At 74.2% G+C, this 454,904-nt stretch carries 395 protein-coding genes, 5 tRNA genes, 3 rRNA genes, 5 pseudogenes and 1 riboswitch (1 of these 409 running past the window's edge); of the genes and pseudogenes, 149 read left to right on the forward strand and 259 right to left on the reverse strand.

Going from position 1 to position 454,904, the window contains the following annotated elements:
• Window positions 1–243: 243 nt before the first annotated feature.
• Window positions 244–381, forward strand: coding sequence for a hypothetical protein (locus ACF0H8_RS14820; protein WP_395289658.1), 138 nt, complete (start codon window positions 244–246; stop codon window positions 379–381).
• Between the two features lie 4 nt (window positions 382–385).
• Here the strand turns inward: ACF0H8_RS14820 and ACF0H8_RS14825 are convergent, their stop codons facing one another.
• The 6 genes from ACF0H8_RS14825 to ACF0H8_RS14850 all read right to left on the reverse strand — a co-directional run bounded on the left by ACF0H8_RS14825 (window position 386) and on the right by ACF0H8_RS14850 (window position 5,013).
• On the reverse strand, window positions 386–1,681 hold the full coding sequence (locus ACF0H8_RS14825) for an alpha-amylase family glycosyl hydrolase (RefSeq protein WP_395289659.1): 1,296 nt from the start codon (window positions 1,679–1,681) through the stop codon (window positions 386–388).
• 362 nt (window positions 1,682–2,043) lie between these two features.
• Window positions 2,044–2,877 carry an SDR family oxidoreductase gene (locus ACF0H8_RS14830; protein ID WP_395289660.1) on the reverse strand — a complete coding sequence of 278 codons (834 nt, stop codon included), beginning with the start codon at window positions 2,875–2,877 and terminating at the stop codon, window positions 2,044–2,046.
• Window positions 2,877–3,155 carry a hypothetical protein gene (locus ACF0H8_RS14835; protein ID WP_395289661.1) on the reverse strand — a complete coding sequence of 93 codons (279 nt, stop codon included), beginning with the start codon at window positions 3,153–3,155 and terminating at the stop codon, window positions 2,877–2,879. Before ACF0H8_RS14835 ends, ACF0H8_RS14830 begins: the two co-directional genes overlap by 1 nt.
• A gap of 10 nt (window positions 3,156–3,165) precedes the next feature.
• Window positions 3,166–3,498 (reverse strand): DUF3140 domain-containing protein, encoded by a 333-nt coding sequence (locus tag ACF0H8_RS14840; RefSeq protein WP_395289662.1) that lies wholly within the window; start codon window positions 3,496–3,498, stop codon window positions 3,166–3,168.
• A gap of 250 nt (window positions 3,499–3,748) precedes the next feature.
• Window positions 3,749–3,982, reverse strand: a complete 234-nt coding sequence (locus ACF0H8_RS14845; protein ID WP_395289663.1) for a hypothetical protein — start codon at window positions 3,980–3,982, stop codon at window positions 3,749–3,751.
• A 137-nt stretch (window positions 3,983–4,119) separates the two neighbouring features.
• On the reverse strand, window positions 4,120–5,013 hold the full coding sequence (locus ACF0H8_RS14850; RefSeq protein WP_395289664.1) for a glycosyltransferase family 2 protein: 894 nt from the start codon (window positions 5,011–5,013) through the stop codon (window positions 4,120–4,122).
• A 122-nt stretch (window positions 5,014–5,135) separates the two neighbouring features.
• Between ACF0H8_RS14850 and ACF0H8_RS14855 the strand changes: the two genes are divergently transcribed.
• Entirely contained in the window at window positions 5,136–6,053 is a 918-nt protein-coding gene (locus ACF0H8_RS14855; protein ID WP_395289665.1) for a CAP domain-containing protein, read from the forward strand.
• An 85-nt stretch (window positions 6,054–6,138) separates the two neighbouring features.
• Here the strand turns inward: ACF0H8_RS14855 and ACF0H8_RS14860 are convergent, their stop codons facing one another.
• Window positions 6,139–6,435, reverse strand: a complete 297-nt coding sequence (locus ACF0H8_RS14860) for a UBP-type zinc finger domain-containing protein (protein WP_395289666.1) — start codon at window positions 6,433–6,435, stop codon at window positions 6,139–6,141.
• A 202-nt stretch (window positions 6,436–6,637) separates the two neighbouring features.
• On the opposite strand from ACF0H8_RS14860, the gene ACF0H8_RS14865 reads away from it, so the two are divergent.
• The 3 genes from ACF0H8_RS14865 (at window position 6,638) to ACF0H8_RS14875 (ending at window position 9,046) form a co-directional block, all read left to right on the forward strand.
• Entirely contained in the window at window positions 6,638–7,300 is a 663-nt protein-coding gene (locus tag ACF0H8_RS14865) for a DsbA family protein (protein WP_395289667.1), read from the forward strand.
• Window positions 7,297–7,521 carry a hypothetical protein gene (locus tag ACF0H8_RS14870; protein WP_395289668.1) on the forward strand — a complete coding sequence of 75 codons (225 nt, stop codon included), beginning with the start codon at window positions 7,297–7,299 and terminating at the stop codon, window positions 7,519–7,521. The genes ACF0H8_RS14865 and ACF0H8_RS14870 overlap by 4 nt, the downstream gene beginning before the upstream one ends.
• 217 nt (window positions 7,522–7,738) lie before the next feature.
• Complete coding sequence (locus tag ACF0H8_RS14875) at window positions 7,739–9,046, forward strand: alkaline phosphatase family protein (RefSeq protein ID WP_395289669.1); 1,308 nt, start codon at window positions 7,739–7,741, stop codon at window positions 9,044–9,046.
• A 132-nt stretch (window positions 9,047–9,178) separates the two neighbouring features.
• Here the strand turns inward: ACF0H8_RS14875 and ACF0H8_RS14880 are convergent, their stop codons facing one another.
• The 6 genes from ACF0H8_RS14880 to ACF0H8_RS14905 all read right to left on the reverse strand — a co-directional run bounded on the left by ACF0H8_RS14880 (window position 9,179) and on the right by ACF0H8_RS14905 (window position 15,609).
• A complete protein-coding gene (locus tag ACF0H8_RS14880; protein ID WP_395289670.1) occupies window positions 9,179–10,612 on the reverse strand; it encodes a xylulokinase in 1,434 nt (477 codons plus the stop codon).
• Window positions 10,613–10,629: 17 nt separating this feature from the next.
• Window positions 10,630–11,574, reverse strand: coding sequence for a sugar phosphate isomerase/epimerase family protein (locus ACF0H8_RS14885; RefSeq protein ID WP_395289671.1), 945 nt, complete (start codon window positions 11,572–11,574; stop codon window positions 10,630–10,632).
• A gap of 168 nt (window positions 11,575–11,742) precedes the next feature.
• Window positions 11,743–12,495 (reverse strand): sugar isomerase domain-containing protein, encoded by a 753-nt coding sequence (locus tag ACF0H8_RS14890; protein WP_395289672.1) that lies wholly within the window; start codon window positions 12,493–12,495, stop codon window positions 11,743–11,745.
• Window positions 12,492–13,343 (reverse strand): carbohydrate ABC transporter permease, encoded by an 852-nt coding sequence (locus tag ACF0H8_RS14895; protein WP_395289673.1) that lies wholly within the window; start codon window positions 13,341–13,343, stop codon window positions 12,492–12,494. Before ACF0H8_RS14895 ends, ACF0H8_RS14890 begins: the two co-directional genes overlap by 4 nt.
• Window positions 13,343–14,287 (reverse strand): carbohydrate ABC transporter permease, encoded by a 945-nt coding sequence (locus ACF0H8_RS14900; RefSeq protein WP_395289674.1) that lies wholly within the window; start codon window positions 14,285–14,287, stop codon window positions 13,343–13,345. The genes ACF0H8_RS14895 and ACF0H8_RS14900 overlap by 1 nt, the downstream gene beginning before the upstream one ends.
• Complete coding sequence (locus ACF0H8_RS14905; protein WP_395289675.1) at window positions 14,287–15,609, reverse strand: ABC transporter substrate-binding protein; 1,323 nt, start codon at window positions 15,607–15,609, stop codon at window positions 14,287–14,289. Before ACF0H8_RS14905 ends, ACF0H8_RS14900 begins: the two co-directional genes overlap by 1 nt.
• 186 nt (window positions 15,610–15,795) lie before the next feature.
• Between ACF0H8_RS14905 and ACF0H8_RS14910 the strand changes: the two genes are divergently transcribed.
• Window positions 15,796–16,524 carry a GntR family transcriptional regulator gene (locus tag ACF0H8_RS14910; protein WP_395289676.1) on the forward strand — a complete coding sequence of 243 codons (729 nt, stop codon included), beginning with the start codon at window positions 15,796–15,798 and terminating at the stop codon, window positions 16,522–16,524.
• 78 nt (window positions 16,525–16,602) lie between these two features.
• Here ACF0H8_RS14910 and ACF0H8_RS14915 read toward each other — a convergent pair whose 3' ends face one another.
• On the reverse strand, window positions 16,603–17,787 hold the full coding sequence (locus ACF0H8_RS14915) for a pyridoxal-phosphate dependent enzyme (RefSeq protein ID WP_395289677.1): 1,185 nt from the start codon (window positions 17,785–17,787) through the stop codon (window positions 16,603–16,605).
• A 90-nt stretch (window positions 17,788–17,877) separates the two neighbouring features.
• Between ACF0H8_RS14915 and ACF0H8_RS14920 the strand changes: the two genes are divergently transcribed.
• The 3 genes from ACF0H8_RS14920 to ACF0H8_RS14930 are packed head-to-tail and all read left to right on the forward strand — an operon-like array spanning window position 17,878 to window position 20,176.
• The gene (locus tag ACF0H8_RS14920) at window positions 17,878–19,062 is read left to right on the forward strand and encodes a M20 family metallopeptidase (protein WP_395289678.1); all 1,185 of its coding nucleotides are present in this window, start codon (window positions 17,878–17,880) and stop codon (window positions 19,060–19,062) included.
• The gene (locus ACF0H8_RS14925; protein WP_395289679.1) at window positions 19,059–19,433 is read left to right on the forward strand and encodes a RidA family protein; all 375 of its coding nucleotides are present in this window, start codon (window positions 19,059–19,061) and stop codon (window positions 19,431–19,433) included. Before ACF0H8_RS14920 ends, ACF0H8_RS14925 begins: the two co-directional genes overlap by 4 nt.
• Window positions 19,430–20,176, forward strand: coding sequence for an MBL fold metallo-hydrolase (locus tag ACF0H8_RS14930; RefSeq protein ID WP_395289680.1), 747 nt, complete (start codon window positions 19,430–19,432; stop codon window positions 20,174–20,176). The genes ACF0H8_RS14925 and ACF0H8_RS14930 overlap by 4 nt, the downstream gene beginning before the upstream one ends.
• Before the next feature lie 33 nt (window positions 20,177–20,209).
• Here the strand turns inward: ACF0H8_RS14930 and ACF0H8_RS14935 are convergent, their stop codons facing one another.
• Window positions 20,210–21,262 (reverse strand): Gfo/Idh/MocA family protein, encoded by a 1,053-nt coding sequence (locus ACF0H8_RS14935; RefSeq protein ID WP_395289681.1) that lies wholly within the window; start codon window positions 21,260–21,262, stop codon window positions 20,210–20,212.
• Between the two features lie 94 nt (window positions 21,263–21,356).
• Here ACF0H8_RS14935 and ACF0H8_RS14940 point away from each other — a divergent pair, with 94 nt between their 5' ends.
• From ACF0H8_RS14940 to ACF0H8_RS14980, 9 genes are all read left to right on the forward strand, one after another.
• On the forward strand, window positions 21,357–21,686 hold the full coding sequence (locus ACF0H8_RS14940; RefSeq protein WP_395289682.1) for a YciI family protein: 330 nt from the start codon (window positions 21,357–21,359) through the stop codon (window positions 21,684–21,686).
• A 196-nt stretch (window positions 21,687–21,882) separates the two neighbouring features.
• Window positions 21,883–22,479, forward strand: coding sequence for a gluconate 2-dehydrogenase subunit 3 family protein (locus ACF0H8_RS14945; RefSeq protein ID WP_395289683.1), 597 nt, complete (start codon window positions 21,883–21,885; stop codon window positions 22,477–22,479).
• A gap of 1 nt (window position 22,480) precedes the next feature.
• Window positions 22,481–24,202 carry a GMC family oxidoreductase gene (locus ACF0H8_RS14950; protein ID WP_395289684.1) on the forward strand — a complete coding sequence of 574 codons (1,722 nt, stop codon included), beginning with the start codon at window positions 22,481–22,483 and terminating at the stop codon, window positions 24,200–24,202.
• A 12-nt stretch (window positions 24,203–24,214) separates the two neighbouring features.
• Entirely contained in the window at window positions 24,215–24,418 is a 204-nt protein-coding gene (locus ACF0H8_RS14955; RefSeq protein WP_395289685.1) for a 4-oxalocrotonate tautomerase family protein, read from the forward strand.
• 61 nt (window positions 24,419–24,479) lie between these two features.
• Window positions 24,480–25,295, forward strand: a complete 816-nt coding sequence (locus ACF0H8_RS14960) for a cyclase family protein (RefSeq protein ID WP_395289686.1) — start codon at window positions 24,480–24,482, stop codon at window positions 25,293–25,295.
• A gap of 88 nt (window positions 25,296–25,383) precedes the next feature.
• Window positions 25,384–26,205, forward strand: a complete 822-nt coding sequence (locus ACF0H8_RS14965) for an IclR family transcriptional regulator (RefSeq protein ID WP_395289687.1) — start codon at window positions 25,384–25,386, stop codon at window positions 26,203–26,205.
• A gap of 21 nt (window positions 26,206–26,226) precedes the next feature.
• Entirely contained in the window at window positions 26,227–27,648 is a 1,422-nt protein-coding gene (locus tag ACF0H8_RS14970; RefSeq protein WP_395289688.1) for an MFS transporter, read from the forward strand.
• Between the two features lie 52 nt (window positions 27,649–27,700).
• Window positions 27,701–28,108 (forward strand): heme-binding protein, encoded by a 408-nt coding sequence (locus tag ACF0H8_RS14975; protein WP_395289689.1) that lies wholly within the window; start codon window positions 27,701–27,703, stop codon window positions 28,106–28,108.
• Window positions 28,109–28,117: 9 nt separating this feature from the next.
• Window positions 28,118–28,873: an SDR family NAD(P)-dependent oxidoreductase gene (locus tag ACF0H8_RS14980; protein WP_395289690.1), complete on the forward strand. Its 756-nt coding sequence runs from the start codon at window positions 28,118–28,120 to the stop codon at window positions 28,871–28,873.
• Here the strand turns inward: ACF0H8_RS14980 and ACF0H8_RS14985 are convergent.
• The 4 genes from ACF0H8_RS14985 to ACF0H8_RS15000 are packed head-to-tail and all read right to left on the reverse strand — an operon-like array spanning window position 28,870 to window position 33,671.
• The gene (locus tag ACF0H8_RS14985) at window positions 28,870–29,070 is read right to left on the reverse strand and encodes a hypothetical protein (RefSeq protein WP_395289691.1); all 201 of its coding nucleotides are present in this window, start codon (window positions 29,068–29,070) and stop codon (window positions 28,870–28,872) included. The genes ACF0H8_RS14980 and ACF0H8_RS14985 overlap by 4 nt on opposite strands.
• A 19-nt stretch (window positions 29,071–29,089) precedes the next feature.
• Complete coding sequence (locus ACF0H8_RS14990; protein ID WP_395289692.1) at window positions 29,090–31,471, reverse strand: transglutaminaseTgpA domain-containing protein; 2,382 nt, start codon at window positions 31,469–31,471, stop codon at window positions 29,090–29,092.
• Window positions 31,468–32,697: a DUF58 domain-containing protein gene (locus tag ACF0H8_RS14995; RefSeq protein ID WP_395289693.1), complete on the reverse strand. Its 1,230-nt coding sequence runs from the start codon at window positions 32,695–32,697 to the stop codon at window positions 31,468–31,470. Before ACF0H8_RS14995 ends, ACF0H8_RS14990 begins: the two co-directional genes overlap by 4 nt.
• Window positions 32,694–33,671 carry an AAA family ATPase gene (locus ACF0H8_RS15000; protein WP_395289694.1) on the reverse strand — a complete coding sequence of 326 codons (978 nt, stop codon included), beginning with the start codon at window positions 33,669–33,671 and terminating at the stop codon, window positions 32,694–32,696. Before ACF0H8_RS15000 ends, ACF0H8_RS14995 begins: the two co-directional genes overlap by 4 nt.
• A gap of 117 nt (window positions 33,672–33,788) precedes the next feature.
• Here ACF0H8_RS15000 and ACF0H8_RS15005 point away from each other — a divergent pair, with 117 nt between their 5' ends.
• Window positions 33,789–34,160, forward strand: coding sequence for a DNA alkylation repair protein (locus ACF0H8_RS15005; RefSeq protein ID WP_395289695.1), 372 nt, complete (start codon window positions 33,789–33,791; stop codon window positions 34,158–34,160).
• 32 nt (window positions 34,161–34,192) lie between these two features.
• On the opposite strand, the gene ACF0H8_RS15010 is transcribed toward ACF0H8_RS15005, so the two are convergent.
• Window positions 34,193–35,527, reverse strand: a complete 1,335-nt coding sequence (locus ACF0H8_RS15010) for a glutamate-5-semialdehyde dehydrogenase (RefSeq protein WP_395289696.1) — start codon at window positions 35,525–35,527, stop codon at window positions 34,193–34,195.
• Between the two features lie 213 nt (window positions 35,528–35,740).
• Between ACF0H8_RS15010 and ACF0H8_RS15015 the strand changes: the two genes are divergently transcribed.
• The 3 genes from ACF0H8_RS15015 (at window position 35,741) to trxA (ending at window position 37,409) form a co-directional block, all read left to right on the forward strand.
• On the forward strand, window positions 35,741–36,562 hold the full coding sequence (locus tag ACF0H8_RS15015) for an alpha/beta fold hydrolase (protein WP_395289697.1): 822 nt from the start codon (window positions 35,741–35,743) through the stop codon (window positions 36,560–36,562).
• Between the two features lie 113 nt (window positions 36,563–36,675).
• The gene (locus ACF0H8_RS15020; protein ID WP_395289698.1) at window positions 36,676–36,825 is read left to right on the forward strand and encodes a hypothetical protein; all 150 of its coding nucleotides are present in this window, start codon (window positions 36,676–36,678) and stop codon (window positions 36,823–36,825) included.
• A 209-nt stretch (window positions 36,826–37,034) separates the two neighbouring features.
• Window positions 37,035–37,409 carry a thioredoxin gene (trxA, locus tag ACF0H8_RS15025; protein WP_395289699.1) on the forward strand — a complete coding sequence of 125 codons (375 nt, stop codon included), beginning with the start codon at window positions 37,035–37,037 and terminating at the stop codon, window positions 37,407–37,409.
• 203 nt (window positions 37,410–37,612) lie between these two features.
• Here the strand turns inward: trxA and ACF0H8_RS15030 are convergent, their stop codons facing one another.
• Window positions 37,613–37,972, reverse strand: a complete 360-nt coding sequence (locus ACF0H8_RS15030) for a cupin domain-containing protein (RefSeq protein WP_395289700.1) — start codon at window positions 37,970–37,972, stop codon at window positions 37,613–37,615.
• Window positions 37,973–38,035: 63 nt separating this feature from the next.
• On the reverse strand, window positions 38,036–38,578 hold the full coding sequence (locus tag ACF0H8_RS15035; RefSeq protein WP_395289701.1) for a CGNR zinc finger domain-containing protein: 543 nt from the start codon (window positions 38,576–38,578) through the stop codon (window positions 38,036–38,038).
• A 175-nt stretch (window positions 38,579–38,753) separates the two neighbouring features.
• Between ACF0H8_RS15035 and ACF0H8_RS15040 the strand changes: the two genes are divergently transcribed.
• On the forward strand, window positions 38,754–38,987 hold the full coding sequence (locus ACF0H8_RS15040; RefSeq protein ID WP_395289702.1) for a hypothetical protein: 234 nt from the start codon (window positions 38,754–38,756) through the stop codon (window positions 38,985–38,987).
• Window positions 38,988–39,202: 215 nt separating this feature from the next.
• On the opposite strand, the gene ACF0H8_RS15045 is transcribed toward ACF0H8_RS15040, so the two are convergent.
• Together ACF0H8_RS15045 and ACF0H8_RS15050 are read right to left on the reverse strand one after the other, a co-directional pair.
• A complete protein-coding gene (locus tag ACF0H8_RS15045) occupies window positions 39,203–40,042 on the reverse strand; it encodes an LLM class flavin-dependent oxidoreductase (protein WP_395289703.1) in 840 nt (279 codons plus the stop codon).
• Between the two features lie 56 nt (window positions 40,043–40,098).
• Complete coding sequence (locus ACF0H8_RS15050) at window positions 40,099–42,165, reverse strand: penicillin-binding transpeptidase domain-containing protein (protein WP_395289704.1); 2,067 nt, start codon at window positions 42,163–42,165, stop codon at window positions 40,099–40,101.
• A gap of 222 nt (window positions 42,166–42,387) precedes the next feature.
• Between ACF0H8_RS15050 and ACF0H8_RS15055 the strand changes: the two genes are divergently transcribed.
• Both ACF0H8_RS15055 and ACF0H8_RS15060 read left to right on the forward strand, forming a co-directional pair.
• Window positions 42,388–43,107: a GIN domain-containing protein gene (locus tag ACF0H8_RS15055; protein ID WP_395289705.1), complete on the forward strand. Its 720-nt coding sequence runs from the start codon at window positions 42,388–42,390 to the stop codon at window positions 43,105–43,107.
• A 246-nt stretch (window positions 43,108–43,353) separates the two neighbouring features.
• Window positions 43,354–44,439, forward strand: coding sequence for an MFS transporter (locus tag ACF0H8_RS15060; RefSeq protein WP_395290901.1), 1,086 nt, complete (start codon window positions 43,354–43,356; stop codon window positions 44,437–44,439).
• Window positions 44,440–44,509: 70 nt separating this feature from the next.
• Here ACF0H8_RS15060 and ACF0H8_RS15065 read toward each other — a convergent pair whose 3' ends face one another.
• A complete protein-coding gene (locus ACF0H8_RS15065; RefSeq protein ID WP_395289706.1) occupies window positions 44,510–45,232 on the reverse strand; it encodes a VIT family protein in 723 nt (240 codons plus the stop codon).
• 102 nt (window positions 45,233–45,334) lie between these two features.
• On the opposite strand from ACF0H8_RS15065, the gene ACF0H8_RS15070 reads away from it, so the two are divergent.
• The 3 genes from ACF0H8_RS15070 (at window position 45,335) to ACF0H8_RS15080 (ending at window position 46,447) form a co-directional block, all read left to right on the forward strand.
• On the forward strand, window positions 45,335–45,649 hold the full coding sequence (locus ACF0H8_RS15070) for an ArsR/SmtB family transcription factor (RefSeq protein ID WP_395289707.1): 315 nt from the start codon (window positions 45,335–45,337) through the stop codon (window positions 45,647–45,649).
• Complete coding sequence (locus tag ACF0H8_RS15075) at window positions 45,646–46,125, forward strand: SRPBCC domain-containing protein (protein ID WP_395289708.1); 480 nt, start codon at window positions 45,646–45,648, stop codon at window positions 46,123–46,125. The genes ACF0H8_RS15070 and ACF0H8_RS15075 overlap by 4 nt, the downstream gene beginning before the upstream one ends.
• A gap of 115 nt (window positions 46,126–46,240) precedes the next feature.
• Window positions 46,241–46,447, forward strand: a complete 207-nt coding sequence (locus ACF0H8_RS15080; protein ID WP_395289709.1) for a dodecin family protein — start codon at window positions 46,241–46,243, stop codon at window positions 46,445–46,447.
• Between the two features lie 66 nt (window positions 46,448–46,513).
• Here ACF0H8_RS15080 and ACF0H8_RS15085 read toward each other — a convergent pair whose 3' ends face one another.
• Together ACF0H8_RS15085 and ACF0H8_RS15090 are read right to left on the reverse strand one after the other, a co-directional pair.
• Window positions 46,514–46,795, reverse strand: a complete 282-nt coding sequence (locus ACF0H8_RS15085) for an isoamylase early set domain-containing protein (RefSeq protein WP_395289710.1) — start codon at window positions 46,793–46,795, stop codon at window positions 46,514–46,516.
• 311 nt (window positions 46,796–47,106) lie between these two features.
• Window positions 47,107–49,962 (reverse strand): ATP-dependent DNA ligase, encoded by a 2,856-nt coding sequence (locus ACF0H8_RS15090; RefSeq protein ID WP_395289711.1) that lies wholly within the window; start codon window positions 49,960–49,962, stop codon window positions 47,107–47,109.
• A gap of 470 nt (window positions 49,963–50,432) precedes the next feature.
• Here ACF0H8_RS15090 and ACF0H8_RS15095 point away from each other — a divergent pair, with 470 nt between their 5' ends.
• The 4 genes from ACF0H8_RS15095 to ACF0H8_RS15110 all read left to right on the forward strand — a co-directional run bounded on the left by ACF0H8_RS15095 (window position 50,433) and on the right by ACF0H8_RS15110 (window position 56,050).
• A complete protein-coding gene (locus tag ACF0H8_RS15095; protein WP_395289712.1) occupies window positions 50,433–52,088 on the forward strand; it encodes an ABC transporter substrate-binding protein in 1,656 nt (551 codons plus the stop codon).
• A gap of 133 nt (window positions 52,089–52,221) precedes the next feature.
• Window positions 52,222–53,301 (forward strand): ABC transporter permease, encoded by a 1,080-nt coding sequence (locus ACF0H8_RS15100; RefSeq protein ID WP_395289713.1) that lies wholly within the window; start codon window positions 52,222–52,224, stop codon window positions 53,299–53,301.
• Window positions 53,302–53,459: 158 nt separating this feature from the next.
• Window positions 53,460–54,383: an ABC transporter permease gene (locus tag ACF0H8_RS15105; protein ID WP_395290902.1), complete on the forward strand. Its 924-nt coding sequence runs from the start codon at window positions 53,460–53,462 to the stop codon at window positions 54,381–54,383.
• Window positions 54,380–56,050: a dipeptide ABC transporter ATP-binding protein gene (locus ACF0H8_RS15110; protein ID WP_395289714.1), complete on the forward strand. Its 1,671-nt coding sequence runs from the start codon at window positions 54,380–54,382 to the stop codon at window positions 56,048–56,050. The genes ACF0H8_RS15105 and ACF0H8_RS15110 overlap by 4 nt, the downstream gene beginning before the upstream one ends.
• A gap of 33 nt (window positions 56,051–56,083) precedes the next feature.
• Here ACF0H8_RS15110 and ACF0H8_RS15115 read toward each other — a convergent pair whose 3' ends face one another.
• From ACF0H8_RS15115 to ACF0H8_RS15145, 7 genes are all read right to left on the reverse strand, one after another.
• Entirely contained in the window at window positions 56,084–56,380 is a 297-nt protein-coding gene (locus ACF0H8_RS15115) for a DUF6510 family protein (protein ID WP_395289715.1), read from the reverse strand.
• Window positions 56,377–57,135, reverse strand: a complete 759-nt coding sequence (locus tag ACF0H8_RS15120) for a ferredoxin reductase (RefSeq protein ID WP_395289716.1) — start codon at window positions 57,133–57,135, stop codon at window positions 56,377–56,379. Before ACF0H8_RS15120 ends, ACF0H8_RS15115 begins: the two co-directional genes overlap by 4 nt.
• The gene (locus ACF0H8_RS15125) at window positions 57,105–57,710 is read right to left on the reverse strand and encodes a molybdopterin-dependent oxidoreductase (protein ID WP_395289717.1); all 606 of its coding nucleotides are present in this window, start codon (window positions 57,708–57,710) and stop codon (window positions 57,105–57,107) included. Before ACF0H8_RS15125 ends, ACF0H8_RS15120 begins: the two co-directional genes overlap by 31 nt.
• Window positions 57,711–57,833: 123 nt before the next feature.
• Complete coding sequence (locus ACF0H8_RS15130) at window positions 57,834–58,532, reverse strand: NADPH-dependent F420 reductase (RefSeq protein WP_395289718.1); 699 nt, start codon at window positions 58,530–58,532, stop codon at window positions 57,834–57,836.
• A gap of 220 nt (window positions 58,533–58,752) precedes the next feature.
• Window positions 58,753–59,628: an SDR family oxidoreductase gene (locus ACF0H8_RS15135; RefSeq protein WP_395289719.1), complete on the reverse strand. Its 876-nt coding sequence runs from the start codon at window positions 59,626–59,628 to the stop codon at window positions 58,753–58,755.
• A gap of 366 nt (window positions 59,629–59,994) precedes the next feature.
• Entirely contained in the window at window positions 59,995–60,627 is a 633-nt protein-coding gene (locus ACF0H8_RS15140; RefSeq protein WP_395289720.1) for an NADPH-dependent F420 reductase, read from the reverse strand.
• Between the two features lie 125 nt (window positions 60,628–60,752).
• Window positions 60,753–61,121, reverse strand: coding sequence for a DoxX family protein (locus ACF0H8_RS15145; protein WP_395289721.1), 369 nt, complete (start codon window positions 61,119–61,121; stop codon window positions 60,753–60,755).
• A gap of 159 nt (window positions 61,122–61,280) precedes the next feature.
• On the opposite strand from ACF0H8_RS15145, the gene ACF0H8_RS15150 reads away from it, so the two are divergent.
• The 5 genes from ACF0H8_RS15150 (at window position 61,281) to ACF0H8_RS15170 (ending at window position 65,438) form a co-directional block, all read left to right on the forward strand.
• Window positions 61,281–61,799 carry a MarR family winged helix-turn-helix transcriptional regulator gene (locus ACF0H8_RS15150; RefSeq protein WP_395289722.1) on the forward strand — a complete coding sequence of 173 codons (519 nt, stop codon included), beginning with the start codon at window positions 61,281–61,283 and terminating at the stop codon, window positions 61,797–61,799.
• Between the two features lie 768 nt (window positions 61,800–62,567).
• Window positions 62,568–62,960, forward strand: coding sequence for a VOC family protein (locus tag ACF0H8_RS15155; protein WP_395289723.1), 393 nt, complete (start codon window positions 62,568–62,570; stop codon window positions 62,958–62,960).
• Window positions 62,957–63,739, forward strand: coding sequence for an alpha/beta hydrolase (locus tag ACF0H8_RS15160; RefSeq protein WP_395289724.1), 783 nt, complete (start codon window positions 62,957–62,959; stop codon window positions 63,737–63,739). Before ACF0H8_RS15155 ends, ACF0H8_RS15160 begins: the two co-directional genes overlap by 4 nt.
• Before the next feature lie 136 nt (window positions 63,740–63,875).
• Window positions 63,876–64,850: a Ku protein gene (locus tag ACF0H8_RS15165; RefSeq protein WP_395289725.1), complete on the forward strand. Its 975-nt coding sequence runs from the start codon at window positions 63,876–63,878 to the stop codon at window positions 64,848–64,850.
• 24 nt (window positions 64,851–64,874) lie between these two features.
• Window positions 64,875–65,438 (forward strand): dihydrofolate reductase family protein, encoded by a 564-nt coding sequence (locus ACF0H8_RS15170; protein ID WP_395289726.1) that lies wholly within the window; start codon window positions 64,875–64,877, stop codon window positions 65,436–65,438.
• 102 nt (window positions 65,439–65,540) lie between these two features.
• Here ACF0H8_RS15170 and ACF0H8_RS15175 read toward each other — a convergent pair whose 3' ends face one another.
• On the reverse strand, window positions 65,541–66,539 hold the full coding sequence (locus ACF0H8_RS15175; protein WP_395289727.1) for a TIGR03557 family F420-dependent LLM class oxidoreductase: 999 nt from the start codon (window positions 66,537–66,539) through the stop codon (window positions 65,541–65,543).
• 206 nt (window positions 66,540–66,745) lie between these two features.
• On the reverse strand, window positions 66,746–67,789 hold the full coding sequence (locus ACF0H8_RS15180; RefSeq protein ID WP_395289728.1) for a hypothetical protein: 1,044 nt from the start codon (window positions 67,787–67,789) through the stop codon (window positions 66,746–66,748).
• 288 nt (window positions 67,790–68,077) lie between these two features.
• A riboswitch (SAM riboswitch) is annotated at window positions 68,078–68,203 on the reverse strand.
• A gap of 535 nt (window positions 68,204–68,738) precedes the next feature.
• Here ACF0H8_RS15180 and ACF0H8_RS15185 point away from each other — a divergent pair.
• The gene (locus ACF0H8_RS15185) at window positions 68,739–69,092 is read left to right on the forward strand and encodes a flavin reductase family protein (protein WP_395289729.1); all 354 of its coding nucleotides are present in this window, start codon (window positions 68,739–68,741) and stop codon (window positions 69,090–69,092) included.
• Window positions 69,093–69,159: 67 nt separating this feature from the next.
• Here ACF0H8_RS15185 and proB read toward each other — a convergent pair whose 3' ends face one another.
• From proB to ACF0H8_RS15200, 3 genes are all read right to left on the reverse strand, one after another.
• Window positions 69,160–70,296 carry a glutamate 5-kinase gene (gene proB, locus ACF0H8_RS15190; RefSeq protein ID WP_395289730.1) on the reverse strand — a complete coding sequence of 379 codons (1,137 nt, stop codon included), beginning with the start codon at window positions 70,294–70,296 and terminating at the stop codon, window positions 69,160–69,162.
• 223 nt (window positions 70,297–70,519) lie between these two features.
• Entirely contained in the window at window positions 70,520–71,995 is a 1,476-nt protein-coding gene (locus ACF0H8_RS15195; RefSeq protein WP_395289731.1) for a DUF222 domain-containing protein, read from the reverse strand.
• A 304-nt stretch (window positions 71,996–72,299) separates the two neighbouring features.
• Entirely contained in the window at window positions 72,300–72,803 is a 504-nt protein-coding gene (locus tag ACF0H8_RS15200; RefSeq protein ID WP_395289732.1) for a cupin domain-containing protein, read from the reverse strand.
• A 246-nt stretch (window positions 72,804–73,049) separates the two neighbouring features.
• Between ACF0H8_RS15200 and ACF0H8_RS15205 the strand changes: the two genes are divergently transcribed.
• Entirely contained in the window at window positions 73,050–74,444 is a 1,395-nt protein-coding gene (locus tag ACF0H8_RS15205) for an FAD-binding oxidoreductase (RefSeq protein WP_395289733.1), read from the forward strand.
• A gap of 276 nt (window positions 74,445–74,720) precedes the next feature.
• Here ACF0H8_RS15205 and ACF0H8_RS15210 read toward each other — a convergent pair whose 3' ends face one another.
• The 5 genes from ACF0H8_RS15210 to rplU form a co-directional block, all read right to left on the reverse strand.
• The gene (locus ACF0H8_RS15210; protein ID WP_395289734.1) at window positions 74,721–74,897 is read right to left on the reverse strand and encodes a hypothetical protein; all 177 of its coding nucleotides are present in this window, start codon (window positions 74,895–74,897) and stop codon (window positions 74,721–74,723) included.
• Between the two features lie 113 nt (window positions 74,898–75,010).
• Entirely contained in the window at window positions 75,011–76,399 is a 1,389-nt protein-coding gene (locus ACF0H8_RS15215; protein ID WP_395289735.1) for a hypothetical protein, read from the reverse strand.
• A gap of 190 nt (window positions 76,400–76,589) precedes the next feature.
• On the reverse strand, window positions 76,590–78,110 hold the full coding sequence (gene obgE / locus ACF0H8_RS15220; RefSeq protein WP_395289736.1) for a GTPase ObgE: 1,521 nt from the start codon (window positions 78,108–78,110) through the stop codon (window positions 76,590–76,592).
• A gap of 151 nt (window positions 78,111–78,261) precedes the next feature.
• Window positions 78,262–78,519 carry a 50S ribosomal protein L27 gene (rpmA, locus tag ACF0H8_RS15225; protein WP_395289737.1) on the reverse strand — a complete coding sequence of 86 codons (258 nt, stop codon included), beginning with the start codon at window positions 78,517–78,519 and terminating at the stop codon, window positions 78,262–78,264.
• A 58-nt stretch (window positions 78,520–78,577) separates the two neighbouring features.
• Window positions 78,578–78,886: a 50S ribosomal protein L21 gene (rplU, locus tag ACF0H8_RS15230; RefSeq protein WP_395290903.1), complete on the reverse strand. Its 309-nt coding sequence runs from the start codon at window positions 78,884–78,886 to the stop codon at window positions 78,578–78,580.
• A 242-nt stretch (window positions 78,887–79,128) separates the two neighbouring features.
• Between rplU and ACF0H8_RS15235 the strand changes: the two genes are divergently transcribed.
• Together ACF0H8_RS15235 and ACF0H8_RS15240 are read left to right on the forward strand one after the other, a co-directional pair.
• A complete protein-coding gene (locus ACF0H8_RS15235; protein WP_395289738.1) occupies window positions 79,129–79,866 on the forward strand; it encodes a Type 1 glutamine amidotransferase-like domain-containing protein in 738 nt (245 codons plus the stop codon).
• Window positions 79,867–80,081: 215 nt separating this feature from the next.
• Window positions 80,082–80,579: a hypothetical protein gene (locus ACF0H8_RS15240; RefSeq protein ID WP_395289739.1), complete on the forward strand. Its 498-nt coding sequence runs from the start codon at window positions 80,082–80,084 to the stop codon at window positions 80,577–80,579.
• Here ACF0H8_RS15240 and ACF0H8_RS15245 read toward each other — a convergent pair.
• The 7 genes from ACF0H8_RS15245 to ACF0H8_RS15275 form a co-directional block, all read right to left on the reverse strand.
• Window positions 80,530–81,186, reverse strand: a complete 657-nt coding sequence (locus tag ACF0H8_RS15245) for an SDR family oxidoreductase (RefSeq protein WP_395289740.1) — start codon at window positions 81,184–81,186, stop codon at window positions 80,530–80,532. The genes ACF0H8_RS15240 and ACF0H8_RS15245 overlap by 50 nt on opposite strands.
• A gap of 25 nt (window positions 81,187–81,211) precedes the next feature.
• The gene (locus tag ACF0H8_RS15250) at window positions 81,212–82,030 is read right to left on the reverse strand and encodes a carbohydrate ABC transporter permease (RefSeq protein WP_395289741.1); all 819 of its coding nucleotides are present in this window, start codon (window positions 82,028–82,030) and stop codon (window positions 81,212–81,214) included.
• Window positions 82,027–82,974 carry a carbohydrate ABC transporter permease gene (locus tag ACF0H8_RS15255; protein WP_395289742.1) on the reverse strand — a complete coding sequence of 316 codons (948 nt, stop codon included), beginning with the start codon at window positions 82,972–82,974 and terminating at the stop codon, window positions 82,027–82,029. Before ACF0H8_RS15255 ends, ACF0H8_RS15250 begins: the two co-directional genes overlap by 4 nt.
• Window positions 82,975–83,020: 46 nt before the next feature.
• On the reverse strand, window positions 83,021–84,403 hold the full coding sequence (locus tag ACF0H8_RS15260; RefSeq protein WP_395289743.1) for an ABC transporter substrate-binding protein: 1,383 nt from the start codon (window positions 84,401–84,403) through the stop codon (window positions 83,021–83,023).
• A 275-nt stretch (window positions 84,404–84,678) separates the two neighbouring features.
• On the reverse strand, window positions 84,679–85,476 hold the full coding sequence (locus tag ACF0H8_RS15265) for a hypothetical protein (RefSeq protein WP_395289744.1): 798 nt from the start codon (window positions 85,474–85,476) through the stop codon (window positions 84,679–84,681).
• Window positions 85,473–86,096: a DUF6318 family protein gene (locus ACF0H8_RS15270; RefSeq protein ID WP_395289745.1), complete on the reverse strand. Its 624-nt coding sequence runs from the start codon at window positions 86,094–86,096 to the stop codon at window positions 85,473–85,475. Before ACF0H8_RS15270 ends, ACF0H8_RS15265 begins: the two co-directional genes overlap by 4 nt.
• Before the next feature lie 119 nt (window positions 86,097–86,215).
• Window positions 86,216–89,725: an Rne/Rng family ribonuclease gene (locus ACF0H8_RS15275; RefSeq protein WP_395289746.1), complete on the reverse strand. Its 3,510-nt coding sequence runs from the start codon at window positions 89,723–89,725 to the stop codon at window positions 86,216–86,218.
• A gap of 488 nt (window positions 89,726–90,213) precedes the next feature.
• Between ACF0H8_RS15275 and ACF0H8_RS15280 the strand changes: the two genes are divergently transcribed.
• The 5 genes from ACF0H8_RS15280 to ACF0H8_RS15300 are packed head-to-tail and all read left to right on the forward strand — an operon-like array spanning window position 90,214 to window position 98,548.
• Window positions 90,214–91,731 (forward strand): cytochrome ubiquinol oxidase subunit I, encoded by a 1,518-nt coding sequence (locus ACF0H8_RS15280; protein ID WP_395289747.1) that lies wholly within the window; start codon window positions 90,214–90,216, stop codon window positions 91,729–91,731.
• 28 nt (window positions 91,732–91,759) lie between these two features.
• The gene (cydB, locus tag ACF0H8_RS15285) at window positions 91,760–92,833 is read left to right on the forward strand and encodes a cytochrome d ubiquinol oxidase subunit II (protein WP_395289748.1); all 1,074 of its coding nucleotides are present in this window, start codon (window positions 91,760–91,762) and stop codon (window positions 92,831–92,833) included.
• Window positions 92,830–94,665, forward strand: a complete 1,836-nt coding sequence (gene cydD, locus ACF0H8_RS15290) for a thiol reductant ABC exporter subunit CydD (RefSeq protein WP_395289749.1) — start codon at window positions 92,830–92,832, stop codon at window positions 94,663–94,665. Before cydB ends, cydD begins: the two co-directional genes overlap by 4 nt.
• Window positions 94,662–96,653, forward strand: coding sequence for a thiol reductant ABC exporter subunit CydC (gene cydC / locus ACF0H8_RS15295; RefSeq protein WP_395289750.1), 1,992 nt, complete (start codon window positions 94,662–94,664; stop codon window positions 96,651–96,653). Before cydD ends, cydC begins: the two co-directional genes overlap by 4 nt.
• Window positions 96,653–98,548: a GAF domain-containing sensor histidine kinase gene (locus tag ACF0H8_RS15300; RefSeq protein WP_395289751.1), complete on the forward strand. Its 1,896-nt coding sequence runs from the start codon at window positions 96,653–96,655 to the stop codon at window positions 98,546–98,548. Before cydC ends, ACF0H8_RS15300 begins: the two co-directional genes overlap by 1 nt.
• 25 nt (window positions 98,549–98,573) lie before the next feature.
• Here the strand turns inward: ACF0H8_RS15300 and ACF0H8_RS15305 are convergent, their stop codons facing one another.
• From ACF0H8_RS15305 to rsmD, 7 genes are all read right to left on the reverse strand, one after another.
• Window positions 98,574–99,188 (reverse strand): response regulator, encoded by a 615-nt coding sequence (locus ACF0H8_RS15305; RefSeq protein WP_395290904.1) that lies wholly within the window; start codon window positions 99,186–99,188, stop codon window positions 98,574–98,576.
• 136 nt (window positions 99,189–99,324) lie between these two features.
• Window positions 99,325–100,341 carry a bifunctional DNA-formamidopyrimidine glycosylase/DNA-(apurinic or apyrimidinic site) lyase gene (gene mutM, locus ACF0H8_RS15310; RefSeq protein ID WP_395289752.1) on the reverse strand — a complete coding sequence of 339 codons (1,017 nt, stop codon included), beginning with the start codon at window positions 100,339–100,341 and terminating at the stop codon, window positions 99,325–99,327.
• 22 nt (window positions 100,342–100,363) lie between these two features.
• Entirely contained in the window at window positions 100,364–101,107 is a 744-nt protein-coding gene (rnc, locus tag ACF0H8_RS15315; RefSeq protein WP_395289753.1) for a ribonuclease III, read from the reverse strand.
• A gap of 52 nt (window positions 101,108–101,159) precedes the next feature.
• Window positions 101,160–101,735: a YceD family protein gene (locus tag ACF0H8_RS15320; protein ID WP_395289754.1), complete on the reverse strand. Its 576-nt coding sequence runs from the start codon at window positions 101,733–101,735 to the stop codon at window positions 101,160–101,162.
• A 149-nt stretch (window positions 101,736–101,884) separates the two neighbouring features.
• Window positions 101,885–102,385, reverse strand: a complete 501-nt coding sequence (locus ACF0H8_RS15325; protein WP_395289755.1) for a hypothetical protein — start codon at window positions 102,383–102,385, stop codon at window positions 101,885–101,887.
• A complete protein-coding gene (gene coaD, locus ACF0H8_RS15330; protein ID WP_395289756.1) occupies window positions 102,382–102,885 on the reverse strand; it encodes a pantetheine-phosphate adenylyltransferase in 504 nt (167 codons plus the stop codon). Before coaD ends, ACF0H8_RS15325 begins: the two co-directional genes overlap by 4 nt.
• A gap of 33 nt (window positions 102,886–102,918) precedes the next feature.
• Window positions 102,919–103,587, reverse strand: a complete 669-nt coding sequence (rsmD, locus tag ACF0H8_RS15335; RefSeq protein WP_395289757.1) for a 16S rRNA (guanine(966)-N(2))-methyltransferase RsmD — start codon at window positions 103,585–103,587, stop codon at window positions 102,919–102,921.
• A 187-nt stretch (window positions 103,588–103,774) separates the two neighbouring features.
• On the opposite strand from rsmD, the gene ACF0H8_RS15340 reads away from it, so the two are divergent.
• Together ACF0H8_RS15340 and ACF0H8_RS15345 are read left to right on the forward strand one after the other, a co-directional pair.
• Window positions 103,775–105,388, forward strand: coding sequence for a transposase (locus tag ACF0H8_RS15340; RefSeq protein ID WP_395289758.1), 1,614 nt, complete (start codon window positions 103,775–103,777; stop codon window positions 105,386–105,388).
• A 435-nt stretch (window positions 105,389–105,823) separates the two neighbouring features.
• A complete protein-coding gene (locus ACF0H8_RS15345; protein WP_395289759.1) occupies window positions 105,824–106,801 on the forward strand; it encodes an LLM class flavin-dependent oxidoreductase in 978 nt (325 codons plus the stop codon).
• A 162-nt stretch (window positions 106,802–106,963) separates the two neighbouring features.
• Here ACF0H8_RS15345 and ACF0H8_RS15350 read toward each other — a convergent pair whose 3' ends face one another.
• Both ACF0H8_RS15350 and ACF0H8_RS15355 read right to left on the reverse strand, forming a co-directional pair.
• Window positions 106,964–109,237: an ATP-dependent DNA helicase RecG gene (locus ACF0H8_RS15350; RefSeq protein WP_395289760.1), complete on the reverse strand. Its 2,274-nt coding sequence runs from the start codon at window positions 109,235–109,237 to the stop codon at window positions 106,964–106,966.
• On the reverse strand, window positions 109,234–110,838 hold the full coding sequence (locus tag ACF0H8_RS15355; protein WP_395289761.1) for a DAK2 domain-containing protein: 1,605 nt from the start codon (window positions 110,836–110,838) through the stop codon (window positions 109,234–109,236). Before ACF0H8_RS15355 ends, ACF0H8_RS15350 begins: the two co-directional genes overlap by 4 nt.
• Window positions 110,839–111,096: 258 nt before the next feature.
• Here ACF0H8_RS15355 and rpmB point away from each other — a divergent pair, with 258 nt between their 5' ends.
• A complete protein-coding gene (gene rpmB / locus ACF0H8_RS15360; protein ID WP_395289762.1) occupies window positions 111,097–111,288 on the forward strand; it encodes a 50S ribosomal protein L28 in 192 nt (63 codons plus the stop codon).
• A 228-nt stretch (window positions 111,289–111,516) separates the two neighbouring features.
• Here rpmB and ACF0H8_RS15365 read toward each other — a convergent pair whose 3' ends face one another.
• The 7 genes from ACF0H8_RS15365 to idi all read right to left on the reverse strand — a co-directional run bounded on the left by ACF0H8_RS15365 (window position 111,517) and on the right by idi (window position 117,699).
• The gene (locus tag ACF0H8_RS15365) at window positions 111,517–112,398 is read right to left on the reverse strand and encodes a prenyltransferase (protein ID WP_395289763.1); all 882 of its coding nucleotides are present in this window, start codon (window positions 112,396–112,398) and stop codon (window positions 111,517–111,519) included.
• Between the two features lie 124 nt (window positions 112,399–112,522).
• The gene (locus tag ACF0H8_RS15370; RefSeq protein ID WP_395289764.1) at window positions 112,523–112,885 is read right to left on the reverse strand and encodes a lycopene cyclase domain-containing protein; all 363 of its coding nucleotides are present in this window, start codon (window positions 112,883–112,885) and stop codon (window positions 112,523–112,525) included.
• On the reverse strand, window positions 112,882–113,226 hold the full coding sequence (locus ACF0H8_RS15375) for a lycopene cyclase domain-containing protein (RefSeq protein WP_395289765.1): 345 nt from the start codon (window positions 113,224–113,226) through the stop codon (window positions 112,882–112,884). The genes ACF0H8_RS15370 and ACF0H8_RS15375 overlap by 4 nt, the downstream gene beginning before the upstream one ends.
• Before the next feature lie 78 nt (window positions 113,227–113,304).
• Window positions 113,305–114,942: a phytoene desaturase family protein gene (gene crtI, locus ACF0H8_RS15380; protein WP_395289766.1), complete on the reverse strand. Its 1,638-nt coding sequence runs from the start codon at window positions 114,940–114,942 to the stop codon at window positions 113,305–113,307.
• Window positions 114,939–115,916 carry a phytoene/squalene synthase family protein gene (locus ACF0H8_RS15385; RefSeq protein ID WP_395289767.1) on the reverse strand — a complete coding sequence of 326 codons (978 nt, stop codon included), beginning with the start codon at window positions 115,914–115,916 and terminating at the stop codon, window positions 114,939–114,941. Before ACF0H8_RS15385 ends, crtI begins: the two co-directional genes overlap by 4 nt.
• Window positions 115,913–117,106 carry a polyprenyl synthetase family protein gene (locus ACF0H8_RS15390; RefSeq protein WP_395289768.1) on the reverse strand — a complete coding sequence of 398 codons (1,194 nt, stop codon included), beginning with the start codon at window positions 117,104–117,106 and terminating at the stop codon, window positions 115,913–115,915. The genes ACF0H8_RS15385 and ACF0H8_RS15390 overlap by 4 nt, the downstream gene beginning before the upstream one ends.
• Window positions 117,103–117,699: an isopentenyl-diphosphate Delta-isomerase gene (gene idi / locus ACF0H8_RS15395; RefSeq protein WP_395289769.1), complete on the reverse strand. Its 597-nt coding sequence runs from the start codon at window positions 117,697–117,699 to the stop codon at window positions 117,103–117,105. The genes ACF0H8_RS15390 and idi overlap by 4 nt, the downstream gene beginning before the upstream one ends.
• Window positions 117,700–117,773: 74 nt before the next feature.
• On the opposite strand from idi, the gene ACF0H8_RS15400 reads away from it, so the two are divergent.
• Entirely contained in the window at window positions 117,774–118,337 is a 564-nt protein-coding gene (locus ACF0H8_RS15400) for a MarR family winged helix-turn-helix transcriptional regulator (protein ID WP_395289770.1), read from the forward strand.
• On the opposite strand, the gene ACF0H8_RS15405 is transcribed toward ACF0H8_RS15400, so the two are convergent.
• From ACF0H8_RS15405 to ACF0H8_RS15435, 7 genes and pseudogenes are all read right to left on the reverse strand, one after another.
• Window positions 118,298–119,134: an anti-sigma factor domain-containing protein gene (locus tag ACF0H8_RS15405; RefSeq protein WP_395289771.1), complete on the reverse strand. Its 837-nt coding sequence runs from the start codon at window positions 119,132–119,134 to the stop codon at window positions 118,298–118,300. The genes ACF0H8_RS15400 and ACF0H8_RS15405 overlap by 40 nt on opposite strands.
• Window positions 119,121–119,732 carry an RNA polymerase sigma factor gene (locus ACF0H8_RS15410; protein ID WP_395289772.1) on the reverse strand — a complete coding sequence of 204 codons (612 nt, stop codon included), beginning with the start codon at window positions 119,730–119,732 and terminating at the stop codon, window positions 119,121–119,123. The genes ACF0H8_RS15405 and ACF0H8_RS15410 overlap by 14 nt, the downstream gene beginning before the upstream one ends.
• Window positions 119,725–120,093, reverse strand: coding sequence for a class F sortase (locus ACF0H8_RS15415; RefSeq protein ID WP_395289773.1), 369 nt, complete (start codon window positions 120,091–120,093; stop codon window positions 119,725–119,727). Before ACF0H8_RS15415 ends, ACF0H8_RS15410 begins: the two co-directional genes overlap by 8 nt.
• Before the next feature lies 1 nt (window position 120,094).
• Window positions 120,095–120,727, reverse strand: a pseudogene (locus ACF0H8_RS15420) (DUF4397 domain-containing protein); the annotation flags it as partial.
• Window positions 120,728–120,944: 217 nt separating this feature from the next.
• Window positions 120,945–121,223: a hypothetical protein gene (locus tag ACF0H8_RS15425; protein ID WP_395289774.1), complete on the reverse strand. Its 279-nt coding sequence runs from the start codon at window positions 121,221–121,223 to the stop codon at window positions 120,945–120,947.
• Window positions 121,224–121,466: 243 nt separating this feature from the next.
• Window positions 121,467–122,954: an SDR family oxidoreductase gene (locus ACF0H8_RS15430; protein WP_395289775.1), complete on the reverse strand. Its 1,488-nt coding sequence runs from the start codon at window positions 122,952–122,954 to the stop codon at window positions 121,467–121,469.
• A 63-nt stretch (window positions 122,955–123,017) separates the two neighbouring features.
• Window positions 123,018–124,010 carry a thiamine-phosphate kinase gene (locus tag ACF0H8_RS15435; RefSeq protein WP_395289776.1) on the reverse strand — a complete coding sequence of 331 codons (993 nt, stop codon included), beginning with the start codon at window positions 124,008–124,010 and terminating at the stop codon, window positions 123,018–123,020.
• Between the two features lie 321 nt (window positions 124,011–124,331).
• Between ACF0H8_RS15435 and ACF0H8_RS15440 the strand changes: the two genes are divergently transcribed.
• Window positions 124,332–124,832: a DUF3515 family protein gene (locus tag ACF0H8_RS15440; protein WP_395289777.1), complete on the forward strand. Its 501-nt coding sequence runs from the start codon at window positions 124,332–124,334 to the stop codon at window positions 124,830–124,832.
• Here the strand turns inward: ACF0H8_RS15440 and ACF0H8_RS15445 are convergent.
• The 6 genes from ACF0H8_RS15445 to ACF0H8_RS15470 all read right to left on the reverse strand — a co-directional run bounded on the left by ACF0H8_RS15445 (window position 124,829) and on the right by ACF0H8_RS15470 (window position 133,023).
• Window positions 124,829–126,232 (reverse strand): UDP-glucose dehydrogenase family protein, encoded by a 1,404-nt coding sequence (locus ACF0H8_RS15445; protein WP_395289778.1) that lies wholly within the window; start codon window positions 126,230–126,232, stop codon window positions 124,829–124,831. The two genes, ACF0H8_RS15440 and ACF0H8_RS15445, sit on opposite strands and share 4 nt — an antisense overlap.
• Before the next feature lie 194 nt (window positions 126,233–126,426).
• The gene (locus ACF0H8_RS15450) at window positions 126,427–127,509 is read right to left on the reverse strand and encodes a hypothetical protein (RefSeq protein WP_395289779.1); all 1,083 of its coding nucleotides are present in this window, start codon (window positions 127,507–127,509) and stop codon (window positions 126,427–126,429) included.
• A complete protein-coding gene (locus ACF0H8_RS15455) occupies window positions 127,506–129,506 on the reverse strand; it encodes a nitrous oxide reductase family maturation protein NosD (protein WP_395289780.1) in 2,001 nt (666 codons plus the stop codon). The genes ACF0H8_RS15450 and ACF0H8_RS15455 overlap by 4 nt, the downstream gene beginning before the upstream one ends.
• On the reverse strand, window positions 129,503–130,882 hold the full coding sequence (locus tag ACF0H8_RS15460) for a glycosyltransferase (protein ID WP_395289781.1): 1,380 nt from the start codon (window positions 130,880–130,882) through the stop codon (window positions 129,503–129,505). Before ACF0H8_RS15460 ends, ACF0H8_RS15455 begins: the two co-directional genes overlap by 4 nt.
• A 498-nt stretch (window positions 130,883–131,380) precedes the next feature.
• Window positions 131,381–131,653 (reverse strand): hypothetical protein, encoded by a 273-nt coding sequence (locus ACF0H8_RS15465; RefSeq protein ID WP_395289782.1) that lies wholly within the window; start codon window positions 131,651–131,653, stop codon window positions 131,381–131,383.
• Between the two features lie 230 nt (window positions 131,654–131,883).
• Entirely contained in the window at window positions 131,884–133,023 is a 1,140-nt protein-coding gene (locus tag ACF0H8_RS15470; protein ID WP_395289783.1) for a D-alanine--D-alanine ligase family protein, read from the reverse strand.
• A 189-nt stretch (window positions 133,024–133,212) separates the two neighbouring features.
• On the opposite strand from ACF0H8_RS15470, the gene ACF0H8_RS15475 reads away from it, so the two are divergent.
• On the forward strand, window positions 133,213–134,382 hold the full coding sequence (locus tag ACF0H8_RS15475) for a trans-sulfuration enzyme family protein (protein WP_395289784.1): 1,170 nt from the start codon (window positions 133,213–133,215) through the stop codon (window positions 134,380–134,382).
• A 125-nt stretch (window positions 134,383–134,507) separates the two neighbouring features.
• Window positions 134,508–135,179, forward strand: a complete 672-nt coding sequence (locus tag ACF0H8_RS15480; protein WP_395289785.1) for a hypothetical protein — start codon at window positions 134,508–134,510, stop codon at window positions 135,177–135,179.
• A gap of 30 nt (window positions 135,180–135,209) precedes the next feature.
• Here ACF0H8_RS15480 and ACF0H8_RS15485 read toward each other — a convergent pair whose 3' ends face one another.
• From ACF0H8_RS15485 to leuC, 7 genes are all read right to left on the reverse strand, one after another.
• The gene (locus ACF0H8_RS15485; protein ID WP_395289786.1) at window positions 135,210–135,416 is read right to left on the reverse strand and encodes a dodecin; all 207 of its coding nucleotides are present in this window, start codon (window positions 135,414–135,416) and stop codon (window positions 135,210–135,212) included.
• A gap of 148 nt (window positions 135,417–135,564) precedes the next feature.
• Entirely contained in the window at window positions 135,565–136,617 is a 1,053-nt protein-coding gene (locus ACF0H8_RS15490; protein WP_395289787.1) for an NAD(P)H-dependent glycerol-3-phosphate dehydrogenase, read from the reverse strand.
• Complete coding sequence (locus ACF0H8_RS15495) at window positions 136,593–137,408, reverse strand: lysophospholipid acyltransferase family protein (RefSeq protein WP_395289788.1); 816 nt, start codon at window positions 137,406–137,408, stop codon at window positions 136,593–136,595. Before ACF0H8_RS15495 ends, ACF0H8_RS15490 begins: the two co-directional genes overlap by 25 nt.
• A gap of 253 nt (window positions 137,409–137,661) precedes the next feature.
• Window positions 137,662–138,171, reverse strand: coding sequence for a DinB family protein (locus tag ACF0H8_RS15500; RefSeq protein WP_395289789.1), 510 nt, complete (start codon window positions 138,169–138,171; stop codon window positions 137,662–137,664).
• Between the two features lie 80 nt (window positions 138,172–138,251).
• Complete coding sequence (murA, locus tag ACF0H8_RS15505; RefSeq protein WP_395289790.1) at window positions 138,252–139,589, reverse strand: UDP-N-acetylglucosamine 1-carboxyvinyltransferase; 1,338 nt, start codon at window positions 139,587–139,589, stop codon at window positions 138,252–138,254.
• A gap of 796 nt (window positions 139,590–140,385) precedes the next feature.
• Window positions 140,386–141,069 (reverse strand): 3-isopropylmalate dehydratase small subunit, encoded by a 684-nt coding sequence (gene leuD / locus ACF0H8_RS15510; RefSeq protein ID WP_395289791.1) that lies wholly within the window; start codon window positions 141,067–141,069, stop codon window positions 140,386–140,388.
• Window positions 141,070–141,082: 13 nt separating this feature from the next.
• On the reverse strand, window positions 141,083–142,510 hold the full coding sequence (gene leuC / locus ACF0H8_RS15515; protein ID WP_395289792.1) for a 3-isopropylmalate dehydratase large subunit: 1,428 nt from the start codon (window positions 142,508–142,510) through the stop codon (window positions 141,083–141,085).
• An 87-nt stretch (window positions 142,511–142,597) separates the two neighbouring features.
• Between leuC and ACF0H8_RS15520 the strand changes: the two genes are divergently transcribed.
• Window positions 142,598–143,320 carry an IclR family transcriptional regulator gene (locus tag ACF0H8_RS15520; protein WP_395289793.1) on the forward strand — a complete coding sequence of 241 codons (723 nt, stop codon included), beginning with the start codon at window positions 142,598–142,600 and terminating at the stop codon, window positions 143,318–143,320.
• A gap of 129 nt (window positions 143,321–143,449) precedes the next feature.
• Here ACF0H8_RS15520 and ACF0H8_RS15525 read toward each other — a convergent pair.
• The 3 genes from ACF0H8_RS15525 to ACF0H8_RS15535 all read right to left on the reverse strand — a co-directional run bounded on the left by ACF0H8_RS15525 (window position 143,450) and on the right by ACF0H8_RS15535 (window position 143,932).
• Window positions 143,450–143,522, reverse strand: a tRNA-Glu gene (locus ACF0H8_RS15525).
• Between the two features lie 217 nt (window positions 143,523–143,739).
• Window positions 143,740–143,812: transfer RNA gene (locus tag ACF0H8_RS15530), tRNA-Glu, on the reverse strand.
• A 48-nt stretch (window positions 143,813–143,860) separates the two neighbouring features.
• Window positions 143,861–143,932 (reverse strand) — tRNA-Gln (locus ACF0H8_RS15535).
• Between the two features lie 321 nt (window positions 143,933–144,253).
• On the opposite strand from ACF0H8_RS15535, the gene ACF0H8_RS15540 reads away from it, so the two are divergent.
• Entirely contained in the window at window positions 144,254–144,676 is a 423-nt protein-coding gene (locus ACF0H8_RS15540) for a hypothetical protein (protein WP_395289794.1), read from the forward strand.
• Window positions 144,677–144,790: 114 nt separating this feature from the next.
• On the opposite strand, the gene gltX is transcribed toward ACF0H8_RS15540, so the two are convergent.
• Complete coding sequence (gltX, locus tag ACF0H8_RS15545) at window positions 144,791–146,323, reverse strand: glutamate--tRNA ligase (protein ID WP_395289795.1); 1,533 nt, start codon at window positions 146,321–146,323, stop codon at window positions 144,791–144,793.
• 79 nt (window positions 146,324–146,402) lie between these two features.
• Between gltX and ACF0H8_RS15550 the strand changes: the two genes are divergently transcribed.
• Together ACF0H8_RS15550 and ACF0H8_RS15555 are read left to right on the forward strand one after the other, a co-directional pair.
• Window positions 146,403–148,061 carry a transposase gene (locus tag ACF0H8_RS15550; RefSeq protein ID WP_395289796.1) on the forward strand — a complete coding sequence of 553 codons (1,659 nt, stop codon included), beginning with the start codon at window positions 146,403–146,405 and terminating at the stop codon, window positions 148,059–148,061.
• 270 nt (window positions 148,062–148,331) lie between these two features.
• The gene (locus ACF0H8_RS15555; protein WP_395289797.1) at window positions 148,332–149,534 is read left to right on the forward strand and encodes a MalY/PatB family protein; all 1,203 of its coding nucleotides are present in this window, start codon (window positions 148,332–148,334) and stop codon (window positions 149,532–149,534) included.
• Between the two features lie 104 nt (window positions 149,535–149,638).
• On the opposite strand, the gene ACF0H8_RS15560 is transcribed toward ACF0H8_RS15555, so the two are convergent.
• A complete protein-coding gene (locus ACF0H8_RS15560) occupies window positions 149,639–150,412 on the reverse strand; it encodes a fumarylacetoacetate hydrolase family protein (RefSeq protein WP_395289798.1) in 774 nt (257 codons plus the stop codon).
• 70 nt (window positions 150,413–150,482) lie between these two features.
• Between ACF0H8_RS15560 and ACF0H8_RS15565 the strand changes: the two genes are divergently transcribed.
• The 4 genes from ACF0H8_RS15565 to ACF0H8_RS15580 all read left to right on the forward strand — a co-directional run bounded on the left by ACF0H8_RS15565 (window position 150,483) and on the right by ACF0H8_RS15580 (window position 154,945).
• Window positions 150,483–151,367, forward strand: a complete 885-nt coding sequence (locus ACF0H8_RS15565; RefSeq protein ID WP_395289799.1) for a 3-methyladenine DNA glycosylase — start codon at window positions 150,483–150,485, stop codon at window positions 151,365–151,367.
• A 312-nt stretch (window positions 151,368–151,679) separates the two neighbouring features.
• Window positions 151,680–152,225, forward strand: a complete 546-nt coding sequence (locus ACF0H8_RS15570) for a hypothetical protein (RefSeq protein WP_395289800.1) — start codon at window positions 151,680–151,682, stop codon at window positions 152,223–152,225.
• A 330-nt stretch (window positions 152,226–152,555) separates the two neighbouring features.
• Entirely contained in the window at window positions 152,556–153,779 is a 1,224-nt protein-coding gene (locus ACF0H8_RS15575) for an APC family permease (RefSeq protein ID WP_395290905.1), read from the forward strand.
• Window positions 153,776–154,945 carry a heparan-alpha-glucosaminide N-acetyltransferase domain-containing protein gene (locus ACF0H8_RS15580; protein ID WP_395289801.1) on the forward strand — a complete coding sequence of 390 codons (1,170 nt, stop codon included), beginning with the start codon at window positions 153,776–153,778 and terminating at the stop codon, window positions 154,943–154,945. Before ACF0H8_RS15575 ends, ACF0H8_RS15580 begins: the two co-directional genes overlap by 4 nt.
• Window positions 154,946–155,098: 153 nt before the next feature.
• Here the strand turns inward: ACF0H8_RS15580 and ACF0H8_RS15585 are convergent, their stop codons facing one another.
• Window positions 155,099–156,568, reverse strand: coding sequence for an alanine/glycine:cation symporter family protein (locus tag ACF0H8_RS15585; RefSeq protein WP_395289802.1), 1,470 nt, complete (start codon window positions 156,566–156,568; stop codon window positions 155,099–155,101).
• Window positions 156,569–156,688: 120 nt separating this feature from the next.
• Between ACF0H8_RS15585 and ACF0H8_RS15590 the strand changes: the two genes are divergently transcribed.
• Together ACF0H8_RS15590 and ybaK are read left to right on the forward strand one after the other, a co-directional pair.
• Entirely contained in the window at window positions 156,689–159,367 is a 2,679-nt protein-coding gene (locus tag ACF0H8_RS15590; RefSeq protein WP_395289803.1) for a DEAD/DEAH box helicase, read from the forward strand.
• Between the two features lie 308 nt (window positions 159,368–159,675).
• The gene (gene ybaK / locus ACF0H8_RS15595) at window positions 159,676–160,167 is read left to right on the forward strand and encodes a Cys-tRNA(Pro) deacylase (RefSeq protein ID WP_395289804.1); all 492 of its coding nucleotides are present in this window, start codon (window positions 159,676–159,678) and stop codon (window positions 160,165–160,167) included.
• 379 nt (window positions 160,168–160,546) lie between these two features.
• On the opposite strand, the gene ACF0H8_RS15600 is transcribed toward ybaK, so the two are convergent.
• A complete protein-coding gene (locus ACF0H8_RS15600) occupies window positions 160,547–161,128 on the reverse strand; it encodes an HhH-GPD-type base excision DNA repair protein (RefSeq protein ID WP_395289805.1) in 582 nt (193 codons plus the stop codon).
• A gap of 18 nt (window positions 161,129–161,146) precedes the next feature.
• A complete protein-coding gene (locus tag ACF0H8_RS15605; RefSeq protein WP_395289806.1) occupies window positions 161,147–161,785 on the reverse strand; it encodes a hypothetical protein in 639 nt (212 codons plus the stop codon).
• A 115-nt stretch (window positions 161,786–161,900) separates the two neighbouring features.
• On the opposite strand from ACF0H8_RS15605, the gene ACF0H8_RS15610 reads away from it, so the two are divergent.
• Together ACF0H8_RS15610 and ACF0H8_RS15615 are read left to right on the forward strand one after the other, a co-directional pair.
• Window positions 161,901–162,725: an endonuclease/exonuclease/phosphatase family protein gene (locus tag ACF0H8_RS15610; RefSeq protein WP_395289807.1), complete on the forward strand. Its 825-nt coding sequence runs from the start codon at window positions 161,901–161,903 to the stop codon at window positions 162,723–162,725.
• Window positions 162,726–162,754: 29 nt separating this feature from the next.
• The gene (locus ACF0H8_RS15615) at window positions 162,755–163,504 is read left to right on the forward strand and encodes a YggS family pyridoxal phosphate-dependent enzyme (RefSeq protein WP_395289808.1); all 750 of its coding nucleotides are present in this window, start codon (window positions 162,755–162,757) and stop codon (window positions 163,502–163,504) included.
• A 143-nt stretch (window positions 163,505–163,647) separates the two neighbouring features.
• Here ACF0H8_RS15615 and ACF0H8_RS15620 read toward each other — a convergent pair whose 3' ends face one another.
• The 14 genes from ACF0H8_RS15620 to ACF0H8_RS15685 form a co-directional block, all read right to left on the reverse strand.
• Window positions 163,648–164,406 (reverse strand): nuclear transport factor 2 family protein, encoded by a 759-nt coding sequence (locus tag ACF0H8_RS15620; RefSeq protein ID WP_395289809.1) that lies wholly within the window; start codon window positions 164,404–164,406, stop codon window positions 163,648–163,650.
• A 152-nt stretch (window positions 164,407–164,558) separates the two neighbouring features.
• Entirely contained in the window at window positions 164,559–165,608 is a 1,050-nt protein-coding gene (locus ACF0H8_RS15625) for a lipoyl protein ligase domain-containing protein (RefSeq protein WP_395289810.1), read from the reverse strand.
• A 45-nt stretch (window positions 165,609–165,653) separates the two neighbouring features.
• Window positions 165,654–165,929 (reverse strand): 4-oxalocrotonate tautomerase family protein, encoded by a 276-nt coding sequence (locus ACF0H8_RS15630; protein WP_395289811.1) that lies wholly within the window; start codon window positions 165,927–165,929, stop codon window positions 165,654–165,656.
• Window positions 165,929–167,575 (reverse strand): citramalate synthase, encoded by a 1,647-nt coding sequence (gene cimA / locus ACF0H8_RS15635; RefSeq protein ID WP_395289812.1) that lies wholly within the window; start codon window positions 167,573–167,575, stop codon window positions 165,929–165,931. The genes ACF0H8_RS15630 and cimA overlap by 1 nt, the downstream gene beginning before the upstream one ends.
• Window positions 167,576–168,071: 496 nt before the next feature.
• Entirely contained in the window at window positions 168,072–169,226 is a 1,155-nt protein-coding gene (locus tag ACF0H8_RS15640) for a branched-chain amino acid aminotransferase (protein WP_395289813.1), read from the reverse strand.
• A gap of 112 nt (window positions 169,227–169,338) precedes the next feature.
• The gene (locus ACF0H8_RS15645) at window positions 169,339–170,394 is read right to left on the reverse strand and encodes a 3-isopropylmalate dehydrogenase (protein WP_395289814.1); all 1,056 of its coding nucleotides are present in this window, start codon (window positions 170,392–170,394) and stop codon (window positions 169,339–169,341) included.
• A gap of 144 nt (window positions 170,395–170,538) precedes the next feature.
• A complete protein-coding gene (gene ilvC, locus ACF0H8_RS15650) occupies window positions 170,539–171,567 on the reverse strand; it encodes a ketol-acid reductoisomerase (protein ID WP_395289815.1) in 1,029 nt (342 codons plus the stop codon).
• 54 nt (window positions 171,568–171,621) lie between these two features.
• The gene (ilvN, locus tag ACF0H8_RS15655) at window positions 171,622–172,152 is read right to left on the reverse strand and encodes an acetolactate synthase small subunit (protein ID WP_395289816.1); all 531 of its coding nucleotides are present in this window, start codon (window positions 172,150–172,152) and stop codon (window positions 171,622–171,624) included.
• A 13-nt stretch (window positions 172,153–172,165) separates the two neighbouring features.
• Complete coding sequence (locus tag ACF0H8_RS15660; protein ID WP_395289817.1) at window positions 172,166–174,016, reverse strand: acetolactate synthase large subunit; 1,851 nt, start codon at window positions 174,014–174,016, stop codon at window positions 172,166–172,168.
• 218 nt (window positions 174,017–174,234) lie between these two features.
• Window positions 174,235–174,915, reverse strand: a complete 681-nt coding sequence (locus tag ACF0H8_RS15665; protein WP_395289818.1) for a 4a-hydroxytetrahydrobiopterin dehydratase — start codon at window positions 174,913–174,915, stop codon at window positions 174,235–174,237.
• Between the two features lie 116 nt (window positions 174,916–175,031).
• A complete protein-coding gene (locus ACF0H8_RS15670) occupies window positions 175,032–175,232 on the reverse strand; it encodes a DUF4177 domain-containing protein (protein WP_395289819.1) in 201 nt (66 codons plus the stop codon).
• Window positions 175,233–175,377: 145 nt separating this feature from the next.
• Window positions 175,378–175,677, reverse strand: coding sequence for a YbdD/YjiX family protein (locus tag ACF0H8_RS15675; protein ID WP_395289820.1), 300 nt, complete (start codon window positions 175,675–175,677; stop codon window positions 175,378–175,380).
• Window positions 175,674–177,956, reverse strand: a complete 2,283-nt coding sequence (locus ACF0H8_RS15680) for a carbon starvation CstA family protein (protein ID WP_395289821.1) — start codon at window positions 177,954–177,956, stop codon at window positions 175,674–175,676. The genes ACF0H8_RS15675 and ACF0H8_RS15680 overlap by 4 nt, the downstream gene beginning before the upstream one ends.
• 125 nt (window positions 177,957–178,081) lie before the next feature.
• Window positions 178,082–178,777, reverse strand: a complete 696-nt coding sequence (locus ACF0H8_RS15685) for a hypothetical protein (RefSeq protein WP_395289822.1) — start codon at window positions 178,775–178,777, stop codon at window positions 178,082–178,084.
• 61 nt (window positions 178,778–178,838) lie between these two features.
• On the opposite strand from ACF0H8_RS15685, the gene ACF0H8_RS15690 reads away from it, so the two are divergent.
• Complete coding sequence (locus ACF0H8_RS15690; protein ID WP_395289823.1) at window positions 178,839–179,405, forward strand: hypothetical protein; 567 nt, start codon at window positions 178,839–178,841, stop codon at window positions 179,403–179,405.
• 242 nt (window positions 179,406–179,647) lie between these two features.
• Here the strand turns inward: ACF0H8_RS15690 and ACF0H8_RS15695 are convergent, their stop codons facing one another.
• The 11 genes from ACF0H8_RS15695 to ACF0H8_RS15745 form a co-directional block, all read right to left on the reverse strand.
• Window positions 179,648–180,784 (reverse strand): DUF1611 domain-containing protein, encoded by a 1,137-nt coding sequence (locus ACF0H8_RS15695; RefSeq protein ID WP_395289824.1) that lies wholly within the window; start codon window positions 180,782–180,784, stop codon window positions 179,648–179,650.
• A gap of 355 nt (window positions 180,785–181,139) precedes the next feature.
• Window positions 181,140–182,849: a dihydroxy-acid dehydratase gene (gene ilvD / locus ACF0H8_RS15700; protein WP_395289825.1), complete on the reverse strand. Its 1,710-nt coding sequence runs from the start codon at window positions 182,847–182,849 to the stop codon at window positions 181,140–181,142.
• A gap of 124 nt (window positions 182,850–182,973) precedes the next feature.
• Window positions 182,974–184,515 carry a peptide MFS transporter gene (locus ACF0H8_RS15705; protein ID WP_395289826.1) on the reverse strand — a complete coding sequence of 514 codons (1,542 nt, stop codon included), beginning with the start codon at window positions 184,513–184,515 and terminating at the stop codon, window positions 182,974–182,976.
• Window positions 184,516–184,737: 222 nt separating this feature from the next.
• Window positions 184,738–184,854: ribosomal RNA gene (rrf, locus tag ACF0H8_RS15710) — 5S ribosomal RNA — on the reverse strand.
• Between the two features lie 102 nt (window positions 184,855–184,956).
• A 23S ribosomal RNA gene (locus ACF0H8_RS15715) occupies window positions 184,957–188,073 on the reverse strand.
• A 342-nt stretch (window positions 188,074–188,415) separates the two neighbouring features.
• A 16S ribosomal RNA gene (locus tag ACF0H8_RS15720) occupies window positions 188,416–189,936 on the reverse strand.
• The 16S, 23S and 5S rRNA genes sit together here, the layout of an rRNA operon.
• 1,195 nt (window positions 189,937–191,131) lie before the next feature.
• Complete coding sequence (locus ACF0H8_RS15725) at window positions 191,132–192,556, reverse strand: NAD-dependent malic enzyme (protein ID WP_395289827.1); 1,425 nt, start codon at window positions 192,554–192,556, stop codon at window positions 191,132–191,134.
• Between the two features lie 138 nt (window positions 192,557–192,694).
• Window positions 192,695–194,200, reverse strand: a complete 1,506-nt coding sequence (gatB, locus tag ACF0H8_RS15730) for an Asp-tRNA(Asn)/Glu-tRNA(Gln) amidotransferase subunit GatB (protein ID WP_395289828.1) — start codon at window positions 194,198–194,200, stop codon at window positions 192,695–192,697.
• A complete protein-coding gene (gene gatA, locus ACF0H8_RS15735) occupies window positions 194,197–195,711 on the reverse strand; it encodes an Asp-tRNA(Asn)/Glu-tRNA(Gln) amidotransferase subunit GatA (protein WP_395289829.1) in 1,515 nt (504 codons plus the stop codon). The genes gatB and gatA overlap by 4 nt, the downstream gene beginning before the upstream one ends.
• Complete coding sequence (gene gatC / locus ACF0H8_RS15740; RefSeq protein ID WP_395289830.1) at window positions 195,708–196,007, reverse strand: Asp-tRNA(Asn)/Glu-tRNA(Gln) amidotransferase subunit GatC; 300 nt, start codon at window positions 196,005–196,007, stop codon at window positions 195,708–195,710. Before gatC ends, gatA begins: the two co-directional genes overlap by 4 nt.
• An 82-nt stretch (window positions 196,008–196,089) precedes the next feature.
• A complete protein-coding gene (locus ACF0H8_RS15745) occupies window positions 196,090–196,500 on the reverse strand; it encodes a pilus assembly protein CpaE (protein WP_395289831.1) in 411 nt (136 codons plus the stop codon).
• Between the two features lie 100 nt (window positions 196,501–196,600).
• Between ACF0H8_RS15745 and ACF0H8_RS15750 the strand changes: the two genes are divergently transcribed.
• The gene (locus ACF0H8_RS15750; protein ID WP_395289832.1) at window positions 196,601–197,890 is read left to right on the forward strand and encodes a phosphatidylserine/phosphatidylglycerophosphate/cardiolipin synthase family protein; all 1,290 of its coding nucleotides are present in this window, start codon (window positions 196,601–196,603) and stop codon (window positions 197,888–197,890) included.
• Here the strand turns inward: ACF0H8_RS15750 and ACF0H8_RS15755 are convergent.
• Window positions 197,887–198,423, reverse strand: a complete 537-nt coding sequence (locus ACF0H8_RS15755; protein ID WP_395289833.1) for a GNAT family N-acetyltransferase — start codon at window positions 198,421–198,423, stop codon at window positions 197,887–197,889. The genes ACF0H8_RS15750 and ACF0H8_RS15755 overlap by 4 nt on opposite strands.
• Window positions 198,424–198,495: 72 nt before the next feature.
• Entirely contained in the window at window positions 198,496–200,862 is a 2,367-nt protein-coding gene (gene ligA / locus ACF0H8_RS15760) for an NAD-dependent DNA ligase LigA (protein WP_395289834.1), read from the reverse strand.
• A 178-nt stretch (window positions 200,863–201,040) separates the two neighbouring features.
• Here ligA and ACF0H8_RS15765 point away from each other — a divergent pair, with 178 nt between their 5' ends.
• Window positions 201,041–204,571, forward strand: a complete 3,531-nt coding sequence (locus tag ACF0H8_RS15765; protein WP_395289835.1) for an FtsK/SpoIIIE domain-containing protein — start codon at window positions 201,041–201,043, stop codon at window positions 204,569–204,571.
• Between the two features lie 37 nt (window positions 204,572–204,608).
• On the opposite strand, the gene ACF0H8_RS15770 is transcribed toward ACF0H8_RS15765, so the two are convergent.
• The gene (locus ACF0H8_RS15770) at window positions 204,609–205,040 is read right to left on the reverse strand and encodes a hypothetical protein (protein ID WP_395289836.1); all 432 of its coding nucleotides are present in this window, start codon (window positions 205,038–205,040) and stop codon (window positions 204,609–204,611) included.
• A gap of 250 nt (window positions 205,041–205,290) precedes the next feature.
• Here ACF0H8_RS15770 and ACF0H8_RS15775 point away from each other — a divergent pair, with 250 nt between their 5' ends.
• Window positions 205,291–205,539, forward strand: coding sequence for a WhiB family transcriptional regulator (locus ACF0H8_RS15775; RefSeq protein ID WP_395289837.1), 249 nt, complete (start codon window positions 205,291–205,293; stop codon window positions 205,537–205,539).
• 87 nt (window positions 205,540–205,626) lie between these two features.
• Here ACF0H8_RS15775 and ACF0H8_RS15780 read toward each other — a convergent pair whose 3' ends face one another.
• The gene (locus ACF0H8_RS15780; protein WP_395290906.1) at window positions 205,627–207,060 is read right to left on the reverse strand and encodes a sensor histidine kinase; all 1,434 of its coding nucleotides are present in this window, start codon (window positions 207,058–207,060) and stop codon (window positions 205,627–205,629) included.
• Window positions 207,061–207,232: 172 nt separating this feature from the next.
• Here ACF0H8_RS15780 and ACF0H8_RS15785 point away from each other — a divergent pair, with 172 nt between their 5' ends.
• Entirely contained in the window at window positions 207,233–207,727 is a 495-nt protein-coding gene (locus ACF0H8_RS15785) for a DUF2505 domain-containing protein (protein ID WP_395289838.1), read from the forward strand.
• A 31-nt stretch (window positions 207,728–207,758) separates the two neighbouring features.
• On the opposite strand, the gene ACF0H8_RS15790 is transcribed toward ACF0H8_RS15785, so the two are convergent.
• The 5 genes from ACF0H8_RS15790 to ACF0H8_RS15810 form a co-directional block, all read right to left on the reverse strand.
• On the reverse strand, window positions 207,759–211,328 hold the full coding sequence (locus ACF0H8_RS15790; RefSeq protein ID WP_395289839.1) for a proline dehydrogenase family protein: 3,570 nt from the start codon (window positions 211,326–211,328) through the stop codon (window positions 207,759–207,761).
• A gap of 437 nt (window positions 211,329–211,765) precedes the next feature.
• A complete protein-coding gene (locus ACF0H8_RS15795) occupies window positions 211,766–213,196 on the reverse strand; it encodes a glucose-6-phosphate dehydrogenase (RefSeq protein ID WP_395289840.1) in 1,431 nt (476 codons plus the stop codon).
• A gap of 47 nt (window positions 213,197–213,243) precedes the next feature.
• On the reverse strand, window positions 213,244–214,071 hold the full coding sequence (locus ACF0H8_RS15800) for an ABC transporter permease (RefSeq protein WP_395289841.1): 828 nt from the start codon (window positions 214,069–214,071) through the stop codon (window positions 213,244–213,246).
• Window positions 214,068–214,880, reverse strand: a complete 813-nt coding sequence (locus ACF0H8_RS15805; protein WP_395289842.1) for an ABC transporter permease — start codon at window positions 214,878–214,880, stop codon at window positions 214,068–214,070. The genes ACF0H8_RS15800 and ACF0H8_RS15805 overlap by 4 nt, the downstream gene beginning before the upstream one ends.
• A complete protein-coding gene (locus ACF0H8_RS15810; RefSeq protein ID WP_395289843.1) occupies window positions 214,880–215,821 on the reverse strand; it encodes an ABC transporter ATP-binding protein in 942 nt (313 codons plus the stop codon). Before ACF0H8_RS15810 ends, ACF0H8_RS15805 begins: the two co-directional genes overlap by 1 nt.
• Window positions 215,822–215,920: 99 nt before the next feature.
• On the opposite strand from ACF0H8_RS15810, the gene ACF0H8_RS15815 reads away from it, so the two are divergent.
• From ACF0H8_RS15815 to pcaC, 5 genes are all read left to right on the forward strand, one after another.
• Window positions 215,921–216,373: an OsmC family protein gene (locus tag ACF0H8_RS15815; protein WP_395289844.1), complete on the forward strand. Its 453-nt coding sequence runs from the start codon at window positions 215,921–215,923 to the stop codon at window positions 216,371–216,373.
• Window positions 216,370–217,029, forward strand: a complete 660-nt coding sequence (locus tag ACF0H8_RS15820) for a hypothetical protein (protein ID WP_395289845.1) — start codon at window positions 216,370–216,372, stop codon at window positions 217,027–217,029. Before ACF0H8_RS15815 ends, ACF0H8_RS15820 begins: the two co-directional genes overlap by 4 nt.
• Window positions 217,030–217,180: 151 nt before the next feature.
• Window positions 217,181–217,696: a flavodoxin domain-containing protein gene (locus ACF0H8_RS15825; RefSeq protein WP_395289846.1), complete on the forward strand. Its 516-nt coding sequence runs from the start codon at window positions 217,181–217,183 to the stop codon at window positions 217,694–217,696.
• Window positions 217,657–219,003 (forward strand): lyase family protein, encoded by a 1,347-nt coding sequence (locus tag ACF0H8_RS15830; RefSeq protein WP_395289847.1) that lies wholly within the window; start codon window positions 217,657–217,659, stop codon window positions 219,001–219,003. Before ACF0H8_RS15825 ends, ACF0H8_RS15830 begins: the two co-directional genes overlap by 40 nt.
• 26 nt (window positions 219,004–219,029) lie before the next feature.
• Entirely contained in the window at window positions 219,030–219,428 is a 399-nt protein-coding gene (pcaC, locus tag ACF0H8_RS15835) for a 4-carboxymuconolactone decarboxylase (RefSeq protein WP_395289848.1), read from the forward strand.
• A gap of 15 nt (window positions 219,429–219,443) precedes the next feature.
• On the opposite strand, the gene ACF0H8_RS15840 is transcribed toward pcaC, so the two are convergent.
• From ACF0H8_RS15840 to pcaH, 3 genes are read right to left on the reverse strand one after another with little or no spacing between them, the layout of a single operon-like run.
• Window positions 219,444–220,433 (reverse strand): ABC transporter substrate-binding protein, encoded by a 990-nt coding sequence (locus ACF0H8_RS15840; RefSeq protein ID WP_395289849.1) that lies wholly within the window; start codon window positions 220,431–220,433, stop codon window positions 219,444–219,446.
• A 55-nt stretch (window positions 220,434–220,488) separates the two neighbouring features.
• Window positions 220,489–221,076, reverse strand: a complete 588-nt coding sequence (pcaG, locus tag ACF0H8_RS15845; protein ID WP_395289850.1) for a protocatechuate 3,4-dioxygenase subunit alpha — start codon at window positions 221,074–221,076, stop codon at window positions 220,489–220,491.
• Complete coding sequence (gene pcaH / locus ACF0H8_RS15850) at window positions 221,069–221,836, reverse strand: protocatechuate 3,4-dioxygenase subunit beta (RefSeq protein ID WP_395289851.1); 768 nt, start codon at window positions 221,834–221,836, stop codon at window positions 221,069–221,071. The genes pcaG and pcaH overlap by 8 nt, the downstream gene beginning before the upstream one ends.
• A 378-nt stretch (window positions 221,837–222,214) precedes the next feature.
• On the opposite strand from pcaH, the gene ACF0H8_RS15855 reads away from it, so the two are divergent.
• The 7 genes from ACF0H8_RS15855 to ACF0H8_RS15885 are packed head-to-tail and all read left to right on the forward strand — an operon-like array spanning window position 222,215 to window position 228,991.
• Window positions 222,215–223,207: an ABC transporter substrate-binding protein gene (locus tag ACF0H8_RS15855; RefSeq protein WP_395289852.1), complete on the forward strand. Its 993-nt coding sequence runs from the start codon at window positions 222,215–222,217 to the stop codon at window positions 223,205–223,207.
• The gene (locus ACF0H8_RS15860) at window positions 223,204–224,031 is read left to right on the forward strand and encodes an ABC transporter permease (RefSeq protein ID WP_395289853.1); all 828 of its coding nucleotides are present in this window, start codon (window positions 223,204–223,206) and stop codon (window positions 224,029–224,031) included. The genes ACF0H8_RS15855 and ACF0H8_RS15860 overlap by 4 nt, the downstream gene beginning before the upstream one ends.
• The gene (locus tag ACF0H8_RS15865; RefSeq protein WP_395289854.1) at window positions 224,028–224,873 is read left to right on the forward strand and encodes an ABC transporter permease; all 846 of its coding nucleotides are present in this window, start codon (window positions 224,028–224,030) and stop codon (window positions 224,871–224,873) included. Before ACF0H8_RS15860 ends, ACF0H8_RS15865 begins: the two co-directional genes overlap by 4 nt.
• A complete protein-coding gene (locus ACF0H8_RS15870) occupies window positions 224,873–225,718 on the forward strand; it encodes an ABC transporter ATP-binding protein (RefSeq protein ID WP_395289855.1) in 846 nt (281 codons plus the stop codon). The genes ACF0H8_RS15865 and ACF0H8_RS15870 overlap by 1 nt, the downstream gene beginning before the upstream one ends.
• Window positions 225,715–226,881 (forward strand): 4-hydroxybenzoate 3-monooxygenase, encoded by a 1,167-nt coding sequence (locus ACF0H8_RS15875; RefSeq protein WP_395289856.1) that lies wholly within the window; start codon window positions 225,715–225,717, stop codon window positions 226,879–226,881. Before ACF0H8_RS15870 ends, ACF0H8_RS15875 begins: the two co-directional genes overlap by 4 nt.
• Window positions 226,878–227,675: an IclR family transcriptional regulator C-terminal domain-containing protein gene (locus tag ACF0H8_RS15880; protein ID WP_395289857.1), complete on the forward strand. Its 798-nt coding sequence runs from the start codon at window positions 226,878–226,880 to the stop codon at window positions 227,673–227,675. The genes ACF0H8_RS15875 and ACF0H8_RS15880 overlap by 4 nt, the downstream gene beginning before the upstream one ends.
• Window positions 227,672–228,991 carry an MFS transporter gene (locus ACF0H8_RS15885; protein ID WP_395289858.1) on the forward strand — a complete coding sequence of 440 codons (1,320 nt, stop codon included), beginning with the start codon at window positions 227,672–227,674 and terminating at the stop codon, window positions 228,989–228,991. Before ACF0H8_RS15880 ends, ACF0H8_RS15885 begins: the two co-directional genes overlap by 4 nt.
• Before the next feature lie 68 nt (window positions 228,992–229,059).
• On the opposite strand, the gene ACF0H8_RS15890 is transcribed toward ACF0H8_RS15885, so the two are convergent.
• From ACF0H8_RS15890 to ACF0H8_RS15910, 5 genes and pseudogenes are all read right to left on the reverse strand, one after another.
• Window positions 229,060–230,058 carry a zinc-dependent alcohol dehydrogenase family protein gene (locus ACF0H8_RS15890; RefSeq protein WP_395289859.1) on the reverse strand — a complete coding sequence of 333 codons (999 nt, stop codon included), beginning with the start codon at window positions 230,056–230,058 and terminating at the stop codon, window positions 229,060–229,062.
• 133 nt (window positions 230,059–230,191) lie between these two features.
• Window positions 230,192–231,040 carry an alpha/beta fold hydrolase gene (locus tag ACF0H8_RS15895; RefSeq protein WP_395289860.1) on the reverse strand — a complete coding sequence of 283 codons (849 nt, stop codon included), beginning with the start codon at window positions 231,038–231,040 and terminating at the stop codon, window positions 230,192–230,194.
• A gap of 206 nt (window positions 231,041–231,246) precedes the next feature.
• Window positions 231,247–231,744 carry an Hsp20/alpha crystallin family protein gene (locus ACF0H8_RS15900; RefSeq protein WP_395289861.1) on the reverse strand — a complete coding sequence of 166 codons (498 nt, stop codon included), beginning with the start codon at window positions 231,742–231,744 and terminating at the stop codon, window positions 231,247–231,249.
• A gap of 257 nt (window positions 231,745–232,001) precedes the next feature.
• The gene (locus tag ACF0H8_RS15905) at window positions 232,002–232,319 is read right to left on the reverse strand and encodes a hypothetical protein (RefSeq protein WP_395289862.1); all 318 of its coding nucleotides are present in this window, start codon (window positions 232,317–232,319) and stop codon (window positions 232,002–232,004) included.
• A 77-nt stretch (window positions 232,320–232,396) separates the two neighbouring features.
• Window positions 232,397–232,729, reverse strand: a pseudogene (locus ACF0H8_RS15910) (universal stress protein); the annotation flags it as partial.
• A gap of 361 nt (window positions 232,730–233,090) precedes the next feature.
• Between ACF0H8_RS15910 and ACF0H8_RS15915 the strand changes: the two are divergent.
• From ACF0H8_RS15915 to ACF0H8_RS15935, 5 genes are all read left to right on the forward strand, one after another.
• Complete coding sequence (locus ACF0H8_RS15915; protein ID WP_395289863.1) at window positions 233,091–233,531, forward strand: Hsp20/alpha crystallin family protein; 441 nt, start codon at window positions 233,091–233,093, stop codon at window positions 233,529–233,531.
• 176 nt (window positions 233,532–233,707) lie between these two features.
• Complete coding sequence (locus tag ACF0H8_RS15920; protein WP_395289864.1) at window positions 233,708–234,154, forward strand: Hsp20/alpha crystallin family protein; 447 nt, start codon at window positions 233,708–233,710, stop codon at window positions 234,152–234,154.
• 300 nt (window positions 234,155–234,454) lie between these two features.
• Entirely contained in the window at window positions 234,455–235,276 is an 822-nt protein-coding gene (locus ACF0H8_RS15925) for a thymidylate synthase (RefSeq protein ID WP_395289865.1), read from the forward strand.
• Between the two features lie 9 nt (window positions 235,277–235,285).
• Entirely contained in the window at window positions 235,286–235,777 is a 492-nt protein-coding gene (locus tag ACF0H8_RS15930) for a dihydrofolate reductase (protein WP_395289866.1), read from the forward strand.
• A 388-nt stretch (window positions 235,778–236,165) separates the two neighbouring features.
• Window positions 236,166–236,744 (forward strand): OmpA family protein, encoded by a 579-nt coding sequence (locus ACF0H8_RS15935; protein WP_395289867.1) that lies wholly within the window; start codon window positions 236,166–236,168, stop codon window positions 236,742–236,744.
• A gap of 79 nt (window positions 236,745–236,823) precedes the next feature.
• Here the strand turns inward: ACF0H8_RS15935 and ACF0H8_RS15940 are convergent, their stop codons facing one another.
• The 4 genes from ACF0H8_RS15940 to ACF0H8_RS15955 all read right to left on the reverse strand — a co-directional run bounded on the left by ACF0H8_RS15940 (window position 236,824) and on the right by ACF0H8_RS15955 (window position 241,912).
• Window positions 236,824–237,756, reverse strand: a complete 933-nt coding sequence (locus ACF0H8_RS15940; RefSeq protein ID WP_395289868.1) for a VOC family protein — start codon at window positions 237,754–237,756, stop codon at window positions 236,824–236,826.
• Between the two features lie 35 nt (window positions 237,757–237,791).
• Complete coding sequence (locus ACF0H8_RS15945; RefSeq protein ID WP_395289869.1) at window positions 237,792–238,472, reverse strand: hypothetical protein; 681 nt, start codon at window positions 238,470–238,472, stop codon at window positions 237,792–237,794.
• 110 nt (window positions 238,473–238,582) lie between these two features.
• A tRNA-Met gene (locus ACF0H8_RS15950) sits at window positions 238,583–238,656 on the reverse strand.
• A gap of 199 nt (window positions 238,657–238,855) precedes the next feature.
• Window positions 238,856–241,912, reverse strand: a complete 3,057-nt coding sequence (locus tag ACF0H8_RS15955) for a UPF0182 family protein (RefSeq protein WP_395289870.1) — start codon at window positions 241,910–241,912, stop codon at window positions 238,856–238,858.
• A gap of 168 nt (window positions 241,913–242,080) precedes the next feature.
• On the opposite strand from ACF0H8_RS15955, the gene ACF0H8_RS15960 reads away from it, so the two are divergent.
• Complete coding sequence (locus tag ACF0H8_RS15960; RefSeq protein ID WP_395289871.1) at window positions 242,081–242,641, forward strand: PPA1309 family protein; 561 nt, start codon at window positions 242,081–242,083, stop codon at window positions 242,639–242,641.
• A gap of 27 nt (window positions 242,642–242,668) precedes the next feature.
• Here the strand turns inward: ACF0H8_RS15960 and ACF0H8_RS15965 are convergent, their stop codons facing one another.
• The gene (locus tag ACF0H8_RS15965; protein WP_395289872.1) at window positions 242,669–244,030 is read right to left on the reverse strand and encodes a PDZ domain-containing protein; all 1,362 of its coding nucleotides are present in this window, start codon (window positions 244,028–244,030) and stop codon (window positions 242,669–242,671) included.
• A 276-nt stretch (window positions 244,031–244,306) separates the two neighbouring features.
• Between ACF0H8_RS15965 and ACF0H8_RS15970 the strand changes: the two genes are divergently transcribed.
• Window positions 244,307–245,773, forward strand: coding sequence for a zinc-dependent metalloprotease (locus tag ACF0H8_RS15970; RefSeq protein ID WP_395289873.1), 1,467 nt, complete (start codon window positions 244,307–244,309; stop codon window positions 245,771–245,773).
• A gap of 104 nt (window positions 245,774–245,877) precedes the next feature.
• Window positions 245,878–246,912, forward strand: coding sequence for a ThiF family adenylyltransferase (locus tag ACF0H8_RS15975; protein WP_395289874.1), 1,035 nt, complete (start codon window positions 245,878–245,880; stop codon window positions 246,910–246,912).
• A 104-nt stretch (window positions 246,913–247,016) separates the two neighbouring features.
• Here the strand turns inward: ACF0H8_RS15975 and ACF0H8_RS15980 are convergent, their stop codons facing one another.
• Both ACF0H8_RS15980 and ACF0H8_RS15985 read right to left on the reverse strand, forming a co-directional pair.
• Window positions 247,017–247,382, reverse strand: coding sequence for a WhiB family transcriptional regulator (locus ACF0H8_RS15980; protein WP_395289875.1), 366 nt, complete (start codon window positions 247,380–247,382; stop codon window positions 247,017–247,019).
• Window positions 247,383–247,884: 502 nt separating this feature from the next.
• Window positions 247,885–249,915 carry an ATP-dependent DNA helicase UvrD2 gene (locus ACF0H8_RS15985; protein ID WP_395289876.1) on the reverse strand — a complete coding sequence of 677 codons (2,031 nt, stop codon included), beginning with the start codon at window positions 249,913–249,915 and terminating at the stop codon, window positions 247,885–247,887.
• A 173-nt stretch (window positions 249,916–250,088) separates the two neighbouring features.
• Here ACF0H8_RS15985 and ACF0H8_RS15990 point away from each other — a divergent pair, with 173 nt between their 5' ends.
• The 5 genes from ACF0H8_RS15990 to ACF0H8_RS16010 all read left to right on the forward strand — a co-directional run bounded on the left by ACF0H8_RS15990 (window position 250,089) and on the right by ACF0H8_RS16010 (window position 259,590).
• Window positions 250,089–250,349 carry a mycoredoxin gene (locus ACF0H8_RS15990; protein WP_395289877.1) on the forward strand — a complete coding sequence of 87 codons (261 nt, stop codon included), beginning with the start codon at window positions 250,089–250,091 and terminating at the stop codon, window positions 250,347–250,349.
• Between the two features lie 234 nt (window positions 250,350–250,583).
• Window positions 250,584–250,922, forward strand: coding sequence for a hypothetical protein (locus ACF0H8_RS15995; RefSeq protein ID WP_395289878.1), 339 nt, complete (start codon window positions 250,584–250,586; stop codon window positions 250,920–250,922).
• Window positions 250,919–253,597 carry a vWA domain-containing protein gene (locus ACF0H8_RS16000; protein ID WP_395289879.1) on the forward strand — a complete coding sequence of 893 codons (2,679 nt, stop codon included), beginning with the start codon at window positions 250,919–250,921 and terminating at the stop codon, window positions 253,595–253,597. Before ACF0H8_RS15995 ends, ACF0H8_RS16000 begins: the two co-directional genes overlap by 4 nt.
• A gap of 6 nt (window positions 253,598–253,603) precedes the next feature.
• Window positions 253,604–256,918: a tubulin-like doman-containing protein gene (locus ACF0H8_RS16005; protein ID WP_395289880.1), complete on the forward strand. Its 3,315-nt coding sequence runs from the start codon at window positions 253,604–253,606 to the stop codon at window positions 256,916–256,918.
• On the forward strand, window positions 256,915–259,590 hold the full coding sequence (locus tag ACF0H8_RS16010) for a hypothetical protein (RefSeq protein ID WP_395289881.1): 2,676 nt from the start codon (window positions 256,915–256,917) through the stop codon (window positions 259,588–259,590). The genes ACF0H8_RS16005 and ACF0H8_RS16010 overlap by 4 nt, the downstream gene beginning before the upstream one ends.
• Before the next feature lie 162 nt (window positions 259,591–259,752).
• Here the strand turns inward: ACF0H8_RS16010 and nudC are convergent, their stop codons facing one another.
• A complete protein-coding gene (nudC, locus tag ACF0H8_RS16015) occupies window positions 259,753–260,712 on the reverse strand; it encodes an NAD(+) diphosphatase (RefSeq protein WP_395289882.1) in 960 nt (319 codons plus the stop codon).
• Window positions 260,713–261,059: 347 nt separating this feature from the next.
• Between nudC and ACF0H8_RS16020 the strand changes: the two genes are divergently transcribed.
• Complete coding sequence (locus ACF0H8_RS16020; RefSeq protein ID WP_395289883.1) at window positions 261,060–261,491, forward strand: YybH family protein; 432 nt, start codon at window positions 261,060–261,062, stop codon at window positions 261,489–261,491.
• A 65-nt stretch (window positions 261,492–261,556) separates the two neighbouring features.
• Here the strand turns inward: ACF0H8_RS16020 and ACF0H8_RS16025 are convergent, their stop codons facing one another.
• From ACF0H8_RS16025 to ACF0H8_RS16035, 3 genes are all read right to left on the reverse strand, one after another.
• Window positions 261,557–263,008, reverse strand: a complete 1,452-nt coding sequence (locus tag ACF0H8_RS16025; protein ID WP_395289884.1) for a DUF222 domain-containing protein — start codon at window positions 263,006–263,008, stop codon at window positions 261,557–261,559.
• Between the two features lie 620 nt (window positions 263,009–263,628).
• Complete coding sequence (mnmA, locus tag ACF0H8_RS16030) at window positions 263,629–264,792, reverse strand: tRNA 2-thiouridine(34) synthase MnmA (protein WP_395289885.1); 1,164 nt, start codon at window positions 264,790–264,792, stop codon at window positions 263,629–263,631.
• Window positions 264,792–266,081 (reverse strand): cysteine desulfurase family protein, encoded by a 1,290-nt coding sequence (locus ACF0H8_RS16035; protein WP_395289886.1) that lies wholly within the window; start codon window positions 266,079–266,081, stop codon window positions 264,792–264,794. The genes mnmA and ACF0H8_RS16035 overlap by 1 nt, the downstream gene beginning before the upstream one ends.
• 261 nt (window positions 266,082–266,342) lie before the next feature.
• Here ACF0H8_RS16035 and ACF0H8_RS16040 point away from each other — a divergent pair, with 261 nt between their 5' ends.
• Complete coding sequence (locus ACF0H8_RS16040) at window positions 266,343–266,942, forward strand: NADPH-dependent FMN reductase (protein ID WP_395289887.1); 600 nt, start codon at window positions 266,343–266,345, stop codon at window positions 266,940–266,942.
• Between the two features lie 48 nt (window positions 266,943–266,990).
• Here the strand turns inward: ACF0H8_RS16040 and ACF0H8_RS16045 are convergent, their stop codons facing one another.
• Both ACF0H8_RS16045 and ACF0H8_RS16050 read right to left on the reverse strand, forming a co-directional pair.
• Complete coding sequence (locus ACF0H8_RS16045) at window positions 266,991–267,965, reverse strand: electron transfer flavoprotein subunit alpha/FixB family protein (RefSeq protein ID WP_395289888.1); 975 nt, start codon at window positions 267,963–267,965, stop codon at window positions 266,991–266,993.
• A 14-nt stretch (window positions 267,966–267,979) separates the two neighbouring features.
• Window positions 267,980–268,789, reverse strand: coding sequence for an electron transfer flavoprotein subunit beta/FixA family protein (locus ACF0H8_RS16050; protein WP_395289889.1), 810 nt, complete (start codon window positions 268,787–268,789; stop codon window positions 267,980–267,982).
• 265 nt (window positions 268,790–269,054) lie between these two features.
• Between ACF0H8_RS16050 and ACF0H8_RS16055 the strand changes: the two genes are divergently transcribed.
• The 3 genes from ACF0H8_RS16055 to trpS all read left to right on the forward strand — a co-directional run bounded on the left by ACF0H8_RS16055 (window position 269,055) and on the right by trpS (window position 272,641).
• The gene (locus ACF0H8_RS16055) at window positions 269,055–269,663 is read left to right on the forward strand and encodes a hypothetical protein (RefSeq protein ID WP_395289890.1); all 609 of its coding nucleotides are present in this window, start codon (window positions 269,055–269,057) and stop codon (window positions 269,661–269,663) included.
• Window positions 269,633–271,330, forward strand: a complete 1,698-nt coding sequence (gene glgX, locus ACF0H8_RS16060) for a glycogen debranching protein GlgX (RefSeq protein ID WP_395289891.1) — start codon at window positions 269,633–269,635, stop codon at window positions 271,328–271,330. The genes ACF0H8_RS16055 and glgX overlap by 31 nt, the downstream gene beginning before the upstream one ends.
• Window positions 271,331–271,513: 183 nt before the next feature.
• A complete protein-coding gene (gene trpS, locus ACF0H8_RS16065; protein ID WP_395289892.1) occupies window positions 271,514–272,641 on the forward strand; it encodes a tryptophan--tRNA ligase in 1,128 nt (375 codons plus the stop codon).
• A gap of 156 nt (window positions 272,642–272,797) precedes the next feature.
• Here trpS and glgP read toward each other — a convergent pair whose 3' ends face one another.
• Entirely contained in the window at window positions 272,798–275,389 is a 2,592-nt protein-coding gene (gene glgP, locus ACF0H8_RS16070) for an alpha-glucan family phosphorylase (RefSeq protein ID WP_395289893.1), read from the reverse strand.
• A 1,046-nt stretch (window positions 275,390–276,435) separates the two neighbouring features.
• Here glgP and ACF0H8_RS16075 point away from each other — a divergent pair.
• The 4 genes and pseudogenes from ACF0H8_RS16075 (at window position 276,436) to glgB (ending at window position 284,569) form a co-directional block, all read left to right on the forward strand.
• Window positions 276,436–278,532, forward strand: coding sequence for an alpha-1,4-glucan--maltose-1-phosphate maltosyltransferase (locus ACF0H8_RS16075; RefSeq protein ID WP_395289894.1), 2,097 nt, complete (start codon window positions 276,436–276,438; stop codon window positions 278,530–278,532).
• Window positions 278,499–280,268: pseudogene (treS, locus tag ACF0H8_RS16080) on the forward strand (maltose alpha-D-glucosyltransferase); the annotation flags it as partial. The gene ACF0H8_RS16075 and the pseudogene treS, both read left to right, overlap by 34 nt.
• A gap of 344 nt (window positions 280,269–280,612) precedes the next feature.
• Window positions 280,613–282,088, forward strand: a complete 1,476-nt coding sequence (locus tag ACF0H8_RS16085) for an aminoglycoside phosphotransferase (protein WP_395289895.1) — start codon at window positions 280,613–280,615, stop codon at window positions 282,086–282,088.
• Window positions 282,089–282,151: 63 nt separating this feature from the next.
• Window positions 282,152–284,569: a 1,4-alpha-glucan branching protein GlgB gene (gene glgB, locus ACF0H8_RS16090; protein ID WP_395289896.1), complete on the forward strand. Its 2,418-nt coding sequence runs from the start codon at window positions 282,152–282,154 to the stop codon at window positions 284,567–284,569.
• Between the two features lie 173 nt (window positions 284,570–284,742).
• Here the strand turns inward: glgB and ACF0H8_RS16095 are convergent, their stop codons facing one another.
• From ACF0H8_RS16095 to ACF0H8_RS16105, 3 genes are all read right to left on the reverse strand, one after another.
• A complete protein-coding gene (locus ACF0H8_RS16095; RefSeq protein WP_395289897.1) occupies window positions 284,743–285,678 on the reverse strand; it encodes a tetratricopeptide repeat protein in 936 nt (311 codons plus the stop codon).
• A gap of 67 nt (window positions 285,679–285,745) precedes the next feature.
• Complete coding sequence (locus ACF0H8_RS16100) at window positions 285,746–286,780, reverse strand: hypothetical protein (protein WP_395289898.1); 1,035 nt, start codon at window positions 286,778–286,780, stop codon at window positions 285,746–285,748.
• Window positions 286,777–288,069, reverse strand: coding sequence for a hypothetical protein (locus tag ACF0H8_RS16105; RefSeq protein WP_395289899.1), 1,293 nt, complete (start codon window positions 288,067–288,069; stop codon window positions 286,777–286,779). The genes ACF0H8_RS16100 and ACF0H8_RS16105 overlap by 4 nt, the downstream gene beginning before the upstream one ends.
• A gap of 194 nt (window positions 288,070–288,263) precedes the next feature.
• Between ACF0H8_RS16105 and ACF0H8_RS16110 the strand changes: the two genes are divergently transcribed.
• Window positions 288,264–290,081, forward strand: coding sequence for a hypothetical protein (locus ACF0H8_RS16110; RefSeq protein ID WP_395289900.1), 1,818 nt, complete (start codon window positions 288,264–288,266; stop codon window positions 290,079–290,081).
• A gap of 435 nt (window positions 290,082–290,516) precedes the next feature.
• Here the strand turns inward: ACF0H8_RS16110 and ACF0H8_RS16115 are convergent, their stop codons facing one another.
• The 20 genes from ACF0H8_RS16115 to ACF0H8_RS16210 all read right to left on the reverse strand — a co-directional run bounded on the left by ACF0H8_RS16115 (window position 290,517) and on the right by ACF0H8_RS16210 (window position 307,798).
• Window positions 290,517–290,864 (reverse strand): GntR family transcriptional regulator, encoded by a 348-nt coding sequence (locus tag ACF0H8_RS16115; RefSeq protein WP_395289901.1) that lies wholly within the window; start codon window positions 290,862–290,864, stop codon window positions 290,517–290,519.
• Complete coding sequence (locus ACF0H8_RS16120; protein WP_395289902.1) at window positions 290,864–291,346, reverse strand: GNAT family N-acetyltransferase; 483 nt, start codon at window positions 291,344–291,346, stop codon at window positions 290,864–290,866. Before ACF0H8_RS16120 ends, ACF0H8_RS16115 begins: the two co-directional genes overlap by 1 nt.
• A gap of 271 nt (window positions 291,347–291,617) precedes the next feature.
• On the reverse strand, window positions 291,618–292,709 hold the full coding sequence (locus ACF0H8_RS16125; RefSeq protein ID WP_395288222.1) for an IS630 family transposase: 1,092 nt from the start codon (window positions 292,707–292,709) through the stop codon (window positions 291,618–291,620).
• 126 nt (window positions 292,710–292,835) lie between these two features.
• On the reverse strand, window positions 292,836–293,648 hold the full coding sequence (locus ACF0H8_RS16130) for an alpha/beta fold hydrolase (protein ID WP_395289903.1): 813 nt from the start codon (window positions 293,646–293,648) through the stop codon (window positions 292,836–292,838).
• Window positions 293,649–293,682: 34 nt separating this feature from the next.
• A complete protein-coding gene (locus ACF0H8_RS16135) occupies window positions 293,683–293,994 on the reverse strand; it encodes a hypothetical protein (protein WP_395289904.1) in 312 nt (103 codons plus the stop codon).
• A gap of 242 nt (window positions 293,995–294,236) precedes the next feature.
• Window positions 294,237–295,646 (reverse strand): GH1 family beta-glucosidase, encoded by a 1,410-nt coding sequence (locus tag ACF0H8_RS16140; protein ID WP_395289905.1) that lies wholly within the window; start codon window positions 295,644–295,646, stop codon window positions 294,237–294,239.
• Window positions 295,643–296,866 carry an N-acetylglucosamine-6-phosphate deacetylase gene (locus ACF0H8_RS16145; protein ID WP_395289906.1) on the reverse strand — a complete coding sequence of 408 codons (1,224 nt, stop codon included), beginning with the start codon at window positions 296,864–296,866 and terminating at the stop codon, window positions 295,643–295,645. Before ACF0H8_RS16145 ends, ACF0H8_RS16140 begins: the two co-directional genes overlap by 4 nt.
• Window positions 296,867–296,995: 129 nt before the next feature.
• Window positions 296,996–297,691 (reverse strand): endonuclease NucS, encoded by a 696-nt coding sequence (gene nucS / locus ACF0H8_RS16150; RefSeq protein ID WP_395289907.1) that lies wholly within the window; start codon window positions 297,689–297,691, stop codon window positions 296,996–296,998.
• 116 nt (window positions 297,692–297,807) lie between these two features.
• Window positions 297,808–298,218: a DUF2550 family protein gene (locus ACF0H8_RS16155; protein ID WP_395289908.1), complete on the reverse strand. Its 411-nt coding sequence runs from the start codon at window positions 298,216–298,218 to the stop codon at window positions 297,808–297,810.
• A gap of 9 nt (window positions 298,219–298,227) precedes the next feature.
• On the reverse strand, window positions 298,228–298,503 hold the full coding sequence (locus ACF0H8_RS16160; RefSeq protein ID WP_395290907.1) for a F0F1 ATP synthase subunit epsilon: 276 nt from the start codon (window positions 298,501–298,503) through the stop codon (window positions 298,228–298,230).
• A 39-nt stretch (window positions 298,504–298,542) separates the two neighbouring features.
• Window positions 298,543–300,012: a F0F1 ATP synthase subunit beta gene (gene atpD, locus ACF0H8_RS16165; protein WP_395289909.1), complete on the reverse strand. Its 1,470-nt coding sequence runs from the start codon at window positions 300,010–300,012 to the stop codon at window positions 298,543–298,545.
• Window positions 300,013–300,040: 28 nt separating this feature from the next.
• Window positions 300,041–300,937 carry a F0F1 ATP synthase subunit gamma gene (locus tag ACF0H8_RS16170; protein WP_395289910.1) on the reverse strand — a complete coding sequence of 299 codons (897 nt, stop codon included), beginning with the start codon at window positions 300,935–300,937 and terminating at the stop codon, window positions 300,041–300,043.
• A gap of 2 nt (window positions 300,938–300,939) precedes the next feature.
• Window positions 300,940–302,580, reverse strand: a complete 1,641-nt coding sequence (gene atpA, locus ACF0H8_RS16175; protein WP_395289911.1) for a F0F1 ATP synthase subunit alpha — start codon at window positions 302,578–302,580, stop codon at window positions 300,940–300,942.
• Window positions 302,581–302,637: 57 nt separating this feature from the next.
• Window positions 302,638–303,453 (reverse strand): F0F1 ATP synthase subunit delta, encoded by an 816-nt coding sequence (locus tag ACF0H8_RS16180; RefSeq protein WP_395289912.1) that lies wholly within the window; start codon window positions 303,451–303,453, stop codon window positions 302,638–302,640.
• Window positions 303,453–304,019 (reverse strand): F0F1 ATP synthase subunit B, encoded by a 567-nt coding sequence (locus tag ACF0H8_RS16185; RefSeq protein ID WP_395289913.1) that lies wholly within the window; start codon window positions 304,017–304,019, stop codon window positions 303,453–303,455. The genes ACF0H8_RS16180 and ACF0H8_RS16185 overlap by 1 nt, the downstream gene beginning before the upstream one ends.
• On the reverse strand, window positions 304,019–304,228 hold the full coding sequence (gene atpE / locus ACF0H8_RS16190; protein WP_395289914.1) for an ATP synthase F0 subunit C: 210 nt from the start codon (window positions 304,226–304,228) through the stop codon (window positions 304,019–304,021). Before atpE ends, ACF0H8_RS16185 begins: the two co-directional genes overlap by 1 nt.
• A gap of 85 nt (window positions 304,229–304,313) precedes the next feature.
• The gene (gene atpB, locus ACF0H8_RS16195) at window positions 304,314–305,033 is read right to left on the reverse strand and encodes a F0F1 ATP synthase subunit A (RefSeq protein ID WP_395289915.1); all 720 of its coding nucleotides are present in this window, start codon (window positions 305,031–305,033) and stop codon (window positions 304,314–304,316) included.
• A 307-nt stretch (window positions 305,034–305,340) separates the two neighbouring features.
• Window positions 305,341–305,787 (reverse strand): hypothetical protein, encoded by a 447-nt coding sequence (locus ACF0H8_RS16200; protein WP_395289916.1) that lies wholly within the window; start codon window positions 305,785–305,787, stop codon window positions 305,341–305,343.
• Entirely contained in the window at window positions 305,784–307,100 is a 1,317-nt protein-coding gene (locus tag ACF0H8_RS16205) for a glycosyltransferase family 4 protein (protein WP_395289917.1), read from the reverse strand. Before ACF0H8_RS16205 ends, ACF0H8_RS16200 begins: the two co-directional genes overlap by 4 nt.
• On the reverse strand, window positions 307,097–307,798 hold the full coding sequence (locus tag ACF0H8_RS16210) for an L-threonylcarbamoyladenylate synthase (RefSeq protein WP_395289918.1): 702 nt from the start codon (window positions 307,796–307,798) through the stop codon (window positions 307,097–307,099). The genes ACF0H8_RS16205 and ACF0H8_RS16210 overlap by 4 nt, the downstream gene beginning before the upstream one ends.
• 50 nt (window positions 307,799–307,848) lie before the next feature.
• On the opposite strand from ACF0H8_RS16210, the gene ACF0H8_RS16215 reads away from it, so the two are divergent.
• A complete protein-coding gene (locus tag ACF0H8_RS16215; protein ID WP_395289919.1) occupies window positions 307,849–308,259 on the forward strand; it encodes a VanZ family protein in 411 nt (136 codons plus the stop codon).
• A gap of 101 nt (window positions 308,260–308,360) precedes the next feature.
• Here the strand turns inward: ACF0H8_RS16215 and prmC are convergent, their stop codons facing one another.
• The 10 genes from prmC to ACF0H8_RS16265 form a co-directional block, all read right to left on the reverse strand.
• Window positions 308,361–309,227, reverse strand: coding sequence for a peptide chain release factor N(5)-glutamine methyltransferase (gene prmC, locus ACF0H8_RS16220; RefSeq protein ID WP_395289920.1), 867 nt, complete (start codon window positions 309,225–309,227; stop codon window positions 308,361–308,363).
• Window positions 309,228–309,264: 37 nt separating this feature from the next.
• Window positions 309,265–310,359: a peptide chain release factor 1 gene (gene prfA / locus ACF0H8_RS16225; protein ID WP_395289921.1), complete on the reverse strand. Its 1,095-nt coding sequence runs from the start codon at window positions 310,357–310,359 to the stop codon at window positions 309,265–309,267.
• A gap of 117 nt (window positions 310,360–310,476) precedes the next feature.
• Window positions 310,477–310,689, reverse strand: coding sequence for a 50S ribosomal protein L31 (gene rpmE, locus ACF0H8_RS16230; RefSeq protein WP_395289922.1), 213 nt, complete (start codon window positions 310,687–310,689; stop codon window positions 310,477–310,479).
• Between the two features lie 238 nt (window positions 310,690–310,927).
• Window positions 310,928–312,874 (reverse strand): transcription termination factor Rho, encoded by a 1,947-nt coding sequence (gene rho, locus ACF0H8_RS16235; RefSeq protein WP_395289923.1) that lies wholly within the window; start codon window positions 312,872–312,874, stop codon window positions 310,928–310,930.
• A gap of 323 nt (window positions 312,875–313,197) precedes the next feature.
• Complete coding sequence (thrB, locus tag ACF0H8_RS16240) at window positions 313,198–314,088, reverse strand: homoserine kinase (protein WP_395289924.1); 891 nt, start codon at window positions 314,086–314,088, stop codon at window positions 313,198–313,200.
• 10 nt (window positions 314,089–314,098) lie between these two features.
• Entirely contained in the window at window positions 314,099–315,199 is a 1,101-nt protein-coding gene (thrC, locus tag ACF0H8_RS16245; RefSeq protein WP_395289925.1) for a threonine synthase, read from the reverse strand.
• Window positions 315,199–316,515 (reverse strand): homoserine dehydrogenase, encoded by a 1,317-nt coding sequence (locus ACF0H8_RS16250; RefSeq protein ID WP_395289926.1) that lies wholly within the window; start codon window positions 316,513–316,515, stop codon window positions 315,199–315,201. The genes thrC and ACF0H8_RS16250 overlap by 1 nt, the downstream gene beginning before the upstream one ends.
• 222 nt (window positions 316,516–316,737) lie before the next feature.
• Window positions 316,738–318,174: a diaminopimelate decarboxylase gene (gene lysA / locus ACF0H8_RS16255; RefSeq protein WP_395289927.1), complete on the reverse strand. Its 1,437-nt coding sequence runs from the start codon at window positions 318,172–318,174 to the stop codon at window positions 316,738–316,740.
• 2 nt (window positions 318,175–318,176) lie between these two features.
• Window positions 318,177–319,823, reverse strand: a complete 1,647-nt coding sequence (gene argS / locus ACF0H8_RS16260) for an arginine--tRNA ligase (protein WP_395289928.1) — start codon at window positions 319,821–319,823, stop codon at window positions 318,177–318,179.
• A gap of 184 nt (window positions 319,824–320,007) precedes the next feature.
• Complete coding sequence (locus ACF0H8_RS16265) at window positions 320,008–320,706, reverse strand: hypothetical protein (RefSeq protein WP_395289929.1); 699 nt, start codon at window positions 320,704–320,706, stop codon at window positions 320,008–320,010.
• Between the two features lie 151 nt (window positions 320,707–320,857).
• Here ACF0H8_RS16265 and ACF0H8_RS16270 point away from each other — a divergent pair.
• Window positions 320,858–320,930, forward strand: a tRNA-Arg gene (locus ACF0H8_RS16270).
• Window positions 320,931–321,209: 279 nt separating this feature from the next.
• Here ACF0H8_RS16270 and ACF0H8_RS16275 read toward each other — a convergent pair.
• Together ACF0H8_RS16275 and ACF0H8_RS16280 are read right to left on the reverse strand one after the other, a co-directional pair.
• The gene (locus tag ACF0H8_RS16275) at window positions 321,210–321,782 is read right to left on the reverse strand and encodes a TetR/AcrR family transcriptional regulator (RefSeq protein WP_395289930.1); all 573 of its coding nucleotides are present in this window, start codon (window positions 321,780–321,782) and stop codon (window positions 321,210–321,212) included.
• Window positions 321,783–322,031: 249 nt separating this feature from the next.
• A complete protein-coding gene (locus tag ACF0H8_RS16280) occupies window positions 322,032–322,796 on the reverse strand; it encodes a glycerophosphodiester phosphodiesterase (protein WP_395289931.1) in 765 nt (254 codons plus the stop codon).
• A gap of 125 nt (window positions 322,797–322,921) precedes the next feature.
• Between ACF0H8_RS16280 and ACF0H8_RS16285 the strand changes: the two are divergent.
• Window positions 322,922–323,684, forward strand: a pseudogene (locus ACF0H8_RS16285) (3-hydroxybutyrate dehydrogenase).
• Window positions 323,685–323,775: 91 nt separating this feature from the next.
• A complete protein-coding gene (locus tag ACF0H8_RS16290) occupies window positions 323,776–325,635 on the forward strand; it encodes a helix-turn-helix domain-containing protein (protein WP_395289932.1) in 1,860 nt (619 codons plus the stop codon).
• 113 nt (window positions 325,636–325,748) lie between these two features.
• Here the strand turns inward: ACF0H8_RS16290 and ACF0H8_RS16295 are convergent, their stop codons facing one another.
• From ACF0H8_RS16295 to ACF0H8_RS16330, 8 genes are all read right to left on the reverse strand, one after another.
• Entirely contained in the window at window positions 325,749–326,744 is a 996-nt protein-coding gene (locus tag ACF0H8_RS16295; protein ID WP_395289933.1) for a branched-chain amino acid ABC transporter permease, read from the reverse strand.
• Window positions 326,741–327,610, reverse strand: a complete 870-nt coding sequence (locus ACF0H8_RS16300; RefSeq protein WP_395289934.1) for a branched-chain amino acid ABC transporter permease — start codon at window positions 327,608–327,610, stop codon at window positions 326,741–326,743. The genes ACF0H8_RS16295 and ACF0H8_RS16300 overlap by 4 nt, the downstream gene beginning before the upstream one ends.
• A gap of 75 nt (window positions 327,611–327,685) precedes the next feature.
• Window positions 327,686–328,942, reverse strand: coding sequence for an ABC transporter substrate-binding protein (locus ACF0H8_RS16305; RefSeq protein ID WP_395289935.1), 1,257 nt, complete (start codon window positions 328,940–328,942; stop codon window positions 327,686–327,688).
• A 38-nt stretch (window positions 328,943–328,980) separates the two neighbouring features.
• Complete coding sequence (locus ACF0H8_RS16310; RefSeq protein ID WP_395289936.1) at window positions 328,981–329,673, reverse strand: ABC transporter ATP-binding protein; 693 nt, start codon at window positions 329,671–329,673, stop codon at window positions 328,981–328,983.
• Entirely contained in the window at window positions 329,666–330,430 is a 765-nt protein-coding gene (locus ACF0H8_RS16315) for an ABC transporter ATP-binding protein (protein ID WP_395289937.1), read from the reverse strand. Before ACF0H8_RS16315 ends, ACF0H8_RS16310 begins: the two co-directional genes overlap by 8 nt.
• Before the next feature lie 353 nt (window positions 330,431–330,783).
• The gene (locus tag ACF0H8_RS16320) at window positions 330,784–332,253 is read right to left on the reverse strand and encodes a M23 family metallopeptidase (RefSeq protein ID WP_395289938.1); all 1,470 of its coding nucleotides are present in this window, start codon (window positions 332,251–332,253) and stop codon (window positions 330,784–330,786) included.
• 252 nt (window positions 332,254–332,505) lie between these two features.
• Window positions 332,506–333,564 carry a hemolysin family protein gene (locus ACF0H8_RS16325; protein ID WP_395289939.1) on the reverse strand — a complete coding sequence of 353 codons (1,059 nt, stop codon included), beginning with the start codon at window positions 333,562–333,564 and terminating at the stop codon, window positions 332,506–332,508.
• Window positions 333,561–334,877 (reverse strand): hemolysin family protein, encoded by a 1,317-nt coding sequence (locus ACF0H8_RS16330; RefSeq protein ID WP_395289940.1) that lies wholly within the window; start codon window positions 334,875–334,877, stop codon window positions 333,561–333,563. The genes ACF0H8_RS16325 and ACF0H8_RS16330 overlap by 4 nt, the downstream gene beginning before the upstream one ends.
• A 171-nt stretch (window positions 334,878–335,048) precedes the next feature.
• Between ACF0H8_RS16330 and ACF0H8_RS16335 the strand changes: the two genes are divergently transcribed.
• From ACF0H8_RS16335 to ACF0H8_RS16360, 6 genes and pseudogenes are all read left to right on the forward strand, one after another.
• Window positions 335,049–335,843 carry a response regulator gene (locus ACF0H8_RS16335; RefSeq protein WP_395289941.1) on the forward strand — a complete coding sequence of 265 codons (795 nt, stop codon included), beginning with the start codon at window positions 335,049–335,051 and terminating at the stop codon, window positions 335,841–335,843.
• Between the two features lie 111 nt (window positions 335,844–335,954).
• On the forward strand, window positions 335,955–337,034 hold the full coding sequence (locus ACF0H8_RS16340; protein WP_395290908.1) for an ATP-binding protein: 1,080 nt from the start codon (window positions 335,955–335,957) through the stop codon (window positions 337,032–337,034).
• A gap of 239 nt (window positions 337,035–337,273) precedes the next feature.
• Window positions 337,274–341,116, forward strand: coding sequence for a multifunctional oxoglutarate decarboxylase/oxoglutarate dehydrogenase thiamine pyrophosphate-binding subunit/dihydrolipoyllysine-residue succinyltransferase subunit (locus ACF0H8_RS16345; RefSeq protein ID WP_395289942.1), 3,843 nt, complete (start codon window positions 337,274–337,276; stop codon window positions 341,114–341,116).
• A 142-nt stretch (window positions 341,117–341,258) separates the two neighbouring features.
• The gene (locus ACF0H8_RS16350; protein ID WP_395289943.1) at window positions 341,259–341,855 is read left to right on the forward strand and encodes a GDSL-type esterase/lipase family protein; all 597 of its coding nucleotides are present in this window, start codon (window positions 341,259–341,261) and stop codon (window positions 341,853–341,855) included.
• A 152-nt stretch (window positions 341,856–342,007) separates the two neighbouring features.
• Window positions 342,008–343,107 (forward strand): annotated as a pseudogene (moaA, locus tag ACF0H8_RS16355) (GTP 3',8-cyclase MoaA).
• A gap of 1 nt (window position 343,108) precedes the next feature.
• Window positions 343,109–343,399 carry a MoaD/ThiS family protein gene (locus ACF0H8_RS16360; protein ID WP_395289944.1) on the forward strand — a complete coding sequence of 97 codons (291 nt, stop codon included), beginning with the start codon at window positions 343,109–343,111 and terminating at the stop codon, window positions 343,397–343,399.
• Between the two features lie 24 nt (window positions 343,400–343,423).
• Here ACF0H8_RS16360 and ACF0H8_RS16365 read toward each other — a convergent pair whose 3' ends face one another.
• From ACF0H8_RS16365 to ACF0H8_RS16400, 8 genes are all read right to left on the reverse strand, one after another.
• Window positions 343,424–343,882 (reverse strand): molybdenum cofactor biosynthesis protein MoaE, encoded by a 459-nt coding sequence (locus ACF0H8_RS16365; RefSeq protein WP_395289945.1) that lies wholly within the window; start codon window positions 343,880–343,882, stop codon window positions 343,424–343,426.
• Window positions 343,879–344,205, reverse strand: coding sequence for a DUF6457 domain-containing protein (locus tag ACF0H8_RS16370; RefSeq protein WP_395289946.1), 327 nt, complete (start codon window positions 344,203–344,205; stop codon window positions 343,879–343,881). Before ACF0H8_RS16370 ends, ACF0H8_RS16365 begins: the two co-directional genes overlap by 4 nt.
• A 79-nt stretch (window positions 344,206–344,284) precedes the next feature.
• Window positions 344,285–344,917 (reverse strand): hypothetical protein, encoded by a 633-nt coding sequence (locus ACF0H8_RS16375; RefSeq protein WP_395289947.1) that lies wholly within the window; start codon window positions 344,915–344,917, stop codon window positions 344,285–344,287.
• Window positions 344,914–345,732, reverse strand: coding sequence for a DUF4097 family beta strand repeat-containing protein (locus tag ACF0H8_RS16380; RefSeq protein WP_395289948.1), 819 nt, complete (start codon window positions 345,730–345,732; stop codon window positions 344,914–344,916). Before ACF0H8_RS16380 ends, ACF0H8_RS16375 begins: the two co-directional genes overlap by 4 nt.
• Before the next feature lie 117 nt (window positions 345,733–345,849).
• Window positions 345,850–346,851, reverse strand: a complete 1,002-nt coding sequence (locus tag ACF0H8_RS16385; protein WP_395289949.1) for a zinc-binding dehydrogenase — start codon at window positions 346,849–346,851, stop codon at window positions 345,850–345,852.
• A gap of 97 nt (window positions 346,852–346,948) precedes the next feature.
• Complete coding sequence (locus ACF0H8_RS16390) at window positions 346,949–347,023, reverse strand: 50S ribosomal protein bL37 (RefSeq protein WP_395290909.1); 75 nt, start codon at window positions 347,021–347,023, stop codon at window positions 346,949–346,951.
• A 129-nt stretch (window positions 347,024–347,152) separates the two neighbouring features.
• Window positions 347,153–347,479: a mycothiol system anti-sigma-R factor gene (gene rsrA / locus ACF0H8_RS16395; RefSeq protein WP_395289950.1), complete on the reverse strand. Its 327-nt coding sequence runs from the start codon at window positions 347,477–347,479 to the stop codon at window positions 347,153–347,155.
• Window positions 347,476–348,198, reverse strand: coding sequence for a sigma-70 family RNA polymerase sigma factor (locus ACF0H8_RS16400; RefSeq protein WP_395289951.1), 723 nt, complete (start codon window positions 348,196–348,198; stop codon window positions 347,476–347,478). Before ACF0H8_RS16400 ends, rsrA begins: the two co-directional genes overlap by 4 nt.
• 244 nt (window positions 348,199–348,442) lie before the next feature.
• Here ACF0H8_RS16400 and ACF0H8_RS16405 point away from each other — a divergent pair, with 244 nt between their 5' ends.
• From ACF0H8_RS16405 to hisN, 5 genes are all read left to right on the forward strand, one after another.
• The gene (locus ACF0H8_RS16405; protein WP_395289952.1) at window positions 348,443–348,952 is read left to right on the forward strand and encodes a DoxX family protein; all 510 of its coding nucleotides are present in this window, start codon (window positions 348,443–348,445) and stop codon (window positions 348,950–348,952) included.
• Window positions 348,953–348,995: 43 nt separating this feature from the next.
• A complete protein-coding gene (gene aroA, locus ACF0H8_RS16410; protein ID WP_395289953.1) occupies window positions 348,996–350,336 on the forward strand; it encodes a 3-phosphoshikimate 1-carboxyvinyltransferase in 1,341 nt (446 codons plus the stop codon).
• Window positions 350,333–351,361: a ribosome small subunit-dependent GTPase A gene (rsgA, locus tag ACF0H8_RS16415; RefSeq protein ID WP_395290910.1), complete on the forward strand. Its 1,029-nt coding sequence runs from the start codon at window positions 350,333–350,335 to the stop codon at window positions 351,359–351,361. The genes aroA and rsgA overlap by 4 nt, the downstream gene beginning before the upstream one ends.
• Window positions 351,358–352,488, forward strand: coding sequence for a glycosyltransferase (locus tag ACF0H8_RS16420; RefSeq protein ID WP_395289954.1), 1,131 nt, complete (start codon window positions 351,358–351,360; stop codon window positions 352,486–352,488). Before rsgA ends, ACF0H8_RS16420 begins: the two co-directional genes overlap by 4 nt.
• Window positions 352,489–352,697: 209 nt before the next feature.
• Complete coding sequence (hisN, locus tag ACF0H8_RS16425) at window positions 352,698–353,504, forward strand: histidinol-phosphatase (protein ID WP_395289955.1); 807 nt, start codon at window positions 352,698–352,700, stop codon at window positions 353,502–353,504.
• Between the two features lie 32 nt (window positions 353,505–353,536).
• On the opposite strand, the gene ACF0H8_RS16430 is transcribed toward hisN, so the two are convergent.
• Complete coding sequence (locus tag ACF0H8_RS16430) at window positions 353,537–354,307, reverse strand: dihydrofolate reductase family protein (protein ID WP_395289956.1); 771 nt, start codon at window positions 354,305–354,307, stop codon at window positions 353,537–353,539.
• A 128-nt stretch (window positions 354,308–354,435) separates the two neighbouring features.
• On the opposite strand from ACF0H8_RS16430, the gene ACF0H8_RS16435 reads away from it, so the two are divergent.
• Together ACF0H8_RS16435 and ACF0H8_RS16440 are read left to right on the forward strand one after the other, a co-directional pair.
• Window positions 354,436–355,644, forward strand: coding sequence for an exonuclease SbcCD subunit D (locus ACF0H8_RS16435; protein ID WP_395289957.1), 1,209 nt, complete (start codon window positions 354,436–354,438; stop codon window positions 355,642–355,644).
• Window positions 355,644–358,814 carry an AAA family ATPase gene (locus ACF0H8_RS16440; protein ID WP_395289958.1) on the forward strand — a complete coding sequence of 1,057 codons (3,171 nt, stop codon included), beginning with the start codon at window positions 355,644–355,646 and terminating at the stop codon, window positions 358,812–358,814. The genes ACF0H8_RS16435 and ACF0H8_RS16440 overlap by 1 nt, the downstream gene beginning before the upstream one ends.
• Before the next feature lie 58 nt (window positions 358,815–358,872).
• Here the strand turns inward: ACF0H8_RS16440 and ACF0H8_RS16445 are convergent, their stop codons facing one another.
• From ACF0H8_RS16445 to ACF0H8_RS16460, 4 genes are read right to left on the reverse strand one after another with little or no spacing between them, the layout of a single operon-like run.
• Complete coding sequence (locus ACF0H8_RS16445) at window positions 358,873–359,349, reverse strand: heme-degrading domain-containing protein (RefSeq protein WP_395289959.1); 477 nt, start codon at window positions 359,347–359,349, stop codon at window positions 358,873–358,875.
• A gap of 56 nt (window positions 359,350–359,405) precedes the next feature.
• Window positions 359,406–359,876: a DUF6912 family protein gene (locus ACF0H8_RS16450; protein ID WP_395289960.1), complete on the reverse strand. Its 471-nt coding sequence runs from the start codon at window positions 359,874–359,876 to the stop codon at window positions 359,406–359,408.
• Window positions 359,877–359,906: 30 nt separating this feature from the next.
• Window positions 359,907–361,397: a CpaE family protein gene (locus tag ACF0H8_RS16455; protein ID WP_395289961.1), complete on the reverse strand. Its 1,491-nt coding sequence runs from the start codon at window positions 361,395–361,397 to the stop codon at window positions 359,907–359,909.
• A complete protein-coding gene (locus ACF0H8_RS16460; protein WP_395289962.1) occupies window positions 361,394–361,984 on the reverse strand; it encodes a hypothetical protein in 591 nt (196 codons plus the stop codon). The genes ACF0H8_RS16455 and ACF0H8_RS16460 overlap by 4 nt, the downstream gene beginning before the upstream one ends.
• Window positions 361,985–362,224: 240 nt before the next feature.
• On the opposite strand from ACF0H8_RS16460, the gene ACF0H8_RS16465 reads away from it, so the two are divergent.
• On the forward strand, window positions 362,225–362,437 hold the full coding sequence (locus tag ACF0H8_RS16465) for a helix-turn-helix domain-containing protein (RefSeq protein ID WP_395289963.1): 213 nt from the start codon (window positions 362,225–362,227) through the stop codon (window positions 362,435–362,437).
• 5 nt (window positions 362,438–362,442) lie between these two features.
• Here ACF0H8_RS16465 and ACF0H8_RS16470 read toward each other — a convergent pair whose 3' ends face one another.
• Window positions 362,443–362,958, reverse strand: coding sequence for a hypothetical protein (locus ACF0H8_RS16470; RefSeq protein ID WP_395289964.1), 516 nt, complete (start codon window positions 362,956–362,958; stop codon window positions 362,443–362,445).
• 246 nt (window positions 362,959–363,204) lie between these two features.
• Between ACF0H8_RS16470 and ACF0H8_RS16475 the strand changes: the two genes are divergently transcribed.
• Window positions 363,205–364,233 carry a LysM peptidoglycan-binding domain-containing protein gene (locus ACF0H8_RS16475; RefSeq protein ID WP_395289965.1) on the forward strand — a complete coding sequence of 343 codons (1,029 nt, stop codon included), beginning with the start codon at window positions 363,205–363,207 and terminating at the stop codon, window positions 364,231–364,233.
• Entirely contained in the window at window positions 364,230–364,754 is a 525-nt protein-coding gene (locus ACF0H8_RS16480) for an Rv3235 family protein (RefSeq protein ID WP_395289966.1), read from the forward strand. Before ACF0H8_RS16475 ends, ACF0H8_RS16480 begins: the two co-directional genes overlap by 4 nt.
• A gap of 115 nt (window positions 364,755–364,869) precedes the next feature.
• On the opposite strand, the gene ACF0H8_RS16485 is transcribed toward ACF0H8_RS16480, so the two are convergent.
• The 11 genes from ACF0H8_RS16485 to mtrA all read right to left on the reverse strand — a co-directional run bounded on the left by ACF0H8_RS16485 (window position 364,870) and on the right by mtrA (window position 379,262).
• Complete coding sequence (locus ACF0H8_RS16485; RefSeq protein ID WP_395289967.1) at window positions 364,870–365,487, reverse strand: FMN reductase; 618 nt, start codon at window positions 365,485–365,487, stop codon at window positions 364,870–364,872.
• Window positions 365,488–365,523: 36 nt separating this feature from the next.
• Window positions 365,524–366,711, reverse strand: a complete 1,188-nt coding sequence (locus ACF0H8_RS16490; protein ID WP_395289968.1) for an LLM class flavin-dependent oxidoreductase — start codon at window positions 366,709–366,711, stop codon at window positions 365,524–365,526.
• 177 nt (window positions 366,712–366,888) lie between these two features.
• Entirely contained in the window at window positions 366,889–369,726 is a 2,838-nt protein-coding gene (gene secA, locus ACF0H8_RS16495; protein ID WP_395289969.1) for a preprotein translocase subunit SecA, read from the reverse strand.
• Window positions 369,727–369,902: 176 nt separating this feature from the next.
• Window positions 369,903–371,225, reverse strand: coding sequence for a winged helix-turn-helix domain-containing protein (locus ACF0H8_RS16500; protein WP_395289970.1), 1,323 nt, complete (start codon window positions 371,223–371,225; stop codon window positions 369,903–369,905).
• A gap of 99 nt (window positions 371,226–371,324) precedes the next feature.
• Window positions 371,325–371,984: a UdgX family uracil-DNA binding protein gene (locus tag ACF0H8_RS16505; RefSeq protein WP_395289971.1), complete on the reverse strand. Its 660-nt coding sequence runs from the start codon at window positions 371,982–371,984 to the stop codon at window positions 371,325–371,327.
• Between the two features lie 14 nt (window positions 371,985–371,998).
• A complete protein-coding gene (locus ACF0H8_RS16510; RefSeq protein WP_395289972.1) occupies window positions 371,999–372,847 on the reverse strand; it encodes a DUF72 domain-containing protein in 849 nt (282 codons plus the stop codon).
• A gap of 124 nt (window positions 372,848–372,971) precedes the next feature.
• Window positions 372,972–373,643 (reverse strand): ribosome hibernation-promoting factor, HPF/YfiA family, encoded by a 672-nt coding sequence (gene hpf, locus ACF0H8_RS16515; protein WP_395289973.1) that lies wholly within the window; start codon window positions 373,641–373,643, stop codon window positions 372,972–372,974.
• 286 nt (window positions 373,644–373,929) lie between these two features.
• Complete coding sequence (locus tag ACF0H8_RS16520; RefSeq protein WP_395289974.1) at window positions 373,930–374,733, reverse strand: ComF family protein; 804 nt, start codon at window positions 374,731–374,733, stop codon at window positions 373,930–373,932.
• Between the two features lie 79 nt (window positions 374,734–374,812).
• On the reverse strand, window positions 374,813–376,525 hold the full coding sequence (locus ACF0H8_RS16525) for an LpqB family beta-propeller domain-containing protein (protein WP_395289975.1): 1,713 nt from the start codon (window positions 376,523–376,525) through the stop codon (window positions 374,813–374,815).
• Window positions 376,522–378,582, reverse strand: coding sequence for an MtrAB system histidine kinase MtrB (mtrB, locus tag ACF0H8_RS16530; RefSeq protein ID WP_395289976.1), 2,061 nt, complete (start codon window positions 378,580–378,582; stop codon window positions 376,522–376,524). Before mtrB ends, ACF0H8_RS16525 begins: the two co-directional genes overlap by 4 nt.
• Window positions 378,579–379,262, reverse strand: coding sequence for an MtrAB system response regulator MtrA (gene mtrA, locus ACF0H8_RS16535; RefSeq protein ID WP_395289977.1), 684 nt, complete (start codon window positions 379,260–379,262; stop codon window positions 378,579–378,581). Before mtrA ends, mtrB begins: the two co-directional genes overlap by 4 nt.
• Window positions 379,263–379,496: 234 nt before the next feature.
• Between mtrA and ACF0H8_RS16540 the strand changes: the two genes are divergently transcribed.
• The 6 genes from ACF0H8_RS16540 (at window position 379,497) to ACF0H8_RS16565 (ending at window position 386,869) form a co-directional block, all read left to right on the forward strand.
• A complete protein-coding gene (locus ACF0H8_RS16540; protein ID WP_395289978.1) occupies window positions 379,497–381,080 on the forward strand; it encodes a glycerophosphoryl diester phosphodiesterase membrane domain-containing protein in 1,584 nt (527 codons plus the stop codon).
• A 1-nt stretch (window position 381,081) separates the two neighbouring features.
• A complete protein-coding gene (locus ACF0H8_RS16545) occupies window positions 381,082–381,723 on the forward strand; it encodes a DUF4129 domain-containing protein (RefSeq protein WP_395289979.1) in 642 nt (213 codons plus the stop codon).
• Window positions 381,720–383,009, forward strand: coding sequence for a DUF4350 domain-containing protein (locus ACF0H8_RS16550; RefSeq protein WP_395289980.1), 1,290 nt, complete (start codon window positions 381,720–381,722; stop codon window positions 383,007–383,009). The genes ACF0H8_RS16545 and ACF0H8_RS16550 overlap by 4 nt, the downstream gene beginning before the upstream one ends.
• 221 nt (window positions 383,010–383,230) lie before the next feature.
• A complete protein-coding gene (locus tag ACF0H8_RS16555; RefSeq protein WP_395290911.1) occupies window positions 383,231–384,202 on the forward strand; it encodes an AAA family ATPase in 972 nt (323 codons plus the stop codon).
• Window positions 384,202–385,494, forward strand: coding sequence for a DUF58 domain-containing protein (locus tag ACF0H8_RS16560; protein ID WP_395289981.1), 1,293 nt, complete (start codon window positions 384,202–384,204; stop codon window positions 385,492–385,494). Before ACF0H8_RS16555 ends, ACF0H8_RS16560 begins: the two co-directional genes overlap by 1 nt.
• Before the next feature lie 343 nt (window positions 385,495–385,837).
• Entirely contained in the window at window positions 385,838–386,869 is a 1,032-nt protein-coding gene (locus ACF0H8_RS16565) for a polysaccharide deacetylase family protein (protein WP_395289982.1), read from the forward strand.
• A gap of 84 nt (window positions 386,870–386,953) precedes the next feature.
• On the opposite strand, the gene ACF0H8_RS16570 is transcribed toward ACF0H8_RS16565, so the two are convergent.
• Window positions 386,954–387,949, reverse strand: coding sequence for a stage II sporulation protein M (locus tag ACF0H8_RS16570; protein WP_395289983.1), 996 nt, complete (start codon window positions 387,947–387,949; stop codon window positions 386,954–386,956).
• Between the two features lie 19 nt (window positions 387,950–387,968).
• On the opposite strand from ACF0H8_RS16570, the gene ACF0H8_RS16575 reads away from it, so the two are divergent.
• Window positions 387,969–388,826: an RDD family protein gene (locus tag ACF0H8_RS16575; RefSeq protein WP_395289984.1), complete on the forward strand. Its 858-nt coding sequence runs from the start codon at window positions 387,969–387,971 to the stop codon at window positions 388,824–388,826.
• A 116-nt stretch (window positions 388,827–388,942) separates the two neighbouring features.
• Here the strand turns inward: ACF0H8_RS16575 and ACF0H8_RS16580 are convergent, their stop codons facing one another.
• Window positions 388,943–389,527, reverse strand: a complete 585-nt coding sequence (locus ACF0H8_RS16580) for a putative glycolipid-binding domain-containing protein (RefSeq protein ID WP_395289985.1) — start codon at window positions 389,525–389,527, stop codon at window positions 388,943–388,945.
• A 255-nt stretch (window positions 389,528–389,782) separates the two neighbouring features.
• On the opposite strand from ACF0H8_RS16580, the gene ACF0H8_RS16585 reads away from it, so the two are divergent.
• A complete protein-coding gene (locus ACF0H8_RS16585; protein WP_395289986.1) occupies window positions 389,783–390,622 on the forward strand; it encodes a carbohydrate deacetylase in 840 nt (279 codons plus the stop codon).
• A 40-nt stretch (window positions 390,623–390,662) separates the two neighbouring features.
• On the opposite strand, the gene ACF0H8_RS16590 is transcribed toward ACF0H8_RS16585, so the two are convergent.
• The 4 genes from ACF0H8_RS16590 to ACF0H8_RS16605 form a co-directional block, all read right to left on the reverse strand.
• Window positions 390,663–391,643, reverse strand: a complete 981-nt coding sequence (locus ACF0H8_RS16590; RefSeq protein ID WP_395290912.1) for an EamA family transporter — start codon at window positions 391,641–391,643, stop codon at window positions 390,663–390,665.
• On the reverse strand, window positions 391,535–392,503 hold the full coding sequence (locus tag ACF0H8_RS16595) for an ABC transporter permease (RefSeq protein ID WP_395289987.1): 969 nt from the start codon (window positions 392,501–392,503) through the stop codon (window positions 391,535–391,537). Before ACF0H8_RS16595 ends, ACF0H8_RS16590 begins: the two co-directional genes overlap by 109 nt.
• A gap of 21 nt (window positions 392,504–392,524) precedes the next feature.
• Complete coding sequence (locus tag ACF0H8_RS16600; protein ID WP_395289988.1) at window positions 392,525–393,058, reverse strand: hypothetical protein; 534 nt, start codon at window positions 393,056–393,058, stop codon at window positions 392,525–392,527.
• Window positions 393,059–393,122: 64 nt separating this feature from the next.
• Complete coding sequence (locus tag ACF0H8_RS16605) at window positions 393,123–394,019, reverse strand: ABC transporter ATP-binding protein (protein WP_395289989.1); 897 nt, start codon at window positions 394,017–394,019, stop codon at window positions 393,123–393,125.
• A 939-nt stretch (window positions 394,020–394,958) separates the two neighbouring features.
• On the opposite strand from ACF0H8_RS16605, the gene ACF0H8_RS16610 reads away from it, so the two are divergent.
• Window positions 394,959–396,140 carry a phosphatase PAP2 family protein gene (locus ACF0H8_RS16610; RefSeq protein ID WP_395289990.1) on the forward strand — a complete coding sequence of 394 codons (1,182 nt, stop codon included), beginning with the start codon at window positions 394,959–394,961 and terminating at the stop codon, window positions 396,138–396,140.
• Here the strand turns inward: ACF0H8_RS16610 and ACF0H8_RS16615 are convergent.
• The 3 genes from ACF0H8_RS16615 to aceB all read right to left on the reverse strand — a co-directional run bounded on the left by ACF0H8_RS16615 (window position 396,094) and on the right by aceB (window position 398,832).
• Window positions 396,094–396,579: an SRPBCC family protein gene (locus tag ACF0H8_RS16615; RefSeq protein ID WP_395289991.1), complete on the reverse strand. Its 486-nt coding sequence runs from the start codon at window positions 396,577–396,579 to the stop codon at window positions 396,094–396,096. The genes ACF0H8_RS16610 and ACF0H8_RS16615 overlap by 47 nt on opposite strands.
• The gene (locus ACF0H8_RS16620) at window positions 396,576–396,935 is read right to left on the reverse strand and encodes an ArsR/SmtB family transcription factor (protein ID WP_395289992.1); all 360 of its coding nucleotides are present in this window, start codon (window positions 396,933–396,935) and stop codon (window positions 396,576–396,578) included. The genes ACF0H8_RS16615 and ACF0H8_RS16620 overlap by 4 nt, the downstream gene beginning before the upstream one ends.
• Window positions 396,936–397,248: 313 nt before the next feature.
• Window positions 397,249–398,832 (reverse strand): malate synthase A, encoded by a 1,584-nt coding sequence (gene aceB, locus ACF0H8_RS16625; RefSeq protein ID WP_395290913.1) that lies wholly within the window; start codon window positions 398,830–398,832, stop codon window positions 397,249–397,251.
• Between the two features lie 169 nt (window positions 398,833–399,001).
• On the opposite strand from aceB, the gene ACF0H8_RS16630 reads away from it, so the two are divergent.
• A complete protein-coding gene (locus tag ACF0H8_RS16630; RefSeq protein WP_395289993.1) occupies window positions 399,002–399,211 on the forward strand; it encodes a hypothetical protein in 210 nt (69 codons plus the stop codon).
• Here the strand turns inward: ACF0H8_RS16630 and aceA are convergent.
• On the reverse strand, window positions 399,183–400,538 hold the full coding sequence (gene aceA, locus ACF0H8_RS16635) for an isocitrate lyase (protein ID WP_395289994.1): 1,356 nt from the start codon (window positions 400,536–400,538) through the stop codon (window positions 399,183–399,185). The two genes, ACF0H8_RS16630 and aceA, sit on opposite strands and share 29 nt — an antisense overlap.
• Window positions 400,539–400,669: 131 nt before the next feature.
• Between aceA and ACF0H8_RS16640 the strand changes: the two genes are divergently transcribed.
• Both ACF0H8_RS16640 and ACF0H8_RS16645 read left to right on the forward strand, forming a co-directional pair.
• Window positions 400,670–402,124: a helix-turn-helix domain-containing protein gene (locus ACF0H8_RS16640; protein WP_395289995.1), complete on the forward strand. Its 1,455-nt coding sequence runs from the start codon at window positions 400,670–400,672 to the stop codon at window positions 402,122–402,124.
• 826 nt (window positions 402,125–402,950) lie between these two features.
• Complete coding sequence (locus ACF0H8_RS16645) at window positions 402,951–403,976, forward strand: isopenicillin N synthase family dioxygenase (RefSeq protein ID WP_395289996.1); 1,026 nt, start codon at window positions 402,951–402,953, stop codon at window positions 403,974–403,976.
• Window positions 403,977–404,494: 518 nt separating this feature from the next.
• Here the strand turns inward: ACF0H8_RS16645 and ACF0H8_RS16650 are convergent.
• The 7 genes from ACF0H8_RS16650 to ACF0H8_RS16680 all read right to left on the reverse strand — a co-directional run bounded on the left by ACF0H8_RS16650 (window position 404,495) and on the right by ACF0H8_RS16680 (window position 411,013).
• Window positions 404,495–404,821, reverse strand: coding sequence for an SHOCT domain-containing protein (locus ACF0H8_RS16650; protein ID WP_395289997.1), 327 nt, complete (start codon window positions 404,819–404,821; stop codon window positions 404,495–404,497).
• A complete protein-coding gene (locus ACF0H8_RS16655; RefSeq protein ID WP_395289998.1) occupies window positions 404,818–405,867 on the reverse strand; it encodes a glycoside hydrolase family 43 protein in 1,050 nt (349 codons plus the stop codon). Before ACF0H8_RS16655 ends, ACF0H8_RS16650 begins: the two co-directional genes overlap by 4 nt.
• Entirely contained in the window at window positions 405,864–406,733 is an 870-nt protein-coding gene (locus ACF0H8_RS16660) for a carbohydrate ABC transporter permease (protein WP_395289999.1), read from the reverse strand. Before ACF0H8_RS16660 ends, ACF0H8_RS16655 begins: the two co-directional genes overlap by 4 nt.
• Window positions 406,730–407,716, reverse strand: a complete 987-nt coding sequence (locus tag ACF0H8_RS16665; RefSeq protein WP_395290000.1) for a carbohydrate ABC transporter permease — start codon at window positions 407,714–407,716, stop codon at window positions 406,730–406,732. Before ACF0H8_RS16665 ends, ACF0H8_RS16660 begins: the two co-directional genes overlap by 4 nt.
• Window positions 407,713–409,161 carry an ABC transporter substrate-binding protein gene (locus ACF0H8_RS16670; protein ID WP_395290001.1) on the reverse strand — a complete coding sequence of 483 codons (1,449 nt, stop codon included), beginning with the start codon at window positions 409,159–409,161 and terminating at the stop codon, window positions 407,713–407,715. Before ACF0H8_RS16670 ends, ACF0H8_RS16665 begins: the two co-directional genes overlap by 4 nt.
• A gap of 659 nt (window positions 409,162–409,820) precedes the next feature.
• Complete coding sequence (locus ACF0H8_RS16675) at window positions 409,821–410,747, reverse strand: IS3 family transposase (RefSeq protein WP_395290914.1); 927 nt, start codon at window positions 410,745–410,747, stop codon at window positions 409,821–409,823.
• A complete protein-coding gene (locus tag ACF0H8_RS16680; protein WP_395288084.1) occupies window positions 410,720–411,013 on the reverse strand; it encodes a transposase in 294 nt (97 codons plus the stop codon). Before ACF0H8_RS16680 ends, ACF0H8_RS16675 begins: the two co-directional genes overlap by 28 nt.
• A gap of 194 nt (window positions 411,014–411,207) precedes the next feature.
• Between ACF0H8_RS16680 and ACF0H8_RS16685 the strand changes: the two genes are divergently transcribed.
• The gene (locus tag ACF0H8_RS16685) at window positions 411,208–412,179 is read left to right on the forward strand and encodes a hypothetical protein (protein ID WP_395290002.1); all 972 of its coding nucleotides are present in this window, start codon (window positions 411,208–411,210) and stop codon (window positions 412,177–412,179) included.
• A gap of 341 nt (window positions 412,180–412,520) precedes the next feature.
• Here the strand turns inward: ACF0H8_RS16685 and ACF0H8_RS16690 are convergent, their stop codons facing one another.
• The 6 genes from ACF0H8_RS16690 to ACF0H8_RS16715 form a co-directional block, all read right to left on the reverse strand.
• Window positions 412,521–413,495: a cation diffusion facilitator family transporter gene (locus tag ACF0H8_RS16690; protein ID WP_395290003.1), complete on the reverse strand. Its 975-nt coding sequence runs from the start codon at window positions 413,493–413,495 to the stop codon at window positions 412,521–412,523.
• A gap of 348 nt (window positions 413,496–413,843) precedes the next feature.
• The gene (locus ACF0H8_RS16695) at window positions 413,844–414,152 is read right to left on the reverse strand and encodes a hypothetical protein (RefSeq protein ID WP_395290004.1); all 309 of its coding nucleotides are present in this window, start codon (window positions 414,150–414,152) and stop codon (window positions 413,844–413,846) included.
• Entirely contained in the window at window positions 414,149–415,294 is a 1,146-nt protein-coding gene (locus ACF0H8_RS16700; RefSeq protein ID WP_395290005.1) for a glycosyltransferase, read from the reverse strand. Before ACF0H8_RS16700 ends, ACF0H8_RS16695 begins: the two co-directional genes overlap by 4 nt.
• On the reverse strand, window positions 415,291–416,676 hold the full coding sequence (locus ACF0H8_RS16705) for a family 1 glycosylhydrolase (protein ID WP_395290006.1): 1,386 nt from the start codon (window positions 416,674–416,676) through the stop codon (window positions 415,291–415,293). The genes ACF0H8_RS16700 and ACF0H8_RS16705 overlap by 4 nt, the downstream gene beginning before the upstream one ends.
• Before the next feature lie 298 nt (window positions 416,677–416,974).
• Entirely contained in the window at window positions 416,975–417,214 is a 240-nt protein-coding gene (locus ACF0H8_RS16710) for a Trm112 family protein (RefSeq protein WP_395290007.1), read from the reverse strand.
• A 66-nt stretch (window positions 417,215–417,280) separates the two neighbouring features.
• Window positions 417,281–417,694 carry a DUF3499 domain-containing protein gene (locus ACF0H8_RS16715; protein ID WP_395290008.1) on the reverse strand — a complete coding sequence of 138 codons (414 nt, stop codon included), beginning with the start codon at window positions 417,692–417,694 and terminating at the stop codon, window positions 417,281–417,283.
• Between the two features lie 217 nt (window positions 417,695–417,911).
• On the opposite strand from ACF0H8_RS16715, the gene ACF0H8_RS16720 reads away from it, so the two are divergent.
• Both ACF0H8_RS16720 and ACF0H8_RS16725 read left to right on the forward strand, forming a co-directional pair.
• On the forward strand, window positions 417,912–418,376 hold the full coding sequence (locus tag ACF0H8_RS16720) for a metallopeptidase family protein (protein WP_395290009.1): 465 nt from the start codon (window positions 417,912–417,914) through the stop codon (window positions 418,374–418,376).
• 270 nt (window positions 418,377–418,646) lie between these two features.
• The gene (locus ACF0H8_RS16725) at window positions 418,647–419,300 is read left to right on the forward strand and encodes an alpha/beta hydrolase (RefSeq protein WP_395290010.1); all 654 of its coding nucleotides are present in this window, start codon (window positions 418,647–418,649) and stop codon (window positions 419,298–419,300) included.
• 86 nt (window positions 419,301–419,386) lie between these two features.
• Here ACF0H8_RS16725 and ACF0H8_RS16730 read toward each other — a convergent pair whose 3' ends face one another.
• The 3 genes from ACF0H8_RS16730 to ACF0H8_RS16740 form a co-directional block, all read right to left on the reverse strand.
• The gene (locus ACF0H8_RS16730) at window positions 419,387–421,072 is read right to left on the reverse strand and encodes a DUF5719 family protein (protein WP_395290011.1); all 1,686 of its coding nucleotides are present in this window, start codon (window positions 421,070–421,072) and stop codon (window positions 419,387–419,389) included.
• 329 nt (window positions 421,073–421,401) lie between these two features.
• Window positions 421,402–425,010 (reverse strand): glycosyltransferase, encoded by a 3,609-nt coding sequence (locus ACF0H8_RS16735; protein ID WP_395290012.1) that lies wholly within the window; start codon window positions 425,008–425,010, stop codon window positions 421,402–421,404.
• 13 nt (window positions 425,011–425,023) lie between these two features.
• A complete protein-coding gene (locus ACF0H8_RS16740) occupies window positions 425,024–425,281 on the reverse strand; it encodes a WhiB family transcriptional regulator (RefSeq protein WP_395290915.1) in 258 nt (85 codons plus the stop codon).
• A gap of 336 nt (window positions 425,282–425,617) precedes the next feature.
• On the opposite strand from ACF0H8_RS16740, the gene ACF0H8_RS16745 reads away from it, so the two are divergent.
• Window positions 425,618–426,394, forward strand: coding sequence for a TIGR03089 family protein (locus tag ACF0H8_RS16745; RefSeq protein WP_395290013.1), 777 nt, complete (start codon window positions 425,618–425,620; stop codon window positions 426,392–426,394).
• Between the two features lie 40 nt (window positions 426,395–426,434).
• On the opposite strand, the gene manA is transcribed toward ACF0H8_RS16745, so the two are convergent.
• A complete protein-coding gene (manA, locus tag ACF0H8_RS16750) occupies window positions 426,435–427,664 on the reverse strand; it encodes a mannose-6-phosphate isomerase, class I (protein ID WP_395290014.1) in 1,230 nt (409 codons plus the stop codon).
• Between the two features lie 62 nt (window positions 427,665–427,726).
• Between manA and rfbA the strand changes: the two genes are divergently transcribed.
• Window positions 427,727–428,599, forward strand: coding sequence for a glucose-1-phosphate thymidylyltransferase RfbA (rfbA, locus tag ACF0H8_RS16755; RefSeq protein ID WP_395290015.1), 873 nt, complete (start codon window positions 427,727–427,729; stop codon window positions 428,597–428,599).
• Between the two features lie 49 nt (window positions 428,600–428,648).
• On the opposite strand, the gene rfbD is transcribed toward rfbA, so the two are convergent.
• Entirely contained in the window at window positions 428,649–429,500 is an 852-nt protein-coding gene (gene rfbD, locus ACF0H8_RS16760) for a dTDP-4-dehydrorhamnose reductase (RefSeq protein WP_395290016.1), read from the reverse strand.
• 169 nt (window positions 429,501–429,669) lie between these two features.
• Between rfbD and ACF0H8_RS16765 the strand changes: the two genes are divergently transcribed.
• The gene (locus ACF0H8_RS16765; RefSeq protein WP_395290017.1) at window positions 429,670–430,284 is read left to right on the forward strand and encodes a dTDP-4-dehydrorhamnose 3,5-epimerase family protein; all 615 of its coding nucleotides are present in this window, start codon (window positions 429,670–429,672) and stop codon (window positions 430,282–430,284) included.
• A 52-nt stretch (window positions 430,285–430,336) separates the two neighbouring features.
• Here the strand turns inward: ACF0H8_RS16765 and rfbB are convergent, their stop codons facing one another.
• The gene (gene rfbB / locus ACF0H8_RS16770; protein ID WP_395290018.1) at window positions 430,337–431,332 is read right to left on the reverse strand and encodes a dTDP-glucose 4,6-dehydratase; all 996 of its coding nucleotides are present in this window, start codon (window positions 431,330–431,332) and stop codon (window positions 430,337–430,339) included.
• Between the two features lie 141 nt (window positions 431,333–431,473).
• Here rfbB and ACF0H8_RS16775 point away from each other — a divergent pair, with 141 nt between their 5' ends.
• Complete coding sequence (locus tag ACF0H8_RS16775; protein WP_395290019.1) at window positions 431,474–432,652, forward strand: acyltransferase family protein; 1,179 nt, start codon at window positions 431,474–431,476, stop codon at window positions 432,650–432,652.
• A gap of 10 nt (window positions 432,653–432,662) precedes the next feature.
• Here the strand turns inward: ACF0H8_RS16775 and ACF0H8_RS16780 are convergent, their stop codons facing one another.
• Window positions 432,663–433,736 carry an NAD-dependent epimerase/dehydratase family protein gene (locus ACF0H8_RS16780; protein ID WP_395290020.1) on the reverse strand — a complete coding sequence of 358 codons (1,074 nt, stop codon included), beginning with the start codon at window positions 433,734–433,736 and terminating at the stop codon, window positions 432,663–432,665.
• A gap of 55 nt (window positions 433,737–433,791) precedes the next feature.
• The gene (locus tag ACF0H8_RS16785; protein WP_395290021.1) at window positions 433,792–434,685 is read right to left on the reverse strand and encodes a glycosyltransferase family 2 protein; all 894 of its coding nucleotides are present in this window, start codon (window positions 434,683–434,685) and stop codon (window positions 433,792–433,794) included.
• A gap of 215 nt (window positions 434,686–434,900) precedes the next feature.
• Here ACF0H8_RS16785 and ACF0H8_RS16790 point away from each other — a divergent pair, with 215 nt between their 5' ends.
• Both ACF0H8_RS16790 and ACF0H8_RS16795 read left to right on the forward strand, forming a co-directional pair.
• Window positions 434,901–435,962 (forward strand): glycosyltransferase family 4 protein, encoded by a 1,062-nt coding sequence (locus ACF0H8_RS16790; protein ID WP_395290022.1) that lies wholly within the window; start codon window positions 434,901–434,903, stop codon window positions 435,960–435,962.
• 68 nt (window positions 435,963–436,030) lie between these two features.
• Window positions 436,031–437,242, forward strand: a complete 1,212-nt coding sequence (locus ACF0H8_RS16795; protein WP_395290023.1) for a hypothetical protein — start codon at window positions 436,031–436,033, stop codon at window positions 437,240–437,242.
• 101 nt (window positions 437,243–437,343) lie between these two features.
• On the opposite strand, the gene ACF0H8_RS16800 is transcribed toward ACF0H8_RS16795, so the two are convergent.
• Both ACF0H8_RS16800 and ACF0H8_RS16805 read right to left on the reverse strand, forming a co-directional pair.
• Window positions 437,344–440,097, reverse strand: coding sequence for a SpoIID/LytB domain-containing protein (locus tag ACF0H8_RS16800; RefSeq protein ID WP_395290024.1), 2,754 nt, complete (start codon window positions 440,095–440,097; stop codon window positions 437,344–437,346).
• A gap of 136 nt (window positions 440,098–440,233) precedes the next feature.
• Window positions 440,234–442,684 (reverse strand): N-acetylmuramoyl-L-alanine amidase, encoded by a 2,451-nt coding sequence (locus tag ACF0H8_RS16805; protein WP_395290025.1) that lies wholly within the window; start codon window positions 442,682–442,684, stop codon window positions 440,234–440,236.
• A gap of 619 nt (window positions 442,685–443,303) precedes the next feature.
• Here ACF0H8_RS16805 and ACF0H8_RS16810 point away from each other — a divergent pair.
• Both ACF0H8_RS16810 and ACF0H8_RS16815 read left to right on the forward strand, forming a co-directional pair.
• Complete coding sequence (locus ACF0H8_RS16810; RefSeq protein WP_395290026.1) at window positions 443,304–443,987, forward strand: glycosyltransferase family 2 protein; 684 nt, start codon at window positions 443,304–443,306, stop codon at window positions 443,985–443,987.
• Window positions 443,988–444,003: 16 nt separating this feature from the next.
• Window positions 444,004–444,393 carry a DUF2304 domain-containing protein gene (locus ACF0H8_RS16815; RefSeq protein WP_395290027.1) on the forward strand — a complete coding sequence of 130 codons (390 nt, stop codon included), beginning with the start codon at window positions 444,004–444,006 and terminating at the stop codon, window positions 444,391–444,393.
• Between the two features lie 339 nt (window positions 444,394–444,732).
• On the opposite strand, the gene ACF0H8_RS16820 is transcribed toward ACF0H8_RS16815, so the two are convergent.
• The 7 genes from ACF0H8_RS16820 to ACF0H8_RS16850 form a co-directional block, all read right to left on the reverse strand.
• Window positions 444,733–446,802, reverse strand: a complete 2,070-nt coding sequence (locus ACF0H8_RS16820) for a DUF6541 family protein (protein ID WP_395290028.1) — start codon at window positions 446,800–446,802, stop codon at window positions 444,733–444,735.
• Entirely contained in the window at window positions 446,799–447,521 is a 723-nt protein-coding gene (locus ACF0H8_RS16825) for an ABC transporter ATP-binding protein (RefSeq protein WP_395290029.1), read from the reverse strand. Before ACF0H8_RS16825 ends, ACF0H8_RS16820 begins: the two co-directional genes overlap by 4 nt.
• The gene (locus tag ACF0H8_RS16830; RefSeq protein WP_395290030.1) at window positions 447,521–448,381 is read right to left on the reverse strand and encodes an ABC transporter permease; all 861 of its coding nucleotides are present in this window, start codon (window positions 448,379–448,381) and stop codon (window positions 447,521–447,523) included. Before ACF0H8_RS16830 ends, ACF0H8_RS16825 begins: the two co-directional genes overlap by 1 nt.
• Window positions 448,378–450,324, reverse strand: a complete 1,947-nt coding sequence (locus ACF0H8_RS16835; protein ID WP_395290031.1) for a glycosyltransferase — start codon at window positions 450,322–450,324, stop codon at window positions 448,378–448,380. Before ACF0H8_RS16835 ends, ACF0H8_RS16830 begins: the two co-directional genes overlap by 4 nt.
• Window positions 450,321–451,508 carry a UDP-galactopyranose mutase gene (glf, locus tag ACF0H8_RS16840; RefSeq protein WP_395290032.1) on the reverse strand — a complete coding sequence of 396 codons (1,188 nt, stop codon included), beginning with the start codon at window positions 451,506–451,508 and terminating at the stop codon, window positions 450,321–450,323. The genes ACF0H8_RS16835 and glf overlap by 4 nt, the downstream gene beginning before the upstream one ends.
• Before the next feature lie 125 nt (window positions 451,509–451,633).
• Window positions 451,634–452,467 carry a glycosyltransferase gene (locus tag ACF0H8_RS16845; RefSeq protein WP_395290033.1) on the reverse strand — a complete coding sequence of 278 codons (834 nt, stop codon included), beginning with the start codon at window positions 452,465–452,467 and terminating at the stop codon, window positions 451,634–451,636.
• Window positions 452,460–453,401, reverse strand: coding sequence for a glycosyltransferase (locus ACF0H8_RS16850; RefSeq protein ID WP_395290034.1), 942 nt, complete (start codon window positions 453,399–453,401; stop codon window positions 452,460–452,462). The genes ACF0H8_RS16845 and ACF0H8_RS16850 overlap by 8 nt, the downstream gene beginning before the upstream one ends.
• Before the next feature lie 227 nt (window positions 453,402–453,628).
• Here ACF0H8_RS16850 and ACF0H8_RS16855 point away from each other — a divergent pair, with 227 nt between their 5' ends.
• Window positions 453,629–454,904, forward strand: the 5' portion of a protein-coding gene (locus tag ACF0H8_RS16855) for an LCP family protein (protein WP_395290035.1). 110 nt of this gene lie beyond the right edge of the window; the window shows 1,276 of its 1,386 coding nt (coding positions 1–1,276); it begins with the start codon at window positions 453,629–453,631; its stop codon lies off the right edge, out of view.

A 454,904-nucleotide genomic window follows, 5' to 3' on the forward strand; every position in this document is an offset into this window, starting at 1 on the left:
CGCGCCGGCACGCGGGCCCAGGTCGCGGCGGGCACGCAGGCCCGTGGCACGGCGGCGGTCATGGACCGACGCCCTGGGGCAGGCGTCCGCGTCCCGGCCAGGACGAGCCACACCGTGCGCCGGCCGGGGTCGCCCGGTGTACTCGCGCACGTGCGGGCCTCGACCGGCACCCCGGTCCAGCGCACCACTGCCACCCGTTCCGCCACGGCCGGTGGATGTGGATGCACAACGGTCGAGTCGCGGATGATCGTCTCCGAGCCGCTGCGGGACCTGCCCGGGGCCTGGAACGCGGTGCCCGAGTCGCGGTGGGGCGTCATCCGCCCCGACGGCGGGGACGAGATGCACCGCTTCCGCCCCTTCGCCGGGCCGCTGGTGCTCTGACGCGCTACGCGAGCACGGCCCACCCGTGCGCCGGCACGTGCACGCGGTCCCCGCGCACCTGAGCGTGGCCCGCGAGCAGCTCGCCCGCCTGGGCGGTGACCACGGCCTCCACGTCACCGATGTTGAGGACGACGGCGAGGCGCCCCTCCTCGGCCCCGACCTCGTAGGCGAGCACCTCGTTGCTCAGGTGCAGGCTGCGGGTGCGGGCGCGGTGGAGCCACGGGTGCCTGCGGCGCAGGGCGATGAGCTCCTGGTGCAGGCGGTAGGTCGGCCAGCCCTCGGGCGCCAGGTCCGCCGGGGTGGCCGGGAACGCCGGGCGGATGGCGTCGTCGCCGCCGAGGCGCTCCTCCTTGACGCCGGTGAACGCCTGCTCGTCGCCGTAGTACACGCTGGGGGTGCCGCCGACGGTGAACAGCACGACGAGGGCGTGCGGCAGGTGCCGGGTGTCGGTCAGCCGGGAGGCCAGGCGGGTGACGTCGTGGTTGCCGACGAACGTCTGCGGCGCGAACGTGGCGAGCATCGTGTCGTGGCGGCCCAGGGCGTGCTCGAGCTCGTAGAGGTTCCGGTCGTTCAGCGAGCTCCAGACCGCCTTCCACAGCTCGTACTGGGTCACCGAGTCCATCCCGGACCCGGCGACCACCGCCGGGTAGTCCCCGTGGATCACCTCGCCGACGACGTAGGCCTCCGGGTGGTCGGCGCGCACGGCGGGCAGCACCCGGGCCCAGAGGGACGGCGGCACGGCGTAGGCGGCGTCGAGGCGCCAGCCGTCGGCGCCGGCGGCGAGCCAGTACCGCATGACCTCGGTGACGAGCTCGACGGTGGCGTCGGCGTCGTGGTCCAGGGCCACCAGCCCCTCGTGCCCCTCGAAGGTCTCGTACGCCGGCGCGCCGCCGTCGGACGGCCAGCTGAGGCGGAACATCGCCCCCTCGGGTGCGTCGGGGCGCTCCAGCGCGCGGCGGACGAGCGGGTGGCGCGAGCCCAGGTGGTCGAACACGCCGTCGAGCACGACCTTCAGCCCGCGGGCGTGCGCGGCCGCGACCAGGGCGTCGAAGTCGGCGCGGTCGCCGAGCCGCGGGTCGATGGAGAAGTGGTCGAGGGTGTCGTAGCCGTGGCTGTAGGAGGTGAAGACGGGGCCGAGCAGCAGGCCCGAGACGCCGAGCTCGACGGCGTAGTCCAGCCATTCCACCAACCGCGGCAGGCGATGGGCCACCTCCCGCCCCTCCTCCAGCACGGCCTCCGCCCCGACGAGGCCGAGGGGGTAGACGTGCCAGAAGATCGCGTGCTCGTGCCAGGAGGTCATGCCCGGCATCCTCGCGTGCCCGCGCCGGTGCCCACCACCTGGGCGCTTCGTCGTCGCGGGCGCGGACCGGTGCGGCCGTCAGGACTTGGGGCTCGAGTGCGACGTTCTCGGCGATATCCGCGCCCGTTAACCACCGAGAACGTCACACTCGCCGACGCCCTACCCCGACAACGTCACACTCGCCGACGGGCGCACACCCACAACGTCACACTCGCCGACGGGCGCACACTCACAACGTCACACTCGCCGACGCCCTACCCCGACAACGTCACACTCGCCGACGGGCGCACACTCACAACGTCACACTCGCCGACGCCCACCCCGACAACGTCACACTCGGAGCGAGCGCCGCCGCCAGACGGCTAGGGCCGCCGCCAGTCGTCGCTCTCCAGGTGCGAGCCGGCCTGCGGGCCCATCTGCAGCATGCCGCCGTCGACCACCCACGACGCGCCGTTGACGTACCCGGCGTCCGGCCCGCACAGGAACGCCACCGTCGCGGCGATCTCCCGGGCGTCGCCCGGCCGGGCCACCGGGATGCCCGGGCGGTCCTTGCCGGCCAGTGGGGACTCGTCCTCCTGGCCGGTCATCGGGGTGCTGATCTCGCCGGGCGCGACCGCGTTGACCGTGATGCCGTGCTCGGCCAGCTCGAGCGCGGCGACCTTGACCAGCAGGCCGAGCCCGCCCTTGGCGGCGCAGTAGGGCGCCGCCCCCACCCGCGGGGCGTGCTCGTGGACGGAGGTGATCGCGACGATCCGCCCGCCGGTGCCGCCGTCGATCATGCGCCGCGCGCCGGCCTGCAGGCAGCAGAAGGCGCCGTCGAGGTCGACCGAGATCACCTCGCGCCACCGGGCGTAGTCCATGTCCAGCATGAGCTCGCTGGTCCCGGTGCCCGAGCAGAGCACCAGCGCGTCGAGGCCGCCCATCTCGGCGGCGACCTCGTCGACGAGCCGCGCGCCCTGCTCGGGCTCGGTGAGGTCCAGACGGCGCACCAGCGCCGAGGCGCCGGCGTGCTCCACCTCCTCGGCGGTGCGGGCGGCGCCGTCGGCGTCCTCGTGCCACGTGATGGCGATCTGCCGGCCCGGCGCGGCGAGCGCGACGGCGGTGGCCTTGCCGATCCCGGAGTCGGACCCGGTGATGATGACGCGGCGAGGCTCGAACGCCGCCGGCGGCCGGGTCGGGTCCGGCGTCGCCGCCATCAGCGAGAGACCAGCTTGAAGAAGGTGCTGTCCGAGCCGTCGGCCTTTCGCTCCTGGTAGAGGAAGGCGAGGTTCTCGGACTCGAACTTATCGAACCAGTCGTCCCAGCTGATGTGCTCGAGCTCCTTCTCGCCGGCCCCGCCGGGGAAGTCGATGCGCAGCACGCCGGGCGCGCCCTTGGACTCCGTGCCGCGCACGCTCGCCGGCTTGCCGTCGTGGGCCTCGACCCACTTGCGGATCTCGTCGTGGTCGGTGGTGGTGTGGCTGGTCGATGCCATGACTGCCTCCTCAGGGCTTGAGCGGGTCGTGACCGAGGGACATGAGCCGGTGGCGCCACGCGTCGTCGCCGGCGGTGGGCTCGGGCTGGTCGCCGCGCGCCTGGCGGATCGCCTCGACGACGTCGCGCATGACCACCACGTCGTCGTCGGTGAGGTCGGCGCGGCGCTTGCCGAGCACCTCCAGCACCTTGCGGGAGCGCTCGTTGCCGGCCTGGTCGGGCGGCGCCTCGGTCTGCTCCCCCGCGTCCGCCGTGGCGAGCCAGTCGCGCAGCTCCTGCGAGCTCATGTTCGCCAGCGCGTGGAACTCGTCCCACAGCGCGTCGTCGATGTTCGTCTCGGCCATGGTGCCTTCCCTCGTCGGTTCGGGCTCCTTGCGAGTCTCGACGGTACGAGCACCTCTCCGAGCCCGCACCCGGACGCGGCGCCGGCCGGCCGCCGCGGCCCGGCCCGACGGCGTACGGCACCAGCACCGGGCGGGGCGCCGGCCGGTCGTCGCGGCCCAGTCCGACGGCGTGCGGCACCAGCACCACGCGGCGGCGACGGCCCTGGCGGCACCACGCGGCGAGGGCCCGTTCGGGCCGACGCGGCTCAGGTCAGAGGCGCTCGAGACGCGAGCTGTTCAGCGCCACCCGGCGCAGCTCGCCGCCGCCGAAGTCCACGATCACCGACGCCTCGCCGTCGAGGGCGACGACCGTGCCCACGCCGTGGCGGTCGTGCGAGACGCGGCTCCCGACCGGGATCGGCTCCCCCACCGCCTGTGCCGCCATCCGGGCCTTGTTGAAAGGGCTGTTCGCGAGGTGCGGGCGGTGTGCGGGACGGGAGCTCATACCCCCATGGTGCGCCCTCAGGCGCCCGGGCGGGAACCCCAACGGCGATCTCGTCGTCATTGTCACCGCGGCGGAGCTGCTTCACAGCGCGCTCAGCGGGGGTATCCCGGCCGTTCCTCCCGCGGTGTTCCGGCCGCTCACCGCACGTACCGGCGTGCCGCCGAGCGCCGCTGGGCGTCCTCCAGCGCCAGGAAGCGGGCCTCCACGTGCGGGGGCAGCACGCGCCGCTCGCGCAGGACCCACGGCAGCCCCGCGAGCGCGGCGCCGACACCGCCGAGCGCCGGGCGGCCGATCTCCGCCTGGCGCAGCACCACCCCGGTGCGGCGCAGGGCCGCCGGCACCGGCCGGCGCAGCCAGGTGAACCACAGCGTGTTCCGGATCCCGTCGCGCAGCCGCTTGTCGGCGTCACGGGCCGCCGAGGCCTGGTGGTGCACGGTGAGCTCCTCCAGGTAGCACAGCTCCCACCCGGCCGCGGCCAGGTCCGCCGCGAGCAGCTCCTCCTCACCGCCGAGCCACAGCCGCGGATGAAAACCGCCGACCTCCTGGAACGCCTCGCGTCGCAGGACCGACGCCCCCGCCAGGAAGCTGCCCAGCGCCGGCCCCGGCAGCCCGGGCCGTCCCCGCACCGGGGACTCGCGCAGCTCCGCCACGATGGGGTCCTCGGTGCCCGCGGGCTCGACGACGATCCGCGCCGTGATCACCGCCACGTCCGGGGAGGCGTCCAGCGCGTCGGCCGCGCGGGCCAGGGAGCCAGGGGCCCACCAGGTGTCGTCGTCGCAGAACGCGACGTAGGGAGTCTCGAGCCGGGCCACGCCCACGTTGCGGCCCACCGCGCCGAGGTTCTTCTCACTGGCCACGAGCTCGACCCAGGGGTACCGCTCCCGCACGGTCCGGGCGGTGCCGTCCTCCGAGCCGTTGTCCACCACGACGACGTGCGGGGCCTCGGGCAGGGCCCGCAGGGCGCCGAGCGTGCGGCACAGCTCGTCCCGGCGGTTGTGGGTGATGACGACGACGCCGACGCGCAGATCCATGGTTGGCGTTATAGCCGCGCCGGCCCGCCCCGGCACCCCGGCACCGCTCCGGCGATTCGCTCCGGACGTTATCGAACTGTTACCTTCCCGGCGTCCGATCCACCCTCCCGCGGAGAACTCTCTTGTCGCTGCGTAAGCACCACCGTCCCGCTCTCGCCGCCCTGGCCGCGGCCGCCGTCGCCGTCCCCCTCGGCATGGCCGGCGCCGCCCCGGCGACGGCGGCCCCCGCGCCCGCCGTCGTCGCGCCGTCCGCGATGGCCGCGCTCGAGGCCGAGGTCTTCGAGCAGATCAACGCCTACCGTGTCCAGCAGGGCGTCGCGCCGCTGGCCCGCAGCGCCTCCATCGACGAGGTCGCCCGCAGCTGGAGCGAGAACCAGGCCGCCCAGGGCCGCATGTTCCACAACCCCAGCTACGGCGACCAGATGCCCGCCGGCGCCCGCGCCTGGGCGGAGAACGTCGCCTACCTCAACGGCTACAGCGTCGAGCAGATGGCCGAGGTCTTCGTCGACGGCTGGATCAACTCCGACGGCCACCGCCGCAACATCCTCGACGCCGACATGACCCACACCGGCGTCGGCATCGCCCAGAACGCCGACGGCGACGTCTACGCGACCCAGAACTTCGGCAGCTACCCCGGCGGCCTCGCGGACGCCCAGGCGCCCGCGCCGGCCCAGGAGAAGCGCGCCCCGGCCCCGGCCCCGGCCCCGGCCCCGGCCGAGGATGGGCCGGCGGAGAAGCCCGCCCCCGCCTCTGAGGAGCCCGCGCCCGCGCCGGCCGAGGAGCCCGCCGCGGCCCCCGCCGAGGAGCCCGCCGCGGCCCCCGCCGAGGAGCCCGCCGCGGCCCCCGCCGAGGAGCCCGCCGCGGCCCCCGCCGAGGACCCCGCGGAGGAGCCGGCCCCCGCGCCCGAGGAGCCCGCCGAGGCGGAGGAGACGGCGACCGCCGCCCCGGAGAAGGAGCGCCAGGAGCCCGTGGCCGTCAGCGGCTTCAACAGCCTCCAGCGCTGGATCGTCGACCTGCTGCTGAGTGTCTTCGGCCGCTGATCATCGCCTCGCGCGGGCCCGCACCCCACCGGGTGCGGGCCCGCGCGCGCCCGGGTGCGCGAGGCCGGGCGTTGCTGCGCCCCGCTCAGGCGTGCGACGGCGCGGGCGGGGCGTCGTCGACGTCGAACGTCACGTCGTCGGGGAAGCAGAAGTACCAGCCCTCGCCGGGCTCGTAGCTGCGCACCACCGGGTGGCCGGTGGCGTGGCTGTGCCCGCGGGCGTGCCGGTTCGGGGACGAGTCGCAGCAGCCGATGTGGCCGCACACCTGGCACGCGCGCAGGTGCACCCATCCGGCCCCGGTGGCCAGGCACTCCTCGCAACCGGGCGCGCCGTCGGGCGTGACGGTGTCATCGATGGTGTCCAGGTGCAGGCAGAGGGCCATGGCCCATCTCAGCGCATGACGCGGCCCTGGGCCAGACGCGCGGCGCCGGACCGCACCGGCCCGGGACGTGACCGGCCGCACCAGCCGGGGGACGTGACGAGCCCGCACCGTCCAGGGGACGGTGACGGACCGCACCGGCCGCTCGGGTAAGAGAACCGGACCGGGACGGAATGCTGGCGGCTCGCGGGGCGTTGCAGCGTCCATGAGCGAACCCATCTCCGTGCACGTGTGGTCCGACGTCGCCTGCCCGTGGTGCTTCATCGGCAAGCGCCGGTTCGAGACGGCCGCGGCCGGCCACGACGGCGAGGTCAGGGTGGAGTACCACTCCTTCGAGCTCGCCCCGGACACCCCGGTGGACTTCGAGGGCAGCGAGGTCGACTTCCTCGCCGGCCACAAGGGCATGCCCCACGAGCAGGTCGCGCAGATGCTGGGCCAGGTGACCCAGATCGCCGCCGGCGAGGGCCTGGCCTACGACTTCGACAACGTCCAGCACACCAAGACGCTCAAGGCGCACGAGCTGCTCCATCTGGCCAAGGCCAAGGGCCTGCAGCTCGAGCTGATGGAGCGGCTGTTCTCTGCCTACTTCGAGCAGGGCAGGCACGTCGGCCACGACGAGGACCTGGTGTCCCTGGCGGCCGAGGCCGGGCTGGACCCGGACGAGGCGCGGGAGGCGCTCGCCCAGGGCACGTACCGGGGCGCCGTGCAGGCCGACATCGCCGCCGCCCAGCAGATCGGCATCCGCGGCGTGCCGTTCTACATCATCGGCGAGAAGTACGGCGTCTCCGGCGCCCAGAGCCCCGAGGTCTTCGCCGAGGCGCTGCGCCGGGCGAGGGAGGACCAGGCCGCCGAACAGGTGGCGCGATGAGCGGCGCGACGCCCCACGCCGGGGGCGTGACCGCCGCGACGTCGGCGCAGGGCGTGGCCGTGGGCCAGCCGGCTGCCGCGCCCGCGGTGCCTGCCGCCGCGACGGAGCTGGGCCGCGCGGGCCTCGTGCCGTCCCTCGCCGCGCTCCAGCCACTCGGCGACGACGCGGCCGGCTACTGCGCCGACGGAGTCTGCTCCGTGCCTCATCGTCCGGAGGCCTGAGGCTCCTTCGACGAGCCAGGCCCGCACGAGAGCCCCCGTCCACATGGACGGGGGCTCTCGTCTGCCGCCCGGAAGCGGTCATTCGCCCACCAGCCACATCCCCTCTCCCCCGCGTTCGCGGCGCCGAAACCCGCCGTCGCTACGGTCGCCGCGCACATTGACGGCCGGTACAGGTCCGAATTGACCGCGGCCGATCCGGACAGACGCAGGGGGAACCATGGGAACGACACGCACACGCCGCGCCGGCGCGGTCCTGACCACAGCAGCACTGGCCGCCGCCGGGCTCGTCACCGCGCTCGCCCCGGCCGCCGCAACCACCGCGGAGACCACGACGGACGAACCAAAGGTCGTCTTCTTCGCCATCGACGGCTTCGACGCGGAGTACCTCGACGGCCGCGTCGAGCTGCCGAACATCGAGGCCCTCGCCCGGCGTGGCGCGCTCACCACGGGCACCGGGGTGATGGCCAGCGTGACCAACCAGTCCTGGTCCTCAGCCGCCACCGGTGCCTACCCCGAGCAACACCTCAACGCCGCCTACTACTACGACCCCGCAGCCGGCACCGTGCGCGGGCAGTCGCGTGCCATCGCCGGCGAGACCCTCGGCGAGGCCCTGGCCGCCGCCGGCAAGACCGTCGCCTCCGTGCAGTGGTTCATCCTCCAGAACCGCGGCGTCACCTACGGCGATCCCGACGCCCTGTACACCCAGCCCGGCGGAACCTGCGACAAGCGGGCGGACGACGCCGTCGCGATCCTCGAGGGCCGGCCGGTGAGCTCCGGGGGCACGCGGGTCACCGTGCCCGAGGTGCCCGACTTCCTCGCGATGTACTGCGACGACCTCGACTCCACCGGCCACGCCAGCGGCGACGCCAGCGAAGACATCCTCGACGCCCTCGTGCGGGTGGACGAGCAGGTCGGACGCGTCGTCCAGGCCACCAAGCGTGCCGGAACCTACTGGAGGACCACCTTCCTGCTCTCCGGGGACCACGGCATCACCTCCTACGACCACGTCAACGGTCCCCAGACCGAGGCGGCCCTGGACGCCGCGGGCTTCCAGGCCGAGTGGGTGAGCACCAACCGTCGGCCCTCCGCGGAGACGAACGTGGTCCTCGCCGGCGGCGGCCTGACCTCGGTCCACCTCATCGGCGACCTCGCCGGGGATGCCAGTGCCCTGCCCCGGGTGGAAGAGGTGCTCGCGGGCGTGGAGGGCATCGGCAGCATCTACGACAGGGCCGAGCAGGCGGCCATGCACATGGCACCCGCCTACGGAAACCTGGTCGTCGAGCCGCAGCCGGGCTGGGCGATGTTCGACGCCGACGCGGAGCACACCCGCGGCCGCCACGGCACCACCCAGGAGCTGTCCATCGCCTTCCTCATCGCCGGCTCTGGCGTGCGTCCCGGCGCCGCCCCGGCGAACCCGCGCCTGGTCGACATCACGCCCACCGTCGCCCACATGCTCGGCGTCGACTCCCCCGCCGGCGTGCAGGGTCGCGTGCTCACCGAGGCTCTCGTGCCGGCACGGGACTGAGGAGCAGCACGGGCCGGGTGGGAACGTGGCGCTCCCACCCGGCCCGAGCAGGGCACGGCGCAAGGCCCGGGGAGGTCGAGGGTCACCGCCGCCGAGCGGCAGCCGTTTCAACGGCGGCGTAGGGGCTGATGTTCATGGCGGCGCCGCGGGCGCGCCCAGCAGCCGCGTGGCCGCTCCCCGGTAGCGGGCATAGGCCTCCCGGTACGCCCGGTGCGTCTCGCCGGTTGCCGGCTCCACCGGCGACCCGGCCGCCAGCAGCGGCTCGGCCGCGCCGCCGGGCGTCACGGCCAGCAGGCCGAGCAGTGCCGCGCCGCGCGCGGAGCCCCCTTCGGGCACCCGCACGACCCGCGCGTCCAGCACCGACGCGAGCGCCTCGCGGAAGATCTCCGAGGCGCTGACCCCGCCCACCAGCCGCACCTCGCGGGGCGGGCCGACGATGCCCGCCACCGCACCGACGGCGTCGGCGCACCCGTACGCCACCCCCTCGAGGACGGCGCGCACCAGGTGGTCGCGCCCGTGCTGCTCCTGCTGGCCGAGGAAGGCTGCCCGGGCACGGTCGTCCTTGCGGGGCACCGTCGCGCCGAACATGAACGGCAGGTAGGTCAGGCCCCCGGCGCCCGCCGGCGCCCGGGCCGCGGCGTCGTCCGCGGCGCCGTCGGTGAAAGTCCGCGCCGCCCACCGCACGCTCGCGCCGGCCGCGTACAGCGAGGCCATGACGATGAACTCGTTCCCGATCGCGGCCCCGAAGAGGAAGCCCGGCCCGGGGTCGGGGCCCGGGGCGAGCCCCATGACCTGCGCGGCGGTCCCGACGTTGAGGCAGATCTGGTCCCGGTGCACCGCGCCGGCCCCCACGACCGCGGCGGGGACGTCCCCCGAGCCCGCGGCCACCGGCGTGCCGACGGGCAGGCCGGTGACCGAGGCCGCCTCCGCCGTCACCGCGCCGACGACGTCGGTGGGGCTGGCCACCGGCGGCGCGAGCCCCGGGCTGGCGCCGACGGCCTCCCACAGCTCCTCGCTCCACCGCCCCGAGCGGACGTCGTACAGCAGGGTGCCGATGGCGTCGGTGGTGTCGGTCGCCCAGGTCCCGGTGAGCCGGAACCGGACGAAGTCCTTGGCCATGGCGATGCGCGCGGCGCGGGCGAGCCGCTCCGGCTGCGTGCGCGCCACCCACGCGAGCTTGGGCGCCGTGAAGGCGTCGACGGGGTCGTTGCCGCCGAGGTTGCGGAAGCGCCGGTCCGCGGCCAGGCGGGCGGTGTCCTCGCCCACCCGCCGGTCCGCCCACGTCATCGCCCGGCCGACGGGCCGGTCGGCGCCGTCGACGAGCACCAGCGTGTGCATCTGCCCCGAGAGCCCCACCGCCGTCACGTCCGTGCCGGCCACAGCTGTGACGGTCCGGCAGGCCGCCGCGGCCTCCTCCCACCACCTCTCGGGGTCCTGCTCGTGGGCGCCGGGCTCCGGGCGCAGCGTGGCGTACTCCCGGGCCGCCGAGGCCACGGTCTCACCCGTCGCGGCCCGGACGGCGACGACCTTGACGCCCGTGGTGCCCAGGTCGATGCCCACCGCCACGGCCCCACCGTGGGCGCTCATGCACGTGCGCGCCGCGGGGTGAACCCGAACTCGGCGAGGAACTCCAGGGACTCCTCGGCGACGCGGTCGAAGTCGGCGAGGCCGACCCCGGCGGGCTCCCCGACGCCGATCGGGCCGCCCACCTGCCAGCCCTCCCACTCGACGCTGACGTACCCGTCGAAGTCGATCTCCGTGAGCGCCTCGAAGGTCTCGCGGAAGTCGACGAGCCCGCCGCCGAACCAGATGTGGTTGGTGCCCACGATGGTGGGGAGCCCGACCTCGTCCTTGATCTGCACGATGTCGATGTACGGCGCCAGCCGCTTGACGGCGTCGCGCACGCTCATGAAGGGCTTCACCGCCACGTAGAAGGCGCCGGTGTCCATGGTCATCCGCAGGTTCGATGCGCCGATCTCGTCGAACATCCGCTCCACCAGCTCGACCTTGTTGAGGATCGTGCCCTGGAGCAGCTCGATGCTGACGTTGAGCCCCAGCCCCGCGGCGTGCTCCGCGACCTCCGTGATCGCCTCCTTGGCCTGCCGCCATGCCTCCTTGCGGGTCAGCAGCACGTTGAGCGGGGGGTCGTAGTAGCCGTCGCCCAGCAGCGTGCACGCAGACTTCGCACCCAGGGCCTTGGCGGCGTCGAGCGCCTTCTTGAAGCTCTCGATGCCACGCTCCCGGTCGTACTCCCGGGCGGTGACGAAGGTCGTGTGGTGGGCGACGTACCCGATGTCGATGCCCGCGGACTCGGCGGCGGCGCGGGTGTCGGCCAGGCGCTGGTCGTACTCGGCGGAGGGGCCGTTCAGCAGGTGCCCGAAGATGAAGTCGACGCCGTCGTAGCCGTACTCGGCCACGCGCGTCGCCGTCCACGGCGAGGGCTTGTCCCCCCAGGAGTTCCAGGCCGGCCCGGCCGCCTCCAGCCGGCCCCACGGCATGTTCGGCCAAACCTCGAAGCTGAGCTTCATCGCGTCTTCCTCTCGTCGGTCGGACGGGTCGCCGCCGTCGACGGCGGCCGACCCGTTGGTTTTGTGGGATGCGGCGGGGGCCGCGTGGGTGGTGGTACCGCCGGCGCCGCCGCGGGCGTGTGACGGCGCCGGCGGCGGGGCGACGGCGGGCCGGCATCGCCGTCGCCCCTAGAGGTGCGGCACCCGGGGGCGGAAGGTGGCCGTGAGCGCCGCGTTGTGGGGGCCGGCCCCCGCCATGCCGGCGCTGAGGAACACCGTCGGTGTGGAGCCGCGTGCCACCTGACGCGCGAGGGCGTCGACGACGATGGCGTCGAGCAGCGCCAGCCCCACCGCGCTCGACGCCGGGCCCACCCGGGGCAGGTCCTCGCGCAGCTGCACGAGCGCGTCCCCGGGTGGGCAGTGGTTGTCGACGACGATGTCGGCCACCTCGTGCAGCCTCGCCCCGGGCTGCCGGCTGGCCGAGGCGTAGGCCCGCGAGGTGATGGCGATGATCGGCAGCCCGCGCGACCTGGCGGCCTGCGCCACCTCCACCGGCAGGGGGTTCGCGCCGGAGTTGGACACGACGAGCATCGTGTCCACCCGCGGGTCCAGCGCGTACCCGTCGAGGATCTCCTCCGCGTGCCCGGACTCGCGCTCGAGCTCCGTGCTGCGCTGCGCGCTGACGTGGAGCATGTAGTCCGGCTTGAGCACGGGACACACCCGGGCCGTGCCCCCGGCCCGGTAGAACGCCTCCTCGGCGAAGACGTGCGAGTGCCCGCTGCCGAAGACGTACAGCAGCCCGTCGGCGTCGAACCGCTCGGCCAGAAGCGCCGCGGCGGCCGAGATGGCTCCCGCCTCCTCGACGACCGCGGTGGCCAGGATCTGCTGCACCCGGTCGAGGTACTCCGTCGCCGCCGGGGTCAGCGGCTCGGCGGAGATCACTTGGCCGACCCCGCGATGAGGCCGCCGACGAAGTACCGGCCGACGAACAGGAAGAGCACCACCGTGGGCAGCAGGGTGAACAGGGCGCCGGCCATGATCAGGCCCCAGTTGATCGTGTACTGCTCGATGATCGCGTTGAGCCCGATGGGGAGGGTCTTGAGCGCGTCGTCGAGGACGAACTGCGACGCGAACACGAACTCCGTCCACGAGAAGACGAACGAGTACACCGTGACGGTGGCGATGCCGGGCAGCAGCAGCGGCAGCACCACCTGGATCATGGTGCGCACCGGCCCGGCGCCATCGATCGCGGCCGCCTCGTCGATCTCCCCGGGCACGGCCTGGAGGAACCCGCGCAGCAGCCAGGTGCAGAACGGCGCCGTGAAGGCGACGTTGACGAGCACCAGCCCGGCGTGGGTGTTGATCAGCCCCATCCCGGCGAGGGTCCGGTAGAGCGGCACGATCAGCAGCGAGCCGGGGATCATGTACGACAGCAGCACGACGCCCGCGATCTTGCCGCTGCCCGGCACCCGCAGCCGGTACAGGCCGTACGCGGCCGCCACCGAGACGACGATGGTCACCACGGTGGTCGCCAGGGCCACGATGAGGCTGTTGCTCAGGAACGTCGGGTACGCCGTGGCGGCGAAGAGGTCCTGGAAGTTCGCCAGCGTCCACGTCTCTGGGAAGAGCGTGGGCGTCGAGCGGATGATCTCCTCGCGGGTCTTGAACGCGGAGATCGTGATCCAGTACAGCGGCCCCAGCACCAGGATCGAGATGACGACCATGGCGAGGATGCGGGGAATGCTGCGGGCCGGCCGGGTGGCCGTGACCGCGCCTTGCGCTCGGGCCATCAGTCCTCCTCGGGGCGTAGGAACTTGACGAACAGCACCGCCGCGACCGCGAGCACGATCACCGCGAGGACGCTGGCGGCCGCCGCCTCGCTGCTGCGGAAGGCGCCGAACGCCGTCTCGTAGATGTGCACCGGCGCGGTGGTGGTGGCCCCGGCCGGGCCGCCGCCGGTGATGAGCAGGATCGTGTCGAGCACGTTGAAGGACCACAGCGAGCCGACGAGCCCGAGGGCGAACAGCACCGGCTGCAGGAGCGGGAAGGTGACGGCCCAGAACGTCTGCCACGCGTTGGCGCCGTCCATCTTCGCCGCCTCCAGCACCTCGCCCGGCACGGTGGCCAGCGCGCCATAGATGACGACGGCGGCGAGGGGGAACCAGTGCCAGCTGTTCACCAGGATGACGGCGAGGAGCGCCACCCCGGTGTCGGAGAAGGGCGAGCCGAGGTCGATCCCCACCGCCGCGAACATCCGGTAGACGATCCCGTAGTTGGAGTTGAGCATCCACTGCCAGATGACGGCGACCGCCACGGTCGGGATGACCCACGGGAGCATCACCCAGGTGCGGGCCGTGCGTGACCACACGCCCCTGCGCTGGAGGAGCAGGGCGGTGGCGAAGGCCAGCACGGTCTGGACGATCATGTTGACGACCAGCCAGATGCCCGACCGGCCGAGGGCGCCCCAGAAGGTGGGGTCGGCGACCACCTGGGTGTAGGTCTCGAACCCCACCCAGTCCGACGGCGACCCGATGACGCGCTCGTCCCGCAGGCTCGTCAGGACCGCGTTGACCAGCGGGAAGGCGATGACCACGGCCATGATCACGACGATCGGCGTCACGAGGGCGTAGCCGAGCAGCCTGTCCTGGGCGCGTGCGTGGACGGACCGGCTCCGGGCCGGGCGCGCGGTGAGCGTCCGCGCGCCCGGCCGGGAGGCCATCGTGCTGGTGCCCATCACTCGATCGCTGCCTGCATCTGCTCGTGCGTCCACGTCACGGCGTCCTGGGGCGACATGTCGTTGACGTACATCTGCTGGATGCCCTGGGCGAGCAGGTTCTGGCCCGAGATGTCCCCGACCCGCTCGACGTACTGGCCGTCCACGAACCCGAACAGCTCGCCGGTCTGCGACTGCTCGAGCATCGCGTCCACGCACGTCTGGTAGGTGCTGATGATCTCGTGCTGGCGCCAGTTGGACTCGTCGGCGCCGTCCTCGGTGACCGGGAGGAACAGGCCCGGCTCGGCGTTGAGGAAGTCGCCGTAGCTGGCCGGGTCGACCAGCCACTCGAGAAACGCCCCGGCGCCGTCGGCGCGCGCCTGGTCGTCGGAGAGGATCATGGCGGCGTTCGAGTAGTAGATGCTCCCCGGCTGCCCGCCGGAGGCCGGGGTCGGGATGGGCGCGCAGCCCAGGTCCTCCGGCGGCCGGCCGGACTCCTCCTGCCAGGGGCTGAGGTACTGGCCCTTCTCGATCGCCATGGCGGCGGCGCCGCTGTTGAAGGCTGCCTGCGGCTCGCCCCAGGCGTAGTTGCCGGAGTCGGGCGGTGAGTACTGCAGGAGCTCGTCGTACAGCTCGAACGCCGCGACGGTCTCCGGCTTGTCGAAGTCGACCTGCTCGTCCTCGGTGAAGATGTTCGCGGCGCCCGAGGTGATCATGAGGCTGTAGATCACCTGGTCGGTCGCGAGGTTCTTCCCCGCGGGCAGCGCGATGCCGCTGCGCCCCTCGGTGGTGAGGGTCTCGGCGGCGTTGCGCAGCTCGTCCCAGGTACGCGGCGCCTCCAGGCCCGCCTCGCGGAACATGTCGCCGCGGTACCACAGCATCTGGATCATGCCGAACAGCGGCACGGCCCAGTAGTCCTCGTCGTGGTACGGGTCGGTGGCGTTCTCGACGAGCCCGTGCTCGCCGTCGATCCGCTCGACGACGTCGGTCACGGGCTGCCCCAGACCGATCTCCCTGACGTAGGTGGCGAAGTCCGGGATGGCGAACAGGATGTCGGGCTGGTCGCCGGACTGCGCCGCGGCGGCGATCTTCGAGTACACCTGGTCCCACTCCTGGACCTGGAAGGAGACGGGGAGCTCGGGGTCCGTCGCGTTGTACTTCTCGGCGAGGGCGTTGAAGGCCTCGACGCGGTTGGGCGGCGTCTCCATGTGCCAGATGACGAGCTCCTCGCCGCCCCCGCCCTCCTGGCCTCCGCCACCGCCTCCGCCGCCACCACCGCAGGCGGCGAGCGCCAGCGCCGCGGCCGTGGAGGCGGCCGTGACTGCCACTGCTCTAGATCGCATTGCTTCACCTCTCTGTGAGCCGTGCCCGCAACAATGTTCGCGCGGCTCCGGCGTCGGTGCCAGCGGCCGTTGTATGCTGGTGATCGGAACACTAGCACGAGCGCTCTAGAGCGGTCTATGCACAGTGTAGTATCGGTCGGATGGTTCCGTAGATTGGCCCAGACGAGAGGTGGTCACGAGACGCCTATGGCCGGCAGGACGACGACGCAGCCGAAGTACCTCGAGATAGTCACGCGCGTCCGCGAGCGCTGCTCGTCGATGCCCGTGGGCGCGAGGCTCTCCTCCGAGCGGGCGCTGGCCGAGGAGTTCGGCGTGAGCGTGATGACCACCAGGCAGGCGCTCGCCCGCCTGGAGGACGAGGGCTGGGTCCGCCGGGCGCCGGGCAGCGGGACGTACGTCAGCCGGCCGACCGTGACGATGGGGCCGACCCTGACGTCTTTCAGCGAGGACATGCGCCGCCTCGGCCTCACGCCCTCCGCGGTGGTGCTGCGCTTCGAGCCCATCGCACCCGACCTCGACACCGTCGCGCACCTGTCGCTGCGGCCCGGTGAGGGCGCGGTGCTGCTCGAGCGCCTGCGCCTGGCCGACGGCGAGCCGATGTGCCACGAGGTCGGGGTGTACCCAGACCGCTTCGCCGACGCCCTCCGCGACGCCGATCTCACGGGGTCCGTCCACGAGGCGCTCGCGACCACCGGGACGGTCCCCGACTCGACCTTCCGCCGCGTGCGCACGGTGGTGCTCTCGCAGCGCGAGTGCGACCTGCTCGGACTCCCCCAGAACTCCCCCGCCCTGGAGATCGTCGACACCTTCTCCGACGCCATGGGTCGCCCGATGCAGCACGTCCGCTCGCGCTACCGCTTCGACCGGTACGAGGTGGCGAGCACGATCACGCGCATCAGCCCCGCGCGCCGCTGAGCGGGCCGCGCGGGTCACACGCCACTGCTCCGCCCGTCGCACGGGCCGTACCGATCGGGCAGGCACCCGCGCCGCGCGTCACCTCGCCTTGATGCCGTGGCCGGTCAGCACCAGCACGACGGCGCCGTCGCGCCCGTCCCACCAGCCCGCCGGCCGCTCCCGGAGGTACGCCAGCGTGGTGGCCGCCGCGGGCTCGACCCACAGCCCGACCGAGGCGAGGTAGGCCTGGGCGTCGAGGATGGCGTCCTCCCCGACCGCGGCGATCTCGCCGCCGGCGCGCCGGGCGGCCTCGAGCGTGAGCAGGCCCTGCTCCTCGTACCCGCGCATGGCGTCGGCGATGGCGGTGGCCGCCGTGGGGGCCCAGGACCGGGCGGTCCGCAGGGACCGGGTCCAGTCTCCGTCCCGCCAGGCGGCCGCGAGCGGCGCGACCGCCGCGGCCTGCACCCCCACCATGACCGGGGTCCCCCGGGCGGCGCCGACGTCCGCCGCGTCCCGGAACCCCCGCTCGACGCCGCGCAGGAGCGGCCCGGCGCCCACCGGGACGACCACGACGGACGGCGCCGCCCCCAGCTGCTCGACCAGCTCGAGGGCGAGGGGCCGGTAGGCCTCGGCCAGGAGGGGGTTGCGGTAGGTGGTGGAGACGTTCATCCAGTCGGCGCCCTCAAGCTGCCGCGCCTCCGCGTAGGCTGCGCTGTAGTCCCCCGGCACCTCGCTGACCTCGGGCCCGTAGACCCGGCAGGAGTCCAGCTTCCTCGCCGCCCGGGACTCCGTGCCCACGAGCACCCGGCAGCGCAGCCCGGCCGCGGCCGCGTACGCCGCCGCGGCCACCGCGGCGTTGCCCGTGGACGCCACCGCGAGCCCGCGCACGCCCTGGTCCAGGGCGGCCGAGGCGCCCAGCGCCATGGCGCGGTCCTTGAAGGACAGCGTGGGGTTGAGGGTCTCGAGCTTGGCGACGACCCGGGCACCGGGCGGGACGCCCGGCAGGTTCAGCTCGACCAGCGGCGTCTGCCCCTCCCCCAGCGAGACCGCGGCCTGGGTGCGCGGGAGCAGCGCGGCCCAGCGCCACAGGCCCGTGGCCGGCGACGGACCGGCCGCGGCGAGCCGCGCGGGCTCGACGACGACGGCGCCCGCGCACGCGGCGCACTCGTAGGCGAAGCCCGCCTGCCCCCGTCCGCACCGGACGCACACGACCTCGTACTCCCGGAGCCCGCCCGCGCCCACGGCGTCGGTGCCCGGGGCGGCGCCCGGCCCGGCGCCCGTCATCGGGCCGCCGATTGTCGCTGCACCGGCCACAAGTTACGCTCGGCCCGATCCGGCAGCCAGACCGCACCGGCGCGGCAGGAGAGGCCCTGCATGGACGTCCTCGAGCTCACCCGTCAGCTCGTCGCGATCGACTCGCAGAACCCCGGCCCGCAGGAGCGCGAGATCGCCGGCTTCGTCACCGCGTGGGCGCGGGAGCGGGGCTTCGACACCGCGGTCCTGGAGCCCGTGGCGGGCCGGCCGAACGTCGTCGTCACCGCCGACCGGGGCGGCGGGCGCCGGCTGGGTCTGTCCGGCCACCTGGACACCAAGCCGGTGGGCGACGCGCTCGGGCAGTGGCGCACGCCGCCGCTGGAGCTCACGGTCGACGGCGACGACGCCTACGGCCTGGGCGCGACCGACATGAAGGGCGGCGTCGCCGCGATGATGCTCGCCCTCGAGCGGTTCGCGGTGTCGGCCGGCCGCGGGAGCCTGTCGCTGGTCCTGACCGCCGACGAGGAGCAGGGCTCGGACGCGGGGGCGAAGGCCCTGGTCGCCTCCGGCGACCTGCCGCGCCTGGACGCCCTGGTGATCGGCGAGCCCAGCGGCATCGCGGAGCCCTGGGAGGCCGTCCACGTGGTCTCGCGCGGCATCTGCTGCTTCGAGATCGAGATCCGCACCACCCAGGGGCACAGCGGCCTCTCCCCCGGCCTGGGCCGCAACGCGACGCTCGTGGCCGCGGACCTGCTGCGGGCCTTCGAGCGCTTCCGGCCGACGGTCGCCCGGCCCGGGACGGTGCCCTGCTCCCCCACGGTGAACCCCGGGATCTTCATCTCCGGGGGCGTGAGCTACGGCACGTGGCCCGGGCGGTGCACCGTGGGGATGGAGGTCCGGCTGGTGCCCGGGATGGACCAGGAGCAGCTGCACGCCGAGGTCGCCGCGCTCACCGACGCGACGCTGCGGGGCAGCGCGGAGTTCGAGATCCGCTACCTCACCACCGCCCAGGGCTGGATGCCCGCCGTCGAGCTGGACCCGACGCACCCGCTGGCGCAGGCCGCCCGGGCCGCCTCCTCCGCGGTGCTGGGCCGGGACGTGCCGTTCGCGGCCTTCCCCGGGGGCACCGACGCCACGTACTTCATGGGCCAGGGCGGCATCCCCACCATCACGAGCCTCGGGCCGGGGTGGATCAGCGTCGCGCACGGCGCCAACGAGCGGGTGGGCGTACTTCAGCTCGCCGAGGCGGCGGACGTCTACACCGCCGTGGTCGAGGACTACCTCGGGAGGGAGGTGCCCGCATGAGGCACGCCATCACGAGCGACGAGCTGCCCCGCCCGGCCGGGCCCTACAGCCACGTGGTCGAGGCGCGGGGCATCGTCGTCACCGCCGGGTTCGGCCCGCAGGACCCGACGTCCGGTGAGGTGCCCGACGGCATCGAGGCCCAGACGGAGCAAGTGATCAGCAACATCGAGGCCGCGCTCGCCCTGACCGGGCTGACCCTGGCGGACGTCGTCAAGAGCACCGTGCACCTGCAGCACCTGGACCGCGACCTCGCCGCCTTCAACGCCGTCTACCGGCGCCGCTTCCCCGAGCCGTACCCGGTGCGCACCACGGTCGGCAGCACCCTCGCCGGCATCCTCGTGGAGATCGACGTCATGGCCGTGCGGCCGTGAGCGCCGTCCGGCTCACCGACCACGTCTGGGTGGTCGGCTCGCCGGGGGCGGGCCCGGCGCACACCAGCCCCTACGACTGCGTCCAGTACCTGGTGGGCGACGAGCGGGGCGGCGTGCTGGTCGACGCCGGATCGGGGCTGGGCCACAAGGCCTGGCGGGCGAACGTCCGGGGCGTGCGCGCCGTGCCGCCGCCCGCCGGCGTGGTGGTCACGCACTACCACGGGGACCATGCCGGCGGCGCCGCGCGGGCCCTCGGGGACGGGCTGCGGGCCTACGGCAGCCGGCTCACGGCCGACGCGCTCGGCCGCGGGGACGAGGAGGTCACCCAGGTCGCCCGGGCCCGGGCGGTGGGCGTGTACCCCGAGCACTTCGCGCTGCTGCCGGCGCCCGGGGTGGAGGTGGTCGGCGACGGCGACCGGGTCGACGCCGGCGGCCTGGCCGTGCAGGTGCTCGACGCGCCCGGGCACTGCGACGGCCATCTGGTGCTCCTCGTCGAGGCCGCCGGCGTGCGGATGCTGTTCAGCGGCGACCTCATCTTTGCCGGCGGGAAGGTCAGCATGCAGGCGATCCCGGACTGCCGCCTGGACGCCTACGCGGGGACGGTGCTGCGCCTCGCCGAGCTCGACGTCGACCAGCTCTTCCCCGGCCACGGCGACCCGGTGCTCGCGGACGCCCGACGGCAGATCGAGACCGCTGCGCGCAGCTTCGCCCGCCTGGTGCCGCCGCCGAACTTCCTCAGCTGAGGCCCGCGCCGCGCTTCCGGAGCCGAGCGCCGGTCAGGGCACGGCGGCCCGGCCGGCGAGGACCACCGGCGCGCCCGACCCGAGCGAGGCGACGATAGCCTCCGCGATCTCGACGCCCCAGACCGCCTCCGACTCCGGCATGAGCGTGTTCGGCCGCCGCCCCGCGAACACGTCGAGCGCGTAGGCGACCTCGGTCGCCAGCGCCCCGCCCAGGCGCCCGTCGATCTCCGGCCACAGGGACAGGTCGGGGGCCACGCTGCCGCCCGGCCCCCACTCGGTGAGGGCGTCGTTGACGAGGCGCTGGCGCAGGGTGCCGGCGGAGCCGAGGAGCTCGGCCTCGCCGACGATCGCGCCGTCGAGCGCGAGCGCCCCCACGAGGGTGTCCGGCGCCGAGGCGGGCACCGTCCACGCGGACTCGATGGTCGCGGTCACGCCGGAGGCGAACTCCACGAGCGCGCTGACCACGCTCGGCGCGGCCGGCCCCGCGGCGCGGCTCTGCATCGCCACGACGCGGGCCGCCCGGGTGCCGGCGAAGTACACCGCCAGGTCGATGTCGTGGATGCAGGACTCCCACACCGGGTGCACCCGGTCCCCGAAGCCCAGGAACCACGCACGGCTGAAGTCCCGGCGCAGGCGCATCGCCCACAGCTCGCCGAGGCGTCCGGCCTCGAGGGCCTGCCGCATGTACCGGTACGGTGCCGCGAACCGCGAGATGTGCCCCACCACCACCGACCGGCCGGCCCGGGCCGCGAGGTCCCGGGTGCGCACCGCCCGCTCGACGGCGAGCGCAAAGGGCTTCTCGACGAACACGTGACAGCCGGCCTCGAGCGCGATGTCGGTCAGGTCCGAGTGGCTCGCCTCGTCGCTGGCCACCACGACGACGTCGGGGCGGGCCGAGGCGACCATCCGGCGCAGGTCCTCGCCGTGCTCCGGCACGGCGTAGGCGGCCGCGACCTCCCGCGCCCGCCCGGGGTCGGCGTCGACGACGCCGACCACGCGCGCGCCCGCCTCGGTCCAGGCCCGGACGTGCAGGGTGCCGAAGCGCCCGACGCCCGCCACGACCACCCTCGTCGGGACGTCCTCCATGGCGCGCCTCCCGCGCAGCATCGTCCCCGACGCCGACCCGGGCGGCCACCGGAGAGTGGCATGCTCGTCGCAGCCGGCCGGTCGAGGAGGATCCATGAAGTACCTCTTGCTCATCGCCGTCCCCGAGGCCGAGGACACCCCGGACGTCGTGCCGCCCGGGTGCGGCACGTGGAGCGAGGACACCGAGCGCCGGGGCGTCATGCGCAGCACGAGCCAGCTGCGGCCGCACCAGGAGGCGACGACGGTCCGGGTCCGGGACGAGAAGGTGCAGCTCTCCGACGGTCCCTACGCCGAGACGAAGGAGGTCATCGCCGGGTACGCGCTCATCGACTGCGCCGACCTGGACGAGGCCGTCGACGTTGCCTCCCGCCATCCCGTCGCCCGGTACGGCGCCGTGGAGATCCGGCGGCTCCGGGAGGCGTGAGGCGAGGCCGCCTGCCGCATCGCCCGCACGGACGCCGGGCCCGGGCTGGGTACTCGTTCCCCATGGAGGAACACTGTTGACGCCCGCGGTGGCCGGGCTGATCCTCGGGACTGATGTGGCTTCTCGCCCCGGTTGCGGGTCATGAGGACCCGGCGGCGGGGTGGGGCCAGCACGGCGACGCCAAGGGAGGCGTGCCATGAACGCCAGCGGTGGCTCACCCGGAGCGATCACCTTCCTCAACGCGCACGAGGCAGCGACCGTCGACGCGCTGGCCGGCCGCATCATCCCCGGCTCGGCGGAGGATCCCGGGGCGCGCGAGGCCGGGGCGGTGGTCTACATCGACCGGGCCCTGGCCGGCCCCTACAAGCACCTCCAGCGGTTGTACCGCACGGGCCTGGCCGCCCTCGACGACGCCTGCACCGAGCGGCACGGGCGCGGCTTCGCGGACCTCGGGGAGACGGAGCAGGACGGCGTCCTCGAGGGCCTGGCGAAGGACGAGGCCGAGTCCGCCATCGCCGAGGAGCGGGCCGAGGCACCCGAGCAACCGCAGGACATCGGCTTCCTGCCGTACTTCTTCGCGGTCGTGCGCCAGCACGTCGTCGAGGGCACGTTCGGTGACCCGGTGTACGGGGGCAACAAGGACGCGGTGGGCTGGCGCATGGTGGGCTTCCCCGGAGCCCACTGGGGCTACGGCGAGGCCGAGATGCAGTACGGCTTCGACTCCACGGCCCTTCCGACCGTGACGCTGCAAGACCTACGGAACCAGCGAGAGCAGCAGCGAGGAGGCAGCTGAGATGGCTGAGCGCGCTGACGTGGTGGTCGTCGGCCTCGGCGCGGCCGGCGGGGTGATGGCGAGCGAGCTCGCGCAGGCCGGCATGCGGGTGGTGGCCCTGGAGAAGGGGCAGCGCTACGCGGACCAGGACGTCGAGATCAAGCACGACGAGCTGCGCTACCACGTCCGCATGGACATCTCTCCCCACATGGGCTCCGACCCCATGACCTGGCGCCCGAACGCCGACGCGACGGCGCACGTGCTGCCCTGGTCCACCGGACCGATGGCGCTGGGCCCCCTGTTCGTGCCGCCGTCGATCGGGGTGGGCGGCGGGACGATCCACTGGGCAGCCTGGGCGTGGCGGTTCCGGGACGCCGAGCTGCGGCTGCGCTCCACGCTGGTCGAGCGCCTCGGCGAGGATGCGGTGGCCGGCACCGCGATCGTGGACTGGCCCTACGGGTACGACGACCTCGAGCCCTACTATGAGCGAGCCGAGTACGAGATCGGCGTGGCCGGCAAGGCAGGCAACCTCAACGGGGAGCTTCAAGAGGGCGGCAACCCGTTCGAGCCGCCGCGCAAGCGTGACTACCCGATGCCTCCGTTACGCATGACGGCGGCCGACAAGCCCTTCACAGACGCTGCGAGACGGCTGGGCCTGCACCCCTTCCCCGCGCCCGCCGCGATCAACTCGGTGGAGTACCAGGGCCGCAGCGCCTGCGTGTACTGCGGGTTCTGCCGCGACTACCCCTGCCACGTGGCCGCCAAGTCCAGCAGCGCGGTCGCGCTGATCCCCCGGGCGCTGGACACCGGCAACCTCGACATCCGCCCCTACTCGCGTGTCTTCGCCGTCAAGCGTGACGCCTCCGGGCGAGCCTCGGGCGTGCACTACCGCGACCTGGTCCGGGAGGAGGAGCGGGAGATCGACGCCGACTACGTGGTGCTGGCGGCGTACGCACTGGAGAACACCCGGCTGCTGCTTGTCTCCGGCATCGACGGCAACGGCATGGTCGGGAAGTACTTCATGACGCACAACTACGGGTGGTTCACCGGGACGCTCCCCGAGTGGACCAACCCCTTCGCGGGACCCGCCGTCGCCACCAGCGTGATCGACGACTACACCTCCGAGCTCGTCTGCGGCCAGGACGGCACCATGTGGGGCAGCCCCATCATCGGCTTCGGTGGTGACGTCCAGCCCCTGGAGGCAACCCGGAACATGCCGGAGTCGGCGCCGAAGTTCGGGCAGGGGTTCAAGGACTGGATGCGCGAGAACTACCGGCGCACCTTCAGCATGTACCACCAGACGGCGACGTTCCCGCGCGAGGAGTTCTTCTGCGACCTCGACCCGCAGGTCAAGGACTCCTTCGGCGAGCCCGCGCTGCGGATCACCCACGACTGGACGCCGCGCGACGAGCGGGACGTGACGTTCATGCAGGTCAAGAAGCGCCAGATCGCGGCGGAGATGAGCATGCGGGAGTACTGGGAGGCGCCGACCGCCCCCGCGTACCACCTCTCCACTCACGAGGTGGGGACCCACCGCATGGGGGACGACCCCGGCACCTCGGTCGTGGACCGGTACGGCCAGTGCCACACGGTGCCGCACCTGTACGTGCTCGGAGGTGGCCAGTTCCCCACGTACGGTGGCTACAACCCCACGCTGACGATCTACGCGCTGGCGTACATCGCCGCCGAGCACCTTCGCACCGAGGTCGGGGCGAAGGTGGCGACGCAGGCGCCCACGCGATGAGAGGACCCGCTGATGCCCGTCGTCGAGGTGCACATGCGCGCCGGCCGGTCCGAGGATGACAAGCGCCGTCTGATCCAAGAGATCACCGACGTCATCACCCAGGTCCTCGGTTCGGAACGCGAACGCGTGGTCGTCCTCCTGGACGAGGTCGACCCGCGCAGCTGGGGGCAGGGCGGCCGGGTGCTCGCCGACGAGCTGGCATCCCCCGGCGAGTGAGCGCCCCGCCGCCGATGCGGCCGTCCTGTGCCGAAGGACCTGAGCGCGAGGGAGACGTGACATGACAGCGCAGCCGGTGGCCACGCTGCTGTCGACGCTGGCCCGGGCCGCCGTCTTCGACCTGGAGCAGCCCCGGTACGCAGGGGCCCCAATCTTCGCCGCGCACCGTCCCGGCTTCGTCTACGCCCTCCACCGCCGCCACGAGGCCGGCCTCGGCGAGGCCAGGACCAGCGCCTCGGGGCTCATCGTCACCGCCGAGCACTCCGGCACGCACATCGACGCCCTGTGCCACCAGGCAGAAGACCTGAAGATGTTCGGCGGCCACCACGCGGACTCCCGCGTCCAGACCTCGACCGGCTTCACGGAGCTTGGGGTGGAGACGATCGGGCCGATGATCGCCCGCGGTGTGCTGGTCGACGTCGCCCGGTACCGGGGGGTGGACCGGCTGCCGGCCGGGGACCTGGTCGGCGCGGACGAGCTGCGGGCCGCCGCCGAGGAGCAGGGCGTCACGGTGGGCGCCGGGGACGTCGTCCTGGTCCGGACCGGTACCGGCGCCCACTGGCGGGACGCGGAGGAGTACCTGCGCGGTGCCGGCATCTCGGCCGAGGCGTCGGAGTGGCTCGCCGGTCGCCACGTGCTCGCGGTGGGGGCGGACAACGTCGCGTGGGACGCCGCCGAGGTCGCCGAGCCTCAGCGCGGCAGCCTTCCCGGCCACGTCATCCTGATCGTGCGGAACGGCATCTACATCATCGAGAACCTGCGGCTGGAAGAGCTCGCGGCAGCGGGGCGCCGCGAGTTCGTCTTCGTGTGCCTGCCGCTGAAGATGGTTGGGGTCACCGGCTCGCCGGTCCGTCCGCTGGCGGTGGCTCCGGGATGAGCGGCACGCAGCACCGGAGATCCGGGCGGGGTGTTCCTCGACGTGGAACGGGGTTGACGGCGGCATGGCCCGAATCGATGGTCAGTCCATGACCGGCACGCTGAAGTCGGTTGACCAGGCCCTTGCGGTGCTGGAGCAGCTCGCCGCCGCCCCGGAGCCGCAGACGCTGACGAGCCTCAGCCGGCAGTTCGGGGTGTCGAAGGCGACGATGCACCGGCTCCTCACCACGCTCCGCGCCCGCGGGTACGTGGTCCAGGACCCCATCACCGCGCGCTACGGGTTCGGACCGGCGCCGAGCCGCCTCGCCCAGCAGGCAGGGGCCGCGGCTTGCCTGACCGAGGCGTGCTGGCCGGCGATGAGATGGCTGTGGCGCAAGACCGAGGAGACCGTGCTGCTGGCCGTCCGCGAGGGAGACAAGGCGGTCGTCGTGGAGAAGCTCGACAGCCCCCACCCGGTGCTTGCGACATACTCCCTGGGGCGGCTCATGCCGATGCACGCGGTCTCGACCGGCATGGTGCTGCTGGCGCACCTGCCCGACGCTGAGATCCGGGAGATCATCACGGCAGGCCTGGCCCGGTACACCTCGCACACCCCCACCTCCCCAGAGGCTGTGTGGGAGGCGATCCGGTCGGTGCGACGCAAGGGCTACGCGATCAACCGGGAGCGCCTGCGTGAGGGCGTCTGCGGTGTCGCCGCGCCTGTGCGCGGTAACGACCCGCGCCGCCCGGTGAGTGCGGCGATCGCGGTGTGCGTGCCCTCGTCCCGCTTCGAACCACAGGCGGACGCCCTGTGCGAGGCCGTGGTCGTCGCCGCCGCCCGGGCATCGGAGGCCGTGGCCACGGCGGCCACCCGGGCGTCGGAGGAACCGGTGCCGGGGATTACCGGCACGAGCATCACGAAGACGGCTTGACGCGACGAAGGAGAAGGCGACATGGCAGGGACGGACGAGCCCGTCGCCGGGCCCGCGCAGCGACTCCCCGAGGAGGGCCGGAAGAAGCGTGCGCGCATCCCGGCGACGGCGATCGGGGCCCTGGTCTTCCTGTGGCTGGTGTACGCGATGAACGCCAACACCCGCCAGATCTTCTACTACGTGCTCCCCCCGATGGTCGAGGAGTTCGAGCTGACACCCGCCAGGGCCGGCGTCGTCAGCACGATCGTCACGGTGGCCACCGCCCTGGTCGCCATCCCGGCCGGGCCCTGGTTCGACAAGGGCGGGCACGGCTGGGCGCGGAAGTACCGCAACGCCATCGTGGCCGCGGGCTACTTCCTGTTCTCGATCCTCACGGGCATCGCGGCGCTCACGAAAACCATCTGGCACGTCGTCGTGGTGCAGTCGATCAAGAACGCGTTCGGCGGTGCGGGCGAGGCGGTCGAGGTCACCTCGATGGCCGAGTGGTTCCCCGTGGAGAAGCGTGGGCTGGCCCTGGGCATCCAGCACGCCGCCTACCCGTGGGGAACCGGCCTCGGTGCCATCGCGACGGGCGCCATCCTCGCCTACTTCGGATCGGAGAACTGGCGCTACGTGTTCCTCATCATCCCGCTGGCGATGATTCCCATCTGGATCGGCTGGTGGTGGTACAGCTCCCCGCGGCGCTACGAGCGGTTCGAGCGCGACACCCAAGCGGCTGGGCTGACCAAGCCGCTGGCGCGAGGAGCCGGCGCCGAGCAGCACCGCGCCGAGGCAGGCGCGCTGCGCCGAAGCCTGGCCAACCCGAACATCCTCGTCCCCGCCCTGGCGTCGATGTTCGGCATCATGATCTACACGGGCATCAGTTTCTGGCTGCCGCAGTACATCGCATTCGTGGGCGGGTTCAGCTTCGCCCAGGCCGCGGCGTACAGCGCAGTCTTCACGATCACCGGAGGCATCGGCCAGATCTTCTGGGGCATCGTGTCGGACTACATCGGCCGCAAGGTGAGCCTGATCATCGCCTTCACCTGGCTGGCGGTCGGGCTGTACCTGCTCCGCTTCTCGGCAGAGGGCCTCGGAATCTTGATCGCCGTCCAGCTTTTCGCCGGCCTCGCCACGAACGCCATCTTCCCCGTCCTGTACGCCTTCGGGTCGGACTCGGCGGAGCCCGGGGCGATGGGGACCGCGAACTCCATCCTCCTGTTCTTCCTCTACGTCGGAGGCGTCTCCCCGCTCGTCATCGGCTTCCTGATCGGGGTGGGCGGGGGCTTCGAGGTTGCGACCGGGTACTTCTACGCGCTCTACTTCCTGATCGCCGTGGCGCTGATCTCGGCGATCATCATCGCCCTGTTCACCCGCGAGACGGTCGGCCGCTACAAGGAGCGCGACCGTGCCCTGGTCTCCCGGGAGCGGACCCACGTGCGCCGCGGTCTGCCCCAGGAGTGAGCCACGGCCACCCGGCCGTGCACCTGTCCGACTCGACGAGGAGTGAAGACTGATGGGACTGGGTTACGAGCGAGCACGGCAAGCGCTGGAGGCGGCGCTGCAGAAGGCCACCGAGATCGGTTCGGCCTCGAGCGTGGCGATCGTCGACGAGGGGCGGGAGCTCATCGCCTTCGCCCGCCAGGACGGCGCCCTGCTGGCGAGCACCGAGATCTCGGCGGGCAAGGCCTACACCGCCTGCTCGATGCGGATGGCGACGAAGGACATCGCTCCGCTCACGCAGCCGGGAGCACCCCTGTACGGCCTGGAGCACACCCACCTGCGCCCCCTCGTGACGTTCGGCGGCGGGCGGGTGCTCGAGGTGGACGGAGAGGTGGTCGGCGCCGTCGGTGTTGCCGGCGGCACGGTTGACCAGGACGACGAGATCGCGGCTGCCGCCGCCGCGGCGCTCGCCTCACCGTAGGGAGGAGCGATGCAGCTCGAGGGCAAGAAGGCGATCATCACCGGCGCGGCGACGGGGATCGGCGCCGTCACCGCCCGCATGTTCGCCCGGGAAGGCGCGGGAGTCGTCGTCGCCGACATCAACGAGGAGGCCGGCCGGCGCACCGTCACGGAGATCCGCGAGCAGGGCGGGGATGCGCACTTCGTTCGGTGCGACGTCACCCAGGAGAGCGAGGTGGCGGCGCTCGTGAGGGAAGGCGCGGAGGCCCTCGGCGGGCTGAACGTGCTGTTCAACAACGCCGGTGCTCAGCGGTCCGGCCGCATCACGGAGTTCGAGCAGGAGCAGTGGGACCTGCTGATGGCCGTGAACCCGCGGTCCTGCTTCTTCGGCGTCAAGCACGCCGTCCCCCTCATGCGCGAGGGCGGCGGCGGCTCCATCATCAACATGTCCTCGCTCGCGGCGGTGAAGGGCGGAGCGGGCCTGACGGCGTATGCCGCGTCGAAGGGCGCAATCGTGTCCTTCACCAAGGCGCTCGCCGACGAGCTGGCCCCGGACGGCATCCGGGTCAACAGTGTGTGCCCGGGGTGGATCGACACGCCGTTCAACCAGCCCGCCATCGATTTCATGGGAGGGCCGGAGGAGCAGGAGCGCACCATCAGGCAGATCGTCCCGATGGGGCGCCAGGGCACGCCGGAGGAGGTCGCCCCGCTGGTCGTCTACCTCGCCTCGGACGGCTCCTCCTACATGACGGGGCAGGCGCTCGTCGTCGACGGGGGCAGGTTCTAGGCGGCCGGGGCCGCGGGGGGCGCCTGGAGCAGGCGCTCGACGATCATCGCCCCGATGGGCAGAGCGGAGGTGGCGGCTGGGGAGGGGGCGTCGGCCACGTGCAGCTGCCGGGCGGTCTCCCGGACGAGGAAGTCGTGAACCGGGGTGCCGTCGGCCAGGAGGGCCTGGGCGCGGATCCCGGCCTCCCGGGGGCGCACAGCTCACCCGGGACCTCCCTCACCGGTCGAGCAGGCGGGCCACGGAGTCGGCGAGGCGGCCCAGGCGCCGATGGGCGGCCGCGCCGAGGTCGCGCAGCTGCTCGGTGCCGCTGCGGGGCCACAGGGCGGCGGCCAGCCGTCGGCGCCAGGGCAGCGCCGCGCGCACCCGCCCCGCGACCTCCCGCACGTCCTCGGCCATCGTGCCCACGCCCGCCCCGCCCGGGGCGTACCGCGCAGCCTGCACCCGGCCGGCGGCCCGGGCCAGCGCTGCGGCGGTCGGCGGGTCGAGGCCCGCGGCCCTCGCGTAGTGCTCCTGCGCCTGGCGCGGCGTGGCCCCGCGCGGTGCCCGCACCCCGAGGTCGGCGAGGGAGGCGGTGAGCGCCTGCCACTCCCCCTCCACCACGGAGGCGTCGTCGTCGGCGCGGCGCCGGGCGGCGCCCCGGCGCCAGCGGCCGGCGAGGGGGACGAGGGCCAGCGCGGCGGCCGCGAGCGCGGCGCCGGCGAGCCACGTCGCCGCCTGGGCGGCGCCCGCCACCCACGGCGAGCGCTCCGGTGCCGCGGTCTCCGCGTCCTCCGGGTCCTCCCGCAGGGGCCCCTCCGGCGCCGCGGACGGCGCCTGGGTGGGCGTCGCGGCGTCCGGGTCGGCGGGGGTGCGGTACACCGGGGCGACGCCCGTGCGCGCGCCCGGCGTGGGCTCGAAGCGCGTCCACCCCACGCCGGTGATGTAGAGCTCCGGCCAGGCGTGGGCGTCGGCCGCGCGCACGGTGCGGGCGCCGTCGTCGTCCTCGGCCCCGGGGAGGAAGCCGACGGCCAGCCGGGCGGGGATGCCGAGCGCCCGCGACATCATCACCATGGCCGTGGCGAACTGGACGCAGTAGCCGACCTTCGTCTCGAGGAAGTGGCTGATCGGGTCGAGCGGGGCGCCGTCCGGCCCGTCGACCGGCGGGGCGAGGGTCAGGGAGTAGGTGAAGGCGCTGCCGCGCAGGTAGGACTGGATGGCCATGGCCGCCTGCACCTGGGTGGCGGCGCCCCCGGCGACGTCCGTGGCGAGCGCGACCACGAGGTCGTGCGAGGCCGGGTCCAGCTCGAGGGTGCGCGGGTCCAGCTCGGGCACCGGGCCGGTGCCGGCGCCGTCGGGCAGGTCCCCGGCGGGACGCCAGTAGACCGCCTCGTAGCTGCCGGGATGCTCGGCGACCGTCGCGACGCCCGTCGCCTCGTCCACCGCCCACGGGATCTGCCCGAAGTCGGCGCCGAGCAGCGGGTACGGCACCGCGACCTGGGGGGCGCGCAACTCGTTGTGGAAGACGGTGAGGGCGTGCAGCTCCGTCTCCATGCCCGCCGGCGGGCCGGGCGGCTGCCCGGCGTCGGCAAGCACGTCGTCGGCGGGCTGCCAGCGCCGGCCGTCGTAGGTCATGCTCGCCGTCACGCGCAGGGGGACGCCCTGGGCGTCGTCGGTGCGGTAGCGCAGCACCGGGCGCGGGCTGCGGCTGGCCAGGTCGGCGGACAGGTCGAGCGTCTCGGTGAACGTCACCTCGCCGTCGTCGCCGACGCCGGCGGCCCGGTTGAGCGCCTGCACCAGCGTGACCGGGGCCCGGTGCGGCAGCGCCGCCGGCACGAGCACGGCGAGGACGACGGCGGCCCCGGCCAGGGACCGGCCCCACCCCGCGTAGCGGTGCGCGCTGCGGCGAAGCCCCGCCGAGGCCGGGTGCACGCGGTCGCGCCAGACGCGCAGGCTGCCCGCGCCGTGCCGGCCCAGCAGCACCAGCCAGGGCACGACGGCGGTGAGGAAGTACCGAGGGTGCAGCGGCTCCCCGGTGCCCGAGGCGCCGATCGTCACCACGAGCAGCAGCGGCAGCCCCGCCAGCGCCGGCGAGCGCAGGGTCACCCCGATCAGGTCCACCGCCAGGGCCACCGCGCACAGCGCGGTGACCACCACGAAGGTCATGCCCGGGTTGGCCGCCACCGGTACGACGTCGTCCCGGATCGTCGCCAGCCCCTGGTCCACGAGCCGCAGCGCCTCGAGGCCGGCGCCGGGCAGCGGCAGCCCGTACCAGTGCTGCCCGGGCAGCAGCAACCAGGACGTGAGCAGGGCGACCGCGGCGGCCTGCGCGAGCAGGACGCGCCCGGCCCCCAGCCGGGCGCGGCGGGCGAGCGAGCCGGCGACGACGACGACCACGAGGGCCAGCAGGGTGGCGGGCACCCAGGTGGCCTCCCGCAGCAGCGGCCCCACCGGCCACGCCGCGACCGCGGTGGCCAGTGCGGCCAGCACCGCGTCGCCCCACCGTGCCGCGGCGGGATCGCCCCACCGCGGGGCAGGGTGCTCACCCATCCCGTCGTCCCACGGGTTGGTGGCGTCCCCCGTGCGGTCGTCCCACCGCGTGCCCGCGGCGCCCGGGCTCACGGGGCCACCACCAGCGGGGCGGCGGCGACGGCGCGGCGCCAGGCCGCCGCCACGCCGTCGCCGGCGTGCACGGGCGCGGCGCGCCAGCCGGCGCCAGGGGCGCGGTGCGCGGCGTCCTCGGCGCGCCCGGCGGGCGCGACGCCGTCAAAGGTGGCGGTGTCCAGGAGCAGCAGGACGCCGTCGGCGCCGCGCGGGCGGGCGGGCAGCAGCCGGCCGGCGGCGACGTCGTCCGCGACGGCGGCCACGACGGCGCCGGCGGGGACCTCGCGCGCCGCCCGCAGCACCGGTTCCAGGTCGCCGGGGTGCAGGCCGGCCAGGGCGAGCTCGCGCAGCACGGACTCGAGGTCGCGCACGTGGCCGGCGGTTCCCTCGCGCACCGTCTCGGCGGTGACCAGGGACAGGGACCAGCCCGCTGCGGCCAGGTGCACCGCGGCGGAGGCGACGGCGGAGACCGCCCACTCGAAGGAGCTCGCGAGACCACGGCCGCGGTGGGCGGACGCGCGGCCGTCCAGCACCAGGGTGGCGCGGCGCCGCGCCGGGCGCTCCTCCTGGCGCACCATCAGCTCGCCGCGGTGCGCGGTGGCCGGCCAGTGGACGCGGCGCAGGTCGTCGCCGTGGTGGTAGGGCCGGGTGCTGACGTCGTCGTCGCCCTGCGGGGCCACGCCCCGCGGCACCGGCCACTCCCCCGCGTCGCCGGGCCGGCCCAGGCGCAGGGCGCCCAGCGGGTGCACCCGGGGCAGCACGAGGAACTCCGCCGCGTGGCCCAGCGCGAACCGGGAGCGGCTGAGCCCGAAGGGGTCCTCCAGCTCCACCCCCAGGCTGCGGATGCGGTACACGCCGCGCCGGCCCGGCCGCACGCGGTAGGTGACCACGTGCTCCCCGCCCGGCGGCAGCGCCGGCAGCAGGAAGGCCGGCGGCGGGCCCAGGACGTCGTCGAGGGCCTCTTCGGCGACGAACGGCAGGCTCGTGCGCCGGCCGGTGTTGCGCACCTCCACCCGCACCAGCGCCTCCTCCTCCGGGTGCAGCACCGCCGGGCTGACGGTGCGCCGCACGGCCAGGTGCGGGGTGCGGCGCAGGCTCGTCAGGACCGACAGCACCGGCAGCGCCGCGAGGAACACCCCGATCCGGGTGATGTCCGGGTAGCCCAGGATCAGGGCCAGGACGGCGGCCGCCACCCCGGCGACGGCGAACACCGTCCCCCGGGTGGTCAGGCCGGGCAGGGTCATCGCGGCCGGCTCGGGACGGGCACGTCGTCGAGCAGGGCGGTGAGCACCTCGGCGGCACCGAGGCCGCCGAGCTCGGCCTCGCTGGCCAGCAGCACCCGGTGGGCCAGGACGGGCACGAGGAGGTGCTGGACGTCGTCGGGCAGCACGTGGTCACGCCCCTCCAGGGCGGCGTGCGCGCGGGCGGCGCGCAGCAGCTGCAGGCCCGCGCGGGGCGAGGCGCCCAGGCGCAGGTACCGGCTGGCGCGGGTGGCGGTGACCAGGTCGACGACGTACTGGTGCACCGCCGGGCTGGCGTAGAGGCGCTGGACCGTGCCGACCAGGCCGGCGACGGTGGCGGCGTCGGTGACGGGCCGCAGCTCGTCCAGCGGCGCGCCGGCGCCGTGCGTCTGGAGCATCTCCAGCTCGGCGCGCGGCGAGGGGTAGCCCATGGAGATGCGCGCCATGAACCGGTCCCGCTGCGCCTCGGGCATCGGGTAGGTGCCCTCCATCTCCAGCGGGTTCTGCGTGGCCATCACGATGAACGGGTCGGGCAGCCGGTAGGTGTGCCCGTCGACGGTGACCTGCCGCTCCTCCATGGACTCCAGCAGCGCGGACTGCGTCTTCGGGGAGGCGCGGTTGATCTCGTCGCCGACGACGACGTTGGCGAAGATCGCACCCGGTCGGAACTCGAAGGCGTGGGTGTCCTGGTTGAACACGCTCACGCCGGTGATGTCCGAGGGCAGCAGGTCCGGGGTGAACTGGATGCGCCGCACGGTCGAGTCGATGGTGCGGGCGAGGGTCTTGGCGAGCAGCGTCTTGCCCACGCCGGGGACGTCCTCGATGAGCAGGTGCCCCCCGGCGAGCAGCACGGTCAGCGCCGTGCGCACGGCGTGGTGCTTGCCCTGGATCACGTCGGTCATGGCGCGGTGCGCCTCGCCGACGACGGCGTGGAGGTGCGCGAGCTCGATGTCGACGTCGGCGACCACGGGTTCCATGCGCCGATGTTGCCTCATGGCAGCGCCGTTCGGAACAGGTATCGACGGCCGAAGGTGACGGGCGCGAGTCACGTCGCGGGCGCCCGTGCGCGGCGCTGCCGTGGGATCCTCGGGGCCGTGGGCGGCACACCGACGGCGGAGCGGTTCCTCGAGCGGCTGCGCGGGCACGCCTCGCCCTCCGACGCCGAGCAGCTCGCGCGGTACTTCCGCACGGGGCCCGGCGGGTACGGCTGGGGCGACCGCTTCCTCGGCGCGCGGATGGGACCGGTCAACGCGCTCGCCCGGGAGTTCGCGGCGATGGATCTGGCCGAGATCGAGACGCTGCTGGCCAGCCCCTTCCACGAGGCCCGCGCCGGTGCCCTGAGCGTCATGGCGCTGCAGGCCGCACGGCGGCGGACCACCGAGGAGCGGCGCCGGGAGCTCGTGGACCTGTACCTGCGTCACCCCGGTCACTCGTGTTGCGACCGGTCACTTGTCCCCGGCCCGTGACGTGGCGGCGGCCCGGATGTCCGGAGCGGCTGTCACCCGCGGATCTGACCGTCGCCCTCCACGATCCAGGTGGTGGTCGTCAGCTCCGCCAGCCCCATCGGGCCACGGGCGTGCAGCTTCTGCGTGGAGATGCCGATCTCCGCGCCCAGGCCGAGCTGCCCGCCGTCGGTGAACCGGGAGGAGGCGTTGACGATCAGCGCGGCGGCGTCGAGCTCGGTGGTGAAGCGGCGGGCCGCGGCCAGGTCCCGGGTGCAGATGACCTCGGTGTGCCCCGAGGAGTACCGGCCGATGTGCTCGAGCGCCTCGTCCAGGGAGTCCACGACCTTCACGGCCAGGTCCAGCGAGAGGTACTCGGTGCCCCAGTCCACCTCGGTGGCGGGCTCGAACCGCAGCCCCTCGGGCGCCGCGGCGGCCGTGGCCTCGTCACCGTGGACGGTCACCTCCTCGGCCCTCAGGGCCTCGAGGACGGCGGGCAGGAACTCGGCGGCGACGTCGCGGTGGACCAGCAGGGTCTCGGCGGCGTTGCAGACGCCGGTGCGCTGGGTCTTGGAGTTGAGCACGATCGGCACCGCCTGGGCCACGTCGGCGCCGGCGTCGACGTAGACGTGGCAGTTGCCCACGCCGGTCTCGATCACCGGCACGAGGGACTCGCGCACGACCGTCTGGATCAGGTCCGCGCCGCCGCGCGGGATGAGCACGTCCACCAGCCCGCGGGCGCGCATGAGCTCGACGGCGCCGGCGCGGCCGTGCGCGTCGATGGACTGCACGAGGTCGCGCGGCAGGCCCTGGGCCGCCAGCGCGTCCCCCAGCACCTCGACGATGACCTCGTTGGAGGCGGCCGCCGCGGAGCCGCCGCGCAGGATGACGGCGTTGCCCGACTTCAGCGCCAGCCCGGCGGCGTCCACGGTGACGTTCGGGCGGGCCTCGTAGATCATCCCGACGACGCCCATCGGCACGCGCACCTGCCGCAGCCGCAGCCCGTTGGGGAGCGTGGAGCCGCGCACGACCTCGCCGACGGGGTCGGGCAGCCCCGCGAGCTCGCGCAGGGCTTCGGCGATGGCGGCAATGCGCGCCTCGTCCAGCGCCAGCCGGTCCAGCAGGGACGTCCGCATGTTCCCCGCACGGCCGCGCTCGAGGTCGGCGGCGTTGGCCTCGATGATCCGGGCGCCCTGCGCCACCAGGGCGTCCGCCATGGCGTGCAGCGCGGAGTCCTTCGTCGCGCGGGTGGCGGTGGCCAGGGCGCGCGAGGCCCTCTTGGCCGCGCGGGCGACGTCGGCGACGGCGGTGCGGACGTCGCCCGGCTCGGGCGCGCTCCCGGCGGCGGCCGAGGCCGGTTCCTGCGCGGGGGTGACCAGGATGTCGCTCATGACCGCAAGCGTAGGACCCGGCCACATCCCCGGGTAGCGCCGCGCTCACCTGGTGGGCGGCTCCCCCGGGGCACTCGGACGCATCCCGGGCGGCCGTGACCGACCTGGCCCCGGAATGGCCGGTGCCGCGGGCGTCGTCGTCCTCCGGTTGGCGAGGGGGCCGGGGGATGCCCCGATGAGAAGCAATGTGGCGATGTTCGTTAGATTTCGTCCATGGCATCCCTGTCCGGTCCCGGCGAAACCATGCAGGTGCGCGGCTGCGGCCTGCGCTACTGGAACCATGGCGACGGCGGGCCGGTGGTCCTCACGCACGGCGCGGGCACCGACCACTCCGTGTTCGACAGCCAGGCGAAGTTCCTCCTCGACGCCGGGTACCGGATCATCACCTGGGACCTGCGCGGGCACGGGCTCTCCCGGCCGTGGGACGGTCCGTTCGACCCCGAGCTTCTGGTGGACGACCTCGCGGAGCTGCTCGACCGCCTCGCGATCGTGCGGCCGGTGCTCGTCGGGCACGGCCTGGGCGGGCACATCAGCCAGGCCTTCACACGCCGCCGCCCCGAGCACGTGCGCGGGCTGGTCGTCATCGGCGCCGGCTCGGACGCCGGGCGGGTGACGCTCACCGAGCGCCTGAGGGCGGCGGCCAAGAAGGCGGTGCTGCACCGCCTGCCGGCGGCCGGCGTGCGGCGGGTGCTCGTGGAGCGCTCGGCGGTCACTCGCGCCGGCCGGGCCTACGCCGCGCGCGCCTTCGCGTCAGTGGAGCCCGCACGGCTCGCCGACCTGTGGACCGCGGGGTTGCGCTTCCACGACCGCAAGCGCTTCTACCGCACGCCGGTGCCGCTGTGCCTGGTGCGCGGCGAGCACGACCGCACCGGGATCGTGGCCAGCTCGATGCGCCGCTGGGCGCCGCGCGAGCTGACCCGGCAGGTGGTCGTCCCCGACGCCGGGCACCTGGCGACCGTCGACGCCCCGGAGGCGGTCAATGCCGTCCTGAACGACTTCCTCCAGTCGCTCAAGCCGCAGGACCACGAGCTGTGACGGCTTCCTGACGAGCGGCGACGGCTCGCTCCGGTGGCCGCGCGGGGAGGCGTCACGTAACGTCGGAAACCGGTGGGCCGGTGCGGCCCGCCCCCCGACGACGGAGGTGGACGATGGGGTTCTTCGGCAAGGCCATCAAGGGTGGCCTGGCACTGAAGGCAGCGCAGATCATCAAGCGGGAAGCCGCCAAGCCCGAGAACCAGCGCAAGGCCCGCGAGATGCTGGCCAAGCTCTCGGAGCGCCGCGGCAAGCCGCGGGGCTGATCGGCCGGTGCCTGGCGGCGGGGCGACCTGCCGTCGACGACCGGCTGCTGCCTGACGCCGGGACGACCTGCTGACCGGCGGACGCGGGCGCGTCCGCCGGTCGCACGCCATGGGGTGGGCGGCGTGCCGCGAGGGCGACGGACGGGCGGCGGAATGTTTTCGGCCCGGCGTTGTTGTACCCGCGAAGCCACCCGTGAAGGAGACACAGCATGGCGACGAAGAACCTGACCACCGAGGAGTTCGCGAGCGCGGTCAGCGGCGAGGGCATCACCCTGGTCGACTTCTGGGCCGACTGGTGCGGCCCGTGCAAGATGTTCGCACCCATCTACGAGAAGGCCTCCGAGGCCCACACCGACATCACCTTCGCCAAGGTCGACACCGAGGCCGAGCAGGAGCTCGCCGCGCAGCTGCAGATCACGGCGATCCCCACCCTCATGGCCTTCCGCGACGGCATCCTGGTGTTCTCCCAGGCCGGCGCGCTGCCGGCGAAGAGCCTCGAGCAGCTGGTCGAGGGCGTCAAGGGCCTGGACATGGACGACGTGCGCAAGCAGATCGCCGAGCACGAGACCGCTCACCAGCACTGACCCGGCCGTGCGGCACACCGCCGCACCGAGCACGGCCTGCGGCCCAGGGCCGCAGCATCCTCCGACGAGCGGGGCGTCCACCGGGCGCCCCGCTCGTCGCATGCCCGGCTGCGGGGGCTGGGGCTCGGCTCCCCGCGATCCGGCATCATCGGCATCGGCATCGGGAGTCAGGGCCACGCCTGGGTGGCCTCGCACGGGGCGCCTCAGCTCGCCAGCGGGTCCGCCTGCGGGCCCTCCAGCCACGTCGTGATGAAGGTGTCGTTGGCGTGGATGTTGGTCGACTCGAACAGCCCGCTCGGCAGCACCGAGAACTTGTGCGGCGTGTAGGCGGGCACCACCAGCACCTGCCCGGCGACGGCGGTGACCTGCTGCTTGCCGACGGTGAAGAGCGCGCTGCCGGCGTGGATCACGAACGTCTCGGAGTACGGGTGCTCGTGCCGGTACGGACCGGCCCCGACCTCGGACGTGCTCACGAAGATGATCGACACCCCGCTGGAGTGTTCGCGCCCCTCGAAGGACTGCAACGCGGTGCCGTCGGGCAGCACCCGCTCGATGACGTGCATGTGGACCTCCTCGTCCCGCCTGCATGAAGTCTGCCCCTTCGGCGACGGCCGGGCACTGTACGGTCAGCGCCCGGCCTTCGACCCCTGCTCGGCGGCGCGGCGCCGGTAGGCAGCCACCTTGTGCCGGTTGAGGCAGGTGGACGAGCAGTACTTGCGGCGTCCCGCCGAGGAGGCGTCGACGAACGCGTCGGCGCAGTCGATGCCCTCGCACAGCCCCAGCCGGTCCGCGCCGCGTGTGTGGAGCCAGTTCAGCAGCGGCACCGCGAGCGCGGCGCGCAGCACGTTGTCCCCGCCGGCGGCCTCCCAGGCGACCGAGCCGTCGTCCGCCAGCCGCGGCGTGGGTGCCGACCGCGCCAGCATCTCGTTGAGGACCGGGCCGACGTCGTCCCCGCCGTGCGCCTTGACGAATACCTCGTACGCCTCGTCGGCGAGGGCGTGCAGGGTCGCCTCGTCCAGCTCCGGCACGTTGCCCGCGGTGGCACCGAGCACCTCGCCGAGCGGGCGGAAGCCCTTGTCCTCGTCGCCCGCGGCCGTCCGGGCCCGGCGCGCGTAGTGGTTGACCAGGTCGAGGACCTGGTCAACCTCCAGCCGCGGGACCGCACTCACGGGACAAGTGTAACCCGATAGGTGTTTGCATGTGGTTACGAGAGGTGTAACCACTGTCTCAGCTTCATATGGTTACGCCCGCGGAGGCGGGTGACCGCCGCCGAACGGGTCGCCGAGGGCGACCGAGGGTCGCGGAGCGACCCGCGCCGTCAGCCACGAGGACGAGGGGACGACCGTGGACCACACCTGGGCCTACTCGGGCCTGCTGGACAACATCCGCTACCAGGAGCTCCTGGCCGCCGCCGAGCACCAGCGGCGGCTCGCAGAGCTCCCCCGGGTGGCGCGCGGGCGCGCTCGGACCCGCCTGTGGGGCCGCCTCACGCGCCGTGTGCGCACGCTGCTGGCGCTCACCGCTCGGCGCGCGACGCGCACCGCCGTCCAGGCACCGGACGTGCCGCGCGCGTCATGACCGCCGCGTCATGACCGCCGGCCGACCGGTACCCGCACACCACGAACCGCGACGTCAGCACCGAAGGAGGACCACGATGCTCCGGTGGACACTCCGGCGCTCCATCCAGCCTGACCGGGCGGAGCGCAAGACGTGGCCGAGCTCGCCGTGCGACTCCCGTCTGGCTGGGGCGGGACGCACGACGTCCCCGCGTGCGGTTCTTCGCAGACCCCGCCCTACCCCGCCGGCGGGGCCTGCCGCGCGCGCTCCAGGAGCTTCTCGGGCGTGGCGCCCTCGCCCTCCCACCGCGACTCGACGAACCAGGTGACGCCGGCCTCCTCGAGGGCCCGGACCCTTTCCCGCGCCTGGGCCGGCTCCTCGGGGAGCACGCCCTCCACCACGATGTCGTACGGGCCCGACAGGCCCGCCGCGGCGCGCCGCTCCGCCACATGGTCCGCGATCGCGCGCAGCTCCTGCGGGGTCAGCGGCTCGAAGGGGTCGCCGTGACGCGAGGGCAGGATGCCGTCCCACGCGATCGCACGCTGCATCGACCGGGGCGCCGGCCACACGCCGACGATCCAGACCGGGACCCGGGGCCGCTGCACCGGCCTGGGCCGGAAGACCAGGTCACGCACCTGATACTGCTTGCCGGTGTAGCTGAACGTCTCGCCCCTCCACGCCAGGTCGAGGATGGCGAGGGCGTCGTCGAGGCGCTCGGCGCGCGTGCGGCGCTCGACGTCGTCGCCCGAGACGCGGCTGTACCCGCCGTCGTCCGTCGCGCCCAGGCCGACCGGGATGACCAGCCGCCCGCCGCTGAGATGGTCGACCGTGAGCGCCTCCCTGGCCACCTTCCACGGCCGCCGGCGCGCCAGCGAGAAGACCATGGCGCCGAGCCGGATGCGCGAGGTCTTCACGGCGATGGCGCCGAGGAGGGTCCACGGGTCGAAGGTGTCGATCGCGCCGACGCTGATGCCGTCCCAGGCGAAGAACCCGTCCCAGCCGGCGCGCTCGGCCTCGACGGCGAGGTCGACCATCTGCTGGGCGGAGCCGAAGGTTCCGATCAGGCCGAACTTCATGGCGTGACCGTATTGGCCGGCGCACCCCGCCGGAAGGCCCTTGGCCGGCCCGGGCGTCAGGCGGCCCGGCGGAGGAAGTCCTCGAGCAGCGGCCCGGCGGTCTGGGCGCCGGCGATCCCGTCCTCGACGAAGACGGCCACCGCGAGGTCGCCCCGGAACGCGATCATCCACGCGTGGGCGCGCGGCGGGTCGTCGGTGCCGTACTCGGCCGTGCCGCTCTTGGCGCTCACCGGATCGCCGGGCACGTCGGCCAGGAACGTGGACGTGCCGTCGACGACGACGGCGCGCATCATCTCGCGCAGCGCCTGCGCCTCCGCCTCGGTCAGGGGGGCCGGCTCGGCCACCGCACCCCCGGCCGCGTCGTCGGCGGCGTCGTCGGCACCGTCCGCGGCGTCGCCGCCCGCTCCCTCGGCGCCCTCCGTGCCTGAGCCCTCGCTCTCCGCGGGCGCGGGCGGCTCCCCGCCGACGTCCGTGACCAGCACCGGGGTGACGCGCTCCCCCCGGGCGACGGAGGCGGCCACCGTCGCCATGGCGAGCGGCGAGGCCTGGATGCGGCCCTGCCCGATCATCGACGCGGCGTGCTCGGTGCCGCTCGCGTCGGCGGGCACCTCGCCGTCGACGGCGGGCACGCCGAGCTGCGCCGGCACGCCCAGGCCGAGCGAGGCGGCGGCGTCGGCGAGGTCCTGCGCGCCGGCGCGGTCGCGGGCGGCGATGAAGACGGTGTTGCAGGAGCTGGCGACGGCGCCCTGGAGCGTCGTCGGGCCGACGTCGCCGGCAGGGAAGTCGGGATAGTTCGAGAACTCGCGCCCGTCCACCGTGATGGTGGGCGTGCACTCCACCGGCGACTGCGGCGTGAGGCCCGAGCGGAGCAGGGCCAGGGCGGTGGCGACCTTGAAGGTCGAGCCGGGGGCGTAGGCGCCGAGGGTCGCGGTGCTGAACCCCCGCGATCCCGGGCCGCTGGCGGCGGCGAGCACCTCGCCGGTGGACGGGCGCAGCGCCACGATCGCGCCGGCGGGTGCCACCGGCTCGAGGACCGACTCGGCGACCATCTGCAGCCGCGGGTCCAGGGTGACCGTGACGTCCTGGCCGGCCACCGGCTCGGAGGTGTACAGCTCCGTCGTCGTGCCGTCCGCGCGCCGGACCACGAAGGAGGTGCCCGGCGTGCCCCGGAGCGCCTCGTCGTACTGGCGCTGCAGCCCGGAGAGCCCGACCTCCTCGCCCGCGCGGACGGCGCCGTCGGACTCCTCGACGATCTCCGCGGTCGCGGCCCCGACCGTGCCGAGGATGGGGCGGGCGAAGCCGCTGGTGGGCGCGAGCGGCAGCTCGTCCTCGACGACGAGGACGCCGGGCAGCCCGCGCACCGCCGGCACGTCGACGCCCGCGGTGTCGTACTGCCGCACGACGATGGCCTCGACGAAGGCCCTGGGACCCGCGGCCGCCGCCCGGTCGGCGAAGGCCTGCGGGTCCTCGAAGCCGAGCGCGGCGGCCAGGCCGGCGGCGGCCGCCGCGACGTCGGCCTCGGCAAGGTTGGCCCTGTCGATCCCGATGCGCAGCACCGGCCGGACCGTGACGATCGGCCCCCCGCCCGCGCCGAGGATCTCGCCGCGCTCGGCGGGCGTGCGCGTGACGTCGAGGACGCCGTCCTCGCCCAGGTCGGGATGGATCAGCTCGCGGGCCCACGTCACGGTCCAGCGCTCGCCGTCGTGGACGAGCTGCCCCTCGGTGCGGTAGGCGAGCTCACCCTCGGCCGCGCCGTCGGCCTCCGCACCGGCCGCGTCGGCGTCCGCGCCGTCCAGGTCCCAGGACCACTCCAGGGCGACCGTCGCCGTCGGCCGCTCGCCGCCGTCGTCGACCTCGCCCACCTCGGCGTCGACGGCGTGCGGCAGGTCCGCGACGGCGCCGAGGGCCTCCTCGACGTCCGCCGCAGCCTGCTCGCGCGTCCCCTCGTCGAGCGGAGCGGAGGCCAGGTCCCCGGTCGCCAGCGCCTCGGCGAGGGCGTCGGCGGCAGCGGCGGGGTCCGGCGTCGGGCTGCAGGCGGTCAGCGCGCCCGCGAGCCCGAGGACGGCCGTCAGCCCGGCGGCGCGAGAGGAGAGGTGCGGCGTCCGCGCCGCTCGAATGCCCACGACGGAGAAGATCTCACACCTCCCGCCGGCCGGTGGGGAATTATCGGACGGCACGCCCCGCCCCCGGGGGGGCCCCTGAGGCGCGGCGCGTGGGGCTCGGGGGAGAGCCAGGGGAAATCCCCATGTCGCCGCGCCCCGCCGGCTGCCACGCTGAATCCGTCGCCGCGCACGCAAGGCCGGCCCCGCACAGCCAGAACAGCCATCACCAGGACAGGAAGACCGATGAACCTGCGCACGCTCGCCGCCCTCACGCTGGTCGTCGCGCCGCCGGCGCTGCTCGCCGGGTGCGGCACCGTGGTCGGCGGGCCGCCCGGCGCCTCCGTGAGCGAGGAGCGCGAGGTCGGCGACGGCGTCCGCGTCGTCTCCCTCGACGGGGTGGGCGACGTGCGCCTGAGCACCGGCGACGAGCCGTCCCTGCGGCTCACCGCCGGGGAGAACGTCATCGAGCGGGTCATCACCGACGTGCGCGGCGACGTCCTGGTGCTGGACCTCGACGGGCCGATGTGGGGCTTCCCGGGGGACATCACCTACGACCTCGTGCTGCCGGAGGTCGAGGAGCTCCGGGTCGACGGTGCCGGCTCGGTCGACGCCGACCTCTCCCCCGGCGAGAGCCTCACCGTCGACCTCGACGGCGCCGGCGACCTCAACGCCAGCGGGGTCGACGTCGCGGACCTGACCGTGTCGGTCGACGGCGCCGGCTCGGTGGCCCTGGACGGGCGCGCGGAGCGGCAGACCGTCTCGATCGACGGTGTCGGCGAGTACTCCGGCGAGAACCTCGTGAGCATCGACGCCGACGTAACCATCGGCGGCGCGGGCAGCGCCCGCGTCCACGCCACCGGAACCCTGCGGGCGGCGGTCGACGGCGCCGGCGAGATCGTCCACACCGGCGGCGCCGGAGTGACCAGCGAGGTCTCCGGGGCGGGCGAGGTCCGGGAGGGCTGAGGGCGCCGCGGCAGCGCGGGCTGAAGCGACAGGGGCGGGCGCACCGAGGCGCCAGGGGCCGGGCGGGCGCGGCCCCGCGTGACGGACCGGCGCCTGAACCTCGCGGCGACGTCGAGATCGCCCTGGACCCCGACGGGCAGCCTGCCTAACCTGTGTGCCATGCGACATTGATCCGCATCCCCGCGTCCGGCCCGATCGCTCGCCCGGCTCGCCACCGGGTGGGCGCTCCTCGCCGAGACGATCCCGCTGTACCCGCTCTACGCGCTGCTCTTCGCCGACACCGGCCTGGGCGACGCGCAGATCTCCGGGCTGTTCGCGATCTGGTCGGCCGTCGCCGTCGTCGCCGAGGTGCCGACCGGGATGCTCGCGGACCGCTCCTCGCGCCGCGGCGCCCTGGTGGCCGCCGGCGTGCTGGAGGCCGCCGGTTTCGCGCTGTGGGTGGCGCTCCCCGGCTTCCCCGGCTTCGCCGCCGGGTTCGTGCTGTGGGGCGTTGGTGGCTCGCTGACCTCGGGGGCGTTCGAGGCGCTGCTCTTCGACGGCCTGGCGGCCGTCGGCGCCGAGGACCGCTACCCCCGGCTGCTGGCCCGCGTCACGTCCGCCGGGCTCGTCGCCCAGCTGCCGGCCGCCGCGCTCGCGACCGTGCTGTTCAGCTGGGGCGGGTACGCGCTGGCCGGCTGGTTCAGCGTCGGGATCGCCCTGGCGGCGGGCGCCCTGGCCGCCCTCTTCCCGGAGGCGCCGCACGCCCGGGTCACAGGGGAGGCGGACGGCGACGCCGGCGGCTACCTGAGCCGGGTGCTCGCCGAGCTGCGGACCACCGCGGCGCTGCCCGGCGTGCGCGGGATCGTGCTCGCCGTCGCGCTGCTCACCGCGCTGGACGCGGCCGAGGAGTACTTCACCCTGCTGGCCCAGGACTGGGGCGTGCCCACGGCCGCGATCCCCGTCGTCGTGGTCGCCGTCCCGCTCGCCGGCGCCCTCGGCGCCCACCTGGGCGGCTGGGCGGCCCGGTCGCGCGCCGGGACCCTCGCGGCGCTGCTGGGGCTGGCCGCCGCGCTGCTCGGCGCGGCGGCCGTCGTGGGCAGCCCGGCCGGGATCGCGGCCGTGGCTGTCTTCTACGGCGTGTGCCAGCTGACGCAGGTGGTGGTGGACGCCCGGCTGCAGGCGCACATCCCCAGCCACCTGCGCGCGACGGTGACGTCGGTGGCGGGGCTCGGCTCGGAGGCGGCGTCGTTCGCGGTGTTCGCCGCCTGGGCGCTGGGCCAGGGGCTCGCGATCGCGGCGCTCGTGGGGGCGCTGGCCGCCGCGCTCCCCCTGCTGCTGCGCGCGCGCCGGTAGCCGCGCGGGAGGCCGCCCGCCCGGCTGGACGACGACGCCCGGCCGGGCAGGACGACGACGCCCGGCCGGGCTAGACGACGACGCCCGACCTGCCGAGCAGGTTGCCGATGAGGAAGGTGGCCGCGAGCGCGAGGGCGCCGCCGACGACCACCCGGACGGCCGCGCGGGCGCGCGAGCCACCGCCGATCCAGGCGGCCACGTAGCCGGTGAGCGAGAGGGCCAGCAGGGTGACGACGAAGGTGATCGCGACGCGGGAGGCGGGCGGCGGCAGCAGGATCGCCAGCATCGGCAGCGCCGCACCGATGGAGAACGCCACGGCCGAGGCGAGCGCCGCGTGCCAGGGGCTGACGACGTCGTCCTGGTCGATCCCGAGCTCGGCGGCGAGGTGGGCCGCGAGCGCGTCGCGCTCGGTGAGCTCGGCGGCCGCCTGGCGGGCCGTCTCGGGCGAGATGCCCTGGCGCTCGTAGATGCCGGCGAGCTCCTCCAGCTCCCCCTCCGGGTCGTCCTCGAGCTCCCGGCGCTCGAGCTCGATGAGGCTGCGCTCGGAGTCGCGCTGGCTGCTCACCGACACGTACTCGCCGAGGGCCATGGACACCGCCCCGCCGACCGCGGCCGCGGCCCCGGCGGTGGCGATGGCCCCGGTGCTCGCCGTCGCCCCGGCGACGCCGACGACCACGGCGGCCGTGGAGACGATCCCGTCGTTGGCACCCAGGACCCCGGCACGGAGCCAGTTCAGGCGCGCCGCGAGACCGCCGCCGCCGTGGGGCTCCCTCCGCCAGGCGTGCGTGGTCACCCGAGCAGCGAAGCACCGGAGCGGTCCAGTGGCAACGGGCGGACTCCTCGCGGTCTGGCGGACACGTTGCGTTCGCTATTGGTAAGTCGTAACTTACCGAAAGTGCGGAGCGGCCACGTCCTCGACGCGCTCGGGGACCCGACGCGGCGGCAGATCATGGACCGGCTCGCCGCCGGTCCCGCCGCCGTGGGGCAGCTCGCCGCGGACCTGCCGGTCAGCCGCCCCGCCGTGTCGCAGCACCTGCGGGTGCTGGAGGGCTGCGGCCTGGTCGCCCACGACGCGGACGGCACGCGCCACGTCTACCGCGTCGCCCCCGACGGCCTGCTCGCGCTGCGCGGCTGGCTGGACGAGTACTGGGCGACGGTGCGGCAGAACTTCGCGGACCACGCCGAGAACACCTCGAGGAGCCAGCCATGAGCACCACCGGACCCGCCACGAGTGCCGCACCCAGCGTCCCACTGGTCAAGACCGTCACCGTTCCCGTCGGCGTGGACCGCGCGTTCGAGCTGTTCACGGAGGAGATGAGCCGGTGGTGGCCGCTCGTCACCCATTCCGTGGGCGAGGCGCAGGCGACTGGCGTCACCCTCGAGGGCCGGCTCGGGGGCCGCATCGTCGAGACCCTCGCCGACGGCAGCACCTCCGTGTGGGGCACCGTGACGGCGTGGGAGCCGCCGGGCGTGGTGGCGTTCACGTGGCACCCCGGCCGCGGCGCCGACGAGGCCACCGCCGTGGAGATGCACTTCACCGAGGCCGACGGCGGCACGTTCGTCCGGCTGAGCCACTCGGGCTGGGCGGCCCGCGACGACGCCGGTAGCGCCTGGCGCAGCTATGACACCGGGTGGGAGCGGGTCCTGGCGCGGTACGCACGGCTCGCCTCCGGCGCGGCGGGGTAGACGGAACACCGCGCGCGAAGGGCGGAGGCGGGCGCCCCGCGTTGCGCGTCGGCCGGGCCGGGCCGACCATGGACGAGCCGCACCCAGTGCACGGTCGCTCAACGAGGAGGAACCGATGTCTTCTGTCGCACGTGTCACCACCATCACGGCCCGCTCGGAGAAGAGCTTCGAGGACGCCATCCGGGTCGGAGTCGAGCGCTCCACCTCGACGCTGCGCCACGTGCGCGCCGCCTGGGTCAAGGAGCAGGAGGTCGCGATCGGCGAGGACGGCCAGATCACGTCGTGGGAGGTCGTGCTCGAGGTGACGTTCGTCCTCGAGTAGGGCCACCCCCAGCGCGCACACGGGACGGCAGGCGGCCCGCCGGGCTGGGCCACCTTCGAACGATCCTCAGAGATGCAGCTCGCTGCCCTCGGCGGTGACGAGGTGCGCGTCCGGGTCGTCGAACCAGTGGCCGTCGGTGCCCAGGTACCGGAACCGTACGCGCGAGCCCGCCGGCACGGTGACGGACGCGCTCATGGTGCCGTTGCTGCGCTTCCGCAGCGGGTGGGCGCCGGGCGTCCAGTCGTTGAAGTCGCCCACCACGCTGACGGCCCCCGCCGGGTGGTTGGCCGGCAGCGAGAACGTCAGCTTGTATCCCGCACCCTTGGGCAGTCGTGACTGCTTGATCACGGCGGATCCCCCTTCGTCCGTGCGACGCCGCCTTGGGGCGTCTCTGTGCGGGATGCTGGCAGGCCGGGCGGGGTCGTGTCAGCGGACACACCGACGAATGTCGACCTGTTCGGGGCGACCGCCGCCGGTCACCCTGGGCTCGGCCGGCTCATGTTGCGACGTCCCCGCAGGTCCTGCACGGATGGGGACGGCCGCCTACGCCAACCACGGCGCGACGGGACCGGCAGAGGTGATCCCCCTCACACCTCCTCTGCGCCACCGCCTGTCTCACCAGCCGGGCACAGAGGTGCGCGACGTCGGTGCGGCGGAGCTCAGACCGGAAGCTCCAGGGCCACGTCGTCCACGCCCTTGTCCGGGCGCCAGCCGCGCCAGCGCGGATGCCGCAGCCGTCCGTCGCTGGTCCACTCGGACAGCTCGACCTCGGCCACCCGGTCGGGCTCGACCCAGTGCGCGTCCCGGGCGTCGAGCCTGGGCACGTCGTCGGCCGGCGGCGTCGGCCGCTCGACGGCGGAGAGCTCGGCGACGAGCTCGCGCGCCTGCTTCTGGGTCAGGCCCGACCCCACCCGGCCGGCGTACCGCAGCGGGCGGCCGGGCTCGCCCACCGGTCCGTCCGGGACGGCGACGAGCAGGGACCCGACGGCGCCGGCGCGCGTGCCCTGGCCGGGGCGCCAGCCGATCACGACGACCTCCTGGGTCAGGGAGTGCTTGACCTTGACCCACGCGGGCGAGCGGCGGCCGGGGGTGTAGCGCGAGTCGCGCCGCTTGGCCACCACCCCCTCCAGCCCCCACGTGCGGCTCGCGCGGACGGCGGCGTCGACGTCCCCCTCGAACACCTCGGGCACCTCCACGAGCCGGTGGGCGCCGGGGTCCACCACCTCGCGCAGCCGGGCGCGACGCTCGTCGTAGGTCAGGTCCAGCAGCGACTCGTCCCCGACCTCGAGGACGTCGAAGAGCATCAGCCGCACCGGGCTGGCCGCGGCCTGCCGGGCTACCTGGCGGTCGTCGCCCAGGTTGAAGCGCTTCTGGAGCAGCCCGAAGCTCGGCCGGCCCCGGGCGTCAAGGGCGACGATCTCGCCGTCCAGCACCGCCCGCCCGGCCGGCACGGCGCCGGCGACGCCCGCCAGCTCCGGGTACAGGCGGGTGACGTCGTTGCCGTTGCGGCTCATCAGCCGCACCTCGCCGTCGTCGATCCCGACGATTGCGCGCACGCCGTCCCACTTCATCTCCAGCGCCCAGTCGTGCTCGTCGGAGAGCTGGTGGAGGCTCCCGAGGGTGGCGAGCATGGGGGTGGGCAGGCGGTCACGGCGCCCGTCGGTGGCCGCGCCGGTGACCCGCGCGGAGGCGGCCGCACCGGCGGCGCGAGCACGCCGGGCGGAGCCCGCGGCGGCGGGCACCTCGCGCGTCGTCTCCTCCCGGGCGGTGGCCGGACCGCGTCCCGCCGGGTCGGTGACGGTCCGGTCCCGCGAGGACTCCGGCGACCTCGACCCAGCTGACGCCGACCGCCCGGCGGCGGCCGGCTCTTGCGGGGACGACTCCCGCGACTCCCGCCCCCGTGACGCCGACCTGCCCGCGGTGGCGGGCTTGCGAGCCGCGGGCTCCCGCGAGCCGCCGGCCGTGGCGCTGCCCGCCTCCATCAGGTGGATGAGCCAGTGGTTGGCGTCCTTTCCCCCGCGCCGGCCGGTGCGGACCAGCACGAACCTGGCGGTCCGGCCCGGGCCCTCGATGGCCAGCCCGCCGTCCTCGCGGCCGGTCAGGACCGCGATGACCTCCTTGCCCTCGTGCCACTTGTGCAGCTCGTAGGTGCCCGAGTCCCAGATCTTCACCTCGCCGCCGCCGTACTCCCCGGCGGGGATCGTCCCCGCGAAGGTGCCGTACTCCATCGGGTGGTCCTCGGTCTGGACGGCCAGGTGGTTCTTCCTCGGGTCCGTGGGAACGCCCTTGGGCAGCGCCCAGCTCACCAGGACCCCCTCGTGCGAGAGGCGGAAGTCCCAGTGCAGGCGGCGGGCGTGGTGCTCCTGGATGACGAAGGTCTGCGCGGCCTCGGAGTAGTCGCCGATCTGGTCCGGCACCGGCTCGGGGGTCCTGGCCGGGTCGCGCATGGCCCGGTAGGTGGCGAGCCGGTCCTGCCGCCGCCGGGCGCCGACGGCGCCGGTGGTGTCCTTGCGGGGCGCGTGGGCGCGCCGCGACTCGGGTGTGCCACCGGGGGCGGTGGTGACGTCGATGACCTCCCGGGCCTCCGGCGCCCGTTCGCCCGGGTCGGTGTAGGGCTCCTCGTACACGTCGAGCAGCACGGCCATCGGGTCGCCCAGCGTCCGCACCCGCTCCAGCACCTCGTCGTGCTCCAGGTGGGCCAGCGACGGGGAGTCCAGCTCCTCCCAGGTCCGCGGCGCGGCGACCGTGGGGTGCTCGCGCCCCCGCAGGGAGTAGGGCGCGATCGTGGTCTTGTTGCCGTTGTTCTGCGACCAGTCGACGAGCACCTTGCCCCGGCGCAGCGTCTTCTTCATGTCCGAGACCACGAGGTCCGGGTGGTCGGCCTCCATGGCCCGGGCCAGCTCGTGGGCGATCGCGTTGATCTCGTCCGAGGTGTGCGCGCCGTCCAGCGCGGCGTACAGGTGGATGCCCTTCGATCCCGAGGTCACGGGCACCGGCTCCAGCCCGGCCCCCTCGAGCAGGCCGCGGGCGACGCGTGCCACCTCGGCGCACTCGGGCAGGCCGGTGCCCTCGCCGGGATCGAGGTCGAGCACCATGCGGTCGGGGTTCCGCGGCTCGCCGTCGCTGCCGAAACGCCACTGGGGGACGTGGATCTCCAGCGCCGCGACCTGGCCCAGCCAGGCGAGCGTGGCGGCGTCGTTGACCAGCGGGTAGGTCTTGGCCCCCGAGGAGTGCTCGATGTCCGCGCGCACCACCCACTCCGGGGCGCCGGCCTCGAGGTTCTTGATGAAGAACACCTCGCCGGGGCTCTCGGCGGTGCCGACCCCGTTCGGCCAGCGCTTGCGGGTGGCCGGCCGCCCGGCGCAGTGCGGCAGCATGACCGGCGCGATCTGGGCGAGGTAGGCCAGGACCTCGGCCTTGGTGGTGCCCGTCGCGGGATAGAGCACCTTGGACAGGTTGGTCAGGCGCAGGCGACGGCCCTCGATCAGGACGGTCTCCGGGTTGTCGCTGGCCATGGGCACATCGTGACCCGGCGGCCCGGTTCCCGCATCGGCAGGCACCTCCGGGAGGCGCCGGGCAGGGCCGCTCCCCCTCGCCGCGCGCCGGGCAGGGCCGCTCCCCCTTGCCGCGCGCCGGGCAGGGCCGCTCCCCCTCGCCGCGCGCCGGGCAGGGCCGCTCCCCCTTGCCGCGCGCCGGCGGCCGTCCGGGCGCCGGCCTCCTCCGGCGACGCTCTCGTCCGGGGCAGAACCGGATCGCCGCTCTCCGCCTCACGGGCCGGGAGAAGCGTGTGACTCGCCGCGGCGCGCGAATACAACACTTTCTCTCCTGATCACAAAACCGTTGCACATACGTGTGGCCCGGGCGAGCGCTGATTTGCCGAAACACCCGTGTGTTATAACTGTCGTCACATTGAGAGGTGCGTCACACGATCGGACAGCTCAGTGCTGCCGCGGCTTCGGCGCGCACCGTGACAGGGGGCGACACCATGGCAGCTCTTCACGCACGGCGCCGTGCCGCGGGAGTCATCGGCATCTCGGCCGCGCTCGCACTGGTGCTCGCCGCCTGCGCCGAGACGGAGGGCCCCGAGGGGGGCGGCGAAGCCACCGGCGGGGGCGGCGCCGACGGCGAGGGCATCACCGTCGGCACCACCGACGTGGTCACCTCCCTGGACCCTGCCGGCTCCTATGACAGCGGTTCGTTCGCCGTGCAGATCCAGGTCTTCCCCTTCCTCATGGACAGCCCCTACGGGAGCCCCGACGTCGAGCCCAGCATCGCCGAGAGCGCCGAGTTCACCTCGCCGACCGAGTACACGGTCACGCTGAAGGAGGGCCTGACGTTCGCCAACGGGAACGAGCTGACCGCCTCGGACGTGAAGTTCACCTTCGACCGCCAGCTCGCGATCAACGACCCCAACGGTCCGGCAGCCCTGCTCGCCAACCTGGAGAGCACCGAGGCCGCCGATGACCGGACGGTCGTCTTCACCCTCAAGAGCGAGAACGACCAGACCTTCCCGCAGGTGCTGTCCTCGCCCGCGGGCCCCGTGGTGGACGAGGAGGTGTTCTCCGCCACCGAGCTGACGCCGGCCGACGCGATCGTCGAGGGCAACGCGTTCGCGGGCCCGTACGCCATCACGGACTACGCCCAGAACGAGCTGATCCAGTACGAGGCCTTCGAGGACTACCAGGGACTGACCGCGGCACCGGAGACAACTTCCGTCACCGCGCAGTACTTCACCGAGGAGACCTCGCTGAAGCTGGCCGTGCAGGAAGGCGATGTCGACGTCGCCTACCGCAGCCTCAGCCCCACCGACCTCGCGGACCTGCGGGAGGACGACAACGTCGAGGTCTACGACGGCCCGGGCGGGGAGATTCGTTACATCGTGTTCAACTTCAACACCCAGCCCTTCGGCGCCACCACCGCTGAGCCGGACCCAGCCAAGGCGGCGGCGGTGCGAACGGCGGCCGCGCACCTGCTGGACCGCGAGGCGCTGTCGCAAGAGATCTACCAGGGCACGTACGCGCCGCTGTTCTCCTACGTCCCCGAGGGGCTCACGGGTGCGGCGGAACCGCTCCGGAGCCTCTACGGCGACGGGGAAGGCGGCCCGGACCCGGACGCCGCAGCGGCAGTCCTCACCGACGCGGGCGTCGAGACCCCCGTCCAGCTGAACCTGCAGTACAGCCCCGACCACTACGGCAACTCCTCCGACGAGGAGTACGCCATGATCGAGAGCCAGCTCGAGGGGACCGGCCTGTTCGACGTCACCCTGCAGTCGACGCTGTGGGACACGTACACCAACGAGCGCCGCGAGGACCTCTACCCGGCGTACCAGCTGGGCTGGTTCCCCGACTTCTCCGACGCCGACAACTACCTGACGCCGTTCTTCCTTGCGGAGACGAGCTTCCTGGGCAACCACCACAGCAACCCGGAGGTCGAGCAGGTCATCCGCCAGCAGTCCACCACGGCCGACGAGGCGGAGCGCACGGCACTGCTGGAGCAGGCGCAGCAGATGCTCGCGGAGGACCTTCCCACGCTGCCGTACCTGCAGGGCGCGCAGGTGGCCGTCGCCAGCACCGACATCGCCGGCGTGGAGACCACGCTCGACCCCTCCTTCAAGTTCCGTTACGCCGCGCTCGGCCGCTGAGCACCGCGGGTCGGGGCGGGGGTCCGGACCGTCGCCCCGACAGTCCGCCGCGGTGCGGCGGCCGAGCTCGGCGCCCCGGCCTGCCCGGCGCTCCCGCCGGGCGCGGAACCACCCCTGAGAGGACACCATCTCGGTGACGATCGTCGACGAACGCACCGTCGGCAGCACCGCTGCCGTCAAGACCGGCGGTGGCTCCGGGCTGGGCCGCTACGTCGTCGTCCGGGCGTTGCTGATCGTCCCCACGGTCTTCATCCTGGTCACCCTGGTGTTCGTCCTCATGCGGGTGGTCGGTGACCCCATCACCGCGTCCATGGGCGGGCGGCTGTCCGAGGCACAGCTCGCCGAACGCCTGGCCGAGGCCGGCTACGACAGACCGATCCTTGCCCAGTACCTGGAGTACCTCGGGCAGATATTCACCGGAGACTTCGGCCGGACCATCACCGACAACAGGGCCATCAGCGAGATCCTCGTGACCTACGGCGCGGCCACGCTCGAGCTCGTCTTCTTCGCGCTCATCGTCGCCTTCGTCGTCGGCGTCCCGCTGGGCATGCTCGCCGCATACCTCCGCGACCGGTGGCCGGACGCCGCCCTCCGCGTGTTCGCCATCCTCTGCTACGCCACGCCGGTGTTCTTCGCCGGGCTGCTCCTCAAGCTGGTCTTCTCGGTGTGGCTCGGCTGGTTCCCGCTCGGCGGCCGGGCGAGCACGGACGTCCAGCTGGTCCTGGGACGCATCTCCGGCTCCACCGGCATCAACATCGTCGACGCCCTGCGGACCGGGCGCTGGGACCTCATCAGCGACATCCTGCTCCACGCCGCTCTGCCGGCGGCGACGCTCGGACTTCTCACGGCCGGGGTGTTCCTGCGCCTGGTGCGCACCAACCTCATCGGCACCCTGTCCATGGACTACGTCGACGCCGCCCGCTCCCGCGGGGTGGGCGAGGCGCGGCTCGTGCGCAAGCACGCCTACAAGCCGGCGCTCATCCCGATCATCACGGTGATGGGACTGCAGATCGCGCTCATGCTCGGTGGGGCCGTGCTGACCGAGACCACCTTCGAGTGGCGCGGGCTGGGCTTCCAGCTCGCGCAGTACCTCGCCGACCGTGACTTCGTCGCTGTCCAGGGCATCGTGGCTCTGCTCGCCGTCATCGTGGCCGTCACCAACTTCGTCGTGGACGTCATCGCCGCCCTGATCGACCCGCGGGTGAGGTACTGATGAGCGAGATCGTCGAGAACGAGCTGGCGAAGGACACCGAGCTCGAGCGCGAGGCGCCGATCACGGACGTCGTCGTCCACGGCTCGTCGGTCGAGCCCCGATGGAAGAAGCTGCCTGGCGTCTGGCAGCTGCGCCGCTCCGTCGGGCTCCAGCGCGGCATGCTCGTCGCCGGCCTGGTGCTGTGCGTCGTGTTCGTGGTCCTCGCGGTGCTGGCGCCGGTTCTTGCGCCGTACTCCTACAACCAGCTGAGCGGGCCGGAGGGGAACTTCCCCCGTCAGGCCCCACCGTCGCCCGAGCACGTCTGGGGCACCACGGTAGGTGGCTACGACGTGCTCTCGCGGGTGATCTGGGGCTCCCAGACCGCGCTGCTCACCGTCGTGCTCGCCGTGCTCGCCTCCATCTTCCTCGGGATCGCACTGGGTCTGGTGTCCGGCTACCTCGGCAGCTGGGTGGACCGCGTCCTCGTGACGATCGCCGACGCCGTCTACGCCTTCCCCACGCTGCTGCTGGCGATCGTGGTGTCGATCATCATCAGCGGCGGCCAGTCGAGCTTCATCGGCGGGGTGCTCTCCGCGGCCATCTCCATCACCGTGATCTTCATCCCCCAGTACTTCCGGGTGGTGCGCGCAGAGACCGTACGGCTGAAGGCGGAGGCGTTCGTCGAGTCGGCTCGGGTGGTGGGCGCGTCCACACCCCGCATCCTCACCCGCCACGTGCTGCGCAACGCCACGCGCTCGTTGCCCCTGATCGTCACCCTCAACTCGTCCGAGGCGATCCTGACCCTCGCGGCACTGGGCTTCCTGGGGTTCGGCGTCAACCCCACGGCGGCCGCGGAGTGGGGCTTCGACCTCAACCGGGCCCTGGCCGACACCGCGAGCGGCATCTGGTGGACCGGCATCTTCCCCGGCGCCGCGATCGTGCTGCTCGTGCTGGGGATCACGCTCGTGGGCGAGAGCCTCAACGACCTGTCGGACCCGCGCCTCCGGATCCGCCGCCGCGCTCCCAAGGGCGTCCCGCGCACGACGGCCCCGTTCGAGACCGCCGCCACCCCCGCGGTGCGGCGGGAGGGAGGCCGGGCATGAGCGCCGTCGTCGAGATCAAGGATCTCCACGTCAGCTTCGCCACCGACGCCGGACCCGTCCGGGCGGTGCGGGGCGTCTCGCTCAGCGTCTCACCGGGCCAGGTGCTGGCCATCGTCGGTGAGTCCGGCTCCGGGAAGACCGTCACCGCCAAGACGATCCTCAAGCTGCTGCCCGAGACGGCGACCGTCTCCGGCGCCGTGCTGCTCGCCGGCCAGGACCTCGTCACCCTCGACGCCGCGGCGGTGCGCGAGGCCCGCGGCAGGGACGTGGCGATGGTCTTCCAGGAGCCGTCCACCGCGCTCAACCCGGTGTTCACCGTCGGCTGGCAGATCGCCGAGGGGCTGCGTGCCCATGGCCAGGTCAGCAAGAAGGAGTCACGAGCCAGGGCGATCGACATCCTGCGCAGGGTCGGCATCCCCGAGCCGGAGAAGCGGGTGGACCACTACCCGCACCAGTTCTCGGGCGGGCAGAAGCAGCGGATCGTCGTCGCGATGGCGCTCGTGCTGGGGCCGAAGGTGGTGGTCGCCGACGAGCCCACCACCGCCCTCGACGTCACCGTGCAGGCCGAGATCCTGGACCTCCTGCGCCGCGTACGCGACGAGTTCGGTTCCGCCATCGTGCTCATCACCCACAACATGGGCGTGGTGGCGGACCTCGCCGACCGGGTCGCCGTCATGTACCAGGGCGAGGTCGTCGAGGAGGCCGGCGCGCGCGAGCTCTTCGCGAACCCCCGCCACAGCTACACCCGCCGCCTCCTCGCGGCGGGGCCGAGGCTCGGCTCCCCCTCCCCCCGCGTCACGACGGGCAAGGCGGGGCGGGGGAACGTGGAGGGTGCTCCTCCCGGGCACGCCGTCGTCGTGGCGCGAGATCTCGAGGTGGTCTATCCCGGCCGGCTCGGCCGCCGCGGCTATCTCGCCGTGGACCGCGTCAGCTTCTCCATCGCACCGGGCGAGGTGCTCGGCATGGTCGGGGAGTCGGGGTCGGGCAAGACCACCATCGGCCGGGTGATCGCGGGCCTGACCCGTGCCACCGGCGGGTCGCTGGAGGTGCTGGGCCACGAGATGGTGGGGTTCACGGAGCGTGCCTTCAGGCCGTTGCGCTCGCGCATCGGTTTCGTCTTCCAGGACCCGGCGGCGAGCTTCAACCCGCTGCTCACCGTCGGTGAGGCGATCGCGGAGCCGCTCATCGTCCACGGCCGCGCCGGTGACGCCGCGGGCGCCCGGGGACGGGTCCACGAGCTGCTCGAGTCCGTGGAGCTGCCCGCCGCCTACGCCCAGCGGTACCCCCACGAGCTCTCCGGCGGCCAGCGCCAGCGCGCCAGCCTCGCCCGCGCGCTCGCTCTGGGCCCGGAGCTGCTCATCGCCGACGAGCCGACCTCCGCCCTGGACGTCTCCGTCCAGGCCAAGGTGCTGGAAGTCTTCACCGAGCTGCAGGAGCGCCTGGGCTTCGCCACCCTGTTCATCAGTCACGACCTCGCCGTGGTGGGCATGCTCGCCGACCGGATCGGCGTGCTCTACCGCGGACGGCTCGTCGAGCAGGGCCCGGCCGCCCAGGTGCTCGCCGACCCGCGGGACGCCTACACCCGGCGCCTGCTGGCCTCCGTGCCCGTGCCGGACCCGGTCGAGCAGGAGCGGCGGCGGGAGGCGCTGGCGAGCCTCCGCTCCTGACCCGGCTCCCCGCGTGCCGGTTCCTGCTGGACCTCACCCGGGGGCGCCCGCCTCGCCGGGCAGCGTGACGGTGATCAGGCGGGCGCCGGTGAGGTCCAGCCGCAGGCTCGTGCGCCCGGCGGCGTAGCGCAGGACGACCCCGGTGCAGCTGGGGCAGCGCACCACGAGCCCCGGGGCGTCCGCGTAGAGCAGGTGCGCGCCCAGCGGGGCCGCCCTGCCGCAGGAGGCGCAGGTCGCCACCGCCGCGGCGAGGTCCACCGTGAACAGCTCGGCCAGCGGGCCGGCGGCCGCGTTGCCGTCGAGGCGGCGGTCCTGTGGTTCCTCGGTCATGCCGGTCCTCCCGTCGCGCCGAAGCGTTCGGTCCTCACGCGGCCCGGGTCGTGCCCCATCGCGACCAGCTCGCCGGCCACGGCCTCGACGAAGGCGGTCGGGCCGCACACCAGCACCCGCGGGCCCCGTGCCGGCGCGATCGTGCGGGCGCCGAGCATCGCCCGGTCCACCCGCCCGGTCAGCCCGGTCCACCCGGCGGGCGCGGCGCGCGTCAGCGTCAGGCTCACCGCCGCGCCGGAGGCGTCCAGCTCCGCGCGGCCGATGACGTCCTCGAGCGTGCGGGCGGAGTACAGCAGCCGCACCTCGACGGCGCTGCCCGTCGCCCGGTGGTGGCCGAGCATGGCCAGGAAGGGCACGACGCCGGAGCCGCCGGCCACGAGCTGGACCGGGGCGGCGGCCGCCGTCGCCACGCCGTCGTAGGGCCACACGAAGTAGCCCCCGATCGGCCCGCGCACCGCGAGCGGGTCGCCCGGGCGCAGCACGTCGGTGAGATAGGGCGAGACCTCGCCGTCCTCGAGCCGCTCGACGACGAGGTCGACGCCGGGCCGCTCGGGCGGCGAGGCGATGGAGTAGCTGCGCTGGGCGGTGTACCCGTCGACCGCGGTCAGGCGCACGTCGAGGTGCTGGCCCGGCAGGTGCCCGGGCCACTCAGGCGGCCGGATCGAGAGCCGGAACGCCCGGGCGCTCTCCCGGGTCACCGCGGCCACCTCGGCGCGCTGCCAGGTCAGTCGCCGGCGTAGCGCTGCTCGAGCCATGGGTCACCGCGGTCGTGGTAGCCGAACGTCTCCCAGAAGCCAGGCTCGTTCCGGGCGGTCAGCCGCAGCCCGCGCACCCACTTCGCGGACTTCCAGAAGTACAGGTGGGGCACGAGCAGGCGCGCGGGCCCGCCGTGCTCCGGGTCCAGCGGCCGCCCGTCGAAGGTGTCCACCACCCAGGCGCGGCCGCCGGTGAGGTCGGCCAGGGGCAGGTTGGTGGTGTAGCCGCCGTCGCTGAAGGCCACCGCGAAGGCGGCGTCCGTCTCCACGCCGGCGAGCAGCGTGTCGACGGCCACGCCCTCCCACCGGGTGCCGAGCTTGGACCAGCTGGTGACGCAGTGGATGTCCACCGTCGGCGCCTCGCGCGGCAGCCGCCGGAACTCCTCCCACGTCCAGCGCCGCTCCGGCCGGATCAGGCCGGTGACGGCGAAGTCCCACGTCTCGAGGGGCGTGCGGGGCGTGGGGCCGGCGGAGAGCACCGGGAAGCCGTCGCCCACGTCGTGCTGGCCGGGCGGCAGCCGGCCGGGCGGTCCGGCGCGGCGCCGGCCGGTGAACCCTGGGGAGACGAAGGACATCGGGTCACCCTCTCTGCTGGTCGGGTCTCCGGGTTCCGGGCCTCGCCGGAGCCCGCTCCGGGTGGTGGGGCCCCGGGTGGTCTGCGGCCTGGCCGCGGGTGGTCACGTGCCAGGCGCGGGTGGTCAGGGCCCCAGCAGCTTGAACGTGGTCATCCAGGTGTTGCCGAGGGCGCCCTGCATGGCCATCTGGAGGAAGCCGATGGCCTCGACCTCCCGCGCCCGGCGCAGCGGCCCGGCGTCCAGGGGCCGCAGGCCGAGGGACTCGGCGAGCTCCATGACCGTGCGCTTGGCGTTCTCGTCGTCGGCGGCCACCAGGACGTCGAGCGGGCGCCCCTCGACCTCTCCCGCGGTGAGCGGGCCGGACAAGGTGGTGTTGAAGGCCTTGACCACGCGCGCGTCGGGCAGCCTCTCCCGCACCTCCTGGGCGCCGGAGGAGCCGTCCGGCGGCAGCATGCCGTCGAACGTCTCGGCGTTCACGGGGTTGGTGATGTCCACGACGATCTTGCCCGCGACCTTGTCCCGGAGCCGGCCCGTGATGTCCATCAGCGGGCCGTAGTGCATGGCGGGGATCACGAGGTCGCCGATCAGCTCGTCGTCGAGGGAGCCGACGACGATGTCCCCGCCGAGATCGTGGGCCAGCGCGGTGGCCTTGCCGGTGTCCCTGCCCACGATCTGCAGGGCGTGGCCGGCGGCCACGGCGCGGGCCCCGATGGCGCGCGCCATGTTGCCGTAGCCGATGATGGTGATGTTCATCGCCGTGCCCTCCGGTCCGTGCCGGTCGGCGCCCGTCTCGACCCCGTCGTCGAGGGCCGCCCCGGCCATTGCGACGTGCGTGACGCTAGCCCCACCCCGGCGGCCCGTCCATACCCTCCGATCGCCCCACGACCATCACGTGTGTGACGGCGAAGGGGGCTGGCGGGGTGCCTCAGCACCCCACCAGCCCCACTTGTGGCGCGATTCGCGCGCTGCGCCGCGCCGGCTGCCGTTCGGACCCCCCACCCGCGCGCGCGAGCGGCGGCTGGGGGTGCCTTCGCGCCGACCGTCAGACGCGCGCCGGTGCCTCCGCCCACGCCGCGCGAACGGCGTCCGCGACCGGCGTGGCGGGGCGCCCGAGCAGCCGCTCGAGGTCGGTCGTCTCGCCGTCGAGCTCGCCGCGCGCGATGTCCCCGTCGACGGTCACCAGGAAGCCGATCAGGCCCTCGTCGAGGCCCGCTCCGGTGAGCGCCGCCTTCAGCTCGGCGGGCTCGAGGTCCTGCGCCGTCACGGTGGTGCCCGTGACCTCCGTTATCGCCGCGGCCAGGTCGTCGTAGGTGAACGCCGGACCGGCGAGCTCGTAGACGGTGTCCGCGTCGCCGTCCTGCAGCATGGCCACCGCGGCCGCCTCGGCGAGGTCGGCGCGCGTGGCCGCGGCGATGCGCCCCTCCCCCGCGGCGTGCAGGACGACGCCCTGGGCGAGGTAGCCCTCGAGCTGGCTGGTGTAGTTCTCGGTGTACCAGCCGTTGCGCAGCAGGGTGTGGGGCAGCCCGGAGGCGGCGATCACCTCCTCGGTCGCCTTGTGCTCGGGGGCGAGCACGAGCGTCGTCTCGTCGGCGCGCAGCACGGAGGTGTAGAGGATCCGGCCCGCCCCGGCCCGCTTGGCGGCCTCGACGACGTTGGTGTGCTGCGGCACCCGGCCGCCCACCTCGGAGCCGGAGACGAGGAGCAGCCGGTCGACGCCCGCGAGCGCCGCGTCGAGGGTGTCCGGCCGGCCGTAGTCGGCCAGGCGGACCTGCACGCCGCGCTCGGCGAGGCCGGTGGCCCTCTCCGGGGTCCGGGCCAGGGCGACGACGTCCCCCGCGGGGATGCCGCGGGCGAGCAGCTGGTCGATGACGATGGGGCCCAGGTGGCCCGTGGCTCCGGTGACGGCGTAGGTGGTCATGTTCCTCCTCGAGTGTGCGGATAGGTCCGCGGACGGGGTGCGCGGCGCGGCCGCCGCCCATGACAAGGCAACCAGCCGCGTCCGGTTCGTATTTCGCCGCCGACCGCGCAGGACCGACACCAACCCCGACACCGCTTGGCGTATCCGTGCCGGGGCGACGCGTCGCGGGTGGGCGCCGCAATGCGGCAGAAGGGACGCTCGGTGCGTCTCTGCGACGAGGACCGGCCACGCTCCTGAACGCCCGGACGGGGGGCGCGCGAGCTCCTTGCCGTTGCGCGAACGGGCAGGTGCTCGGCGCCTCGACGGGCCTGGCCCGCGCCACGCAGGGAGAGGCGCGACGCGGGCCAGGGCCTGTGGGGGTGAGCCTCAGGCGCCGATGATCTTGACGGCGGTGCTCCAGGTGTTGCCCAGCTGGCCCTGCACGGCCATGTGCAGGAAGCCGATGCCCTCGAGCTGGTGCGCCCGCTTGAGCGGGCCAGCGTCGATGGCGCGCATGCCGGAGGACTCCACCAGGGCGGCGACGGCGTCCTTCGCCTCGGCGTCGTCCGCGGCGAGGGCGACGTCCAGCTTCTGGCCGTCGACGGCCCCGGCGACGAGGGTGCCGGCGAAGACCGTGTTGAAGCCCTTGACGACCTTCGAGCCCGGGATGACCTTCTGGATCTCCTGCGCGGCCGAGGAGTCGTCCGGGGTGACGAGGCGGTCGAAGGTGGCGAAGTCGACCGGGTTGGAGATGTCGACGACGACCTTGCCGGCCAGCGCGTCGCGCAGCTGCTCGGCAACGGCCAGGGAGGCGTCGTAGGGCAGCGCCAGGACGACGACGTCGCCGGAGATGGCGGCGGCGAGCGAACCAGCGGTCACGCCGGCGCCCAGCTCGGCGGCGAGCGAGCCCGCAGCCGACTCGTCACGGGCGAGGATCTGGACGGCGTGGCCGCCGGCGACGGCGCGGGTGGCGATGCTGCGGGCCATGTTGCCCGCGCCGATGATGGTGATGGTGCTCATCTGGGTGCTCCTCGAGGTGGTGGGTGCAGCAGCCGGCGCGGTCGGCGTCGGGGTGGCCGTCGCGGGAGCGGTCTCCTTGCGGCGGAAGATGTCAAACAGGCCCACGGGGTGGTCCTTCCTGGTTGTCAGAGCGAGTAGGTGCCGAAGCGGAGGACGGCGACGAACAGGGCGAGCAGGCCGAGCACCAGCGGCGGGACGAAGGGCTCGTGGCGGCGGATGTGGACCACCACCGCCCCGGCCATGACCAGGAAGAGCCCCAGGGCGGCCAGCGGCACGAGCACGGTCGCGGTGTCCAGGACGGCGGGCAGGATGAGCCCGAGGGCGCCGAGGACCTCCAGCGTCCCGATGCCCTTGATGGCACCGTCCGAGAAGTCCTCCGCGTAACCCATGCCGGCGGCAACGAGCTTGGGCCGAGGCTGAGCGAGCTTCATGAACCCGGCGGCGAGAAACGCCGCGGCGAGCAGGCCCGCGACGACCCAGAGAGCGACGTTCATGCTGGTCCCTTCAGCTGCGGCACGGGCGGCGATGTCCCCCGCCCGGTCGCTCACTTGAAGCGACAAGCATCAACGTAGACGCAATCAATTGACGCGTCAACTACGCGCGCCGGTTGCGGTCACTTGAACCATCAATCGAAAGCCCGTAGACTGGGCCCCATGAGCGAGGAGACGGTCTGGCTGACCGCGGAGCAGGAGGACGCCTGGCGGTCCTTGATGGGGGCGATCCTGCTGCTCCCCAGCGCGCTGGACGCCCAGCTCCAGCGGGACTCGCACCTCACGCACGCCGGCTACGTCGCGCTGTCGGCACTCTCCGAGGCGCCAGAGCGGGCGATCCGGATGAGCCAGCTCGCGCAGATGGCGAGCCTGAGCATGTCGCGGCTCTCCCACCTGGTCGACCGGCTCGAGCGTAGCGGCTGGGTCGAGCGTCGTCCTGTGCCGGGCGACGGTCGCAGCACGATGGCAGTGCTGACCGAGGCCGGCTGGGAGAAGGTCGTGGCCACGGCGCCGGGGCACGTGGACACCGTGCGCACGCTCATCTTCGAGGACCTCACGCCCGCCCAGACGCGCCAGCTCAAGAAGATCTTCGACAAGATCACGGTGAAGCTGGACCCCGAGAACAAGCTCGCCGGGTGCCGCACCTCCGCGAAGGACAGGCGGAGCAGCGCCGCGGGCTGAGCGGCGCGCCGTGGCAGCCGGGCGCACGCCAGGTGCGGCGCTCGCCGAAGTTCCTGCGCCCCATGGCGCCCCTCAGCGGCCGGCGACCGCGGCCCCGCCGGACGGCCCGGCGCGGGCTCCGGCAGCCAGAACAGACCCAGGTACCGGCGCACCGCCGCCGGGTCCCCCTCCACCGTCGCGACGCCGTCGGCCACGGCCCGGTCCAGGGGCGTAGCCGTCGTACAGCAGCCGGGCGAGCACGATGGGCGTGGTGGTGAGGAGGGCGTCGACCCCTCCCGCTCTCTCGGGCCCGAGCCGCTCCACCGGCTCAACGGCGAGACGACCGCCGGCGACGTCGGCGACGACGCACCCCTCCCCCAGCGGGAGCCCGACGGGGCGAACCCGCGCGCGGCCTCGCCGCCTCGCCGCGGAACATCGTGCGCATGGGAAGCACCGCCGAGCAGCAGCTCAGCCGGGCCTCCCGGTCGAGGACCGGCGACCGCGCAGGACCGACGCGCGTAGCCTCGTGACCGGCACCACACCTCCGGCGTGACTTCCCCCGCGCCCCACCCGGCCGCCGAGCGGCCGACGACCGCAGCCGGCCGCCCCGAGGAGCCCGCCGTGAGCCCGCAGACCGCCGTCTCCGTGCCCGCCGCGCCGGGCGGCGGGAGTGGACGGCGCTGGCCGTGCTGACCCTGCCGGTGCTGCTCTGCTCGATTGACGTCTTCGTGCTCCTCCTGGCCCTGCCGCACATGAGCGCCTCACGCACATCGAGAGAAGGGATCCACCATGTTCACCGCCCCCGCCTTCAGCAGCTTCTCCGTGGACGACCTGGAGAAGGCCCGCGAGTTCTACACCGGCATCCTGGGCCTGCAGGTCTCCGACGGCCCGATGGGACAGGGCTCGCTGACAGTGCACCTGCCCGGCGGCACCGACGTGTTCGTCTACGCCAAGGGCGAGGCGCACACGCCCGCGTCCTTCACCGTCCTGAACTTCCCCGTCCCGGACGTGGAGCAGGCGGTGGACGAGCTGGGCGCCCGTGGCGTGAAGTTCGAGCACTACGCCGGCACCGAGCTGGAGACCGACGCCAAGGGCATCTACCACGGCTGGGGGCCGCCGATCGCCTGGTTCACCGACCCGTCCGGCAACGTCATCGCGGTCGTCCCGGAGCAGCAGCCGTGACGACGTTCGTGGTCGTCCACGGGGCCGGCGGCAGCGCGTGGGAGTGGCACCTGGTCGCGGCCGAGCTCGCGTCCCGCGGGCACCGGGCGATCACGGTGGACCTGCCGTGCGAGGACCCGGCGGCCGGCCTGGCGGAGTACGCGGCCGCCGTCGTGGGTGCGGTCCGGGCCGCCCCGCCGGTGCCCGCCACGGACGGGGTCGTCGTGGTCGCGCACTCGCTCGGGGGCTTCACCGCACCGCTCGTCTGCGAGACCCTTGCCGCCGACGGCCTGGTGCTGGTCGCGGCGCTGGTCCCCCGTCCCGGGGAGACGGCCGGCGAGTGGTGGGAGACGTCCGGGTACGAGGCCGCCGCGCGCGAGCGTGCGCGCCGCGAGGGCGTTGACGCGCGCATGGACGACGACGACGCCCTCGTCGCGACGTTCATGCACGACGTCGCCCCGCCGCTCGCCGCCGAGGCGCTCCGCCGGGGACGCGACCAGGCCGCCCGGCCGATGTCCGACCCGTGGCCGCCGGCCGCCTGGCCCGACGTGCCCACGGCCTACCTCGTGCTCGAGGACGACCGGTTCTTCCCACCCGACTTCCTGCGACGGATGGCCCGCGAGCGCCTCGGTCTCGAGCCGGACGCCATGCCCGGCAGCCACGCGGCGTACCTCTCGCGGCCAGGCGAGCTCGCCGACCGCCTGGTCGGCTACGCGCGCGCGTTCGGCTCGCCCGGCCGGCGCGGCACCGGCGCGCGACCGGCCGGCCACGCCGGTGCCGCCGGTCCGCCGGTCCGTTGAGGCATCCGCACGCCGCCCGCAGGGCGGCGAGGAGGACGGAGACGGCGCCATACCGCTGGCGCGGGCGCCGGTCCGCTAGTTCACTACCGGGTATGCGCCGGGGCACGCGGGCCCGGGCGCGGGAAGGGGACGTGTCATGCGTGCGATCTGGAAGGGCTCGGTCAGCTTCGGCCTGGTGAACGTGCCGATCAAGCTGTACAGCGCCACGGAGAGCCACGACGTCGAGCTCCACCAGGTCCACGGCGCCGACGGCGGCCGCATCCGTTACCAGCGCCGCTGCGAGAAGTGCGGCAAGACGGTGGACTACCAGGACATCGCGAAGGCCTACGACGACGGCGACCGCACCGTCGTGCTGACCGAGGAGGACATCGACTCGCTCCCGGCCGAGCGGTCGCGGGAGATCAGCGTGCTCGAGTTCGTCCCCTCCGAGCAGGTCGACCCGATCATGATGCAGAAGACGTACTACCTGGCGCCGGACTCCAAGTCGACGAAGTCCTACGTGCTGCTGCGCCGCACCCTCGAGGAGACGGACCGCACCGCCATCGTCCACTTCACGCTGCGGGACAAGACCCGGCTAGGGGCGCTGCGGGTGCGCGGCGACGTGCTCGTGCTGCAGGCGCTGCTGTGGGAGGACGAGGTCCGCGAGGCCGACTTCCCCGAGCTCGACCAGAAGGTGAGCATCAGCGACAAGGAGCTGCAGATGGCCTCGGCGCTCGTCTCGAGCTTCGAGGCCGACTTCGAGCCCGGCGAGTTCACGGACGAGTATCAGGTCGAGCTGCGCCAGCTCATCGAGGCGAAGCTGGAGCAGGGCGAGGCGGTCTCCACCGAGGCCACCTTCGGTGAGCAGCCGGAGGAGGAGGGCGGCGAGGTCCTCGACCTGATGGAGGCGCTGCGCCGCTCGGTCGAGGAGTCCCGCAAGAAGGGCGGTGGCCGCGCGGCCGCAGCCGGCGGGACCGACTCTGCCGCGGACGACGAGCCCGCCGAGAAGGCCCCCGCCCGCAAGCGCGCGGCGGCGAAGCCGAAGGAGGCCGAGGAGGAGGAGCCCGCGGCAAAGAAGGGCGCCCGCGGTGGTACCACCCGCAAGAAGGCGCCCGCGAAGAAGACCGCGTAGCGGCGGGGCTGGCCCGTGCGCCGGGTGATCGTGCAGGAGCTGACGACCGCCGACGGCTTCGTCGCCGGCACCGACGGCGGCCTGGACTTCTTCGGCGCCGTGACGGACTACGACGAGGTCGACCGGGACAACGTCGCACAGCTGGCCGGCGTGGACACCATCGCCCTCGGCGCCGCCACCTACGCCATGTTCTCCGGCTACTGGCCCACCGCGGCCGCGGAGGCAGAGGTGATGGCCGAGATGGTCAACACCACGCCGAAGGTCGTCTACTCCTCGACGCTGACCGAGGCGCCGTGGGGTGGCTACCCACCCGCCCGCGTCGTGCGCGGCAGCGCCACCGAGCACGTCGCCGACGCGCGCCGGCAGGACGGCGGGGACATCGTCGTGTGGGGCAGCATCTCCCTCGCGCGCTCCCTCTTCGCCGCCGACCTCGTCGACGAACTGCAGCTGCGCGTCATCCCGGTGGTCATCGGCGCCGGGCGCTCCCTGCTCTCCGCGGAGGCCGGGCGCCGCGACCTCACCCTGCTGGAGGCCAAGGCGTATGCCTCCGGCATCGTGGCGCTGCGTTACGACGCCCGGCGACGCTAGACCACCCGGCCGTCCGGAGCGGCGGGTCCGCGCGGCGGGTCCGCGCGGTGGGTCGGCACTGGCCGCGGGCAGCGACGTGCGGCCGGTGGGTCGGACGTGGGCTCAGACCGGTTCGCCGGCCGGGGCGGCGTCCCGCAGCTTCTCGAGCAGCGGCTCGGCCGCCCGGTCCAGGAACTCCTGCTGCTTCTCGTCGCCCACCTGCACCAGCGCGACGTCGGTGAAGCCGGCCTCCCAGAACGCGGAGACGGCCTCGACGATGGCGTCGAGGTCCGGCCCGCACGGGATGGACCCGGCCACGTCCTCGGGCCGGACGAACTGCGTCGCGTCCGCGAACGCCCGCGTCGTCGGCAGGTCCGCGTTGACGTGCCAGCCGCCGCCGAACCAGCGGAACAGGCGGTGCGCCCGCTGGACGGCCGCGTCGGCGTCGGTGTCCCAGCAGATCGGGATCTGCCCGATGGCGCGCGAGGCGGTCAGCCCGGCGTCCGAGCGCGCCGCCGCCCACCGCTCGAGGGTCTTGCGCTGCGGCTGGGTGGCGACGAGGTGGTCGGCCAGGGGGGCGAAGCGGGAGACGGACTGCGGCCCGGAGACGGCCACGCCGATCTCCACCCGGGACTCGGGCAGGTCCCACAGCCGTGCGGAGTCGACGCGGAAGTGGTCGCCCTCGAACGTCAGGTCGTGCCCGTCCAGAAGGTCGCGGATGATGACGAGCGCCTCCTCGAGCATGTCGTGGCGCTCCCCGACCGCGGGCCAGCGGTGACCGGCCACGTGCTCGTTCAGGTTCTCCCCCGCGCCGAGCCCGAGCAGGAACCGCCCGTCGCTGAGCAGCCCCAGCGTGGCGGCCTTCTGGGCGACGACGGCCGGGTGGTACCGCATCGTCGGGCATGTCACGTAGGTCATCAGCTCCACCCGCTCGGTGGCGTGGGCGACGGCCCCCAGCACCGACCAGGCGTAGGGCGAGTGCCCCATCTCCTTCAGCCACGGGAAGAAGTGGTCGGAGGAGACCTCGAAGTCGAACCCCCGCCGCTCCGCCTCGACGGCGTAGTGCACGAGCTCCTTCGGGCCGCTCTGCTCGGTCATCAGGGTGTAGCCGAACCGTGTCATGCGACCCAGGCTGGCACCCCCGGGCGCACCCGGCACCCGGGCCGCGGGCCGACGGCCTCGGCTGCGGACGCCGTCTGCGCGCGCCCCGCCCCTTGCGCCAGCGTGCGGGCGCACACCCACCCTGCGCCAGCGTGCGGGCGCACACCCCACCCTGCGCCAGCGTGCGGGCGCACACCCCACCCTGCGTCAGCGTGCGGTCCGCCCCGCTAGCCGGCGACGGCCACGACCTCGGGTCGGGCGGCCGGCGCCGTCCGGGCGGCGCGCCCGGCGGCACCGCGGGCGGTCGCGGGCGCCGGCGTGCGCGTGGCGGCTGCCTCGGCCGGACGCTCGGCGACGATCCCACGCCGGCGCAGCTCCGGCAGCAGACCCTTGAGGAGTGCCGCGACGTCGGCCGGGACCGACCCGGGCAGGACGACGAAGCCGTCGGCCGCGCCCGCGGTGACCCAGCGGTCGATGGTCCCCGCGACGTCGTCGACCGTGCCGACCGCCTCCAGCGCGCCGGCCCACGAGGCGCCCGGCCCGTCGATGTCGGCGATCAGCGCGGCCCGCTCCCGGGCCGCGGCTCGGTCGGCGGAGATCACGGTGCGCAGGTCGACGAGGACGCGCACGTCCTGGCGCCCGGCGGCGCGTGCCGCGGAGCGCACCGCGTAGCGCAGCTCGCGCGCCCACTCCAGGTCCTGCTCGCGGATGCGGACGACGTCCGCGAAGGCACCGGCGGCCTCGATCTCGGCCTCGGCGGCGACGGGGACCACCACGCGCGGGCGGGGGCCACGGGTGCGGGCCGTGGCGAAGGAGCGCCCCAGGGCCTCGAGGGAGCGGGCGAACCGGTCGCCGTCGCCGCGGTGGGACAGCTCGAGGCCGGCCCAGGAACCCGCGGCCTGCGGGATGTCCTTGAGCTGGCCGACGACGGCGACGAGGTCGGCGTCCTGGGGGACGGCGGCAACCAGGCCGGCGGCGGCGTGCGGGCCGATACGCCGGGCTGCGACGACCGGGTCGAGCCACGCGTCGGGGCGCAGCCGCAGGTCGCTGCGCAGCCGGAACTGCTCGCCCAGGGAGACGAAGCTGACGCCGCCCAGGTGCGCGGCCCGCGTGTAGGAGGCCAGGCGGGCGAGGTCGGCCTTCTCCACGGGCAGGTCGGCGGAGGGCACCTGCGACTCGCAGGTCACGCCCAGGCCGGTGAGGTCGAGACCGAGGAGAGCGCCGGTGGACGTGGGGCGGGTGGAGCGGTCCGGAAGGAAGGAGACAGTCATGGGGATGCACGTCCAAGGGTGTCGTCGCGCGCTGCGCGCGGGAAGCAGGAAGGAATGCCCGACCGCCTGGTCCCGCGCCGCGCCGTGTCACCCGGGCGGGGCGGGGGGAAGGTCAGGGGTGATGCGTCAGCGCGGATCGCGCCGGGGCATCGCGGGGAACGTCCTCAGGCGGACATTCGGCAGCACATGGACATGCACATGGAGCGGCGAGGCGAGAAAGCGTTCTGCCCGGGGCCCGTGTGCGTGTTCATGTCGCGCGTTTTCCTTCGTGCCATGCACCTTGGCGGTGCGTCGTCGTTGCCCCGCCACGTGACGGGACCAGGTTGTCACCCGGGGCACCCCCCGCACGTGGGGGGTTGCCGACCAGCAAGCCGGGGCTTAGCGCACCGTCGGTGCGCACTGGTACTCCAAACCTGGGGCTGACGTTATGGGGCACGCGCGTGAGGCGTCAACCATCCGGGCGGCGCGTCTCACGCAACGGACGGCGGGCGATCGGTGGAAGCGTCCCTGCGCGGCGTCGGCGGATGCGGTCTGGCCGGCCGGGTTCTCGCGATGTGAGAGCGGTCCAGGATCCGCCAGGCTCCGTCTCTGGTGGCGAGACGGGCCCCGACGGCGCAGGCCGCACCCGCGGGGGCCCACCTAGCGTCGGCCCCGTCGAGCCGACCGTGCTTGCCCCGCCCTACCCAGGAGGCCCCATGAGCGCGCAGACGTCCGCCCTCGCCCGGCGTGAGCGCGCCCTGGGGCCCGGCGCCGCGCGGCGCACCCTGGGACCCGCCGCCGGGCAGCATGCCCCCGAGCCGGTGACGGGGCCCGGAGGCATCAGCGCCGCCGACTTCAAGGGCGTCTTCCGCCACCACCCCGCGGGGGTCGCCGTCATCACCCTGCGCTGCCCCGACGGCCCCGTGGGCTTCACCGCGACGTCCGTCATCTCGGTGTCCGCGGCCCGCCCGTGCTGGCGTTCTCCGTGGCCGCCACGTCCTCGGCGCGGCCCGCCATCGAAGCCGTGGCCGCCGTCGTGGTCAACTTCCTCGCCGAGGACCAGCGCGAGACCGCCGCCCGGTTCGCCACCAGCGGCATCGACAGGTTCGCCGTCCGGGACTGGCTGCCGCTGCCGACGGGCGAGCCCGTGCTCGAGGGCACCACCGCCTGGGTGCGCGGGCGCGTCGAGCAGCGGGTACCCGTCGGGGACAGCCTCCTGGTCACCGTCCGCGCCGAGCTCGCGGAGCACGGCCGCCGCCCGGACCCCCTGGTCTACGCCGACCGCGCCTACCACCAGGTGGGCCCGCACACGCGCCTGCCCTGACACGTTCGGCCCCGGCAGCACGGCCGTCGCACCCGCCGCAGCCTGGCCTCGGCGTACCTGGGCAGCCCTAGCGCCGGCGGCGCACGCGCACCTGCGCGAGGTCGTCCCGGTGGACGACGGCGCGCGGGTGCATCTCCCCGTCCTCGACGAGCTGGTGGGTGGACTTGCCCATGATGTCCGGGATCTCCACGGCCCCGTAGGCGCTGAGCCCGCGCGCCACCACCCCGTCGGGCCCGACCAGCTCGACGGCGTCACCGGCCTCGAAGTCGCCGTCGACGCCCACCACCCCGGCGGCCAGGAGTGAGCGCTTGCCGTCCGTCACCGCGCGGGCCGCGCCGGCGTCGAGGTAGATCCGGCCGCGTACCTGCGCCGCGTGCGCCAGCCAGAGCCGGCGGGCGGACTTGCGCTTGCCGGTGGCCGCGAACCAGGTGCCCACCTCCTTCCCGGCCAGCGCGGGCTCGACGTTCTCCGCGGAGGTGAGCACCACGGGGATGCCCGACTGGGTGGCGATGGAGGCGGCGTCGAGCTTGGTGACCATGCCGCCCGTGCCGATGTCGCTGCCCCGGCCGGTCACCTCCACCCCGGCCAGGTCCGCCGGCCCCCGGACCGTGCGGATCAGCTGGGTCCCGGGGCGCGACGGCGGACCGTCGTAGAGGCCGTCGACGTCGGTGAGCAGCACCAGCGCGTCGGCCCGCACCAGGTGGGAGACCAGCGCGGCGAGGCGGTCGTTGTCGCCGAAGCGGATCTCGTCGGTCGCCACCGTGTCGTTCTCGTTGACGATCGGGACGACGCCGAGCGTGAGCAGCCGCTCCAGCGCGCGCTGCGCGTTGGCGTAGTTCGTGCGCCGGATCAGGTCCTCGGCGGTCAGCAGCACCTGCCCCACCCGCTGGCCGTGGTAGGCGAAGGACTCCGTGTACCGCGCCACCAGCAGACCCTGCCCCACGCTCGCCGTCGCCTGCGCCGTCGCAAGGTCCTTCGGCTTGCCGGGCAGCCCCAGCGGCATGATGCCCGCGGCGATAGCACCGGACGACACCAGCACGACCTGCTGGCCGGCGGCGCCCCGCTCGGCGATCACGTGGACGAGGTGGCGCAGGGCGGGCAGGTCCAGCCGGCCGTCCGGCGCGGTCAGGGACGACGAGCCCACCTTGACCACGATCCGCGCGGCGGTGGCGACGCTGCGGCGCTCGGTGAGGGGATGCTTCACACCCGCATCATCCCGCACCCCGTGGCCCACCTGCGCGCACGTCCGGCCGCCGTGGCCCCTGGGACACTCTGGGTTTGTCGGACCCCGCGCGAGGGCGGACGGTCGGCGCCGACCCGGTACCGCACCCGCCGCACATCGGCGCACTGCGACCTCGAGGGAGGCGTGGATGCAGGACCGAGACGCAGGCCAGCACCCGCACGCACCCCCCCGCTGACGTTGCGGATCAGCCGGCCGCGGATCCGACGGTGGATCCGTCTCGCCGTTTGAAGGTCCAGGCGCCGCTGCGGCGCTCGATGCTGATGCCGTGGGCGTGGACGTAGTCGTGGTGGAACCAGCACAACAGGATGCCGAGCCTGAGGTTGGTCGACCCGAACTGCGCCCACCAGTAGAGGCTGTGGTGGATCTCCCCCTCGCCCGGCGGGGCATTGCAGTTCGGGTACTGACATCTCTTGTCCCGGGCGATGATGGCGCGCGTCTGCGCCGCGCTGAACAGGCGCTCCTCGCGCCCGAGGTCCAGGACCTCGGAGTCCGGTCCGAACACCACGCGATGCATCTGGCTGCCGCAGGCCAGCCGTGCCAGCAGCGACGGCGGGAGCGGTGAACCGTCGTCGTAGGTGGCCGGCTCCACCCCGCCCATGGCGGACGCGTCGACATCGGCGCCGATGACCGCCTCCGGGTCCGCTGCCCCGCACGTGCAACCCCGGGTGCCGCGATCCGCCTCCAGCACGGCGGGTCCCGTGGGCCGGTCGCCTCCGGGGAGCCCGGCGAGGTCCGGGTCGAGACCTCGGCCCGGGTTGAGACCGAATGCCGCCCCCCGGTGGGCGACGGTGGGCCGGCAACCGGGCCGGTGGCGCGGCGCGCAGGCCGCGACCAGGCGCTGCAGGGTCTCGAACGGCACCATGACCGCCAGGTGCGGCCGGATCCGGGCGCCGGGCCGCAGCGTGCCGGAGTCGAGCGCGAGCTGGGCCAGGCCCACCAGCGCGTTGGCGCGGCGCTGCGCGGGCGTGCGCTTGTCCGTCCGCGACGGCGTGCCGGTCCGCGCGGCCAGCGCTGTCATGAGCAGCTTCCCGCTGGTCTTCGACAGCCACCCGCCGGGGACGAATCCGTCCGTGGTCTCCGCCAGGTAGAACTCCTCGCGGGCGCCGTCCTCCCGGTACGCCCGGTCCGCGGCGTCCGGGTCGGCCCTCAGGCCCCACTGCTGCACGGCCACGGTGAAGTCCGACGCGTCGAGCCTCTTGGCATGCTGCAGGAGGAAGGCCTCCCCAACGTCCGGGTCACGCAGGCGGTCGCGCCGCACGTCGGTGTCCGCGGCCAGCCGCACCATCGCCTGGGCGTGGTCGACGCTGATCGTGCCGGCGGCCAGCGCCGCCGCGGTCTGGGGCAGATGGTCCCGCATGGCCCGCGCCCGACGGATCTCGCGCGCGGCGCTCGCCTGGTGCTTCCCGGACCGCGCGCGGTACCACGCGGCCATGGACCGAGCGCCGTCCAGGGCCCACATCCCGTCGGCCTCGATGGTCGCCAGCGCCCTCGCGGTCAGCGCCTCGGTCTTGCGGCGCACCTGCTCGAGGCCGTCCAGCGCCTCCACCACCGCCTCTCCCGGCAGCTCGTGCAGATCGACGTCCTGCAGCTCCGTCAGGAGGCGCTGCAGGTCCGCGATCCCGGTGGCCAAGACCGCGGCCGGCGTTGCGCTCGGTGCCATGCCCCCACCTCCCGCCGTCGCCGGTTCTGCGGCAAATGTATCGAACATGCGTTCGACCGGGCAAGAGGAAATCGCCTGTGAATTGAGATTGTGGAAAACCCGGAACATCCTCCTCGGATTTTCACATATGGGTCCTTGTTGCCACCTCGTCCACAGGTAACACAGCCGTGGCCTATGGAAGCCATGACATTTCTGGCGCGCAAATAGCGGCTAACGGCGTTGCAGGCGCCATTCCGGCCCTGCGTTCCCCGACCTGACGCTGAGGTCGCCTTTGCAGAAGGGAGGTCCGACCGGAGTCCGGAGGTCACCCAGGAAAAGGAACGAGCCCGTACCGCTCGACGAGGTCGGGGACGGAGTCGAGGTCCATCCGCAGGCCGTACCGGTCCGCGAGCGCCAGCAGCTTCTGCGGGTCCGGGCCGCCGCCGGTCATCAGCTCCCCGAGCTCACGGAAGTAGCCGACGAACGTGCCGGGCACGACGACGTCGATGAGCCTCGCCGGCGCGTCGGTGGGGTTCCAGAACGCGTGCGGCACACCGCGCGGCTTGGCGACGACGTCACCTGGACCCGCCTCGACGACCTCCTCCCCCACCTGGATGCCGACGAGACCCTCGAGCACCACCGAGTACTCGTCCTCCCGGGTGTGGGTGTGCAGCGGGGCACCCAGGGCCCGGGCCGCCAGCGGGTGCCTCACCAGCGCCAGCACCCCGCCGGTCGCCGCGGCCGGCAGCATCTCGACCACGCCGAGGGGGCCCGTCAGCAGCACCTCCTGCTCGCCGTCCGCGATGAGGCCCGCGAAGGGAACGGTCATCTCAGCCACCTCTCCGGCGGGGGCCGCGCACGGGCGCGGCGGCGGGCGGGGGGCCACGCCGGCTCGCATCATCCTCCCGGGCGGACGCCCGCGGAAGGGCGTTCGGCAACACTTGTCCCGCCGGGCGCGGGCCGGAACAATCGCGCACGAGTACCGGAGCGCGGCGCACCGGAGCACCCCGGCGCACCGCGCCCGGCGGACCCACGCCGGTGTCCGGGCCGGCCGGCTGGACGGTGGTGGTCGAGGATGAGCACGACAGTTACCCCGGAGCTGCTGGAGGCGCTGCGCCGGCGGGTGGGCGGCATCGTCATGCTGCCCGGCGACCCTGGCTACGACGAGGCGCGCCTGGTGTGGAACGGGATGATCGACCGGTACCCCATCGCCGTCGTGCGCGCCGCGACCGTCGGCGACATCGGCCCGGTGATCGAGTTCGCCGCGGACACCGGCCTGCCGCTGGCGGTGCGAGGCGGCGGGCACAATGTCGCGGGCAACGGCACCACCGACGGCGGCATCGTCCTGGACCTGGGCAGCCTCAACTTCGTCGAGGTGGACGCCCCCACCTCCACGGTGCGCGTCGAGGGCGGCGCCACCCTGGCCCACGTCGACGCCGCCACGACGATCCACGACCTGGCCGTCCCCCTGGGCGTCGTCTCGGGCACCGGAGTCGCCGGCCTCACGCTGGGCGGCGGCCTGGGCTGGCTCACCCGCGCCCACGGCCTGACCGCGGACAACCTTCTCTCCGCCGAGGTCGTCACCGCCGAGGGCCGCACCGTGCGGGCGAGCGCGGAGGAGAACCCGGACCTGTTCTGGGGCATCCGGGGTGGCGGCGGCAACTTCGGCGTCGTCGCGTACTTCACGTTCCGCGCCCATCCGCTACCCGCCGAGGTCTACGCGGGCAACCTCGTGTACAGCCCGGAGCACTGGACCGGCGCGCTGGCCGCGTGGGAGGCGTGGACACGGGACCTGCCCGACGAGATGCAGTCGATCGTCTCCGTCCTGGTCCCGCCGGCGTCGTGGGAGCTCGGCGACGAGCACGTCATGCTGGTCGGCTTCGCCTGGGCCTCGCCGGACAAGGAGGAGGGCGCCCGGGTGGCGGGGCTGCTGCGGGACGCCGCACCGCCGGACGGCGCGGTGGTGGCGCCAACCCCGTGGACGGCATGGCAGAGCGGGATGGACGAGCTGTTCCCCAAGGGCTCACGCGCGTACTGGAAGAACGCCGCGTTCGACCGGCTGGACGCCGAGGTCATCGACGTCCTCGTGCGCCGCGCGACCGAGCAGACCTGGACGGGCACGGCCTTCGACATCCACCACATGGGTGGCGCGTTCGCCCGGGTGCCCGCCGACGCCACGCCGTTCCCCGCGCGCGACGCCCGCTTCTGGCTGAACGTCTACGGGTTCTGGGCCGACCCGGGCGACGACCGCGAGCGCACCGCCTTCGTGCGGGGCCTCGCACAGGACATGGCGCCCTTCGCGACGGGCGGGCAGTACGTGAACTTCATGGGCCGGGAGGACGTGCACGACTGGCACGCCCAGGCGGCGGCCGTCTACGGCCCCGAGAAGCTCGAGCGGCTCGTGGCGCTCAAGCGCCGGTACGACCCGGCGAACCTGTTCCGGCTCAACCACAACATCCCGCCCGGGTAGGGCGTGGCGCCCCGGGGCGCGCGCCGGTCCGAGGAGGACGCTCCGGCCCTGGCACGCGTGGCACGTCGGCTGCGACGTTCACGGGCTCCCGGGCCGTCGGAAGACACCAGGAACGTCGCACTCGCGGTCGAGAAGACTCCAGGACTGCCACACTCGCGGTGGGGAGCGCATGGTCACGCCTCCGTCGGCCGGCGCGGGACACGTGCTCGCCGCTGAAGGTCATGCAGGGCGGACCAGGCGCGCCCCCACGGCCGCGAGGCCGAGGCGACGTCGAGACTAGAGCGCGTCGTCTCCGTGCCGGCTGTCCTGGTGGGCGCCCGCGTTGGGGTCGCCGCCCCCCTCGTCGCCCTGGACCGCGGTCGGGGTCGGGAGCTCGTCGTCCTTGTTGGGCGAGGTCTCGGCGCCGCCGAACGTCAGGTCGGCGGTACCCGGCTTCTTGTTCTCCTGGTCCATGCTCCAACCGTGGCACGGCGCGCCCCGCCCGGCAGCCCGAGACGGCGCCGGACCCCTGGCTGCTGCCAGGGGCCCGGGGTGCTGCAGGCGTGCCGACGGCAGGCCGCGGAGGCTCAGCGCGCGGTGGGCGGCGCGCCCTCCCCCGGCACCGGCCGGCCGTCGTGCACGTCCGCGTCGCCTGGGGCCCCGTCATGGGTCCCGGACGCCTCGGCGGCGTCGCGGCTCTGCGGCGCGACCGCGGCGTCCGCCTCGTCCTCATCGGCCTCGGCCTCGAGCGCGGCGATCTCCGCCTCCACGGCGGCGCGGCCGGCGGCGGACCGGGTCCGGGCGACGGCGAGCCACACCAGCAGCGCCCCGACGACGACCCAGCCGAGCAGGACCAGCAGGGGCTGCAGCGCCCCGCCCCCGCCGAAGAAGGCGACCGACTGCACGAGGGAGCCGTAGGCGCCCTGCGGCAGGAATTGACCAATGGTGCCGAAGCCGGCGGGCAGCATCTCGGGGGCGGACGTCAGCCCGGACAGGCTCATGCCGGGCACGATGATGACGAGGGCGAACAGCGCGGGGGCCCAGATCCCGCCGAGGCGGGTGAGCGCGAGCGCCGGCGTCGCTACGGCCAGCACGGCGACCGCCGTCACCGCCGCCACCTGGACGAAGGCACCCTCGACGGAGCCCACGGCTTGCAGCACGGCCGCCACCGCCAGGCCCAGGGCCACGGCGAGCGCCAGCACGCCGGTCAGCTGGACGCCGAGCCGGCGCGGCACGGCCCGCGCGATCGCCACCGCGCCGAGCAGAGCGGCCAGCGCCGCCACCGTCGCGGCTACGTGCAGGCCGTACCCGGTGGTGTCCTGCTGGGAGCCCGGCGCGACGTCTTCGACCGTGGCTCCCAGCGACGAGCCGATGGATGAGAGGAACTGACCGAGCACGGCGCTGCCGCCCGTGGCGACGACGGCAGTGGCGCTCTCCTGCTCGACGGCGAAGCCGCCGTAGACCTCACGGTCGAGCGTCGCCTCGCGCAGCGCGTCGGCGTCGTCGTACGAGGTCACCTCGAAGGCGCCCGGCTGGAGCATGTCGAGCATCTGCCCGAACTGCGACGCGGACTCTCCGGTGACACCGACGGGCACCCCGCGGGGCGCGGTGTTGAGGTACGGCACGACGAGCGCCGTGACCGCGAACGCCGCGGCGACGGTCATCGCGACGACGGCGGCGAGCAGCCGCCCGACGGACCGGTCCCCGGGCGCGTCGTCGTGATCGGCGGCCCGCTTCCCGGCCGCGTCGTCGTTATCGGCGGCGGGCTCCCCGGCCGCGTCGTCGTGATCGGCGGCCCGCTTCCCGGCCGCGTCGTCGTGATCGGCGGCGGGCTCCCTCGCCTGCGCGGCGCCGTCGGCCGCGGCCGGCTGCTCAGCCGGGACGCCGGTCGCGGGCTGGGCCGTGGACCCGGTCGCGCCGGAGTCGGTCGTTGCCGGCGCACCGTCGGTGCGCGCGTGCTCCTCGGACGTGGACATGCTCCTCCTGCCGTTCGCACGGCAGAACGCTTCCACCGCGACCGCCTACCCTACGTCGAGCGCCTGAACGAACGCTGACCGCTCGTGCCCGCACGCCCGACGGCCGCCCCGCGCCCGTCGCGAAGGTTCCAGCTCGACGCCACGGACCCACAGCCGGCCATCCGACAGGATGCGGAAGTAGCCCTCACAGTCAGTCCTCGTCGTCGGGCTCGACCCAGTGACCGGCCTGCCGCTCGGTCCACAGCTCCTCGCGGGCCGCCGCGCGGGCGTCCATGAGGTCGTGGTAGCCCCGGCGCTTCTCGGCGCGGGTGGGGCGGGCGGCCTCCTCCAGGCGCAGGTCGGTGCCGCGGGGCCCGAGCAGCTCGGCGCCGGTCTGCAGGGTGGGCTCCCAGTCGAAGACGACGCCGCCCTCGACGTCCCCGATCACGACGGTGTCGCCGGCGACGGCCCCCGCCTTGAACAGCTGGTCCTCGACGCCCAGCCGGGCCAGCCGGTCGGCGAGGTAGCCGACGGCCTCGTCGTTGTTGAAGTCGGTCTGGCGCACCCAGCGCTCCGGCTTGGTGCCGCGCACCTGGAAGAAGTCGCCGTCGGGCCCGGTGCGGCGCGTGACCGTGAAGCCCGCGTCGTCGACAGCCTTGGGCCGCAGGATCACCCGGGCGGCCTCCGCCGCCGGCGCCTCGGCGCGGGCCCTGGCGACGATCTCCGCGAGGGCGAAGGAGAGCTGGCGCAGGCCCTCGTGGCTGGCCGTGGAGACCTCGAAGACCCGCAGGCCCCGGGCCTCGAGGTCGGGTCGGACCAGCTCGGCGAGGTCGCGGGCCTCGGGCACGTCGATCTTGTTGAGCACCACGACCCGCGGGCGCTCCATGAGCGGCACCCGGCCGCCCGCGATGTCGAGGTCCCCGGCGTAGGCGGCGAGCTCCGCCTCGATGGTGTCGAGGTCCGTGACCGGGTCGCGGCCGGGCTCCAGGGTGGCGCAGTCCAGGACGTGCACGATGACGGCGCAGCGTTCGATGTGCCGCAGGAACTCCAGGCCCAGGCCCTTGCCCTGGGACGCGCCGGGGATGAGCCCGGGCACGTCCGCGATCGTGTACCGCTCGGCGCCGGCCTGCACGACGCCGAGGTTGGGCACCAGCGTGGTGAAGGGGTAGTCGGCGATCTTGGGCCGCGCGGCAGACATGGCCGCGATCAGCGAGGACTTCCCGGCGCTGGGGAAGCCGACGAGCGCGACGTCGGCGACGGACTTCAGCTCCAGGACGAGGTCGACCTTCTCGCCCTCCTCGCCGAGCAGGGCGAAGCCGGGCGCCTTGCGCTTCGGCGACGCCAGCGCGGCGTTGCCCAGGCCGCCGTGCCCGCCGGTGGCGGCCACGAACCGGGTGCCGACGCCGACGAGGTCCGCGAGCACCTCGCCGTCCATGGACTTCACGACCGTGCCGTCGGGCACCGGCAGGATCAGGTCCTCGCCGGTCTTTCCCGCGCGCATGTCGCCCGCGCCGGCGGTGCCCGAGCGGGCCCGCTGGTGGGGAGCGTGGTGGTAGGCGAGCAGGGTGGTGGTCTGGGGGTCGACCACGAGGACGACGTCGCCGCCCCTGCCGCCGTTGGCGCCGTCGGGCCCGGCCAGCGGCTTGAACTTCTCGCGCCGGATCGACGCGCAGCCGTTCCCGCCGTCACCGGCTGCCACGTGGAGCACCACGCGGTCTACGAAGGTGGCCATCGCCGTCGTCCTCTTTCGTCTTTTCGGGCGCACCGGGGTGCCGGGCGGCCCGCCTTGCTCAGTCTGCGCCTCACACAGGTCGCGGGCCCACACACGCCGCAGGGGCGGACGGCATCGCGCCGTCCGCCCCTGGTGGGCTTGTGCGGGTCGGTCAGGCGTCCGCCAGGACGATGTCCACGACCTTGCGCCCGCGGCGGGTGCCGAACGCCACGGCGCCGGCCCCCAGGGCGAACAGGGTGTCGTCCTTGCCACGGCCGACGTTGTTGCCGGGGTGGAAGTGGGTGCCGCGCTGACGCACGATGATCTCGCCGGCCTTGACGACCTGACCGCCGAAGCGCTTCACACCGAGGCGCTGGGCGTTGGAGTCGCGGCCGTTCCGGGAGGAGCTGGCGCCCTTCTTGTGTGCCATCTCGAACCTGCTTTCTTCGTCTTCAGTAACCAGGAACGGGCCCGTGCGGGCCGCGGACTTACTTGATGCCGGTGACCTTGAGGCGGGTCAGCTGCGCGCGGTGACCCTGGCGCTTGCGGTAGCCGGTCTTGTTCTTGAACTTCATGATCGAGATCTTCGGGCCCTTCTCGGCCCGCACGATCTCGGCAGTCACCTTGACCTTGCCCAGGTCGCCGGCGGCCGTGGTGACCTTGTCACCGTCGACGAGCATGATCGGCTCGAGCTCGACGGTCGAGCCGACCTCACCGGTCAGCTTGTCGACGACGACGACGTCGCCGACGGACACCTTCTCCTGCCGGCCGCCGGCCTTGACGATCGCGTACACCACGTTGCTGCTCATCTCTGTCGTTTCGGCTGTGCTCTCGACGCAACCCGCGCCCGGGCGTGGCCCGAGGGGGTGGCGCAAGACTTCGGTCTGGGGGCGCCGCACCGCGGCGCACCGACGCTCTAGGTTACGGGAGGCGGCCGCCCGGGGCAAATGTCCGGGGCCCGGCCCGGCGCCCGAGCGGTGTGGGATCAGGCACACGCGATAGCCTCGCCGCGCCCGCCGCCACCGTCGAGGAGGATACCGTGCCCGCCGACTCCCCCACCATCCTGGCCACCTCCGGCGGCTACGTGCCCGGCCGGCGCGTCCGCGTCGAGTTCGGCCCGCTGGTCCACCACGCCGTCGAGCTCGCCGGCGTCACCGGCCGCGCGCCGCGGCTGGGCTACCTCGGCACGGCCGGCGGGGACCAGGCCGCGGCAATCGCCGACCGCTACGACGCGGCGCGCGAGGCCGGTTTCGAGCTGAACCCGCTCAAGCTGTTCACCATGCCCAACGTCGACGACGTCGAGGGCTACCTGCTCGAGCAGGACGTGGTGTGGGTCGACGGCGGGTCGGTAGCGAACCTGCTCGCGGTGTGGCGGGTGCACGGGCTCGACCAGGTCTTCCGCCGCGTGTGGCGGGCGGGCGTGGTGCTCGCCGGCGTCAGCGCCGGGTCCATCTGCTGGCACACCTCGGGCACCACCGACTCCTTCGGCCCCGAGCTGCGGGCCGTCCACGACGGCCTCGGCCTGCTGCCCTACGGCAACGGGGTGCACTACGACTCCGAGCCGCGGCGCCGCCCGCTGGTGCACCAGCTCGTGGGCAGCGGCGAGCTGGGCCTGACGTACTGCACGGACGACGGCGTGGGGCTGGTCTACCGGGGCACGCACGTGGCCGAGGCGGTCACCGAGCGCCCCGGCAAGGCCGCCTACGCCGTGCGGCTGGACCCCGGCGGCGACGTGGTCGAGGAGCGCCTCGAGCCGCGGGTGCTGCCGGGGGCGTGAGCGTTGGCCATGGGCGTGAGCCGGAGGGCGTGAGCCGGAGGCGTTAGCCACGGGCGTGAGCCGGAGGCGTTAGCCACGGGCGTGAGCCGGAGGCGTTAGCCACGGGCGTGAGCCGGAGGCGTGAGCCACGGGCGTGAGCCGGAGCGTGAGCCGGAGGGCGTGAGCCACGGGCGTGGCAAGCCGCCGATGTGGGTGCCCGCTGCCATCCTCCGGCCATGGACGACACGACGCCGCCAGTGTCCGCCGCAGAGGTCATCGCCGACTTCTTCGCCCGCTCGTCGCTGCTGCGGCACCCTGCGACGCGCGCCCGGGCGCGGCGCGTGCGCGCGCACCTGGAGACCTACCTGGACACGGAGGCCGAGCGCTTCCTGACCCGGCCCGAGCGGGCGCTCGTCGACGCCGAGCGGCAGCTGGATCCCGCAGGCGCGGTCGTGCGCGTGACGGGACCGGAGGCGCTGGTCGCGACGCTGCCCGGCTTCGTCGACCGGGCCTGGCTGATGCCGGCGGAGCACGACGCCCGGGTGCAGCTGCTGGTGGTCGCCGAGGTGGCCCGGTGGGCGGTGGCGCGCGGGCTCGTGGACCGGCACGAGATGGCTTGCGCGGTCCTCGAGCTCGAGGCGCGCCTCGACGATGCCACCGCCTGGCTGGACGGGCGTGCCGGGATCAGTCGGTCAGCTCCGCCAGGGCCACGGCCACCCGTTCCGGGCCCGTGATGACCTCGGTGACCAGGCCGGAGGTCCCGGGGTCGTCCAGCACCGCGCAGATCACGCGGGCGACGTCCTCACGCGGGACGCTGCCGCGGCCGGTCCTGCGCGCCATGGTGACCTTGCCCGTGCCGGGCTCGTCGCTCAGCCCGCCGGGCCGGATGATCGTCCAGTCCAGGTCGCGCGCCATGAGGTCCTCGTCCGCCGCCTTCTTGGCGTCCTGGTACGCGGCGAAGACCTCGTCGGCGATGCCGTCGCGGCCGCGGTCCGCGCCCATGGACGAGACCATGACGTACCGGCGCACCCCCGCCCGCTCGGCGGCGTCCGCGAGCAGCACCGCGCCGCCCCGGTCGACGGTGTCCTTGCGGGCCGCGCCGCTGCCCGGCCCCGCGCCCGCCGCGAAAACGACGGCGTCGGCACCGTCCAGGATGCGGGCGAGATCCTCGGCCGAGCCGCGCTCGAGGTCGAACACGACCGGCTCGGCCCCGGCCTCCCGCAGGTCGTCGGCGTGCGCGGGGTTGCGGATGAGGCCCACGACCTCGTCTCCGCGGTCGGACAGGTGGCGCTCGAGGATGCGGGCGATCTTGCCGTGCCCGCCGGCGATGACGACTCTCATGCCCGCGACGTTACGGCCTCGGCGGCTACTCACGCACCGCGCCCTCGAGCATGCCCTGGATGAAGTGCCGCTGGAGGAACAGGTAGAGCACCACGACGGGCAGCGCCACCAGCACCGCGCCGGCCGCCAGCAGGGTGGTGCCCTGGACGTACTGGCCCTGGAAGAGCGCCAGCCCGAGGGGCGCGGTGCGCAGCTGGGCGTTGGGCGACATCACCAGCGGGATGAGGAACTCGTTCCACGTCCACATGAAGGTGAGCAGCACCAGCGTCACGACCGCCGGCCGGGCGACGGGCACCAGGACCTGCCACAGCACGCGGTGGTGACCGGCACCGTCGAGCCGGGCCGCCTCGACGATGGAGCGGTTCGCGCCGCGAAAGTACGAGCGCATCCAGAAGGTGCCGAAGGCGATGGACTGCGCCATCTGCGGCAGGGCGATCCCCCACACGGTGTTGGTCAGCCCGACGGTCCGGAAGTCGAAGAACAGCGGGACCACGATCGCCTCGGTGGGCACCATCAGGCCGACCAGGAACAGGTAGAAGAGCGCCTGGGACCCGCGGAACTCGAACGCGCCGAGGGCGTAGCCGGCCATGATCGAGCACACCGTCGCGACCGCGACCACCAGCGCCGCGATCACCACGGAGTTGAGCATGTACTCCCCGAAGCGGCCCTGCTCCCAGGCGCGGGCGAAGTTCTCCACGTGCAGCGGGGCACCGGTGGCGGCGTCCGCGGCGGTCTCCGGCGCAAGGGCGGTGCGCAGGATCGTGACGATCGGGGCCAGCGCGACGAGGGAGAAGAGCACCAGAATGACGTAGTTGCCGGCACGCTCGGCCGGGGAGATCCTCATCGCCCGCGCTCCCCCAGCCGGTTGACAGCCGCGTTGAGCCCGAAGATCAGCAGCGTCAGCACCACCGCCACGGCGGCCGCGGACCCCACCTCGCCCAGCTGGAACGCCCGCCGGTACACCTCGAAGGCGGGGACCGTCGTCGTGCTCCCGGGCCCGCCGGAGGTGGTGACGTAGACCAGGTCGAAGGTTTTCAGCGCGGCGATGATCGTCAGGGTCAGGGCGACCACGATCTCCGCGCGCACCGCGGGCAGCGTGATGGCGAAGAACTTGCGGACGGCGCCCGCGCCGTCGAGCGTCGCGGCCTCGTACAGCTCAGTGGGCACCCGTGACATCCCCGCCATCAGGAGCACGGTGACCAGGCCGGTGGACACCCAGGTGCCGATGAGCCCGACGGCGGGCAGCGTGAGGGTGAAGTCCCCCAGCCACGTGCGGGTCCACTCCTCCAGCCCGACGGCGCGCAGCGCGTCGTTGAGCAGCCCGTCGGGGGCGTAGATCTGCCGCCAGGCGACCGCCACGACGACCATGGCGATGACCTGCGGGAGGAAGACGATGGTGCGGAAGAAGCCCAGGCCCCGCACCTGCCCGCGGGTGAGCACGGCGGCGAGCACCAGCCCGATGGCGAGCGGCAGCACCGCGAAGAAGAAGATCAGCACGAGCGCGTGCTCGAAGGAGGCGCGCAACTGGTCGTCGGCGAAGACGTCGACGTAGTTGTCCAGGCCCACGAAGGTCGCGAGGGTCAGGCCGTCCCAGTCGTACAGCGAGATCTGCACCGCCCGGCCGAGCGGGTAGAGCAGGAACAGCGCGTAGATGGCGAAGGCCGGCAGCAGGAAGCCGTACGGCGCCAGGCCGTACTTCGAGCGTCGTCGGCCCGGCGGCGCGGGCGACCGGGGCGCGCCCGCGGCCGGCAGCGGAGCCCCGGCGGACCCGCTCCGGCCCACCACCACCGCCGGAGCGGTCCCGGGACGCCCCGCGGTGTCCCGGGACGCGCCGTCAGCCGTTGGACTGGACGAACTCGGCATAGTCCGCTTCGAGCGCCTCGGTGAACGCCTGCGGCGTCGTCTCCCCGGCCATGAGCGCCTGGAGGTTCTGGCCGAGGGTCGTGCCCATGGTCGGGGTCGCCCAGTCGAGGTACGGCAGCAGCTCGCCGTTCTCGGTGACCTCGCTGTAGGCGTTGAAGATGTCGCGCTGCAGGCCGCCGTCGGGCATGTGCTCGGCGGCGTCCACGGCGGGCATGTTGCCCTCCTCGGCGAGGATCGCCATGGCCTCCTCGCTGGTGATGAAGTCGATGTAGGCGGCGGCGAGGTCGGGGTTGGCGGCCTGCGAGGTGATGGTGAACGGGATGCCGATGCCGCCGGTGGTCCGCGGCCCCTGGCCGGCCTCGACCGGCGGCGGCGCGAAGAAGCCCGCGTCCTCGCCCATCGCGGCCTCGATGTCCGCCCCGAGCCACGAGCCGCCGATCAGGTACACACCGGCTCCCTCGGTGAAGGACTGCCAGGTGGCGTCGTAGTCGGCGCCGTTGAAGCCCTCGTTGAAGTACCCGCTCTGCGCCCACTGCTGGATCCTGGTGGCCGCCTCGACGTTCTCCGGCGTGGTCCAGCTGGCGCCCTCGTTGCCGAAGCCGAGCGTGCGGATCTGCTCGGGGTCGACAAGGGCGCCCTGGATGGGCCCGAAGTAATGCGTGGCGGGCCACTGGTCGAGGTTCCCCAGCAGCAGCGGGGTCTGCCCGGCGTCCCTGATGGTCGCGAGCTGAGCCTCGAAGTCGGCCCACGTCTGGGGCACCTCCAGGCCGAGCTCGGCGAGCTCGGAATTGGAGTAGTACACCCCGACGACCTCGCCGACCTGCGGGAGCCCGTAGAGGGAGCCCTCACCGAAGGTCACGCCGTCCGTGCTGTAGCTCGTCGCCTGGAGCACGCTCTCCGGGTAGCGCTCGATCCAGCCGTAGGCCTCGGCGTAGGCGTCGAGCGGGACGATCTGCTCGGCGCCGACGAACTGGCCCATCTGGGAGCGAGCGTTGTTGGCCTGGGTGACGTCGGGGGCGTCGTTGCCGGTCAGCGCCAGCCGCAGCGTCGTCTGGAGGTCGTCGTTGGACTGCGACACGCGCTCGATCGTGATGTTGGGGTACTGCTCCTCGAACGCGGCGTTGAGGCGCTCGATCTGCGCCTTCTGCCCACCCCGGACCTCCTGGTCCCACACGACGAGCGTCTGCTCGCCCATCGAGGCGACGTCGGTGACGATCTCGTCGGGGTCGGTCGGGGCCGCGGTGCCGTCGTCGGAGGCGGTGTTCGAACCCGGCGTGCACGCGGCCAGAAAGACTGCCGCGGTCAGCGCGACGACGCCGGCGGCGGCGCGCCTGGGACGCACGGATCTGCTCATGGTGCTGTTCTCCTGTCTGATGCCGAGGGCACCCATTGTGGATGAGCATCTCCCCTGCCTGCGCCACCGGCCCGAATCTCGGCCGCGCGTCGCGCCGGCGAGCACGCCGAGCGCCGTCTCGGCCCGCCGCGGACGATGCTCCCGCCACCCGCCCCCAGCGCGCGAGATGTCATCTCTTCCTCGAGAAGTCATATGTAGAGCGATGACCCCGATTCGCGCAGCGATCCCAGCAACACGGCCAGCGAGACCTCACCCCGGCCGATCTCCCCCGCGACTCAGCGGACGGTCAGTGCGGTCTGCGCGGTGCGGACCTCGAACGGCGCCGAGACCTCCGTGGTCGTCGCCAGCCCCTCCACGGGCTGCCACACCCCCGATCCGGCAACCTGGAACTCACCTGCCCAGCGGGTCGTGAGCGTGACGCGAGTACGGTCCGAGCTCCGGGTGTAGGCATGTGCCACCGTGTGGTCCGGGTATGGCGCGCCGGGGTCGGTCGTACGCAGCGGCGCCGCCCCGTCCCCGAAGTCCCAGGCGTAGTCGACGGGTGCTACCCGAACCTGGACCGGCGTGCCGAGCACGACGGTGTCAAAAGTCTGCTCGGCTGCCTCTGTCCAGAAGATCGTGTCAACATTGATAAGGACCCAGCCTTGGTCGGGCTGGATATTTAGGCCGCCAGGCGCAATGGGTAACTCTCTGAGGTCTGCAAGCGTTAGCAAGACGGGCTGCGCCAAGTCTCCTTCACCAACCTCGCCTGGCGCTGGCGTCAAGGAAAATTCGTCCACAGGTGTGAAATCGCCATCGCAATATCGGTACTGATAGTTGAATCCGCCGACATTGACGTACTGTCCACAAGCCGGCTCCCCTCCCTCCTGCCCATCCGCAATAGGGTTTCGAGGCCCGCCACGATGGCCCTCTCCCATCCTTGACTCGCGCCGCGACACACCTAAGTCGAAAGAATCATCATTTGGGGTCAATTCCACAGTCGTTCCCAGATCGTCGGTGAGTGACCCAGTGGTAGCGGTCGGCAGCCCGGCGACGAGCCCGCTGAATGCGAACAGGACGGCCGCCGGATTCATTTCGTGCCGCCTTCACTCACGACTGATCGGGCCTCTACTCCACGCACGAACCAGCCACTGTCCCAAGACAGGGCGAAGTCAAACTCCACCGGGCCACCTTCGAAAATCTCCAGGGTGTTGCCCGTTGTGTCTTTGCGTTCGGCACGCAACTCACTCGCATCAATCCAAACTGCGTAGAACTCACTCGCATCTCCAGGCGAACGCGACTCGACGCGCACGATGTCCAGACGGCCTCCCACTTGGTACCCGTCTCCTGCGTGTAAGTCTGAGACTTGTTCCCCCACACTCCTGCAAAAAATGCACTCCGGATGCGACATCGCCTCCCACTCAGCCAGATCACCCGTGGCATACACATACGGATACAGCTCCAGGAAGTACTGCGCCGCCGCCTCGGCCCCCGCGACGTCGTCGCGGCGCATCGCCTCGGGCCGCTCCGGCTTCTCCACCTCGGGACGCTCCGAGGTCGCCGTCTCGCTCGGCTCGGCAGACGACGGCTCCGCCGTCCCCGACAAGGAAGGAGCGGGTTCGGGCTCCGCCTGGGCGCTGCACGCAGCGACGAGCGTGGCCGCGGCGGCGGCCGCCGCCATGACGCGCCATTGCCGCCCTGCCCCCAGAGCCATGCGCCGAACGTAGCGGCGGCCCGCCGTTCCCGCCTAGGGATTCGCGAAACTGTGGACCACCAACCTCGGGACGCCAAAGGGCCAGGACCCGCAAGTCCTGGCCCTCCGCCGTCGTGGTCCTACCGCTGCGGCAGGTCCAGCGTGATGATCTTCGTCTCGCCTGGCGTCACCACGCCGCTGGAGACCGCTCGCCGGCTGCGCCGCGCTCGCTTGGGCGCCGGTGCAGCGGGCGCCTCCTCCGCGGGTGCGGTCACGGGCGCGGCCGCGGTCGCCGGGGCCTCGTTGGCGGCCTCGGCGCGCACGGGCGCCTTCGCAGGCGCCGCTGCCGCGGCCTGCTGAGCCGCCGCCTCGTCCACGGGCGCGGGCACCGTGCCGGTGTCCGCGGCCAGCTCCGCCGCGACGACGTCGCCCTGCTCGGGGCCAGTCACCTCGGCCGCTGCGACCACGTTGGCCGCCTCGCTGGCGTCGACGCCGGCGAGCAGGGCCGCCTCGTCACCGAGCACGCCCGTGCGCGGCGGCTTGGCGGGCGCCTTGTGGGCGTCGTCGTGCTCGTGCTCCTGGTGCCCCTTGGCGGCCGCCGCGGCGATGGTCGCCAGGGTCGCCTTGACGGCCTCTCGGGCCGCTGCGGCGCCCGGGTCCTCCGCCCGTGCCGGCTCGGCCACCGGCTCCGGCGCCGGGGCGGCGCCGCCCTTGCGGCCGCGACGACGGGAGCCGTTCTCCTCGACGCCGTTGCCGGTGCCGGACTTCTCCACGGGCTGCTCGTGCACGACGAACCCGCGCCCGCCGCAGTGCTCGCAGGGCGTCGAGAACGCCTCCACCAGGCCCTGGCCGACCCGCTTGCGGGTCATCTGCACCAGCCCCAGCGAGGTCACCTCGGCCACCTGGTGGCGGGTGCGGTCCCGGCCGAGGCACTCGAGCAGCCGCCGCATGACCAGGTCGCGGTTGGACTCCAGGACCATGTCGATGAAGTCGATGACGATGATGCCGCCGATGTCGCGCAGCCGGAGCTGACGCACGATCTCCTCGGCCGCCTCGAGGTTGTTGCGGGTGACCGTCTCCTCCAGCGTCCCGCCGCTGCCGGTGAACTTCCCGGTGTTGACGTCGATGACGGTCATCGCCTCGGTGCGGTCGATGACGAGCGAGCCGCCCGAGGGCAGCCAGACCTTTCGGTCCATGCCCTTGGCGAGCTGCTCGTCCACCCGGTACTCGGAGAAGACGTCCTGCTGGCTGGTCCAGTGGTGCATCCGGTGGGCCAGGTCCGGCGAGAGCTCCCTGACGTAGCCGGAGATGGTCTCCCACGCGCCGTCGCCGGAGACTACGAGCCTCTCGAAGTCCTCGTTGAAGACGTCGCGCACCACCCGCACGGCGAGCTCGGGCTCGCCCTTGAGCAGCACCGGGGCGCTCTTGGCGCTCTTCGCCCTGGCCTCGATGTCCGCCCACTGCCTGGTCAGCCGCTCGACGTCGGCGCGCAGCTGCTCCTCGGAGGCGCCCTCCGCCGCCGTGCGCACGATGACGCCGGCGCCGGCGGGGACGATCTCCTTGAGCAGCTTCTTCAGCCGCGCCCGCTCGTTCTCGGGCAGCTTGCGGGAGATGCCGGTCATGGCCCCGGAGGGCACCAGCACCAGGTGCCGGCCCGCGAGGGTGATCTGCGACGTCAGCCGCGCGCCCTTGTGCCCGATCGGGTCCTTGGTGACCTGCACCAGCACGGAGTCGCCGGACTTCAGCGCCTGCTCGATGCGGCGCGGCTGGCCCTCCATTCCGGCGGCGTCCCAGTTCACCTCGCCGGCGTAGAGCACGGCGTTGCGGCCCTTGCCGAGGTCGACGAACGCGGCCTCCATCGACGGCAGGACGTTCTGCACCCGCCCGAGGTAGACGTTGCCGACCATCGAGGTCTGCGTGTGCCGGGCGACGTAGTGCTCGACGAGGATGCCGTCCTCCAGGACGGCGATCTGGTTCAGGCCGTCCTTCTCGCGCACCACCATGGTCCGCGCGACGGCCTCGCGGCGGGCCAGGAACTCGGACTCGGTGATGGTGGGACGCCGACGGCCGGCCTCGCGACCCTCCCGGCGGCGCTGGCGCTTGGCCTCCAGGCGGGTGGAGCCCTTGAGCGCGGTGACCTCGTCGCGGGCGCGCCCGCCGGTCTCCGCCTCCGCGGAGCGGCCGCTGCGGCGGCGACGACGACGCCGGCGCGAGCCGGACGTGCCTTCCTCCTCCTCGGTCTCGGTCTCGCCCTCGGCCTCCGACGCCTCCTCGGGGGACTCGGCCGACTCGGCGGCGGACTCCTCCTCGGTGGTCTCGTCCTCGGCGGCCTCCTGCTGGCTCCGGTTGCGCCGGCCCCGGCCGCCGCGGCGGCGGCGACGGCGCCCGCCGGCGTGCTCCTCCTCCGCCGACTCGGGCGCCTCGGCCTCCTCGGCCTCGGCCGGCTCCGCCTCGGTGGTGCCGGGCGCCTCGGCCTCCACGGGCGGCGCGCCCGCGGGCGACTGGGCGCGACGACGGCGCGTGCGGGCCTTGGTCGGGTCCGGCGCCTGGAACAGCAGGGCCGTGGCCGCGAGGCGCGGTCCGCCGTCCTCCTCCGCCTGGTTGGGCGTGGGGGCGCTCTCGCCGGCGGTCTCCGCGGTCGCGGCGGTCACCGCCCCGGCGGAGGACTCCTCCTCGTCCTCCTCGTCGGCGGGCTTGGCGACGCCGAGCTCCGCGAGAACGTCGAGCTTCTGCCCGGACGAGCGGGCGGGGGCGGTGGCGCGCCGGCTGCGGCGGCCGGGCTTCTTGGCGGCCGCCTCGCCGTTGGCGGCGGTCTCGACCTCCTCGACGGCGAGATGGGGGCTCAGCTCGGCCGGCGCGGGGCCGGCGAGCTCGTCGCCGGAGCCCTCGACCGGCCCGGTCGCGGGCTGGGTGACCTCCGCGGTCACGGCGGTGGTCTCGGCGGGCGCGGCCGCCGGCTGCGCGGCGGGCGGCTCCTCCGCGGCGGCGGGGGCCGCCTTCTTGCGGCGGGTGCGCGTGGTCTTGGGCTTCTCCGCGGCCGGCGCGGCGGAGTCCTGAGCGACGGCGACCGGCGTCGTGGAATCCTCGGCGACGGCGACCGGCGCCGTGGAATCCTCGGCGGCGGCCTCCGCGGCGGCCGGGTCGGTGGCGGGCTCGGCGGGGGCCGTGGCCTTCTTGGCCGGCGCGCGTCGCGTGCGTGGCTTCTTCGCGGGGGCCGTCTCGGCGGCCTCGGCGGGCGCGGCGCCAGGCTCGGCGGCGGCCTGCGGCTCCGCGCCGGCGGTCTCGCCGCCGGCGGCCTCGGCGGCGGCCGCGTCGGTCCCGCCCGCGGCCGCCTTCTTCTTGGCCGGCGCCCTGCGGGTGCGGGTGGTCTTCTTCGCCGGGGCTGCCGCGGCGGGCTCCGCCTGGGCGGCGTCGGCGGCCGCGGGCTGCCCGGGTGCCGCAGCCTCCGGCGAGCCCGGCTCGGCGGCGGCCGGGGCCCCGCCTTCCTGCGCGGCGGAGCCCTGCGCGGCGGAGCCCTGCGCGGCGGCGGCCTGCGCGGCGCTGGGTGCGCCGGCCGGGCTGGTGGCCCGGCGCGAGCGGGACCGGCGCTGCGTCGTCGGCTTCTGCTCCTCTGCCGCGCCGTCGGTGGTGCTGTCGATCTGGTCGTTCATGGGGTGCTCCCCTGGCCTACGGCCGCCGCCCACACCTACCGGCGCCCGTGGGCGGTTCGTCGTCCGCGGCGCGAGCCGCGGACGGAAGTCCTTGGGTTGCGTCCGGACGCGCGGCAGCGCGCTCGAGCGCCGACGGCGGTCGGCCTGCCGACCAGCCGTGCTGGCGGTTCGGCCAAGGTCACCGGCCCCCTGCTGCAGCGCACCCACCGGCTGGCGGGGCGGCGCGAGGTGGACCGGAACGATGCGGTCGCGACGTCGTCGGACCGGAGAACGCGGTGTGGAGCGGTTCCCCAGCCATGACGAAGTATCGCACAGGCGTCCACGACCCGCTCCCGCCGACGCGCCGCGATCCTGACGGCCCGTCATCTCGGGGGACCTAGGTCCCAGCCGGCACCGGTGGGGCCTGCCTAACTTTGGGCACCGACCGGCGCCCCGGGCCCCGGTCCGCGCGCAACCGCAGCAGTCCCGCACCTCCGAAGGGCCGACAGGTGGAATCGCTTGACCTCGCTCGGTGGCAGTTCGGCATCACCACCGTCTACCACTTCATCCTCGTGCCGCTCACGATCGGCCTGTCCACCCTCGTGGCGATCATGCACACCGCGTGGACGCGGACCGGCAACGCGCGGTGGCACCGGCTGACGAAGTTCTTCGGCAAGGTGCTCCTGATCAACTTCGCCCTGGGTGTGGCCACGGGGATCGTGCAGGAGTTCCAGTTCGGCATGAACTGGTCGGAGTACTCGCGGTTCGTCGGGGACATCTTCGGCGCCCCGCTGGCCATCGAGGCCCTCGCCGCCTTCTTCCTCGAGTCGACGTTCCTGGGCCTGTGGATCTTCGGCGAGGGCAAGCTGCCCAAGTGGCTGCACAACGCCTGCATCTGGGCGGTCGCGGTCGGCACCACCCTTTCGGCCTACTGGATCCTCGCGGCGAACTCCTGGATGCAGCACCCCGTCGGCGCCGTGTACAACCCGGAGACGGGCCGCGCCGAGCTGGACGGCGTGGCCGGCTTCTTCGAGGTGATGACCAACAACACCCTGATCGCCGCCTACTCCCACACGATCACCGCCTCCTTCCTGGTCGCCGGCACGTTCGTCGCGGGGATCTGCGGCTGGTGGATCGTCCGCTCCGTGCGCGCGGGCCGGGAGCACGAGGCCCGCAAGGTCTGGCGCGCCGGCGCCTACGTCGGGCTGGTGACGATCCTCGTCTCCGGCGTCGGCGTGATCGCCTCGGGCGACTACCAGGGCAAGCTCATGTACGAGCAGCAGCCCATGAAGATGTCCGCGGCCGAGGCGCTGTGCGAGGGCGAGGAGGCCGCCGCGTTCTCCCTGCTGACGATCGGCGACCTGTCCAACTCCTGCGAGGGCGTCCACCACCTGATCCAGATCCCCGGCCTGACCTCCTTCCTCGGCACCGGCTCCTTCTCCGGCGAGGACAGCTACCTGCCCGGCGTGAACGACATCCAGGAGGAGTACACCGAGCGGTACGCCGACCAGTTCGGCGAGGTCGACTACACCCCCAACCTCGCCGTCACCTACTGGAGCTTCCGGCTGATGATCGGCCTCGCCGGGTTCTCCGCCGCCCTGGCCGTGGCCGGCCTGTGGCTGCTGCGCCGGGGCCGGGTCACCGGCTCCAGGTGGTTCTCCCGGCTGTGCCTGGTCGCCCTGCCGATGCCGTTCCTCGCCTCCTCCTTCGGTTGGATCTTCACGGAGATGGGTCGCCAGCCCTGGGTCGTGCACCCCAACCCCGCCAACCCGGTCGACAACGTCTACCTGCTCACGCAGGACGGCGTGTCCACGGTGGTCTCCCCCGGCTCGGTGATCATCTCCCTGGTGGTCTTCACCCTGCTGTACGCGGCCCTGGGCGTGGTGTGGTTCCTGCTCATCAAGCGCTACGTCCGCGAGGGCGTCGAGCCGCTGGCGGAGGACCTGACAGGCGACGCCGACGGCAGCCGCCCCGGCGGCGGGGACGCGCCCAGGGAGCTCGAGCCGACCCTGTCCTTCGCGTACTGACCGCCGCCCCTGACCTGGAGACGTACCCATGGATCTCGCCCTGCTGTGGTTCCTGCTCATCGCGGTCCTGTGGACCGGCTACCTCGTGCTCGAGGGCTTCGACTTCGGCGTCGGCATGCTGCTCAAGCCCTTCGCCCGGGACGAGAGGGAGCGCCGGGTGCTGCTGCGCAGCATCGGCCCGGTGTGGGACGGCAACGAGGTGTGGCTGCTCACCGCGGGCGGGGCGACGTTCGCCGCCTTCCCCGAGTGGTACGCCACGATGTTCTCCGGCATGTATCTGCCGCTGCTGCTCATCCTCCTGGCGCTGATCGTGCGCGTCTGCGCGATCGAGTGGCGCGCGAAGATCAACGACCCCGTGTGGCGGAACCGGTGGGACTGGGCGCACACGGCCGGGGCCTGGGTGCCGGCGGTGCTGTGGGGCGTGGCGTTCGCCAACCTCGTGCAGGGCATGGAGATCGAGGTCGTCGACGGCAACCACCAGCTCACGGGCGGCTTCCTCTCCCTGCTCACCCCCTTCACGCTGCTCGGCGGCGTCATGACGGCGGTGGTGTTCCTCACCCACGGCGCGGTCTTCCTGGCCCTGAAGACCGACGGCGAGGTCCGGATCCGCGCGGGCCGGCTCGCCGAGCGGCTGGCCGGCGCCTCCCTGGTGGTGGCCGGGGGCTGGGCCGTCTGGGGGCAGCTGGCCTACTCGGCCCACGCCTGGACGTGGCTCCCGGTGGGCGTCGCGGCGGCCGCGCTGGCCGGCGTCGTCGTCGCCACCCGGGCGCGGCGCGAGGGCTGGGCCTTCCTGCTCAACGCCGTGGCCATCGTCGCCGCCGTGGTGCTGATCTTCGGCTCGATGTACCCGAACGTGATGCCCTCCTCCATCGCCCCTGCCTTCTCGCTGAGCATCGCCGAGGCGGCCTCCTCCCAGGCCACGCTGCAGGTGATGAGCGTCGTGGCGCTGCTGATCGTGCCGGTCGTGCTCGCCTACCAGGGCTGGACGTACTGGGTGTTCCGCAAGCGCATCTCCACCGCGCACATCGGCGGCCACGAGGGCCTGCTGCCCCAGGAGCCGAGGCCGCTCGAGGCCACGCCGGGGGGCACACTGACCCGGTGAAGCCGCTCGACCCACGCCTGCTGCGCCATGCCCGGGCCGCCCGGCGCTACATCGCCCTGACGGCCGTGACCGGCTTCGTGACGGCGGCACTCGTGGTGGCGCAGGCCCTGATCGTCTCGCGCGCCGTCGCCCCGGTGGTCGAGGGCCGGGCGGGCTGGGCGGACGTCGCCCACCTCGTCGCGCTGCTCGCGGGCGTCGTGGGCGCCCGGTTCGCCGTCCTCGTCGTCCAGGAGGCCTTCGCGCACCGTGCCGCCCGCGACGTCGTCGCGGACCTGCGCGAGCAGGTGCTCACCCGGGCGGTCGCCCACGGCCCGCGATGGCTCGCCGTCGGGCACGGCGCGGAGGTGGTGACGCTAGCGACCCGCGGGCTGGACGACCTCGAGCCCTACTTCGTGCGGTACCTCCCCCAGCTGCTGCTGGCCGCCACGGTCACGCCCGCCTCGCTGGCCGTCGTCCTCGGCCTCGACGTGGTCTCCGCGCTGATCATCGCCGGCACCCTCCCGCTCATACCGGTGTTCATGTGGCTGATCGGCGTGCTGACCCAGAGGTTCGCCGCGGAGAGGCTGCGCACCATGGAGCGCCTCGGCGCCCAGCTGCTCGACCTGCTCGCCGGGCTGGCCACGCTCAAGGCGCTCGGCCGCGAGCGCGGCCCGGGCCGGCGGGTGGGCGAGCTCGGCCGCGCCTACACCCGCACCACCATGAGCACCCTGAAGGTGGCATTCCTCTCCGGCGCGGTGCTCGAGCTCCTCGCCTCCATCTCCGTGGCGCTGGTGGCGGTGGTCATCGGCACCCGGCTGGTCGCCGGCGACCTCGACCTGGCCACCGGCCTGGCCGTGCTCATGCTGGCCCCCGAGATCTACAAGCCGATCCGCGAGGTCGGCGCGCAGTTCCACGCCTCGGCCGACGGCGTCGCCGCCGCCGAGCAGGCGTTCGCGGTCCTCGAGCGGCCGCTGCCCGCCCCCGGCGCCCGGCCCGCCCCTGACCTGCGCCGCACCGACGTCGTGCTGGACGGCGTGGGCGTGGCCGCGCCGGGCCGCGCCACCTGGGCTCCGTGGGACCTGCACGCGCGGCTGCGGCCCGGCCAGGTGCTGGCGCTGGTGGGGCCCTCCGGCGCCGGGAAGACGACGGCGGCCGCGGCCGTCCTCGGCCTCGTGCGCCCCGACGCCGGCGCGGTCCGGCTGGAGCCCGCGGCCGGGGCGGCGGGCGCGGTCCGGCTGGAGCCCGCGGCCGGGGCGGCGGGCGCGGCCGTGGCCCTCGGCGACGTCGAGCCGGCGTCCTGGCACACGCAGGTCGCCTGGGTGCCCCAGCGCCCGGTCATCCTGCCCGGCACGGTGCGGGAGAACGTCCTCGGCGACGCCGCCGCCGACGTGGACGACCGGGTCCGCGCCGCAGCCCGCGCCACCGGGTTCGACGAGGTCCTCGCCGCCCTCCCCGCCGGCTGGGACACCCGCCTGGGACAGGGCGGGGCGGGGCTCTCCGTGGGGCAGCGCCAGCGCCTCGCGCTCACCCGCGCGCTGCTCGGCTCCGAGCAGCTGGTGGTGCTCGACGAGCCTACCGCCCACCTGGACGCCGCCGCCGAGCGGCACGTGCTCGACGCCGTGCGGGCGCTGCGCGCCGCCGGGCGCACGGTGCTGGTCATCGCCCACCGCGCCGCGGTCGTGGCGCTGGCCGACGAGGTGGTCACGGTCGCCTCCGGCCCGGCCACGCCCGCCGAGCTCGCCGCGCCGCCTGCGGAGGTGGCGCTGTCGGCCGAAGACGCCGAGGCGGCGGAGCGTGCCGTTCCCCGCGGCGACGCCGCGGCCGCGGCCACCCGCGCGGGGGCGACCCGATGAGCGCCACCACCACCTCGCGGCCGGCCGCCGCGCCGCCGCGCACCGCCGTCCTGCCCGCCGAGGAGCGGCGGGCCCTGCGCCGCGCCGTGGCCCTCCTGGACCTCGACCGGGCGCGCCTGCTGTGGGCCGTCGTCGCGGGCGCCCTGGGGCTCGGCAGCGCCGTCGCCCTGAGCGCGTGCGCCGCCTGGCTCATCGCCCGGGCCTCGCAGATGCCGCCGATCCTGGAGCTCTCGGTGGCGTCGGTGTCCGTGCGCATGTTCGGCATCTCCCGGGCGCTCATGCGGTACCTGGAGCGGCTCGCCTCCCACGAGGTCGCCCTGCGCGGCATGGCGTCCCTGCGCGAGCGCGTGTACACCACCCTCGCCGACGGCCCGGCCGACGCCGTCGCCGGGCTGCGCCGCGGCGACCTGTTGGCCCGCACCGGCGCCGACGTCGACGCCGTGGGCGACGTCGTCGTGCGGGCGATGCTCCCGGCGGCCGTCGCGGCGGTGGTCGGGGCCGGCTCCGTGGTGCTCGTCGGCTGGCTGCACCCCGGCATCGGCGCGGTCCTCGGAGCCTGCCTGCTGGTTGCGGGCCTTTTGGGGCCGTGGCTGAGCATGCGGGCGGCGCGGCTGTCCGAGCACGCGCAGATCCAGGCACGCGCCGACCTGTCGGACACCGCCCAGACCATGGTCGACGGCGCCGCCGAGCTCACCGTTTCCGGGCGCCTCGGCCGCCTCGTCGGGCACCTGCGCGGCACCGAGGCGGCCCTGGCGCGGGCCAAGGACGCCGCCGCCCGGCCCGCCGCGCTCGCCGCGGGCCTCGACAACCTCGCCATGGGGGTGGCCGTGCTCGGCGCCCTCGTGCTGGGCGTCCCGGCCACCGCCGCCGGCGCGATGGACCAGGTCGAGCTCGCCGTCGTCGTCCTCACCCCGCTGGCGGCGTTCGAGGGCACCGCGCTGCTGGGGCCCGCGGCCGTGCAGCTGGTGCGCTCGGGGGGCTCCGCGGTACGGGTCATGGCGCTGCTCGACGCCGCCGGCTCCCCCGCGATCCCCGCGGCCGCCGGGCGCGCCGCGACTGCCACCCCCGCCGGGCGCGCCGCGACTGCCACCCCCGCCGGGCGCGCCGCGACGGCTCCCCCCGCCGCGGGGCCCCGCCTCAGCGCCCGCGGGCTCGCGGTGGGCTGGCCCGGGGGGCCGGTGGTGGCCGAGGGCATCGACCTGGACGTCGCCCCCGGCCGCGCCGTCGCCGTCGTGGGACCGAGCGGCATCGGCAAGACCACGCTGCTGCTGACCCTCGCCGGGCTGCTGCCGCCGCGTCGCGGCACCGCCGAGCTGGGCGACGCGCCGCTGTGGGGCGCCGACCGCGCCGAGGTCAGCCGGCGGGCGGTGCTCACCGCGGAGGACGCCCACGTCTTCGAGACCACGGTGCTGGAGAACCTGCGCGTGGCGCGCGGCGACGTCACCGAGGAGGAGGCCGCCGTGCTCCTCGGGCGCGCCGGGCTGGGCGGCTGGCTCGCCGGGCTGCCGGAGGGCGTGCACATGATGCTGGGCTCCGACGCCTCCACGGTCTCGGGCGGCGAACGGCGCCGGCTCCTCCTCGCCCGGGCGCTGGCGAGCCCCGCGCCGCTGCTGCTGCTCGACGAGCCGGCCGAGCACCTGGACCCGTCCACCGCGGACCGGCTGGTGAACGATCTGCTCACCGCGGGCCGGGGCGGCGCGGGCCGGGACGCGGCCAGGGACGAAGCCGGCCCGGCCGAGGCGCGCGGCGTCGTGCTGGTCACCCACCGGCTCTCGGCCCTCGCCGCCGCCGACGAGGTCGTCCTGCTCGGCCCCCGCGACACCCCCGCGGCGCCCCGAAGGGAGGACGACGCGGCCGGCGGGTCCGGCGCCGTCGGCGCTCCCGGCGCGGCGGCGCGACCGGCTACGGTGCTGGCGAGGGGCACGCACGCCGAGCTCCTGGCCACCGTGCCGGCCTACCGCTGGGCCGTCGAGCAGGAAGAGCACTGATGAGCGACGAGGAGCCGCAGGCCCCATCCGGGTGCCCGTTCATGGGCGGCGAGGCCCGCGGCGGGGAGGGCCTCCCCCGTTCCTCCGTCGACCGGCCCGCCGGGGGCACGGCGCCCGCGGACGCCGACCCCCGCGGCGGCACTGGCGCCTACACCGCGCAGCCCTCCGACGACGACCCACGCCCCCACCTCGTCGACGCCCGGGCCGGGGACGGCGGGACGGCGAACGGCCGGCACACCATCGCCACCGACACCTCCTCGCTCCTCGGCGCCGCCATCAACCTCGCGTCGTACCTCGACGTGCACGACGCGCTGAAGAGTTTCGTGGACCGGGCCGCGCGCCTGACCGGCGCCCGGTACGCGGCGCTCGGCGTGCTCGACAGCCGCGGCAACACCACGGCGTTCGTCCAGGTGGGCATGAGCGAGGAGGAGCAGCAGATCCTCGGGCACCCCCCGCGCGGGCGGGGCGTCCTGGGCGCCATCCCGGTGGACGGCCCGCTGATCCTCGAGGACCTCGCCCGCCACCCCGGCTTCGGCGGCTTCCCGCCCGGGCACCCGCCGATGCGCACCTTCCTCGGCGTGCCCGTCCGCGTGCGCCAGCAGGTGTTCGGCCGCCTGTACCTGGCCGAGAAGCCCGGCGGGTTCACCGCCCACGACGCCGAGGACATGATGAGCCTGGCGGAGGCCGCGGCCGTGGCCATCGAGAACTCGCGCCTGTACGCCGAGGCCCGCAACCGCGAGCGGTGGGTCTCGGTCAGCCAGGACATCACCACCACCCTCCTCGAGGGCACCGAGGAGGAAGAGGCGCTCGAGATGATCGCCGCCCGGCTGCGCGAGGTCGCCGAGGCCGACACCGCCCTCATCGTGCTGCCCTCGGTCGGGGACGCGTGGGCGTGCGAGATCGCCGACGGGTTCCTCGCCGACACCCTCGTCGGCCTCGTCTTCCCGCCGGACGGGCGGGCCATGACGGTGCTCAAGGAGGGCAGCGGCATGGTGGTCGACTCCCTCACCCGGCTGCGCACGCTGCGGCTGCGCCAGCTCGCGCAGTTCGGGCCCGCGCTGTACGCGCCGATGATGCTGCGCGGCGAGGGCCGCGGCGTCATCCTGCTCCTCCGCAAGATCGGGAGCCCGGAGTTCGACCTCAACGACCTGGGCATGGCCGAGTCGGTGGCCGGGCAGGCCGCGCTGGCCCTGGAGCTGGCCGCGGCGCGGCACGCCCAGGACGTCGCGGCGCTGCTCGACGAGCGCGCCCGCATCGGCCGCGACCTGCACGACCTGGCCATCCAGCAGCTGTTCGCCACCGGCATGCAGCTGGAGTCGGCCCGGGCCGACCTCGCCGCCCGCGGCGAGGGCTCCCTCGCCGGGCTGCTGGAGGACTCCCTGGGGAGCGTGGACGAGGCGGTCAAGCAGATCCGCGCCATCGTCCACTCGCTGCGCGAGCCGGACACCGCCGTCGTGCTGGTCGAGCGGCTGCGCCGCGAGGCGTCCCTGGCGCGCACCGGGCTCGGCTTCGCCCCGTCGCTGGTCATCGACGTGGACGGCGCCGTGCTCGCCGACGACGACGAGGGCGACCTGGTGGACACCATCGACAACCGGGTCGACGCCGACGTCGCCGACGACGTCGTGGCCGTGGTCCGGGAGGGCCTGTCCAACGCCGCGCGCCACGCGAAGGCGTCCTCGGTGCAGGTGCGGGTCAGCGTGCTCGGCTACGGGCCCACCGGCCGGGTCGTCGTGGACGTCGAGGACGACGGCACCGGCGTGGACCCGTCGGTCACCCGCCGCTCGGGCCTGGCCAACCTCGCCGCGCGCGCCCGCCGCCACGGCGGGACGTACTCCGTGGGCGCGACCGAGCGCGGCCGGGGCACCCTGGTGAGCTGGCAGGTGCCGCTGAGCTGAACGCCCGGGGCGCCGGCCGGCCGCGTCAGCTGCGCCAGCCGGCGGCGCGCTGGCCGGCGACCCACGCGGCGACCTGGGTGCGCCGCTGCAGGCCCATCTTGCTCAGCAGGGCCGTGATGTGGTTCTTCACCGTCTTCTCGGCGACGCCGAGCCGCTCGCCGATCTCCCGGTTGGACAGCCCGTCCCCGACGAGCTCGAGCACCCTGCGCTCCGACGGCGTCAGGTCCGCCGTGGGGTCGTCGTGGTCGGCGCGGCGGCGCGTCACGGTGCGCTTGTCCAGCAGCGTGCGGCCGGAGGCGACCGCCTTCACGACGTCCGCGATCTCCGCGCCGCGCACGGTCTTGAGGAGGTAGGCCTTCGCGCCGGCGTTGAGGGCCGCGGCGAGGGCGTCGTCGTCGTCGAAGGACGTCAGCACGATCGGGCGGGCGTCCGGGACCTTCTCGCGCAGGGTGGAGATGATGTCGATGCCGGTGCCGTCCGGCAGCTGCAGGTCCACCAGGATGACCTCGGGACGCACGAGCTCCGCGCGGCGCACGGCGTCGGCCACGGAGCCCGCCTCGGCGACGACGGAGAGCCCGTCCGCACGGTCGACGATCTCCGCGATCCCGCGACGCACGACCTCGTGGTCGTCGACGATCATCACGCGGATGTCGCGTGCGGGCTGCTGTTCGTACGGCACGGGCCGAGCCTATCGAAGGTGACGACGGCGGCGGAGTCAGCGGTGCCGGGCCTTTCCCGGCATCTCGGACGCGAGGGTCCGTCGCGTGGGCGCGTGCTCAGCGCGGCGGGCGCCGCTGGCAGCGCGGGCACGAGAACGACCCGCGGTTCATGAACTGCTCCCGCCGCACCGGCGTGCCGCACCGCGGGCAGGGCGCCCCGGCGCGCCCGTAGACGGCGAGCGACCGGGCGAAGAACCCGGCGGCGCCGTCGACGTCCACGTACAGCGCGTCGAAGCTCGTGCCGCCGGCCGCCAGCGCGTCGCGCATGACCTCGGCGGCGGCGTCGAAGAGGGCGTCGAGCGTGGCGGGGCGGAGCCGGTCGGTGCGCCGGGCACCGTGGAGGCGGGCGCGCCACAGCGCCTCGTCCGCGTAGATGTTCCCGACACCGGAGACGAGGCCCTGGTCCAGCAGGGCCCGCTTGACCTCCGTGCGGCGGGCGCGGGTGCGGCGCACCAGGGCCCGCCGGTCGAGGGCCGGGTCCAGCAGGTCCCGCGCGATGTGCGCGATCGGCTCGGGCAGGACGGGCGCCGGCGAGCCGTGCCCGCCGGGGGCGCCGTCGTCGGTGGGCACCGTGCTCACGGCCATGACGTGGCCGAACGTGCGCTGGTCGACGAACCACAGCTCCGCGCCGTCCGTGAACCGCAGGCGCACCCGCAGGTGGGCGGTGGCGGCGGGGACGGCGCGCACGATCGTGGGCGGCAGCGTGGCGGTGAGGTCCACCGGGCGCTCCCCCGGCGCGGCGAGGAACGCGGCAGCCGCCGGGTCGGCCGGCGTGGCCCGCCGGGCGCCGTCGGGCTCCTGCACGAGCAGCTGCCCGCTCATGCCCAGGTGGGCCAGCAGCGCCTCCTCCGGCGGCGCGGCGGCGTCGGCGCCCACGGTGAGCCAGAGGTACTTGCCGCGCCGCGCGGCGGCCGTGACGGTCTGGCCGCGCAGCCGGCCGGCGAGCTCGGCGGCGCCGCCTGGCTGCCGGCGCACGCTGCGCGGGTGGAGCACCTCCACGTCCGCCATGGTGCGCCCGACGACGCGTGACTCCAGGCCCGCGCGGACGGTCTCGACCTCCGGGAGCTCGGGCATCAGCTGCCCGCGTGCGCCGGGGTCATACGGCGGCGCCCACGTCGCCGGCGTCGAGCCGGGCGTAGGCGTTCTCGGCGGCGTTCTGCTCCGCCAGCTTCTTCGACGAGCCCACGCCGCTGCCGGCCTCGATGCCGTCGAAGGACACGACGGCGGTGAAGGTGCGGGCGTGGTCCGGCCCGGTGCCCGTCACCGTGTAGACGGGGCTGCCCAGGCTGCGGGCGGCGGCGAGCTCCTGCAGGGACGTCTTCCAGTCCAGGCCCGCGCCCAGGTGCTCGGCCTGCCCAAGCAGGTGACCGACGAGCCGCTCCACCATGGCGCGGGTGGGCTCGAGCCCGTGGCCCAGGTACGTGGCGCCGATGAGGGCCTCGACCGTGTCCGAGAGGATGGAGTCCTTCTCCCGCCCGCCGGTGACGAGCTCGCCGCGGCCCAGCAGGATGAAGGCGCCGAGGCCCAGGTCGCGCGCCACCTGCGCGAGCGCGCGCTGGCTGACGGTGGCCGCGCGCATGCGGGCCAGGTCGCCCTCGGGGACGCCGGGGTTGTTGCGGTAGAGGTACTCGGTGACGATGAGCCCCAGGACCGAGTCGCCCAGGAACTCCAGCCGCTCGTTGGTGGGGATGCCCCCGGCCTCGTGGGCGAAGGACCGGTGGGTCAGGGCGAGCACCAGCAGCTCGGGGTCGACCGTGACGCCCAGCGCCTCCTCGAGGCTCTCGACGTCCTGACGGGCGGGCGCCTCCACCGCGTCGACCCTGCTGCGCTTCCTGCTCATCCTCGCTCCTGTTCTCCGCTCCCCCGCCGCCGGGCTTGTTCGGGCCGCCGGCCTAGTTCGGGCTGCCGGCGCCGCCCTCGAGCTCGCCGGGGAAGAGCGACCCCAGGGCCGACCAGCGCGGGTCGAGCTGCTCGTGGTGGTGGCCGGGCTCGGCGTCGTCCAGACGGACGCCGCACTCCGGGCACAGGCCCGGGCAGTCCGGGCGGCACAGCGGCTGGAAGGGCAGCGAGAGCACCAGCGCGTCGCGCAGGGTCGGCTCGAGGTCGAGCAGCTCCCCGGAGAGCTCGGGCACGTCCTCGGCCTCCTCGTCGCCGTCCTCCGCCAGCTTCTGGCGCTTCCCGGCGTAGTAGTACAGCTCCGAGACGGCGACGGTGGTCTCGGAGTGGATGTCACGCAGGCAGCGCACGCACTCCCCGTGGAGCGCCGCGGTCACGTTGCCGGTGACCAGCACGCCCTCGGAGACGGCCTGCAGGCTCAGGTCCAGCGCGAGGTCGGAGTGCTCGGGGACGCCGATGACCTCGGTGCCGAGACCGGCGGGGGCGGGGACGGTGCGCTCGACCTCGCGCATCTCCCCCGCGCGGCGGCCGAGCTCGTGCGTGCTGAGCACGAGCGGGGATCGCGCGTCCATGTTGCTCCTCGGGGTGCTGGGGCGCTCCGCCTCGGCGGGGCCCCGGGTGGTCCGGACCAGCCCTCGATCCTACCCGTGCCGCCCGGCGGCGGCCCACGGCCAGGCGGGACCCCGCGGTCCGGACCCGCGGCGGCCGTGCCCCGCCGGCGCTACGCGGGCTGCTCGGCGGTCCGGCCGGACCTGGCGGCGAGCGCCTCCCGCCCGGCCCGCACCTGGCTGCCGATCGCCCCGAGGTCGATCTCGAACTGGGCGAGCTGGCGGTCGCAGTAGTCGTTGGCGTCCGCGGCGAGCTTGGCGGCCCTCGCCTCGGCCTCCGCGACGATCCGCGCGGCGCGCTCCTCGGCCAGCCGGACCACGCGCTCGGCGGCGACGAGCTCTTCCGCCCGGATCTCGGCCTCGGCGACGATCCTCTCGGCACGGGCCTTGGCGCGCTCCAGGACGGCGTCGGCGTCGGCGACGATGTCGTCGGCGGCGTGGATCTCCTCCGGCACCACCGCACGGGCGGCGTCGAGCAGGTCCAGCGCCTCGGCCTTGTTGACCAGCACCGAGGCGGACATGGGCATGGCACGCGCGCTGTCGAGCATGTCGGTCAGCTCGTCGAGGATCGAGATCAGCGACGCTCCGTCGCCGGCGGGGCGCGTGGCACTCATCGGTCATCTCCTGCTGGCTCGGCTGTCGGGGTGAAGACTTCGCGGAGGGCGGCGGCGACGGCGGGCGGCACGAGGTCGTCGACCTGGCCGCCGTGGCTGACCACGTCCTTTACCAGGGACGACGCGACGTGCCCGAGACCGGGGTCGCCCATGACGAACACCGTCTCGATGCCCGCGAGGTGCCGGTTCATCAGCGCCATGGACTGCTCGGCGTCGAAGTCGGCGGCGCCGCGCAGCCCCTTGACGATGGCCGCCGCGCCCACGTCGGCGCAGTACCGCGCGAGGAGGCCCGGCACCAGCGCCACCCGCACCCCGTCGACGCCGGCGAGCGCCTCGCGGGCGAGCTCGACGCGCCGCTCCGGGGAGAACAGGTAACGCTTGGCGGGGTTGTGCGCGACGGCGACGACGACCTCGTCGAACATCGCCCGGGCGCGCCGCACCACGTCGACGTGGCCGAGCGTGATCGGGTCGTAGGAGCCGGGGCACACCGCCAGGCTCATGCCGCTCCTCCGTGGTTGCCCATGGGCGCCACGTTAGCCCCGGTGGGGGCCAGGCTCGGCGAACCACACGGCGGTGTCGCCGTACCTGCGGTCGCCGATGCGCCGCAGCCCCGCCGGCCAGCTGGGCTCCGGGCTGCGGCGCGCGCGCTCGACCACCACCACGGCGTCCGGGCCCAGCCACGGCGTCCAGCCCGGCGCCGGGGACGATCCTCCTGCCGCGCCGCCGGCCCCGTCCGCGGCAGGGGCGGGCGCGCCGTCGGCGCCGGGCCCGCCGTCCCCGGCGAGCAGCCCGAGCACCCCGGCGAGCTCGGCCTCGCCGACGTCGTAGGGCGGGTCGAGCAGCACCAGGTCGGCCGGCGCCGCGCCGGCGGCGGGGAACCCCGCGAGGTACGTCTGGACCTTGGCGGCGACCACGTCCACGTGCCCGCCCAGCCCCAGCGCGGCCGCGTTGCGGCGGCACAGCTGGGCGGCCGCCTTGGCGGCCTCCACGAGCGTGACGTGCTCGGCGCCGCGCGAGGCCGCCTCCAGGCCCAGGGCGCCGGAGCCGGCGTAGAGGTCGATGACGCGGGCGCCGTCGACGACGCCCAGGTGCTCGAGCCGGGAGAACAGCGCCTCCCGGACGCGCTCGGACGTCGGCCGCGTGCCGCTGCGGGGCACGCTCAGCGTCCGGCCGCCCGCGATCCCGGCGACGATCCTGGTCATGGCCCCAGCGTAAGGCGGCGCGAGGACGGCGCCGCCACCACGGCGCCGTCCGGTCCGGCGGCAGGGCCGCACCGCCGATGGCAGGGCCCCGAAGCCCTGGTCAGTGGGAAGGATCTGTCAGGCATTGGGCCTGTTGCGAAATGGCGTGGCTCCGCAGCTCGGGGCTCGGTGTCTTCGAGAATGGGGTATGGCGAGGGGGTACCGGCCGGTCGATCGGGATCAGCAGTACTTGTTGCCTCCGGATATGCGGGAGTGGTTGCCGCCGGGGCATCTGGTGTGGTTCGTGATCTCGGTGATCGATTCATTGGACATCAGCGAATTCGAGGCCGGGTCCCGGCTCGGCGGGGTGGGCCGGGCGGGGTACGCGCCTCGGATGCTCCTGACGGTGCTGGTTTATGGCTACGCGATGGGGGTCAAGTCTTCTCGGCAGATTGAGCGGTTGTGCCGCAGCGACGTCGCTTTCCGGATTGCGTGTGCCCAGGACGTGCCCGATCACACCACGTTGTCCCGGTTCCGCAAGGACCGGGAGGATGCCGTGAGGGGGTTGTTCACCCAGGTCCTCCAGCTGTGCGGGAAGGCCGGTCTGGCCAAGCTCGGTACCGTCGCGATTGACGGGACGAAGATCGCCGCGAACGCCTCGGACTACGCGTTGCGAAGTGAGAAGTGGTTGCGTGAGGAGGTCGAGAAGATCTTGGCCGAGGCGGAGCAGGTTGACGCCCGCGAGGACGCCCTCTTCGGTGATGCGCTCGGCGACGAGCTGCCCGCCGACCTCGCGGACCCGGTGACTCGGCAGGATCGGATCAAGAAGGCGCTGGCAGATATCGAGGCCGAGAAGTCGGCGAAGGTGGCCGAGCGCAGCGAGAAGGACAAGGCCAAGGCTCAGGCGTGGGTGAAGATGATGTCGGACCCCACCCTGCCTAGTTCGGAACGGGAGCATCCGGGCCGCGCGCCGCGGGGTGTCGATCCGGTGGTGGTGGCGCAAATGCGGCTCGACCGGGCGGTGGCGGCCCATCAGCAGAAGCTCGATAGCTGGGAGCGGCGCAAGGCTCAGGCCGCCGCCCTGGGCCGCAAGCCCAGCGGCCGGGCCCCGGTGAGCATGGAGGCGTGCGTCCGGGTCGCCAGGGCGCGTGAGGCGCTGGAACGGGCGAAGGAACGCGCCGCTGCCGGGCCGCCCCCACGGGAGAGGCCGGGTGGGAACGCGAAGGAGTGGTTTCGGAACATCACCGATCCCGACGCCAGGTCCATGGCGACCCGCAAGGGTTGGGTTCAGGGGTACAACGCTCAGCTCGCCGTAAGCCAGGACCAGGTCATCCTCGTCGCCGATGTCGTGCAGAACCCTGCCGACAACGTCGCGTTCGTCCCGATGCTCACCGAGTTGGACGATGCCGTCCGTGTGCTCACCGCCTGCGGGAGCAGTCAGACAGAAGTAGGCGTGGTGCTGGCAGACGCTGGCTACCGCAGCGTGGAGAACGTCACCGTGCCCGGGCCGGCGCGCCTGATCGCGACCGGCCAGGGCCGCGACGACGCACGCCGCGCTCGACAGGAGCCGACCAGCGGACCACCACCGGAGGGGGCGGATCCGTTAGAAGCCATGGACCACCGCCTGCGCACCCCAGAGGGCCGCGAGCTGTACCGGCAACGCGCGCCGATGGTCGAGGGCACGAACGGCCAGCTCAAAGACGTCATTGGGCTCAGACGCTTCTCCCGCCGCGGGCTCCGAGCGGTGCGTAGTGACCTCGATTTCGCCGCGACCGTTCATAACATCCTCAAGCTGTTCAGGGCAGCACCCGCAATGGCCTGAATGGGCCACCGGGGGGCCGGCGCGGACTGCCCCCGGAGCCCTCTTCGAGCGGCCGAGCGGCCGCCCCGCGGCCTAGTAACGCCCTACCGCCGCCGAAACACGGTTCTGAGGCCAGCTCTAACCGCAGCACCTCGCCACAAACGACAGTGCACGCCAGCAAAGCGCGTCACGCCCCCTTGCCTGACAGATCCTCCCCACTGAGAGCCTTGCCCGTGGAGTCCGCCCTCGGGGAGGCACCGTGGGCAATGCGGCGGTCTCCCGCCGACAGCGCACCCGGCGCCCGCTGTGTCTGCCCACCCGGCTCCGGCCGGCGCGGTCCCCGCGTGTGCGCAGGCTCTCCACCGTCGGCGGGTGCCGCCGCGAGGCCCGCGGACGTACGGTGGAGATCGCGTGTACCGCCGTCCGGAAGACGGCTTCCTTCTCCCGAGGAGCCCCATGTCCGTCCCCCTCTCCGTCCTCGACCTCGCCACCGTCAACGGCTCGGTCGCCGACTCCTTCGCCGCGAGCGTCGAGCTCGCCCAGCACGCCGAGGCCTGGGGGTACCGGCGCTACTGGTTCGCCGAGCACCACAACATGCCGACGATCGCGTCGTCCGCCACCAGCGTCCTGGTCGGGCACATCGCCGGGCGCACCAGCCGGATCCGCGTGGGCGCCGGCGGCATCATGCTGCCCAACCACTCCCCGCTGGTCATCGCCGAGCAGTTCGGCACGCTGGCCACGCTCTACCCCGGCCGGATCGACCTGGGCCTGGGCCGCGCGCCCGGTGGCGACCAGAACGTCATCCGCGCGCTCCGGCGCGACCTTTCCTCCTCCGACCAGTTCCCGCAGGACGTCGTGGAGCTGCAGGCGCTGCTCGGCCCGTCCGCGCCCAACCAGCTCGTCCGGGCGATCCCGGGCGAAGGCACCCGGGTGCCGCTGTACATCCTCGGGTCCTCGCTGTTCGGCGCGAAGCTGGCGGCCGCGCTCGGCCTCCCCTACTCCTTCGCCTCGCACTTCGCCCCCGCCGCGCTGGAGGAGGCCGTCCGGGCGTACCGCAGCGGCTACCAGCCGTCCCAGGAGCACCCCGAGCCGTACGTCATCGCGGCGATGAACGTCTTCGCCGCGGACACCGACGACGTGGCGCGGGCCATGTTCACCGCCACGCTGCGCGAGCGGGTGAAGCTGTTCCTCCGGCCCGGGGTGACGCTCGGGGAAGGGGACGCCGACGCCGTCCTCGCCTCCCCGGCGGGCCAGCAGGTGCGCCAGATGCTGCACTACTCCGCCGTGGGCTCGCCCGCCGTCGTCAAGGAGCAGGTCGAGGACTTCGTGCGGCACGCCGACGCCGACGAGCTGATCGTCGTCACCAACGCCGAGCCGGCGGCGCGCCTGCGGTCCTACGAGCTGCTCGCGGACGCCTGGGGCCTCACCGGCTGAGCGCCGCCCCCTGTCCCCGGCCCGGGACGTCGTCCGGCGGGTGAGGTCCTCACGGGAAGGTCGACGAGGACCTGGGCCGCCGCGGGGCTCGCTCCCAAGCTGCCCCGGGCCGCGCGCACCACCCGCGCCGGCAGCGGCGGGCGAACCCGTCGCCGTGGCCCCTCAGAACCGCTGGAGGTACTCGGCCGTCTCCTCGTCGAGGCTCTCGGCGAGGACCTCCGCCAGGTCCGGCTCCGAGGCCAGCGCCGGGTCCCGGGCGACGAGCTCGCGGGCGGCGGTCCGGGCGTCGGCGATGATGTCGACGTCCTTGGTGACCCGCAGCAGCCGCAGCGACGACCCCCGCCCGGCCTGGCTGGCGCCGAGGACGTCGCCCTCCCGGCGCATCTCCAGGTCGAGCTCGGCGAGGCGAAAGCCGTCGGTGGTCCCGGCGAAGGCCCGCACCCGCTCCAGGGCCTTGGTGCCCTCCTCCGCAGTGGTCACGGCGAGGCACACGCCGGGCTTGGAACCTCGGCCGATGCGCCCGCGGAGCTGGTGGAGCTGGGACAGGCCGAAGCGGTCGGCGTCGAGGATGACCATGACCGTCGCCTTCGGCACGTCGACGCCGACCTCGACCACCGTGGTCGAGACCAGCACCGGCGCGGCGCCGGTGGCGAACGCGCCCATCGCCGCGTCCTTGGCCTCCGTGGTCAGCCGGCCGTGCATCTCCGCGACCGTCACCCCGGTGAGCGCGGGCTCGTGCCGCAGCAGCTCGGCGACCTCCTCGACCGCCGCCAGCGGGGGCGGGGCGTCAGCCCCGGCCTCGACCGCCTCCAGGAGGTCGTCGGGGTCGACGTACTCCTCGCCCGGCTCCCCCTCCGAGGCGGTGATGCGCGGGCACACCACGTACGCGCGGCCGCCGGCGTCGACCTCCTCGCGGATGCGCTGCCACACCCGCTGGACCCACGCGGGCCGGTTCGCCGGGACGACGACGGTCTCCACCCCGGCGCGCCCGGCGGGCAGCTCGCTGAGGGTGGAGGTCTCCAGGTCCCCGAAGCTCGTCATCGCGACGGTGCGCGGGATGGGCGTGGCGGTCATGACCAGCAGGTGGGGGGTGCCGTCGGCCTTGGCGCGCAGCGCGTCGCGCTGCTCGACGCCGAAGCGGTGCTGCTCGTCGATGACGACCAGGCCGAGATCGGCGAACTGCACGTTCTCGCTCAGCAGCGCGTGGGTGCCGATGACGATGCCCGCCTCCCCCGAGGCCGCCGCCGCCAGCGCCCTGCGCCGCCCCGGCGCGCTGAGCGAGCCGGTCAGCAGGGTCACCCGCGTCGCCTGCTCGGCGCCGCCGAGCATGCCGGCCTCGGCGAGCGGCCCCATCATCGCGGTGATCGTGCGCAGGTGCTGCTGGGCGAGGACCTCGGTGGGGGCCAGCAGCGCGGCCTGCCCGCCGACGTCGACCACCTGCAGCATCGCCCGGAGCGCCACCACCGTCTTGCCGGAGCCCACCTCGCCCTGCAACAGCCGCTGCATGGGGACGGGCTCGGACAGCTCGTCGGCGATCACCGCGCCGACCTCCCGCTGCCCCGCCGTGAGGTCGAAGGGCAGGCGCGCCTCGAAGGCCTCGCGGATGCCGCCCATCCGCGGCGGCCGGGCCGTCGCGGGCCGGGACAGCATGGCCGCCCGGCGCTGCGCGAGCGCGGTCTGCAGGACGAAGGCCTCCTCGTGGCGCAGCCGCAGCTGCGCGCGCCTCACCTCCGTCATGCTGTGCGGCTCGTGGACCCAGTGCAGCGCCTGGAGGACGCCGACGAGGTCGTGCTGCCGCCGGTAGGCCGCGGGCAGCGGCTCGGGCACGTCCTCCTCGCGCTGCGCGCCGAGGACGGTGCGGACGGCGGTGCCGACCTTCCAGCTCGGGATGCTGGCGGAGGCCGGGTAGATGGGCACCGGCCAGTCCACCTTCTGCACCGCGGCGAACTCGTCGTCGAGGTCCTCGAAGGGCTCGTAGTCAGGGTGCGTCAGCTGCAGGCTGCCGCGGTAGGCGCCCACCGTCCCGGTGAACATGCCGGTCACGCCCGGGCGCAGCCGGCGCTCGTGGAAGGCCAGCGTCCCGGCGTGCTTGCCGAAGAACGTCAGCGTCAGCTGGTCGCGGCCGTCCGTGATCGTCGAGGTGAGGATGGCGCCGCGGCGGTTGCGCATCGGCCGCACCGAGGTGCTGGCCACCTGGGCGATGACGGTGACGTGCTCGCCGATCTGCAGGTCCCGCAGCTCGGTGAGCCTGCCGCGGTCGCCGTAGCGGCGCGGGTAGTACCGCAGCAGGTCACCGGTGGTGCGCGGGCCGAGCTTCTCCAGGGCGGCGGCGGTCTTGGGGCCGACGGCGTCCTTCAGCGGCGTCTGCAGCCGCCCGCGCCGGTCGCCCGCGACCGCCGGGGCGTGCCGCGGGCCGCGGGCCACTCGCTCGCTCACTCGACCCCCAGCACGACGACCGGGGCGGGCTGCCCGCCCCGGACGACGACGACCTCGGCCTGCGGGGCGACCTGCGCGACGGTCGTGCGCACCTGCTCGGCGGCCTCCTCGTCGGCGCCCGCCCCGAGCAGCGCGGTCACCAGCTCGTCCGCCGGCCGGACCATCTCGGCCAGGGCCGCCGCCAGCGCCCCGTCGGCGTCGCCCACCTCGGCGGTGCGGGTGCGGCGCACGGCCTGCTCGGCCAGCGCCGCCGCCGGGTGCCCGGCCTGCGCCGCGCCGGGGGCCACCTCCACGGCAGCGGCCAGCACGTGCACGTCGTTGCGGGTGGGGGCGACGGTCACGGCCTGGTGACCGACGTGAGGCGCGACCCGGCCGGCGGCGATGGCCGCGGCGGCCTCCTGGGCCGCGGCGGCGGTGGTCTCGTCGCACGGCAGGATCAGCACCTCGGCGGCGCCGGTGTCCGCCGCGGCGCGGCGGAGCCCGGCAGGCCCGGCGCCGGCGGCGAGCACGGCCACCGCGCCGGTGCGGGCGAGCGGCTCGAGCAGCCCCGGCGCGCGCGTGCAGGCGACGACGCCGGTGCGGGCGGCGTCCTCGGGCGAGTGCCCGTGGGCCGGTCGGTCGTCGGCGGCGGCGAGCAGCGGGCGCAGGTAGCGCACGCAGACCTGCTCCATCGCCTCCGGCTCGGCGAGCGCCGTGAGCGGGGTGTCGGTGTGGACGTGGACCTGCCACAGTCCGGTGCCGGTGGCGTCGGACCACCCGACGACCGCGACGGAGTGGCCGGTGTCCCCGAGAGCGTCGCGGAGGGTGGCGGCGCGGGCGCCGTCCGCGCGGAGCACGTACATGACCTCGAAGTCCCCGGCGCCCTCGGCGGCGTCCTCGGCCGCCGTGGCCGTCACCGGCGGGGCTGCCGGGACGTCGGCCCCGTCCGGCGGTGCGGCCGCCGCCGCGAGGAACGCCGCGACGGCGTCCGCCCGCCGGGTGCCGGTGTCGCCCTCGCGCTCGACGACGTCGACCAGCGAGCTCAGCAGCACCACGTAGCCGGCCGCCCCGGCGTCGAGCGCCCCGCCGTGCGCGCCGCGGGTCCCGGCGAGCCCGTCGCGGGCCGCCGCGGACGCCGCCCGGACGGTGCCGGCGAGGTCCGCCCCGGGCGCGTGCCGCACCGCGGCGTCGGCCGCCGCGCGGGCGACGGTGAGGATGGTGTCCTCCACCGGGTGCCCGACCGCGTCGCGCGCCTGCCGGGCCGCGGCGTCGAGCGCCCGCGCGACCAGCTCGGGGCCGGCCTCGTCGGCGCCCGCGAAGGTCTCGGCGAGGGCCTGCAGGCACTGGCCGACGATGACGCCGGAGCTGCCCCGCGCCCCCAGCAGCGCGCCGTCGGCCGCCGTGCGGGTCAGGGTGGCGAGCTCGGCGGGGCCGTCGAGCGCGCGCACGGCCTCGGCGGCGCCGGCGAGGGTGAGGACGATGTTGGTGCCGGTGTCCGCGTCCGGCACGGGGAACGCGTTGAGCCGGTCCACCTGGCGGCGCACCAGGAGCAGGGAGCGCAGGGCGTGCTCGAACCACGCCCGCACGGCGGCGGCGTCCAGCACGGCGAGCGGCGTGGCCATTCCCTCCCCTTCGGTAGGCTTCCCCAGCAGGCTAGCCGTTGGCGCCCACACGCCCCCGCGGGAGCGTGGACCGCCCGCCCTTGTGGCGGACGCCACCCGGCCTCGGGGCGCCGCGCGGTTGGGCGGACGCGGCGCACTCGGGTACTCTGTTCAGGTTGCCCGTCCCGGGCAGGCACCTGCCTGCCGACGATCGGGCCCTAACGAACCTTTGCACGGCCGACCGGCTGTGCAGTCAGCGAGAAGATCAGGAGAACGACCGTGGCTGCCACCTGCGACGTCTGCGGCAAGGGCCCGAGCTTCGGCAAGAGCGTCTCGCACTCCCACGTGCGGACCAACCGCCGTTGGAACCCGAACATCCAGCGGGTGCGCGCCCTCGTGAACGGCGCCCCGAAGCGCCTCAACGTGTGCACCTCGTGCCTCAAGGCCGACAAGGTCACCCGCGCCATCTGACGCATCCGCGTACCGAAGGCCGCCGCCCGACCGGGCGGCGGCCTTCGTCGTCCGCGGGGACCGCGGGTGCGCTCGTGCCGGTCGGCCCGCCGCCCCCAGAAAGTCCTGGCATGGCCACGAGAATGTCCTGCCGTCCCGTCCGGCTCCCGGACGGCACGCCAGAGCATTCTCGGCGCCGCCATGGGACCGACGCCGGATCCCGGACCCGCCGCGGGCCGGGCGGCCCGGTCAGCCCCGCAGGGCGATCCAGATGAGCAGCTGGGTGAGAAGGAAGCCGCTGACGAGGTTCAGCCGGAGGAACCGGCGCCATCCGGCGTTCGCCGCCTCGCAGTCCTCGTCCGTCAGGTTCCGGAAGGGCGAGACGCTGAGGAGGTAGGCCAGCGGCACGACGGTGGCGAGCGCGCCGGGCCACCCCGCGCCCAGCGTCAGCAGGGCAGCGGCGCCGTAGCCGGCCATGGCCGCGCGCACGGTGCGCGCCGCCCCCAGCCACGTCGCCACGGAGGCGATGCCGGCGGCCCGGTCGGCGCGGATGTCCTGCACCGCGCCGAACGCCTGGGAGGCCATGCCCCACAGGAAGAACGCGCCGAGGACGGCGAGCACGGGGCCGCCGGCTCCGGCGCCGGCCAGCGCGAGCCCGAAGACGGCGGGGCTGACGAAGTGGGTGCTGGAGGTGACCGAGTCCAGCACCGGCCGCTCCTTGAACCGCAGTCCCGGCGCCGAGTACGCCACCACCGCGAGCACGCTCACGGCGAGGACGGCTGTGGAGTCCGCGGTGCCCACGGCGAGCAGGTACAGCAGGAACGGCACGTTCGTGGCCACGGCGGCGCCGATGGTGAGCCGGTGCCAGCGCCGGTCGAGGACGACGCCCTCCACGCCCCCCTTGCGCGGGTTGCGCCGGTCGGACTCGTAGTCGAAGACGTCGTTGATGCCGTACATCAGCAGGTTGTAGGGCACCAGGAAGTACAGCGCGCCCAGCACCAGCGGCAGGTCCACCGTCCCGCGGGCCATGACGTAGGCCGCTGCGAACGGGTAGGCGGTGTTGATCCAGCTCAGGGGGCGTGACGCGCCGAGGAGCTGCCGCGCGCCCGCGCGCGCCGTCGTGACCGTCATCGTCGGGCCTCCCGCGCCGTGGTGACAGTCATCGTCGGGCCTCCCGCGCCGTGGTGACCGTCATCGTCGGGCCTCCCCCGCCGTCGTGACCGTCATCGACGGGTCTTCCCCGCCGTGGTGGCCGTCATCGACGGGCCTCCCCCGCCGTCGTCTCCCGCGGCGCCGTGCCGCGGCGCGCCCTGCCGCCCGGGCGGGCCCCGAGAGCCTCCCAGAGCGCCGGCAGGAGCGCCGCGGCGGCGAGCGGCCAGGCGAGGTCCTCCACGGGCGCCAGGCCGACCCGGATCCCGCTCAGCGCCGTGCCGTCGAAGCGGAACAGGTCGGCGGCGATCATGAGGCTGTCGAACACGGCGGTCAGCACGAGCAGCGCCGCGGCCGTCGCCGCGGTCGCGACCCACCAGGGCCGCGGCGGACGGCGGAGGACGGCGCAGCTCACCAGCGCCACGGCGGCCACGCCCAGGACGAGCGCGTTCAGCGCCAGGTACGTCACCGGTCCCCCTCCCGGTCGGCCGCGGCGCGCGGGGCGAGCGCCCGGCGCACGAGGGCGTGCAGCACCATCGTGAGGTAGCAGAAGAAGGTCACGAACACGAGCTCCTCGACCGGCAGGTGCGGCAGCACCTCCAGGCCGGTCATGGCCGGGCTGCCGCCGCGCTCGAACATGCCCAGGCGGATGGCCACGAGGTCCCACGCCAGGAAGAACGCGACGCCGCACGCCAGCACGGCGGCGCCGCGCCGCGCGTCCGCCCACAGGAACAGCCGCCAGCGCCGGTCCGTCTCCACCATGCAGGCGAGTGACACCACCAGGGCGCCCAGGTACTCCAGGCCGGTCACCGGGACACCACCAGGGCGCCCAGGTACTCCAGGCCGGTCACCGGGACACCACCAGGGCGCCCAGGTACTCCAGGTGGGTCACAGCGGCACCGGCAGCGGGCCGCTGGAGACGTCGGAGCGCAGCCGCTTGACCAGCAGCTCCGCGCTGATCAGGCACATCGGCAGCCCGATGCCGGGGATGGTGCTGCCGCCGGCGTAGTACAGCCCGGCCACCTTCGCCGAGGCGTTCCGGCCGCGCAGGAACGCGCTCTGCCGCAGCGTGTGCGCCGGCCCGAGCGCGCCGCCGGACCAGGCGTGGAGGTCGCGGGCGAAGTCGGCAGGCCCGACGGTGCGCCGGACGACGACCCGCTCGCGCAGCTCCGGGATGCCGGCCCACGCCGCGACCTGGTCGATCGCTGCGTCGGCGACCGCCTCCACCGCCGGGCTGCCGGCGCCGTCGTCCCCGCCGTGCCCGAGCGCGACGTCGGCCGGGACGGGCACGAGGACGAACAGGTTCTCCGCCCCGGGCGGGGCGACCGTGGCGTCGGTGGCCGAGGGGCGGCACACGTACGCCGACGCCGGCCGCGGCACCCGGCCGCGGCGGATCGCGTCGAAGTTCTCGCGCCAGTCCGTCGTGAAGAGCAACGAGTGGTGCGCGAGCTCGGGCAGGGTTCCCTCTACCCCCAGGAATGCCAGGACGGCGCCGGGCCCGGGGTCGCGGCGGTCCCACCAGCGCTGCGGGTAGGTCCGCAGGGCGGGCGGCAACAGCTCGGTCTCGACGTGGTGGAGGTCCGCCGCCCCGACGACGACCTCCGCGGGGAGCTCGTGCTCGGCGCCGTCGCCGCCACGGTAGCGGACCCCGCGCACGCGGGCCCTGTGCCTGCGACCGCCCTGTGCGGTGGTGATGGCGGTGACGTCCGCGCCGGTGTGCAGCCGCGCCCCCTCCCGCTCGGCGAGGGCGGCGACCGCCTCGACGACCCGGGTGAGACCGCCCTGCGGGTAGAGGACGCCGTCGGCGAGGTCGAGATGGCTCATGAGGTGGTACATGCTTGGCGCCCGGTCCGGGGAGGAGCCGAGGAACACGGCGGGGTAGCCGAGGATCTGGGCGATGCGCGGGTCGGCGAACCGGCGGGCGACGAACCGTTCGAGGGGCCGGCCGAGCAGCTCGGCGAGGCGGCCGGCACGGCCCACGACGTCGTGGTGCAGCAGCCCGAGCGGTGACTGGAAGGTGGTGTACAGGAACCGGCGCACGGCGAGGTCGTAGGCCTCCCCGGCCGAGGCGAGATAGTCCCGGAGCCCGGCGCCGGCGCCCGGCTGGAGGGCCTCGAAGAAGACCCGGTAGCCGGGGTCGAGGACGCCGAGGTCGAGCTGCGCGTCAGAGCTGGTGCCGAGGAGGCGGAAGAAGTGGTCGAAGACGTCCGGCATGAGGTACCAGGACGGGCCGGTGTCGAACCGGAAACCCTCCCGTGACCAGGAGCCGGCCCGGCCGCCGACCTCGTCGCGCCGCTCCAGCAGGTCGACCGAGTAGCCCTCGGCGGCGAGCAGCGCCGCGGAGGCGAGGCCGGCGATGCCGCCGCCGACGACCACCGCGGGCTCCCCGCCGCCGTGGTGCCGCCCGCGCACGGCCGACCGGGTCCCGCCGGCCAGGAGGCGCCGGCCGGGACGCGCCGGGGCCTGTGCCGCCGTCGTGCCCGGAGCGCCCACCGGGGCCTGTGCCGTCGTCGTGCGGGCGCTCATGCCGGCCGGCCCAGGACGGCGGCCGCCACGACCCGGGCCTTGACCCGCCCCGGCACGCGGACGCGCGTGCGGCGGATCGTCTCGGCGGGGGTGCGGCGCAGGCGGCCCGCGAGCTCGGCGAACAGGCCGTGAGCGCAGGCCACCGCGCGGCGGCTGGAGGCCGGCAGGTGCCGGACGGCGGCGGCCGCGGCGGCAAGGTCGGCCTCGATGTCGTCGATGACGGCATCGCGGGTGGCGTCCGCGAAGCCGCCGGACGTGAGGTACCGCCGGCCCAGCTCGTCGCGGTCGGCGGCGAGGTCCCGGAGGAAGTTGACCTTCTGGAAGGCGGCGCCGAGGCGGCGGGCCCCGGGGCCGAGCGCCTCGTACGCGCGCTCGGCGCCGGGCTCGTCGGCGAGGAAGACCCGCAGGCACATGAGCCCGACCACCTCGGCCGAGCCGTAGACGTAGCGCTCCAGGCTCCGCGCGTCGTGGGTGCGCACGCTGAGGTCGGCGCGCATGGAGGCGAAGAACGGCCCGGTCAGCTCGGGCCCGATGCCGCAGCGCGCTGCGGTGCGGGCGAAGGCGTGCACCGCCAGGTTGGTGCTCCAGCCGGTCCGTGCCGCATCCGTGACCTGTACCTCGAGCCCGTCGAGCATCCGGGCGGCCGCGGCGGGGTCGGCGGCGGCCAGCGGCCCGTCCACCACCTCGTCGGCGATGCGCACCAGGGCGTAGACGTTGCGGACCCGGGTGCGCACGGGCTGGCGCAGCAGCCGGCAGGCCCACCCGAAGGAGGTGGAGAAGCCCGCGATGACGGCCGCCGCACCGGCGTCCGCCACGGCGTCGTACACGGCGGCGCAGGGCGCCGGCCCGCCGGCGGGCTCCGGTGCCGGCGGGCCGGCCGTGCGTGGCGACGGCACGGTCGTGGCGCGGGGCGCCGTGCCGGTCGCGGGCGCCTCCGACGCCCGGCGCGCCCGGCGGGTGCTCGTCGTGCTCATGCCGCTCTCCGTTCGCCGGTCATCGCCGAGACCCACGTGACCAGCTCCGCGGGCAGTCCCAGGTCGTCCGCGACGCCCAGCGCGGCGGCGACGTAGCCGGCGGCGAGGTCCTCGACGAACCGTCGCGAGCCGCACGTCTCGAGCAGCTCGCGGGCCGTCCCGGCGCCGGCGCGGGTGACCCCCGGGTCCCCGACGAACGGCGCGATCCGAGGCCAGGCGTCGGTCGTGCGGGCGTGCGCGACGAGCGGGGTCAGCTTGCCCTCCCGGAGGTCGGAGAGGGCGCTCTTGCCGGTCAGCGCCTCGTCGCTGAAGACACCCTGGAGGTCGTCGAGCAGCTGGAAGGCGACCCCCACCATGCGACCTGCCTCGCCGAGCCCGTCGACCGTCGCCGGCGGCGCCCCGGCCAGGACGGCGCCGGCCTGGAGCGGAAGGACGAAGGAGTACACGGCAGTCTTGTGCTCCTCCATCGTGAGGATGTCCCCCAGGGACGCCTCGCCGCCCAGGCTGAGCCGCACGTCGGTCAGCTCGCCCGCCGCCGAGACGACGATCGCGTGGTCGAGCATGTCCAGCAGCCGGCGGGTGGTGCCGGCGTCCGCGCCCGCGAGCGCCACCGCCCGCACGGCGCCCGCGAGGGCGAGGTCGCCGGCCAGGATGCCGGCGGCGGTGGCGTAGGTGCGGGCCCCCGCATCGGACGCGCCCGCGGCCGTCGCGGCGTCGGCGAACGTGCCGGAGACGTTCGGGCGCCCGCGGCGCACGTCGTCGCCGTCGATGACGTCGTCGTGGACGACGAAGGCCGTGTGCAGCAGCTCGACGGCCGCGGCGACCCGCTCGGCCAGCCGCTCGTCGGTGCCGCCCAGCGACCGGTAGGCGGCGGTGAGCAGGCGCGGGCGCAGGCGCTTGCCGCCCCCGGCCGCCCGGCGCAGCGCGCGGACCAGCAGCTCGACCTCGGGGCCCAGGCCCTGCGCCCGCTCCGCGACGGCGTCGAGGTACCCCTCCAGGGCGGGGGCGGCGCCCTGGCCGGGCCTCGTGCCCAGCTCGTCTCCCGCAGCGAACCCCGCGCCAAGCTCCTCTCCCGCACCGGGCCCCGTCCCGAGGCGGATCCCCGGACCCGCCCCCGTGCCGCGCTGGTCCCCCGGACCGGCCTCCGCACCGCCCGCAGCGGCCGCGGTACCGCCCGCGCCGGCGCTCATCCCGCCAGCTCCGTGGTGGAGTCCAGCCCGCCGAGCTCCATCACCTGGGCCACCAGCCACGGGGTCATCGCCCAGGGCGCCGAGACGACGGCGCGGCCCAGCTCCTCGGGGTCGAGCCAGCGGGTGTCCATCACCTCGGCGGCGTGGGGCACCACCTGCGAGAGCGTCCACGCGAGGTAGACGGGTCCGGCGCCGTGGCGGGCGCCGCCCGCGGCGGCCCGGAACCCCGGCAGCACGCACACGGCGTCGTGCACCCGCACGCCGAGGTGCTCCGCCGCCCGGCGCGCCAGCGCGGCACTAAGGGTCTCGCCCGCGCGGGGGCGGCCGCCGAAGGAGTTCGTCCACACCCCGGGCCACGACCGCTTGGTCAGCGCCCGCCGCGTCAGCAGGACCCGCCCGTCCGGGCCGAAGAGGTAGCAGGAGAACGCCGGGTGCAGCACCGGGCCGACCGGATGACCGTCCTCGCGGGACGCCGAGCCGGCGGGCGCCCCGGGCGTGAGCGCGACTGCCGCGGGAGCGTCCTCGTCAGCCGGCGGTGCCTGGCGCGTTCCCGAGAGGGCCGCTGCGTCCGGTGGGGTTCCGGTGATGGTCATCTCACACCCCTATTTCGTCAGCGAGCCGACTATTAACTAGCCTGGCTAGTAATATGGCACGCTAGCATAGGCCTGTGACCGTGCACACCCCGAGCGAGCACTACTGGTACGAGTCCGACGACGATGCCGTCGTCGCCGTCCTCCGCGCCCTTCGCCGGTTCCGCCGCGCCGACCAGGACCTACGCCGGCGCATGAGCGCCGACATGGACATGAATGTCACCGACGTCCAGGCCCTGCAGTTCGTCATCGCCGCCGAGCGGCACGGGGAGCTCCCCACGCCCCGGCAGCTGAGCAGGCACCTGGCCATCTCCACCGCGTCGACGACCAAGCTCCTTGACCGGCTCACGGCCTCCGGCCACCTCGAGCGCCTGCCGCATCCACGGGACCGGCGCTCGCTCGTCCTGCGCGCCACCGCGCACGCGCACGAGGAGATCCGCGCCCGCCTGGGGCGCATGCACGCCCGCATGGCGGAGATCGCCCGCGCCGTCCCGCCCGAGGCGCGGGCCGCCGTCGTCCACTTCCTCACGGCCATGGCCGAGGAGCTCGACGCCGAGGGCGGCCCGCTGGCACCGGACGGAACCGCGGGCGCCCCGACGCATCAGGCGAGCTCCCCCCGCACGATGCTGTCGCCCGAGTGAGCCGGATCGCCGTCGTAGGGCTCGTCGGAGACGTCCACGATGGCGAACTCGTCCAGGTCCAGCCCCTCCGGCAGCTCGAACCGTCCCTCGGTGCCGGTCAGCACTCCCAGGCTGACCAGCTGCCCGAGGTCCCTGTCGATGAGCCAGACCTCCCGGAAGCCGCCCACGGCTCCGACGGCGAGCTGCACGGTGAGCACGCGGCGCCCGTCCACCTCGCGCACCACGGCGCTGCCCTCGCCCTCCCAGCCGGCGAGCGGCTCCAGCTCGGCCCTGGCGAGCGTCTCCGCGGGCGGCGGCGCCGCGCGCAGCTGCTGGACCCCGACGGTCCCGGCCACGCCGAGCAGGAAGCTCGCGGCCATCGCCCACGCCCCCCGGCGCCGCCACCAGTCGCGGCGGCCCGGGCGCCGCGCCGGGCCCGGCAGGGCCGGCGCCCGCGGCGGCCCGGCCGTGGTGCCGTCCCGCCGGTCGCGGACGGAGGCCGCGGGGGCGGTGCCCGGAACGGCGGCGTCCGGCCCGGCGGGCGGGGCCGGGGCGGCCCGTGGGGCCCCGGCGTCGGCGGGCGGGGGCGCCTCCCCCTCCTCGATGCCGAGCTCGTCGGCGATCCGCGCCCACACCACGTCCGACGGCGCCTCCAGCCCGCCGCCGGGCCGGGCCCGGCCCGCCTTCGCCACGCGGGTGAGCGCGGCGAGCTCCGCCTGGCACAGGGGGCAGGCGGCGATGTGCTGGGCGAGGGCGGCGCCCGCCGCGTGCTCGCCGAGCGCGAGGAGCGCGAGGGTCTCCTCGTCAGGATGCTGCATCGGCCACCTCCAGGCGGCTGCGCAGGCGTTGCAGGCTGCGCTTGATGTGCGACTTCACGGTGCCGAGCGGCAGGTCGAGCCGCTCGGCGATCTGGGTGTGGGTGAGGTCCTCGTAGAACGCCAGCGCGAGGATCTGCCGCTGGGGCTCGCCCAGCCGGGCCAGCGCGTCGGCCACCCGGTCCACGACCTGGGCGGCGTCCTCCGCGGCCGCCGCCGGCCGCTCGGCGTCGGTCGTGGCGGCGTCGGCTGCCCGCCGCTCCCGGGCGCGGCGCCCGTGCACGTCGGCCACGGCGTGCCGGGTGATGCCCACCAGCCAGGACGCGAGCTGCCCGCGGTCCGGGTCGAAGCCGGAGCGTCCCCGCCACGCGGCGACGAACACCTGCTGGGTGACGTCCTCCGCGTCCGCGACGGAACCGAGCGAGCGCAGCGCGATCGTGTACACCAGGGGCGACCACCGCTCGTAGGCGGCCCGGATCGCCTCGGGGCGCCCCGACCGGAAGTCCCGGCCCAGCCGATCCTGTTCCGCGTCATCGTCGACGACTACCACCCCCCGTGGCGGGGCGCCGGCGGTGGTGGAGGGGTCACCGCGGTCACCCACTGACGAGGATAGCCGTGGCGATGATGTTGTCCTCATAGCTTCGGCGGGCCTCGTCCCACTCCCCGCCGCAGGTCACCAGCACGAGCCGGGGGTCCCCGTCACGGCGGAAGTAGCCCGTGAGGTCGAGCGTGGCCTTGGCGAGCCGCTCGACGGTCACCACCTCGTAGAGGTGCTCGGTGCCGTCCGTGCCCGTCACCGTCACCCGGTCCCCCGGCGCCGCCTCGCGCAGGTCGTAGAAGGGCCCGTGCGGGGTGATCAGGGAACCGGCGTGGGCGGCGACGACGACCGTGCCGGCGTCCTCCCCCACCCCCGGCCCGAAGCGGTACCAGCCCGCCCGCGCCGCGTCCGGCGGGATCTCCAAGGTTCCCGGCGAGGCTGCCCCAGGCGTACACGATCGTGGCCGTGCCCTCCTGGACCGGCACGTCGGCCGGGCCGAGGACGGGCTCCGTCGTCCCGGCCGCGGCGACGGCGGCGGAGACTGTGCTGGCCGGCAGGTCCAGGCTGGCCTCGTCCGGGTTGGCCAGGTCGGTGTTCACCGGCTGCCCCCCGGCGAGCACGTCCACCGCGGGGGCGGCGGCCACGTGACGCACGACCAGGCGGCCTTCGCCGGCAGCCGTCGGGGAGGTGTCGTTCGCGAACAGCGTCGCGGTGGGGTCGCCGCCCTCGCCGAGGTGCGCGACCGCGGTGTAGCTCCCGCCCGCCTCGAGCGGCAGGTCCACCGGTCCGATCGCCGGGGAGCTGGCGTCCTGGGCGTCCGCGGCCGTGACGGCCACCGAGTACGTCCCGGCCGGGAGCTCCAGCGGCCCCGCCAGCTCGCCGGGCGTGAAGTCGTCGAGCGTGCGCTCGCCGTTGACCCACACGTCCACGGTCAGGTCCGGCACGCCGTGCAGGACCGCGACGCTGGCGTCGTGCTCCTGCGCCTGGGCCGGCGCCGCGGCGAGCGTGACGGCCGCGGCCATGCCCACCGCTGAGAGCGTTGCAGTGCGAGTGCGCATGATGTTCCTCCGTCGTCGTGCCCCGGCGGGGCGGTGGTTGACGACAGGTATTCCGGCGGGCGGCCGGGTCCGGATGCAGCGCACGCGGAGCAACTTCGACGCCCCGCCCGGCGCCCCTGCCGGGACGGGTCGGGTGCCGCCGCCGTGTCCGGCCCACGCAGGGCGCGATCGGCTCCGCGGAGGCCAGGCGGCGTCCGCCGGGCCCGCGCGGTGACGCTCAGGCCCGGGCGGGGCGCCGCAGGCGGGCCACCGCCGCGGCGGCCAGCACGAGGGCCGCGGCGACGCCCGCGGCAAGCGCCGTCGGCGCGGAGGCCGGGTCGCCCGTGCCTCGCGCCACCGCGATCCACGCCAGCCCCCAGGCGAGCGTGGCGGCCACGGCGAGCCGGCCGCGCCCGTACGCCGCGAGCGCCACGCCTACCCCGGCGACGACGCCGAGGACGGCGACGGCCCACACCGCCGGCACCCCGGCGCCCTCGAACCCCGCCCCGGCCCCCACTGGCAGACCGTGAAAGCCGCGAGCCCCGCGTAGCTGACGCTCCACACCGAGAACGCCCGCGACGCCGGGGCCAGCAAGGTCGCGTCGGAGGCAAGCACCCCGCCGGCGGCCTCGGCGATGGGCGTGCCGCCGAAGATCCCCACGCCGATCAACGAGCCGACCAGGCACACCAGGTAGGAGGCCGTCACGCCGACCTGGCGCAATCGGTCGGCCCGGCCCGGGCCGCGGATCGGGCGCGCCGCCTCAGACCCGGGCGCGGGCGCGCTCCTCCGCCGCGCGGGTGATGTTGCGCTGCATCCCGCCGAAGACGACGCCGTAGAACGGTGCCACGGCCCACCAGTACGCCTGGCCGAGCAGGCCGTGCGGGTGGTAGATCGCCCGCTGGCGGAAGACGGTGCGGCCGCCGTCCGCGTCCGCGACGAGCTCCAGCCAGGCCAGCCCCGGCAGGCGCATCTCGGCGCGCAGGCGAAGCGTGCGGCCCTCCTCCACCTTCTCCACCCGCCACCAGTCGAGCGCGTCGCCGACCGCGAGCCTGTCGGGGTGCCGCCGGCCGCGGCGCAGACCCGGGCCGCCGAAGACCTTGTCCATCACCCCGCGCGCCACCCAGCCCAGCTGCCAGGAGTACCAGCCACGCGCGCCGCCGATGCCCTCGATGACCGACCACAGGGTCGCGGGGTCGGCGTCCACCACCGTCTCGCGGTCGTCGACGTAGAGGCTGCCGCCCGACCAGTCCGGGTCCTCGGGCAGCGGGTCGCTCGGCGCGTCGGTGAAGGAGGCGGAGGAGAACGTGGTGGTGACGTCGAACTCCCGCACGCGCTGCAGCGCCAGCTCCACCGCCCGGTCGAAGCCGATGAGCCCGTCCGGCGGGTCGGGCACGAAGCCGCGGATGTCGTCCTCCTTGGCCACGACCTCGTGGATGAGCGACTCCACCAGCGGCCGGGCGAGCCCGCCGGGCACCGGGGTCACGAGCCCCACCCACAGGCTGGCGAGGCGGGGCGTGAGCACCGGCACCGCGCGGATGACGCGCGGCGGCAGCCCGGCGACCCGGGCGTAGCGCTGCATCATCTGCCGGTACGTCAGCACATCCGGGCCGCCGATGTCGAAGGGGCGGGAGACCTCCGGCGGCATGGTGGCGGAGCCGACGAGGTAGCGCAGGACGTCGCGCACCGCGATGGGCTGGATGCGGTTGTCGAACCACTTCGGCGCGACCATGACCGGCAGCCGCTCGGTGAGGTAGCGCATCATCTCGAACGAGGCGCTGCCCGAGCCGATGATCACGGCCGCCTGCAGCACGGTGGTCGGCACGCCGCTGCTCAGGAGGATCTCCCCCACCTCGCGCCGGGAGTCCAGGTGGGGCGAGAGCCGCTCGGCGTCCGGGTGGAGCCCGCCGAGGTAGACGACGCGGCCCACCCCGGCCTCGCGGGCGGCGGTGGCGAACGTGCGCGCGGTCCGGCGGTCGCGCGCCTCGAAGGTCGGCCCGGAGCCGAGGGAGTGGATGAGGTAGTAGGCGACGTCCACCCCGTCCAGGGAGCGGCGCACCTGCTCGGGGTCCTGCGCGTCGGCCGCCACCGCCTCGACCTCGCCGTGCCAGGGGCGCCCGGCGAGGCGGTCGGGATGGCGGGCCATCGTCCGCACCCGGAAGCCGGCGCGGAGCAGCTCGGGGACGAGGCGCCCGCCGATGTACCCGGTCGCGCCGGTGACCAGGGCGAGCGGGGCCGCGGGCCGGCTCATCGGACCAGTGTGCGGCCGCCCGCGCGCCGCGGCGCGGCGAGGACGCCGTCCGGACGCCCGGCGTCAGCGGCGGAAGTGGTCCCAGCCGGGGCTGACCGCCGGGCGGCGGCCGCCGACCAGGACGGTGCCGGCCGCGTGCTCCGCCGTCGCCGCGTCCACCCGGCCCAGGGCGCTGAACCCCTCCGGCAGCGCCCCGCCCGCCGGGAAGGTGGCCAGCATGCCGTGGTCCTCGCCGCCGCCCAGCACCCAGTCGGCGGGGTCGATCTCGAGGCGCGCGGCGGCGTCGGCCAGCTCCGCCAGGGCGGCGGGGACGGTCTCCTGGACCGGCTCGAGCGCCAGGACGACGCCGGAGCTCCGGGCGAGCCGGCCGGCGTCGCGCAGCAGCCCGTCGGAGACGTCCATCATCGCCGTGGCACCGGCGCGCGCGGCGGCGGGCCCTGCCGCGAGCGCCGGGCGGGGCCGGAGGAAGCCGGCGATGAGCTGTTCGTCGGCGCCCCCGCGCCGCCCGGAGGAGAGCAGGGCGTATCCGGCGGCGCTGCGGCCCAGCGCGCCGGCGTGCGCGACGACGTCGCCCGGCCGGGCGCCGGAGCGCAGCACCGGCGCCCGCCCGTCCAGGTCCCCGTGGACGGTGACGGCGATGACGAGCTCCTCCCCCGCCGAGAGGTCGCCGCCGTCGACGCCCACGCCCAGCGGGGCGCACGCCTCGGCGAGGCCACGGCACAGCTCGTGCACCCATGCCACCGGCGTGGCGGGCGGCAGCACCAGCGAGACGACGAGCGTCGTCGGCTCCGCGCCCATGCCCGCGACGTCGGAGAGGTTCTGCGCGGCGGCGCGCCAGCCGACGTCCGCGGCGGTCGACCAGTCGCGCCGGAAGTGGTGGCCCTCGACGAGCACGTCCGTCGAGACGCAGAAGCGTCCGTCGGGCGCCGCGACCACCGCGGCGTCGTCGCCGGTGGGCACCAGCGTGTGGCGGCCGCGCGGCAGGAGGGGGACGAACGAGGCGATCAGCTCGTCCTCGCTCAGGTCGGCGACGGTGGGCTCGGCGGGCGGGGTCACGAGGTCACGGTAACGGGCGCGTCCCGCCCGCCGCTGCCTGCCCAGTCCGGCATCGCGCCCCCTCGCCGTCGCGGCGGCTCATCGCGGCGGCCGTTTGTCGGCGCCTCCCGACTGTGACGTTGTGGGGCTCTCAGCGGCCCGCACAACCCCCACAACGTCACACCCGCGCCCGCCCCACCCCCACAACGTCACACCCGCGCCCGCCCAACCCCCACAACGTCAACGGTCGCGGTAAGCACCGGAGCCACCTCTGCCCAGCCGGGACGCCGGCCCGGCGCCGCGGTTTCCGTCGCGGCGGGGGCACCGACGTACAGTGAGCCCGTGCCCCTGACCCTCCGCCGCCCGGCAGTCGTGCTCGCCGGCGCAGCCCTCCTGGCGGGGTGTGCGACCCCGGTGACCCTCTCCGCCGGCGAGGCGGCCCCCGGCCCGACATGCGCGCGGATCATCCAGGCCACTCCCGACGAGCTCGGCGGCCTGGAGCGACGCTCGACCACCGCGCAGGCCACCACCGCGTGGGGCGACCCGCCGGTGTCGGTCCGGTGCGGCGTCACCCCGCCCGGCCCGACGACCGACCGGTGCCTGAGCGTGGACCAGGGCGACGGCACCACGGTGGACTGGATCCAGCTGGAGGGCGGCGAGGAGACGGAGACCGGCCAGGGCTCCTGGTCGTTCGTCACCTACGGTCGGGAGCCCGCGATCGAGGTCGTGGTGCCCGTGGAGCAGGTGACCGGCCAGCCCACGGCCTTCCTGGTCGACCTCGGCTCCGCCGTCCAGCTCAGCCCTGCCGAGCGGACCTGCGTCGGCGCCGGTGACGTCTCCTAGACCTCGGCGGCCCTGACTCGGTCGCGAACGTCCTGCACGAGCGGGACGGTCCGCGGGTCCGCCGGGCGGCCCAGCGCGCGGTACTCCCAGCCGGCGGCGCGGTAGCGGTCGGCGTCGAGGGCGTGGCGCCCGTCGACGATCCGCCGCTGGGCCACGAGCTCGCCGAGCGCCGCCGGGTACGCGTCGCGGAACTCGGCCCACTCGGTGAGCATCGCGACGGCGTCCGCGTTGTCCACCGCTGCAGCCAGCGTCGGCGCGTAAGCCAGGTCCGGGTAGGCGCGGCGCGCGTTGTCCATCGCGGCCGGGTCATACACCGTGACGATGGCTCCGGCCTCGTGCAGCATGCGGGCGACGTCGAGAGCGGGCGCGTCTCGGATGTCGTCGGAGTCGGGCTTGAACGCGGCGCCCAGCACCGCCACCCGCTTGCCCTCGAGGGAACCGCCGGTGAGCTCGCGCACAAGGTCCACGGTGCGGGTGCGGCGCCGCCGGTTGATCGCGTCGACCTCACGCAGGAAGGACACCGCCTGCCCCACGCCCAGCTCCTCGGCACGGTGGGCGAAGGCGCGAATGTCCTTGGGCAGGCAGCCCCCGCCGAAGCCCAGTCCCGGCTTGAGGAACCGGCCGCCGATGCGAGAGTCGTACGACAGCGCCGTGGCGAGCAGGCTGACGTCCGCGCCGGTCGCCTCGCAGACCTCGGCCATGGCGTTGATGTAGGAAATCTTGGTGGCGAGGAAGGCGTTGGCGGCCACCTTGACCAGCTCGGCGGTGCGCAGGTCCGTCGTCACCAGCGGGGTGCCACGGTCGAGCACGGGCGCGAACGCCGCACGCAGCCGCTCCTCGGCCCACGGCGAGCTGATGCCGAAGACCAGCCGGTCCGGCGCAAGGGTGTCCTCCACCGCATACCCCTCGCGGAGGAACTCAGGGTTCCACGCCACCTCGGCCGCCGCGCCGGCCGGCGAGGTTCCCGCCACGAGTGCGGCGAGCCGCTCCGCCGTCCCTACGGGCACGGTGCTCTTGCCGACAAGCAGGGCGCGGCCGGTGACGTGGGACGCCAGCTCCGTGAACGCCGCGTCGACGTAGGTCAGGTCGGCGGCGGAGGAGCCGGCGGCCTGCGGGGTACCCACGCACACGAAGTGGACGTCGCCGAAGGCGGCCGCCTCGGCAAAGCTGTCGGTGAACCGCAGCCGGCCCGACGTCGTCACGCTCGCGAGGATCTCGGCCAGGCCGGGCTCGTAGAAGGGCACCTCGCCGCGGGCGAGGGCCTCGATCTTGCGACGGTCCACGTCGACGCCGAGGACGTCGTAGCCGAGGCTGGCCATGCAGATCGCGTGGGTGGCGCCGAGGTAGCCCGTGCCGATGACGGTGAGGCGGGGGCGGGGCGCGGTGTCGGTGGTGACCATGCTGAGCTCCTTGGGACTGGTTGTTTCATGCCGGACGGGTCCTGCGGTGCCTTTCGGTGGTGCTGGTGGGTCGTGCCGGTGGAGGCGGCGCGTGTGGGGGTGGTCAGGTGGTGCCCGCCGGGTCGGGCAGGTCTACCGGACCGGTTCCGGGGTCGTGGCGGCGGGCGTGGGGTGGACCCGCGACAGCCGCGGGACTACGGCGACGCGCACTCGACGTTGGTGGTGCCCTCGGCGGCGCGCTCGGCGGTGTTGCTGCACTCCACGACGTTGCCGAGCGCGGGGGTCAGGGAGTAGCCGAAGCCGGGGCCGTCGACGGCCGCGGCGTTGCCGCGGAAGACGTTGCGGTCGCCCCAGCCCTCGAGGATCTCGTGGGTCTGGAAGCCGTCCATCGGCGAGCTCGTGCCGGTGTTGCCCTCCACGAGCCAGCCGTTGCCCTTGACGTCCACCCACGAGTCCGCCTCGACCATCGCCGCGCCGTCGAGCAGGTTGCCGGCGATGACGCCGTCGCTGGTGCCCTCCTTGACGTCGATCGCCTCGGCGGTGGTGCCGCTGATGTGGTTGCCCGCGATGGTGTTGCGGTCGCTGCGGTCCGGCTCGCAGCCGGTGACGTCGCACCAGTTGCTCTCGGCAGTGCCGATGTAGACACCCTCGCCGAACTTCGCCCGGCGGAGCCCGGTGTCGCTGACGGTGCTCGCGCTGACCACGGAGTCGGTGCTGAAGCGGCGCAGGTGGATGGCCTCGTCGCCGATGTGCCGGACGGTGAGGCGGTGGAGCCGCGAGCCGACCGTGCCGTCGGCCATGATCCCCTTCTGCCCGTTCTGCACGGTGAGGCCGACGACGTTCCAGTGCCGGGCGCCGTCGAGATGGAGCACGTACCCGTCCTCGACGTCGCCGCCGTCGAGGACCGCGCCGGGGCCGCACAGCCAGATCGGCGCCTCGGGCGTACCCGACGCCGTAGCCGTGAAGTTTCCCTGGTAGGTGCCGTCGGCGAGGGTGATGACGTCGCCGGGCCGGGCCGCCACCAGGGCCTCCTCGAGTTCCTCGGCAGTGCTCGCGGCCAGGGTCGGCGCGGGGCACCGCAGGTCCTCGTACCGCCCGGCCCCGCCCGGCGCGGTCGCGGCGCCCGACGGCGCCGCGGTGGGTTCCGCCGTCGGGCCGGCGCTCCGTGCCGCCGCCGGCCGCTGAGGTGCGGGCTCCCGGCCCGTCACGACGAACACGACCACGAGGCCGAGGACGGCGGCCAGGGCCGCCGCCACGAGGCCGTTGCGCGGGGTCATGCCCGGACCTCCTCGGCTGCGGCTCGATCCACGACACCCGCCGTGAAGGAGCTCAGCGGTGCGTACGACTCGTAAGGGTGGCGGATCCCCTCGCGCCGCGCGCGCGCACGGGCGACGGCGGAGAGGACCACGAGGGTCATGACGCCGAGCCAGATCAGCGTGAGGGGCTGGAACACCGCGCGTGTGATCTCCGAGAGCGAGCGGCTCACCACCCACCCGTCCACGGCATTCGCCTCGACGACGGCGCCGACGGCGCGCTCAGAGTCGATCGGGCGGGGCCCGGTGCCGGAGACGGTGTTGTCCACCACCTCGGTGCCCTCGGCCCGCCCGACGACCGTGATCCCGTGGCGGGCGACGTCTGCGACCTCGTTGTCCTCGATGGTGGCTGTGGCGTTGCGGACGTAGACGCCGGTCTCCCCCCCTCTGAGGGTGTTGCGGGCGACGCGCGCACCGGTCACGTCGTCGCGCAGCGCGATGCCCTGCCGGTGGCCGGTGACATCGTTGGCGACCAGGGCGACGTCCTGGGCGCCGGCGCCGACGACGACGCCCATCTCGTTGTCCCGCACCGCCGAGTCGGTCAGGGTGAAGCCGGTGCCGCCGGCGACGTGGACCCCGTAGCGCCCGTTGTCCGCGAAGGTGCCGCGCAGGACGGTGTGCCCGCCCGACTCCGTCACGCCCGTGCCGGCGGGGTTCGGCCCGTCGGCGAGCGGGCGCCCGTCGACATGCAGGCCGTCCCGCCCGTTGCCGGTCGCGACCACCTCGGAGAAGGACAGGCCGGAGCTCCCGCGGGCGACGACGAAGCCGTCGCCGGCGTTGCCGGTCGCGGAGGAGCGGGTGACCTCGGCGTCGGTGACGCTGCGGTGAAGGACCATGCCGTCCACGAGGCTCTCGCGCACGGTGGTGCCTGTGATGTCGACGCCGGCGGCATTGGTCACGAACACCCCGAAGGCGTTGCCCCGCACGTGGACGTCGTCGAGCGACACGCTGACGGCGTCCCGCTCGGCCGCCGCCTCCCGGGCGACCTCGAACTGCGGCAGCACGCCGCCCTCGGCCTGGGCGAGGCCGTCAGGCCGCACGTCGTGGGCGGGCGCCGTGCCGGTCACCGCGAGACCGCCGGTGGGGCCGCCCCAGAAGCCGAGCGCGGCGAACGTGGCGTGCGTCAGCTCCGCGCGGCCGCCGAGCACCCTCACGTAGGCCCGTCCATCCCCGGTCACCGTGTCCGGGCCCCACGCCAGCGGGTCGAAGCTGGCGACCTGCACCGGTGCGCCGGGGCCGCCCACGAGCTGCAGGGCGCCACCGAGGGTGACGATCGAGGCGAAGCCGTCGGGCCCGCTGCTCAGCCGCACCGTCGCGCCGGCGCCCTGCCCGACGGCGAGGGTCGCCCCGGCGAGCACAAGGGTGTGCTCTCGCACGAGGTAGCTGCCGTCCTTCTGGGCGGACCACGAGTCAGGGGCGGTCTGCACGAGCTCGGCGGGGGTGTAGGCCTCCTGGCGTGCCGGCAGGACCAGCGTCGCCACGGGGTCGGTGGTAACCCGGTAGGGGCCACCGACGTCCTCCCACCGGTGCGGGAAGGGGCTGGTCACGGCCTGCAGGTCGCTGATGCGGCCCTGCTCGGCGGCCACGAGCTCCGGCTCGGTCCGCGGGTCGCCGGGGTAGGTGACTGAGGGTGCGCCGTCCGCGTCGCCGTTTTCAGCTGCCGGGGGGCTCGGGGCGTCCGGAGTGGTCGCGGCCCAGGCCGCCGGCGTCCGGACCGCCGCCCCGCCGAGCTCGGCGACGGCGTCGACCGTGTCTCGCTCCCCCGCCTTGGCCGCCCCGGACGGCAGGGCGGCGAGGGCACCAAGCACGAGCGCCGTCGCGACGCTCGCCTTGCGCATGCCCGCCCGTCGGGGCGCCGCCACCCGGACCGAGCTCGTCGTGCGGAGGCCCGCACGCCGGCGCGCCGCCACGCCCGCCCGGTTCGGCGTGCGGCCGGCCCGGCCGCGGCTCTGGCGCGTCATGCCGCCGCCCCCGCGGTCGCGAGCGCGGGCCGGGCGAGCGTCGCGGCCCCCTGGCCGTCACCGCCCACCTGGTCGGCGCGGCGCGTCAGCCAACCCTGCTTGTTCATGGTGACGAAGGCGTAGGCCTTGATCGGCAGGGCCACGAGGATCACGGTCACCGCCATCAGCGGCAGCAGGAGCACGTCGCGCGGGTGGCGCCGCAGGTGCGAGGCGCCGCGGATGCCACGCCCGAGCAGCAGCCACGCCGCCGCCAGCGCCACCCCGGCCGGGGTGAGCTCCAGCCGAGAGAGGGCGAGGTAGGTCAGGGTCATTCCCATCGTCAGCGGGGTCAGGAGGATCTGCAGCACGGTGAGCTGGGTGATGACCGGCACCCGCCACAGCCAGCCCTTGGCGACGGCGGTGAGGTAGCAGCGGTAGGAGTTGCGGCTCCAACGGACCCGCTGCTTGACGAAGGCGCGGAAGGTCGCCGGGAACATCGACAGGGCCCGCGCGGAGGACTGGTGCACGGTGCGGTACCCGGACGCCAGCACGAGCCAGGTGAGGCGGCCGTCGTCGCCCGCGATGCAGCGGCGCCCGAGGAAGAACTCGTTCTCCAGGTTGTCCAGGAGCGGCAGGATCGCGCTGCGACGGTAGACGGCGGTGCGTCCGGACACGCACGGCACCGCGCCGACCCGCCCCATGGCCGGGACGTAGTCGTGGTAGCGCAGGTTGACCATCCAGTCCGCGATGCGCCGCCACACGCTGGTCTCACGCTGGTAGACGTTCTGCTGCGTGCTCACGGCGCCCACGCGCGGGTCCGCGAAGGGCATCTGCACGGCCTCAAGCAGGCCGGGGCACCACTGGGTGTCCGAGTCGACGAGGACGACGACCTCCCCGCGGGCCCGCCGGATGCCCACGCCGAGCGCCGAGCGCTTGCCGACGTGGTGGAACAGGACGGCGGACACGCGCGGGTCTCCGAGGGCCGTGATCCGGTCGTAGGCCTCCAGGTCGGCGACGTCGAGGACGACGATGATCTCGTCCGGGCTCTGCGCCCGCCAGGTCTCGAGGCACTCAAGCAGGATGTCCGGGTCCTCGTGGTACGACGGCACGACGACGGAGGTGCTCGTGCGGAACCCCGACACGATCGGGCGCGACCGGCGGGACATGAGGAACCGGTAGAGCCACAGGCCCCAGACGATGGTGCCCGCGACGGCGAGCGGGAAGTAGTGCGTCAGGACGGCCAGGCCCTGCCCGCCCTGGCCGAAGGTGGCGCCGAGACTGGCGACGGTGCCGTTCCAGGCGCTCTGGATCGCGACGACGAGGGCCTCGGGCGCGCCGCCGGACGCCTCCACGGCGGGGAGACGCGGGTCGCTGCCCGAGGCAAGGACGAAGGACATGCAGGCCTCACAAGGTGACAGGGCGCGCGGGCCCGGGACGTCCGCCGGTGGTGCCACGGCACCACCACGGCGGCTGGTGCGACCGGCGGCGGGGACGTCGGCGGAGCGGCTGGCTCCGCACCGGTTCCCGGCGCCGGCGGTGGCAGCGCCGCGGCCGTGCCGGGCGCGCCGGACCACGGCCGCAACGCCGCGGTCTGCGAGACCTGTCCCGCCCCCGGGCCTGTCTCCCGGGCAGCTCCAGAAAACAGCGGCGCCCGTCCGGACGCGCGCCGGGGTACGGATGATCCGCGGCTGAAAGCAGGCTCTGCCCGCGGGTGACAAGGGTGACCGAACGGACGACTCGGAGCGGATGTGGCGATAGGTCCGGCCGGCCGGCGTCGGCGTCCGGGTGCGGGGTGCCGCGCCGTTCCCGCAGGCCGGAGCAGGGTGAGGCGGCGTCACACCCGGATGTCCGGGGGCCTCACCCCCGCTGCGAGGGATGCCGCCAGCCGGCGGGCGTCAGAGCGTCAGCGCGTAGCAGCGCTCCTCGCCGTCGACGAGGCTGGCCGAGACGTCGTCGGGCACGGCCAGGCCGGGCAGGCCCCCGGTGAGGTCGAGGACGAGCACCTGGACGGTGTCCACGAGGGTCGCGCCGAGCTCGAGGAGCCACCCGCCGCCGTGCGGCACGCCCAGCCGCCGTGCGGCACGCCCCAGCCGCCGTCGCCCGGCCCCGCCGCGCCGCCGTCGCCCGGCCCCGCCGCGCCGCCGCCCGGCGTGACCGCGGGAACCCACCAGGGCACGCTGCGCCGGCCCCAGGAGCGAACGTGACCGGCGATCTCGGCGACCAGCTCAGGGCCGGGGCCGGGGGACGTGCTCCACACCTGGGTGGGCACGGCGAAGTGCTCGGGGTAGCCGACCAGGTGGTAGTCCGCGGTGCGCACCTGGGGCGCGCCGTCGGGCACCCACACCCAGGCCGCGGCCTCCTCGAGGACCCGCCGCGGGGTCCACTCCCCGGCGTCCACCTACCGCAGGCCGGCGTCGCGCTCCCGGGCGAGCGCGATCAGCTCGTCGATCAGCTCCGGGTAGCTCAGGCCCGACTTCTCCCACAGGAGGGGGTACATCGAGAAGGGCGTGAAGCCGGGCATGGTGTTGACCTCGTTGATGATCACCGAGGTCCCCGTGTAGAAGAAGTCCACGCGGGCCAGGCCCTCGCAGCCCAGCGCCTCGAAGGCGTCGGCGGCCAGGCCGCGCACCTTGGCGGCGACGTCCTCGGGCAGGTCGGCCGGCGCGACCATGGTCAGCGGCGCGGTGTCGAGGTACTTGGTCTCGTAGTCGTAGAACCCGGAGGCCGGGTCGTCCAGGACGATCTCCCCCGGCACCGACGTGCGCGGCGCGGCGTGGCCGTGGCCCTCCAGCACCGCGCACTCGATCTCCCGGCCGTCGATGCCGGCCTCCACCACGACCTTGGGGTCGTGGCGCTGCGCCTCGACGACGGCGGCCTCGACGTCCTCGAGCCGGTCCACCTTGGAGATCCCCAGCGAGGAGCCGGCCCGCGCCGGCTTGACGAAGACCGGGAATCCCAGGGACGCCACGGAGTCCAGCGCGCGGGCCTTGTCCGTGTGCCAGGTCCGTGGCGAGATGACGGCGTAGGGTCCCACCGGCAGGCCGTGCCCGGCCAGGACCACCTTCATGTAGTGCTTGTCCATGCCGACGGCCGAGGCCAGCACGCCGGAGCCGACGTAGCGCACGCCGGCCATCTCGAGCAGGCCCTGCAGGGTGCCGTCCTCGCCGAAGGGGCCGTGCAGCAGGGGAAGGACGACGTCCACCTTGCCCAGCTCCTGGGGCACCTCCCCCTTCGCGGCCAGGACCAGACCGGTCGAGCTGCTGTCCCCGAGCGGTACGAGGACCTGGGCGTCGGCGGCCGTGATCTCGGCCCGGCCTCCCTCGAGCGGGGCGGGGTCGTCCGCCACGAGGACCCACTCCCCCGCGCGGGTGATGCCCACCGGCAGCACGTCGTACTTCTCGCGGTCGATGGCCCGGAGCACGCCGGCGGCGGTGGCGCAGCTGACGGCGTGCTCGCCGCTGCGGCCGCCGAAGACGACGGCGACACGCACCTTTCCGGAGGCGTCGGCGAACGGGGCGGGGGCGGGTGCGGTGCTCATCGCCCGCGAGATTACCTGGCCTTTGCCGACGGCGCGGGACGCGCGCGCCGACCGCCCGCGCGTGCGGCGGCACCCGTCCGCCCATCCCGCGCCCGGACCCGCCCTGGTGCCGGGCGCCGGACGCCCGCGGCCATCTCACTCCCCGCCCTGCCCTGGGCCTGCGCCCGCCGCCCGGCATACCGTCTCCCCGTGACCACCGAGCAGCAGCGCACCACCCTGTCCCCCGCCACGATCGCCGTCGCGGCCGGCCGCCCTGCCCACGCCCAGGGCGCTCCCGTGAACCCGCCTGTGGTGCTGACCAGCACCTACGTCTCGACGGGCGTGCCGGGCCCGGAGATGCTGTACGCCCGGTACAACACCGAGACCTGGCTGCCGCTGGAGGAGGCCGTCGGCCGGCTCGAGCAGGCCGAGCTGCCGGCCCTGGTGTTCTCCTCGGGCATGGCCGCCATCGACGCCGTCCTGCGGCTCGCGGCGCCCGGCACCGCGATCGTCGCGCCGCGGCACGCGTATCTGGCCACCCTCACCGCCGCCCACGAGCTCGCCGGCCGGGAGGGCGGGGCCGTGCGCGAGGTGGACATCGCCGACACCGACGCCGTCGCCGCCGCCCTCGCCCCGGCGGGCGAGCCGCGGGCCAGCGTGCTGTGGATCGAGTCTCCGACCAACCCCATGCTCGAGGTCGCCGACGTCCCCGCCGTGGCCGCCGCCGCCCGCGCCGCCGGCGTGCTGACGGTCGTGGACAACACCTTCGCGACCCCGCTGGGGCAGCGGCCGCTGAGCCAGGGCGCCGACGTCGTCGTGCACTCGGTGACCAAGTACCTCGCCGGCCACTCCGACGTCGTGCTGGGGGCCGCGGTGACCTCCGACCCGGAGCTCCGCGCCCGGCTGCACGCCCGCCGCACCACCGGCGGCGCCATCGCCGGCCCGTGGGAGGCCTGGCTGGCGCTGCGCGGGCTGCGGACCCTCGCCCTGCGGGTGGAGCGTTCGCAGGCCTCGGCGCTCGAGCTGGCCACGCGGCTGGCCGGGCACCCGCTCGTCGCGGAGGTCCAGCACCCCGGGCTGCCCACGCACCCCCAGCACGCCCGCGCCGCCGAGACGATGGACGGCTTCGGGTCGATCATCACGCTGCGCCCGCGCGGCGGCGCCGAGGCAGCCGACGCGCTCACCCGCGCCGTGCGCGTCTGGGTGCCCGCCACCAGCCTGGGCGGGGTGGAGTCCAGCCTGGAGCGGCGCCGCCGGCTGCCCGCCGAGGCGGCCACCGTGCCCGAGGACCTGCTGCGGCTGAGCGTGGGCATCGAGGACGTCGAGGACCTCTGGACGGACCTGGACCAGGCGCTGCACGCGTCCGTGCCGGCGTCCTGACGGCCGGCGCACCGCGGGCCCGCGCGCTGGTCACAGATCGGCATCACTGCGGCCCGGCGGCGCGGCGCCGCCCGCGGGCGGCCCTAGGGTGAGCCCGACGGAGACCCACGAGGGCTGGAGGAGCCATGAGGATGTCCAAAGCGGCGGCGGTCGGTGCCGCCGGGCTGGTGCTGACCCTGGCCGCGTGCTCCTCCCCCGAGACACCGGCCGAGGAGACCACGGCGGCGGCGGAGGAGACCACCGAGGCCCCCGGGACCCCCGAGCCGACCGCCACGGGCGACGACGGGCCCGGCGACGACGACGCGACCGCCGCGCCTCCCGCCGAGGAGACCGACGAGCCGGCCGATGCGTCGTTCGGCACCGCCCCGGTCACCTCCGCCGGCTGGCCGGGCTCGGGCGGCGACCTGCTCCCCGTCGGCGTGCGCGTGGGCACCCACCAGGGCTACGAGCGGGTGGTGTTCGACCTCGAGGGTTCCGACACACCCACGTACAGCGTGCGCTACGTCGACGAGGCCGTGCAGGAGGGCAAGGGCGACGTCGTGGACGTCGAGGGGAACGCCACCCTGGAGGTCGTCATCACAGGGTTCCGCTACCCCGAGCCGTCGGAGGCCGACAGGCTCGCACAGGGCTCCTACGGCGCCGAGGCGGCCGCGGAGGTCGACGAGGTCCTGGTCTCCGGGATCTTCGAGGGCCAGAACCAGGCCTTCATCGGCCTCGAGGAGCAGGTCCCGTTCCGCGTCTTCACCCTGACCGGCCCCACCCGCGTCGTCGTGGACGTGCAGTCCACCGAGGGCTGACCACCCCCGAGTCGCGGGCGGCGCGTGGGCTCAGTCGAGCTTGAAGCCGACCTTGAGCAGCACCTGGAAGTAACCGACCTTGCCCTCGTCGATCACGCCGCGGACCTCGTGGACCTCGAACCAGTCCAGGCCGTGGAGGCTCTGGCTGGCCTTGTCCAGGGCGTTGCGGATGGCCTGGTCCACGCCCTCGGGCGACGTGCCGACGATCTCGGTGACCTTGTAGGTGCTGCTGGACATCGCGGTTCCTCCTCGTAGCCGGTGAGCCACGAGTGTTCCGCCGAGCCCGGGATCGGGCAACCGGTGAGGTCGGGCTCCTGCCCCCAGCCGGCACCGGCGCCGCTCCCGCGGCCCGGCCGGCGCCCGCCGCCGGGGCAGGGCGGGCCGGTCAGGCCCGCTCGTGCTTGAGCGGGCGGGAGAGCAGCATGGACGTCATCTCTCCCACGTCCAGGCCCTCGTGCAGCACCGCGACGACCGCCTCGGTGATCGGCATGTCCACCCCGTGCCGCTTTGCCAGCTCCAGCACCGAGCGGCAGGACTTCACGCCCTCGGCGGTCCCGCCGGTCAGCGCGATGGCCTCCTCCAGGCCCCGCCCGGCGCCAATGTGCGCGCCCAGGGTGTGGTTGCGCGAGAGCGGCGAGGCGCACGTGGCCACCAGGTCGCCCATGCCGGCCAGCCCGGCGAACGTGGCCGGCTGGGCGCCCAGGGCGGCGCCGAGCCGGGCGGTCTCCGCCAGCCCGCGGGTGATGAGCAGCGCCTTGGTGTTGTCGCCGTACCCGCGGCCCTGCGCCATGCCGATGGCCAGGGCGATGATGTTCTTCACCGCGCCGCCCAGCTCGGCACCGATGACGTCGGTGAGCGTGTACGGGCGGAAGTAGCTCGCGGCGCACGCCCGGGCCACGAGCCCGGCGACGGCCGGGTCCTCGGCGGCGACCACCGCGCCGGCCGGCTGGTGCGCCGCGATCTCCTTGGCGAGGTTGGGCCCGGAGACGACGGCGACCCGCTCGGGGCGCACACGCAGCGTCTCGGCGAGCACCTGGCTCATGCGCTGGTCGGTGCCGAGCTCGACGCCCTTCATGAGCGAGACGACCACGACGTCCTCGGCCAGCGTGCCGGCGAGTGGCGCGAGCACGGCCCGCACGGACTGCGAGGGCAGGGCCACGACGACGACCCGCGCCCCGGTCACCGCCGCGGCCAGGTCCGTGGTCGCCCCGACGGCGGCCGGCAGGTCCACCCCGGGCAGGTTGCGGGAGTTGCGGTGGTGCTCCCGGATCTCCTCGACGACCTCGCCGCTGCGGCCCCACATGAGCACGTCGCACCCGGCGTCGGCCATGACCGCGGCGAAGGTGGTGCCCCACGCGCCGGTGCCCAGCATGGCGGCGCGCAGCCGCCCGCCCGTGTTCACGTCCGTCTCGCTCACCGGCGTCCTCTCCGCGTCCATGCCGCGCGGCGGGCCGCGCGGGCGCTCTTCGTCGCGGCGCGGGCCGCCTTCCGCACCGCCTTGGCCTGGTCGTGCGCGGCGCGCGGGTCGCCGTCGCGCCGGACGTCGTAGGGCCGTGCCGGCGGTTCCTCGCCGCGGATCTCGGCCAGCTGGGCGGTGATCGCGGCCATGATCCGGTCGGTCGCCTCCCGCAGCGTGTCGGCGTCGGCGCCCCGCTCGTACAGGTCGTCGAGGTCCACCGGCGGGCCGGCAACCACGGTCACGGGCTTGCGCGGGAAGGGCCGGAACCTGGCGGTGTAGGGCGGCAGCACCAGGTGGGCGCCCCACTGCGCGATGGGGACGACGGGCACGCGGGTGCGCAGCGCGAGACGTGCCACGCCGGTCTTGCCGGTCATCGGCCACATGTCCGGGTCCCGCGTCAGCGTGCCCTCCGGGAAGACCACCACCCCCTCGCCCTCGGCGAGGGCCGCCTCCGCGGCGACGAGCGCGTCGGCGGCCCGCGCCGTGCCCCGGTAGACCGGGATCTGGTCCGCGGCCTGCAGCAGCTTGCCGATCACGGGCACCGCGAACAGCGAGGACTTGGCGAGGAACTTCGGGGGGACGCCGTTGTCGTAGAGGAAGTGCGCGAAGGTCAGCGGGTCGAGGTTGGAGACGTGGTTGCCGACCGCGATGAACCCGCCCTCGGGGAGGTGCTCGGCGCCGCGCCAGGTGGGGCGGGTGATCAGCCGCAGCGGGGGCCTGACGATCATGGCGAGAAGGCGGTAGACCCGCGACTGCTTCCGTGGCTGCACCCGGGTGATGGTAGTCGTCGGCCAGGGGCGGGACCTGCGGCCCTCAGGCGCTGACGACGGAGGTGAGCTCGACAAGGCCGACGAGGTTGCCCTCGCTGTCACGGACGAACGCGTGCCCCTCCTGCGTGCCCGCCGGGCCGAGGGCGTCACCGGCGTGCTGCGCAAGCTGTACCAGTCCACTCCTCCGCCGTGGTCCGGGAGCCGTCTCGGTGCCGAGGCTCGTCCGGGCGTCATGGCGGACAGGCCACCGCAGCTACCTCGCGCGCTCGTACAGGCCGCGGACGTAGGCGGCCTGCCCCAGGTGCTGGAGGCCGTCGGCGACGATGCTCACCAGCCGCACCCCCAGGGACACGGGCGGGTCCCACCGCTCGTCGACGATCCGGTCCAGGTCCTCGTCCGCCAGCGTCGAGAGGAACTCCAGGGTGCGCCGCTGGACGTCCTCGAGGTAGCCGCGCAGGTCCTCGGCGCTCGCGCGCACCGCCGCGACCTCCTCGCTGGTCTGCCCGTAGCCGGTCGCGGCGTCGTCGAAGGGCAGGTCGAAGCGGTCGGACCAGCCGTCCGCCAGCCACGCCTCGTCGGCGTCCGCCACCTCTGCCACCTGCGCGTCCTGGCTGCGGGCGACGTGCCAGACGATCCAGGCGATCGAGTTCGCCTCGGCGTCCGGGCGGGCGGTCAGGCCGGTGGGGTCGAGCCCGTCCAGCACCCGGTAGATCCCGTCCGGCACGCGGGAATAGGCCTCGATCAGCAGCTCGGCGGTGTTCATGGGCTCAGTGTGGCGGTGCCACCGGGGCGGCGCACAGGATCTGCGCGGCGTCGGGCGGCATCCCGCCGCCCGACGCGGGGTCAGGCCGCCGCGACCTTTCGCTCACCCGCGGTCACGCGGGCGCCGAGGGCCTCGAGCTTGTCCATGAAGTTCTCGTAGCCGCGGTTGATGATGTCGATGCCGCGCACCCGTGAGGTGCCCTCGGCGGTGAGCGCCGCGATGAGGTGGGAGAAGCCGCCGCGCAGGTCGGGCACCTCGATCTCTGCTGCCTTCAGCGGCGTGGGGCCGGAGACGACCGCCGAGTGGTAGAAGTTCCGCTGGCCGAAGCGGCACTCCAGCCCGCCGAGGCACTCGCGGTAGATCTGGATGGTCGCGCCCATGCCGCGCAGCGCGTCGGTGAAGCCGAACCGGTTCTCGTAGACGGTCTCGTGGACGATCGACAGGCCGGTCGCCTGGGTCAGCGCGACGACCAGCGGCTGCTGCCAGTCGGTCATGAAGCCGGGGTGCACGTCCGTCTCCAGGACGATCGAGCTGAGGTCGCCGCCCGGGTGCCAGAACCGGATGCCGTCGTCGCGGACGTCGAACGCGCCGCCCACCTTCCGGAAGGTGTTGAGGAAGGTCATCATGTCCTGCTGCGACGCGCCGCGGACAAAGATGTCGCCGCGGGTAGCCAGCGCCGCCGAGGCCCACGAGCCGGCCTCGATGCGGTCGGAGAGCGCGGTGTGCCGGAAGCCGGTGAGCCGGTCCACGCCCTCGATGCGGATGGTGCGGTCCGTGTCGACCGAGATGATCGCGCCCATCTTCTGCAGCACCGCGATCAGGTCGGTGATCTCCGGCTCGATGGCCGCGTTGGACAGCTCGGTCAGGCCGCTGGCGCGCACCGCCGTCAGCAGGGTCTGCTCGGTGGCGCCCACGCTGGGGTAGGGCAGGTGGATCTTCGTGCCGGTCAGGCCGCGCGGCGCGGTGATGTGGATGCCCTGCACCCGCTTGTCCACCACGGCACCGAACTTGCGCAGGATGTCCAGGTGGTAGTCGATCGGCCGGTCACCGATGCGGCAGCCGCCCAGGTCGGGGATGAACGCCTCGCCGAGCCGGTGCAGCAGCGGCCCGCAGAACAGGATCGGGATGCGGCTGGACCCGGCGTAGGCGTCGATGTCCGCCACGTGCGCGGACTCGACGTTGCTCGGGTCCAGCGCGATGACGCCGGCCTCGGGGTCGCGCTCGACGGTGACGCCGTGGAGGCGCAGCAGGTCCGAGACCACCTCGACGTCGCGGATCTCGGGGACGTTGCGCAGCTCGGAGGGCTCTTCACCCAGGAGGGAGGCGACCATCGCCTTGGAGACGAAGTTCTTGGCGCCACGCACGGTGATCTCACCCTGCAGCGGCGCACCACCCTCGACCGTCAGGAGCCCGCTCATACACACCTCACCGGCCCCCGCGGGGCCTTGGATTCGTGGCGGACCGGAATGGACCGCGATCGTCAGGATACGTGGGAGGCGCTCGGCCCCGGCACCCCGGCGGCGTGTCACCTCCGACACACGGCCTCGGAGCCGCGGCCTCCTGTCTCCGGGTGCTCGGGCGGCCCCCGTCGGCCGCCTTGTGCACGCATCCTCACGCCGTTCCCGCTCCGCCGCACGCCGATCCACGGCGTGTCGCGAAGGTCGTCTTTAGGGCCCACCGCGAGCGGGCGGATGGACGGCCCGGCCCACGACGGCGAGCCCGGCCGACCACGGCGAGCCTGGGCGGACGACGGCGAGCCTGGGTCGACGACGGCGAGCCCGGGCGGACGACGGCGAGCCCGGGCGGACCACGGCGAGCCTGGGCCGACGACGGCGAGCCCGGGCGGACGACGGCGAGCCCGGGCGGACGACGGCGAGCCCGGGCGGACGACGGCGAGCCCGGGCGGACGACGGCGAGCCCGGCTACCGCCCGGAATGCCCTAGCTGCCCGTCCGGAGCGGGAACGGGCAGCTCGGGCATTCTCGTGGGGGCTTCCGCCCAACACGGACGGCCGCGCTGGAGCTCGCGCCCCGGCGTCCGGCGAAGAGTGCCGAGAAGGCCCTAACTGGGCGTCTGTGAGCCAGACGCCGAGTTAGGGCATTCTCGGCGGTTCTGTGCGGCACGGTCACGCGTCCCAGCCGCGCCCGGTCTGCGCCGCGCGCCTGAGGAGCGCGACCGACCGGCCAGTCGCGCCGCTCGGGCGCGACCGGGCACGTCAGGCGAGCGGCGCGTCCTCGTGCGCCGGCACGCCGCCGGTGGCCTCGCCCACGGGCCGCGCCGCCATGACGTGCACGGGCGGCAGGTGCTTGGCGGGCAGGGTCTTGGGCCGCCACGCCGCCCGCTGCTGCTCGAAGGCGGTGATGTCGGCCTCGTTCTGCAGGGTCAGGCCGATGTCGTCGAGGCCCTCCAGCAGCCGCCAGCGGGTGTAGTCGTCGATCTGGAAGCTGCAGCGGAAGTCGCCGGCCACCACGGTGCGCTCGGCCAGGTCGACGGCCACCTCGGTGCCCGGCGCGGTCTCGAGGACCTTCCACAGCATCTCGGCGTCCTCCTGGCTGATGACGCCCGCCACCAGCCCCTGCTTGCCGGCGTTGCCGCGGAAGATGTCGGCGAACTTGGGCGAGAGCACCACCCGGAAGCCGTAGTCCTTCAGCGCCCACACGGCGTGCTCGCGGGAGGAGCCGGTGCCGAAGTCGGGGCCGGCCACCAGGACGGACCCGGCGGAGTAGGCCGGCTGGTTGAGGACGAAGTCCGGGTCCGCGCGCCAGGCGGCGAACAGGGCGTCCTCGAAGCCCGTGCGGGTGACCCGCTTGAGGTAGACGGCCGGGATGATCTGGTCGGTGTCGACGTTGCTGCGCCGCAGCGGGACGCCGACGCCGGTGTGCTGGGTGAACTTCTCCATCGGTCTCTCCTGCTCAGGCGTTGACGGGCTGGGCGGCGGGCTCGAGGTCCGCGGGGGCGGACAGCGTGCCGCGGATCGCGGTGGCCGCGGCGACCAGCGGCGAGACGAGGTGGGTGCGCCCGCCCTTGCCCTGGCGTCCCTCGAAGTTGCGGTTGGACGTCGACGCCGCGCGCTCCCCCGGCTTGAGCTGGTCGGGGTTCATGCCCAGGCACATCGAGCAGCCGGCGTTGCGCCACTCGGCACCGAAGTCGAGGAAGACCTTGTCCAGGCCCTCGGACTCGGCCTGCAGGCGCACCCGCGCCGAGCCGGGGACCACCAGCACCCGGACGTCGTCGGCCTTCTTGCGGCCCTTGATGACGTCCGCGACGGCGCGCAGGTCCTCGATGCGGCCGTTGGTGCACGACCCGATGAACACGGTGTCGACGTGGATGTCCCTGAGCGGGGTGCCGGGGGTCAGGGCCATGTACTCCAGCGCCCGCTCGGCGGCCTTGCGGGCGGACTCGTCGGCGATGTCGACGGGGTCCGGCACCGCGGCGGAGAGCGGCAGGCCCTGGCCGGGGTTGGTGCCCCAGGTGACGAAGGGCTCGAGCGAGTCGGCGTCCAGGTCCACCTCGGCGTCGAAGACGGCGTCGTCATCCGAGCGCAGGGTCCGCCAGTACTCCACCGCGGCGTCCCAGTCGGCGCCCTCGGGGGCGTGCGGGCGGCCCTTGATGTACTCGAAGGTCGTCTCATCCGGGGCGATCATGCCGGCGCGGGCCCCGGCCTCGATGGACATGTTGCAGATCGTCATCCGCGCCTCCATGGAGAGGTCGCGGATGGCCTCGCCGCGGTACTCCAGGACGTAGCCCTGGCCGCCGCCGGTGCCGATCTTGGCGATGATCGCCAGGATGATGTCCTTGGCGGTGGTGCCCGGGCGCAGCTTGCCGTTGACGTTGATCGCCATGGTCTTGAACGGCGCCAGCGGGAGGGTCTGGGTGGCCAGCACGTGCTCGACCTCGGAGGTGCCGATGCCGAAGGCCAGCGCCCCGAACGCGCCGTGCGTGGAGGTGTGGGAGTCGCCGCACACCACCGTCAGGCCCGGCATCGTCAGCCCCAGCTGGGGGCCGACCACGTGCACGATGCCCTGGTCGGCGTCGCCGAGAGAGTGCAGGCGGACGCCGAACTCCTTGGCGTTGCTGCGCAGAGTCTCGAGCTGGGTGCGACTGGTCCGGTCGGCGACGGGCCGGTCGATGTTCAGCGTCGGGGTGTTGTGGTCTTCCGTCGCGATCGTCAGGTCCGGGCGGCGGACCTTCCGGCCGGCGAGGCGGAGCCCCTCGAAGGCCTGCGGGCTGGTCACCTCGTGGACGAGGTGCAGGTCGATGTACAGCAGGTCCGGCGCGCCGTCCGCGCCCTTGCGCACCACGTGCGCGTCCCAGACCTTCTCGGCCAGCGTTCCGCTCATCGCGTTCTCTCTTCCGTCGACAGGCCCGTCGGGGCCGCGCTGCAGGGCCACTTGCAATCTCACTCACTGAGATGCGAATATCGCTCCATGGACAACTCTAGCGGAGTCGGCGTCCTTGACAAGGCCGCCACGGTTCTCGGTGCGCTGGAGGCCGGGCCGGCCACCCTTGCCCAGCTCGTCAGCGCCACGCACCTCGCACGCCCGACGGCGCACCGCCTCGCCGTCGCGCTCGAGCACCACCGTCTCGTCGCCCGCGACATGCAGGGACGGTTCATCCTCGGCCCGCGCCTGGCCGAGCTCGCCTCGGCAGCCGGCGAGGACCGGCTCCTCGCCGCCGCCGGCCCCGTGCTGACGGCGCTGCGCGACCACACCAACGAGAGCGCGCAGCTCTACCGGCGCCAGGGCGACCAGCGCATCTGCGTCGCTGCCGCCGAGCGCCCGATGGGCCTGCGGGACTCCATCCCGGTCGGGGCCACCCTCAGCATGCTGGCCGGCTCCGCCGCCCAGGTGCTTCTCGCGTGGGAGGAGCCCGACCGCCTGCACCGCGGGCTCCACGGCGCGAACTTCACCGCCACCATGCTCAGCGCCGTGCGCCGGCGCGGCTGGGCCCAGTCGGTCGGCGAGCGGGAGCCGGGCGTCGCGTCCATCTCCGCCCCCGTGCGCGGGCCGTCCGGCCGGGTGCTCGCCGCGGTGTCCGTCTCCGGCCCCATCGAGCGCATGGGCCGGCAGCCGGGGCGGCTCCACGCCCCCGCCGTCGTGGCCGCGGCCAACCGGCTGACCGAGGTGCTCAAGCGCACCGAGGAGGGCTGACCGCCCCGGGCGGTGCGCACGCGAGAAGGGGCCGCCGGCTGCATGCCGGCGGCCCCTTCGCTCACCGTCCGTCCTCGTCCCCGGGGACGCAGAAGGCCCCGCACCGAGGTGCGGGGCCTTCGTCGTCGGTACCCCCAGCCGGATTCGAACCGGCGCCGCCGCCGTGAGAGGGCGGTGTCCTAGGCCACTAAACGATGGGGGCCTGCGTTGTTCTGTTGCCGTCACCGCGAGGCGACTCGGAAGAGATTACCAGAGCCGCCCCGGGGCTTCGACCCGGGGACGTCCGCTGGAGCTGTGAGGTCACCCACAGCCCAGCCGGACGGCGAGGGGCGCCGGTGACGTACGAGCGGCCAGGACACGCAGATACGCGCCGGACACGCAGGAGGGCCCCGCACCGGAGTGCGGGGCCCTCGTGGTCGTACCCCCAGCCGGATTCGAACCGGCGCCGCCGCCGTGAGAGGGCGGTGTCCTAGGCCACTAAACGATGGGGGCGTGCTCGGCACCTTCGGTGCCTCCGGACCGCGCTGGGCGGGCCGTTCGCTGGGGTACCAGGACTCGAACCTAGACTAACTGAACCAGAATCAGTCGTGCTGCCAATTACACCATACCCCAAGGGGGTATGACCTCCGCTGCTCGCTCTCGCGGCCCGGACGCCGTACCGGGGAGAGACGTTACCCGAGCAGGCACGGGCGGACCAAACCCGGAAGGTCGTTCGTGACTGACCTCACGGCGCCGGTGCGGGCCGTGTCCGGGGGCGAACCAGATCGCTCTGGCGCCCCGGGGATCGGGTCCGCGACGGGCGCGCCAGCTCGCTGTGTGGAGATCCGTCAGGCATCGCCTGACAGATCCTCCACTGGGCGAGCGGCGCGCTCGGCCGGCCGCCCCAATATCCGACGGCATTAGCGGATAAGTTCGCGGTGACGATCCTGTGAGGTGACCATGTCCTGCTCCCGCCGCGCACGGCCGGGCCCCGGCGTCCTCCAGCTGGAGGACGCGGCGACGTCCTGCGTCGTCCAGCTCACCCACTCCCGCACCCCGGCCGGCACGGACGACCGCGCCGCGACGGAGCAGGCGCTCGACGCCAGCGTGGCCGCCCTCGGAGAGGCGGCGGAGACGTTCCGTCAGGACGCGACCATCACCACCGGGGCCGGCGCCATGGCGGCCCGGGCCGCCGCCGTGACCGTGCCCGCGGGCCCGCAGCGCGCCGAGGTCCGCATGGTGCTGCGCTCGAGCACAGCCGACCGGGTCCTGGTCGGGCTCGTCCACATCTGCCCGGACGGGAGCCTCGACGAGGATGCGTGGACGGCGTTCGTCGAGGGCACCACACTCCGCGGCACGCGCGCCACGGGCTTCTGACGGCGCCGCGCGCCCGCCGCCGGGGCCGAGTCCCGGCACGCGCCCGCCACGAGAACGGCGCGACTCCCCGCCCGTGCGGGCGGGGAGTCGCGAGCGAGGAGTCCGGTGCGCCGGTCAGGCCTCGGGCTGGCCGTCCAGCTGGACGCGCAGCGCCCGCAGGCGGGCCAGCGTTGACTCGCGGCCCAGGATCTCCATGGACTCGAACAGCGGCGGGGAGACCCGCCGGCCGGTGACCGCCGTGCGCAGCGGCGCGAAGGCGAACTTCGGCTTGATGCCCATGCCGTCCACGATCGCCGCGCGCAGCGCCTGCTCGGTGGCCTCGGCCCCGAAGCCGTCCAGGTTTTCCAGCGCCGCAACCGAGGCGTCGAGCACGTCGGCGGCCTCGGGGCGCAGCGCCTTGCGGGCGTCGTCCTCGATGGTCACGTCGGCGTCGTCGCGGAAGAGGAAGCCGAGCATGCCGGGCGCCTCCCCCAGCAGCGTCATGCGCTCCTGGACCAGCGGGGCGGCGGCGTCGAGGATCTCCCGCTCCCGCTCCGTCAGCCCGGCGTAGGCGTCGGCCTTGACGAGCTCCGCGGCGCGCAGGTACGGCACGAGCCGGTCGCGGAAGTCCTCCGGCGCGAGGAGGCGCAGGTGGGTGGCGTTGATGGCCTCGGCCTTCTTCAGGTCGAAGCGGGCCGGGTTGGGGTTGACGTCGTGCACGTCGAAGGCGGCGACCATCTCCTCCTTGGAGAAGATGTCGTTGTCCGGCGAGATGCCCCAGCCGAGCAGCGCCAGGTAGTTCAGCAGCCCCTCGGGGGTGAACCCGCGCTCGCGGTGGAGGAAGAGGTTGGACTGCGGGTCGCGCTTGGACAGCTTCCTGTTGCCCTCCCCCATCACGTACGGCAGGTGCCCGAACACCGGCATGACCTGGGCGATCCCCAGCTCGAGCAGCGCCTGGTAGAGCACCACCTGCCGCGGGGTGGACGAGAGCAGGTCCTCGCCGCGCAGCACGTGGGTGATGCCCATGAGGGCGTCGTCGACGGGGTTGGTGAGGGTGTACAGCGGGAAGCCGTTGGCCCGCACGATGACGAAGTCGGGCACCGAGCCCGCCTTGAACGTCACGTCCCCGCGGACCACGTCGGTGAAGGTCACGTCGGTCTCGGGCATGCGCACCCGCAGCACCGGCTCCCGTCCCTCGGCGCGGAACGCCGCCTTCTGCTCGTCGGTGAGGTCGCGGTCGTAGCCGTCGTACCCCAGCTTGGGGTCGCGGCCGGCGGCGACGTGGCGCGCCTCGATCTCCTCCGGGGTGGAGAACGACTCGTAGGCGAGCCCCGCCTCGAGCAGCCGCGCCGCGACGTCGCGGTAGACGTCCATGCGCTCGGACTGGCGGTACGGGCCGTACGGGCCGCCGACCTCCACGCCCTCGTCCCAGTCCAGGCCGAGCCAGCGCAGCGCGTCGAGGAGCTGGTTGTAGCTCTCCTCGCTGTCGCGCTCGGGGTCGGTGTCCTCGATCCGGAAGACGAATGTGCCGCCCACGTGGCGGGCGTAGGCCCAGTTGAACAGGGCGGTGCGGATGAGCCCGACGTGCGGGGTGCCGGTGGGCGAGGGGCAGAACCGGACGCGGATGTCGGAGCCGGTGGGCGCGGCGGAGGCGGTGTTGTCGGTCATGATGCGCCCAGCCTAGGAGACTGCTGAACAATGCGTGTCCCTGCCCGGTCTTGGTGTGCGGTTCCGGAACGCTTGGGGCATGCAAGGTCGATCGAGAGATCAGCGGGATCTGTTCGACGCGGAGTCGATGGCCGGTGAGCTGCTTGAGCCGGGCAGCGTGTACGCGTTCTTGGCCGAGCACCGGCTGGCGTTGTTCCCGGAGGAGTTGTTCGCGGACCTGTTCCGCTCGGCGCGCGGGCGCCCGTCGGTGCCGGCGGACGTGGTCGCCACGGTGCTGGTGCTGCAGACGCTGAACGGGCTGTCGGACCGGGAGGCGGCCGAGGCGGTCACGTTCGACCTGCGGTGGAAGGCGGCGTGCGGTCTGCCGGTGCAGGCGCCGGCGTTCCATCCGACCACGCTGACGTACTGGCGCCGCCGCCTCGCCGCGAGCCGGCGGCCGTACCGGATCTTCGAGGCCGTGAACGCGGTGGTTTTGGAGACCGGGATCCTGACGGGCAAGACCCGGCGGGCGCTGGACTCCACGGTGCTGGAGGACGCGGTCGCCACTCAGGACACCGTGACCCAGCTGATCGCCGCGATCCGCCGGGTCGCCCGCGAGGTCACCGGCGGCAAGAAGGCGGTCGCGGCGCACTGCACCCGGCACGACTACAGCTCGCCGGGTAAGCCGCGGATCGCCTGGGACGACCCGGCCGCCCGGGACGAGCTCGTCTCGGCGTTGGTCACCGATGCGCTGGCGCTGCTGGACCACCTCGACGTCGATGCGCTGCCCGAGGACCAGGCGCAGGTCGTGGCGCTGCTGGCGGTGGTCGCGGGTCAGGACGTCGAGCCCGCCGAGGGCAGCGACGGCACGGACGGGCGCTGGCGCATCGCCCGCAAGGTGGCCTACGACCGGGTCATCTCCACCGTCGACCCGCAGACCCGGCACGCCCACAAGACCGTCCATCAGCGCCGTGACGGGTTCAAGGCCCACGTCGTGGTCGAGCCGGCCACCGGGCTGATCACCACCACCAAGTTGACCAAGGCCGCCGGGGCCGAGTCCGCCGACGGCGCGGTCGGCATCGACCTGCTCGCCACCGACACCACCCTGAACCCCGAGACCACCGAGAGCACCGCGAGCCCGGAGAACCCCGAGAGCGCCGCGAACCCCGAGGCCGCGCAGGCCGGCGAGGCGCCCGTCGTCGCGCAGGTCCCGGTCGAGGTCCTCGCCGACTCCGCCTACGGCACCGGCGAGGCGCTGGCCGCCCTGGAGGCGGCCGGGCACACGGCGATCATCAAGCCCTGGCCGTTGCGCCCGGCCATCCCGGGCGGGTTCACGCTCGAGGACTTCACCGTCGACCCGGCCGCCGGCACCGTGACCTGCCCGAACGGGCTGACCCGGAAGATCAGCCCCAAGAACCGCGTGACGTTCGGGGCCGGCTGCCGCGGCTGCCCGCTCCGGGCGCGCTGCACCACCTCGACCAGAGGCCGCCAGCTCGACCTGCACCCCCACGACGCGCTCCAGCGCGCCCACCGCGCCCGGGCCCAGCAGCCCGAGTTCCAGCAGACCTACCGCACCTGGCGGCCGATGGTCGAACGCTCCATCGCCTGGCTCACCCGCGGCAACCGCAAGGTCCGCTACCGCGGGATCGCCAAGAACGACCACTGGCTCCACCACCGCGCCGCCGCCATCAACCTCAAGCGGCTGCTCACCCTCGGCCTGCAGCGCACCGCCGGGGCCTGGGTGATGGCCACGGCCTGACCGGCTGGGCCCTCGCCCCGGCCCGCACGGGCCCGCCAGGCGCATCATGAATCCGACGGGCAGGCCCGACCTCGACGTCCAGCCCAGCGCTGTGACCGCCGCGAGACGGCCCTGAGGCGACCTGCCCGCGCACGCTTCTGCTCACGCGGGTACAACAACGCCGTCTTGTTCAGCAGTCTCCTAGTCGGGGCCGGTCCCGCGCTACCGTCGGGGGACGGCCCCGCGGCCCCGCGGCCTCGCGGCCACCGGACCGCACCAGGAGGCACCACCGTGACCGACGTCGCCCCGTCCCCCACGGCCGCGGAGCTCGACGCCATCTCCGTCCAGCAGCTGCGCGCCGCGGGCGGGGTCAAGTGGACCGCGTACCCCGGCACGATCGGGGCGTTCGTCGCCGAGATGGACTTCGGCTTCCCGCCGCGGGTGGCCGAGGTGCTCGAGGCCGCGCTCCGCTCCCGCTCGCTCGGCTACCTGCCGCCCGTCGAGCACCGGGCCCTGCAGGAGGCCACCGTGGCGTGGGTCGACCGCACCTCCGGCTGGCGGGTGCCCGCCGACCGCGTCCACCCGGTGCCCGACGTGCTCACCGCGCTGCGGGAGACCATCCGCCGCTTCACCGCGCCGGGCTCGGCCGTCATCGTGCCCACGCCGGCGTACATGCCGTTCCTGACCGTGCCGGGGGCGGCCGACCGCGAGGTGGTGCAGGTGCCGAGCCGGGTCGACGCGGACGGCCGGTACACCCTCGACCTCGGCGCCGTCGACGCGGCCTTCGCCGCCGGCGCCGGGCTGCTCGTGCTGTGCAACCCGTGGAACCCGGTGGGGCGCGTGCTCACCCGCGAGGAGCTGCTCGCCGTCGCCGACGTCGTCGAGCGCCACGGGGGACGGGTCTTCGCGGACGAGATCCACGCGCCGCTGGTGCTCGACGACGTCCCCCACGTGCCGTACGCATCGCTCGACGCGCGCACGGCCGGGCACACCGTCACGGCCCTGGCGGCGTCGAAGGGCTGGAACGTCCCGGGCCTGAAGTGCGCGCAGATGATCCTGTCCGGCGACGCCGACGCCGCGGCCTTCGCGCCCTACGCGGCCGACCTGGCCACCACGGTCGGGCTGCTGGGTGCCCGGGCCGCCACCACCGTCTACACCGACGACGGCGGCTGGCTCGCCGGCGTCGTGGACTACCTGCGCGGCAGCAGGGACCAGCTGGAGGCGCTCGTGGCCGAGCACCTGCCCGGGGCGGTGCTCAGCCGCCTCGAGGGCACCTACATCGCGTGGCTGGACTGCCGCGGGCTCGGCCTGCCGGGACCGGCCGCGGCGTTCTTCCGGCGCGAGGCGGGCGTCGGGCTGACGGACGGCAACGCCTGCGGCGCGGGCGGTGAGGGCTTCATCCGCATGGTCATGGCGACCCCGCGGCCCATCCTGCGGCGGGCGGTGGAGCAGATGGGCGCGGCGGTGGCGCGCCTGCGCACCACCGCGGGCTGAGCGCAGCCGCACTTCCGCCGCGGGCTGAGCGCTGCAACGCGCGCGCCGCTGCCGTGGGCTGAGCGCCGGCGGCCGCGCGCCGCGCGAGCGCCGCCTCGGCGCCGTCAGTCCCGGCGCACCACCGGGTTCGACATGGCGCCGATGCCCTCGACCTCGACCTCCACGCGCTGGCCCACGTCGATCGGCCCGACCCCGGCGGGGGTGCCGGTGAGGATCACGTCGCCGGGCAGCAGGGTGAAGATCCCGGAGACATAGCTGATGAGCTCGGGCACCGACCGGATGAGCTGGCTGGTGCGCCCGTCCTGCCGGAGCTCGCCGTCCACGCGCGCCCGCACCGCCAGGTCCGCGACGTCCAGGTCCAGGGCCAGGTAGGGCCCGAGCGGGCAGGAGGTGTCGAACGCCTTTCCCCGCGTCCACTGCAGGTCGGAGTTCTGCACGTCCCGCGCGGTGACGTCGTTGGCGACCGTGTAGCCGAAGATGACCTGCTCGGCCTTCTCCACGGGCACGTACTTGCACATCCGGGAGATCACGACGGCGAGCTCGGCCTCGTGGTGCACCTCGTGGGAGTACGGCGGCAGCACGATGGGGTCGTCCGGGCCGATGACGGAGGTGTTCGGCTTGAGGAACACCACGGGCTCGTCGGGCACCTCGTTGCCCAGCTCGACGGCGTGCTCGGCGTAGTTGCGGCCGATGCCGATGACCTTCGAGCGCGGGATGACCGGCGAGAGGAGCCGGACCTCGTCGACCTTGACGCGCCGGCCGCTGGTGGACAGGTCGCCGTAGATGGGGTCGCCCTTGAGGACGACGAGCTCGTCGGTCTCCTCGTCGAGGACTCCGTAGTGGGGGTTCTCCCCCGTCGTGAACCGTGCGATGCGCATGCGCCCCACCCTACGGCGCGCGCGACGGGCCGCCGCCGGGCGGCCGCCCTCCCCGCCTACCCTGGACGGCATGACCACCGCCGTCCTCGCCGCCACCGTGCTGCCCGCGGCCGGCTGGCGCGCCCGCGAGGCGGCGCACGAGGCGCGCGCCGACGCGCTCACCGCCGCCCACCGCGAGCGGCGGGCGCGGCACGAGAAGCACCCGATCGAGGACTTCCTCTACGAGTACTACGGCCTGCGGCCCGCCCGGCTGCGCCGCTGGCAGCCGGGGGTGGGCGTGGCGCTCGAGGGGGCGCCCGAGCGAGCCGCGTGGCGCTGGCACCGCGAGCTCGGCGACGACGGGGGCGCCGTCGGGCTCGACGCCCGTGCCTTCCTCGCCGACCGGGGCGAGGGCGTGCGATGGCTGCACGAGCTGCTGCGCCGGACCGCGGGGCGCCCGGCGCACCTCGGCTGCCTCGGGCTGCACGAGTGGGCCATGGTCTACCGGCAGGAGGAGCACCGCCATCCCCTGCCGCTGCGCCTGGGCCAGCGCGGCACCGACGCGGTGGTGGAGGCGCACCCCGTCCGGTGCACCCACTTCGACGCGTTCCGGTTCTTCACCCCGGCCGCCCGGCCCCTCAACCGGCTGCAGCCGGAACGCGCCACGCAGCTGGGGATGGAGCAGCCGGGCTGCCTCCACGCCAACATGGACCTGCTCAAGACCGCGCTGAAGCTCGGCCCCGCCGTCCCCGGCGGGCTGCTGCTCGACTGCTTCGAGCTCGCCCGGGACATCCGGGTCCTGGACATGCGCGCCTCCCCCTACGACGTCACGGCCCTCGGGCACACCCCGGTGGCGATCGAGACGGCTCCCGGCCGCGCCGAGTACGTCGCGCAGCAGCGGCGCTTCGCTGAGCGCGCCGAGCCGCTGCGCGCCCGGCTGCTGGCGGTGACGACGGCCCTGCTGGGGGCGGCCTGACGAGCCGCTGTGCGCCCGGCTGCCGGCGGTGACGACGGCCCTGCTGGGGCCGGCGGACGCGGCCTGACGAAGCGTTACCGTTTCGCCGCCTTCGCGCCGTTCCGGCGCCCCCGACGCGCGCGTACCCTCGGGTCCGTGGGCGCCGTCAGGCTTCCCACCAGCGCTTTCGTCGCGACGGGCCGCCGGCCCGCTCCGCCTCGCGCACCGCCGTCGATGCGCACCCCCGAGCCGGTGCCCGGCCACCGCCGGCTCGTCGTCCCCGGCCGCCCGCCCAGGGCGCCGCCCCCGGCGGGGTACAGCAAGGAGACCGCGATGAGGCGTGTCGTGAAGCTGATGCTGGCGCTGGTCCTCGGCCTGGCGCTCTTCGTCCCCCTCGCGGGCGCTGCGCAGGCGCAGCCGTACTGCGGGATCCGCTGGGGCTCGCTCGCGAAGGTCGACCAGGACTACAGCAGCGCACAGCTGGTGAACGTCCGCGCCGGGCGCCACACCTGCTTCGACCGGCTGGTGCTCGACGTGCGCGGCGACGTCACCGGCTACAACGTCCGGTACGTGACGCAGGTGACCGAGGACGGCTCCGGCCGTGCGGTGCCGCTGCGCGGCGGCGCCCGCCTGGCCGTCATCGCCCACGTCCCCGCCTACGACGACAACGGCAACGCCACGTACTCGCCGGGCAACCCCCGCGAGCTGGTCAACGTCTCCGGTTTCCGGACGTTCCGCCAGGTGGCGTGGGCGGGCAGCTTCGAGGGTCAGTCCACCGTGGGGCTGGGGGTCAGGGCGCGGCTGCCGTTCCGGGTCTTCATCCTCGACGGCCCCGGACAGAACTCGCGGCTGGTCGTCGACGTGGCGCACCGCTGGTGACCCGCCCCGCTGGTGCCGCGCCCCGCTGGTGACGCGCACCGCCAGGCGCCGGGCCCGGTAACGGTGCCGGGCCCGGTAACGGCGCCGGCCCGGTAACGGCGCCGGGCCCGGTGACGGCGCCGTCGCCGGGGTTCGGGGGGCACCGGGCCCGGTGAGGCCCGGTGAGGACGCCTGACCTGCCGCGCCGGCGCCGGCGGCCGCTCGGCCCGTGACCACGCCCGCCGGGCGGACACCTCCCGGACACCCGGCGGCGTTACCCTGCCGCCCGTGACCTCCACCCCCGGGCGGCTGGCCCGCCGCCTCGGCCTGCGCGACGCCGTCGTCATCGGCATGGGGTCGATGATCGGCGCGGGCGTCTTCGCCGTCTTCGGCCCCGCCGCGCAGGCCGCCGGGGCGGGGCTCCTGGCCGGCCTGGCGGTCGCTCTCGTCGTCGCGGCCTGCAACGCCACCTCGACGGCGCAGCTCGCGGCCGTCTACCCCTCCTCTGGCGGGACGTATGTGTACGGGCGGGAGCGGCTCGGCCCGTGGTGGGGGTTCGCCGCCGGCTGGTGCTTCGTGATCGGCAAGACCGCCTCGGCCGCGGCGATGGCCACCACGTTCGCCGCCTACACCGTGCCCGGGCCGTGGCAGCGTCCCGCGGCCGTCGTCGCCGTCCTCGCGCTGACCGTGGTGGGCCGCCGCGGCGTGACCCGCACGGCCGCCGCGGCCCGGGTGATCGTCGCCGTCACGCTCCTCGCCCTGGCCGTGGCCGTCGCGGCCGCCCTGCTCGGCGCCGGCCCCGTCGGCCCCCCGGGGCCCGCGCCGGGGGACGTCGCCGCGCCGACGCCCCTGGGCGTGCTGCAGGCGGCCGGGCTGATCTTCTTCGCCTTCGCCGGGTACGCGCGCGTCGCCACCCTCGGCGAGGAGGTCCGCGACCCCGCCCGCACCATCCCCCGGGCCATCGTCACCTCCCTGGTCCTCGTCGCCGCCCTCTACGCCGCGGTGGCCCTGACCCTGCTCGCCGTGCTCGGACCGGCCCGGCTCGCGGCGGCGGACGCCCCGCTCGCCGACGCCGTCGCGGCGGGCTCGTGGGGCTGGGCGCTCCCCGTCGTCGGCGCCGGGGCGGCGGCCGCGTCCCTCGGCGCGCTGCTGGCGCTGCTCGCCGGGATCGGCCGCACCACACTGGCCATGGCCCGCGAGGGCGACCTGCCCCCCGCGCTGGCCGCCCTCCACCCGCGCTTCCGCACCCCGCACCACGCGGAGACGGTGGTCGGCGTCGTGGTCGCCGGCGCGGTGGCCGTGGCGGACCTGCGCGGGCTCATCGGCTTCAGCTCCGCCGGTGTGCTCCTGTACTACGCGATCGCCAACCTCGCCGCCCTCACCCAGCCGCGCGGGCAGCGCCGCTACCCGCGCGCCATGCAGGTGCTGGGCCTGGCCGGCTGCGTCGTCCTCGTCGCCACGCTGCCGGCCGCCGCCGTGCTCGCCGGCCTGGCGGTGCTCGCCGCGGGCCTGATGGGCCGAGCGGTGACGCGACGACGCGCGGGGCGGGGGCGGGCGCCTACGCTCTCGCCATGACCTCGCCCGCGCCGCAGTCCCGGCCCCAGGTGGGCCCGCGCCCCGGGCCCGTCCCGGCGCCGTCGCCGGCCGAGCCCACGGGGCGCCGCCCCCGCCTGGCGGGCATCGACATCGCGCGCGGCCTGGCCATCATGGGCATGTTCGTCGCGCACCTCGGCGACGAGGGGCCGGGCGGCGGGCACGACCCCGCGTGGTTCGTGCTCGCCGACGGCCGCTCGGCGTCGCTGTTCGCCCTCCTCGCCGGCGTCTCGCTGGCCCTGACCAGCGGCCGCGAGAAGCTCCCGGCCGGCCCCGCCCTGCGGCGCGCCCGCCTCGCGACGCTGGCGCGGGCGGCGGTGCTGCTGCCGCTGGGCTGGTTCCTCGTCGGCCTCGGCACGCCGGTGGCGATCATCCTGCCGGCCTACGCCGTGCTGTTCGTCCTCGCGCTGCCCTTCCTGGGGCTGCGGCGGCGCCGGCTGCTGCTGGGGGCCGCCGTCGCCGCCACCGTCTCCCCCGCCCTCGTGGCGCTCGTGACCACCCCGACAGTCGCGGGTCCGAGCCTGGCCTCCCGGCTCAGCGGCGTGGCGGACCCGGTCCACCTGCCGGGGGACGAGCTCGTCACCGGCTACTACCCGGCGCTGGTCTTCCTCGCCTACGTGCTGGCCGGCCTGGCGGTGGGCCGCACGGACCTCACGCGGCGCCGGACCCAGCTGGCGCTGGTGGGGGGCGGCGCCGCCCTCGCGGCGGCGGCGTGGGGCACCTCCCGCCTGGCGCTGGACGCCGCCGGCCCGTCCGCCTCGCCCCTGGTCCGCCAGCTGCTGAGCGGGGAGGCGCACTCCGACGCCACCCTGGAGGTGCTGGGCAACATCGGCACCGCGCTCGCGGTGATCGGGCTGTGCCTGCTGCTCACCCGGCCGGGCGCCGCGGGCCGCGCCGCCGGGGCCGTGCTCAGCCCGGTGGCGGCCGCCGGCGCGATGAGCCTGTCCGTCTACACCGGGCAGATCCTGGTGATCTTCGTCCTCGGCGACCAGGTGGTCTGGTCCCCGGTGTCGAACGCGGTGCTGGTGTGGTTCGTCGTGGTGGCCCTGGCCGCCGCCTGGACGTGGCGACGGTTCCTCGGCCGGGGCCCGCTCGAGCGGCTGCTGCACGCCGCGGCGACCGCCGCCGTGGGGCCGCGGCCCCACTGAGTTCTTCCCGGGGAGCAGCCCGGGCAACCGTCGGCCGCCGAGGCGATCGCCGCGCCCCTCCCGGTGAGTCCGGGGCGCGCCGGTGCTCCGGCGGCTGGCAAATCCCGGCCGGCTCGACCGGCGCGCGGTGAGCCCGGCGCCCTCACGGGGCCCTCAGCGCCGGGACGCCGTCGCCCAGACCTCTCCCGGCAGCTCGGCCGGCAGCGGCGCGGCGTCGCTGCGGAAGTGCGGGCCGTCCTCCACGGCCGGTGCCGTCGGTGCCGTCCTGACGCCGACGCGCTGCCGCTCGTAGTCCCGGAGCACCGCGGCGACCCAGGGCACCAGCATGACCAGGGCGACGAGGTTCAGGACGGTCATCAGTCCCGTGAAGATGTCCGACATCGACCACACGGTCGTCAGGGTCAGCACCGCGCCGAGGCCCACCGCCGCGACGGTGACGAGCTCCCACGTCTTCTGCACCCGCCCCCGGCCCCCGAGGTAGTCGAGGTTGACCTGGGCGTAGGTGTACGCGCCGAGGATGGAGGAGTAGGCGAAGACGAAGATGATGACCGTCATGGGCCACGCGGTCCAGCCCCCCAGGGACGCGGCCACGGCGTCCTGGGTGAGCGAGGCCCCGGCGGTCTCGGGCGTGACACCAGGGGTGTACACCGATGGCCCGGCCAGCAGGATGAGCAGGGCCGTCGCGGTGCAGATGATGATCGTGTCGATGAAGACGCCGAGGGCCTGGATCAGCCCTTGCTGCACGGGGTGCCCGACGGTCGCGGTGCCCGCGGCGTTGGGCGCGGTGCCCATGCCCGCTTCGTTGGAGAACAGCCCGCGCCGCACGCCGTTGAGGACGGCGGCGACGATGCCGCCCGCCGTGCCCGCCAGGGCGGGGTCCAGGCCGAAGGCGCCGCGGAAGATCTGCCCCAGGGCCGCCGGCACCTCGGGCAGGTTGAGGACGAGGACGACGGCCATGAGCAGCACGTACGCGGCGGCCATGATCGGGGCCAGGTACTCCGCCACCCGCGCCACCGACCGGATGCCGCCCAGGATCACCGGCGCGGTGAGCACCACGAGGACGACGGCGCTCCAGCCGGACGTGACCCCATGGCCGGCAAGCGTGCCGGAGATGGTGTTGGCCTGGACCATGATGACGCCGAACGTCATGGCCACCACGCAGAGCACGGCGAAGGCCGCCGCCATGCCCTTGGACCGCAGGCCGCGGCGGATGTAGTAGGCCGGGCCGCCCCGGAAGGTTCCGTCGGGCCACCGGACCTTGAACGTCTGCGCGAGCACCGCCTCGCAGAACGCCGTGGCCATGCCGACCAGGGCCACCATCCACATCCAGAAGATCGCCCCGGGACCGCCAAGGGTCAGGGCGATGGCCACGCCGGCGATGTTGCCGATGCCCACGCGGGCTGCGAGGGAGATGGCGAACGCCTGGAAGGAGCTGATGCCGCCCTCCGCGCCGCGCCTGGACCCGGCGACCGAGCGAAGCATCTCGGCGAAGTGGCGGACCTGCACCGCGCGCGTGCGGACCGTGAGGTAGATCCCTACGCCGACCAGCAGCGCGACGAGGATGGAGGCGTACAGCGCGTCGGAGATCGAGGTCAGCACCTCGTTGACGGCGGTGATGTTCACAGACTTCCCTTCATGTCGTGCCCCACCAGCGTGCCACGCCGCCGCCGAGGGGATCACACGGCCGTGACGCGGCGACCGCCGCCGCGGCCCGCGTCTGGGCGCGGATGAGAGGATCGGAGGATGCCAGCGACCGCCGCCCTCAACCTCGTCCTCGACGACCTCCTGCCAGAGGCGGAGGACTCCGCGGCGGCCCCGCCCGGGCCCGACGAGATCTACGAGGCCTTCGGCTCCTGGGCGGCCGACACGGGCATCACGCTCTACCCGCACCAGGAGGAGGCGGTGATGGAGCTGGTCTCCGGCTCCCACGTCATCCTGGCCACCCCCACCGGGTCCGGGAAGTCGCTGGTGGCCATGGGCGCGCTGTTCACCGCGCTGGCCACCGGCCGCACCGGGTACTACACGGCGCCGCTCAAGGCGCTGGTGTCGGAGAAGTTCTTCGACCTGGTGGACCTGTTCGGGTCCGCGAACGTCGGCATGGTCACCGGCGACTCAGCCATCAACCCCGACGCCCCGATCATCTGCTGCACCGCCGAGATCCTCGCCAACCAGGCGCTGCGCGACGGCGGTCCAGGCGCTGGCGCCGACGCCCTTGTGTGCATGGACGAGTTCCACTTCTACGCCGACCCCCAGCGCGGCTGGGCCTGGCAGGTGCCGCTGCTCGAGCTCCCGGGCGCCCAGTTCCTGCTCATGAGCGCGACCCTGGGGGACGTGTCCTTCTTCGTGAAGGACCTGGAGCGCCGCACGGTGAAGGACGTCGCCGTCGTCGACGACGCCGAGCGCCCCGTGCCGCTCACCTACAGCTACTCGGTGGAGCCGATCCAGGACCTGCTGCTCGAGCTCCTCCAGACGCACCGGGCGCCGGTGTACGTGGTGCACTTCGCCCAGAAGGACGCCGTCGAGCGGGCCCAGTCGCTCACCTCCGTGCAGGTGGCTAGCCGCGAGCAGCGCGACCGCGTCGCCGCGGCCATCGGCGACTTCCGCTTCGGCCCCGGCTTCGGCGCGATCCTCTCCCGCCTGCTGCGCCACGGCGTCGGCGTCCACCACGCCGGGATGCTGCCGCGCTACCGCCGCCTCGTCGAGCGGCTCACGCAGCAGGGCCTGCTCGGCGTCATCTGCGGCACCGACACCCTGGGGGTCGGCATCAACGTGCCCATCCGCACCGTGGTCATCACCTCGCTGACGAAGTTCGACGGCGAGCGCTCCCGCCACCTCACCGCGCGGGAGTTCCACCAGATCGCCGGCCGGGCCGGCCGCGCCGGGTTCGACACCACCGGCGAGGTCATCGTCCAGGCCCCCGAGCACGTCATCGAGAACGCCAAGGCCCTGGCCAAGGCGGGCGACGACGAGCGCAAGCGCCGCAAGATCGTGCGGAAGAAGGCGCCCGCCGGGGTCGTGAACTGGACCGACAAGACCTTCGAGCGGCTGCGGGACGCCGCCCCCGAGCCGCTGAGCAGCCAGTTTCGCGTCACCCACACCATGGTGCTGTCGGTAATGGGCCGGCCGGGCGACCCGGTCCGGTCGATGTACCGCCTGCTCACCGACAACCACGAGCCGCGCACCGACCGCAACCTCCACCTGCGCCGGACCATCGAGATCTACCGGTCGCTGCGGGCCGCGGGCGTCGTCGAGCACGCCGACGCCGCCTGGCGCCGGGCGCACCCCGGCCAGCCGTACGTCCGGCTCACCGTGGACCTGCCGCGGGACTTCGCGCTCAACGCGCCCCTGTCCCCCTTCGCCCTGGCCGCGATGGAGCTGCTGGACCGCGAGTCCCCCGACTTCGCGCTCGACGTCGTCTCCGTCATCGAGGCGACCCTGGAGGACCCCCGCCCGCTGCTGTACGCCCAGCAGCGCCAGCTCAAGGGCGAGGCCGTCGGCGCCATGAAGGCCGAGGGCCTGGAGTACGACGAGCGCATGGCGCTGCTCGAGGACGTCACCTGGCCGCGCCCGCTGGCCGAGCTGCTCGAGGGAGCCCTGGCCACCTACCGGCAGGCGAACCCGTGGGTGGCCGACTACGAGCTGCAGCCGAAGTCGGTGGTCCGGGAGATGGTCGAGCAGGCCATGACCTTCTCGGAGCTCGTCTCCCGTTACCAGCTCGCCCGCTCCGAGGGCGTGGTGCTGCGCTACCTCACCGACGCGTACCGTGCGCTGCGCCAGGTGGTGCCGGACTGGGCGCGCACCGACGAGGTCGCCGCGATCGTGGACTGGCTGGGAAACCTCGTCCGGTCCGTCGACTCCTCGCTGCTGGACGAGTGGGAGGCCCTCGCCGCCGGCGCCGCCGCGGCCGCGGGGGCGGTCGCCGTCTTCGACGACGTGGCCCCCACCGCCACCGAGCGGCGCTTCGGCGCGGACGAGGACGGCCACGTCGCCCTCACCCGGAACCGTCACGCGTTCCGGGTCGCCGTGCGCAACGCGCTGTTCCGGCGGGTGGACCTGCTCGCGCGGGAGGCCTACGAGGCCCTGGGGAACCTCGACGGCGACGCCGGGTGGGACGCCGCCCGCTGGGAGCGGGCCGTGGCGCCCTACTGGGACGAGTACGACTGGCTCGGCACCGGCCCGGAGGCCCGGGCGGCCTCGCTCGTGGAGATCGCCGAGAGGCCCGCCGACGCCGACCTGCCCGCCGCGCTCGCGGGCACCACGCTGGCGGACCTCGCGAGCGGCTCCCGGGTGTGGCTCGCGCGGCAGACCTTCGACGACCCCGACGGCGACCACGACTGGGGCATCACCGCGCTGGTGGACCTCGACGCCTCCGACGTCGCCGACGCGGTGGTCCTCCGCGTCCTCGACGTCGGCCCGCGCTGACCCCGCTCGTCTCGTTTGGGCGCGAGATGTCGCGAGATGTCATCTCCTCCCCGAGCTGTCATCTCCTCCCCGACATGTCATCCGCTCGCGGACCTGTCGTGGCTCCACCGCCGGGCGCCGGTGGCCCCGTCCTCAGGAGCCACGCGGCGCGAGGGGCCGGTATCCCGCAGCCGGACGTCCGGGCGAAGCGTCGGCCTCTGGCGAGGACGACAGCAGAGGAAGTGACATCCCAGGAGCAAATGACGTCTCGCGGAGAAGATGACATCTGGCGGGGGGACGGCGGGACGGTGCCCTGAGACCATCGGCGGATGGCGAAGAAGAAGGCTCCGGCGGGGACGCCGGCACTGCGGGTCCTCGTGCAGGCGGGCGTCGCGCACGTCGTCCGGGAGTACGAGCACGACCCGCGCAGCGCGCTCGGCTTCGGCGAGGAGGCCGCGGCCGTGCTCGGCGTCGACCCCGCCCGGGTCCTCAAGACCCTCGTCGTCAGCGTCGACGGCGCCCTCACGGTCGCCGTCGTCCCCGTGCCCGGCCGGCTCGACCTCAAGGCGCTCGCGGCGACGGCCGGCGGCAAGCGGGCCGAGATGGCCGAGCCTGCCGCGGCCGAGCGCGCGACCGGCTACGTCGTCGGCGGCATCTCGCCGCTCGGCCAGCGCAGCCGGCTGCGGACGGTCGTCGACGCCGGCGCGATGGCGCACCCGACCGTCCTCGTCAGCGCCGGGCGGCGGGGGCTCGACGTGGAGCTGGCGCCGGCGGACCTGGTCGCCGTCACCGGGGCCGTCACCGCCGTGGTGTCCCGGTGACCGGGCGCGGCGGCCGGGCAGCATTCCGGCGCCCGTCCGCGCCCGACGTCGCGCCGCAGCTCCGGCAGCTCGACGGCTTCGCGCTGGACTCGGCCACCCACGTGGGCGTCGACCTGACAGGTGCCGAGCTGCCCGAGCTGACGCACGCCCAGCTCGAGGCCTCCGCCCTCGACCGCGTCCGGGCTGCGGGCAGCCGCTGGCGCCGCGTCACGCTGGTGGACTGCCGGCTCGACACGCGTGCAGCTCCGGGGCTGCCGGCTTGCCGGCGTCGCGGGCGTGTCGGGGCTGCGTGGGGCCACCGTGGCCCAGGATGACGCCCACGACCTGCTGCCCGCGATGGCGCGCGAGCTCGGCATCGGGATCGGCGGCTGAGGACCCGTCAGCCCTTCTTGGCCTTCGCGGCCGCCTTCGCGGCGCGCTTGTTCTCCCGCACCTGGGCGAGCGACTCGGCGTCGACGATGTCCGCCACGGACCTGCGCGAGCCGTCCTCGCCGTACGGGCCGGCGGCCTCCCGCCACCCTGGCGCCTGCAGTCCCAGCTGCTTGCCCAGCAGGGCGAGGAAGATGCGCGCCTTCTGGTCGCCGAAGCCGGGCAGCGCCTTCAGGCGCCGCAGCACCTCGGCACCGTCGGGTTCGCCGGCGGTCCACAGCACGGCGGCGTCGCCGTCGTAGTGCTCCACCAGGTAGGTGCACAGCGCCTGGGTGCGCGCCGCCATCGACCCCGGGTAGCGGTGCACGGCGGGCGGGGTGCGGAAGACCTCCTCCAGCCGGCCGGGGTCCGTGCCGGCCAGCGTGGCGGCGTCGAGGGCGCCGAGGCGCTCCTGGATCTTCTTCGGCCCCGCGAAGGCCGTCTCCATCGCGACCTGCTGGTCCAGCAGCATCCCGATGAGCAGGGCCAGCGGGTCGGTGGAGAGGAGCTCGTCCGCGGCGTCGTCGCCGGTGATGTGCAGGTCGTGGTCCATGGGGCGATCCTGCCAGCCTCAGTCGGCCTCGATCACCGGGATGCCGGGACGTGGCTCGGGCGTGTCGGCCTCCCGGGCGGCCAGATCCGGGAACACCGGCGCGCCCTCCGTGACGATGCCCAGGCGGCCCAGCAGGAACAGGAACGCCTCGGCGTAGGGGTTCTCCGCGGTCCGGACGCTGACCTTGGCCCAGTCGACCTGCTCGCGCAGGGCCCGGACCACCGGCAGCAGGGTGGAGTAGTCGCACCGGTGCTCGGTGAGGACGAGGAGCTTGCCGGTGACCACCTCGGTGGACGGCAGGACCGGCATGTTCACGCCGAGCACGTCGAAGCGCTCGGCGCGGTCGAGGAGCTCCGTGGTCACGTCCGCCCCGGCGACGCGAAAGATGACGTCGATCAGGGCCCCGGAGTTGTAGGCCTTGAACAGCCAGTTCTCCACGGGCTGCTCGACGTCGAGGCTGGTGGCCGCGAGCGCCTCCTTGGCGCGGTCGACGTCCTTCTCCAGGATCGCGAAGTCGACGTCGTGGTCGGACTCGGGGGCGCCGTGCACCCACGCGGCGTACCCGCCGGCGAGCGCGAACGGGATGTCGGCCGCGTGCAGCGCCGCCCCGGCGATCCGCAGGCCTTCCCGCAGCAGGGCGCGTTCGTCCTTGTCCATGCTGCGGGTCTACACGATGGACCGCGGCGCCGCACATCAGCCGCCCGCGCCGGTCCGGGTGCGCGGCGGCCGTGACGGCGCGCGTGATCCGGCCGGAACGGGCACAATCCGATCGGTGCGGATCGCGACGTTCAACATCCTCCACGGCCGTTCGCTCGCGGACGGCCGGGTCGACCTAGACCGCTTCACCGGCGCGGTCCGCGAGCTGGACGCCGACATCCTGGCGATGCAGGAGGTCGACCGGGACCAGCCGCGCTCGCACGGCGCCGACCTCACCGCCATGGCCGCCGCCGCGATGGGGGCGCCCGAGCACCGCTTCGCGGCCACCATGCACGGCACCCCGGACCTGTGGACGGCGGCGACCGGCGACGAGCAGCCGGAGGCGTCGGTCTACGGCATCGCGCTGCTCAGCCGGTTCCCGGTGGACCACTGGAAGGTCCTCACGCTGCCCAGCCCGCAGCAGCGGGTGCCGGTGCTCTTCCCGGGGCGGCGCCACCCCGTCCAGGTGCAGGACGAGCGGCGCACCGCCGTCGCCGCGGTGATCGAGAGCCCCGAGGGCACGCTGAGCGTGGTGGCGACGCACCTGACGTTCATCCCCGGCTGGAACGTGGCCCAGCTGCGCCACCTCGTCCGGGCGACGCGCGACCTGCCGCGCCCGCTGCTGCTGCTCGGCGACCTCAACATCGCCGGCGGCCGGCCGGCGCGGGTCAGCGGGCTGCGCCCGCTCGTCTCCGCACCTACCTTCCCGCTCGAGCGGCCGGACCGGCAGCTGGACCACATCCTCGTCGACGGCGAGGTGAGCGTCGTCGAGCGCGGCGAGTCGGTGAACCTGGAGATGTCGGACCACCGGGCGCTGCGCGTCGGCATCTCCGTCGGCGGCGCCGGATCCCTGGAGCGCACGACGGCGGAGCCCGCCAGAGCGCCGCACGCCGGGGCCTGAGGGGCGCGGCGGGCCGGTATCGTCGTCGGGTGACCGAGGACCTCAGCGAGCGCATCCCCGCCGGTCTCGCCGAGGTCCGCAGGCGCGTCGCCGGTGCCGCGGCGGCGGCCGGGCGAGACCCGGCCGGGGTGCGGCTGCTGCTGGCGGTGAAGACCCAGCCGGTCGAGGCCATCCGCGCCGCCCTGGACGCCGGGGCGGACCTGCTGGGCCACAACCGCGCCCAGGAGCTCGTCGCCACCGGCCCGGCGCTGGCCGCTCCCGGCGTCCCCTCGCACGAGATGCACTTCATCGGGCACCTGCAGTCCAACAAGGTGAACCAGGTGCTGCGCTGGGCCTCGTGCGTGCAGTCCGTGGACTCCCTGCGCCTCGCGGAGCGGCTGGACCAGGCCGCGGCGCGGCGGGCCGGCGCCGACGCGGGTGCTCCGGGCGCGGCGCTGGACGTGATGGTCCAGGTGAACACGTCGGCCGAGCCGAGCAAGTCCGGCGCCGCCCCCGACGAGGCGGCCGACCTCGCCACCGCCGTCGGGGCCCTGCCGCACCTGCGGCTGCGGGGGTTCATGACCGTGGGCGCCCACTCCCCCGACGCCGCCGTCGTCCGGGCGAGCTATGACCGCCTCGCGGCGCTGCGCGACGCCGTGGTCACCTCCGGCGCACCGGGCACGGCCGGGGCCGTCGAGCTCAGCATGGGCATGTCCGGGGACCTGGAGATCGCGGTCGCGGCCGGGGCGACGATGGTGCGGGTGGGAACGGCGGTGTTCGGGGCTCGGGCCTACGCGTGAGTCGCCGGCGCGTGCAGGCGATCAGCCCGGCACGGTGGTGGGGTCGCCGCGCGCAGGGTCGAACCAGCCGCGCCGGGTCGGAACCGGCCGCGCGCAGGGTCAGAACGAGCCGCGCGCAGGGTCAGAACGAGCCGCGCGCGGGATCAGAACAGGCCGTTGCCGTGCGGCAGGTCGGCCGGCTTGTCGGCGACGACGTCCCAGTGCTCGGCGATCTTGCCGTCCTCCACGCGGAAGAGGTCGTAGAAGACGGTCGGCCGGTCGCCGAAGGTGCCCTCGGCCACCGACAGCACGAACTCGCCCTCGGCGACGAGCATGTGCCGCCGCGTGTAGGTCACGGACCTGCCCTGCCGGCCGAGCTCCACGAACGCCTGGCCGAGGCCGCTCACGCCGTCCCGGACGATCGGGTTGTGCTGGACGAAGCGGTCGTCGTCGAAGAACTCCGGGACGGACGCGAAGTCGTGCTCGACGAGCACCTTCTGGACGAACCGGTCCACCAGCGCCCGGCTCTCCTCGGTCCGCTCCGGCTGGGTCACCTCGGTGGGCCCGTCCGTCTGCGAGTGGCCCGACGCGGTCTCGGCCACGACGGGCTGCTCCACGGACCAGTGCTCCACCGCCCGGCCGTCTCGCATGCGGTGGATGTCGAAGCCGACGAGGTCCTCCGGGCCGAAGCCCCGGAACGTGCCGTGGCTGACGACGAGGTCGCCGTCCTCGACGACCCGGTGCAGCTCGAACGTCGCGTCCTGGGGCAGGGCGTCGAGCAGCTCGCGCAGGCCCTCCCGCCCGTCCGCCACGTCGGCGCTGTGCTGGACGTACCCCTCGTCGATGTACCGGTCCAGCGCCGCGGCGTCCCGCGCGCGGAAGAGGGCGTCGAACGCCTCGACGATGACTTCCCGGTTGGTCATCCCGACCTCCACGGAGCTCGCTCGTGCGGCACCAAGGCTAGGCGCGAGCGTGCCCGCCCGGTAGACGCCCGTTGAGGGGGGCCGACCGTCCCGCACGCCGGCCGGGCACCCGAACGCCGGGCACGGCACGGCCGCCGAGGCCCCCGCGAGCGTCACGGCACCCGGTAGGTCCAGTCGTCGGCGAGGAACTTGGTCTCCATGAGCTCCTCCGCCCGGGCGAGCTCGGCGTCCGTGTAGTCCGACATCCGGGTGTCGTACCGGCCACGGAAGTGGTCGATGAACGCGTCGATGATGTCCTCGCGGGCCATGCCCGTCTGCGAGCGCATCGGGTCCACCCGCTTGTTCGCGCTCCTGGTGCCCTTGTCCGACATCTTCTCCCGGCCGATGCGCAGCACGTCGAGCATCTTGTCGGCGTCGATGTCGTAGCTCATCGTCACGTGGTGCAGCACGACGCCGGAGGCGAAGCGCTTCTGCGCGGCGCCGCCGATCTTGCCGGCCTCGGAGGCGATGTCGTTCAGGGGCACGTACCGCGCCCTGACGCCGACGTCGGCCAGCGCGCCGAGCACCCAGTCGTCGAGGAAGGCGTAGGAGCGCTCGAAGCTCAGCCCCTCCACCAGCGAGCCGGGCACCACCAGGGAGTAGGTGATGCAGTTGCCCGGCTCCATGAACATCGCGCCGCCGCCGGAGATGCGGCGCACCACGGACATGCCGTGCCGGCCGAGCGCCTCGGTGTCGACCTCGTTGCGCACGGACTGGAAGGAGCCGATCACCACCAGCGGCGCGTCCCACTCCCAGATCCGCATGGTGGGACCGCGGCGGCCGGCGGCCACCTCCTCGGGGATGACCTGGTCGAGCGCGACGTTGAGCGCGGGGTGCACGGCGCCGCCGTGGATGACGTCGAACGTGTGGTCCGCCCAGCTCGTCGCGCGGCCGAGCGCCCGGCGCACCGCGATGCCGACGGACTCGGGCGAGAACCCGACGAGGCTCACGCCCTCGTCGAGCGCCCCCGAGATGGCCTGCGCGAGCTGCTCGGCCGACGCCGACTCCGGCATGCCCTCCAGCGCGGCGTTGATGTCCTCCAGCGCCGAGTCTGGCTCGAGGAAGAAGTCCCCGGAGACCCTGGCGCGGGCGAGCCGCCCGTCCTCGACGTCGACGTCGACCGCGACGAGCTTGCCGCCGGGAACCTTGTACTCACCATGCATGGGCCAACTTTAGGTCCGGACGGGGCGCGAACGCCGTGCCGCCCCTCACACCGCCGTGGCCGGACGCCCGCCGGCGGCGTCGTCCCCGGTGAGCTCCCCGCCGGTGACGCCACCGTCGGCCCGCCCCTCCGCGGCGTCGCGCTCGGCGAGCGTCCGGCCGCCGGCCGACCAGTGCGTGCGGGGCACCTCGCGCACGATCACCCGGATGCCCTCCGGGCGGGCGTCGAGGCTCGTGCGCACCGCCTCGTGGAGCCGGCGCATCAGCTCGCGCAGCTGCTCGGGCGAGCGGCCCTCGGTCAGCGTGACCTCGACCAGCGGCATCAGCGCGGCTCCACGCCGTGGTGCAGCAGGCCCCACACGATGGCGCCGGTCAGCGCCTCCCAGCTCGCCTCGATGATGTTGGTGCCCACGCCCACCGTCGACCAGCTCTGCGCGCCGTCGGAGTGCTCGATGAGCACGCGGATGATGGCGTCGGTGCCCTGCTGGGAGTCGAGGATGCGCACCTTGTAGTCCGTCAGCGCGAAGTCCTCGATCTCGGGGTAGGTGCCCACGAGGGCGCGGCGCAGCGCGTCGTCGAGCGCGTTGACGGGCCCGTTGCCCTCCCCCGTGCTGACCATGCGGCCCCGGCCCGTGCGCAGCTTCACCGTCGCCTCGGCGTCGGTCGGGCCGGCGGCGCCGGGACGGTGCTCGACGAACGCCCGCCAGCTCTCGACGTCGAAGTAGTGCGGCGCGGCGCCGTCGATCTCCTCGCGCAGCAGCAGCTCGAACGAGGCGTCGGCGGCGTCGTAGGTGTAGCCCTGCGCCTCGGCGTCCTTGATCCGCTCGGTCACCCGGCCGAGGAGCTCGGCCTGGCCGGCCAGGTCGAAGCCGAGCTCGCGGCCCTTGAGCTCCACCGACGCCCGCCCGGCCATCTCCGAGACCAGCATGCGCATGTCGTTGCCCACGGCGAGCGGGTCGATGTGCTGGTAGAGGTCGGGGTCCACCCGGATCGCGCTGGCGTGCAGGCCCGCCTTGTGCGCGAACGCCGAGGCGCCCACGTACGGCTGGCGCCCGTAGGGCGTGATGTTGGTGATCTCGGAGATCGCGTGGGAGACGCGGCTGGCGTCGCGCAGCCCCTCGCCGTCGAGCACCTGCCGGCCGAGCTTGAGCTCGAGGTTGGCGACGCACGTGAGCAGGTCCGCGTTGCCGGTCCGCTCCCCGTAGCCGTTCACCGTGCCCTGGATGTGCCCGGCCCCCGCGGCGACGGCGGCGAGGGTGTTGGCGACGGCGCAGCCGGAGTCGTTGTGGGCGTGCATGCCGAGACGCCCGCTGGTGACCGCCCGGACCTCCCGCACCGCCTGGGTGACCCACTCCGGGAGCATGCCGCCGTTGGTGTCGCACAGCACCACGGTGGCGGCCCCGGCGTCGAAGGCGGTGCGGACCACCTCGAGCGCGTAGCCGGCGTCGTAGCGGTAGCCGTCGAAGAAGTGCTCGGCGTCCAGGACCACCTCCCGCCCCAGGCCCACGAGGTAGCGCACGGTGGCGTCGACCATGCGGAGGTTCTCGGCGCCGTCGGTGCGCAGCGCGCGCTCGACGTGCCGGATGTCGCTCTTGGCGACCAGCGTGACGACCGGCGCCTCCGAGTCCACCAGGGCCTGCACCTGCGGGTCGTCCTCCGGGCGGCTGCCCGCCTTGCAGGTGGATCCGAAGGCGGCCAGGCGCGCGTGGGTGAGGTCCAGCTCCTTGGCGGCGCGCGCGAAGAACTCGGTGTCCTTGGGGATCGCGCCCGGCCAGCCCCCCTCGATGTAGCCCACGCCGAGCTCGTCGAGCAGCGCGGCGATGGCGAGCTTGTCGGCGACCGAGAGGTTCATGCCCTCCTGCTGGGCGCCGTCGCGCAGCGTGGTGTCGTAGACCTGCACGACCGACGCGGGGGCGGCGGCGTCACGCGCGGGATCGACGAGGCCGGAGGGGGCGACGGTGCTGGACATGCGGGTGCTCCTTGGGCGTGGGCGTCCGATCGACGCTGCCCCAGCGTAGGCCGACGGGGTGGTGCCGGTACCGGTCGCCGCCGGGACCGTCCCGGCGGCTCGTTGCCGGGAGGGGTGGCCCCGGCAACAAAAAGACCCCCCGGGGTACGGGAGGTCTGCGCACCGGGCGGGTGTGCCCGATGCGCTAGCCGATAATCAGCTGGGACTGCGTCACGCGGTCAGTGTGCCACACCACGTCCCCAGGCGGGACGCGTTCGGCCAGCATGCGGACGGACGGGGCTCGGCACGCCCGCTGCAGGACCGCAGCCGGCGCCCCGTGACCTCGGTCAACGGGATGACGATCGCCAGCGCCTTCTCCCCAGGTGCCCCGGGCGCGGGGGCGGCGCGCCAGGGACCGGCCTGCGTGTCGGCGTCGTCCACCACCTTCGCCCAGCCGGTGACGGCGACCGGCCAGCCGGTGCGGGTCTCCGGGCCACCGACGCCGGGCCGCGGCTCGTCAGACGAGCCGGTACATCCAGTCGTGCGGGTCGGGGCGGCGCCCGTACTGGATGTCGGTGAGCGTCTCGTACAGCTCGGTCGTGATCGGGCCGGGCCGGCCGTCTCCGACCGTGACGTCGAAGCCCTCCCCCGCGAGGCGGCCCATCGGGGTGATCACCGCCGCGGTGCCGCAGGCGAAGGTCTCGGCCACCTGGCCGGAGCGGATCTGGTCCAGCAGCGCGGCGAGCTCGATGGTCTCCTCGCGCACGGTGCGCCCGGAGTCGCGGAGCAGCTGCAGGATGGCCGCGCGGGTGCCGCCCTCGAGGATCGTGCCGGTCAGCGCCGGGGTGCGGACGGTCCCGTCGGCGTCCACCACGAACACGTTCATCCCCCCGAGCTCCTCGAGGTGGGTGTTCGTCGCGGCGTCCAGGAAGCAGACCTGCTCGAAGCCCTTGTCGTAGGCCTCCTGCTGCGGCAGGAGCGAGGCGGCGTAGTTCCCGCCGGTCTTCGCCGCGCCCATGCCGCCCGGGCCGACTCTGTGGTAGTCCTGCGCCACCCAGATCGACACCGGCTGGAAGCCGTTGACGAAGTAGGGGCCCACCGGCGAGGCGATGAGCAGGTACTCGAGCTCGTGGGCCGAGCGCACGCCGAGGAACGGCTCGGTGGCGATCATGAAGGGCCGCAGGTACAGGCTGGAGCCCTCGACGCCCGGCACCCACCGCTCGTCCGCCCGCACGAGCGCGGCGAGGGAGGCCACGAAGTCCTCCTCGGGCAGTAGGGGCATGGCCAGGCGGCGGGCGGAGGCGTTGAACCGGGCGGCGTTGAAGCCGGGCCGGAACGTCCAGACCGACCCGTCGGCGTGCCGGTAGGCCTTGAGGCCCTCGAAGATCTCCTGGCCGTAGTGCAGCACCGCGGCGGCCGGCGAGAGGGTGATCGGCGCGAAGGCCTCGGTGCGGTGGCCGTGCCAGCCCTGCTCGGGGGTCCAGGTGGCGCGGACCATGTGGTCGGTGAAGGCGACGCCGAAGGTCAGGCTCCCCATCACGGCGTCGTGCTGGGGGTCGCCGGCGGGGGCCGGGTTGCGGGTGAGCGGGAAGCGGGGGGCCAGCTCCTGCGCGCCGGGCAGCTCGGCGGCGGAGGGCCCGGTCAGCGTGGTGACCTCGGAGGGGGTGCTCATTGACAGACCTTCTTCGATACGGGTTCGGGGGCGACGGTAGCGCCGCCCGGCCCGCCGGCGTCAGGTCCGGCGGGCGGGCGCGAGGGCACGACGGCGGGGCGGGCCCTGCCGGTCAGGCCGATACTCGTGCGCTCACGCGCGCTGCCAGCGCGTCGCCCACGGCGCTCGTCGAGCGGGGCGAGCCGTCCCGCTCCGAGATGTCGGCGGCCACGGCGTCGTTGATCCGCCGTGCCTCCTCAGGCAGCCCGAGGTGCTCGAGCAGCAGCGCGACGGACAGGACCGTCGCCGTCGGGTCCGCCTTGCCCTGCCCGGCGATGTCCGGGGCGGAGCCGTGCACCGGCTCGAACATCGACGGCGTGGAGCGGGCGGGGTTGATGTTCCCGGAGGCGGCCAGGCCGATACCACCGGTGATCGCGGCGGCGAGGTCGGTGAGGATGTCGCCGAAGAGGTTGTCGGTGACGATGACGTCGAACCGGGACGGGTCGGTGACGAGGAAGATGGTCGCGGCGTCCACGTGCAGGTAGTCGACGGCGACCTCGGGGTACTCGGCCCCGACCGCCTCGACGGTGCGCCGCCACAGGTGGCCCGCGTGGACGAGCACGTTGTGCTTGTGCACCAGCGTGAGCTTCTTGCGGGGCCGCGCCTGCGCCCGGGCGAACGCGTCGCGCACGACGCGCTCGACGCCGAACGCGGTGTTCACCGAGACCTCGTTGGCCACCTCGTGCGGGGTGCCGACCCGGATGGCGCCGCCGTTGCCCACGTAGGGGCCCTCGGTCCCCTCGCGGACGACGACGAAGTCGACGTCCCCGGGGCTCGCCAGCGGGGTGGGCACCCCCGGGAACAGCCGGGACGGCCGCAGGTTCACGTAGTGGTCGAGCGCGAAGCGCAGCTTGAGCAGCAGGCCGCGCTCCAGCACCCCCGACGGGACGCCCGGGTCGCCGATGGCGCCGAGCAGGATCGCGTCGTGCCCGCGGATGGCCGCGAGGTCCTCGTCGGTGAGCGTCTCGCCGGTGCGGTGCCAGCGGGCGGCGCCCAGGTCGAACGCGGTGCGCTCCACGCGCACGTCGGACCCGGCGAGCACCGCGTCGAGGACCTTCAGCCCCTCGGCCACCACCTCGGGGCCGATGCCGTCGCCTGCCACCACTGCGAGGTTGATCGTGCGAGTCATGGGTCCAGACCTTACCTTTCGGTCCACTTTTCGGGACCGCGTGCTCACGATGTGACAAACGGGCCCCGGGCCCGCGGAGGAGTGTGCCGGCTGCCCGGCAGGGGCGGCGGGGCGGGCGCCGCGGCGCCCGCCCCGCCGGTGGCGTCACCGGCCGGCGTGACCCTCGACGTAGTCGGAGTCGCGGGTGTTCGCCCACGCGAAGAGCTTGCGCAGCTCGCGGCCGGTGGCCTCGATGGGGTGGTTCTCGCCCTTGGCGCGCAGCTCCTTGAACTCCGGCGCGCCCGCGTCCTGGTCCTTGATGAACCGGTCGGCGAAGGCGCCGGACCGGACGTCGGCCAGCACGGCCTTCATGTTCTCCTTCACCTCGGGGGTGATGACCCGCGGGCCGGAGACGTAGTCGCCGTACTCGGCGGTGTCGGAGACGGACCAGCGCTGCTTGGAGATGCCGCCCTCCCAGATGAGGTCGACGATCAGCTTCATCTCGTGCAGCACCTCGAAGTAGGCGACCTCGGGCTGGTAGCCCGCCTCGGTGAGGACCTCGAAGCCGGCCTGGATCAGGTGCGAGACGCCGCCGCACAGGACCGCCTGCTCGCCGAACAGGTCGGTCTCGGTCTCCTCGGTGAACGTGGTCTTGATGCCGGCGGCGCGCAGGCCGCCGATCGCCTTGGCGTAGCTCAGCGCCAGGTCCCAGGCCTGCCCGGAGGCGTCCTGCTCCACCGCCACGATGTCCGGGACGCCGCGACCGGCCTCGAACTCGCGGCGCACGGTGTGCCCCGGGCCCTTGGGCGCGACCATGCAGACGTCGTGGGAGGCGCCGGGCTTGATGTACCCGAACCGGATGTTGAAGCCGTGCGCGAAGAACAGGGCCGCGTCCTCCTTGAGGTTCGGCTCGATGTCCTGGGCGTAGAGGTTCCGCTGCGCCTGGTCGGGCGCGAGGATCATGACGACGTCGGCCTGCTTGACGGCCTCCGCGACGGTGGCCACCGCCAGGCCCTCCTCCTCGGCCTTCGCCCGGGAGGCGGAGCCCTCGCGCAGGCCGACCACAACCTCCACCCCGGAGTCGCGCAGGTTCAGCGAGTGCGCGTGCCCCTGGCTGCCGTAGCCGATGACGGCGACCTTCTTGGACTGGATGAGGGACAGGTCGGCGTCGTCGTCGTAGAACAGCTCAGCCACGGTGGTTCTCCTTCGGGTTGGAAATACGTGTAGGTCGGGGGTCTGGGGTCTGCGTCACGCGGTGCGCACGGCGGCGCGGTCCACGGCCCGGTCGGTCATCGAGCGGGAGCCGCGGGCGATGGCGACGGCGCCGGACTGGACGATCTCCCGGACGCCGTGCGGCTCCAGGGCCGCGAGGAGGGCCCTCACCTTGCCGTCGGAGCCGGTCGCCTCGATGGTCACCGCGTCGGGGGCGACGTCTACGACGTGCGCCCGGAACAGCTCGACCACCTGCAGCACGGCCGTGCGGGAGGCGTCGTCGGCGCGGACCTTGACCAGCAGCAGCTCGCGCTGCACCGAGCTGTCGGGCTCCAGCTCGACGATCTTGAGCACGTTGACGAGCTTGTTCAGCTGCTTGGTCACCTGCTCCAGGGGCAGGTCGGCGGCGTCGACGACGACGGTGATGCGGGAGATCTCCGGGTGCTCCGTCGGCCCCACGGCGAGGGAGTGGATGTTGAAGGCCCGGCGGGCGAAGAGGGCCGCGACGCGCGTGAGGACGCCGGGCTTGTTCTCCACCAGCACGGACAGGGTGTGGCGATCGCTCATCTGCTGCTCCTGCTCACTCGTCGCGGTCCCACACGGGGGTGATCCCGCGCGCGTACTGGATGTGGTCGTTGCTCACGCCGGCCGCCACCATCGGCCACACCATGGCGTCGCGGCTGACCACGAAGTCCACGACGACGGGCTGGTCGTCGATCTCCATGGCGCGCTTGATGGTGGCGTCGAGGTCCGCGGTGGACGTGCAGCGCAGCCCCACGCATCCGTAGGCCTCGGCGAGCTTGACGAAGTCCGGGATGTGCCGGGCGCCGTGGCCGGTGTGCAGGTCGGTGTGCGAGTAGCGGCCCTCGTAGAACAGGGTCTGCCACTGGCGCACCATGCCCAGGGAGGAGTTGTTGATCAGCGCCACCTTGATCGGGATGCCCTCGAGGGCGCAGGTGGCCAGCTCCTGGTTGGTCATCTGGAAGCAGCCGTCGCCGTCGATGGCCCACACGGTCGCGTCCGGGCGGCCCACCTTGGCGCCCATGGCGGCGGGGACGGCGTAGCCCATGGTCCCCAGCCCGCCGGAGTTGAGCCAGGTCCGGGGGTGCTCGTAGCTGATGAACTGCGCCGCCCACATCTGGTGCTGGCCGACGCCGGAGACGTACACCGCCTCGGGACCGACGATCTCGCCGAGCCGGGAGATCACGTGCTGGGGGGCCATCAGGCCGTCCTCGGTGGGCGCCCAGCCCAGCGGGTAGGTGGTCCGCAGGTCGTCGAGCTGCTTCCACCACGCCTCGAGGTCGGGCCGCCCGTACTGGGCGTGCGCGGCGCGCAGCTCGACCACCAGATCGGCGATGATCTCGCGGAGGTCGCCGACGATCGGCACGTCGGCCTGGCGGTTCTTGGAGATCTCGGCGGGGTCGATGTCCGCGTGGACGATGGTGGCCCGCGGGGCGAAGCTGTCGAGCTTGCCGGTCACGCGGTCGTCGAAGCGCGCACCGAGGGCCACGATGAGGTCCGCCTGCTGCAGGGCGGCCACCGCCGCGACCGTGCCGTGCATGCCGGGCATGCCCACGTGCTGGGGGTGGGAGTCCGGCACCGCGCCGCGGGCCATCAGCGTGGTGGTGACGGCGGCCCCGGAGAGGTCCACGAGCTCACGGAGCTCGGCCGAGGCGTTGGCGCGGATGGCGCCGCCGCCCACGTAGAGCACCGGCCTGCGGGCGGTGGCCAGCAGCCGGGCCGCCTCGCGCACCTGCTTGGCGTGCGGCTTGGTGACCGGGTGGTAGCCGGGCAGGTCCATCTGCGGGGGCCACGCGAAGGTCGACGCCGCCTGCTGCGCGGACTTGGCGATGTCCACCAGCACCGGGCCGGGACGGCCGGTGGAGGCGATGTGGAACGCCTCGGCGATGCGGGCGGGGATCTCGTCCGCGTCGGTGACGAGGAAGGAGTGCTTGGTGACCGGCATCGTCGCACCGACGATGTCCGCCTCCTGGAAGGCGTCGGTGCCGATCATGGAGGCGCCGACCTGGCCGGTGATGGCCACGACGGGCACCGAGTCCATGTGCGCGTCGGCGAGGGCGGTGATGAGGTTGGTCGCCCCCGGGCCGGACGTCGCCATGCAGACGCCGACCCGGCCGGTCGCCGCGGCGTAGCCGGTCGCCGCGTGGCCCGCGCCCTGCTCGTGACGCACGAGGATGTGGCGCAGCCGCGTGGAGTCGTACAGCGGGTCGTAGGTGGGCAGGATGGCCCCGCCCGGCATGCCGAAGATCGTCTCGACGCCGAGCTCCTCGAGCGACCGGACGATGTTGCGGGCCCCGGTGGACGGCTCGGCGGTCACGGCGGGCGCCGTCTCTACCGACGGGACCACCCGGACGGGAGCTGCTGCCGGCGTTGCGGTGCGGGGCGGCGCCGGGTGCGGTGCCTTGGCCATCGTGTGCCTCCTGTTCGGGATCATGCGTGCGGGCTGACGTTGGGCGAAAAAAAGCCCCTCGCCCCGCGTGGTGCGGGGGCTCGAGGGGTGCGCGCAGGTGCTCGGGTCACCGAGCGGCTGCGCGCCGCTTGAGTACGACAGCTCGGAACTGCATGCCGCCACCATAGCGTCCGCCGGGGCGCAGGTCACACCGCTCGCCGCTCGTCTCACATGGTGGATCACGGCACCGCATCGTGGACAGGCGGTTCGGGCGGCTGCCAGGTCCGCAGCCGGACCGCGTTGCCCTCCGCGTCAGCCAGGATCCACTGCGCGGGGGCCGCGTCGTCGGCCACCAGCTGGCCGCCGGCGTCGAGGGCGGCCCGCACCCGCGCGGGCGCCTCGTCGTGCGGCAGGTGCACGTCCAGCCGGACGCGCGCCGGCGCGGCGGCGCGCTGCAGGTGCACGGTGGGGCCTCGGCCCGCGGGGTCGGCGAGGACGAGGGTGCCGGCCGGCCCCGGCGGCTCCCCCGCCGGGGTGCGGTATCCGAGCACCGCGCGCCAGAACGGTGCGACAGCCGCGACGTCGCGGGCGTCCACGGTGAGCTCGACCCGCTGGGCGCGCGCCGGCTCGGCCTCGATGCCGAGCTCCGCGGCCAGGGCGGAGATGCGCCGGGCGAGCGTCACGTCGTTCTCGGTCAGCCCGCCGGCGTCGTGGGTGGTGAGCACCACGTGCACGCGGAAGTAGCGCACGTCCATGTCCGGGTGGTGGTCGAGCTCCTCCGCGAGGTCCCCGATGCGCCGCACCAGCTCGATGCCGCGCACCATGGTCCCGGTCCGGAAGGTGCCGTGCAGCCGCCGCGCGACGACGCGCCAGTCGTGGAGGCCGTCCCGCGCCTGGACCTCCGCAGCGGAGAGTGACATGGCAGCAGGGTGGCACCGCGCGGCCCGCCGGTCGAGAGGTTCGACGCACCGCCCGCTCCCGGGCGAGCCTCCGGCGTCGACCACGACGGTTCCCCTTCGCGCCGCGGACGCGCCGCTCAGCCGGCCTGGCGCTCGAACGTGACCAGCACGCCCTCGACGGAGCCCGGGCCGACGCGGCCCTTGACGTCCACGGACGTGATGGCCTTGAGCTGCCAGCCCTGGCGGGCGTGGTCGTTGAGGGTCTTCTCGAGCTTGTCGGCCGAGATCTTCCCGCCGATCAGGCCCTCGCGGACCTGCACCACCTTGTACTCGTACATCGCGCCTCCTCGGTGTCCCCCGGTCCAACGAACGAGCCGCCGCCCGGTTCCCGCCGCCGGCCCGGGTCGGCCCGCCGGCAGGCGGCGCGCGTGGGCGCACCGCCGGGGGCGCACCGCCGGGCGGCGGGCCGCCGGGGGCGTCGGTTTAGCAGCAGCGGGCGGCGGGATCGGCGTCCTGCTCCGCCCAGCGGCGGCGCCAGAACTCCTTCTCGCTCACCACAGGGGCGTCCGGGTGCACGCGGCGCCGGTGGGCGGCGTAGCGCGCGTAGTCGTGGTCTCCCATCACGGTGGTCACGTACCAGCGCACGGCCCGCAGGCCCCGGCCGAGCGCCGCCGGCACGCGGCGAAGCGCCGCCGTCGCCGGCCGGGGCACCCGGCCGACGGCGCCGGCGCCGGGCCGGGCGGCGCCGCGGCCGGCGGCGCCCGGCAGGTCGGCGGTCGTCACCGCGGCGCCTGGGCGTGCTCGCGGGCGTGCCCCTCGGCCCCGTGGAAGACGACGTCGGGGTCGGCGGCGAGCCACTGCGCCTCGACCTCCTTCTCGGTGTCCGTCGCGAACAGGCCGCGCGGGGCGAAGCGGTGCGAGGGTTCCTCGCCCTCCTCCGAGGTGGGCAGCCCGCCTGCGCGCACCGACCGGACGACGACGACCATGCCCGCCACGAACACCGCCAGGACCAGGACGGCGAAGAGCACCGAGAGAGTCGTCTGGATGTAGGTGTTGCGGATGACCGCGTCCATCGCCTCGGGCGTGGCGGCGGTGCCGAGCGAGGTCTCCCCCGCCTCCCGGGCGGCGACGAAGCGCCGGTTCTGCGCCCAGTAGCTCAGCGCCGGGTCCGAGGAGAAGACCTTCTGGTAGGACGCCGTCATGGTGACCACGAGGTCCCAGGCGAGCGGCACGCCGGGGATCCACGCCCACCTGTACAGCCTCTTCTTCATGACGACCACGAAGATCAGCGTCAGGGCGATGGCGGCGAGCAGCTGGTTGGCGATGCCGAACAGCGGGAACAGCGTGTTGATGCCGCCGAGCGGGTCCGTGACGCCCATGAGCAGGATCGCGCCCCAGGCGGCGACGACCACGGCCGAGGCCACCCAGGCCCCCACCCGCCAGGACGGGTCGCGGAACTTCTTGAAGCCGCCGCCGAGGTTGCCCAGGGTGTCGGTGAGCATGAAGCGGGCGGTGCGGGTGCCGGCGTCGACCGTGGTGAGGATGAACAGCGCCTCGAACATGATCGCGAAGTGGTACCAGAAGGCCTTCAGGGACTCCCCGCCGAGCAGCCGGGCGAGCACCTCGGACATCCCGAAGGCGAGCGTCGGGGCGCCGCCGGTGCGGGAGATGATCGACTCCTCGCCCACCGAGGCGGCCGCGCCGGAGATCTGGTCCGCGGTCGCGGCGGCGGTGCCCAGGCCCAGGCCGTTGACGTACTCGGCGGCGGTCTCCGGGGTGCCGCCGGTGAGGGTGGCCGGCGCGTTCATCGTGAAGTAGAGGTTCTGGTCGATGACGACGGCCGTCACCAGCGCCATGATCGCCACGAAGGACTCGGTGAGCATGCCGCCGTAGCCGATGATCCGGGCCTGGCCCTCCTTCTCCAGCAGCTTGGGCGTGGTCCCGGAGGCGATGAGCGAGTGGAAGCCGGAGAGCGCGCCGCAGGCGATGGTGATGAACAGGAACGGGAACAGCGAGCCGGCGAAGGCCGGGCCGTCACCGTTGAGGGCGAACTGGCTGACCGCCGGGGCCTGGACGGTTGGGCCCACCACGAGGATGCCGACGGCGAGCAGGGCGATGGTGCCGACCTTCATGTACGTGGACAGGTAGTCCCGCGGCGCCAGCAGCAGCCACACCGGCAGGACCGAGGCCGCGAAGCCGTAGATGATCAGGCACCACGCGAGCGTCACCTTGCTCAGCGTCAGGTACTCCTGGCCCCACGCCGTCTCGTTCACCCAGCCGCCCGCGACGATGGCGAGGAGCAGCAGGGCGACGCCGATGGCGGAGACCTCGGTGACCTTGCCGGGGCGGATGTAGCGCAAATACAGCCCCATGAAGATGGCGATCGGGATCGTCATCGCGATCGAGAACACGCCCCACGGGCTCTCCGCCAGGGCGTTGACCACGATCAGGCCGAGCACCGCGATGATGATGATCATGATGGCGAAGACGCCGACGAGGCCGGCGACACCGCCGACGGTGCCGACCTCGTCGCGCACCATCTGCCCGAGCGAGCGGCCGCGGCGCCGCACCGACAGCCACAGCACCAGGTAGTCCTGCACGGCGCCGGCCAGGACCGCGCCGATGATGATCCAGATGGTCCCCGGGAGGTAGCCCATCTGCGCTGCCATGACGGGGCCGACCAGCGGGCCGGCGCCGGCGATGGCCGCGAAGTGGTGGCCGAAGAGCACGCGCCGGTCGGTCGGCTCGTAGTCCGTGCCGTTGTCGTACAGCTCCGCCGGGGTGGCCCGGTCGTCCCGCGGCCGGACGACCTTGTACTCGATGAGCCGGGCGTAGAAGCGGTACCCGACGATGTAGGTGCCGACGGCGGCGACGACGAACCAGCGTGCGTTGACCTCCTCGCCGCGCACGAAGGCGATCATCGCCCAGGCGACGGCGGCGGCCAGGGCGATGACCGCGAACAGCAGCTTCTTGCGGGTGGTCATCGGCGTGCGGTCGACGACGGCGACGGGTGGTCTCTTCGGGTCGGTGCGCACGACGTCGACGTGCGTGGACTTCAGCATGTGGTGTCTCCAGCGACTCGCCGGGCCGCGGCGTCGCGACCCGGAGTGGTGCGGACGTCGTTGGACGCCCACCGTCTTTAATACACCCGCGATGTGGTCGCGTCACTTCCGGACGAGGCACGTCTTCACTCTCCGGGCGCACCCGCCGGCGGTGTCGCGGCGCTCGCCGCCGGCTGCCGGGCGGCCCCGTCGGAGCGCGCCGGAGCGGGTCCTCCGGCCCCGCCGTCGCGGTCGCGCCCGGCCGCCACGGCCCCCGCGAGCGTCACCGCTGCGTGCCCCGCGGTGCCGCGGTCCAGGTCCCACTCGGTCACCGGCCCGGGCCGGGCGGCGGGCGCCTCGCTGGCGACGGCGAGCACGCCCGGGTACGTCGCCCACAGGTCCGCCAGGATCTCCCGGCCCCCCTCGCCGAGCCGGGTGTCGATGCGGTCCAGGACCACGAGCGGGGGGTCGCCGTAGGCCGCCCGCGCCAGCAGGAGCCGGGTGCGCTCGGCGGTGGACAGCGGCTCTCCCCCGCGCCGCAGCTGCGTGCGCTCGCCCTTCTCCAGGCCCGCGACGCGCTCGACGAGGCCGACGCGGGCGAGCGCCGCGGCGACCTGGACGTCGCCGTCCGGGTCCCGGTAGCGGACCGCGCGGGCGACGGTGCCGCGCTCCAGCACGTCGTCGCACCCGGCAACGCCGACGAGGAGCCGCCGCTGGGTGCCCGGGAGCTCGGTCAGGTCGTACCCCGACACGCGCACCCACGCCCCGCCGGGGACGGCGGCGCCGGACAGGGCGGCCACGGCCGCGCGGACGCGGCTCTCCTCCCGGCTGGCAAGGAGCACGCGGGCGCCGGGCCCCGGCGACCAGGTCGCCCACCGGGCCGCCGCCGAGCGTCAGGCGGGCGTGGAGCACGCCGTCCTGGTGACGCGACCGGCCGGCGACCGGCCGCCGGTCGCCGCGGCGCCGCTCGAGGCTGCGCTGGTGCTCGCGGGCACGGGCGCCGTCGGTCAGCACGGGCGCGAGGATGCGCCGCGCCGCCAGGTACGCCTGGCGGTACTCCACGACGCGGCCGAGGTCGGTGACCGGGCCGGCGATCAGCCCGACGACGGTGAGCGCGCCGGCGACGGCGTCGGAGACCGCCGCGGCGAGCCGGCCGCGCCGCCTGCGCAGCTCGCGCGAGCGCTGGAGCGCCGGGCCGGCCAGCACGGCGAGCACCGCAACGAGCAGGAGCATCGGGCCCGCGACGGCCAGCGCCAGCGCCGGGTCGAGCACCGCGAGGGTCGCCGTCGCCCCCAGGATGGTCGGCACGCCCACCACCAGCGGGGTGATTCCCAGGGCGACCCAGTTGCGCACCGCGGAGAGGTCGTTGGTCGTGCGGGCGACCGTGATACCCAGGCCGGGCCCGCCGTCGGTCCACAGCGCCGGCGGCCAGCAGGCCGCTGCGCAGCTGCCGCACGTAGTGCTGGCTGAGCCGCTCGGCCACACCTTCTCGGCGGCGCGCAGCGCGCCCATCCCGACCGCGGCGAGCCCCACGACCGCGGTGGCCGCCAGGCGCTCGGCGCCGGATCCTGCCGACAGGGGCAGCGGCAGGACCAGCGCCGTCACGCCGGCGCACACGGCCTGGCCGACGCCGGTGGCCACGAGGCCGGCGAGCATGCGGCGCCGGACGCCGGACCACAGGGGTGGGAGGTGCTGCGCCCCCGTCCGCGCCGTCATCGCGGCAGCAGCGCCGTCGCCGTCCCGGGCTCGACGAGACCGAAGGTGGGCAGGACGGGCACGGCGAGGGCGGCGCCGGCCTCGCGGGTGGCGAGGGGCGAGGCGGTGAGGACGCCGCTGACGGCCGCCACGTCGATCCCCGCGTCCTCGAGCACCCGCACGCCCGCGCTCGCGCCCAGGGCGTCGCCGGCCGCGAAGACGACGCGGTCGACCACGGCGGGGAAGATCGGGTCGCCCAGGAGGCGCGCGGTCTCGGCCTGGTAGACGCCGTCGGCGATCTCCACGACGACGACGTCCGGCTGCGACGCCGCGAGGGCGTCCACCACCGACGCCAGGAGCGCGCGGACCCGGCCGTGGTCGACGCGGAACGTCGACGGCAGGCCGAAGTCGGTGAAGTCCAGGACGGCCGCGGCGCCGGCGTCGGCGAACAGGCGGGGGTCGCCGCCCGCGCCCGTGCCGGTGACCTTGCCCGCGGCCACGCGCAGCCCGGAGGTGGCCAGGCCGCGCACGAGGCAGGCCAGCGTGGTGGACTTCCCGGAGTTCATCGACGTGCCGAGCACCGCGACCACGGTGGGCCGGCCGGCCGGGAAGCGCCCGGACGCGGTTCGGGGTACGTCCGTGCGCAGCCGGTGCGGGGCCAGCCGCGCGAGGTTGACGACCCCGGCGTGGTCGGCGAGGAGCCCGACGGGCTCGAGGACGGTGGCGGGCGCCATGCCGGCGTGCTGGGCGGTGACGACGCCGGTCAGGCCGCCGGCGGCGATGAGGTGGGAGCTGCGCAGGTCCTGCGGGACCGCGGCCTCGAACTGGTCGGGCGCGTAGCGGTGGCCGTAGGCGACGAGGACCTCGTCGCCTACGAAGAGCGTCTGCCGGCGGCTTCCCGGTCCCTCCAGCCGCTTGTGCTGCCCGATCTCGGCGACCCGGGCGAGCACGACGTCCCCGGCGGCGGGGCGCACCGCGGAGCCGGAGAGCAGCTCGTAGCCGCCGGGGTCCATCTCGACGCGCCGGGCGAGGAACCGCGTGGTGTAGGCCTTCTTGGCGCGCGCCATCCGCTCCGCGGCGACGGGCGTCCTGACGGCGGTGGCCTCGTCGGGGATCTCGGTGGTGCTCAGCACGGTGGCGGCGGTCGCGGTCATGGCTTCTCCTCGTCTGTGGCTTGCCTCCAGCCGGCGCCGGGGACGAGAAGGACGCTATGGACCACCCATGAGCCGGAGATGACGCGTTCGTGAGAGGGCTCTCATGGCGCGGACACCTCCCGTTCAGCACGGCCGGGCAGGTGCTGCCGGGGCGCGCACCTCCGCCGGGCTCGCCCGGACGGTTCAGACGGGTCCCACGCTGGCGCCCCGACGTTCCCGGTGGCACGGGACTGATGTCCCGACTGTCCCCGGCCGTTCCCGAGCCCTCGCGGGTGTGCGTGCGCGAACGAGCGGCGGCCCACCCCGTGGGGCGGGCCGCCGCTGCGTCACGCGGGCCCAGTCGGGGTACCGGACCTCACTCGAGGATGGCACCCCGGGACGCCGACTTCACGAGCTTGGTGTACTTGCCGAGCACGCCGCGGGTGAACTTCGGGGCCAGTGGCTCCCAGCCCTCCTTGCGGCGCTCGAGCTCCGCGGGGTCGACCAGGAGGTCGAGGGTGCCGCTGGCGACGTCGAGCCGGATGCGGTCGCCGTCCTGCACGAACGCGATGGGGCCCGCATCCACCGCCTCGGGCGCGATGTGGCCGACGCACAGGCCGGTGGTGCCGCCGGAGAACCGGCCGTCCGTCATGAGCAGGACGTCCTTGCCGAGCCCCGCACCCTTGATGGCGCCGGTGATGGCCAGCATCTCGCGCATGCCCGGGCCGCCCTTGGGGCCCTCGTAGCGGATGACGACCACGTCGCCGTGGGTGATCGTCCCGTCCTCGAGTGCGTCCATCGCGGCACGCTCCCGGTCGAAGACCCGGGCGGTGCCCTCGAAGACGTCGTTCTCGAAGCCCGCCGACTTCACGACGGCACCCTCGGGCGCGAGGGATCCGTGCAGGATCGTGATGCCGCCCGTCGCGGCGATCGGGTCGCTCGCGGACCGCAGCACCTTGCCGTCGGGGTGCTCCGGGCGCAGCTTCTCGAGGTTCTCGGCCACCGTCTTGCCGGTGACGGTCATGCAGTCGCCGTTGAGAAGGCCCTCGTCGAGCAGGGTCTTCATGACGACCTGGATGCCGCCGACCCGGTCGACGTCGTGCATGACGTACTGGCCGTAGGGCTTGAGGTTTGCCAGGTGCGGGACCTTGGCGCCGATGCGGGCGAAGTCGTCGAGCGTGAGGTCGACGTCGGCCTCGTGCGCGATGGCGAGCAGGTGGAGCACCGCGTTGGTGGAGCCGCCGAAGGCCTGCACGACGGCGATGGCGTTCTCGAACGCCTCCTTCGTCATGATGTCGCGGGAGGTGATGCCCTGGCGCAGCAGCTCGACGACGGCCTCTCCCGCCCGGTGCGCGGCCGCGTCGCGCCGGCGGTCCGCCGACGGCGGGGTCGCGGAGCCGGGGATGGACATACCCATCGCCTCGGCCACCGTGGCCATGGTGTTGGCGGTGTAGTAGCCGCCGCAGGCACCCTCGCCCGGGCAGATGGCGCGCTCGATGCGGCCGAGGTCCTCGTGGCTCATCAGGCCGCGGGAGCACGCGCCGACCGCCTCGAACGCGTCGATGATCGTCACGTCCTTCTCGGTGCCGTCCGAGAGCTTGACGTGACCGGGCATGATCGAGCCCGCGTAGATGAACACGCTGGCGAGGTCCAGGCGCGCGGCCGCCATGAGCATGCCGGGCAGCGACTTGTCGCACCCGGCGAGGAGCACCGAGCCGTCGAGACGCTCGGCCTGCATGACCGTCTCGACGGAGTCGGCGATGACGTCGCGCGAGACCAGCGAGAAGTGCATGCCCTCGTGGCCCATCGAGATGCCGTCGGACACGGAGATGGTGCCGAACTGCATCGGGTACCCGCCGCCGGTGAAGACGCCCTCCTTGGCCGCCTGCGCGAGCCGGTTGAGCGACAGGTTGCACGGCGTGATCTCGTTCCACGAGCTCGCGATGCCGATCTGGGGCTTGGCGAAGTCCTCGTCCCCCATGCCGACGGCGCGCAGCATGCCGCGTGCCGCGGTGGCTTCGATGCCGTCGGTGACCTGTCGGCTGCGGGGCTTGATGTCCGGCCGTGCCGGGGCGTCCGTACTCATGGGCGCGAGTCTAGGACGCAGCGCGCGGGACCACCGCGCCCGGGCCGAGGAGCGGACGGCGGACGTGCCGACGTGACGGCCGCGCCCGCCGAGGGCGGACGCGGCCGTGCCGGGGGACGACGGCTCAGGCCTCGGCGCGCACCTGGTGGTCCGAGCCGGCCCGGATGTGCCGGGTCACCCACGGGGCGAGCACCAGCAGGGCGAGCGCGAAGACCAGCGCGACGGCGCCGATGCCACCGAAGTAGGCGGAGTCCGAGACCCCCGCCGTGGCCTGGACCAGCTGGGCGGTGATCGCCTGGCCCGCGGCGGGCGCCAGGAACCACAGGCCCATGGCCTGACCGCGGAAGGCCTTGGGCGCAAGCAGCGTGGTGGCGGCGAGCCCGACCGGGGAGAGGCACAGCTCCCCGAGCGTCTGGAGCAGGTAGGTGAACCCGAGCACCCAGGCCGGCGCCAGGGTGTCGGCGTAGTAGGCCGACGCCGCGGCGAGGAAGAGGAACGACAGCGCGGCGAGGCCGAGGCCGACTGCGAACTTCACGGCTGTCGGCGGCCGGCCGTCGAGCCGGACCCACAGGGCCGCGAACACCGGCGCCAGCACCACGATCAGCGCGGGGTTGACCGACTGGAACAGCTCCGGGGAGATCGCGACGCCGAAGAGGCTCAGGTCGGTGCGGTCTGCGGCGAAGGCAGCCATCGTCGTGGCGGCCTGCTCGAAGATCATCCAGAAGATCATCGCGCCGACGAAGAGCGGGATGTAGGCCAGCAGGCGCGAGCGCTCCGGAGCGGTGACCTTCGGCGAGCGGTACATGACCAAGAAGTACAGGACGGGCGTCGCGAAGGCGAGCAGCGACATCGTGTCGATGAAGGCTTCGAGGACGGACCCGCCCCCGACCAGGGCGACGACCACGGCGAGCACGACGATCGCGACGGCGCCGAGGACGACGCGGCGGAGGAGGGCGCTGCGCTCGTGCGGCTGCACGGGGTTCGCCACAGCCTCCCCGGCACCGCCCAGCAGGCGACGGCCGGCGACGAAGAACGCGAGGGCGAGGGCCATGCCCACCGCGGCGACGGCGAAGCCGGCGTGGAAGCCGCCCCAGCTGCGCGCGAGCCCCACGAGGAACGGCGCCGCGAGGGAGCCGAGGTTGATGCCCATGTAGAAGATCGAGAAGGCGCCGTCGCGGCGGGGGTCGTCCCGGTCGTACAGCTCGCCCACCATGCTCGAGACGTTGGGCTTGAGCAGCCCCGTGCCGAGCGCGACGCAGACGATCCCGGCGAAGGAGAACCCGGCCCCGGGCACCGTCAGCAGGAGGTGACCGGCGGCGATGACGATGCCGCCGTAGAGCACCGCCCGCCGCGCACCGGTGACCCGGTCCGCCAGCCACCCGCCCACGATGGAGAGCAGGTACACCGAGGTGCCGTAGATCGACACGAGCGCGACGCCGGTGGTCTCGGCGATGCCGAGGCCGCCCTCGTCCACCGCGCCGACCAGGTAGTAGAGGAGGATGGCGCGCATGCCGTAGTAGCTGAAGCGCTCCCACAGCTCCGTGCCGAAGAGCGTCATCAGGCCCATCGGGTGGCCGAAGAAGGCCCGCGGCCGCGGGAGCTGGCGTGCCTGAGTCGCCGTGCCGGTGCTTGTCGTCGCTCCGTCGATCTGTTGCTTGTCTGTCATGTCTCGACCGGTTCAGCTCCGCCGCGCGTCCGCGGGCGCGCGGCATTGTCGGGGATGGGAACCACCGTGCGTACGGCCTGGCGTACCGGCACACACGGGCAGTCCACGTGTGGCCGGCAGACTCCTCGGCGGCGCCGAATGACGGGCGAGATGCCCGTGACCACGACGCTTGAAACAGATATGGGCCGCAACGCGTCGTTGCGGCCCATATCTGGAAGGGATGTTCGGCGGTGTCCTACTCTCCCACACAGTCTCCCGTGCAGTACCATCGGCGCTGAGGGGCTTAGCTTCCGGGTTCGGAATGGGACCGGGCGTTTCCCCCTCGCTATGACCGCCGTAACTCTGTGGAGATGTCCGGCCCGACCAGCACCTGGGCTGGTCGTGGGGCGTATCTCGGGAACCGTACAGTGGACGCGTGCAGTGCTCTGCTGCTTTTTTGTTGTGGGCAAGTTGTCGGCCCATTAGTACCGGTCAGCTCCACGGGTTGCCCCGCTTCCACGTCCGGCCTATCAACCCAGTGGTCTGCTGGGGGCCTTCCCAGGACAAGCCTGGCGGAAACCTCATCTTGAAGCAGGCTTCCCGCTTAGATGCTTTCAGCGGTTATCCCTCCCGAACGTAGCCAACCAGCCGTGCTCCTGGCGGAACAACTGGCACACCAGAGGTTCGTCCGTCCCGGTCCTCTCGTACTAGGGACAGCCCTTCTCAAGTTTCCTGCGCGCGCAGCGGATAGGGACCGAACTGTCTCACGACGTTCTAAACCCAGCTCGCGTACCGCTTTAATGGGCGAACAGCCCAACCCTTGGGACCTACTCCAGCCCCAGGATGCGACGAGCCGACATCGAGGTGCCAAACCATGCCGTCGATATGGACTCTTGGGCAAGATCAGCCTGTTATCCCCGGGGTACCTTTTATCCGTTGAGCGACGGCGCTTCCACAAGCCACCGCCGGATCACTAGTTCCGACTTTCGTCCCTGCTCGACCCGTCAGTCTCACAGTCAAGCTCCCTTGTGCACTTGCACTCGACACCTGATTGCCAACCAGGCTGAGGGAACCTTTGAGCGCCTCCGTTACATTTTAGGAGGCAACCGCCCCAGTTAAACTACCCACCAGGCACTGTCCCTGGTCCGGATCACGGACCGAGGTTAGATGTGCAGTACGACCAGAGTGGTATTTCAACGGCGACTCCACCCCCACTGGCGTGGGCGCTTCACGGTCTCCCACCTATCCTACACAAGCCGTACCGAACACCAATACCAAGCTATAGTAAAGGTCCCGGGGTCTTTCCGTCCTGCTGCGCGTAACGAGCATCTTTACTCGTAGTGCAATTTCGCCGAGTTCGCGGTCGAGACAGCGGAGAAGTCGTTACGCCATTCGTGCAGGTCGGAACTTACCCGACAAGGAATTTCGCTACCTTAGGATGGTTATAGTTACCACCGCCGTTTACTGGGGCTTAAATTCTGAGCTTCGCCCCGATGGGCTGACCCGTCCTCTTAACCTTCCAGCACCGGGCAGGCGTCAGTCCGTATACATCGTCTTGCGACTTCGCACGGACCTGTGTTTTTAGTAAACAGTCGCTTCTCCCTGGTCTCTGCGGCCCAAAAGGGCTAGCCAGCGTGTGGCTTCACCCCTCAGGCCCCCCTTCTCCCGAAGTTACGGGGGCATTTTGCCGAGTTCCTTAACCACGATTCTCTCGATCGCCTTGGTATGCTCTACCTGACCACCTGAGTCGGTTTCGGGTACGGGCGGCTAGTCCCTCGCGTCGAGGCTTTTCTCGGCAGCATAGGATCACCCTGCTTCCCCCTACGGGGTCACCATCGGACCTGAGGCTCATATGGGGTGCGGATTTGCCTGCACCCCGCCCTGCATCCTTAGACGTGCATTGCCATTAAGCACGCGGTGGCTACCTGTCTGCGTCACCCCTGTTAACACGCTTACCTACTGCCGGATCGGGTCCCACGCGCGGGCGGCCGGTGCCCCCCGAAGGGGACGGTGACCGCCGTTGGGTGGTTAGCATCACCGGGCTCGGTATGGTCGGTCCTTCGCCGGTACGGGAATATCAACCCGTTGTCCATCGACTACGCCTGTCGGCCTCGCCTTAGGTCCCGACTTACCCAGGGCGGATTAACCTGGCCCTGGAACCCTTGGTCATTCGGCGGACGGGTTTCTCACCCGTCATTCGCTACTCATGCCTGCATTCTCACTCGTGTGGGATCCACGCCTGGGTCACCCCGGCGCTTCGCCTCCCACACGACGCTCCCCTACCCACCCACGCCCCTGCACCAGCCTCAAGGACTGGCGAAGGTTATGCGTGAGTGCCACGGCTTCGGCGGTGTGCTTGAGCCCCGCTACATTGTCGGCGCGGAATCACTTGACCAGTGAGCTATTACGCACTCTTTCAAGGATGGCTGCTTCTAAGCCAACCTCCTGGTTGTCTGGGCAACTCCACATCCTTTCCCACTTAGCACACGCTTAGGGGCCTTAGCCGGTGATCTGGGCTGTTTCCCTCTCGACTACGAAGCTTATCCCCCGCAGTCTCACTGCCGTGCTCACACTTACCGGCATTCGGAGTTTGGTTGACGTCAGTAACCTTGTAGGGCCCATCGGCCATCCAGTAGCTCTACCTCCGGCAAGAAGCACACGACGCTGCACCTAAATGCATTTCGGGGAGAACCAGCTATCACGGAGTTTGATTGGCCTTTCACCCCTACCCACAGGTCATCCCCTCAGTTTTCAACCTAAGTGGGTTCGGTCCTCCACACGCTCTTACACGTGCTTCAACCTGCCCATGGGTAGATCACTCCGCTTCGGGTCTAGAGCACGCGACTGTTTCGCCCTGTTCGGACTCGCTTTCGCTACGGCTTCCCCACCCGGGTTAACCTCGCCACATGCCACTAACTCGCAGGCTCATTCTTCAAAAGGCACGCCGTCACCCCTGCTAGGGAGGCTCCGACGGATTGTAAGCATCCGGTTTCAGGTACTATTTCACTCCCCTCCCGGGGTACTTTTCACCTTTCCCTCACGGTACTAGTCCGCTATCGGTCACCAGGTAGTATTTAGGCTTACCAAGTGGTCTTGGCAGATTCACACGGGATTTCACGGGCCCCGTGCTACTCGGGATCCCCACAAGGAGGCCCGGGCGTTTCGTCTACGGGGGTCTCACCCACTGTGCCCGGCCTTCCCAGACCGTTCGACTACACCCGAGCTTTGTCAACTCCCCACCGCCCCGGCAGAGGCGGTCAGTGGGTCCCACGACCCCGGAGGTGCAACGCCCGCCGGCTCTCACACACCCCCGGTTTAGCCTGATCCGCTTTCGCTCGCCACTACTCACGGAATATCTCTTCCTGTGGGTACTGAGATGTTTCACTTCCCCACGTTCCCCCCACACGCCCTATATATTCAGGCGCGGGTAACCGCACATGACTGCGGCCGGGTTCCCCCATTCGGACACCCTCGGATCACAGCTCGTTTGCCAGCTCCCCGAGGCTTATCGCAGGCTACAACGTCCTTCTTCGGCTCCTGGTGCCAAGGCATCCACCGAATGCTCTTAAAAACTTGACCACAAAAGATCAAAGATGCTCGCGTCCACTGTACAGTTCTCAAGCTACGCACCAACACCCACCCACCACCATCAACCGATGATCGCGGGCCGGGGCGGCCACCAGAGCAAACCGGAACCCACCACCCGCGTTCGCGGGGCGTCCGGCGGCGCCGGACCCGTGGGGCCTGTTCCCTCAGGACCCAACAGCGTGCACAAGCTCTCGACGTTCCACCCATGAGCAACCACCCCGACGGTCGTTCGCCGCGGGACGTGGCCACCAGACCCACCCAGCCGACCCGGTTCCCGCCGGCTGCGAGCAGCCGGCGTACTACAGGCCGTGGGCGTTCCGGAACGCTCCTTAGAAAGGAGGTGATCCAGCCGCACCTTCCGGTACGGCTACCTTGTTACGACTTCGTCCCAATCGCCAGTCCCACCTTCGACGGCTCCCTCCCAAGGGTTGGGCCACCGGCTTCGGGTGTTACCGACTTTCGTGACGTGACGGGCGGTGTGTACAAGGCCCGAGAACGTATTCACCGCAGCGTTGCTGATCTGCGATTACTAGCGACTCCGACTTCATGGGGTCGAGTTGCAGACCCCAATCCGAACTGAGACCGGCTTTTTGGGATTCGCTCCACCTCGCGGCTTCGCCACCCTTTGTACCGGCCATTGTAGCATGCGTGAAGCCCAAGACATAAGGGGCATGATGATTTGACGTCATCCCCACCTTCCTCCGAGTTGACCCCGGCAGTCTCCCATGAGTCCCCGGCATAACCCGCTGGCAACATGGGACAAGGGTTGCGCTCGTTGCGGGACTTAACCCAACATCTCACGACACGAGCTGACGACAACCATGCACCACCTGTGCACCGACCTTGCGGGGCGCCCATCTCTGGACGTTTCCGGTGCATGTCAAGCCTTGGTAAGGTTCTTCGCGTTGCATCGAATTAATCCGCATGCTCCGCCGCTTGTGCGGGCCCCCGTCAATTCCTTTGAGTTTTAGCCTTGCGGCCGTACTCCCCAGGCGGGGCACTTAATGCGTTAGCTGCGGCACGGAAACCGTGGAAACGGCCCCCACACCTAGTGCCCAACGTTTACGGCATGGACTACCAGGGTATCTAATCCTGTTCGCTCCCCATGCTTTCGCTCCTCAGCGTCAGTAACGGCCCAGAGACCCGCCTTCGCCACCGGTGTTCCTCCTGATATCTGCGCATTCCACCGCTACACCAGGAATTCCAGTCTCCCCTACCGCACTCTAGTCTGCCCGTACCCACTGCCGGCGCGAGGTTGAGCCTCGCGTTTTCACAGCAGACGCGACAGACCGCCTACGAGCTCTTTACGCCCAATAATTCCGGACAACGCTTGCGCCCTACGTATTACCGCGGCTGCTGGCACGTAGTTAGCCGGCGCTTCTTCTGCAGGTACCGTCACCCCGAGGGGCTTCTTCCCTGCCGAAAGAGGTTTACAACCCGAAGGCCGTCATCCCTCACGCGGCGTCGCTGCATCAGGCTTGCGCCCATTGTGCAATATTCCCCACTGCTGCCTCCCGTAGGAGTCTGGGCCGTGTCTCAGTCCCAGTGTGGCCGGTCACCCTCTCAGGCCGGCTACCCGTCGCCGCCTTGGTAGGCCATCACCCCACCAACAAGCTGATAGGCCGCGAGCCCATCCCCAACCGAAAAACTTTCCACACACCAACATGCGTTCGCGTGTCATATCCGGTATTAGCACCAGTTTCCCGGCGTTATCCCGAAGTCGGGGGCAGGTTACTCACGTGTTACTCACCCGTTCGCCACTAATCCACCAGCAAGCTGGCTTCATCGTTCGACTTGCATGTGTTAAGCACGCCGCCAGCGTTCGTCCTGAGCCAGGATCAAACTCTCCGTAAAAAACCCGCGGCACCCACACGCCCCCCAAAGAGAACGCGCACGCACCGACAAACCATACGAAGACAACCCCCAACCCCAAAGAGCCGGGAGCCAATCCATGGCATCCGCACCACCCCCCGGACGGGGCCCAGGACATGGCGCGCAACCAAAACAAAACAAACCCATGGACGCCACCACCGGCCCGACCCACGAACGAGTCAGACCGACCAGCGACACCCAGGATCAAATGGCATCAAAAACTTGGCACACTGTTGAGTTCTCAAAGAACAGACACACACCATCAGACCCAGAAACCGAAGTTCCCGACCCCTCCGGGGCAACCTCTCAATACTAACCATCCCGGCCCCCCGCGTCAACCCCGCCGCAACCAACCGACGAGACCGACCCCGAGCACCGCTCCGGCCACCCCCCACGGCGCGGCACACGGCCACGACCAATCTCAAAGGGGCTCCCCGCGGGACCGGCCACCATCTCGGTGTCCGTGCCTCCCTGGCGGGACTCCGAAATATTAGACAGACCCCGACCCGGGAATCAAACCCACACAACATGGCCTGCGCCACACCCCGCGCTGCTGCTTCGCCCACCCCGCCCGACGAGGTCGCCGGCACGACCCGCCCGGCCGAGTCCTGTGCGCGAGCCGCTCCGGGCGCTTCCCGTCACGGGCGCCTTTGGCGCGTCCCGCCACGGGCGTCTCGGGCGGGTCCCGTCACGGGCGCCTTTGGCGCGTCCCGTCTCAGGCGGGTCCCGTCACGGGCCGCTCCAGGCGCGTCCGGTCACGGGCGGGTCCGATCGGGTGCTGCGGGGTGACTCGTGCCCGGTGTGCCCGGGCAGCCACCGCCACGCAGGAGCCGAGCCGCTCAGACGCCCGCGTGCCACTGGCGCCACCGGCGTCCCGGCCGCTCGGGGTACCTCGCGGAGCTGCCCCTGGCCCTCGGTGGCACCAACCCGATCACCGACTCGCACTGGGTCGAGGCGCTGCTGCTGATCATCTCCGCCGTCACCCTCTCGGGCGACACCCGGGGCGTCGGCAGGTGGTGGGCCCCGCATGACCGGCGAGAACACCTGGCTGCGCTGACCTCAGGCACGGCAGCACGACCCGCGACCCCGCGAAGGGCTCTGGTCCACCGGATCAGAGCCCTTCGTCTGCGCCGTCCGCAGCGCGCTGTCGCCGCAGCGTCAGGACCTCACGCGGCGGTCAGACCCTCAGGGCCTCCCGCCCGCTCGCTCCCTCCGCGAGGCCACGCTCCGCCTCGGCCTTGACCGCCTCGGCCACGGCCTCCGCGACGCGGTGGTCGAACACGCCGGGGATGACGAACGCGCTGTTGAGCTCGTCCGGGCTGACGACCTCGGCGATGGCCACGGCCGCCACCCGCAGCATCTCGTCGGAGATGACCGAGGCGCCGGCGTCCAGCAGCCCCCGGAACAGGCCCGGGAACGCCAGCACGTTGTTGATCTGGTTGGGGTAGTCGCTGCGCCCCGTCGCCACCACGGCGGCGGTCATCCCCGCCTCGATCGGGTCCACCTCGGGAGTGGGGTTCGCCAGGGCGAAGACGATGGCGCCGTCGTTCATCTTGGCGACGTCCTGGCCGGTGAGGATGTTGCCGGCGGAGACGCCGATGAACACGTCGGCGCCGACCAGCCCCTCCTGGAGGGAGCCGGTGAACCCCTCGGCGTTGGTGTTCTCTGAGATCCAGTTGCGGTACTCGTCCCCGTTGGTCGCGCCGCGGTGCAGCGCGCCCTGCCGGCCGAAGCCGATGATGTGCCGCGCTCCCTGGCGCATGAGCAGCTTGATGATCGCGGACCCCGCGGCGCCCACGCCGGAGACGACGATGCGTACGTCCTCCAGCTTCTTGTCGACCACCTTCAGCGCGTTGATGAGCGCCGCGAGCACGACGATCGCCGTGCCGTGCTGGTCGTCGTGGAAGACCGGGATGTCCAGCTCCTCACGCAGCCGCGCCTCGATCTCGAAGCACCGCGGCGCGGAGATGTCCTCCAGGTTGACCCCGCCGTACACCGGCGCGAGCGCCTTGACGATCGCGATGATCTCCTCGGTGTCCTTGGTGTCCAGGCAGACCGGCCACGCGTCGACGTTGGCGAACTGCTTGAACAGCGCCGCCTTGCCCTCCATCACCGGCAGCGCCGCCGCCGGGCCGATGTCCCCCAGGCCCAGCACCGCGGTGCCGTCGGTCACGACGGCGACGGTGTTGCGCTTGATCGTCAGACGCCGGGCGTCCTCGGGCTTCTCCGCGATCGCCAGGCACACGCGCGCCACCCCCGGGGTGTAGGCGCGCGAGAGGTCGCGGCGGGTCTTGAGCGGCACCTTGGGCGTCACCTCGAGCTTGCCGCCGAGGTGCATGAGGAACGTCGAGTCGCTCATCTTCAGGACCTGCACGCCCTCGAGCGCGTTGAGCGCGGCGACGACCCGGTCCCCGTGCTCGGCGTCGACGGTGTCGCACGTGACGTCCACGATCAGCTTCGTCGTCGTCGAGTGGGCGATGTCCACCCCCATGACCGCCGCGCCGGCCTCGGCGACCGCGCCGACCAGGGTGCTGGTGGCGCGCTGCGAGGCGGGGACCTCGACGCGCAGGGTGATGGTGTAGCTCGGGCTGGGCAGCGTCATCGCTAAGTCCTCTTGCGTTGTATCAGGGGTGTCACGGCAGTGTGAATCGTAACGCCCCCCGCGTTCGGGAAACCGAACGCCCGTGCGCAGCACGGACGGCCCCCTCCCGTGCCGGGGAGGGGGCCGTGGTGTGGGCGGTCAGCCGATCCGTTCCATGAGCAGCTCGCGCACGCGCGCGGCGTCGGCCTTGCCGCGGGTCGCCTTCATCACCGCGCCGACGATCGCGCCGGCCGCCTGGACCTTGCCGCCCCGGATCTTCTCGACGACGTCGGGGTTCGCGGCCAGCGCCTCGTCGATGGCCGCGTCGAGCGCACCGTCGTCCGAGACGACCTCGAGGCCGCGGGCCACGACGACCTGCTCGGGCGAGCCCTCACCGGCGAGCACACCCTCGAGGACCTGCCGGGCGAGCTTGTCGGTGATGCGGCCGGCGTCCACCAGCGCGGCGAGCTCGGCGACCTGCTGCGGCGTGATGGCCAGGTCCTCCAGCGCCACGCCGTCGGCCTTGGCAGTGCGGGACAGCTCGCCCATCCACCACTTGCGGGCGGCGGCGGGCGTGGCGCCGGCGGCGACCGTGGCCTCCACCAGGTCGCCCGCCCCGGCGTTGACCAGGTCGCGCATCTCTGCGTCGGAGTACCCCCACTCCGCCTCCAGGCGACGGCGGCGGAGTGCCGGCAGCTCGGGCAGGTTGGCCCGGATCTGCTCGACCCACTCGCGCGGCGGGGCCAGCGGCACGAGGTCCGGCTCGGGGAAGTACCGGTAGTCCTCGGCGTCGGACTTCACCCGGCCGGAGGACGTCGTGCCCGAGTCCTCGTGCCAGTGCCGCGTCTCCTGCAGGACCTGCTCCCCCGCGTCCAGGAGCGCGGCCTGGCGGGAGATCTCGTAGCGCACCGCCCGCTCCACCGAGCGGAAGGAGTTGACGTTCTTCGTCTCGGTCCGGGTGCCCAGCGGCGAGTCCGGCGTCGGGCGCAGCGAGACGTTGACGTCGGCGCGGACGTTGCCGCGCTCCATGCGCGCCTCGGAGACGCCGAGCGCGCGGAAGATGTCGCGCAGCGTGCTGACGTACGCGCGCGCCACCTCCGGGGCCCGCTCCCCCGCGCCCTCGATGGGCCGGGTGACGATCTCCACCAGCGGGATGCCGGCGCGGTTGTAGTCCACCAGGGAGTACTCGGCGCCGTGGATCCGCCCGGTCGCGCCGCCGATGTGGGTGTTCTTCCCGGCGTCCTCCTCCATGTGGGCGCGCTCGATCTCGACGCGGAAGACCGTGCCGTCCTCGAGCTCGACGTCGAGGTGGCCGTCGTGGGCGATGGGCTCGTCGTACTGGGAGGTCTGGAAGTTCTTCGGCACGTCCGGGTAGAAGTAGTTCTTCCGGGCGAACCGGCAGCTCTCCGCGATGGAGCAGTTCAGCGCCAGGCCGATGCGCACCGCGTACTCCACCGCCGTGCGGTTGACCACCGGCAGCGCGCCCGGCAGGCCGAGGGAGACGGGCGTGATCTGCGTGTTGGGCGCGGCCCCGAACGTCTGCGGGGCGCCGTCGAACATCTTGCTCTTCGTGCCCAGCTCCACGTGCACCTCGATGCCGAGGACGGGGTCGTACCGCTTGACGGCGTCGTCGTAGTCGACGAGGTCGACGGTTTGCGTGGTCATCGGGCTGCCACCTCCAGCTCGGGGGCCCGCGTGAGCAGCGGCCCACCCCACACTTGCGTGAGCAGGCGCTCGAGCACGCCGCCCACCCGGTACAGACGGGCGTCCTCGCGGGCGGGCGCGAGGACCTGGAAGCCCACCGGCAGCCCGTCGTCGCTCAGGCCCGAGGGCAGCGAGAGCCCGGGGATGCCGGCGAGGTTCGCCGGGATGGTGGCGACGTCGTTGAGGTACATCGCCATCGGGTCGTCCAGCTTCTCCCCGAACCGGAACGCCGTCGTCGGGGCGGTGGGCGAGACGAGCACGTCCGCCTGGGCGAACGCCTGGGCGAAGTCGCGCTGGATGAGGGTGCGGACCTTCTGCGCCGAGCCGTAGTAGGCGTCGTAGTAGCCGGCGGAGAGCACGTGGGTGCCCAGGATGATGCGGCGCTTGACCTCGTCGCCGAACCCGGCGCCGCGCGTGGCGGCCATGACGCGCTCGGCGGTGACCGGGCCGTCGGTCGGCTCGACGCGCAGGCCGAAGCGCATGCCGTCGAACTTGGCCAGGTTCGAGGAGGCCTCGGCCGGCATGATCAGGTAGTAGGCAGCCAGCGCGTAGTCGAAGCTGGGGCAGGAGACCTCGACGACCTCGGCGCCGGCCTGCTTCAGCAGCTCGACCGACTCGAGGAAGCTGCGGCGCACGCCGTCCTGGTAGCCCTCGCCGCCGAGCTCCTTGACGATGCCGACGCGCAGACCCTTGAGGTCCTCGGCGCGGGCGGCGGCCACGTACCCGGTGGCGGGCTCGGGCAGGGAGGTCGAGTCGAGGGGGTCGTGCCCGCCGATCACCTCGTGCAGCAGCGCGGCGTCGAGCACCGTGCGCGTGACGGGCCCGGCCTGGTCGAGGGAGGACGCCATGGCGATGAGGCCGTAGCGCGACACCGACCCGTAGGTGGGCTTGACCCCGACCGTGCCGGTGACGGCGGCGGGCTGGCGGATCGAGCCGCCGGTGTCCGTGCCGATGGCCAGCGGCGCCTCGTACGCGGCGACGGCGGCGGCGGAGCCGCCCCCGGAGCCGCCGGGGATGCGCTCGAGGTCCCAGGGGTTGCGGGTGTTGCCGTATGCCGAGTGCTCGGTGCTCGACCCCATGGCGAACTCGTCGAGGTTGGTCTTGCCCAGGATGGGCATGCCGGCCTCGCGCAGCCGGGTCACGAGCGTCGCGTCGTAGGGCGGCACCCAGCCCTCGAGGATCTTCGAGGCGGCCGTGGTGACCTGCCCCTTGGTGACCACGATGTCCTTCACCGCGACCGGCACGCCGGCGAGCGCGGGAAGCTCGGCGCCGGCGAGGCGGCGCGCGTCGACGTCGGCGGCCATGGCGAGCGCCTCGTCAGTGTTGACGTGCAGGAAGGCGTGGACGTCGCCGTCGACGGCGGCCATCCGGTCCAGGTGGGCCTGGGTGGCCTCGACGCTGGACACCTCCTTGGCTGCCAGCAGCTCGGCCAGCTCGGCGGCGCTGCGCCGGGTGAGGTCGTCGGTGCTCATGCGTCCTCCCCGAGGATCTGCGGCACCACGAAGCGGCCGTCGTCGGCGGCGGGCGCGGCGGCCATGACGGCGCCGACGTCGAGCGTCTCGACCACCACGTCCTCGCGCATCACGTTGGTCAGCGGGATCGGGTGGGAGGTGGCGGGCACGTCGGGCGTCGCGACCTCGTTCACGCGGGCGACGGCCGAGGCGATGACGTCGAGCTCGCCGGCCAGGCGCTCGACCTCCTCGCCCGTCAGCTCGATGCGCGCGAGGGCCGCGACGCGTGCGACCTCGTCGGAAGAGATGGTGGACATGTGCGCGAGTCTAGACGCCCGCCGCGCGTCGCCGCCGGGGCCGACCGCGCCGCGGGCGGCGCGGGGAACGGGGGCGCGCCGCCTACGCCGAGCGGGCGATCAGGGCCAGCAGCGCCAGGGCGTAGGCGTCGGCGGCCGCCGGGGCGACGTGCTCCGCCGCGCCGCCGTCACCCGGCAGGTCGGTGCTGACGCGGTAGCCGCCGTCGCCGCGCGACAGGTGACGGAACGTGCCGCCGAGCAGCTCGCGGAGCTGGTCCTCCCGCGGGAGCCAGAGCGTCTCCTCGAGGGTCACCGAGTCCAGCGCCCACTCGGTGGTGCCGTTGAAACCGAGGATCGTGCCGGTCGGGTAGGTGCGGGCCTCGATGGTCATCTCGGACAGCGTGAACACCTCGCCGAGGAGGTCCGGCTTGTCGATGGTGAACCGGTCGCCCGGCGCCGGGCGCCAGCGCAGGCCCGCCTCCCGCAGGGCCCGCGCGAGCTCGATGGAGATCACGCCCCCAGTATCGCCTCGGCGGTGTCGTGGGCGCCCGGAACCCCGGCCGTCGCCCGTCGCGGACGCCCGGGGATCCGCCGTCCGCCGGTAGGTTGGCGCCATGCCGCTCCGTCAGCGCCTCGGCCACGCCCTCCTGGACGTCTCGCGCATCAGCCGCCGCGACGTGTGGCGGGCGGCGCGGTGGTACGTCACCGCCGTGGGCACGGCCCAGGCCGTCGCGATCACCACGGTGGTGGCCGTCGACCGCGTGCGCAAGCGCCGCGAGCCCCCCACCGGCGAGTTCCCGCGCACCGAGCCGACGACGGTCCCCGTGGCCGACTCGGAGGTGACGACCTACACGTACGGGCGCGACGTGTACGCCGACATGCTGAAGGCGATCCGGGAGGCGAGGCGCCGCATCTACTTCGAGACGTTCATCTGGAAGTCGGACGAGGTCGGTGCCGAGTTCAAGGAGGCGCTGCTCGACGCGGCCAGGCGCGGCGTGGACGTGTACATCGTGTTCGACAGCTGGGGGAACCTCGTCGTCCCGCCGAGCTTCAAGCAGTTCCCGGACATGCGGACGCTGCACGTGCTGCGCTTCCCGCTGTTCCGGCCGGGCCTGCTGACGATGAACCTCCGCAAGACCGGCCGGGACCACCGCAAGCTCCTCGTGGTCGACGGCGAGGTCGGGTTCGTCGGCGGTTACAACATCGGCTCCCTGTACGCCACGCAGTGGCGTGACACCCACCTGCGGGTGACCGGCCCCAGCGTGTGGGAGCTGGAGAACGCGTTCGTCGACTTCTGGAACGACCACCGCAAGCAGCACCACCCGCGCATCCCCGACCAGGGGGCGCGGCAGTGGGACGCGCGCATCCGGGCCGCGCAGAACGCCCCGGCGCGGCTGCTGTTCCCGGTCCGGGGGCTGTACCTCGAGGCCATCGACCGGGCCCAGCACCACATCTACATCACCCAGGGCTACTTCATCCCCGACCGCGAGATCCTCGCCGGCCTGGTGGGCGCCGCCCGTCGCGGCGTCGACGTCAAGGTGCTCATCCCCGAGGTCTCCAACCACGTGCTCGCCGACTGGGCGGCGCGCACCTACTACCGGCGGCTGCTGGAGGCGGGCGTGGAGCTCTGGCTGTTCCAGGGCGCGATGGTCCACGCCAAGACGATGACCGTGGACGGCCGGTGGACCACCGTGGGGACCACCAACATCGACCGCATGTCGATGACGGGCAACTTCGAGGTGAACCTGGAGATCTACGGCGACACCCTCGCCGAGCAGATGCAGCGGATCTTCGAGACGGACCTCACCAACTCCCGGCGCCTCACCCTGGACGAGTGGCGGGCGCGCGGCCCGGTGGTCAAGCTCCTCGAGCGGCTGCTGCGCCCGCTGGGCCCGCTGCTCTAGCGGGCAACCAACGCCCGAAGCTCGCGGACGTAGCACCACATGATCGCGTCGGGGTCCCACTCGCCGACGTAGTCGCGCGCCCGCTCCCGGCGGTAACCGAGCCGCTCGTAGAGGCGGTGCGGAGCGCCCGGGCCGTCCTTGGAGAACACGGACAGGACCAGGACCGGGTAGCCCTGCTCGCGCGCCCACTCCTCCGCGCCGCGCAGCAGCGCCTCGGCCACGCCCCGGCGCTGGGCGGCGGGGTCGACGGCGAGCATGCGCACCTCCAGCTCCTCGCCGCGGGCGATGTCGGCGTAGGCGGCGCCGGCCGCGGCGAGCGTCACCGTCCCGACCGCCTCCCGCCCGTTCCGCGCCACCAGCACCACGGCGTCGGCGGCTCGCGCGGCGACGTCGCGCATGTGGCGGGCGTACCACTCGTCCGGACCGGCGAGCAGGTGGGCGGCCGCGTAGGCGCCCACGCAGATGTCGCCGACCCGCGCGAACTCCTCGGCACGGACCAGGTCGACGGTGAGGCGGGCGGCGGAGACGGTCACCGGGTGATCATCCCAGCCGCCCGGGCGAGGACCGCCCGCGGCACACCGCGCGCGCCGCGGAGCCCGGGCCGCTCACCCCGCCCGGACGAGGTCCGCCACGGCGTCCGGGCCGCCCTCGAGCAGGGCGAGGAAGCCCGCCTCGTCCAGGATGGGCCGGCCCAGCTCCCGGGCCTTGTCCTCCTTGGTGCCGGCGTTGGCCCCGACGACCACGAAGTCGGTCTTCTTCGACACCGACCCGGCGGCCTTGCCCCCGCGGAGGATGATCGCCTCCCTGGCCGAGTCCCGGCTGAAGCCCTCGAGCGAGCCGGTGACCACCACGGTCAGTCCCTCGAGCGTGCGCTCCACGGACTCGTCACGCTCGTCGGCCATGCGCACGCCGGCGGCGTGCCAGCGGTCGACGATCTCGCGGTGCCACTCCTCCTCGAACCAGCGCTTGAGCGCCGCGGCGATGACCGGGCCGACGCCGTCGACGGCGGCCAGCTCCTCCTCGCTGGCCTCCCGGATCGCGTCGAGGGAGGCGTAGTGCGTGGCCAGCGCGCGCGCGGCGGTGGGACCGACGTGCCGGATCGACAGGGCGACCAGGACCCGCCAGAGGGGCTGCGACTTGGCCTTGTCCAGCTCCGCGACCATGCGCTCGGTCGTCGCGGTCGGCTTGGACGGCTTCGAGACGCTGCCGTCGCGCTTGTACGTGGGCGTCGTCCAGAAGAAGAGCCGCTGCTCCCACCGGCCCGTGCCGGCGCCGTCCTTCCTGATCTCCCGCCACACCCGCACGTCGCGCAGGTCCTCGACGGTGAGGTCGAACAGGCCCGCCTCCGTGGTGAGCGCGGGCTGCTGGCGCGGGGGCAGCTCCGCCTCGGCGGCCGCGAGGTCCTCCGGGGCCGGCACCGGGCCGTGCCCGGCGGCGACCGCGAGCGCGGCGACGGCGTTCTCGCGCCCCGCCTCGGGATCGGTCAGCGCCAGGGCGGCCTCGCCGCCGAGCGCCTCGATGTCGAGGGCCCCGCGGGAGGCGATGTGGGCGACGCGCTCGGTGAGCTGCGCCGGGCACGAGCGCGCGTTGGGGCAGCGCAGGTCGACGTCGCCCTCCTTGGCCGGGGCGAGCGGCGTCCCGCAGGAGGGGCAGCCCTCCGGCATGACGAACTCGCGCTCGCTGCCGTCGCGCAGGTCCACCACGGGCGCGACGATCTCCGGGATGACGTCCCCGGCCTTGCGCAGCACCACCGTGTCGCCGATGAGCACGCCCTTGCGCCGGACCTCGTTGGCGTTGTGCAGGGTGGCCATGCCCACCGTGGAGCCCGCGACGAGGACCGGCTCCATGACCCCGTACGGCGTGACCCTGCCGGTGCGGCCGACGTGGACGCGGATGTCGAGCAGCTTGGTGTTGACCTCCTCCGGCGGGTACTTGTAGGCCGCCGCCCAGCGCGGCGCGCGGGAGGTGGCGCCCATCTGCCGCTGGAGGGCGAAGTCGTCGACCTTGACGACGATGCCGTCGATCTCGTGCTCGACGGTGTGCCGGTGCTCGCCGTAGTAGGCGATCATCTCCTCCGCCTCCTGACGCGAGCGCACCACCCGCGTGTGCCGGGAGACCGGCACGCCCCACGCCCGCAGCTGCTCGTAGAGCTCCCACTGGGAGGCGAAGACCTTCGGCGGCGTGGCGCCGCCCCAGTCGAGGGCGCCGACGCCGTGCGCGATCATGTCCAGCTGGCGTGAGGCGGTCACCCGCGGGTCCTTCTGGCGCAGCGAGCCTGCGGCGGAGTTGCGGGGGTTGGCGAAGGGGGCCTTGCCGGCGGCCACGAGGGAGGCGTTGAGCTCCTCGAACGCCGCCACCGGGAAGAACACCTCGCCACGGATCTCGATGCTGGCGGGGTGGTGGTCCCCGGCGAGCTGGTGCGGCACGGAGGCGATCGTGCGGACGTTGAGCGTGACGTCCTCGCCGGTGCGCCCGTCGCCGCGGGTGGCGGCGCGGACCAGGCGGCCGTCCTCGTACAGCAGGTTCACGGCGAGCCCGTCGATCTTCAGCTCGCAGGTCATGGCGACGTCGGTGCGCCCGGCCGCGGCGTGCACGCGCGCCGCCCACTCGCGCAGCTCCTCGAGGGAGAAGACGTCCTCCAGGCTCATCATCGGCTCGCGGTGGGTGACCGTGGCGAACTCGGTGGAGAACGTGCCGCCGACGCGCTGGGTCGGCGACTCCGGCACGCGCAGGTCCGGGTGCGCCTCCTCGAGTGCCTCCAGCTCCCGCATGAGCTGGTCGTACTCGGCGTCGGAGATGGTGGGCGCGTCCCGGACGTAGTAGGCGAACTGGGCCGCCTCGACCCGCTCGGCCAGTGCCACCCATCGCTGGCGCACCTCGGCGCCGGCCGCGGCGGGCACGTCCGTGCTCACGCCGCCCTCGGGCACCTCGTCGGACGGTTCGGTCTCGTCAGCGGTACGGGTCTCGGTCACGGTCACATCATGGCTCACGGCGCCCACGCCGGCCCCTCACCCGAGGACCGCCGGCGCACCGCGAGTCGCTCGTCCGGACGGCACCGCGGCGCGGCCGCCGCCGTCCACACGCCCGGCCGCGGCGTGCCCGTCCCCAGCACGCGGTCGGCGGGCACGTGCGGCGGGGCACCCTCGTCGCGTGCACGACGACCCGGCGGCCGGGTCCGGGCGCGCCCCGGACCCGGCCGCGTCCCTGCGCTGCGCCTGGCACCTGGCGGTGGTGGCCGGCCCGGACACCGGCTGGTGCCTGCCGGTGACGCCCGGCTGCGCCGTCGGGCGGGCCCAGGCCGGCTCCCCGCTGACCGATCCCCTGGTCTCCCGTCGCCACCTCCTCGTCCGCACGCGCCGCGGCCGGGTCCAGGTCCGTGACGCCGGGTCGGCCAACGGCACGCACGTGGCGCGCCCGCGCGCCAGGCCCGGGCGACGACGCGCCCGGCGCGTCGGGCAGCGCTGGCGCGACGTCGCGCCCGGTGACCGGCTCACGCTCGGCGGCACGGTGCTCGAGCTGCGCGCGCGCCCCACGCGGCTCGCGGCGCCGGCGACGATCGCCGCGCCCCCTCCACGCCGGCATGCCCGCCGCGACCTCGCGCGCCTGGCGATGCCTCTGCTCATGTGCGCCGCCGCGGTGACCTTCCTGCTGGCGGCCCCCTCCGCCGGGTGGCGCTGGGCGACGCTGGTGCTGCCGCTCGGCGTGCTGGCCCTGGCCCTCCTCGACGGCCGCCGCCGGGACCACGAGGCCCGTGACGACGCGGACGACGCGGACGACGCCCGGGAGGACGCCGTGCCGGCGACGGACGACCCCGCCGCCCTGCTCCTCCTGGCTGCCGCCGCGCCGGTCCCGGCAGCGGCCGGCGAGACGCTCACCGTCCGCCTGCTCCCCCAGCCGGCGCCCGGCCGGCGCCGGGGTGCCCGGGTCGTGCCAGCGGGCCCCGCCGCCCCTTGCCGCGCCGGGCACGGCCGCGCGCCCCTCCTGGACCTCGCCGACGGCGAGTGCGTCGCCCTCGTGGGGGCGCGGACGGACGTCGTGTCCACCGCCCGCTGGCTGCTGGCCCAGCTGGTCCTGCACGGCCCGGAGCACCTCGCGCTGCGCCTCCCGGGCTCCTGGGAGTGGGCGGCAGTCCTGCCCCACACGCGCGCGGCACCCGCGCGCGCCGTCCCCGCGCCCGCCGTCCCCGGCCGCGCCGCCGCCGCGCCCGCCGGCCCCGCCCTCACCTCCCGCTCGGGCGACGCGCCGGCCCCGCTGCGGGCGCCGTCCCGCGGCGACGCACCGGCCGCGGCGTGGTGCGTGACCGTCCGCGAGGCCTGGGCGCCGGACCCCGCGGCGCCGCCGGCCCCCGGGGCGGCCCGGGTCGCGACCCTCGTGCTGGCCGACCGCCTCGAGCGCACGCCCGTGACGTGCACGCGCGTGGTGCACGTGCCGGACCTGCGCGGCACCACGGTCTCCGCCGCCTGGGCCGGCACCGTCGCCGCGCTCCTCGCGGCGCCCGGGCGTCCGGCGCTGCCGGGGCGGGTCCGGCTCGCGGAGCTGCTGGGCGCGACGGACGACCTGGGCCGCAGGTGGGCCGCCGCCGGCCCGGGCCTGAGCGCGCCGCTCGGCGCCGACGCGAACGGCGCCGTCGAGCTGGACCTGGCGGCGGCAGGCCCGCACGCCCTGGTCGCGGGGACGACCGGGGCCGGCAAGTCGGAGCTGCTCCTGAGCTGGCTGCTCGCCCTGGCGGTGCGCTACTCCCCCGCCGCCCTCCAGCTCGTGCTGGTGGACTACAAGGGCGGCGCCACGTTCGGGGCGCTGGCCGCGCTGCCCCACACCGCCGGGGTGCTGACCGACCTCGACCCCGCGGCGACCGCCCGGGCCCTGGCCAGCCTGCGGGCGGAGCTGCGCCGCCGCGAGCGTCTGCTCGCCGGCGCCGGGGCGCGCGACCTCGACGCCTACCGGCTCGCCGGCCACGACGGCCTCCCGCGCCTGCTCGTCGTCGTCGACGAGTACCGCACGCTGACCGACACCCATCCGGACGTCCTGGCCACCCTGGTGCGCCTGGCGGCCCAGGGCCGGTCGCTGGGCCTGCACCTGATCCTCGCCACCCAGCGCCCCGGCGGCGCCGTGGGCCCCGACGTGCGGGCGAACCTCACCGCGCGGGTCTGCCTGCGGGTCCTGGAGCCGACGGACTCCCTCGACGTCCTCGGCGTGCCCGACGCCGCGCGGCTGCCCGCCCTGCCGGGCCGGGCGCTGCTGCGCACCGACGGGCTGCGGCTGCTGCAGGCGGCGTGGACCGGGCCCGACGGCGCCGCCCTGACCGGCGCGGTGGTGACCGCGGCCCGCCGCGCGTGGGAGGCGGGCGGGAGCGGCGCCCCGGCGGGGCGCCCCTGGGCGGAGCCGCTCCCCCGCGACCTCCCGCTGGCCGCCCTCGCCGCACCCCCGGTCGCCCGCGACGGCACCCCGCCGGGGCTGCCGCTCGCCCGCACCGACCTGCCCGACGAGCAGCGCCTGGGCGTGTGGCGGTGGGCGGGCCCGGCGCTGCTGGTGACCGGCGGCCCGGGCACGGGGAGGACGGAGGTCCTGCGCGCCGTCGTCGCCCAGGCGCTCTCGTGCGGCGCGCCGGTGCACGTCGTCGCCGCGGAGCCCACGGCGTTCGCGGACCTCTCCGGCCCGGCCCTCGGCACGGTCGTGGGCGCCGACGACCCGCGCCGCGTCGCGCGGCTGCTGGCGGTCCTGGCCGAGCCGCCGGCGGAGGGACGGGCGTGGCAGGTCCTCGTGGTCGACGACGTGGACGCCGTCTGCGACCGGCTCGACGCCGCAGGGTCGCCCGGCGCGGCGGGCCAGGCGCTGGGCCGGCTCCTGCGCGAAGGGCGCCGCCGGGGCGTGTCCGTCGCGCTGTCCGGGCCGCCGTCCCTGGCCGCGGCCCGGTGGGCCGAGGCGGTGCGCACCCGGCTCGTGCTCGCGCCCCGGGACGAGACCGAGGCGCTGGTCGCCGGAGTGCCGCGCGCGCTCGTCGGTGGCGGCGCGGTGCCCGGGCGCGGCGTGGTGCTCGAACCCGGCGGGGCCACCGCGGTGCAGGTCGCCCGCGCCGCGCCGGTCCGGCTGCCCGGGGCGCCGCTGGAGCGCGTGCCCCGCCTGGCCCCGCTGCCGGAGACGGTGGCCGCCCGGGGGCTGCCGGTCGCCGCCGACCGGGTGACCCTCGGGCTCGGCGGGGACACCGCGGGGCCCGTGACGGCGCCGGCCCGGCCCGGCGACCGGCTGCTGGTGGTGGGGCCGCCGGGCAGCGGCCGCACCTCGGCGCTGGCGACCGCCGGGGACCAGCTCGCCGCCGCCGGCCGGCAGGTCCGGGAGATCGCCAGGGCGGCGCAGGCCGGCGGCGACGTCGTCGTCCTCGACGACCTCGACCGCTGGCCGGGCGCGGAGCTGGACGAGCTGGACCGCCGCCTGGCGCTGGTCCCGGGGCTCACGGTCCTCGCGGCCGCCCGCACGGAGGCCGTGGTCGCCGCCTTCCGGGGGCCGCTCGCGCTCTGGCGCTCCTCGGCGAGCCTGCTCGTGCTGCGCCCGGCGCACCCGGGCAGCGGCCGCCTCACGGACGTCGACCTGGCCCCGGCGACGGACCTCGGGCGCCCGTCCCACCCCGGACGCGGCGTGCTCGTCGCCGCCGGCACGGTCACCCCCGTGCAGGTAGCGCGCTGACCGTGCGGCGAGCTCGCGAGCTCGCGAGGCCGGTGCCCTACGCGAGGGCCGAGGGCGGCCCCGCCATCGACGCGTGCTCCCGCGAGGACGGCCACAGCACGCCCACCACCACGCCGACGGCAAGCACCGCCAGCGCCACGACGAGATACGCCGGCAGGGCGCCGCCGAGGGCGACGCCGCTCAGCAGCTGCAGGATCTGCCAGGTGACGACCGGGCCACGCCCCCAGCGGCGGCCGCGCCACAGCGCGCGCGCCGCGGCGCCGAGCACGACGGCGACGCCCACGAAGAAGACGGTCATCGCCACGGTGGAGGCCAGGTCGAGGGGGACGCCACGCACCACGTCGACCAGGAAGGCGACGGCCATGGCCGCCAGGGCCGCCACCTCGAGCAGGACGCCGAGCAGGGCCGCCCCCAGCGGCACCGGCACCCGGCCTGGTCCTGACGGGGCTGAGGGGGGAGGATTCGTCACACCCCGAGGGTAGTGCGCGGCCCCGCGGCGGCCCCGGCGCGCACCGGCACACCCCTGGCCTGGGCGGACGCCGCGCCTGTGACGAATGCCACGGTCTTTACCCGCCGGTCACTTGTCCGAAACCTCTTTACGCAGCAACAACCCGCATGTCAGGCTTGGGCGCAGCAGCAATCCCCCATTTGTCGGGCTGTCGCTGCTCCCCTACCAGGAGCTGTGGCCCCGGCGCGCGCCCCCCAGAAGGAGCCCTGTCATGGATTGGCGTCACCGCGCGGCCTGTCTCACCGAGGACCCGGAGCTGTTCTTCCCGATCGGGAACACCGGCCCCGCGCTCGTCCAGATCGAGGAGGCCAAGGCCGTGTGCCAGCGGTGCCCCGTCGTGGACACCTGCCTCAAGTGGGCGCTGGAGACCGGCCAGGACTCCGGCGTGTGGGGCGGCCTCAGCGAGGACGAGCGCCGCGCGCTCAAGCGCCGCACCGCGCGCGCCCGCCGCGCCGGCTGACACAGCACGAGCACCAAGGACGACGCCGCCGGGAGACCGGCGGCGTCGTTCCTGCATGCGGACCTCCCGGCGCCGCCGAGCCGCGCGTCAGCGCTCGCGCTGCCGGGTCCGCAGCACCACCTCGGTGCCGCCCTCGGGACGGGAGAGCCACTCGATGGTGCCGCCCAGCTCGCCGGTGACCAGCGTCCTGACGATCTGCGTCCCGAGCCCGGACAGCACCTTGCCCTCGTCAATGCCGCGGCCGTCGTCCCGCACCCGCACCTCCAGCTCGGCCCCGTCGCGGGCGGCGTGGACGCTCACCATGCCGCTACGCCCCCGCAGGCCGTGCTCGACGGCGTTGGTCACCAGCTCGGTGAGCACCACCGCGAGCGACGTGGCCGCCTCCGCGCCGACGAGCCCGAACGTCCCCTCGACCTCGGTGCGCACCGACGAGTCGGGCGAGGCGACGTCGGCGGCGAGGCGCAGCACCCGGCCGAACACCTCGTCGAAGTCGACGACCTCGTCGATGTTCTGCGAGAGCGTCTCGTGCACCAGCGCGATCGTCGACACCCGCCGCTCCGCCTCCTCCAGCGCGTCCTTCGTCTCGGGGTTGTCCGTGCGGCGGGCCTGCAGCCGCAGCAGGGCCGAGACGGTCTGCAGGTTGTTCTTCACCCGGTGGTGGATCTCCCGGATGGTGGCGTCCTTGGTGATCAGCTCCCGCTCGCGGCGGCGCACCTCCGAGACGTCCCGGCACAGCAGCAGCGCGCCGCGGCGCTCACCGTGGTCCGTCAGCGGCACCGCACGAAGGCTCAGCGTGACCCCGCGGGACTCGACCTCGGTGCGCCAGGCGGCGCGCCCCATGACGACCACCGCCAGCGTCTCCTCGACGCTGGAGTGCTCCTCGAGCAGCTCGGTGACCACCTCGGCCAGGACCTCGCCCTTGAGCTGGCCGATGAGGCCCAGGCGGTGGAAGTTGCTGACCGCGTTGGGGCTGGCGTAGATGACACGCCCGTCGGCGTCGAGGCGGACCAGCCCGTCCCCCACGCGGGGCGCGCCCCGGCGGGACGCCCCCGGCGCGCCCGCCTGCGGGTACTCCCCGCGGGCGATCATCGCGCACATCATGTCGGCGATCTCGACGTAGGAGATCTCGAGGCGGGACGGCACGCGCGTGGCGGGCAGGCTCGACTCGCGCGTCATCACTCCGATGGACCGGCCCTCGTGCACCACCGGCACGAGCACCTCGCGGATGGCGTTGATGGTGCGTGCCTGGTCGGCGCGGGTGTGGATCCCGCCGTCCGCCATCGTCTGCGCCATGAGCTGGCGGCGGGGCTCCGAGACGCGGTGGCCCACGATGTCGTCGTAGTGGACCGTCGCGGCGGTCGAGGGCCGGCAGTGCGCGACGGCGACGAAGCCGCCGTCCTCGGTCGGCAGCCACAGCACGAGGTCCGCGAACGCCAGGTCGGCGACCACCTGCCAGTCTCCGACGAGCTGGTGGAGCCACTCGGCGTCCGTGGGCTCCAGCGTGACGGTCTGCGCGATCATGTTGGCCAGTGTGGGCACGCCCCCAGCGTAGTGGGGGTGCCCCGTCCGGTCGGGGCCGGGGCGGCCACGACGGCGACCGCGCTCCCCGCTCACCCCACGCGCGTGCCCGGGTGCGCCGCTGCGTCGCGGCTTAGGCTGGGCGGGTCCAGCCCACACCACCGAAAGGCACGCCGTGCACTTCTCCGCCACCACCGAGTACCCCGCCGACGCCCACGCCGTGGCAGCGATGCTCGCCGACGAGGACTACGTCCGCCGCCGCGCCGAGGCCACCGGGGCCCAGGAGCACCACGCCGAGGTCCTGCGCGACGGCGAGGCCTTCACGGTGACCACGCGGCTGAAGATGCCGACGACGATGGTGCCGGCCAAGTTCCGCTCCTTCGTCGGCCAGACCGTCGAGGTCCGCCTCGTGGAGGCCTGGGGCGCGCCCGCGGCCGACGGCACCCGCACCTCGACCATGACGCTGTCGATCCCCGGCGTGCCGGTGAAGGTCAACGGCACGCAGCGGCTCTCCGCGAACGGCGCCGGCTCCACCGAGACGTACGACGGCGACGTCAACGCCTCCATCCCGCTGCTCGGCAAGAAGATCGAGCAGCTCGCGGTGGACTCGGTCAACAAGGTCGTCGCCGTGGAGAAGCGCATCGCCCTGGAGTACCTCGCGGGCCGCTGAGCCGCCCGGGGGCGCCGACTCGCCGGGCGGCTCAGTCGCGCTCGGGCGGCAGGTGGCCGAAGCGGTGCAAGGTCCGCGAGATGGCCTGCTCGCGCAGCACGGTGAGCAGCTCGCGCCGCCCCGTGGCGAGGACGGGCTGAGCCAGCACCGTCACCCCGGTGCCGGCCAGGTCGCGCGCCAGCACCGCGGCCTCGTCACCGATCACCCTGAGCCGGCCGGTCACCTCGCCGTCTTGGACGCGCGCGACCAGCTGCTCCCGGGTCTCGGCGGCGTCGACCAGCTCGGCCAGGCGGCGCAGGCCCTGGCGGGCCGGCTCGCCGGTGGGCGCCAGCGCCTTGAGCCCGCGGGAGAGCTCCGGGTCCAGGCTCACGCGCACCGGGCTCCCCGCCAGCTCGGCCGCCAGCAGCACGCGCACCAGCTCGACGGCGGAGGCCCCGGACCCCGCCCGCACCGTGAGGTCAACCGGCCGGTAGCGGAAGACGTTCGCCTCGACGCTCAGGCCGCTCACGTCCCACTCGGCGCCGAGCTCCTCGTCCCACGCCGCGGCGTCGGAGGCGACGGCGGCGCGCAGCCACGACCGGTCCGCCTGCGACGTGACCAGGCCGGTGTAGTCGGCGAGGGCGCGGCGCACCGCCGCCGCCGGCTCGGCCTGGTTCCCGGGCACGCCGTCCGCCCGCCAGGTGCCGAGCTGCGCGACGTAGTTCGGTCCGCCGGCCTTCGCGCCGGGGCCCACGACGGAGTCCTTCCACCCGCCGAACGGCTGGCGCCGGACGATCGCCCCGGTGATGTGCCGGTTGACGTAGACGTTGCCGACCTCGACGTGGTCGAGCCAGTACGCGATCTCCTCCTCGTCGAGCGAGTGCAGGCCGCCGGTGAGCCCGAACGCCGGCGCGTTCTGCAGCTCGACCGCCTCCTGAAGGGTCCGCGCCCGCATGATGCCGAGCACGGGTCCGAAGCACTCGGTGAGGTGGAAGAACGAGCCCGGGGCGACGCCGTCCTTCAGGCCCGGTGACCACAGCCGGCCGGTGTCGTCCAGCTGCCGCGGCTCGACGAGCCAGGTCTCCCCCGGCTCCAGCGTGGTCTGGGCGCGCCGCAGCTTGCCCTCGGGCGGCTCGATGACCGGGCCCATGGTGGCGCCCAGGTCCTCGGGCCAGCCCACCCGCAGCGACCGCACGGCGTCGACGAGGTGGCGGCGCAGCCGCTCCGAGCGGCCCGCGGAGCCGACGAGGATCACCAGCGAGGCCGCGGAGCACTTCTGCCCCGCGTGACCGAACGCGCTCCTGACGAGATCGGCCACGGCGAGGTCGTAGTCCGCGGCGGGCGTGATGACCAGGGCGTTCTTGCCGGACGTCTCGGCGAGCACCCGCGGCCCGCCCGGCCGGCCCGCCCGCCAGGACTCGAACATCCGGGCGGTCTCGATCGAGCCGGTGAGCGCGACGGTGTCGACGTCCTCGTGCGAGACGAGGGCGCGGCCGACCCCGCCCTCGTCGGTACGGACCACCTGGAGCACGTCCGCGGCCACGCCGCGGGAGGCCAGGGCCGCGTGCAGCGCGGCCATGGCCACCTCGGTGCATCCGGGTACCGCGTGCGCCGGCTTGATGATCACCGCCGAGCCCGCCGCGAGCGCCGCGAGCACGCCGCCGGTGGGGATGGCCACGGGGAAGTTCCACGGCGGCGTCACCAGGGTGACCCGGTCCGGGGTGAAGGCGGCGCCGTCGGCGTGCGGGCCGGCGTCGAGCTCCTCGGCGCGGTCGGCGTAGTACCGGGCGAAGTCGATCGCCTCGGAGACCTCCGGGTCCGCCTCCGCGACGGTCTTGCCGCCCTCGGCGGCCATGACGGTGACCAGGTCGCCGCGGCGCGCCTCGAGCTCCTCCGCCGCCCGGCGCAGCACCGCCGCCCGCTCGGCGCCGGGCAGGGCGGCCCAGGCCGGCTGCGCGGCCTTCGCGGCGGCGACGACGGCGTCGACATCGGCCGGGGAGGTCAGGACCGGCGAGCTCGGCGGCGTAGGTGCGGCCACCACGCGGTCGGCCGCCCAGGCGCGCACCTCGGGCAGCGCGGGGTCGGAGTCGGCCGTGTTCGTGAACGGGGACGGGGCGGGTGTGCGCTCCGCCCGACGGCGGCGGGCGGCGGGCGTCGTCGTCATGGCCGCGACCGAGGCACGGAACCGGGCCTCCTGCTCCGCCATGGCACCATCACCGGCGCCGGCGAAGAGGGCATGGAGGAAGTTCTGGGGCTGGGCGTTCTCCTCCAGGCGGCGCACGAGGTAGGAGACAGCGACGTCGAAGTCCTCGGGCGCGACGACCGGGGTGTACAGCAGCACGCTGCCGACGGCGTTGCGCACGGCCCGGGCCTGCGCGGGGGCCATGCCCTGCAGCATCTCGACGTCGAGCGAGGCGGCCACGCCGCGCTGCTGCGCGAGCAGGTGGGCGAGGGCGACGTCGTAGAGGTTGTGCGAGGCCACCCCGAGGCGCACCACCCCGGCCAGCTCCGGGCGCAGGGCCCGCTCGACCAGGCGCAGGTAGTTGGCGTCGACGTCGGCCTTGCTGGTGTACGGCGACTGCTCCCAGCCGTGCAGCTCGGCCTCCACCCGCTCCATCGACAGGTTCGCGCCCTTGACCAGCCTGACCTTGATGCTCGCCCCGCCGCCGGCGACCCGGGTGGTGGCGAAGGCGATGAGCCGCTCGAGGGCGGCGAGGGAGTCGGGCAGGTACGCCTGCAGCACGATCCCGGCCTGGAGGTCGTGGAACTCCAGCTCGGACAGCAGGGCGGTGAAGACCTCGATCGTCAGGTCGAGGTCGCGGTACTCCTCCATGTCGAGGTTCACGAAGGCGTGCGGGGACCGCGCCCGCGCCGCGCGGTACAGCGGGCGCAGCCGCTCGAGGACGCGCGCCACGGTGCCCTCGGTGTCCCAGGTCGAGATCTGCGAGACGAGCGAGGAGACCTTGATCGAGACGTAGTCGACGTCGTCCCGCTCGAGCAGGGCCCGGGTGCGCTCGGCGCGGCCGGCGGCCTCGGCCTCGCCGAGCACGGCCTCGCCGAGCAGGTTGATGTTGAGCCGGAAGCCCTCGGCGCGGGCCCGGGCCAGGTGCTCGGACAGGGCGGGGTCGTGGGCGTCGACCACGAGGTGGCCGACGAGCTGGCGCAGGCGCTTGCGGGCGAGGGGGACGACCACGCCGGGCGCGAGGCGCGCGACCTTGGCGCCGACCGCGAGCAGCGCCTGGTCGGCCGGCCGGAGGAAGCTGCGTGCCGCGCCGGCCGAGACGGTGCCGAGCTCCTTGGCCGCCACCCGCGTGTCCTCCGGCCGCGCGACGCGGTCGACGAAGCGCACGGCCAGGTCGAGGCCGTCCGCGTCGCCGACCAGCGCCGCCAGCTGGCCCGTCGAGGTGCGCTCGGCGTCGGTCTGGCCCTGCTCCGTGGCCCGCAGCCACTCCTCTGCGAGCCCGACCGCGTCCTCGACGAGGGACGTGACGTCGGTCGGCGGCGCCGGCTCCGAGGCCGCCCGCCGGTCCCGGGCGTGCGCCGCCGGCCCGGGGGGCGTGGCCGCGTCCCCGGGCCGCTCGGGGCCGCCGGGCACGGGGGTGGGGGTGTACTGCGTGGCCATCTGCTCTCCTCGCCGGTCGGGTGGCGGCGCCGGGGATGCCCGGTGCGGCGCTCGTGACCCACGTTACGTCCCGCGGGCGCTTCCCGACCGTCGGCATCGGGAAGGGGACTGGCCGCGCCGCGCGCCGGCGGGCGGTGAGCGGCGAGCGGGGGTGCGCCCCTGGCTCGCCGTTGAGCCAGGTGCGTGAGCCACGTTACATCCGGGCCGGCCCCGGCCGAAGCACCTTCGGCCTCGGCGACCCCGGACGGCGGCGTCCCCTGCCGGCGCCCTCCGCATCCGCACGCCGGCGCCCACCCGGGCGCCCTCCGCATCCGCACGCCGGCGCCCCCGCGGGCGCCCTCCGCATCCGCACGCCGGCGCCCCCGCGGGCGCCCTCCGCACGGCCGGAGCGAACGCCGGTCCTCCCACGTCACCGTGGCGGGCTCGGGCCCGCGGTGCTACTGGCCCAGGCACCAGCGGTACGGGGCGGCCAGCCGGCGCGCCTCCTCCGGGCCCCAGGAGCCGGGCGCGTAGGGCAGCGGGGCGGGCCGGTCCGGGCCCTGCAGCGGCAGATAAGCCGTGAACGCCGCGCGCAACCCCTCCGCCGTGGTGAACAGCGAGCGGTCCCCGATGATCGCGTCGGAGATGAGGGACGCGTACGGCGAGAGCGCCTCGCCGCCCGGGACGTCGTCGAGGTCCAGCACCGCGCGGCCCGAGGAGTACGCCAGGTCCGGCCCCGGGGTCTTCACCGTGATCCCGAGGACGACCTCGCCCTCCCCCGAGAAGCAGATCTCGATCCTGTTCGGCTCCTTCAGCTCCGCCGCCAGCGGGCCGAACGGCGGCTTGAGCACCAGGGTGATGCGCTGGTCCTTGACCGCCATGCGCTTGCCGGTGCGCAGCAGGAACGGCACGCCGCGCCACCGTTCGGTGTCGATCCACAGCCGGGCGGCGACGTAGGTGTCCTGGGTGGAGTCCTCGGGCACCCCCTCGATGTCCGTGTACCCCTCGAACTGGCCGAGGACCACGTCCTCCTCGGGGTCCAGCGGGTGGAAGGCCCGCAGCACCGCCTCGCGCGCCGCGATCACGCTGGCCGGGTCGCGCAGGTCGGCCGGCGGCTCCATGGCGACCTGGCCGGCGACCTGGAACAGGTGGGTGACGAGCATGTCGAGCGCGGCGCCGGTCGCCTCGTAGAAGGCGGCGCGGTTGGCCACGTCGAGGTCCTCCGGGACGTCGATCTGCACCTGGTCCACGCTGGCCCGGCTCCACTCCGAGCCGAACAGCTGGTTGGCGAAGCGCAGCACATAGATGGTCTGCACCGCCTCCTTGCCGAGGAAGTGGTCGATGCGGAAGACCTGCTCCTCGTGCAGGACCTCCTTGACGAGGGCGTCGAGCTCCTCGAAGGACTCCAGCGACGTGCCGTAGGGCTTCTCGTAGACCACGCGGGCGCCGTCGGTGAGGTCGTGGGCCCCCAGGCCGCGTGTGATGGGGGCGAACGCGGCGGGCGGCACCGCGAGGAAGTGCAGGACCAGCGGTTCGGCGCCGGACTGCTGGCGCAGCTCCTCCCGCGCCGCCGCCAGGACGGCGGGCAGGTCGCCCGGCTCCGCGGCGCTGAAGGTTCCGCCCACGTACCGCACCCGCGAGCGAAGCTCCGTCCAGTCCTCGGGGAGGCGGTGGCCGCCGCGGGCGAGGGCCGCCTCCACCCGGTCCCGGAAGGTCTCATCGTCGAGGTCCTCGGCGGCGCAGCCGATCAGGCGCCACCGGTCCGGCATGAGTCCGCGCTCGTGCACCTCGACGAGGGCCGGCAGCACCATCCGCCCGGCGAGGTCGCCGGTGGCGCCGAAGAGGACGATGACGACGGATTCGGGCATGTGGGTCGCGGGGGTCTGCACGGCCACAACCTACGCGCGGCGGCGCGCCGCGGCTCGGTGGACGCCGGTCAGGACAGCAGCAGCCGCTCGATGCGCCGGGCGGCGCCCCACACCCCCAGCAGGCCCATGACGACCAGGTAGGCGACGTGCCCGAGCAGGGCCGGGCCGACGTCGCCGAGCATGAGCGCCCGCTCGAGCGCGACCCCGTGGTAGAGCGGCGTCGCCTCCACCACCAGCCGCAGCGCCGGCGGGTAGGCCGACAGCGGGAAGAACGTCGCCGAGAAAAGGAACAGCGGCTGGATCGCGAGCGTGACGAGGTCCAGGTCCACCCACGAGCGCATAAAAGTCACCGCGAACATCCCGACGGCCGAGAACGCGAAGCCGATGAGCACCGCGGCGGGCAGAGCCAGCACCGCCCACCAGGAGCGGACCATCCCGGCCGCCGCGGCGATGAGCAGGAAGGCGACCGAGTACAGCGCCCCGCGGCTGAGCGCCCAGGCCACCTCCCCCACCGCGACGTCGCGAGGGCCGAGCGGGGTGGCGAGCACGGAGTCGTACAGCCGGGCGTACTTGAGCTTGAAGAACACGTTGAACGTGGACATCACCGCCCCGTTCATGGCGGAGGCCGCCAGCAGCGCCGGGGCCACGAACATGGCGTACGGGACGGGACCCGCCGGGGTCGGCACGCTCTGCACGAGCGCCCCCACGCCGACGCCCAGGGAGAACAGGTAGAACACCGGCTCGGCGAACCCGGAGACGAGCAGCAGCCACGCCCGCCGGAACGCCATGAGGTTGCGCTCCACCAGCACCCGGGCGAGCCCCGCCCCGGCAGGGACGGGCACCACCCGGGACAGCCGGCGTGCGGCCGCCACCGTCGCCCCCGCCGCGCCGCTCACACGACCAGCCTCCGGCGGAAGGCGCGCCACGCCCACCACGCCCCGGCCGCGGTCATGACCACGAGCACGAGCACGTGGCCCGCGACGCCCGGCCAGTCCGGCGTCCCGCCCGCGAGGGACCGGCTCGCCGCGACGCCGTGCCACAGCGGCGTCACCCACGCCACGGGCCGCAGCAGCGCCGGCAGATGCTCGACCGGGAAGAACGTCCCCGAGACCAGGAACAGGGGCGTGACGACGAGGCGGTAGATGACCGAGAAGCTGTTGTCGGCGCTGTCGGTGAACTGGGCGGCGACCGCGAAGCACGGCAGGGCGAAGGCCATCCCGGTCAGCACCGCCACCGGCACGGCCAGCACGACCAGCCATGACGCCCAGGCCCCGAACAGCGCCGCCACGACGGCGAACACCACGGTGCCGAAGGCGATGGACAGCGCGACGTAGACGAGGTGGCCGAGGAGCACGTCGGACACGCCGAGCGGGGTGGCGAGCATGGCGTGGTACTGCCGGGTCCACCGCAGCGCGCCCAGGACGCTGTAGGTGGACTCGCCGACGGCGGTCCACATGGCCTGCGCGGCCAGGATCCCGGGCACCACGAACTGCACGTACGGCACCCCGCCGACGCCGCCGGCGGCGCGGTCCACCAGCCCGCCGAGCATCAGCCCCATGGACACCAGGAACAGCACCGGCATGAGGAAGCGGCTCACGACGCTGCTGATCCAGGTGCGGCGGTACTGCGTCCACCAGAAGCCGAGCGCGGGCAGCCACCGGCGTCCGGCGGGCAGGGGCCGGAGCGGCACGGGCGCGGCGCTCATCAGTCCACCAGCGTCCGGCCGGTGAGGTGGAGGAAGACGTCCTCGAGGGTGGCGCGGCGCACGAGCGCCGACAGCGGCCGCAGGTCGTGGGCGGCCGCTGCCGCGGCGTCGCCGTCCCGGGTGTAGACGAGCAGCCGGTCGGGCAGCACCTCCACGCGCTCCCCCACACCCCGGAAGCGGCCGGCGTAGGGCGCGTGGTCGTCGTCGGCGAACCGCAGCTCGAGAACCTCCCGGGTGGCGTACCGAGCGATCAGCTCGCGCGGGGAGCCCTCGGCCACGATCCGGCCGTGGTCCATCACCACGAGCCGGTCGCACAGCTGCTCGGCCTCGTCCATGTAGTGCGTGGTGAGCACGAGCGTGACGCCCTGCCGCTTGAGCCGGAACAGCCGGTCCCACAGCGCGTGCCGTGCCTGCGGGTCCAGGCCGGTGGTCGGCTCGTCCAGGAGCAGGATCTCCGGCTCGCTGACCAGGGCGCGGGCGATCGTCAGCCGGCGCTTCATGCCACCGGAGAGCGGCTCTACCTTGGACGCCGCCCGGTCCCCCAGCTGCGCGAAGTCCAGCAGCGCGGCGGCCCGTTCCCGCACCACGGCCCGCGGCAGGCCGAAGTACCGGCCGTAGATCCAGATGTTCTCCTCGACCGTGAGCTCCTCGTCGAGCGTGTCGCGCTGCGGGACGACGCCCAGCCGGGCGCGGATCGCGGGTCCGTCGGTGGCCGGGTCCTGACCGAAGATGCGCAGCTCGCCGGCGGTGACCGGCGAGACCGCGCCGACCATCCTCATGGTGGAGGACTTCCCCGCGCCGTTGGGGCCCAGGAACCCGAACGCCTCGCCCCGGCGCACCTCGAAGTCGATGCCGTCCACCGCGGTCAGGTCGCCGAACCTCTTCGTCAGCGACCGGCCTTCGACCAGGACCTCATCGGCCCCGGGCCCGGAGTGCTCCACGCGGCCGACCGTAGCCCACTGCACCGACACGACGGGAGGGGGCGGCCCGGCGGGGCGGATCCCGTGCCGGTGTCGGCGTCACGTGCGACGATCGTCCGCATGAGCGACGTCGTCCCGTCCCCGGCCTCCGCGGAGGCGGAGGCCCCTGCCCTCTGGGCCGAGCGCACCGGCACCCGGGCCTACACCGGCCGGAACTCCCGCGGCGCGCAGGTGCGCGTCGGGGACGGCGAGGGCGAGTTCTCCCCCGGCGAGCTGCTCCAGATCGCGCTGGCCACCTGCAGCGCCCTCTCGGCCGACCACCGGCTGGCGCACGCCCTCGGCGCGGACTTCGAGGCCGTCGTCGGCGTCTCGAAGGAGAAGAACGAGGAGGAGAACCGCTACGAGTCCATGACCGTGGAGATCGTCACCGACCTCTCCGGGCTGGACGAGCCCACCCGGGCCCGCACGCTGGAGCGCGCCGAGCTGGCCATCGAGCGCCAGTGCACCGTGGGCCGCACCATCGAGGCCGGCGCCCGCCACATCATCGTGTTCACCGACGAGGTGGCCGGATGAGCCGCGCCGGCACGCTCGAGAAGCTCATCGACCGGGCGGTGCGGCGCCCGCGCGGGCACCTCCTCGCGCAGCGGCTGCGGCGCGAGCGGCCCGACGCCACGCCCGGCGAGCTCCTCGCCGAGCTGGAGAAGCAGTACCTGCGCCGGGTGTCGCGGCTCGGCGGGGCCGTGGGTGCGGTCGCGGCGGTGCCCGCGGTCGGCACGGGCACGGCCCTGGCGCTGAGCTCGGGCCAGCTCGCCTCGTTCATGTCCTCCTCGGCCACCTACCTCATGGCTGTCGCCAGCCTCCACGGGGTCGACGTCGACGACGTCGAGCGGCGCCGGACCCTCCTGCTCGCCGCGCTGCTCGGCGAGGAGGGGGCGAAGGCCGTCAGCGGCGAGCTCGGCCTCGGCACGCTGTACTGGGGCAAGGCGGCGCTGACGAAGCTGCCGCTCAGCACCGTCAGGTCGGTCAACAAGGCGCTCACCCGGCGCGTGGTGCGGTGGAGCGCGACCCGCGGTGGTGCGCTGGTGTTCGGGCGCCTGGCCCCGTTCGGCATCGGTGCGGTCATCGGGTACCGGGGCACGCGGGCGCTGGGCAGGAACGTCGTCGAGGGCGCACGCCAGGAGTTCGGCCCGGCCCCCGCCACCTTCCCCGCGGGGCCCACGGAGCGCTGACCGCTCAGGTGGCGCCGTCCGCGCCGACCGGGTGGCCGACACGCCGGGGACGTTCGCCCCGCCGCGCACGCCCGCGCACCCGTCGCCGACACTTGCCGCCCCCGGCCGGGGCGTGCTGCTATCGGGAGAGCCGACGGGAGGGAGGGGCCCGATGTCCGGGAAGGTGCTCGTCGCCTTCGCCAGCCGGCACGGCTCGACGCGGGAGATCGCCGAGGCCGTCGGGGCCGCGCTCCGCGAGGAGGGCCGCGACGTGGAGGTGCTCCCGGTGGCCGACGTCATCGACCTCGGCGTCTACGAGGCGGTCGTCGTCGGCTGCGCGGTCTACCACGGCCACTGGATGGCCGAGGGACGCAGCTTCGTCCGGCGGCTCGCCCGCCAGCTCCCGGACCGGCCCGTGTGGCTCTTCTCCTCCGGCCCCACCGGCGAGGACGCCCTGGACGACCCCGCCGAGGTGGCGAGGCGGGCGCTGGCCGCCTCCGCCGTGCCCGCCGACGTCGCGCACGTCGCGGAGGGTGCGGACGTCCGCGGGCACGTGACGTTCCCCGGCCGCGTCGGGAAGGAGGCCACCGGCGCGCTGGAGCGGTGGATGCCCCGCGGCGACTGGCGGGACCTCGACCGCGTCGCGGCGTGGGGTCGGCAGATCGACGCCCAGCTGGCGGCCTCCTGACCGGCTCCCTCAGGCACGCGGTAACGTCGGGGTGCCGCACGTCACCAGGGAGGCCCAAGCTGAGCGGACTGTTCGAGGCGCTCGACGGCGAGGAGTCCGTCGACGCCGCCGTCTCCGACCGCGCGTTCGTGCGCGCCATGCTCGACGTCGAGGCCGCGCTGGCGCGTGCCCTCGAGGGGGCCGGCCGGGCCCCCGGGGGCACCGGCGCCGCCGTCACCGAGGCGCTCGAGGCCCTGGACGTCGACCCCGGGGACCTCGGCCGCCGGGCGCAGGGCGCCGGCAACCCCGTGGTGCCCCTGGTCGAGGACGCCGTCGCGGCGGTGCCCGAGCCGCACCGCTCGGCCGTCCACCTCGGCGCCACCAGCCAGGACGTCCTGGACACCGCCGTCATGCTCGTCGCGGACCACGCCCGCGAGCGGATCCTCGCCGAGCTGGCCCGCGCGGCCGACGCCGCCGCCCGGCTCGCCGACGAGCACCGCGGCACCCTCATGGTCGCGCGCACGCTCGGGCAGCCGGCGCTGCCCACGACGTTCGGGGCCAAGGTCGCCGGCTGGCTGCGGGGTCTCCACGGCGCCGCCGGCTCGCTCGAGGGGCTCGAGCTCGCCGTCCAGCTCGGCGGCGCGGCCGGCACGCTGGCCGCCTACGACGGCGACGGGCTGCGGGTGATGCGCCTGCTCGCGGGCGAGCTCGGGCTCGACGATCCCGGCTCCCCCTGGCACACCGAGCGCTCCCGCGTGCGGGCGCTCGCCCAGGCGCTGGCGGGCGTCGTCCTCGCCGCCGGGAAGGTGGCCACGGACGTGGCGCTGATGTCCCAGGCCGAGGTCCGCGAGGTGGCGGAGGGCGCGCCGGGCGGGTCCTCCGCGATGCCCCAGAAGAAGAACCCTGTGGCCTCCGTGCTCCTGGTGGCCTCGGCGCGCCGGGTCCCGGGCCTCGTCGCCGCCGTCCTCGGCGCCGGACTGCACGAGCACGAGCGCGCCACGGGCTCGTGGCACGCCGAGTGGGTGCCGGTGCGCGACCTCGCGCGCCTCGCCGGCGGTGCGGCCGCCCGCGTCGCCAACCTGCTCGAGGGGCTGCTGGTGGACCCGGAGGCCATGCGCCGCAACCTCGACGCCGCCCAGCCCGGGGTGATGGCCGAGGCCTACGCGGCCCCGCTCATCCCGGCCATCGGCCGGGCCGCGGCGCAGGAGGCGGCCCGCACGGCCGTGGAGGACGCCACGCGCACGGGCGAGCCGCTGGGCGATCCCGCGACCTACCTCGGCTCCGTGGACGAGATGGTCGACCGGGCCCTGGCGGGGCGCCGGGACTGAGCGTGGATCGAGAGCGAGGAGAACAGGTGGACGACGCAGCACGCCACGAGGGCGGGATGCAGGTGCGCCGCGCGGTGCTCGGGGACGCGCACGTGGACGGGGCGGTCGCCCGGACGACGGAGTTCACGGCGGACTTCCAGGACTTCATCACCCGCTACGCCTGGGGCGACGTGTGGACCCGCCCGGGCCTCGACCGCCGCACCCGCAGCTGCATCACCCTGGCCATGCTCGCCGCCCTCGGGCACGAGCAGGAGCTCGGCATGCACGTGCGCGCCGCGCTGCGCAACGGCGTGACGGTCGCCGAGATCAAGGAGGTCCTGCTGCAGGTCGGCGTGTACGCGGGCGTCCCCGCCGCCAACCGCGCCTTCGCCGTCGCGCAGGAGGTCCTGGCCTCCGCCGGCGAGGAGACCGCCACCCGGGACTGAGGCCCCGGGCGAAGCTCAGCTCCCGGCGCCCGTCAGCAGCGCGTCGAGGTCCACGTCGCCCTGGAGCAGACCGTAGGTCTGGCCGAGGTCGACGTAGAGCTCGAAGGTCTCCCGGCTGACCTCGGTGTCCCAGCGCGGGAGGATCACCCGGTCGGCGAGCTCCGGCGTCACCTCCAGGTAGGAGGGCAGCACGTCCCGGACCGCGTCCGGGTTCTCCTGGGCGTACTCCAGCGACCGCTCGATGGCGCGCGTGAACCGCTCGACCAGCTCGGGGTCCTCCGCGGCCACCTGCCGGGTGGTGAAGTACGTGGAGACCTCGACGTCGTGGTCGGCGGCGTCGTTGAGCGGCGTGGTGAGCACCCGCAGCCCCTGGTCCGCCCCGAGGGTGATGAACGGCTCGACCTGCCAGGCCGCCGCCACCTCGCCGGAGAGCACCGCCGCGTTGGCGCTGGGGAAGGGCACCTCCACGAAGTCGATGGTGCCCGGGTCGCCGCCGTCGGCCGCGACGGACGCCTTGACGATCGTGTCCCCGATGGCGTTGACGGTGTTCACCGCCACGGTGCGGCCCTCGAGGTCGCGCGGCCGCTGCAGGCTGTCGTCCGCCGTCACGAGGGCGAACGGGTCCGCGGCGGGGTCGCCGGTGCCGTACACGCCGCTCGCCACCACCTGCAGCGGCAGGCCGGTCGACGCCCCGACCACCAGCGAGAGGCTGTTGCCGAAGCCGAAGTCGTAGCTGCCCCCGACGACGCCGGGGACGATCGCGGCGCCGCCCTCCCCCGTGCTGATCTCCAGCTCGAGGCCCTCCTCCTCGAAGAAGCCCTGCTCCAGGCCCAGGTGGAGGGGCGCGACGTCGATGATCGGGATGACGCCGACCGTCACGCGCGTCGGCTCGGCCGCGGCGGTGCCGTCCTGCTGGGCCCCGCCCCCGCCGTCCTCCCCGCCACCACAGGCGGCGAGGAGCAGCAGCGACGCCGCGAGGGACGCCACAAGTCGTCGTCGGTCCACCGTCGTTCCTCCTCGGAGCGTCGCTGCTCGCCAGCCGGGCCGGACCCCGGCGGGGTCAGACCTGGAAGAAGACCGTCTCGTCCCCGCCCTGGACGCGGATGTCGAAACGGTAGCCGTCACCCTCCGGCCGTGCCATCAGGGTGTGGCGGCGTGCCTCCGGCACGGACAGCAGGACGGGGTCCGTCTCGTTCAGGGGCTCGTCCGGGAAGTAGATCCGGGTCACGACCCGGTCGAGCATGCCCCGGGCGAGGACGCTGACGTCGATGTGCGGGGCCTCCATCGGCCCGGCCTCGTCGTCGAGCTCCGCCGCGGGGAGCGGCCCGGGCCTGACCGTGAGGATGCGATAGTGCAGGCCCTCCCCCTTGGTATCCGAGCGACCCAGCCCGCGGAAACCCTCGAGGGTCGGGGCGACCCCGCGCGGGTCCTCGGGGCTGGCGAAGCGCCCCTCCGGGTCCGGCTGCCAGAACTCCACCATCGCGTCCTGCATCGGCTCGCCGGCGCCGTCGAGCACCTGCCCCGTGACCCAGAACGCGCCCGGCGTGTCCCTGGGCACCACGAGCCGACCTGCCTCGCCCCAGTCCAGGCCGATGGCCAGGTACGGCCCGACGGTCTGGGAGGGCGTCAGCCCCAGCCGCTCACTCATCGTCGTCCTCGTCCTCCTCGAAGACGCTGGCGTCCGGGCCGCGCAGCACGATGTCGAACTGGAACGCCAGCGCCCAGTGGTCCTCGGTCGCCTCGTAGTCGAACCGCGAGATCATGCGGTTGCGGGCCCGCTCGTCGCGCACCGAGTTGAAGATGGGGTCCTGGAAGAACAGCGGGTCGTCCGGGAAGTACATCTGCGTGACCAGCCGCTGCGTGAACGCCCGGCCGAACAGCGAGAAGTGGATGTGCGCCGGGCGCCAGGCGTTGGGGTTGTTCTTCCACGGGTAGGCGCCGGGCTTGATCGTGGTGAACCGGTAGCTCCCCTCGACGTCCGTGAGCGTGCGGCCCACGCCGGTGAAGTTGGGATCGAGCGGCGCCGGCCAGTTGTCCCAGTGGTGCTGGTACCGGCCGGCGGCGTTGGCCTGCCAGATCTCCACGAGCGTGTTCGGCACCGGGCGGCCGTCCTCCTCGAGGACGCGGCCGTGGACGATGATGCGCTGGCCGACCGGCTCGCCCGGGTGCTGGCCCGTCAGGTCGGCGTCCCCCGGCCGGACCAGGTCCTGGCCCAGCACCGGGCCGGTCAGCTCCGTCAGCCGCTGGGGCAGGAGCTGCAGCGGCTCCTTGGGGTGGCGCAGCGCGGTGGACCTGTAGCCCGGGCTGTCGAGGGGCGGGTGCACCCCCTCCGGGACCTTGTAGCGCGGGACCACCAGGCCGCCGCGCGTGATGGCGCCCGGTGTCCGGAGATCGTCCAGTCCGCCCATCTGCGTCTCCTCCGTCACGTCGTCGTGGCCTTGTGCGCCGGGGGAACAGTTGTTCTCATGGCGAACGGGCTCCACGGACGATAGTCCCGGGCGGCGTGTGAGGTCAATCACCCGCGGCCGTTGACGCGACCCGCGCGGGGCCGTAAGTTTTCGATGCGAAACAGCGTTCGACATGAGAACACGCGGGGCGACCGGCACAGCCGCCGGCAACCGACCGTGGCGACGGCACAGCTGGCGGCGCCCCGGGAGGCCAGCGGACACGCGCACGGACCCACACGGAACCCGACACGGACACGGAACCGGCGAAGCGACGCCCACACCCCGCGGAGCTTCCGGGCCCCCGACGGACGCCGGCCCTCCCCAGACCAAGGAGTCGACATGCGACGACGCATCCCCCTCGCCATGGTGGCGGCTGCCGCCCTCACGGCCGCCTGCGGCGGCGGCAACGGCGGTGACGCCGCCACCGGCGGCGCCGACGGCGCCGCGACCGACGCGGTCGAGGACGGCGAGCTGACGCCGATCACCGTCGGCGTGCTGCCCATCGTCGACACCGCCGCCATCTGGCTGGGCGTGGACCAGGGCATCTTCGAGGAGCACGGGCTCGACGTCACGCTCGAGGTCGCCCAGGGCGGCGCGGCGATCGCGCCGGCCGTCGTCAGCGGTGACTACCAGTTCGGCTTCTCCAACCTCGTGTCCCTCTTCGTCGCCGGCGACCAGGGGCTCCCGCTGCAGCTGCTCGCCCCCGGCAACGCCTCCACGGGTGACGCCGCCGCGGACATCGGCGGCATCGTCGCCCTGCCCGACTCCGGCATCACCGGGCCCGCGGACCTGGCGGGCAAGACGGTCGCGGTCAACACCCTCGCCAACATCGGCGAGGTGACCGTGAAGAACGTCGTCGAGCAGGCCGGCGGGGACCCCGACTCGGTGCAGTTCACCGAGCTCGGCTTCCCGGACATGCCCGCCGCCGTCGCGGGCGGCCAGGTCGACGCGGCCTGGATCCTCGAGCCGTTCCTCACCGTCACGAAGAACCAGGGCGCCCAGCTCATCAGCTCCAACTTCGCCGAGACCGACCCCGACCTGATCATCGCCGGATACTTCACGACCGCCCAGAACGCCCAGCAGGAGCCGGAGCTCACCGAGGCGTTCACGGCGGCGATGACCGAGTCGCTGGAGTACGCCGAGGCGAACCCGGACGAGGCCCGGGCGATCCTGTCCACCTACACCGAGATCCCCGCCGAGGTGCAGGAGGCGATGGTCATGCCCAGGTTCCCGAGCGAGTTCGACACCGACGCGGTCCAGGTCCTCGCCGACCTGACCCTGAAGTACGGCCTGGTGGAGAACGAGATCGACGTGGAGGCGCTGCTGCCATGACCGCCACCCTCGCGCAACCCCGGGCGACGGCCCGGTCGCGCCGCCCCGGCCGTGGGACGGTGAAAGCCGGGCTCGGCCTCGCGGGCGTCGTCTCCCTCCTCGTCCTCCTCGAGCTGCTCCCTCGCGCCGGGGTCGTCGACCCGCGCTTCCTGCCGCCGTTCTCGCAGATGGCGTCGGCGCTGGTGGCGCGCGTCCAGACGCCGGAGTTCTGGGAGGCCCTGCGCCAGACGCTGACCACCTGGGCGGTGGGCCTGGCCATCGCGGTGCTCGCGGGCGTCTTGCTGGGGATGCTCATCGGGTCCGTCCGGGTGCTGCGCGAGGCCACCTCCTCGACCATCGAGTTCCTGCGGCCCATCCCCTCGGTGGCGCTGATCCCGCTGGCCGTGCTGCTGTTCGGCACCGGCATGCGCTCGACCCTGCTGCTGGTGGTCTACGCCTCGTTCTGGCAGGTGCTCGTCCAGGTGCTGTACGGGGTGCAGGACGTCGACCCGGTAGCGCGGGACACCGCGAGGTCCTACCGGTTCCGGTTCCTCACCGAGGGCTCCCGGCTGGTGTGGCCCACCGTGCTGCCCTACGCGGTCACCGGCTTCCGCCTGGCCGCCTCGGTGGCGCTGATCCTGACCATCACGGGCGAGCTGATCATCGGCACGCCCGGCCTGGGCCGGCTCCTGGCGGTGGCCCAGCAGTCCGGCGCCGTCGCCTCGATGTACGCCCTGGTGATCGTCACCGGGCTTCTCGGGGTGGCGGTCAACCTCCTGGCGCGCCTGCTCGAGCGCCGGGTCCTGCACTGGCACCCCTCCGTGCGACGGGAGAGCGCGGCATGACCACCACCACCCCCGGCGCCACGGCGCCCCTGGCCCGCACCGGCGCCCGCCGCCGCCGTCGCGGGGGCCCGCTGTGGCAGCGGGTCCTGCTCGCCGTCGCCCTGCCCGTCGTGCTGATCGCGGCGTGGTGGTTCACCTCCGCGGGCTCGCAGAGCTTCTTCTTCCCCCCGCTGCGCGAGATCGTCACCAGCTTCGCCCCGACGTGGTTCGAGGGCCGGGTCTTCTCCGACGTGCTGCCCTCCCTGGGCCGGCTGCTGACCGGGTACGCCCTGGCCCTGGTCGTCGGCATCGCCCTGGGCACCGCCATCGGGCTGTCCCCCACCCTGCGCGCCTACACCGAGCCGGTCCTGGAGTTCTTCCGCGCCATCCCGCCGCCGGTGCTGGTGCCGATCCTCATGCTCTTCCTCGGCATCGGCACCACCATGCGCGTGTTCGTCATCGCCACCGGCGCCCTGTGGCCGATCCTGCTCAACACCGTCGAGGGCGTGCGCGGCATCGACGAGGTGCTGCGCGACACCTCCCGGGTCTACCGGCTCGGGCCCGCCGCGCGGCTGCGCACCCTGGTGCTGCGCGGCGCCAGCCCGCAGATCGTCACCGGCGCCCGCCAGGCGCTGTCCATCGCGATCATCCTCATGGTGATCTCGGAGATGTTCGCCGCCCGCGACGGCCTGGGCTTCTCCATCGTGCAGTTCCAGCGCAGCTTCGCCATCCCCGAGATGTGGACCGGCATCATCCTGCTCGGCCTCATCGGCGTCGTCCTGTCCCTGCTCTTCCGCGCCGTCGAGCGCCCCGTGCTCGCGTGGTACCGCGGGTTCCGCCAGTCCCAACGAGGAGGCAACTGATGACCGCCACCGCCCACCGCCCCGCCGCGGGCAGCGCGATGCTCGACGTCGCCGGCCTGAACAAGACCTACACCTCCGCCGCCGGGGACACCGAGGCCATCCGCGACCTCACCTTCGAGATCAAGGCCGGCGAGATGGTCTGCATCGTCGGCCCCTCCGGCGCCGGCAAGACCACCCTGCTGCGCTGCATCGCCGGCCTGCTCCCCCCCACCGGCGGCGACGTCACCCTCGAGGGCCAGCAGGTCTCCGGCCCGCCCAAGGGCATGGCCGTCGTCTTCCAGGAGTACGCCCGCTCCCTCTTCCCCTGGCTCACCGTCACCCAGAACGTCGAGCTGCCGCTGAAGGAGAAGGGCACCGCCAAGGCCGACCGCCGCCGCCTTGTCAACGAGGCGCTGGACGCCGTCGGGCTCGCCGACGTCCCGAACTCCTACCCCTGGCAGCTCTCCGGCGGCATGCAGCAGCGCGTGGCCATCGCGCGGGCCGTGGCCTACGAGCCGCACATCCTGCTCATGGACGAGCCCTTCGCCGCCGTCGACGCCCAGACCCGCGCCGACCTCGAAGACCTGGTCCGCGACCTGTGGGACCGCCTGGGCCTGACCCTGCTGTTCGTCACGCACGACATCGACGAGTCGATCTACCTCGGCCAGCGCGTGCTGGTGCTCTCCGGGCGGCCCACCGTCATCCTCGAGGACGTCCAGGTCAACCTCCCCAACGAGCGCGACCAGCTCACCACCCGCTCCGACCCCGAGTTCGCCCGGCTGCGCGCCCACGTCTACGACCTCGTCCAGAAGGCCAAGCGCGGATACCGGCCGGAGGACGCCACCGCCGGGGCGGCACCCCGGTGACGACGGACGAGCGCACCCAGGTCGTCATCGTCGGGGCGGGCCCGGCGGGGCTGCTGCTGTCCCAGCTGCTGCACCTCGCCGGCGTGGAGAGCGTCTTGCTCGAGCGGCGCGACCGGGAATACTGCGAGAAGCGGGTGCGCGCCGGCGTCCTGGAGCACCAGGCCGCGGACATCCTCCGCGAGGCCGGCGTGGGCGAGCGGATGGACCGCGAGGGGCTGGTCCACGAGGGGATCGAGCTGCGCTTCGACGGCGAGGGTCACCGCGTCCCGATGACGGAGCTGACGGGGCGCCACATCACCGTCTACGGCCAGCAGGAGGTCGTCAAGGACCTCATCGCGCGGCGCCTGGGCGACGGCGGGGACCTGCGCTTCGAGGCCCAGGACCTCGAGATCCACGACGTCGGCACCGCCGAGCCGTCGGTCACCTACACCAGGGACGGTGGGACCCACCGCGTCGTCGCGGACGTCGTGGCTGGCTGCGACGGCTTCCACGGCCCCTCGCGCGCCGCCGCGGGACCGGCCGAGCTGCTGCACCACTACCCGTTCGCCTGGCTCGGCATCCTCGCCCACGCCTCGCCGCGCACCCACGAGCTCATCTACTCCCTGCACGAGCGCGGCTTCGCGCTGTACAGCATGCGGTCGGAGCAGGTGACCCGGCTGTACCTCCAGGTGGACGCGGACGACACCGTGGACAGCTGGCCGCACGAGCGCATCTGGGACGAGCTCGCGATCCGGTTCAGCCTCGACGGGGAGGCGTGGGACCCCGGGCGCGGCGAGATCTTCGACGTCGGCATCACCCCGATGCGCAGCTTCGTGGCCGAGCCCATGCGGCGCGGCCGGCTGCTGCTGGCGGGCGACGCCGCCCACATCGTGCCGCCCACCGGCGCCAAGGGCATGAACCTGGCGGTCCACGACGTCTGGCTGATGGCCCGCGCCATCGAGCACTGGTACACCACCGGGGACGAGGCGCTGCTGGAGAGCTACTCCGACGACGCGCTGCGGCGTGTGTGGCGCGGGGAGCACTTCGCCTGGTGGATGACCTCGATGCTCCACCGCTTCCACGACGAGGACCTGTTCAGGTACCGGCTCCAGGTCGCCCAGCTGCGCAACGTGGTGTCCTCGCATGCGTACGCGACCGCACTGGCGGAGAACTACGCGGGATGAGCGAGCCCGGCGTCCGCACCACCGAGGCCGCGGAGCCCCGGCGGCCCGGCTACGTGCAGTCCCTCGACCGGGGGCTCGCGGTGATCCGTGCCTTCGACGCCGACCACCCGCGCCTGACCCTCACCGAGGTCGCCGGGCGGGCGGGCCTGACCCGGGCGGCCGCCTGGCGGTTCCTGCACACCCTCGTCGACCTGGGCTACGTCGCCGTGGAGGGGCGCGTGTTCAGCCTGCGCCCGCGTGTCCTCGAGCTCGGCTACGCCTACCTCTCATCGATGAGCCTGGCCGAGATCGCGCGCGTGCACCTCGAGCGGCTCGCGTCGCTGGTGGACGAGTCGTCGTCGATGTCGGTGCTGGACGGCACCGACATCGTCTACGTCGTCCGGGTGCCGGCGCGGCGGATCATGAGCGTGGACCTCGGCGTGGGCGCCCGCCTCCCCGCCTTCGCGACGTCCATGGGGCGGGTGCTCCTCGCGGCCCTTCCCGACGACGCGCTGGAGGAGCACGTCGGGGACCTCGAGCCGCTCACCCGCCGCACCACCACCGACCTGGCCGCGCTGCGCCAGGAGCTTGCCGTGGTGCGCCGGCAGGGCTGGGCGCTGGTGGACGGGGAGCTGGAGGAGGGCCTGCGGTCCGTCGCCGCGCCGGTCACCGACCGGTCGGGGCGGGTGGTGGCGGCCGTGAACATCTCCACGGCGGCCAGCCGCGGCTCCGTCGCGTCCGTCACCGAGGACCTGCTGCCGCACCTGCTCCGTGCGGCGCGGGAGATCTCGGCCGACCTGGCGCAGCGGCAGTGAGGGCGCGCGCCGGGGCGGCCGGGCCCGCCGCGGGTCTCGGGCTGCTCGTCGCGGCCGTGGTGCTCATCGGCCTGAACCTGCGCGGCCCGATCGTCGGGGTCCCGCCGCTGCTGGGCCGCATCAGCGGCGAGCTGGGGCTGACGGCCGCCGCGGCCGGGCTGCTGACCTCCCTGCCGCTCCTCTCCTTCGCGATCCTCTCCCCCTTCGTCGGCGGGGTGGTCCGGCGCCTCGGGATCGACCGCACGCTGCTGGTGAGCCTGCTCCTGCTGATCGCCGCGGTGAGCCTGCGCCCGTGGGACGGGTGGGTCGGGCTGCTGCTGGGGACCGCCGTCGTCGGGGTGGCCATCACCCTGGGCAACGTCGTGGTGCCGGTACTGGTGCGCCGCGACGCCCCCGGGCACGTCAGCGCCGTGATGGCGCTGTCGACCAGCGCGTACGGCGTCGGGCAGGGCCTGGCCTCGTTCGTCGCCGTCCCGCTGGCCGACGAGGTCGGCTGGCGCGGCTCCATCGCGGCGCCCGCGCTGCTGATCCTCCTCGCCCTCGCGGTGTGGGTGGTGCGCATGCGGCGCGCCGCGCTGGCCGGCGCGGGTGCCGGCCTGGCGGGCCCGGAGGGAGCGGCCGCGGACTCGGCCTTCCCCCAGCACGCGGCCGCGGCGGACGCACGCTCCGCGGGGCACGGCGCCACGGCGGGCGCCGGCGCCCGGCCTGCCGGCACCACGGCGGCCGCCACCGCGCGCACCTGGTCCCATGTGTGGCGCCAGGGTGAGGCGTGGTGGCTGGCCGCCTTCTTCGGGCTCCAGGCGTCCCTGTTCTACGCCGCGGCGACCTGGATCCCCACGCAGCTGCGCGAGACGGCGGGCGTCTCCGAGGTCACGGCCGGCACCGCGGTGTCGGTGTTCCACCTTGTGGGGATCGCCGGGACGCTGCTCGTCCCCGCCGCCATCCGCGTCCTCGGCGGGGCCAGTCGGGTCGCGGCGGTCGTCGGCGCGCTCTGGGCCGTGTTCTTCGCCGGCCTGGCGCTGGCGGTGGACGCCTGGGTGGTGTGGGCGGTGGTCGGCGGCCTGACCCAGGGTGCCGGGATCGGCCTGGGCCTGACCCTGATCGCCATGCGCCCCGTGGACGCGGCGTACGGGCGCTACGTCTCCGGGATGGTCCAGGGCGTCGGGTACGCCCTCGCCGCCGTGGCGCCCGTGCTCGTGGGGTGGCTCGCGCGCTCGACCGGCGGCTGGGCCGCCCCCACGGCGGTGCTCGCGGCCGCCGGGCTGGCCATGGCCGTCACGGGGCTGCGCGCCGGCGCGGACCGGCACATCGGCTGAGCCGCCGACGGGCATCGCCTCACCTCCGGTATGGCGTCTGGTCCTTGGCGCCGGCGCGGCCGCCGGGGTCACGGCACCAGCACGGCGGCGCCCTCGTAGGCGTCGGCGGCCAGGTCCGCCAGCGTCTCGGCCGCCGCGGAGAGCGGCCGCACGGTCGTGGTCGGGCGCAGTCCCAGCGTCGCGGCGAGGCGCAGCAGCTCCTCGCCGTCGGCGCGGGTGCTGGCCGTGACGCTGCGGATCTCCTTCTCGTAGAAGAGCTCGCGCTCGTACACCAGCGCCGGGACGTCGCTCAGGTGGATGCCGGCGATCACCAGCACGCCGCCGCGGTCCAGGGCCCGCAGCGCCGTCGGCACCAGGTGCCCCACGGGGGCGAACAGGATGGCCGCGTCGAGGGGCTCGGGCGGCGCGGCGTCCGCCTCCCCGGCCGAGGCCGCCCCGAGGTCCAGCGCCAGCCGCTGCGCCCTGGCCGAGCGGGTGAGCACGTGCACGACCGCACCCTGCCGGATGGCGACCTGGGCCACGAGGTGGGCCGAGGCGCCGAAGCCGTACAGCCCCAGCCGCCCGCCGGGCGGCAGGCCCGTGCGCCTGAGCGCGCGGTACCCCACGATCCCCGAGCACAGCAGCGGCGCCGCGTCGGTCGCGGCGACGCCGTCGGGGAGCGGGTAGGCGAAGCGCTCGTCCACCAGCGTCAGCTCGGCGAACCCGCCGTCCGCGTCCCACCCGGTGAACCTCGCCGCCGGGCACAGGTTCTCCCGCCCGGTGCGGCACCAGCGGCACGCCCCGCACGTGCCCCGCAGCCACGCCACGCCCACCCGGTCCCCCACCCGCAGGCGCTCGCAGCCGGGACCGATCACGTCGACCCGGCCGACCACCTCGTGCCCGGGCACGGTGCGCGGCCGCCGCGGGACCAGGTCGCCCGCGGCCAGGTGCAGGTCGGTCCGGCACACCCCGCACGCCTCGACCCGCACCCGGACCTGCCCCGGTCCTGGCAGGGGGTCCGGGAGCTCCGCCCACCGCAGCGGACCCGTGCCGATCGGGCCCGGCTCGGCGACCACCCACCCTCGCACGGCTTCCTCCCGCTGGTCCCGCTCCCATGATCCGTCCGCGGCGCCCGGGCCGGAAGACGGCGTCACCGCCCGGGCGCGGCGCCCGCGGCCGCCTCACGACCGCTGCTCAGGCCCGGTCACGCGCGACGCCGGCTCAGGCCGCGGTGACGAACTGCGACACCCGGGTGACGACGCCGGGGTCGCGGAGGATGCGCTGGTGCCCCAGGCCGTCGGTGGAGACGAGCGCGGCACTCGGCCACCGCTCGGCCAGGCTCGCGCCCTCCCGGTGCGGCACCTCCTTGTCCGCGCGGTCGTGGACCACCAGCACGGGCCGGGTCATCGGGGTGTCCGCGAGCGCGAAATCCCGCAGCGGGCGCCGCGCGAGGGCCTCGAACCGCCGGTCGAACTCCCGCTGCGCGCGGCCGCCATACCCCAGGGCCTCGGCCAGCTCGCGCCGCCGGGCGGCCATGTCCGTGCTCGGCGCGACGAAGGCGAGGCGGCCGACGGGCAGGCCGTCGCGCACGGCGAGCGCGGCCACGAAGCAGCCCAGGGAGTGCGCGACGACGGCGTCCGGCGCGCCGTGCGCAGCGGTCACGGCGACGAAGGCCCCCAGCATCTCGACGGCGGTGCTGCGGCGCGGGCCGAGCGCACCGGGCGAAGACTGGCCGTGGCTGAGCGCGTCGAAGCCCACCACGCGCCGCCCCGCCGCCACCAGCGGCTCGACGAACGCCCCGAGCTGGCCGCGCCAGCCGCCCCAGCCGTGCACGAGATACACGGGCGGGCCGTCGCCCCACGTCTCCACGGCCACGGTCCGGCCGCCCGGCAGGGAGACGTCCGCGCGGACGCCCGGCCGCGGGCGGTCGTCGGGGTGGCGGCCGGCGGTGTCGGGCAGCGTGCACCACAGGCGCAGCGCCCACCGGGCGGTCAGCGGCGGCGAGAGCCTGTCCAGCGCCGCGAAGCCGGCGCGCATGGCCGCCGGACGGATGACGTCGGCGTCGATCACGAGACCTCGTTGCTCGAGAGATCCGGGCGCCGGCGCCATGGTGCGACAGGCCCGGCGGCTGGCTCGCACACCGCACAACGTAGGCGGCGGGCCACGTCCTGCGCCACGGCGCCACTCCGGCCATCCCGCTCCCGTGGTCCCCGCCGGGCGCCGCGTGGTGGCCCGAGAGGCCGCCCGGGGGCCGCTTCGGTCCCGGGCGGCCCGGGTCAGCCGCGCTGGATCTCGATGCGGCGGGTGGCCGGTGGCTCGCCCGCCGGCAGGCGCACCTCCAGCACGCCGTCGCGGTAGCTCGCGGAGATCACGTCGGGGCTGGTGCCGCGCGGCAGGCGCACGTGCCGCTCGAAGTGCCCGTAGCGGAACTCGCTGCGGTACCCCTCGGCCCCCTTCTCCTCCGCCCTCTCGCGCTTCTCGGCGCTGATGGTGAGCACGCCCTCGTCGACCGTGACCTCGACGTCCTTCTCGGGGTCCACCCCGGGAAGCTCCGCGCGCACCACGAGCTGGTCGCCCTCGCGGACCTCCTCCACGCGGATGGGCATGCCCGCGGGCCGGCCGATCTCCCGGAACGGCCATCCCGTCTCACCGAAGGGCCACAGGTCCCACCGTCCGGGGCCGCCGCCCCACAGGTGCTCCGCGAGCTCGCGGGGCGACCGGCGCCCGAGCTGGCGGCCCTGCTCGGCCTGGGGTTCCTTCGACTCGGCAGTCATCACGATCCTCCTCGATCGTCCAGCCGGGCCGGGACGACCCGGCTTCCCCTAAGGTGCGACAGCACGTGCCTCGCACACAAGGCCCCCACCGGCACCCACGGCAGCACACCGGGGGTGGCTGGGCCGGCGGCGCCGAGGCGACCCGCGCGGCGTGCGCCGGGCCGCGAACGCCCTGCACCGCCCGGCTCAGTGGGGCGGCACCTCGGGCGGCACACGTACGACGGCGACCACCGGTGCCTCGTGCAGGACGCCTCTGCTCACCGAGCCCAGGCGCAGGCCAGGGAGGCCGCCGCGGCCCCGGCTGCCCACGACAGGCTCGCGTCCGCCGATTCCTCCACGAGCGCCTCGACGGGGTGCCGCCTCACCTCCCGGACGTCGACGGGGACCCCGGGGTACCGGTCCCAGGTCGAGGCGATGCGCTCGACGTCGAGAGCCTGCTCCTCGGCCACGCTGGCGAGCAGCCGCTCGACCGAGTCGTCGAGGAACTCCGGCCGCGGAATCTCCCGGGACCGTCCGTGCACCACCCGCACCCCCACGCCGCGCCGCACCGCCTGGGCGAACGCGAACTGAAGCACCTCGGGCGACTCGTCGTCGGCACACCGACCACCACGGGGCCCGACGCCGCCGGCGCCACGTCGCGCACGACCACCGGCCCGTGCGCGCGGGCCGTCACCTTCTGCGAGACCGACCCCAGCAGCCGCCCGCCGATCCTGCCCGTCCCCCGCGCCCCGACGACGACCACCGAGGCGTTCTGCGATGCACGCGCGAGCGCGACCGCCGCGTCCTCGAGCACGACCGCCGTGGTGACGGGCAGGTCAGGATGACGGGCACGCGCCCGGTCGACCACGGCCCTCGTGATCTTCTCGGACGCCCGGACGATCTCCTCGCCCGGCACGGTGCCGTACTCGCGCGACGAGGTGATCCAGGGGAAGGCGTGCAGGACGTGGAGCGGGCTCCCCGCCGGGCCGCCTCGTCCGCGGCCCAGTCGACCGCGCGCCGGCCGCCACGCCCTCGTGACGGGTCGGCGCTACGAGCGTCGCACGGCGGATGCCGCTACGGGGCGGGACGGCGTGCCTCCGGGGACGTTCGCCACTGACCGCGCTCGCCCGCCCGGGCCGGACGGAGCGGCGTCCGTCGACTGCGCCGCGCGACCGAGCTGTGTCGCTCGGGTGAGACTTGAGTCAGCCGCACTCAACTTTTCGCCCTGGGCGATCAGGGCGGCCAAGCTGTTAGCACTCGCATGCCGAGAGTGCTAGAACATGTCCCAGAAGCCGCGGGGTGGCGCGGGAGACGCACCCGCGGCGACGGCCCGGAAGGCCCGGGCCGCAGCAGTGGAGGTGGGACTCATGGCTACCCGTTACGACCCGTTCCGCGAGATGGACCGCTGGCTGGCCAACACCGTGCGCCAGACTCCGCCGGCCCCCGGCATGCCGCTCGACCTGTACCGCGAGGGCGAGGCCTTCGTGGCCAAGGTGGACCTTCCCGGCGTCGACCCGTCCACGATCGACATCGACGTCGAGGACCGCACCCTCACGATCCGCGCCGAGCGCCGCCAGGACGAGGCGGAGAACGTCCAGTGGCTGACCCACGAGCGGCCCACCGGCACGTTCGCCCGTCAGCTGGCCCTCGGTCACGGCCTGGCGCTGGACCGCATCGAGGCCGGCTACGCCGACGGCGTGCTGACGCTGACCATCCCGGTGGCCGAGGAGGCGAAGCCGCGCAAGATCCAGGTCGCGCACACCGGCACCTCGACCCCCGTGCGCACCGAGGAGGCCGCCACCGCGTGACCGACCGGCGACGCGGCCCCCGAAGGCGCCCATGCGCCCGTCGGCCGTCGCCGCCCCACAGCAACCGTCCCGGCCGGCACAGCCGGCCGGGACGGCCCCGCAGGGCCGGCGCGGACGCCGGCCCGCCGCACCGGCCCGGAGGGCCCGGGCCGACAGCAGCCTTGGAGGTGACTGACATGCGCACCGATCCGTTCCGCGAGATGGACCGCCTGCTGGACACGGTGCTGCGACAGGTGCCCACGGCGCACCCGATGCCGATGGACCTGTACCGCGACGGCGAGTCGTTCGTAGCGAAGATCGACCTGCCCGGCGTGAAGCCCGAGAGCCTGGACATCGACGTCGAGGAGCGGACCCTGACCATCCGCGCCGAGCGGGCGGCCGACACCGCCCAGGGCGCGCAGTGGCTCACCCGCGAGCGGCCCACCGGGACGTTCGCGCGCCAGCTCGCGCTGGGCCGCGGCGTCGACCTGGACCACATCGACGCCGCCTACGCCGACGGCGTGCTGACGCTCACCATGCCGGTGGCCGAGGAGGCCCGGCCGCGCAAGATCGAGGTGGCGCACGGCCCGGCCGCCGGCCAGCAGGCCATCGAGGGCGCGGCTTCGGGCGCCGGCCAGGGCTGAGTCGCCACCACCATGCAGGGTGACCCGCTCGCGCGAGCGGGTCACCCGGCCCGCCACCGGACATCATGTTCCGTCCTCCGGCGTCACGCCCGACCGTCCGGCCGGACGGGCACGCCCGCACCGGCTGGGGAAGTCACGCATGATCTCCGACCCCGCGCGACCCGCCGAAGGCCCTCGCCCGGACCGTCACGACAGCACGGCGGCGAGCGTGCACCGAACCGTCCCGGCCATGACTGGGCCGGACCGCACCCGGTACGAGAGCGCACCGAGCCTGCACCGGCGCCCGCCTAAGATGCACCCGTGACCCAGACCGAGGAGCCCGGCCCCGTCCACACCGGCTACGAGGACCTGCTGCGGCACGTGCTCGACCGCGGCACGCCCAAGAGCGACCGCACGGGCACCGGCACCCGCAGCGTCTTCGGCCACCAGATCCGCTACGACCTGCGCCAGGGCTTCCCGCTCGTCACCACCAAGCGGGTGTTCCTGCGCGGCGTGGCCGAGGAGCTGTTCTGGTTCCTGCGCGGCGAGCACAACGCCCGCTCGCTGCAGGAGAAGGGCGTGCACATCTGGGACGAGTGGGCCGGCCCCGACGGCGAGCTCGGCCCGGTCTACGGCGTCCAGTGGCGCTCGTGGCCCACGCCCGACGGCGGCCACGTCGACCAGCTCCAGCAGGTGCTCGACACCCTGCGCGCCAACCCGGACTCGCGCCGCATGGTGGTCTCGGCCTGGAACGTCGCCGAGCTCGACCAGATGGCGCTGATGCCCTGCCACGCGCTGTTCCAGTTCTACGTGGCCGACGGCCGCCTCTCCTGCCAGCTCTACCAGCGCAGCGCCGACCTCTTCCTCGGCGTGCCGTTCAACATCGCCTCCTACGCCCTGCTCACCCACATGGTGGCCCAGCAGGCCGGGCTCGAGGTCGGCGACTTCATCTGGACGGGCGGGGACTGCCACATCTACGACAACCACGTCGAGCAGGTGCGCGAGCAGCTGTCCCGCGAGCCCTACCCCTTCCCCACCCTCGAGCTGCGGAAGGCCGGCTCGCTCTGCGGCTACACCTGGGACGACGTCGAGGTCGTCGGCTACCGCCACCACCCCGCCATCAAGGCGCCGGTGGCGGTGTAGATGCTCGGGATGATCTGGGCCCAGGCCCACGACCGGGTCATCGGCGCCCGGGGCACCATGCCCTGGCACCTGCCCGAGGACCTCGCCCACTTCAAGCGCACGACCGCCGGCTCCGCCGTCGTCATGGGCCGGAGCACCTGGGACTCCCTGGACCCCCGGTTCCGCCCCCTGCCGGGCCGGCGCAACATCGTGCTGACCCGCCGCGCCGGCCTCGCGGCCGACGGCGCGCAGGTGGCCGGCAGCCTGGAGGAGGCGCTGAACCTGGCCGGCGAGGACGCGTGGGTCATCGGCGGGGCGGAGGTCTACGCCCAGGCGCTGCCCCGCGCGGACCGGCTCGTCGTCACGGACATCGACCTGGCCGTCGACGGCGACGCCCGCGCCCCGGCGATCGACGACGCCGCCTGGGAGATCGAGTCCGCCGACCCCAACCGCGGCTGGCACACGTCCCGCACCGGGCTCCGGTACCGCGTCACGACGTTCCGGCGCCGCGCCACCGCGTAGGAGCCGCCGCGGTCGTGCGAGCGCGCCAGCGCTGCTGGAGGCGCGGCCGTGCCTAGCGGGCTCCGTGAGGCGGCGGTGGTCATGACGCTCAACCTGTTCTTCACGCCGCAGTTCTCCGACCACCCGGACGACGAGCCGATCTCGGTCTTCGACATGGTGGGCAGCGCGTGGGGCCCCTCGCTCGTGGACCGCGAGAACCTCAAGGAGTACCTGGTCCTCAGCGAGAACGTCACCACGGACTGGGCGGCCGAGGCGGTGCACACGGAGGCCCGAACGGCGAGCCGGTGCTGTGGTGGGGCGGCTACGCGGCCCCGCAGGACGACATCGACACGATCGACGTGCGGGTGCTGGACGAGCTGCCGGAGTTCACCGACGTCCCGATCACCCGATGAGCGGCCGGCTCGGCCCCGCGCGGCGCACCCTCGCGGCGGCCACGCTCGCCGTCGTCGTGCTGCCCCTGGGCACCGCGGCGCGGGCGGACCACGCGAGCAGCAACGACCTGCCGGACCCGACGCCCGAGCTCCTGAGCCGCTCGGTCATCGCGTGGGACCCCGCGGGGAGCGTCATAGCGTGGGAGACGGCCGACGCCGTGCGCACCGTCGAGCAGGTCGAGACCGACGGCGGGCAGACGACGATCACGCTGGCCACGGACATCCTGTTCACGCCGGACAGCGCCGAGCTGCCGGGCACGGCGGCCGAGCGGATCGCGACCCTCGTGGCGCAGATCCCGGACGGCGCGACCGTGCAGGTCCACGGCCACACCGACTCCGTCCAGCGGGCCGTCGACAACAAGCAGCTCTCCACGGCCAGGGCCGAGGCGGTCGCGGCCACCGTGCGGGCCGAGAGGCCGGACCTGGTCCTCGAGGTCGCGGGCTTCGCCGCGACGCGGCCGGCTGTGGCGGAGAACCCGGATGACCCCGCGACCTACGCCGCGAACCGGCGGGTGGAGATCGTCCACGGCGGCTAGCCGCACGCGCGGGGCCTTCGCCGACCCCGCCCGACGGGAAGGGGCCGCCCGGCGTGTGCCGGGCGGCCCGGCGTGGCGGTCAGGACGCGGCGCGGACCTCGATGAGGTTGTTCCACGGGTCGTTGACCCGCAGCACCGCGCCGTCGTGCCGGAACTGCAGGCCGTGGCCGCGCAGCCGGTCGGTGATGCGGGCGACCTCCTCCGTCGTCGGCACCACGATGTCCACGGTGCCCAGGCCGAGGGCGGGCACGCGGGGGCCGGCGCCCAGGCTGTTCCAGGTGTTCATGGCCATGTGGTGGTGGTACCCGCCGGCGGAGACGAACAGCGCCTGGTCCCCGTACGTCGTGGTCTCGGCGAAGCCGAGCTTGTGCACGTAGAAGTCACGCGCCGTCGGCACGTCACCCACCTGCAGGTGCACGTGGCCGAGCACGGCGGCCTCCCCCGCGGGCAGGACCGGGTTCGCGGACGCGATGAGGTCGCGCGCGGCGTCGGTGAGGTGCTCGGCGAGGAAGCGGTTGGGGTCCAGCCACTTCGTGCCCATCTTCACCTGGCCGCCCCGCCACTCCCAGGTGCTGCGGGGACGGTCGGCGTACAGCTCGACACCGTTGCCCTCCGGGTCGGTGAAGTAGAAGGCCTCGGAGACGTCGTGGTCGCCGGCGCCGGCGTACGTCCCCGGAGCCTTCACGGCGACGGAGGCCAGCGCGGTGGCCAGGGCCGCCTGGCTCTCGAAGAGGATCGCGGTGTGGAACAGGCCGGCGCTGCGCGGCGAGCCGGGCGGCAGGGACGGGTCGTGCTTGAGGACGAGCAGCTCGACGCCGTGACGGCCGAGCACCACCTCGTCGCCCTCGGCGCGCAGCACGGTGAGCATGACGGCGTCACGGTAGTAGCGCGTCATGAGGTCCAGGTCGCCGACGTTGAGCGTGACGGCGCCCATGGCGGTGGCGTCGGGCAGCAGGTCCTCCACCGGCCGGGTGGTGGCGGGCGGGGTGTGGGCGGTTGTCTGCTCGGTCATCGTGCTCCTCACGGGCGGGCGGCTTACTTGACGCTTCAACTTGGTACGCCTCGAGGGTATTCCTCCGAGGGCCGCTGGTCCACGTGGGCCGCCCCACACGTGGCCGGTCGCACATCCCCGGCGCGCCGGCGGACGGTCCGGCCGGGCGACCGCCCGGCGTCCACCCGCCCCGGGTGCGCCGCCGCCCGCCGCGGACCGGTCCGCGCCGGCCGCACGGGCCCGGCGCTCAGCCGCGCTCCGGGCCCCCGGCCGGTCGCGGGACGCCCGCCGCTCCTCGCGGCGAGCGTCGAGGTGGCCGGGGTATGCCCGCCTGGACGCGGGCGACGACGGCCACGGTCACCAACGCGCATCATCGTGAGGGTCCCGAGGAGCAGCACGGCGCCGGAGATGCTGATCGAGAGGGCGCGGAAGGCGGTGCAGAACCCGGACACCTGGACCACCAGGGCGAGGGAGACGAGCCCGGCGGAGGTCATGGTCAGGTGGGCGGCGATCCGCCCGAGCACCTCGGCCCAGGTCATGCTGCGGGTCGCCAGCAGGCCCCAGTGCCCGGTCGCCAGCATCTGGGCGCGAACCACGGCCGGAACGGCGCCACCGCCGGTGTCGCTTGCCCGCACGCGGGCCGTCGTCGTCCCGGCCTGCCGGACGGGCGGGGGCGATGACCGGACGGCGAAGCCGTCGTACCCGGGCTCCGGCATGGCCTGCTCCTTCGTGCGCACGTGGGCCACGAAGATGGTGAGCCGTGCTGCGCGATCGTGCCAGCACGCCGGGCAGGCGAAAGGCCCGGCCACCTGATCGGTGACCGGGCCCTCGTGTCAACTACCTGCAGTAGCGGGGGCAGGATTTGAACCTGCGACCTCCGGGTTATGAGCCCGGCGAGCTACCGAGCTGCTCCACCCCGCGTCGGCCTGTACAGGTTACGTCGCCGTGAACAGCCCTGGCAAATCGGTCCGGGGTGCCCCTGCTCACACCACGGCGCCCGACGACGCGGCGCAGCCGTACGGCCGCGCCCCCGACGACGGAGGGGCCGCACCGACGACGGAGGGGCCCCACCGACGACGAAGGGGCCGCCCTCGCGGGCGGCCCCTCCGTGGCTCTGGCGCTACGCCGCCGACTCGCCGGCGTCGGCGGGCGCCCCGCCGCCGCCGGCCGGGGCCTCGCCGCCGCCGGCCGGGGCCTGGCCGCCCTCCGCCGGGGCCTCGCCGGCCGAGGCGGCGATCTCCTCCTCGGCGGCCAGGGCCTCGCCGATGGCGGTGGTCAGTCGCTCCTGCGCCTCGCCGTACGCGGTCCAGTCGCCCTGGGCCAGCGCGGTGTTGCTGTCCTCCAGCGCCTGCTGGGCGTCGGCGAGCGCCTGGGTCAGGCGCTCCTGGGCCGCGGCCGGCACCTCGGTGGTGCCGCTCGGCGGCGCCTGGCCGTCCGGCGTCTCCGGCTGGACCTCGGCGTCGCCGGCCTCGGCGCCCGAGTCGCCACCGAAGACCTGGTCGAGCGCCTCGTCGAGGGTCGAGGCGAAGCCGATCTCGTCACCGAAGGAGACGAGCACGCGCTGCAGCAGCGGGTACTGCGTGCCGGACGACGCCTGGACGTAGACCGGCTGGACGTACAGCAGGCCGCCGCCGACCGGCAGCGTGAGGAGGTTGCCCAGCAGCACGTCCGACCCGCCCTGGCTGAGCAGGTTCAGCTCGGTGGAGACGGTCGGGTTGGAGTTGAAGTTGTTCTGCACCTGGCCGGGACCGGGCACCGTGACGTCGCTCGGCAGCTCCAGCAGGCGCATCTGGCCGTAGCCCTCCCGGACCTCCCCCGGCGTGTCCCCCGTCTCGGAGTCCACGGCGAGGAAGCCGGTGAGGATGTTGCGCTCGGTCTGGCCGCCCGGGATGAAGCTCGTGGTCAGGGAGAACTGCGCCTCCTCCTGGCCGGGCATCTGCATGGTCAGGTAGAACGGCGGCTGCGGCACGTCACCGACCGTCGGGTCCTCCGGGATGTTCCAGAAGTTCGACCCGGAGTAGAACGACGCGGCGTCGGTGACGTGGTACTGGGTGAGCAGTTCGCGCTGGACCTTGAACAGGTCCTCGGGGTAGCGCATGTGGCTCATCAGGTCGCCGCTGATCTCGCTGACCGGCTGGATCTGGTCCGGGAAGACGTTCTCCCAGGTCTGCAGGATCGGGTCCTGCTCGTCCCACTCGTACAGGGTCACCTCGCCGTCGTAGGCGTTGACCACCGCCTTGACGGAGTTGCGGATGTAGTTGACCTGCTCCGGGGCCACGCCCACCGCGACGGGCGTGCCGTTGGCGGTGACCACGGAGTCCGTGGTGGCCTCCTCCAGCGACTCGCGGGCGGAGTACGGGTAGTCGTTGGTGGTGGTGTACCCGTCGACGATCCACACCAGATCCTTGGGCGTGCCCGGGTCGTCGTCCATGTCCACGATGGCCGGGTAGGCGCGGTTGTCGAGGGTGAGGTACGGCGCCACCTTGGCGACGCGGGTGTGCGGGTCGCGGTCGAAGAGGATCTGCGACTCGTCGGTCACGCGGTCGGAGAAGAGGATCTGCATGTCGCCGAACTTCAGCGCGTAGAGCAGCTTGTTGAAGAAGCTCCCCACCGAGGGGCCGCCGTTCCCGGTGTAGGTGTTGTTGACCTGGCCGTTGGGGGCGTCGTCGTCGGGGTAGTCCAGCTCCCACGGCTCGGTGCCCTCGGGCGCGCCGACGATGGAGTACTCCGGGCTGTTCTCGCCGAAGTACACGCGCGGCTCGTACTCGCCCAGCTCGCCGGTGGACGGGATGCCCTGCTCGTAGAACGCCGGGCGGCCGTCGGAGGAGAGGGTGTTGCCGTACGCGGCCACCGCGCCGAACCCGTGGGTGTACACGGTCTTGTCGTTGACCCAGGTGCGCTGGTTCTCGCCCAGGCCGTTCTGGTTGAGCTCGCGGACCGCGATGACGGTGTCGCGCTTCTCGCCGTCGATCTCGTAGCGGTCCACCGCCAGCGGGTCGGCGAAGCCGTAGTACTGGCGGTTCTGCTGGAGCTGGTTGAACGTCGGGGCGACGATGTTCGGGTCGAGCAGCCGGATGGACGCGGTGGACTGGCTGTCCTCGCGCAGCTGGCCGGCCTCGGCCTCGGTGGTCGCGGAGTAGGTCTGCGTCTCGATGTTCTCGAGGCCGTAGGCGGCGAGCGTCGCGTCGATGTTGCGCTGGATGTACGGCGACTCCGCCTCGACGGCGTTGGGCTCGACCTGGAAGCGCTGGACGATGGCCGGGTACACCGAGCCCACCACGATCGCGGAGAGCACCATCAGCGCGATGCCGGCGGCCGGGAGCCGCCAGGTGCCCTTGAACGCGGTGACCACGAACAGCACGACGACGACCAGCGCGATGCCAGCCAGGATCGACTTGGCGGGCAGGTTGGCGTTGACGTCCGTGTAGGACGCGCCGGCGAAGCGGCCGGCGTCCCCGACCAGCAGCGAGTAGCGGTCCAGCCAGTAGCTCGCGGCGATGAGCAGGACGAACACGGCGGCGAGCACGGACAGGTGCACGCGGGCCGCCGGCGTGACCCGCTGCTGGCGCGGGGCCAGGGAGATCCCGCCGTAGAGGTAGTGCGTGATGATCGCGGCGACGGCGGCGATGAACACGACCGTCATGAGGAACGACACGAGCGAGCGCACCACCGGCAGGATGAAGACGAAGAAGCCGATGTCCAGCCCGAACTGCGGGTCGCGCTCACCGAAGGGCTCCGCGTTGATCCACGTCAGCACCGAGCGCCACTGACCCGACAGGCTCGCCCCGGCGAAGAGCCCCAGCACCACCGGCGCGCCGATCATCACCAGCCTGCGCAGCGGCTCGACGCTCTCGCGGTAGCGGTCGAGGTTGCGCTCCTCCGGGGTGGTGGGCGGGTAGACCTGGCGGCGGGAGTACGCCAGGTGGAGGTTGAGCAGGACGGCCCCGCCCATGACCACGAACCCGACGACGAAGAGGGCGGCGCGGGTGAGCCACTCGGTCACCAGCACCTGCGTGAAGTCCAGCTGCTCGAACCACTGCACCTCGGTCCACACCTGCGCCGCCGACATGACGATGGCGGCCAGGATGGCGAGGACAACGACGGTGGGGACCAGCGCCCCTCTGCGCTGGCCCTCCCTCCTCGAGCCGGGCGGACGGGGGACGGATGCGGTGGTCACGGAGCAGCACCTCAGTAGGTCGAGCAGTATCGGGTATGTGCGGACGCGGGCGGCCACCTGTGGCGCAGCGCCTCCAACTCTGAAACGTCCGGTCCGCACCCAAGGTTCCCACAGATGGCCGGCTCGCCGCGGCCGGGCGGCCCCAGCCGGTGCTGCGATCATGGGGGCATGACGGAGCAACCGGCGGCGCCCATGACCGCGCGTGAAGGAGCCCTGCGCTCGGCGGTGCTGGATCTGGAGCGGCACGTGGCCTCGCTCGGGTGGGACGGACCCGTGTTCGTCTTCGCGCTGGTGCGCACGGCCGACGCGCTCGCCCAGAACCCGGGCCTCGCGCGCGAGCTGCCGGCGGAGGCCGTCCGGGCGGCCGAGGAGGATGCCGAGCACCTCACGAGCATCGAGCAGGACGGCCTGCCCGGGGCGGGCACGCTGGAGGAGCTGCTCGGCCAGCTCGCCTGGCCCGACGCCGTCGACGGCGCCGCGATCGTCGTCGAGCGCATGGTCGTGCCGCCGGAGGCGGAGCAGGGGATGCCCGCGGACCCGCAGGCAGCGGTGGAGTACCTGATGAACCACCCCGCGCGCGAGGACGTGCGCATGGCGGCGGGCGTGCTGCGCACGGGCGAGTCCTGGTGCGCCCTGCGCGCCCGCAGCCACGACTCCGACGACGCCGTCGGCGGCTCCCCCGAGGCCGTGCCGGGCCTGGTGGCCGCGCTGCGCTCGACGTTCGCCTAGCCGCGGGGCCGGATCGACCGGCGGAACCTACCCCGCCGCGCAGGTCGGCAGCTCGCCGCCGTCGCCGGTGCCGATGGCCTCGACGGCGTCGCGCGCCTGCCCCAGCGTGGACACCGAGACCACGCGCAGGCCGTCGGGCACGTGACCGACCACCTCGTCGCAGTTGTCCGACGGCGCCAGGAACCACTCGGCGCCGTCGCGCCGGGCACCGATCAGCTTCTGCTGGATGCCGCCGATGGCTCCGACCTCACCGGCGAGGTTCATGGTGCCGGTGCCGGCGATCTGCTCCCCGCCGGTCATCTCGCCGGGGGTGAGCGTGTCGATGATCCCCAGCGCGAACATGGTCCCGGCGCTGGGGCCGCCGATGTTCTCGATGTCGAAGGAGACCTGGACCGGGAGCTCGACGTCCGGCTCCAGGACCACCCCGAGGACGCTGCCCTCCGGCGGCTCCTGGCCCTCGAGGGCGGGCTCGGGAACGGGCGGTGCCATGGTGGCCACGTCCACCGTGACGTCCTCGCCGCCGCGGAGGACGCCGATGCCGACCGTGGTGCCGGGCGGCGTCGTCGCGAGCACGCCGGAGAGGTCCGAGAAGCTCTGCACCTCCGTGCGCGAGCCGCCCTCGGGGTGGATGGACCGGACGACGTCGCCGGGGAGGAGCAGGCCCTCGGCGCCCGAGCCGGGGGCGGTGCCGCCGACGGTGAGGACCATGGGGACCTCGTACCCGAGCTCCTCCAGCGCCGCCACGGTGGCGTTCGTCTGGGAGGAGGTCATCTGGGCGCCGGACTCCGCGTCGAGGGACTCCCGGGTGGTGCCCTCGGGGAAGACCGCCTCGCGGGGCACGACCACATCGCTGCGCGAGACCCATCCCTCGAGGACGTCCACGGCGGTGACCGGGTAGCCGGGCCCGCCGGAGACGGACACGGTGGTGAGCCGCAGCTCGCCGTCGCCGGCCGGGTAGGTCTCGGCGCCCTCCACGGAGATCAGCGGCTCCCCCTCCACCTCCGCGAGGGTGTTCACGGTGGGGCCCGGGCGCTGGACGGCGTAGGGAAGCGGCACCAGCATCATGACGAGCAGGAGCAGCGCGAGCGCCGCGCCGGAGACGACGAGCGTGACGGAGCGCCGCGAGACGAGGGGCGTCTCGTCGTCGGGCTCCGAGAGGTCGGGGTCGGTGGCGCCGGGGTGGTCGCCCGGGCCGGCCGTGGCGGTACCGCGGGTACCGTCCCGGCCGGCCGTGGCGGCGGCGGCCTCGGCACCTCCCCGGGGCCCGTCGGACGTATCGCCGTGGGCGCCCGCCGCGGGATCGCCGGCCGCGTCGCCGCGCTCGGCACCCGCCGGACCGGTCCACGACGACGCGCGTCGGCCGGAGCGGCGGGTACCCGGGGAAATCACCGGGCCATCATGCCGCACGCGCCTGAACGGCGGCTGGGGAGCGGGGAGCCGGTGCTGGTCGTCTTGCCGATGTGCCGGGGCAGGTGCGAGTGCAGGCACAGGTGGAGGCGCAGCGGAGGCGCAGGCGCAGGTGCAGGTGCCCAAGGCGCCGGCGAGGGCGCCTCCGAGCTGCTCATCTGCGCCCTGAGCGAACCCCCGCCGTCCGACCGGGCCCGCCCATGCTTCCGCCCTCGACCGGCGGTTACCGTGGTGCTCCACGACACCGAGGAGTACGCGATGAGCCAGGACCCCACCCAGGGCGGCGAGCCGAACAGCTGGGAGGAGCTGCTGCGCTCGATGATGGGCCCGGAGGCCGCGGAGGAGGCGCTCCGCGCGATGCGGGCGAGCGGGCTCGACCCGGAGGCGATGTCCCGCGCTGCGGGCCTGCCCACCGACCGCAACCAGCTGATGATGATGCTCACGCAGATGCAGCAGCTCCTCGCCTCGGGCGGCGGCGGCCCCGTGAACTGGGACCTGGCCAAGAACCTCGCACGCCAGACGGCGCACACCGGCGGAGACCCGGCCGTCACCGCGGCCGAGGCCGAGCGGGTGCGCTCCGCGCTGTCCGTGGCCGATCTCTGGCTCGACACGGCCACCGAGCTGGGCCCGGCCGGCGGGCGACAGGAGTCGTGGAGCCGGGCGGAGTGGGTGGAGCGGACCCTGCCCACGTGGAAGCGGCTGTCCGAGCCGGTGGCCGCCTCGGTCGCGCAGGCGCTGGTGGACACCATCTCGGCGCAGAGCGAGCACATGCCGCCGGAGGTCCAGGCCCTCGCCCGGCAGATGGGCGCGGCGCAGGGCATGCTGCGCCAGCTCGGCGGCGCCGTCTTCGGCATGCAGCTGGGGCAGGCGGTCGGCACCCTCGCCCGCGACGCCTTCGGCCCCGCGGACACGGGGCTGCCGCTCGTGGAGGAGCCGCTGTCCGCACTCGTGCCGGCCAACGTCGCGGAGTTCAGCCAGGGCCTGGACGCCCCCGCCGACGAGGTACGCCTCTTCCTCGCGGTGCGGGAGGTGGCCCACGCCAGGCTCTTCACCCACGTGCCGTGGCTGCGCGCCCACCTTCTCGGCATCGTCGAGTCCTACGCGCGCGAGATCACCATCGACACCGACGCCATGGAGGAGGCGGTCCGCGGGATCGACCCCACCAACCCGGAGGAGCTGCGCGAGGCCTTCTCGGGCGGCGTGTTCGCGCTCGAGCAGTCCCCCGCCCAGAAGGCGGCGCTGCTGCGGCTGGAGACGGCGCTGGCGCTCGTGGAGGGCTGGGTCGAGGAGGTCACCGCGCAGGCGGTCGCGGCGCACCTGCCGCACGCGGTGCCGCTGCGCGAGATGCTCCGCCGCCGCCGGGCGACCGGAGGACCGGCCGAGCAGACGTTCGCCGCGCTCGTCGGGCTGGAGCTGCGGCCGCGCCGCCTGCGCGAGGCCGCGGCGCTGTGGGCCTCGCTCGGCGCGGCGCGGGGCGTGGCCAAGCGCGACGCCCTCTGGTCCCACCCCGACCTGATGCCCACGCCCGAGGAGCTGGACGACCCCCAGGGCTTCGTCGCCGCCCGTCAGGCGGCCCGGGCGGCCGAGGAGGACGTCGACGCGGCCCTCGCCGCGCTGCTCGACGGCACGCTGCACCCGTCGCAGGCGCCCGAGGACGAGACGCCCGAGGACCAGCCGCCCGCCGACGGTGAGCCGCCGGCCGACGGCGGACCCGGCCGGGAGTAGCGGCCGCTCCCCGGAGCTGTCCACAGGGCCACCGCGCGGCCGGGCGCCGGCGCGTGCGTCCGTGCCACCCTCGTGCCCCTGGACGGCACCTCGAGGGGGGAAGGATGCGGCTGAGACCGGGACTGGTGGTGCTGTGGCGGCGCGAGGGCGAGAGCCAGATCGGCGCCGACCCGCGCTGCGCCGTCGTGCTGGAGGACCTGACGCCGGGCGAGCAGCGGGTGCTCGATCACCTGCGTCACGCCCCGACCGAGGCCGACCTCGTCCGCGTCGGCCGCACGGCGGGCGTGGGCGCCGACCGGGTGCGCGAGCTCGTCACCTTGCTCACGCGGTCGGGCGTCCTGGCACCGGAGCCCGGCCGGGGCGCCTCACCCACCCCGCGCACGCCCGAGGAGGCCTACTGGGCGCGCCTCCGCCCGGACGCCGACGGCGCAGCCGTCTCCTCGGCCCGGGCGGCGGCCGTCGTGGCCGTCCTCGGGCTGGACCGGCTCGGCGTGAACCTCGCGACGTTCCTCGCCACCGCCGGCGTGGGCACCCTGCTGCTCGCCGACCCGACGACGGTGACGGAGTCGGACCTCGGCCCGTACCACCCCCGCGACGTCGGCCGGCGGCGGCGGGAGCAGGCGGTGGCCCAGCTGCGCTCGACGTTCCCCCGGCTGCGCACCGCGGCCGCGCCCGGCACGCGCCCGGACGTGGTCGTCGCCGTCTCCACGGCGGTCGCCGACCCGGTGCGGCTGCGCCCGCTCGTGCGGGACGACGTGGTCCACATGCCGGTGGTCGTCGGGGAGGTCGACGTCGCCGTCGGGCCGCTCGTGGTGCCCGGCCGCGGCCCGTGCACCCGGTGCGTGGACCTCCACCGCACGGACGCCGACCCGTGCTGGCCCGCGGTGGCGACCCAGCTGCGCGCCGAGGCCCCCACCGGCACCGAGGCGACCGTGAGCCAGCTGGGCGCCGCGCTGGCCGCGCACCAGGTGCTGGCGTGGCTGGACGGGCGGGAGGTGGCGGTCCTCGGCGCGACGCTCGAGGTGGGGGCCGCGGACCCGCTGCCCGTGGTGCGCCGCTGGTCCGTGCACCCGGAGTGCGGGTGCACGGACCTGGAGACGCGGGAACCGCCGGTGGCCGAGGCCGCTCTCGCGACCTGACCACCGGCGGTCGGTCCCTGCGGGTTCCGCCGGCCCCTGCCGCCCGGCGCCGCCGGACTCTGCCGCCCGGCGCCGCCGGCCTGGCCGAGCGGCCCGGCCGGGGATCAGGCGGTCGGCTCGTCCTTGCGGGGGCGTCCACGGCCGCGCTTGCGGGCGATGACGACGCCGTCGAGGAAGACCTCGCCGCCCCACACGCCCCACGGCTCCTGCCGCTCGAGGGCACCGGCGAGGCAGGCCTCGCGCACCGGGCAGCTGCGGCACAGCGCCTTGGCCTGCTCGACGTCGGCGGTCCGCTCGGCGAACCACAGGTCGGTGTCCTCGGCCTGCTGGCACGGCGTGGCGGTCCCCGGGTTGGCGGGGGTCGACAGCACGCCCCAGCCGCCGAGGTCCGCCATGCTGCGCGGCGCCGTGGCGGGCCAGGTGCTGGAAGATCCCTGGCTGATCTGGTCGAGAAGTGCGGTGAGCTGCACGGCTGCTCCTGTGGTCGTTCACTGTCCGGGGCGTGGGCCGGGCAGGTCGCCGAGATGACGACGGCCGCGGACCCGATGGGGATCGCGCGGCCGGTGAGGAGCAGCTGGTGCAGTCCTAGGTCCGGGAGGCGGTCCCTCGCGAGGTGCCGAAGGCGGGGCGAAGGCGCACGTGTCCCTCGGCAGTGCCGATGGGCGCGGCGGAGCACGGCCGCACCGCGGCGGTGCCGTTGGAGATGTGCGCATCACGAGCCGACGTCGGCATGGCAAGCACGTTCCTCATCACAACTGGCACCTCCCTGAAATCGGCGGGGATCCCTTGTCGCTGGCTAGGCGGGACCCGGTCAACTCGGACGTGGTGGAGACTAGACCCGGCCGATCCGGCGGGGCAATTCTTTTTCCAGGTCTCTCGGGAAAATCATCCGCAAGGCGGAGGTGGCGTGGCGGGGGTCATCCCGCGGGAGGATCGCAACGGCGTCGCTGCTGCGCCCACCGGCCCCGCGCGTCAGCGGGCCAGCCACTCCTGGACGTCGACCTCTTCTCCGCGGACGACGGCGAGCACCTGGGGGCCGTAGGCCTCGAGCTTCGTGGCGCCGATCCCGCGCAGCACGGCCAGCTGGCGCAGGTCCTTGGGCTTCGCCGTGGCGATCTGCTGCAGGGTCGTGTCGTGCAGAACCGTGTAGGCGGGCTTGCTGATGGCCTTCGCCAGCTCGCCGCGCCAGGTCCGCAGCCGCTCGAAGAGCTCGGCGTCCGCCGGGTTCTCCTCGAAGAACGACTCGGTCCGCGCCCGCATGGCGGCGCGGCGCGAGAGCCGCGAGCGCCCGGCGCCCTCGTCGGGCCAGATGCCGTCGAGGAAGCGGGACCGCTTGCGCGAGGCCCGGCCGCCCACCTGACGGGCGCGCGCGAAGGAGAGCTGGAGGTGCTCCCGGGCGCGGGTGATGCCGACGTAGAGCAGGCGCCGCTCCTCGGCCACGGCGTCGTCGCCCTCGGCGAGCGAGATGGGCAGCAGCCCCTCGGAGACGCCGACGATGAACACGGCGTCCCACTCCAGGCCCTTGGCGGCATGCAGGCTGGCCAGGGTCACGCCGTCGACGGTCGGGGCGTGCTGGGCGGCCATGCGGTCGTCGAGCTCGGCGACGAGCCCGGCCATGTCCGCCCCGCGGGTCGCGGCCAGGTCGTCGGCGAGCGTGACGAGGGAGTTGAGCGACTCCCAGCGCTCTCGCACGGCGCCGCGCGCCGACGGCGCCTTGGGGGCCCAGCCGACCGAGGCCAGGACGTCCCGCACGGCCTCGGGCATGGGCTGCCCCTCGCTGGAGCGCACCGCCCCGCGCAGCATGACGATCGCCTCGCGCACCTCCCGGCGCGAGAAGAACCGCTCGCCGCCGCGCACGAGGTAGCCGACGCCGGCGTCCGCGAGCGCCTGCTCGAGGGCCTCGGACTGGCTGTTGGTGCGGTAGAGGACGGCGATCTCGCTCAGCGGCACGCCCTGGTCCCGCAGAGCGGCGATGCGCTCGGCGACGCCGCGCGCCTCGGCGAGGTCGTCGTCGTACGTCTCGAACCGCACGGGCACGGAGGAGGGCCGCTGCGCGACGAGCTCGACCGCGGCCGAGGAGCGGTGCCGGCCGGCCCGCGCCAGCACCCTGTTGGCCAGGTCCACGACCTGCGGCGTGGAGCGGTAGTCCCGCACGAGCCGGACCACCTTCGCGCCCTCGTAGGAGCGCGGGAAGTTCGTGAGGAAGTCCGGGGTCGCGCCGGTGAAGGAGTAGATCGTCTGGGAGACGTCGCCCACCACGCAGATCTCCCGGCGGCGTCCCAGCCACAGGTCAAGCAGGCGCTGCTGGAGCGGGGAGACGTCCTGGTACTCGTCGACGACGAAGTGGCGGTACTGCGCCCGGACCTCGGCCGCGATGCTCTCCTGCTCGCGGAGGATGCCCACGAGGAGCTGCAGGACGTCCTCGAAGTCGATGACGCCGCGCTCGTGCTTGACGTCCTCGTACACCGACAGCAGGCGCGCGATGGTGGCGTGGTCGTGACCGGCGGCGCCCTCGCGACCTGCCCTCGTGGCCTTGGCGACGTAGTGCTCGGCATCGACCAGGGAGACCTTCGCCCACTCGACCTCGCCGGCGAGGTCCCGCACGGCCGTGCGGTCCGCGCCGAGACCGAGCCGGCCGGCGGCCTCGGCCACCAGGGAGGCCTTGTGCTCGGCGATGCGCGGCAGGGAGCCGCCCACGGCCCGGGGCCAGAAGTAGGACAGCTGGCGCAGCGCCGCGGCGTGGAAGGTGCGCGCCTGCACCCCGCCGACGCCGAGGTCCCGCAGCCGGGAGCGCATCTCCCCCGCGGCGCGTGCGGTGAAGGTCACGGCCAGGACCGTCTGGGGGTTGTACACCCCGGACCGGACGCCGTTGGCGATCCGGTAGGTGATCGCGCGGGTCTTGCCCGTGCCCGCCCCCGCCAGCACGCACAGCGGGCCGGTGAGGTTCTCGGCCACGGCGCGCTGGTCGTCGTCCAACGCCGCCAGCAGCTCTTCGGTACTCATCCCTGCCAGTCTCTCAGCCGGCGCCGACAGGCTCGCACGCCCGTCCACCGGTCCCCTCGCCGCCCAGGTCCGGCCGCGCGGTCGGCCGGTCCCTCGCGGGCGGACGGCGCCGCCCCGCATGAGGAAGAATCGGACCAGCGGTGTTGTTCAAGAGACGACGAGAGGAGTGCTTCATGACGACCCAGACGCCTGAGGCCGGCACCATCACCATGTACTCGACCACCTGGTGCGGCTACTGCCGCCGGCTGAAGACGCAGCTGGACCGCGAGGGCATCCCGTACAACGAGGTCAACATCGAGGAGGACGGGGCCTCGGCGCAGTTCGTCGAGTCCGTCAACGGGGGCAACCAGACCGTGCCCACCGTTGTCTTCCCGGACGGCTCCGCGGCGACCAACCCCTCGCTCGCCGACGTCGTCCAGCGCCTCGGCAGCTGACCCGCACGGTCAAGGCCCCGCACACCAGGTGTGCGGGGCCTTGCCGTTCCCCGACGCACGGGGCGAGACCTCATGGCTTCACGGTGCACGGGGTGGGCCCCACAGCGGCCGCACCCGCTCCGCCGTCCCGACGGGATCCGGCCGCCCCCTGCGGGGTTCCGGCTGCCGCGTCACACGGTGCGCGAGTACCGTTCATTCCCAAGGTGCTCCAGCCGAGTGACGGGAAGGGCGCCGATGGCTCAGGGCAGAGCGGGTTCGCGCGGCGTCCGCGCACCGGCGTGGCCGTCGTCGGCCTCCCTCGCCGCCGCCGTGGTGTCCGTGGCGCTCGTCGCGGTCGAGCTCGCGGGCGGCGCCCGGACGAGCTTCCGTGCCGCGGTGGCCGGGTACGTCCTCGGGGCCCTGACGGTCACCGTCCTGGTGCAGGTCCATCGGATCCTCCGCCGGCGCGCGAGCGGCTCTGCCTGGTACAACCCGCGGGCCCGGCTGGACCGGCTGGCCACCCTCGCCGTCGTCCTGGGCCTGGCCTCCGGCGCGTGGCACGCGTTCGTGGTCGCGACGGAGCTGGCCAAATGAGAGTGCTGCGGGTGGCCTGGCTCCTCGTCGCGGCGGCGCTGCTCCTCGTGCTGGGGCCGCCCGCCGCCGCCCGGACCGAGCCGCTCAGCGACGTCGGCCAGAGCACCTTCGCCCGGATCGCGGGCTGCGCCGCCGACGCCGAGCACCTGCTCGTCGCCATCGTCGTCGACGGGTCGAGCAGCCTGCGCGACACCGACCCGCAGAACCGGCGGGTGGACGGCATCGAGACGGCGGTGGACTCCCTCGCCGGGCTGCAGCAGGCCTCCGCGGGGCGGCTCTCCGTCGAGGCCAGCCTCGCCGCCTTCAGCTCGGACTACGACGACCTCGTGCCCTGGGGCGCCGTGGAGGGAGGTCATGCGGACGACCTGCTGCGCGCCGCCCGCGAGGAGCTGCCGGGCCGCAACCGCGACGAGCAGACCGACTACCGGGTGGCGCTGCGCGGCGCGGAGCAGTCCCTCCGATCCCGCCAGGCCGATCTCCAGGGCTCCTCGTGCCCGGTGGTGCTGTGGTTCACCGACGGCGAGCTCGACGTCGCCGGCTCCGAGCAGGCCGCCGCGGCCCAGCTGTGCGACCCCCAGGGCCTCGTCGACGTCCTGCGCGGCGCCCGCATCCCGGTGGTCGCGGTCGCGCTGTTCACCGACTCCGGCCCGGGTGCCGTGCCGCCCGCCGCTCGGGAGGAGCTGCGCGCGATCGCCGAGGGGGCGGGCGACGGCACCAGCTGCGGCACGCAGCCGCTCGCACCCGACGCCGCCCCGGGCGCGTACCTGCGCGCCGACCAGCCCGCGGCGCTGCGACGCCTGTTCGCCGGCGTGGGCGCGCTCATCGAGGGCGGCCGGCAGGCGGAGGGCGCCGGCTGCCCCGGCCCGGCGTGCCCGGACGGCCGGCTCACCGTCCCGGTCGACCCGGGCCTGGCCGGCTTCCGCGCGGTGGTCGAGACGTCTTCCCCGCCGCGGCTGGTCGGCCCCGGCGGCGGCCGGCACGAGCTGCGCCCGGGCTCGACGACGGTGGACGGCGCCGCGGTGTCCGTCACCTCGGGCGGGGGTCTCACCGTCGTCTCCGTCACCTACCCGGCCGGACCGCCCACCTCCGTGGAGTGGGGGCTGGAGACCGGCACCGACGAACAGGCGGCCGTCGACCTCTACTACGTCTGGGGCGTCAGCCTCACGGTCGCGGCGCCGGACGGCCTCGTGGTCGGCGAGCCGTCACGGGTCCAGGCGACCGCCCGGTTCGGCGACGGCACCCCCGTCGATCCCGACGTGTACCGGTCCCTCGACCTGACCCTGCGTGCGGGCGGCACCCAGGTGCCGGTCGGGGCGCTGACCGCCGGCGTGGCTGCGGGCGAGGTCGCCGTTCCGGGCGGCAGCCCGGCGGCGGTGGAGCTGTCCGCGAGCGCGGCGGCCGTCAGCGCGCCGAGCGGCATCCGGCTCGGCCCGGTCGCCGCGACGACGTCCGTCACCGCGTCCCTGCCCCCGGCCTTCCCGCGGCTGGACACCTCACGCCTCGAGTTCCCCGCCCTGGAGGGCACGACGACCGCGACCGCGGCCCTCGAGCTGACCGGCAGCGACCGCGGGCCCACCCGCGCCTGCTACGCCCCGGGCACGCTGACCGGCCCCCCGGAGGCCGGAAACCCTGCCGTCGGCTCCGCGGACCGGTGCGTGGACCTGCCCGCCGGGGAGCAGCGGCGCTGGGACTTCCGGCTGACCACCGGGGCCCCGGCCGACGGCCGCGTCGACGGACGCCTCGACCTCACCCTCACCGCGGTGGACGGCCAGAGCACGACCGTGGCGGTCCCCGTGACGGCCGCGCTGGTGCGGCCCGTGGACGAGCCGCTGCGCTGGGGCCTGACGGCCGCGCTGGTCCTGCTCGCGCTCGCCCTGCCGTGCGCCATCGGCTGGGTGGGCAACGCGGCGGTCGCCCGGTACGGCGTGGGCCCACGCACACGCGTGGCCAGCGTCCCGGTGGTGCTCACCCCCGACGGGCCACGTCGCACGGACGGCGCCGCCGCGCTGCTGACCCCCGAGGACTTCGGCTACCTCGATGCCCAGGCGCCGCGCCGGGTCACCCGCCTGGACGCCGCCGGCCTGCGGTTCTCCAGGACGCTGCCGCTGGTCCCGTTCGCCGAGCCGGCGGCCTGGGTCCGCAGCGCCTCCGGCGAGCTCGTGGCCAGCACCGAGCGCCACGAGCCGTGGGTCGACGGGCAGCGCGCGCGGGCAGGCTTCGGCCTCGGGTCGCGGCTGTACCTCGCGCTGGCGCACCCCGGCCCGGACGGCGACGTCCGCGGGCGCCTGGTGTCCGTGGCCGAGGAGACGCACGGGCTGCGGGATCTCGTCGACGCCCAGCTGGCGGAGGCCGCGCGCAGCGGCGCGGTGTGGGAGGACGTGCACGAGCGGGTGGAGGCGCTGCGGCCCGAGCCGGACGCCGCCGCCGCCCCCGTGACCGAGGCGGAGCCGCAGTACCGGCCGGTGTGGCAGGGACACGGGCCGGACGTGCCGACCGTGCCGCCGCCCGGTGCGGGCATCCGGTGGGACGACGGCGGCACCAGACGGGACGACGGCGTGGGCCCGAGGTGGGAGGACGGCGCGCCCGCCCCGCCCGGCGGCCGGCGCCGGCCGCGCGACGACGACGCCGGCACCGGGCCGGACGACGGTCCGCCGTCGGTCTTCCGAGGAGGGTGAGGGCACATGCTGCGTCCGTTCCTCATGATCGGTGTGGGCGGCTCGGGCGGGAAGACGCTCCGGGTCGTCCGCGACGAGCTGCTGCGGCGCATGGAGCAGCTCGGCTGGCAGGACGATCTGCCGGCCGCCTGGCAGTTCGTCCACATCGACGTGCCGACCCAGGCCGACGGCAACGACCCCGACCTGCCGCCGCAGCTGCCGCCCGGGAGCTACCACGGCCTGGTCAAGACCGGGCTGACGTACCGGCACATCGACGCCGCCCTGGCCGGCACCGGGCGCACCGCCGTCGCCGAGGCGATGGGCACCTGGCGCCCCGACCCCGGGAAGGTCAACATCCCGGCGAGCAAGGGCGCCGGCCAGTACCGGGCGCTCGGGCGGGTGATCACGCTCGCCGGCCTGCAGGAGGTCCGCGACGCCGTCGCCGCCGCGCGCCGGGCGCTGACGGGCGCGGAGGTCGTCAGCGAGCTGCAGGGCGCCACCCGGCTGCTCGGGGGCGCGCCCGCGGCCGCGGCGCCGGACCCGGTGGTGCTCGTCGTGTGCTCCGTGGCGGGCGGCACCGGCGCGGGTGCGGTCATCGACGTGTGCGACGCCGTCCGCGCGCTCGGGGACCCCTGGGCCTCGGAGAGCATCGGCCTGCTCTACTCCCCCGACGTGTTCGACTACCTTCCCGAGGAGCAGCGCCGCGGCGTGCGGCCCAACTCCCTGGCGACCCTCGGCGAGCTGCTGGCCGGGTACTGGAACACCGACGGCCCGGGCGAGGAGACGTCCAGCCTGCTGGCGGCGCACGGCATCCAGCTCGGCGCGGTGAACCGGCTCGGTCCCCGGTACCCCTTCCTCGTCGGCAGCCGCAACGAGCAGGTCTCCTTCGGCACCCAGAACGACGTCTACCGTGCCATGGGCCGCTCGATCGCATCGTGGGTCACCAGCGAGACCTTGCAGGACCGCCTGACCGCCACGGTCCAGGGCAACTGGTCCGCCGTCGCGCAGTCGGTCACCGACCACCTGCCCGTCCACGCCGCCGGCACCGAGACCCCGTTCACCGCGCTCGGCTCGGCGCGCGTGGGGCTGGGCCGCGACCGGTTCCGCGACTACGCGGCCGAGCACCTCGCACGCGCCGCCGTCGAGCGCGTGCTGCGCCGCCACGAGGAGCTGCGGCTGCCCGGCGACGAGCGCATCCCGCGACGGCTCGTCGCGGACGTGGCCCAGGACGTCTTCGGGGCCTTCCTCGCCGCCTCCGGCCTGAGCGACCGGGGCGAGGACCGCCACGACGTCCTCGACGGGCTGCGGCCGGAGAACCAGGCGGCGCTCGCCCGGAGCCTGGCCGACGCGCTGCACCGGCGGGTCGTGGAGGGGATCGGCGACAAGGGGCTCTCCGCCGTCGAGGTCCGCCACCGGATCCTCACCGAGTGCGCCGCCAGGGAGCCCGCCTTCCGCGACGCGCTCCGGCTGGCGCGGCAGGCGCGCGGCCGGGAGTGGGTGGCCGAGATCCAGGAGCACCTGAGCGACCGCACCGCCCGGTTCCTCGCCGCCCACGGCGGGCCCGTCACCGCCGGGGTGCTGGCGATGCTCGCGACCGAGCTGCAGGCCACCCGCGAGGAGCTGCGCGAGGAGGCGGCGCGCCACCACCGGTGGGCGCTGGGGCTGGACCAGGCGGTCGCGCAGGAGGTCGAGCAGGGCGGCTCCACCCTGGCCGCCACCTCGCCGGCCATCGTGGCCGGCGTGCGCCGCGCCGTCGACGTGCTGGTCGTCCAGGACGAGGCGGAGCTGCGGGAGATGGCCGCGACCCTGCTGCCCGACCTCGTCGCCAACCTGCTCGAGCCGCTGCGCGCGGCCGTCGAGCGGGCCACCGCCGCGCTGGCGCATGAGGAGGGCTCGCCGGTGGACGGGCGCCCCTCCCCCATCGCCCTGTGGCCGGTGGGCGACGCCGTCCCGCAGCGGCTGCACGCCGCCCCCAACGAGTTCCTCCTCGAGCCGACGAGCCGGTACCCGCAGATCCTGACCGAGCTCGTCGCCCGCACCGTGGAGGCCGCAGAGCCGGGCGGCGCGGTGCGCGGGGCGGTGAGCCAGCTCCTGCTGGACACCGACGACGTCGAGCGCGGCGCCCAGCACCTGATCCGCCGGCAGACGGCGTGGTTCCCGCGCGACCACGGCCTGCAGACGGGGATCCTCGCCGCGCCCTCCCGGGCCTCCTTCGAGGTGGCCACGTCCGCCGGCGCGCTGCTCGACCGGGCGCGGCGCTGGCTCGGCCGCGAGGGCACCGCCGTCGGGCGCTACCTCGGCGAGGGCCTGCGCGACCACCTCGACCCCGCCCGGGCGGAGCCCCGCGAGCACGCCCGGCGCCTGGCGGCCTTCGAGGGAGGGCTGATCTCCGCGCTGGACGCCTCGGCGCCGCTGGTGAAGATCAACCCCGGCGCGCTGGTGCAGGTCCACGACGTGCACTCCGCGCAGCACGCGCTGTCGTTCAGCGAGATCCCGCTGCCGGAGCGCTCGCCGGGGCGGGAGGTCGTGCGCCGGGTGCTGCAGAGCCGCGGGCAGTGGTCCGCGGAGGTGGCGGCGGCCCTCGGGGAGGGCACGGAGGCGTCGGTGGACATCTTCAGCGTCCTCGCCACGCCGTACGAGCCGGTCGTGTTCGACTCGCTGATGCGGCCCATCGCCAGCGAGTGGGGCGCGCGCAGCACCACCCCGGACAACCGCGCCGAGTTCTGGCGGTGGCGGCGCGCCCGGTCGCTGACGGAGTCGCTGCCGATCTCCCCGGCCATCCGCCGTGCGATGGTCCGTGGCTGGTTCACGGCCCGGCTGCTCGACCAGGTGCGACTCGGCGACCGCAGCGCCCAGATCTGGGTGCCGGACGAGGCGGGCGGCGGCGGCAGCTTCCGGTCCTTCCCCGCCCCGATGCTGGCGACCGACGCCGTGCACAGCCGCGAGGTCCTTCCCGTGGTCCTGCAGTCGATCCTGCTGGCGCTGGTGGAGGTCAACACCCGGGCGAGCCGGGAGCCGCTGGCCCCGTACGCGCGGCTGCGCGACCTCGGCCGGTCCGGCCGGGGCGGGGGCTACGAGGTGTACGAGAACCCGGCCACCGAGCTGCGCGCGTGGATCACGGCCGGGGACGAGGCCGCGGTCTCGGGCCGGCAGGAGGAGGCGGAGGACCACCTGGACCGGCTGCACGCCAACTACTCGCGGTTCTTCGCCGGCGTGGAGGCGCGCACGGACGTGTTCGACGTGCCGCTGTCCTACGACCTGCGCCTGGACATCCTCGCGGCCCTGACCGACCTCCGGCGCGCGGTGGCGCACATCGAGGAGGACACCGAGGACCGCTGGTGAGCGCCGACCTGTCGGTCCTCGTCGTCGGTGGGGAGCCCGGCGCGGCGCTGCGGACCCTCGCCGAGGGCTGGACGGCCGCGGGTCTGCTGCGCGAGTCGGTGTGGGTGCGCGCCGAGGACGTCGTGACCGGCGACGGTCCGGCGCGGGCACCGGCACGCCTCGTCGGACCAGGCGACGACGCCCGGGACGCCGACCTCCTCGAGCTCGTCGGGGCCGCGCGCCGGGACCTGGTGCGCGTGGTCGCGGTCCAGCAGGTCACCCGCGGCTGGTCGCCGCCGGCCGCGTTCCTCGGGCGCGCCCGCGTGGTCGCCGACCTGCTGGAGGCCGCCGTGCCGCTGCCGCCGCGGGGCACGCGGGTGCACCGCGTCAACCTTCTCGTCGGCGAGAGCGGCGCGACGGGCCTGCGGACCGAGCACCTCCTGCCGGGCTGGGACGTCACGGGCGTCGTCGCCGCGGAGGACCGGCCCGACCTGGACCGCGCGAGCGTCTTCGTGCGGGAGCCCGGCAACTTCACCGGCCACGGCCTTGCCGCGGTCGCCGCCGTGGCGGCGCTGTGGGCCGGCGTGCCCGGCGGCGCGCTCGACGAGGGGGACGCCACCACGGCCGACGGCGACCTCGTGGTGCTGCGCGCCTCGGTGCGCGCGATCCTCGGGCCGGACGCGGTCGAGGAGGTCGTGCGTGACACCGTCGAGCTCGTGTCCGGCCCCGACGGCGCCGCCGCCGTGCTGCCCTGGGCGCGCCCGGCCGCGGACCCCGCCGCGGCGAGCACCCGTGCGGCACGGTTCCTCCTGGGCCGCGGAGACCTGCTCCCAGCGGCCTGGCCGACCCTCCCCGAGCCGCAGCGGCGCGTCCGGGGGCTGCGCGCCGCCGTGGTGGACGCCGTCCGGTTCGACGTCCGGATGGTGCGGGTCGGCGCCGAGTGGCTGGGCCGAGCCCTGCGGCGGGCTGTGGAGAACGTGGCGACACTGGTGCTGGTCGGGCGGGACAGCGACACGCTCGTCCGTACCCGGCCGCGGAGGGACGACTCGCTGTTCGACGTGACGCGCCTGCTCACCGAGACTGAGCGGGTCGGACCAGCCCGGGCCGGGCCGACGGCGGAGGACGCCGTGGCCCCCCGGCCGCAGACGTGGCAGGACCTGCGGCGGGTGTGCTTCGCGCTCGCCGACGGCGGTGAGCTGCCCGCGGGGCTCGCCGCACCCGAGCGGGCGGGCGTGCGCGAGCTCCTGCCGCCGTGGGCGCTCGCGCCCGGGCCGGCCAGCGGTCGGCGGGCCACGCGCGACGGGGGCCGCGGGGAGGCGGACGGGGCCGCGGCTCAGGCCCAAGCCCGCGCCCCGGCCCCTGAGGAAGAGCCGGCCGCGGCGGCCGAGACCTCGGCGCAGCCGGCGGACGCGGTGGACGCCCCCGGCGGCGCCGTCGACGGGAGCTCCGAGGGAGCACCGGCCGGGGCGAGCGCCGCCGAGCCGCTGACGGCCCAGCTGGTGGACGCGGTGGACGAGCAGGCCCGGGCGCTCGATGTGCTCGCCGACCAGTCCGGCCTTCCCCGGAGCGACGTCTCGGAGCGCGCGGAACGCCGGCTCAAGCGGCGCTGGGTCGTCGCGGTCGTCGCGTTCGTCCTCGCCGCGGTCCTCACCGCCGTGTACGCGGTGGGAGCGCCGTCCGCCGAGGGCATCGCCCGGGCCGTGACCATGACGGTCCTGCTCCCGCTAGGATTCGTCCTGCTGGCGAACCACGCCTACTACCGCTCGGTGCGGCGGCGTGAGTGGAAGGTGGCACGGGAGGCGGAGGAACGAGGCTGGCGCGCGGAGTCGGGGTCCGTCGTCCGCCGCGAGCGCGCCCGGCTCGAGCTGCTCCGCGAGGCGCTGCTCGACTGGTGCGAGGTCGTCTCCTGGCTCCTGCACCGCCCGTGGGCACCTCTGGACGTGCCGCCGGTCCGGCTCCCGGAGGACGTGCTGAGCACCCTGCCGGCCGCCGTCGCCCTGGGGGTCGGCCGGGCCGTGGACGACCAGGCACGGCACGACGCCGCTCGGGCTGCCGCCGCCGTGCTGTGCCGCCCCGGATGGGTCACGGAGAGCTTCGACGCCCTCGTGGCGCATCTGGGTGAGGGCTCCGACCTCCGGACCGACGGTTACCTGGCCGCCGACCTGGACGTGCGCGGTGGGCCGCCGGGGCAGCGCGGCCGGCTGCTGGAGACGGTCAGGAGCGGGGCGGCGGCCACGCTGGCCACCGCGGCCGCCGTCGCCGACGTCCGCCGGGCGGTGGAGGAGGGACGGCTGCGCCTGCCCGAGCGCCGGGTCGACCGCCTCGGCCGGCTGGGCCCGCCGGGTCAGCCCGTCAGCGAGAGCGAGTTCCTCAGGACCATGGTGCAGGAGCCGACGCCCTTCGCCCTGGACCAGTGGAGCCCCCGAGGGCTGCAGCGGGCGCGGCACCTGCCGACGACCGCGCTGGTGTGGCTCCCGGGCACGGGCACCGAGCCGTCGGGCTCCGTGTCGGCCGTGACGGCGACCGGCGCTCGCCCGACGGTCAGGTGGGCAACGGGCCAGGTGGCGCTGCGCGTCGACATCTCGCGGCGTGCGGAGCCAGGAGACCTGCTGCTCTTCGCCCCCGTGCCCACGGCGCAGGCACGGGAACGGGCACCGGAGACGACAGCCCGGCCCGACCTCGTCGAGTGGTAGCCGCCACGCCCACGGCGGGTCAGCGCGCCGGCGGGCCGCCGTCAGAGTCTTTCCGTCGTCGAGCGGCGGCGCCGATCACAGCTGCGGCGGTCAGCGCGCCAGCCTGCCGCCGTCAGAGTCTTTCCGTCGTCGAGCGGCGGCGCCGATCACGGCTGCTGCGGGTCAGCGCGCCAGCGTGCCGCCGTACCAGTCCTCGATGAGGGCGAGGGCGATGGAGGAGCGCATCGGGAGCAGCACGGTGCCGGCAGCGACCGCCACGGCCAGCTCCTCGCGGGTGAAGAACCGTGCGTCGGTGATCTCCACGCCGTCCACCGTGACCTCCGTGCTTGCGTCATCCGCCACGCGCGCGCGAAAGCCGAGCATGAGGGAGGCGGGGAAGGGCCAGGGCTGGGAGCCCTTGAACTCCACGGCGCCGACGGCGATACCCGCCTCCTCGGCGACCTCGCGGCGCACCGCCGTCTCCACCGACTCCCCCGGCTCGACGTAGCCGGCGAGCGTGGAGAACCGGTTCTCCGGCCAGTGCGCGGCGTGACCGAGGAGGATCCGGTCGTGGGCGTCGGTGACGGCCATGATCACGGCGGGGTCGGTGCGCGGGTAGTGCAGCGAGTGGTCCGCGGTGCACCGGCGCACCCAGCCGACGTCGATGACCTCGGTGATCTCCCCGCACCGCGGGCAGCGGGGGTTGCGCGCGTGCCAGGCGGAGAGCGCGACGGCGGTCGTCGCCAGGCCTGCGTCCCTGTCGGCCAGCGCGTCCCCGACGTCGCGCAGGTGGGCGAACGTCAGTCTCTCGACGAAGTTGACCAGCGCCGCGTCCTCGTGGATGGGGACGCCATCGAGGTCCCGTTCCTCGCCGAGAGTCCCGGGCAGGGTGAGGGCGAGGTAGGCGCCGCCGTCGTCCCGGCCGAGGTACGCCAGGTGCTGCGGGTCCCACGGTGCCCCGGCGATCTCGGCGGGCGCACGCAGGTCCAGCACGCCGTCGCCGGCGACCGCGACCAGGCCGTGGCGCACGAGCAGGACCTTGGTGCGGGGGTCGTCGACGAGCGCCTCGACGAACCCCGGCTGGGCGCGGGCGGCTGCATCGGGATCGACGGTGGACCTGGCGAGCGGGAGCTGTGTCTGCACGGTCCTCACCGTAGGGCGTGCTGGGCACCGGGCGGCTGCCGGGGCAGCGTGCGCACCGGGCGGGTGCCGGGGCAGCGTGCGCACCGGGCGGCTGCCGGGGCAGCGTGCGCGGCGGGCGCCGTCGCAGGGAAGCCGCCCCGAAGCCTGGTGAGGCGCGTCAGGTTTCAACCTGTGACGGCGCGCCGGCGCGCTCTACCCTCCCAGGCAAGGGCGGGCATCCCGCAGAGGAACGGACCATGGCACCGTACGAGGCTCACCTCGATCCAGACCTGGATTGCGCGCTGAGTCTCGTGCTCTCTATATGGATCGACATCCGCCTGGCGCCGTGAGGGGGCATGGGAGTCCGGATGGACGAGCAGGTACGCGCGTGGGTCGAGGGGTACGTGCGGGCGTGGAACTCCAACGACCCGTCGGACATCGGCGGGCTGTTCACGGATGACGCCGTCTACCTGACCGAGCCGTACGCCGAGCCATGGCGTGGCCGCCAGGCCATCGTCGACGGCTGGCTCGAGCACCGGGACGAGCCTGGGCAGACGACGTTCGAGTGGCGTCCGCTCGTGGTGGCGCACGGTCTCGCCGTCGTCCAGGGCCGGACCGGGTACCACGTCGGGGACCGCCCGATCTACCGCAACCTGTGGGTGTTCCGACTCGACGATGACGGTCGGTGCTCGGAGTTCACCGAGTGGTGGATGCGGGAGCCGGACGGTCGCGGTGCCATCGGTGACTCAGCGCAGCAGCCCGAGGGCGAGCCGACGCAGCACGACGGCGAGCCGGCGTAACGGACGTAGCAGCCCGAGGGCGAGCCGACATAGCCGGCACACGAGCCGAACGGAGTCCCCGCGCGTCACGCCGCCACGGAGGCGACGGCGGAGCCGTCCTGCCGGAAGAACTCCCACCGACCCTCCCGCCGCTCGATGCTGATGGAGTGGGCGTGGACGTAGTCGTGGTGGAACCAGCACAACAGGATGCCGAGCCGGAGGTTGGTCGACCCGAACTGCGCCCACCAGTAGAGGCTGTGGTGGATCTCCCCCTCGCCCGGCGGGGCATTGCAGTTCGGGTACTGACATCTCTTGTCCCGGGCGACGATGGCGCGGGTCTGCGCGGCGGAGAAGAGCCGCTCCTCGCGTCCGAGGTCCAGGACTTCCGAGTCGGGCCCGAAGACCACCCGATGCATGTGGCTGCTGCAGGCGAGCCGTGCCAGGAGTGACGGTGCGAGCGGGGAACCGTCGTCGTACGTCGCCGGCTCGACGTCGCTGAGGGCCGAGGCGTCGACATCAACGCTGATGATCGACTCGGCATCGGCCAGCCCGCACGTGCAGGTCTCGGGATGGTCGGCGGCGTCGTCGTGGGAGGCCTGCCCGCCGACGCCGCCGGTGCCAGCCAGCTTCAGCGGTAACCCGAACGCGGCCCCCGGGTAGTCGCCGGTGAGCCGGCACCCGGGGCGGTGCGCCGGGGCCGAAGCGGCAACCAGACGCTGGAGCGTCTCGAAGGGGACCATGACGGCGAGATGGGGGCGAATCCGCGATCCGGGACGCAGCGTCCCCGAGTCGAGCGCGAGCTGTGCCAGCGCCACGAGCGCGTTGGCCCGCCGCTGCGCCGGTGTGCGGGTATCCGTCCTGGACGGCGTCCCCATGCGGGCCGAGAGGGCCGTCATGATGAGCTTCCCGCTGGTCCTGGACAGCCAACCACCCGGCACATAGCCATCCGTGGTCTCGGCCAGGTAGAACTCCTCGCGGGTGCTGTCCTCCTTGTAGGCCCGGTCCGCAGCCTCCGGATCCGCCCGGAGGCCCCACTGCTGGAGCGCGAGGGCGAAGTCCCCCGCGTCCAGCCTCTTGGCATGCTGCAGGAGGAAGGCCTCGCCGACCTCCCCGTCGCGCAGACGCTCGCGTCGCACGTCCGTGTCGGTCGTCAGTCTCACCATGGCGCTCGCGTGGTCGACACTGATCTGCCCCCTGGCGAGTGCGGTCGCCGTCGCCGGGAGGTGGTCGCGGAGCGCACGCGCCTGCCGCACCTCGCGGGCGGCGCTCGCGTGCTGCTTGCCCGAACGCGCCCGGTACCACGCGGCCATGGACCGTGCGCCGCCCAGCGCCCACAGGCCGTCCGCCTCGATGGTCGCCAGCGTGCGCGCGGTCAGTGCCTCGGTCCGCCGTCGTACCTGCTCCAGGGTGTCAAGCGCGTCCATCACGGCGGCGCCCGCCACGTCGTGCAGGTCGATCTCCTGCAGCGCGTCGAGGGACTCGATGATGCTGGCCAGCCCTTGGGCGAGGAAGGTGGCTGGCGTCGCGGACTGCGACATTGCGACCACCTCCCCCGCGAGAAGTCCTTTCCCATAAACTATCGAACATGCGTTCGATAGCGCAAGGGATTTCACCCTGTGAATTCAAGTTGTGGAAATGTGGACATAGAATGGCACCAGGCCCTTCTGCGAACGCTCTCATGCCATCAAATCCACAGGCACTCGCGAACGCTCTCATGCCATCTGATCCACAGCCACCTGCCGACACACGGGACGCGGAGGGGACGGCGGGTACGGGGACGCCCCCGGCACACCGACGCGGGCGCGGGATCCGGGCGCGCCCCAGCTACAGGGCCGGACGGCTATCTCAGCCGACCGGCATCCCCAGCGGCGAGGCCTTGGCGGTCGGGATGCCGGCTGGCGATCACCGCTGGCGACCTCCGGCTCAACGGCACTGATCGACGCGCCATCAAGTCCCAACAATGCGGTGGGCAACCGCATGATGCCAAAACGCTAAGCGCTCGCCCTCGAAAGCTCCGGAACGCAAGGCCAATTACCGACAATCAAGCCCCGAAAAGGCCCCCCGACCGTGCCTGCAATCGCGGGCCTCGCGGCCGGCTTCCGTCTGCGGGGCAACCCGGCCGCACGCGCCAGAGCAGAGCGACCGGCGTTATTGCCGGTCAGGCGGGCAGCGCAGCTCCCCGTCGCGCGCGGACGATGGTCGACTGGCCGAGCACCCGCGTGCCGGAGTACACCACCAGCGACTGCCCGGGCGCGATGCCGCGCAGCGGGGTCGCGAGCCGGGCCTCCAGACCCGCGCCGACGCCCGCCCCCAGACCGCCGTCACCCAGCGATGCACGGCTCCGACCGTCACGGCGCACCCGGGCAGGCACCGGATCCCCGTGGGCACGCACCTGGACCTCGGCGTCGACCCACTCTCCCGCCGGCACGTCGTCCGCCAGCCAGACGGTCTGGTCCGCGAGGAGATCGTCCACGCTGAGCAGCTCGGAGGGACCGACCACGACCTGGTTCGCCTGCGGTCGAACCTCCAGCACGTAGCGCGGCCGCCCGTCCGGCGCAGGGTGCGTCAGGCCGAGGCCCTTGCGCTGCCCGACCGTGTAGGCATACGCGCCGTCGTGCTCCCCCAGCACGCGCCCGTCGGCGTCGACGACATCACCGGGCCGCGAGCCCAGCCGGTCGCGCAGGAAGCCCTGGGTGTCGCCGTCGGCCACGAAGCAGATGTCGTAGGAGTCGGGCTTGTTCGACACGGACAGCCCGCGCGCCGCGGCCTCCGCACGCACCGCCTCCTTCGAGGGGGCGTCGCCGAGCGGGAAGAGGGCCCGCTCGAGCCGGTCGCCGCCCATGACGGCGAGGACGTATGACTGGTCCTTGACCGTGTCCGCGGCCCGGTGCAGCTCGCGCCGCGCGCCGCCGGTGCCGTCGGGGACGTCGACGATGCGGGCGTAGTGCCCAGTCGCGACCGCGTCGAAACCGAGGGCGATGCCCCGGTCCAGCAGGGCGGAGAACTTGATGTGCTCGTTGCACCGCACGCAGGGGTTGGGGGTGCGCCCGGCGGCGTACTCGGACAGGAAGTCCGCCACCACCGTGTCCTCGAACTCCTCGGACAGGTCCCAAACGTAGTACGGGATGCCGAGCACGTCGGCCGCGCGGCGCGCGTCGCCGGCGTCCTCGATGGAGCAGCACCCGCGCGAGCCGTTGCGGTGCTGGGCGCGCGAGCGGCTCAGCGCCATGTGGACGCCGACGACGTCGTGGCCGACGTCGACGGCTCGGGCGGCGGCGACGGCGGAGTCGACGCCGCCGGAGAGGGCGGCCAGGACACGCATCAGACGGGACTCCTTCGAACGGGGGCGGTGGCCGACGCGCCGCCGGCGGCGAAGCCGGCAGCCCAGCCGGCGGCGGCACCGGGCCGGGTCCGCCGCCCGACGTGCGCGCGGCGCGTGGCGTGGGCCCGCCGGGCGTTCTCCACGACACCGGGCAGGGCCGCGGCCGCCGCGTCGACGTCCGCCGGGGTGGTGGTGCGGCCGAGCGAGAACCGCAGCGCAGAGCGTGCCTGCTCCTCGTCGCGGCCCATGGCGAGCAGCACGTGGGAGGCCTCCTGCACACCCGCCTGGCACGCCGAGCCGGACGAGGCCGAGATCCCTGCCATGTCCAGGCCGAACAGCAGTGCGTCGGCGTCGGCACCGTCCACGGTGAGGTGCGCGACGCCCGGCAGCCGGGCGCCGTCGTCCGCCGGGCCGGTGAGGCGTACGCCGGGCACCGCCAGGGCGGCGGCCACGAGCCGGTCGCGCAGCGCCCGCAGCCGCGCCGCCTCCTGCTGCTGCTCGGCGACGGCGAGACCCACCGCGAGCGCGAGGGCGCGCGCCCCGGCGACCGCGAGCGTGCCGGACCGCACGCCGCGTTCCTGCCCGCCGCCGTGCTCGACCGGCGTCAGGACCAGCTCCCGCCGGGCGAGGAGTGCGCCCGTGCCGACCGGGGCCCCGAGCTTGTGCCCGGAGAGGCTCATCGCGTCCAGGCCGCTGGCGGCGAAGTCCACGGGCACGTGGCCGACCGCCTGCACCGCGTCGGAGTGCACCGGCGCCCCGGCGGCGTGCGCGAGGGCGACCACGCGCTCGAGCGGCTGCAGGGCGCCCGTCTCGTTGTTCGCCCACATCACGCTGACGACGGCCGTCGCCTGGCCACGGACGGCCAGGTGCTCCTCGAGGGCGGCGACGTCGAGGACGCCGTCACCACCGACGGCAAGGAGGTCCAGCCCGGCCCCGTCGTGCCGGGCGAGCCACGTCGCGGCCTCGAGGACGGCGTGGTGCTCGACGGCGGAGACGGCCAGCCGGGTGCGCTCCGGATCCGCCGCCCGGCGGGCCCAGAACGCCCCCTTGACCGCGAGGTTGTCCGCCTCGGTCCCGCCCGAGGTGAACAGCACCTCGGCGGGCTGGGCGCCGAGCGCCTCGGCGAGGTGCTCACGGGCCTCCTCCAGGCGGCGCCGGGCGTCGCGCCCGTGGGTGTGGAGGGAGGAAGGGTTGCCCAGCCGGGTGAGCTCCTCGGCGTACGCCGCGGCGACCTCGGGGCGCACCGGCGTGGTGGCCGCGTGGTCGAGGTAGTGCCGGGTGCCGCTCACGGTCGTCCAGTGTAGATAGCGGGACGGCGGCACCGTCGAGGATTGCTGTCCGGCAGCGGACATCCCCGTGCCGGGGGGCGGGCGCCGTGGGCGGGAGGCACGGGCGAGCTGAGCCGGGATGCGCCTGCGGGGGTTGCGTTCCTGGCACGCCACGGGCGCGGCTCCGGCCGCCGCGTGACAGGCCGACGGCGCGGGTGGACGATCGGGTGGTCCATCACACCCTTGCCGGCCGCCGCGGCCGGCGCACGAGAGGACCAGACCATGGCCCACAGGATCGGGTACTTCGTCGGCAGCCTGTCCAGCACCTCGATCAACCGCACCCTGGCCAACGCGCTGATCAAGCTGGCCCCGGACACCCTCGAGTTCACGGAGATCCCCATCGACGGCCTGCCGCTGTACAGCCAGGACTACGACGCGGACTACCCGCCGGAGGGCCGGGCCCTCAAGGAGGCGATCGACGCCTCCGACGGCATCCTCTTCGTCTCGCCCGAGTACAACCGGTCGATCCCCGGCCCGCTGAAGAACGCCATCGACTGGGGCTCGCGCCCCTGGGGGACGAACTCGTTCGCGCGCAAGCCGACCGGGATCATCGGTGCCTCCCCCGGTGGCATCGGCACCGCGGTGATGCAGTCCTCCATGCGCAGCGTGCTGAGCTTCCTCGACGCGCCCCAGCTCAACGCGCCGGAGGCCTACATCAATTTCGACCCGGACGCCTACGGCGAGGACGGCGAGGTCAAGGACGAACGTACGGCGGGGTTCTTGCGGCACTACATGGACGAGTACGCGGCGTTCGTCCAGCGGGTCCTGGACGCCAACGCGCAGGGGCACATCGGCGACGACGACCCCGAGTCCCGCAAGTGACGCCAGGGCGCCGGCGATGGCGTCACCGCCGGCCCCGCGCCTCGCACCTCAGCCCTTCAGGCGGCGCAGCTCGGCGATCGCCTGGGGCAGCACCTCGGTGACGTCACCGACGATCCCGAGGTCGGCCATCTCGAAGATGGGCGCCTCGGGGTCGTTGTTGATCGCGACGACGACCTCGGCGGCCTGCATGCCCGCCGTGTGGTGGATGGCCCCGCTCACGCCCGCGCCGATGTAGAGCCGGGGCGCGATGGTCACGCCCGTCTGCCCGATCTGCGCCGAGTGGTCGATCCAGCCCTCGTCGGTCGCCACGCGGGTGGCGCCGACGGCGGCGCCGATCTCCTCGGCCAGCTCCTCCACCAGGGAGAAGTCGCCCTCGACGCCGCGCCCGCCCACGACGACGGCCTTCGCCTCGGACAGCGGCGCGCGGCCGCGGGGGTGCTCCGTGCGCGAGACCACCCGCACCGCGCGGGCGGCGGAGGAGAGATCCACGGGCACGTCCACGACCGCGGGCGTGGCGGCGTCGTCGTCGGCGACGGCCTCCACCGAGGTGGGCTTGACGGCGATGATGGGCAGCCCGCGGGTGACGGCGCACGTGGTGGCCCAGGTGCCCTGCAGCACCGTCTTGGCCACCGCGAGCGTCCCGTCGTCGGTGACCTCCACGCCGGTGGCGTCGACGACGGCGCCGGACGCCAGCGCCACGGCCAGGCGGGCGGCGCGCTCCTTGCCGGCGAAGCCGGAGACGAGCAGCACGGCGGCCGGGTCGGTGCGCTCGACGACGGCGAGCACGGCCTCGGCGGCGACGGCCGCGACGTCAGCGGAGAGCCCGCCCAGCCCGGGGACGTACACCTCCTGCGCGCCGTACCGGCCGAGCGCCGCCAGGTCCGGCTCGGGCGTGAGCGCGACGGCGGCGACGGCCCCGTCGGTGAGCGTCCGGGCGAGGGTGAGGACCTCGGCCGAGGGTGCGGTCAGGGCGCCGCCTGAGTGGTCGACGACGACGAGCACGGTCTTGTCCAGCCCAGTCATGTTCTCTCCTGCCCTCAGACGAGCTTGTTCTCGACCAGGAATGCGGCCAGCCGCGCGCCGGCGTCGCCCGAGTCGGTGATGATGCGGCCCTGCTCCCGGGCGGGACGCGGCTCGGCGGCCAGGACCCGGGTGCCGGCGCCGGCGGCGCCCACCTCCGGGCCGCCGTCCGCCTCGGCGCCGGTGGAGGCCAGCGCGAGGTCGTCGAGGTCCCAGATGGTCACCGGCTTCTTCTTCGCGGCCATGATCGCCTTGAAGTTGGGGTAGCGCGGCTCGTTGGCCTGGTCGGTCACGGACAGCACGGCGGGCAGCTCGGCGGCGAGCACCTCGTCGGCGTCGCCGACCGTCCGGGTGATGGTCAGCGTGCGGCCCTCGAGCGCGACGGCGCCGGCCAGGGTCAGCTGCGGAAGCTCGAGGTTCGCCGCGAGCGCCGCCGGCAGCATCGCCGTCAGGCCGTCCATGGACGCCATGCCGGTGACGACGAGGTCCACGGGGGTTCCCTCGGCGAGCTTGCGCACCGCGGCGGCGAGCACCCGGGCGGTGCCGAGCACGTCGGAGCCGGCGGCCCGCTCGTCGACGACGTGGACGCCGGCGTCGGCGCCCATCTGCAGGGCCCGGCGCACCGCGTCGACGGCGTCGTCGGGACCCATCGTCAGCGCGACGACCTCGCCGTCCGTCTGCTCGGCCAGGGTGAGCGCCGCCTCGACGGCGTTCTCGTCGAGCTCGTTGAGCACGTCGTCCTCACCGCGCACGAGGCGACCGTCCGGCCCGAGCGAGCGCTCGGCCTGCAGGTCGGGGACATGCTTGACGCACACGACGATCCTCATGGGACCAAGCCTGCCACCTGGCCCCGGCGCGGCGGGAATCGGGAGACGGCGGTCCTGGTCACCCGCACGTGTCCTCGCTCGCGGTCTCGCACGCCCCCGGGCGCCGCGTGCGGGCCCTAAGTCCCCTCACGGCGGGCCGGCCCCGGCGCGTCGTCGGCCGCTACGCCAGCCTGAAGTCCGAGGCGAGGCGGACGCGCGCCGCCCACTCCGCTCCCGCACTCGCCCCGGCGACGCCACTGCCGGCCGGGTGATGTTGAATGGCGAGGTGACCGTGACCCGCACGCGAACGCCGCTGCCACCACCCGGCAGGCCGGGCGCCGCCGGGGCGCCGTACGTCGACGTCGCGGCACCGCTCGTGGCCGACGGCGCCGCGAACCCCCGGCGCCTGGGGGCGCACCTCGTCGGGGACGGCGTCGACGTCGCGGTCCACGCCACCCGCGCGCACCGGGTCGACGTGTGCCTGCTCAACGTCGCCGCGGACGGCGCCCTGACCGAGCGGCGCTACCGCCTCCAGGGACCGGTCGACGGCATCTGGCACGGCCACGTCCCCGGCGTCCGCGCCGGCCAGCGCTACGGCTTCCGCGTGCACGGCCACTGGGACCCGAGCGCGGGGCTGCTCCACAACCCGGCCAAGCTCCTGCTCGACCCCTACGCGCGGGCCCTGACCGGGCAGGTCACCGTCGCCCCACCCATCTACGCCCACGCGGTGGACGACGCCCTCGTCCCGGTCGACGGCGGGTCCCGGGACGGCACCGACTCGGCCCCCTTCGTGGCGCACGGCGTGGTCGTCGACGCCGGGTTCGACGGCGCCGTGCCCTCCCCCGCATCCCGTGGGACCGGACGGTGCTCTACGAGGCCCACGTGCGCGGCCTGACGATGAACCTGCGGGGCGTGCCGCCCGAGCTGCGCGGCACCTACGCCGGGCTCGCGCACCCCGCCACCATCGCCCACCTCAAGCGCCTCGGCGTGACGACGGTCGAGCTCCTGCCCATCCACGCCAGCCTCGCCGAGCCCTGGCTCACCCGGAAGGGGCTGGGCAACTACTGGGGCTACAACACCCTGGGGTTCTTCGCCCCCGAGCCGCGGTACGCCACCCGCGCCGCCCGCGAGGCCGGGCCGCAGGCCGTGCTGGCCGAGGTCAAGGGGATGGTGGCGCTGCTGCACGCCGCTGGGCTGGAGGTCGTGCTCGACGTCGTCTACAACCACACCTGCGAGGGCGGCGCGGACGGGCCCTCGCTGAGCCTGCGCGGCCTGGACAACACCGGCTACTACCTCCACGACGGCGCCCGGCCCGCCGCTCTGGTCGACGTCACCGGGTGCGGCAACTCCCTGGACTTCCGCCGCACCCGGGTGGTGCAGCTGGCGCTGGACTCCCTGCGGTACTGGGCCGGCGAGGTGGGCGTGGACGGCTTCCGGTTCGACCTCGCCGTCACGCTCGGGCGCAACGGCGCCGACTTCACGCCCTACCACCCGTTCTTCGTGGCGATGACCACGGACCCGCTGCTCGGCTCCGCCAAGCTCATCGCCGAGCCGTGGGACCTCGGGCCGGGCGGGTGGCGGACCGGCCAGTTCCCGGCCCCCACGGCCGACTGGAACGACAGGTTCCGGGGCGCCGTCCGGACCTTCTGGCTGGCCGACGCCGGCGCGCAGGCCAAGGGCCACACCGGCCGCGACCTGCGCGAGCTCGCCACCCGCATGTCCGGCTCCGCGGACCTGTTCGGGCTCGGGGAGGTGCCCGGCGGGCGCGGCCCGCTCGGGTCGGTCAACTTCGTCACCGCCCACGACGGCTTCACCCTCGCGGACCTGGTCGCCTACGACCACAAGCACAACGCCGCGAACCTCGAGGACAACCGCGACGGCTCGGACGACAACCGCTCCTGGAACCACGGCCTCGAGGGGCCGGTGCGGCGCGACTCCCCCTTCGCCGTCGTGCTCCCGCTGCGGCGCCGCTCCATGCGCAACCTCCTGGGGACGTTGCTGGTCTCGGCCGGTGTGCCGATGATCACGGCGGGCGACGAGATCGGCCGCACCCAGCGGGGCAACAACAACGCCTACTGCCAGGACAACGAGATCAGCTGGGTGGACTGGGAGACCGAGCCCTGGCAGCGGGACCTGCTCGCCACGGCCGCCTACCTGCTCGACCTGCGGCGCGATCACCCCGTGCTGCGACCCGCGCGCTTCGCGTCGGGACGCCCGGCGCCCGGCGACGACGTCGCGGACCTGGCGTGGTTCGACGCCCGCGGCGAGGCCATGACCGCCCAGCTGTGGCACGACCCGCACAACCGGGTGCTCCAGATGCTCCGCTCCGGCCGGCCCGGCGCCGACGCCCTCGTGCTGCTCAACGGTTCCCTGGACCTGCAGGAGGTCACGCTCGTGAAGGGGCGCGGCGCGGACTACGAGCTGGTGTGGGACTCCGCGTGGGAGCGCCCGGGGCAGCACCGCGCCGACTCCGACGCCGAGCCGATGAGCCTGCTCGCCTCGCCGGGCGAGACGGTCGAGCTGGAGTCGCTGAGCATGCGGGTCTACCTCACCCGCCGCTGAGCCCGGCCGCCGGACGGCCCGGGCTCCCGCGGCGGCGGGGACTAGTGTTGGCCCGTGCCAATTTCCCGCCTGTGGTGGCCGTCCTGAGCGACGGCCCCCTTGGCGCACCCCACACCGGCCGTCCCCTGCGCGGCGGCCGACGAGGCACCCACGCAGCACGGCCCCCGACCGACGAGGACACGCATGACCACCGAGCAGACCTCCCCCGTCCGCGAGGACGACGCCGACCTGACGGAGTCCACCACCGACGCCTCCCTCGAGCGCACCCGCAGGCGCAGCGCCGAGATCGAGCGGGAGATCGCCGCCGACCCGACCCGATTCCGGGTCCTGACCGGGGACCGGCCGACCGGCAACCTGCACCTGGGCCACTACTTCGGCAGCCTGCTCAACCGCGTGCGCATCCAGGACGCCGGCGTGGAGACCTTCGTGCTCGTCGCCGACTACCAGGTCATCACCGACCGCGACGGCGTGGGCCCGGTGCGCGAGCGGGTGCTCTCCCTCGTGGCGGACTACCTCGCCCTGGGCATCGACCCGAACCGCTCCACGATCTTCACCCACTCCGCGGTCCCCGCCCTCAACCAGCTCATGCTGCCGTTCCTCAGCGTCGTCACCGACGCCGAGCTGCGCCGCAACCCCACGGTGAAGTCCGAGCTGGAGGCCACCGGGGACCGGCCCATGTCCGGCCTCATGCTCACCTACCCGGTCCACCAGGCGGCGGACATCCTGTTCTGCAAGGCCAACCTCGTCCCCGTCGGCAAGGACCAGCTGCCGCACCTCGAGCAGGCCCGGGTGATCGCCCGCCGCTTCGACGAGCGCTACGGCCGGGCCGGCGACGGCGCACAGCCGGTCTTCCCGCGCCCGGAGGCGCTGCTCTCGGAGGCCGCGAACGTGCTGGGCACCGACGGGCAGAAGATGAGCAAGTCCCGCGGGAACGCGATCGAGCTCGGCATGGACGCGGACACGACCGCGAAGCTGATCAAGCGCGCCGTGACCGACGCCGACCGCCACATCACCTACGACCCGGACCTCCGGCCGGAGGTCTCGAACCTCGTGCTCATCACCGCCCTCGCGACGGGCCGGCAGCCGCAGGCTGTTGCCGAGGAGCTCGGCGACGGCGGCGGCGCCGCCCTGAAGAAGGCCGCCACTGAGGCCGTCAACGAGATGCTGGCGCCGCTGCGCGCGCGCCGCGCCGAGCTCGCCGCGGACCCGGCGTACCTGCTGGGCGTGCTGCGCACCGGCAACGACCGCGCCAACGCGGTGGCCGAGGCGACCCTCGCCGAGGTGCGTGAGGCCATGCAGATGATCTACTGACGCGCCGGCCGGCGGCCGGCGTCCGCCAGCCGCCGGCACGCACGACTCCATCGCCTGACAGGGAACATCGCCTGACCGAGCACGACCGGGCCCCGGCTCCCCGCTGTTGCGGGGGCCGGGGCCCGGTCGTGTGCTCGCCGGTGAGTGCCGCGTTCGTCAGTGCGCGGCCGCGGCCACGAGCCCCAGCTCGGTGTACGCCGCGAGGTCCCCGTGCGCCGGCACCACCCGGACGGCGTACCCGAAGGGCCCCGTCCGCTCCAGCTCCCGCGAGCCCGTGAACGCGTAGCGGCCGCCCTCGAGCTCCTGCGCCTGCGTCAGCTCGTGCACCTCGATGTCGGTGAGCTCGTCCTCCTCGTCCGGGCGGCCGGAGACCACCTGGACCTGGACGTCCTCGGGCTTCAGCCGCCCGAGCGAGACGTAGGCGGTGATCGAGATGCGGTCGCCGAGCTGGACGACCTCGGCCACGCCGTCGGACTCGACGTGGTCGACCCGCACGGTCGGCCACGCCTCGCGGACGGCGGACTTCCACTCCGCCAGCGCCCGGGCGCCGTCGTGCCCCGCGACGCCGTCGAGCGCGCGGCCGCTGGCCGCCGTCGGCGTGTACAGCCGCGCGACGTAGTCGCGGACCATCCGCGTCGCCTGCACCTTCGGGCCGAGCGTGGCCAGGGTGTGCCGGACCATCTCCATCCAATGGCGCGGGATGCCGTCGGCGTCGCGGTCGTAGAACCGCGGCACCACGGTGGTCTCGAGCAGCTCGTAGAGCGCCGCCGCCTCGAGCTGGTCGCGGGTGGCCGGGTCCTCCACGCCGTCGGCGGTGGGGATGGCCCAGCCGTTGCGGCCGTCGTACCACTCGTCCCACCAGCCGTCGAGGATGGAGAGGTTGAGGGCGCCGTTGAGGGCGCACTTCATGCCGGACGTGCCCGAGGCCTCGAGCGGACGCAGCGGGTTGTTCAGCCACACGTCGCAGCCCGGCATGAGCGTCTGGGCCATCGCGATGTCGTAGTTCGGCAGGAACACGATCCGCTCGCGCACGCCCGCCTGGTCGGCGAACTGCACGAGCCGCTGGATGAGGCCGATGCCCTGCTCGTCGTCGGGGTGGGACTTGCCGGCCACGACGATCTGGATGGGTCGCTCGGGGTCGGTGAGCAGCCTGGCGAGGCGCTCGGGGTCCGAGAGCATCAGGGTCAGGCGCTTGTACGTGGGCACCCGGCGGGCGAAGCCGATCGTCAGCACGTCGGGGTCGAGCACCTCGTCGGTCCAGCCCAGCTCGGCCGGGGAGGCGCCTCGCTGCAGCCAGGACTTGCGCACGCGGCGGCGCGCCTCCTTCACCAGCTTGGTGCGCAGCTTGCGGCGCATCTGCCACAGCTCGGCGTCGGAGACGCCCCCCTCCTCGGGGGTGAGCCGCCAGCCCTCGCCCGAGCGCAGCTGCTCGGGCGTGAGGTGGCTCTCCGCCATCTCGGCGAAGGCGGGGTCGGTCCACGTCGGGCCGTGGACGCCGTTGGTGACCGAGGTGATCGGCACCTCCGTGACGTCGAACCCGGGCCACAGCTGGTGGAACATGCCGCGCGAGACCTTCCCGTGCAGCTTGGCCACCCCGTTGGCGCGCTTGGCGGCGCGCAGGCCGAGGATCGCCATGTTGAAGACGGCGGGGTTGCCGCCCTCGTAGTCCTCGGCGCCGAGCGCGAGCACCTTCTGCAGCGGGATGCCGGAGAGCTCCGAGCCGCCGCCGAAGTACTCGGAGATCAGCTCGGTGCTGTAGCGGCTGATGCCGGCGGGCACGGGGGTGTGCGTGGTGAAGACCGTGCCGGCCTTCACCGCCTCCAGGGCGGTCTCGAAGCTGACGCCCTCGGCCTCGATGATCTCCCGGATGCGCTCGACGGCGAGGAAGCCGGCGTGGCCCTCGTTGCAGTGGTAGACCTCCGGCCGGGGGCCGCCGGCGAGCCGGGCGTAGACCCGCAGGGCCTTGACGCCGCCCATGCCGAGCAGCAGCTCCTGCTGGAGCCGGTGGTCCGGCGAGCCGCCGTAGAGGCGGTCGGTCACCCGGCGGGCGGCGTCGTCGTTCTCCAGGATGTTGGAGTCGAGGAGGAGCAGCGGGACGCGCCCGACCTGGGCGAGCCAGATCTGCGCGTGCAGGGTGCGCCCGGCGGGCAGCGGCAGCTGGACGCGGGCGGGCGTGCCGTCGGCCTCGCGCAGCAGGGTCAGCGGCAGGTTGTCCGGGTCGATGAGCGGGTAGGTCTCGTGCTGCCAGCCGTCCCGGGTCAGGGACTGCTTGAAGTACCCAGCGCCGTAGAGCAGCCCGACGCCGACGATCGGCACGCCGAGGTCCGAGGCGGACTTGAGGTGGTCGCCGGCGAGGATGCCGAGGCCGCCGGAGTACTGCGGCAGCACCGCGGTGATGCCGTACTCGGCGGAGAAGTAGGCGATGGCCGAGGGCTTGTCGGGCAGGTCGCACTCGTTCTGGTACCAGCGCGGCTCGGTCAGGTAGCGCTGCAGGTCCGCGTCGAGCTCGCGGATCTGCGCGACCAGGGCGCGGTCGTTGGCGAGCAGCTGGAGGCGCTTGGGGTCGAGGGAGCCCAGCAGGGCCACGGGGTCGCCGTGGACGGCCTCCCACAGCTGGGGGTCGAGCGAGGCGAACAGCTCGCGGGTCGGGGTGTGCCACGACCAACGCAGGTTCTGGGCGAGCGTGTCCAGCGGCGCCAGCGCCTCGGGAAGCACGGTGCGGACGGTGAAACGTCGGATGGCTCTCACCCGTCCGAGTGTAGACAGAAATCCTGAAACTCTTACAACCCAGTTGCAGGGTCGTTGCAGAGATCGCGACGGTCGTCAGGCGGCTGGTCGGCGCCCCTTGGACGTACGCCCTCGACGGCGCGAAGAACCGCGGCATCCCGGCGGCGCCGGCGCAGTCCGACGTTGGCCGCACCGGCCCCGGTTCCCCTGCTCATGGGGTCCGTTTCGCATGGATTTGTGCGCACCGTTCCTCGGGGTTTTCTACGTCTGTTTCATTTTCTTCCGCCCGCGACGCGCGGAGCCCCGTCCGGCCCGGCCTGGCGGCCCGCACGCCCGGACGGCCGAGGACTGCATCTGCGCGCACGGACGCCGCCGGATCGGCGCCCGGTTCCGGGACTCCACCTCGCGGCGCACGACATCCGGCGGCGACCCGTCTCGGGGACCTGCCCGGGTGCGGCACAGCCGCGGCAGCGTCAGGGCATTCGCGATCGTTCCGACGCGCCGCGGCGCGGCGCGCCCTGGAACTGCCAACGGGCGGCGACCTCGGTAGGTTCGTCCGCGTGACCTCCAAGCCTCCGAAAGAGTCCCGCCGGCATTCCTGGTGGTCCGTGCTCCTCGGCTCCCCGCAGGACGCGGACCGGGCGCCCGGTGAGGTCACGTCCACCCCGGCCAACGGCTCACCGTCGGCTGCCCCTGCCACCGAGGCCGCACGCACGGCCGAGACCTCGGGGGTCGGCCCGAGATCGGCAGCCCCAGCCGCCGACGCCGCCCACAAGGCCGCCGCGGCCGAGCCGCCCGGCGCAGCGAGCGACGCTGAGCCGCCGAGCGCAGCCGAGCCGTCCGAGTCCGTGAGCGCCGAGCCGTCCGAGGCCTACCTGAGCGGCGCCGCGGCAGCAGGCGCAGCCCAGCCGGCAGGCGCAGCCCAGCCGCCGGAGGTCGCGGCGGGCCAAGTCGAGCCGCGCGACGCCGTGAGCCCAGTCGAGCCGCGCGACACCAGGGCCACAACCCGACCGCCCGAGGCCACGCAGACAGAACAACCCGCTACGAAGGAGCCCGGGGCCACGCCCATGACCGCCTCACCCACCACCGCGGGACCCACGCCCGCCGCCGAGCCGCGCGCGACGACCGCCGCGCCGGCCTCCCAGCCCTCGTCGTCCCCCCGCCCCGCGGAGTTCGCGCCCGTCGGGCGCATCCCGGTGGTCGAGGTCTCCCCCGTCATCGAGGACGGCCGCTGGCCGGCCAAGGGCACCGTGGGCGAGGCGTTCCCCGTGCGGGCCACCGTCTTCCGGGAGGGCCACGACGCCGTCGCCGCCACCGCCGTGCTCGTCGCCCCGGACGGCACCGACCACTCGTGGGCCACCATGTACGACATCGCCCCGGGCCTGGACCGCTACGAGGCCTGGCTGATGCCGGACGCCCCCGGGGACTGGGGCTTCCGCGTCGAGGGCTGGTCCGACCCGTACGCCACCTGGTCGCACGACGCGACGATCAAGGTCGAGGCCGGCGTCGACGTCGAGCTCATGCTGACCGAGGGCGCCCTCGTGCTCGAGCGCGCCGCGGACCGCGAGCTGCCGGCGGATGTCCGGGCAGTGCTGCGTGACGGGATCGTGGGGCTGCAGGACACCGCCCGCACGCCCGCCGCCCGCCTGGCGGCGGGCACGGGCCCGCAGGTGCGCGCGGCGCTGGCGGCGCACCCGCTGCGCGACATGGTCTCGCCGTCGGCCACCTACCCGCTGGTGGTCCACCGCGAGCGCGCGCTGGTGGGCTCCTGGTACGAGGTCTTCCCGCGCTCCGAGGGCGCCTACCGTGACGAGTCCGGCAAGTGGGTCTCCGGCACGCTGCGCACCGCGGCGGACCGGCTCGGCCGGATCGCGGAGATGGGCTTCGACGTCGTCTACCTCACCCCGGTCCACCCGATCGGGACGACGAACCGCAAGGGCCCGAACAACACCCTCGTCGCCGGGCCGGACGACCCCGGCTCCCCCTACGGCATCGGCGGCCCCGAGGGCGGCCACGACGCCATCCACCCCGACCTGGGGACCTTCGACGACTTCGACCACTTCGTCGCCCGCGCGCGCGAGCTGGGCATGGAGGTCGCCCTGGACCTGGCGCTGCAGTGCTCCCCCGACCACCCCTGGGTCACCGAGCACCCGGAGTGGTTCACCACCCGGGCGGACGGGACGATCGCGTACGCGGAGAACCCGCCGAAGAAGTACCAGGACATCTACCCGCTGAACTTCGACAACGACCCGGAGGGCATCTACGACGCCATCCACGACGTCGTCGAGCGGTGGATCTCCCACGGCGTGACGCTGTTCCGCGTCGACAACCCGCACACCAAGCCGCTCACCTTCTGGCAGCGGCTGCTGGGCGAGGTGCGCCGCGACCACCCCGAGGTGATCTTCCTGTCCGAGGCGTTCACCCGCCCGGCGATGATGCGCACGCTCGGCGCGATCGGCTTCCACCAGTCGTACACCTACTTCGCCTGGCGCTCGGCCAAGCAGGAGATGGGCGACTACCTCATGGAGCTGGCGTACGAGACCGACGCGCGGCTGCGGCCGGCGTTCTGGCCCACCACCCACGACATCCTCACGCCGTACATGCAGCAGGGCGGCTCGGCGGCGTTCGCCATCCGCGCGGTGCTCGCCGCGACCGGCTCCCCCACGTGGGGCATCTACTCCGGCTACGAGCTGGTGGAGAACGTCGCGCGCCCCGGCGCCGAGGAGCAGATCGACAACGAGAAGTACCAGTACAAGCAGCGCGACTGGTCGCGGGCGGCCAGCCTGGGCATCGCCGACCTGCTGGGCAAGCTCAACGCCATCCGCCGGGCGCACCCGGCCCTGCAACGGCTGAGGAACGTGGCCATCCACCCCACGTCCGACGACCAGATCCTGTGCTTCTCCAAGCGGCTGACGCCGCAGCAGTCGCCCACGGGCGAGGAGGACACGGTCGTCGTCGTGCTCACCCTCGACCCGTTCACCACACGCGAGGGCGTCCTCGACCTCGACCTCGCCGCGCTCGGCCTGCGGGCGGCCGGTGACGGGCCCGTCATGGCCGCCTCCGACGAGCTCGGCGGCGAGACGTACCTGTGGGGTGCTCGGCCGTTCGTCCGGCTCGACCCGCACGCTCGCTGCGCCCACATCCTCCACGTGAGGGCCCTGTGACGGCGGCGGGCGAGTCCCCCTCGCCGCTGACCGCCCTCCCGCCGAAGGTCGAACCGGTCGCCGTCCTCGACCGGGCCGACCGCCCGGGCCTGAGCGACGACCCGGAGTGGTACCGCACGGCGGTGTTCTACGAGGTGCTGCTGCGGGCCTTCGCGGACTCCCGCGGCTCGGGCACCGGTGACCTGCGCGGGCTGATCGACCGCCTGGACTACCTCCAGTGGCTCGGCGTCGACTGCCTGTGGCTGCCGCCGTTCTACCCCTCGCCGCTGCGCGACGGCGGGTACGACGTCTCCGACTTCACCTCGGTCGCGCCGGAGTACGGCACGCTCGAGGACTTCTCCGAGCTCATGGACAAGGCCCACGAGCGCGGCATGCGGGTGATCGTCGACCTGGTCATGAACCACTCCTCCGACCAGCACCCGTGGTTCCAGTCCTCGCGCTCGAACCCGGACGGGCCGTACGGGGACTTCTACGTCTGGAGCGACGACAACACCAAGTACCCCGACGCGCGCGTGATCTTCGTCGACACCGAGACGTCCAACTGGACCTTCGACCCGGTGCGCCGGCAGTACTTCTGGCACCGGTTCTTCTCCCACCAGCCCGACCTGAACTTCGAGAACCCCGCCGTGCGGGAGGCGATGTTCGACGTGGTGCGGTTCTGGTGCGACCAGGGCGTGGACGGCTTCCGGCTCGACGCGGTGCCCTACCTCTTCGAGGAGGAGGGCACCAACTGCGAGAACCTCCCCCGCACGCACCGGTTCCTGCGCGAGCTGCGCGCCATGGTGGACCGGGAGTACCCCGGGCGGATCCTGCTCGCCGAGGCGAACCAGTGGCCCGAGGACGTGGTCGAGTACTACGGCACCGAGTCCGCGCCCGAGTGCCACATGTGCTTCCACTTCCCCGTGATGCCCCGCATCTACTACTCGCTGCGCGAGCAGCGGGCGGGCGCCATCCGCGACATCCTGGCCGACACCCCGGCGATCCCCGCCGGGGCCCAGTGGGGCACGTTCCTGCGCAACCACGACGAGCTGACGCTCGAGATGGTCTCCACGGAGGAGCGCGCCGCCATGTACGGCTGGTACGCCGAGGACCCGCGGATGCGGGCCAACGTCGGCATCCGGCGGCGGCTGGCCCCGCTGCTGGGCAACTCCCGCGCCGAGATCGAGCTCGCCCACGCGCTGCTGCTCTCCCTGCCCGGCTCGCCGACCCTGTACTACGGCGACGAGATCGGCATGGGCGACAACATCTGGCTGCCGGACCGCGACGCGGTGCGCACCCCGATGCAGTGGACGCCGGACCGCAACGCCGGCTTCTCCACCGCCGACCCGGGCAAGCTGTACCTGCCGGTGGTGCAGTCCCTGGTCAACCACTACGCCGCGATCAACGTCGAGGCCCAGGTCGCCCAGCCGACCTCGCTGCTGCACTGGGTGCGCGGGATCCTCGACGTGCGCCGGCGGCACCCGGTGTTCGGCAACGGCGACTACACCCCGCTGCGGGTGGACAACGACGCCGTGCTCGCCTTCACCCGGTCGAACGGGCAGGAGACGGTGCTGTGCGTCATGAACCTCGCCAACACCGCGCGCTCCGCGACCGTGCAGATGCCCCGGCACGCGGGCTGGCGCCTGACCGACGTCTTCGGCGGCGCCCGCTTCCCGGCGGTCTCGGCGGACGGCACGGTCACGATCACGCTCGGCTCCCGCGACTTCTTCTGGCTGCTGGTCTCCCGGCCCGAGGGCGCGCAGGCACCTCTGGGCGGCATGCCCGCCACCGTCCGGCCCGCCCCCGCCGAGGAGCCCGGCGCCGAGGTGACGGGCGAGCTCTCGGCGGTGGCCGGCGAGGCGCCCGTGACGCCGGCGCGACCGGCCGAGCACCCGCGCCCGGAGACCTACGCGGTGCCGTCGACGATCGTCGCGCCGCACAGCCCCTCGGCGCCCCGGGCGCCGGAGCTGCCCGGGGCGCAGGCGGCCGCGCCGCGCACCGAGCCGTCCGGCGCCGAGCGCGCCACCCCCGGCGGCCCGACGACCGCGGACCGGGACTCGGGGGCGGGCGGGCCCGCCGCCGCCACGCCGGAGTCGGCGCGATGAGTCACGACCTGCTCGCCGCCCTGCCGGACTGGATGACGCGGCAGCGCTGGTACACGGGCAAGGGCCGGCGCCCAGAGCTGCAGGTCGTCGGCGGGCTCGCGCTGCCGGCGGCCGACGGCGCACGCGCGGCGTCGTGGCTGCTCCGCGACGTCGGCGGCGCGGAGCCGGTGCTCTACCAGGTGCCGCTGACCGTGCGCGACGCCGAGGCGCCCGGGCTGGAGCACGCCCTGGTGGCCCGGTCGGGCGGCCGGTGGGTCTACGACGGCTGCCACGACCCGGCCGGCGCGGCGGCGCTGCTGGGCGCGGTCGTCGAGGAGCGCCTGCTGGAGCCGCTGGACGCCGCGGCGCTGGGCGGCGACGGCGGAGCGCAGGCCGACGGCGGGGCCGCGGCGACCCGCGCCGCGGCAGGCGCCGCGGCCATCGGCGCGCCCGGCGCGCGGGGCCACCGCACCGGCGAGGTGACCGGGGTGGTGACCGGCTCGCACGTGCTGCGCGGGGAGCAGTCCAACACCTCGATCATCTTCGACGTCGCCGACTCCCCGGTCATCCTCAAGGTCTTCCGGGTGCTGCACCCGGGCTTCAACCCCGACGTCGAGGTGCAACAGGCCCTCGCGCTGGCGGGCAGCACCCGCGTGCCCCGGCCGGTCGGCGACATCCTCGGGCGCTGGCCCGCCGGCGGCTCGCCCGACGACGTCGCGGAGATGGCCGAGGGCCACCTCGCCCTCGCCCAGGAGTTCCTTCCCGGCGTGGAGGACGCGTGGCGGGTGGCGCTGCGGGCGCTCGAGCAAGGCACCGACTTCGCCGACCGGGCGCGGGCGCTCGGCGCGGCGACGGCCGAGGTCCACGCCACCCTGGCCCGGGCGCTGCCCACGCGCGCCGCCGACGACGCCGTGCGCGCGGCGACCCTGCGGACGTGGCGGGAGCGCTACGCCGCCGCGTGCGACGCCGTCCCCGACCTGCGGGACGTCGCCACCGAGGTGGAGCGGGTGCTGCAGGTGGGCGCCGGCGCCCCGTGGCCGCTGCTGCAGCGCATCCACGGCGACTACCACCTCGGGCAGGTGCTCGACGTGCCCGGTCGCGGCTGGGTGCTGCTGGACTTCGAGGGCGAGCCGCTGCGGCCGCTGGCCGAGCGCACCCGGCCCGACCTGCCGCAGCGCGACGTCGCCGGAATGCTGAGGTCCTTCGACTACGCCGCCGCGGCCGGCGCCGGCGCCCCGGGGGACACCCCAGCCGAGCGGGAGGCGGAGGAGGCGCAGGCCGCCGCGCGGCGGGCGTGGGCGGACCGCGCCCGCGAGGCGTTCCTCGACGGCTACGGCGACGTCGTCGGCCGGGACCCGCGGGAGGACCGGGCGCTGCTGCGCGCCCTCGAGCTCGACAAGGCGCTGTACGAGGCCGTCTACGAGGCGCGCAACCGGCCCGACTGGCTGGCGATCCCGCTGGCCGGCATCGGCCGTCTCCTGCGCGCGGAGTGACGAGCAGCGCCTTGGCGGAAGTTGGAGCCGCGCTCCGCGGCAGGTGATGGGAGAGTGGGAGCCATGGACCGTGAACTGCGCCACGACGCCCCGACCAGCGGCGGGGGCACCGCTGCCGGCGGCCCCGCAAGCGCCCCCGGCACGACCCCAGCGACCCCCGCGACGGGCGGGACGAGCCGGGCCGCCGCCGGAGGAGCGAACCCCGCCGCCACCGCCCCCGCCGACGGCGCCGCGTCCACCGGGACCCCCGTCCCCGTCGACACCGACGTGCTGCGCGCCGTCGCCCACGGCACCTGGCACGACCCGCACGCCGTGCTCGGCGCGCACCCCGGCCCGGGCGGCGTCACCGTCCGGACGGTGCGCCACCTGGCGGACGCGGTCGAGATCGTCACCGCCGCGGGCACCGTGCCCGCGCGGCACGAGCAGGACGGGATCTGGGTCGCCGTGCTGCCGGGCCAGCAGGTGCCAGACTACCGCGTGCGGGTGACCTACGGCGACGTCACCAGCCTCGTCGACGACCCGTACCGCTTCCTGCCCACGGTCGGCGAGCTCGACCAGCACCTCATCTCCGAGGGGCGCCACGAGGAGCTGTGGAAGGTCCTCGGCGCCCACGTGCGCACCTTCCCCAGCGAGCTGGGCAAGGTCCGCGGCACCAGCTTCGCGGTCTGGGCGCCGAACGCCCGCGCCGTGCGGGTCGTCGGCGACTTCAACGCCTGGAACGGCGCCGGCACGTCCATGCGCACCCTCGGCGGCACGGGCCTGTGGGAGGTCTTCGTCCCCGGCGTCGGGCCGGGCGCCCGCTACAAGTACGAGATCCAGTACGCCGACGGCTCCTTCCACCAGAAGGCCGACCCGATGGCCCGCGCCACCGAGGTGCCGCCCGCCACCGCCTCCGTCGTCGAGCAGAGCGCGTACACCTGGACCGACGACGAGTGGCTCGCCCGCCGGGCGGCGACCAACCCGCACACCGGCCCGATGAGCATCTACGAGGTCCACCTCGGCTCCTGGCGCCCGGGCCTGGGCTACCGCGAGCTGGCGGACCAGCTCCTCGCGCACGTGCAGGAGCTCGGCTTCACCCACGTGGAGCTCCTCCCGGTCGCCGAGCACCCCTTCGGCGGCTCCTGGGGCTACCAGGTGACCTCCTACTACGCGCCGACGGCGCGGTTCGGCTCCCCCGACGAGTTCCGCTACCTGGTGGACCAGCTCCACCGGGCCGGCATCGGCGTGATCGTGGACTGGGTGCCCGCCCACTTCCCCAAGGACGCCTGGGCCCTGGCCCGCTTCGACGGCACCTCGCTGTACGAGGACCCGGACCCGCTGCGCGGCGAGCACCAGGACTGGGGCACGTACGTGTTCAACTTCGGCCGTCGCGAGGTGCGCAACTTCCTGGTGGCCAACGCGCTGTACTGGCTCGAGGAGTTCCACGTCGACGGCCTGCGCGTCGACGCCGTCGCCTCGATGCTCTACCTGGACTACTCCCGCCAGTCGGGCCAGTGGCGCCCCAACATCCGGGGCGGCCGGGAGAACCTCGAGGCGATCAGCTTCCTGCAGGAGACCACTGCCACCGCCTACCGCAGGGTCCCCGGGATCGTCATGATCGCCGAGGAGTCGACGGCGTGGCCGGGCGTGACCGCGCCGACGTCGAACGGCGGCCTCGGGTTCGGCCTGAAGTGGAACATGGGCTGGATGAACGACACGCTGCGCTACCTGGCGGAGGAGCCCATCAACCGGCGCTACCACCACGGCGAGCTGACGTTCTCGCTCGTGTACGCGTTCTCGGAGCAGTTCATCCTGCCGCTCAGCCACGACGAGGTCGTCCACGGCAAGGGCTCCCTGCTGACGAAGATGCCCGGGGACCGGTGGCAGCAGCTCGCCGGCGTGCGGGCGCTGCTCGCCTACCAGTGGTCCCACCCCGGCAAGCAGCTGCTGTTCATGGGCCAGGAGTTCGCCCAGGAGGCCGAGTGGAGCGAGGGCCGCGGGCTGGACTGGTGGCACATGGACGACCCCGGCCACGCCGGCGTCGCGAGGCTCGTGAGCTCGCTCAACGAGGTCTACCGCGAGCACCCGGCGCTGTGGTCCGAGGACTTCTCCCATCGCGGCTTCGAGTGGATCGAGAGCGGCGACGGCGACCACAACACGTTGTCGTACCTGCGGCGCAGCGGTGACGGCGAGGACGTCGTGGTGTGCGTGGTCAACTTCGCCGGCACCCCGCACGAGGGCTACCGGGTGGGCCTGCCCTCCGGCGGCACGTGGCTGGAGGTCCTCAACACCGACGCCGAGGTCTACGGCGGCTCGGGGGTGGGCAACCTCGGCCGCGTGGAGGCCGAGGAGCTCAGCTGGCACGGCCGGCCCAGCTCGGCGTCCCTGCGGGTGCCGCCGATGGGCGCGGTCTTCCTCGTCCCCGAGAAGCGCACGGCGGGTCCGGCCGCGGAGCGGGCGGGGGCGGAGCGTCCCGCCGTCGAGGAGCCGAGGGCGCGCTGAGCGCCGGGCCGCCGGCCCGCCACCAGCGCGGTCGGGCCCGCACGGGGCCCGGCGCGGCCGCCGGCTCCCCCGCGCGGGCGCCAGCGCGGCCGCCGGCTCCCCCGCGCGGGACCCCGCGGTGCGGACGCACGAAGGCCCCGACCTGGTCGGGGCCTTCGTGCGTGCGGCGGACGTCAGTACAGCGCCATGGCGAGCTGCCGGCGGGCCTTCTGGACCTCTTCGGTGGGCCCGGCGATCTCGAACAGGTCCACCAGTCGCTGTCGCGCGCGGTCCCGCTCGTCGCCGGAGGTCGCGCGCACGACGGCGAGCAGGCGCGCGAAGGCCTCGGCGAACCGCCCGGTCGCCGCCTCGACGTCCGCAGCCGCGAGGTGCGCGTCCACGTCCGCCGGTCCCGCCGTGGCGGCCCGGGCCAGGATCTCGTCGGGGTCCTCCTGCTCGATGCGCCGGATGAGCTGCACCTGCATCAGGGCCGCGTGGGCCTCGGCGTCGCGCGGGTTCTCGGCCAGCGCCTTGTTGTAGGCCTCCTCGGCGGCGTCGAGGTCGCCGCGCTCGATGGCGGCCATCGCCTCCGCGTGCAGCGGCGGCACCGGCAGCTCCGCCGGCTCCGCCCCCTCCTCCTCGGCGGCGTCGAGCACGCCGGTGACGCCGTTCTGCGCCGCGACCCGCAGCACCTCGTCGAGCACCTGCCGCACCTGTGCCTCGGGGTAGGCGCCCTGGAACAGCGGCAGGGGCTGGCCGCCGATCAGCGCGACGACGGTCGGCACCGCCTGCACCTGGAGCGCCGCGGCGATCTGCGGGTTGGCGTCCGCGTCCACCCGGGCGAGCTGGAAGCGCCCGCCGTAGGCCGCCGCCAAACTCTCGAGCACCGCCGCGAGCTGCTCGCTCGCGTCCGAGCGCGAGCTGCCCAGCAGGAGTACCACAGGGACCTGCGCGGACAGCTGCAGGGTCTGCCCGAACGTCGCCTCGGAGACGTCCGCCACGAGGGCGCCGGGCACGCTTCCCCCGTTGCCGCCCTGGCCGCCGGGACCTGCCTGGCCCGCGGGCGGCCCGGCCAGCGAGGAGAGGTCGACGGCTCCGTGCAGGTTCATGCTCGGCGTGGGCTGGCTCATCTGCGTCCTTCGTCCTTCGTCTCGGCGGTGCCGCCGCGCCGGATGGCGACGGCGGCTCCGGTTCCCATCATTCCGCGGGCGCGGCGGCGTCGTCGCGGGTGACCTCCGTGAGGACCCCACCGCCCGGCGTGGCGCCGAGCGGCCGGATCGTGGCGTCCTCCCCGCCGGCCGGCGGCACGTAGAACGCCACCAGCAGGTCGGAGGTTCCCGTCACGCTCCCGCGGACCTCCTTGTCCTCCCCGAGGAGCGCGCCGATCTGGCCGCCCACGGTGAGGGTGGCGCCCGGCACGGTCTTGCGGATGGTCTGGGCCGAGCCCAGCTCGCCGAGCACCAGCGCGCCGCCGTCGGCGGTGGCCAGCGCGAGCGGCCCGCTGTCTCCCACGGAGAAGCTGATCGAGGCCTCCCCCGCCGCCTCGATGTTTGCGTCGAGCTGCGCCGTCGTCTCCCTGGCCGTCTTCTTGTACGGGTCCTCGGCGAACTGGCCGGCGAACTCGCTCTCGGCGTTGTTCAGGGTGTCGACGTACCGCTCGACCACCTGCGCCGGGGTGGCGACGAGCCCCTCGGCGTCAGGCGCCAGCTGCGCGGAGCCCGTGTCGGGGCTGATGAGCGCGGGCGTCTCGATGCCGGGGAAGAGCTCGACCCAGCCCCACAGCTTGTACTGCTCGCGGGCCTCCGGCTGGGTCAGCGCCATCAGCAGCGGCAGGTTGGCGCCCTCGGGCACCTGCGTGATCGTCATGGCGGTGCGGGGGAAGTCCTCCGTCGCGGCGACGGCCTCCACCTGCGTGGCGGTGGTGATCGGGGCCGGCGACGCCTGCCCGTCGGTGGCCTCCGCGAGCCGGTACTCGGCCCGGCGCATGTCCAGGGCGGGGCCCGTCACGCGGCTCTGCAGGGCCTCGCCGTCGCGCGTCTCGTCCGCCGCGGCGATCGTGGCGGAGACCTCCTCGAGGACCCGGTCGAAGCGCTCCTCGTCGAGCACCGGCGGCGCCGTCTCGGCCGTCGGGTCCGGCTCGGGCTGCGGCAGCTCCGTGCTGCAGCCCGCGAGGAGTCCGAGCACCACGGCGCCGCCTGCTGCCAGGGCGCTTCCTGGGGTGCTCCGCCTCATCGGTTCTCCTCGCTCTCGTCCTGCTTGCGGTTCCTGTCGGTGAAGCCCCAGACGCTGCGCCAGCTCGGCGCCGCGCCGCCCTCGGCGTCCTCACCGGTCTCGCCGGTCTCGCCGGGCGCCTCGGTCCAGGCCTCGTCGTCCGTGCCCCCGGGCGCGTCCGCCGGCCGGGAGGGTGCCGGGACGACCCCGGCCCCCTTCGCGACCCCGGCGGCCTGCCGGGCGTCCTCGCCGCCGACCGCGGGCATCTGCTGGGTGGCGTCGCCGGTGGTGTCGACGGCGGGTATCTGCTCGGTGGTGTCGACGGCGCGCGTCTGCTGGGTGGAGTCATCGCCGACGGCGGCCGTCTGCTGCGTGGCGTCGCCCGCCGCGCCGGCGGCCGGCACGTGTGCGGGCTCCTCGCGGCCACGACGCAGCTCCTCCGCGCGCGGCGAGGCGGGCACGATGCCCGCGCCGCGGGCCTGGCCGGCGGCCGCGACGCCCGGCCCGGCGGCGTCCGTCTCCCCGGCCCGGGCGGCGGTCGCGCCCGTGGCTACCGGGATCTCTCCGGTCGTGGTGCCGCGGCGGTCGCGCCCGGTGTCGCGGGACCGCTCCCGGAGCTGACGGCGGCTGAGCCCCGTGGCGGTGGGGGTCTCGGTGACCCGCTCGACCGCCGTCGCCTCCTGCCGGCGGCGCAGCTCGCGGCGGGCGAGGAGGTCGACGGCGAGCAGAGTCAGGCCCGCGAGGAGCAGCACGGCGCCGACGACGAGCCCGGGCACCAGCCACGGCGTGCGGACCTCGACGGGCCAGGTCAACGAGACCTGCGGCGCGGGCGCCGTGCCGTCGGTCGCCGCCACCAGGCTCCAGCGGCCCTCGCGGTCCTCCCAGGACAGCTCCGCGGAGCCGGTGCCGGACTGCTCCGCGACCCACAGGTCGGACCCGGCGGGGTCGGGCACGCCCGCCTCGGCCGTGTCCGCCTCCTCACCCGCCGGCTCGACGGTGAGCTCCTGCCAGCTGGCGAGCCCGGTGATGCGCGTGTGCGGCGCGTCTCTCACCCAGGCGTCCACGTCGGCGGTTCGCCCGACGGCGAGCGTGACTGGCTGCCCGTCGTCGGCGGTCGCCTCGACGGTCACCTCGGACCCGACGGCGTCGAGCACGCCGGCGTCGGAGACGACGACGGCGGTGGACGGGCGTTCCGGGAGGGTGAGCGTGACGGTGTCTGTGGGGCGCCAGACCGTGGCCGAGGCGATCGCCAGGGCGATGGCGAGCGCGCCGAGCACGATGAGCGCGACGGAGATGATCCTGCGAGTCACGAGGGGGAGGGTCCTTACGGTCGGGAATGCTCGAGGGCATCGTCAACTGGCCAGGATACGGCGCGTCCCGGCCGGGTGCGCGTTTCCGCCCACGGGGCCGGGCACCGGCCCGGGCCGGTGCCCGGCCCCGTGGTTACAGTGGGTCGGACTTTCGCCCCTCCGGTGCCGCCGGGGGAACCGACAGGAGGACTGTGGTGGTTGACGAGCGACCGGTGTTCCCGGTGGTCATGCGCGGGTACGACCGCGCCCAGGTGGACCAGCGGTTCCAGGCGCTGACCGAGGCTCTGACCGAGGCACGCCGGGAGGTGGAGACGCTCGACGCCCGCGTGCTGAAGGTCTCCGCCGAGCTCTCCGACGCCCAGCGCAAGCTCCGGGAGAGCGAGCGGCCCACCTACGCCGGGCTGGGCGCCCGGGTGGAGAACCTCCTCCGCTCGGCCGAGGAGCAGGCCATGGAGGTGGTCGGGCGGGCGAACGAGGACGCGCAGCGCACCATCGAGACCTCCCGGTCGAGCGCACGCGCGCTCAGCGACCGCGCGCAGCGTGAGGCCGGGGACCTTCTCGCCCAGGCGCGCCGGGAGGCCGAGCTCGTCAGCGAGCACGCCCGGGCCGAGGCCGAGACCACGCTGGTGAACGCTCGCCGCAAGGCCGAGGAGCTCGTCGCGTCCGCGGAGCGCGAAGCCTCCCGGCTGACCACCGCGACCCACGCCGAGGTGACCGAGCGCCGCACCACGCTGGAGCGCGAGCTCGGGCTGCTGCGCGCCAACACGGAGAAGGACGTCACCGACCTGCGCGCAAGGGCGGAGCACGACGCGGCCGCTCTGCGCGCGCGGGCGCAGCAGGAGGCCGCCGACGCCTTCGCCGCCGCCCGCGCGCAGACCCAGGCGATGGTCGCGGACGCCGAGACGCGGGCGATGGACGCCGAGCGCCGGCTCGCCGAGGCCGTCCAGCGCTGCGAGCAGCTGCTGGTGGAGACGGACGCGAAGGTCCGCGAGCAGGAGGAGCGCGCTCACGCCGACGCGGCGCGGCTGCTCGCCGAGGCGCAGGCGGAGGCGCTGCGGCTGCGCACGGAGGCCGAGGAGGAGGCGCAGGCCGCCGTCTCGACGGCGCAGCGCCAGGTCGACGAGCTCTCGCGCCAGCGCCAGGCGGTCGCCGCCTACCTCGAGGACATGCGCGGGGTGCTGGCGGAGCGCCAGGACGCCCGCGACGACGCCGCGCGGCAGCAGGCGGCAGCGACCAGCGCCGCGCCCTCGCCCGGGACGAGCGGCGCAGCCACGCCGCCGGTGGCCGCGCCGGCGGACGCCGCGCCGGCGCCGCAGGCGGACGAGGTCGCCGACACGGGCGCCGCGCCCGCGGCGAAGGCTGCCGAGGCCACCACCGCGGCTCAGCAGGACACGACGGCCCCTCAGCCCACCGGGACCGAGCCCGGGGCAGGGGCTGCCGAGCCCACCGGCACCCCCGCCGAGCCCGCCGTTCCGCCTTCCGAGCCCGAGGGCAAGCCCGCCGCCGGCGTCACGTACGCCGAGTCCGCGACCGCCGCGATGCCCCTCGCCGTCGCCGGGGCGGAGCCGGCCCCCGAGCAAGCAGCGACCGGCAAGGACGAGCAGGCCGGCGCCGTCACCGAGCCCGTCGTGGCGCCCGCGGGCGCCGAGGCGGAGAACGCACCGGTCGCAGCCCAGGACGAGAAAGTTGCGGTCCCCGAGGCCGTCGGCACCGGCGAGCAGCCCACCGCCGAGGACAAGCCGGTCGCGGCGCCCGAGACGGACGACGGCGAGCCGCCGACCGCCGTCATCGAGAAGGCTGCCCCGGCTCCGGCGGCGGGCTCCCGCCCCACGCCCTCCGTCTCGGGCGCCGGCGCGACGGCCGCGGACGCCGAACCGGACAGCACGGAGCTCATCGAGCGGGTGAGCGACGAGACGGCCGTGATGGAGCCGGTGAAGGCACCCGGCGCTCCACGCGCTCCCCGCAGCAACCGCAACAACAACAGGAAGCCGCGCCCGAGCCGGGGCCGCTGACCGGCGTTGAGCCGGGCGCTGGCGCGGCTGTGGCCGGCGCGGCCCGTGGTCGGGGCGGCACGTGGCCAGGGCGGTACCTGGCAGACCCGGCATCGGCTGCCGTCAGTCGTGCCGCACGTCGATCCCGGTCGAGCGCCGGGTGCGACGTTGTAGGGCTCGTTCGCCCCTTGCACATGCCCCACGACGTCGCACTGGGCGCTGTCGCGTCCGGCCATGCGAACAGAACGTTGTCGCACTCAGGGGACCGCGACTCTGCCGCCCGATGGCCGATGCCCAGCTCGGTTGCGACGTTCTTGCGGGTATTCGTGCCCGGAAATGCGCAGGAACGTCACACTCGACGTTTACGACCGCCGCCAATCAGCCGAGGCGCGGCGTGCTGGTTCACGGGCGCGGCGTGCTGTTCACAGGCGCCGTGGCGCCTCGGTCACCCGGCAGTCAGGCGAGGGCGGCGCGGACCAGATCGACCGCCCGCTCAGGGTCGACGCCGAGCTCGCGGACCCGCGCCGCGTAGGCGGCGGCCGCCTCCTTCGCCGCCCGGTCCGTGTCGTCGTAGGCGACGAAGGTCCCCGAGCGGCCGCGCGTCACCACCGCACCGGAGTGCTCCAGCTCCCGGTAGGCGCGCGCGACCGTGTTGACCGCGAGGTCCAGCTCGGCAGCGAGGGCACGCACCGTGGGCAGCCGGGTGCCCTCGGCCAGCTCCCCCGCCTCGATGCGCGCGGCGAGCTGCGCCCGCACCTGCTCGTACGGCGGGACCGGCGAGCCCGGGTCCACCACGACGGACATCACCGCACCATCCGGATCTCGGGCAGGTGCCCGTCCGCGGCGACGGCCTGCCGCGCACCGTCCGCCTCGAACCCCTGGTGGCGGTAGAAGCCCTGCGCGCGGGTGTTGCTCTCGACCACCCACAGGAAGCAGGGGGCGTCGCCTACGGCGAGCTCGACCAGGTGCGAGCCCGTCCGCCTACCTTGCTCGGCGGCGAGGACGAAGAGGAAGCGCAGCTGCAGCGGGCGCACCGCCGCCGGCCCCTCGGCGGCCGCCATCGCGAAACCGACGAGCTCGCCGTCCCGCTCGGCCACCCATGTCATGTTCGAGCCCGGCTCGGCGAGCAGCTCCTCCCAGGCCTGGGCGCCGCCCGCCTCCCGGTCGGCGTAGACGTCGGCGGGCACGAGGTCGCCGTAGGTCTCGCGCCAGCACTGCAGGTGGACGCGGGCGATGGCGGGGGCGTCAGGGACGGTGGCGGGTCGGATGCGGGCGGAGGCTTGCACGGCTCCAGCGTAGGGCGTGGTCCTACGCCGGCCGGATGCAGGAGGGCGCTGCCGAATCGGCCGAACGACGCCGGGCCGAGCACGCGCGCCCGGGACCTGCTGCGCCGCTTCACAGCCGCGGCACGCGCGGCCGCCCTCCCGGCGGAGCCGCTGCGCGTGCGGGGCACGACGGCGGCGCACGCGGGCGGGCGGGCGGGCGGGACGGTGACTCGATGGCGCTGAGCGATGCGCTTGAGCGGCTGCTGCCAGGCTCGGACGGGTACGCCGACGCCTAGTGTCCTGCGCCAGTAGTTCGTTGAAGAAGTCTTCGGAGTGAGTCGAGGATCTGTTCGGCCGTCTTGGTCCACACGAAGGGCTTGGGGTCCTCGTTCCAGGCCTTGACCCATGTGCGGATGTCGGCCTCGAGGGCCTGGACGCTGCGGTGGTCGGATCGCTGGAGGAGGTCGGCGGTGACGTAGGCGAAGAACCGCTCGACCTGGTTGATCCAGGAGGAGTAGGTGGGGGTGAAGTGCATGTGGAACCTCGGGTGCGCCTCAAGCCACTTCGTCACCGTCGGGTGCTTGTGGGTGCCGTAGTTGTCGCAGACCAGGTGCACGTCGAGATCGTCGGGGATCTGGTCGTCGATCTTGGTCAAGAACTTCTTGAACTCGCTCGCCCGGTGGCGCCGGTGGAGGCTGGAGATCACCGTGCCGTCGTCGATGTTGAGCGCCGCGAACAGGCTGGTTGTGCCGTGGCGGACGTAGTCATGGGTGCGTTTCTCGGGCATGCCGGGCATCATCGGGAACGCCGGCTGGGACCGGGCCAGCGCCTGCACCTGGGACTTCTCGTCCACGCACAGCACGACCGCGGCCTCGGGGGGATTGAGGTACAGCCCCACGATGTCGTAGACCTTCTCCACGAACAGCGGGTCGTTGGAGATCTTGAACCCCTCGGCCCGGTGCGGCTTGAGGTCGAACGCCCTCCAGATCCGCCCGATCGTGGACTTGCTCAGCCCGGTGCGCTCGGCCATCTTCGCCCGCGACCAGTGCGTCGCGTTCTTCGGCGTCGACTCCAAGGTTGCGACCACGACATCCTCGACCTGGTCGGCACTGATCACCGGGGGCCGTCCCGGCCGCGCCTCGTCACCGAGCCCATCGAGGCGTTGCTCGACGAACCTCGCCCGCCACTTGCCCACCGTGGCCGCCGCGCATTCCAACCGCGCCGCAACCGTCTTGTTGTCCAAGCCCTCCGCGCATGCCAGCACGATCCGCGCCCGCAGCGCCAGCGCCTGCGAGGACTTCGCCCGGCGCGACCACCTCACCAGCTGCGCGCGCTCGTCAGCGGACAAGACCAACTCGGCTTTGGGACGCCCAGAACGAGGCATACCCCAGTCTACGACTTATCCAGTGAGTTTCTGGCGCAGGACACTAGGTCGGGCCAGCGCGCGTCGTGACACGCCGCCCGGCGCCCACGGACCGGGCATCAGGACACCACGTCCACCGCGCGGGCGTCAGGACACCGCGCCCTGCGCGCACCGCTCGTGCAGGGACCGCAGCGCGTGCGCCACGGCCTCCGGCTGCTCCAGGGGGCTGAGGTGCCCCGCGTGCGGCACGACGACGACCTCGACGTCCGCCAGCACCTCCGCCAGCTGGTTCGCGGCCTCCTGCGGTGACAGGTCGTCCTCCACGCCGCGCAGCACCAGCACGGGAACCCGCAGGTCCTCCAGCGCGGAGAGCCGCCCCGGCCGTGCGGCCATGGCCCGCTGCGCCCAGGCGATCCCCTCCCCCGGCGACGCCGCCAGGGCCGCGCCCACACGCTCGACGAGGTCCGGGCGCTGCGCCTGCGTCGTCGCGCCGAGGACGCCTGCGAGCATCGGCGCCACCGCCGCGGCGCCCTGCTCCTCCGCCGCGGCGGCCACCCTCAGGCGGTTCTCGCGCGCGGCTTCGTCGTCCGGGCCCGCCTTGGTGTCCAGCAGACCGGCCCCGGCGAGCAGGCCGCGGTGCCGCTCGGCCAGCGCAAGGACGGCGTAGCCGCCCATGGACAGCCCGGCCACCACGGCGCGCTCGACGCCCGCCGCCCGCAGCGACGCCGCGACCGCGTCGGCGTAGGTCTCCAGCGACGGCTCGGCGGGGCGGCCGAGCTCCTCCGCGACGGCGGCGGGCGCAGGTGAGGCGCCGAAGCCGGGCGCGTCGACGAGGATGACCGGGAGGTCGCCCAGCAGCGCGACGACGTCGTCCCACATGGCCGAGTCCAGCGGGAAGGCGTGGAGCAGGACCAGAGGGAGGTCGAAGTCGGGGCCGTAGTGGTGGAGCGCGAGGGTCATGACCCGAGCATCGCACGCATCGCACGCACCACCGTCACCGCGTGGGGCGGCGCCGGTCGCGTGCCTGCCAGCACGCCGAGTGCCAGTGCCGGCGGGAGTCGATGCCCGCCTGGGCGCCGAGCAGGTGGTCGTTCTGCCACGCGACGACGTGCGCGACACCCGGCGCGATGAGCTGGTCGCAACCGGGGCAGCGGTAGGACTTCTCCGAGCCCCGCACCTGGCGCACAAAGTACGTCCCGCCGTCCGGTCCCTGCTCGCTGCGCGTCACGCCCCGCAGCCGCTCCGGGTCGAGCGGCACGTGCCCTTCGCCGTACGGGCGGCGGCGCGAGCGGCGGGAGGAAGGCATGCGCCCATTCTCTCCCTCCCGCCAGCCGGTGCCGCGCGGCGCCGACGCGAGAAAGGCCCCGGCCCATGAAGGCGCCGGCACCGGGAAGGCGCTTGCCAGGCGGCACCCGTCACGCGAGCACGCCGGTGCCGCACTGCGCCCGCACGCGAGCACGCCGGTGCCGCACTCCGCCCGCACGCGAGCACGCGGGTGCCCCGCCGCCGCGGCACCGACGCCGATGAGGCGCCGGTCGCGCCCGCAACTCAGCCGCGGAGCTGCCGCGTGCGGACGAGCTCGGCGTACCAGCGGGCGGAGTCCTTGGGCGTGCGCCGCTGCGTCTCGTAGTCCACGTGCACGATGCCGAACCGCTTGGAGTAGCCGTACGCCCACTCGAAGTTGTCCAGCAGCGACCACACGAAGTAGCCCCGCACGTCCACGCCGTCCTCCAGCGCCCGGCCGACCGCGTCGAGGTGGCGGCGCAGGTAGTCGACCCGCTCGGGGTCGTGCACGGCGCCGTCGGGCCCCACCACGTCGTCGTACGCGGCCCCGTTCTCGGTGACCATGAGGGGGATCCCGTCGTAGGCGTTGTCCAGCGCCGTGAGCAGCTCGTACAGGCCCTCGGGCTCGATGTTCCAGCCCATGGCGGTCGTCGGGCCCGACGGCGGGAGGAACTCGACGTCGTCCAGCCCCACCCACGGGCTCGCCGTCCCGTCGCCGTGGCCGCCCGTGCCGGCGCTCCCGGGGGCGTCGGCCGTGCGACGGCGCACGTAGTTGGTGCAGTAGTAGTTCACGCCGAGGACGTCGATGCGCTGGCGGATGAGGTTGAGGTCTCCCGGCCGGACGAACGACGCGTCGGTGAGGTGGCGGGTGAGCTCGCGCAGCTCGATCGGGTACGAGCCGTCGAGCAGCGGCCCGAGGAAGACGTGGTTGCCCACGACGTCCACCTCGTGCGCTGCCGCCAGGTCGGCGACGCATCCCGGGTCCGCCGGGCGCGTGACGTGGAGGTTCAGGGCGATGGAGACCTTCGCCGCCTCCCCGAGCTCCTCGCGGATGGCGGTGGTGGCCAGGCCGTGCGCGAGGGTCAGGTGGTGCGCGGCCGCCAGCGCCGCGGCCGGGTCGGTGCGGCCCGGGGCGTGGACGCCGGAGGCGTAGCCGAGGAAGGCGCTGCACCACGGCTCGTTCAGCGTCGTCCACACCTCCACCCGGTCTGCCAGCTCGCGCGCCATGGCGCGGGCGTAGTCGGCGAAGGCGTACGCGGTCTCGCGGTTGGTCCAGCCGCCCTCCGCCTCCAGCTCCGCCGGCAGGTCCCAGTGGTAGAGCGTGACCACCGGCGCGATGCCGGCGCCGCGCAGGGCGTCGAGCAGGTCACGGTAGAAGACCACGCCCTCGGCGTTCAGCGGCCCCCGGCCGCCCGGCTGCACGCGCGGCCACGAGATCGACAGCCGGTAGCCGCCCAGCCCGAGCTCGCGCATGAGGCCGACGTCGTCGCGCCACCGGTGGTAGTGGTCGGCGGCGACGTCGCCGGTGTCGCCGCCGAGCGTCCGGCCCGGGGTGTGCGAGAACGTGTCCCAGATGGACGGGCCGCGCCCGCCCTCGCGAGTCCCGCCCTCGATCTGGTACGCCGCGGTCGCTGCGCCGAAGACGAACGGCGGCGGGAAGGTGCGGGGGCTCATGCGAGCGGCTCTCCTCTGCGGTAGACGGCCACGGGCCGCAAGGCCTCGTCGGTGACCACGACGTCGGCGGCGCGGCCGGCGGCCAGCGCGCCGACGTCGGGCCGTCCCAGGACGGCGGCGGGTGTCGTGGCGGCCATGTACACCGCGTCCGCCAGTGGGACCCCGGCCCGGGCGGTGGTGCGCACGACGTCGAGCAGGTGGCTGGTGCCCCCGGCGATCGTGCCGTCGCCGGTCAGGCGGGCGACGCCGTCGGCGACGGTGACGTCCATGGAGCCGAGCCGGTACGCGCCGTCGGGCATGCCGGCGGCGGCCATGGCGTCGGTGACCAGCGCGGCGTTCTCGCGCCCTACCAGCTCATAGACCGCCCGGACGACGGCGGGGTCCAGGTGCGTGCCGTCGCCGATCAGCTCCACGACGGCGTCCCCGCGCCGGGCGGCGGCGAGGAACTCCCCGATCGGGCCGGGGTCGCGGTGGTGGAGGGGGTGCATGCCGTTGAACAGGTGCGTCACGGTGGGGCGGGCGGAGCGCGCGGCCGTGGCGCCGCGCAGGGCGCGCACGGACAGCGCGACGGCCTCGCGGGCGTCGGCCGGGCCGGCGTCGGTGTGCCCCCACGAGGGCACCGCTCCCCCGGCCACCAGCCGCTCGGCGACCCCGTCCGGCGCCGTGTTGCCCGCCTTCTCCGGGGCCACGGTCATGGTGGCGACGTGCCCGCGGCCGAGCTCGAGCAGCTCGGTGGCGAGCACCGGGTCCGGGTCGACGATGAGCGCCGGGTCCTGCGCGCCGCACCGGGCGGCGGAGAGGAACGGCCCCTCGAGGTGGATGCCGGCGATCTCGCCGGCGTCGGCGAGCCCCGCCAGCAGGCGCACGCGCTCGCACAGCGTGACCGGGTCGGCCGTGACCAGGGAGGCGACCAGCGTCGTCGTGCCGTGACGGCGGTGCTCGACCACGGCCCGCAGCGCGGCGTCCCGGTCCTCGGCATCGGGGAAGGACTCCCCGCCGCCGCCGTGGCAGTGCAGGTCCACCAGGCCGGGCAGGACGTACCGGGGCTCGCCGGGGGCGGGCGTGACCCCGACCTGCGGGTACCCGGTGGCCGGGGCGTCGGCGGCGGCGCCGACCCAGGCGATCCGCGGCCCGGAGAGCACCACGGCGCCGTCGTCGACGATCCCGTCGGGCGTCACCACCCGTCCGCGCAGGACGACCTCGTAACCCATGCGTCCCATCAAACACCGCCGGGCGCCGCCGCTCCGAATCCCGCCCGGTGCGCGGACGCGGATCCTGCGGGCCGGGCCCGGGCGTCGGGCGGCGGCGTGGGCGGGACCGCCCGGGCGCGCCGGGCCGCCGTCGCCGCGTCAGAACAGGCGCGACTCCACGTCGTCGAGACCGCGCATGGCGTCGTAGTCCAGCACGAGGCAGCGGATGCCGCGGTCGGTGGCGAGCACGCGGGCCTGGGGCTTGATCTCCTGCGCGGCGAAGACGCCCTGGACGGGCGCGAGCAGGGGGTCGCGGTTGAGCAGCTCGAGGTAGCGGGTGAGCTGCTCGACGCCGTCGATGTCCCCGCGCCGCTTGATCTCCACGGCCACCGACCCGCCGGCCGGGTCCTTCGCCATGATGTCCACCGGGCCGATGGCGGTGGGGTACTCGCGCCGCACGAGCTGGTGGCCGGGGCCGAGGAGGTCGATCTGCTCGGCGAGCAGCTTCTGCAGGTGCGCCTCCACGCCGTCCTTGACCAGGCCGGGGTCGAGACCGAGGTCGACGCTGTGGTCGGCGATCACCTCGTGGACGCGCACCACGAGCTTGTCGTCCGACTTGGCGGCCTGCACCGTCCAGACCTCGGTGACGCCGTCCTCGGCGTCCACCGGCTCCGGCTCGCCGGTGACGAGCTTGCACGGCGGGCTCATCCAGTTCAGCGGCTTGTAGGAGCCGCCGTCGGAGTGGACGAGCACCGAGCCGTCCGCCTTGACCATGAGCAGCCGGGTGGCGAGCGGCAGGTGGGCGTCCAGGCGCCCGGAGTAGTCGACGGAGCAGCTTGCTATCACGACACGCACCCCGGAGACCCTACCTTCCGCTCGACGGGCGGCCGGCGCCCGGCCGCGTGTCACCCGCCATGCACGCACGCGCGACCAGGCGGGCCGCGCATCGGCGCCGCGCCCCCGGCTCAGCGTCAGAAGGGCTCGCCGCGGGGCGGGGCGGCCTCGAGCCAGCTGACCACCCCGGCGAGCGCGGAGTCGACCATCGCGACGTCGAACTGCACGCCGTCGTAGGCGCACCGCACCTCGATCACGTGGCCGGCGCCCCCGGCGGCCGGGCGCCGCTCACGCCCCACGATCTCCAGCCGCTCGCGCCGCCAGGACCGCGACGGCCGCAGCCGCAGCGACACCAGCCGGTACCAGTCGATCCGGCCGGAGCCGTAGTTCGCGATGCCGCTGGTCCAGTCCCGGTGGCCGACCGGGCGCAGGGCGCACTCGAAGGAGCCCACCCGGTTGGCCACCCGCCGCACGCGCACCGCGAAGAGCACGAGGACGACGAGGACGGCGGCGAGCGTCAGCAAGACACCCCACGCCGTCCCCGTCAAGTACGACCCCTACTGCTCGGTGGAACGCAGGGCCGCGGGCTCGTCCGCGGTCTCGAGGACCACCGTCACGAGGTCCTCGTCCACCGAGACGAAGCCCTCCGTCACGTCGTAGGTGAGCCCGGCGCCCGTCTCCGGGGTGATGCGCACCGTTCCCGGGCGCAGCACCGCCAGCACGGGCTGGCGCCCCGGGAGGATCCCCAGGTCACCGTTGGCGGCGGGGACCACGACACTCGTCGCCTCGCCGCTCCACAGGGACGCGTGCGTCGAGACGACCTCAACCTTCATTGCCACCTAGGGCTCCTCTCGCTCCTGGCCGCCGGCCGCTCAGCGCAGCTCGGACTGGATCTTGTGCCAGTTGCGCTCGAGGTCCTCGATGCCGCCGATGTTGAAGAACGCCTGCTCCGGCACGTGGTCGTACTGGCCGTTGGCGATGCGCTTGAACGCCTCGACCGTCTCGGCCACCGGCACGGTGGAGCCCTCGACGCCGGTGAACTTCACCGCCGTGTAGGTGTTCTGCGAGAGGTACTGCTCGATCCGCCGGGCGCGGGCCACGGTGATCTTGTCCTCCTCGGAGAGCTCGTCCACACCGAGGATGGCGATGATGTCCTGCAGCTCCTTGTTCTTCTGCAGGATCGTCTTCACCTGGGTGGCGACGTCGTAGTGCTCCTGGCCCACGTACTGCGGGTCGAGGATGCGTGACGTCGACGCCAGCGGGTCCACGGCCGGGTACAGGCCGCGGGAGGCGATGTCACGGGAGAGCTCGGTCGTCGCGTCGAGGTGCGCGAACGTCGTGGCCGGCGCCGGGTCGGTGTAGTCGTCGGCGGGGACGTAGATGGCCTGCAGCGACGTGATGGAGTGCCCGCGGGTGGAGGTGATGCGCTCCTGCAGCATGCCCATCTCGTCGGCCAGGTTCGGCTGGTAGCCGACGGCGGAGGGCATCCGGCCCAGCAGCGTGGAGACCTCCGAGCCGGCCTGGGTGAAGCGGAAGATGTTGTCGATGAAGAGCAGCACCTCCTGCTTCTGCACGTCGCGGAAGTACTCCGCCATCGTCAGGGCGGAGAGGGCGACGCGCAGACGCACGCCCGGCGGCTCGTCCATCTGGCCGAAGACGAGGGCGGTCTTGTCGAAGACGCCCGCGTCCTCCATCTCCATGATGAGGTCGTTGCCCTCACGGGTGCGCTCACCGACGCCGGCGAACACGGACACACCGCCGTGGTCCTGCGCCACGCGCTGGATCATCTCCTGGATGAGCACCGTCTTGCCCACGCCGGCGCCGCCGAACAGGCCGATCTTGCCGCCCTGGACGTAGGGGGTCAGCAGGTCGATGACCTTGATGCCGGTCTCGAACATCTGGGTGCGGGACTCGAGCTGGTCGAAGGCCGGGGGCTCGCGGTGGATGGGCCAGCGCTCGGTGACCTCCAGCCGCTCGCCCTCGGCGAGGTTGAGCACCTCGCCGGTGACGTTGAAGACGTGGCCCTTGGTCACGTCGCCGACCGGCACCGAGATCGGCGCGCCGGTGTCCACGACCTTCTGGCCGCGGACGAGGCCGTCGCTGGGCTTCAGCGCGATGGCGCGGACGAGGTTGTCGCCCAGGTGCTGGGCGACCTCGAGCGTCATGGTGACCGTGCCCTCGCCCTCACCGGTGAGGGTCACCTCGGTGGTCAGGGCGTTGTACATGTCGGGGATCGCGTCCGGCGGGAACTCGATGTCGACGACGGGGCCGGTGACGCGGGCGATCCGGCCGACGGCGGCGACGCCGCCGGTCTTCGGCGTTTCGGTGCTGGTGGCAGTCATTTCGTTTCCTTCAGGCGGCGAGTTGTGGTCAGCGGCCCGACGCCAGCGCGTCGGCCCCGGAGACGATCTCGGTGATCTCCGAGGTGATGTCGGCCTGGCGGGCCGTGTTCGCCAGCCGGGTGTAGTCGCGGATGAGGTCTTCGGCGTTGTCCGTGGCGGTGTGCATGGCGCGCTGGCGCGAGGCCAGCTCCGAGGCGGCCGCCATGAGCAGCTCGGAGTAGATGCGCCGCCGCACGTACATCGGCAGCAGCGCGTCGAGCACCTCGTCGGGCGAGGGCTCGAACTCGTACAGCGGCAGGGGCTCGGCGCCGGCCGGGGTGACGCCCTCGACGATCTCGATGGGCAGCATCCGGCGCACCTGCGGCACCTGGGTCACCATGGTCTGGAACCGGGTGAACACCACGTGCAGCTCGGAGACGCCACCCTCCGCCTCCGGGGCGAGGTAGGCCCCCAGCAGCGCATCGGCGATCTCCCGGGCCCGCTCGGGCCGCGGGCTGTCCGAGCCCTCGGTCCACGACTGCGCGATGTCCCGGCCGCGGAAGCGGAAGTAGCTCTCGCCGCGCCGGCCGGAGACGTACAGCACGACCTCCTTGCCCTCGGACTCCAGCCGCTCGATGAGCCGCTCGGTCTCGCGCAGGATCGTCGCGGAGTACGCGCCGGCCATGCCTCGGTCCGAGGTGATCGTCAGGACGGCGACCCGGTCGGTGTCGGTGCGCCCCGCGATGAGGGGGTGGTCCAGGTTGGCGTGCGCGGAGACGGCGGACACGGCCCGGATGAGCGCGCGCGTGTACGCGTCCGTCCCCTGCGCCGCGGCGCGCGCCTTGCCGATGCGCGACGCGGCGATGAGCTCCATGGCCCGGAAGACCTTCTTGAGCGTCTGCGTCGCCCGGATCTTCTGCTTGTAGACGCGCTGTGATCCCGCCATGCTCAGCCCCGCTTCGCGCGGACGATCTGCTCCTGCGCCTGCTCGGCCTCGACCTCGCCGGCGTCCAGCGCGGGCTCGGCGGCCAGCGGGTTGCCGGAGGCGTCGACGAAGCCCTTGCGGAAGTTCTCCACCGCCGCGCGCAGCGCCTCCTCGGTGGTGTCCTCCAGCTTGCCGGTCTCGCGGATCGTGGTCAGCACGTCGGAGCTGCGGCGCAGGTGGTCCAGCAGCTCGCTCTCGAAGCGCGGGATGTCCGCCACGTCGACGTCGTCGAGGTAGCCGTTGGTGCCCGCCCAGATGGAGGCCACCTGGTCCTCGACCGCGTACGGGGTGTACTGCGGCTGCTTGAGCAGGGCCATGAGCCGCTCGCCGCGGACGAGCTGCTGGCGCGTGGTGGGGTCGAGGTCGGAGGCGAACATCGCGAACGCCGCCTGCGACCGGTACTGCGCCAGGGTGATCTTCAGCGTGCCGGCGACCTTCTTCATCGCCTTGATCTGGGCGTCGCCACCGACGCGGGACACCGAGATGCCGACGTCGACGGCGGGCCGCTGGTTGGCGTTGAACAGGTCCGACTGCAGGAAAATCTGCCCGTCGGTGATCGAGATGACGTTGGTCGGGATGTACGCCGAGACGTCGTTCGCCTTGGTCTCGATGAGAGGCAGGCCGGTCATCGAGCCGGCACCCAGCTCGTCCGAGAGCTTCGCGCAGCGCTCGAGCAGGCGGGAGTGCAGGTAGAAGACGTCGCCGGGGTAGGCCTCGCGGCCCGGCGGGCGCCGCAGCAGCAGGGACACGGCGCGGTAGGCCTCCGCCTGCTTGGACAGGTCGTCGAAGACGATCAGCACGTGCTTGCCCTGGTACATCCAGTGCTGGCCGATGGCCGAGCCGGTGTAGGGGGCGATGTACTTGAAGCCCGCGGGGTCGGAGGCGGGGGCGGCGACGATCGTGGTGTACTCCAGCGCGCCGGCCTCCTCCAGGGCGCCGCGCACCGCGGCGATGGTCGAGCCCTTCTGGCCGACGGCGACGTAGATGCAGCGGACCTGCTTCTTGGGGTCGCCCGACTCCCAGTTGGCCTTCTGGTTGAGGATCGTGTCGATCGCGATGGCCGTCTTGCCGGTCTGGCGGTCGCCGATGATCAGCTGACGCTGGCCGCGGCCGATCGGGATCATCGAGTCGATGGCCTTCAGGCCGGTCTGCAGCGGCTCGTGGACGCTCTTGCGCATCATCACGCCGGGGGCCTGCAGCTCCAGGGCGCGGCGGCCCTCGATGCCGGCGATCTCCCCCAGGCCGTCGATCGGCTGGCCCAGCGGGTCGACCACGCGGCCGAGGTAGCCCTCGCCCACGGGGACCGAGAGCACCTCACCGGTGCGGCGGACCTCCTGGCCCTCCTCGATGCCGGTGAAGTCGCCCAGCACGACGACGCCGATCTGGCGCACGTCGAGGTTCATCGCCAGGCCCAGGGTGCCGTCGGCGAACCGCAGCAGCTCGTTGGCCATGGCGCCCGGCAGGCCCTCGACCTGGGCGATGCCGTCGCCGGCCAGCGTGACGTGGCCGACCTCTTCGCTCACCGCCTGGGTGGGCTCGTAGGAGCTCACGAAGCTGTCCAGCGCAGCCCTGATCTCCTCGGGCCGGATCGTCAGCTCAGCCATTGTTCTTCCTTCGCTTCTGTTGGCCGCTCGGGTGCGGTCGGTCGGTATGTCTGCGGGTCAGCCGGCGAGCCGGCGCTTGGCATCGGCCAGGCGGCTGGCCAGGGTGCCGTCGATGACGTCGTCGCCCACCTGCACGCGCAGGCCGCCGACGAGCGCCGGGTCCAGGCCCACGTGCACCTGGACGGGACGGCCGTAGCCGCGCTCCAGGAGCTCGCCGAGGCGACGGATCTGGGCGTCCGTGAGCGGCACCGCCGAGGTCACGGAGGCCACCAGGTGGCGGCGACGCTCCGCGGCGAGGGTGGTGACGCTGCGCAGCGCCGACGTGACCGAGCGGCGGCGCAGCCCGCGGGCGGCACGCACCGCGAGCACCGTCGTCTCCGGGTAGACCTTGCCGGCGAGCACGGCGTCCATCAGGCCGGCGCGGCGCTCGGCCGGGAGGTTGCGGTCCTCGACGGCGTTGCGCAGGTCGCGCTCCTCGCCGAGCATCCGGACCAGCCGGTAGGCCTCGTCCTCGACGTCGGCGAGGCGGCCCGCCTGCTCGGCCGCCGCCAGCACCGAGGTGACGGCGAGGACCTCGACCGCGTCCGCCAGGTCCACCTCGCCGGACCAGCGCTCACGCACCACCCCCGAAAGCAGGTCCACGACCTCGGCGTCGACCTTGCCGCTGAGCACCGCCTGGACGAGGCGGGCCTTGGCCTCGCCGTCGCGGGAGGGCTCGGTGAGGGCCCGGCGCAGCGCGGCGGACCCGTCGAGGACGTCCACGACGGCGAACAGCTGCTCGCCCAGGGCGCGGGACCGCTCCCCCACCTCGCGCAGGACCGGCTCCCACCGGTCCTTCGCCCGCTGCAGCGCCGCCTCGCTCGTCGCCCGCATCACGCCTCCCGGGTGGTGGCTGCGGCGCCCTTGTCAGCCGTCTGGGCCTCGAGCTCGTCGAGGAACCGGTCGATGACGCGGGCCTGCAGCGCCTGGTCGCGGACCGACTCGCCGACGATGCGGGAGGCGAGCTCGGTGGCGAGCATCCCGACGTCGGTGCGCAGCGAGATCTGCGCGGCCTGGCGGTCCGCCTCGACCTGGCGGGCGGCCGTCTCGGTGACGCGGTCCGCCTCGGCCTGGGCCTTCGCCCGCGCCTCGGCGACGATCTCCTTGGCCTCGGCCTGCGCCTGCTCGCGCACGGAGGCGGCCTCGCGGCGCGCCTGCCCGAGCTCGGCGGCGATCTGCTCCTCGGCCGCCGCGGCGGCCTCCTGGGCGCGCTCCGCCTGCTGCAGACCGGCCTCGATCTTCGCGGCGCGCTCGTCCAGCATGGCGGTCAGCCGCGGGACGGCGTACCTGACCAGGAAGAAGGCGATGATGGCGATGCACACCGCCGACCACAGGATGTCGTAGCTGGCCGGGAGGAGGGGGTTCGGAGTTGCCTCCTCCGCCAGGGTTGCTGCATTCATCAGAACACGAAGCCCGCAGCCAGGCCGATCAGACCGAGCGCCTCGACGAGGGCCATACCGATAAACATGTTGACACGGAGCGGACCGGCCAGCTCGGGCTGACGGGCCACGGCCTCCTGGGTCTTGCCGACCAGGATACCCATGCCGATGCCGGGGCCGATGGTCGCGAGGCCGTAACCGATGGTCGCGATGTCGCCGGTGATCTCCATATGGAGTTCTTCCTTCCTTTGTGCGGCCCGGGTCGCTCCTGGGCCGTATCTGGGGTGGTCGCGGCGGGCCGCGCCCGCCGCGAGGTCAGTGGGACTCGACGGACAGCTGGATGTAGACGCTGGTGAGGATCGTGAAGACGTACGCCTGCAGGACCGCCACGAAGATCTCGAACAGCGTGAAGGCCAGCCCGGCGGCGAAGGTCAGCACGCCGGCCGCGCTCAGTGCGCCCGAGGCCTCGAGGAAGAGGTAGTTCGTCGCCGCGAAGCACAGCACGAGCAGCAGGTGGCCGGCGAGCATGTTGGCGAGCAGACGGACGGTCAGCGTGGCCGGGCGGATGATGAACGTCGAGAGGAACTCGATCGGCGTCAGGATGAGGTAGATCGGCCACGGCACGCCGGGCGGGAAGAGCTGGGACTTCAGGAAGCCACCGCCGCCGTGGGCCTTGACCCCCGCGACGACGAACGCGACGTAGGAGATCGCCGCGAAGACCAGCGGCACGCCGACCACCGAGGACCCGGCGATGTTGAGCAGCGGGACGATGCCGGTGATGTTCATGGCGAGGACGCCGAAGAAGATCACGACGAGCAGCGGGGTGTACCTGCGGCCCAGCTCCTTGCCCAGGGACTCCTCGGCGATGCCGGTGCGCACGAAGTCGACGGCCATCTCGCCCAGCGACTGGCCCCGCGTCGGGACCAGCTTGGGGCTGCGGGCGGCGAGCCAGAACAGCAGCACCAGCACCGCGGTGGCGATGAGCCGGACCAGCGTGATGCGGTTGAACTCGAAGATCGTGCCCTCGAAGAGCACCGCCGGCGGGAAGAAGTCGGCGAGGGTGGGGCCGTGAAAGCCTCCTTCACCCTCGGCGGCGAGCGTCTGCGCCTGGGAGGTGAGGGTCTCGGTTACGGCAGACAGGACGTCCCCCTCTGGTTCGGATCCGGCACCAAACGTCTCCGCGCACGGGCGACCACGGTCGGGCGCGGGAACGCGATGAGCCTAACGTATATTTCTCAACGATCTGACCACCGCAGCGACGCGGGAAGGTCAAGTCGGACGGAAGCGCCCCGGAAGTGCTGGCGGCGGCTCGCCGCGGGGCGTCGGTGGCGCTTCCGGCCGGTCAGGGACGCGCGCCGTCGCCTGGGGCGCCGTCCGCGGGCTCGACGTTGGGGACCCGCGCGCGCAGGACGGCCACGGCCTCGATCGCGAAGGAGCCGACGATCGCGAGCACGAGGACCACGAAGAAGACGCCCGGTGAGTAGAAGTCCCTCCCGCGCACCAGCAGCAGCACCCCGAAGAGCAGCAGCATCTTCACGACCCAGCCGCCCACGCCGGCGGCGGACGCCACGTGGACGGGCTTGTCGGCCGTGACGAGCATGGTCACGACCGTCCCGATCATGAACAGCGCGGCGATGCCGGCCGCCATGAGCGCCCCCCACACCCCCGGCGTGCCGGCGAGGAGGTAGCCGACGCCCGCCCCCACCGCGCCGAGCGCGAGGACGAGGATCGTGAGGTTGCGCAGGATGACCTGGTACATGTTCCGGGTCGCGCGCTCGGTGTCGTTCATCGGCTGGGTTCCTCGTGGCTCGGGTGGTCGGTGGTGGTCCGGCGCGCCCCGCGGCCGCCGTCGGCGGGCGCCCCTGCCAGGGTGCCCGAGAGTGGGGCGCCGCTCGGGGCGCCCGCGGCGGAGGACCCCGGGGTGCCGTCGCCCGGGGTGGCGCCGTCCGCGCCGGCGGGCGCCAGGGCCGGCTCGGGCTCGGCGGCCTCCCGGGGTTCCGCCCCGGCGTCGCCGTGGTGCAGCCCGGGGAGCTGGTTGTAGGTCACCACGCCGGCCACCACCACCGCGAGGGCGGCGCCGCCGACCACGTACGCCGTCGGGAACACGGCCAGGGCCACGGCGCTGAAGGCGAACACCGTGGTCCACAGATACATGATCAGCACCGCGCGGCGGTGGCTGTGCCCCAGCCCCAGGAGCCGGTGGTGCAGGTGCATCCGGTCGGGGTGGAACGGCGAGTGCCCGGCCCGGAGCCGGCGCAGCACCGCCAGCGTCATGTCCAGCAGCGGCAGCAGCAGCACCGCCACGGGCAGCAGGATCGGCACGTACGCGGGCAGCACCGCCCCGGTGGAGACGGTGGCCGGGTCGATCTGCCCGGTGACGACGATCGCGACGGCCGCGACCACCAGCCCCAGCAGCATGGACCCGGAGTCGCCCATGAAGATCCTGGCCGGGTTGAAGTTGTGCGGCAGGAAGCCGATGCAGACCCCCACCAGGGCCGCCATGACGGCGGTGGCGAGGTTGGCGTAGTTGCCCGGCTGCGCCTCGCGGGTGAGCAGGTACGTGTAGACGAAGAACGCCCCGCCGCCGATGGCGATCATGCCCGCGGCGAGGCCGTCGAGGCCGTCGACGAAGTTCACCGCGTTGATGCACACGACGACGACCAGGATGGTGGCCACCAGCGACAGCCGGCTCGAGCCGATCGTCAGCCCGAACACCGGGAAGGTGATCAGCTGCACCCCCTGCCACGCCATGAGGCCGGCGGCGAGGACCTGGCCGACGAGCTTCGTCATCCAGTCGAGGTCCCAGATGTCGTCGGCGACGCCGAGCAGGCACACCATCGCCGCGCCGCCCAGGATGGCCCAGGCGGTCGAGGTCTCGTGGAAGACGTCGTGCAGGAAGGGCACCCGGGAGGCGATCAGGAGCGCGACCGCGAGGCCGGCGAGCATCGCCACGCCGCCGAGCCGCGGGGTGGGCACGGTGTGCACGTCACGCGCACGGACCGGGGTCAGCGCGCGGGTCGCTCGGGCGAGGCGCCGCACCACCGGCGTGGTCAGGAACGTGACCGCCGCCGCGATCAGCATGACGAGCAGGTAGACCCTCACCTCGGGGCGTCGCCCTCTCCGGTCCCGCCCGCGGCCTGCGCGCCGGGCACGGCGGCGCCGTCCTCGCGCAGCTCGGGCGCGACCGCCGCGAGCTCCTCCGGCGTCACGGCGCCCTGGCGCAGGATGGTCAGCCGCTCCGCCGTCGCGTCGACGATCGTGGAGGCGACCCCGCCGCCGGCCCGGCCGGCGTCGAGGTAGACGGCGACCTTGTCGCCGAAGTACTCCACGGCCTGCGCGGCCGTGACCGCGCTGGGCCGGCCGGTGAGGTTGGCGCTGGAGACCGCGAGCGGGCCGGTGCGGCGCAGCAGGGCGAGCGCGGTGTCGTCGGCGGGCATGCGCAGCGCGACGGTGCCGTCGGTGTCCCCCAGGTCCCAGGCCAGGGAGGGCTGCGCGAGGCAGACGATGGTCAGCGGCCCCGGCCAGAAGGCCCTGACGAGGTCGCGCACGACGTCGGGCACCTCGGTGGCCAGGCCGTCGAGGGTCTCGGGGCTGCCGACCAGGACCGGCGGCGGCTTCTGCCGGCCCCGGCCCTTCGCGGCCAGCAGCGATGCGACGGCGCGCGCGTCGAAGGCGTCCGCGGCGATGCCGTAGACGGTGTCGGTGGGGATGACCGCGAGAGCCCCGCGGCCGAGGGCGTTCACCGCCTCGTCGAGTCCCGCGCTGCGTCCTTCCGGGTCCTGGCAGTCGTACACGCTCACGCAGGTGAGTTTCCCACGCCCGCCGGGGCGGCGTGACATCCTGCCCCACGATGCCCGCGCTCCCCCAGACCGCCCGCTCCCGCCGCTGGTGGGCGCTCGCCCTCGTCGCGGCGCTGGTCACGCAGGTCCTCGTCCTCTACCTGCCCGCAGTGCCCGAGGCGCCGGGGTCCGGCGTGCCGGCGGGCGACAAGGTGGTGCACGCCACGGTCTTCGCGGCGGTGACGCTGACCGGTCTGGCGGCGCGCCTGAGGCCGTCGTTGGTGGTGGGCTTCGGGGTGGTGCACGCCGTCGTGAGCGAGGTCGTCCAGCACACGCTCCTGGCCGACCGCTCGGGCGACCCCTTCGACGTGCTCGCCGACGCGCTCGGCGTGCTGCTGGGCTGGGCGCTCGCGAGGCGGCTCGCGAGCCGGGCGGCCCGCCGCGTGACCGCCCGGGAGCGGCGCACCGCTCCCCCGGCCTGACCGGCCGCGCGCTCGGCTCGAGCCGACCGGACGCGCGGGCCCCGGACGGGGTTTGCTGCGGCGGCGGCCCGGAGGGGCGCGCGAGCGGCAGGACCGGAGCGTCAGCCGGGCCGGCGGGCGACCACGAAGCGGTCGCGGCCGCCGAGGTCGCGCTCGGTGCGCACGTCCGTCAGCCCGCGGGCGGCGACCATGTCGCGCACCGCCGCTGCCTGCACCTCGGCGTGCTCCATGACGAAGGTGCCCCCGGGCGCCAGCAGCCGTGCCGCGGCGGCGACGACGGCGCGCGGAGTGTCCAGCCCGTCCGCCCCGCCGCCGTAGAGCGCCATGTCGGGGTCGTGCTCGCGCACCTCGGTCTCGCGCGGCACGGCGTCCGGCGGGATGTAGGGCGGGTTGGACACCACCACGTCGACGGTCCCGTCCAGCTCGGGCAGCGCCGCGCCGGCGTCGCCGCGGACGAGGCGGACCCGGGGCGCGATGGCGTCGACGTTGCGCCTCGCGACGGCGAGGGCCGCCTCGGAGAGCTCGACCGCGTGCACGTCCGCCTCCGGCACCTCGGTGGCCACGGCCAGCGCGACGGCGCCCGAGCCGGTGCACAGGTCCACCACCACGGGGCGGCGGCCGGTGCGGGCGACGGCCGCGGCGGCGTCGATCGCCGCCTGCGCCACGAGCTCGGTCTCCGGGCGCACGACGAACGCCCCGGGCGCCGCGGCGAGCACGAGGTGCCGGAAGGCCATCTGGCCGGTGATGTGCTGGAGCGGCTCACGGGAGCGGCGGCGCTCCACCAGCTCGGCGAACCGCGACTGCAGCGCCTGATCGCCGAGGTCGGCGAAGGTGGCGGCGGAGGGCACCAGGTAGAGCGAGCGGCCGAGCACGTGCTCCGCGAGGAGCCGGGCGTCCACGTCCGGCGAGGGCACGCCGGCCTCGGCCAGGAGCGCCGCGGCGCCCGCGACCGCCTGCCGCACGGTCACCGCGGGGCGCCACCCCCCCGGCTCGGGGCCGTCCACCTCAGCCCCGGTGCGCCGCGGCGGCGAGGCGCTCGGCCTCGTCCATCTCGACGGCGGAGGCGATGACGGGGCCGAGGTCGCCGTCGAGCACGTGGTCGAGGTTGTACGCCTTGTACCCGGTGCGGTGGTCGGCGATGCGGTTCTCGGGGAAGTTGTAGGTGCGGATCCGCTCGGAGCGGTCCACGGTGCGCACCTGGGAGCGGCGCTGCTCGGAGGCCGCGGCCGCCGCCTCCTCCTGGCGGGCGGCGAGCAGCCGGGCGCGCAGCACGCGCATGGCCTGCTCGCGGTTCTGCAGCTGGGACTTCTCGTTCTGCATCGACACCACGATGCCGGTGGGCACGTGGGTGATGCGCACCGCCGAGTCGGTGGTGTTCACGCTCTGCCCGCCCGGGCCCGAGGAGCGGTAGACGTCGACGCGCAGGTCGTTCGGGTCGATCTCGACCTCGCCGGGGTCGTCGACCTCGGGGAGCACCAGCACCCCGGCGGCGGAGGTGTGGATGCGACCCTGCGACTCGGTCACCGGCACGCGCTGGACGCGGTGCACACCGCCCTCGTACTTCAGGTGCGCCCACACGCCCCCGCCAGGGTCGGACGGCACGCCCTTGGCCTTGATCGCGACGGAGACGTCCTTGTAGCCGCCGAGGTCCGACTCGGTGGCGGAGATGACCTGCGCCGACCAGCCCTGCCGCTCGGCGTAGCGCAGGTACATGCGCAGCAGGTCGCCGGCGAAGAGCGCGGACTCCTCCCCGCCCTCGCCCGCCTTGACCTCGAGGATCACGTCGCGGGCGTCGTCGGGGTCGGTGGGCACGAGCACGCGGCGCAGGCGCTCGGCGGCCTCGTCGGCGGCCGCCTGCAGGGCGGGCAGCTCCTCGGCGAAGGCGTCGTCCACCTCGGCGAGCTCCCGGCCCGCCGCGAGGTCGCCGTCGGCCTCCTGCCAGGCGCGGTAGGCGTGCACGACCCGGCCGAGCTCCGCGTAGCGCCGGCCGAGCTTGCGGGCGCGGCCGGGGTCGGCGTGCACGGCCGGGTCGGCCATGGCGCGCTCGATCTCGGCGTGCTCGGCGAGCAGCGCCTCCACCGCGCTCAGGTCCTCGCTCACTGGTGCTCCCTCTCCCCCTCTTCGGCCCGCCCGCCCGGCGGCCCGCAGGTACGACGACGCCGGCGGGCGCCGCGGACCGGAAGGTCCGACAGCGTCACCGCCGGCGCGCCTGACGTGCTACTTGTTCCGCTTGCCGTAGCGGGCCTCGAAGCGGGCCACGCGGCCACCGGTGTCGAGGATCTTCTGCTTGCCGGTGTAGAAGGGGTGGCAGGCGCTGCACACGTCCGCGCGGATCTCGCCGGAGGTGGCGGTGCTGCGCGTGGTGAAGGTGTTGCCACAGGTGCACGTCACCTCGGTGGTGACGTAGTCGGGGTGGATGCCCTGCTTCAAGGTGATCTCCTAGGTTCGTTGATGCCCCGGGTCGTGGATCCACAGGCCGTGGACGCCCACGTGAACCGGAGGCCGACGAGACATTCTGCCAGACGGCGGCGCCGCCGGGCACACCGGGTACCGGTGTGTGAGCGACGCCATGCCCGCCCCTCCCCGCCTGCGCGCGAGATGTCATCTTCTCCGCCACATGTCATGACATGTGGCGGAGAAGATGACATCTGGCGCCGGGGTGGGCGGGTCAGCGGATGGCGAGCTCGGGCTCGGTGGTCGGGGTCGGCGTCGTCTTCTGGACGGTCATGAGGAACTCGGCGTTGGAGCCGGTCTCCCGCAGCTTGCCCAGGAGCAGGTCGATGGCCTGCTGCTGGTCGAGCGCGCCCATGACGCGGCGCAACTTCCAGACGATCTTGAGCTCCTCGGGCGCCATGAGCAGCTCCTCACGGCGGGTGCCGGAGGCGTTGATGTCCACGGCGGGGAAGATGCGCTTGTCCGCCAGCTGGCGGGACAGGCGCAGCTCCATGTTGCCCGTGCCCTTGAACTCCTCGAAGATCACCTCGTCCATCTTCGAGCCCGTCTCCACCAGAGCCGAGGCGAGGATGGTGAGCGAGCCGCCGTGCTCGATGTTGCGGGCGGCGCCGAAGAACTTCTTCGGCGGGTACAGCGCGGACGCGTCCACACCGCCGGAGAGGATGCGGCCGGACGCCGGCGCGGCGAGGTTGTAGGCACGGGACAGGCGGGTCAGGGAGTCGAGCAGCACGACGACGTCCTGGCCCAGCTCGACCAGGCGCTTGGCGCGCTCGATCGCGAGCTCGGCGACGATCGTGTGGTCCGACGCCGGGCGGTCGAAGGTCGAGGCGATGACCTCGCCCTTGACCATCCGCTCCATGTCCGTGACCTCCTCGGGGCGCTCGTCGACGAGCACCACCATGAGGTGGACGTTGGGGTTGTTCACGGAGATGGCGTTGGCGATCTGCTGCATGATGATCGTCTTGCCCGCCTTCGGCGGGGAGACGATCAGGCCGCGCTGGCCCTTGCCGATCGGCGCGACCAGGTCGATCACGCGGGGCGTGATGGCCTTCGGCGTCGTCTCCAGGCGCAGCTGGTCCTGCGGGTACAGCGGGGTGAGCTTGTTGAACTCGGGCCGCTGGCGCGCCTTCTCGATGCTCATGCCGTTGATGGTGTCGAGCCGCACGAGCGCGTTGAACTTCTGGCGCTTGTTGTCGTTCTCGCCCTCGTGGGGCTGGCGGACGGCGCCGGTGATGGCGTCACCGCGGCGCAGGCCGTTCTTCTTGACCTGGCCGAGCGTGACGTAGACGTCGTTGGGGCCGGGCAGGTAGCCGGAGGTGCGGACGAACGCGTAGTTGTCGAGGACGTCGAGGATGCCGGCGACGGGCAGCAGGACGTCGTCCTCGCTGACCTCCACGGTCTCCTCGTAGCCGACGATGTCCTGGCCGGCGCGGCCGCCGCGGCGCTTGCGGTCGCGCCCGCGGTCACGGTTGCGCCGGCGGCTGCGCCCGCCGCGCTCGTCGTCGCCGTCGTCGTGGCGGCGCTGCTGCTGGTTGCCCTGGCGCCGGTCGTCGTGGTCGCCGCCGCGGCGGCGCGCGGCCGCCTCGCCCAGCGCGTCGAGCGTGATGCGGGGCGCCTCCTCGCCGTCGGTCTCGGCGCCACCCTGGGAGGCCTGCTTGGCGAGCTCGCGCTTGAGGGCCTCCTTCGCCGCGTCGTGGGACTCGGGGGCGGCGGCCGGGGCGGTGGCGCGGCGGGAGCCGCGGCGGCCGCGCGTGGGCTCGGCGCCCCGCCCGGCCTCTGCGGGCTGGTCGGCGGCCTGCGGGGCGGCGTCGGCGGCAGGCTCCCCGGCAGCCGCGGAGGCGGGAGCCGCCTCGGCGGGTGCGGCGTCAGCCTGCGGCGCGGCGTCGCCCTCGGCGGCATTCGGCGCGGCGGCGCCCTCGGCGGACTTCGGCGCGGCGGCGCGCGTGCGGCGGGCGGGCCGCTCGGCGGCGGCCCCGGCGGCCGGCGCGGAGCCGTTGCGGCCCTCGCGGATGGCGGCGATGAGGTCGCTCTTGCGCATCTTCGCGGTGCCCTTGAGGCCCATCTCGGCGGCCATCGCCTGGAGCTCGGGCAGTCGCATGGTGGTCAACGAGCCCCCTGCGGTGCGCTGCGCGCTCTGGGGGGCGTCGACGGTTTCGGTCACGAGGTTCCTTCCCTCGGGGCGTGCCCTCACCTGAGGGCATCATCTGGGTCCCAGCCTGGAGGCTGGAGAGTGGGGGCCGCTCGACTCGCGCAGCACGAGTGCTGAAGTGCAACGGTCGCGGCGATGCTCCGTCTGTACGAAGACGCGGTAGACGCACCCAGGTGCGCGGAAGACGTCCGCAGGGAGTCGGTGCTCTTTCATCGTAGCAGCAGCCGCCCGGGCCGCGTGCCGTTTCGCTACAGGCGTGCCGCGGGCACGGTCGCGCGTCGCCCCGCGCGCCCCCAGCCTGCCGCCGTCAACAGCCGCGGACGTGACCCTCCCGGTCAGACGAGGTGGGCGCCGTGGCGTGCCACGCCCGGGCGCAGCACCCGCCAGCCGTGCTCGCGCAGCGGCTGGGCGGCGGCGTCGTCGAGCTCGTCGAGGACGAGCACGCTCGGCCCGGCGCCGGAGACCACCGCGGGCCAGCCGGCCTCGCGCAGCGCGCGCACCGCCTGCCGGGTGCCGGGCATGGCGTCGGCGCGGTAGCGCTGGTGCAGCCGGTCCTCGGTGGCGGCCATGAGCAGGTCCTCCCGCCCGCCGAGGGCGAGGACCAGCAGCGCGGTGCGGGCGGCGTTGAAGGCGGCGTCGCGGTGCGGGACCTCGCTGGGCAGGACCGCGCGGGCGGTGTGCGTGAGCAGCCGGTTCTCGGGCACCAGCACCGTCGGCGCGAACCGCTCGTGCAGCGGCAGCGCGGCGGCGTGCGCGCCCCCGGCGTCCACCCACGCCACCGTCGCCCCGCCGAGCAGGGCGGGGGCGGCGTTGTCCGGGTGCCCCTCCAGGTGCGTGGCCAGCGCGAGGACGGCGGCGTCGTCGAGCACCCCGGGCTCGGCGAGCAGGCCGCGCGCGGCGACCAGGCCGGCGACGACGGCCGCCGCGGAGGACCCCATGCCGCGCCCGTGCGGGATCGCGTTGTGGCAGACGAGCTCGAGCCCGGCCTGCGGGGCGCCGGCGTGCTCGAGACCGGCCCGGACGGCCCGCACCACGAGGTGCTCCTCGCCGTCCGGCAGGGCGCCCGCACCCTCGCCGCTCACCCGGACGGTGGTCTCGCCCGCGACCGCGCGCACGCTGATCTCGTCCCACACGCCCAGGGCCAGGCCGAGGGCGTCGAAACCCGGGCCGAGGTTCGCCGAGGTGGCGGGCACGCGCACGCGGACCTGGTCACGCACCAGCCGCATGTCGTCCCCGCTACAGCCCGAGGGCCGCGACGGCGGCCTCGAGCGTGGGGGCGATGACGTGCGGCTCGACGCGGGTCTCCCCCAGCGCCGTCGCGGTGTCCTTGAGGCCGTTGCCGGTCACGGTGCACACGATGCGGGCGCCGCCGGGGACCTTGCCGTGCTCGGCGGCCTGCAGGAGGCCGGCCACGGACGCGGCGGAGGCGGGCTCGACGAACACGCCCACCTCGGCCGCGAGCAGCCGCTGCGCGTCGAGGATCTGGGCGTCGGTGACCGCGTCGATCCAGCCGCCGGAGTCGTCCCGGGCGGCCTCGGCGTAGGCCCACGAGGCGGGGTTGCCGATGCGGATGGCGGTGGCGACGGTCTCGGGGTGCTCCACCGGCGCGCCCTTGACGAACGGCGCGGCGCCCTCGGCCTGCACGCCCCACATCCGCGGGACCCTGGTGGCGACCGGCTCCAGGCGGGTGGCGGCGTCGTCGACCGAGGCCGCGGTGGTGCGCCCGGCGTACTCGTTGTAACCCATCCAGTACGCCGAGATGTTCCCGGCGTTGCCGACGGGGAGCACGTGGATGTCGGGGGCGTCCCCGAGCGCGTCCACCACCTCGAACGCGGCGGTCTTCTGCCCCTGGAGGCGGTACGGGTTGACGGAGTTGACCAGCGCGACGGGGTAGGTCTCCGCGAGCTCGCGCACCACCCGCAGGCAGTCGTCGAAGTTGCCGTCGACGGCCACGAGCGTCGCGCCGTGCACGATGGCCTGGGCCAGCTTGCCCGCGGCGATCTTCCCGGCGGGCAGCACGACGGCGCAGCCCACCCCGGCGGCGACGGCGTAGGCGGCCGCGGAGGCGGACGTGTTGCCGGTGGAGGCGCAGACGACCATCTTCGTCCCTGTCGCCGCGACCTTGGACATCGCCATGGTCATGCCGCGGTCCTTGAAGGAGCCGGTGGGGTTCGCGCCCTCCACCTTGACGTGGACCTCCGCGCCGGTTCGCGCGCTCAGCGCGGGCGCGGCGACCAGCGGGGTGCCGCCCTCCCCCAGCGTGACGACCGGGTCGCCGCCGGCGATCGGCAGCCGCTCCCGGTACTCCTCGATCACGCCGCGCCACTGGTGGGCCATCATTCTCCTTCGACTCGGGTCACCGAGATCACCTCGTGCACGCGAGGCTCCTCGGACAGCTTCGCCACGGTGTCCGCCAGCGCCGCCTCGGTGGCCTCGTGGCTGACGATCACGATGCGCGCGTCCTCGTCGGCGGGGCGCTGCTGGCGCACGCTCTCGATGGACACCCCGTGCTGGCCGTACACGCTCGCCACCGCGGCCAGCGTGCCTGGCTTGTCGGCGATGCGGAGCTGCACCTGGGTGCGCGCCGGCGTGGCCTCGGGGCCGAGCAGCGGCATCTGGGCGTAGGTGGACTCCCTCGGCGCGTTCCCGCCGTGGATCTTGTGGGCGGCGGCGGCCACGAGGTCGCTGAGGACGGCGGAGGCGGTGGGGGCGCCGCCGGCGCCCTGGCCGTAGAACATCAGCCGCCCGGCGGACTCGGCCTCGATGAGCACGGCGTTGAACGCGCCGTGCACGGCCGCCAGCGGGTGGGTGGCCGGCACCAGCGCCGGGTGGACACGGACGCTGATGCCGCGGGTGCCGTCGTCGGTGACGCGGCGCGCGACGGCGAGGAGCTTGATGACGTAGCCCGACTCCTGCGCGGCCGCCATGTCCTCGGCGGTGATGTCGCGGATGCCGGTGACCGGCACGTCCTCGATGCCCACCCGGGTGTGGAAGGCCAGCGAGGCCAGGATGGCCGCCTTGGCGGCGGCGTCGTGGCCGTCGACGTCGGCGGTCGGGTCGGCCTCCGCGTAGCCGAGCTCCTGGGCCAGCGCCAGCGCCTCGTCGAAGCCGAGGCCGCGGGTGGCCATCTCGTCGAGGATGAAGTTGGTGGTGCCGTTGACGATGCCGAGCACGGCGGTGACGTTGTCACCCGCGAGGGACTCGCGCAGGCCGTAGACCACCGGCACCGCGCCGGCGACGGCGGCCTCGTAGTACAGGTCCGCGCCGCTGGCCTCGGCGGCGCCGTGCAGCGCCGGGCCGTGCGCGGCGAGCAGGGCCTTGTTGCCCGTGACGACCGAGGCGCCGTTCTCGAGCGCGGCGAGCACGAGCGTGCGGGCGGGCTCGATGCCGCCGATCAGCTCGACCACGACGTCCGCGCGGCGCACGAGGCCCTGGGCGTCGTCGGTGAGCAGCTCGCGCGGCACCCAGGGCTGCCGCTCGGCGGCGGTGTCTCGCACGGCGATGCCGACGAGCTCGAGCCGCGCGCCGCTGCGGGCGGCGAACTCCTCGGCGTGCTCGCGCAGCAGGCGCACGACCTGCGCGCCGACGGTGCCGCAGCCGAGCAGTGCTACGCGCACGACGCCGGCACGCTGCGCCTGGGTGAATGTGCTCACCAGGTCGACCTCTCCTCCTCCGCGCCGCCGGGCGGCGCGGACCGCTGATGTCCGGCCCCAGGATAGGGGCCGCCGGCCGGGCGGCCCCGCCGGCGTCCATCTCTCGCGTGACGCCCGCGACGCCGTCCTTCCTTCCTCACCCCCGTGAGCGGTCACTTGCGCCGCGAAGTCAGGTGACCGCTCGCGCCGCAGGCGACCGCTCGCGGGCGCGGGGGCAGGCGCTCAGCCCTCGTCGAGGGCGAGCAGGTCCTCGACGGTCTCGCGCCGCACGAGCACGCGCGCCCGGCCGTCCCGGACGGCGAGCACCGGCGGGCGCGGGACCATGTTGTAGTTGCTGGCCATGGACCTGCCGTACGCGCCGGTGGCAGGGACGGCCAGCAGGTCGCCGTCGGCGACGTCGGCCGGCAGCGCGACGTTGTGCACCACGATGTCGCCGCTCTCGCAGTGCTTGCCGACCACGCGCGAGCGCACCACCTCGGCGGCCGGGGCCCGCGACGCCAGCGCCGCCGTGTACTCCGCCTGGTACAGCGCGGGGCGGATGTTGTCGCTCATGCCGCCGTCGACGCTGACGTACGTGCGACGCCCGCCGTCGTCGAGTGCGACCTCCTTGACGGTGCCGACCGTGTACAGGGTCAGCGCCGACGGGCCGACGATGGACCGGCCCGGCTCGACGGAGATGCGCGGCACCGGGGTCCCCAGGTCGGCGCAGGCGCGCCGCACGGCCCCCGCGAGCGTGGCGGCGATCTCCGCGGGCGTGGGCGGGACGCCGTCGTGCCCGGTGTAGCTGATGCCGTAGCCGCCGCCGAGGTCGATCTCGGGCATCAGGTGCCCCGACCGCCGGGCGACGTCGGCGCGCAGGCCGAGCACCGCGCGGGCGGCCACCTCGAAGCCCGCCAGGTCGAGGATCTGCGAGCCGATGTGGGAGTGCAGCCCCAGCAGCTCGAGCTCGGGGCGGGCGAGGATCTCCTCCAGCGCCTTCGCGGCCGCGCCGGAGGCCAGCGACAGGCCGAACTTCTGGTCCTCGTGGGCGGTGGCGATGAACTCGTGCCCGCCCGCGTGCACGCCGGTCGTCACGCGCACCAGAACGGGCGCCCGGACCCCGAGGCGGCGGGCGGCGCCGGCGACCTTCTCGATCTCGGGCAGGGAGTCGACGACGATGCGCCCGACCCCGTGCTCCAGCGCGGTGGCGAGCTCGGCGTCGGACTTGTTGTTCCCGTGCAGGCCGATGGCCTCCCCGGGCACGCCGGCGCGCAGCGCGACGGCGAGCTCGCCGCCGGTGGCGGTGTCCACGCGCAGGCCCTCCTCGTGGACCCAGCGGGCCACCGCGACGGAGAGGAACGCCTTCCCGGCGTAGTACACGTCCGCGCCGGCCATCCCGGCCTCGGGCCCGAAGGCGGCGGCGAACGCGTCGGCGTAGCCGCGGGCGCGGGCGCGCAGGTCGGCCTCGTCCAGGACGTAGGCGGGAGTGCCGTGCTCCGCCGCCAGCTCGCGCACGTCGATCCCGCCGACGCTGAGCGACCCGTCGGGGCCGCGCCGCACGGAGGTGGACCACACGCCGCGCGGGTCGCCGTCCGGCTCCGGCGCGGCCTGGGCGGGGGCCGCCACGGCGGGCGCCGCCGCCGCGGCGTCCACGCTTGGCTCGTGCTGCTCGTCGCGCATCGTCACATCCGGTCCGGGGCGGTCACGCCGAGCAGGTCCAGGCCGTTGGCGAGCACCTGCGTGGTGGCGTCGTTGAGCCACAGCCGCGCGCGGTGCGAGGGCTCCACCGGGTCCTCCCCGCGCGGGGTGACGCGGCACTGGCCGTACCAGGTGTGGTAGGCGGCGGAGAGCTCCTCGAGGTACCGGGCCACGCGGTGGGGCTCGCGCATCCGGGCGGCGCGCGCGACGACCTCGGGGAACCGGCTCAGCTCCCCCAGCAGCTCGGCGTCGGCGGGGTGGTCCAGCGCGGCGGGATCGAACCCGTCCCGGGTGACGCCGTGCGCCTCGGCGTTGCGCGAGACGTTGCGGGTGCGGGCGTGGGCGTACTGGACGTAGTAGACCGGGTTGTCCAGGTTCTGCTCGCGCAGCCGCTCGGCGTCCAGCGTGAGCGGGGAGTCCGCGGGGAACCGGGCGAGGGTGTAGCGCACCGGGTCGGTGCCGATCCGCTCGATGAGGTCGCGCAGCTCGATGATGTTGCCCGCGCGCTTGCTCTGCCTCACGCCCGCGACCGAGACGAGCTGGCCGATGAGGACCTCGATGTTGTGCTCGGGGTCGTCCCCGGCGCAGGACGCGATGGCCTTGAGGCGGCCCACGTACCCGTGGTGGTCGGCGCCGAGGAGGTAGATCTTCTCGGGGAAGCCGCGGTCCTTCTTGGACAGGTAGTACGCCGCGTCGGCGGCGAAGTAGGTGGGCGTGCCGTCGGCGCGGACGAGCACGCGGTCCTTGTCGTCGCCGAAGTCGGTGGTGCGCAGCCAGACGGCACCTCCCTCGTCGAAGACGTGGCCCTGCTCCCGCAGCCGGGCGACGGCGGCCGTGACCGCCCCGTTGCCGTGCAGCTCGCGCTCGGAGAAGTAGACGTCGAAGTGCACGTTGAAGTCCGCGAGGACCTGCTCGATCTCCGCCATCTGCAGCCGGTACCCCAGGTCGCGCGCGACGGCGACGCCCTCCTCGGGCGGCAGCTCGGCCAGGTCGGGGCGCTCGGCGAGGACCTTCGCGGCCAGCTCGGCGATGTACTCGCCCTGGTAGCCGCCCTCGGGCACCTCCGCGCCGGTGGCGCGGGCCAGGATCGAGGCGCCGAACTTGTCCATCTGCGCGCCGGCGTCGTTGATGTAGTACTCGGGCGTCACCTCCGCGCCGGAGGCCCGCAGCAGCCGGACGAGGGCGTCGCCCAGCGCCGCCCACCGCGTGTGGCCGATGTGCAGCGGGCCGGTCGGGTTCGCCGAGACGAACTCCATGTTGATGACGTGCCCGGCCAGGGCGTCGTTGCGCCCGTACGCCTTGCCGGCCTCGACGATGGAACGGGCCAGCTCGCCCGCCGCGCCGGCCTCGAGCCGGATGTTGAGGAAGCCGGGGCCGGCGACCTCCGCGGCCGCGACGCCGTCGGCCTCGCCGAGCCGGTTCGCCAGCAGCTCGGCCAGCACGCGGGGGTTGGTGCCGGCCTTCTTGGCCAGCTGCATCGCCACGTTCGTCGCCCAGTCGCCGTGCTCGCGCTGGCGGGGCCGCTCGACCTTGGGCTCGGGCACGTCCTCGGTGGCGAGGGCGACGTCACCGGCGGTGACGGCGTCGATGAGGACGGCGCGGATCAGTGCGGCAAGCTCAGCTGGGGTCACCTGCCACAGGGTAGTCGCCGGACGGTGGGGGCCCGTTGCCAGGCCCCGCCCGGGGGTGCGGCCCTCGTCACAGCGGACGGGGCCCCGGCCCCGCGGCGGCCACGGCGCCCGTACGCCCGACGGGGCGGGGCGCCGACGATCGCCGCGTCGGCGCCCCGGAGACCGGCCGGAGGTCGGGACCCGGTCAGATGAGCATGTTGTCGTAGACCTGCTGGACGGCGTCGGGCGGGCCGGTCAGGCTCAGCACGACGCCGTCGTCGGTGCGCCAGACGATCGAGGCCGTCTGGCCGTCGTCGTGCATGACGTACCAGTAGTGGCCGGTGTTGTCGACGTACACCGTGCCCTCGCCCTGGACCTGCGCACCTGCGGCCTCGAGGTCGGCGACCACCTGCTCGGCGTGGGCGTCCTGGGCCTCGATGGTGTCGAAGGCGGCCGCGGTGACCGCGACCTCGGTGGTCCCGTCGGAGTAGGCGCCCCGCAGCGCCTCGCGCGCGCCCGCCGCGACGGCCTCCTCGTCCGTGGCCCAGCCGGCCTCGGTGAGGGTGAACGCGGTGTCGACGATCGTGGCGTCGACCCGCGGCTCGAGCTCGTCGGGGCTCACCGCCCGGGTGTCCTCGGTGGGCGACGGCGTCGGGGTCGCCTCCGCGGCGGGCGTCGGGGTCCCCGGCGCGGCCGGCTCGGGGTCGTCCCGGAGGAGGAGGTAGGCCGCGACCGCGGCGAGCACCACGACGACCGCCGCGAGGATCGCGGGCACGAGCCACCCGCGCCTCCGGCGCTGCTGCACCGGCACGAAGGGCTGGGTCGCCTCCGGCGACGGGCGGGTGGCGTCCTCGCCCTGTCGGTCGTCCGACCACTGCGGTCGGTCCGGCGGCTGCTGGCTCATGGTGGCTCCTCTTCCTCGGGCACGCGGTGCCCCGGCGTCCCGCGGGCCAGGCTATGGCCCCGGCGGCGCGGTGTCTCGCCGCCCCCGGCCGGGCGGGAGGTGAAGAGGGGGCCCCGCGGCTGATAACATCGCAGGGCGCACTCAGCCGCACGCCCCTTTAGCTCAGTGGATAGAGCGTCTGCCTCCGGAGCAGAAGGTCGCTGGTTCGAATCCAGTAGGGGGCACAGGAAGAAGCCCTCGTCCCGGCGCCGGGACGAGGGCTTCGTCGTCTCCCGGGTCTGGCCCGGTGCGGTTCGAGTGGCGTGAACATGGTCACAAGGCCCGCTGCGGCGGCGCTGTGCGCCGGGGCGTCGTGAGCAGGCTGCGTGAGCCGGCGGTCGGCTCGGCCGCGCCCCCGATCGGGCCGCGAGCGCGACGCCTGGGGCGCGAACCGGCGCCGAGCGGGGCGAAGTTCGTCACACCAGCACCGGTTGTGGTGCGTTCCGCCTCGTGCGGCGTCGGGCTCAGGCGCCCACGAGCTCCGGGGTGAGCGCCTGGGCCATCGGCGCCGGCAGCGTGCCGATGTAGCTGTCGACCACCTGCCCGGGGTCGAGCGGCCGGTCGGCCGCCAGGACCGTCTCGACGACGGCGTAGGAGCTGTAGCCGAGCACGCGGGCGAGCGCCGCGCGGTCGCCGGGCAGGTGCGCGGCGTCGACCGCGTCGCCGGCGTCGGCGAGCATGTCCTCCATGCGCCGGACCATGGCCGAGCACACGGCGCGCACCACGACCGGGTCGCCGTCCTCGCTCAGCAGCCTCGCGTAGGTGCGCTTGTTCTCCAGGGCGAAGGCCACCGTCGCGATCAGCCACGCCCGGTACGTCACGCCGCCCTCGGCGGGGGCGATGCGGCGGCCGAGCTCGGTGACGAGTCCGGTCGCGAGCTCGCCCACGGTCTGGAAGTGCTTGTAGAACGTCGTGCGGTGCACGCCGGCGACGCGGCACAGCTCCGAGACGGTGACCTGGCTGAGCGGAGTGGTGTCCAGGAGTTCCGTCAGCGCCCGCTGAAGGGCGTCCAGCGTGCGACGCGTGCGGGGATCCATTCGCCTGGCGTCCGATGTCATATCCCCATCATGCCGTCAATCCTGGGGGCCCGACTAATTACGGTCGGCCCACGCCGGGCAGGGGCGCACCTGCGACGACGGGCCCGGCAGGCAGCGGCCGTGCGACGATGGCCACGCCGGGCAGGCGCCCACCCGCGACCACGGACCCGCCACCGTCGGGCCCGGCCCGACGCAGGCGCCGCTGGGACGCACTGCGGGCGGCGCCTGCAAGGACGCGGCAGGCGGGCGTCAGTGCCACGGCCCCCGTGCGGCGAGCACGTCGCGCAGCACGCTCGGCCGGTCCGAGACCAGCCCGTCGACGCCGAGGTCGAGCAGGCGGGTCATCTCCCCCGGCTCGTCGACCGTCCACACGTGCACCGCGAGCCCGTGCCGGTGCGCGGCGGAGACGAACCGGCGCGTGACCACCGGCATCCCGCGGAAGCGGGGCGGCACCTGCACGCACACCGCGCCCTGCGCCGGGCCCGGCACGCGGGGCGCTCGCCCCAGGTGGGCGTCGCGCAGCAGCCGGACGACGTCGCCCCGCCCCAGGCTGGTCGCCACCCCGGGCAGCCGCGCCCGCAGCCGCGCCAGCCGGGCGTCGGAGAACGAGGCCAGGCAGACCCGCGAACCGGCGCCCGCACGCTCGATCACGGCGGCGAGCGGCTCCGCCACGCGGTCGTTCTTGGCGTCGATGTTCACCCGCAGGCGGGGATGGTCCCCGAGCAGCTCGTCCAGCCGCAGCGGCCGCTCCCCCGAGGCGTCGCGCAGGCGCGCCACCTGCCCCCAGCTCAGCTCGTCCCACCGCCCGGAGCCGTCGGTGGTGCGGTCGGCGGTGTCGTCGTGGGCGAGGACGACGACGCCGTCGGCCGTGGCGTGGACGTCCGTCTCCAGGTACCCCAGCCCGAGCCGGACGGTGTGCTCGACGGCGGCGCGGGAGTTCTCGGGGACCTCCCGGGCGCCGCCGCGGTGGGCCAAGGCGATGGGACCGGTGCCGGCGAGGTAGCTGCTGATCACTGGCCCATTCAAGCCACCCCGGACGGTGTCGCGCGATCGGGCGTGCCGGGCGGACACACAGCGGGCCGCAACTGTGTGGCGGGCCCACATCGAGCCGGGTCCGGCCTCTCCGTAGGTTGCTGACCATGACAGGGGACAACGACGTCGACCTGGCCGGCCGCCGGGCAGTCGTCACCGGCGGGGCCAGCGGGATCGGGGCCGCCGTGGCCCGCCGGCTCGCGGCCGCCGGCGCGGAGGTGGTCGTGTGCGACCGCGACGCCGACGGCGCCGCCCGCGTGGCGGGCCGAGGTCGGCGGGGAGCCGTGGGCCGTCGACCTCTCCGACACGGCCGCGCTCGCCGGGCTGCGGCTCGAGGCCGACATCCTGGTCAACAACGCCGGCGTCCAGCACGTCGCGCCGGTCGAGGAGTTCCCGCCCGAGCGCTTCTCCCTGATCCTGCGCCTGATGCTGGAGGCCCCGTTCATGCTGGCCCGGGCGACGCTGCCGCACATGTACGCGCGCGGGTGGGGCCGGCTGGTGCACGTCTCGAGCGTGCACGGGCTGCGGGCGAGCGCCTTCAAGTCCGCCTACGTCAGCGCCAAGCACGGCCTGGAGGGGCTGTCCAAGGTGCTGTCGCTGGAGGGCGCCCCGCACGGCGTCACGAGCAACTGCGTGAACCCCGGGTACGTGCGCACGCCGCTGGTCGAGCGCCAGATCGGGGACCAGGCCCGGGTCCACGGCATCTCGGAGGAGCAGGTGATCACCGACGTGATGCTGAAGAACTCCGCGCTCAAGCGCCTCCTCGAGCCGGAGGAGGTCGCCGGCGCCGTCGCCTACCTGTGCTCCCCCGACGCCGGCTTCGTCACCGGGACCAACCTCGTCCTCGACGGCGGCTGGTCGGCGCGCTGAGCCGATGACGCCCGAGCCGCCGCGCCCGCGCGGTGCACCCCTGCCCGCGACCCGGCCCCGAACGCGACAGTTCTCGGCCACAATGGCGCCCGTGCCCGCACTGGAGTACCTGACCCTGCTCGCCCGCGAGGCGGCGGCGGTGGAGTTCGAGGGGCCGCTCGTCGCCGCCCGGGCGGCCGGCGCCGACCCGGCGACGCTGGCCGAGCTCGAGCGCGCCCGCACGCTGGCACTGCAGGTGCGCGCGGTGCTGGAGAGCCGCCGCCGGCGCGAGAGCGAGCTGTCGGCGCTCTTCCAGACGGCCGGCGACCTGGCCTCCCTCACCGACGTCGACGAGGTCCTCGAGGCGATCGTGCACCGCTCGCGGCAGCTGCTGCACAGCGACGTCGCGTACCTCTCGCTGAACTCCGACGACGCCGACGACACGTACATGCGCGTCACCGACGGGTGCACCTCGGCGCTGTTCCGGGAGGTGCGCCTGCCGCTCGGCGCCGGCCTCGGCGGGCTCGTGGCCCAGACGGCGACGCCGTACGCGACCGCCGACTACTTCGCGGACGAGCGGTTCGACCACACCGACGGCATCGACTCGGCCGTGGCGGACGAGGGGCTGACCTCCATCGTGGGGGTGCCGCTGCTGCTCGGCCGCCGCGTGATCGGGGTGCTCTACGCCGCGAACCGCACCGTGCGGCCGTTCGGCCGGGCCGACATCGCGCTTCTGGGCTCCTTCGCCGCGCACGCGGCGGTCGCGATCGACAACGCCCGGCTGCTGTCGGAGACGCAGCAGGCGCTCCACGACCTGCGGGTGGCCAGCGAGCTGCTGCGAGCCCGCACCGTGAGCGTGGAGCGTGCGGCGGACGCGCACGACCGGCTCACGGCCGTGGTGGTGCAGGGCGGCGACGTCGACGACGTGGCCCGGGAGGTCCGGGCCGTCCTCGGCGGGGAGGTGGTGATGGTGGACACCGGCGGCGCGGTGCTGGCGGCCACCAGCTCCTCCCCCGCGCCCGCCGGCGAGGCCGCGCTGCTGCGCCGCGTCGCGGACAGCAGCCGCACGGTCACCGCCGACGGCCTGTGCGCCGCGCCGGTGGTGGCCGGCGCCGAGCAGCTGGGCACGCTCGTGCTGCGTCGGGAGGAGCCGCTCGACGAGGCGGACCGGCGCATCCTCGAGCGCGCCGCCCTGGTGACGGCGCTGGTGCTGCTGTTCCGGCGGGGCGTGGCCGACGCGGAGGCGCGGCTGCGCGGCGAGCTGCTCGAGGACGTGCTCGCCGCGCCGGACCGCGACCCCATGCTGCGGGAGCGGGCGCGGCGCGTGGGCGCGGACCTGGACGTCCCGCACGCGGTCGTCGTCGCGGAGATCGCCGGGGACCGCACGCGCGCCGCCCACGCCGCCGTGCACCTGGCCTCCGGGCGTCGCGGCCTCGCGGCGGTGCACGAGGGCCGGCTCGTGGTCGTCCTCCCGCGCCTCGAGCCCCGGGCGGCCGCCGCGCTGGTGAGCGAGGAGGTGGGGCGCGCCGTCGGCCGCCCCCTGACCGCCGGCGCCGCCGGCCCGGCCGCCGGTGCGGGCGCGATCGCCGCCGCCCGCGCGGAGGCCGGCCGGTGCCTCGACGCGCTGCTGGCGCTCGGCCGCACCGGCGAGGTGGCCGGCGCGGCCGACCTCGGCTTCGTGGGGCTGGTGCTCGGCGAGCGCAGCGACGTCGGCGCGCACGTGCGTGCCGTGCTCGGGCCGGTCCTGGACTACGACGCCCAGCGCGGCACGGCGCTGCTGGCCACGCTCCGGGAGTACTTCGCCCAGGGCGGCAGCCTGGGCCGCACCGGCGCGGCGCTGCACGTGCACACCAACACCGTCACCCAGCGTCTGGAGCGTGTCACCCAGCTGCTCGGTGAGGGCTGGAGCGCGCCGGGGCGCCAGCTCGAGGTGCAGCTGGCGGTCCGGCTGCACGACCTGCTGCGCCCCTGAGCCTCGTCGCCACCTGGCCGGGCTGCCCCCCCGGGGCACGGACGCGGACGGTCCCGGACCTCGCGGGGTCCGGGACCGTCGGCGGCTGGGCGGCCCTCCGTGCGGCGCGGAGGCTAGGTCCGGCGGCGGATCAGGGCGTGGCGCACCGTGCCCCACACGCCGCGGCGGAAGAGCAGCACGACGACGACGAACACGGTGCCGGTGATGATGCCGATGCCCTCGAAGCCGGAGGAGGCGAGCTGGTCCTCGAGGATGATGATGATGGCGGCGCCGATGATGCCGCCCCACAGCGTCCCGATGCCGCCGAGGACGGTGATGAGCACGACCTTGCCCGAGGTGGTCCAGTTGACCTCCTGCAGCGAGACGAAGCCGTGGCTGATGGCGAACAGGCCCCCCGCCAGCCCGGCCAGGCCCGCCGAGAGGACGAACGCGGCCACCTTGTACTTCTCGACGTCGTAGCCCAGGGCGCGCGCCCGGGGCGCGTTGTCCCGGATGGAGACGAGGACCTTGCCGAAGGGCGAGTGCACGATCCGCCACGCGAACCACAGCCCCAGGACGATGATCGGCAGGGCGGCGTAGTAGAAGAAGAACGAGTCGCTCTCCACCGCCTCGATGCCGAAGAACGACTTGGGCACCGACTGCAGGCCGTTCTCGCCGCCGGTCACCTCGCGCCACTGGTTGGCGACGAAGTACAGCATCTGCGCGAAGGCCAGCGTCACCATGGCGAAGTAGATGCCGGAGCGGCGCACCGAGAGGTAGCCCACCGGCAGCGCCAGCACCATCGCCGCGACGGCGCCGGCCAGGACGGCGAGCGGGAACGGCACGCCCAGGTGCACCGCGACGAGGCCGGTGACGTAGGCGGACCCGCCCCAGTAGGCGGCGTGCCCGAAGGAGAGCAGGCCGGTGTAGCCCAGCAGCAGGTCGAGCGCGACTGCGAACAGCGCCCAGCAGGCGATGTCCATCGCGACCGGCGGATAGATGACCCACGGCAGCACCAGGGCGGCGACGAGACCCGCGGCGAGCAGGGCCCAGCGCTGCCAGGAACGGCGCGCGGCGGGCGGCGCCGTCGCGACGGTGATGTCGCTGAGCACGGCGGACTGGGTGGTCATGCCATCTCCTCCCGGCCGAACAGGCCGGCCGGGCGCACCAGCACCACGACGGCCATGAGCACGAAGATCACGATCTGGGCGAAGGCCGGCGCGTACGCCTGCCCGAAGGCCTCCACCAGCCCCACGAGGAAGCCGGCGACGACGGCGCCGACGATGGACCCGAGCCCGCCGATCACCACGACGGCGAACAGGATGATGATGAAGCTCGACCCCATGTCCGCCGTGATGGCACGGAAGGGTGCGGCCAGCACCCCCGCCAGGCCGGCGAGGGAGATGCCGAAGCCGAACACCGGGGTGACCCACCGGCCGACGTTCACGCCGAGCGCGCGGGCCAGGTCGGAGCGCTCGGTGGCCGCCCGGACCACCATGCCGATGCGGGTGCGGGTCATCACCAGCCACACCACCGCGCACACCAGCAGCGAGAACGCGAACACGAACACCTGGTAGGCGGGCAGCCGCAGCTCGCCGAGCACCAGCTGGCCCTCGAGGATGCCGGGGCGCACGTATGGCAGCCCGGAGACGCCGTACTGCCGCTTCACGAGGTCCACGAGCAGCAGCGAGAGCCCGAAGGTGAGCAGGAAGTTGTACAGCGGGTCCAGCCCGAGCAGCCACCGCACCAGCAGCCGCTCCATCGCCACGCCGAAGACGAACAGCAGCGCCGGCACGACCAGCAGCGCCAGGAAGAAGTCCAGGCCCAGCAGGTCCTGAAGGACGGCGGCCGCGATGGCGCCGAGCATGTAGCAGGCCCCGTGCGCGAAGTTCACCACCCCGAGCACGCCGAAGATGATCGCCAGCCCCAGCGCCGCGAGCGCGTAGAAGCTGCCCGCCGCGAGGCCCTGGACCGTGTACTGCAGGATCTCGTTCATCGTCCCTCTCCCCTCCCCTCTCCGGGTGGTGCGCCGGGTGCCGCGGGGCACCCGGCGCACCGGTCGCGGTGGCGGTCAGCCCATCTCGCAGCCGGCCGCCGCGGACTCCTCGACCGGGCGGAAGGCCTCGTCGGCGGGGATGGTGTTGAGGATCTTCTGGTAGTCCCAGTCCTCGGTGACCTCGCCGGGGGCCTTGACCTGGGCGAGGTAGACGTCGTGGACGACGCGGTGGTCCTCGGCGCGGATCTTGCCGTTGCGCAGGAAGACGTCCTCGACCTCCTTGCCGTCGAGGTCCTCGATGACGGCGTCGGCGTCGTCGGTGCCGGCGGCCTGGACGGCCTCGAGGTACTGCAGCGCGGCCGAGTAGTTGCCGGCGTGGGCGAAGGACGGGCGCGAGCCGGTCTCCTCGAGGAACCGGTCGGCCCACTCTCGGGACTCGTCGTCCATGTTCCAGTACCAGGCGTCGGTGAACGTGGTGCCCTCGAACTGGTCGACACCCAGGGAGTGGATGTCGGTGATGAACATCAGGCCCACGGCCAGGTTGATGCCCTGGTCGCGCAGCCCCGCCTCGTTGTACTGCTTGACGAGGTTGATGAGGTCCCCGCCCGCCTGCATCGTGCCGATGACGTCCGGCTGCGCTGACGCCGCCCGGGTGAGGAACGTGGAGAAGTTGTCGTTGGGGAACGGCGTGGCGATCTTGCCGCTCACGGTGCCGCCCGCGCCCTCCACCGCGGCGGTGAAGGACTTCTCCATGTCCTGGCCGAAGGCGTAGTCGGGGTAGATGATCTGCCAGTCCTTGCCGCCGTTCTCGGTCACCGTCGTGCCGGTGCCGTTGGCGAGCTGGTAGGTGTCGTAGGCCCAGTGGTAGACGTACGGGCTGCACTGGGCGCCCGTGAGCTCGGTGGTGGCGGCGCCGATGTTGAAGTGCAGCTTCTTGTTCGCGGTGGCCTGGCTGGCCACGGCCAGCGCGGCGGCGGAGGACGGCACGTCGAGGATGATGTCGGCGCCCTGGCGGTCGTACATCTCCTGCGCCTTGGTGTTGGCCACGTCCGGCTCGTTCTGGTGGTCGGCGGTGATGACCTCGACCTCGGGGACGACGGCGTCGTCGCCGTACTTGTCCTGGTAGTCCGCCACGGCCATCTCCACCGCGGTGACGCTGTTGGGCCCGGAGAGGTCCTTGTAGATGCCGGACTGGTCGTTGAGCACGCCGATGACGACCTTGTCGTCGGTGAACTCCCCGCCCGCCTCGGCGGGGCCCCCCTGGCCGCAGGCGCTCAGCACGAGCGCCCCGGACATCAGGGCGGCGGCGCCGCCCGCAAGCTTCTTGCCCATGCTTCCTTCTTCCTGTCGTTGGTGGTCGGCGCCGACCGTCAGACGCCGAGGTGCTCCAGGAGCTCGCCCTCGCGGGCGACGAACTCCGCGTTGTCCAGGTGCGCGACGATGCGCCCCTGGGCGAGGAGGTAGTGGCTGTCCGCGACCGTCGCCGCGAACTTCACGTTCTGCTCGATGAGCAGCACGGTCACGCCCGTGGCCGTGACCTCCCGGACGATCTCCCCGATGCGCGCGACGATCACCGGCGCCAGCCCCTCGGTGGGCTCGTCGAGGAGCAGCAGGCGGGAGCCCGTGCGCAGCACCCGCGCCATGGCCAGCATCTGCTGCTCGCCGCCGGAGAGCGTGGTGCCCGCGGCGCGCCGTCGTTCGGCGAGCACGGGGAAGGACTCGTACACCTTCTCCAGCGGCCAGGCGCTGTTCGAGACCACCGGCGGGAGCAGGAGGTTCTCCTCGACGGAGAGGCTGGCGTAGACGCCGCGGTCGTCCTGCACCCATCCCATGCCCAGGCGGGCGCGGCGGTGGGCCGGCAGGCCGAGGACCTCCTCGCCGTCCAGCCTGACGCTGCCCCTCACCTGCCGGTGCAGGCCGATGAGGCTGCGCAGCAGGGTGGTCTTGCCGGCGCCGTTGCGCCCGACGAGGGTGACGACCTGCCCCTCGCCGACCTCGATGCTGACGTCCGTCAGCGCCTGCGCCTCGCCGTACCAGGCGCTCAGTCCCCGCACCTCAAGCATGGCTGGCCTCCCCCAGGTAGGCGGTGACGACCCGCTCGTCGGCGCGGACCTCCGCGTAGGTGCCCTCGGCGAGCACGCGGCCCTGCTGGAGCACGGTCACGCGGTCGGCCAGGCTCCCGACGACGGTCATGTTGTGGTCGACGAACACCACCGTGCGGCCCTCGGCGATGCGTCGGACCAGCTCGATGGTGCGGTTGACGTCCTCGATGCCCATGCCTGCCGTCGGCTCGTCCAGCAGCAGGACCTGCGGGTCCAGGGCCATGACGAGGGCCATCTCGAGCGCGCGCTTCTGCCCGTAGGCGAGCAGCCCCGCCGGCTTGTCGGCCAGGTCGGCCAGGCCCACCAGGTCGAGCAGCTCCCGGGCGCGGGCGGTGAAGCGGCCGAGCAGGCGCTCGGACCGCCAGAACTTGCGCCCCTGGGTGGTGCGGCTCTGCAGCGCCAGCTCGACGTGCTCGAGGGGGTTGAGGTTCTCGAAGAGGCTGGTGATCTGGAAGGAGCGGGCGACGCCCTTGTGCGCGATCTGCTCGGGCTGCAGGCCGGTGACGTCCTCGCCGAGGATCGTGATGGTCCCGGAGGTGGGGCTGAGGAAGCCGGTCAGCAGGTTGAACAGTGTCGTCTTCCCCGCCCCGTTGGGGCCCACCAGGGCGTGGATGTCGCCCCGGGCCACCTCCAGGTCGACGGCGTTGACGGCCGTGAAGCCCCGGAAGTTCTTGGTCAGGCCCGAGGTCCTGAGAGCGACGTCGGTCGTCGGTGTCACGGGCTGTCCCTCCTGGCGACGCTGCCCGCCCCGGGCGGGGCGCGGTGAGGCATGGGTCGAACGTTAGGAACGGGTATGACGCGTAACCATGTGGGCGGTCACCACAAAGCGCGCCGCCACGGTGGTGCCCGGAACCACCGCAGGCCCGGGGACGAGGTGCCGGACGTGGAGGAAAGCCCGGCTGGGGTGGTGGCCGGTGACCACATGGGTATCCCGCTTGGGCGGGTACCTGTGGATCCGCGATGGCGCGTCGCTTCGATCCGAGCTCACCGAGCGGCTGCGCTGAAGGTGGGGCGGCGCGCGGGAGCGCGCTCACGCCGCTGCGCTGACGGTCGCGGCAGAGCTCGCTTACGTCAGCAGAGCTTGGAGATGTCGACGGCGCCGTTCTCCCGGAGCCACGCCGTCGGCTCGGTGGTGTTCAGCTCCTCGTCCAGGTGCACCTCGAAGTGCAGGTGCGGTCCGGTCGAGTTGCCGTTGTTCCCGACGCCGGCGATGACGTCGCCCGCCCGCACCTTGTCGCCCACCTCGACGTAGAGCCCGGAGGCGAACATGTGGTTGTACCAGGTGTGGACCGTCCGGCCGCCGACCTCGTGCTTGAGCGTGACGAGCATGCTCGAGCGGCCCGCCTTGCCCGGGCCCACGTAGGTCACCTCACCGTCGGCGACGGCGTGGATCGGCGTGCCCAGCGGGGCGGCCAGGTCGATGCCGGCGTGGAACTGCACTCCGGTGCCCAGCGGGTTGGTGCGCAGACCGTACCGCGACGTGTAACGGAACGAGTCCGCGGCGATCGGCATGACGATCTGCGACTCGTTCGAGGCAACCGCGGCGCGGGCGCCGTTGGCGGCGTCCACCGGGGTGCAGGCGAGTGCCTGACGCGCGTCCGCCCGGGAGGTGGCGAGGATCGTGGCACGGCTGGCTGCGCCGGGATGGGCCAGCAGGGACGCCGGTGCGGACGACAGCGCAGTCGCGGCGGCGTGCTCGTCCAGGTGGTCCAGGAGGCTCGGCTCCGTGTCCACGAGCTGCTGGGCCTGCGCCGAGGAGGCCGGATCACCGGCGAACCCGGTCAGCGGGGCGACGATCGTCAGTGCGCCCATCGCGCCGAGCACGGCCGCGCGCGGCGCCCAGCCCGGGGCGTGCCCGCCGCGCTGGGGCCTGCGGGTGACGTGCCCGCGCAGCTCACGACGGCTGCGGTGCACCTGGTTGCGGACCAGGACCTCGGTGGGCTGGGTCGTGGTGTGCACGGGATCCGTGTCCGCGACGTCCTCGTCAAGGGCGGCTGCGCGGTCCTCGACGGTCTCCGCCGCGGCGGCTGCGCGGTCCTGGAAGCTCTTCCCCGCCGGGGCGGCTGCGGCCTCCACGGCGCCCTTGCCCGCCAGGGCCCTGCGCCGAGCGGCTCGCGTGCCAGCTGCGGCCGGCTCGGCGGCGCGGTCCTCCGCCGCGAACTCCTCGGCAGCCCGCGCCTTCGCCGCGGCGCCGTCGGCCGGCCGGGCCTCCGCCGCGGCCTCCTCGGCAGCCCGCGCCTTCGCCGCGGCGCCCTCGGCCGGCCGAGCCTCCGCCGCGGCCTCTTCGACGCGCCGGCGACGGGTCGCCTCGCGGGCCGCGCGGACGCGCTCGGCCTCCTGGGCGGCCAGCGCGCTGGCCGCCGCCTCGGCGGCGTGGGCGTGCGGGCGGCGGGTGACGCGCTCGGGCGCGGCCGGGGGGAGAGCGTCGTGCACCGCGAGTGCGGCACGGGCCTCGGCGGCCTCGCGGGCGCGCTCGGCCTCGCGGATCTGCCGCCTGGTCAGCGGCTGTGCCTGCCCTGCGGGCACGGCGCTACCTGGCATGCGAGGACCTCCGGGACGGCTCACGACCCTGAAAAAGGCCGCGATGAACCTGCTCGGAGCGGTGCCCCGAAAGCTGGTGGCTTGTCACGGAACAGTAACGGACGGCGTCAGAAGCCGTCCAATACCCCGGGCACTCCGGTCACGCAGGTCGGGTTGCGGAAATCGGCGCCATTGCTATGTTTCGCGGCCGCCTGCGCGACCAGGGGCGCATTCCCGTGACCCACCTCACAGGCGCGCGGCACTCCGGGCGGGTCACGCCCGGCTCTGCGCGCGCTGCATGGAGTCGCGGACCTCGCCGACGAGCTCCTCGAGGATGTCCTCGAGGAAGACCACGCCCAGCACCTCCTCGGCGCCGTCGGCGCCGGCCCGGACCACGCGGGCGAGGTGGGCGCCCGAGCGCTGCATGGCCGCGAGGGCGTCCTCCACCTCGTCGTCCGGCCCGACCGAGGCCAGCGCCCGCACCCGCCACCCGGGCACCGGCCGGGACCGCGCCTCCCCCTCGGCGTACAGCACGTCCTTGACGTGCAGGTAGCCGGCGAGCTCGCCGTCGTCCCCGACGAGCGGGAACCGCGAGTACCCCGTGCGCGCGACCTCGCGCTCCAGCTCCTCGGGGGTGCAGGTCAGCGCCAGCGTGACGAGGGAGGCCCGCGGGACCATGACGTGCCGGGCGGTCGCCTCGGAGAACTCGATGGCACCGGTGAGCAGCCCGAGGTCGTCCTGCAGCATGCCCTCGGCCTGAGACCGCTCGACGATGGCGGCGACCTCGTCGGCGGTGAACGCGGACGTCACCTCGTCCTTGGGCTCCACGCCCACGAGCCGGAGCATGACGTTCGCCAGCCAGTTCAGCCCCGCGATCACCGGGTGGAGGACCTTCGAGAGCAGCACCAGCGGCGGGGCGAAGATCAGCGCGGCGCGCTCCGGGGAGGTGACGGCGAGGTTCTTGGGCACCATCTCGCCCACGACGACGTGCAGGTAGACGACCAGGACCAGCGCCACGGTGAAGCCGACGACGTGCGAGGCACCCTCCGGCAGGCCGGCCGCCACGAGCGGCTCCTCCACGAGGTGGGCGACGGCCGGCTCGGCGACGACGCCGAGGCCGGTGGAGCACAGCGTCACGCCGAGCTGCGCGCACGCGAGCATCAGGGTGACGTTCTCCATCGCCCACAGCACGGTACGGGCGGCGCGCGAGGTCTCGGCGAGGGGCTCGACCCGGCTGCGCCGGGCGGACATGATCGCGAACTCGGCGCCGACGAAGAAGGCGTTGCCTGCCAGCAGGAGCGCGGCCACGACGAGGGCGGTCCCGGTGCTCACTGCTCCTCCTCCGGCTCGTTCCACACCCGGAGGCGGTCCACCCGGCGGCCGTCCATCTGCTCCACGTGCAGCACGACGCCGCGGACGCGGACGCGGTCGCCGACGCGCGGGATGCGCCCGAGCCGGTCCATCACCAGACCGCCGAGGGTCTCGTACGGGCCGTCCTCGGGCACGACGATGCCCGTCTGGTGCGCGAGCTCGTCGGGACGGAGCACGCCGGGCACCACCCAGGTCCCGCCGGGGCCGGCGTGCGCGCCGGAGCGCCGGCGGTCGTGCTCGTCGGCGACGTCCCCGACGATCTCCTCCACGACGTCCTCGAGGGTGACGACCCCGGAGGTGCCGCCGTACTCGTCGACCACGACGGCCATCTGCAGCCCGGAGTCCCGCAGCTGCACCAGCAACGGCGCCAGCGCGAGCGTCTCGGGCACCCGGGGCGCGTCGACCATGAGCGAGGAGGAGGCGACGGGCACCTCCGCGCGGCGCTCGTAGGGCACCGCGATGGCCCGGCGCAGGTGCACCAGCCCCACGATGTCGTCGTTGTCGTCGCCGATGATCGGGAAGCGGGAGTGGCCGGTGGCCCGGGCCAGCGCCACGACGTCGGCCGCGGTGTGCTCCCGGGTGAGGGTGTGCAGCCGGCCCCGGTCGGTCATCACGTCCACCGCGGTCAGCGCCCCCAGGCCGATGGAACGGGTGAGCAGCGTGGCGGTGGAGACGTCGAGGGTGCCCTGCTCGGCGGACCGGCGCACGAGCGCGGCGAGCTCGGACGCCGAGCGCCCGCCGGAGAGCTCCTCGGCGGCCTCGACCCCGAAACGGCGCAGGATCCAGTTGGCCGAGTTGTTCAGCGCCTGGATGACGGGTCGCAGGACGCGGGTGAACAGCCCCTGGACCGGCGCGACCACCCCCGCCGTGGCGAGCGGGTCCGCGAGCGCGAGATTCTTCGGCACGAGCTCGCCGAAGACCATCGAGAAGGTGTTGACGACCGCGAGGGAGAGGACGACGGCGGTGGCGGTGGCCGCCGCCTCGGCCAGGCCCGCGCTGCCGAGCGGGCCGGTCAGCAGCGTCGCGATCGCCGACTGCGCGGTGTAGCCCAGCAGGATGGTGGTGGCCGTGATGCCCACCTGGGCCCCGGACAGCTCCAGCGACAGGTGCTTGAGCGCCCGGACGACCCGGGCCGCGCGCCGGTCGCCCGCCGCGGCGCGCCCCTCCACGGTCCCCGGGTCGAGGGCGACGAGGGAGAACTCGGCGGCGACGAACACCGCGGTGCCGGCGGTGAGGACCACGCCCAGGGTGACCATGAGCCACTCGGTCAGCACGCCGTCCGCCTCCCCGTGCTGCGGGCGGTGACCGGCGTCCCGGCGGGGCGGGCGGGAGCGGGTTCGGCAGGGCCGGTATGTCGACCGCGGCGTGAGCGTCGCATGGTGGCTCGATCGTACCGAGCACGGGTCGTGACTTCCCCCGTGTCGGCGGTGTGCCACGCTCGGGACATGAGCGACCTTCATCCCGGGCGCGCTTCCGGCGGCGCGCCGGCCCGGCGCGGGGGCGACGGCGCGGCCGAGGGCGCATCCCCGCTCGTGCTGGTCGTCGAGGACGAACCGGCGATCGCCGACCAGGTGGCGCACCGCCTTCAGGCCGAGGGCTGGCGGGTGCGGGTGGCCGGCGACGGTCCCGGCGGCGTGACCGCCGCCCGCGAGAGCCGGCCGGACGTCGTCGTGCTGGACGTCATGCTGCCGGGCCTGGACGGGCTGGAGGTGTGCCGGCGCATCCAGGCCGAGCGGGAGGTGCCGGTCCTCATGCTCACCGCGCGCGACGACGAGACCGACATGCTCGTCGGCCTGGGCGTGGGCGCGGACGACTACATGACGAAGCCGTTCTCCATGCGCGAGCTCGTCGCGCGGCTCAAGGCCCTGCTGCGCCGGTTCGAGCGGGCGCGGGGGCGCGCCGCGACGGCCCCGGCGCCCGACGGCCGGCTGCTGCTCGGCCACCTGGTCATCGACCGCGACCAGCGGCGCGTGCGCCGGAACGGGGTGGAGGCGCACCTGACCCCCACCGAGTTCGACATGCTCGTGTGCCTGGCGTCCCGCCCGCGCAGCGTGCTCAGCCGCGAGCGCCTGCTGGAGGAGGTGTGGGACGGGGTGGACGCCTCGGGCACGCGCACCGTGGACTCGCACGTCAAGGCGCTGCGCCGCAAGCTCGGCGCCGACCTGGTGCGCACCGTGCACGGGGTCGGCTACGCCCTGGAGCCCGCCGGGGACGGTTCCCGCCCGGGTGACGAGGGCTGAGTGGTGTCCGAGAACCGGCGCCCGGGCACGGACCACTCGGCCCGGGCCGCCGAGCCGGCAGGGCCCGCCCAAGACACGGAACCGGCCGGACACGGTCGGGCGGCCGCTGACGTGGCCGCCCCCGCCCGCGCGCCGCGGCTGGGCGGCGGGCCGCGCCCGCTCGACCGGGTGCGCTCCGTCAAGACCAAGCTCGGCGTCCTGGTCGCCGCCACCGTCACGGCCGCCGCGTTCCTCACCTGGGCCGGGCTGCAGGCCCAGCTGGGCCCGACGCGCACGTTCCCGCTGGCGATCGTCGGCGCGCTCCTGGTGACCCAGATCCTCGCCCGCGGCATGACCTCGCCCCTGCGCGAGATGACCTCGGCCGTCCGGGCGATGGCCCGCGGGGACTACTCCCAGCGCGTGCGTGCCACGAGCCGCGACGAGGTCGGGCAGCTCGCCGAGGCGTTCAACTCCATGGCGGAGGACCTCGCGACCGTGGACGCGACCCGCCGCGAGATGGTCGCGAACGTCTCCCACGAGCTGCGCACCCCCGTGGCGGCGCTGCGGGCCCAGCTGGAGAACATGGTCGACGGCGTCGTGCCGGCCGACGAGGCCACCCTCGGGGCGGCGCTGGCGCAGACGGAACGGCTCGGGGAGCTGATCGGCTACCTCCTGGACCTCTCCCGCCTGGAGGCGGGCGCCGTCGGGCTGGACCTCGCCGACGTCAGCGTCCGCGACCTCCTCGACGACGTCGTGGGCCAGGTGGCCGCGGCGACGGCCGCCGCGGGGCGGGACGTGCGCTGGCGGGTGGACGTCACGCCCGTGCACCTGCGCCTGCGCGCGGACGCCGCGCGGCTGGCCCAGGTCCTGGCGAACCTCCTGCACAACGCCGCCCGCCACACGCCGCCCGGCTCGACGGTGACGGTCCGTGCCGGCACCTCGGCGCTCCGCCAGGAGGTCGTCATCGACGTCGTCGACCAGGGCGAGGGCGTGCCGGTGGAGGACCGCGAGCGCATCTTCGAGCGGTTCCAGCGCGGCAACCGGGAGGCGGGCACCGCCACCGGCGGCACCGGTCTCGGCCTCGCCATCGCCCGCTGGGCCGTCTCCCTGCACGAGGGCACGCTCGCCGTCGCCGACTCCGCCGACGGCGAGGGCGCCACCATGCGGGTGCGGTTGCCGGTGCGCGGGCCCCGCGGGGAGCGCCACGCCTGAGCCGACGGGCGCCCGCCCCGCCGCCCGCGCCGAGGTCGCGGCACCGCTGACGGACCTGGGACCAAGGTCCTACGTGACTGTGACGACCTCTTGACCGCCGCTTGGCCCGGAGGCGTCGGGAGGCGCCGGAACGGGGCCCAGAACGGGCGCGGCGGGCCAGTCGATTCGGGGTCGGCTGCGCCGATCGCCTAGGGTGGAAGGGATCTTCGTCACACCCCCTGGAAGAGGGCGATCTCCGAGTGTCCACGCAGGAACACAACGACCCCATGGCTGCTTTCGGCGCCAACGAATGGCTCATCGAAGAGCTGTACGAGAAGTACCGGAAGGACAAGAAGTCCGTCGACCCGGCGTGGTGGGACTTCTTCGAGGACTTCGACGGCGGCGCCGACGGCAACGGCGGGACCACCGCCCCGCCCAAGCACGCCGGCGCCCCGGCCACCGCCCAGCCGGCCGCGCCCGCGCAGCCGGCCCCCCAGCCGCCGGCGCGGGACACCACCACGTCGCCGGCACCGCAGGCCAAGGCGGCGCCCGCGAAGCCCGCCGGCACCGAGCCGGCGCCCGCTCGCACCGGCGGCGAGACCGCCGTCGCGGAGGTGCTGCGCGGCGACCTCCCGCCCGCACCGCCGGTCGCGGCCCAGCCCCCCACCTCTCCCTACGCCGAGCGCCTCGCCGCCGCGGCGGCCGAGGAGCACCCCGACGCCAAGGACGCCACGGTCAAGCTCCGCGGTGTCGCGGCACGCACCGTGCAGAACATGGAGGCCAGCCTCGAGGTGCCGGTCGCCACGTCCGTGCGCGCCATCCCGGCCAAGGTGATGATCGACAACCGCATCGTCATCAACAACCACCTCGCCCGCTCGCGCGGCGGGAAGATCTCCTTCACGCACCTCATCGGCTTCGCCATGGTCGAGGCGCTGGCCGAGATGCCGGACATGAACTACTCCTACTCGGAGACCGAGGACGGCAAGCCGGCCGTCTTCCAGCCCGCGCACGTCAACTTCGGCCTGGCCATCGACCTGCCCAAGCCGGACGGCACCCGCACCCTGGTGGTGCCCTCGGTCAAGGCCGCCGACGAGATGGACTTCGCCCAGTTCTGGGCGGCCTACGAGGACCTCGTCCGCAAGGCGCGCGGCAACAAGCTGACGCTGGAGGACTACGCCGGCACCACCATCTCGCTGACCAACCCGGGCGGCATCGGCACCGTCCACTCGATCCCGCGCCTCATGAAGGGCCAGGGCACGATCGTCGGCGTCGGCGCGATGAACTACCCCGCCGAGTTCGCCGGCTCCTCCCCCGCGACGCTCGCGCGCCTCGGCGTCTCCAAGGTCCTGACGCTCACCTCGACGTACGACCACCGCATCATCCAGGGCGCGGCGTCCGGTGAGTTCCTCAAGATCATCGAGACCAAGCTGCTCGGTACGGACGGCTTCTACGACCGGGTGTTCACCGCCCTGCGGGTGCCCTACGAGCCCGTGCGCTGGATGCGCGACGTGGAGTACTCCCCCGAGAACGAGCTGGGCAAGCCGGCCCGGATCGCCGAGCTCATCCACGCCTACCGCTCCCGTGGGCACCTCATCGCCGACACGGACCCGCTGGCCTACCGCCAGCGGCGCCACGCCGACCTGGACGTCACCAACTACGGCCTGACGCTGTGGGACCTCGAGCGCCAGTTCCCCACCGGCGGCTTCGGCGGCACGACCCGCGCCACGCTGCGCGACATCCTCAGCCAGCTGCGCGACGCGTACTGCCGCACCACCGGCGTGGAGTACATGCACATCTCCGACCGGGCGCAGCGCAGCTGGTTCCAGGACCGCCTCGAGGCGCCCTACGCCAAGCCGTCCACCGAGCAGCAGCTGCAGATCCTCAAGAAGCTCGGCGCCGCGGAGGCGTTCGAGACCTTCCTGCAGACCAAGTACGTCGGCCAGAAGCGCTTCTCGCTCGAGGGCGGCGAGTCGCTCATCCCGCTGCTGGACGTGCTGCTCACCCGCGCCGCGCAGGAGGGGCTGGACGACGTCGGCATCGCGATGGCCCACCGCGGCCGCCTCAACGTGCTCGCGAACATCGCCGGGAAGTCCTACCGGCAGATCTTCTCCGAGTTCGAGGGCAACCAGGACCCGCGCACGGTCCAGGGCTCCGGCGACGTGAAGTACCACCTCGGCACCGAGGGCGTCTTCACCGCGCCCGACGGCACCCAGACCAAGGTCTACCTCGCCGCCAACCCCTCCCACCTGGAGGCGGCGGACGCGGTGCTCGAGGGCGTCGTCCGCGCCAAGCAGGACCGCATCGACCTGGGCGAGAAGGGCTTCTCGGTCCTGCCCGTCCTCATCCACGGTGACGCGGCGTTCGCCGGCCAGGGTGTGGTCACCGAGACCCTGCAGCTGTCCCAGCTGCGCGGCTACCGCACCGGCGGCACGGTGCACATCATCGTCAACAACCAGATCGGCTTCACCACCGGCCCGGCGAGCTCGCGGTCGTCGTACTACGCGACCGACATCGTCAAGGGCCTGCAGATCCCGGTGTTCCACGTCAACGGGGACGACCCCGAGGCGGTGGCCCGGGTCGCCGAGCTGGCGTTCGAGTACCGCGAGCAGTTCCACAAGGACGTCGTCATCGACATGGTGTGCTACCGCCGGCGCGGGCACAACGAGGGTGACGACCCCTCGATGACGCAGCCGGTGATGTACTCCCTCATCGAGAACAAGCGCTCGGTGCGCAAGCTCTACACCGAGTCGCTCATCGGCCGCGGGCACCTGACGGCCGAGCAGGCCGAGGAGGCCCTCAAGGAGTACCAGCGCGAGCTCGAGCGGGCCTTCACCGAGACCCGCGAGGAGGGCGGCGCCCCCGCCCCCACCGAGGACCAGGTCAGCGGGCTGGAGCGCCCGGAGGCCCAGCGCGAGGACGCCGGCACCATGGTCGGCTGGCAGACGGCGGTGCCGCAGCCGGTGCTCGAGCGCATCGGGCAGGCGCACGTGCGACCGCCGGAGGGCTTCCAGGTCCACCCCAAGCTGGTCAAGCTGCTCAAGCGCCGCGAGGAGATGTCCCGCGAGGGCGGCATCGACTGGGGCTTCGGGGAGATCCTCGCGTTCGGCTCGCTGCTCATGGAGGGCACCCCGGTGCGCCTGGCCGGCCAGGACTCCCGCCGCGGCACCTTCACCCAGCGCCACGCCGTCCTGCACGACTACCGGACCGGCGCCGAGTGGACGCCGCTGATGTACCTGACGGCGGACCAGGCGAAGTTCTGGATCTACGACTCGTCCCTGAGCGAGTACGCCGCCCTGGCGTTCGAGTACGGGTACTCCGTCGAGCGCCCGGACGCCCTGGTGCTGTGGGAGGCCCAGTTCGGCGACTTCGTCAACGGCGCCCAGATCGTCATCGACGAGTTCATCTCCTCCTCGGAGCAGAAGTGGGGCCAGCGGTCCTCCCTGGTGATGCTGCTGCCGCACGGCTTCGAGGGGCAGGGGCCGGACCACTCCTCCGCCCGCATCGAGCGCTTCCTGCAGCTGTGCGCGGAGGACAACATGGTGGTGGCGCAGCCGTCGACGCCGGCGAGCCACTTCCACCTGCTGCGTCGCCAGGCCTACGCCCGGCCGCGCAAGCCGCTGGTGCTCGCCGCCCCCAAGCAGCTGCTGCGGCTGAAGGCCGCCGCATCCGCGGTGGACGACTTCATCTCCGGCACCTTCCGCCCGGTGATCGGCGAGGTCGAGCAGCAGGTGCTGGACGGCGCCGCCCAGGTCGACCGGGTGCTGCTGTGCTCGGGCCGGGTCTACTACGACCTGGCCGCGCACCGCGCCAAGGCGGGCGACTCCCGGACCGCCGTCGTGCGGCTCGAGCAGCTCTACCCGCTCCCGGCCGAGGAGGTGGCCGAGGAGCTGGCGAAGTTCCCCGGCGCGGACCTGGTCTGGGTCCAGGACGAGCCGGAGAACCAGGGTCCCTGGACCTTCATGTCCGACCACCTCGGTGAGGCGCTCGGCGGCCGCGCCCTGCGTGTGGTCTCCCGCCCGGCGGCGGCCTCGCCGTCGACGGGCTCGCACAAGCGGCACGTCGAGGAGAACGCCGAGCTCATGAGCCGCGCGTTCGCCCGCTGACCGACGCCTCCCCGCGGGGGCCGGGTCCCGGACGGGACCCGGCCCCCGTCTTGCGGGTGGGCCCCGTCACCCCGGCGCGTGGCGCGGACCATCCCGGCCGCAGCGGGCAGGATGGGGGCAGGGCACCGCGAAGGAGGAAGACGTGGGCGAGGGACAGCTGCGGATCTGCGTGATCGGCGACGAGCTGGCGTCCGGCATGGGCGACGCCCGCGGCATGGGCTGGGTGGGCCGGGTGATGGCCCGCACGCGGACGGAGGAGCCGGCCTTCGTGGCGCAGCTCGCCGTGCCGCGCGAGCACACCACCGCCCTCGCGGCGCGGTGGGAGGGCGAGTGCCAGCGGCGGTTCACGCCGATGGCCGACAACCGCCTCGTCCTCGGCCTCGGCTCCGCCGACATCGACGAGGGCCTCTCCCTCGCCCGCTCCCGGCTCAACCTCGCCAACATCCTCGACGGCGCCGCGGCCTCCCGCATCGGGTGCTACGTCGTCGGCCCGCCGCCGCGCACCGACGTCGACGGCGACGTCCTGGCCGGGCTGTCGGAGGCCTTCGCCGACGTGTGCCAGCGCCGCCACGTGCCGTACGTGGAGACCTTCGCGCCGCTGCGCGCGCACGAGCAGTGGAACGCCGACGTCGCCGCCTCCGACGGCGTCCACCCCGGGCAGGCCGGCTACGGGCTGCTGGCGTGGCTGGTGCTGCACAACGGCTGGCACGCCTGGCTCGGGCTGCCCGACGCCGCCTGAGCCCGCCGGGACGCGCGGCGGCCCGCCGGCCGTCTCGCAGGGCCGGCGCACGGGCACCGCGAACGCACGCCGGCCGCCCCGACGCCGCGCAGGGCCGGCGCCAGGACGACGCACCACCTCGTCACCGGGACGCCCTTGGCTACAGTGGTGGGGTGCCAGTGGACCTGGGCCTGCCCCGCCCCCGCGGGAGCGCGTCCCCCGCCGCGGCCGGCGACCTCGCCGGCCGGCCCGACACCGCCGACCTGGTCGACCGCTTCGGCAGGGTCGCCCAGGACCTGCGCGTGTCCCTGACCGACCGGTGCAACCTCCGCTGCGAGTACTGCATGCCGCCCGAGGGCTTCGACTGGCTGCCCACGAACCAGGTGCTCTCCGACGACGAGGTCATCCGGCTGATCACGGTGGCCGTCGAGCGGCTCGGCGTCCGGGAGGTCCGGTTCACCGGCGGGGAGCCCCTGCTGCGCAAGGGCCTCGAGCGGATCGTCGCCGCCACCTCCGCGCTGCGCACCGCCGACGGCCGCGCGCCGGAGACCTCGCTGACCACCAACGGGCTCGGGCTGGAGCATCGCGCGGCCGCCCTGGCCGCCGCCGGGCTCACCCGGGTCAACGTGTCGCTGGACTCGCTGGAGCGCCAGACGTACGCCGCGCTGGCCCGCCGCGACCGCCTGCCGGACGTGCTGGCGGGCATCGCCGCGGCGGACGCCGCCGGCCTGCGGCCCGTGAAGATCAACGCGGTGCTCGTGCGGGGCCGCAACGAGGCCGACGCCCCGACCTCCTGGCGTTCGCCCTGGAGCGGGGGTACGAGCTGCGGTTCATCGAGCAGATGCCGCTCGGGCCGCCGGAGGCGTGGCACCGCGGGGACATGGTCACCGCCGCGGAGATCCTCGCCACCCTCCGCACCCGCTTCACCCTGGAGCCCGAGGACCCGGCCGGGCGCGGCTCCGCGCCGGCCGAGCGGTTCGCCGTGGCACCGTCCGACGGCCTGCCGGGCGGCACGGTCGGCATCATCGCCTCGGTGAGCCAGCCGTTCTGCGCCGCGTGCGACCGCACCAGGCTGACGGCGGACGGGCAGGTGCGCACCTGCCTGTTCTCCCGCAGCGAGACGGACCTGCGTGGCCTGCTGCGCGGCGGCGCCGACGACGAGGACCTCGCCGCCACCTGGCGCGCCGCGATGTGGGGCAAGCTCGCCGGCCACGGCATCGACGACGCCGGCTTCCTGCAGCCGCAGCGGCCCATGAGCGCGATCGGAGGATGAGATGACCCTGCCCCTGGCCGGCACCACCACGACCGTGACCGCCCACGTGCGCTACTTCGCCGCCGCCGCCGAGGCGGCCGGCGTGCCGGCCGAGGACGTCCCGCTGCCCGCGGGGGCCGGCGCGGCGCAGCTGCGGGCGGCGATCGTCGCCGCCCACCCCGCGGTGGCGCGGGTGCTGGAGATCTCCAGCCTGCTCGTCGAGGGCGTGGTGCACGAGGACCCGCCGGCACCGCTGCGCGAGGGCGCCGGCGAGGTCTCCGTCGACGTGCTGCCGCCCTTCGCGGGCGGCTGACGCGTCAGGCGTTCACCCGTCCCCTCAGGCGCTGCCCGTCCACTCGTGCGTGCCGTCGGGGAAGACCTGCCGCTTCCACACCGGCAGGCGGCGCTTGACCTCCTCCACGAGCTCCGCCGTCGCCGCGAAGGCCTCGGCCCGGTGCGCGGCGGAGACCGCGGCCGCCAGCGCCACGTCCCCCACCTCCAGCAGGCCCACCCGGTGCACGACGGCGACCGCGTCGACGGGGAACCGGCGCGCGACGTCGGCGGCCACCTCGGCCACGACCTCCCCGGCGGTGGGGTGGCCGACGTACTCGATCCGGGTGACCGAGCGCCCGCCGTCGTGGTTGCGGACGACGCCGCCGAAGGTCACCACGGCGCCGGCCGCGGCGTCGGCCACGGCGGCGGCGCACTCGGTCACCTCCACCGGGGCGTCCCGCACGTCCGCCAGGACGACCCGCCGCGCGGGTGGGGAGAGCCGGGCCGGGGCGGTGTCGCTCATCGCCGGCCCTCCCCGTCCCAGACGGCCACCAGGCGGCTGACCGCGGCCACGCGCTCGGCCACCTGCTCGGACACCTCGGGGGCGGCGGCGTCGTCGGCGGCGCTCCCGGCGGCGAGGCCGACGAGGAACGCGGTGAGCGGGGCGCCCGGCCGGCTGGGGCCGTGCGCCACGTCGTGGATGAGCTCCAGGAGCCGGCTGGTGCTGGCGTCCATGACCGCGCGGTCCACGCCGAGCTCGCCGCACACCGCGTCGAGCCACCGGTTCATCGCCGCCATCTTCTCGGTCTCGTCACCGCGCCCCTCGCCGCGCCGCCGCACCTCCATGTGACGTCCCCTCCCGTCGTCGGCCCGCCGCCATGGTGGCACAGCCGGGGGCCTGGCGGCGCTCGGCCCGTCCGGACCGTCAGGCCCGGTGCCGCCCGAGGTCGCTGCCGAGCACCGAGCGCTGGTAGTCCGTGCCGGTCTCGACCGACAGCACCGCCAGGAGCAGCCGGCCCAGCGTCCGCCACAGGCTCACCCCGGCCTCGCGCACCAGGCGCCCGCCCAGCGCGGGGAGCACCGGCACCAGGCGGGCGTCGATGACCTGCCGCTCCTCGCCGCGAAGCGCCTTGCCTCCGGCGAGGTCGCCGCCGGCCCAGGCGTCCGCCTCGGCGCGGCACAGACGCGCCACCTCGCGTGCCGCGCCGGCCAGCGCGGCGGCCTGGTCGCCCACGATGCCCCGGTGGTCCGGGCGCAGGCTCGCGAGGTCCTCCTCCGGCGTGCGGCGGGCCGCGCCGCGCTCGTACACGTCCAGGCTCATCAGGTCCGCGAGGAACAGCTCGGCGTCGTCCCCGAGCCAGCCGGAGGCGGCGCGCCACGCCGCCGCCAGGCTGCCGTCGCGCAGCCGCGCCACCGTCGCCTCGTCGAGCGCGAGCACGTCGGCCGCGGCGTCCCAGCTGCCCGCGCGGTCGCGCGCGGCCTGCGCCATCTGCGCGAGGTATCCGCCAAATGTCTGGCCGTGCGGCGCGGGCCCGGCCTCCTCCTCGCGCGCGCTCACGCCTGCTCCGCAAGGTCGGTCGCCGGCTCGCGGACCACCGTGAGAGAGCCGGACACCGACTTCGAGGTCAGGAAGCACACGTCCGTGCCCCGGCGGTCGTCGAGCGTGGCGGCGGCCAGGCCCTGGGCGCGGTGGTCGACCCCGTCCACGGACACCGCGCCGGAGACGCTGCGGGCGGCCAGCGACAGGCCCGTGCCGGCGGGCAGGTCCACGTGCATCGCCCCGGAGACGGTGGACAGGTCGACCATGGACGTCGGGGACGTGGTGGAGATGCTCACCGCCCCGGCGATGCTGGTGACCTCCACGCGCGGCAGGCGCCCGACCAGGTTCGTGCGCCCGGCCGCGGTGCTCACCCGCACCGGCCCGACGTGGTCCAGGACCTCGACGCCCCCGGACGCCGTCCGGACGGTGACCGCGCCGGTGCACCCGCTCGCCCGCACCCGGGCGCCGGCCGTGGACAGCGTCACGTCCTCGGTGAGGCCGGAGACCACGGCGTCGGCGGTCGCCGTCGCGACGGTCACGTGCGTGGCGCGCGGCACGCGCACGCGCAGCGCCGCGGTGTCGGCCGAGCGGTAGGACCGCAGCCGCTTGACCCAGCCGTCCCAGCCGAGGAACGCGTAGCCGATGCTCAGCCGGCCGTCCTCCGCGCTGAGCTCGAGCGGGTTGCCGGTCACCTCCTCGACGTCGACGTGCACGCCGGGCGCGTCGTGGCCCTCGACGAGCACGCGGCCCGCGACGAGCTGCACGCGCACCGCGGTGACGCCCTCGACGTCGTGGGCCGAGGGGCCGGGCACGATCCAGGAACGAGTTGCCATGCCCCCGACCCTACGCGGGGCGTCCGGCACGGCGCGGCCGGACCCCGCGAGCGTCGTCGCCGGCCGGCCGCGTCCGGGCGCACGCGCGAGCCCCGGCGCGGGCTCAGGCGGCGCGGGTCAGGCGGCGCGGGCCCGGTCCTCCTCGGGCAGCGCGACGTCGACGACGATCTTGCCGAACACCTCCCCGGCCGCGAGACGGCCCAGGCCCTCCCCGACGCGGGCGAGGGGGACGACGCCGTCGAGCACCGGCCGGGCGCCCGTGGCCACCAGCATCCGCTGCAGCGCCTCCAGCTGCGCCCGGGTGCCCATCGTGGTGCCGACGACCCGCAGCGACCGGAAGAAGATGCGGTTCAGCTCGGCGGGGGGCATCGCGCCGGAGGTCGCGCCGGCCACCGCGACCGTGCCACCGGGCCTCAGCGCCTTGAGGGAGTGCGGCCAGGTGGCCGCGCCGACCGTCTCGACGACGGCGTCGACCTGCTCGGGCAGCCGCGTGCCGGTCTGGAACGCCGCGTGCGCCCCGATGTCCACGGCCCGCGCCCGCTTGGCCTCGCTGCGGGAGGTGACCCACACGCGCAGCCCGGCGGCGCGGCCGAGGACGACGGCGGCGGTGGCCACACCGCCGCCCGCCCCCTGCACGAGCACCGTCTGGCCGGGACGCAGCGCGGCGGCGTCGAACAGCATGCGGTAGGCGGTCAGGTACGCCGTGGGCAGGCACGCCGCCTCGGCCCACGTCAGCGCCGGGTCCTTGGCGACGACGTTGCGCGCCGGCACCCACACCCGCTCGGCGAGGGTGCCCGGGTGCAGCTCGGACAGCAGGGTGCGGCGCGGGTCGAGGGTCTCCTCCCCCGCCCAGCCTGGGCTCGGCACCACCGAGTGGACGACCACCTCGGTGCCGTCGTCGAGCACGCCGGCGGCGTCGGTGCCCAGGACCATCGGCAGCCGCTCGGCGGGCAGGCCCACCCCGCGCAGGGAGAACAGGTCGTGCTGGTTGAGGGCGGCGGCGCGGACGGTGACCGGCACCCAGCCCTCCGCCGGCGCGCCCGGGTCCGGGCGGCCCCCCACCCTCAGCCCGTGCAGCGGGTTGTCCGGGTCCTGGCTCTCGACGTAGGCGCAGCGCACGGCCACACCCTAGGGCCCCGGGCGGGAAGCCGGGGTACGGCAGAGGGCCGGTCACCTGACGGTGACCGGCCCTCGAGCGCGGCGCGGGGGCGCCGGCTCAGGCGTTGGGACGCTTGCCGTGGTTGGCGCCGCTGGACTTGCGGGAACGACGCTTGCGACCGCGCTTGCTCATCACTTCTCCTGGAGTAGACCGTGCGTCCGCGTCGGCGGACGGAATTCGCCGTCCATGGTCCCACACTTCACCGGCTGGCCCACGCCGGGCGGCCGGCCGCCGGGTGACGGCGGTCGGGACGCGGCCGGGTCAGTCGACGATCCGCACGCCGCTGGCGCGCAGCACCGTCAGCTGGGACTCCACCCGCAGGCGCAGCGTGGACGGCGCCTTCTCGGCGCAGGAGCGGCGCACGACCTGACGGATGTGCTGCTCGGCGTCGCTGGCCTCGCGGCACCGCGGGCACTGGGCGGCGTGCTGGCGGTAGCGGGTGCACAGGTCCTCGTCGAGCTCGGAGTCGAGGAACTCCATGAGGTTCTCGAGGAGCTCGTCGCAGGTGCACTCCTTCGCCTTGCCCCCGTTGCGGTTCAGCAGCGCCCGCTCGGCCCGCTCGGCGAGCTCGGGCAACTCCTCGCTCATGCCTTCGCCTCCGTCCTGATGCCCATGGCCCGGGCCTGGTCGACGAGGAGCTCGCGCAGCTGGCGCCGGCCCCGGTGCAGCCGGGACATCACGGTCCCGATCGGTGTGCCCATGATGTCCGCGATCTCCTTGTAGGCGAAGCCCTCGACGTCGGCGAGGTACACCGCCAGCCGGAAGTCCTCGGGCAGCTGCGCCAGCGCGTCCCTGATCTCCGAGTCCGGCAGCAGGTCCAGCGCCTCCGTCTCGGCCGAGCGCAGCCCGGTCGAGGTGTGCGAGGCGGCCCGGTGGATCTGCCAGTCCTCGACCTGCTCGGCGTCGGACTGCTGCGGCTCGCGCTGCTTCTTGCGGTAGGTGTTGATGAAGGTGTTCGTCAGGATCCGGTACAGCCAGGCCTTGAGGTTCGTGCCGGGCCGGTACTGGTGGAACGCGGCGAACGCCTTCGCGAAGGTCTCCTGCACGAGGTCCTCGGCGTCCGCGGGGTTCCGCGTCATCCGCATGGCCGCGCCGTACAGCTGGTCGAGGTAGGGCAGGGCGTCGCGCTCGAAGCGCAACGACCGCTCGGCGTCCGACTCGCCGCCCGGGGCCCGATCGAGGTTCTCCTCGTGGCTCTCGCTCATCACGATCGAGGGTATCCCGGCGGACGGGGTGACGGCCTCCGGCCAGCCGCCGAGCCGGCCGTACGTCTCCCCGCGCGGCGGCGTCAGTACTGGATGGGTCACGCTGGGCACAACCGCGCCCGCGCCCCCTTCATTCCGTCCTTGGCCGATTTCACCTCGCCGGGCGCGGAACGATCCGCCCGCGGCCCGTCGCCGACATCCGGGCCGAGAGGCGGCGCCACCGGGTCCGCCGCCGCCCGGATCCGCGCCGCCGCGGGCGTGCAGCGGGCCTCGCGGGAGGCGGCCGCCCGGCGGATTTCGGTCCGATCGGCTCGCCCCGCGCGGCCAGGTGCGGTAGCAATGTGGCATGAGTCTCGTGAGCTTCCTGGCCCGTCCGCTGCTCGCCTCCGCCTTCGTCGTCGACGGCGTGGACGCCGTGGTCCATCCCGACAAGCACGCGGAGAAGATCGAGCGGGTCGACCCGCTGCTGCGCCGGGCGGGCGTGCCCGCGGGCGTGACCTCCAACGCCAAGCTGCTCGCGCGGGTCTCCGGCGCCGTCACCGCCGTCTCCGGGCTCATGCTCGCCACCGGGCGCAGCCCCCGCTCGGCGGCGCTGACGCTGGCGGTGCTCAACGTCCCGCTCACCCTGGTCAACAACCCGGTGTGGGCGGCCGACGACGGCCAGCAGCGCAAGGAGTACGCCAGCGGCCTGGTGCGCGGCCTGAGCCTGGGCGGCGGGCTGCTGCTCGCCGCCGCCGACCGCGGCGGCAGGCCCTCGTGGGGCTGGCGGATGGAGAACGCCCGGGCCCATCGCGCCGACCTGCACCAGGCCAGGACCGCGCTCCGCGAGCGCTACAAGGGCCGCTACAAGGCGTGACCCTCCCGGCGCCGGTCGGCGCCCGCCCACTACCCTCGCAGCCATGACGCTGACCGAGGAGCCCTGGCCCGCGCCCACCGCCACGAGACCGCTGGACGCCGTCGTCGACGTGCCCGGGTCCAAGTCCCTGACCAACCGGTACCTGGTCCTCGCGGCCCTGGCCGCCGGGCCCACCGAGCTCGTGCGGCCCCTGCACTCGCGGGACTCCGCCCTCATGGTGGGCGCGCTGCGGGCGCTGGGCACCACCGTCGAGCCCGCCGGCGACGACGGCGCCGACCTCCTCGTCACCCCCGGACCGCTGCGCGGTCCGGCGGAGGTCGACTGCGGACTCGCCGGCACGGTCATGCGGTTCGTGCCCGCCCTGGCGGTGCTGGCCGACGGCGAGGTCCGCCTCGACGGCGACCCCCGCGCCCGGCAGCGGCCGATGGCGCCGGTGGTCGAGGCCCTGCGGGACCTCGGCGCGCGCATCGACGCCGCCACCGATGAGACCGGCGAGGCGGTCCTGCCCCTTACCGTGCACGGCACCGGCTCGCTGCCCGGCGGCGCGGTGGACGTGGACGCCTCGGCCTCCAGCCAGTTCGTCTCGGCGCTGCTGCTGGCCGCCCCCGCGTACGACGCCGGGATCGACCTGCGCCACACCGGCCCGACCCTGCCGTCGCTGCCCCACATCGACATGACCGTCGCCGTGCTCCGCGAGCGCGGCGTTGTCGTCGAGGAGCTGACCGAGGACGGGCGCCCAGCGGGGCCCGGTGAGTGGGCCCCGGCCCGCTGGCGGGTGCACCCCGGGCCCGTGGCGGGCGGGCGGGTCGTCGTCGAGCCGGACCTGTCCAACGCCGGGCCGTTCCTCGCCGCGGCGCTCGTCGCCGGCGGCACGGTCCGGGTGCCGCGCTGGCCCGCCGTCACCACGCAGGCCGGGGACGGGCTCCGCGAGCTGCTGACGCGGCTCGGCGGCGCCGTCGTCCTGGAGGACGGCGCCCTCGCCGTCACCGGCGACGGCCACGTCCGCGGCATCGACGCGGACCTGCACGACGTCGGCGAGCTGGCCCCGACCGTCGCGGCGCTGTGCGCGCTGGCCGAGGAGCCGTCGCGGCTGCGGGGCATCGCGCACCTGCGCGGGCACGAGACCGACCGGCTGGCCGCGATCGTCACCGAGATCACCCGCCTGGGCGGGGTGGCCCGGGAGACGGAGGACGGCGTGGAGATCGAGCCCGCGCCGCTGCACGGCGGGGTGGTCGAGACCTACCACGACCACCGCATGGCCACCTTCGCGGCCATCCTCGGGCTGCGGGTGCCGGACGTGCGGGTGGTGGACGTCGCGACGACCGCCAAGACGCTCCCCGACTTCCCCGCCATGTGGCACGCCATGCTCGGGTCCCGGAGCTGACCGTGCGCGACACCGGCACCGACGACGCCCGGGTGCGGGTTCGCCCCAACCCGCGGGGCTCGCGGCCGCGCACCAAGAAGCGGCCCGAGCACGCTGACGCCGTCGGCGCGATGGTCCTGGCGGTGGACCGTGGCCGGTACCAGCTGCTGACGGACGACGGCACCCGTGTGGTGGGCATGAAGGCCCGCGAGCTCGGGCGCGGCGGGCGCATCGTCGTCGGGGACCGGGTGGGGCTGGTCGGGGACGTGACCGGCCGCAAGGACACCCTGGCCCGGATCGTGCGCGTGGAGGAGCGCCGCTCCGTGCTGCGCCGGTCGGCCGAGGACGGCGACGCCGCCGGGGTCGAGCGGGTCATCGTCGCCAACGCCGACCAGCTGGTGATCGTCACCGCCCTGGCCGACCCCGAGCCCCGCCCGCGCATGGTGGACCGCTGCCTCGTGGCCGCCTACGACGCCGGCATGGAGCCGGTGCTGTGCCTGACCAAGGCGGACCTGGCCGACCCGGCGCCGTTCCTGGCGCAGTACGAGGCCCTCGCCGTGCCGGCGCTGGTGACCTCGCGGGTGGGCGAGGGGATCGTGGGGCTGGAGGCCGTGCGCGCCCAGCTCGCCGGCCGGGTGTCGGTGCTCGTCGGCCACTCCGGGGTCGGCAAGTCGACGCTGGTCAACGCGCTCGTGCCGGAGGCCGACCGGGCCACCGGCGACGTCAACGTGGTGACCGGCCGCGGCCGGCACACCTCCTCCTCCGCCGTCGCCCTGCCGCTGCCCGGCGGCGGGTGGGCCGTCGACACCCCCGGCGTGCGGTCCTTCGGCCTCAGCCACATCGGCGCGGACGACCTGCTGCGCGCCTTCGCCGACCTCGCCGCCGTCGCCGAGAGCTGCCCGCGCGGGTGCACCCACGCCGAGGACGCCCCCGACTGCGCGCTGGACGAGTGGGTCGCCTCCGGCCGGGCCGGGACGGCCGGCGAGGCGCGCCTGGCGTCCTTCCGGCGGCTCCTGGCCGCGAAGACCGGCGCCGCCGAGTCGTGAGGGTCCTGGCCGCCTTCGCCGGCGGGCTGGGGCACTACCGCCCGATCGCGCCGCTGGCGCGGGCCCTGGCAGCGGCCGGGCACGAGGTGCGGGTGGCGTGCCAGGCCTCCGCCGCGGCGCGCGTGGGCGCCGACGGCCTCGCCGTGGTGCGCACCCGCGCCGAGACCGCCGGGTCCGTGCGCATGAGCGCCCTCCTGCCGCCCGACCCGGACCGGGAGGACCGGGCGCTGCGGGAGGGCTACGCCGGGCGCACGGCCCGCTCCCGCGCGCACGACGTGCTGGCGGAGTGCCGGCGCCGGCGCCCGGACGTGGTGCTGTGCGACGAGGTCGACTTCGGCGCCATGGTCGCCGCCGAGCGGCTCGGCATCCCGCACGCCACCGTGCTCGTCATGGCGGCCGGTTCCTTCGTCCGCGAGGACGTGGTCGGCGAGCCGCTGCGGGCCCTGCGCGCCGAGCACGGCCTGCCGGACGAGCCGCCGCTGGCGATGCTCGGCCGGCATCTCGTGCTCTCCCCGGCCCCGCCGGGCTTCCGCGACCCCGCCTTCCCGCTGCCGGCCACCGCGCGGCCGCTGCGGCCCTCGGCGCTGGACGCCGCCGCGACGACCCGGCTCGGCACGGGCCGCCCGCTCGTGTACTTCTCGCTCGGCACCGTCTTCAACCTCGAGTCGGGAGACCTCTTCGGGCGCGTGCTGGCGGGCCTGCGCGACCTGCCGGCGGACGTGCTCGTGAGCCTGGGGGCCGACCTCGCCCCGGCCCTCCTCGGACCTCAGCCGGCGAACGTGCGGGTCGAGCCGTACGTGGACCAGCACGCGGTGCTGGCGCGCGCCGACGCCGTCGTCACGCACGGCGGCTCCGGCACGGTCACCGACGCCCTGGCCCTCGGCGTCCCGCTCGTGCTGCTCCCCCTCGGGGCGGACCAGCCGCACAACGCGCGGCGCTGCGCCGACCTCGGCGTGGGGGTGGTGCTGGACCCGGTGACCGTCACCGCCGCGCAGGTGCGCCGGGCCACCGCGACGGTGCTCGCCGACCCGGTGTACCGCAGGCGTGCCCAGGCGCTGCGGGCCGAGACGGCCGCGTTGCCGGAGGTCGGCCGCGCCGTCTCGTGGCTGGAGGCGCTCGCCCGCTGAGGGCGCGGCCGTACGAACCGGATGCGGAGCCCACAGCGGCGTGCCTCCGTGCGCCGTGCCTCCGTGCGGCGTGCCTCCGTGCGGCGTGCCTCCGTGCGCCGTGCCTCCGTGCGCCGTGCCTCCGTGCGCCGTGCCTCCGTGCGCCGTGCCTCCGTGCCTCCGTGCGCCGTGCACGGGGCCCGGTCGCGCGGGGCGATACGGTGCGACGCATGAGCATGCCCGGCGCGAGCCGCTACACCGACGACCTGCGCATGGCGCACGTCATCGCCGACCAGGTCGACGGCCAGACGATGGCGCGCTTCGGCGCCCTGGACCTCGTCGTGGACACCAAGCCCGACCTCACCCCCGTCTCCGACGCCGACCGCAGCGCCGAGGAGACGATCCGCGCCCAGCTCGCCCGGGCCCGCTCGCGCGACTCTGTGCTCGGCGAGGAGTTCGGCACCACCGGCCACTCGCCGCGGCAGTGGGTCGTCGACCCGATCGACGGGACGAAGAACTTCGTCCGCGGGGTGCCGGTGTGGGCCACGCTCATCGGGCTCGTGGAGGACGGCGAGGTCGTCGTCGGGGTGGTGTCGGCCCCCGCGCTGAACCGGCGCTGGTGGGCCGCGAAGGGCGCGGGCGCCTGGACCGGCCGGTCGCTGTCCTCGGCCCGGCAGCTCCACGTGTCCAGGGTGGCCGACCTCGCCGACGCGTCGATGAGCTACTCGAGCCTGGGCGGGTGGGCCGACCGGGGCGGGCTGCGGGCCTTCCTCTCCCTGGCCCAGCGGGTCTGGCGCACCCGCGCGTACGGCGATTTCTGGTCCTACATGCTCGTCGCCGAGGGCGCCGTGGACATCGCCTGCGAGCCCGACCTCGAGCTGTACGACATGGCGGCGCTCGTCCCCATCGTCACGGAGGCGGGTGGCCGCTTCACCAGCCTCGACGGCGCGGACGGGCCCTGGGGCGGCAACGCCGTCGTGACGAACTCGTTGCTGCACGAGGCGGTGCTGGCCGAGCTGACCTCCCAGGCGGACTGACCCGCACCGCGACGTCCCGCGTGGGCCCCGCCTCAGCCCGCCTCGTCCGCCTCGGGGGCGGCGGTGCCGAGCACGCGGTAGCGCAGGCGGAGCCTGCCCCCGACGTTCTCGCTGGAGAGCAGCTCCAGCGACGTGGGCCACTCCCCCGCCTGCAGCGGCGGCGCGTCGAAGAGGGCCGGCGTGCCGCGACCGCCGATCAGCGCCGGCAGCACCTCGACGTCGACCTCGTCGACCACGCCCGCGCGCAGCAGGGCCCCGCCCAGCCGGCCGCCGCCCGTGCACACCAGCGTCGACACGCCCAGCCGCTCCTTCAGGAGCCCGAGCGCGGCCGGCAGGTCCACCCGGCGCTCGCCCACCACGACGTAGGGGATGCCACGCTCCCTCAGCCGGGCGAGGTGCCCCGCGGAGGCGGCCCGGCTGGTGAGCACCAGCGCGTGCCAGCCCGCCCAGGCCTCGTCCGGCCACTCCGCGAACCGCAGGTCGACCCGGCCGCGCCCGTCGACGACGACGAACCAGCGCCGGCCCGGCGCCTGAAGCAGGCGCGCCGGCAGGAAGGGCTCGGCCGCCGGCCCCACGACCGCCCCGCCGTCGGTGTCCGCGGCGCTCTCCCGCACGAACGAGCCGCTGCCCTCGAGCAGCGCCTGCGGGTCGTGGGTCCGCAGCACCCACGCGTAGGGGTCACCGATCCCCCGGGTGATCGCCTCCCACCTGGGATCCCCCTCGAGGAGCACCACCCCCGGGGCGGGCGCGAGCCGGCCGTCCACCGAGGCCAGGCTGTAGGTGACCACCCGGGGGCGCCGCACGCCGCCATGCTGCCACCGCGCACCGGGGCCGCGCACCGGCCCCGGCCGCCGCCGACGTGACCCACCACCTGCCGCCACGCCCGGGGGCGTTCCCGGCGATGTCGGTGGCCGCGGCTAGCGTCGTCGGCATGCGGATCCTGCACACCTCGGACTGGCACCTGGGGCGCACCCTGCACGGGGAGGATCTGCACCGCCACCACGAGGCCTTCCTGCTGGAGCACGTGGTCGAGCTCGTGCGCGCCGAGGCGGTCGACGCCGTGGTCGTCGCCGGCGACGTCTACGACCGCGCGGTGCCGCCGGTCGCGTCCGTGGAGCTGCTGTCGGAGGCCCTGGCACGCCTGACGGAGGTCACGCGGGTGGTCCTCACGCCGGGCAACCACGACTCCGCCACCCGGCTGGGGTTCGGTGCCGGGCTCTTCCGGGACAGGCTGGCCGTGCGCTCGCGCGTGGCCGGCGTCGGGACGCCGGTGGAGCTGCCGGACGCCGACGGCGGCACCGGGGCCCTCGTGTACGCCCTGCCCTACCTGGACCCGGACATGGCCCGCGAGGCGCTGGCCGAGCCGGGCGAGGACGGCTCGCCCGTGCCGCCCGCACGGTCGCACGAGGCCGTCACCGCCGCCGCACTGCGCCGGGTGCGGGCGGACCTGGCGGCCCGGCGAGGCGCCGGCGGCACGCGCGTGCCCGCCGTGCTGATGGCGCACGCGTTCGTCACGGGGGGCGCCCCGAGCGAGTCCGAGCGGGACATCCGGGTCGGCGGCGTCGACAGCGTCCCCTCGGGGGTGTTCGGGCCTGCCGACGGGCTCGACTACGTCGCGCTGGGGCACCTGCACGGCCCGCAGCGCGTCGGCCGGGAGGGCGTCGACCCGGTCATGCGGTACGCGGGCTCCCCCCTCGCGTTCTCCTTCTCCGAGCAGCACCACCGCAAGTCGACCGCGCTGGTAGACATCGGCCCCGACGGGGTGTGCGGGGTGGAGCTGGTCGAGGCGCCGGTCCCGCGCCGGCTGGCCGACGTCACCGGCACCCTCGCGGAGCTGCTCAGCCCGGCCTTCGACGACCGTGCCGACGCCTGGCTGCGCGTGACCGTCACCGACGACGTCCGGCCCGAGCAGATGTGGGCGCAGGTCGCGCGCCGCTTCCCGCACGCCCTGGCGGTCCAGCACGTCCCCGCCCGGGTGCGCGAGCGCGTGCAGGCGGCGGCGGTGACCGCCGCGGCGGACCCGCTGGAGGTGGCCACCCAGTTCCTCGAGGCGGTCGGCGGGCGCGCCCCGGAGGAGGCGGAGGCCGCGGTGCTGCGCGAGGCGTACGAGGCGGTCCTGGCGAGCGAGCGGAGTGCGTGATGCGGATCCACCGGCTGACCCTCCAGGCCATCGGCCCGTTCCCGGACCGGCACACCGTGGACTTCGACGCCCTCTCCACGGGCGGCCTGTTCCTGCTCGAGGGCCCGACCGGCTCGGGCAAGTCCACCCTCATCGACGCCGTCGTCTTCGCCCTGTACGGCACGGTCGCCGGCGCCGAGGCGTCGGACGACCGGCTGCACTCCGACCACGCCGCCGCGGACGTCGAGCCCTTCGTGGACCTGACGTTCTCCACCGCCGCCGGGGTGTACCGGGTGTGGCGCTCGCCGAAGTTCCTGCGCCCCAAGAAGCGTGGCGACGGGTTCACCCCGCAGAACGCCCGCGCGAAGCTCTGGCGCCTGGCCGACCCCGGGGACGGGGCCGGGGAGCCGGTCTCCGCCCACGTGCAGGAGGTGGGCGGGGAGCTCTCGCGCATCGTGGTGCTGGACCGTGAGCAGTTCACGCAGACGGTGGTGCTGCCCCAGGGGCAGTTCGCCTCCTTCCTGCGGGCCAGGCCCGAGGACCGGCGGGCCGTCCTCCAGGACGTCTTCGGCACCGAGGTCTACGAGCGGCTGCAGAAGCAGCTCGCGGACACGGCGCGGTCGGCGCGGGCCGACGTCGAGCGCGCCGGCGCGCAGATCGGCTCCGCCACCGCGGCGTTCGTCCGCGCCGCCCGCCTCGAGGAGGCCGCCGCCGTCACCGGCGGTGCCACGGCCACCGGTGAGGCTGGTGCCGCCGCCACCGGCGCGCAGACCGACGCCGTTGCCGCGGCACCTGGCACCCCGGATCACGGGAGCCACACCGGTGAGGCCGGGGTCGGCGTGCCCGCCGTCAGCAGGGCAGCGCTCGTCGCCGCCGCGGAGGAGCTGGACGGCGGCACGCTCACCGAGCACACCGGGGCCGTGCTGGCCGCGGTGGCGGCTGCCGCCGACGCCGCCGCCACGGCCGAGTCGCGGGCGGCCACCGTGGAGGCCGACGCCCGCGCGTCCCTCGACGCCGAGCGCACCCTGGCGCGGGTGGTCGAGCGGCGCGCCACCCTGCTCGCCGAGCAGGAGACGCTGACCGCACGGGCACCCGACGTGGAGGCCGCGGCCGAGCGGCTGGACCTGGCCCGCCGGGCGAGCACCGTCGCGGGCGCCCTGCACGCCCACGCCGAGGCGGCCGAGGCCGCGGCCGGCGCCGACACCACCTGGCGCGCGGCGGTCGCCGCCGCCGGAACCGGCCGCGACGCGGACCTCGTCGCCGGCAGCTCCGGGGGCACCGACGTCGACGCGCTGCGCGCGGCCCACGAGGCCGCCACCGCCGAGCAGGGCGCCCTCGCCGAGCTCGTCCGCCTGGAGGCGGAGCTGCCTCGCCGGGAGGTTGCCGTCTCAGCGACCGCGCGCAGCATCGAGACCGAGGCCGAGGCGCTGGCCGAGCAGGAGGCGCTGCACGCCGCCCGGCCCGGCGGCCGGGCCGCGATCGAGCAGCGACTGGGTGCGGCCCGGGCCGGCGCGGCCGACCTGCCCGCCGCGCGCGCCGACCTCGAGCGGGCGGCGGACGTGCTCCGGGCGGCCACGCAGGCGCGCGTGCGGACCGCCGAGCTCGCCGAGGCCCAGGAGTCGGTCGCCGCCGCGGCTGCCCGGGCCCTGGCGGCGGTCGACGCCGAGCACGCCGTCCGGCGCCGTTGGGTCGAGGGGGTGGCGGGCGAGCTGGCGGCCGGGTTGCAGGCCGGTCACCCGTGCGCGGTGTGCGGTGCCACGGAGCACCCCTCCCCCGCCGTCCCGGCCCCCGACCACGCCAGCGCGGAGGAGGTGGAGGCCGCCGCGTCCGCGCGCGAGCAGGCCTCGGCGGCGGTGGAGCGGGAACGCGCGCGGGCGACGCGGCTGAACGAGCAGCTGGAGGCGCTGCGCGAGGCCGCGCAGGGACTGGACGTCGACGCGGCGCGGGCTGCCCTCGGGGCGGCCGGGGGCCGGGCGGCCGCCGCCGACGACGCAGCCGCGGCCGTGACCGAGCTCGAGGCCGAGCTGGTGCGGTACGAGGAGGAGACCGCCGAGCTCGGGGAGGCGCTCGCGGAGGGCCGGTCGTCCCTGGCCGTGCGCCGCGAGCGGCTGGCGGCGGTGCGCGAGCAGCTCGCCGCCGACCGCGAACGGTGCGCCGCCGGTTGCTGCGGCGAGGAGACGGTGGCGGCCCGCGCGGACGTGCTCGCCGCCCGCGCCGCCACCGCCCACGCGCTGCTGGAGGCACGGCGGGCCCAGCTGGGGGCGGCGGACGACCTGCGGCGGACCACCGTTCGGCTCGCCGAGGCGCTGGCCGAGGCCGGCTTCGCCGACGCCGGCGCCGCCCGGACGGCGTCGCTGCCCGCAGCCACCATGGCGGCCCTCGAGCGGACGGTCCTCGAGCACCGGGCCGCCCTGGCCCGGGTCGCCGCCGGGCTCGCCGAGCCGGCGGTGGCGGCGCTGACGGGCACGGAGGCACCCGACGTCGTCGCCGCGGAGGAGGCGCACCGCCGGGCGCTCGACGCGCTCGGCGCGGCCGGCCGCCGCGCCACCGAGGCGCGGCTGCGCGCGGAGCAGGTGCGCGCCGCGAGGGGCGAGCTGCTCGCCGCCCTCGGGGCGCACGCCGAGCGCACGGCCCGCGCGGCGCCCCTCCTGCGCACGGCCAACCTCGCGACCGCGGGTGACGGCAACCAGACCGCGACGACGCTGGCGACCTACGTGCTGCTGCGCCGCTTCGAGGACGTCGTGGCCGCCGCCAACGACCGCCTGGCGACGATGTCCGACGGCCGGTACGAGCTGGAGCGCATCGACGAGAAGGAGGGCGGGCAGCGCGCCCGCAAGGCGGGCCTCGGACTGTGTGTCCGGGACCACGTCACGGAGACGCCCCGCGACCCGCACACCCTCTCCGGCGGGGAGACCTTCTACGTCTCGCTGTGCCTCGCGCTGGGCCTCGCGGACGTGGTGCGGTCCGAGGCCGGCGGCGTCGAGCTCGGCACCCTGTTCGTCGACGAGGGCTTCGGCTCGCTCGATCCCTCGACGCTCGACGCCGTCATGGCCGAGCTCGGCAGGCTGCGCGACGGCGGGCGGGCGGTCGGCATCGTCTCCCACGTGACGGAGCTCAAGGACCGCATCGCCGAGCGCATCGAGATCCGGCGGCTCCCCACGGGCGCGTCGACGCTGCGGGTCCGCTGCTGACGGAGGGCGGTCACGCCCCGCGGCGAGGCACCCACCGCGCCCGCCGCGGGACGAGGGGCTATGCCCCGGCGGCGAGATAGACGCGGAGCTGCTCCACCACGAACGCGTGGTCCTCACGCTGCGGCAGGCCGGAGACGCCGACCGCCCCCACCATCCCCGTGCCGGTGACGACGACCGGGAAGACGCCGCCGTGCGCGGCGTACTGCCCGACGTCCAGCCGGCTGTCGCGGTCGAAGTCGCGGCCCTCGACGCGGAACTGCTCCCCCACGCCCATCGAGCTGCGCCCGTAGCGCAGGACCACCGCGGTCTTGCGGGCCAGCCAGGAGTCGTTGTCCGCGCTGGAGCCCTCCAGCGCCGTGCGGAACACCTGCTGCCGGCCGAGCACGATGCCGACCACCACGGGCAGGGACCGCTCCCGGGCGGCGGCGCGCATCTGGCTGCCCAGGCGCCAGGCGTCCTCCGGGCCGAAGGCGGGGAACCGCAGCTCCGCCTCCTCGGCGAGGATCTGCTCGTAGAAGGCGCGGGAGTACGTCACGGCGGTCAGTCTAGGGAAGCCGGCGGCCGGAACCGCCCGAAGCCCTGGCCGCGAACCTAGGCGTGCGCGGCCAGCTCGCTGCGCAGCGCGTCGAGCTCGACGACGTCGTACCAGAGCAGGTCCCGCTCGGCAGCCCGCTCGAGGGCCTCCTCGTCCCCCGCGGCGGCCGCCGAGACGTCGTCGGCAGCGGCCGGCTCGTCGACGTGCACGGCGACGACGTCCGACCACTGCACCGGGGCGACGACCTCGACGGCGGAGGGCAGCTGGTCCTCCCCGAGCACCTCCGGCGGCCGCACCGAGGCGTCCGGCACGTCCGCGGCCACCACCACGCGGCGCGGGACGGAGCCGTCGGCGGCGAGGCGCGCCACGGACTCGTCCGCCGCCGCCAGCGTGGCGGACATCTCCAGCCCCTCGTCGTCCTCCTCGGGCAGCGCACCGCGCAGGGCCGGTGTGACGGCGTGGGCCCATCTGGGGCTGAGGGCGCCGCCCGACAGGTCGGCGGCGGTGGCAGGCAGGTAGACACGCATGTCGGCAGTGTCCCACCCGCGGGCCGGCCGTCAGCGGAACCGGGCCAGGACCGCCGGGCGACGGCGTCCCCGACGCGCCTGCGGCACTCCGGCGAGTCGGCTCGCGAGCGCGTGCAGCGCGGCACGCGCCGGTGAGGCGGGCGCGACCCGCGTGAGCGTGCCGCCCTGCAGCACGGCCTTGTCCAGAGCCGGGCGGTCGTCCGGGACGAGGATGGCGTCGGTGACACCGGCGAACCGGGCGAGCGCCTCGACGATGGACCGCTCCGGCCCCGGCCCCGCCGCGGAGGACCGGACGCGGTTGACCACCACCACGCGTTCCGCTCCTGGCCGCACCGACGCGTGCTCCGCGAGGTCGCCGAGCGCCACCACCAGGCGGCGCATGCCCACCGGTTCGCCGGCGCCCACCACGACCACGACGTCGGCGGCGGCGAGCGCGGCTGCGGTGGCCTGGTGCCGCTGCGGCCCGAAGGTGGGATCGAGGCGGCCGTCCACCTCGATCCCGGCGCCGAGGTCCACCACGCTCCACGGGCTGGTCAGGCGCGCCGTCGCCCACAGCGTCTCGAGCGCGGCCCCGGGCAGCTCCCGCCACCGGTCCGCCCGGGTCAGTCCGGTCAGCACCCGCAGGGTCCCGTCCACGGCCGGGCTCAGCCGCGCCAGTGCCGCGGGGTCGAGCCGCCCGTGGGTGGCCTGCCGGGCGGCGACGGCGATCGCGGAGGAGTCGTCGAGCAGGCCCAGCACCTGCGCGACCGAGGGCGCCTCGGTGTCCGCGTCGATGAGCAACGCGTCGCCCCGCAGAGCGGCGAGCTCCGCGGCGAGCGTCACGGCCACGGTGGTCCGGCCCGGCGCTCCCGGCGGACCCCATACCGCCACGAGCTTCCCCTCGGTCGCCTCCGCATCCGCGCGGGCATCGGGTACGTCGTCGCCTCCCGGGTCGGGGGCGCCGGCGTCGTGTCGGGCACCGTGGTCGCGGCCGGACCCGGCCGCAGCGCGGGCCGGGCCCGCCGTGCGCCCGCCGTCGGCGCCGTCCGCGGCGCCGCCCGGGTCGGGGCCCAGGTCGTGCGTCTGCGCCCGTCCGGCGTCGGCCAGGCGGTTCTCGGCGTCCGCCGTTCGAGCGCGACCGTTACCGGCGTCCGCCGCCCCACCGTGCCCGTTCCCCGCGGCCCGTTCCGCCCGGGCGCGGGCGAGCGTGACGACGCGCTCGGCCAGCGCCGCGGTGGGCGCGAGCTCGTCCTCCACCGCGTCCGCGCCGAGGGCCTCGCAGCGCCGCCGGTCGGGCCCCGCAGCGACCAGCACGGTGAGCACGTCGGCCGCCCGGAGCCGGGCCACCACGGTCCGGTCCACGCCCGGGAAGGCGGCGGACAGCACGGCGAGCGTCCCCAGCCCCGCGGCGGCCGCCGCCAGCACCTCTGGCACGTCGGCGCAGCGGCGCACCACGCGCAGCCCCGTCCCGGGCGCGTCCAGGGCCTGCACGAGCTCGCCCTCGGCCGGGCCCGAGAGAGCCACCAGGACGCCGGTGCTCACCCCTGCCCCTCGGCAGGAGCGCCGGCTCCGGGCGCCCCGAAGGTGGGCACGACCACCAGCTCGCCGTCGCTCGACAGGGCCCCGAGCACCTCGGGCAGGTCGAGGCGGGGCACGAGCAGCTCGACCGACACCCCGGTCCCGCCGGTGAAGACCGAGGTGTCCTCGAGCACCTCCGCGACCACCAGGTCGGCCGCCAGGAGCACCGGCTCGGGGTCCTCCCCGTCCGCGGGCGTGGCGGCGGAGGGCGGCGGCGGGGTCAGCCACAGGTCCACCACCGTGCCGGGCCCGAGGTCGGCGGGCACGGACAGCCCCAGTGGGATCACCACTGGGCGCAGGTCGACCGCCTCGGTCGAGCCGACGGCCGACCGCGGGACCAGCTCCCCGGCGGCGACCGGCCGGACCGCCACGGCACGGGCGGGCACCCCGTCCGCCACGCGGAGGTAGTGCGCCTCGGGCGCGCCGAGGCGGACCTCCTGCACGACCAGCGAGCCGGTGTCGATGGGGTCGCCCGGGGTGAGGTCCTCCGCGGCCGCGTACACCGGGGTGGTGGCGGCGGCGTCCCGCACCGCCCAGGTGCCCAGCGCCACCGACCCGCGACGAGCAGCACGCCGACGCCGAGCCGCGGGTCCCGCCAGGTCGGCCGCCGCAGGCGCCGGGCCGGACGGACCTCCTCAGCGCTCATCTCGCCTCCTCGGTGGGTGACCCATGATGCCCGCGTGCGCCCTGCGGGGCCGCTCGCCATCCACAGCCACCCGTCGATGACGGCCGATGCCCGGTGGCGGTGGGAGCATGTGGGCGGTATCGGTTCGTGGTGGAAGGATGTGGACATGGCGCAGCGGTTCCTGACGCTGGCGGACGTGGCCGAGGAGCTCGCGGTCTCCGTCGCCCAGGTCCGCGTGCTCGTCCGCACCGGCGAGCTCGCAGCGATCCAGGTCGGCGGGCGCAACCAGTGGCGCGTCGAGGCGAGCGCGCTCGAGGACTACATCCAGCGTCAGTACGCCCGCACCCGCGCCCGGATCGAGGCCGAGCACGGCTCCTGAGTCCCTCATGCCGTGCTCACCGACTCCAGCGCGGCGAGCGCCACGGTGACCACGCCGTTCCCGGCGCCGTCGACGCGGAGGTCGACGTGGTCCGACGCGACCCGGGTGAGCCAGCCGGAGTAGCTGCCGGCGGGGCACGTGAGGCGGACCAGGGCGCTCTCGCGGGAGAGTGCGCGGAGCACGTGCGTGATGCGCAGCCGCTGCTCGACGAGCCCTGCCTCCGGTGCCGAGGGACCGAGCGGCCACGCCAGCGCGACCGCGGCGACGGGGACCAGCGTCCGGCGTTCGCCGTCGGCCAGCAGCAACCACTGCGGGGCCGCGTCGAGCAGCTCGCCGCCGACCGTGGCGCCCGACCGCAGCCGTAGCGTGAGCCGGCTGCCTCGCGCGGCGCGCAGCCGGTCGGCCAGCCGCGTGGCACCGATCTCCGCCTCCGCCAGCTCTGCGACCTCGTCGTCGTCGGCGGTGCGAACCGCTGCCTCGTACTGGCTCTCCAGGTCCTCGAAGAGGACTTCCCAGCGCATGGACGCACGGTAGGCCACCCCTCGCGTCGCCGGACGTGGATTGGCCGTTTCATCGGTTGTCCACCGGCGCACGCCGGCTGTTTACAGCACGACAGCGTCGGAGTACACCTATCACCATCCCGCTGTATCAAACGGCATCAAACTGCACTGGTTGGCACGAGGAGACGGCGGGAGCGGGCGGGCCGTCGGTGCGGGCATCTGGCGCGTGACCGGACGGGAAGCGGCTCGGGCGTGGGGGTGAACGAGATGGACAGACCGTCGGCGCGGGCAAGCCGGACGGCGACCCGGGAGGCGGCACCGCGGGCGCCCCGTGCTGCCCGGCGTTCCGGCCTCCTCACCGCACCAGCGACGCTTCTCGCGGGGACCGCGGTCGCGCTCCTCCTCGCCCGGCGCGCGTGGGAGTCGGTGGCCGGCCTCCGGCACGCGGCCGCGACCCCCGGCGCACTCGCGCCCACGCATCTCGACGACCTCGTCGCCACGGGCGTCCTGACCCTCGGCGCGGGCCTCGCGGCCTGGTACGCCCTGACGGCCGCCGTGATCCTCGGTCTTCGCGTGTGCCGGGGCGACGCCGGGCCCCTCGTCTCCGCTGCCGTGCGGCGGTGGGGCGCTCCGGGGCTGCGCCGGGCCGTGCTGGGTTCGGCCGCGGCTGGCGTCAGCATCGCCCTGGCGATGGCCCCGGCGGCGGCGGCCCCGCCCTCGGCCGACGCCCCGACCGCGACGGCACCGCCGGAGGTCTGGGGGACCGAGACGGGCGGGGTCGCCGACCTGGGATGGGGCGCCCCCGTGGACCCCGGCGAGCCGGGTTCCCCGGAGTCAGCGGGGCCACCGGCGCCGCCGCCGGCACCCGCCGAGGGCGCGCCGCACCCCGTCCCGCCACTCGGCACGGCAACGGCGGAAGCGCCGACCCGTCACCCGGCGCCGGAGCCTGTCCCCAGGCACGCCGGGACGCCGACGAAGAAGGCCCCGCTGCCAGCTCCCCTGGCGGCGAGTCCCGAGCCGGCTCCCCTGGCGGCGAGTCCCGAGCCGACTCCCCTGGCGGCGAGTCCGGAGCCGGCACCGCCCGGCGCCCCCGCCTCGAGCAGCACGCACACCGTGACCGCGGGCGAGTCGCTGTGGTCGATCGCCGCCCTGCACCTGGGGGCGCGGGCGAGCGAGGAGCAGATTGCCGCCGCCTGGCCGCGTTGGTACGCGGCCAACGAGGACGTCGTCGGGCCCGACCCCGATCTCATCCGCCCCGGCCAGCGGCTGCTGGCCCCTACCGAGGAGGCCCCATGAGCACGATCACCCTCTCGCGCCCTGCCCTCGCGGGTCAGCCCGGCCCAGGCGCCCGGTCCCCCGCGCACGGGCTCGCGGCGACGGACGTGCCACGCACCTCCGTGGCCCGGCCGTGGGACAGGGTGAGGTTCGCCGGGCCCGCCCAGCCACGGGAGGCCCAGCCGCCGGAGCCTCCCGCCGAGGGCGCGGCGCTCCCCGATGCCGCGCGGTGGTCCGGCGCGCTCGTGCGCTCCGCGGTGGAGGCGCTGCTCGGCGTCCGCCCGGCGGCGCAGCTGGCGCGGTGGCTCTCCGCGGAGCTGTACGAGTCGCTCGCCCGGCGGGCCGCCCTCGGTTACCGGGTGCACGGGCGTCCGACGGCGGCGCGCCGGGCCACGGTGCTCCGCGTGCACGCGTGCGACATCGGTCCTGGCGTGGTGGAGGCGTCCGTCGTCGTCCACGACGGGCGGCGCGTGCGGGCCGCGGCGGTGCGCCTGGAGGCCCACCGTGGCCGGTGGCGCGCCACGGCGCTGGAGATCGGCTAGGCGCGGCGGCCGCCGGCCGTGGCCGGGCAGGACGACGGCCGCGCTCCGGGGAGCGCGGCCGTCGTTGGTCGGCGCGCGGCGGGGGGAGCCGGCGCCGACCGGTCGGGGGCGGCGGCTACAGGCCGCCGAACATCTGGTCGAAGGTGGGGACGTCCTGGTAGAGGTCGGCCGGGCCGGCGTTCTGGCGGGCGGCGACCATCTCGGCCAGCTCGCGGCCGGCGCGGCGGATGCGGGCCGGCAGCGGGTTGACCGTGTCGCCCTCGCCGGCCCAGTCGTCGGTGGCGGCGAACACCGAGGTGGTCGCCACGTCCGCGCGCAGGTAGGTGAACAGCGGCCGCACGGAGTACTCCAGCGCCAGGGAGTGCCGGGGCGTGCCGCCGGTCGCGCCGAGCAGCACCGGCATGCCGGTCAGGGCGTCCTTGTCGAGGATGTCGACGAAGGACTTGAACAGCCCCGAGTAGGTGGTGGTGAACAGCGGGGTCACCAGGACCAGCCCGTCGGCGCCGGTGACCTGCTCGAGCACGCCCGCGAGCTCGCCGGTGGGGAACCCGGTGAGCATGGCGTTGACGATCTCGTGGGCCACGCCCCGCAGCTCGACGGTCTCCACGGTCGCGGTCACCCCGCGCGCGGCCAGCTCGGTCACGGTCGCCTCGGACAGCCGGTCGGCCAGCAGCCGGGTCGACGAGGGCTGACCCAGCCCGGCCGAGACGGCGACGATGGTGCGCTCGCTCATGCTTCTCCTCGTTCCTCAGATGATCGTCAGGGGTGCTCAGAGCCCGAAGGCTGCGCCGGCCTTGGCCGCGGCGGCCGCATCGTGCTCGGCGGTCTTGCCCGTCCACTTGTCCTCGCCCGCGACGTGACCGCCGGCGATCTTGCCCGCCGCGCGGGCCTTGGCCACGCGCTCGGCGTGGCTGGGCGGGTCGGACGGGACGTGCGCCGGGCGCTTGGCCTCGTTCTCCTGGCGCAGCGCCGGGACGATCTCCTCGGCCAGGATGTCGATCTGCTCGAGCACCGTCTTCAGCGGCAGCCCGGCGTGGTCGATGAGGAACAGCTGGCGCTGGTAGTCCCCGACGTGCTCGCGCATCGCGGCGTAGCGGTCGATGACCTCCTGCGGCGAGCCCACCGTCAGCGGGGTCTCGGCGGTGAACTCCTCCATCGACGGGCCGTGGCCGTAGACCGGGGCGTTGTCGAAGTACGGGCGGAACTCGGCCTTGGCGTCCTGGGAGTTCTTCCGGGCGAAGAACTGACCCCCCAGGCCCACGATCGCGGTGTCCGCCGTGCCGTGGCCGTAGTGCTCGAAGCGCTGGCGGTAGTACTGCACCATCCGCTTGGTGTGGCTCATCGGCCAGAAGATGTTGTTGTGGAAGAACCCGTCGCCGTAGTACGCGGCCTGCTCGGCGATCTCCGGCGAGCGGATCGAGCCGTGCCACACGAACGGCGCCACCCCGTCCAGCGGGCGGGGGGTGGCGGTGAAGCCCTGCAGCGGGGTGCGGAACTTCCCCTGCCAGTCCACCACCTCCTCCTCCCACAGCCGGCGCAGCAGCGCATAGTTCTCGATCGCGAGGTTGATGCCCTGGCGGATGTCCTTGCCGAACCACGGGTAGACCGGGCCGGTGTTGCCCCGGCCCATCATCAGGTCCATCCGCCCCTCGGAGATCACCTGGAGCATCGCGTAGTCCTCGGCGATCTTCACCGGGTCGTTCGTGGTGATCAGCGTCGTGGCCGTCGACAGCACGATGTTCCGCGTCGTCCCGACCAGGTACCCCAGCATCGTCGTCGGGGACGACGCCACGAACGGCGGGTTGTGGTGCTCCCCGGTGGCGAAGACGTCCAGCCCCGCCTGGTCGGCGTGCTGGGCGATCTTCAGGATCGCCCGCACCCGCTCGGTGTCGTCGGGCGTGGCGCCCGTGGTCGGGTCGGTCGTGACGTCACTGACCGTGAAGATGCCGAACTGCATGAGGACCCCTCGAGATTCGATGCATTTGCATGTACATCCGGCCCAACGAGCGCAGGACCGAGTGTATTCCCGGGTGACCGGCCGGGCTTGGGGCGCGGAGGCGCGCAGGCGGACGGCAGCACAGACGGCCGCGGGGCCCGCCCCCGAAGGGAGCGGGCCCCGCCGCGTCGTCGCGCCTCAGCCGCGCTTGCGCGCCGCCCTTGCCGCCGCGCGGCGCTGCTCCCGGTTGACGCCCGCCCCGGTCGGCTGGCCGTCGGGTCCGGCCGTCTGCACCTCGGGCTCGGCGTCGCCGGCCACACCGGTGGGCACCGTGCCGTCCAGCGCGGAGGCCGAGTAGCTCAGCCTCGTGGGCCGCTGCGGCTCCTCGAGGCCGAGGATGTCCGGCGCCGCCGCGGGAGCCGACGCGGCGTCCTTCGCCTGCGCCGGCTTGCCGAGGCCGGCGGGGGCGTTGATCGCCGCCGAGGCCGCCGAGGCGCCTGTGACCAGGTCCGCCGGGGCGGCGACGGCCGGGGCCTCCTGCCGCTTGACCTCGATGTTGAACAGGTACCGGACCGACTCCTCCTTGATGGCCTCGTTCATGGCCTGGAAGAGCTGGTAGCCCTCGCGCTGGTACTCCACGAGGGGGTCGCGCTGCGCCATGGCACGCAACCCGATGCCCTCCTTGAGGTAGTCCATCTCGTACAGGTGCTCGCGCCACTTGCGGTCGAGCACGGAGAGCACCACGCGCCGCTCGAGCTGGCGCATGACGTCCTCTGTGAGCTCCTCCTCGCGGGCCTCGTACGCGAGGTGGACGTCGGACTGGAGCTCCTCGATCAGCATCTCGGGCGTCACCCGGGTGGCGTTGCCGGCCTCCTCGATGACGTCCTCCGGCGTGATGGACACCGGGTACGTGGTCCTCAGCTCCGTCCACAGGGCCTCGAGGTCCCAGGTCTCCGGCGCGCCCTCGGCGGTGAACTCGCCGACCAGGTTGGCCACGAGGTCGTCGAGGAAGCCCTGGATCTGGTCCTGGAGGTCCTCGCCCTCGAGCACGCGGCGCCGCTCGGCGTAGACGACCTCGCGCTGGCGGGACAGGACGTCGTCGTACTTCAGGACGTTCTTGCGGATCTCGAAGTTGCGGGCCTCGATCTGCGCCTGAGCGCTGGCGATGCCGCGGGAGACGAACTTGTGCTCCAGCGGCATGTCGTCGGGGTAGGACGCGCCGTCCATGACCCGCATCGCCAGGCCGGAGTTGAACAGCCGCATCAGGTCGTCCTCGAGGGAGAGGTAGAACCGCGACTCCCCCGGGTCGCCCTGACGGCCGGACCGGCCGCGCAGCTGGTTGTCGATGCGCCGGGACTCGTGCCGCTCGGTGCCGAGCACGTACAGCCCGCCCAGCTCCACGACCTCGTCGTGCTCGGCCTTCACGGCCTTCTTCGCCGCCTCGAGCGCGGCGGGCCACGCCGCCTCGTACTCCTCCGGGGTCTCGGTCGGGTCGAGCCCCTTCTGCCTGAGCGTCTGGACGGCGATGAACTCCGCGTTGCCGCCCAGCATGATGTCGGTGCCGCGGCCGGCCATGTTGGTGGCCACGGTGACGGCGCCCTTGCGCCCGGCCATGGCGACGACGGCGGCCTCGCGCTCGTGCTGCTTCGCGTTGAGGACCTCGTGACGGACGCCCTGCTTCTTCAGCAGCGCCGAGAGCGCCTCGGACTTCTCGACGCTGGTGGTACCCACCAGGACGGGCTGGCCCTTCTCGTGCCGCTCGGCGATGTCGTCGACGATGGCGGCGTACTTCTGCTTCACGCCCTTGTAGACGAGGTCCGACTGGTCCTTGCGGACCATCGGCTTGTTCGTGGGGATGGGCACGACGCCGATCTTGTACGTGCTGGAGAACTCCGCCGCCTCGGTCTCGGCGGTACCGGTCATGCCGGAGAGCTTGTCGTAGAGCCGGAAGTAGTTCTGCAGGGTGATCGTGGCCAGGGTCTGGTTCTCGGCCTTGATGACCACCCCCTCCTTGGCCTCGATCGCCTGGTGCATGCCCTCGTTGTAGCGGCGCCCGGCGAGGATGCGGCCGGTGTGCTCGTCGACGATGAGGACCTCGCCGCTCTTGACGATGTAGTCCTTGTCCCGCGCGAACAGCTCCTTGGCCTTGATGGCGTTGTTGAGGAAGCCGATCAGCGGGGTGTTGAGGGACTCGTAGAGGTTCTCGATGCCGAGGTAGTCCTCGACCTTCTCGATGCCGGGCTCCAGCACGCCGACGGTGCGCTTCTTCTCGTCGACCTCGTAGTCGACCTCCCGCTCGAGCCGCTTGGCGATGCGCGCGAACTCCGCGTACCACTTGTTCACGTCGCCCTGGGCGGGGCCGGAGATGATCAGCGGCGTGCGGGCCTCGTCGATGAGGATGGAGTCGACCTCGTCGACGACGGCGAAGTTGTGGCCGCGCTGCACGAGCTCGGCCATGGACCAGGCCATGTTGTCGCGCAGGTAGTCGAAGCCGAACTCGTTGTTGGTGCCATAGGTGATGTCGGCCGCGTACTGCTTGCGGCGCTCGTCGGGGCGCTGCCCGGACAGGATGGTCCCGGTGCTCATGCCCAGGAAGCGGTGGACGCGGCCCATCAGCTCGCTCTGATAGCCGGCGAGGTAGTCGTTCACGGTGACGACGTGCACGCCCTTGCCGGTCAGCGCGTTGAGGTAGCTCGGCAGGGTGGCCACCAGGGTCTTGCCCTCACCGGTCTTCATCTCGGCGATGTTGCCCAGGTGCAGGGCGGCGCCGCCCATGACCTGCACGCGGTAGTGCCGCTGGCCGAGCGTCCGGGTGGCCGCCTCGCGGACCGTGGCGAAGGCCTCGGGGAGCAGGTCGTCGAGGCTCTCGCCGTCGGCGAGCCGGGCCTTGAACCGGTCGGTTTCCTCGCGGAGCTCGGCGTCGGACATGGACGTGAACTCGTCCTCCAGCGCGTCCACCTGGTCCGCCAGGGCGGTCAGCCGCTTGAGGACGCGGCCCTCGCCGGCTCGGAGGATCTTGTCGAGGATCTTCGGCACGCGCCAGCTCCTGGTCGTCTTCACGTGCACCGCGGCGCAGCCCGCCCGGTGCGGGGCGCCCCGGCTGGGCGCACCCTCCCCCATCGTAGGCCCGGCCGCACCCGACCCGCTGCCACCGTGTGCGCAAGACCACGGGCGCACCTCCTGGCGGCCGGGCGCTGCCGGGACCTGCCTGGTCAGCCGCGCCCGACGGCGGACGCGAGGTCGGCGCGCATGTCTCCCACGGCGTCGTCGTCCACGGCGACGGCGGCCATCCCGAGCCAGTCCGCCATCTCGCCCAGCTCGGCGGCGAGCTCCTCCGCGACGGCGCCGCGGGCCGGCCACGAGCCCGGCGCGAGTCCGGGGACGGCGTCGGCCGGCTCGGCGTGGGCGGCGCGCACGCGCAGCGCGCCCGCCTGGCGGTCGGCCTTGAGGTCGATCCGGGCCACGAGGTGCTCGCCCAGCAGGAACGGCATCACGTAGTACCCGTGCGTCCGCCTCGCGGCCGGGGTGTAGATGCCGATCCGGAAGTGCATGCCCCACAGGTCGAGCACCCGCCGGCGCTCGAACACGAGCGGGTCGAAGGGGGCGAGCAGGGCCCGCGCGGCGGTGCGCCGGGGCACCCGCGCGCCGGTGTGCAGGTAGGCGGGGCGGCGCCAGCCGCGGACCGTCACCGGCTCGAGCGTGCCCGTCTGCACGAGCTCGGCGACCGCGGCCGCGGTGGCCTGCGCGGGCAGCCGGAAGTAGTCGGCCAGGCAGCGCACCGTGGCCACCCCGTGCGCCCGGGCGGCGATGGCCACGAGCTCACGCACCGCGTCGGACTCCGGCGGCGCGGGCGCGGCGAGCACGGCGGGCGGCAGGACGCGCTCGGTCAGGTCGTACGCACGCTCGAACTGCGGGGTGCGCCGGGCAGCGGCGATCTCGCCGATGTTGAACAGGTGCTCGAGGGCGTGCTTGGCGGGCGTCCAGTTCCAGCCCCAGTGCTCCTTGGGTCCGCGGCGATGCCCGAGGGCGGCGTGCACCTCGCTCGCCGTCACCGGACCGGCGTCCGCGACGAGGTCCCGCACCGCCGCCACCAGGCCGGGATGGTGGGCGAGCTCGCGCCCCCAGTGGTCGCGCCGCCGGTACTGCTCCATGCGCCAGCGCAGCAGCTGGTACGTGCGCGGCGGGATGTAGGACGCCTCGTGCGCCCAGAACTCCACCAGGCGGCGCGGGCGGTGCCCGCTGGCCCGGTCGACGAGTGCGACGTCGTACGCGCCGAGGCGCGAGTACAGCGGCAGCAGGTGCGCCCGCGCGACGACGTTGACGGAGTCGATCTGCAGGAGGCCGATCCGATCGACGACCCGCTGAAGGTGCCCCATGACCGGCACGCGGGGCCGGGCGCGGTCCAGGCCCTGCGCCGCGACGGCGATGCGCCGGGCCTGGGCGACCGTCAGTGCGCGCCCCGGCGATGGCCCGGCCGACCGCGGCGCGGGTCGCGGCGAAGACCGCGGCGCGGGTCGCGGCGAAGTGGAGGTCACGGGGTCATGGTGCCCTGTGGCACCGACACCGCGGCGCAGGTGACGGCTCGCGGCACAGCTGACGGCTCGCGGCGCAGGTGACGTCTCACGGCGGGAGGGTCAGACGACGGCCGCGCGGAGGTCGGTCACGAGGGCCTCGAAGGCCGCGTCGAACTCGGGCCTGCCACGCAGGCGCACCACGGCGGAAGGGTGGGTGGTGAGGACGACGCGCAGGTCGCCGTCGGGCCCCGGCCGGCTCAGGTGCCGGCCGCGCTCGGCGGTCACCTTCACCTCCCGGCCCAGCACCGCCCGGCCCGCCGTCGCCCCCAGGCAGACGACGACGCCCGGCGCCACCGCGGCCAGCTCGGCCTCCAGCCACGGCAGGCACGCCTCGATGTGGGCGACGCCGGGGGTCTTGTGGATGCGCCGCTTGCCGCGCTCGACGAACCGGAAGTGCTTGATCGCGTTGGTGGTGTACACCCGCCCGCGGTCGATCCCGGCCGCCTCCAGCGCCTCGTCGAGCACCTTGCCCGCCGGGCCGACGAAGGGCAGCCCCTCGCGGTCCTCGCGGTCCCCCGGCTGCTCGCCGACGAGCATCACCCGCGCCCGCTCGTCCCCGGTGGAGAAGACGACCTGGGTGGCCCCGGCCCACAGCTCGCACCCCCGGCAGCCGGGTGCGGCCGCGCGCAGGCTCTCGACGTCGGCGTCGGGCGGGACCCACTGCTGCGCGCCGGCACGCTCCTCGCCGGCCCGGCCGGCCCGGCCCGTCCCGCTGGTCATCTCATCGCCCCGCCCTACACCGCCACGCCGGAGGGCTGCGCTCCGACGTCCGGCAGCCGCGCGGCCAGGGCCATGGCGTCGACGGGCGCGCGGACCTTGACGTCGTTGTCGAAGTAGACGTAGACGTCGCGGCCGTCCCCGTGCCAGCGGCGGATCTTCTCTGCCCACGCGTCGAGCGCGGCCGCGGAGTACCCACTGACGTACAGCTCGACGTCCCCGTGCAGCCGCACGTAGACGAAGTCGGCCGTCACGTCCTCGAGCATCGGCCACTTCCCGGCGGTGTCGGCCACCACCATGCCGACGCCGTGCTCGCGCAGCAGCGCGGCGAACGCCGGGTCGAGGTAGCTGACGTGGCGCACCTCCATGGCGTGGCGCAGCGGCCGGTCCGCGTCGGTGGTGGTCCAGGTGTCGTCGTCCTTCAGGCGTCCGTCGTGCTTCGTCGCCAGCCGGGCTGCCTCGGTGGTGGTGCGCGGCAGCTGGCGCAGGAAGGCGTCGATCCGGGCCGCGTCGAAGGGCAGCTGCGGCGGCAGCTGCCACAGAATCGGGCCGAGCTTGTCCTCGAGGGCCAGCGGGCCGGAGGCGAAGAAGTTCGCCAGGGGCGTGCCGACGTCGACGAGCTTCTTCAGGTGCGTGATGAACCGCCCGCCCTTGACGGCGAAGACGAAATCGGGCGGGGTCTGGCCGTACCAGGCCCGGTACCGGGCGGGACGCTGCAACGAGTAGAAGGAGCCGTTGATCTCCACGGAGGCCATCCGGGCGGCGACGAACTCCAGCTCGCGCCGCTGCGGCAGCCCGCGTGGGTAGAACGAGCCGCGCCACGGCGCGTACCGCCACCCGGAGATCCCGACACGGACGCACGCCATGTCCGGCACTGTAGGCGCGGAGCGCTCCGACGGCGCGGCATAACGGCGACGGATCCCGCGACACGGATCCCGCACCGCGGGGCCCACCGCCGAGCGGCGATGGGCCCCGCGGGAGGATCTCCGGTCAGACGTGCTCGGGCACGCGCTCCGAGGCGTGGTTGGCCTCGGCCTTCTCGGCGACGACCGTGTTCAGGCGGATCACGCCGTAGGTCCAGCCGTGGCGGTGGTAGACGACGCAGGGCTGGCCGGTCTCGTCGTCGATGAAGAGGTAGAAGGGGTGGCCCACGAGCTCCATCTCGTACAGGGCCTGGTCGACCGTCATCGGGGTCGCCTCGTGGCACTTCTGGCGCACGATCACCGGCGAGTCACCGAGCTGCGTCTCCACGGCCTGCCCGGGCTCGGTGGGCGGCGCCGGACGCTCGGGCGCCTCCTGGGCCGGCTCGGTCACGAGCGTCGCCGGGACGTCGACCGCCTCGGGCACCGCGTAGCGGTGGTGGTCCTTGCGCCGGTCGCGCGCGCGGCGCAATCTCTCGAGCAGCTTGCCCGCGGCTACGTCAAGGGCGCCGTACCGGTCCGAGGCCCGCGCCTCCGCCCGGATCACCGGGCCCTTGTCGCGCACGGTGATCTCGATCCGCTCCGCCTGGTCCGCCTGCCGTGGGTTGCGCTCGTGCGTCAGCTCGACGTCCACGCGCTGGACGCGTGGGGCGAGCTGCTCGATCTTGGTGAGCTTCTCCTCGACGTGGCTGCGGAACCGGTCGGCGATCTCGGTGTTGCGGCCCTTGACGACGATCTCCATGGTGACCTCCAGCTAGGTCCATAGATGTGGGGGCCCGGTGGGCCCCGGGACTGACGGCTGCGCGCTCATCGGCGGGCAACAGGGGTGGCGACCACCTCCTCCGGGACCCGGTCGTCCCCGGGCTGCGCTGCCAGCGGCGGCGTCTGCGGGAACGAGCGGTGCTCCATGCATCAACGTTAGTCGCTACGGGGAGAGCCATCATCCCCTTGGTCCCCGGCGCACGTCCACCGCTGGGACGAACCTGGGCCACCCGCACCATGGCCGAACGGGCCGCTCACCTGCGGTTTCACCGATTCAGCAGACCCCGAGAATTTCGGCCGGGAGGCGGCGTAGAAGCGACCGCGAGGGCCCCGGCGACGGCGCAGCCCGCCCCCTCGAGCGCCGCCCGGCAGGCCGCGAGCGTGGCGCCCGTCGTCACGACGTCGTCGACCAGCACGGCCACGGCACCCACGGGCAGGGCGGTCACGCAGGCCACGCCGCCGCGCCGGTTCGCCGCGCGCCCGCGCGCCCCGAGCCCGGCCTGGTGGGAGGTGCCCTGGCGGCGGCGCAGGGCGTCGACCACCAGCACCCGCCGGGCCGGCGCGCCGGGCCCCTCCCCCGGCCGGGCGGCCAGCCCCACGGCGAGCCCGCGGCCGACCGCGACGGCGAGGTCGGCCACCACCAGCCGGCGCAGCAGGCGGCGCCGGCGGCCGGACGGCGCGGGCACGACGAGGACGTGCCTCGCGCCGCCCAGCGCGGCGAGCAGGTCGGGGTCGCGCGCCCAGGCGCTGGCGGCGGACTCCGCCGCCGCCAGCACCGCCGGCGCCACGTCGAGGCGCCGGTGGTTCTTCCACGCCAGGACGATCGCCCGCAGCGGGCCCCGGTAAGCGCCGAGCGACCAGGTGGGCAGCGCCTCGCCGGACCAGTCACCGGCGATCATCGGTGCGCCGGCCTCGCACCGGGCCGGCGGGACGCGCAGCACCGCCTCGCACCGCCCGCACAGGACGACGTCGAACCGCCCGCAGCCGGCGCACTCGAGCGGCACCACCAGCCGGGCGGCCTCCGCGAGCGCGGCGGCGAGCCCGGTCCCCGCGCCGCCTGCCCCGCCCATGCCGGCAGCGTGCCGGAGGGCCGGGCGCCCGCGTCGCCGGCGTGGCCGGGGGTGGGGACGGCGGCCGGGTGTGGACGCGTCAGCCCGGCAGCGCCGGGTAGTAGGCGTCGGAGAGCACGGGCCGCCAGGAGGCGCCGTTGCGCTCGTGCACGCGGCCGGCGGCGGTGCCGAGGACGATGGACCGGTCCCCCCGCCCCGCGGTGAGCGTCACCGCGCCCTCCACCAGCGGCAGCCGGCTGCTCGGACCGCCGAGCGGCACCAGGTGCACGGTGGCCGCGGCGTCGCCCTCGGAGGTGCCCAGCACCGCGACGGTCTGCTCGTCGACCCACGCGAGCTGCGTGGCGTCGTCGAGCCGCTCGGCGAACCGCACCGGCTCCGCCAGGCCCCGCGGCGTCCCGTCGGTCTCGCGGACGACCACCGCGGTGTCCACGACGACGGAGCCCGCCTCCTCCCACACCACCACGGCGCGGGCGCCGTCGCGGGAGATGCGCAGCGAACGCACGGTGCCGCCGTCCAGCCAGGGCGCCTCGACCGCGACCTGCGTGCCGTCCGTGCGCACCGCGACCAGGCGGCCGTCGGAGGCCGCAGGCGTCGTCCAGACCCACCCGTGCCGGTCCACCGAGGGCGGGACCAGGTTGGCGCCGCTGTAGAGCTGGAACGGCTGGGACTCGGCGGTGGGTGCCGTGATGAGCCGGTCGGTACCGGCCAGCAGCACCGTCGCGGCGCCCTCGCCCTCGTACCCGACGGCGGGGTGCCGCGGGTCCATGCCGGCGAGCTGCTCGGAGCCCGCGCGCGGCACCAGCTCCCCGCCGACGACGTCGGCGAGGCCTCCGCCGGAGACCACCACCATGTTGGTGGCGCTGTACGGGTAGGACTGCAGCGCCGGGACGTCCTCCGGCACCTCGAAGGGCGCACCGGCGGCGATGATCTCGAGGTCCTGCACGCCGGAGACCCCGCGCAGGGTCCGCTCGAGCTGGGCGTACAGCAGCGCCCGCTCGTCCGGCTCGGCCGAGACGGCCTCGGCGGAGAGGTCCACCCGGGCGACGTTGTCGGTCACCGTCACCGCCTCGACCGTCATCCGGGTGCCCGGGGGCACCATGGTGACGACGCCGGGGGCGAGCCACGGCGAGGGGCCCTGGAGCAGCCCCCGCACGAGCGAGGTGGCGAGCGTCTGCTGGGGGTACCACCGGGCGTCCGGGACGAAGGCCTCGAGGTCGGGGGTGAGGAAGTACAGCGCGCTGCTGACGTAGACCGAGGAGAAGATGGCGGCGGGCAGCACGACGCCGTCGTCGAGCTCGATGATGCGCCACTCCCCCTCGGGGTCGCGGGCGAGGGTGAACTCGGTCTCGACGGCGGTGTCGGGTGCGGACTCGCTGTACCGGCCCTCCGCGTCGACCGAGGCGAGCGAGCCGACGCTGAGCTGGACGGCCCCCTCGGGGCTCCGGGAGAACCGCGGCGTCTCGCTGTCGGAGTAGATGCGCACCTGCTCCAGCGGCTGCCAGGTCTGCACGGCGCTGCCCGCGAGGAACTCCCGGGCGACGAGGAAGTCGTCGGAGTAGCCCGCCTGGACCGCGGTGAGGAAGCCCTCGACGATCTCCTGCGGCTCCGCGCCGGCCTCGGGACCGCGGGCGAACAGGCCGATGCCCTGGGACGCCGGCAGCTCGGGGTCCGAGGCGCGCACCGGGCCCGAGCGGGGCAGGCTCACGCAGCCCGCCAGGACAACGGCGGCGGTCAGCGCCACGAGCAGGGCGCGCAGGAGGCGGCCCCGGCGGCAACTCCGGCTGTGGCTCACGGCTCTTCCCTCCCCGGCCGTCCCGCCGGCTCCTCCCGAACGGGTGCCCCCGGCCGTGCGGCCTCGGCCGGCGGCGCGGGCCCCACCGGCGGCACGGCGTCGGCCGGCAGCACGGGCAGCGGCGGCTCCCCGATCACCGCCCCGGCCCGCCGGGGCAGGCACAGCAGGAAGGAGGCACCCACGCCGGGCCGGCCGGCGGCCTCCAGCGTCCCCCCGTGCAGCTTGGTGTCCTCCAGCGAGATGGCCAGGCCGAGCCCGGTGCCCCCGGTCGTGCGGGCGCGGGCCGGGTCGGCGCGCCAGAAGCGGTCGAAGACGCGCCGGGCCTCCTCCTCGGTCATGCCGACGCCGTGGTCGAGCACGCGCACCGCGACGGCCCGGGGGCTGCGCGCGATCGTGATGTCGATGGGGCGGCCCTCGCCGTGCTCGATGGCGTTGGCCAGCAGGTTGCGCAGCACCCGCTCGATCCGGCGGGCGTCGATGTCGGCCGTGCACGGCTCCGGGGGCGCCTCCACGCGCACCTCTGACCCCTTGCGCTCGGCCAGGATCGCGTTCATCTCCACGACGCGGGCGACGACGTCGCGCAGGTCCCGCTCCTCGACGTCGAGCACGGCGGCGCCGGCGTCGAACCGGGAGATCTCGAGCAGGTCGGCGAGCATCGACTCGAACCTGTCGAGCTGGGCGTGCAGCAGCTCCGCAGAGCGCCGCGCGATGGGATCGAAGGAGTCCTTGTTGTCGTGCAGGACCTCACCGGCCATGCGGATGGTGGTCAGCGGGGTGCGCAGCTCGTGGGACACGTCCGAGACGAACCGCTGCTGGAGCCGGGAGAGCTCCTCCATCTGCACGATCTGACGCTGGAGCGACCCGGCCATCTCGTTGAACGACTCCCCCATCAGGGCCAGCTCGTCGTGGCCGCGCACGTCCATGCGCTCGTCGAGCAGGCCGTCGGCGAGCCGCTCGGCCGTGTACGCCGCCTCGCGCACGGGGCTGAGCACCCAGCGGGTGATCAGCCAGGTCAGCGCGCCGAGCATGAGCACGAGCGCGAGCGCGCCGACGGCGAGGATGCGGATGACGAGGACGAGCGTCTGCTCCTCCGGGTCGAGCGTGTAGACCATGTACAGCTCGTACTGGCCGGCGGCGGGGAGCGTCACCGGCGAGCCGACGACGATGCCCGGGCCCTCGCCGTCGGTGCTGGGGACGGACACGGCCTGCCAGTGCTGCCCGCCCTGCTCCTGGACGGCGGCGCGGAGGTCCTCGCTGACGAGGTCGCGCACCGCGGTGCTGGTCGCCGGCTCGACGATGCTCAGGGAGGAGACTGCGGCGGGCGAGCGCATCAGCACCGTGCCGATCGCGCCGGAGGTGGTGCTCTGGACCGAGCGGATCCAGTTGTTGGCCACGAGCTGCACCTGCTGCGCGGTGGTGGCCGGCGCGGCGTCGAAGGTCTGCTGGGCGTCGCGGGTGCGCAGGGCGGCGTCGGCGAGCATCTGCTCCACGCGCTGGTCGTACAGCCGGCCCGAGATCTGCAGCGCGACCACGCCGCCGAGCAGCCCGAGCGCCACGATGCCGCCGACGACGGTCGCCGTCACCACACGGACGCTGAGCGACGTGCGCCACCGCCGCGCCAGCCGGAGCAGCTTGCGGCGCAGGCGCACCCGCACCGAAGGGCGCTTGCGCGGGCGGTAGGTGGTGGCCGGGCCGCCGGGGTGCGGGATGGAGCCGAGGGCGAGACGGTCGACGTGCTCGTCGCGCGGCAGCAGCGCCTCGTCCTCCAGCGCCTCGTCGTCCCGACCGCCGGCGGCGCCGGGTGCGGCGTCCACGGCGCCACGGGCGGTCTGCCGGCCGTCCCTCGGGGCGACGTCGGCCGGCAGGCCGGGCCCGCCGGCGCCGTCCTCCGCGACGACGTGGGCCGGCGGTGCGGACCTGTCGAGGCCCGCTGGGGACTCGCCCGGCGCTGCCTGGGCGGAGGGGCCCGGCTCCTCGGGCGCGCGTGAGACGGGGCCGGGCTCCTCCGGGCCCCGTGAGCCGCCGGGGCTGCTGGGCCCCGAGGCTGGTGCGGTCACTCCTTCGGCGCCCCCGCCCGGTACCCGACCCCGCGCACCGTCACGATGACCTCGGGGTGCTCGGGATCCTTCTCGACCTTGGCCCGCAGTCGCTGGACGTGCACGTTGACCAGCCGGGTGTCGGCCGCGTGGCGGTAGCCCCACACCTGCTCGAGGAGCACCTCGCGGCTGAAGACCTGCCACGGCTTGCGGGCCAGCGCCACGATGAGGTCGAACTCGAGCGGGGTCAGGGCGATGACCTCGTCGCCGCGCCGCACCTCGTGCCCGACGACGTCGATGGTCAGGTCCCCGATGCGCAGCTTCTCCGCCTCGGGCTCCTCCTGGCGCCGCAGCCGCGCACGCACGCGTGCGACCAGCTCCTTGGGCTTGAAGGGCTTGGCGATGTAGTCGTCCGCGCCCGCCTCGAGGCCCGCGACGACGTCGAGGGTGTCGGACTTCGCGGTGAGCATGACGATCGGGACGTCCGACTCCGCGCGGATCGTGCGGCACACCTGGATGCCGTCCTGGCCGGGCAGCATGAGGTCGAGCAGCACCAGGTCGGGGTTCTCGGCGCGGAAGACGTCCGGCGCCTCCAACCCGTCCGCACAGAAGATGGCCTCGAACCCCTCGGCCTCGAGCACGATGCCGATCATCTCGGCGAGGGCGGTGTCGTCGTCAACCACGAGGAGACGGGCATTCATGCGCTCATGCTCCCAGATTTTCGGTCACGCGCAGGCGCGGCACCCCGTGGACGGACGACGGCGGGCCGTTTCCTCCCGGGACCGGCGGGAGGCGTCGGCATCGTCGCCGGGTCGGCGTGGGGACGCCGCGCGCCGACTGGTGTCGCGCCTCACCACGGGGTCCCCGTGGCGTGGGACGATGACCGGAGAACTGCAGGAACCGCGGACGCGGGGCGCACCCGCGAAGGAGGCACCATGTCGACGAGCGATCGGGGCTCGCGGGACGCCGCACGCCGCCCGGACGAGGCGCCGGACCCGCAGGCGTCCGGCCCGGCCGACGGAGCTTCCGGCCAGGGTGCCACCGCGCCCGGCGGGCAGGCCGGTGCGGCGCCCCGGTACGGCCATTACGGACCGTACGGGCAGTCCTCCCCCGACCGGTCGGGCCAGCGTCACGGGCAGTACGGGGAGCAGGTTCAGCCGGGGCAGGCGGGGCGGCCGGCGCCGCAGTACGGCCAGCAGGCGCCCCAGGGACAGGCCCCGCAGTACGGGCAGTACGGCCAGCAGGCGCCCCAGTACGGGCAGTACGGCCAGCAGGCACCCCAGGGACAGGCCCCGCAGTACGGGCAGCAGGCCCCGCAGTACGGGCAGTACGGCCAACAGCCACCCCAGGGACAGGCCCCGCAGTACGGGCAGCAGGCCCCGCAGTACGGGCAGTACGGCCAACAGGCACCCCAGGGACAGGCCCCGCAGTACGGGCAGCAGGCCCCGCAGTACGGGCAGTACGGCCAACAGCCACCCCAGTACGGGCAGCAGGCCCCGCAGTACGGGCAGTACGGCCAGCAGCCACCCCAGTACGGCCAGTACGGGCAGAACCTTCCTCAGCGGCCACCACTGGGCTTCGGCGGCGCCGCCCAGCCCGGCATCGTGCCCCTGCGACCGCTCAACGTCGGGGAGATCCTCGACGGCGCGTTCCGGTCCATCCGGGCCAACCCCAAGGTGATGTTCGGGCTCTCGCTGCTGGTGATGGGCGTGCTCGGCGTCATCGACGCGCTCGTCCTCGCGCTGCTCATGGACCAGGCCCTGCCGCTGCTGGACCCGATGTCGTCCTCGGCGGCCATCGAGTCGATGGGGCTGGGAGCCAGCCTCGGCTCGCTGACCACGTCCGTGGCGATCTCGTTCGCCTCCGTCATCCTCACGGGGCTGCTGATCATCTCGGTGAGCGAGTCCGTGCTCGGGCGCGTGATCAGCCTGCAGGACCTGTGGTCCCGGGCCAAGGGTCAGATCTGGCGCCTGGTCGGGCTGACGCTGCTGCTCGGCCTGGTCATCATCGCGTTCGTGGTGGCGGTCGTCGTGGTCGCCGTGCTGGCCGTCGCCGCCGGCACGGCCGCCGGTGACGGCGGCGCCGCGGTTGGCGCGGTCCTCACGGTGCTCCTGCTGCTCGGGGCCCTGGTCCTCGGCGTCTACCTCACGATCCGGCTGGGGCTCGCGGCCCCCGCCCTCATGCTGGAGCGCGCCGGCGTGGGCGCCTCGATCCGGCGCTCGTGGGCGCTGACCCGGCGGAACTTCTGGCGGATCTTCGGCTCCCTGTTCCTGGCCTCGCTCATCGTGTTGGCGCTGGCCTCCGTGCTGACCGTCCCGATCGCCCTCGCCCTGGCGCTCGCCGGCCCGGCGGTCGCCGGCTCCGCGACCGTGCTGATCGTCACCAGCGTGCTGTCCGTGCTGATCAACGCGGCCACCACGCCGTTCCTGTCCGCGGTGCTCGCCCTCGTGTACATCGACGTCCGCATGCGTCAGGAGGGGCTGGACATCGAGCTGGCGCGGGCGGCGGAGGCCGCCTGAGGTGCGGCTCGCCGTCTTGATGCCGCGCCTCGGCGTACCCGTCGACCCCGACGCCGGGACCGCCCGGCGGTGGGCCGAGGAAGAGCTGTCCAAGGCCGCCTACGACGACTCCCCCTCCCTCTGGGAACGCATCCTCGGCTGGCTGGGCGACCTGTTCGAGGCGCTCAGCCGGATCGGCGGCCAGGCGCCGTCCGCGGTCGTCCCGATGATCCTTGTGGTCGCGGTCCTCGCGGTGGTGGGGGCCGCGCTGCTCCTCGGCGGTCGTGCGCGGCGCCGCCGCACCGTCGACGCCCGGCGCGTCGGGTCGCTGTTCGAGGACGCCCGCGGCAGCGCGGACCTGACCGACGCCGCCGACGCGGCCGCCCGCCGCGGCGACTGGGCCACCGCCGTCCTCGAGCGCTTCCGCGCGATCATCCGCCACCTGGACGAGCGCGCCGTTCTCGACGACAGGCCAGGCCTGACCGCGCACGAGGCGGCCGGCCTGGCGGCCACGGCCCTGCCCGCGCTCGCCGCAGACCTCGACGGCGCCGGCCGGCTCTTCGACGACGTCCGTTACGGGCACCGGGTCCCGGCCGCCGACGACGACGCCGCACTGCGCCTGCTGGCCCAGCGGGTCGGCCAGAGCCTCCGGGCGGCCGCATGAGCGCCGGCCCCGGCGGCCCAGCGACCGGCACCTTCGCGAGCCCGGCGCCCGCCGCCTCCACGCCGCCCTCCCCCGGCCCGGCCGCGGGCACGCCGACCGCCTCCGGCGCGCCGACGGCGCCCGCGGCACCGGGTGGTCCCGACGCCCCCCCGGAGGGTGCGGCCGGCCGGGCGCGGGTGTGGTGGCGCCGGCGGCGCGCCGGGGTGGTCATCGTCGCCGCGTTCCTCGCCCTCGCGCTGCTGGCCACCGCCCTGACGGACCGCACCTCGGCGCGCCCGCTCGCCCCGGACAACCCCGCTCCCGACGGCGCCCGCGCCGTCGCCCAGATCCTCACCGGCCAGGGCGTGACGGTGCGCGAGGCCACCACGCTGGCCCAGGCGGGCCGGCTCGCCGGGCCGGGGAGCACGGTCCTGGTCACCGACGTGTCCCTGCTGACGACCGAGCAGCGCGAGTCGCTGCTCGGCACGGGCGCCGACCTCGTCGCCGTCGGGGCGACGTTCGACGACCTCGACGGCCTCGGCGGTCGGGTCGACCCGGGCGGGGCCGGCAGCGCCGACCCCGTCGCGGCGCGCTGCCCGGACCCGGACGCCACGGCCGCGGGGCGACTGTCGTTCTCCCGCGGCTCCGTCACCGCCGAGCCGGGCTCGGACGCCGTCGTCTGCTTCCCGGTCGACGGCGAGGGTGCCGGCGCCTACGCGGTGTGGCGCAGCGGTGACCAGACCGTGCGGTACCTCGCCGACGCCCGGGTGATGACGAACGAGCACCTCGCCGACGCCGGCAACGCCGCCCTGGCCCTGCGGATGCTCGGGCACCACCCCGAGCTCGTCTGGTACCTGCCCTCCCCGCTCGACACCAGCAGCGCCAACGAGGCCGTCCCCGTCGTGCCCCCGCGCGTGCCGCTCGTCATCGCGGTGCTGGCCGCCGCCGTCGCGGTCCTGGCGCTGGCCCGCGGCCGCGCGCTCGGACGTGTGGTCACCGAGGTGATGCCCGTGGTCGTCCGGGCAGCCGAGACCACGCGGGGCCGCGGCCGGCTGTACCGGCGGTCACGGGCCTACGACCACGCGGCCGCCGCGCTGCGCGCCGGCACCGCGTCCCGCGTGGCCCGGGAGCTCGGGCTGCCGCGCTCTGCGGACGCCGAGACCCTGCTGGCCGCCGTCGTGCACGCCACGGGCCGCCGGCCCGAGGACGTCCACGCCCTGCTCTACGGACCCGCCCCCGCCGACGACGCGGGCCTGCTGCACCTGTCCACCGCGCTCGACACCCTGGAAAGCGAGGTCCACCCGTGACCCACCCCTACGGCCCGCCCTCCGCGCAGCCCGCCCAGGGCGCTGCGGCGTCCCCGGCCGCGCCGGCGTCACCGGGCGCGCTGGCGTCCCCGGCCGCGCAGCCCGCGGGTCTGCCGGCCCGGGCGCAGGCGCACCAGCCGGTCCCCGGGCAGCCGCACCAGCCGGGCGTGCCGGCGCAGGCGCACCAGGTCGTGGGCGACGCCCACCAGCCCGGCACGCCGGTGGCGGCCCCGGCGGCGCAGCACTCCCCGGCCCGCGAGCGGCTCGGGCTGCTGCGCGAGGAGGTCGGCAAGGCCGTCGTCGGGCAGGACGCCGCCGTCACCGGGCTGGTGATCGGGCTGCTGTGCGGGGGCCACGTGCTGCTCGAGGGCGTGCCCGGGGTGGCCAAGACCCTGCTCGTGCGCACCCTCGCGGCGAGCCTGTCCCTGGGCACCAAGCGGGTGCAGTTCACCCCCGACCTGATGCCCGGCGACGTCACCGGCTCGCTCGTGTACGACGCCCGCACCGCGGAGTTCTCCTTCCGCGCGGGGCCGGTGTTCACGAACCTTCTGCTCGCCGACGAGATCAACCGCACGCCGCCGAAGACCCAGGCCTCGTTGCTCGAGGCCATGGAGGAGCGGCAGGTCTCCGTCGACGGCGTGCCGCGCCGGCTGCCCGAGCCGTTCATGGTCGTCGCCACGCAGAATCCCGTGGAGTACGAGGGCACCTACCCGCTGCCCGAGGCCCAGCTCGACCGGTTCCTGCTCAAGCTCATCCTCCCGCTGCCCGAGCGCGCCGAGGAGATCGAGGTGCTGCGCCGCCACGCCCACCACTTCGACCCACGCGACCTCGCCGCCGCGGGCGTGCGCCCAGTGGCCGGCGCCGACGACCTCGCGGCGGCCCGCGCGGAGGTGGCCCGCGTGCAGGTCGGCCCCGAGGTGCTCGGCTACGTGGTGGACCTCGTGCGCTCCACCCGCACCTCGCCGTCGCTGTCCCTGGGCGTCTCCCCGCGCGGGGCGACGGCGCTGCTCGCCACGGCCCGCGCGTGGGCGTGGCTGTGCGGGCGCGGCTACGTCACCCCGGACGACGTCAAGGCGCTCGCCCACCCCACGCTGCGCCACCGGGTCCAGCTGCGCGCCGAGGCCGAGCTCGAGGGCGTCACCGCCGAGACCGTGCTGGCCGGGGTGCTCGCCGCGGTGCCGGTGCCGCGCTGATGCTGCCCACCACCCGCGCGGCGGTGCTCACCGCCGCCGGCGCCCTGCCCGTCCTGGTGTGGCCGCGCTGGTCGACCGTGTGGGTGTGGGTGGTGCTGGTGGCGATCCTCTGCGTCGTCGACGCGGCCCTCGCCGCGTCGCCCGGGCGCGTGGCCGTGCGGCGCGAGGTGCCGGGGTCGGTGCGCCTGGGCGAGCCGGCGACGTCGACGCTCACCGTGACCAACCGGGGCGCCCGGGTGCTGCGCGCCCTGATGCGCGACGCCTGGCCGCCGTCGGCGGGCGCCACGGACGACCGGCACCGGGTGGTGGTCCCGCCCGGGGAGCGGCGCCGCCTGCGGACCACGCTGGTGCCCACCCGGCGCGGGGACCGGCCCGCGGACCTTGTCACGGTCCGCTCGGTGGGGCCGCTGGGCCTCGGCGCCCGCCAGGCGTCCCACGCGGCGCCCGCGGCGCTGCGGGTGCTGCCCGCCTTCGCCTCGCGCCGGCACCTGCCCTCCCGCCTCGCCCGGCTGCGGGAGATGGACGGGCGCGCCGCGGTGCTCGTGCGCGGGCAGGGCACGGAGTTCGACTCGCTGCGCGAGTACGTGGTGGGCGACGACGTGCGGGCCATCGACTGGCGCGCAACCGCCCGCCGCGGCGACGTCGTGGTGCGCACGTGGCGCCCCGAGCGGGACCGGCGCGTGCTGATCGTCCTCGACGTCGCCCGGCTCTCCGCCGCCCGGCTCGGCGACGCCCCGCGGCTGGACGCCCAGATCGAGGCGGCGCTGCTGCTGGCCGCGCTGGCCTCACGGGCCGGGGACCGGGTGGACCTGGTGGCGGTCGACAACGAGGTCCGCGCCCGGGTGGCCGGCGTGCACGGACCCCGCCTGATGGGCGCGCTGGCCGACGCGCTGGCGCCGCTCGAGCCGTCGCTCGTCGAGCTGCGCTGGGCCACCGTGACGCAGGTGGTCCGGGACGCGCTGTCCCAGCGGGCGCTGGTGGTGCTGCTCTCCGCCCTCGAGCCCGCGGCGGTGGCCGCCGGGCTGCTGCCGGTGGCGCCGTCGCTGACCAGGGACCACACCGTGGTCCTCGCCTCCGCCGCCGACCCCGAGGTGGAGGCCATGCGCCGGGACCGGTCGGACTCCGAGGCCGTGTTCGACGCCGCGGCCGCCGAGCGCACCGGGCTCGAGCGCGAGGCGGTGGCCGTGCGGCTGCGGCGCCGCGGCGTGGAGGTGGTCGAGGCCGGCCCGGACGACCTCGCACCCGCGCTGGCGGACACGTACCTCGCCCTGAAGGCCGCCGGGCGGCTGTAGGGCGCGGGGCGCTGTAGGCCGCGGGGCGCTGTAGGCCGCGGGGCCGCGCCCGCTCGGTGCGGTGCTTCCCGTTGCCCTGTAGTCCGCCCGCCTCCGCTGCCGCGCGCGCGTAGACGGCGGAGCGCGACAAACGTCCGTCGCGCTGCCCCGGGCGTGGAGTGCCTACCGTCCGCAGTGCCTTGCGCCGCATCGACGGCGCCTCGACACTGCGAGGGCGCCTCTTGCAGCTGTGGGCCCTCGCCGTGTCGAGGCGCCGTGGGTGAATGCGCCGCGTGGGCCTCGTTCCCGAACTGCAGCGCCGGGTGCCTGGCCACTTCGAGCGCGGCTGGGTGACAATGCCGTCATGACGGGCAGGGCCGCCGCGTCACCCTGGCGGAGGAGCCGCTGGACGACGCTCGGCGCCGCCCTGGCCCTCGTCGCGGCCGGCTGCAGCATCGGTTCCGAGGGCCCGTCGGACGCGGGCGAGACCCCCGGCGTCGTGCCCACGGAGACCGGCACGACCCCTCCGGCGGACCGCTCCCCGCTCGCGCCCAAGCCGGTCCCGGGCCCGGGTCGGACGCCCAGCGCGCCCGGGGCTCCGGCCCCGCCGGCCGACGGCGGCCCGCCGCCGGAGGGCACCGCCGAGGGACCGACCAGCCCGCCCGCACGCGCCCCCTCGGGTCCCGCCGCCGCTCCGCCGTCCGCCACCGCCGGGCCGCCGCCGACCACGGCGGCGCCGCAGCCGGGCTCCGCGATCCCCGCCCCGTGGCGAGGCAAAGACGTCGAGCTGCTGCCCACCTCCCGCAGGCTCGTGGCGCTGACCTTCGACGGTGGCGCGTCCGACGCCGGCGTCGGCGCCATCCTGGGCACGCTGGACCGGTACGACGTGCCGGCGACCTTCTTCGTGACCGGGCGGTTCGCCCGCGCCTACCCCGACGGCGTCCGGGCCATGGCGGCCGCCGGCCATCCGATCGGGAACCACTCCGACACCCACCCGTCCTTCCCGAGCCGGACGAACGCCCAGATCGCGGAGGAGCTGCGGAACGCCGACGCCTCGATCGCGGCCCTCACCGGCCGCACCACCAAGCCGCTGTTCCGCTTTCCGTTCGGCGCCCGCACCGACGCAGACATCCGGGTGGTCAACGACGCCGGGTACATCCCGTTCCGGTGGTCGGTGGACTCGCTGGGCTGGCAGGGCACCAGCAAGGGCCTCACGGCCGAGCACGTGCGCCGCCGGGTCGTGGACGCCGCCAGGCCCGGCCAGATCGTCCTCATGCACGTGGGCGCGAACCCGCAGGACGGCACCACCTTCGACGCCGATGCGCTGCCCGGCATCATCGAGGACCTGCGCGCCAAGGGTTACGCCTTCGTGAACCTGCGCGAGTTCGTCGGCTGACGCCAGGTCGGTGCGCGTTCACGGCTGAGATCACCGCGCATGCGCCGGCAGCTGGCGCCGGGATCACGGTGGCGAAGGCGGCGCTCAGCCCGCCTGGGCGAGGGTGTGGCCGGCGAGGTCCTCCTCGAGGTCGCCGGTCTCCCCCGCCGCGACGGCGCGCCGGCCCAGCACCAGGGTGCAGGCCCAGTACCCCGCGAGCACCAGCGCCCCGACGGCGATCTTTGCCCAGGTGGGCAGGGACGACGGCGTCACGAAGCCCTCGACAAGCCCGGAGACGGCGAGCACGAGCACCAGCCCGAGCGCCACGGTGATCAGCGAGCGTCCCTCCTGGGCCAGCGCCCGCGAGCGCGTGCGCCGCCCGGGCACGAGCGCCGTCCAGAACAGTTTCAGCCCGGTGCCGCCGGCGATGAAGATGGCGGTGAGCTCCATGAGCCCGTGCGGGAGTATGAGCCCGAAGAACACCCCCAGGTCGCCGTACACCGCCATGATCGCCCCGGCCTGGCCCACGCCCACCGCGTTGAGGATGAGCACGTACGCCGGGAAGACCCCCGTGATGCCCAGCCCGATGCACTGCGCCGCGATCCACGCGTTGTTCGTCCACACCTGCGCGGCGAAGTCCGGCGCGGGGAAGTTCGAGTAGTAGGCGGCGAAGGCGTCCTCGGCGTACTGCTCCAGCTCGGTCTCCGGGCCCACCTGGGCCAGCGCGGCGGGCGTGCGGGCGAGATAGGAGCCGGCGACGACGGCGAGCGCCACCCACAGCACCATCACCACGACCGTCCACCACCGCACCCGGTAGAACGCGGCCGGCAGGGTGACCACGAAGAAGCGGACGACGTCGGAGACGCGCAGCTCGTGCGCGCCCGCCACCCGCCCACGGGCCAGCCCCAGCAGCGCGGACAGCCGCGCGACCAGGTGCGGGTCGGGCGCGGCGGTGCGCACCGCGGACAGGTGACCGGCGGTGGCCTGGTACAGGCGGACGAGCTCGTCCGCCTCTGGGCCGGTCAGGCGGCGCTGCTTGCTCAGCCGCTCGAGCCGGTCCCACTCCGCGCCGTGCACGGCGGCGAAGGCGTCGGTGTCCACAGCGGTTACCCTGCCACACGTGAGGACGCCCACCGGCCCCGAGAGCGCGCTGGCCCGCGCCGGGCTGCAGGACGACCTCATCATCACCGGCGAGGCCGTGGCGCTGGAGATGCGCCCGGCCTCCGTAGGGGTCCGCATCCTCGGCGCGCTCGTCGACGCCGTCGCCTACGTCCTCGGCGCGGTGGCGCTGCTCGTGGTGGGCTCCCGGTTCGTGGGCTCCCTCAACGAGGCCCAGCTCGGCGTGGCGCAGGTCGGGCTGTTCGCCGCGGTCATGGTCATCGCGCCCACGGTGGTGGAGACCCTCACCCGCGGGCGCTCGCTCGGCAAGCTCGCCGCCGGCATCCGGGTGGTGCGCGACGACGGCGGCCCCGTCCGCCTGCGCCACGCCCTCGTCCGGGCGCTGGTGGGCGTGGGCGAGCTGTGGATCACCGGTGGCTCCGTGGCGATCGTCGCCGCCGCGGTCAACCGGCGCGGCAAGCGGCTCGGCGACCTGCTGGCCGGCACCTACGCCGTGCGGGTGCGCGGCGGGGTGAAGCGCCCCCAGCCGCTGGTCATGCCGCCCGAGCTGGCCGGGTGGGCGGCGGGGGCCGACATCCGGGCCCTGCCCGACGGCGTGGGCCTAGCCGCCCGCGGCTTTCTCGAGCGCGCCGCGTCGATGGCCCCGCCGGCCCGGGCGGAGCTGGGCGCCCGCCTCGCCGCCCAGGTCGAGCCGTACGTGGCGCCGCCGCCCCCGTGGGGCACGCCGCCGGAGCACTTCCTCGCCGCCGTGCTCGTCGCCCGACGGGACCGGGAGTACGAGGTGGCGCTGCGGGCGCACCAGCGCGAGGCGGAGGAGGCCGCCCGGATCGGCCGCCTCCCCCACGGCGTCGCCGGCTGAGGCGCCGCCTCCCCCACGGCGTCGCCGGCTGAGGCGCCGCCTCCCCCACGGCGTCGCCGGCTGAGGCGCCGCCTCCCCCACGGCGTCGCCGGCTGAGGCGCCGCCGTCGGCGTCGCTCAGCGCACGCGCCGGGCGATCCCCGGGTAGGAGACCACCAGTCCCGCCGCGTCCACCTCCAGGTCGCAGGCGAGGGCGAACGTCGGGCAGCTGTACCGGTAGCGGCGGTGCCTCCCGGCGTCGGGCAGCCGCACGTACTCCTGCGGAAGCGGCTCGACCTCCAGGTCCAGGGCGCGCACGTACGCGGCCGGTGCGCCCGCGCGCTCCCCCACCTCCAGCGCCAGGCGGCGCTCCGGCAGCAGGTTCGTCATGGCGGAGGCCTCCAGGTCGACGTCGAGGCAGCCGTCCAGGGCCGGGGCGCGGTCGCCGCCCACCAGCCAGCGGCCGGCGCCGTCGGCCTCCAGCCGCGCATGGCGCACGCCCAGCGCCGACTGGCTCGTCACCTCGGCCCGGCGGGTGACCCACCGCTCGTCCACCTCGATGCGGTACCGCACCACCCACGCCTCGCCGTCCTCGACGGCGGCTGTCGCCCCCTCGAGGCGCCACCCGGCGCCGAGATGCTGGAAGAAGGCGACCTCGAAGCCCGTGCGGGCGTCCACGTGCGCCCACGCAGCGGTGGTGGGCAGGTCGATCAGCGCGGGCACGGCCGCCCCCGGTGGTCGTCGTCGAACATGATCGTGCGCTCCTCCGGAAGAGCCTACGGCCGGACGGGCCGGGACCTGGGGGCGTAGGCAGGCCGGCTCAGTGGTGCCTGCCACGGTTCGGGCGCAGGGGTTCCGCCCGGGGGCGCACGACGTTACGGTCGGGCAACCGCGAGAACCGCCCGGAGGGCGGCCGCCCACGCCCGGCAGTACGCTCCGAGGGCTCGGGCGCCGCCCGCAGCCGACAGGAGACCCCGCATGACCCGCCAGCTCGTCGTGACCGCCGACGACCTCGGCCTCGACGTCGAGACGAACGAGGCCATCGTCGACCTCATGTCCGACGGGCTCGTCACCGCCACCACGCTGATGACCGTCGCTCCCGCTGCGGCCGACGGCGTCGAGCGGGTGCGCGCCGCGGGCCTCCCCGCTCCTCGGCTCCACGTCACGCTCACGAGCGCCCGGGAGTTCCGGCCGTGGCGGCCGCTCGCGGCGGACGTCCCCTCCCTCACGGACGGCGACGGCTCCTTCCACGCCGACCCCCGCCTCTTCGCGAGCGCGGTGACCCCGGAGCACGTCTTGCGGGAGATGACGGCGCAGCTGGGCTGGATGCACCGGGAGGGCCTGCGGCCGGCCGCGCTCGACTCGCACTCCGGCAGCCTCTATGGCGCCCGGGGCCCGGCGCTGATGAGCACCGCCCTGCGCTTCAGCGCCGAGCACGATCTCGGCTTCCGCCTGCCGCGCCGCATGCCCCGCATCGCCGACGTCCTCTGGCGGGGCCGCGCGCGCCGCCGCTACGACGAGGCCGTCGCCCACGCCGCCTCCCTGGGCGTGCGGCTGCCGGAGACCATGGTCGGCTGCTGGGCGCCGGGGCGGCTGCTGGCCAGCTACGCCCAGCTGCGCGCGAGCGTCCTGACCCAGCTGCGCTTCCTGCCCGAGGGGGTCTCGGAGCTCATCGTCCACCCGGCCCCGGCCGCCGCAGCCGCGCGCCTCCACGGCGGCGAGGGCCGCAAGCGCCTCTTCGAGCTGCGGCTGCTGCGCGACCCCGCCTTCCGGCGCACCCTCCGCCGCGAGGGCATCCAGCTCGTCCCCGCCTGGTGAGCCGCGGCCGGCGCCGCGGCGGACCTGCTCGACGCCGCCGTCAGTCCCTGTGACCGGCCTCCGGCGGGGCCACGACGCCGACGTCCGCCGCCGGGACCGTGGGGGCCCCGCCGTCGGCACGGCGGCCGGCCAGCAGCTCGTCGTAGCGCACGGCCAGCAGCCCCGCGACGATCAGCGCGCCGCCGGCCAGCTGCACGGGGAGCGGCAGCTCGCCGATCAGCAGCCACGCGAAGAGCACGCTGAACAGCACCTCGGTGAGGCCGAAGAACGAGGCGACCTTCGAGCCCAGCCGCCGGGTGCCGGCGATGCCCATCGCGTACGCGGTCGCGGTGGAGATCAGCGCCAGCGCGAGGACGGGCACGACCCAGTGCACCTCAGCGCCGCCGAGCAGCACGTGCTCCGTGGCGAGGTCCATGGGCATGATCCCGGCGAGGCCGGCCGCGGCGAGCGCGAGGGTGGCCACCACCATCCCGCCCGCGGCCATGACCAGCGGCGGGAGCCCGGTCGACTGCCGGGCGGAGAGCACGAAGTACACGGCCAGCCCGACGGCCGCGCCCAGGCCCCACAGCACGCCGCCGGCGTCCACCCGCATGCCGCCGGTGACGTCGAGGACGAGCACCAGGCCGGCGAGGGCCAGGGCGACGCCCACCAGCGTCCAGCGCCGCGGCGTCTGCCGGTGCGCCACCCACAGCCAGCCCACCACCAGCAGGAAGCCGAGGTACTCCAGCAGCAGCGCGACGCCGACCGACAGGGTGGTGACGGCGTTGAAGTAGAACAGCTGGCACGCCGCCATGGCGATGAGGCCGTAGGTGGCGATCAGCCCGGCGTTGCGCCGCAGCAGGTTCCACCGCCCGCGCAGCAGCGCGACGGCGGGGGGCAGCAGCACGAGGGCCGCGACGCCGATGCGCACGGTCACCGCGGCACCCGGCGACCAGCCGCTCTCCAGCAGCGACTTCGCGAACGCGCCCGAGGTGCCGAACGCCGCGGCCGAGGCCAGCGCGAACCACGCCCCGGCGCCCAGGCCGGCGCCCACCCCGGCGCCCACCCCGGCGCCCCGCCGCGCGTGCGGCTCCATCCCACCACCTCCCGCGGCTCGCCCTCGGCGACCGGCAACCACTGGATCCAGTAACGGTGACGCTCGGCACAGCCTAGAGGCACCCGCCCACCCCGCCGGCACGCCCGGCCCCGGACGGCCCTCCGGCCGCGGCGAGCGCCACGCCGGGCAGCACGAAGGCCGGCGCCCCGCGCCGCCCGAGGACGGTGACGGGCGCCGGCCCTCGGGCTCAGGCCTCCAGCTTCATCGCCTTCCGCCACGTCAGGGCGGTGCCGCCCTGCATCACTGCGCTGGTAGATCCGCTCGCCGAGGCGCAGCAACAGGTAGGCGGCCACGACGGTGACCAGCAGGGAGACGATCGGCTCCCAGACCGGGACGTCGCCCCCGAGCATCCGGATCGGCATCGCGACCGAGGAGATGACCGGCACGTACGACGCCGCGACGAGCCAGGTGCCCTCCGCGAACAGCCCCGCGAACAGCGCGACGAGGATGACGCCGATGACCGGGCCGGTGTTGGACTGCAGGTCCTCGCTGCGGCTGGCCAGCGACCCGAGCACGGCCCACACGGAGGCCAGCGCGGCGAAGCCGGCGACGAAGAAGGCGATGAACCACCCGGACGCGCTGAGGATCCAGCCGATGTCGCCGGCCACCCCGGTGACGTTGACGGCGACGAGACCCACCACCGCGTACAGGGCGATCTGCGCCAGGGCCAGCAGCGAGTTGCCGAGCACCTTGCCGTAGAGCAGCTGCCGGATCGGGATGGCGGTCGCCAGGATCTCCACGACGCGGTTCTGCTTCTCCTCCAGCACCGAGTTGGCGATGGTCATGCCGAACACGATCGCGGCCATCTAGAAGAGGAACGCGAAGACGAAACCCACGGCGTCGACCAGCTGGCCGCGCTCCTCGCCGTTGATCACCTCGGTGGTGACCTCGGCGCCGGCGGTCAGCTCGGCGACCGTGGTGCCCGCCGCGGCGTTGCGCTCGAGCACGACGGCGCTCACGCCGTCCGTCAGCGCCCGGGACAGGGTCGTGCTCACCTCGTCCAGGCCGACGAGCGTCCAGCCGTCGTCGCCCGGCAGCAGCGCCGCGTCGACCTCCTCGGCGCGCACCGCGTCGCGGGCGGCGTCGGCGTTGGGGAACTCGGTCGCCTCGAGGGTGTCGTCGCCCTCCTCGACGACCGACTCGGCCGCGGCGACGACGGCGGTCCCCTCCGCGCCCACGACGGCCACGGTGTGGTCGGTGCTGCGGTTGCCCATGTACGCGGACAGGCCGACACCGGCCAGGATCATCACCAGGGTCAGGGCCGTGGAGAGCATGAAGCTCTTGTCGGTGAGCTTGACCATGATCTCCCGGACGCTGACCACCAGCCAGGGGTTCTTCACGCCGCCGGCCGGCCCCTCGACGGGGCGGCGGCGGTGTCACGCTGCGGCGGCGTGGTCGTGGTGGTCATCGGACGACCTCCCGGTAGATCTCGGACAGGGTGGGGACGAGGGGGGTGAACTCGGACAGGCCGCGGTCCACGGCCCGGCGCAGCACGCGGTCCTGCGTGTCGGGGCCGTCGAGCTCGAGGACGGCGCGGGCGCCGTCGACGTCCACCACGCGCACGCCCGGCTCCTCCCGCAGCCAGCCGGCGTCGGGGGCGGTGGTGATGCGGAAGCGGCGCGGCCCGCGGGCCCGCAGTTCGTCGCCGGTGCCGGCGGCCATGACCTTGCCGTCGGACAGCACCACCAGGGAGTCGCACAGCCGGTCGACCAGGTCCAGCTGGTGGCTGGAGAGCAGCACGGGCACGCCCTCGCGCAGGCGGTCGCGGAGCATGTCCACCATGGAGTCCACGGCGACGGGGTCCAGGCCGGAGAAGGGCTCGTCGAGGATGAGCGCGGTGGGCCGGTGCAGCAGGGAGGCGACGATCTGCACCCGCTGCTGGTTGCCCAGCGAGAGCGCCTCCAGCTTGTCCTTGGTCCGGCCCCCGAGGCCGAACCGCTCGAGCATGCGGGTCGCCTCGGAGGAGGCGTCGCGGCGGGTCATGCCGCGCAGCTGCCCGAGGTAGACGAGCTGGTCGAGCACCGGCTGCTTGGGGTAGAGGCCGCGCTCCTCCGGCATGTACCCGAACTGGGCGCGGTCGGCGTCGGTGATCGGGCGGTCGCCCCACAGCACCTCCCCGCCGTGGACGGCGAGCACGCCCATGATCATGCGCATGGTCGTGGTCTTCCCGGCGCCGTTGGCGCCGACGAAGCCGGTCCTGCGGCCGGGCGCGACGACGAACGAGACGTCGTCGACGGCGGTGTGGTCGCCGAAGCGCCGGGTGAGCTGTCGCACCTCGAGCGCGGGGGCCTGCTGGGCCATGCTTCCTCCTTCTGCGGTCGGCCTTCAGCCTAGGAATCGGGGTGGTCCGGGGCTTCCGCCCCGGGGCTGAACTGCAGGCGGCCCGCCGTTCCCCCCGACGGCGGAGGGGGCGCGGTCCGACGGCGGAGGGTCGGCTCCTGACGGCGGATCGCCCGGGCTCCATCGCCGAGCGTCGGCTCCTGACGGCGGAGCGGGCGCGGCCCACCTGGCCGGCGGGCGCGGCCCATCGGCGGAGCGCCGGCTCCCGACGGCGGAGCGGTCGCGGCTCGCTCGGCTCCACCGTCACCTGATCCCTCACGCCCTGGTGTAGTTCCGTCAGGCTATTCCTGACGAACGTCACCCAGAGACGCCACCGCAAGCCCGAGGGCGGAGCGTCGGCTCCTGACGGCGGACCGTCGGCTCCCGACGGCGGAGCGGGCGCGGCCCGCTCGGCTAGCGGGCGCGCGCCATCTGCGGAGCGGGCGCGCTCGCTCGGCTCCGCCGTCGGTCAATCCCTCGCGCCCTGGCGTAGTTCCGTCAGGCTATTCCTGACGAACGTCACCCAGGGACGCCACCGCGCAAGCCCGACGGCGGAGCGTCGGCTCCTGACGGCGCAGCGGGCGCGGCTCAGCTGGCCGGGCGGACGCGACCCATCGGCGGAGCGTCGGCTCCCGACGGCGAAGCGGTCGCGGCTCGCTCGGCTCCGCCGTCGGTCAATCCCTCGCGCCCTGGTGTAGTTCCGTCAGGCTATTCCTGACGAACGTCACCCAGAGACGCCACCGCGCAAGCCCGACGGCGAGCATCGGCTCCTGACGGCGGAGCGGCGCGGCTCGCCCGGCGGAGCGGGCGCGGCCCACCTGGCCGGCGGCCGAGCTCCATCGGCGGAGCGGTCGCGAAGGCCGGTCGAGCCGCCCGGCGCTCTGGCGCCTCGCCCCTGCATCGCGAAAGATCCGTCAGGCAATGCATGACGGAGTTTTCAAGCGAGAGGACGGGCGCGAGAGCGAGCCGAAGAACGGGCGCGGGAGCGAGCCGCCCAAGGCCGGTCGTGCCCCGGCGGCGCCGTCGCGCCCTCAGGCGGTGCGCGTGCGCGGTGCGGCGCTTGCAGCGTCGCTGGTCGTGCTCTTCCTCGCCGGAGCGGCGCTCGGCGCGGTGACCCAGGAGGTCGTCGGCCGGGAGGCGCTGACCGGGCTGGACGACCCGGCCGCCCGGGTCGCCGTCGGGTTGCGCACGCCGTGGCTGACGACCGTCATGGCCGCCGTCACGTGGCTGGGCAGTGCCTGGTTGCTCGCCCTGCTGTGCGTGGCCGTCGGGGTGGCGGCGCACCGGCGGGTGCGTTCCTGGCGGCCGCTCGTCCTGCTCGGCGTCACGCTCGCCGGGGCGACGCTGCTGGCGCAGCTCATCAAGCTGCTCGTGGCGCGGCCGCGGCCGGACGAGGGGCTGGTCGCCGCTCTGGGCTACTCGTTCCCCTCCGGCCACGCCACCACAGCCGCGGCGGTGTGGGGTGCGCTGGCCCTCATGGCCTGCCGGCTCGCGCGCGGCCGGGGAGGGCGGGCGGCCGCCATCGGCCTGGGGGCGGCGGTCGCCACCGTCGTCGGGCTGACCCGGGTGTACCTGGGCGTGCACGAGGCCACCGACGTGCTGGGCGGCTGGGCGCTTGGCACCGCCTGGCTCGCGGCGGTCGCCTCCGCGGTGCGCGGGGCGTTCCCAGAGCGGGTCGTGCGGGTCGTTGAGCCAGGCGTTGAGCCGCTCGGGCGCCGCGGCGCGCGCGAGAACGGGGGGCATGGATCGCACCCTAGCGGGGCGGCGGGGCCCGCAATTCCGCCCCAGGGCGGAGAATCGCGGGTGATGTCGGGGGCGTCACACGAGGGGTCGGGCGACGACGTGGCGTCGGACCACGGCGTTGCGTTTGCGGCGGCGTGGCGTCGGACCACGGCGTGGCGTTTGCGGCGGCGTGGCGCCGGACCACGGCGTGGCATTTGCGGCGGCGTGGCGCCGGGCCACAGCGTGGCGTTTGCGGCGGCGTGGCACCGGGCGGCGGCGTTTGCGGCGGCGTGGCGCCGGGCGGCGCGCGGGTCCTTCGCGCCGCCCGGCAGCATCAGCCCTCAGCGAGGATCGCGTCGAGCTTCTCGTAGCCCTCGTTGACGCCGACCTCCATGCCGCTCGCGAGCATGGCGTCCCGGCCCTCCATGGAGTCGACCACGGACAGGATCGTCACCCGGGTCCGCCCGTCGCCGAGGTCCTCGAACGTGGCCGTGTCCAGCGAGACGCCGTCGGGCCAGCCCTCGTAGGTGAAGGTCTGCACCAGCCGCTCGGGTGGCCGGACCTCGTGGAACGAGCCGTAGAAGGACGCGACGACCTCGCCGTCCTGCACGTTGACGTACCGGTACGACCCTCCGGTGCGGCACTCCCAGGCGTCGATGCGCAGCTCCAGGTCCTTCGGCCCGAGCCACCTGGTGACCAGGTCCGGGTCGACCCAGGCGCGGAAGACGCGCTCCCGCGGTGCGTCGAAGTCGCGGATGATGCGAACCGTGGGCAGCTGGGGGTCAGCCTCGATGCGGGTCTCGTGGGTGGTGGCGCTCATGATGCCGCTCCTCGTCGGTTGTTGGTGCCCTGCTCGTCGTCCATCTCGGCCAGCACGGCGTCGAGGCGCTGGAACCGCTCCTCGGCCTGCCGCCGGTACCGCTCGATCCACTTCGTCATCAGGTCGAAGACCTCGGCCTCGAGGTGGCAGGGGCGCCGCTGGGCGTCCCTGCTGCGGCTGACCAGGCCGGCGTCCTGCAGCACGCGCACGTGCTTGGAGACCGCCTGGACGGTCACGTCGTAGGACTGCGCCAGCTGGCCGACCGTCGCGTCCCCCACCGAGAGCCGGGCGACGATGTCGCGCCGGGTCGGGTCCGCGAGCGCCGCGAACGCCCTCGACAGCCGGTCCTCGCCCACCGGGAACCTCCTCGTCCTCAACCATCCGGTTGCAGACAACGCTACGTCGGCGGGCAAGTGTAGACAACCATTCGGTTGAAGACAGTTGGCCGGACAGCCGTCATCCGGCATCCCGGCCATCGACCGCGCGTCAAGACGGCGAACGCCGGCGTTGTAAGACCGGCGCTCGCCGTTTCGACGCGCCTCTGCGGGGTGCCGCCTGCGTGGCCGCCCTCGGCGGGGTGCCGCCCTGCGCGGCCGCCCTCGGCGGGGTGCCGCCCGCGCGGTGCACGCGCTCCGCGCGGGATGCCGCTCCGCGCAGGGCCGACGCCGGTCAGTCCACCCGGCAGGCGTAGGCGGGCACGGTGAGGAAGGTCGGGTACTCCTCCGCGAGCGCCACCTCGGCGAACAGGTCGGCGGCCTGCTCGACGCGGGCGGCACCAGCGGCGTCGTCGCCGGCCTCCCCCAGCAGCCGGCGCCGCTCCTCCTCCAGGACCGTGCGCACCAGACCCTCGGTGACCGGGCGGCCGTCGTCGAGCGTGACGCCGTGGCGGAGCCACTGCCACACCTGCGACCGGGAGATCTCCGCGGTGGCGGCGTCCTCCATGAGCCCGAAAATGCCGACGGCGCCGCGCCCACCCAGCCAGGCCTCGAGGTAGCGCAGGGCCACGGAGACGTTGGTGCGCAGGCCCCCGGCGGTGACCGCGCCGGGCGTGGCCGCGACGTCGAGCAGCTGCCCGGCGCTCACCGAGACGTCCTCGCGGAGCCGGCCGAGCTGGTTGGGGCGCTCGCCCAGCACCTCGTCGAAGACCTCCCGGACGGCGGCGACCATGCCGGGGTGGGCGACCCACGAGCCGTCGAACCCGGCGTCGGCCTCCCGGCCCTTGTCCTCGCGCACCTTGGCGAAGACGACGGCGTCCCGCTCGGGGTCCTTGGACGGGATGAACGCCGACATCCCGCCGATGGCGTGGGCGCCGCGCCGGTGGCAGGTGCGCACCAGCAGCTCGGTGTAGGCCCGCATGAACGGCACCGTCATGGTGACGTCGGCGCGGTCCGGGAGCACGAAGCCCGGCCGGTTCCGGAAGTTCTTGATCACCGAGAAGATGTAGTCCCACCGGCCGGCGTTCAGGCCGGCGGAGTGCTCGCGCAGCTCGTAGAGGATCTCCTCCATCTCGAAGGCCGCGGTGATCGTCTCGATGAGGACCGTCGCGCGGATGGTGCCTCGCGCCAGGCCCAGGTACTCCTCGGCGAACGTGAACACGTCGTTCCACAGCCGCGCCTCGAGGTGGCTCTCCAGCTTGGCGAGGTAGAAGTAGGGCCCCGACCCGCGGGCGAGCAGCTCGGCCGCGTTGTGGAAGAAGTACAGGCCGAAGTCCACCAGGCCGCCGACCATGACCTGCCCGCCGACCCGCAGGTGCTTCTCGGTGAGGTGCCAGCCGCGGGGCCGCACGACGACGGTGGCCAGCTCGCCGTCGCGCAGGGCGTAGCGCTTGCCCTCCGGCGAGGTGAACGTGATCTCGCGGCGCACCGCGTCGCGCAGGTTCACCTGGCCGCCCACGACGTTGGCGAAGTGCGGGGTGTTCGCGTCCTCGAGGTCGGCGAGCCACACCTTCGCCCCGGAGTTCAGGGCGTTGATGGACATCTTCCGGTCGGTCGGGCCGGTGATCTCCACGCGGCGGTCCACCAGGCCCGGCGCGGGCGGGGCGACCCGCCACGTCGGGTCCTCGCGGACGCGCGCGGTCTCGGGCAGGAAGTCCAGCGTGCCGCCGTCGTCCAGGCGGCGACGGCGGTCCTGGCGTTCGGCCAGCAGGTCCGCCCGGCGTGGCGCGAACCGGGTGTGCAGCTCGGCGAGGAACTCCAGCGCCTCGGGCGTGAGGATCTCCTCCTGGCCCGGCACCCCCGGGCCGCGCACCTCCACGCGGGAGGCGCGGGCGGTGAGGGTCCCGGCCGTGGCGGCGAGCGGGGTCGCGCCCGACGAGCGGGCCGTGACCGGCGCCGGGGCGCCGGTAGACGCCGACGCGGGCGCGGGGACGGGGACGGGGACGGCCGAGGCTGGCGCGCGCACCGACGCAGGGACCTCCCCTGACGTGGTGCCCGTCGAGGCCGGCGCGCTCACCGACGCCGCGCCTGACGTGACCGCCCGGGCGCCCGCCGGCGCGGGCACCCCCGTGGAGGACGGCGACGGCGCGCTGGGCGCCACGCGCAGCGGGCTGGCGGCGCTGCGCCGCGGCGGCGCGACGGACAGCGGGGTGATGGGGCCGGTGGCGGTCATGACCGTGTCCTCTCGTCGGTGGTGAACTGCTCCTCCTCGGTGGACCCGCGCAGCGCGAGGGTGTCGCTGTCGGGGTTCAGGGCGGTGGCGACGAGGTCGAAGTAGCCGGTGCCGACCTCGCGCTGGTGCTTGGTGGCGGTGTACCCGCGCGGCTCGGCGGCGAACTCGCGCTCCTGCAGCTCGACGTAGGCGCTCATGCCCCGCTCGGCGTAGCCGCGGGCCAGCTCGAACATGCCGTAGTTGAGCTGGTGGAAGCCGGCGAGCGTGATGAACTGGAACCTGTAGCCCAGGGCGCCGAGCTCGCGCTGGAAGGCGGCGATCTCCGCGTCGGTGAGGTGCTTCTTCCAGTTGAACGACGGCGAGCAGTTGTAGGCGAGCATCTTGCCCGGAAGCTTCTCGTGCACCGCCTCGGCGACCCGGCGGGCCAGGCCCAGGTCCGGCGTCGAGGTCTCCACCCACAGCAGGTCGGCGTACGGGGCATAGGCCAGCGCGCGGGCGACGACGACGTCGGGGCCCGGCGTCGTGCGGTAGAAGCCCTCGGCGGTGCGCTCGCCGGTGGTGAACTCCCGGTCGCGCTCGTCGATGTCGGAGGTGATGAGGTTCGCCGCCAGCGAGTCGGTCCGGGCGACGATCAGCGTGGGGACCCCGAGCACGTCCGCGGCCAGGCGGGCGGCGTTGAGGGTGCGCACGTGCTGGGCGGTGGGCACCAGGACCTTGCCGCCCAGGTGGCCGCACTTCTTCTCCGAGGCGAGCTGGTCCTCGTAGTGCACGCCCGCGGCGCCGGCGGCGATGAGCGCCTTGGCCAGCTCGAAGGCGTTGAGCGGGCCGCCGAAGCCGGCCTCGGCGTCGGCGACGATGGGGGCGAGCCAGTCGTGGCCGGGGTCGCGGCCCTCGGAGTAGGTGATCTCGTCCGCGCGCAGCAGCGCGTTGTTGATCCGGCGCACGACGGTGGGCACGGAGTTGACCGGGTAGAGCGACTGGTCGGGGTAGGTGTTGCCGGAGGTGTTGCCGTCGGCGGCGACCTGCCAGCCGGAGAGGTAGATGGCCTCCAGCCCGGCGCGCACCATCTGCACGGCCTGGTTGCCGGTGATGGCGCCCAGGGCGTGGACGTACTCGCGGGTGTGCAGCAGCTCCCACAGCCGCTCGGCGCCGCGGCGGGCGAGGGTGTGCTCCTCGCGCACGGTGCCGCGCAGGCGCACCACGTCCTCGGCGGTGTAGGTGCGGGAGATCCCGGCCCACCGCGGGTCGGTGGCCCACTGCTCGGCGAGCGCGGCCGCCTCGGCGCGGATGCGCTCCCCCACCCCGCTCGGCCGGCTCTCGGTGGCGACGGTCGGGCTGATCGTGCTGGTCATCTCGGCTCCTCGTTTCGGGGGCTGCGGTGCCCCGGTGAACTTCCGGACAACTGCACTCTGGCGCCGTGACGTAGGTCACTTCCACCGCTACCCTCGGTGAAGTTCAGCCGTTCTTCACTGATGGAGAAGAAATGACGACGACGGAGCCCGCGGTCGACCTGCCCACCCTGGGCCGGCGCATCCGGCACGCCCGGCAGGCCGCCGGCCTGACGCTGGCCGAGCTGGCCCACCGGGTGGAGCGGGCGCCGTCGCTGCTGTCCCAGATCGAGAACGGCCGGCGGGAGCCGCGCCTGGCCCTGCTGAGCGCGATCGCGCGGGAGCTCGACGCCACGGTGGCGGACCTGATGAAGCCCGAGCCGCCGTCGCGCCGGGCCGCGCTGGAGCTGGCGCTGGCCGAGGCGCAGGGGCGGCCGGAGTACGCGGCGCTGGGGCTGCCCCGGGTGCGGGCGGGGGCGAAGCTGCCCACCGAGGCGCTGGAGGCGCTCGTGGGGCTGCACGCCGAGCTGGAACGGCGCGCCACCATCCGCTCCGCCACCCCCGAGGAGGCGCGGCGGGCCAACGCGGAGCTCCGCCAGCACATGCGCGCCCGCCACAACTACTTCGCCGGGATCGAGGCCCTGGCCGCGAGGATCTCCGACGCCGTGGGGCACACCGCCGGCCCGCTGACCGAGCGCGGGCTGGCGGCGGTGACGGCGCACCTGGGCTTCACGCTGCACCGGGTGCCAGACCTGCCGCGGGCCACCCGGTCGGTCTCGGACCTGCGCAACCGCCGGATCTTCCTGCCGGTGAGCCCCAGCGGCGGGCACGACCCGCGCACCATCGTGCTGCAGACCCTCGGCCACTTCGCCCTCGACCATCCCGAGCCGGCCGGGTACGCGGACTTCCTGCGCCAGCGGGTCGAGGCCAACTACTTCGCGGCCGCGCTGCTCATGCCGGAGCGGCCCGCGGTGGACATGCTCCGCCGGGCCAAGGCGGAGAAGGCCCTGGCCATCGACGACCTTCGCGACGTCTTCGCCGTCTCCTACGAGACGGCGGCGCACCGCTTCACCAACCTCGCCACCGAGCACCTGGACCTGCCGGTGCACTTCATGCGGGTGGGCGAGGACGGGGTGATCTACAAGGCCTACGAGAACGACGACGTCACCTTCCCCACCGACGTCACCGGCGCCATCGAGGGGCAGATCGTCTGCCGGTACTGGGCCTCGCGGCGGGTGTTCGCCAACCCGGACCGGTACGCGACGCACTACCAGTACACGGACATGGCCCGGGGCACGTACTGGTGCACCACGCACGTCGAGCGCACCGCCGACGGCGACTTCGCCATCGACGTCGGCGTGCCGTTCGCGCACGCGAAGTGGTTCCAGGGGCGGGAGACGACGGTGCGGGCCCGCTCGTCCTGCCCGGACCCGGCGTGCTGCCGCCGGCCGCCGGCGGGGCTGGAGGCACGGTGGCGCACGCACGCCTGGCCCAGCGCCCGCGCCCACTCCCACCTGCTCGCCGCCGTCCCGCCCGGCACCTTTCCCGGCGTCGACGACACCGAGGTCTACGAGTTCCTCGACCGCCACAGTGCCCCGGCCGGTCCGTAGCCTCGGGCTTCCTGCGGGCTGGGCCGGCCCCCGGCGCGGGCTTCCCGCGGGCTGGGCCGGCCCCCGGCGCCGGAGCCGGGCGCTCTCCCGCGCGCCCGCCTTCCGCCTCGTCGTCGAGGGCGCCGCGTCGGCGAGGGCGCCGCGACACGTCGATGGCCCCTCTTGCAAAAGGCTCCCTCGACGTGTCCAGGCGCCCTCGGCGTGCTGCGAGGCGGCAGCGGCCGCCTGTGCGTCCACAATCTGGCGGCGCCCTTTTATGGACGGCGGGCTCCGTGCTAGCGTCCCCGACCATGCGTGAGGCATCTGGCACCCGGAGCGCGGCGACTGGCGCCGTGCGTCCCCTCTCCTGCCTGCCCGAGCGCCTCTGTTGTCGGGCGTGACGCCGCTCCCCCGCGCCCTGCGCTGAGCCGTCCGCCGCCCCCGCCGCAGCACCCACACCCCAGCTGATCCCGCACGCCGCGCCCACCGGGCGGCCACGGGCGCACCGCTCGGGCCCAGGCGCCGGCGGCCGGTCCTCGGCCGCTCCGCACCGCACCTGGCGGTCAGCGCCGCAGCTGATGCCCTCGCCGTTACGGCGAGCCGCACCTGGCCGGCGTTGGACTCGCCGCGGTAGCAGGCGCCGCGTCACGCCTCACCGGCTGGGTTCCCGAACGCCCTCCGCGCATCCCGCGACCCGGCACCCGGCACCCGGCACCCGGCACGCCGAGCCGTACCCGCCCGCCGGCTCTCCCTTACCCGTCCATCGGGCAGATCCATCGAGCAGACCTCATGGCTGCCCGCCCATCCCGTTCCCATTCGCATCCCCATTCGCATTCCCGGAGGAATCATGACCACCCTGTCCGCACCCGCCCCGACGCTGCCCGTCATCGACCTGCGCGACGCCGCGAACCCCGCGACCGCCGGCGCGTTCCACGACCGACTGCGCGAGGCGACCCGCGACTTCGGGTTCTTCTACCTCGTCGGCCACGGCATCCCCCGCGAGCTCAGCGGCGACCTCGTCAGCGTCGCCCGCGAGTTCTTCGCCCTTCCCGACGAGAAGAAGCTGGCTGTCGAGAAGCTGAACAGCCCGCACTTCCGCGGCTACAGCCGGGTCGGCGACGAGTTCACCGCGGGTGCCCGCGACTGGCGCGAGCAGGTCGACGTCGGCCCGGAGACCGCGCCGCGCCCGGCCACCGAGCAGGAGCCGTGGGCGGTGCTGGACGGCCCGAACCAGTGGCCCGCCGAGCCGGCCAGGTTCCGCGCGGTCGTCGAGGAGTGGGTGCGGCACAACGAGCGCGTGGCCCGCACCCTGCTGCACGCCTGGCTCGTGGCCCTGGGCCAGGACCCAGGCCTGCTCGACGACGACTTCCGCGAGCCCGACGGCCGCCTGAAGATCGTCCGGTACCCCGAGGCGCCGGACACCGCGCACGACCAGGGCGTCGGCGAGCACAAGGACTTCGGCTTCCTCACCTTGCTCTTCGTCGAGCCGGGCAAGGGCGGCCTGCAGGTCGAGAAGGACGGCCGGTGGATCGAGGCCGAGCCCGTCGAGGACGCCCTGATCATCAACATCGGCGAGATGCTCGAGGCCGCCACCGACGGCTACCTGCGCGCGACCAACCACCGCGTGGTCTCGCGCCCCGGCGAGGGCGACCGGATCTCCGTGCCCTACTTCTTCAACCCCGGCCTGAGCACCACGTTCAACCCCTGGGACCTGCCGGCCGAGCTGGCCGCCGAGGCCCCCGGGGTGGAGCTCCAGGAGCACAACCGCATCTATCAGACCTACGGCCTCAACGCCCTGAAGATGTGGTTCCGCAGCCACCCGGTCGTCACCGAACGGCACCACCGCGAGCTCGCCCGGCGCCTGGGCATCTGAGCACGCCGAGATCCCCGCGCCCCGATCTGGGCGCCCGATCTGAACGAGCACCGAGAGGCCACCCGCTCGCCGCTTCCGTCCCCCGCGATGCGGCGTGAGCTGGTGGCCTCTCGGCCGTGGTGCCGGCGGCTTCGACCTGGTGCCTCAGGCGCCGATGCGTGAGGCCCCGGGTGCCGCCGGACTTCTCAGGAGCAGACCCCGATTATGCCCCCGTCGGAGGGCGCCGGACAGGCCCCATTCTCGGCGTGCCGCGGGCGCGACGGCCAGGCACCGCCTGCCGCGTGGCCGATCTGATCATGTCTGGAACGTAGTGGCCCGCCGCCCGCGGCGGCCGGTCCCGCGGCGCGTCACAACCGGCCATGGCACCAGCCTGCCGGGCGAGCTCGCAGTGCTCGAAAAGCTCGCAGTGCTCGAAGAGCTCGCAGTGCTCGCAGTGCTCGACGTGCTCGACGTGCTCGACGTGCTCGACGCCGATGCTCGGGCTCGGCCGCCAGGCCACGACCGATGCGCCGCCCCCCTCAGCCGTCGAGGTGCCTCCGGCGCTCGTGGTACTCCTCGAGCCCGATCTCGCCGCGGGCGAAGCGCTCGTCGAGGATGCGCCGCGCGGGGGTGACGCCGCCGGGCCCGGCGCCCTGGCCCGGCCCGCCGCCCGTCGTCCACCCGGACTGCTGCTGCCCCTGCTGCCCCAGCCCGCGGATCATCCGGATGGCCACCAGCACGAGCACCACGATCGCCGCGATGAGCAGCAGCGCGAAGAGCAGCCCGAAGATGCCCCACGCCCAGCCGCCGTTCATGCCGTACCACATGACGTCCCCTCTCGTCAGTGTCCCGCGGGCGCGGGTCACGGTCCGGCGGCCTCCTCGCCGTCGGCGCGCGCCGCCGACTCGCCGGCGCGCCTCAGGTGGTGCCCGTCGTCGGGGTGCGCGGCGCCCGGGGCGAGGGCCGGCGCCGCCTGCGGCGTGCTCGTGGGCCCGGCGCACACCGGCCCGCGCTCGGTCCAGCGCAGCCGGTCGACGAACATGCGCCGCGCCCCGCCGGCGGGGTCCCAGGCGTGGTAGACGAGCCAGTCCGTCCCGGCGCCGTCGGTCACCACGGACGCGTGCCCGGGCCCGTGCGCGACGCCGGGCCGGGTGCGGATGACCCGCGGGCCCGTCCCGGGCTCCTCAGTCCAGGGCCCCAGCGGGTGCGGCGCGGACGCCACCGACACCCCGTAGGTGGGCTGCTGCCAGTTCCCGCCGGAGTACAGGCACCAGTACCGGTCCTGCCGCTTGACCACGAACGGGCCCTCGCACGTGTACCAGTCGTAGGTCGCGCCGTACATCGGCCGGCCGGCCAGGAACAGCTGCCAGTCCGCCGTCGCCGCCACCACGGGCCGCGGATCCCCGGCCAGCCGGTCGGGGCCGAGCATGCGGTCCACCACGACGGCCGTGCCCACCCGCGCCGCCTCCAGCCGGTCGACGGCGTAGAAGAGGTACCAGGCGCCGTCGTCGTCGCGGAAGGGGTGCGGGTCGATGGCGAACGGCTCGTCCGGGGCGAGCTGCGCGCCCAGGTCGGTGTACGGGCCCTCCGGCCGCTCCGCCGTCGCCGCCCGCAGCCGGTGCCCGACGTCCCCCACGCCGGCGGAGTAGTAGATGACGTAGGCCCCGTCCATGGCCGCGACCTCGGGCGCCCACAGGTTCGTGGCGTCGGACGGGACGGCGTCCGGCGCGAGCACGACGCCGAGGTCGCGCCAGTGCACCATGTCCTCCGAGGCCAGCGCCAGCAGCGACTGCTCGGCCTCCCCCGGCCCGGTGCCGAACGCGTAGTACCGGCCCTGGGCGGCGAGGACGAACGGGTCGGCGAAGTAGTGCGGCCACACCGGGTTCGTGTAGGCCCGCTGCGTCCTGCTCATCCCTTCAGCCCGGCCCGACCGACCCCCTCGACGATGTAGCGCTGGGCGAGGAAGTACAGCAGCAGCACCGGCGCGCTGGCGATGACGGCGCCGGCCATCAGCAGGTCGTAGCGCACCGCGTTGGCGTTCTGCAGCGTCGACAGGCCCGCGGGCAGCGTCTGGTTCTCCGGGGAGAACAGCACGTACACCGGCCACAGGAAGTCGTTCCAGTTGGTCAGGAACGACAGCAGCGCGAGCGTGACCAGCGCCGGGCGCGACAGCGGCAGGATGATCTGCCGGAAGGTGCGCCACCGGGACGCCCCGTCGATCCGCGCGGCCTCCTCCAGCTCCACGGGCAGGCCGAGGAAGAACTGCCGCAGGAAGAACACGCCGAACGCGCCGGCGGCGCCGGGCAGGATGACGGCGAGCAGGGTGTCGAGCCAGCCGAGCCGCCCCACCACGAGGTAGTTCGGGATCAGCAGGATCACCGGCGGGACGAACAGGGTGGCGATGATCAGCGCGAAGATGATCCGCTTGCCCTTGAAGTCGATCCGCGCCAGGGCGTAGCCGGCCATGGACGCGGTGACCAGGATGAGCAGCGTCTGCGCCGCCGCGGCCACCACGCTGTTGAGCAGCCAGCGCAGCACCGGCGTGCCGCTGGTCGTGAGGATCGACTCGTACGCCTGGGTGGTGGGCTCGACCGGGATCCACTGCGGGGCGGGCGCCGCCGCCCCCGCCGTCGTCTTGAACGACGTGGAGAGCATGTACAGCAGCGGGGAGATGAAGATCAGGGTCAGGATCACCAGGAGCGCGTACAGCAGCCAGCGGTTGGTCCTCCGCCGTCCGCCGGTCTGGTCCGTGGGCCTCGTCGCGGTCGCGGTGCTCATGCTTCCTCCCCTCCTCCGGCCCCCCGTGGGTTGCGCTCACGGAAGAGGAAGAACACGGCCACGCTGATCACCGCCAGGAAGACCGAGAAGATCATCGACATGGCGGAGGCGACGCCGGAGTTGAAGCTGGTCAGGCCGGTCTCCGCGATCTGGTAGATCGCGGTGCGGGTCTCCTGGCCGGGCCCGCCGATGGTCATCAGGTAGGACTGCCCGAACATGTTGACCGAGGCGATGATCGTGACGCTGGTGATGAACAGCAGCACCGGCCGCAGCCCCGGCAGGGTGATGTTCCAGAACCGCTGCCAGGCGTTCGCGCCGTCCATCTTCGCGGCCTCGTACAGCTCGGGCGAGATGTCCTGCAGCGCCGCCAGATAGATGACCGTGTTGAACCCCAGCGTCCACCACAGCGTCACCCCCACCAGCGACACCCACGCCCAGGGCAGCTGGGTGAGCCACGGGATGGACCCGGACAGCCCGACCAGGTCGAGGTAGTAGTTGACCAGCCCGATGTTGGTGTCGAGCAGGTACCGCCACAGCACCGCCACCACCGCCACCCCGAGCACGAAGGGGGCGAAGTACATGGCCCGGAAGAAGTTCCGACCGCGGAACTTCAGGTTCATCGCCAGGGCCACGACCAGCGGGACCACCAGCAGCAGCGGCACGGAGAAGAGGGTGAAGATCCCCGTGGCCTCCATGCCGCTCCAGAACGGCGCGGCGAACGGCGAGTCGCCGCTGAGCAGGCCGGCGTAGTTGTCCAGCCCGATGAACGGCTTCTCGGGCAGCGTGTAGTCGTAGTCGTGCAGGCTGATCCAGATACCGATCGCCGTCGGCAGGATGACGAAGACGGCGAACATCACCAGGTACGGGGCCAGGAACAGCCAGCCGTCGCGGTTGTCGCGCGCGCGGCCGGCGGTGCGGGCCTGCGCGGGCGTGTCGGGCGCGGCGGCGACGACGGCACCGCGCCCGAGGACTGCCTCGCTCACGAGCCTCCCCTTTCGAACTTGCGCAGGTTCGCCTGCATGATGGCGGTGGCCTGCTCGGCGGCGGCGCTCAGGGCGGACGCCGGGTCCGCGCGGCCGAGGACGGCGTTGGAGACGGCGGTCTCCAGGGTCTGCACCTGCACCTCGCCCAGCGCCGGGACCGGTGGCAGGAACCGCATGGCCGGGATGGCCTCGGCGATGGCGGCCTGGGGGCTGTCCCGGAACTCCTGGGTCTCGCGGGCCTCGGAGCGGGCGGGGATCATGCCGGCCGCGGCCCAGGCGGCCGAGTTGTCCACCAGGTAGCGCAGGAACTCCTTGCTGGCGAGCAGCCGGTTCTCGTCGGGCCGGCGGCTGCGGAAGAGCACCAGCTGGTGGGAGTTCGCCCAGACCGCCGGCTCCGTGCCGATGGTGGGGATCGGCGCGAGCGTCCAGTCGATGTTCTCGGCCGTGGTGAGCAGGTCGTTGATCTGCCAGATGCCGTCCCAGGTGTAGGCGCCCTCGCCGTTCTTGAACGCGGTGTACTGCGAGTCGAGCGCGACGTTCTGCGGGCTGAAGCCCAGCTCGGCCATGCTGGTCATCCACGTCAGGGCCTGCACGCCGGCGTCGCTGTCGAACGTCGCGGCCGTGCCGTCGGCGGCGTAGGGCTCCCCGCCGAACTGCCACACCAACGAGTAGAAGATCAGGTGCGCCGGCCACCGGTTGGGCATCCAGAACGGGGTCTCCACCCCCGCCCCGACCAGCGCCGTGAGCTGCGCCTCCAGCTCCTCCCCGGTGGCCGGCGGTGCGGTGATGCCGGCCTGCTGCAGGACCTCCCGGTTGCCGTAGCTGCCGAGGGAGTGCACGTCCAGCGGGATGCCGTAGCGCCGGCCGTCGTAGACGCCGGCTTCCCACACCTCGGTCGGGTACTCCGCGGCGGACAGGCCTAGGTCCTCGACCACGTCGTCGAGCGGGTTGATGCCCTGCCGCACGGCCTGGGTGGCGAGCTGCTCGACGTGCATGGCGCCGACGTCCGGGCCCTGCCCGGCGTGCACCGCCGCGACCACGCGCTGGTAGTACTGCGCCCACTGAACCACGTTCATCTTGACGGTGATGAGATCCTGGCTGTCGTTGAAGTCGGCGACGAGCTGGCGCATCGCGGGGCCGTCGCCGCCGGTGAACCCGTTCCAGTACTCGATGGTCACCGGCGGGCCGTCGTAGCCGCCGCCGAGCGGCGGACCGGTCTCGACCAGCGGCTCCGGGTTGGCGCACGCCGCGAGCGCGGCGCCCGCGCCCACCGTCGCCGACAGCGCGAGGAAGTCCCGCCGCGAGATGCCGCCCAGGTCCCGGCGCGATCTCCCGCCTCGGAGGTCCCCCCGGAGGTCGCGCCGCTGCTGCCGTCCCGCCGTGAGATCAGGCCGTCCCCCATCACCCACCACCTCACCGTCGCCGTCGACTGTGACAGTCGTCACGTTAGCCCCATCTGTGTCGGGGCACGACCGAGACGGCGAAGGCGCTGCGCACTGGCTGCGCGGCGCACAGCCGGGCGCCGGCCGTCCAGCCGGGGAGCGCCCGCACTGCCGGGCCGCCGCACTGCCGGGGCCCGCCCGCACTGCCGGGCCGCCGCACTGCCGGGGCCCGCCCGCACTGCCGGGCCGCCGCACTGCCGGGGCCCGCCCGCACTGCCGGGCCGCCGCACTGCCGGGCGCCAGGCGCCGGCGGGTGGGGCGGCCGTCCGACCGGGCGCCGCGCACGAGCCACTCCCTGCGCCGCGCATGAGCGACCACCCTCGCCGCGCGCGAGCCACCACCTGCCAGCAGCCACCCCTGCCACCAGCCCCCCTGCCACCACCCACCCCCGTGAGCCACCGGGTAAGAAACGTCAGGAATACCCTGACAATGGCAATCCCCTGGAACCGTGGAGACCTGATTAGTGGGCGTCCTGTCCGCGTCCTGGCTCGCGGGCGGGGTCGCAGAGGCTCCGGGGTCAAGGGCGGCCGGAGGCCGTCGCGCAGCGATCGCGCAGCGACCCTTGAGGCCGGAGGGGCGGCACCGCCACCCTGGGCCGCGCGGGCGGTGCGCCGGATGAGATCGGGCGGCGCAGCCGCCTCCGCCTGCTTGTGCGGCGCGGTTCATGCCGCGAGCTTGTCCCGGTGGCCCTGGCCGGTGGCGAGGGAGCGTTCGTACTCGACGGGGCTGAGCATGGCGTCGGTGGAGTGCCGGCGGGTGGTGTTGTACTCATCGATCCATCCGGCGGTCACGCGGCGCGCCTGCTCGCGGGTGGCGAAGTGGTGCCGGCGCAGCAGCTCGAACTCGACGGTGCTGTTGAAGCTCTCGCTGACCGCGTTGTCCAGCGCGGAGCCGGTGCGGCCCATCGACTGGGTCACGCCGGCGCTGCGGCAGGCCCGGGCGAAGATCTCCCCGGTGTACTCCCCGCCCTGGTCGGAGTGGAAGACCACGCCGGCCACGGACCCGCCGCGGCTCGCGATCGCCACGCACAGGGCCGCCCGGGCCAGCGGGGCGTCGTGGTGGGCGTCCATCGCGAAGCCGACGCAGCGGCGCGAGTGCAGGTCCAGCACCGCGGCGAGGTAGAACCTGCCCTCGTCGGTGGGCAGCTCGGTCAGGTCCCCGCACCAGCGCTGATCGGGTATCGGCGGCGGGGCGAAGTCGCGGCCCAGGGCGTCGGGGGCCTTGCGGGCGCGCCGGTCGGCCCGCGTGCTGCCGCGGCGTCGGCGCTTGGGCCGGGCGGCCAGGTGCTGCTCGGCCATCAGCGCCGCGACGGTGTTCACCGAGACCCGCCAGCCGGCCGCACGCAGGTCCGCGGTGATCCGCGGGGAGCCGTAGGTGCCGTGGTGCCGGGCGAAGAGATAGGCGACCTGGGCGGCCAGCGCCGCCCGGCGCTTACGCCGCACCGAGACCTCCCCGCCGACCCACTTGTAGAACCAGGCCGGGGAGACCCCCAGGGCGCGGCAGGACACCGCGTACGGGACGTGGTGCACTGCCCTCTGGGCGGCGATGAAGGCAGCCAGGCTCAGTGCCCCATCGCTTCCTTGACCCAGAGGGCGACCGAGCGCTTGAGCACATCACGCTCCATCGCGAGCTCGGCGTTCTCCTTGCGCAGCCGGCGCAGCTCGGCGCGCTCGCTCTCCTCCAGCGTGCCGTCCCCGCCCTCGCGCGCCCGCCGGTCGAGCTCGACCCAGTTCCCCAGCGTGCCGTCGTTGATGCCCAGCTCCCGGGCGACCTGCGCGATCGGCTTGCCGGTCTCCCGGACGATCCGCACCGCGCCCTCCTTGAACTCCCGGTCGAACCTCCGCCGCGTCTCCATCGCCGTTCCTCCTTGGGGGCGATGCCTCCACGATAAGAGGGGAAGCCCACAATGGCACACCAGACGGGTGCGCGGGCCCCGCGTGTGAAACGCTCCCAGCTCCCCAGCCGCACACCGCCGCGACGATGCCGATCCGTCCACAACACGGGGGTCAGCCCCCGCAGGGACGACGTCTGCACCTTCAGCATCTCGCCATGGCAGCTCGCGCGGACATCGACCGCATCGAGCGGCTCGCGACCGGGCAGGACGGCGTGGTCACGCGAGCGCAGCTGATCGCCTGCGGCGCGACGCCGGACTGGATCTCGAGACAGGTGACACGAAAGCGCTGGACGCGGCTCTTTCCCGGTGTCTACCTGACGCACACCGGACGTCCCCGGTGGCGAAGCACGGCCCGTGCGGCGCTGCTGTACGCCGGCCGCGGCGCAGCGCTGAGCCACACCAGCGCGGCGTTCCACCACAACCTCGTCGACTCTCCGGGGGCGATGATCCACGTCAGCGTGCCGCACGAGCGGCGCATCCGGCACCAGCCTGGGCTGCTGATCCGGTACCGCCGCCACATACCGCAGGCATGGGGGCGGTTGCGCGCCACGGGCCCGATCGAGACCGTGCTCGACCTCATCGACCTACCCACCACGACCGAGGACGAGGCCGTCAGCCTCCTGTGCCGGGCGGTGCAGCGCAACTTCCGCTCGGAGCAGATTCTCGATCAGGCCGACCGGCTACCCAGGCTGCGGCACCGGCGGCTGCTGCGCGAGCTGTTGTCGGCCGTCGATCTTGGCGTCGAGTCGGCACTCGAGTACCGCTACCACCGCATCGAGCGCCGCCATGGCCTCCCCCGGTCCACTCTTCAATCCCGTGAGGCGCTCGACGGCACCTGGCTGCGGGCCGACTGCCGGTACGCCCGCCTCGGTGTCCGTGTAGAGCTCGATGGCCAGCTCGCCCATCCGTACGGCCGCACGGACGCAGACGTCTGGCGCGACAACGCTGTCACGGTCCTCGCCCGCGAGCTCACGCTGCGGTACCGCTGGCGCCATGTGACCGTCACACCGTGCCTGGTGGCTCGCCAGGTAGCGATCGCCCTGCGCTCGCGCGGGTGGGCGGGCATGCCGAGGCCGTGCGGCCCGGCATGCGCGGTGGCGTCTTTGGGTGAACATCGTCAGGAATAGCCTGACGGAACTACTCCGGAGCCCGCTGGACGGGCCGGCGCGGGTCGAGCCCGCTGGAGAGGCCGGCGTGGGACAGCCCGCTGGACGGGCCGGCGCGCGTCGAGCGGACGGCGGAATCGACCGACGGCGGAGCCGAGCAAGCGGACGGCGGGATCGACCGACGGCGCGGCCGAGCGAGCGGACGGGGGTGAGGACGGGGGTGAGCGAGCGGACGGCTGGGTGGCCGGGACGGCGGGCGCTGCACCCGTGCGGGCGCGCCGACCCGGAGGTGCTCGACGCGCTCGCCGGGCTCGTGTGGGAACCGTGATAGCGCCCCCGCGCAGTGCGACCGGGACGTCTCGTCAGTGCCCCGGCACCACCGGCTCGCCGGCCGGGCCGGCGGCGGTGGACCCGCCGGTGGTCCGCTCGGCGCTGTACACGTCCGGCTCGAGGTAGATCTGGGCGCGCAGCGGCACGGCGGCCCGCACGCGCTCCTCCGCCCGGTCGATGGCGGCGGAGATCTCCGCGGCGGTCGACCCGGCCGGGACGGCGACCTTGGCCGCGACGAGGACGTCATCGGGGCCGAGGTGCATGGTGCGCATGTGGATCACGTGCTCCACGCCTTCACCGGGCAGCGCGCGCTCGATGGCGTCGTGGTGCTCCGGCATCGCCGACTCGCCGATGAGCATCGAGTACATCTCGATGGCCAGGAACACCGCGATGATCACGAGCAGCACCCCGATGGCCGCGGACCCCACGGCGTCCCAGCGGCCGTCGTCAGTCACCAGGGTCATGCTCACGCCGAAGAGGCCGAATACGAGGCCCACCAGCGCGCCGAAGTCCTCCAGCAGGATGACCGGAATCTCCGGAGACCGGGAGGTCTTGACGTACTCCATCATCGGACGCTTGCCGCGGACGGCGTTCGCCTCCTGGATCGCGACCCAGAAGGAACGCGTCTCCAGGCCGATCGCGACCACCAGCACCGTCACGGGCACCCATTGCCAGGACTCGATCGGGTGGGGGTCGGCGAACTTGTGCCACGCCTCGTACAGCGCGAAGAGGCCGCCGAGGGTGAACAGGACGATGGAGACGATGAAGGCGTAGACGTAGCGGGCGCGGCCGTAGCCGAACTGGTGGACGGCGGACGCGCGGCGGGCCGCCCGCTTGCCGCCGATCAGCAGGAGCACCTGGTTGCTCGAGTCGGCGACGGAGTGGATCGACTCCGCCAGCATCGAGCTCGAGCCGGTCAGCACGTACGCGACGAACTTCGAGATGGCGATGCCGATGTTCGCCGTCAGGGCGGCCATGATCGCCCGGGTCCCACCGCTCGCCGACATGTGTGCTCCTCGCTCGGTCAACGGAATCTCGGGGCCACACGTTAGTGCGTCCGCGGTGCGGCGCACGTCATGGCCCGGGCGGTGCCGCCCACGCGTCGTCCGCACGTCGGACCTCAGGCCGCACCCGCCCATCCGGAACCGTCGGACCTCAGGCCGCCCCCGCCCATCCGGAACCGTCGGACCTCAGGCCGCCCCCGCCCATCCGGAACCGTCGGACCTCAGGCCGCCCCCGCCCACCGGGCACGTCCGACCTCAGGCCGCGCCCGCCGTCGCCGGCCCCGACCGACCGACTTTCCGTGCGCACCCGGACCGACCGGCACACCCCCGCGCACCGCCGGCATCCCCGCGTCAGGTGACAAGCGCCTGCGCCGTCGCGCACGGCACCGGCACCGCGCAGGTGGGGCACGTCTCGGCCACGCCGCCCGGCGGGGGATGGAGCAGGAACACCCGCGACAGGCGCGCCAGCAGCGGCGCGCGCAGGAACGGCGTCGCCGAGGACACCGCCGCGTCCGCCAGCAGCCGCACGCCTTCCCCGGTCAGGCGCGCCGGCCCGAGCCCGGCGTCCTGCAGGCCGGCCGTCGCCGCCGCCACGGCCAGCCGGTGCGCGTGGTCCATGTCCTGCGCGAGCGGCGTGGGCCGGGCGCCCTCCACGCTCATGCCGTCGCCTCCCCCGCCCGGCGGCCGGCACCGGCGCCGGCGTCGAGCAGGCGGGTCATGGCGTGGGCGATGGCGTCCCACTCCTGCCGCGCAAGGAGGGGCGCCACCCGCTCGTCACGCATGGCGCAGTCGTGCTCGGCCACCTGCCGGCACGCCGCCGCGAACTGGGCGCCGTCGTCGGCCAGGTGGACGACGGAGGCGAAGTCGGCGACGACGTCCGGCACCCGCGTGGAGACCACCGGCAGCCCGGCGGCGAGGTACTCCAGGGTCTTGGTGGGGCTGATGGACCGCGTGGCCTCGTTGAGCGCGAAGGGCATGAGGGCGACGTCGAAGCCGGCCATCGCGGCGGGCAGGTCCTCGTAGCTCATCATCCCGGCGTACTCGATGTTCGGGGCCGTGGGCGCGCAGGCCTTGTCGATCTTGAAGATGGGCCCGACGATCCGCACGGTCCAGTCGGGCAGCCGCGCGGCCAGGTCGGCCACCAGCGGCAGGTCGATGCGCTCGTCGAAGACCCCCACGTAGCCGGCCACGTGGGTGGTCCGGGGCCGGCGCAGCTCCCGTGCCGCGGCGTAGTGGCCGGCCTCGACGCCGCTGCGGAAAAGGTGGACGCCGTCCCTGCGCTGCGCCGTCACCGCCCGGTGCAGCGAGCGGCCGCCGGTGAAGACGAGGTCGGCCATGGCCAGCAGGCGCTGCTGGCGCAGGATCAGTCCCTTGGGCGCCTTGAGGAAGGAGGCGAGGTCGTCCATGACGTCGTAGACCACCCGCCCGGGTGTGAGGCGCCGGGCCAGGTCCAGGCCCATGGGGGTGTAGAGCCACACATCTGGCGCGGCCGGGCGGCCCAGGCGCGCGAGCAGTCCGGCGAGGAGGTCGGCGTAGCCGCGGGCGCGGGGGTCGTCGAAGTTCGGCGACGGGTCCTCGTCGGGGGAGCCGGGGATCTCCAGCCAGATCCGGGTGACGCCGTCGACCTGCTCGGTGCGCAGCCGCGGGCCAGGCACGTCTGTGGGCAGGGGCTCCTCCACGAAGAACGTCCGGGCGCCGCCGGAGGCCCGCCGCCGCGCCAGCCGGGAGACCAGGTGCTGAGGTCGCTGCCAGACCCAGGACCAGCGCAGGTGCGAGACGACGACGAGGTCGGGACTGGTCACAGCTGCCTCCTTCGGGAGCCCACGCCGGCCATCGGCGCGGGATCGGGTTGGGGATCGGTCGGGGCGACGTCGAGGTCCATGGGCGGGACCCGCTCGGCGGGCGGCGCGTCTTGCCACGGCCAGTGCGCCATCCGCGGCAGGAGCCCGGCGAGCTCGGCGTCGCAGGGCGCCTGGAACCGGTAGGCGGGCAGGTCGGTGACGGGCGCGCCGGCCACCGCCGCCTCCCAGGCGTCGGTGAACACGGTCCGCTCGCGGGCACCGTCGTCGAGCAGGTCGACCACGCCCACCGGGTCCGCCCGGCCCCGGCACAGGGCCAGCAGGGAGTCCCAGTCGCAGGAGCTGACGTGGGGGAACCAGCAGAACCCGTGCAGCGGCACGCCGCGGGCCAGCGCGGCCTCGTACTCCTCGAGCATGTGGCGCAGCCAGGACACCCGGTCCGAGGGCAGGCCGCGCACGTTGGTCTCGGTGAGCATCATCGGCAGCCCGTAGCGCCGGCCGTAGACCTCCGCGACGGCGGCGAAGCCGACCGGGTGCGGGGAGGGCGCGTGCCCGCTGACCTCGTCGTAGTACCACTCCGAGTGGGAGTAGTAGTCCAGGCCCAGAACGTCCACCTGCACGGGCGGCAGCGCGAGGAGTGGCTCGCCGCCCGCCTGGAGCAGCTGTCGCAGGTACGGCCGTTCGGGATCGAGGTCGTGCCCGAGCGCGAGATCGAGGACGACGTGGCGCCGGTCGTTGCACAGGATGGCGTGGTCGAGGCCGGGGCCGACGCCGGTGTGGTGCTCGGCGGTGTCCACCCAGACGTGGTGGGCGCCGGGCAGCAGGTCGCGCCAGCACGCGGCGGCCTCGGCCAGCGCGGGCAGGACGGAGCGCAGCAGGCGGACGAACCCGTCGTCGCCGGTGTCGTACGGCGGCCACAGCCCCTGGTGCCCGGCGAGGAAGAGGGTGGCGAAGGGCTCGTTGAACAGCGTGTACGCCGGCAGCCACGGGTACCGGGTGGCCACCGCCTCGGCGAACCGCAAGAACGCCGGGCCGAAGTCCCGGCCGCGGAAGCCGTCGGAGAGCCAGTCGGGATAGCTGGTGTGGTGGACCAGGTCGACGATCGGGACCGCGCCGCGCTCACGCAGGTGCCCGAGGACGGCGTCGGTCTCCGCCCAGTCGAACCGGCCGGGCTCGGGCTCGATGCGGTGCCAGCGCAGCGGATAGCGCAGGTGCCGCACCCCGGTGTCCAGGACCGCGTCGAGGTCCTCCGGCCAGCGCCGGGCGTGGTGGGTCAGCTCGAGGGCGTCGACCCCGAAGGCGGGGACGTAGGTGCTCTCGAAGCCCGCCACGACGGTGCGCCCGTTCCCGGGCAGGGGCTGCAGGTCCCGCTCGGGAACACCCATCCGCGCCTCCGCCTCGGTGGATGGCCGACGTCGCCGTCCGGCCGCACGAGGTGCACACATTGGCACAGGTGTCGACGACAGGCACCCGGACGGCCGACCAGCTGGATGCCCGGCCGTGCGGTGGCGGTAACGGTCGCAGAACACAACCGGCCGCGTGTTCGAAGAGTTCGCGCTGCGAACACGGCACCGAGAGACCGCGACGCGGCGCATGGAGACCTAGCGCCGCCGCGGGAGAACCAGCGCCGCCGCGGGAGAACCAGCGCCGCCGTGCCTGACGGCACGCCCGCTGGAGGGCGGTCTACTCCTCGTCGATGCCGGGCACGCTGTCCACGCGCCGCGCCTCGGACGCCAGCAGGATGGGCACGCCGTCGCGCACCGGGTACGCCAGCGGGTTCGCCGCACTGGTGGAGACCAGCTCGGGCGTACCGTCCGGGCCGACGCTGTCGACGAGCTCGGTGCCGGTGACCGGGCAGCGCAGGATCCGCCGCACCCACGGGTCGACGCCAAAGTTGAAGGTGCGGGAAGTCGTCTCGCTCATGCCGGTGCTCCTGCGTGTGGGGGTCTGCGGCCAGCGTACCGCCGGGGCGACGGCGGACGGCGGGGGCTACTCCCCCTCGCCCTGCAGCACCCGCAGGTGCCCGCGGCGGCCGATCTCGCCGTCGGCGGCCGGCTCGGGCAGGTGGTGGGTGACGGGCGCAGGGACGGCGGAGCCGGGCCGCTGCGCGGGCGCGGCCGCGTGCGGCTTGGCTCGGGAGGCCTCGCGGACGGCGTCGGCGAGGGCGACGAGGTCGTCGTTGGAGGGCGCGGCGGGCTTGAACTCGGTGGCCAGCCGCACGACGTCCCACCCGCGCGGCACGGTCAGGCGCTCGGCGTGCACGTCGCACAGGTCGTAGGCGTGGGGCTCGACGGCGGTCGAGAGCGGGCCGAGGACGACCGTGGAGTCGGCGTAGACGTACGTGAGCGTGGCCACGGCGGCACGGTCGCAGGCGGCCCTGCTGCACTGGCGTACGGCTCTCACGTCTGCCGACGCTACATCCTCGCGCCCGCGGACCGGCGCATCCACGCCGTGGGCCCGCCTACCCCGTTCGTGGCCCGTCGGCAACCGCGCCGGCGAGCCGGTCGCCCCCGCCGTCGGACCGGCGAGCCGGGTGCGCACCCCCGCCGCCGCACCGGCGAGCCCGGCCGCGCCGCCGGACCGCCAGCTCGACCGCAGCGGCCTCGGCTAGCCTCGTCGGGTGCCTGACGTCGAGCCCCCGGTGCCCGCGCTGCCCGCGCGGACGCCGGCGCGGCGGCGCGACCGGCACGGCCGCGGGCTCCGCGGTCCGCTCATCCCGCCGTCGCTGCCCGGCTGGCGCACGCGTGCGGACAAGTTCGACGACGTCGTGCTGCGCTGCGTGCGGCGGCTGGAGCGGCGCTGGGCCAAGCAGCTCGACGGGGTGGAGTTCGCCGTCGAGGAGGTCCCGCCGTCGGACCCGGCGCCCTGGGAGCACCGCACCGTGGCGCTCGGGCGCTACTTCCCCGCCGACGCCGTGGGCGGGCTCACCCACCGCATCGTCGTCTACCGGCGCCCGGTGCTCGCGCGGGCCGAGGACGCCGAGGAGATCGAGACGATCGTGCGCCTGGTGCTCGTGGAGCAGGTCGCGGCGATGCTGGGGCGGGCCCCGGAGGAGGTCGACCCGGAGTACCCGGACGGCTACTGACCTGCCGTGCCGCGGGCGGCCCGGCGGGCTGCCCGCTCCCCCCGGGCCGCCTCCAGAGACGGCGGAAATTCGCACCTGACGGCGGCATCCGGGCGCGTTCCGGCCCTCCCGGCGGTGCCCGCTGGCAGGGGCTGAGGCCGACCTTTCAAACCACGCGCGTCCTTATCCGGGGTACGGTTCTTCCGATGGGTTGATCAAGCGGTCCTCACGGGACACCTCCATCACGCCGAGAGATCGGCACGAGTTCGCAAGGCCCCGGGAGGCGACCAAATGACGGACGGCCCGTCGCAACCAGCCGTGGAGCGGTGGGGAGCCCCGCTCAACACGGCCACCACCGCAGTGCTGGTGATGCACGGGATCGGCCAGGGCGCCGACGACATGAGGGCGCTCACCCGCCGGGTGGCCGACCACCGGGCGGCGTACTTCGCGCCCATCTCCCCCTCCGGCAGCTGGTACCCCGGCGCGCTGACCGACGACCTCGACGCCAACCGGCCCGAGCTCGACGACGCCCTGCTGGCCGTCGAGGCCGCGCTGACCAAGATCACCCGCTCCGGCTTCGCCCCGGCCCGCACCGTGCTGCTCGGGTTCTCCCAGGGCGCCAGCGTGCTGGCCCACCACATCGTGGCCTCGCCGGCGCTGACCTACGCCGGCGCCGTCCTGCTCGCCGGCGGGTACCTCGGTCCGGCCGGCACCCGCCCGCCGGTGGAGGGCCGCTGGGACGGCCGCCCGGTGCTGGTGTCGGTGGCCGAGGCGGACCCGCACGTGCCGATGCGCCGTGTCGAGGAGACCGCCGACGCCCTGTGGCTGCGCGGCGCCGACGTCGAGCTGCAGGTCTGCGCGGGCGACGCGCACGCCATCCACGACGAGCAGGTCGTCGCCACCCGGCAGCTGCTGGCGCGCGTGCGCGGCGACATCGCCGCATAACCGATCGGCAGGCTTGCCCGTAAGTCTGCTGGTATGCCGAGCGAAGCGACCGCGCGGCCTGCCTAGCCTGCGACCGTGGGTCCGCCCTACCGCCTCAGCACCTCGACGCGCACCGAGCGGTCGTCGTGCGGGTCGCTGATCGCCGGCAGCACCGAGATGAGCTCGCCGTCCGCGGCCGGCGCGGTGAGCACGACCGCGGCCGCCACGCCCGCGCCCTCGGCGCGCACGTGCACCGCCGCGACGTCGTCGCCCAGGTCCGCCGTCGCCGTCGCGGCCGTCCCGCGGGCGGGCACGGTCACGGCCACGGGCTCGCCGACGGCGCCCGCGGCGCTGACCGGGACGAGCTCGGCCCGCACCTCGGCGTCGCCGGGGTTGGTCAGCGTGACGCTGGCGGCGCCGACGACGTCGCCGGCGCCGGGCACGAGGAGCGTGCCGGAGTTGAGCGGCGCGGCGGCGGGCGTCCAGGCGCGGTCCACGGGGGCCACGTCCGGGTCCAGCTGTCCCGGCCTACCGGTGCGGGCCAGCTGGACCGCGCCGGTCACCGGCTGGTCCGAGGTGATCTCGACGCCGTAGGCGCCGGGGGCGATGCCGGCGAGGGTGATGTCGACGACGGCGCCCGGGTAGAGCTCGACCGCCTCGGCGCCCGGGATGGATTGCTCGCCGTCGGGGCCGAGCAGCCTCACCGCCGCGGTGGCGACCTCCTCGCCCGGGTTGACGAGCCGCACGAGGGAGGACGCGGAGTCCTCCACGTCCGACTCCGCCAGCACCACGCCGGGGATGGTCTGCGTGAGCGCCGGGGCGCGGGCGGTCGTGACGTTGTCGATGCCCGCCGGGACGACGCCGTCGAGCTGGTGGTCCCGGACGACGGCGGTGACCTCCCCGCCGCTGGCGTCCACCCGCAGCGCGAGCTGCGGGTCCGCCGTGACGGCGGCCTCGAGCAGCACCGTCGTCTGCTCGCCGGGAGCGACGACCACGCCGCTGAGCAGCGGCGCCACGGTGGCGCCCAGCGACGTCCACACGGCCACGTCCACGGTGGCGGGGGTCTGGCCGGGGTTGGTCAGCACGAGCTGGGCGCTGTCGCCCACCTCGGTGGAGCCGCCGACCAGCCAGGTCGTGGTGGCGGGGGCCTCGCAGGCGGTGGCGGTCAGACCGCGCAGGTCGCCGGCGTCGGTGCGTGCGACGGTCGCGCCGGCGGCGAGCGCGGTCAGGTCCCCGGCGGGCTCGGCCTCGAGCAGCCCGGCGCCCGTCGGCTCGACGACGGCGCCGCGCACCTCGCCGGTGCGGGCGAGTTGCTGGGGCGCGCCGCCGCCCACCAGCGTGTACGCGCCCTCGGCCGCGGCGGCGTCCTCCCGCGGCAGCGTGAGCAGCTGGGTGCGGGTGGTGCTCGTGACGTCGCCCGCGAGCTCGGGGTCCACCGACATGCCGGCGTCGCCGACCTGGGACGGCGGTCCGGCGCACACGGCGGTGAAGGTGCCGGCCGGCACGTCCACCCGGGGCGCGGCCACGTCGGTGGCGTCCGCGGCGGGGAGGTACTCGCCCGCGACGACGATGCCCGCCGCGGCGGCCAGCAGGACGAGCGCCGACGTCGTGGCGCCGGCCCGGCGCAGCACCACGCGACCGCGCGGCTCCCGGCGGCGGGCCGCGGTGGCGCCGTTGAGCGGCCTCCCAACCGGGGCCGCGGCGTCCGCCCCAGCCTCGTCGGGCGCGGGCTCGCTCGCCGTGGGAGTCTCGGGCGCAGGGGTGCCGGCCGGCGCCGTCGCGTCCGCCGGCACCCCGTCAGGCTCGGCGGGCTCGGGGGCCGCGGGCGCGCGCTCGTCAAGCCCGTGGGCCGCGGACGAGGGCTCGCTAGGCGGGAGGGCCGCGGGCGCCGCCCTAACAGGCGTGGGAGCTGCGGGTGCGGGCTCGGCAGGCTCGGGGGCTGCGGGTGCGGGCTCGGCAGGCCCGTGGGCCGCGGACTCGCGCTCGGCCGGCGCGGGAGTCCCGGGCTCGCCGGCCGCGCGCTCGGCACGCGTCCCGTCGCCGGACTCCGCCCGCCCGCCGTCGGTGACGGCCCGCGGCGTGTCCGCCTCGTCCCTCCGGCGGTCCTTCCAGCGCCAGCCCATCACTCGACCTCCGTCCGTCGGCGCCGGATCGGCAGCGCGAGCAGCACCGCCAGGGCGAACACGCCGCCCTGCAGCCACGCCCACGCGGTACCCAGCGGCGCCTCGTACCGCACCGTCAGCGTGCCGGTGTGCGCGGGCAGCTCGAACGCCTGGCGCCACCCGTCGCTGGTGGCGCGCAGCGGCCGCCCGTCGTACCAGGCGCGCCAGCCGGCGTCGGCCCGCTCGGCCAGCACGAGCGTGCGGCCCTCCGGCCCCCTGGGCAGCACCGTGCGGAGTTGCACGGCGCCGGCGTCGACGTCCCGCACCCACTCCCCCTCGGCGTCGACCACACGGGCGCGGGCGACGGAGGAGGCGGCGTCGTCGCCGTCCCCGCGGGCCACGCGCCAGACGGCGCCGGAGGCGTTCTCGGTGATGCGCTCGAGCCCGGCGGTGGCGTCGAGCTCGGCGACCAGGGCGCGGCGCTCGGCCGTGCGCGGCTCGGTGCCGGCGGGCAGGTAGTCCTTCTCCGGCGGCACGATGACGATGCCGATCGCGTGCGCGCCGAGCCGGTCGGCGACGCCCGCCTGGCCCGCGCCGACGCTCAGGCCGGCGACGAGCTGCGCGAGCTCGGCGTCCGCGGCGTCGTCCGGCGCGGCGGGCTCCGCGGCCGGGGCGCCGACCAGGTCGCGGGCGGCCACGGCGGCGGACGTCTCGGTCAGCTGGGGGCCGCGGTCGCGCCAGACCTCCGCGCGCACGGTGTCGCCCACCGGGGTGAGCGCCAGCGCGCGGGAGCGCTGCGGTGAGTCCTGCATCTCGGCCGCCACGGCGGGCACCGGCGGGGCGCTGCGGCCCTCGACGGCGAGCAGCGCCGTCGGCCGCTCGTAACCCTGGCGGGCGGCGACCGCCCAGCCGCCCGCGGTAACGAGGGGGCCGAGGAAGGCCAGCACGCTGAGCGCGGTGGCGCCCACCTGCGCCCAGCCGAAGCTGCGCGCGCCGAGCGCGCCGCGCAGCCCGTCGGCCCCGGCGACGGCGGCGACGAGCAGGCCGAGGACCACCAGGCTGACGCCGGTGCCGGGCCAGCCACGGACCAGCTCGGTGGCGCCCGCCGGGCCGGCGCCGAGCGCGACGTCCGTGCGGGAGCTCGCGAGCGTCACCGCGAGGCCGACGACGGCGACCAGCCAGCCGGCCCGCACCGCGCGGGCGCGGCCGGTGCCCCGCAGCAGCGCGGCCAGGGCGGCGAGCACCAGGGTGACGCCGCCGGCGAGCAGCGCCCACCGGCCCACGGCGCCGACCCAGCCCGTCTCGCCCGGGCCCGGGAAGGCCGGCGGCGCGACGGGCCAGCCGAGCAGCGCCAGCCAGGACGGGCCGGGCACGGAGGCGTAGGGGGCGCCGGGGTCGGCGAGCAGCAGGCGCCAGCTGCCGGCATCGACGTCGCGCAGCGCCTCCACGAGCAGCGGGCCGAGCAGCGCGAGGGCGGGCAGCGGCACGGCAAGCACCCAGCGGCGGCGCCGGGGCACCACCAGCGCGAGCAGGACGACCAGCACGATCGCGGCGGGCAGCAGCACCGGCGCGCCGGCGGCCGCCACCGCCAGCGCCAGCGAGGCGCCCGCCGCGGCGGCGATGGACCCGGCGTGGACGCGGTGGTCGTCCCGCGCGGCCGCGTCGGCGGGCGCGGCCTCGGCCCCGTCGGCGGCCGCGGCGCCGCCGGCCTCCCGGGCGCGAGCCAGGGCGGTGCGCCTGGCACCGACGAGGCCGGAGAGGACGACGTCGCGCCGGTTCACCCCGGCGGTGCGGGCCAGGCCCAGGGCCACCCACGGCAGGGCGAGGTGGGCCAGGACGGCGCCGAGGCGGCCCTGGCCGAGCGCGAGGAGCAGCGACGGCGCCAGCGCCCAGACGAGCGCGGCCCAGGCGCGCAGCGCGACCGAGCGGGTGGCGGCGCCGGCGGCGAACCACGCGCCGACCCCGGCGAGCGGGATCGCGGCCAGCACCAGGGCGGCGACCAGGGCGTTGGCGTCGGCGCCAAACGGGGCGACGAGCAGCATGAGGACGGCGAGGACCTGCAGGAGCGGGTCGGCCGGTCCCACGGCGCCGTCGCCGGCGGGCACCCAGCCGGAGCGGGCGGCGCGCCACATCTCCGCCAGGCCCGCGTCGGCGGGCAGCAGCGCCCCGCCGGTGAGCGCGCCCCCGAGGACGACCGGTAGAAAGGTGGCCAGCGAGACGGCGACGAGCACCAGCGCCAGGGCAGCGAGCGTGATCCGTCGCCTGCGGGCCAGCGCCGCGCGCTCGGCGATCTCCAGCTCGCTGGGCGCCTGGGTGGCGCGGCGGGCGGCCGCGAGCTGGCGGCGGGCGTCGCGGCGGGCGCGGCGGACCTGCTTGCCGGTGGCCTCCAGCGGCGCCAGGGAGCGGGCGGGGATGCGGCGGGTGCGCTTCTCGGCGCGGCGGGCGCGCCACAGGGCGCCGGGGCGCAGCGCGCCGGCGACGGCGGTCAGCTCGGCGCCGGCGAGGGTGAGCTCCTTGGTGGCCACGCGCCACAGGGCGCGCAGCGGGGCGAGCACCAGCAGGCCGAGCGCGAGGAGCGGCAGGACGGCGGCGGGCGCCGCGAGGAGGGCGTTGTAGACCTGGGCGCGGCGCCGAGCGGGGAAGGAGCGGCGGGCGTCGGGCTGGGTCTGGCCCACGGCGGCGGCCGCGCCCACGCCGTCGAGCGCGAGGGCCGGCGGCCCGCCCTGGCCGCGCAGGCCGAGGTAGGAGGCGCGGGCGTGGTAGACGATCGCCGTGGGGACGACGACGACGCGGTGACCGGCCAGCCGGGCGCGGCGGGAGAGGTCCAGGCCGTCGCCGAAGGGCCCGAGCGCGGGGTCGGTGCCGCCGAGCTGCTGCCAGACGTCCCGGCGGACCAGCGCGCCGGCCGTGCCGACGGCGAGGACGTCCTCGCGGTGGTCGTGCTGGCCCTGGTCGATCTCGCCGGGTTCGATGTCCGGGAGGCGACGGCCGGAGCGGGTGGCGCGCAGCCCGACCTCGAGGAGGCGGGAAGGCTCGTCCCAGTCGCGCTGCTTGGCGCCGAGGACGGCGATGGAGCGGCCGGACTCGGCGGCGTGGAGCAGGTGGTCGAGGGCGGCGGCGTCGGGGGCGGAGTCGTCGTGCAGCAGCCAGAGCCAGTCGGGGGCGGCGTCGCGGTCCGGCTCGGCGCCGTGGGCGCCGACGGCGCGAATCTCGCCGGTGGTGACGGGGTTGAGCTCGCCGGTCACGCCCGACCAGGATGTGCGGGCGCCGGTGAGGGCGTAGCCGCGCTTGCGGGCCTTGGCGGCGGCGCGCTCGACGAGGGCGACATACTGCACGAGCCCCTGCCGGACGGCCTCGCCGAAGGTGCCGGCCTCGGGGGCGTTGACCACGCGGACCCGGGTGACGTCCTCCAGGCCGGCGGCCGCGACCGCCTCGTGGACGGGGACGCCGGTGCCCAGGTCCTTGCCCGGGCCGACGACGTCGACGACGAGGACGACGTCGGGCAGGTGGCGCTGCCGCGCGAGGGCGGCGAGGGTGCGCGGGAGGTAGGCGGAGACCCCCGCGCTGACCACCACCGCGAGGGTGGAGGGCCGTGCGGGAACTGATGACGCGAAACGCTGTTCCGCCATGCCGGCGGGCGCCTCAGACCGCGCGGCGCTTGAGCTTGCGACGCTCGCGCTCGGACAGGCCGCCCCAGATGCCGAAGCGCTCGTCGTGGGCCAGGGCGTACTCGAGGCACTCGGCGCGCACCTCGCAGGAGGTGCACACCCGCTTCGCCTCGCGGGTGGAGCCGCCCTTCTCGGGGAAGAACGCCTCGGGGTCGGTCTGCGCGCACAGGGCGCGGTCCTGCCAGGCGAGCGCGCCGTCGTCGTCGCCGCCGTCCTGGAACAGGCTGAGCACGTCGGCGGAGACGCGCTCGGTCGCCGCCGTGCCCGAGGCCAGCGGACCGTCACCGAGAATGTTCCACACGGCTGTCTCCCTCGTTCGCTATCAGCGGCTTCTCTGCATGAAATTACACGCGTGTCATCCTGTTCCGTCAAGCCCCTGAGTGCTATACGGACGGGCACTTTTGTGGCCAGGGCCACGAATGCGGCGTGTCGGGCGGCGTGTCGCGACGGCCGTTGCCAGATTGTTATGGACGAGTCACCCCGTATTCACCTGAGGGCGAGCCGATCACGCCCCGGAGGAGGCCGCAACTCGGCGCTCAACACGCCGCCAAACCCTAGGCTGACCGGCATGAGCCTTCCCCAGACCCTGCCCGGCGACCTGCTCGCGTCCTTCGCGGGCACCGAGGCCACGAGCCCGCGCCTCACCTGGTACGGCGCCGACGGCGAGCGCACCGAGCTGTCCGGGCGGGTGCTGGCCAACTGGGTGACGAAGGCGGCCAACCTGCTCATCGAGGAGGCCGACGCCGAGCCCGGCACCAAGGTCGTGCTCGACCTGCCGGTGCACTGGCGCTCCCTCGTGTGGGCGCTCGCGACCTGGACGGCCGGGGCTCAACTGGTGCTGCCCGGCACGGAGGACAGCGACGGCGAGGCCCAGGTGGTGGTGACGCACCGCCCAGGCGAGGCGCCCGGCGAGGACGCGGCCGACCTGGTGCTCGCCGTCGCCCTGCCGGCGCTGGCCATGCGGTGGGACGGCGACGACCTGCCCGGCGGCGTCGTCGACGCCGCCGCCGAGGTGATGACGTACGGGGACGCGCTCAGCTACGTGAGCGAGCCTGAGGACGACGACCTCGCCCTGACGAGCGACGACCTCGAGGCGACCTACGGCGAGCTGACGTCCTGGGCCACGGGTTCGGCTGAGCTCGGCGACGGCGCCGCAGCCGACGACGCGGACGATGAGGCCGCCCCGGTGCGGGTGCTGGTCTCCCCCGGCACGATCGAGCAGCTGCTCGAGCAGGCGCTGGCGGTGTGGCGCTCCGGCGGGTCGCTGGTGCTGGCCGAGCCGGGGACACCGGCCGAGAGGCTGGACCGGATCGCGCAGGAGGAGCGGGTGGAAGTGCGGTGGTGACGGCCTGACGGCGTCACCCGGCCATGCGGGGACGAGCAGGTCACGGCACGTCAGCCTGGACGAGCGTGCCGCTTCCGCGAACGGACACTCCGCCCTCGTCAGCCCGGACGAAGATCGCCTCGCCACGCGTCAACGTGGCCGTATCCGTGGCAGTGGCAACCTCGACCTCGCCCGCGAGGCACAGGATGACGCGTGGCCCGCGACCGGGGAGGGGGTGCTGGGAAGCACGGCCCGCGTCCTCGAGCTCGGTGACCGAGAGTTCGAAATCGTCCACCGGTGCGTAGAAAACCCTGGTGGCCCCGTGGAAGACCTCGGGTGCGAGCCGGATCGGCGGTGCTGCGACGTAGTCGACGCACTTAAGCATCTCAGCGACGTCGATGTGCTTTGCCGTCAGCCCGGCGCGCAGCACGTTGTCGGACGACGCCATGATCTCGACCCCGAGCCCGGAAAGGTACGCGTGGACGCCGCCCGCGGGAACGAACAGAGCCTCGCCGGGATGCAGCGTAACGGGGTTGAGGAGGAGCGAAGCGACCACACCCGGGTCCCCCGGGTGCTCCCGCCCCAGCATCACCACCGTCCGGTCGGCCCGAGGGGACGGTGAGCCACTCCGAAGCCTGGCCGCGCAGGCCGCCATCACTGCATCCACCTCGGCACGCTCGGGACGTGTGGAGGGCTCGAGAAGCCCACGGAAGGCCGTACGCATCCCTGCGGCGGACGGATCCGCGCGCAGCACCGCGTGGAGGCGGTCGGTGACGTCCACGCCAAGCCCGGACAGGAGCTCGGCTGCACGCCGGGGCGCCCTGAACCCGCACATCGCCTCGAAGGTCGTGACGGCGAACACGAGCTCGGGCTTGTGGTTCTCGTCCCGGTAGTTGCGTTCCGGCGCGTCCACCGGGATGCCGGCCGCCTCCTCCGCCCGGAACCGCTCCCGCGCCCTCTCGAGGTGCGGGTGCACCTGGAGGGACAACGGACGGGCGGGCGCGATGAGCTTGAGGAGATACGGGAGCTGCGCACCGAAGCGATTGACGACGTCCTCACCGAGCACCCCGACTGGCTCACGCTCGATCAGCGCGCGAAGGTCGCCGTCGGAGGCATGGTCTGCCCCCTCCCGGGCGTTGAAGGACGGCACAAAGCGAGCCGCACCGCCTGGGTGCGCCCCGAACCACAGCTCGGCCAGCGGCTGCTGGCTGGGTGCCGCGCCCATGAGAGCGGGTATCGCATCGTGCGATCCCCACGCGTAGTCGCGGGGCACCCCGCTCAATCTCTGCACTTCCGATCCCAACTCTTGACTCGGCGCACAACTGTAATCGGACGATGCGCCAGACTAAGCGCATGCGAGGCATCATCCTGGCCGGCGGCTCCGGCACGCGACTCCACCCGATCACCCAGGGCACGAGCAAGCAGCTCGTTCCCGTCTACGACAAGCCGATGGTGTACTACCCGCTCAGCACGCTGATACTCGCCGGCATCCGCGACGTGCTCATCATCACGACTCCGCACGATGCTCCCGCGTTTCACCGGCTTCTCGGTGACGGATCCCAGTTCGGTATCAACGTCGAGTACGCGGTTCAAGAAGTGCCCAACGGGCTGGCGCAGGCCTTCGTCATCGGAGACAACTTCATCGGCGGCGACTCCACCGCCTTGGTGCTGGGCGACAACATCTTCTATGGGCCTGGGATGGGCACTACCCTCAAGCGATTCGAAAGCATCGACGGCGGAGCCGTCTTCGCCTATCACGTGGCGGACCCCACGGCCTACGGCGTGGTGGAATTCGACGAAGACTTCAAGGCCATGTCCCTCGAGGAGAAGCCTTCACATCCCAAGAGCTCGTACGCCGTTCCCGGGCTCTACTTCTACGACAACGACGTCGTGGAGATCTCCAAGGGCCTGCAGCCGTCCGCCCGCGGCGAGTACGAGATCACCGACGTCAACCGGGAGTATCTGGAGCAAGGCAGGCTCCGCGTCGAGGTACTTCCCCGGGGCACTGCCTGGCTGGACACGGGCACCTTCGACTCGCTGTTCGACGCGAGCGCGTTCGTCCGCACGGTTGAGGCGCGACAGGGTCTCAAGATCGGGTGCCCGGAGGAGGTGGCCTGGCGCCGGGGTTTCCTCACCGACGACGACCTCCGTCAGCGCGCAGAACCGCTGCGTAAGTCTGGTTACGGGGAATACCTGCTCGGCCTACTGAACCATCCCGTGCGCTGACATCGGATCGCCTGGCAGGTCGGCTGTCCTCGGGTCTCGTGCCCGCGGCTCAGGCGAGGCCCACCACGTCGGGCGCCGCCGCGTGCCACCTCTCGGCCCAGTCGCCGATTGGTGCCACGCCGGCACGCTCGAGGGCGTCGTGCCCCAGCACTGAGAACGCCGGGCGCGGCGCGGGTCGCACGAAAGCCTCCGAAGTCGTCTCCTTGACCATCTCGGGTGACCTGCCGATCGAGGAGACGATCTCCTTTGTGAACCCGTGCCAGGACACGTAGCCGGTTGCCGTGGCGTGATAGACGCCGGAGGGCGCTCCCGCGTCGACGAGGCGGCGCAGGAGATCCGCGACGTCGGCCGTCCACGTCGGCTGCCCGACCTGGTCGCCGACCACCTGCAGCTCCGGCCGTTCGGCGGCGAGCCTGGCCATCGTCTTCGGGAAGCATCCGCCATGAGCGCCGTAGAGCCACGCCGTGCGCAGGATGAGGAAGTCATCCGTCTCCGCACGCACCGCCCACTCTCCTGCGGCTTTGGTGCGGCCATAGGCCGACGCCGGAGCCATCGCGGCGCCCTCCCCGTACGGCGTCGACGCGTGCCCGTCGAAAACGTAGTCGGTAGAGATCTGAACCATGCGGGCACCAACCCGCTTGGCGGCGCGGGCGAGCAGCTGCGGACCCACCGCATTGATCCTGAAGGCCTCCGACTCGTGCGTCTCCGCGTCGTCGACGGCGGTCCAGGCCGCGCAGTTGATGACGACGTCCACGTCATCGATCGCCGACTCGACGACCGCAGGGGTTGTGATGTCGAGCTGCTGACGGGTGTGCGGGACTACTTCCTCGCCGGCCGCCGTCAAGAGGCTGACAACGTCCGTGCCCAGCATGCCTCCTGCACCTGTCACCAACCAGCGCATACCTTCCCCTCTCGTCCGAGATCGTCGCTGCCTGCTCCGCCAGGCCCGTGTCAGCCCTTCCGCGGGCTGGACGCCGTAACACCCTAGTCCGCACGCGAACTCCCCTGATGAGACGGCCCTCGTGAGAAGGCCCGTAAACTGGCCCGACCCGTCCGGAGAAGGAGACCCATTGAAGTTCCGCGAGCTGACCATCGATGGTGCGTGGGAGATCACGCCACAACAGTTCGGAGACCCGCGCGGCGTCTTCCTCGAGTGGTACAAGGACGCTGCCTTCGTCGAGGCGGTCGGCCATTCACTCGACCTCAAGCAGGGGAACTGCTCGGTCTCGAGCGCCGGAGTTGTGCGTGGAATCCATTTCGCGGACGTCCCGCCCTCCCAGGCCAAGTACGTGACGTGCCCCAACGGGGCGGTCCTCGACGTCGTCGTCGATATCCGCGTGGGTTCACCGACATTCGGCGAGTGGGACAGCGTGCTGCTCGACGACGTCGACCGGCGGGCCGTATACCTCTCTGAGGGGCTCGGACACGCGTTCTGCGCCCTCGAGGACAACTCCACCGTCGTCTACCTCTGCTCGGCGCCGTACGCCCCCGGGCGGGAGCACGGCATCAATCCGCTCACCGAGGACGTGAGGATCGACTGGCCAAAGGTGGGACGTGACGGGCAGGCGCTGGAGCTGCTGCTCTCCGAGAAGGACACCTCCGCGCCCGGCCTGCTGGAAGCGCGCGACCAGGGCCTGCTACCGAGCTACGACGAGGTCCGCCGTTTCACCGCCGGGCTCGCCTGATAAGGCACAGCCAAAGCTCCCTGGAGCTGACGAGCGGACAACCCGCGACGCCCTACTGCCCCTGGGCGGCATAGGCCGCTTCGACGGCTGCCTTCTGCGGGCGCCACCACGACTCGTTCTCCTCGTACCACGCGATGGTGTCGGCAAGGCCGGACCGGAAGTCCCTGAACTCGGGTCGCCAGCCCAGCTCCTCCCGGAGCCGTGTGCTGTCGATCGCGTAGCGGAGGTCGTGGCCGGGGCGGTCCGCAACCAGGTCATACTCGGACGCCTCGCGCCCCATGAGCTCGAGGATCAGTTCCACGACCTCTTTGTTGTTCTGTTCGCCGTCCGCGCCGATCAAATAGGTCTCGCCGATCCGTCCGCGTTCGATGATCGTCCACACGGCACGGTTGTGGTCGCGCACGTGGATCCAGTCCCGGACGTTCTGCCCGGCGCCGTAGAGCTTCGGTCGGATCCCGTCGATCACGTTGGTGATCTGCCTCGGAATGAACTTCTCGATGTGCTGGTAGGGCCCGTAGTTGTTGGAGCAGTTCGAGATGGTCGCAGGCACATTGAAGGACCGCACCCAGGCGCGCACGAGAAGGTCCGAGCCGGCCTTGGTCGACGAGTACGGGCTCGAGGGGTTGTACTGGGTTAGCTCAGTGAATCGCTGTGGATCGTCCAGGTCGAGATCACCGTAAACCTCGTCCGTGGAGATGTGGTGGTAGCGGACACCGTGCCGGCGGACCGCCTCGAGCAGCGTGAACGTACCGACGAGGTTGGTGCGGACGAAGGGCGAGGGGTCGTTCAGCGAGTTGTCGTTGTGAGACTCCGCTGCGAAGTGGACGACGATGTCCGACTCTGCCACCAGCGGGTCCACGGTGTCGGCGTCGGCGATGTCGCCCTGAACGAGGGTGACCCGGTCACCCGATCCCGCGAGCGACGCGCGGTTGCCCGCGTAGGTGAGCTTGTCGAGAACCGTCACCTCCGCGTCGGGACGCTCCTCGACGGTCTGATGGACGAAGTTGGCTCCGATGAAGCCCGCGCCTCCGGTGACAAGAATCTTCATGGCCTTCTTCCTCGTTTAGTGTCACAACCCACTCGTCGCCGCGCCCTCAGGGATGCGGACGCATGCGGCACACTTGGTGGCTATGCGAACGCACATGCTATCCGAGGGCCCGCGCCGCCCGATGCCGTGCGGTAGGCCCGAGTGACGGCGGCGACCAACGTCGAGAGCGACGTCAGGCCGGCCGCCAGCCGCTCCTCGCGGGACGGCCAGCTAGACCCTCGCAACAACAGCCTCAACCTGCTGCGGCTCGTGCTCGCGCTCGCCGTGCTCGTGTCGCACAGCTTTCCCATCGGCGGCTTCGGCCCGGGGCCAGTCTGGGCCGGGGAAAACCTTGGCGGATGGGCCGTTGTCGGTTTCTTCCTCATCAGTGGCTACCTGATCGCCGGCAGCAGGCTGCGTTCTCGCGGCGGGCAGTTCTTGGTCAACCGGATCGCCCGGATCTTCCCGGCCTTCTGGCTGTCCCTCATCGCCGTCGCGGCCGGCTTTGCCCTCTTCGGGTACTGGTACGAGAGGGGCACCGTCGACGGGTACGCGACGACGCCTAACACACCGCTGAACTTCGTCGTGGCGAACGGGCTGCTGAAGATCGCTGACTACTCCGTCGCGGGAACGCTGCAGCAAGCCCCGCTCGCCGGCTCCTGGAACGGTTCGCTCTGGACCCTGTACTTCGAGTTTCTCTCCTACCTGCTCGTCGGCGTGCTGCTCACCTTCGGGTTCATGCGCCGGTCGGTGTGGCCGATGGCTGTCGTGTTCCTGATGAGCGTGGCCGCGCGCGCCACCTACCCCACGTGGGGCGTGTACGTCGGCGGCAACATGGACGTGGACCTCTTTCTTAAGCTGGTTCCGTTCTTCCTCGGTGGCGCGCTCCTGCTCATGGTCAAGGACCGTATTCGGCTGGTGTGGTGGGGCGCGGCCCTCGCCGCTGCCGCCTCGGTGGCGCTCGTCTCGTTCAGCAACTACTGGGGCGGCCACCTCGCCGCCCCGCTGCTCGCCTACGTGATTTTCTGGGTGGGGAAGACGCTCCCGGCGCCCCGCCTCGTCCAGGTGCACGACATCTCTTACGGCGTGTACGTCTACGCCTGGCCGTCCACGCAACTCATGGTGCTCCTCGGCGTGCACGAGCACGGCGTGCTGGCCCTGATCGGCGCGAGCACGCTGTTGACACTGCCCCTCGCGACCGCGAGCTGGCTGTTCCTGGAGAAGCCCGTCATGGAGTGGGTCAAGCGGCGCCGCCGGACGGCGGCGCTGGGCGAAGCACCCACGGGCTCCGGGGAGCCGGCCTCTCCGGAGCCGGCCGGCGTGCCGGCCGGCTCCCGCTAACCGGCGAGGATCAGTCGAGCTGCTCGTCGATCCAGGCGCCCAGCCGGTCAATGCCTGCTCGCAGGTCGTACCTCGGCGACCATCCGAGCACCTGCCGTGCACGAGCGACGTCCGCCCACGCATGCCGCACGTCTCCGTGGCGGAACTGGCCCGTGACGTGGGGCTCCGGGGCGCCGTAGCGCTCCGCGATGACGGCTGCAGCCGTGGCAATCGTCTGGACCTCGCCGGAGCCAATGTCGAGCGGGTGCTCCCACACCTCATCGGAGAGGGTCGCCGCGACGACCGCGGAGGCGACGTCGTCGATGAGCACGAAGTCGCGGCGGACCTCCCCGTCCTCGTACAGCGGTATCGAGTCGCCACGCTTGGCGATCCGGCAGAAGAGCGAGACGATCCCGGTGTACGGGTTGTTGAGCGACTGGCCGGGCCCGTAAACGTTCTGAAGCCTGACGATAGCCGGCTGCACGCCGTGCGCGTCCGCCCACAGCGTCAGCAGCTGCTCCTGCGCGAGCTTGGTCGCCGCATACACGCTGGCAGGGCGCGGCTCGACGAGGCTGGCGTCCATGGCCGTGGGCGAGGAGTCGTGGAAGTCCCACACCCCCCGCTCCAGCATGGACCTGCTCCGGGGACCCGGGTAGAACAGCTCGCCGTCCCTGCGCCACGCACCCTCGCCGTACACCGCGCGGCTGCTCGTGAGGACGATGCGTCGCGGCAGTTTGCCGGTGCGGTGGAATGCGTCGAGCATCTGGGTCGTCCCCACCACGTTGACCCGCGAGTGGCGGGTCGACTCCGAGAGGGACTGGCCGGTGCCTGTCTCGGCGGCAAGGTGCACGACGACGTCGGGCGCCACCTCTGACAGGAGCTCGTCCCACGTCTGTGCTTCCGCGACGTCCGCGACGACAAGGCGTACACGTCCGTCCAGAGAATCCGGGCGATCCGTGGTGGCATGAACCTGGGGGTGCAGGTTGTCGACGGCGACGACGTTGTCGAACGCGTCGGCCAGGGCACCGGAGATCGCCGAGCCGATGAATCCCGCACCTCCCGTCACCAGGCACGTGTTGTTACCTCGCGTGTTGTCGGCCGGCATCCGTGGTCCTTCCGGGAGTAGTTGTGCTGAGCGCATCGACGCCGAACTGACCGGTTCAGATGCGCGAGGGAGAGAGTGCGTGCCCCAGGAGCGCACGGGCGTTGGCCTTCCGGCCCGCGCGGACGACCTGGGGCAGCAGCGTGATGGCGTACGCACGCGAGGTCAGGTGGGCGCGGGCGGCGCGCTCCGCACCTCGCCACCCGAGCGCACGGGCCTTCCGAGCGGCGATCTTGAAGTACTCTTCCTCACCCCGGAACCGCGAACCGTCGAGCGCGGTGGTGGAGGAAGCCGAGGCGCTGTGCCGCCGGTAGGAGAACACGACGTCAGGCAGCAGGAGCAGCCGGCCACCGTCGAAGACGATGTCGAGCACGAGCGCCAGATCCTGGATGATGGGGAACCCATCGAGGAAGTCGTGCCCGAGCAAGGTCTCCCGCCGGAAAGCCATCGCCGGCCAGTAGAGCCAGTTCCCCCGGAGGAGGCTCTTCGCCAGCGCCTCGCCGCCGAGCACTCGTGGCGAGTTGGCCCGCGGTGTCAGCAGCCGCTTCACCGTGTCCGTGAGGGGGTGGCTCAGGGCGTCGTTCTCGTCGACGATCTCGACACCCGGCTGGATCACCTCCACATCCGGGAAGGCACGGTGTGCGGCAAGAACCGCTCGCACATATCCCGGGTGCAGCAGGTCGTCACACCCCAGGAAGGTGACCCGATCCTGCGTGGCTAGCTGGAGGCACCGGCGGTAGTTGTCAGTGATACCGAGGTTGACGTCGTTCCTCACGTAGCGGATCCGGTCGTCCGCGAGGGCCTTCACCCGCGCACCGACGGACTCGTCAGGATAGGCGTCGTCCACGACGGTGAGCACCCAGTCGTCCGCGTCCTGGTCCTGGACGCTGCGCAACGTCTTCATGAGGAGCTCTGGGTCGCCCCAGAACGGGACGAGGATGTCGAGTGGCACCGAGGATCAGGCTTCCGTTCGAGGTATGGCGGTCAGGCGCGGGCGGCGCGGCGCCACTCAGGGTAGCCGAGCGTGGGATGATGGGCGCCGCTCGGTCGAGATAGCAGACCGGATCGTCGCGAAGGCCACCGCCCCGCCAGCGCCCGAGGTGCAGGGGCGCCGATGGGGATGGAAGATTGATGCCCGCTCACACACGGCCGAACGTTGCCCTTGCCATGCTGACGCTGGTCAAGGGCGGGATGGGCGGAACCGAGACGTACGCTCGTGCACTCACTCGCGAGATCCGCGAGGACACACTGAACGCAAGATGCTTCCTGCCCCGAACCGCCGCGGGGTTCAGCGAGGGCATGTCCGAGGTGGTGGTGCCACAGGTATCGGCAGGTCCCTCGACGGCGCAGCGGCTCGGTGCTGTCGCCTCCGCCACGCTCCGGCGGGGTCCGATCGTCCGAGCGTTGTCCGGGGCTGACGTCATCCACCTGCCCTTCACCGCCGAGGTACCGCGGCTGCCGCGCCGGGCCGCCATGGTCACCACCGTGCACGACCTGCAGCACAGGGACCTTCCCGAGCTCTTTGGCCGTGCCGAGAAGGCCTACCGGTACGTCATGTACGAACGTCCCGCCCGACGTGCCGACGCCGTGATCACCATCAGCGAGTTTGCCAAGAGCTCGATCGAGCGCCACCTGGGGATTCCTCCCGAGCGGATCCACGTCGTCTCGCTGGGGGTGGACACGTCTGAGTTCGTGCCGCACCTGGGCGAGCGGGAGAACTTCATCTTGTATCCGGCGCGTGGCTGGGCGCACAAGAACCACCGCACCCTCATCGACGCTGTCGAGGTGCTCCGTCGTGACGACCCCGCTCTGCGCCTCGTGCTGACGGGCGGAGGCCTGGAGACGCTGGGTGACGTCCCGGACTGGGTCGAAGTGCGGGGCCTGGTGCATGTAGCTGAACTACGCGACCTGTACCGCCGCGCGCGCATGCTCGTGTTCCCTAGCCGGTACGAGGGTTTCGGTCTGCCGCCTCTCGAGGCGATGGCGTCGGGGTGCCCGGTCGCGGCATCGGACGCCGGCTCCATCCCTGAGGTGTGCGGCGACGCTGCCGTGTTGTTCGACCCCGACTCGGTCGAGGCGATCGTCGCTGCCGTCCGCGAAACCACCGAACGCTCGGTGTCCTTGCAGAAGGCGGGTCTGGAGCAGGTGCGACGGTTCACGTGGGAGGCGTGCGCCCGCAGCCATGAGGACATTTACCTCGCCCTGGCTGACCGCCAGGGGCGACGGTGACCCGCACAGGCGCCGGCGAGACACCGACGATCACGACGGGGGGCGCTGCCGGTGTCGGCCTTGCGTCCGTGGTGTCAGCCGCGTCGGGTTACGTCGTCATCCTCATCGCGGCCCGGACGCTGACGCCCGCTGACAACGCAGAGTTCCTCAGCTTCTGGGCGCTGCTCTTCTTCGTCTTCGGGACGTTGGGCGGCCTCCAGAACGAGTTCACCCGTGCGGCTTCGGCCTCCAACCGTTATGAGTACGCCACGACGCGGGGTGGGACGCGCGCCGTTCCAGCCGGTCTCTTGATCGGCCTCGTCGCCGCTGCTATCGCAGCCGTGACAGGACCCTTGTGGGCGCCCGTGATCAGCCCCGCTCATCCGGTGGCCGCGACCATCGTGGTTGCTGTCGGAGCCGTTCTCTTCGCCGGGCACGCCAGCGTCGCCGGGGTGCTCGCCGGCCGCCGCAGCTGGACCGCCTACTCCTGGGTAGTCGCGGGTGAGGCGACCTGGCGCCTGGCCCTCGTCGCACTGGCCGCGCTGACGGGCCTGGGCCTCGTGGGCCTTGAGACGGCAGCTGGGGCAGGAGCCGGCGCCTGGCTGGTGCTGCTGGCCTGGCGGCAGGTGCGCCAGACGGTGCGAGCGCGGTTCCCGGAGCCGCCTTCGGTCATGGCACGCCACGTGGGCCAGGCGATGGTCGCGGCCGCCTCGAGCGCGGCGCTGATGGTCGGCTTCCCCGCGCTGCTGCGCGGGACGACTCCGGCCGACGTGTTTGCCGGGGCGGCACCGCTGCTGCTAGCGATCTCGATGACCCGTGCCCCGCTCCTCATGCCACTCAACGCCTTTCAGGGTGTCGCGATCTCACACTTCCTCGCCCATCGTGAACGGGGGCTCGTACCTCTGTTCAAGATCTGCATGCTCGTTGCGGCCGTGGGTTGCGTCGGCGGGCTGCTTGCGTGGGTGGTCGGACCGTGGCTCATGGTGGCGCTCTTCGGCGCCTCCTACCACGTTGCGGGCTTGGTCCTCGCTGCTCTGACGTTCGACTCGGCGCTTCTCGGGGCACTGACGATCACCGGCGCCGCAACCCTGGCGCTCGGTCTGCACCGCACGTATGCATGGGGCTGGTTCGGCGCGACCGGCGTCAGCCTTGTCGTCCTGCTCCTCCCCCTGCCGCTGACCGACCGAGTGCTGACGTCCCTCGCCTTGGGGCCGGTCATCGGCATCCTGGTCCATGCGCTCGTCCTGCGACGTGAGCTCCGGCGAGGTCCCGCCGAAGTAGCGGGAGCCCTGCCTACCTGACCCGCTCCCACCGGAGGAGCCATCCCCGATGGCGGGATTCGCTGACTCGACGCTGGGCCCGAGCGGCCATGTCGGAGAATTGACGGCTGAGGCTTGGGTGGTCACCGGATACGGACCGAGGCCGGGGTCATGTGCACGGTGCCGCGCTCGAACTGCTGGATGACGCCGCCGGCCACGGTGCGCTCGTCGGCCACCGGCCGGCCCAGCCGCGAGGCCCGGTCCCCCTGCAGGTACCAGCTGAGCATCCCGCCACGCAGCACCGCCCCGCCCGACCCGGCCGAGTACACCCGACCACCGGCGAAATGCTGCACGCACTGCCCACCCGAGCACGACTGCTCACCCGTGGGGAACCCCAGCACACCCCCCGGACCACCGTTGCGCCAGAACGCCACATCGATCGACCCGACCGTGCGCCAGTCCCCACTCGGCCGCACCAGCAACGACCCCTTCTCGAACCGCTGCACGAACCCATCGCGCACCGACCGCTCATCGCCCGCCGGCCACCCCAGCACCGACGACGGCCCCCCGTACAACCCGTCCATCGACCCCAACGTCGCCCACGTCGAACGCGGCGACATGTACACCGTCCCCCGCTCGAACTCCTGCACCACCCCATCAAGCACCCGACGCTCGTCCGCCACCGGCCGGCCCAGCCGCGAGGCCCGGTCCCCCTGCAGGTACCAGCTGAGCATCCCGCCACGCAGCACCGCCCCGCCCGACCCGGCCGAGTACACCCGACCACCGGCGAAATGCTGCACGCACTGCCCACCCGAGCACGACTGCTCACCCGTGGGGAACCCCAGCACACCCCCCGGACCACCGTTGCGCCAGAACGCCACATCGATCGACCCGACCGTGCGCCAGTCCCCACTCGGCCGCACCAGCAACGACCCCTTCTCGAACCGCTGCACGAACCCATCGCGCACCGACCGCTCATCGCCCGCCGGCCACCCCAGCACCGACGACGGCCCCCCGTACAACCCGTCCATCGACCCCAACGTCGCCCACGTCGAACGCGGCGACATGTACACCGTCCCCCGCTCGAACTCCTGCACCACCCCATCAAGCACCCGACGCTCGTCCGCCACCGGCCAGCCCAGCCGCGACGCCCGATCCCCCTGCAGGTACCAGCTGAGCATCCCGCCACGCAGCACCGCCCCGCCCGACCCGGCCGAGTACACCCGACCACCGGCGAAATGCTGCACGCACTGCCCACCCGAGCACGACTGCTCACCCGTGGGGAACCCCAGCACACCCCCCGGACCACCGTTGCGCCAGAACGCCACATCGATCGACCCGACCGTGCGCCAGTCCCCACTCGGCCGCACCAGCAACGACCCCTTCTCGAACCGCTGCACGAACCCATCGCGCACCGACCGCTCATCGCCCGCCGGCCACCCCAGCACCGACGACGGCCCCCCGTACAACCCGTCCATCGACCCCAACGTCGCCCACGTCGAACGCGGCGACATGTACACCGTCCCCCGCTCGAACTCCTGCACCACCCCATCAAGCACCCGACGCTCGTTCGCCACCGGATCCCCCAACCGCGACGCCCGATCCCCCTGCGAGTACCACGCCAACATCCCCCCACGAACGACCGGCCCGGCGTCCACCGGCGCTCGCGGCACCCACCAGTGGGAGTACATGCCGAACGCCAGCGTCGTGTTACCGGTTAGCTCGACCGTCCCGGTGGTGCACTCGAGGCGAATCTTGGTGATGCGGCCACCGAGGGCACCGTTGCCATCCCGGGCGGCGATCACGAGCGCCCTGAGGTTCCCGCCGGAGGGGCAGTGGCGGGCGACGTCGGACGCCTTCAACGTGTCCGTCCACACCGTCCGGTTGTCGCCTGGAGCGGTCCCCGTGTACGGGTCCGGCCTCGCGACCATGTACGGCTGCGTGCCGGCGCGCGAGTAACCGCCGTTGGTGGAGGAGAACTGGGTGAAGGCGACCTGGCCGCCGTACATCCGCACGATACCCGCGGTCTGCTCGATCGCCGTGTCGGTCCGGGGGTCCTCCTTCGTCGAGGTCACCTTGCCGGCGGCATCCACAGTTGCGCGGCCGCCGTAGACCTGGCACTGCGTGGAGTCACAGGTGTTGAAGTACTTGGTGGTCCTGCCCTCGCTCAGTACGTAGCTTCGTGCCGCGACGGCCTGGGCCTTCAGTGCCTCGGGGTGCCATGACGCCGGGGCCTCCCTCGGGACGACGCCTCGTAGGTAGGACTCAAGGGGGACGTCGTTGACGACGTCGAAGGTGTCAGCTGCGGAGCCGGGTGCGAGGCGGATCTCCCCGCGGTACCACGTCCCACCCGAGGATGTGGTCGACTTCGCGGCGGCGACCCCCGCGTCGGTACGGACGCGGAGCTGAGCGCCCTCGAAGGAGAGCCGGTCCTCGACAGCCCCGGAAACGGTGGCGCGCCGCTCCAGGGTGTACGTCGTCCCGTCGCGGGTGATCGTCAGCCGCCCGGGCGCGAGGGTCCGTTCGGCGCCCCCGACGACGCCCACGGAGATCGCAGTCTGTCCTGCAGGGGCCCACAGCGTCACCGTGTTCGTCGACGCCAATGATGTGAGCTGGACGCCCAGGGTCCGGTTGTTCACCGATCCGGAAGTCGTGCCGGGGTAATAGAAACCGAGGATAGCGTCCGCCGAGAGGCCCTGCAGCGCTGCGCCCTGGGCCCCCCACTGCGAGAGGCCCTTGCCGTGCCCCCAGCCGCGCCCCTCGACCTCCCACGCGCCGTCCACCGGGACCGCGTATCGTTCCTCAGCCGCGACGGCGGAGCTCGGCGCCGCAACGAGAGCGGTAACGGTCAGGGCGACCGCCGCTCCGGCAGCAAGAATCGAGCGCAGTGCGCGCATAGGTGGCCCTTTCCTCAATGAGCGTCCCGGCGGCGATGGGCGCTCCGAATTCAGTGTCCCTCCGTCCGATCGGCGATCTTTCGCCGACCTTGAGCCTTCGCCGGGCTCGTGGCCGGGATGGCTGAGGCTTGGGTGGTCACCGGATACGGACCGAGGCCGGGGTCATGTGCACGGTGCCGCGCTCGAACTGCTGGATGACGCCGCCGGCCACGGTGCGCTCGTCGGCCACCGGCCGGCCCAGCCGCGAGGCCCGGTCCCCCTGCAGGTACCAGCTGAGCATCCCGCCACGCAGCACCGCCCCGCCCGACCCGGCCGAGTACACCCGACCACCGGCGAAATGCTGCACGCACTGCCCACCCGAGCACGACTGCTCACCCGTGGGGAACCCCAGCACACCCCCCGGACCACCGTTGCGCCAGAACGCCACATCGATCGACCCGACCGTGCGCCAGTCCCCACTCGGCCGCACCAGCAACGACCCCTTCTCGAACCGCTGCACGAACCCATCGCGCACCGACCGCTCATCGCCCGCCGGCCACCCCAGCACCGACGACGGCCCCCCGTACAACCCGTCCATCGACCCCAACGTCGCCCACGTCGAACGCGGCGACATGTACACCGTCCCCCGCTCGAACTCCTGCACCACCCCATCAAGCACCCGACGCTCGTCCGCCACCGGCCAGCCCAGCCGCGAGGCCCGGTCCCCCTGCAGGTACCAGCTGAGCATCCCGCCACGCAGCACCGCCCCGCCCGACCCGGCCGAGTACACCCGACCACCGGCGAAATGCTGCACGCACTGCCCACCCGAGCACGACTGCTCACCCGTGGGGAACCCCAGCACACCCCCCGGACCACCGTTGCGCCAGAACGCCACATCGATCGACCCGACCGTGCGCCAGTCCCCACTCGGCCGCACCAGCAACGACCCCTTCTCGAACCGCTGCACGAACCCATCGCGCACCGACCGCTCATCGCCCGCCGGCCACCCCAGCACCGACGACGGCCCCCCGTACAACCCGTCCATCGACCCCAACGTCGCCCACGTCGAACGCGGCGACATGTACACCGTCCCCCGCTCGAACTCCTGCACCACCCCATCAAGCACCCGACGCTCGTCCGCCACCGGCCAGCCCAGCCGCGACGCCCGATCCCCCTGCAGGTACCAGCTGAGCATCCCGCCACGCAGCACCGCCCCGCCCGACCCGGCCGAGTACACCCGATCACCGGCGAAATGCTGCACGCACTGCCCACCCGAGCACGACTGCTCACCCGTGGGGAACCCCAGCACACCCCCCGGACCACCGTTGCGCCAGAACGCCACATCGATCGACCCGACCGTGCGCCAGTCCCCACTCGGCCGCACCAGCAACGACCCCTTCTCGAACCGCTGCACGAACCCATCGCGCACCGACCGCTCATCGCCCGCCGGCCACCCCAGCACCGACGACGGCCCCCCGTACAACCCGTCCATCGACCCCAACGTCGCCCACGTCGAACGCGGCGACATGTACACCGTCCCCCGCTCGAACTCCTGCACCACCCCATCAAGCACCCGACGCTCGTTCGCCACCGGATCCCCCAACCGCGACGCCCGATCCCCCTGCGAGTACCACGCCAACATCCCCCCACGAACGACCACGCCCGATCCGTAGCTCCTGGCGTATCCGGCGATGCGCTGGGTCAGCTCCGGCAGCCGGGAGTAGATGTACCGACCGGGACAGCTGGTCTGCCCGACGTCACGGTGCCCCACCACGGCGTCGATAGTGCTGCCGTTGACGAGGGTCGAGCCGGACGCGTTGACACCGTGGAGTGCGAACTTCCATCCGGTCACCCGGGCCAAGGTGTCGAACGCCGCCTCGGTGATCGGCACCTGGTCGTAGTTGCCGAGCACGGAAATGCCGAACATCGCACTGTTGTAGCCGGCCGCGTGAGCTCCGACGATCGCCTTGGTCAGCCCTCCGGCCCGCCCCTCCCAGGCGCGCCCGTACTTGTCGACGAGCACGTTATAGCCGATGTCGCCCCATCCGCGGGTGACCGCGTGGTATGCGTAGATGCCCCGGATGATCCCGGGCACCTGCGCCGCGGTGTAGTTGTTGTTCCCGGCGGTGTGGTGGACCACCACCCCGGTGACCCGGCCCTGCTGAGGAGTCCACCTCATCAACGACTCATCGGCCCCCCAGTCCGCACGTGAGTAGATGGTGGGCTGCGCGCTGGTCGCCGCCGGCAATGCCGTCGCCCCGGGCGCGGAGGCCCCGGTCGACGTCAGGTCGGCTTCGTCATCAGCCGGCGCCGTGCCCGGGTCCCACACCGTCAGCCCGGCACCGGTCATCTCGGCACCCTCGGGGATGGTGAACGCGACCTGAACCTCGTCCGCTCCGATCACCGCCACCGGCTCGGTGCCGTCACGATGTGAGGGTGTGATGCCGCTGGCCGGCCGCGGGGTGATGTCGACCGGCTGCCAGGAGGACCACACATCGTCGGTGGAGCTGCGCAGGTAGACTTCGAACTCCGTCGGATCCGTGGCGCTCTCCCAGGTCACACCGGCGACCGCCACCTCGCTCCCCGTATCGACCGTGGATGCCAGCACGGGGCGTACGTCCGCCCGAACCTCCTCGGGAAGATCCTGGGCGGTGATGTCTGGGGCAGGCGAGCTCGGTGTCGGCGTGGCAGACGCATCACCAGAATCGTTCGACGGCCCACCGTCTTCCGGCGTGGTCGGCTCCTCCGTCCCCGCGACAACCTGCAGTGCTGCCGCCTCCTCCACGGGCCGGACGGGCTCAGCCCCTTCCAGCAGCGGCTCGGCGGCCGCTGCCTCTGACGGTTCCGCAGAGCTCCCTGTCCCGGCCTCACCTTTGGGCGAGTTTGCGGGCGATGCCACGACGGGCGTGCCCGCCGGCGGTACCGCCGCAGCCGCCGGGGCGTACCCCGAGGCGAGCGCGACGACGACCGTGATGGCGGCGAAGACAGGACGATTCACCATGAGGATGAGCTCTCTTGCGACGGGGAAGACGGCGCCAGTCAGCGTGTCCGCCCTTCCAGACTGCCACGGAAGGAATCGAATTGCCGGACGCGACTCACGCAAACTCCGCCGATTCGATGACCACCCGGGCGGGCAGCCCGCTGCGCCCGTGCACGCTTCCGGCCTGTGACATGGATATCGGGGGTAGGTGGCGGGCTAAGCGTCACCGCCCTGACACAATGCCACCATGACGTCATCCGCCCTACTCTCCGACGCCTGGCTGGTCATCCCGCTGTACAACGAAGGACCCGTCATCGCCGACGTGGTGGAGCAGGCCCGGGAGCGGTTCCCGAACATCGTCTGCGTCGACGACGGCTCCTCTGACGACTCCGCGGACAGGGCTATGCAGGCCGGAGCGGTTGTCGTCAACCACCCGATCAACCTCGGCCAGGGAGCGGCCCTCCAGACAGGGATCCGGTACGTCCTGGAGCAGACGGAGGGCGAGTACGTCGTCACATTCGATGCCGACGGACAGCACCAGGTCATGGACGCACAGGCGATGGTTGACCTTGCGAAGCGGGATGACGTCGCCATCGTGTTCGGTTCCCGCTTCCTCGACGACCGCACCAAGCCGGGACTCATGAAGCGGATCGTCCTCAAGGTCGCCGTTGCCATGACTAACCGCAGCACCGGTCTCCGCCTCACCGACGCGCACAACGGACTCCGAGTGATCAGGCGGGACGCCGCGGCGCAGCTCCGCCTCGTCCAGAACCGTATGGCGCACGCCAGCGAGATCGTGGAACAGCTCGGCAAGACCGGTCTGCCGTGGCGTGAGTACCCGGTCCACGTCCTGTACACGGATTACTCACGCGCCAAGGGGCAGTCCCTCCTCAACTCCGTCAACATCCTCGTCGACCTGCTCTTCAAGTAACCGGAAGGCTCTCAGCATGTGGATTCAAGTCATTCTGGTTCTCGGCTTCGTGGTCGTGGCGCTCTGGGACCTACGTTCGAGCGGAGGCGCCCGGCACCAGGCGATCCGCAGGATCCTGCTCGTGGTGTTCATCGGACTTGCGGTCTTCTCCGTACTCTTCCCCTCATGGCTCACCTGGGTCGCCGTCCGTCTCGGCGTCGGCAGGGGCGCGGACCTGGTCCTCTACGCCCTGGTCGTCGCCTTCCTGAGCTTCATCGCGACGACGTACCGCAGGTTCAGCACTTTCGACCGGAAGATCACCGCACTCGCGCGTGACCTGGCCCTGGCGGAGGCTCGCCTCCAGTCGGAGGAGAGCACCGTCCGGAGTGCCGGCGCGGCAGACCGTCAGCAAGCCCGGTCCGCGTGACGCCTCCGCCCAGCGTGGGCGGGCACAAGCGGTGCACCGGTGTTCGTGAACTCGCGGACACCGGTGCCTTTACGGTCCGTCGGCCCCACATGTTGCTGCGCGGGTCGGTTGCGATCTCATCCCGTGACTCAGCTTCGCCCCTGCGGCAGAAGCGCGGCTGGTACGTTCGCTGACTGTCCATATCGCTCTACGTACGGGACCGACGTCCATTCGAGAGCACGCCCGCAGGTCGAGCGCCCCGGTCCGCCCGAACGGATCCGAAGCCTTCTTTTGGAGGCACGGATCGTGTCCCGGTAGCAGTGCAGAGGGCCGGACGCCGAAGGCGTAGGGCGGTGGGCGTCAATCCTCGACGAGAACCGACTCGTCCACCCGGTAGACCGTCACGCTGCCCTCCTCGAACACCGGGTGCAGGCTCTTCGCATCCTCGAGGTCGGCGAAGCCCGGCGCGACGGAGTAGACGGTGTCGTCGAGCCAGTCCTCGGACGCCGGTGCGCCGATGGGGGGCGCCTCCTCGTCGGCATAAACCCACCGGATGTTCAGCTCCTGGACGAGCTCACGAATCCCCGCGTTGGTGTCGATCTCGTCGAACTCGGCCAGAAGCTTCTTCGTCTCCTCCGAACCGCCCAGAGTCTGCACGTTGACCACCGGCACTCCGGCGTACACGTAGAGATAGGTGGAACCGTCGTTGGCGTTGTTCATCACCCGCTCGCCGGGTCCCACCTCACCCTCGAGGTACCGGATCGCGGCACGGTCGTCAGCGTCGACGCGCGTGAAGTCGGGGAAGCGGTACCGCGCCTGCAGGGACAGCGCGTTGATCTGCCGGTAATCCGCGGTTGCCACGGCCATCGCAAGGACCAGCGCAAGGGCAACGCCGTGCGTGATGCGCTCAAGCGTTGGCATCCGCGTGCGCCCCGCCGCCACCCGGGAGACGGCGCGCGTGATCAGCAGGCTGACGGCCACGACCGCGACACCGGCGAGCAGCCATTGGTACGTCGAGACCAGGCTCGAGATACGGACGTAGCTGTTGTAGAAGATCCCGGTCACCGCGGCGAGGACCGGGCCACCGAGGGCAGCGGCGAAGGACAGCAGGACAGTCGCGGTCCCGGCCCATGCGAGCGTGAGGCCAGCGTGCCGCCTGAGCACCAGGCAGGCCCCAGCCCCAGCGAGGCTGAGAACGGCCAGGAGGACCTGGCTCTTCTCCCACGCGGGATCGAGGTAGCCGCCGTAGGGCATTCCCAGGGCGATGCCGAGGCCCTGCCAGAACGGCCACACAGGCGTGTCGCGGGAGAAGGTGGCGACGAACTCGCCCGAGCTGCCCCCCGACAGCAGGGTGGGCAGGGCGAGCACGAGCGCAATGAGTCCCGCCGCGGTCAGCGAGACCGCCCAGCTTCGGAACTGGAGTCGGCCCACCCGCCGGCTGAGCAGCCCGCCGGCCGCCCACAGCACCACACCGAGCAGCACGGCGACCGCCGTGGAGGGGTAGACAGCAACCACGCCGACCATGACGAGGACGGCGGGCACCAGCTCCTGCCGGACCCATCGGCCCAGGCAGAGGAGAAGCGCCACCGCGCCCGCGGTCAGGGCTGTACCCACCGCATTGGTGAGGATCCCCCCGTCGTGCATCATGGCGTACACCGGCCGATAGGCGAGGGCGCCGGCCACCGCGCCGGCGCCGCCCGCGACTGCCCCCAGCCCCCGCCACCGCAGCAGCGACCCGAGCGCGAGCATCCCCAGAGGCATGGCGACGGCGAAGACGGCGACGCTCATGGCGTTCAGCGCGGTGACCGCGTCGGGACCGAACGTGGTCAGGAGCGCCGCGAGGCTGTGGAAGCCAACGGGATAGAAGTTGTCGGGTTCCCCGGTCAAGAGGTCTGCCGGCCACGCGTCCCACGGCGCGGCCTCGCCGGTCCGCGCGATGCGCGCCGCGAGGAGGGTGTGGGTGACGGTGTCGTGCTCCTGCGGAACGACGGCCAGCGAGCCCAGACCCGTGCCCCAGGTCTGCACGGTGATCGCGATGGCCAGGAGGGCCCCGGCCGCCCCGACGACGAGGGCCTGCCGGCTCGGATCCTCGGGACCGAACGCGGTGATCCCGGTGGGGTTGACCGGTCCATCCGGCTTGCCCCGGAACCTTGCGACCGCGAACGTTCCGGCCACGACCAGGAGATTCGTGACCAGGAAGGTCACGAGTCCGTAGCGAATCCCTGCTGCCGCCGTGAGGGCCGCCGTCACGTAGGCCAGCCCGGCCGTAACGACCGGGGCCGCCCCGAGAGCGACGGCAAGCCGGCTTCGCGTCGCCCATCCGGAAACCGCGAGAACGGCGAGTCCGGGGAGCAGCAGTACGAGCGCCGCTCCAGCGATGGTGACGAGGTCCTGCGCCGGCCAGCCGAGCATGTTCTCCGTTCCCCTCAACGTGCCCTGAGCTGCTCGACCACGGCGTGGGACTCGCCGTCTGCCATGACCTTGCCGTGCTCGAGCAGGATGCCGCGGTCGCAGAGGTCGGCGACCATGTCCAAGTCGTGCGAGACCACGACGAGGGTTCGCCCCTCTTCAGACAACGTGCGGATGCGGTCGAGACACTTGCGCTGGAACGGCTCGTCGCCCACGGCGAGGATCTCGTCGATGAGAAAGACCTCGGGGCCCGAGTGCACCGCCACCGAGAAAGCAAGCCTGAGGAACATTCCAGAGGAGTAGAACTTCACCTCGGTGTCGATGAACTGCTCAATCTCGCTGAAGTCGACGATGGCGTCGAAGGAACGATCGATCTCATGTTCCGACATCCCGAGGATCGCACCGTTGAGATAGACGTTCTCCCGGCCCGTGAGGTCGGGATGGAAGCCCGCGCCGACCTCGATGAGGCCCGCCACGCGGCCACGCGTGCGAACCGTCCCCGCGTCGGGACGCATGACACCGGAGATCAGCTTCAGGAGCGTCGACTTCCCCGAGCCGTTGAAACCCAGGAGAGCTACCGTCTCACCTTCTTGCACGTCGAATGTCACGTCGTCGAGCGCGGCGAAGGTGTTGGAGGTGTCCTCGCGCTTGGCGAGCGCGATCGCCAGCTCCTTCATCGACCGCTGGTGCCGGAGGGTGAAGTTCTTGGTGACGTGTCGAATCTCGATGCGGGGTGTCATCAAAGCTCCTGGGCGAAGCGGCCCTCGAGCTTGCGAAACGCCAGCTGGCCGACGATGAGGGTCACCACTGCAGTCACTAGCGCGACGGCGGCGGACTCCGGCAGGTGCGGCGGCATCTGTGCTGTGTCCCCCGCGACGGGAAGCCAGAACGTGTAGTGGAACAGCTCCACGGCCGCAGTGATGGGGTTGAGCTGGTAGAGGACGAGCAGCCACTGGTGTCCCGCGAGCGCCTGCTGGACGGCCGTGAACGGGTACAGCACGGGCGAGGCCCACTGCGTCACCAGCAGAAGGAGGTCCACGAAGTTCTCAGCGTCGCGCAGATACACGTTGACCGCCCCGAACAGCATCCCGACTCCGAGGGCAAGGATGCTGACGATCAGGAGACCGACGAAGAATGCCCCCACGCCGAGCAGGGTCGGCCGCCAGCCCGCGAGGAGAGCGCCCGCCAGGAGCACCACCAGCTGGGGCAGGAAGTGAACGACAGCCACCCATATCGAGGCGACCGGGAACATCTCCCGCGGCAGGTAGATCTTCTTGATCAGCGGGGCGTTCCACACGAGGGTGCGCGTGGCGTTGCCGAAGGCCTCCCCGAAGAAGTTCGTCACCACGATCCCGGAGAACAGGTACACCGCGAAGTAGTCGAGGTTGCGGTTCAGCCCCAGGAACACACCCATCGCGAAGTAGAACACGAGGAACTGCGTGGCCGGCTTGACGTACGACCACAGCATCCCGAGCACGGAGCCGTGGTAACGGACGCGCAGCTCCTTGCGGACCACCAGCTTGAGGAGGTAACGCTGCTTGAAGACGTCGAGCAGGCCGTGCCCTGTTCCCGGCGTCGTCAGCGTGTCGAATGTGCTCACACGTCCACTCGCTCGTCCGCCAGCCCGAGCGACCGCTGCCACGCCGCGCTGCCGGCGACCTCCGGCAGAGCCATCCGGTACTGGCGCGCGAGATCGTCCCAGGCCCGATAGATCTTCTGGTGGACGGCCACGCTGCGGGCCATCAGCTCACGAAACTTCTCCGGGTCGCGGTGATACCACACCGCGCCCGACCCGTCGGCGTTCGTCACGACGGCCGAGTCGAACTGCGAGAGCATCCACCACTTCGCGTCAATGGCGGCGACCTCCGCCTCGGGGTGCTTCTTCGAAAGAGGCTTCGGCGGCAGGAGCTGCTTGAGCGCCCCCCGCGCGGCCATGAGATAGAGGGGCATCTTGCCCTCGGGGAGCTGGATATCCTCACCCTTCCGCGGCAGCTTCTGCCGCTTGGGCATCGGGAAGGCCGCGGGGTCCTTCTTCACCTGAGCATCGGAGAACTGCGACCGCAGCGCCCGGATCTCGGCCAGCTTGGTCGGCAGCTCCTCGTGCAGGTGCTGCGGCCCGCTCAGGACGTCCTCAAGTGCGCGGATGCGGAGCTCTACCACGGAGTACTGCGAGCTCAGCAGGTGCCGGATCTGGTGGTTCATGCTCTCGCGGACGAGGCGACCGCCGCGGGGGTAACGGGAGTGCAGCAGGGCGGCGACGAACCGGTTCCGCTCGTGGTAGTACGCCTGCCAGTCCAGCGTGTCGTCCTTGTCGGTCCACGGCACGTGCCACACCGCCGCACCGGGCAGGGAGACGGTAGGAACACCGCGCTCCTTCGCCCTCAGCCCGTACTCGGCGTCGTCCCACTTGATGAAGAACGGCAGGGACATGCCTATCTGCCGGACCACGCCCGTGGGGATCAGACACATCCACCACCCGTTGTAGTCGACGTCCACCCGGCGGTGGAGCCAGGAGGTCGTGCGCAGGCCCGACTCGGCGAGGTCGTGGTCGAACTCGGTGCCCTTGACCTCCCCCCACCAGAAGCGCCACGGCTGCACCCGCTCCCCCATGGCGTGGAGGACCGAGCGCTGGTACATGCTGAACATGTGGCCGCCCACGATCGTGGGCGTCCGGGCAAGGTCCGCGAAGGTGACGGCGCGGACGATGCCCTCGGGCTCGCTGCGCACGTCGTCGTCCAGCAGCAGCACGTAGTCGGAGCCGTTCTCGACCGCCTCGTGCATGCCCCGGGAGAATCCGCCGGAACCTCCGAGGTTGGGCTGATCGACAACTCTCAGCCTGCCGCCGAGCGCGCGTTCCGCCGCCGGGAAGGCCTCAGCGTCGGCGACCTTCTTGGTGCCCTGGTCGACGACGACGACTTCCTTGAGCACGCCCGGCAGACTGTCACTCGCCGCCAGCTGGCCGAGCACCGCCGCGCAGTCGTCCGGGCGGTTGAAGGTGGTGATGCCGATGGTGACGCTCCCGGTCGACCGCTCGGGAACCTCGGCCTCCCACTGCGCGCCGTCCAGCACGACGTCGCTGACGCCCGCTGCGACGTCGAACCAGTACCAGCCGCCGTCACCGAACGTGGTGAGCGGCAGCTCGAAGGTGAACTCTTGCGGCTCATCCGTGCCGCTCTCGAGCTGCACGCTGTCCACGCGCTGGGTGTTGCCCTTGGCGTTGGACTTGTAGACGAGCACGCTCCCCGACCCACGGAGACTTACGCGCAGCCGGACGGACTGCACCACGGTCCACCGCCGCCAGTAGCTCGCGGGGAAGGCGTTGAAGTATGTGGCGAACGATGTGCGGGAGGAGGCGGGCACCCGGTAGCTCGTGCGGTCCAGAACCTGGTCCGTGCGCTGACGGCCGGCCATCTGCACCACGCTCGCGTCCCGGCCGGCGTTCGTGGTGCCGAGCCTTCCCTGCGTCCCCTCCACGTACAGGGGCAGGACGTCCAGGTCCTGGTCCGTGGGGAAGATGACCCGTTGCAGCACTCGGGTGCTCATTCGTCGACCCCTCCGCTCGTCAGCGCCACACGATTGCGGAAGTGCGGCGTCAGCTTGTTGTCCACCGTCGACAGCGCCGCGCCGATGGCCATGTGCATGTCCAGGTACTTGTAGGTGCCGAGGCGGCCGCCGAAAATGACGCCGTCCTCGCCCTTCCCGAGGTCGCGGTACTCCAGCAGCCGCGCCCGGTCGTCCGCGGTGTTCACGGGGTAGTACGGCTCGTCGCCCCGGTCGGCGAAGCGGGAGTACTCCCGCATGATCACCGTCTTGTCGCTCGGGTAGTCGCGCTCGGGATGGAAGTGCCGGAACTCGTGAATCCGGGTGTACGGGACGTCCTCGTCGCCGTAGTTCATCACCGAGGTGCCCTGGAAGTCGCCGACCGGCAGGACCTCCTGCTCGAAGTCCAGCGTGCGCCAGCTCAGCTCACCCTCGGCGTAGTCGAAGTAGCGGTCCACCGGCCCCGTGTAGACCACCGGGAGCTGCCCGACGACGGCGCCCTTGTTGATCGGCTGGGTGGTGTCGAAGAAGTCCGTGTTGAGCCGGACCTCGATGTTGGGGTGGTCCGCCATCCGCTCGAGCCAGGCGGTGTAACCGTCCACCGGCAGGCCCTCGTAGGTGTCGTTGAAGTACCGGTTGTTGTACGTGTACCGGACCGGGAGCCGGGAAATGATGCCGGCTGGCAGGTCCTTGGGGTCGGTCTGCCACTGCTTGGCCGTGTAGCCCTTGATAAAGGCCTCGTACAGCGGGCGGCCGATGAGCTGGATGCCCTTGTCGTTGAGGTTCTGCGGGTCTGCCCCCGCCAGCTCGCCGGCCTGCTCCTGGATTAGCGCGCGCGCCTCTTCCGGGCCGTATGCCGCGCGGAAGAACTGGTTGATCGTGCCCAGGTTGATGGGCATGGGGTACACCTCACCGCGGACGGTGGTGTACACGCGGTGCTGGTAGCTCGTGAACTTGGTGAAGCGGTTCACGTAGGCCCACACGCGCTCGTTGGAGGTGTGGAAGAGGTGCGCGCCGTACCGGTGCACCTCGATGCCGGTGGTGGGCTCAGCCTCGGAGTACGCGTTACCCCCGATGTGGGTGCGCCGGTCGATCACGAGCACCTTGAGTCCGTGCTCGGTAGCGAGCCGTTCGGCGACCGTCAGGCCGTAGAACCCAGATCCGACGACGACGAGGTCGGCATCCACACGCATTCTCCTTGTTAGGGGCGATGACCAGAACAGGGTAGACCGTCGGACGGCTGGGCTCCGATGCCCGCAGCGGTGAGGAGGGCCTCAGTCGCCGGTCTGCCCAGCCACGGGGAGGCGGCTGATCATCTCAGCAGCCGTCGGTAGGCCACCCGACGCGCGGACTCCGGCACCAGCCGGTACCCGCCCCGGATCACGACGTTCCGCAGGTACTGCGCCCATGTCGTGAACCCCGCGGCGCGGAAGCGCCGCTGGAGCGCGAGCTCGGAGCGCAGAAGGCGAAGTCCGCCCCGGCGCCGGTAGGCCCCGGCGCCCACGCGGTAGAGCACGAGCGAGTCGGTGAGGTTACCCACCCGAGCCCCGGCCGCGATCATCCGGGCGAAGAGCCAGTAGTCCTCCATGAGGTCCAGGTGCCGATATCCCCCGGCGAGGCGCACCGCACTCCGCCGGTACACCACTGACGGGTGGTTGAACGGGTCGCGGAAGCGCGCGGTGGCCACGATCTCGGCGGAGTCGGCAGGCAGCACGCGGGTCATGCCGGTCTCGTACTCGTCCTCCTCGAACTCGGTGATCGCGGAGCCGATCAGATCGAGGCCGGCCGCGACGAGCGGGATCTGCCTGGCGAAGCGGCCCGGCAGCGATACGTCGTCCGCGTCCGCCCGGGCCACGATCTCGTACGCGCACGCATCGAGGCCCCGCTCGAGTGCCCGCGCCAGCCCTTGGTTCTCGGCGAGCTCGACAAGGCGAACCGGGACGTCCCCCGCCGGCGACAGTGGTGGCCCGGTAAGCAGGTCTCGCAGCAGCGCGGCGAGCTCCGGGCCCACGGGACCGTCCCTGACCACCACCAGCTCCGCGGGCCGCAGCTCCTGCTCGACGGTCACGGACCGGACCGACCGCGCGAAGTGCTCCGCCGAGTCCCCCTGGTAGACAGGCAGCAGGACGCTGAACGGCTCAGCCACGGCCGGCACCGCGCTCGACGGCCGCCACCTCGGCACTCACGGCCCCCAGTCCTGCCAGCACCTCCGTGGTCGGCGTGGGACGTCCGCGGAGGGCATCACGCAGGCCACGCGCGCCGGCACGCAGCAGCTGCCCACGATCCTCGGAACGCGCTACGGTCCGTACCCACCGCCGCAGGGTCGAGGCACCGTAGAGAAGCCTCCCTGCTAGCCCGAAGGCGCGTGAACCCGTCAGCAGCCACAGCTTGTTGCGGACCTCGAAGTAGAACCGCTCACCCGGGTCGGCATCGGTGGACCCGAACGTCTTGGTCAAATGGCGCACGACCGAAGCGGGCACGTACAGGCCAACCCGGCGGCGGAGCAGCCGGGCGGTGTACTCGAAGTCGTCATTCCAGAGGAAGTACGCGGCCTCGGGCAGGCCGTGCGCACGGACGGCACGCGCGTCCACCAGGAGCGACACAAACGAAGCCGAACGTAGCTGCGTGGCCTGCACCGCCCTCGCCTTCACCGCCAGTTCCCCGCTGACGCCGGGCCGCTCGCGGGGCGTGTTCATCGGGTGGTCGCGCCCGTCGTGCCACACCACGCGCGACGCGAGGAGAGCGGGCTCACCCGGATAGGCCGCGCGGGCCTCGAGGAGCTCCGCCAAGGCGGTTGGAGTGGGGACCGTGTCGTCGTCCATGATCCACACCAGGTCGGCGCCGTGCGTCCGGACCGCGTGGGCGATGCCCGCGGCGAACCCTCCCGCTCCGCCGGTGTTGCGGGACAGCGTGACGACATCCGGCGACAGCGAGTGTGCCCGGGCGACGTCACCGGAACCGTCGGTTGACGCGTTGTCGACGACCACGACGGCGTCGCAGGCGTGGTTCTGCGCGATGAGACCGTCGAGGCTCTGCCTGAGCAGATCCCGGCGGTTGTAGGCGACCACGACGGCGACCACACGAGGGGCGGTGTCTTGAGATGGCCTGTGCACTTCGCCCTTCCCGGATGCTGCCAGCCATCGGACGATGACCTCCGGGGAAGCGTAACCGGCGAGTGCGCGCTGGACCCGAGCGAGCCGCGTGCGGCCCTGGGGCACGCGAGGCCAGGTGTACCGGTCGCTCAGGTGAGGAATTTTCACAAGCCCTTCACGTCGACCTAGTCCGCTATTCCGTAGGATCGTCTCCCGTGCACACCTTCCCCGCCTCCCCCGGCGACGACGGACGCCGACGGACGGCCGCCACCGGGGCGGCACGCGGCGGGGGACGGGTCTCAGCCAGCCCCGCTACCACCGCGCGCCACGCCCGGGTGACCGACCGGCCCCGCACCGCGCTGCCGGCCGCCGACCCCACGGTGCCGCGCCACGGGCGAGAGCGCCGCAATCGCCGTGTCCTCCGAGCCGTCGGCACCGGAGCTCTTGGCGTCGGGCTTTTCCTCGGCACAGGCGGCGCCCTGGCGTACACCGACATCCAGGGAAACGTCCAACGCCAGGACATCACCGACCTGCTGGGCGAGCGCCCGGACGGCGGGGGTGTGGCCGCCCCGCTCGACGCCAAAGCCGGCCAGGCGCTCAACATCCTGATCATGGGATCAGACTCGCGCGACGGCGCGAACGACGACAGCTCCGGCGTCGGCGGCATGCGCGCCGACACCACGATGATCGCTCACGTGGCGGCCGACCGGTCCAGGGTCGAGATCGTGTCCATCCCCCGCGACACCCTCGTCGACATCCCCTCGTGCACGCTGCCCGACGGCTCCCAGACCTCGCCGCACGACGACGCGATGTTCAACTCTGCGTTCGCGATCGGAGGGCAGACCGGCGACGTCGGGGCGGCGGCGGCCTGCACCATCCGGACGGTGGAGGACCTCACCGGGGTGTTCATCGACGACTTCGTGGTCGTGGACTTTGCCGGTTTCATCAACATGGTGGACGCGCTGGGCGGCGTGCCCATGTACATCCCGGAGCCGATCAGCGACTCCCGCGCAGACCTCGAGCTTCAGTCCGGCTGCCAGGTGCTTGACGGGCACGACGCCTTGGGCTTCGCTCGCGTGCGCAAGTCCATGGGCGACGGCTCGGACATCTCTCGCATCGGTCGGCAGCAGGAGCTGGTCGCCGCGATCGCCCGTGAGGCGCTCAGCAAGAACCTGCTCACGGACCTTCCGGCGTTGTACCAGTTCCTGGACGCGGCGACGGCCACGCTGACGACCGGCGCCGTCATCGGGCAGATACCCACCCTGGCCGGCCTGGCGAGCTCCCTGCGAGGGCTCGACCCGGCCGACATCAGCTTCGCCACGATGCCCTTCGACTGGGCGGGATCTCGCGTGGTCCCGTCCGCCCAGGCCGACGACCTCTGGGACGCCCTTGCGGCCGACCAGCCCATCGAAGCCACGTTGACCGGGACCGGAGAGGCACCCGCCGCTGAGACCAGTCCCACGCCACAGCCCGCTGAGCAGCCGGTCGCCC

The sequence above is a fragment of the Georgenia sp. AZ-5 genome (genome assembly GCF_043952095.1).
In the GTDB taxonomy this organism is placed as follows: domain Bacteria; phylum Actinomycetota; class Actinomycetes; order Actinomycetales; family Actinomycetaceae; genus Georgenia.

Bases quoted from the DNA above. Each gene is read 5' to 3' on its own strand.
- ACF0H8_RS14820 (WP_395289658.1), top strand. From the start codon at position 244: ATGATCGTCTCCGAGCCGCTGCGGGACCTGCCCGGGGCCTGGAACGCG.
- ACF0H8_RS14825 (WP_395289659.1), bottom strand. From the start codon at position 1,681: ATGACCTCCTGGCACGAGCACGCGATCTTCTGGCACGTCTACCCCCTC.
- ACF0H8_RS14830 (WP_395289660.1), bottom strand. From the start codon at position 2,877: ATGGCGGCGACGCCGGACCCGACCCGGCCGCCGGCGGCGTTCGAGCCT.
- ACF0H8_RS14835 (WP_395289661.1), bottom strand. From the start codon at position 3,155: ATGGCATCGACCAGCCACACCACCACCGACCACGACGAGATCCGCAAG.
- ACF0H8_RS14840 (WP_395289662.1), bottom strand. From the start codon at position 3,498: ATGGCCGAGACGAACATCGACGACGCGCTGTGGGACGAGTTCCACGCG.
- ACF0H8_RS14845 (WP_395289663.1), bottom strand. From the start codon at position 3,982: ATGAGCTCCCGTCCCGCACACCGCCCGCACCTCGCGAACAGCCCTTTC.
- ACF0H8_RS14850 (WP_395289664.1), bottom strand. From the start codon at position 5,013: ATGGATCTGCGCGTCGGCGTCGTCGTCATCACCCACAACCGCCGGGAC.
- ACF0H8_RS14860 (WP_395289666.1), bottom strand. From the start codon at position 6,435: ATGGCCCTCTGCCTGCACCTGGACACCATCGATGACACCGTCACGCCC.
- ACF0H8_RS14865 (WP_395289667.1), top strand. From the start codon at position 6,638: ATGAGCGAACCCATCTCCGTGCACGTGTGGTCCGACGTCGCCTGCCCG.
- ACF0H8_RS14870 (WP_395289668.1), top strand. From the start codon at position 7,297: ATGAGCGGCGCGACGCCCCACGCCGGGGGCGTGACCGCCGCGACGTCG.
- ACF0H8_RS14875 (WP_395289669.1), top strand. From the start codon at position 7,739: ATGGGAACGACACGCACACGCCGCGCCGGCGCGGTCCTGACCACAGCA.
- ACF0H8_RS14885 (WP_395289671.1), bottom strand. From the start codon at position 11,574: ATGAAGCTCAGCTTCGAGGTTTGGCCGAACATGCCGTGGGGCCGGCTG.
- ACF0H8_RS14895 (WP_395289673.1), bottom strand. From the start codon at position 13,343: ATGGCCCGAGCGCAAGGCGCGGTCACGGCCACCCGGCCGGCCCGCAGC.
- ACF0H8_RS14900 (WP_395289674.1), bottom strand. From the start codon at position 14,287: ATGGGCACCAGCACGATGGCCTCCCGGCCGGGCGCGCGGACGCTCACC.
- ACF0H8_RS14905 (WP_395289675.1), bottom strand. From the start codon at position 15,609: ATGCGATCTAGAGCAGTGGCAGTCACGGCCGCCTCCACGGCCGCGGCG.
- ACF0H8_RS14910 (WP_395289676.1), top strand. From the start codon at position 15,796: ATGGCCGGCAGGACGACGACGCAGCCGAAGTACCTCGAGATAGTCACG.
- ACF0H8_RS14915 (WP_395289677.1), bottom strand. From the start codon at position 17,787: ATGACGGGCGCCGGGCCGGGCGCCGCCCCGGGCACCGACGCCGTGGGC.
- ACF0H8_RS14920 (WP_395289678.1), top strand. From the start codon at position 17,878: ATGGACGTCCTCGAGCTCACCCGTCAGCTCGTCGCGATCGACTCGCAG.
- ACF0H8_RS14925 (WP_395289679.1), top strand. From the start codon at position 19,059: ATGAGGCACGCCATCACGAGCGACGAGCTGCCCCGCCCGGCCGGGCCC.
- ACF0H8_RS14935 (WP_395289681.1), bottom strand. From the start codon at position 21,262: ATGGAGGACGTCCCGACGAGGGTGGTCGTGGCGGGCGTCGGGCGCTTC.
- ACF0H8_RS14940 (WP_395289682.1), top strand. From the start codon at position 21,357: ATGAAGTACCTCTTGCTCATCGCCGTCCCCGAGGCCGAGGACACCCCG.
- ACF0H8_RS14945 (WP_395289683.1), top strand. From the start codon at position 21,883: ATGAACGCCAGCGGTGGCTCACCCGGAGCGATCACCTTCCTCAACGCG.
- ACF0H8_RS14950 (WP_395289684.1), top strand. From the start codon at position 22,481: ATGGCTGAGCGCGCTGACGTGGTGGTCGTCGGCCTCGGCGCGGCCGGC.
- ACF0H8_RS14955 (WP_395289685.1), top strand. From the start codon at position 24,215: ATGCCCGTCGTCGAGGTGCACATGCGCGCCGGCCGGTCCGAGGATGAC.
- ACF0H8_RS14960 (WP_395289686.1), top strand. From the start codon at position 24,480: ATGACAGCGCAGCCGGTGGCCACGCTGCTGTCGACGCTGGCCCGGGCC.
- ACF0H8_RS14965 (WP_395289687.1), top strand. From the start codon at position 25,384: ATGACCGGCACGCTGAAGTCGGTTGACCAGGCCCTTGCGGTGCTGGAG.
- ACF0H8_RS14970 (WP_395289688.1), top strand. From the start codon at position 26,227: ATGGCAGGGACGGACGAGCCCGTCGCCGGGCCCGCGCAGCGACTCCCC.
- ACF0H8_RS14975 (WP_395289689.1), top strand. From the start codon at position 27,701: ATGGGACTGGGTTACGAGCGAGCACGGCAAGCGCTGGAGGCGGCGCTG.
- ACF0H8_RS14980 (WP_395289690.1), top strand. From the start codon at position 28,118: ATGCAGCTCGAGGGCAAGAAGGCGATCATCACCGGCGCGGCGACGGGG.
- ACF0H8_RS14995 (WP_395289693.1), bottom strand. From the start codon at position 32,697: ATGACCCTGCCCGGCCTGACCACCCGGGGGACGGTGTTCGCCGTCGCC.
- ACF0H8_RS15000 (WP_395289694.1), bottom strand. From the start codon at position 33,671: ATGGAACCCGTGGTCGCCGACGTCGACATCGAGCTCGCGCACCTCCAC.
- ACF0H8_RS15010 (WP_395289696.1), bottom strand. From the start codon at position 35,527: ATGAGCGACATCCTGGTCACCCCCGCGCAGGAACCGGCCTCGGCCGCC.
- ACF0H8_RS15015 (WP_395289697.1), top strand. From the start codon at position 35,741: ATGGCATCCCTGTCCGGTCCCGGCGAAACCATGCAGGTGCGCGGCTGC.
- ACF0H8_RS15020 (WP_395289698.1), top strand. From the start codon at position 36,676: ATGGGGTTCTTCGGCAAGGCCATCAAGGGTGGCCTGGCACTGAAGGCA.
- trxA (WP_395289699.1), top strand. From the start codon at position 37,035: ATGGCGACGAAGAACCTGACCACCGAGGAGTTCGCGAGCGCGGTCAGC.
- ACF0H8_RS15030 (WP_395289700.1), bottom strand. From the start codon at position 37,972: ATGCACGTCATCGAGCGGGTGCTGCCCGACGGCACCGCGTTGCAGTCC.
- ACF0H8_RS15045 (WP_395289703.1), bottom strand. From the start codon at position 40,042: ATGAAGTTCGGCCTGATCGGAACCTTCGGCTCCGCCCAGCAGATGGTC.
- ACF0H8_RS15055 (WP_395289705.1), top strand. From the start codon at position 42,388: ATGAACCTGCGCACGCTCGCCGCCCTCACGCTGGTCGTCGCGCCGCCG.
- ACF0H8_RS15075 (WP_395289708.1), top strand. From the start codon at position 45,646: ATGAGCACCACCGGACCCGCCACGAGTGCCGCACCCAGCGTCCCACTG.
- ACF0H8_RS15080 (WP_395289709.1), top strand. From the start codon at position 46,241: ATGTCTTCTGTCGCACGTGTCACCACCATCACGGCCCGCTCGGAGAAG.
- ACF0H8_RS15090 (WP_395289711.1), bottom strand. From the start codon at position 49,962: ATGGCCAGCGACAACCCGGAGACCGTCCTGATCGAGGGCCGTCGCCTG.
- ACF0H8_RS15095 (WP_395289712.1), top strand. From the start codon at position 50,433: ATGGCAGCTCTTCACGCACGGCGCCGTGCCGCGGGAGTCATCGGCATC.
- ACF0H8_RS15105 (WP_395290902.1), top strand. From the start codon at position 53,460: ATGCTCGTCGCCGGCCTGGTGCTGTGCGTCGTGTTCGTGGTCCTCGCG.
- ACF0H8_RS15110 (WP_395289714.1), top strand. From the start codon at position 54,380: ATGAGCGCCGTCGTCGAGATCAAGGATCTCCACGTCAGCTTCGCCACC.
- ACF0H8_RS15115 (WP_395289715.1), bottom strand. From the start codon at position 56,380: ATGACCGAGGAACCACAGGACCGCCGCCTCGACGGCAACGCGGCCGCC.
- ACF0H8_RS15120 (WP_395289716.1), bottom strand. From the start codon at position 57,135: ATGGCTCGAGCAGCGCTACGCCGGCGACTGACCTGGCAGCGCGCCGAG.
- ACF0H8_RS15125 (WP_395289717.1), bottom strand. From the start codon at position 57,710: ATGTCCTTCGTCTCCCCAGGGTTCACCGGCCGGCGCCGCGCCGGACCG.
- ACF0H8_RS15130 (WP_395289718.1), bottom strand. From the start codon at position 58,532: ATGGCCGGGGCGGCCCTCGACGACGGGGTCGAGACGGGCGCCGACCGG.
- ACF0H8_RS15135 (WP_395289719.1), bottom strand. From the start codon at position 59,628: ATGACCACCTACGCCGTCACCGGAGCCACGGGCCACCTGGGCCCCATC.
- ACF0H8_RS15140 (WP_395289720.1), bottom strand. From the start codon at position 60,627: ATGAGCACCATCACCATCATCGGCGCGGGCAACATGGCCCGCAGCATC.
- ACF0H8_RS15145 (WP_395289721.1), bottom strand. From the start codon at position 61,121: ATGAACGTCGCTCTCTGGGTCGTCGCGGGCCTGCTCGCCGCGGCGTTT.
- ACF0H8_RS15150 (WP_395289722.1), top strand. From the start codon at position 61,281: ATGAGCGAGGAGACGGTCTGGCTGACCGCGGAGCAGGAGGACGCCTGG.
- ACF0H8_RS15155 (WP_395289723.1), top strand. From the start codon at position 62,568: ATGTTCACCGCCCCCGCCTTCAGCAGCTTCTCCGTGGACGACCTGGAG.
- ACF0H8_RS15165 (WP_395289725.1), top strand. From the start codon at position 63,876: ATGCGTGCGATCTGGAAGGGCTCGGTCAGCTTCGGCCTGGTGAACGTG.
- ACF0H8_RS15175 (WP_395289727.1), bottom strand. From the start codon at position 66,539: ATGACACGGTTCGGCTACACCCTGATGACCGAGCAGAGCGGCCCGAAG.
- ACF0H8_RS15180 (WP_395289728.1), bottom strand. From the start codon at position 67,789: ATGACTGTCTCCTTCCTTCCGGACCGCTCCACCCGCCCCACGTCCACC.
- ACF0H8_RS15195 (WP_395289731.1), bottom strand. From the start codon at position 71,995: ATGGCACCGAGCGCAACGCCGGCCGCGGTCTTGGCCACCGGGATCGCG.
- ACF0H8_RS15200 (WP_395289732.1), bottom strand. From the start codon at position 72,803: ATGACCGTTCCCTTCGCGGGCCTCATCGCGGACGGCGAGCAGGAGGTG.
- ACF0H8_RS15205 (WP_395289733.1), top strand. From the start codon at position 73,050: ATGAGCACGACAGTTACCCCGGAGCTGCTGGAGGCGCTGCGCCGGCGG.
- ACF0H8_RS15210 (WP_395289734.1), bottom strand. From the start codon at position 74,897: ATGGACCAGGAGAACAAGAAGCCGGGTACCGCCGACCTGACGTTCGGC.
- ACF0H8_RS15215 (WP_395289735.1), bottom strand. From the start codon at position 76,399: ATGTCCACGTCCGAGGAGCACGCGCGCACCGACGGTGCGCCGGCAACG.
- obgE (WP_395289736.1), bottom strand. From the start codon at position 78,110: ATGGCCACCTTCGTAGACCGCGTGGTGCTCCACGTGGCAGCCGGTGAC.
- rpmA (WP_395289737.1), bottom strand. From the start codon at position 78,519: ATGGCACACAAGAAGGGCGCCAGCTCCTCCCGGAACGGCCGCGACTCC.
- ACF0H8_RS15240 (WP_395289739.1), top strand. From the start codon at position 80,082: ATGGACGACACGACGCCGCCAGTGTCCGCCGCAGAGGTCATCGCCGAC.
- ACF0H8_RS15245 (WP_395289740.1), bottom strand. From the start codon at position 81,186: ATGAGAGTCGTCATCGCCGGCGGGCACGGCAAGATCGCCCGCATCCTC.
- ACF0H8_RS15250 (WP_395289741.1), bottom strand. From the start codon at position 82,030: ATGAGGATCTCCCCGGCCGAGCGTGCCGGCAACTACGTCATTCTGGTG.
- ACF0H8_RS15260 (WP_395289743.1), bottom strand. From the start codon at position 84,403: ATGAGCAGATCCGTGCGTCCCAGGCGCGCCGCCGCCGGCGTCGTCGCG.
- ACF0H8_RS15265 (WP_395289744.1), bottom strand. From the start codon at position 85,476: ATGAATCCGGCGGCCGTCCTGTTCGCATTCAGCGGGCTCGTCGCCGGG.
- ACF0H8_RS15270 (WP_395289745.1), bottom strand. From the start codon at position 86,096: ATGGCTCTGGGGGCAGGGCGGCAATGGCGCGTCATGGCGGCGGCCGCC.
- ACF0H8_RS15275 (WP_395289746.1), bottom strand. From the start codon at position 89,725: ATGAACGACCAGATCGACAGCACCACCGACGGCGCGGCAGAGGAGCAG.
- cydB (WP_395289748.1), top strand. From the start codon at position 91,760: ATGGATCTCGCCCTGCTGTGGTTCCTGCTCATCGCGGTCCTGTGGACC.
- cydC (WP_395289750.1), top strand. From the start codon at position 94,662: ATGAGCGCCACCACCACCTCGCGGCCGGCCGCCGCGCCGCCGCGCACC.
- ACF0H8_RS15300 (WP_395289751.1), top strand. From the start codon at position 96,653: ATGAGCGACGAGGAGCCGCAGGCCCCATCCGGGTGCCCGTTCATGGGC.
- ACF0H8_RS15305 (WP_395290904.1), bottom strand. From the start codon at position 99,188: ATGATCGTCGACGACCACGAGGTCGTGCGTCGCGGGATCGCGGAGATC.
- mutM (WP_395289752.1), bottom strand. From the start codon at position 100,341: ATGCCCGAGCTCCCGGAGGTCGAGACCGTCCGCGCGGGCCTGGAGTCA.
- rnc (WP_395289753.1), bottom strand. From the start codon at position 101,107: ATGAGCAGGAAGCGCAGCAGGGTCGACGCGGTGGAGGCGCCCGCCCGT.
- ACF0H8_RS15320 (WP_395289754.1), bottom strand. From the start codon at position 101,735: ATGGACGCGCGATCCCCGCTCGTGCTCAGCACGCACGAGCTCGGCCGC.
- ACF0H8_RS15325 (WP_395289755.1), bottom strand. From the start codon at position 102,385: ATGAGTGCCACGCGCCCCGCCGGCGACGGAGCGTCGCTGATCTCGATC.
- coaD (WP_395289756.1), bottom strand. From the start codon at position 102,885: ATGAGCCTGGCGGTGTGCCCCGGCTCCTACGACCCGATCACGCTCGGC.
- rsmD (WP_395289757.1), bottom strand. From the start codon at position 103,587: ATGACCAGGATCGTCGCCGGGATCGCGGGCGGCCGGACGCTGAGCGTG.
- ACF0H8_RS15340 (WP_395289758.1), top strand. From the start codon at position 103,775: ATGGCGAGGGGGTACCGGCCGGTCGATCGGGATCAGCAGTACTTGTTG.
- ACF0H8_RS15345 (WP_395289759.1), top strand. From the start codon at position 105,824: ATGTCCGTCCCCCTCTCCGTCCTCGACCTCGCCACCGTCAACGGCTCG.
- ACF0H8_RS15355 (WP_395289761.1), bottom strand. From the start codon at position 110,838: ATGGCCACGCCGCTCGCCGTGCTGGACGCCGCCGCCGTGCGGGCGTGG.
- ACF0H8_RS15365 (WP_395289763.1), bottom strand. From the start codon at position 112,398: ATGACGGTCACGACGGCGCGCGCGGGCGCGCGGCAGCTCCTCGGCGCG.
- crtI (WP_395289766.1), bottom strand. From the start codon at position 114,942: ATGAGCGCCCGCACGACGACGGCACAGGCCCCGGTGGGCGCTCCGGGC.
- ACF0H8_RS15385 (WP_395289767.1), bottom strand. From the start codon at position 115,916: ATGAGCACGACGAGCACCCGCCGGGCGCGCCGGGCGTCGGAGGCGCCC.
- ACF0H8_RS15390 (WP_395289768.1), bottom strand. From the start codon at position 117,106: ATGAGCGCCGGCGCGGGCGGTACCGCGGCCGCTGCGGGCGGTGCGGAG.
- idi (WP_395289769.1), bottom strand. From the start codon at position 117,699: ATGACCATCACCGGAACCCCACCGGACGCAGCGGCCCTCTCGGGAACG.
- ACF0H8_RS15405 (WP_395289771.1), bottom strand. From the start codon at position 119,134: ATGCAGCATCCTGACGAGGAGACCCTCGCGCTCCTCGCGCTCGGCGAG.
- ACF0H8_RS15430 (WP_395289775.1), bottom strand. From the start codon at position 122,954: ATGAGCCGGCCCGCGGCCCCGCTCGCCCTGGTCACCGGCGCGACCGGG.
- ACF0H8_RS15445 (WP_395289778.1), bottom strand. From the start codon at position 126,232: ATGGTCACCACCGACACCGCGCCCCGCCCCCGCCTCACCGTCATCGGC.
- ACF0H8_RS15450 (WP_395289779.1), bottom strand. From the start codon at position 127,509: ATGACCCCGCGCAACGGCCTCGTGGCGGCGGCCCTGGCCGCCGTCCTC.
- ACF0H8_RS15455 (WP_395289780.1), bottom strand. From the start codon at position 129,506: ATGACGCGCCAGAGCCGCGGCCGGGCCGGCCGCACGCCGAACCGGGCG.
- ACF0H8_RS15460 (WP_395289781.1), bottom strand. From the start codon at position 130,882: ATGTCCTTCGTCCTTGCCTCGGGCAGCGACCCGCGTCTCCCCGCCGTG.
- ACF0H8_RS15470 (WP_395289783.1), bottom strand. From the start codon at position 133,023: ATGAGCACCGCACCCGCCCCCGCCCCGTTCGCCGACGCCTCCGGAAAG.
- ACF0H8_RS15480 (WP_395289785.1), top strand. From the start codon at position 134,508: ATGAGGATGTCCAAAGCGGCGGCGGTCGGTGCCGCCGGGCTGGTGCTG.
- ACF0H8_RS15485 (WP_395289786.1), bottom strand. From the start codon at position 135,416: ATGTCCAGCAGCACCTACAAGGTCACCGAGATCGTCGGCACGTCGCCC.
- ACF0H8_RS15490 (WP_395289787.1), bottom strand. From the start codon at position 136,617: ATGGACGCGGAGAGGACGCCGGTGAGCGAGACGGACGTGAACACGGGC.
- ACF0H8_RS15500 (WP_395289789.1), bottom strand. From the start codon at position 138,171: ATGAACACCGCCGAGCTGCTGATCGAGGCCTATTCCCGCGTGCCGGAC.
- murA (WP_395289790.1), bottom strand. From the start codon at position 139,589: ATGAGCGGGCTCCTGACGGTCGAGGGTGGTGCGCCGCTGCAGGGTGAG.
- leuD (WP_395289791.1), bottom strand. From the start codon at position 141,069: ATGGAGAAGTTCACCCAGCACACCGGCGTCGGCGTCCCGCTGCGGCGC.
- leuC (WP_395289792.1), bottom strand. From the start codon at position 142,510: ATGAGCGGAACGCTGGCCGAGAAGGTCTGGGACGCGCACGTGGTGCGC.
- ACF0H8_RS15520 (WP_395289793.1), top strand. From the start codon at position 142,598: ATGGACAACTCTAGCGGAGTCGGCGTCCTTGACAAGGCCGCCACGGTT.
- gltX (WP_395289795.1), bottom strand. From the start codon at position 146,323: ATGACCGACAACACCGCCTCCGCCGCGCCCACCGGCTCCGACATCCGC.
- ACF0H8_RS15550 (WP_395289796.1), top strand. From the start codon at position 146,403: ATGCAAGGTCGATCGAGAGATCAGCGGGATCTGTTCGACGCGGAGTCG.
- ACF0H8_RS15560 (WP_395289798.1), bottom strand. From the start codon at position 150,412: ATGCGCATCGCACGGTTCACGACGGGGGAGAACCCCCACTACGGAGTC.
- ACF0H8_RS15565 (WP_395289799.1), top strand. From the start codon at position 150,483: ATGACCACCGCCGTCCTCGCCGCCACCGTGCTGCCCGCGGCCGGCTGG.
- ACF0H8_RS15570 (WP_395289800.1), top strand. From the start codon at position 151,680: ATGAGGCGTGTCGTGAAGCTGATGCTGGCGCTGGTCCTCGGCCTGGCG.
- ACF0H8_RS15575 (WP_395290905.1), top strand. From the start codon at position 152,556: ATGGGGTCGATGATCGGCGCGGGCGTCTTCGCCGTCTTCGGCCCCGCC.
- ACF0H8_RS15580 (WP_395289801.1), top strand. From the start codon at position 153,776: ATGACCTCGCCCGCGCCGCAGTCCCGGCCCCAGGTGGGCCCGCGCCCC.
- ACF0H8_RS15590 (WP_395289803.1), top strand. From the start codon at position 156,689: ATGCCAGCGACCGCCGCCCTCAACCTCGTCCTCGACGACCTCCTGCCA.
- ybaK (WP_395289804.1), top strand. From the start codon at position 159,676: ATGGCGAAGAAGAAGGCTCCGGCGGGGACGCCGGCACTGCGGGTCCTC.
- ACF0H8_RS15600 (WP_395289805.1), bottom strand. From the start codon at position 161,128: ATGGACCACGACCTGCACATCACCGGCGACGACGCCGCGGACGAGCTC.
- ACF0H8_RS15605 (WP_395289806.1), bottom strand. From the start codon at position 161,785: ATGGACAAGGACGAACGCGCCCTGCTGCGGGAAGGCCTGCGGATCGCC.
- ACF0H8_RS15620 (WP_395289809.1), bottom strand. From the start codon at position 164,406: ATGACCAACCGGGAAGTCATCGTCGAGGCGTTCGACGCCCTCTTCCGC.
- ACF0H8_RS15625 (WP_395289810.1), bottom strand. From the start codon at position 165,608: ATGCATGGTGAGTACAAGGTTCCCGGCGGCAAGCTCGTCGCGGTCGAC.
- ACF0H8_RS15630 (WP_395289811.1), bottom strand. From the start codon at position 165,929: ATGCCGCTGGTCGAGGTCACGCTGACCGAGGGCCGCTCGCCCGAGCAG.
- cimA (WP_395289812.1), bottom strand. From the start codon at position 167,575: ATGTCCAGCACCGTCGCCCCCTCCGGCCTCGTCGATCCCGCGCGTGAC.
- ACF0H8_RS15640 (WP_395289813.1), bottom strand. From the start codon at position 169,226: ATGAGCACCCCCTCCGAGGTCACCACGCTGACCGGGCCCTCCGCCGCC.
- ACF0H8_RS15645 (WP_395289814.1), bottom strand. From the start codon at position 170,394: ATGACTCGCACGATCAACCTCGCAGTGGTGGCAGGCGACGGCATCGGC.
- ilvN (WP_395289816.1), bottom strand. From the start codon at position 172,152: ATGAGCGATCGCCACACCCTGTCCGTGCTGGTGGAGAACAAGCCCGGC.
- ACF0H8_RS15660 (WP_395289817.1), bottom strand. From the start codon at position 174,016: ATGGCCAAGGCACCGCACCCGGCGCCGCCCCGCACCGCAACGCCGGCA.
- ACF0H8_RS15665 (WP_395289818.1), bottom strand. From the start codon at position 174,915: ATGTCACTCTCCGCTGCGGAGGTCCAGGCGCGGGACGGCCTCCACGAC.
- ACF0H8_RS15670 (WP_395289819.1), bottom strand. From the start codon at position 175,232: ATGTACGAGTACAAGGTGGTGCAGGTCCGCGAGGGCCTGATCGGCGGG.
- ACF0H8_RS15680 (WP_395289821.1), bottom strand. From the start codon at position 177,956: ATGCTGAAGTCCACGCACGTCGACGTCGTGCGCACCGACCCGAAGAGA.
- ACF0H8_RS15695 (WP_395289824.1), bottom strand. From the start codon at position 180,784: ATGACCGCGACCGCCGCCACCGTGCTGAGCACCACCGAGATCCCCGAC.
- ilvD (WP_395289825.1), bottom strand. From the start codon at position 182,849: ATGAGTACGGACGCCCCGGCACGGCCGGACATCAAGCCCCGCAGCCGA.
- ACF0H8_RS15705 (WP_395289826.1), bottom strand. From the start codon at position 184,515: ATGACAGACAAGCAACAGATCGACGGAGCGACGACAAGCACCGGCACG.
- ACF0H8_RS15725 (WP_395289827.1), bottom strand. From the start codon at position 192,556: ATGACGCTGCCCAGCCCGAGCTACACCATCACCCTGCGCGTCGAGGTC.
- gatB (WP_395289828.1), bottom strand. From the start codon at position 194,200: ATGACCACGCAAACCGTCGACCTCGTCGACTACGACGACGCCGTCAAG.
- gatA (WP_395289829.1), bottom strand. From the start codon at position 195,711: ATGAGCACCGACGACCTCACCCGGCGCAGCGCCGCCGAGCTGGCCGAG.
- gatC (WP_395289830.1), bottom strand. From the start codon at position 196,007: ATGTCCACCATCTCTTCCGACGAGGTCGCACGCGTCGCGGCCCTCGCG.
- ACF0H8_RS15750 (WP_395289832.1), top strand. From the start codon at position 196,601: ATGCCGCTCCGTCAGCGCCTCGGCCACGCCCTCCTGGACGTCTCGCGC.
- ACF0H8_RS15775 (WP_395289837.1), top strand. From the start codon at position 205,291: ATGGATTGGCGTCACCGCGCGGCCTGTCTCACCGAGGACCCGGAGCTG.
- ACF0H8_RS15780 (WP_395290906.1), bottom strand. From the start codon at position 207,060: ATGATCGCGCAGACCGTCACGCTGGAGCCCACGGACGCCGAGTGGCTC.
- ACF0H8_RS15790 (WP_395289839.1), bottom strand. From the start codon at position 211,328: ATGGCCACGCAGTACACCCCCACCCCCGTGCCCGGCGGCCCCGAGCGG.
- ACF0H8_RS15805 (WP_395289842.1), bottom strand. From the start codon at position 214,880: ATGAGCGCCGCGCCCGTGCCGCTCCGGCCCCTGCCCGCCGGACGCCGG.
- ACF0H8_RS15815 (WP_395289844.1), top strand. From the start codon at position 215,921: ATGAGCGACGTCGTCCCGTCCCCGGCCTCCGCGGAGGCGGAGGCCCCT.
- ACF0H8_RS15820 (WP_395289845.1), top strand. From the start codon at position 216,370: ATGAGCCGCGCCGGCACGCTCGAGAAGCTCATCGACCGGGCGGTGCGG.
- ACF0H8_RS15825 (WP_395289846.1), top strand. From the start codon at position 217,181: ATGTCCGGGAAGGTGCTCGTCGCCTTCGCCAGCCGGCACGGCTCGACG.
- pcaG (WP_395289850.1), bottom strand. From the start codon at position 221,076: ATGAGTGAGCGGCTGGGGCTGACGCCCTCCCAGACCGTCGGGCCGTAC.
- pcaH (WP_395289851.1), bottom strand. From the start codon at position 221,836: ATGGGCGGACTGGACGATCTCCGGACACCGGGCGCCATCACGCGCGGC.
- ACF0H8_RS15855 (WP_395289852.1), top strand. From the start codon at position 222,215: ATGCGACGACGCATCCCCCTCGCCATGGTGGCGGCTGCCGCCCTCACG.
- ACF0H8_RS15860 (WP_395289853.1), top strand. From the start codon at position 223,204: ATGACCGCCACCCTCGCGCAACCCCGGGCGACGGCCCGGTCGCGCCGC.
- ACF0H8_RS15865 (WP_395289854.1), top strand. From the start codon at position 224,028: ATGACCACCACCACCCCCGGCGCCACGGCGCCCCTGGCCCGCACCGGC.
- ACF0H8_RS15870 (WP_395289855.1), top strand. From the start codon at position 224,873: ATGACCGCCACCGCCCACCGCCCCGCCGCGGGCAGCGCGATGCTCGAC.
- ACF0H8_RS15880 (WP_395289857.1), top strand. From the start codon at position 226,878: ATGAGCGAGCCCGGCGTCCGCACCACCGAGGCCGCGGAGCCCCGGCGG.
- ACF0H8_RS15900 (WP_395289861.1), bottom strand. From the start codon at position 231,744: ATGACTGCCGAGTCGAAGGAACCCCAGGCCGAGCAGGGCCGCCAGCTC.
- ACF0H8_RS15915 (WP_395289863.1), top strand. From the start codon at position 233,091: ATGGCTACCCGTTACGACCCGTTCCGCGAGATGGACCGCTGGCTGGCC.
- ACF0H8_RS15920 (WP_395289864.1), top strand. From the start codon at position 233,708: ATGCGCACCGATCCGTTCCGCGAGATGGACCGCCTGCTGGACACGGTG.
- ACF0H8_RS15930 (WP_395289866.1), top strand. From the start codon at position 235,286: ATGATCTGGGCCCAGGCCCACGACCGGGTCATCGGCGCCCGGGGCACC.
- ACF0H8_RS15935 (WP_395289867.1), top strand. From the start codon at position 236,166: ATGAGCGGCCGGCTCGGCCCCGCGCGGCGCACCCTCGCGGCGGCCACG.
- ACF0H8_RS15940 (WP_395289868.1), bottom strand. From the start codon at position 237,756: ATGACCGAGCAGACAACCGCCCACACCCCGCCCGCCACCACCCGGCCG.
- ACF0H8_RS15960 (WP_395289871.1), top strand. From the start codon at position 242,081: ATGACGGAGCAACCGGCGGCGCCCATGACCGCGCGTGAAGGAGCCCTG.
- ACF0H8_RS15970 (WP_395289873.1), top strand. From the start codon at position 244,307: ATGAGCCAGGACCCCACCCAGGGCGGCGAGCCGAACAGCTGGGAGGAG.
- ACF0H8_RS15975 (WP_395289874.1), top strand. From the start codon at position 245,878: ATGCGGCTGAGACCGGGACTGGTGGTGCTGTGGCGGCGCGAGGGCGAG.
- ACF0H8_RS15985 (WP_395289876.1), bottom strand. From the start codon at position 249,915: ATGAGTACCGAAGAGCTGCTGGCGGCGTTGGACGACGACCAGCGCGCC.
- ACF0H8_RS15990 (WP_395289877.1), top strand. From the start codon at position 250,089: ATGACGACCCAGACGCCTGAGGCCGGCACCATCACCATGTACTCGACC.
- ACF0H8_RS15995 (WP_395289878.1), top strand. From the start codon at position 250,584: ATGGCTCAGGGCAGAGCGGGTTCGCGCGGCGTCCGCGCACCGGCGTGG.
- ACF0H8_RS16000 (WP_395289879.1), top strand. From the start codon at position 250,919: ATGAGAGTGCTGCGGGTGGCCTGGCTCCTCGTCGCGGCGGCGCTGCTC.
- ACF0H8_RS16005 (WP_395289880.1), top strand. From the start codon at position 253,604: ATGCTGCGTCCGTTCCTCATGATCGGTGTGGGCGGCTCGGGCGGGAAG.
- ACF0H8_RS16020 (WP_395289883.1), top strand. From the start codon at position 261,060: ATGGACGAGCAGGTACGCGCGTGGGTCGAGGGGTACGTGCGGGCGTGG.
- ACF0H8_RS16025 (WP_395289884.1), bottom strand. From the start codon at position 263,008: ATGTCGCAGTCCGCGACGCCAGCCACCTTCCTCGCCCAAGGGCTGGCC.
- mnmA (WP_395289885.1), bottom strand. From the start codon at position 264,792: ATGCGTGTCCTGGCCGCCCTCTCCGGCGGCGTCGACTCCGCCGTCGCC.
- ACF0H8_RS16040 (WP_395289887.1), top strand. From the start codon at position 266,343: ATGGCCCACAGGATCGGGTACTTCGTCGGCAGCCTGTCCAGCACCTCG.
- ACF0H8_RS16045 (WP_395289888.1), bottom strand. From the start codon at position 267,965: ATGACTGGGCTGGACAAGACCGTGCTCGTCGTCGTCGACCACTCAGGC.
- ACF0H8_RS16050 (WP_395289889.1), bottom strand. From the start codon at position 268,789: ATGAGGATCGTCGTGTGCGTCAAGCATGTCCCCGACCTGCAGGCCGAG.
- trpS (WP_395289892.1), top strand. From the start codon at position 271,514: ATGACCACCGAGCAGACCTCCCCCGTCCGCGAGGACGACGCCGACCTG.
- ACF0H8_RS16075 (WP_395289894.1), top strand. From the start codon at position 276,436: ATGACCGCCTCACCCACCACCGCGGGACCCACGCCCGCCGCCGAGCCG.
- ACF0H8_RS16085 (WP_395289895.1), top strand. From the start codon at position 280,613: ATGAGTCACGACCTGCTCGCCGCCCTGCCGGACTGGATGACGCGGCAG.
- glgB (WP_395289896.1), top strand. From the start codon at position 282,152: ATGGACCGTGAACTGCGCCACGACGCCCCGACCAGCGGCGGGGGCACC.
- ACF0H8_RS16095 (WP_395289897.1), bottom strand. From the start codon at position 285,678: ATGAGCCAGCCCACGCCGAGCATGAACCTGCACGGAGCCGTCGACCTC.
- ACF0H8_RS16100 (WP_395289898.1), bottom strand. From the start codon at position 286,780: ATGAGGCGGAGCACCCCAGGAAGCGCCCTGGCAGCAGGCGGCGCCGTG.
- ACF0H8_RS16115 (WP_395289901.1), bottom strand. From the start codon at position 290,864: ATGTCCGTCGTGGTGGACCCGGGCTCGCCGGTCCCGCCGTACGAGCAG.
- ACF0H8_RS16125 (WP_395288222.1), bottom strand. From the start codon at position 292,709: ATGCCTCGTTCTGGGCGTCCCAAAGCCGAGTTGGTCTTGTCCGCTGAC.
- ACF0H8_RS16130 (WP_395289903.1), bottom strand. From the start codon at position 293,648: ATGACCCTCGCGCTCCACCACTACGGCCCCGACTTCGACCTCCCTCTG.
- ACF0H8_RS16135 (WP_395289904.1), bottom strand. From the start codon at position 293,994: ATGCCTTCCTCCCGCCGCTCGCGCCGCCGCCCGTACGGCGAAGGGCAC.
- ACF0H8_RS16140 (WP_395289905.1), bottom strand. From the start codon at position 295,646: ATGAGCCCCCGCACCTTCCCGCCGCCGTTCGTCTTCGGCGCAGCGACC.
- ACF0H8_RS16145 (WP_395289906.1), bottom strand. From the start codon at position 296,866: ATGGGACGCATGGGTTACGAGGTCGTCCTGCGCGGACGGGTGGTGACG.
- ACF0H8_RS16160 (WP_395290907.1), bottom strand. From the start codon at position 298,503: ATGAAGGTTGAGGTCGTCTCGACGCACGCGTCCCTGTGGAGCGGCGAG.
- atpD (WP_395289909.1), bottom strand. From the start codon at position 300,012: ATGACTGCCACCAGCACCGAAACGCCGAAGACCGGCGGCGTCGCCGCC.
- ACF0H8_RS16170 (WP_395289910.1), bottom strand. From the start codon at position 300,937: ATGGCGGGATCACAGCGCGTCTACAAGCAGAAGATCCGGGCGACGCAG.
- atpA (WP_395289911.1), bottom strand. From the start codon at position 302,580: ATGGCTGAGCTGACGATCCGGCCCGAGGAGATCAGGGCTGCGCTGGAC.
- ACF0H8_RS16180 (WP_395289912.1), bottom strand. From the start codon at position 303,453: ATGCGGGCGACGAGCGAGGCGGCGCTGCAGCGGGCGAAGGACCGGTGG.
- ACF0H8_RS16185 (WP_395289913.1), bottom strand. From the start codon at position 304,019: ATGAATGCAGCAACCCTGGCGGAGGAGGCAACTCCGAACCCCCTCCTC.
- atpE (WP_395289914.1), bottom strand. From the start codon at position 304,228: ATGGAGATCACCGGCGACATCGCGACCATCGGTTACGGCCTCGCGACC.
- ACF0H8_RS16200 (WP_395289916.1), bottom strand. From the start codon at position 305,787: ATGAACGACACCGAGCGCGCGACCCGGAACATGTACCAGGTCATCCTG.
- ACF0H8_RS16215 (WP_395289919.1), top strand. From the start codon at position 307,849: ATGCCCGCGCTCCCCCAGACCGCCCGCTCCCGCCGCTGGTGGGCGCTC.
- thrB (WP_395289924.1), bottom strand. From the start codon at position 314,088: ATGCGGCTGGTGCGTGACCAGGTCCGCGTGCGCGTGCCCGCCACCTCG.
- thrC (WP_395289925.1), bottom strand. From the start codon at position 315,199: ATGGCCCACCAGTGGCGCGGCGTGATCGAGGAGTACCGGGAGCGGCTG.
- lysA (WP_395289927.1), bottom strand. From the start codon at position 318,174: ATGCGCGACGAGCAGCACGAGCCAAGCGTGGACGCCGCGGCGGCGGCG.
- ACF0H8_RS16265 (WP_395289929.1), bottom strand. From the start codon at position 320,706: ATGAGCCAGCAGCCGCCGGACCGACCGCAGTGGTCGGACGACCGACAG.
- ACF0H8_RS16275 (WP_395289930.1), bottom strand. From the start codon at position 321,782: ATGGATCCCCGCACGCGTCGCACGCTGGACGCCCTTCAGCGGGCGCTG.
- ACF0H8_RS16295 (WP_395289933.1), bottom strand. From the start codon at position 326,744: ATGACCACCCAGTCCGCCGTGCTCAGCGACATCACCGTCGCGACGGCG.
- ACF0H8_RS16300 (WP_395289934.1), bottom strand. From the start codon at position 327,610: ATGAACGAGATCCTGCAGTACACGGTCCAGGGCCTCGCGGCGGGCAGC.
- ACF0H8_RS16305 (WP_395289935.1), bottom strand. From the start codon at position 328,942: ATGGGCAAGAAGCTTGCGGGCGGCGCCGCCGCCCTGATGTCCGGGGCG.
- ACF0H8_RS16310 (WP_395289936.1), bottom strand. From the start codon at position 329,673: ATGCTTGAGGTGCGGGGACTGAGCGCCTGGTACGGCGAGGCGCAGGCG.
- ACF0H8_RS16320 (WP_395289938.1), bottom strand. From the start codon at position 332,253: ATGCCAGGTAGCGCCGTGCCCGCAGGGCAGGCACAGCCGCTGACCAGG.
- ACF0H8_RS16335 (WP_395289941.1), top strand. From the start codon at position 335,049: ATGAGCGACCTTCATCCCGGGCGCGCTTCCGGCGGCGCGCCGGCCCGG.
- ACF0H8_RS16360 (WP_395289944.1), top strand. From the start codon at position 343,109: ATGACCCTGCCCCTGGCCGGCACCACCACGACCGTGACCGCCCACGTG.
- ACF0H8_RS16365 (WP_395289945.1), bottom strand. From the start codon at position 343,882: ATGAGCGACACCGCCCCGGCCCGGCTCTCCCCACCCGCGCGGCGGGTC.
- ACF0H8_RS16370 (WP_395289946.1), bottom strand. From the start codon at position 344,205: ATGGAGGTGCGGCGGCGCGGCGAGGGGCGCGGTGACGAGACCGAGAAG.
- ACF0H8_RS16380 (WP_395289948.1), bottom strand. From the start codon at position 345,732: ATGGCAACTCGTTCCTGGATCGTGCCCGGCCCCTCGGCCCACGACGTC.
- rsrA (WP_395289950.1), bottom strand. From the start codon at position 347,479: ATGAGCGAGGAGTTGCCCGAGCTCGCCGAGCGGGCCGAGCGGGCGCTG.
- ACF0H8_RS16405 (WP_395289952.1), top strand. From the start codon at position 348,443: ATGAGTCTCGTGAGCTTCCTGGCCCGTCCGCTGCTCGCCTCCGCCTTC.
- aroA (WP_395289953.1), top strand. From the start codon at position 348,996: ATGACGCTGACCGAGGAGCCCTGGCCCGCGCCCACCGCCACGAGACCG.
- hisN (WP_395289955.1), top strand. From the start codon at position 352,698: ATGAGCATGCCCGGCGCGAGCCGCTACACCGACGACCTGCGCATGGCG.
- ACF0H8_RS16435 (WP_395289957.1), top strand. From the start codon at position 354,436: ATGCGGATCCTGCACACCTCGGACTGGCACCTGGGGCGCACCCTGCAC.
- ACF0H8_RS16440 (WP_395289958.1), top strand. From the start codon at position 355,644: ATGCGGATCCACCGGCTGACCCTCCAGGCCATCGGCCCGTTCCCGGAC.
- ACF0H8_RS16450 (WP_395289960.1), bottom strand. From the start codon at position 359,876: ATGCGTGTCTACCTGCCTGCCACCGCCGCCGACCTGTCGGGCGGCGCC.
- ACF0H8_RS16465 (WP_395289963.1), top strand. From the start codon at position 362,225: ATGGCGCAGCGGTTCCTGACGCTGGCGGACGTGGCCGAGGAGCTCGCG.
- ACF0H8_RS16470 (WP_395289964.1), bottom strand. From the start codon at position 362,958: ATGCGCTGGGAAGTCCTCTTCGAGGACCTGGAGAGCCAGTACGAGGCA.
- ACF0H8_RS16475 (WP_395289965.1), top strand. From the start codon at position 363,205: ATGGACAGACCGTCGGCGCGGGCAAGCCGGACGGCGACCCGGGAGGCG.
- ACF0H8_RS16480 (WP_395289966.1), top strand. From the start codon at position 364,230: ATGAGCACGATCACCCTCTCGCGCCCTGCCCTCGCGGGTCAGCCCGGC.
- ACF0H8_RS16485 (WP_395289967.1), bottom strand. From the start codon at position 365,487: ATGAGCGAGCGCACCATCGTCGCCGTCTCGGCCGGGCTGGGTCAGCCC.
- ACF0H8_RS16490 (WP_395289968.1), bottom strand. From the start codon at position 366,711: ATGCAGTTCGGCATCTTCACGGTCAGTGACGTCACGACCGACCCGACC.
- ACF0H8_RS16505 (WP_395289971.1), bottom strand. From the start codon at position 371,984: ATGACCAGCGGGACGGGCCGGGCCGGCCGGGCCGGCGAGGAGCGTGCC.
- ACF0H8_RS16510 (WP_395289972.1), bottom strand. From the start codon at position 372,847: ATGGCGTGCGTCCGTGTCGGGATCTCCGGGTGGCGGTACGCGCCGTGG.
- hpf (WP_395289973.1), bottom strand. From the start codon at position 373,643: ATGGAGATCGTCGTCAAGGGCCGCAACACCGAGATCGCCGACCGGTTC.
- ACF0H8_RS16520 (WP_395289974.1), bottom strand. From the start codon at position 374,733: ATGGGCGGGGCAGGCGGCGCGGGGACCGGGCTCGCCGCCGCGCTCGCG.
- mtrA (WP_395289977.1), bottom strand. From the start codon at position 379,262: ATGAATGCCCGTCTCCTCGTGGTTGACGACGACACCGCCCTCGCCGAG.
- ACF0H8_RS16540 (WP_395289978.1), top strand. From the start codon at position 379,497: ATGTCGACGAGCGATCGGGGCTCGCGGGACGCCGCACGCCGCCCGGAC.
- ACF0H8_RS16550 (WP_395289980.1), top strand. From the start codon at position 381,720: ATGAGCGCCGGCCCCGGCGGCCCAGCGACCGGCACCTTCGCGAGCCCG.
- ACF0H8_RS16560 (WP_395289981.1), top strand. From the start codon at position 384,202: ATGCTGCCCACCACCCGCGCGGCGGTGCTCACCGCCGCCGGCGCCCTG.
- ACF0H8_RS16565 (WP_395289982.1), top strand. From the start codon at position 385,838: ATGACGGGCAGGGCCGCCGCGTCACCCTGGCGGAGGAGCCGCTGGACG.
- ACF0H8_RS16585 (WP_395289986.1), top strand. From the start codon at position 389,783: ATGACCCGCCAGCTCGTCGTGACCGCCGACGACCTCGGCCTCGACGTC.
- ACF0H8_RS16595 (WP_395289987.1), bottom strand. From the start codon at position 392,503: ATGACCATCGCCAACTCGGTGCTGGAGGAGAAGCAGAACCGCGTCGTG.
- ACF0H8_RS16605 (WP_395289989.1), bottom strand. From the start codon at position 394,019: ATGGCCCAGCAGGCCCCCGCGCTCGAGGTGCGACAGCTCACCCGGCGC.
- ACF0H8_RS16610 (WP_395289990.1), top strand. From the start codon at position 394,959: ATGCATGACGGAGTTTTCAAGCGAGAGGACGGGCGCGAGAGCGAGCCG.
- ACF0H8_RS16615 (WP_395289991.1), bottom strand. From the start codon at position 396,579: ATGAGCGCCACCACCCACGAGACCCGCATCGAGGCTGACCCCCAGCTG.
- aceA (WP_395289994.1), bottom strand. From the start codon at position 400,538: ATGACCAGCACGATCAGCCCGACCGTCGCCACCGAGAGCCGGCCGAGC.
- ACF0H8_RS16640 (WP_395289995.1), top strand. From the start codon at position 400,670: ATGACGACGACGGAGCCCGCGGTCGACCTGCCCACCCTGGGCCGGCGC.
- ACF0H8_RS16645 (WP_395289996.1), top strand. From the start codon at position 402,951: ATGACCACCCTGTCCGCACCCGCCCCGACGCTGCCCGTCATCGACCTG.
- ACF0H8_RS16655 (WP_395289998.1), bottom strand. From the start codon at position 405,867: ATGAGCAGGACGCAGCGGGCCTACACGAACCCGGTGTGGCCGCACTAC.
- ACF0H8_RS16660 (WP_395289999.1), bottom strand. From the start codon at position 406,733: ATGAGCACCGCGACCGCGACGAGGCCCACGGACCAGACCGGCGGACGG.
- ACF0H8_RS16680 (WP_395288084.1), bottom strand. From the start codon at position 411,013: ATGGAGACGCGGCGGAGGTTCGACCGGGAGTTCAAGGAGGGCGCGGTG.
- ACF0H8_RS16685 (WP_395290002.1), top strand. From the start codon at position 411,208: ATGGCAGCTCGCGCGGACATCGACCGCATCGAGCGGCTCGCGACCGGG.
- ACF0H8_RS16690 (WP_395290003.1), bottom strand. From the start codon at position 413,495: ATGTCGGCGAGCGGTGGGACCCGGGCGATCATGGCCGCCCTGACGGCG.
- ACF0H8_RS16695 (WP_395290004.1), bottom strand. From the start codon at position 414,152: ATGAGCGTGGAGGGCGCCCGGCCCACGCCGCTCGCGCAGGACATGGAC.
- ACF0H8_RS16705 (WP_395290006.1), bottom strand. From the start codon at position 416,676: ATGGGTGTTCCCGAGCGGGACCTGCAGCCCCTGCCCGGGAACGGGCGC.
- ACF0H8_RS16710 (WP_395290007.1), bottom strand. From the start codon at position 417,214: ATGAGCGAGACGACTTCCCGCACCTTCAACTTTGGCGTCGACCCGTGG.
- ACF0H8_RS16725 (WP_395290010.1), top strand. From the start codon at position 418,647: ATGACGGACGGCCCGTCGCAACCAGCCGTGGAGCGGTGGGGAGCCCCG.
- ACF0H8_RS16735 (WP_395290012.1), bottom strand. From the start codon at position 425,010: ATGGCGGAACAGCGTTTCGCGTCATCAGTTCCCGCACGGCCCTCCACC.
- ACF0H8_RS16745 (WP_395290013.1), top strand. From the start codon at position 425,618: ATGAGCCTTCCCCAGACCCTGCCCGGCGACCTGCTCGCGTCCTTCGCG.
- rfbA (WP_395290015.1), top strand. From the start codon at position 427,727: ATGCGAGGCATCATCCTGGCCGGCGGCTCCGGCACGCGACTCCACCCG.
- rfbD (WP_395290016.1), bottom strand. From the start codon at position 429,500: ATGCGCTGGTTGGTGACAGGTGCAGGAGGCATGCTGGGCACGGACGTT.
- rfbB (WP_395290018.1), bottom strand. From the start codon at position 431,332: ATGAAGATTCTTGTCACCGGAGGCGCGGGCTTCATCGGAGCCAACTTC.
- ACF0H8_RS16780 (WP_395290020.1), bottom strand. From the start codon at position 433,736: ATGCCGGCCGACAACACGCGAGGTAACAACACGTGCCTGGTGACGGGA.
- ACF0H8_RS16790 (WP_395290022.1), top strand. From the start codon at position 434,901: ATGCTGACGCTGGTCAAGGGCGGGATGGGCGGAACCGAGACGTACGCT.
- ACF0H8_RS16800 (WP_395290024.1), bottom strand. From the start codon at position 440,097: ATGCGCGCACTGCGCTCGATTCTTGCTGCCGGAGCGGCGGTCGCCCTG.
- ACF0H8_RS16810 (WP_395290026.1), top strand. From the start codon at position 443,304: ATGACGTCATCCGCCCTACTCTCCGACGCCTGGCTGGTCATCCCGCTG.
- ACF0H8_RS16815 (WP_395290027.1), top strand. From the start codon at position 444,004: ATGTGGATTCAAGTCATTCTGGTTCTCGGCTTCGTGGTCGTGGCGCTC.
- ACF0H8_RS16825 (WP_395290029.1), bottom strand. From the start codon at position 447,521: ATGACACCCCGCATCGAGATTCGACACGTCACCAAGAACTTCACCCTC.
- ACF0H8_RS16835 (WP_395290031.1), bottom strand. From the start codon at position 450,324: ATGAGCACCCGAGTGCTGCAACGGGTCATCTTCCCCACGGACCAGGAC.